Source organism: Mucilaginibacter sp. KACC 22773 (assembly GCF_028736215.1).
Lineage (GTDB): Bacteria > Bacteroidota > Bacteroidia > Sphingobacteriales > Sphingobacteriaceae > Mucilaginibacter.
This window is the reverse complement of record NZ_CP117883.1, coordinates 3806321-4267693: the sequence shown is the minus strand read 5'-3', so window position 1 is coordinate 4267693 and position 461373 is coordinate 3806321. Positions and strand designations below refer to the sequence as shown.

At 42.7% G+C, this 461373-nt stretch carries 324 protein-coding genes, 6 tRNA genes and 3 rRNA genes (2 of these 333 only partly in view); 197 read left to right on the top strand and 136 right to left on the bottom strand.

Features of this window, described 5'->3' with window-relative positions:
• Nucleotides 1-527, top strand: partial view of a hypothetical protein gene (locus PQ469_RS17355; RefSeq protein ID WP_274208807.1) — the 3' portion only. The gene continues 433 nt to the left of window position 1, outside the view; the window shows 527 of its 960 coding nt (coding positions 434-960); its start codon lies off the left edge, out of view; the stop codon is at nt 525-527.
• A 355-nt stretch (nt 528-882) separates the two neighbouring features.
• Here the strand turns inward: PQ469_RS17355 and PQ469_RS17350 are convergent, their stop codons facing one another.
• The gene (locus PQ469_RS17350) at nt 883-3510 is read right to left on the bottom strand and encodes a DUF7133 domain-containing protein (RefSeq protein WP_274208806.1); all 2628 of its coding nucleotides are present in this window, start codon (nt 3508-3510) and stop codon (nt 883-885) included.
• Nucleotides 3511-3730: 220 nt separating this feature from the next.
• Between PQ469_RS17350 and PQ469_RS17345 the strand changes: the two genes are divergently transcribed.
• Together PQ469_RS17345 and PQ469_RS17340 are read left to right on the top strand one after the other, a co-directional pair.
• On the top strand, nt 3731-4111 hold the full coding sequence (locus tag PQ469_RS17345; RefSeq protein WP_274208805.1) for an RNA recognition motif domain-containing protein: 381 nt from the start codon (nt 3731-3733) through the stop codon (nt 4109-4111).
• 216 nt (nt 4112-4327) lie between these two features.
• Nucleotides 4328-5137: a patatin-like phospholipase family protein gene (locus PQ469_RS17340; protein WP_274208804.1), complete on the top strand. Its 810-nt coding sequence runs from the start codon at nt 4328-4330 to the stop codon at nt 5135-5137.
• A 138-nt stretch (nt 5138-5275) separates the two neighbouring features.
• On the opposite strand, the gene PQ469_RS17335 is transcribed toward PQ469_RS17340, so the two are convergent.
• Both PQ469_RS17335 and PQ469_RS17330 read right to left on the bottom strand, forming a co-directional pair.
• Nucleotides 5276-6595 (bottom strand): SGNH/GDSL hydrolase family protein, encoded by a 1320-nt coding sequence (locus tag PQ469_RS17335; protein WP_274208803.1) that lies wholly within the window; start codon nt 6593-6595, stop codon nt 5276-5278.
• Between the two features lie 19 nt (nt 6596-6614).
• Nucleotides 6615-7838, bottom strand: a complete 1224-nt coding sequence (locus tag PQ469_RS17330) for an OmpP1/FadL family transporter (protein ID WP_274208802.1) — start codon at nt 7836-7838, stop codon at nt 6615-6617.
• 234 nt (nt 7839-8072) lie between these two features.
• Here PQ469_RS17330 and PQ469_RS17325 point away from each other — a divergent pair, with 234 nt between their 5' ends.
• From PQ469_RS17325 to PQ469_RS17250, 16 genes are all read left to right on the top strand, one after another.
• Nucleotides 8073-8960 carry a helix-turn-helix domain-containing protein gene (locus tag PQ469_RS17325; RefSeq protein ID WP_274208801.1) on the top strand — a complete coding sequence of 296 codons (888 nt, stop codon included), beginning with the start codon at nt 8073-8075 and terminating at the stop codon, nt 8958-8960.
• A 130-nt stretch (nt 8961-9090) separates the two neighbouring features.
• Entirely contained in the window at nt 9091-9582 is a 492-nt protein-coding gene (locus tag PQ469_RS17320; protein WP_274208800.1) for a hypothetical protein, read from the top strand.
• A 398-nt stretch (nt 9583-9980) separates the two neighbouring features.
• Nucleotides 9981-11777, top strand: a complete 1797-nt coding sequence (locus PQ469_RS17315) for an acyl-CoA dehydrogenase FadE (RefSeq protein ID WP_090652475.1) — start codon at nt 9981-9983, stop codon at nt 11775-11777.
• Nucleotides 11778-12135: 358 nt separating this feature from the next.
• Nucleotides 12136-12879, top strand: coding sequence for an electron transfer flavoprotein subunit beta/FixA family protein (locus PQ469_RS17310; protein ID WP_274208799.1), 744 nt, complete (start codon nt 12136-12138; stop codon nt 12877-12879).
• Nucleotides 12880-12939: 60 nt separating this feature from the next.
• Nucleotides 12940-13917: an electron transfer flavoprotein subunit alpha/FixB family protein gene (locus tag PQ469_RS17305; protein WP_274208798.1), complete on the top strand. Its 978-nt coding sequence runs from the start codon at nt 12940-12942 to the stop codon at nt 13915-13917.
• A gap of 13 nt (nt 13918-13930) precedes the next feature.
• Nucleotides 13931-14380 carry an acyl-CoA thioesterase gene (locus PQ469_RS17300; RefSeq protein ID WP_274208797.1) on the top strand — a complete coding sequence of 150 codons (450 nt, stop codon included), beginning with the start codon at nt 13931-13933 and terminating at the stop codon, nt 14378-14380.
• Between the two features lie 10 nt (nt 14381-14390).
• Nucleotides 14391-14660, top strand: coding sequence for an acyl-CoA-binding protein (locus tag PQ469_RS17295; protein WP_090652471.1), 270 nt, complete (start codon nt 14391-14393; stop codon nt 14658-14660).
• Between the two features lie 357 nt (nt 14661-15017).
• Nucleotides 15018-15470: a DUF2147 domain-containing protein gene (locus PQ469_RS17290; protein WP_090652470.1), complete on the top strand. Its 453-nt coding sequence runs from the start codon at nt 15018-15020 to the stop codon at nt 15468-15470.
• 29 nt (nt 15471-15499) lie between these two features.
• Nucleotides 15500-17881 carry a 3-hydroxyacyl-CoA dehydrogenase/enoyl-CoA hydratase family protein gene (locus tag PQ469_RS17285; protein ID WP_274208795.1) on the top strand — a complete coding sequence of 794 codons (2382 nt, stop codon included), beginning with the start codon at nt 15500-15502 and terminating at the stop codon, nt 17879-17881.
• A 28-nt stretch (nt 17882-17909) separates the two neighbouring features.
• Complete coding sequence (locus tag PQ469_RS17280; protein WP_274208794.1) at nt 17910-19085, top strand: acetyl-CoA C-acyltransferase; 1176 nt, start codon at nt 17910-17912, stop codon at nt 19083-19085.
• 32 nt (nt 19086-19117) lie between these two features.
• Nucleotides 19118-20932 carry an AMP-dependent synthetase/ligase gene (locus PQ469_RS17275; RefSeq protein WP_274208793.1) on the top strand — a complete coding sequence of 605 codons (1815 nt, stop codon included), beginning with the start codon at nt 19118-19120 and terminating at the stop codon, nt 20930-20932.
• 8 nt (nt 20933-20940) lie between these two features.
• On the top strand, nt 20941-21717 hold the full coding sequence (locus tag PQ469_RS17270) for an enoyl-CoA hydratase/isomerase family protein (RefSeq protein ID WP_274208792.1): 777 nt from the start codon (nt 20941-20943) through the stop codon (nt 21715-21717).
• Nucleotides 21718-21723: 6 nt separating this feature from the next.
• Nucleotides 21724-22635, top strand: a complete 912-nt coding sequence (locus PQ469_RS17265; RefSeq protein WP_443192811.1) for an SDR family oxidoreductase — start codon at nt 21724-21726, stop codon at nt 22633-22635.
• A 478-nt stretch (nt 22636-23113) separates the two neighbouring features.
• Entirely contained in the window at nt 23114-24319 is a 1206-nt protein-coding gene (locus PQ469_RS17260) for an alginate lyase family protein (protein WP_274208791.1), read from the top strand.
• A 360-nt stretch (nt 24320-24679) separates the two neighbouring features.
• Nucleotides 24680-27112, top strand: a complete 2433-nt coding sequence (locus PQ469_RS17255) for a glycoside hydrolase family 2 TIM barrel-domain containing protein (RefSeq protein WP_274208790.1) — start codon at nt 24680-24682, stop codon at nt 27110-27112.
• 216 nt (nt 27113-27328) lie between these two features.
• Nucleotides 27329-27691 carry a cupin domain-containing protein gene (locus PQ469_RS17250; protein ID WP_090652463.1) on the top strand — a complete coding sequence of 121 codons (363 nt, stop codon included), beginning with the start codon at nt 27329-27331 and terminating at the stop codon, nt 27689-27691.
• A gap of 73 nt (nt 27692-27764) precedes the next feature.
• On the opposite strand, the gene fbp is transcribed toward PQ469_RS17250, so the two are convergent.
• Both fbp and ppsA read right to left on the bottom strand, forming a co-directional pair.
• On the bottom strand, nt 27765-28811 hold the full coding sequence (fbp, locus tag PQ469_RS17245) for a class 1 fructose-bisphosphatase (protein WP_274208789.1): 1047 nt from the start codon (nt 28809-28811) through the stop codon (nt 27765-27767).
• Between the two features lie 29 nt (nt 28812-28840).
• On the bottom strand, nt 28841-31333 hold the full coding sequence (ppsA, locus tag PQ469_RS17240; RefSeq protein ID WP_274208788.1) for a phosphoenolpyruvate synthase: 2493 nt from the start codon (nt 31331-31333) through the stop codon (nt 28841-28843).
• A 124-nt stretch (nt 31334-31457) separates the two neighbouring features.
• Here ppsA and PQ469_RS17235 point away from each other — a divergent pair, with 124 nt between their 5' ends.
• The 9 genes from PQ469_RS17235 to rrf all read left to right on the top strand — a co-directional run bounded on the left by PQ469_RS17235 (nt 31458) and on the right by rrf (nt 43543).
• Entirely contained in the window at nt 31458-32375 is a 918-nt protein-coding gene (locus PQ469_RS17235; RefSeq protein ID WP_274208787.1) for an AraC family transcriptional regulator, read from the top strand.
• 467 nt (nt 32376-32842) lie between these two features.
• A complete protein-coding gene (locus PQ469_RS17230; protein WP_274208786.1) occupies nt 32843-34735 on the top strand; it encodes an alpha-L-fucosidase in 1893 nt (630 codons plus the stop codon).
• Nucleotides 34736-34852: 117 nt separating this feature from the next.
• Complete coding sequence (locus PQ469_RS17225) at nt 34853-35935, top strand: glycoside hydrolase family 88 protein (RefSeq protein ID WP_337993738.1); 1083 nt, start codon at nt 34853-34855, stop codon at nt 35933-35935.
• Nucleotides 35936-36427: 492 nt separating this feature from the next.
• Nucleotides 36428-37036, top strand: coding sequence for a porin family protein (locus PQ469_RS17220; RefSeq protein WP_274208785.1), 609 nt, complete (start codon nt 36428-36430; stop codon nt 37034-37036).
• Between the two features lie 890 nt (nt 37037-37926).
• Nucleotides 37927-39448, top strand: a 16S ribosomal RNA gene (locus PQ469_RS17215).
• A gap of 346 nt (nt 39449-39794) precedes the next feature.
• Nucleotides 39795-39869 (top strand) — tRNA-Ile (locus PQ469_RS17210).
• Between the two features lie 97 nt (nt 39870-39966).
• A tRNA-Ala gene (locus tag PQ469_RS17205) sits at nt 39967-40043 on the top strand.
• Between the two features lie 280 nt (nt 40044-40323).
• Nucleotides 40324-43202 (top strand): 23S ribosomal RNA (locus PQ469_RS17200).
• A 229-nt stretch (nt 43203-43431) separates the two neighbouring features.
• Nucleotides 43432-43543: ribosomal RNA gene (rrf, locus tag PQ469_RS17195) — 5S ribosomal RNA — on the top strand.
• The 16S, 23S and 5S rRNA genes sit together here with 2 tRNA genes alongside, the layout of an rRNA operon.
• A gap of 702 nt (nt 43544-44245) precedes the next feature.
• Here the strand turns inward: rrf and PQ469_RS17190 are convergent.
• Nucleotides 44246-45556, bottom strand: coding sequence for a hypothetical protein (locus tag PQ469_RS17190; RefSeq protein ID WP_274208784.1), 1311 nt, complete (start codon nt 45554-45556; stop codon nt 44246-44248).
• A 494-nt stretch (nt 45557-46050) separates the two neighbouring features.
• On the opposite strand from PQ469_RS17190, the gene PQ469_RS17185 reads away from it, so the two are divergent.
• The 3 genes from PQ469_RS17185 to PQ469_RS17175 all read left to right on the top strand — a co-directional run bounded on the left by PQ469_RS17185 (nt 46051) and on the right by PQ469_RS17175 (nt 47607).
• Nucleotides 46051-46422, top strand: coding sequence for a hypothetical protein (locus tag PQ469_RS17185; RefSeq protein ID WP_274208783.1), 372 nt, complete (start codon nt 46051-46053; stop codon nt 46420-46422).
• 18 nt (nt 46423-46440) lie between these two features.
• Nucleotides 46441-46764, top strand: a complete 324-nt coding sequence (locus tag PQ469_RS17180) for a hypothetical protein (RefSeq protein WP_274208782.1) — start codon at nt 46441-46443, stop codon at nt 46762-46764.
• 477 nt (nt 46765-47241) lie between these two features.
• Nucleotides 47242-47607, top strand: coding sequence for a hypothetical protein (locus PQ469_RS17175; protein ID WP_274208781.1), 366 nt, complete (start codon nt 47242-47244; stop codon nt 47605-47607).
• A 363-nt stretch (nt 47608-47970) separates the two neighbouring features.
• Here the strand turns inward: PQ469_RS17175 and PQ469_RS17170 are convergent, their stop codons facing one another.
• Entirely contained in the window at nt 47971-51102 is a 3132-nt protein-coding gene (locus tag PQ469_RS17170) for a P-loop NTPase fold protein (RefSeq protein ID WP_274208780.1), read from the bottom strand.
• Between the two features lie 421 nt (nt 51103-51523).
• On the opposite strand from PQ469_RS17170, the gene PQ469_RS17165 reads away from it, so the two are divergent.
• Nucleotides 51524-52561, top strand: coding sequence for a DUF5677 domain-containing protein (locus PQ469_RS17165; protein ID WP_274208779.1), 1038 nt, complete (start codon nt 51524-51526; stop codon nt 52559-52561).
• A 990-nt stretch (nt 52562-53551) separates the two neighbouring features.
• On the opposite strand, the gene PQ469_RS17160 is transcribed toward PQ469_RS17165, so the two are convergent.
• Nucleotides 53552-55453 (bottom strand): T9SS type B sorting domain-containing protein, encoded by a 1902-nt coding sequence (locus PQ469_RS17160; protein WP_274208778.1) that lies wholly within the window; start codon nt 55451-55453, stop codon nt 53552-53554.
• Nucleotides 55454-55763: 310 nt separating this feature from the next.
• Between PQ469_RS17160 and PQ469_RS17155 the strand changes: the two genes are divergently transcribed.
• The 12 genes from PQ469_RS17155 (at nt 55764) to cysQ (ending at nt 65041) form a co-directional block, all read left to right on the top strand.
• On the top strand, nt 55764-57254 hold the full coding sequence (locus tag PQ469_RS17155) for a phytoene desaturase family protein (RefSeq protein WP_274208777.1): 1491 nt from the start codon (nt 55764-55766) through the stop codon (nt 57252-57254).
• Complete coding sequence (locus PQ469_RS17150; RefSeq protein WP_274208776.1) at nt 57251-58087, top strand: phytoene/squalene synthase family protein; 837 nt, start codon at nt 57251-57253, stop codon at nt 58085-58087. Before PQ469_RS17155 ends, PQ469_RS17150 begins: the two co-directional genes overlap by 4 nt.
• On the top strand, nt 58084-58557 hold the full coding sequence (locus PQ469_RS17145; protein ID WP_274208775.1) for a hypothetical protein: 474 nt from the start codon (nt 58084-58086) through the stop codon (nt 58555-58557). Before PQ469_RS17150 ends, PQ469_RS17145 begins: the two co-directional genes overlap by 4 nt.
• Nucleotides 58558-58575: 18 nt before the next feature.
• Nucleotides 58576-59091, top strand: coding sequence for an isopentenyl-diphosphate Delta-isomerase (idi, locus tag PQ469_RS17140; protein WP_090653131.1), 516 nt, complete (start codon nt 58576-58578; stop codon nt 59089-59091).
• Between the two features lie 19 nt (nt 59092-59110).
• The gene (locus PQ469_RS17135; protein ID WP_090653130.1) at nt 59111-59569 is read left to right on the top strand and encodes a sterol desaturase family protein; all 459 of its coding nucleotides are present in this window, start codon (nt 59111-59113) and stop codon (nt 59567-59569) included.
• On the top strand, nt 59566-60300 hold the full coding sequence (locus PQ469_RS17130) for a lycopene cyclase domain-containing protein (protein ID WP_274208774.1): 735 nt from the start codon (nt 59566-59568) through the stop codon (nt 60298-60300). The genes PQ469_RS17135 and PQ469_RS17130 overlap by 4 nt, the downstream gene beginning before the upstream one ends.
• A 28-nt stretch (nt 60301-60328) precedes the next feature.
• On the top strand, nt 60329-61012 hold the full coding sequence (folE, locus tag PQ469_RS17125) for a GTP cyclohydrolase I FolE (protein ID WP_274208773.1): 684 nt from the start codon (nt 60329-60331) through the stop codon (nt 61010-61012).
• The gene (locus PQ469_RS17120) at nt 61009-61725 is read left to right on the top strand and encodes an SDR family NAD(P)-dependent oxidoreductase (RefSeq protein WP_090653127.1); all 717 of its coding nucleotides are present in this window, start codon (nt 61009-61011) and stop codon (nt 61723-61725) included. The genes folE and PQ469_RS17120 overlap by 4 nt, the downstream gene beginning before the upstream one ends.
• A gap of 1 nt (nt 61726) precedes the next feature.
• On the top strand, nt 61727-62365 hold the full coding sequence (locus tag PQ469_RS17115; RefSeq protein WP_090653126.1) for a flavin reductase family protein: 639 nt from the start codon (nt 61727-61729) through the stop codon (nt 62363-62365).
• An 85-nt stretch (nt 62366-62450) separates the two neighbouring features.
• Entirely contained in the window at nt 62451-63494 is a 1044-nt protein-coding gene (locus PQ469_RS17110; RefSeq protein ID WP_274208772.1) for an oxygenase MpaB family protein, read from the top strand.
• 57 nt (nt 63495-63551) lie between these two features.
• On the top strand, nt 63552-64235 hold the full coding sequence (locus tag PQ469_RS17105) for a MarR family winged helix-turn-helix transcriptional regulator (RefSeq protein ID WP_090653124.1): 684 nt from the start codon (nt 63552-63554) through the stop codon (nt 64233-64235).
• A 29-nt stretch (nt 64236-64264) separates the two neighbouring features.
• Nucleotides 64265-65041, top strand: a complete 777-nt coding sequence (cysQ, locus tag PQ469_RS17100; RefSeq protein ID WP_274208771.1) for a 3'(2'),5'-bisphosphate nucleotidase CysQ — start codon at nt 64265-64267, stop codon at nt 65039-65041.
• A 140-nt stretch (nt 65042-65181) separates the two neighbouring features.
• On the opposite strand, the gene PQ469_RS17095 is transcribed toward cysQ, so the two are convergent.
• The 4 genes from PQ469_RS17095 to PQ469_RS17080 all read right to left on the bottom strand — a co-directional run bounded on the left by PQ469_RS17095 (nt 65182) and on the right by PQ469_RS17080 (nt 69934).
• On the bottom strand, nt 65182-66621 hold the full coding sequence (locus tag PQ469_RS17095) for a L,D-transpeptidase scaffold domain-containing protein (RefSeq protein ID WP_274208770.1): 1440 nt from the start codon (nt 66619-66621) through the stop codon (nt 65182-65184).
• 287 nt (nt 66622-66908) lie between these two features.
• The gene (locus PQ469_RS17090) at nt 66909-68390 is read right to left on the bottom strand and encodes a glycosyltransferase family protein (protein ID WP_274208769.1); all 1482 of its coding nucleotides are present in this window, start codon (nt 68388-68390) and stop codon (nt 66909-66911) included.
• Between the two features lie 309 nt (nt 68391-68699).
• Complete coding sequence (locus tag PQ469_RS17085; protein ID WP_274208768.1) at nt 68700-69095, bottom strand: hypothetical protein; 396 nt, start codon at nt 69093-69095, stop codon at nt 68700-68702.
• A 113-nt stretch (nt 69096-69208) separates the two neighbouring features.
• Nucleotides 69209-69934, bottom strand: a complete 726-nt coding sequence (locus PQ469_RS17080) for an LOG family protein (protein ID WP_090653148.1) — start codon at nt 69932-69934, stop codon at nt 69209-69211.
• Between the two features lie 249 nt (nt 69935-70183).
• On the opposite strand from PQ469_RS17080, the gene PQ469_RS17075 reads away from it, so the two are divergent.
• From PQ469_RS17075 to hemN, 4 genes are all read left to right on the top strand, one after another.
• Nucleotides 70184-71371, top strand: a complete 1188-nt coding sequence (locus PQ469_RS17075) for a PAS domain-containing sensor histidine kinase (protein ID WP_090653118.1) — start codon at nt 70184-70186, stop codon at nt 71369-71371.
• Nucleotides 71368-72417: a response regulator gene (locus PQ469_RS17070; RefSeq protein WP_274208767.1), complete on the top strand. Its 1050-nt coding sequence runs from the start codon at nt 71368-71370 to the stop codon at nt 72415-72417. Before PQ469_RS17075 ends, PQ469_RS17070 begins: the two co-directional genes overlap by 4 nt.
• Nucleotides 72418-72498: 81 nt before the next feature.
• Complete coding sequence (locus tag PQ469_RS17065; RefSeq protein WP_274208766.1) at nt 72499-73542, top strand: 2-hydroxyacid dehydrogenase; 1044 nt, start codon at nt 72499-72501, stop codon at nt 73540-73542.
• The gene (gene hemN / locus PQ469_RS17060) at nt 73532-74902 is read left to right on the top strand and encodes an oxygen-independent coproporphyrinogen III oxidase (protein ID WP_274208765.1); all 1371 of its coding nucleotides are present in this window, start codon (nt 73532-73534) and stop codon (nt 74900-74902) included. Before PQ469_RS17065 ends, hemN begins: the two co-directional genes overlap by 11 nt.
• A gap of 370 nt (nt 74903-75272) precedes the next feature.
• On the opposite strand, the gene adhP is transcribed toward hemN, so the two are convergent.
• The 11 genes from adhP to PQ469_RS17005 all read right to left on the bottom strand — a co-directional run bounded on the left by adhP (nt 75273) and on the right by PQ469_RS17005 (nt 86300).
• Complete coding sequence (adhP, locus tag PQ469_RS17055; RefSeq protein WP_274208764.1) at nt 75273-76307, bottom strand: alcohol dehydrogenase AdhP; 1035 nt, start codon at nt 76305-76307, stop codon at nt 75273-75275.
• Nucleotides 76308-76314: 7 nt separating this feature from the next.
• Complete coding sequence (locus tag PQ469_RS17050) at nt 76315-76662, bottom strand: hypothetical protein (protein WP_090653113.1); 348 nt, start codon at nt 76660-76662, stop codon at nt 76315-76317.
• A 451-nt stretch (nt 76663-77113) separates the two neighbouring features.
• Nucleotides 77114-77854 carry a YoaK family protein gene (locus PQ469_RS17045; RefSeq protein WP_274208763.1) on the bottom strand — a complete coding sequence of 247 codons (741 nt, stop codon included), beginning with the start codon at nt 77852-77854 and terminating at the stop codon, nt 77114-77116.
• 102 nt (nt 77855-77956) lie between these two features.
• Nucleotides 77957-78646: a sulfite exporter TauE/SafE family protein gene (locus tag PQ469_RS17040; RefSeq protein ID WP_274208762.1), complete on the bottom strand. Its 690-nt coding sequence runs from the start codon at nt 78644-78646 to the stop codon at nt 77957-77959.
• The gene (locus PQ469_RS17035) at nt 78643-79065 is read right to left on the bottom strand and encodes a FixH family protein (RefSeq protein ID WP_274208761.1); all 423 of its coding nucleotides are present in this window, start codon (nt 79063-79065) and stop codon (nt 78643-78645) included. Before PQ469_RS17035 ends, PQ469_RS17040 begins: the two co-directional genes overlap by 4 nt.
• A gap of 4 nt (nt 79066-79069) precedes the next feature.
• Nucleotides 79070-80443 carry a cytochrome c oxidase accessory protein CcoG gene (ccoG, locus tag PQ469_RS17030; RefSeq protein ID WP_274208760.1) on the bottom strand — a complete coding sequence of 458 codons (1374 nt, stop codon included), beginning with the start codon at nt 80441-80443 and terminating at the stop codon, nt 79070-79072.
• 3 nt (nt 80444-80446) lie between these two features.
• A complete protein-coding gene (locus PQ469_RS17025; RefSeq protein WP_274208759.1) occupies nt 80447-81346 on the bottom strand; it encodes a cbb3-type cytochrome c oxidase N-terminal domain-containing protein in 900 nt (299 codons plus the stop codon).
• The gene (locus tag PQ469_RS17020) at nt 81343-81531 is read right to left on the bottom strand and encodes a hypothetical protein (protein ID WP_274208758.1); all 189 of its coding nucleotides are present in this window, start codon (nt 81529-81531) and stop codon (nt 81343-81345) included. The genes PQ469_RS17025 and PQ469_RS17020 overlap by 4 nt, the downstream gene beginning before the upstream one ends.
• Nucleotides 81532-81539: 8 nt before the next feature.
• Nucleotides 81540-83666 (bottom strand): cytochrome-c oxidase, cbb3-type subunit I, encoded by a 2127-nt coding sequence (ccoN, locus tag PQ469_RS17015; RefSeq protein ID WP_274208757.1) that lies wholly within the window; start codon nt 83664-83666, stop codon nt 81540-81542.
• 85 nt (nt 83667-83751) lie between these two features.
• Complete coding sequence (gene ccoS, locus PQ469_RS17010) at nt 83752-83913, bottom strand: cbb3-type cytochrome oxidase assembly protein CcoS (protein WP_090653105.1); 162 nt, start codon at nt 83911-83913, stop codon at nt 83752-83754.
• Nucleotides 83910-86300 carry a heavy metal translocating P-type ATPase gene (locus PQ469_RS17005; protein WP_274208755.1) on the bottom strand — a complete coding sequence of 797 codons (2391 nt, stop codon included), beginning with the start codon at nt 86298-86300 and terminating at the stop codon, nt 83910-83912. Before PQ469_RS17005 ends, ccoS begins: the two co-directional genes overlap by 4 nt.
• 150 nt (nt 86301-86450) lie before the next feature.
• Here PQ469_RS17005 and PQ469_RS17000 point away from each other — a divergent pair, with 150 nt between their 5' ends.
• Entirely contained in the window at nt 86451-87377 is a 927-nt protein-coding gene (locus PQ469_RS17000) for a DUF542 domain-containing protein (protein WP_274208754.1), read from the top strand.
• A gap of 67 nt (nt 87378-87444) precedes the next feature.
• Nucleotides 87445-89226, top strand: a complete 1782-nt coding sequence (locus PQ469_RS16995) for a hypothetical protein (RefSeq protein WP_274208753.1) — start codon at nt 87445-87447, stop codon at nt 89224-89226.
• 67 nt (nt 89227-89293) lie between these two features.
• Here PQ469_RS16995 and PQ469_RS16990 read toward each other — a convergent pair whose 3' ends face one another.
• The 3 genes from PQ469_RS16990 to PQ469_RS16980 are packed head-to-tail and all read right to left on the bottom strand — an operon-like array spanning nt 89294 to nt 91476.
• The gene (locus tag PQ469_RS16990) at nt 89294-90148 is read right to left on the bottom strand and encodes a universal stress protein (RefSeq protein WP_274208752.1); all 855 of its coding nucleotides are present in this window, start codon (nt 90146-90148) and stop codon (nt 89294-89296) included.
• Nucleotides 90149-90589 carry a hypothetical protein gene (locus PQ469_RS16985; RefSeq protein WP_274208751.1) on the bottom strand — a complete coding sequence of 147 codons (441 nt, stop codon included), beginning with the start codon at nt 90587-90589 and terminating at the stop codon, nt 90149-90151. It lies immediately after the preceding gene.
• Nucleotides 90590-90615: 26 nt separating this feature from the next.
• Nucleotides 90616-91476 (bottom strand): universal stress protein, encoded by an 861-nt coding sequence (locus PQ469_RS16980; RefSeq protein WP_274208750.1) that lies wholly within the window; start codon nt 91474-91476, stop codon nt 90616-90618.
• A gap of 238 nt (nt 91477-91714) precedes the next feature.
• On the opposite strand from PQ469_RS16980, the gene PQ469_RS16975 reads away from it, so the two are divergent.
• The 9 genes from PQ469_RS16975 (at nt 91715) to PQ469_RS16935 (ending at nt 115252) form a co-directional block, all read left to right on the top strand.
• Entirely contained in the window at nt 91715-92596 is an 882-nt protein-coding gene (locus tag PQ469_RS16975) for a universal stress protein (protein ID WP_274208749.1), read from the top strand.
• A gap of 263 nt (nt 92597-92859) precedes the next feature.
• Complete coding sequence (locus PQ469_RS16970) at nt 92860-97035, top strand: hybrid sensor histidine kinase/response regulator transcription factor (protein ID WP_274208748.1); 4176 nt, start codon at nt 92860-92862, stop codon at nt 97033-97035.
• A 290-nt stretch (nt 97036-97325) separates the two neighbouring features.
• Entirely contained in the window at nt 97326-100502 is a 3177-nt protein-coding gene (locus PQ469_RS16965) for a SusC/RagA family TonB-linked outer membrane protein (RefSeq protein WP_274208747.1), read from the top strand.
• A gap of 13 nt (nt 100503-100515) precedes the next feature.
• The gene (locus tag PQ469_RS16960; RefSeq protein ID WP_274208746.1) at nt 100516-102216 is read left to right on the top strand and encodes a RagB/SusD family nutrient uptake outer membrane protein; all 1701 of its coding nucleotides are present in this window, start codon (nt 100516-100518) and stop codon (nt 102214-102216) included.
• A 153-nt stretch (nt 102217-102369) separates the two neighbouring features.
• A complete protein-coding gene (locus PQ469_RS16955) occupies nt 102370-103869 on the top strand; it encodes an RICIN domain-containing protein (protein ID WP_090653094.1) in 1500 nt (499 codons plus the stop codon).
• 143 nt (nt 103870-104012) lie between these two features.
• Complete coding sequence (locus PQ469_RS16950; RefSeq protein ID WP_274208744.1) at nt 104013-106439, top strand: glycoside hydrolase family 2 TIM barrel-domain containing protein; 2427 nt, start codon at nt 104013-104015, stop codon at nt 106437-106439.
• 47 nt (nt 106440-106486) lie between these two features.
• Entirely contained in the window at nt 106487-108313 is a 1827-nt protein-coding gene (locus tag PQ469_RS16945; RefSeq protein ID WP_274208742.1) for a glycoside hydrolase family 35 protein, read from the top strand.
• 8 nt (nt 108314-108321) lie between these two features.
• On the top strand, nt 108322-111657 hold the full coding sequence (locus PQ469_RS16940; protein WP_274208741.1) for a VCBS repeat-containing protein: 3336 nt from the start codon (nt 108322-108324) through the stop codon (nt 111655-111657).
• A 331-nt stretch (nt 111658-111988) separates the two neighbouring features.
• Nucleotides 111989-115252 (top strand): glycosyl hydrolase, encoded by a 3264-nt coding sequence (locus tag PQ469_RS16935; RefSeq protein WP_274208740.1) that lies wholly within the window; start codon nt 111989-111991, stop codon nt 115250-115252.
• A gap of 195 nt (nt 115253-115447) precedes the next feature.
• Here PQ469_RS16935 and PQ469_RS16930 read toward each other — a convergent pair whose 3' ends face one another.
• The 4 genes from PQ469_RS16930 to PQ469_RS16915 all read right to left on the bottom strand — a co-directional run bounded on the left by PQ469_RS16930 (nt 115448) and on the right by PQ469_RS16915 (nt 124783).
• Entirely contained in the window at nt 115448-116074 is a 627-nt protein-coding gene (locus tag PQ469_RS16930; RefSeq protein WP_090653089.1) for a LuxR C-terminal-related transcriptional regulator, read from the bottom strand.
• 70 nt (nt 116075-116144) lie between these two features.
• On the bottom strand, nt 116145-119009 hold the full coding sequence (locus PQ469_RS16925; RefSeq protein WP_274208739.1) for a sensor histidine kinase: 2865 nt from the start codon (nt 119007-119009) through the stop codon (nt 116145-116147).
• Nucleotides 119010-119037: 28 nt separating this feature from the next.
• The gene (locus PQ469_RS16920) at nt 119038-121890 is read right to left on the bottom strand and encodes a sensor histidine kinase (RefSeq protein WP_274208738.1); all 2853 of its coding nucleotides are present in this window, start codon (nt 121888-121890) and stop codon (nt 119038-119040) included.
• Between the two features lie 28 nt (nt 121891-121918).
• The gene (locus PQ469_RS16915; RefSeq protein ID WP_274208737.1) at nt 121919-124783 is read right to left on the bottom strand and encodes a sensor histidine kinase; all 2865 of its coding nucleotides are present in this window, start codon (nt 124781-124783) and stop codon (nt 121919-121921) included.
• Between the two features lie 182 nt (nt 124784-124965).
• Between PQ469_RS16915 and PQ469_RS16910 the strand changes: the two genes are divergently transcribed.
• Nucleotides 124966-125646 (top strand): response regulator transcription factor, encoded by a 681-nt coding sequence (locus tag PQ469_RS16910; RefSeq protein ID WP_274208736.1) that lies wholly within the window; start codon nt 124966-124968, stop codon nt 125644-125646.
• Between the two features lie 226 nt (nt 125647-125872).
• Here the strand turns inward: PQ469_RS16910 and PQ469_RS16905 are convergent, their stop codons facing one another.
• Nucleotides 125873-126271, bottom strand: a complete 399-nt coding sequence (locus tag PQ469_RS16905; RefSeq protein WP_090653086.1) for an RNA recognition motif domain-containing protein — start codon at nt 126269-126271, stop codon at nt 125873-125875.
• 347 nt (nt 126272-126618) lie between these two features.
• Here PQ469_RS16905 and PQ469_RS16900 point away from each other — a divergent pair, with 347 nt between their 5' ends.
• From PQ469_RS16900 to PQ469_RS16880, 5 genes are all read left to right on the top strand, one after another.
• Nucleotides 126619-127701, top strand: a complete 1083-nt coding sequence (locus PQ469_RS16900; protein ID WP_274208735.1) for a sensor histidine kinase — start codon at nt 126619-126621, stop codon at nt 127699-127701.
• Nucleotides 127698-128396 carry a LytR/AlgR family response regulator transcription factor gene (locus tag PQ469_RS16895; protein ID WP_274208734.1) on the top strand — a complete coding sequence of 233 codons (699 nt, stop codon included), beginning with the start codon at nt 127698-127700 and terminating at the stop codon, nt 128394-128396. Before PQ469_RS16900 ends, PQ469_RS16895 begins: the two co-directional genes overlap by 4 nt.
• A gap of 134 nt (nt 128397-128530) precedes the next feature.
• Nucleotides 128531-130258, top strand: a complete 1728-nt coding sequence (locus PQ469_RS16890) for a CocE/NonD family hydrolase (RefSeq protein ID WP_274208733.1) — start codon at nt 128531-128533, stop codon at nt 130256-130258.
• Nucleotides 130259-130629: 371 nt separating this feature from the next.
• Nucleotides 130630-131658, top strand: coding sequence for a class I fructose-bisphosphate aldolase (locus tag PQ469_RS16885; RefSeq protein ID WP_274208732.1), 1029 nt, complete (start codon nt 130630-130632; stop codon nt 131656-131658).
• A 232-nt stretch (nt 131659-131890) separates the two neighbouring features.
• Entirely contained in the window at nt 131891-134215 is a 2325-nt protein-coding gene (locus PQ469_RS16880; protein ID WP_274208731.1) for a S9 family peptidase, read from the top strand.
• 116 nt (nt 134216-134331) lie between these two features.
• Here the strand turns inward: PQ469_RS16880 and PQ469_RS16875 are convergent, their stop codons facing one another.
• On the bottom strand, nt 134332-134931 hold the full coding sequence (locus PQ469_RS16875; RefSeq protein ID WP_274208730.1) for a GNAT family N-acetyltransferase: 600 nt from the start codon (nt 134929-134931) through the stop codon (nt 134332-134334).
• Nucleotides 134932-135578: 647 nt separating this feature from the next.
• A complete protein-coding gene (locus tag PQ469_RS16870; protein ID WP_274208729.1) occupies nt 135579-136211 on the bottom strand; it encodes a MarR family winged helix-turn-helix transcriptional regulator in 633 nt (210 codons plus the stop codon).
• A 199-nt stretch (nt 136212-136410) separates the two neighbouring features.
• On the opposite strand from PQ469_RS16870, the gene PQ469_RS16865 reads away from it, so the two are divergent.
• The 4 genes from PQ469_RS16865 to PQ469_RS16850 all read left to right on the top strand — a co-directional run bounded on the left by PQ469_RS16865 (nt 136411) and on the right by PQ469_RS16850 (nt 142099).
• Nucleotides 136411-138159 carry an ABC transporter ATP-binding protein gene (locus PQ469_RS16865; protein ID WP_274208728.1) on the top strand — a complete coding sequence of 583 codons (1749 nt, stop codon included), beginning with the start codon at nt 136411-136413 and terminating at the stop codon, nt 138157-138159.
• Nucleotides 138160-138300: 141 nt separating this feature from the next.
• Nucleotides 138301-140061, top strand: a complete 1761-nt coding sequence (locus tag PQ469_RS16860; RefSeq protein ID WP_274208727.1) for an ABC transporter ATP-binding protein — start codon at nt 138301-138303, stop codon at nt 140059-140061.
• A gap of 148 nt (nt 140062-140209) precedes the next feature.
• A complete protein-coding gene (locus PQ469_RS16855; RefSeq protein WP_274208726.1) occupies nt 140210-140755 on the top strand; it encodes an REP-associated tyrosine transposase in 546 nt (181 codons plus the stop codon).
• Nucleotides 140756-140914: 159 nt separating this feature from the next.
• Nucleotides 140915-142099 carry a tetratricopeptide repeat protein gene (locus PQ469_RS16850; RefSeq protein ID WP_274208725.1) on the top strand — a complete coding sequence of 395 codons (1185 nt, stop codon included), beginning with the start codon at nt 140915-140917 and terminating at the stop codon, nt 142097-142099.
• Between the two features lie 81 nt (nt 142100-142180).
• Here the strand turns inward: PQ469_RS16850 and PQ469_RS16845 are convergent, their stop codons facing one another.
• Nucleotides 142181-144268 carry a glycoside hydrolase family 97 protein gene (locus tag PQ469_RS16845; RefSeq protein WP_274208724.1) on the bottom strand — a complete coding sequence of 696 codons (2088 nt, stop codon included), beginning with the start codon at nt 144266-144268 and terminating at the stop codon, nt 142181-142183.
• A gap of 576 nt (nt 144269-144844) precedes the next feature.
• Here PQ469_RS16845 and PQ469_RS16840 point away from each other — a divergent pair.
• Nucleotides 144845-145549 (top strand): NUDIX hydrolase, encoded by a 705-nt coding sequence (locus PQ469_RS16840; RefSeq protein WP_090652941.1) that lies wholly within the window; start codon nt 144845-144847, stop codon nt 145547-145549.
• Between the two features lie 13 nt (nt 145550-145562).
• On the opposite strand, the gene PQ469_RS16835 is transcribed toward PQ469_RS16840, so the two are convergent.
• Nucleotides 145563-147692, bottom strand: coding sequence for a sensor histidine kinase (locus tag PQ469_RS16835; protein ID WP_274208723.1), 2130 nt, complete (start codon nt 147690-147692; stop codon nt 145563-145565).
• A 122-nt stretch (nt 147693-147814) separates the two neighbouring features.
• Between PQ469_RS16835 and PQ469_RS16830 the strand changes: the two genes are divergently transcribed.
• The 3 genes from PQ469_RS16830 (at nt 147815) to PQ469_RS16820 (ending at nt 153208) form a co-directional block, all read left to right on the top strand.
• Nucleotides 147815-148264, top strand: coding sequence for a response regulator (locus tag PQ469_RS16830; protein ID WP_090652943.1), 450 nt, complete (start codon nt 147815-147817; stop codon nt 148262-148264).
• 96 nt (nt 148265-148360) lie between these two features.
• A complete protein-coding gene (locus PQ469_RS16825; RefSeq protein WP_274208722.1) occupies nt 148361-151948 on the top strand; it encodes a PKD domain-containing protein in 3588 nt (1195 codons plus the stop codon).
• 243 nt (nt 151949-152191) lie between these two features.
• Nucleotides 152192-153208, top strand: coding sequence for a PorP/SprF family type IX secretion system membrane protein (locus PQ469_RS16820; protein ID WP_274208721.1), 1017 nt, complete (start codon nt 152192-152194; stop codon nt 153206-153208).
• A 157-nt stretch (nt 153209-153365) separates the two neighbouring features.
• Here PQ469_RS16820 and rpoN read toward each other — a convergent pair whose 3' ends face one another.
• Entirely contained in the window at nt 153366-154841 is a 1476-nt protein-coding gene (gene rpoN / locus PQ469_RS16815) for an RNA polymerase factor sigma-54 (protein WP_090652946.1), read from the bottom strand.
• 140 nt (nt 154842-154981) lie between these two features.
• Between rpoN and mscL the strand changes: the two genes are divergently transcribed.
• Nucleotides 154982-155401: a large-conductance mechanosensitive channel protein MscL gene (mscL, locus tag PQ469_RS16810; protein WP_274208720.1), complete on the top strand. Its 420-nt coding sequence runs from the start codon at nt 154982-154984 to the stop codon at nt 155399-155401.
• 65 nt (nt 155402-155466) lie between these two features.
• On the opposite strand, the gene PQ469_RS16805 is transcribed toward mscL, so the two are convergent.
• Nucleotides 155467-156345 (bottom strand): ChaN family lipoprotein, encoded by an 879-nt coding sequence (locus PQ469_RS16805; RefSeq protein WP_274208719.1) that lies wholly within the window; start codon nt 156343-156345, stop codon nt 155467-155469.
• A gap of 134 nt (nt 156346-156479) precedes the next feature.
• On the opposite strand from PQ469_RS16805, the gene rpmH reads away from it, so the two are divergent.
• The 10 genes from rpmH (at nt 156480) to PQ469_RS16755 (ending at nt 167167) form a co-directional block, all read left to right on the top strand.
• A complete protein-coding gene (gene rpmH / locus PQ469_RS16800) occupies nt 156480-156638 on the top strand; it encodes a 50S ribosomal protein L34 (protein ID WP_076375290.1) in 159 nt (52 codons plus the stop codon).
• 78 nt (nt 156639-156716) lie between these two features.
• Nucleotides 156717-157118, top strand: coding sequence for a ribonuclease P protein component (gene rnpA, locus PQ469_RS16795; RefSeq protein ID WP_090652949.1), 402 nt, complete (start codon nt 156717-156719; stop codon nt 157116-157118).
• Nucleotides 157115-157357: a membrane protein insertion efficiency factor YidD gene (gene yidD, locus PQ469_RS16790; protein ID WP_274208718.1), complete on the top strand. Its 243-nt coding sequence runs from the start codon at nt 157115-157117 to the stop codon at nt 157355-157357. Before rnpA ends, yidD begins: the two co-directional genes overlap by 4 nt.
• Nucleotides 157358-157504: 147 nt before the next feature.
• Nucleotides 157505-158200, top strand: a complete 696-nt coding sequence (tsaB, locus tag PQ469_RS16785) for a tRNA (adenosine(37)-N6)-threonylcarbamoyltransferase complex dimerization subunit type 1 TsaB (protein WP_274208717.1) — start codon at nt 157505-157507, stop codon at nt 158198-158200.
• A gap of 108 nt (nt 158201-158308) precedes the next feature.
• A complete protein-coding gene (locus tag PQ469_RS16780) occupies nt 158309-160378 on the top strand; it encodes an HD family phosphohydrolase (RefSeq protein ID WP_274208716.1) in 2070 nt (689 codons plus the stop codon).
• 81 nt (nt 160379-160459) lie between these two features.
• Nucleotides 160460-160546 (top strand) — tRNA-Ser (locus PQ469_RS16775).
• A gap of 464 nt (nt 160547-161010) precedes the next feature.
• Nucleotides 161011-161208, top strand: coding sequence for a hypothetical protein (locus tag PQ469_RS16770; protein WP_274208715.1), 198 nt, complete (start codon nt 161011-161013; stop codon nt 161206-161208).
• Nucleotides 161209-162127: 919 nt separating this feature from the next.
• Nucleotides 162128-165253, top strand: coding sequence for a SusC/RagA family TonB-linked outer membrane protein (locus PQ469_RS16765; RefSeq protein ID WP_274208714.1), 3126 nt, complete (start codon nt 162128-162130; stop codon nt 165251-165253).
• Nucleotides 165254-165351: 98 nt separating this feature from the next.
• A complete protein-coding gene (locus PQ469_RS16760) occupies nt 165352-166881 on the top strand; it encodes a RagB/SusD family nutrient uptake outer membrane protein (RefSeq protein ID WP_274208713.1) in 1530 nt (509 codons plus the stop codon).
• Between the two features lie 94 nt (nt 166882-166975).
• A complete protein-coding gene (locus PQ469_RS16755) occupies nt 166976-167167 on the top strand; it encodes a hypothetical protein (RefSeq protein ID WP_274208712.1) in 192 nt (63 codons plus the stop codon).
• Nucleotides 167168-167457: 290 nt separating this feature from the next.
• Here the strand turns inward: PQ469_RS16755 and PQ469_RS16750 are convergent, their stop codons facing one another.
• The 7 genes from PQ469_RS16750 to PQ469_RS16720 all read right to left on the bottom strand — a co-directional run bounded on the left by PQ469_RS16750 (nt 167458) and on the right by PQ469_RS16720 (nt 176721).
• On the bottom strand, nt 167458-168108 hold the full coding sequence (locus PQ469_RS16750; protein ID WP_274208711.1) for a TetR/AcrR family transcriptional regulator: 651 nt from the start codon (nt 168106-168108) through the stop codon (nt 167458-167460).
• A gap of 583 nt (nt 168109-168691) precedes the next feature.
• The gene (locus tag PQ469_RS16745) at nt 168692-169939 is read right to left on the bottom strand and encodes an NAD(P)/FAD-dependent oxidoreductase (protein WP_274208710.1); all 1248 of its coding nucleotides are present in this window, start codon (nt 169937-169939) and stop codon (nt 168692-168694) included.
• 12 nt (nt 169940-169951) lie between these two features.
• A complete protein-coding gene (locus PQ469_RS16740) occupies nt 169952-171175 on the bottom strand; it encodes a TolC family protein (protein WP_274208709.1) in 1224 nt (407 codons plus the stop codon).
• A 106-nt stretch (nt 171176-171281) separates the two neighbouring features.
• A complete protein-coding gene (locus PQ469_RS16735; RefSeq protein ID WP_274208708.1) occupies nt 171282-174374 on the bottom strand; it encodes an efflux RND transporter permease subunit in 3093 nt (1030 codons plus the stop codon).
• Nucleotides 174375-174381: 7 nt separating this feature from the next.
• Entirely contained in the window at nt 174382-175440 is a 1059-nt protein-coding gene (locus PQ469_RS16730) for an efflux RND transporter periplasmic adaptor subunit (RefSeq protein ID WP_274208707.1), read from the bottom strand.
• A 13-nt stretch (nt 175441-175453) separates the two neighbouring features.
• On the bottom strand, nt 175454-175861 hold the full coding sequence (locus PQ469_RS16725) for a hypothetical protein (protein ID WP_274208706.1): 408 nt from the start codon (nt 175859-175861) through the stop codon (nt 175454-175456).
• Between the two features lie 317 nt (nt 175862-176178).
• Entirely contained in the window at nt 176179-176721 is a 543-nt protein-coding gene (locus tag PQ469_RS16720) for a Crp/Fnr family transcriptional regulator (RefSeq protein WP_274208705.1), read from the bottom strand.
• A 653-nt stretch (nt 176722-177374) separates the two neighbouring features.
• On the opposite strand from PQ469_RS16720, the gene PQ469_RS16715 reads away from it, so the two are divergent.
• The 15 genes from PQ469_RS16715 (at nt 177375) to PQ469_RS16645 (ending at nt 211570) form a co-directional block, all read left to right on the top strand.
• Nucleotides 177375-179066 carry a cellulase family glycosylhydrolase gene (locus PQ469_RS16715; RefSeq protein ID WP_274208704.1) on the top strand — a complete coding sequence of 564 codons (1692 nt, stop codon included), beginning with the start codon at nt 177375-177377 and terminating at the stop codon, nt 179064-179066.
• Nucleotides 179067-179422: 356 nt separating this feature from the next.
• A complete protein-coding gene (locus tag PQ469_RS16710) occupies nt 179423-183619 on the top strand; it encodes a hybrid sensor histidine kinase/response regulator transcription factor (RefSeq protein WP_274208703.1) in 4197 nt (1398 codons plus the stop codon).
• Nucleotides 183620-184353: 734 nt separating this feature from the next.
• Nucleotides 184354-187539: a SusC/RagA family TonB-linked outer membrane protein gene (locus tag PQ469_RS16705; RefSeq protein WP_274208702.1), complete on the top strand. Its 3186-nt coding sequence runs from the start codon at nt 184354-184356 to the stop codon at nt 187537-187539.
• Between the two features lie 31 nt (nt 187540-187570).
• Nucleotides 187571-189160 carry a RagB/SusD family nutrient uptake outer membrane protein gene (locus PQ469_RS16700; RefSeq protein WP_274208701.1) on the top strand — a complete coding sequence of 530 codons (1590 nt, stop codon included), beginning with the start codon at nt 187571-187573 and terminating at the stop codon, nt 189158-189160.
• A gap of 24 nt (nt 189161-189184) precedes the next feature.
• Nucleotides 189185-190732, top strand: a complete 1548-nt coding sequence (locus PQ469_RS16695) for a glycan-binding surface protein (protein WP_274208700.1) — start codon at nt 189185-189187, stop codon at nt 190730-190732.
• Between the two features lie 9 nt (nt 190733-190741).
• Nucleotides 190742-192256, top strand: coding sequence for a cellulase family glycosylhydrolase (locus tag PQ469_RS16690; RefSeq protein WP_274208699.1), 1515 nt, complete (start codon nt 190742-190744; stop codon nt 192254-192256).
• A gap of 156 nt (nt 192257-192412) precedes the next feature.
• On the top strand, nt 192413-193588 hold the full coding sequence (locus tag PQ469_RS16685) for a glycoside hydrolase family 5 protein (RefSeq protein ID WP_274208698.1): 1176 nt from the start codon (nt 192413-192415) through the stop codon (nt 193586-193588).
• A gap of 177 nt (nt 193589-193765) precedes the next feature.
• Nucleotides 193766-195829 (top strand): beta-galactosidase, encoded by a 2064-nt coding sequence (locus PQ469_RS16680; protein ID WP_274208697.1) that lies wholly within the window; start codon nt 193766-193768, stop codon nt 195827-195829.
• 24 nt (nt 195830-195853) lie between these two features.
• Nucleotides 195854-197413, top strand: coding sequence for a GH39 family glycosyl hydrolase (locus PQ469_RS16675; RefSeq protein WP_274208696.1), 1560 nt, complete (start codon nt 195854-195856; stop codon nt 197411-197413).
• A 3-nt stretch (nt 197414-197416) separates the two neighbouring features.
• A complete protein-coding gene (locus tag PQ469_RS16670; RefSeq protein ID WP_274208695.1) occupies nt 197417-199618 on the top strand; it encodes a glycoside hydrolase family 3 C-terminal domain-containing protein in 2202 nt (733 codons plus the stop codon).
• 295 nt (nt 199619-199913) lie between these two features.
• Entirely contained in the window at nt 199914-201956 is a 2043-nt protein-coding gene (locus PQ469_RS16665; protein ID WP_274208694.1) for a beta-galactosidase, read from the top strand.
• 138 nt (nt 201957-202094) lie between these two features.
• Nucleotides 202095-204461 carry a right-handed parallel beta-helix repeat-containing protein gene (locus tag PQ469_RS16660; protein WP_274208693.1) on the top strand — a complete coding sequence of 789 codons (2367 nt, stop codon included), beginning with the start codon at nt 202095-202097 and terminating at the stop codon, nt 204459-204461.
• Nucleotides 204462-204474: 13 nt separating this feature from the next.
• On the top strand, nt 204475-206562 hold the full coding sequence (locus tag PQ469_RS16655; RefSeq protein ID WP_274208692.1) for a discoidin domain-containing protein: 2088 nt from the start codon (nt 204475-204477) through the stop codon (nt 206560-206562).
• A gap of 82 nt (nt 206563-206644) precedes the next feature.
• Nucleotides 206645-209077 (top strand): beta-galactosidase GalA, encoded by a 2433-nt coding sequence (galA, locus tag PQ469_RS16650; RefSeq protein ID WP_274208691.1) that lies wholly within the window; start codon nt 206645-206647, stop codon nt 209075-209077.
• Between the two features lie 39 nt (nt 209078-209116).
• A complete protein-coding gene (locus tag PQ469_RS16645; RefSeq protein ID WP_274208690.1) occupies nt 209117-211570 on the top strand; it encodes a glycoside hydrolase family 2 TIM barrel-domain containing protein in 2454 nt (817 codons plus the stop codon).
• A 223-nt stretch (nt 211571-211793) separates the two neighbouring features.
• Here the strand turns inward: PQ469_RS16645 and PQ469_RS16640 are convergent, their stop codons facing one another.
• From PQ469_RS16640 to PQ469_RS16605, 8 genes are all read right to left on the bottom strand, one after another.
• Nucleotides 211794-213005, bottom strand: coding sequence for a DUF4998 domain-containing protein (locus tag PQ469_RS16640; RefSeq protein ID WP_274208689.1), 1212 nt, complete (start codon nt 213003-213005; stop codon nt 211794-211796).
• A gap of 33 nt (nt 213006-213038) precedes the next feature.
• Nucleotides 213039-214265, bottom strand: coding sequence for a DUF4959 domain-containing protein (locus tag PQ469_RS16635; protein WP_274208688.1), 1227 nt, complete (start codon nt 214263-214265; stop codon nt 213039-213041).
• Nucleotides 214266-214314: 49 nt separating this feature from the next.
• A complete protein-coding gene (locus tag PQ469_RS16630) occupies nt 214315-216228 on the bottom strand; it encodes a RagB/SusD family nutrient uptake outer membrane protein (RefSeq protein WP_274208687.1) in 1914 nt (637 codons plus the stop codon).
• 22 nt (nt 216229-216250) lie between these two features.
• The gene (locus tag PQ469_RS16625) at nt 216251-219496 is read right to left on the bottom strand and encodes a SusC/RagA family TonB-linked outer membrane protein (protein WP_274208686.1); all 3246 of its coding nucleotides are present in this window, start codon (nt 219494-219496) and stop codon (nt 216251-216253) included.
• A gap of 556 nt (nt 219497-220052) precedes the next feature.
• Nucleotides 220053-221096 (bottom strand): aldose epimerase family protein, encoded by a 1044-nt coding sequence (locus tag PQ469_RS16620; RefSeq protein WP_274208685.1) that lies wholly within the window; start codon nt 221094-221096, stop codon nt 220053-220055.
• 215 nt (nt 221097-221311) lie between these two features.
• Nucleotides 221312-224656 carry a DUF5107 domain-containing protein gene (locus PQ469_RS16615; RefSeq protein ID WP_274208684.1) on the bottom strand — a complete coding sequence of 1115 codons (3345 nt, stop codon included), beginning with the start codon at nt 224654-224656 and terminating at the stop codon, nt 221312-221314.
• Between the two features lie 15 nt (nt 224657-224671).
• On the bottom strand, nt 224672-226015 hold the full coding sequence (locus tag PQ469_RS16610; RefSeq protein ID WP_274208683.1) for a sugar porter family MFS transporter: 1344 nt from the start codon (nt 226013-226015) through the stop codon (nt 224672-224674).
• Between the two features lie 58 nt (nt 226016-226073).
• Entirely contained in the window at nt 226074-228323 is a 2250-nt protein-coding gene (locus tag PQ469_RS16605; RefSeq protein ID WP_274208682.1) for an alpha-amylase family protein, read from the bottom strand.
• A gap of 380 nt (nt 228324-228703) precedes the next feature.
• Between PQ469_RS16605 and PQ469_RS16600 the strand changes: the two genes are divergently transcribed.
• Nucleotides 228704-229612: an AraC family transcriptional regulator gene (locus PQ469_RS16600; protein ID WP_274208681.1), complete on the top strand. Its 909-nt coding sequence runs from the start codon at nt 228704-228706 to the stop codon at nt 229610-229612.
• A gap of 530 nt (nt 229613-230142) precedes the next feature.
• Here the strand turns inward: PQ469_RS16600 and gmd are convergent.
• The 21 genes from gmd to PQ469_RS16495 all read right to left on the bottom strand — a co-directional run bounded on the left by gmd (nt 230143) and on the right by PQ469_RS16495 (nt 254683).
• The gene (gmd, locus tag PQ469_RS16595; protein ID WP_274208680.1) at nt 230143-231258 is read right to left on the bottom strand and encodes a GDP-mannose 4,6-dehydratase; all 1116 of its coding nucleotides are present in this window, start codon (nt 231256-231258) and stop codon (nt 230143-230145) included.
• A gap of 225 nt (nt 231259-231483) precedes the next feature.
• On the bottom strand, nt 231484-231732 hold the full coding sequence (locus tag PQ469_RS16590) for a hypothetical protein (protein ID WP_274208679.1): 249 nt from the start codon (nt 231730-231732) through the stop codon (nt 231484-231486).
• Between the two features lie 109 nt (nt 231733-231841).
• Complete coding sequence (locus PQ469_RS16585; RefSeq protein WP_274208678.1) at nt 231842-233134, bottom strand: WcaI family glycosyltransferase; 1293 nt, start codon at nt 233132-233134, stop codon at nt 231842-231844.
• 192 nt (nt 233135-233326) lie between these two features.
• Complete coding sequence (locus PQ469_RS16580) at nt 233327-234211, bottom strand: glycosyltransferase family 2 protein (RefSeq protein WP_274208677.1); 885 nt, start codon at nt 234209-234211, stop codon at nt 233327-233329.
• Nucleotides 234208-235917, bottom strand: coding sequence for a GMC oxidoreductase (locus tag PQ469_RS16575; RefSeq protein ID WP_274208676.1), 1710 nt, complete (start codon nt 235915-235917; stop codon nt 234208-234210). The genes PQ469_RS16580 and PQ469_RS16575 overlap by 4 nt, the downstream gene beginning before the upstream one ends.
• Nucleotides 235910-236506: an LbetaH domain-containing protein gene (locus PQ469_RS16570; protein ID WP_274208675.1), complete on the bottom strand. Its 597-nt coding sequence runs from the start codon at nt 236504-236506 to the stop codon at nt 235910-235912. Before PQ469_RS16570 ends, PQ469_RS16575 begins: the two co-directional genes overlap by 8 nt.
• A gap of 45 nt (nt 236507-236551) precedes the next feature.
• A complete protein-coding gene (locus PQ469_RS16565; RefSeq protein ID WP_274208674.1) occupies nt 236552-237748 on the bottom strand; it encodes a glycosyltransferase in 1197 nt (398 codons plus the stop codon).
• Entirely contained in the window at nt 237745-238854 is a 1110-nt protein-coding gene (locus tag PQ469_RS16560; protein ID WP_274208673.1) for a glycosyltransferase family 9 protein, read from the bottom strand. Before PQ469_RS16560 ends, PQ469_RS16565 begins: the two co-directional genes overlap by 4 nt.
• A gap of 43 nt (nt 238855-238897) precedes the next feature.
• Nucleotides 238898-239908, bottom strand: a complete 1011-nt coding sequence (locus PQ469_RS16555; protein ID WP_274208672.1) for a bifunctional heptose 7-phosphate kinase/heptose 1-phosphate adenyltransferase — start codon at nt 239906-239908, stop codon at nt 238898-238900.
• A 3-nt stretch (nt 239909-239911) separates the two neighbouring features.
• Nucleotides 239912-240511: a D-sedoheptulose-7-phosphate isomerase gene (locus PQ469_RS16550; RefSeq protein WP_274208671.1), complete on the bottom strand. Its 600-nt coding sequence runs from the start codon at nt 240509-240511 to the stop codon at nt 239912-239914.
• Between the two features lie 29 nt (nt 240512-240540).
• Entirely contained in the window at nt 240541-241959 is a 1419-nt protein-coding gene (locus PQ469_RS16545; protein WP_274208670.1) for a hypothetical protein, read from the bottom strand.
• Between the two features lie 29 nt (nt 241960-241988).
• On the bottom strand, nt 241989-243230 hold the full coding sequence (locus PQ469_RS16540; protein ID WP_274208669.1) for a glycosyltransferase family 4 protein: 1242 nt from the start codon (nt 243228-243230) through the stop codon (nt 241989-241991).
• Nucleotides 243231-243269: 39 nt separating this feature from the next.
• Nucleotides 243270-244379 (bottom strand): hypothetical protein, encoded by a 1110-nt coding sequence (locus PQ469_RS16535; protein WP_274208668.1) that lies wholly within the window; start codon nt 244377-244379, stop codon nt 243270-243272.
• Nucleotides 244380-244405: 26 nt separating this feature from the next.
• Nucleotides 244406-245566 (bottom strand): acyltransferase family protein, encoded by a 1161-nt coding sequence (locus PQ469_RS16530; protein WP_274208667.1) that lies wholly within the window; start codon nt 245564-245566, stop codon nt 244406-244408.
• A 74-nt stretch (nt 245567-245640) separates the two neighbouring features.
• Nucleotides 245641-246576: an NAD-dependent epimerase/dehydratase family protein gene (locus PQ469_RS16525; protein WP_274208666.1), complete on the bottom strand. Its 936-nt coding sequence runs from the start codon at nt 246574-246576 to the stop codon at nt 245641-245643.
• Complete coding sequence (locus tag PQ469_RS16520) at nt 246573-247688, bottom strand: glycosyltransferase (RefSeq protein WP_274208665.1); 1116 nt, start codon at nt 247686-247688, stop codon at nt 246573-246575. Before PQ469_RS16520 ends, PQ469_RS16525 begins: the two co-directional genes overlap by 4 nt.
• Before the next feature lie 50 nt (nt 247689-247738).
• Complete coding sequence (locus PQ469_RS16515) at nt 247739-248881, bottom strand: glycosyltransferase (RefSeq protein WP_274208664.1); 1143 nt, start codon at nt 248879-248881, stop codon at nt 247739-247741.
• A 319-nt stretch (nt 248882-249200) separates the two neighbouring features.
• Nucleotides 249201-250190: a glycosyltransferase family 2 protein gene (locus tag PQ469_RS16510; RefSeq protein WP_274208663.1), complete on the bottom strand. Its 990-nt coding sequence runs from the start codon at nt 250188-250190 to the stop codon at nt 249201-249203.
• Nucleotides 250174-251487: an MATE family efflux transporter gene (locus PQ469_RS16505; protein WP_274208662.1), complete on the bottom strand. Its 1314-nt coding sequence runs from the start codon at nt 251485-251487 to the stop codon at nt 250174-250176. Before PQ469_RS16505 ends, PQ469_RS16510 begins: the two co-directional genes overlap by 17 nt.
• Before the next feature lie 114 nt (nt 251488-251601).
• Nucleotides 251602-253932, bottom strand: coding sequence for a GumC family protein (locus tag PQ469_RS16500; protein WP_274208661.1), 2331 nt, complete (start codon nt 253930-253932; stop codon nt 251602-251604).
• Nucleotides 253933-253936: 4 nt separating this feature from the next.
• Nucleotides 253937-254683, bottom strand: coding sequence for a polysaccharide biosynthesis/export family protein (locus PQ469_RS16495; RefSeq protein WP_090652534.1), 747 nt, complete (start codon nt 254681-254683; stop codon nt 253937-253939).
• Between the two features lie 624 nt (nt 254684-255307).
• Here PQ469_RS16495 and nusG point away from each other — a divergent pair.
• Both nusG and PQ469_RS16485 read left to right on the top strand, forming a co-directional pair.
• Nucleotides 255308-255826, top strand: a complete 519-nt coding sequence (gene nusG, locus PQ469_RS16490) for a transcription termination/antitermination protein NusG (RefSeq protein WP_274208660.1) — start codon at nt 255308-255310, stop codon at nt 255824-255826.
• A gap of 154 nt (nt 255827-255980) precedes the next feature.
• A complete protein-coding gene (locus PQ469_RS16485; protein ID WP_337993737.1) occupies nt 255981-256316 on the top strand; it encodes a hypothetical protein in 336 nt (111 codons plus the stop codon).
• Between the two features lie 14 nt (nt 256317-256330).
• Here PQ469_RS16485 and PQ469_RS16480 read toward each other — a convergent pair whose 3' ends face one another.
• Both PQ469_RS16480 and PQ469_RS16475 read right to left on the bottom strand, forming a co-directional pair.
• Complete coding sequence (locus PQ469_RS16480; protein ID WP_090652531.1) at nt 256331-256624, bottom strand: hypothetical protein; 294 nt, start codon at nt 256622-256624, stop codon at nt 256331-256333.
• 1095 nt (nt 256625-257719) lie between these two features.
• The gene (locus PQ469_RS16475) at nt 257720-257869 is read right to left on the bottom strand and encodes a hypothetical protein (protein ID WP_274208658.1); all 150 of its coding nucleotides are present in this window, start codon (nt 257867-257869) and stop codon (nt 257720-257722) included.
• Between the two features lie 987 nt (nt 257870-258856).
• On the opposite strand from PQ469_RS16475, the gene PQ469_RS16470 reads away from it, so the two are divergent.
• From PQ469_RS16470 to PQ469_RS16415, 12 genes are all read left to right on the top strand, one after another.
• The gene (locus PQ469_RS16470) at nt 258857-261742 is read left to right on the top strand and encodes a SusC/RagA family TonB-linked outer membrane protein (protein WP_274208657.1); all 2886 of its coding nucleotides are present in this window, start codon (nt 258857-258859) and stop codon (nt 261740-261742) included.
• Between the two features lie 22 nt (nt 261743-261764).
• The gene (locus PQ469_RS16465; RefSeq protein ID WP_274208656.1) at nt 261765-263267 is read left to right on the top strand and encodes a RagB/SusD family nutrient uptake outer membrane protein; all 1503 of its coding nucleotides are present in this window, start codon (nt 261765-261767) and stop codon (nt 263265-263267) included.
• Nucleotides 263268-263278: 11 nt separating this feature from the next.
• On the top strand, nt 263279-264388 hold the full coding sequence (locus PQ469_RS16460; protein WP_274208655.1) for a discoidin domain-containing protein: 1110 nt from the start codon (nt 263279-263281) through the stop codon (nt 264386-264388).
• A gap of 42 nt (nt 264389-264430) precedes the next feature.
• Nucleotides 264431-265519 (top strand): DUF5007 domain-containing protein, encoded by a 1089-nt coding sequence (locus PQ469_RS16455; protein ID WP_274208654.1) that lies wholly within the window; start codon nt 264431-264433, stop codon nt 265517-265519.
• A 20-nt stretch (nt 265520-265539) separates the two neighbouring features.
• The gene (locus tag PQ469_RS16450; RefSeq protein WP_274208653.1) at nt 265540-268686 is read left to right on the top strand and encodes a SusC/RagA family TonB-linked outer membrane protein; all 3147 of its coding nucleotides are present in this window, start codon (nt 265540-265542) and stop codon (nt 268684-268686) included.
• Nucleotides 268687-268697: 11 nt separating this feature from the next.
• Nucleotides 268698-270221, top strand: a complete 1524-nt coding sequence (locus PQ469_RS16445; RefSeq protein ID WP_090652883.1) for a RagB/SusD family nutrient uptake outer membrane protein — start codon at nt 268698-268700, stop codon at nt 270219-270221.
• Nucleotides 270222-270251: 30 nt separating this feature from the next.
• The gene (locus PQ469_RS16440) at nt 270252-270974 is read left to right on the top strand and encodes a class I SAM-dependent methyltransferase (protein ID WP_274208652.1); all 723 of its coding nucleotides are present in this window, start codon (nt 270252-270254) and stop codon (nt 270972-270974) included.
• A 39-nt stretch (nt 270975-271013) separates the two neighbouring features.
• A complete protein-coding gene (locus tag PQ469_RS16435) occupies nt 271014-272636 on the top strand; it encodes a DUF5008 domain-containing protein (RefSeq protein WP_274208651.1) in 1623 nt (540 codons plus the stop codon).
• Between the two features lie 29 nt (nt 272637-272665).
• A complete protein-coding gene (locus PQ469_RS16430) occupies nt 272666-274369 on the top strand; it encodes an alkaline phosphatase family protein (protein ID WP_274208650.1) in 1704 nt (567 codons plus the stop codon).
• A 24-nt stretch (nt 274370-274393) separates the two neighbouring features.
• Complete coding sequence (locus PQ469_RS16425; protein WP_090652887.1) at nt 274394-275818, top strand: PA14 domain-containing protein; 1425 nt, start codon at nt 274394-274396, stop codon at nt 275816-275818.
• A gap of 28 nt (nt 275819-275846) precedes the next feature.
• Nucleotides 275847-276659 carry a PKD domain-containing protein gene (locus tag PQ469_RS16420; RefSeq protein WP_274208649.1) on the top strand — a complete coding sequence of 271 codons (813 nt, stop codon included), beginning with the start codon at nt 275847-275849 and terminating at the stop codon, nt 276657-276659.
• A 436-nt stretch (nt 276660-277095) separates the two neighbouring features.
• Complete coding sequence (locus PQ469_RS16415; protein ID WP_274208648.1) at nt 277096-279573, top strand: glutaminase family protein; 2478 nt, start codon at nt 277096-277098, stop codon at nt 279571-279573.
• A gap of 333 nt (nt 279574-279906) precedes the next feature.
• Here the strand turns inward: PQ469_RS16415 and PQ469_RS16410 are convergent, their stop codons facing one another.
• Entirely contained in the window at nt 279907-281007 is a 1101-nt protein-coding gene (locus tag PQ469_RS16410) for a hypothetical protein (RefSeq protein ID WP_274208647.1), read from the bottom strand.
• 679 nt (nt 281008-281686) lie between these two features.
• Between PQ469_RS16410 and PQ469_RS16405 the strand changes: the two genes are divergently transcribed.
• From PQ469_RS16405 to PQ469_RS16330, 16 genes are all read left to right on the top strand, one after another.
• Nucleotides 281687-283396 (top strand): alpha/beta hydrolase, encoded by a 1710-nt coding sequence (locus PQ469_RS16405; RefSeq protein WP_274208646.1) that lies wholly within the window; start codon nt 281687-281689, stop codon nt 283394-283396.
• A 29-nt stretch (nt 283397-283425) separates the two neighbouring features.
• Nucleotides 283426-285027 carry a M81 family metallopeptidase gene (locus PQ469_RS16400; protein WP_274208645.1) on the top strand — a complete coding sequence of 534 codons (1602 nt, stop codon included), beginning with the start codon at nt 283426-283428 and terminating at the stop codon, nt 285025-285027.
• A 54-nt stretch (nt 285028-285081) separates the two neighbouring features.
• Nucleotides 285082-285300, top strand: a complete 219-nt coding sequence (locus PQ469_RS16395; protein ID WP_090652892.1) for a hypothetical protein — start codon at nt 285082-285084, stop codon at nt 285298-285300.
• Nucleotides 285282-285668, top strand: a complete 387-nt coding sequence (locus tag PQ469_RS16390) for a type II toxin-antitoxin system VapC family toxin (RefSeq protein WP_274208643.1) — start codon at nt 285282-285284, stop codon at nt 285666-285668. Before PQ469_RS16395 ends, PQ469_RS16390 begins: the two co-directional genes overlap by 19 nt.
• A 35-nt stretch (nt 285669-285703) precedes the next feature.
• The gene (locus tag PQ469_RS16385; RefSeq protein ID WP_274208642.1) at nt 285704-286093 is read left to right on the top strand and encodes a hypothetical protein; all 390 of its coding nucleotides are present in this window, start codon (nt 285704-285706) and stop codon (nt 286091-286093) included.
• Between the two features lie 107 nt (nt 286094-286200).
• Nucleotides 286201-287499 carry an aminotransferase class V-fold PLP-dependent enzyme gene (locus PQ469_RS16380; RefSeq protein ID WP_274208641.1) on the top strand — a complete coding sequence of 433 codons (1299 nt, stop codon included), beginning with the start codon at nt 286201-286203 and terminating at the stop codon, nt 287497-287499.
• A 474-nt stretch (nt 287500-287973) separates the two neighbouring features.
• Complete coding sequence (locus PQ469_RS16375) at nt 287974-288852, top strand: AraC family transcriptional regulator (protein ID WP_274208640.1); 879 nt, start codon at nt 287974-287976, stop codon at nt 288850-288852.
• Between the two features lie 115 nt (nt 288853-288967).
• Nucleotides 288968-293122 carry a hybrid sensor histidine kinase/response regulator transcription factor gene (locus PQ469_RS16370; protein ID WP_274208639.1) on the top strand — a complete coding sequence of 1385 codons (4155 nt, stop codon included), beginning with the start codon at nt 288968-288970 and terminating at the stop codon, nt 293120-293122.
• A 51-nt stretch (nt 293123-293173) separates the two neighbouring features.
• Entirely contained in the window at nt 293174-294136 is a 963-nt protein-coding gene (locus tag PQ469_RS16365; RefSeq protein ID WP_274208638.1) for a family 43 glycosylhydrolase, read from the top strand.
• Between the two features lie 751 nt (nt 294137-294887).
• Complete coding sequence (locus PQ469_RS16360; RefSeq protein WP_274208637.1) at nt 294888-298109, top strand: SusC/RagA family TonB-linked outer membrane protein; 3222 nt, start codon at nt 294888-294890, stop codon at nt 298107-298109.
• Nucleotides 298110-298132: 23 nt separating this feature from the next.
• Nucleotides 298133-299902, top strand: a complete 1770-nt coding sequence (locus PQ469_RS16355) for a RagB/SusD family nutrient uptake outer membrane protein (RefSeq protein ID WP_274208636.1) — start codon at nt 298133-298135, stop codon at nt 299900-299902.
• A gap of 233 nt (nt 299903-300135) precedes the next feature.
• Nucleotides 300136-301353, top strand: a complete 1218-nt coding sequence (locus PQ469_RS16350) for a multiheme c-type cytochrome (RefSeq protein WP_274208635.1) — start codon at nt 300136-300138, stop codon at nt 301351-301353.
• 15 nt (nt 301354-301368) lie between these two features.
• A complete protein-coding gene (locus PQ469_RS16345) occupies nt 301369-304941 on the top strand; it encodes a VCBS repeat-containing protein (protein WP_274208634.1) in 3573 nt (1190 codons plus the stop codon).
• Nucleotides 304942-305281: 340 nt separating this feature from the next.
• Nucleotides 305282-307117, top strand: coding sequence for a 3-keto-disaccharide hydrolase (locus PQ469_RS16340; RefSeq protein ID WP_274208633.1), 1836 nt, complete (start codon nt 305282-305284; stop codon nt 307115-307117).
• Between the two features lie 12 nt (nt 307118-307129).
• On the top strand, nt 307130-309100 hold the full coding sequence (locus PQ469_RS16335) for a c-type cytochrome (RefSeq protein ID WP_274208632.1): 1971 nt from the start codon (nt 307130-307132) through the stop codon (nt 309098-309100).
• Between the two features lie 29 nt (nt 309101-309129).
• Nucleotides 309130-309900 (top strand): 3-keto-disaccharide hydrolase, encoded by a 771-nt coding sequence (locus tag PQ469_RS16330; protein ID WP_274208631.1) that lies wholly within the window; start codon nt 309130-309132, stop codon nt 309898-309900.
• A gap of 161 nt (nt 309901-310061) precedes the next feature.
• Here the strand turns inward: PQ469_RS16330 and PQ469_RS16325 are convergent, their stop codons facing one another.
• Nucleotides 310062-310868, bottom strand: a complete 807-nt coding sequence (locus tag PQ469_RS16325; protein ID WP_274208630.1) for a phytanoyl-CoA dioxygenase family protein — start codon at nt 310866-310868, stop codon at nt 310062-310064.
• A 258-nt stretch (nt 310869-311126) separates the two neighbouring features.
• The gene (locus tag PQ469_RS16320; RefSeq protein ID WP_274208629.1) at nt 311127-311903 is read right to left on the bottom strand and encodes an SDR family NAD(P)-dependent oxidoreductase; all 777 of its coding nucleotides are present in this window, start codon (nt 311901-311903) and stop codon (nt 311127-311129) included.
• A gap of 235 nt (nt 311904-312138) precedes the next feature.
• Here PQ469_RS16320 and PQ469_RS16315 point away from each other — a divergent pair, with 235 nt between their 5' ends.
• The gene (locus PQ469_RS16315) at nt 312139-313314 is read left to right on the top strand and encodes a hypothetical protein (RefSeq protein WP_274208628.1); all 1176 of its coding nucleotides are present in this window, start codon (nt 312139-312141) and stop codon (nt 313312-313314) included.
• Nucleotides 313315-313555: 241 nt separating this feature from the next.
• Here the strand turns inward: PQ469_RS16315 and PQ469_RS16310 are convergent.
• A tRNA-Gly gene (locus tag PQ469_RS16310) sits at nt 313556-313628 on the bottom strand.
• A gap of 696 nt (nt 313629-314324) precedes the next feature.
• Between PQ469_RS16310 and PQ469_RS16305 the strand changes: the two genes are divergently transcribed.
• Both PQ469_RS16305 and PQ469_RS16300 read left to right on the top strand, forming a co-directional pair.
• Nucleotides 314325-317372, top strand: a complete 3048-nt coding sequence (locus PQ469_RS16305) for a SusC/RagA family TonB-linked outer membrane protein (RefSeq protein WP_274208627.1) — start codon at nt 314325-314327, stop codon at nt 317370-317372.
• A gap of 14 nt (nt 317373-317386) precedes the next feature.
• On the top strand, nt 317387-319060 hold the full coding sequence (locus tag PQ469_RS16300) for a RagB/SusD family nutrient uptake outer membrane protein (RefSeq protein ID WP_090652906.1): 1674 nt from the start codon (nt 317387-317389) through the stop codon (nt 319058-319060).
• 236 nt (nt 319061-319296) lie between these two features.
• Here PQ469_RS16300 and katG read toward each other — a convergent pair whose 3' ends face one another.
• Nucleotides 319297-321573, bottom strand: coding sequence for a catalase/peroxidase HPI (gene katG / locus PQ469_RS16295; protein WP_274208626.1), 2277 nt, complete (start codon nt 321571-321573; stop codon nt 319297-319299).
• 248 nt (nt 321574-321821) lie between these two features.
• On the opposite strand from katG, the gene PQ469_RS16290 reads away from it, so the two are divergent.
• The gene (locus PQ469_RS16290; RefSeq protein WP_274208625.1) at nt 321822-322826 is read left to right on the top strand and encodes an FAD:protein FMN transferase; all 1005 of its coding nucleotides are present in this window, start codon (nt 321822-321824) and stop codon (nt 322824-322826) included.
• A gap of 12 nt (nt 322827-322838) precedes the next feature.
• Entirely contained in the window at nt 322839-324038 is a 1200-nt protein-coding gene (locus PQ469_RS16285; RefSeq protein ID WP_274208624.1) for a Gfo/Idh/MocA family protein, read from the top strand.
• 30 nt (nt 324039-324068) lie between these two features.
• Here PQ469_RS16285 and PQ469_RS16280 read toward each other — a convergent pair whose 3' ends face one another.
• On the bottom strand, nt 324069-324275 hold the full coding sequence (locus PQ469_RS16280; protein WP_274208623.1) for a hypothetical protein: 207 nt from the start codon (nt 324273-324275) through the stop codon (nt 324069-324071).
• Between the two features lie 52 nt (nt 324276-324327).
• Between PQ469_RS16280 and PQ469_RS16275 the strand changes: the two genes are divergently transcribed.
• From PQ469_RS16275 to PQ469_RS16245, 7 genes are all read left to right on the top strand, one after another.
• Nucleotides 324328-324936 carry an RNA polymerase sigma factor gene (locus tag PQ469_RS16275; protein WP_274208622.1) on the top strand — a complete coding sequence of 203 codons (609 nt, stop codon included), beginning with the start codon at nt 324328-324330 and terminating at the stop codon, nt 324934-324936.
• A 100-nt stretch (nt 324937-325036) separates the two neighbouring features.
• Nucleotides 325037-326221: a FecR family protein gene (locus PQ469_RS16270; protein WP_274208621.1), complete on the top strand. Its 1185-nt coding sequence runs from the start codon at nt 325037-325039 to the stop codon at nt 326219-326221.
• Nucleotides 326222-326495: 274 nt separating this feature from the next.
• Nucleotides 326496-329807: a SusC/RagA family TonB-linked outer membrane protein gene (locus PQ469_RS16265; protein ID WP_274208620.1), complete on the top strand. Its 3312-nt coding sequence runs from the start codon at nt 326496-326498 to the stop codon at nt 329805-329807.
• A 17-nt stretch (nt 329808-329824) separates the two neighbouring features.
• On the top strand, nt 329825-331534 hold the full coding sequence (locus tag PQ469_RS16260) for a RagB/SusD family nutrient uptake outer membrane protein (RefSeq protein ID WP_274208619.1): 1710 nt from the start codon (nt 329825-329827) through the stop codon (nt 331532-331534).
• A 32-nt stretch (nt 331535-331566) separates the two neighbouring features.
• Nucleotides 331567-332238 carry a hypothetical protein gene (locus PQ469_RS16255; protein ID WP_274208618.1) on the top strand — a complete coding sequence of 224 codons (672 nt, stop codon included), beginning with the start codon at nt 331567-331569 and terminating at the stop codon, nt 332236-332238.
• Nucleotides 332239-332306: 68 nt separating this feature from the next.
• Nucleotides 332307-333290: a SusE domain-containing protein gene (locus PQ469_RS16250; RefSeq protein ID WP_274208617.1), complete on the top strand. Its 984-nt coding sequence runs from the start codon at nt 332307-332309 to the stop codon at nt 333288-333290.
• Nucleotides 333291-333528: 238 nt separating this feature from the next.
• Complete coding sequence (locus PQ469_RS16245; RefSeq protein WP_274208616.1) at nt 333529-334995, top strand: glycoside hydrolase family 30 protein; 1467 nt, start codon at nt 333529-333531, stop codon at nt 334993-334995.
• A gap of 1022 nt (nt 334996-336017) precedes the next feature.
• Here PQ469_RS16245 and PQ469_RS16240 read toward each other — a convergent pair.
• From PQ469_RS16240 to PQ469_RS16230, 3 genes are all read right to left on the bottom strand, one after another.
• Nucleotides 336018-336419: a hypothetical protein gene (locus tag PQ469_RS16240; RefSeq protein ID WP_274208615.1), complete on the bottom strand. Its 402-nt coding sequence runs from the start codon at nt 336417-336419 to the stop codon at nt 336018-336020.
• Between the two features lie 188 nt (nt 336420-336607).
• Nucleotides 336608-338938, bottom strand: coding sequence for a hypothetical protein (locus PQ469_RS16235; RefSeq protein ID WP_274208614.1), 2331 nt, complete (start codon nt 338936-338938; stop codon nt 336608-336610).
• A 9-nt stretch (nt 338939-338947) separates the two neighbouring features.
• Nucleotides 338948-339364, bottom strand: coding sequence for a hypothetical protein (locus PQ469_RS16230; RefSeq protein WP_274208613.1), 417 nt, complete (start codon nt 339362-339364; stop codon nt 338948-338950).
• Between the two features lie 352 nt (nt 339365-339716).
• Here PQ469_RS16230 and PQ469_RS16225 point away from each other — a divergent pair, with 352 nt between their 5' ends.
• On the top strand, nt 339717-340757 hold the full coding sequence (locus PQ469_RS16225) for a recombinase family protein (RefSeq protein WP_274208612.1): 1041 nt from the start codon (nt 339717-339719) through the stop codon (nt 340755-340757).
• Between the two features lie 493 nt (nt 340758-341250).
• Here the strand turns inward: PQ469_RS16225 and PQ469_RS16220 are convergent.
• The 3 genes from PQ469_RS16220 to PQ469_RS16210 form a co-directional block, all read right to left on the bottom strand.
• Nucleotides 341251-341335, bottom strand: a tRNA-Leu gene (locus PQ469_RS16220).
• A 50-nt stretch (nt 341336-341385) separates the two neighbouring features.
• Nucleotides 341386-341458 (bottom strand) — tRNA-Gly (locus tag PQ469_RS16215).
• Nucleotides 341459-341564: 106 nt separating this feature from the next.
• A complete protein-coding gene (locus PQ469_RS16210) occupies nt 341565-342047 on the bottom strand; it encodes a regulatory protein RecX (RefSeq protein WP_274208611.1) in 483 nt (160 codons plus the stop codon).
• A gap of 61 nt (nt 342048-342108) precedes the next feature.
• Between PQ469_RS16210 and PQ469_RS16205 the strand changes: the two genes are divergently transcribed.
• Both PQ469_RS16205 and PQ469_RS16200 read left to right on the top strand, forming a co-directional pair.
• On the top strand, nt 342109-344574 hold the full coding sequence (locus PQ469_RS16205) for a bifunctional UDP-N-acetylmuramoyl-tripeptide:D-alanyl-D-alanine ligase/alanine racemase (RefSeq protein WP_274208610.1): 2466 nt from the start codon (nt 342109-342111) through the stop codon (nt 344572-344574).
• 511 nt (nt 344575-345085) lie between these two features.
• On the top strand, nt 345086-345682 hold the full coding sequence (locus PQ469_RS16200; RefSeq protein WP_090652919.1) for a DUF502 domain-containing protein: 597 nt from the start codon (nt 345086-345088) through the stop codon (nt 345680-345682).
• Here the strand turns inward: PQ469_RS16200 and PQ469_RS16195 are convergent.
• The 3 genes from PQ469_RS16195 to PQ469_RS16185 form a co-directional block, all read right to left on the bottom strand.
• Nucleotides 345679-346929, bottom strand: coding sequence for a TCR/Tet family MFS transporter (locus PQ469_RS16195; RefSeq protein ID WP_090652920.1), 1251 nt, complete (start codon nt 346927-346929; stop codon nt 345679-345681). The two genes, PQ469_RS16200 and PQ469_RS16195, sit on opposite strands and share 4 nt — an antisense overlap.
• 81 nt (nt 346930-347010) lie before the next feature.
• Nucleotides 347011-347529, bottom strand: coding sequence for a 3'-5' exonuclease family protein (locus PQ469_RS16190; RefSeq protein ID WP_274208609.1), 519 nt, complete (start codon nt 347527-347529; stop codon nt 347011-347013).
• A 123-nt stretch (nt 347530-347652) separates the two neighbouring features.
• Nucleotides 347653-348879: a TCR/Tet family MFS transporter gene (locus PQ469_RS16185; protein WP_274208608.1), complete on the bottom strand. Its 1227-nt coding sequence runs from the start codon at nt 348877-348879 to the stop codon at nt 347653-347655.
• 191 nt (nt 348880-349070) lie between these two features.
• Here PQ469_RS16185 and PQ469_RS16180 point away from each other — a divergent pair, with 191 nt between their 5' ends.
• Entirely contained in the window at nt 349071-350255 is a 1185-nt protein-coding gene (locus PQ469_RS16180; RefSeq protein ID WP_274208607.1) for an acetyltransferase domain-containing protein, read from the top strand.
• Nucleotides 350256-350369: 114 nt separating this feature from the next.
• Nucleotides 350370-352319, top strand: coding sequence for a redoxin domain-containing protein (locus tag PQ469_RS16175; protein WP_274208606.1), 1950 nt, complete (start codon nt 350370-350372; stop codon nt 352317-352319).
• 236 nt (nt 352320-352555) lie between these two features.
• Here the strand turns inward: PQ469_RS16175 and PQ469_RS16170 are convergent, their stop codons facing one another.
• Together PQ469_RS16170 and PQ469_RS16165 are read right to left on the bottom strand one after the other, a co-directional pair.
• A complete protein-coding gene (locus tag PQ469_RS16170; protein WP_274208605.1) occupies nt 352556-353263 on the bottom strand; it encodes an LOG family protein in 708 nt (235 codons plus the stop codon).
• A gap of 112 nt (nt 353264-353375) precedes the next feature.
• On the bottom strand, nt 353376-354890 hold the full coding sequence (locus tag PQ469_RS16165) for a sodium:solute symporter (RefSeq protein WP_274208604.1): 1515 nt from the start codon (nt 354888-354890) through the stop codon (nt 353376-353378).
• A 188-nt stretch (nt 354891-355078) separates the two neighbouring features.
• Here PQ469_RS16165 and recR point away from each other — a divergent pair, with 188 nt between their 5' ends.
• Genes recR through PQ469_RS16150 form a run of 3 tightly spaced genes read left to right on the top strand, consistent with a single transcriptional unit; the run spans nt 355079 to nt 357335 of the window.
• On the top strand, nt 355079-355696 hold the full coding sequence (recR, locus tag PQ469_RS16160) for a recombination mediator RecR (RefSeq protein WP_274208603.1): 618 nt from the start codon (nt 355079-355081) through the stop codon (nt 355694-355696).
• A 45-nt stretch (nt 355697-355741) separates the two neighbouring features.
• Complete coding sequence (locus PQ469_RS16155; RefSeq protein WP_274208602.1) at nt 355742-356533, top strand: glycosyltransferase family 2 protein; 792 nt, start codon at nt 355742-355744, stop codon at nt 356531-356533.
• Entirely contained in the window at nt 356520-357335 is an 816-nt protein-coding gene (locus tag PQ469_RS16150) for an SDR family oxidoreductase (protein ID WP_274208601.1), read from the top strand. Before PQ469_RS16155 ends, PQ469_RS16150 begins: the two co-directional genes overlap by 14 nt.
• A 57-nt stretch (nt 357336-357392) precedes the next feature.
• Here the strand turns inward: PQ469_RS16150 and PQ469_RS16145 are convergent, their stop codons facing one another.
• Nucleotides 357393-358340, bottom strand: a complete 948-nt coding sequence (locus PQ469_RS16145) for an ion channel (protein ID WP_274208600.1) — start codon at nt 358338-358340, stop codon at nt 357393-357395.
• Between the two features lie 416 nt (nt 358341-358756).
• Here PQ469_RS16145 and trpD point away from each other — a divergent pair, with 416 nt between their 5' ends.
• The 4 genes from trpD to trpA all read left to right on the top strand — a co-directional run bounded on the left by trpD (nt 358757) and on the right by trpA (nt 362423).
• Nucleotides 358757-359746, top strand: a complete 990-nt coding sequence (gene trpD, locus PQ469_RS16140; protein WP_274208599.1) for an anthranilate phosphoribosyltransferase — start codon at nt 358757-358759, stop codon at nt 359744-359746.
• A gap of 2 nt (nt 359747-359748) precedes the next feature.
• Nucleotides 359749-360393 carry a phosphoribosylanthranilate isomerase gene (locus tag PQ469_RS16135; protein WP_274208598.1) on the top strand — a complete coding sequence of 215 codons (645 nt, stop codon included), beginning with the start codon at nt 359749-359751 and terminating at the stop codon, nt 360391-360393.
• Nucleotides 360377-361558 (top strand): tryptophan synthase subunit beta, encoded by a 1182-nt coding sequence (gene trpB, locus PQ469_RS16130; protein ID WP_274208597.1) that lies wholly within the window; start codon nt 360377-360379, stop codon nt 361556-361558. Before PQ469_RS16135 ends, trpB begins: the two co-directional genes overlap by 17 nt.
• A gap of 94 nt (nt 361559-361652) precedes the next feature.
• Complete coding sequence (trpA, locus tag PQ469_RS16125; protein WP_274208596.1) at nt 361653-362423, top strand: tryptophan synthase subunit alpha; 771 nt, start codon at nt 361653-361655, stop codon at nt 362421-362423.
• A 552-nt stretch (nt 362424-362975) separates the two neighbouring features.
• On the opposite strand, the gene PQ469_RS16120 is transcribed toward trpA, so the two are convergent.
• The 5 genes from PQ469_RS16120 to PQ469_RS16100 all read right to left on the bottom strand — a co-directional run bounded on the left by PQ469_RS16120 (nt 362976) and on the right by PQ469_RS16100 (nt 369299).
• Entirely contained in the window at nt 362976-363596 is a 621-nt protein-coding gene (locus tag PQ469_RS16120; RefSeq protein ID WP_274208595.1) for an L-threonylcarbamoyladenylate synthase, read from the bottom strand.
• A 397-nt stretch (nt 363597-363993) separates the two neighbouring features.
• Nucleotides 363994-366120 carry an ATP-binding response regulator gene (locus tag PQ469_RS16115; protein ID WP_274208594.1) on the bottom strand — a complete coding sequence of 709 codons (2127 nt, stop codon included), beginning with the start codon at nt 366118-366120 and terminating at the stop codon, nt 363994-363996.
• A 424-nt stretch (nt 366121-366544) separates the two neighbouring features.
• Entirely contained in the window at nt 366545-368032 is a 1488-nt protein-coding gene (locus PQ469_RS16110) for an IS1182 family transposase (RefSeq protein WP_274208593.1), read from the bottom strand.
• Between the two features lie 227 nt (nt 368033-368259).
• The gene (locus PQ469_RS16105; RefSeq protein WP_274208592.1) at nt 368260-368613 is read right to left on the bottom strand and encodes a hypothetical protein; all 354 of its coding nucleotides are present in this window, start codon (nt 368611-368613) and stop codon (nt 368260-368262) included.
• 251 nt (nt 368614-368864) lie between these two features.
• Complete coding sequence (locus tag PQ469_RS16100) at nt 368865-369299, bottom strand: hypothetical protein (protein ID WP_090649594.1); 435 nt, start codon at nt 369297-369299, stop codon at nt 368865-368867.
• A gap of 289 nt (nt 369300-369588) precedes the next feature.
• On the opposite strand from PQ469_RS16100, the gene PQ469_RS16095 reads away from it, so the two are divergent.
• Both PQ469_RS16095 and PQ469_RS16090 read left to right on the top strand, forming a co-directional pair.
• Nucleotides 369589-371601 (top strand): glycoside hydrolase family 127 protein, encoded by a 2013-nt coding sequence (locus tag PQ469_RS16095; protein ID WP_274208591.1) that lies wholly within the window; start codon nt 369589-369591, stop codon nt 371599-371601.
• A gap of 550 nt (nt 371602-372151) precedes the next feature.
• Entirely contained in the window at nt 372152-374380 is a 2229-nt protein-coding gene (locus PQ469_RS16090; RefSeq protein ID WP_274208590.1) for a putative Ig domain-containing protein, read from the top strand.
• A 100-nt stretch (nt 374381-374480) separates the two neighbouring features.
• Here PQ469_RS16090 and PQ469_RS16085 read toward each other — a convergent pair whose 3' ends face one another.
• The 9 genes from PQ469_RS16085 to PQ469_RS16045 all read right to left on the bottom strand — a co-directional run bounded on the left by PQ469_RS16085 (nt 374481) and on the right by PQ469_RS16045 (nt 386265).
• Nucleotides 374481-375386 (bottom strand): hypothetical protein, encoded by a 906-nt coding sequence (locus PQ469_RS16085; RefSeq protein ID WP_274208589.1) that lies wholly within the window; start codon nt 375384-375386, stop codon nt 374481-374483.
• Nucleotides 375387-375539: 153 nt separating this feature from the next.
• Nucleotides 375540-376373, bottom strand: coding sequence for a sterol desaturase family protein (locus PQ469_RS16080; protein WP_274208588.1), 834 nt, complete (start codon nt 376371-376373; stop codon nt 375540-375542).
• Nucleotides 376374-376570: 197 nt separating this feature from the next.
• Complete coding sequence (locus PQ469_RS16075; RefSeq protein ID WP_274208587.1) at nt 376571-377581, bottom strand: fatty acid desaturase; 1011 nt, start codon at nt 377579-377581, stop codon at nt 376571-376573.
• A 119-nt stretch (nt 377582-377700) separates the two neighbouring features.
• Nucleotides 377701-378702 carry a YncE family protein gene (locus PQ469_RS16070; RefSeq protein WP_274208586.1) on the bottom strand — a complete coding sequence of 334 codons (1002 nt, stop codon included), beginning with the start codon at nt 378700-378702 and terminating at the stop codon, nt 377701-377703.
• 119 nt (nt 378703-378821) lie between these two features.
• Nucleotides 378822-381920 (bottom strand): efflux RND transporter permease subunit, encoded by a 3099-nt coding sequence (locus tag PQ469_RS16065; RefSeq protein ID WP_274208585.1) that lies wholly within the window; start codon nt 381918-381920, stop codon nt 378822-378824.
• A gap of 178 nt (nt 381921-382098) precedes the next feature.
• Nucleotides 382099-383025, bottom strand: a complete 927-nt coding sequence (locus PQ469_RS16060; RefSeq protein WP_274208584.1) for an efflux RND transporter periplasmic adaptor subunit — start codon at nt 383023-383025, stop codon at nt 382099-382101.
• Between the two features lies 1 nt (nt 383026).
• On the bottom strand, nt 383027-384262 hold the full coding sequence (locus PQ469_RS16055) for a TolC family protein (protein ID WP_274208583.1): 1236 nt from the start codon (nt 384260-384262) through the stop codon (nt 383027-383029).
• 81 nt (nt 384263-384343) lie between these two features.
• Complete coding sequence (locus PQ469_RS16050; protein ID WP_274208582.1) at nt 384344-385591, bottom strand: sensor histidine kinase; 1248 nt, start codon at nt 385589-385591, stop codon at nt 384344-384346.
• Nucleotides 385588-386265 carry a response regulator transcription factor gene (locus PQ469_RS16045; RefSeq protein ID WP_090649621.1) on the bottom strand — a complete coding sequence of 226 codons (678 nt, stop codon included), beginning with the start codon at nt 386263-386265 and terminating at the stop codon, nt 385588-385590. The genes PQ469_RS16050 and PQ469_RS16045 overlap by 4 nt, the downstream gene beginning before the upstream one ends.
• A gap of 197 nt (nt 386266-386462) precedes the next feature.
• Here PQ469_RS16045 and PQ469_RS16040 point away from each other — a divergent pair, with 197 nt between their 5' ends.
• Nucleotides 386463-386876: an EamA family transporter gene (locus tag PQ469_RS16040; RefSeq protein WP_090649624.1), complete on the top strand. Its 414-nt coding sequence runs from the start codon at nt 386463-386465 to the stop codon at nt 386874-386876.
• A gap of 8 nt (nt 386877-386884) precedes the next feature.
• Here PQ469_RS16040 and PQ469_RS16035 read toward each other — a convergent pair whose 3' ends face one another.
• Genes PQ469_RS16035 through PQ469_RS16025 form a run of 3 tightly spaced genes read right to left on the bottom strand, consistent with a single transcriptional unit; the run spans nt 386885 to nt 388331 of the window.
• The gene (locus PQ469_RS16035; RefSeq protein ID WP_274208580.1) at nt 386885-387808 is read right to left on the bottom strand and encodes a HipA domain-containing protein; all 924 of its coding nucleotides are present in this window, start codon (nt 387806-387808) and stop codon (nt 386885-386887) included.
• A 3-nt stretch (nt 387809-387811) separates the two neighbouring features.
• Nucleotides 387812-388135 carry a HipA N-terminal domain-containing protein gene (locus PQ469_RS16030; protein ID WP_274208579.1) on the bottom strand — a complete coding sequence of 108 codons (324 nt, stop codon included), beginning with the start codon at nt 388133-388135 and terminating at the stop codon, nt 387812-387814.
• Nucleotides 388128-388331: a helix-turn-helix transcriptional regulator gene (locus tag PQ469_RS16025; protein ID WP_090649632.1), complete on the bottom strand. Its 204-nt coding sequence runs from the start codon at nt 388329-388331 to the stop codon at nt 388128-388130. The genes PQ469_RS16030 and PQ469_RS16025 overlap by 8 nt, the downstream gene beginning before the upstream one ends.
• Before the next feature lie 264 nt (nt 388332-388595).
• Here PQ469_RS16025 and PQ469_RS16020 point away from each other — a divergent pair, with 264 nt between their 5' ends.
• Entirely contained in the window at nt 388596-391067 is a 2472-nt protein-coding gene (locus PQ469_RS16020; RefSeq protein WP_274208578.1) for a TonB-dependent receptor domain-containing protein, read from the top strand.
• A gap of 268 nt (nt 391068-391335) precedes the next feature.
• On the opposite strand, the gene PQ469_RS16015 is transcribed toward PQ469_RS16020, so the two are convergent.
• Nucleotides 391336-391965 carry a DUF47 domain-containing protein gene (locus tag PQ469_RS16015; RefSeq protein ID WP_274208577.1) on the bottom strand — a complete coding sequence of 210 codons (630 nt, stop codon included), beginning with the start codon at nt 391963-391965 and terminating at the stop codon, nt 391336-391338.
• Between the two features lie 289 nt (nt 391966-392254).
• Here PQ469_RS16015 and PQ469_RS16010 point away from each other — a divergent pair, with 289 nt between their 5' ends.
• The 8 genes from PQ469_RS16010 to PQ469_RS15975 all read left to right on the top strand — a co-directional run bounded on the left by PQ469_RS16010 (nt 392255) and on the right by PQ469_RS15975 (nt 402041).
• Nucleotides 392255-392458 carry a hypothetical protein gene (locus PQ469_RS16010; protein WP_147058944.1) on the top strand — a complete coding sequence of 68 codons (204 nt, stop codon included), beginning with the start codon at nt 392255-392257 and terminating at the stop codon, nt 392456-392458.
• 238 nt (nt 392459-392696) lie between these two features.
• A complete protein-coding gene (locus PQ469_RS16005; protein WP_274208576.1) occupies nt 392697-395075 on the top strand; it encodes a carboxypeptidase regulatory-like domain-containing protein in 2379 nt (792 codons plus the stop codon).
• A 250-nt stretch (nt 395076-395325) separates the two neighbouring features.
• On the top strand, nt 395326-395841 hold the full coding sequence (locus PQ469_RS16000) for a DUF2911 domain-containing protein (RefSeq protein WP_274208575.1): 516 nt from the start codon (nt 395326-395328) through the stop codon (nt 395839-395841).
• Between the two features lie 128 nt (nt 395842-395969).
• Nucleotides 395970-397061 (top strand): DUF3810 domain-containing protein, encoded by a 1092-nt coding sequence (locus PQ469_RS15995; protein ID WP_274208574.1) that lies wholly within the window; start codon nt 395970-395972, stop codon nt 397059-397061.
• 501 nt (nt 397062-397562) lie between these two features.
• Nucleotides 397563-399755: a penicillin acylase family protein gene (locus PQ469_RS15990; RefSeq protein WP_274208573.1), complete on the top strand. Its 2193-nt coding sequence runs from the start codon at nt 397563-397565 to the stop codon at nt 399753-399755.
• Nucleotides 399756-399796: 41 nt separating this feature from the next.
• Entirely contained in the window at nt 399797-400285 is a 489-nt protein-coding gene (locus tag PQ469_RS15985) for a hypothetical protein (RefSeq protein WP_274208572.1), read from the top strand.
• A 74-nt stretch (nt 400286-400359) separates the two neighbouring features.
• Nucleotides 400360-401343, top strand: coding sequence for a sugar phosphate isomerase/epimerase family protein (locus PQ469_RS15980; protein ID WP_274208571.1), 984 nt, complete (start codon nt 400360-400362; stop codon nt 401341-401343).
• Nucleotides 401344-401372: 29 nt separating this feature from the next.
• Entirely contained in the window at nt 401373-402041 is a 669-nt protein-coding gene (locus PQ469_RS15975) for a DUF4291 domain-containing protein (RefSeq protein WP_274208570.1), read from the top strand.
• Between the two features lie 9 nt (nt 402042-402050).
• Here PQ469_RS15975 and PQ469_RS15970 read toward each other — a convergent pair whose 3' ends face one another.
• On the bottom strand, nt 402051-402746 hold the full coding sequence (locus PQ469_RS15970; RefSeq protein ID WP_274208569.1) for a hypothetical protein: 696 nt from the start codon (nt 402744-402746) through the stop codon (nt 402051-402053).
• Between the two features lie 205 nt (nt 402747-402951).
• Here PQ469_RS15970 and PQ469_RS15965 point away from each other — a divergent pair, with 205 nt between their 5' ends.
• Complete coding sequence (locus PQ469_RS15965; RefSeq protein WP_274208568.1) at nt 402952-403383, top strand: DoxX family protein; 432 nt, start codon at nt 402952-402954, stop codon at nt 403381-403383.
• A 192-nt stretch (nt 403384-403575) separates the two neighbouring features.
• On the opposite strand, the gene PQ469_RS15960 is transcribed toward PQ469_RS15965, so the two are convergent.
• The 5 genes from PQ469_RS15960 to PQ469_RS15940 all read right to left on the bottom strand — a co-directional run bounded on the left by PQ469_RS15960 (nt 403576) and on the right by PQ469_RS15940 (nt 408971).
• The gene (locus PQ469_RS15960; RefSeq protein ID WP_274208567.1) at nt 403576-403851 is read right to left on the bottom strand and encodes a UBP-type zinc finger domain-containing protein; all 276 of its coding nucleotides are present in this window, start codon (nt 403849-403851) and stop codon (nt 403576-403578) included.
• An 8-nt stretch (nt 403852-403859) separates the two neighbouring features.
• A complete protein-coding gene (locus PQ469_RS15955) occupies nt 403860-405521 on the bottom strand; it encodes a response regulator (RefSeq protein WP_090649664.1) in 1662 nt (553 codons plus the stop codon).
• 48 nt (nt 405522-405569) lie between these two features.
• The gene (locus PQ469_RS15950; protein WP_274208566.1) at nt 405570-406970 is read right to left on the bottom strand and encodes an ATP-binding protein; all 1401 of its coding nucleotides are present in this window, start codon (nt 406968-406970) and stop codon (nt 405570-405572) included.
• 172 nt (nt 406971-407142) lie between these two features.
• Complete coding sequence (locus PQ469_RS15945; RefSeq protein ID WP_274208565.1) at nt 407143-407898, bottom strand: LytR/AlgR family response regulator transcription factor; 756 nt, start codon at nt 407896-407898, stop codon at nt 407143-407145.
• Nucleotides 407895-408971 (bottom strand): sensor histidine kinase, encoded by a 1077-nt coding sequence (locus tag PQ469_RS15940; protein ID WP_090649673.1) that lies wholly within the window; start codon nt 408969-408971, stop codon nt 407895-407897. The genes PQ469_RS15945 and PQ469_RS15940 overlap by 4 nt, the downstream gene beginning before the upstream one ends.
• Nucleotides 408972-409315: 344 nt before the next feature.
• On the opposite strand from PQ469_RS15940, the gene PQ469_RS15935 reads away from it, so the two are divergent.
• The gene (locus PQ469_RS15935) at nt 409316-412165 is read left to right on the top strand and encodes an outer membrane beta-barrel protein (RefSeq protein ID WP_274208564.1); all 2850 of its coding nucleotides are present in this window, start codon (nt 409316-409318) and stop codon (nt 412163-412165) included.
• A gap of 158 nt (nt 412166-412323) precedes the next feature.
• Here the strand turns inward: PQ469_RS15935 and PQ469_RS15930 are convergent, their stop codons facing one another.
• Both PQ469_RS15930 and PQ469_RS15925 read right to left on the bottom strand, forming a co-directional pair.
• Nucleotides 412324-413574: a hypothetical protein gene (locus tag PQ469_RS15930; protein ID WP_274208563.1), complete on the bottom strand. Its 1251-nt coding sequence runs from the start codon at nt 413572-413574 to the stop codon at nt 412324-412326.
• A gap of 19 nt (nt 413575-413593) precedes the next feature.
• Nucleotides 413594-414820, bottom strand: a complete 1227-nt coding sequence (locus tag PQ469_RS15925) for a hypothetical protein (RefSeq protein ID WP_274208562.1) — start codon at nt 414818-414820, stop codon at nt 413594-413596.
• 160 nt (nt 414821-414980) lie between these two features.
• On the opposite strand from PQ469_RS15925, the gene PQ469_RS15920 reads away from it, so the two are divergent.
• The 8 genes from PQ469_RS15920 (at nt 414981) to PQ469_RS15885 (ending at nt 422740) form a co-directional block, all read left to right on the top strand.
• Nucleotides 414981-415853, top strand: coding sequence for an AraC family transcriptional regulator (locus tag PQ469_RS15920; RefSeq protein ID WP_274208561.1), 873 nt, complete (start codon nt 414981-414983; stop codon nt 415851-415853).
• 302 nt (nt 415854-416155) lie between these two features.
• Complete coding sequence (locus PQ469_RS15915; RefSeq protein WP_090649687.1) at nt 416156-416488, top strand: L-rhamnose mutarotase; 333 nt, start codon at nt 416156-416158, stop codon at nt 416486-416488.
• A 28-nt stretch (nt 416489-416516) separates the two neighbouring features.
• Nucleotides 416517-417866, top strand: a complete 1350-nt coding sequence (locus PQ469_RS15910) for an alpha-L-fucosidase (RefSeq protein WP_274208560.1) — start codon at nt 416517-416519, stop codon at nt 417864-417866.
• 89 nt (nt 417867-417955) lie between these two features.
• Nucleotides 417956-419614 (top strand): UxaA family hydrolase, encoded by a 1659-nt coding sequence (locus PQ469_RS15905; RefSeq protein ID WP_274208559.1) that lies wholly within the window; start codon nt 417956-417958, stop codon nt 419612-419614.
• Nucleotides 419615-419776: 162 nt separating this feature from the next.
• On the top strand, nt 419777-420541 hold the full coding sequence (locus tag PQ469_RS15900; RefSeq protein WP_274208558.1) for an SDR family NAD(P)-dependent oxidoreductase: 765 nt from the start codon (nt 419777-419779) through the stop codon (nt 420539-420541).
• Nucleotides 420542-420565: 24 nt separating this feature from the next.
• Nucleotides 420566-421411 carry a fumarylacetoacetate hydrolase family protein gene (locus PQ469_RS15895; protein ID WP_274208557.1) on the top strand — a complete coding sequence of 282 codons (846 nt, stop codon included), beginning with the start codon at nt 420566-420568 and terminating at the stop codon, nt 421409-421411.
• A complete protein-coding gene (locus tag PQ469_RS15890) occupies nt 421404-422234 on the top strand; it encodes an amidohydrolase family protein (protein WP_274208556.1) in 831 nt (276 codons plus the stop codon). The genes PQ469_RS15895 and PQ469_RS15890 overlap by 8 nt, the downstream gene beginning before the upstream one ends.
• A 353-nt stretch (nt 422235-422587) precedes the next feature.
• The gene (locus PQ469_RS15885) at nt 422588-422740 is read left to right on the top strand and encodes a hypothetical protein (protein ID WP_274208555.1); all 153 of its coding nucleotides are present in this window, start codon (nt 422588-422590) and stop codon (nt 422738-422740) included.
• 179 nt (nt 422741-422919) lie between these two features.
• On the opposite strand, the gene PQ469_RS15880 is transcribed toward PQ469_RS15885, so the two are convergent.
• Nucleotides 422920-423447 (bottom strand): DinB family protein, encoded by a 528-nt coding sequence (locus tag PQ469_RS15880; protein ID WP_274208554.1) that lies wholly within the window; start codon nt 423445-423447, stop codon nt 422920-422922.
• A 158-nt stretch (nt 423448-423605) separates the two neighbouring features.
• Between PQ469_RS15880 and PQ469_RS15875 the strand changes: the two genes are divergently transcribed.
• Nucleotides 423606-424373 carry a polysaccharide deacetylase family protein gene (locus PQ469_RS15875; RefSeq protein ID WP_274208553.1) on the top strand — a complete coding sequence of 256 codons (768 nt, stop codon included), beginning with the start codon at nt 423606-423608 and terminating at the stop codon, nt 424371-424373.
• Between the two features lie 72 nt (nt 424374-424445).
• A complete protein-coding gene (locus tag PQ469_RS15870; protein WP_274208552.1) occupies nt 424446-427187 on the top strand; it encodes a glycoside hydrolase family 78 protein in 2742 nt (913 codons plus the stop codon).
• Between the two features lie 50 nt (nt 427188-427237).
• Here the strand turns inward: PQ469_RS15870 and PQ469_RS15865 are convergent, their stop codons facing one another.
• Together PQ469_RS15865 and PQ469_RS15860 are read right to left on the bottom strand one after the other, a co-directional pair.
• Nucleotides 427238-427618 (bottom strand): DUF3037 domain-containing protein, encoded by a 381-nt coding sequence (locus PQ469_RS15865; protein ID WP_274208551.1) that lies wholly within the window; start codon nt 427616-427618, stop codon nt 427238-427240.
• Nucleotides 427599-428393, bottom strand: coding sequence for a HipA family kinase (locus PQ469_RS15860; protein WP_274208550.1), 795 nt, complete (start codon nt 428391-428393; stop codon nt 427599-427601). The genes PQ469_RS15865 and PQ469_RS15860 overlap by 20 nt, the downstream gene beginning before the upstream one ends.
• Nucleotides 428394-428797: 404 nt before the next feature.
• Here PQ469_RS15860 and PQ469_RS15855 point away from each other — a divergent pair, with 404 nt between their 5' ends.
• Nucleotides 428798-430345, top strand: a complete 1548-nt coding sequence (locus tag PQ469_RS15855; protein ID WP_274208549.1) for a gluconokinase — start codon at nt 428798-428800, stop codon at nt 430343-430345.
• A 70-nt stretch (nt 430346-430415) separates the two neighbouring features.
• On the opposite strand, the gene PQ469_RS15850 is transcribed toward PQ469_RS15855, so the two are convergent.
• Nucleotides 430416-431051, bottom strand: coding sequence for a sphingomyelin synthase family protein (locus tag PQ469_RS15850; protein WP_255369854.1), 636 nt, complete (start codon nt 431049-431051; stop codon nt 430416-430418).
• A gap of 137 nt (nt 431052-431188) precedes the next feature.
• Here PQ469_RS15850 and PQ469_RS15845 point away from each other — a divergent pair, with 137 nt between their 5' ends.
• Nucleotides 431189-431593: a MerC domain-containing protein gene (locus PQ469_RS15845; protein WP_274208548.1), complete on the top strand. Its 405-nt coding sequence runs from the start codon at nt 431189-431191 to the stop codon at nt 431591-431593.
• Nucleotides 431594-431646: 53 nt separating this feature from the next.
• On the opposite strand, the gene PQ469_RS15840 is transcribed toward PQ469_RS15845, so the two are convergent.
• The 3 genes from PQ469_RS15840 to PQ469_RS15830 all read right to left on the bottom strand — a co-directional run bounded on the left by PQ469_RS15840 (nt 431647) and on the right by PQ469_RS15830 (nt 435163).
• The gene (locus PQ469_RS15840) at nt 431647-432516 is read right to left on the bottom strand and encodes an HAD-IIA family hydrolase (protein ID WP_274208547.1); all 870 of its coding nucleotides are present in this window, start codon (nt 432514-432516) and stop codon (nt 431647-431649) included.
• 52 nt (nt 432517-432568) lie between these two features.
• Nucleotides 432569-433606: a hypothetical protein gene (locus PQ469_RS15835; protein ID WP_274208546.1), complete on the bottom strand. Its 1038-nt coding sequence runs from the start codon at nt 433604-433606 to the stop codon at nt 432569-432571.
• 198 nt (nt 433607-433804) lie between these two features.
• Nucleotides 433805-435163 (bottom strand): glutamine synthetase family protein, encoded by a 1359-nt coding sequence (locus PQ469_RS15830; protein ID WP_274208545.1) that lies wholly within the window; start codon nt 435161-435163, stop codon nt 433805-433807.
• Nucleotides 435164-435291: 128 nt separating this feature from the next.
• On the opposite strand from PQ469_RS15830, the gene PQ469_RS15825 reads away from it, so the two are divergent.
• Nucleotides 435292-435705: a gamma-glutamylcyclotransferase family protein gene (locus PQ469_RS15825; protein ID WP_274208544.1), complete on the top strand. Its 414-nt coding sequence runs from the start codon at nt 435292-435294 to the stop codon at nt 435703-435705.
• A 59-nt stretch (nt 435706-435764) separates the two neighbouring features.
• On the opposite strand, the gene PQ469_RS15820 is transcribed toward PQ469_RS15825, so the two are convergent.
• Entirely contained in the window at nt 435765-436775 is a 1011-nt protein-coding gene (locus PQ469_RS15820) for a glutamine synthetase beta-grasp domain-containing protein (protein ID WP_090649735.1), read from the bottom strand.
• A gap of 305 nt (nt 436776-437080) precedes the next feature.
• Nucleotides 437081-438445: a hypothetical protein gene (locus PQ469_RS15815; protein WP_274208543.1), complete on the bottom strand. Its 1365-nt coding sequence runs from the start codon at nt 438443-438445 to the stop codon at nt 437081-437083.
• A gap of 336 nt (nt 438446-438781) precedes the next feature.
• Here PQ469_RS15815 and PQ469_RS15810 point away from each other — a divergent pair, with 336 nt between their 5' ends.
• The gene (locus PQ469_RS15810) at nt 438782-438952 is read left to right on the top strand and encodes a hypothetical protein (protein ID WP_274208542.1); all 171 of its coding nucleotides are present in this window, start codon (nt 438782-438784) and stop codon (nt 438950-438952) included.
• A gap of 217 nt (nt 438953-439169) precedes the next feature.
• Here PQ469_RS15810 and PQ469_RS15805 read toward each other — a convergent pair whose 3' ends face one another.
• Nucleotides 439170-439889: an RluA family pseudouridine synthase gene (locus PQ469_RS15805; protein ID WP_274208541.1), complete on the bottom strand. Its 720-nt coding sequence runs from the start codon at nt 439887-439889 to the stop codon at nt 439170-439172.
• 229 nt (nt 439890-440118) lie between these two features.
• On the opposite strand from PQ469_RS15805, the gene PQ469_RS15800 reads away from it, so the two are divergent.
• From PQ469_RS15800 to PQ469_RS15780, 5 genes are all read left to right on the top strand, one after another.
• Nucleotides 440119-440604 (top strand): hypothetical protein, encoded by a 486-nt coding sequence (locus PQ469_RS15800; RefSeq protein WP_274208540.1) that lies wholly within the window; start codon nt 440119-440121, stop codon nt 440602-440604.
• 221 nt (nt 440605-440825) lie between these two features.
• Entirely contained in the window at nt 440826-441884 is a 1059-nt protein-coding gene (locus PQ469_RS15795) for a UDP-glucose--hexose-1-phosphate uridylyltransferase (RefSeq protein ID WP_274208539.1), read from the top strand.
• 39 nt (nt 441885-441923) lie between these two features.
• Nucleotides 441924-443099 (top strand): aldose epimerase family protein, encoded by a 1176-nt coding sequence (locus PQ469_RS15790; protein ID WP_090649752.1) that lies wholly within the window; start codon nt 441924-441926, stop codon nt 443097-443099.
• A gap of 272 nt (nt 443100-443371) precedes the next feature.
• Nucleotides 443372-445210, top strand: coding sequence for a T9SS type B sorting domain-containing protein (locus PQ469_RS15785; protein ID WP_274208538.1), 1839 nt, complete (start codon nt 443372-443374; stop codon nt 445208-445210).
• Nucleotides 445211-445461: 251 nt separating this feature from the next.
• Nucleotides 445462-445752, top strand: coding sequence for a DUF6717 family protein (locus tag PQ469_RS15780; RefSeq protein WP_274208537.1), 291 nt, complete (start codon nt 445462-445464; stop codon nt 445750-445752).
• Nucleotides 445753-445832: 80 nt separating this feature from the next.
• Here PQ469_RS15780 and PQ469_RS15775 read toward each other — a convergent pair whose 3' ends face one another.
• Nucleotides 445833-446600, bottom strand: a complete 768-nt coding sequence (locus PQ469_RS15775) for a DUF4382 domain-containing protein (RefSeq protein ID WP_274208536.1) — start codon at nt 446598-446600, stop codon at nt 445833-445835.
• A gap of 474 nt (nt 446601-447074) precedes the next feature.
• Here PQ469_RS15775 and PQ469_RS15770 point away from each other — a divergent pair, with 474 nt between their 5' ends.
• Nucleotides 447075-447518 carry a KTSC domain-containing protein gene (locus PQ469_RS15770; RefSeq protein WP_090649762.1) on the top strand — a complete coding sequence of 148 codons (444 nt, stop codon included), beginning with the start codon at nt 447075-447077 and terminating at the stop codon, nt 447516-447518.
• Nucleotides 447519-447592: 74 nt separating this feature from the next.
• Here PQ469_RS15770 and PQ469_RS15765 read toward each other — a convergent pair whose 3' ends face one another.
• Both PQ469_RS15765 and PQ469_RS15760 read right to left on the bottom strand, forming a co-directional pair.
• Entirely contained in the window at nt 447593-448180 is a 588-nt protein-coding gene (locus tag PQ469_RS15765) for a nucleotidyltransferase family protein (RefSeq protein WP_090649764.1), read from the bottom strand.
• Nucleotides 448181-448198: 18 nt separating this feature from the next.
• Complete coding sequence (locus PQ469_RS15760) at nt 448199-449350, bottom strand: XdhC family protein (RefSeq protein ID WP_274208535.1); 1152 nt, start codon at nt 449348-449350, stop codon at nt 448199-448201.
• 189 nt (nt 449351-449539) lie between these two features.
• Here PQ469_RS15760 and moaA point away from each other — a divergent pair, with 189 nt between their 5' ends.
• From moaA to PQ469_RS15735, 5 genes are all read left to right on the top strand, one after another.
• On the top strand, nt 449540-450529 hold the full coding sequence (gene moaA, locus PQ469_RS15755) for a GTP 3',8-cyclase MoaA (RefSeq protein ID WP_274208534.1): 990 nt from the start codon (nt 449540-449542) through the stop codon (nt 450527-450529).
• Between the two features lie 113 nt (nt 450530-450642).
• On the top strand, nt 450643-451839 hold the full coding sequence (locus tag PQ469_RS15750) for a molybdopterin molybdotransferase MoeA (RefSeq protein WP_274208533.1): 1197 nt from the start codon (nt 450643-450645) through the stop codon (nt 451837-451839).
• Between the two features lie 119 nt (nt 451840-451958).
• Entirely contained in the window at nt 451959-452429 is a 471-nt protein-coding gene (moaC, locus tag PQ469_RS15745; RefSeq protein WP_443192796.1) for a cyclic pyranopterin monophosphate synthase MoaC, read from the top strand.
• Nucleotides 452410-453594, top strand: a complete 1185-nt coding sequence (locus PQ469_RS15740) for an NTP transferase domain-containing protein (protein ID WP_274208532.1) — start codon at nt 452410-452412, stop codon at nt 453592-453594. The genes moaC and PQ469_RS15740 overlap by 20 nt, the downstream gene beginning before the upstream one ends.
• On the top strand, nt 453594-454649 hold the full coding sequence (locus tag PQ469_RS15735; RefSeq protein WP_274208531.1) for a HesA/MoeB/ThiF family protein: 1056 nt from the start codon (nt 453594-453596) through the stop codon (nt 454647-454649). Before PQ469_RS15740 ends, PQ469_RS15735 begins: the two co-directional genes overlap by 1 nt.
• Before the next feature lie 82 nt (nt 454650-454731).
• Here PQ469_RS15735 and PQ469_RS15730 read toward each other — a convergent pair whose 3' ends face one another.
• The 3 genes from PQ469_RS15730 to PQ469_RS15720 all read right to left on the bottom strand — a co-directional run bounded on the left by PQ469_RS15730 (nt 454732) and on the right by PQ469_RS15720 (nt 455927).
• Nucleotides 454732-455154, bottom strand: a complete 423-nt coding sequence (locus PQ469_RS15730; protein ID WP_274208530.1) for a molybdenum cofactor biosynthesis protein MoaE — start codon at nt 455152-455154, stop codon at nt 454732-454734.
• 7 nt (nt 455155-455161) lie between these two features.
• A complete protein-coding gene (locus tag PQ469_RS15725; protein WP_274208529.1) occupies nt 455162-455590 on the bottom strand; it encodes a GNAT family N-acetyltransferase in 429 nt (142 codons plus the stop codon).
• 94 nt (nt 455591-455684) lie between these two features.
• Nucleotides 455685-455927 (bottom strand): MoaD/ThiS family protein, encoded by a 243-nt coding sequence (locus tag PQ469_RS15720; protein WP_090649787.1) that lies wholly within the window; start codon nt 455925-455927, stop codon nt 455685-455687.
• A gap of 125 nt (nt 455928-456052) precedes the next feature.
• Here PQ469_RS15720 and fdhD point away from each other — a divergent pair, with 125 nt between their 5' ends.
• From fdhD to PQ469_RS15705, 3 genes are read left to right on the top strand one after another with little or no spacing between them, the layout of a single operon-like run.
• The gene (fdhD, locus tag PQ469_RS15715; protein ID WP_274208528.1) at nt 456053-456922 is read left to right on the top strand and encodes a formate dehydrogenase accessory sulfurtransferase FdhD; all 870 of its coding nucleotides are present in this window, start codon (nt 456053-456055) and stop codon (nt 456920-456922) included.
• Entirely contained in the window at nt 456906-457259 is a 354-nt protein-coding gene (locus tag PQ469_RS15710; protein WP_274208527.1) for a DUF7009 family protein, read from the top strand. The genes fdhD and PQ469_RS15710 overlap by 17 nt, the downstream gene beginning before the upstream one ends.
• Complete coding sequence (locus PQ469_RS15705; RefSeq protein WP_274208526.1) at nt 457259-459577, top strand: FdhF/YdeP family oxidoreductase; 2319 nt, start codon at nt 457259-457261, stop codon at nt 459575-459577. The genes PQ469_RS15710 and PQ469_RS15705 overlap by 1 nt, the downstream gene beginning before the upstream one ends.
• A 33-nt stretch (nt 459578-459610) precedes the next feature.
• On the opposite strand, the gene PQ469_RS15700 is transcribed toward PQ469_RS15705, so the two are convergent.
• Nucleotides 459611-460864 carry an arsenic transporter gene (locus PQ469_RS15700; protein WP_274208525.1) on the bottom strand — a complete coding sequence of 418 codons (1254 nt, stop codon included), beginning with the start codon at nt 460862-460864 and terminating at the stop codon, nt 459611-459613.
• Nucleotides 460865-461161: 297 nt separating this feature from the next.
• On the opposite strand from PQ469_RS15700, the gene PQ469_RS15695 reads away from it, so the two are divergent.
• Nucleotides 461162-461373, top strand: partial view of a TonB-dependent receptor gene (locus PQ469_RS15695; protein ID WP_274208524.1) — the start only. The gene runs 2620 nt beyond the window's last position; only the first 212 of its 2832 coding nucleotides appear in the window; the start codon lies at nt 461162-461164; the stop codon falls past the right edge of the window.

The window sequence follows — 461373 nt, the reverse complement described above, 5'->3', positions numbered from 1 at the left end:
TCAATTGTATATCCATATCCGCAAGGCAAAACTTGTTCAACGCAATAACTTTTAACTATAATTTTGCAGATAGGATGGGAGGGTATTTGAAATTGGATCGGTCCCAAACATTAAGCAAGGGCGATAGCTTGACCCATGAATTAGATAAAGCCCGCTTTTTGAAATCAAGGTTGTCATATATTAACCTGATATACCTGAGGAAAATTATTGATTATTGTAAACAACGAAAGAAAAAATTGTTTTTGGTTAGGAGCCCACAATACAAATATTACGAATACCGGCACAATGAAAAAATTTATCTGGATATTAAAAATAGATATTTTAGCGACGTTAAACTTATCGATTTTAATAATTTTCCGTTACGGGATGATGAATTTGCCGATCCCGGCCATTTAAATTTAAAAGGGGCTTTCAGGTTTTCAAATTACGTTAACAAACAAATTGAAGCAGGTATCCTGGTTTCCGGTAGCAATTTCATTATGGCTAACGCCCGGGCGGTTAATGCTTCTGCCGGTGTGTTAAGATGAGTTTGGTGCTGAATGATACACCGTACCATCCAAATATTTCCGTTCTTAATCGTTATTCCGTCGACCGAAGTTAACGGCAATGATGTCTTACACGATACATAAATCTAAATCAAATTTAGGGGCCTCTTAAGCAGTACTGATGAGCAATTTTATGATTATTGTTTTTATTTAATGTGACATTTAATTTTGTTTGTCCCTAACATAACGTGATAACCATACGTAAACCTGGTTGAAATTTCTACTATGGTCCACCCGAAAGCCGCTCATAAACATGAGCGGCTTTTTTGCGTTAAAAGGGTTGTAATAACACCAATCACATGCCAAACAATCAGCCCGGCACGTGTTGGCAACAGGCTTAGTTTTTTTGTTGTGAAAGAAAAGTGACGAGGGATGCAAACTCATCATAAGATAAAGCATTGGCCAAACCGGTTGGCATCATGGATGTTTTCAATTCTTTTCGGCTCAAAATGTCGGCAGTGTTAATGGTAAAAACTTCACCAGCAATATTCCTCATCACGATTTTCCGGGCCGATTCTTCGGTAATGAAACCCATATAGCTTTTGTTTCCTTTTGCAGATATCATGACTGTAGCAAAACCCTGTGAGATGGATGCATTCGGTTTAAGAACCGATTCTGCAATTTGTTGCCGTGTCATGATAGAGCCTATCTGCCCCATGAACGGACCCTTCGGTTTTTCGGCCCTGGTTAAACTGTGGCATGCTATACAGCCCTGGCGGGCAAAAAGAACCTTTCCCTTAAAAGGGTCGCCCTTTATTTTGGCAAGCATCAGCATAATATCCTCGATAGAGGATTTCCCAATCTGACCTTTCTTGTTAACGATTTTTGCAAGGTCTACCTTTACTTCTTTGGTTGCTACACTTTTTTCTTCGCCGCCAAACGCCGCAATCCCCATTTGATGGCGGGCGTTTAAATCTGCAAAAAACTGTTTTCCTTTCGGGCTCGATTTTGTCCATTCAGTTTTTAAAAACCGCTCGATCCGGGTTGAGCCATCCCAGCTTACACCCTTATAAATTGGTCCGTGCGAATCTGGTCTTGTGCCCCACCACCAGGAAGCATCATAATCAGCTTCTTTTTTGTACAGGCGTGACAGGGTTACCAGTATTTGCTTTTTTGTTTTTTCATCCTTAACTGTTGAGTACGACGCTATTAAACCATCTACCGCTTTGGTATCATACATATACCTTAAAGCCCATAGCGCCAGGGTGGCATGTGCGCTACCAACAGCCTTAACACAATCATCAACCGCGTTTAAATTAACAAGCGCCCTTACCGCTAAATGCGCCGGAATAATTGCAGAATTAGGTTTGGCATGTGGGCCTTCCTCATTCTTGCCGGGTGCCACAAAACTTGCAGGAACAGGCGTAGCTAACAATGGCTGTGCTGCTACCAGGTTGTCAAGTCGGCCCAATCCTACAATAGCCGCTGCCCTTACGCGTTCAGAAGGATCTTTCAGGCCGGCTAAAAAGGGCTCCAAAGGTATCTGTTTTATGCTCCGTTTCCTGTCGGCCATTGCCCTTAAGGCAAATTCCTTTAATCCGCTATCGCCCGATAATTGTACCAATGCTGGCACCCCTTTTTCACGGGTTGCCTGGGCATACGTGAACAAACCTGCTACACGGGCATATAATGGCAGGGTAGCATCAGTAGCAATAGCCAGCGAGAGCTTCCCGGCCTCGTCAGCAGGCCGGGTAATTAATTCCTGGGAGGCATTTAGCCTTGTAACCGCACTTGCCGATTTCAGGTAAGCGGCCAACTCGCTTGTTGAAGCAGCTTTAAGGTCGGGAAAAGCTTTGTAGCTCCAATTATTGGGTATCGCCCTTACCACGTAACCTTTGGCCGGATCGCCCGAGTAACCTGCACCATCCCAAGCCGAAAGATAGAGCCGCCCCGAACCATCTACATCCAGGTCTGTAATTTGTGGCAACGATATAAATTCCTCTTCTTTTTGCTGAAAACTGGCGCCATCGGCTGTTAACCGGTTGATATACAATTCACTTCGTCCCCAGTCGGCTGTCATGGGCACATGATTGTATTTTTCAGGCCAGGTTGGTTCGTCCATAAATAAAGAACCGGTGCCCGATCCTCCACCCAAATCAACCAGGGCAGGCAATATCTCGTCGGTAAAATGCTGAAACAATACGGGGTAGCCATACTCAGCCGATTGAATATGGTGAGAAAAGCGGATGTTCCACCCGCCGCCATCATTGGTATTATCCCTTGTAAAAATATTCATATAAGGGTCAATGGCTACATCATAAATGTTACGGGTTCCGTGGGTATAAATTTCCATCTCGGTTCCATCTGGCCGTACCCGTACAATACCACCACCCAGCATTGTCAGTTTTTTGCCGCTGCGGTCAATGGCGTCATGAAAGCCAAAGTCGCCTACAGCAATATAAATCCATCCGTCAATGCCCATCCGGATACCGTTGGTGGCATGGTCTGTGCCCCGTTCGGCCAGCATGTGCGCATTGCTTATATGCTCAATAAGCGGTTTGGGTGGCCCATCGGCAATCCCATCCCGGTCTTTATCTTCAAAAACTTCCAGGTTCATCCCGGTTGCTTTACCTGTTTCTTTACTAAAAACGGTATGCATCACAAAAACCTGGTCGCCCATTACCAGTATTCCCCGCGGATCGTCCACTTCGGCAAAATCGGTATGCTTATCCGGCTTGCCGTCGTTATCGCTATCAACCAGCCTCAAAATTTTTCCTTTGCCGGGGGTTTTGCCTAATGAGCCAATCATATCTATACCAACAAATACCTCGCCGGTAGGCGCCGTCGCGATACAGGCAGGACTTGGCGTAAGGTCGGGCCCAGCAAATGTGTTCACGGTTAAACCGGCCGGCCAATGTAAAGAATCCGGTTGCGGGCCACCGGCAGCCGTTTTTTGATAAGGCAACGCGGGCTTAGGCCGCCCTTGTTCTTGTTGAAAAATGGTACCGGTTAAATAGCCGGACATAGCTAAAAAAGCAAAAATAAATAAAAAACTGAAGGAAACTTTTAACATAGGTTTATAAATGATTTGAAATAAGCAGGTTATTCAAAAGATAAAGCTATGTGTTTAGTTGAAGAATAGTTATAATTATTTTTAATTTGTTTTGTGTGGCTTAGCCAAATTTCCTAAGCCGGAACGGCCAGGTGGTGCTACATGGGGGGTAACAGTAACCTCCTAAATAAATATGCAAAAGCCGCGCTACTTTAACATTTTATCGATTATCTTTAACCCTATGGCTAAATTATTTGTGGTAGGCTTTTCACGCGAAATGGACGAGATCAGCTTATTAGAACTCTTTACAACTTATTGCACTGTAGGAACGCTCACAATTGTCCGTGACCAGGATACGAATGAAAGTAGATGTTTTGGATTTGTAACAGTGCTTGATCCCGCTGGTGCAAAAAGAGCAATTGAAGCGCTGGACGGTATCGTTATTGACGGCCGGACGATAAGTGTAAGACTCACCGGGAACGAAACGTCACAAAAACAAGAACCCGCAAGGCCGTTTTCCAGGAAACCCGATCAGGGTTCAAAAACTCAACGGGCTAAACGGCCCAGGCGCTAACCGATGATAACATTTTTCCCAAAGCTACATAATCCTTAATATGTTAAAATTCCGTTTTAGACGGTTTTGTTATCGTGCATCGTATTTTGCCGGTCAGTTTAAAACATATTAAAATATGATTTGACGAATTTTTTAACCTTATTTGAATTAAAGTAAAATGCGAATTGGGGCCCTCAGATACCTTTGGCACTGATGAAGGCACATAAAAAAATAATAATGGATCCACGTATCGATCAATATAAGGAAAAAAAAATTGGATTGGCACTTTCAGGTGGCGGCGTAAGAGGTGTGTCTCACTTAGGGGTGTTACAAGCGCTTACCGATCAAGGCATTAAATTCTCGCATATATCCGGCACAAGCGCCGGGGCAATAGCCGCAGCTTTTTTTGCCGACGGATATGCCCCGCAAGAAATATTACGCATGTTAAAAGAAAATAGCCTGCTTAAATTGCTGCGCCCTGCTTTTGGCAGTCATGGTTTAATTTCGATTTTAAAGGCCCGTTTTTTGATATCTAAATTTATTCCGCATAACTCTTTTCAAAATCTCAAAACCCATGTTACAATCTCGGCCGTCGATCTGGGTGAAGCAAAATTGGTTTATTTTACCGATGGCGAGCTGGATACGGCAATTTTGGCGTCGTGCTGCCTGCCAGGTATTTTTGCGCCTATTACAATTAACAACCATATGTATGTAGATGGAGGGATACTCAATAACTTTCCGGTTGAGCCATTAGTGGGCAATTGCGACCTGATCATTGGCTCGTCCTGTAATCATTTACCGGTGGTTAGCAGCATTAAGTCATTTGGCAACCTGGTTGATAGGGCCGCTATGATAACCATCAATTCAAGCCTCAGTGCGCGGAAAATGCTGTGCGATATAGTTATTGAACCACATAATTTAGGTGGCTACGGTATTTTTGACACTGATGCGATGGACGAAATTTATATGATAGGCTACGAAGAAGGATTAAAAGCTATTAATGGCAACGAAAAATTGAAAGAGTTAATCATGGCTCAAAAAAAGTAAAAACAGGATAAGCTACCCGTATATGAGTAGCCTATCCTGTTTTTGCATAAGTAATGGTGGTTTATCGAACGCCTATTAGATGTTCCCCAGCTGGCAAACTGTAAATTGCGTACTGCCGACCGAAAACCGCCAACTGTATCAAGGGAACTTTACCCCGTTATAATCTGATATGTTTACCCGCGGGATAGACGAATTGTATTTGTCATTAATGGCTTTGATAAATTCATCGGCTACTATAGCATAACCGCGTGGCGTAAGGTGCACCCCGTCCAGCGAAAACAGGCCACCGCTTATATAATTGGAATTAACACTTACGCCATCTACAACCAGTCCGTTCTGTTTTATATTCCGCAGAAACGTGTAGGCGTCAAAAATAGCCAGGCCTTTTGCTGCGGCTATCGTTTTTATTGTATTGTTGTATGATGTAACATAGTCTTCGGTAAGGGCAATTTCTTTTTCATCAAGCACATATTGGTTGTCTATGGGGGTATAAGGGGTTAAGCCATAAGGCAGGTTGCCAAAAGGCGTTGCAACCGGCTGGCCAATTTTACTTGTAGGGAAGGTGAGTACAATAAGGTCATTGGCTGTTGCCGCGCGTGGTGTATATGTACTACCCGAAACCAGTGCTTTAATATACAGGGCCTGCACTGCGGGATTCGCTTTTTGAACTCCGGCCAGTATTGCCGATACGGTGATGGTGTTAAAAAAGGGTATCGAAGTTACATCGGGTATAGTGGCAACTACGCCTTTTTGGCCTTTGGAGGTTAGGGTAGTTATCAATACGTTGTACAAATAAGCAAAGGTATTCTTATCTGTCAGTACATCTCCGGCACCGCCCGATGTTGCATAACTTAAAGCATCATTGTTCCCTAACCAGTTTGAGAAAAAGGTAAATGGTTTCGCGGTAACAAAATCAAGATAGGTGGTTGAGTTTGTTGGCGGGTTTCCGGGTAGCAAGCGTTCAAAATATCCGTTAAGGTTGCCATAAGGTGCATAGGTGATGTGCAACAGTTTAATACCCGGTACACCGTAGTTATTAATATCGCCCGAGTATTTGGTATATAAAATAACATTGCCAAAACCAGGAACAGTTACCTGGCCACGGATACCCAGGTTTGAGGTAACCGCTGTGGTTATTGGTGTACCATCGGCGTTAAACCCGGTTAATGATAAATAGCCCGATCCGTTTGCCTGAGCGGTGCTAAACAATGGCTGGGTGAACGTTCCGCCACCCACGGCTTGCATTTGTTTACCAATAATGCTGGGGTAGGATACCTGTTGGCCTGCAAGATATAGGCCACCATCGGCATAGCCTGCTGTAAGCGAATTGCCCACCGATATGTACCTCGAGAAATCGGCCGAGCCGGCAACCGGTTTTGGTGTATGGATCTCGGGCTTGCAGGCGCCTAATAAAAGTAACCCTGCAATAATATAAATATGCTGTTTAAGTGTTTTCATGTATTAATTTCTTTAAGAATTACCAGTGATAAGCCAATGAGATACCAGGAATGTATACATCTGTTTTAAATGTTCCCGATAGCTGCGATTCGATATTGGTTTGGGTACGCTGCATCAGGTGTTCATACTCAAAGGAGATATCTATATCAAGGTGTTTGGCCAATGTATAACCTAAGCCCATTGTACCATAAACACGGTTTGCATCAGGCGCTTCGGGTGTTACATAACCATCTGCAACAGCTGTACTGGCATAGCCTCCGCCAAAACGCAGGGCAAGTTTATCGGTAGCTTTGTATTGTGCACCGCCGCGCAAGCTAACTGCCTGCTGGTAATTCCTGGCCGAGTGTGTATCCTGTAAAGCTGCTGTATTGGTTTTATAATCAAATGATAATGTTTTATAGGCATCCCAGTTAACCAGGTTAACATCAAGCGCCAGTATCCATTTACTGCAAGGATAAAAACCGAAGCCGATAGAATTGGTGGCCGGTAATGGTATGGTCGAAGTAAATGTATTTGGCTGCGGGAAACTACTTTGGATTGAGGTAGGTACTTTAAAAATGGCATTACCACTGGAAATGGTGGTATTTACCCGCGAACGGTGGGTTATCCCGACGGTTATGCCCGATTCTGTTTTAATGTAGATGCCGGCATTCCATCCGTAACCTTTTCCGCTACCTTTCAATTCGGCCTGGCCGGGTTCGCCGGAGCTGTTTGCCAGGGGTATGGCGCGGGTAAGGTCAACGCTGCCATGGTTATAAACAAAACCGCCGCCGATACTAAGGAAGTCGGCCAGTTTAATGCTTAGCGTAGGCTGAAAATAAATAGCTTTCAAATTAAGGCTCTCCAGCACGTATTTGCCCTGCCAGGTGTTACCCCAATCGGTTAAACCGCCAAAGGGGGTATAAACACCAAGCCCTAATTTCCAAAAAGACGATTTGGGGCCCCAAACCGCGTAAAACTCGAACGGGGTTGCAATCTTATTGGAGGTTCTGTTTTGCGTTGATGTGCCGGCCGGGTTAAAATCAGATTTGAAAAATAACGGGCTTATGCCGCCCTGTATGTAGTTTTCTGGCAGCATGGCTACTGCACCCGGGTTAAAAAATACAGAAGCGCCATCCTGTAAGGTTCCCACCCCGGTATGGCCCATACCTATTTGCTTTTGTCCCTCCAGGTTTACCTGGAAACCCTGGGAAAAAGCCATCAGCGGCGATACAATAAGCATCAATAGTAATACTTTTCTCATAAAAATATAATTGGTTTATAATAGGCAATTGTATGTGGATTACAATTGGCAACTATCGGGAATAAAATTAGTTTGGATTGAAAAGAAAAAAAGGGCTATAATGCGGAGATATTAGTCAAAAAGTCGGGATAACGCTTATATTTAAGTTTATGGGCAAAAAATACTTTAAAACCTTCGGCGTTTCGGGAGCTTTTGAAAAATAGAAGAATTAAATAAATATAATTAAATATACACATGAGTAGTAAGGTTGGACAATTAAGCTTATCAAAATTTGCCGATCTATACGCCGACAAGCTGGCCGGTGTTGATTTTTTTGTTGTTGACGAAAAACAGCTGTTGAGTTTGAGTGAGTACCCTTACCGTTCGGATGGTTATATCATAGGTATCTGTACACGGGGCACGGCTAAGGTTGAAGTTAACCTGCAGGTATATGATGCCAGGCCCGATGCTATGCTTTTGGCAACCCCTTTTCATGTTTTACGAATTTATAACAGCAGTGATGATTTTTTATGCCGTTTTGTTGTTTTTAGTAAAGCCTTTTTAACAGAAAATAGCGTCAACAGCCATTTTTTAGAGTCGTTCAGTTATTTTAAAAGTGCATCTATCCCGGTAATTTATCCCGATAAAGCAGATGCCAGGATGATACTGGAGATTTACTTATTGATACAAAAAAAATTAGACCGTGAGGGACATCCCTACAATGTGGAAATTTCCAGGAGTATTTTGATGACCCTGCTTTATGAAATACAGGCCATTTACGAAAAGCAGCACATCATCATAAAAGGCAAGCAAACCCGGAAACAGGAACTGAACGTACTTTTCCAGGAACTGGTTTTTCATCACTATAAAGAACATCGTAATGTGCAGTATTATGCCGATGCACTGTATGTATCCCCCAAACATTTAACAGAAACCGTTAAAGAAGTTACCGGGAGAACCGCCGGCGAATGGATAGATGACGCGGTAATACTGGAGGCCAAAGTATTATTAAGAAACCACGATGTAAGCATAGCCCGTGTAGCCGAGGATATCCATTTTCCCGATCAATCCTCCTTTGGCAAATACTTCAAAAAACATGCAGGCATGTCGCCGTCTGATTACAGGGCGGTATCGGGTCATTGAGTGGGTGGTTGATTGGGTTAAGTGGTGATTAAGTTAAGTGGTTGATTGGGATATGAAACCAGAAAATGAAGCAAAACATTCTTTTTTAACTTTATAAAGATTTATTTTGTGAGACCAACACTAATTTAAGGTGACAAGATCAGACCAAATAATTCACAGGTTTTCTATATATGAGATTAAAAGACATACATACGAACCTTACGTTTTTCGATGGACAAATTTTTATGAAAATTATTCGATTTTTTTACAACGCTACCCTGTAATACAACTGGACCTTGCGGAAGACGAATTAATTATTTGTTCAACCGTTATTGATGCTGACAACTACAGTTTACTGACGACCCGGCGTATTGTTACCAAAGAAAACGGCACCGAAGATATTGCCGACCTGGTAGGCGTAAAGCAAAATACACCGCCTTTACAGTTTAAATTGGAAAAGTATAATTACGTTTCTGGAACTCTTCAGCTACCAAATAAGAATGTATTCAGGTACTTTATAGAGGCAGGAAAGGCGTGTATGGTCATGGAATACGGAATTAGAACTTTGATTTGGTCTCAGCAACTTACAGATTCGCAGATGATAAATCTGATGAGACTGTGGGATAAACGATTTAAAAGCTAACCAGCAAGTTTTGAAATTATGCTCAACCCTGACATCAAAAAAATCGCAGCGCCTTCCTGCCATGAGCGTTCCAGTCTGCATTTTGTTTTGCACTCCTAAACCTAAAAGTCGCTTTGCAAAAGTAAAACGGCTTTTTAAGTAGCCCGATGCGGGAGAGAATACCTTGCGTTATTGCCATTGTCCGCAATTTCAATCCGACTTTTTGACTAATATCTCCGCATTGCAGCCCTTTCTTTAGTTTATCATCGCTGCTAATTTTACTCCTGATTATAAAACCAATTGCTGCGCTTTAAACCGGGGCGCATGTTACATGCTGATAATTACTGATATAACATAGTGATTAATATAATCGGCTAAATTTTAAAACGGGACAAAACACAACCATTAAATACTTATTTATGAATGCCACTGAACCAATGAAAGCCATAAAAGGAGGGGAGTTTCTGATCCGGGAGACTTCTGCAGACAGCATTTTTATTCCCGAAGAATGGAATGAAGAGCAGTTGATGATTGCCGAAACATGTACCAATTTTCTTGCCCAGCAGGTAACACCCAACCTGCAGCGTATTGACGAGCAGGAGGAAGGACTGATGCGTCATTTAATGGACGAGGCCGGCGCGCTTGGGTTATTAGGCATATCGGTACCCGAAGAATACGGCGGCTTTGGTAAAGATTTTAAAACATCTATGCTCGTTACCGAGAAATTGGGCGCCGGGCATTCGTTTTCAGTAGCATTTTCGGCACACACAGGTATAGGCACCATGCCGATACTATACTACGGCACCGAAGCGCAAAAACAAAAATATGTTCCTAAACTGGCAAGCGGCGAGTGGAAAGGCGCTTATTGCCTAACCGAACCAGCCGCAGGCTCAGATGCCAACTCGGGCAAAACAAAGGCGAAGCTGTCTGCTGATGGTAAACATTATCTCATCACAGGTCAAAAAATGTGGATCACCAATGCGGGCTTCGCCGATGTATTTACCGTTTTTGCCAAAATAGATGATGATGAAAACCTGAGCGCCTTTATTGTCGAAAAAGATTTTGAAGGGCTTTCGCTGAATACCGAAGAACACAAAATGGGTATTAAAGGGAGCTCGACCCGCCAGGTGTTTTTTAACGATTGCAAAGTACCGGTTGAGAACCTGCTTTCCGAACGTCAGAATGGATTCAAGATAGCTGTTAATATATTAAATCTCGGCCGTATCAAATTAGGCGGTGGTACGGTAGGGGCAAGCAAGGATGTGATAACTGCATCAGTGCGTTACGCCAATGAACGCGAACAGTTTGGCCGCCAGATTTCAAAGTACGGGGCCATAAGATACAAACTGGCCCAACAGGCTATCCGCACTTATGCTTCAGAATCGGCTGTTTACAGGGCCTGTCAGAACATGGAGGAAGCGACCGAAATGCTAATGGCATCGGGGCTTGATGAAACCAAAGCTAAATTAAAAGGAACTGAGCAATATGCTATAGAAGCGGCAATCCTTAAAGTTCATGCATCCGAAGTTTTGGATTATGTAACCGACGAGGGCGTACAGATTTACGGCGGGATGGGATACAGCGCCGAGGCACCAATGGACAGAGCGTATCGCGATTCGAGGATTAACCGGATCTTCGAGGGAACTAACGAAATTAATCGCTTGTTAACGGTTGATATGATGCTTAAACGCGCCATGAAGGGCGAACTTGACCTGATGGGGCCAGCCCAAAAAGTAGCAGGTGAACTGGTAAGCATCCCCGATTTTGGTGCAGCCGAAGATGACGGCCTGTTTGCTAAAGAAAAGAAATACATAGCCAATTTTAAAAAGGCCATATTAATGGTAGCAGGTGCCGCCGTGCAAAAACTGATGACACAATTGGGTAAAGAGCAGGAAGTGCTTATGAACCTGGCCGATATGCTGATAGAGCTTTATGTGAGCGAATCGTTGCAACTGCGGGTAGAAAAGCTGGTTGGTTTAAGGGGTGAAGAAGCTTGTAAAGAACAGTTGGATATCATGCGCGTATATATTAATGATGCTGCAGAACATCTTGCAAAAGCCGGCCGGGAAGCATTAAACTCGTTTGCCGAAGGCGATGAAAGAAGAATGATGCTGATGGGACTTAAGCGCTTCACCAAAACCGAAGATTTTAATACCACCCAGGCACGCAGGAACGTTGCCGCAAAACTGATAGCCGAAAATAAATATTGTTTTTAAGCCGGGGAAAGACTGTCATATTGAGTGGTAAAATCCATGATGACTCTGACGCGGAAAATAACATGTCCAATTTTTCTGTCATCCTGAGGAACGAAGGATCTGTCAGCTATGCATGACCGATAGAAAAGTTCGCGAATAGATGCTTCGTTCCTCAGCATGACAGTCTTTATTTTTGATGTCATTTCCGCTTCAGAATTTCGTGAAATTTTATCACTCAGGATGACAGTCTTTTATTTTGAATGTCATTTCCTCTTCAAAATCTACGGATTTCACCAGTCAGGATGACACAAGATAGAAAAGGTCAGGGGGGAATCCCCGCCGTTTTAACAACATCAACCTAAAAAATAAAAATCTAATAATGAAAGTATTAGTTTGTATAAGCCAGGTACCGGATACCAGTACTAAAATTGTGTTAAAAAACAATAACACCGCCATCAGCAGCGATGGTGTTACTTACGTAATTAACCCTTACGATGAATGGTATGCCCTCATCCGGGCAATTGAACTAAAGGAAACCGGTATAGCTACTGAGGTTCACCTTGTAACTGTTGGTTCTGCCAATGTCGAGCCGGTGATCAGGAAAGCGCTTGCATTGGGTGGCGATGAAGCCATCCGCATTGATGCCGATAGCGATGATCCGTATGAAACCGCCGGTTATATAGCGGAGTATGCTGCCGGGGGCGCTTACGATCTTATTTTATGCGGCAAGGAATCTATCGATTACAATAACGGCACTACAGGTACCATGCTGGCCGGATTGCTGGATATCAATTACGTTGGTTTTGCAACGGGGATACAACTGGAAGGTAATACAGCAGTGGTAACCCGTGAAATAGAAGGCGGCGAGGAAACGGATGCCTGTAACTTACCCGTGGTAATATCCTGCCAAAAAGGAGTTGCGGAGGCGCGGATACCCAACATGCGTGGGATAATGGCGGCGCGTACACGTCCGTTAAAGGTTGTTGTGCCCACTAAAATAGCACCGCTTACCCAAATATTGTCTTATGAATTACCCCCAGCCAAAGCCGGGATCAAACTGGTAAGCTCCGATAATATGGACGAGCTGGTAGCATTGCTGCATACCGAGGCCAAAGTAATCTGATAGCTGAATTTTCATGTCCGCTACTTGTCGGGCATTTCTCAAACCAAAAAACTTAAAAAAATGTCTGTAATTGTATTGATAGAACATACCGGGGGAACGATTAAAAAGAAAAATTTTGAGGCGCTACACTATGCCGCACACATAGCTAAGCAAACGGGTACCACGGTAACTGCCCTTGTTTTAGGCACCGTTGCCGTTGCTGAAATGGAGAGTCTTGGTGAATATGGCGCTCAAAAAGTTTTACATGTTGCTGATAGCCGTTTAAACGAGCTGCATGCACGGGCTTACGCCGGCGCGGTGATAGCTGCAGCTCAAAAGGAGGGGAGTAAAATAATTATAACGCTTCATGACATCGGCGGCAGGATGGTTGCCCCGCGGGTGGCCGTGAAATTAGGGGCCGGCCTGGTGGCGGGTGCATTGTCGTATCCCGATACCGAAAAAGGATTTGTGATCAAAAAAGCCGTATTCTCGGGCAAGGCTTTCGCCTATGTGAATATTTTAAGCGATATAAAGGTAATTATGCTGATGCCGAATACTTTCCCGGTAGCCAAAATTGAAGGGAAGGCAGTTGTAGAGCAATTGGATGTAAGCTTTGGCGAAGAAGATTTCGGTGTAAAAGTGAAAGCTGTAAATAAAGTAACCGGCGAGGTGGCGCTTGCTGATGCCGAACTGGTTGTCTCCGGCGGGCGCGGCATGAAAGGGCCCGAAAACTGGGGAATACTGGAAGAACTGGCAAAAGAACTGGGTGCTGCCACAGCCTGCTCGCGCCCGGTGGCCGATTCGCACTGGCGGCCACATCACGAACATGTTGGCCAAACGGGCGGTACCGTACGTCCTAATTTATATATAGCAGTGGGCATATCGGGCGCTATACAACACCTGGCGGGTGTTAACGGTTCAAAAAACATTGTAGTGATTAACAAAGATCCCGAAGCTCCTTTTTTTAAAGCTGCCAATTACGGTGTTGTAGGCGATGCCATGGAGATTTTACCAAGACTGACAGCAGCCGTCAGGAAGTTTAAGCAACAGCATAAATAAAACAATAAGGGTTATGGAATTTTTTTATGAAGGCCAGGTACTATGGTCGCAAATAGATTCAAACCAGCACATGCGGCATTCTGCTTATGCCGATTTTGCAGCACAGGCACGTATAACCATGCTGGAAAACCTGGGTTTAAAACTCCCCAAACTTTACGAATATAAAATAGGGCCCGTACTGTTCCGGGAAGAATTGATTTACCTGCGCGAGATTGGGATTAACGACCTGATCCGGGTAAGCTGCGAACTTATAAGCTCGCGACCCGATGGTTCCCGCTGGGCGATAAGGCACGAGTTGTACCGGGGCGATGGCGTTAAAGCCGCAGTAGTAAATGCCGAAGGCGCCTGGATAGATATGGAGAAACGCAGGCTTGCCATATTGCCCGCAGAACTAAGCCAGATGTTTATGAATGCACCCCGGAGTAGTGATTATATTGAAGAGCGCAATACTGCCAGCAACTAATAATTAAACCATGACCGACTTAAAAGATGCCTTTGAAAAGGCGGTTGCCGAAAGCAAGCAACTGCCGTCAAAACCGGATAACGAAATATTGCTAAGCTTATATAGCCTATACAAACAGGCAACAGAAGGGGATATTAATACTCAAAATACTCCGGGTATGTTTGATTTTGTGGCCAAGGCAAAATATGACGCCTGGCTAAAACAGAAGGGTATGGCAGCCGATGTTGCAATGCAACTATATATTGATTTGGTAGCAACCCTGAAAGGCGGACAGTCTTGAGTTGGAAATCTTAAGTCAAAAATAATACTTCCGGCTTAGGACTTCAGACTTAGAACTTCCGACTTAATATTATTTAGTAGCGCAATTATCAAACAAAAGAGGCTAACTTTAATTTCCGAAATATTGACAAATGTTTCCGTCGTTTTAACCTTTGTTAAGCGTAGCATAAGCTGATATTTGTTATTATAAACCATCCCGTTAATTAGCGGGGCTAAATTATTTTAATCATTTTATAATTCTACCTGTTTCTTATTGAGAGATGGCTTCTGATGCCGGGATTACTATTTGTAAATCTGAAAATCATGGATATGCCTCAAAAAAAGAGATGGTTTTTTTGTAAAAATAATACCTGAAACAATGTCTGTATCAAAAAAACAACCTATCCGTTTTGCACTAATCCTGCTAAGTCTGCTCTCGGTAAGCGTTTGCGTAAAAGCGCAGGCAGACAGAATTGAGGGCATGTGGTATAACGATGTAAAAAGCGCTAAAATCCAGATCACAAAAGAAAGCAATGGTAAGTTTTATGGCAAGGTGGTGTGGCTTAAAGAACCCCTTAAAAACGGCAAACCAAAAGTCGACGAAATGAACGTTGACGAAAAATTGCGCACAAGGCCCCGGTTGGGCTTACCTGTTTTGGCCGATTTTGAAAAAGATGGCGACGACAAGTATACAGGCGGTACCATTTACGATCCGCTAAACGGGAAAACGTACTCCTGCAAAATAACTTATAAGGGCAAAACCTTAGATATCCGCGGCTACATCGGCATTTCGCTGTTTGGGCGTACTACAACCTGGTCGCGGGCCGAATAAATTTAGAATTTAATAAACAAGCTTTACCGATGGATGCTAAACGAATTATAAAAAAAGTTGCAGTACTGGGGTCGGGAGTGATGGGCAGCCGTATAGCCTGCCATTTCGCAAATACCGGCGTACAGGTGCTGTTGCTTGATATTGTACCTAAAGATGCCCCGCCGGACGATAAAAAAGCCCGGAATAAAATTGTTAATGATGCGCTGGATTTTACCTTAAAATCCAATCCATCGCCCATTTACCTAAAATCATTTGCCAAACGCATCACTACCGGGAATTTTACCGACGATATGCCCAAAATTGCCGACTGCGATTGGGTTATCGAGGTAGTTGTTGAGCGCCTTGATATTAAACGCCAGGTATTTGAAACGGTAGAAAAATACAGGAAACCCGGCACGCTCATCACATCAAACACATCCGGCATCCCCATACATTTGATGGCCGAAGGTAGGAGCGATGACTTCAAAAAGCATTTTTGCGGCAGCCACTTTTTTAACCCGCCCCGGTATTTAAAATTATTGGAGATCATCCCCATAAAAGAAACATCGTCAGATGTGGTTAACTTTTTGATGGACTATGGCAGCAAGTACCTTGGCAAAACCACCGTTTTGGCTAAAGATACCCCGGCATTTATAGGCAACCGCATTGGGGTGTTCAGCATCATGAGCGTGCTGCAATACGTAGAGAAAACCGGTATGACGGTGGAAGAGGTTGATAAGCTAACCGGGCCGGTAATAGGTCATCCTAAATCGGCAACGTTCCGCACCAATGATGTGGTGGGCTTAGATACCATGGTACACGTTGCCAACGGCCTTTATCAAAACGCCCCGGATGATGAAGCAAGAGAACTGTTTAAGGTGCCATCATTTGTAGATGGCATGGTGAAAAACAACTGGCTGGGCAGTAAAACAGGCCAGGGTTTTTATAAAAAAGAAAAAGTTGACGGCGTAAACCAGTTTTACGCGCTCGATTTAAAAACGCTGGAATATAAGCCCTCTCAGAAAGTGAAATTCGCCTCGCTGGAAACTACTAAGGCAGTTGACAGTCTCCCGGCCCGCCTCAAAATATTAATCGCTGCAAAAGATAAAGCCGGTGATTTTTACCGGGCAACGTTTTACGAGTTATTTGCTTACGCCGGCAATCGTATTCCCGAAATAGCCGACGAGCTTTATAAAATAGATGCAGCCACAAAGGCCGGCTTTGGCTGGGAAATGGGCCCTTTTGAAAAATGGGACGCGCTGGGTGTTGAAGATACCGTAAAAGCCATGGAAGCAGCCGGCAATAAACCTGCCCAATGGGTATATGATATGCTGGCCGTAGGCGCAAAAAGCTTCTACAAAATTGAGAACGGTAAACACTTGTATTACGATATTCCGGCTAAGGATTATAAAATAATTCCGGGAACCGAAGGACTTATTTTGCTGGATACCATTCGCGCTACAAATACCGTATGGAAAAACAGCGGAACCACCATTACCGATATTGGCGATGGTATATTAAACCTTGAGTTTCATACTAAAATGAATACCATCGGCGGCGAGGTAATTGAAGGCATCAACAAAGCCATTACCCTTGCCGAAACCAGCTACAAAGGCCTGGTAATATCAAACGAAGGTGCCAATTTTAGCGCCGGGGCAAATGTAGGTATGATATTTATGATGGCGGTTGAACAGGAGTTTGATGAACTGAACATTGTAGTGAAAACCTTCCAAAATACCATGATGCGGATCCGTTACTCATCCATCCCGGTCGTGATAGCCCCTCACCAGATGGCTTTGGGTGGTGGCTGCGAAATGTGCCTTCATGCTGATAAAGTGGTAGCCCATGCCGAATTGTATATGGGCCTGGTTGAATTTGGCGTTGGTTTGATACCGGGTGGCGGTGGAACAAAAGAATTTGCCCTCCGGCTTTCAGACGAGTTACAGGAAGGCGATGTTGAACTGAATAATTTCCGCGACCGGTTTTTAACCATTGGCCAGGCAAAGGTGTCCACATCGGCCTATGAGGCTTTTGAGTTTGGGTACCTTAAAAAAGGTAGGGATGTGGTAGTGGTATCGCGCGACAGGTTGCTTGCCGAAGCAAAACAACAATGCCTGCAAATGGCAAATGAGGGATATGTACAGCCTATTCCGCGCAGCGATATCAGGGTATTGGGCAAGCAGGCCCTTGGCCTTGGATATGTGGGCGCCAATACGATGTATAGCGGCAACTACATTAGCGAACATGACGTAAAAATATCCCAGAAGCTGGCCTATGTGCTTTCGGGAGGTGATCTGTCTCAACCCTCGATAGTAAGCGAAGAGTATTTGCTTGGCCTGGAGCGCGAAGCCTTTATTTCGCTTTGCGCCGAAAAGAAAACGCTTGAGCGGATACAATCCATTTTAACAGGTGGAAAAGTGTTAAGGAACTAAGTTTTAATAAGTATAAAATATAGATAAAATGAACGCATACATAGTGGCAGCCAGCCGCAGCGCTGTTGGAAAAGCTACCCGGGGTGGATTTAGGTTTACCCGGCCGGATACGCTTGCCGCAGATGTTATCAGGCAGTTAATGGCATCGGTGCCTAATGTTGATAAGGAGCAGATAGACGATGTGATTGTGGGTAACGCTACCCCCGAGGCCGAGCAGGGTTTAAACGTAGCCAGGCTTATCTCGTTAATGGCATTGGATACCGATAAAGTACCCGGCATGACGGTTAATCGCTACTGCTCATCCGGCCTGGAAACTATCGCGATAGCTTCGGCAAAAATACACAGCGGCATTGCCGATTGCATTATTGCAGGCGGTGTAGAAAGCATGAGCCTGATTCCGATGGGCGGCTGGCGCGTTGTGCCAAATGCCGATGTTGCCCTGGCACATCCTGATTATTACTGGGGGATGGGCCTTACAGCCGAAGCCGTGGCAAAAGAATATCGTGTTAGCCGCGAAGAGCAGGATCAGTTTGCCTATAACTCCCACCAAAAAGCCATCAATGCCATCAAATCGGGCAAATTTAAAGATGAAATAGCCCCGGTAAATATAGTGGAAACTTATGTTGACGAAAGCGGGAAGAAAAAGACAAGGGAGTTTAAGGTAGATGTTGATGAAGGGCCGCGTGCCGATACATCCATTGACGCCCTGGCCAAACTAAAACCTGTATTTGATGCAAAAGGGATGGTTACAGCCGGTAATTCATCGCAAACAAGCGATGGTGCAGCCTTCGTTATGGTGGTGAGCGAACGGTTTTTAAAAGCGAATAACCTTAAACCAATTGCAAGGCTGGTTAATTATGCTGTTGCGGGTGTGCCGCCACGTATTATGGGAATAGGGCCATTGGTAGCTATACCCAAAGTATTAAAAATGGCCGGGATGAAACAGCAGGATATTGACCTGATAGAATTGAATGAGGCATTTGCATCACAGTCATTGGCTATTATTAAAGGGCTGGAGCTTAATCCCGACATAGTAAATGTTAATGGCGGCGCTATAGCGCTTGGCCACCCGCTTGGCTGCACAGGGGCCAAGCTTTCGGTTCAGCTTTTTAATGAATTAAAAAGACGTGAAAAAAAATATGGTATAGTTACCATGTGTGTAGGCACCGGGCAAGGCGCAGCGGGTGTATTTGAATTACTATAAAGGGCAACCTTTATTAAAATAATTGTTGCAATATGGAACGCGCGACAAGATTATTTGACTGCATAGACACCCAGGCCAAAGCGCCCAGGGCGAATTTTTTGAATGCAAAACAGAATGGTTCCTGGAAATCATACAGCACAAAAGAGGCGCACGATATGATTTACCAGTTATCTGCCGCTTTGTTGGAACTGGGCGTTTCGGCCGGTGATGGCACTACCGAGGGGCGCGATAAAATTGGATTGATCAGCAACGGTAGGCCCGAATGGGTAATAACCGACCTGGCAGTGCAGCAAACCGGTGCCGTATTGGTCCCGTTATATCCTAATACAGGCACCAGGGATATTGAGCAGATACTAAACGAGGCCGAAGTTAAATACGTATTTGTAAGCAGTAAAGATTTATGCGATAAGGTTAAAGAGGTATATTTAAATATACCATCATTAAAAGGCATTTATACTTTTGATGATATAGATGGCTGTATGCATTGGGGCACATTACTTAAACCTTTAAAGGAAGATGACCTGCAAAAAATAAAGCAAGTCAGCGATCAGATTACCGAAAATGATATCGCGACCATCATTTATACGTCAGGTACTACCGGCCGCCCAAAAGGGGTAATGCTTACCCATAAAAATATCATGAGCAATGCGGCAGCATCCGGCGAAGTGCTTGCCCGGATCCCATTGAAAGAAAAATGTGTTTTGAGTTTTTTGCCACTCAACCACATTTTCGAAAAGATGTGTACCTATGTTTATCTCTTCAACGGTTTTTCTATTTACTACGCCGAAAATATGGATACCATTGGCGCAAATTTGAAAGAGGTAAAGCCTTCTCTTTTTACAGCTGTTCCGCGTTTGCTCGAAAAAGTGTTTGAAAAAATCATGGTCGAGGGCCAGAAACTAACCGGTATTAAAAGGACTATCTTCTTTTGGTCGGTAAAACTGGCCGAGGCATATGAGATTAATGGCAACAGCGAGTGGTATAAAATTAAGCTTGCCATAGCCGATAAACTGGTATTCAGCAAGTGGCGTAATGCTATAGGTGGAAATATAAAAGCGATAGTGGTTGGCAGTTCGGCCTGTCCTATTAAACTGGAGCGGATTTTTACTGCGGCCAATATCGTTATTTTAGAAGGCTACGGGCTTACCGAGACTTCGCCGGTAATTGCTGTTAACCGGTATGAAAAAAGCGGCAGAAAATTTGGGACCGTTGGCCCCTTGCTTGACGGTGTGCAGGCCAGGATAGCAGCCGATGGCGAAATCCTTTGCAAAGGGCCTAACGTTATGGCCGGATATTATAAAAATCCGGAGCTTACCGCTGAGGTGATAGAAGACGGCTGGTTCCACACCGGCGATATTGGCGAACTGGATAAGGATTCCTTCCTGAAGATAACCGATCGCAAAAAAGAGATCTTTAAAACATCCGGCGGCAAATATGTTGCGCCGCTACCCATCGAAAATAAAATGAAAGAAAACTATTTTATTGAACAGATGATGGTGTGTGGCTCGGAGAGAAAATTTGTTTCGGCATTGATTGTACCTTCTTATACGCATTTAAAACCCTGGTGCAAGCAACACGAGATCTCGTTTTCATCCAACGGGGAACTAATTAAAGATACCAGGGTGATTGAACTGTACCAATCAATTATCAATAAATACAATCCCGAGTTTAACCATGTTGAACAGGTAAAAAAAATAACCTTGCTTCCGGATGAATGGTCGATAGATAGCGGCGAGCTTACACCAACCGGGAAAATGAAACGGAAGGTGATAGCCGAAAAGTACAAAGCCCAGATAGATAAAATGTATCTCAGCGAAGTGAGTGATAACCCAACCCTTGTAAATTGATTTAGCAGATGAGCACATTTCAAACAACCATACAGGATAAACTTGTTGTAATTACACTTGACAGGGGGCGTTCAAATCCTATCAATCATCAGATGGTTAAAGAACTGACTGATTGTATCCACAAACTCGAGAATGATGACAATGTGGGCGGCGTGATTTTAACCGGTAAGGAAGGCTTTTTTTCATCCGGTATTGATTTGATAGAGGCTTATGATTACGATCAGGAACAAAGCCGCGGATTTTGGATCGACTTTTTAGTGTTGCAAAATACGCTAACAGCTTTCAGGAAGCCAATGGTTGCTGCCATAAGCGGTCATAGCCCGGCCGGAGGCTGCATATTAGCTATTTGCTGCGACTACCGGGTAATGGCTGCAGGGAAATTTGTCATCGGGTTAAATGAAATTCCTGTGGGCATTATTGTTCCTGATAGTGTTTTTAATTTGTATTCATTCTGGCTTGGCCGGCGCAAAGCCTATCAATATTTACTGGAGGGCAAGTTGCTCCAGGTAGATGAAGCATTGGAAGCGGGTTTGATTGATGAAATTAGTGCACCGGATAGCTTGATGAATGCTGCAATAAAGAAGATAACTGTTTATATGAAACTGAACCCCGTTACCTGGAGTGAAAGTAAGCTGAATTTGCGTAAGCAGTTGATAAGTAAATTAAAGACCGATCAAACCCGTACTTTAAATAAGATGCTGGAGCAATGGTGGGCACCTGCAACCAGGCAGGGCCTGCAAATGATGATCCAGAATTTAAAAGCAAAAAGTGCACCCGCAAACTAATTGATGATGACAGATCCTTCAACTCCCGATAATTCTAAAAGCCCTAATCCCGCAATTGCCGGTGGTATGTTAAGGGATGATGCTTTGAAAGGTAAAACCATCATCATAACAGGAGGCGGCACCGGTTTGGGTAAGGCTATGGGCACTTATTTTTTGCAATTGGGCGCCAACCTGGTTATCACCAGCCGCAAACTGGATGTACTGCAGCAAACGGCTGCCGAAATGGAATCAACAACTCACGGCAAGGTATTGCCAATAGCCTGCGATGTACGAAAGTATGACGAAGTTGAAAAGATGTTGCAACAGGCCATTACAACTTTTGGCAGGGTAGATGTATTGCTGAACAACGCGGCGGGTAATTTTATTTCGCCGACCGAACGCTTGTCGGCAAACGCGTTCTCGGCCATCATCGATATCGTGTTAAAAGGCTCGGCCAATTGCTCATTGGCTTTGGGCAAATATTGGATCGGTGAAAAAATACCGGGTAACATACTGAATATTATTACCACCTATGCTTTTACAGGTTCGGCTTATGTGGTGCCCTCGGCCTGTGCCAAGGGTGGCGTGCTGGCCATGACCAGGTCGTTAGCCGTTGAGTGGGGCCGGCACGGCATCAGAACAAACGCCATTGCTCCCGGTCCGTTTCCAACCAAAGGAGCCTGGGAACGTTTACTCCCGGGGGACATGGCTCAGAAATTTGATTTTAAAAACCGGGTACCCCTTAAACGTGTAGGTGAGCACCAGGAGCTGGCCAACCTGGCCGCTTTCCTTGTGTCCGATTTTTCAGCTTATATCAATGGCGAGGTAATTACCATAGATGGCGGCGAATGGCTGCAGGGTGCCGGCCAGTTCAGCGCACTCGAAATGATACCTGCCGAAATGTGGGATGAAATTGAGAAATCTACCCGCTCGGCATAGTTACTATCGGTAACACTAATAATTTAAGGTAAAGCCTGGCTTGCTTAACCGGCAGCGCCACACGTCCTACGAAATCGCTTTTAAAAGGAGGCACCTGCGGAGCCCGGCTTGCGGATTTTCTTGTGCTATAAACACCCGACTCCTCCGGAGTCAATCATAAACCAACCACTCCCAACTCCAGCCGAGTTACATGTTTATAGCGAAAAAATATCTCGTTTTTGGCTCCGTAGGAGCCTCTTGTTTTTTCTTAATTTCAAAAGAGATGCCACACCCGTGCATCTATAATGTCTGTAACATGATAGCGCGTTCTTGAAAAACCAGGGCCTCCCCACTAAATTTCAGACAAACAGCTTATTATAAAACGTATCTCCATCGTTTTCGTAAATAAATACTCCCCAACTAAATTTTTGAATGGTTTTTATGCGGATGTTTGATTTAATCCCATTTGCCAATAAACTGAAAAACTTAATTTATTGATATGCCTAAGAAATTGTTTTCCGCGCGATACCTCATCGTTGTTTTAATTATGGCAGGTGTTAATGCCTCCGCTCAAAACAAAAAGGTAAGCGGGTTCCTGCTACAGAATGAACAGCAATTATCCGTCTTAAAAAAACAATACCAGGCCAGTGATACAGCTATCAGCAACCAAATTAAATCGTTGTTAGCCGATGCTGATAAAGAGTTAGCGGCGGGCCCATATTCGGTAACTTTCCATAAAACCAGGGTTGCGCCAAGCGGTAATCCGCATGATTATGTTAGCCAGGCCCCTTACTGGTGGGCCGACCCGTCGAAGCCGGATGGCAAGCCCTACATTCGCAAAGATGGCGAACGCAACCCCGAAATATACCTGCTGCACGACGATTCGCAATTAAATGACTTATGCCGGGCTGTTAAAAAACTGGGGTTTGCCTACTATTTTACGGGTAACGAGCTGTATGCCCAGAAAGCGTCGGGGCTGATTCGTACCTGGTTTATTGATACCGCCACAAAAATGGCCCCCAACTTTAACTATGCCCAATATATTCCGGGCATTAATGATGGCCGTGGTATAGGTATAATTGAAAGCCGTGCGCTGGCTGTTATTCCGGATGCCCTTGCCATGATGCAGGGTAGCAAAAGCATAACAGCCAATGTTAAAACAGGTGTAAAGCATTGGTTTGCCGAATATTTGACATGGCTGCAAAATAGCAAAAACGGGAATGAAGAAAGGCAGGCACGCAACAACCACGGCACTTTTTACGATGTGCAGGTAGTTGATTTCGCCCTTTTCACCGAAAACGACAAGTTGGCAAAGGAAGTTCTCCAAAACCGGACTATCGCCAGGATAGATACACAATTTACAGCCGAGGGCCGCCAGCCATTAGAACTGGAGCGTACGCGGTCATGGAGTTATTCGAACATGAACCTGACCGGCTGGAGCATGCTGGCTACACTTGCAGACCGGGTGGATATTGATTTATGGCATACCGAAAAACAGGGGAGGGGAATTAAAAAATGTATTGAATGGATAATGCCGTACTTATTGAAACAAAAAGACTGGCCGTACAAACAAATAGAACCTATTAGTTATGGCGAAACATTAACCATTTGCAGCCTTGCTGAGGAAAAATACCCGGGGATTGATTTTAATAAGGTTTTTGCAATGTATCCTCGTCCAAGGCCGTGGGGAGATGACCATCATTAAGTTTAATAGCTACAACCAGGGTAAACAGATCTAAATAGTTAACGACGATAAGCTGTCATTTAATAATAGCTAACAGAATAAGCTTATGGCGTCGGGAAGATATAAGCATCAAACAATACCTTGTTTGTATTGCCTGGTCCTGGTAAAATGATCAAGGTGCCGAAGGGACATGTATTGGCCGGCAACAGGCACCAATATTTGGATGAGCCTAAATCGCGCGATGAGTTTAGTGTTAACCATGATTAAAAATAACATATTGATTATCAGGTAATTGTAAATTATTTATCTGAAATGTGTTAAGTTATGTTAACCCAATTAGATGCGTTTGCCATGTAGCGGAACGCTCATTAATATATGAGGATGAAAAGAATTATACTGTTTGTTGGCATTTTATTGATAAACCTGGTTACAAACGCCCAGCAAAAAATACGGCTGAATAATAGCTGGGAATTTTTAAAGCAGGATATAGGCAGCATATGGGAAACCGTACGACCGCTGACTAAAGACGGGCCGGACAATTACCCCCTATGGCAAAAGGTAACTTTGCCCCACTGTTTTAACGCCCGTGACGCTGTTGACCCAACGGGAAATTACTACCAGGGGCCCGGCTGGTACCGCACCCGGTTAAACATTAACAATCCATATAAAAACGGGCGCACGCTGTTGTTTTTTGAAGGGGCAGGCCAAAAAACCGATGTGTATGTTTACTCCACAAAAGTGGGCGCTCATGCTGGCGGTTACGATGAATGGTTTGTTGATATTACACAAGCGGTTGAAGATTTTAAAAAAACAGATGCCTTCGCTAAACAATTTAAAGGAACTATACCCATCGAAATACGTTGTGATAACTCGCGCGATGTGGAAAGTATCCCCTCGCAACTATCTGATTTTGATGTTTTTGGCGGTATTTACCGATATCTCGATTTGGTTTATCAACCCGCTCTGGGCATCGATAACTTATTTGCGAGCGTGGTATTAGATAAACAATATAAAACCGGTACAATCGATGTTCAGGCTACATTTTACAACCCCGATCAGGTAAAAAAAGCAGTCGGGAATATTAAAATAACCGATGCCTTGGGTAAAACGGTTGCAGAAACTGTTTACAACATTGATGTTGATAATGATGGTGCTGTTCCTGTTGGCAAATTCAAAGTTAATAATCCGCATTTATGGTCGCCCAATGATCCCTACTTGTATGAGATCACGATAGATGCTGGTGGATATACGCGAAAGGAAAAAATAGGTTTCCGCGATTTCTTATTTGCCGATAATGGCCCGTTTTACTTAAATGGCAAGCGGCTGTTACTTCGCGGCACACACAGGCATGAGGATCAATCGGGTGTGGCGGCAGCTATGACCGACAGCATGATGTACCAGGAAATGCGGATGATAAAAGAGATGGGAGCCAATTTTATCCGGCTTGGGCATTATCAGCAATCGCGTATTATTTTAAATTTATGCGACAGCCTGGGTTTATTCGTATGGGAAGAAGAGCCCTGGTGCCGCGGCGGATTGGGTGGAAATAAATATAAGGAGCAGAGCCGCCGTATGCTAACTAACATGATCCACCAGCATTACAATCACCCCTCGATAATTTTATGGGGACTGGGTAACGAAAATGATTGGCCCGGCGACTTCCCGGAGTTTGATAAAGCTAAAATCAGGGCGTTTATGAGCGAGCAAAATGATTTAGCGCATAGGCTTGACCCATCCCGCAAAACAGTTATTCGCCGGTGCGATTTCTGCAAGGACATTCCGGATATTTATTCGCCCACCATATGGGCCGGCTGGTATAAGGGAAAATATACAGAATACCGGAAATATAGTGAAGATGAGTTTAAGAATGTAAAGCATTTTTTTCATGCGGAATGGGGCGGCGACAGCCACTCGGGTCGTAACTCGGAACTCGCAGACAAGGCTTTGGAAAATATCAGGAATAGCGCCGGAATAATTGACACTACACTCTTCAATAAATCGGCCGAACTTTTAAAAAACGCTGATTGGAGCGAGAATGCCACCTGTAACCTGTTCGACTGGACATTGAAGGAGCAGGATACTATGCCCTGGCTAAGCGGATCGGCGTTTTGGGCGTTTAAAGATTTCTCCACCCCGATAAGATTTGATAACCCGCTGCCTTACATGAACCAGAAGGGCGTGGTTGAAAGTGATTTGACAAAAAAGGAAATTTATTATTTGGTTCAGTCCTATTGGGCGGATAAGCCTATGGCGCATATCTACGGGCATAACTGGCCCGTTAGGTGGGGCGATGATGGTGAATTGAAAATGGTAAAAGCCTATTCAAACTGCAACGAGGCAGAACTATTTGTGAATGGCAAAAGTTATGGCATCAAAAAGCGTAACAGCCAGGACTTCCCCGCCGCCGGTTTAAGGTGGATGGTTCAATTTAAGAAAGGCAGAAATGAGCTTGTCCTAAAAGCCCGCACGGGACGTGTTACCGTTACTGATACGGTATCACAAGTATATCAAACCGAAAAATGGGGCAAACCGGCTAAACTGAAGCTGGAAAAAATTACAGAAAGGAATGATTCTGTTACCATACAAGCAACATTATTGGATAGCAAAGGTGTATCATGTTTGGACGCGGTTAACTGGGTCAGTTTTTCGTTAACCGGGAATGGTACGTTGCTGGATGATTTGGGTACTTCAAAAGGATCGGCAAAATTGCAGGCTATTAATGGCCGGGCTGTTATTAGCATAAAAACCAATAAAGGCAATAGCGTTGTTAGTGTACAATCGCCGGGGCTGCAAACTGTGTTTTTAAGCCTTTAAATAACAGCGTATATGGTGTGTTGTTAAAATTAGTTTAATGGATAGCCCCGGCCGTTTTACTCCTGAAAAATCAGGATGATTACCTATAAACAGTTTTTTAAATTTTTAGCGCCTAACTAAATCGTTTGCGTAGAAATATTAAGGCTTATGTGTGAAGTTTAGGGGATTTGAGTGTAATATTGATTTTTACAGCTATCTGCCGCTAAAACATTTACCATGATACAAAGTAATCTTTTTCAATATAATGAAGCAACCGATTGGAAAACCGTTGGGGATGGCGTACAACGGCAGGTGTTTGGTTACGACGACAAAGTTATGCTGGTTAAGGTAAAGTTTGAAAAAGGTGGCTGTGGCGTGTTGCACAATCATGCGCATTCGCAGGTTAGTTATGTAGAGAGCGGCGTATTTGAAATGACCATAGATGGCACAAAAAAAATAATACGCAAGGGCGATGGTTATTATATCCCCCCGTATTCTGTGCACGGTTGTGTTTGTTTGGAAGCAGGTATGCTTATTGACGCCTTTGGCCCATGCCGTTGGGAGTTTGTTGACCATGACCACCGGCGATACACGCTATAGTTAACTTATCACCTTATTATTTGTAGCGAAACAAGATAGGGGGCGATAGCCTCCTTAGCTCATATTGTAATTTTTAAACATCAAGCGCATAGCCGTTGAGTACTTTACGCGCCTCCTGGTGAAACACCCGCATAAATTCTTCGGCTTTTTCAACCATTAACCGCGATCCGATAAAGATGGGAGAGCGCTGATGCAATTCATAAACCTCCAGGTCGAGGATGCGGTTTGTTCCGTCAGATGCTTTTCCGCCGGCCTGTTCCATGATGAAGGCCATAGGGTTGCACTCATATACCAAGCGCAATTTTCCCTTGGGAGATGCCGATGTATAAGGATAGATGAATATGCCGCCTTTGATTAGATTTCGGTGAAGATCGGCCACCATCGAGCCCGTATAGCGGGATGTATATGGCCGTGATGTATTTTTATCCTCTTCCTGGCAGTATTTGATGTACTTTTTAACACCCTGCGGAAAGTGGATATAATTACCCTCGTTTATTGAATAAATGGTCCCGCTTTCGGGGATTGTTAAATTGGGATGCGACAGGCAAAACTCGCCGATTGAGGGGTCGAGGGTAAATCCGTTAACACCTTTTCCGGTTGTATACACCAGCATGGTAGATGAGCCGTATATAATATAACCGGCGGCCACCTGGCTGGTGCCCTTTTGTAAAATGTCTTCCACTGTTGCCGCTCCGGAAACCGAAGTCCTGCGGTAAATTGAAAATATAGTCCCAATCCCCACATTGACATCAATATTCGAAGAGCCGTCCAGGGGATCTATCGCGACAACATATTTGGCGTTCTTTGAAATTTCCGAATCGATATTAATGTGTTCGTCATTTTCTTCAGATACTATCATACAACATTCGCCCCCGCTTCGTAGCGCGGCTATAAATTGTTCATTGGCATAAACATCCAGTTTCTTTTGGCTCTCGCCTTGCACATTTACCGTACCCGAATCGCCAAGTATGGAGGCAAGCCCCGCTTTATTAATTTCGCGGTTCACAATTTTTGCGGCAATTGCAAGGTCTCTTAATAATCTCGATAATTCTCCTTTTGCATAAGGGAAATCTTTTTGTTTTTCGATAATAAACTGGCCTAAGGTCTTAATTTCATTCATGGTAAATGGATAATGGTAGTGTTTGAAAATTAAAATAAACTATTCGCTGTTAAATTCTGTAATTCGATGAGTTGTTGAGGTAAGGTGATCTGTTTAAGCTTTATCTCTTGCTCAATCTGGCCAATAGCTTTAACTGTTTTCATAAAAGAATCAGGGGTTACCGAAATAGAATCTATACCTTCTTCAACCAAAAACTGGGCAAAGTCCGAAAAATCGGATGGCCCTTGCCCGCAAATGCCCACTTTTACGTTCAGCTTTTTAGCAATGCGGATCAAATGGGATATCATCATTTTTACCGCCTCATTTCGTTCGTTATATAAACCCGCTACTAATGATGAATCCCTGTCGAGCCCTAAAACAAGTTGCGTCAGGTCGTTCGATCCAATCGAAAACCCGTCAATATGTTGGGCAAATTGCGCGGCCAGTATCACGTTAGATGGAACTTCGGCCATTAAATAGACCTCCAGCTTGTTTTCGCCTCGTTTTAGGCCAAACTCGTCCATCGTATTATAAACCATTAACAGTTCATCAACCGTGCGGCAAAAGGGGATCATGACTACCACATTGTCAAGGCCCATTACCTCCCTTACCTTTTTAATGGCTTTACACTCCATTCCAAAAGCTTGTTTGTATGCTGTAGAATAATACCGTGATGCCCCTCTCCAGCCAATCATCGGGTTTTCTTCAACGGGTTCAAAATACTTACCTCCCGGCATATTGAAATACTCGTTGGTTTTAAAATCCGAAAACCTTACGATAACTTTATTAGGGTAAAATGCCGCTGCTATTTTGGCAATCCCGTAGGATAGTTTTTCGATAAAGAAATCCTCACCGCTTGCGTACCCTTTTGTTATCCCGGCAATGTGCTCTGTTAATGCTGCATCGTTTAACTCGGTGTGCTTAAGCAGGGCAAGGGGATGAACTTTGATATAATTGTTAATGATAAATTCTTCCCTGGCAAGGCCCACCCCCTTATTGGGGTAGCAAGCGTATTGAAAAGCCATCTCTGGCGAAGCCACATTCATCATTACCGGGGTTGTTATTTCCGGCAAGTCAGCCAGGTTTTGTTCGATTTTTTTAAAAAAGACTAAGCCGTTATAAATGATACCAGCCTCGCCTTCGGCGCATGATGCTGTTATTAGCTGACCTGTTTTCAATATATCGGTCGCATTTTCGCAACCTACTATAGCCGGTACGCCCAATTCGCGCGCTACAATTGCAGCATGGCACGTTCTGCCGCCTTTATTGGTAATAATAGCAGCGGCCTTTTTCATCACGGGTTCCCAGTCGGGATCGGTCATGTCGGTAACCATGATATCCCCAGGCAGAAAATTAATCTCGTGAATATTTTGCTTTTCGAGGCCGTTAAGTAAATGCACCCGGCCCGAAGCTATTTTGTCGCCAACGGCAATGCCTTTAAGCAACACCTTTTCATGGCGCATTTCATCATCTATTTTAAATTCAATAACAATGCCCGCGGTTTTCCTTGAATGTATGGTTTCTGGCCTGGCCTGTACTATAAAAAGTTCCCCGGAGTTTCCGTCAACAGCCCATTCCACATCCATAGGGCACCACCGCCCTTTAAGCGCCGAATAATAATCTTCGATGATCACCACCCATTTGGCCAACTGTAAAATCTGGTCATCGCTGAGGCAAAATTGTGTACTGTCATTAGATGATGTTTCTACCACCCGCACTCTTTCCTGTATGGTATCGCCATAAATCATTTTTTGGTGCTTGGTGCCTAATTTTTTTTCGATAATTGCGCGGAAGCTTTCTTTTAATAAGGGCTTGAATACAATATATTCATCCGGGTTTATCGCCCCCTGCACTATCATCTCACCAAGGCCGTATGATCCGTTAATTACCACTGCATCTTTAAATCCGCTTTCGGTATCCAATGAAAAAGCAACACCGGAAACACCAAGGTCGGAACGAACCATTTTTTGAACGCATACAGAAAGGCCAATCTGAAAATGATCGTATCCGAATGCCTTTCTGTAGCTAATTGCCCTATCGGTAAACAGAGAGGCAAAACAATTTTTCACGGCCACCAGGAGGCTTTCGGCCCCGCTGATATTTAAAAAAGTATCCTGCTGACCGGCAAAGGAGGCATCCGGAAGGTCTTCGGCAGTAGCAGACGACCGAACGGCTACATCTACATTATTTTGATTATATTGCTGGCTCAGCTTTTTATATCCTTCAATTATCTGGGATTCCAGAACAGGTGGAAATTCGCCGCTGCATATAAGGCTACGAATACTGGCACCGCATTGCATCAACGCTTCCAGGTCGTCTATATTAGTTTCATCAATAATCTGCTTTATAATTTCATCAAGTTTATTTGATGAAATAAAATGATAGTAAGCAGCAGCTGTGATAATAAATCCATCGGGAATATTAATGCCAAAGCCGCCAAGGTTTTGCAGCATTTCGCCAAGCGAGGCGTTTTTGCCACCTACAATGTCAATATCATCAATTGACGCTTCAGTTAGTTTGAGGATAAATTTTTCTGTTTTCATAAACAATTGCGTTTGCTCAAAATTATCCTGCTAAAATTTAGCTTAATTTGTAAATGTTAATCATAACTGATACTATATTAACCAATAATTGTTATTGGTAGTGCAAAGTGGTTAGAACTGTACAATGGAAACTCATTTTTATTCATTTTTTAAGCAACAAAAAAATTCGTTAAGCATAACGGAGGCTAACAGGTATCATGCTTTAAATGATTTTCATTATCATGTAGAAACTGAACTCATTTATATTATTGAGGGTGAAGGGACGCTATTGCTTGGCGATAAATTAATACGGGTATCGGGCGATACGTTAATATTAATTGGCAAAAACACACCGCACATGTTTAAGTTTGATACTTTCACTTACCAGGATGATTTGATGCAGCGTGGAAAAATTCCGTTACAAGTGCAGTTATTAACACTGCATTTTGACCCCAATATTTGGGGCGATGCTTTTATGAAACTCCCTGAAAACGAAACGATGGCCCGGCTTTTCGTTGAAGCTGTAAAGGGGTTGCATATTGAAGGCGAAGAAAAAAGAAACGTTATTGAATTGATGTCGAAATTAGTGAATGCCCCGGTTTATGAACATTTTTCAATTCTGATTAACCTTTTTAATAGGATTGCCATTGGTAATGAGCACCAGTTTTTAACAGAAACGCCCGACGCAGATACTTTTAATAAAACTGACGAAAAACGGCTATCTAAGATATACATATACACGTTAAATAATTTTACGAGAACTATAAAGCTAAAGGATGTTGCTGATATTGTTTATATGTGCCCGAATGCTTTTTGTCGTTATTTTAAACTCCGCACCAATAAAAGTTATTTCGAATTTTTAATTGAAATCAGGATTGACTACGCGTGCAGGTTACTGCGCGAAAAAGATTACAGCACCACTGTAATCTGCTATAATTCGGGCTTCGGCAACCTTTCAAATTTCAACAGACACTTTAAGGCCCTCACCGGAAAAACTCCATTAGAATACCGCAGAAATCCAGGTAGCCCGTTGGCTGCATTCCCTTTTGTCAAAGTCAATTGATGGTTCTTTATTGACATGAAAAATCCCGATTGGGTAAAAAGCGATGAGTGAATTTGCACAAACACCTACAGCAATCAACCAATTTGTTTTGTTCAACGCTCATTAATTCCTAACTAAATCGTTGGAGTGAAAATATTAAGGCTCATTTGTAAAGGGTGACAGAATTGAGTGTATCTTGAGTTTTAAAGCTATCGGGCGTTGAAATATTATGGCAAATGGCGGTATGTCTGGTAAGTATTTTTTGCATGTTAATTACACATGAAAAATATTACAAATCAATCTGGTACCATGAAGCCCGGTGCATGTATTATTATAAAGTAGTAGTTATCCGGATACTGCTTATGCCAATGAAAACTAATAAATAAACCAGGCGAACGTATTACTATCGCTCAAAACAAAAAAGGGTTATGCGCAGCTTTAATCTTTTGTCGGTAAGGCGTACCGTGAAGAGGTTTCAACAAATATCAATGATGATCAGAAAATTTGCGATAGCCGTATACTTTCTTGCCACAATATTAAATACAAGCCTTGCCTTTGCCCAGGATAAAGGCGATGAGGATAAAACGATGGCAAATGAGGCCAGGGATCGCGACAAAAAAGCCATTGACAATGCTGTAAATGGTTGGTGGACGGCAAGCATGAAAACTCATGATAGCAGGGTAAGCTGGTGGCGCGATGCCCGGTTTGGTATGTTCATTCACTGGGGCATTTATTCATTACCCGGCGGTGAATGGAAAGGTAAACGCATAGATGGTTATGCCGAGCACCTGATGCGTAAACAAAAGATTCACCGCGCCGAATATCTTGAATTGGCCCATCAATTTAACCCGGTAAAGTTTGATGCTGATAAATGGGTTAAAATAGCCAGGCGGGCCGGTATGCGCTATTTAATTATCACCGCTAAACATCACGACGGCTTCGCGATGTACAACTCCAAAGTGTCTGACTATAATGTTGTAAAACAAACGGTCTGGAAACACGACCCCATGGCCGACCTTGCCGCTGCATGTAAAAAATACGGACTGAAGTTTGGCTTTTATTATTCGCATGCCTTTGATTGGGAACATCCTGATGCACCGGGCAATGATTGGGATTATAAAAATCCCGGCGGCGACCTGAATCTGTATGGCGGGCGCGACTGGTATGATCTTCATCCCGAATTGTTACCTAAGGCTGTAAAGTATGTTGATGAAAAAGCAATTCCGCAAATTAAGGAACTGCTAACCACTTATCACCCGGATATCCTATGGTTTGATACGCCGCAAAAGCTCCCACTGTCCGAAAATATCCGCATCCTGCAAGCCATCCGCGAAACCGACCCAAATGTTGTGGTGAATGGCAGGCTGGCGCGGGCCGGCAATAACTTAAATATGGGCGATTACAAAAATACTTCCGACCGCCCTGCCGAATTCTTTCCCGTTGACGGCGATTGGGAAGCTATCCCCACTACAAATGAATCATACGGTTACTCAAAATTTGATAAAAGCCACAAGCCCGTTGGCTTTTTTATACAGCTGCTGGCCGAAGCTGCTTCGCGTGGTGGTAATTTACTAATGAATATTGGCCCTACGGGCGATGGGGAGTACGCGCCGGAGGATGTAGCTATTTTAAACGGCATAGCCGGATGGATGGATAAAAATTCAGAAAGTATATATAAAACCACCAAAACACCTTTGCCTTTTCAAAGCTGGGGTGTATCTACCCGTAAAGGGAATCTTTTATTCCTGCATGTATTTAAATGGCCAACGGATGGTAAAATCATGGTAGGCGGTTTAAAAAGCGATATTAATAAGGCCTATTTGTTAACCGATCTATCAAAAAAAGAATTACCGTTTCAACGTATCAATCCGCTGGATATAAGCATAACCATTCCATCAAAAGCTCCCGATACCATAAATACTGTTATTGTGCTGGCCACAAAGGGCAATATTGAAACAGACACTGTACGATTATTGTCGGGTGGTGATGGCACAAACCGTTTGCTGGCTTTTGACGCTGAACTAACAGGTAAAGGTTTTGGTTTTGGCGATGGTAAAGCGGGTAAATATTATCTGGATGGCTGGAGTAAATTGGATCAGTCAATTAAATGGAATTTCAGGCTTTTAAAACCCGTCACGTATAAAATTACGATAAAATACCTGGCTGATGCCAGCGATGCGGGCACGTTTGAATGCACGGTAGACAGCCTTGTTAAAAAGGGCGAGGCTTTATCGTCTGAAAAAGATGAAATTAAAAGTTCATCTCTGGGAGAGATGACCCTGCCTGTCGGCGTGCATACACTACAGATCATCCCAACTACAATAACCAAAAACAATCTGATGAAAATTTTAGAGATCCAATTAACGCCTCTTAATAACTAAATGATGAATAAAAAATATACAATCGCATGCCTTTTATGTGCGTTTTTGCAATTAAATGCAATTGCTCAAAAAAATGTGTCAAAAGGCTTTGCCTTGGCTCAAAAGCAAACCGAGGTTATGCTATCCGCAATTGATCAGGCCAAAAGTTCCGGAAATGCCGGGGTAACACCACGTTCGTTAACGGCTAATGGCGATTTAGCATTGGTGCCTTCTAAAGATTGGTGCAGCGGTTTTTTTCCTGGCGAGCTTTGGTTCCTGTATCAATATTCAGGTCAGGAGAAATGGTTAAAACTGGCCAAAACATTTACCGCGTTTATTGAAGACCAAAAAACTAACGGAGGTACCCATGATATGGGTTTTAAAATTTATACCAGCGTGGGTAGCGGTTACCGCCTCACCAAAGATCCGCACTACCGGGATGTAATTATCGAAGGCGCAAAAACGCTTTCAACCCGGTTTAATCCAAAAGTGGGCTGTATTAAATCATGGGATAACAGGATATGGAAGTTTCCGGTTATTATTGATAACATGATGAACCTGGAGTTGCTTTTTGAAGCCACAAAGCTTTCGGGCGATTCATCGTTTTATAAAATTGCTGTCACTCATGCCAATACCACAATGAAAAATCATTTCAGGGCAAACTACAGTTCCTATCATGTAGTAAGTTATGATCCCGAAACCGGCGAAGTGCTTAAAAAACAAACCCACCAGGGCTATGCCGATGAATCGGCATGGTCACGCGGGCAAAGCTGGGCCCTGTACGGTTATACCATGTGTTACCGCGAAACCAAGGATAAAGCTTACCTGCGCCAGGCAGAAAATGTTGCCAAATTTATTTTAGATAATCCTGTTTTGCCACGGGATCTTGTGCCCTATTGGGACTACAATGCCCCTAACATACCAAATGAACAGCGCGATGTGTCGGCTGCCGCAGTAATGGCTTCAGCATTATATGAGCTAAGTACTTATAGTACCAATGGGAAATTGTACCGGGGGAAAGCCGATTTAATAGTTAAAAACTTAACCGATCGTTACACAGCAGGGCCCGGTACAAGCAAAGGTTTTATTTTGCTGCACAGCACAGGATCAAGGCCAGCTAATACCGAAGTAGATGTGCCCTTAAGCTACGCCGATTATTATTATCTGGAAGCCCTGTTAAGGCAAAAGCACCTGGCCGACAAAAAACCGGTGGTAGATTGATCTTAATAACTTCTACAAGTTTGCTGCTTGTAAACGTGATTCTTGTGTGGCAACCCGACAGTGAGAATGGGGACAGTGGTTGCCCTGTTGGATAAAATAGATTGGAGTTAGAAAGAACCGGTAATTTACTGGAACACTTGTATAGTAGCCTGCTCAAAGGGGACAGGATCCCCTTTGAGGATTTTGTCCCCTTTTTTCGTTATTGTCTTTTTGGATAGATTTTCATGGAAGTTTTTTTGCCGCTCTTTATCGAATGCGAATTGCATTGAAGTTTTCTTGGTAATTGTGCGCTCTCCCCTCAACTGTTACGTATAATCCTGCAAAAAAATATAACAGCACTTTTTAACTGACCCTATTATATCCCGCCTCCGGCCCAACTTTGCCCGCTTCGGTTACATTTTACTGTAATACCGTTGATTTACCCCGCACCTTTGATCTCAATGAATCGGTCAGCCAGCTGACGGCACAAAAAATAACACAAAAAAGAAAATTATGAAAAAGCTATTATTAATGCTTGTTGTTTTGGTTGCAGTATCAACCAAAGGTTTTAGTCAGACAACTCCCGAGAATCAAAGTTTCGGTCAAAAACTAATGAAGAAGTTGGAATTCGGTATTACCGCCGGGGGGAACTATAGTAATTTTACCGGCGCCACTTTTGCCACAGACCCGCTCCCTGGCTTCCACGCCGGGCTTACTGTTGCTTATAAATTCACTGACAACTTTATGGTGCAGGAGGAATTTTTATACTCGCTGCAAGGTGCCAAAGTTAAGGCAGGCATACTGGGGACGCAGGATATAAAACTTTCCTATGCATCTGTTCCAATCCTTTTTAAATACCGTACCGATGGTGGTTTCTTTGTTGAGGCCGGCCCTCAGGCAAGCTTCAAGGTAAAAGAAGATCTTGGCGGTATAACCGACTCTAAATTTGCTAAAAAGGTTGATTTTGGTATGGCGGGTGGCCTTGGTTATCAATCTAAAATTGGTTTGGGCATTGGTGCAAGGTATGTTTATGGTATGCAAAAAGTTCAGGAAACACCGTCTCCCGTTTTGGGCGACTTTAAGAATAACAGTATTCAGGCCAGTGTTTTCTACGTTTTTTAACGGAATCTACCTCAAATCAATATATAATAATGAAAGTCCCGGTTGCATAGCGCACCGGGATTTTTATTTTAGGTTCAGATGGATCATAAAGATTCTTTGCCTCCGGTGTAAAGGCGTTTTTGATGCTGGTGAGAGTATAGGACTGCGATATTTTAATTTACACAACACCCCATTTATCTCATTTCTGCTACAATCTGTTGTTGATTGATGGCAAATGCAATTTTTTCCTCGTTGATAATTAACATGTTATACACGGTTGTTAAGTAAATATTAAAAACAGTTTGCATAAGTGTTAAAAGCGTGTACCTTTGCAGCCCGCAAATAAGGAAGCGGGATTGTTCTTAGAAAGGTTGCTGAAGGAGTTTTTGAAGCAGGAATAGGTAGAGGGTTTAGAAAAAAGGAAACTAAAAAAAACTTCAGATAAAATTTCGGAAAGCAAAAAAGTTTACTACTTTTGCACCCCGCCACCGAGGGAGAAAAGAGAGGGGTAGGCGGCCAAAACGGAAGAGATTCTTTGAAGATCGAGAGATAAAAAAAAAGAAAAAATAAGTTTTGGAAAAGTAAAAAGGTTTTCTACCTTTGCAGACCCAAACGGAGGGTTGCTTTAAGGAGCAAAAGAAGTTAAAAAGCCGGAGCGATTCCGGTAATAGAAATGACAAATCAGACAAGGCAACTTGTAAAGATTATATAGCGGATTCGGATGATGAAGCGGGAAAGTTCTTTTAAGAAATAGAAAATCATGTAGAGTAACAACTCAAACAAAAAGAAGCTGCAAGGCGGAAAAGAGTAAGAGGAGTTATGATAACAACAAGTTGGATACTGTATAAAGATATAATAATTATACAGATTCTATTATTAATAATAGGGTCAGTGAACAAACGAGACATTTTACAATGGAGAGTTTGATCCTGGCTCAGGATGAACGCTAGCGGCAGGCCTAATACATGCAAGTCGGACGGGATAGAAGAGCTTGCTTTTCTTGAGAGTGGCGCACGGGTGCGTAACACGTATGTAACCTACCTTGTTCAGGGGGATAGCCTCTCGAAAGAGAGATTAAGACCGCATAACATTATGATATGGCATCGTATTATAATCAAATATTTATAGGAACAAGATGGGCATGCGGAACATTAGCTAGTTGGTAAGGTAACGGCTTACCAAGGCTACGATGTTTAGGGGATCTGAGAGGATGACCCCCCACACTGGTACTGAGACACGGACCAGACTCCTACGGGAGGCAGCAGTAAGGAATATTGGTCAATGGGCGGAAGCCTGAACCAGCCATGCCGCGTGCAGGAAGACGGCCCTACGGGTTGTAAACTGCTTTTGTACGGGAATAAACCTTTGGTCGTGACCAAAGCTGAATGTACTGTAAGAATAAGGATCGGCTAACTCCGTGCCAGCAGCCGCGGTAATACGGAGGATCCAAGCGTTATCCGGATTTATTGGGTTTAAAGGGTGCGTAGGTGGCTTATTAAGTCAGGGGTGAAAGACGGTAGCTTAACTATCGCAGTGCCTTTGATACTGATGAGCTTGAATGAACTAGAGGTAGGCGGAATGTGACAAGTAGCGGTGAAATGCATAGATATGTCACAGAACACCAATTGCGAAGGCAGCTTACTATGGTTAGATTGACACTGAGGCACGAAAGCGTGGGGATCAAACAGGATTAGATACCCTGGTAGTCCACGCCCTAAACGATGAATACTCGATGTTGGCGATATACGGTCAGCGTCTAAGCGAAAGCGTTAAGTATTCCACCTGGGGAGTACGCCCGCAAGGGTGAAACTCAAAGGAATTGACGGGGGCCCGCACAAGCGGAGGAGCATGTGGTTTAATTCGATGATACGCGAGGAACCTTACCCGGGCTTGAAAGTTAGTGAATTGAGCAGAGACGCTCAAGTCCTTCGGGACACGAAACTAGGTGCTGCATGGCTGTCGTCAGCTCGTGCCGTGAGGTGTTGGGTTAAGTCCCGCAACGAGCGCAACCCCTATGTTTAGTTGCCAGCACGTTAAGGTGGGGACTCTAAACAGACTGCCTATGCAAATAGAGAGGAAGGAGGGGACGACGTCAAGTCATCATGGCCCTTACGTCCGGGGCTACACACGTGCTACAATGGGCAGTACAGAGGGCAGCTACCTGGCAACAGGATGCCAATCTCCAAAAGCTGTTCACAGTTCGGATCGGGGTCTGCAACTCGACCCCGTGAAGTTGGATTCGCTAGTAATCGCGTATCAGCAATGACGCGGTGAATACGTTCCCGGGCCTTGTACACACCGCCCGTCAAGCCATGGAAGCTGGAAGTGCCTGAAGTGCGTAACCGCAAGGAGCGTCCTAGGGTAAAGTCGGTAACTGGGGCTAAGTCGTAACAAGGTAGCCGTACCGGAAGGTGTGGCTGGAATACCTCCTTTCTGGAGCAGTATCGATACATCAGTTATTGTAACAAGTTACCTACATGATTATTTCTTAAAATTGGTTGATTGGTTTATTGAGTTAGATTAAGTTGAATAGGTTATATGCTATATATAATACAAAACAACAAATCAGTAATTCACTAATTCAGTCATTCAATAATTAAACACAAAAAGGAAACCCAAAAGATGAAGCCATCTATGTGGAGCGAAGCCGAAAGGTGAGCTGGGACACAGTTGGCAGTTCACAGTGGGCAGTAAAGAGCAGTTAGCAGTTGGCAACAAGAGCTAACTACAAAGCAGTACAAGCTGCAAACTGCAAACTAAAGACTGCAAACTGAAATATAGTCCTGTAGCTCAGCTTGGTTAGAGCACTACACTGATAATGTAGGGGTCAGCAGTTCAAATCTGCTCGGGACTACAAGCGCAGCGAAGCTGCGAGTGGGTAGTAAACAGTTCACAGTAGGCAGTAAAAAAAGGCTGCAAACTGCAAACTCAAAACTGCAAACTCATCTTAAGGGGGATTAGCTCAGCTGGCTAGAGCACCTGCCTTGCACGCAGGGGGTCAACGGTTCGAATCCGTTATTCTCCACCAGTAGATGTGCAAATGTTAGATATGCAGATATGCAAATGAGAAATCATCTGCACATTTGAAATCTGAAATCGGCACATCCGCGAACGTTCTTTGACATATTGGAAGAAGTAATAAAAAAGAGAAGACAACAGTATAGAGGACTGTTGCAGGCTTTTGAATATTGCGGAAAAGTAAAAAAGGAGAAAGGCTTCGGTCTTGCTACTTGATACTAAGTACTTGATACTAAAAACGGCAACAAGAATCAAAAAGCATACTATACGAGCAAAAGGCGTATAAGTAGAAGAAAGTAAGAAAGGGTACACGGGGGATGCCTTGGCTCTCAGAGGCGATGAAAGACGTGATAAGCTGCGATAAGCTACGGGGATTTGCAAATAAGATTTGATCCGTAGATTTCTGAATGGGGAAACCTAACTATTTGAAGAATAGTTGCATAAATGCGCAAACCTGCTGAACTGAAACATCTAAGTAAGCAGAGGAAGAGAAAATAATAATGATTTCCTGAGTAGTGGCGAGCGAAAGGGAAGAAGCCCAAACCAATTATGTTACGGCATAATTGGGGTTGTAGGACCACAATATGAAAATCAAACAAAACCGGAACGGGGTGGGAAACCCGGCCATAGAGCATGACAGCTGCGTACGGGTAATGAATGATAGGATAGTGGTATCCTGAGTACCGCGAGGTCGGAGACGCCTTGTGGGAATCTGCCGGCACCATCCGGTAAGGCTAAATACTCCTGAGAGACCGATAGTGAACCAGTACCGTGAGGGAAAGGTGAAAAGAACCCCGAACAGGGGAGTGAAATAGAACCTGAAACCGTGTACTTACAAGCGGTCGGAGCAGAGCAATCTGTGACGGCGTGCCTTTTGCATAATGAGCCTACGAGTTACTCTTTCCTGGCAAGGTTAAGTGTTTAAGACACGGATCCGAAGCGAAAGCGAGTCTGAATAGGGCGTATAGTCAGGGGAGGTAGACGCGAAACCTTGTGATCTACCCATGGACAGGTTGAAGGTGCCGTAACAGGTACTGGAGGACCGAACCGATAAACGTTGAAAAGTTTCCGGATGATTTGTGGGTAGGGGTGAAAGGCTAATCAAACTGGGAAATAGCTCGTACTCCCCGAAATGTTTTTAGGAACAGCCTGGCGGTTGAGTTAATAAGAGGTAGAGCTACTAATTGGGTGCGGGGGAGTCAAATCCTACCAAATCCAGATAAACTCCGAATGCTTATTAATATACGCTGGAGTGAGGCTCTGGGTGCTAAGGTCCAGGGCCGAGAGGGAAAGAACCCAGACCATCAGCTAAGGTCCCCAAATTACTGCTAAGTTGAACTAACGAGGTCCGATTGCACAGACAGCTAGGATGTTGGCTTGGAAGCAGCCATTCATTTAAAGAGTGCGTAACAGCTCACTAGTCGAGCGATCGGGCATGGATAATAAACGGGCATCAAGCAGTATACCGAAGCTATGGATTTGCAGCAATGCATCTGGTAGGGGAGCATTCTATTATCCGGCGAAGCAGGAGGGACAACCGACTGTGGAGGGAATAGAAAAGCAAATGTAGGCATAAGTAACGATAAGGCGGGAGAGAAACCCGCCCACCGAAAGACTAAGGTTTCCTGATCAACGCTAATCGGATCAGGGTTAGTCGGGGCCTAAGGTGAAGCCGAAGGGCGTAGCCGATGGACAACTGGTTAATATTCCAGTACTTTTTATAACTGCGATGCGGTGACGGAGTAGTGACACTGACGCGAACTGACGGAATAGTTCGTTAAAGGCCGTAGGTATATGGACTGTAGTTAAGTACGCAGACCATGCTGAAAGCTGATAGTATACCAAATCTTCGGAGGCGGTAATAGTTCAGGTAATCAGACTTCCAAGAAAACCCGCTAAGCTTCAGGTTATAAAAACCCGTACCGTAAACCGACACAGGTAGTCGAGGAGAGAATCCTAAGGTGCTCGAGTGAATCATGGCTAAGGAACTCGGCAAAATGGCCCTGTAACTTCGGGAGAAGGGGCGCTTTCAGCAATGGAAGCCGCAGTGAAAAGGCCCAGGCGACTGTTTAACAAAAACACATGGCTATGCAAAATCGAAAGATGACGTATATGGCCTGACACCTGCCCGGTGCCGGAAGGTTAAGAGGGGATGTTAGTCGCAAGGCGAAGCATTGAATCGAAGCCCCGGTAAACGGCGGCCGTAACTATAACGGTCCTAAGGTAGCGAAATTCCTTGTCGGGTAAGTTCCGACCTGCACGAATGGTGTAACGATCTGGGCGCTGTCTCAGCCATGAGCTCGGTGAAATTGTGGTATCGGTGAAGACGCCGGTTACCCGCAACGGGACGGAAAGACCCCATGCACCTTCACTACAACTTAACATTGATATCGGATACAGGATGTGTAGGATAGGTGGGAGACTGTGATCCAGCTTCGCTAGGAGTTGGTTAGTCAACGTTGAAATACCACCCTTTCTGTATTTGGTGTCTAACTCTGCACAGCGGAGGACATTGTTTGGCGGGTAGTTTGACTGGGGTGGTCGCCTCCAAAAAGGTAACGGAGGCTTTCAAAGGTAAGCTCAGTACGCTTGGTAACCGTACGTGGAGTGCAATAGCATAAGCTTGCTTGACTGTGAGGCAGACAAGCCGAGCAGGGTCGAAAGACGGATATAGTGATCCGGTGGTTCTGCATGGAAGGGCCATCGCTCAAAGGATAAAAGGTACGCTGGGGATAACAGGCTGATCTCCCCCAAGAGCTCATATCGACGGGGAGGTTTGGCACCTCGATGTCGGCTCGTCACATCCTGGGGCTGGAGAAGGTCCCAAGGGTTGAGCTGTTCGCTCATTAAAGTGGCACGCGAGCTGGGTTCAGAACGTCGCGAGACAGTTCGGTCCCTATCTGTTGTGGGCGTTGGAAGTTTGAGTGGGGCTGACCTTAGTACGAGAGGACCGGGTTGGACTAACCTCTGGTGAATCTGTTATGGCGCCAGCTGTATTGCAGAGTAGCTACGTTGGGAATAGATAAGCGCTGAAAGCATCTAAGTGCGAAACTAGCCACAAGATGAGACTTCCATTGAGGGTCGTAGCAGACTACTACGTTGATAGGTCATAGGTATAAAGGTGGTGACATCATAGCCGAGTGATACTAATTGCCCGAAGCTTTCTCATAGCAGGTAATAATAGTGGTTGATAGCAAATGGATCATAGTTCATAGTAATATGTGCGATGAACCATGAACTATCAACCATGAACACACTAATATTGTTGTTTTCTCTGATTAATTACTTCTTTCAATAATATGTCATTGTTAAGGCAGAAAGGCCAAAGGATAAAGGCAAAAGGTATTAAAAACCTTTCACCCTTCACCTTTAAGCTTTCACCTCAACATTAAAAATATTCAGGTGCCTATATCGGCGGTGTCTACCTCTTCCCATTCCGAACAGAGAAGTCAAGCCCGCCAGAGCCGATGGTACTGCGGTAAAACGTGGGAGAGTAGGTCGGTGCCAAATCTTAAATCAAGCCCTTGCTGGAAACAGTCAAGGGCTTTTTTGCGTTCCATTGGTTCACTCGTTCATTGGTCATTGGTGTTCGGTTGGATACCATACCGTTCGGGTGTTCGGGGGCGAATACTTATATTGTTTGCAATCAGCGGGTTAAGTGTTTGGGCAATCCAAAAACATGAACTTCACCGGCTGATCAGCGCCTCCGTTCGCAGGCATAGCCATGTTATAATCCATCAATCTTCAGAATAGCACAGCGGAATAGGGTATCCCTGCCGGCACCTCGTCAGCTCCTTATCTGCCATCATCGGGCTACTATCGGGTACCCTTAATGCTGCCAATATGCACCCTTCGGGTACCGGGGTTTGGGTGTGGGCTGTTTTTGGTGTGGGGATGAGTAGGAAAGTCCATTATGTTGTATTGGTAATTCCTGTTGACAGAATTGCGGTGGGGTAAGTACCCTGTAGCGGCGGGGCATTTGAAGATATAGAACCGAACCATGCGTCACGAATCACCCACCGTAAGCCTGTTCGCAGGGTAGTAGTTGCGGCCGGGCCGCGGGGTGTAGTTGTGCCGGGCAGGCCGGTGGTTAATCCTATTTAATCAGAACGGTCGTTACAGAAATCCAGGTGGGCCCGCCTGGTGCGGGCTTACCCGGGTAGTTGTTTTGAGGCTTATTTTATCCGAAGTTATTGTGCCTGCCTGAAAAAATTATTGCCTGCCGAAGAGCCATTTTACCCCCAGGCTCATGTATCTGTTGGCCGCGTAATAATTGCTGTTGTTGGTGTAATAAGCGTATGGAGCAAAGCCGAACGAAATTTCTGCTTTCCTGTTGAACATTACCCCGGCCTGTACCGGGAAATTAACCCATAACGAACTAAGGTTAAATGGTTGGGGCACAGCCGTAGTGCCGTTATTGGCATTCGCATCGGCAAGGCGGAATTTATTGTTCGAATACACCGAATAATTAAGCCCCATCCCGCCGCCCAGGTACACCTTAACATCATCCTTGTTATAAAAGTTAAATATTACCTGTGGCGTAAGCGAAGTGGTGTACTGGTTAAATGAATAAATCTCGTTGGTGGTTATCGTGTTGATGGTTACCGGGTACGGCAGCTGCGGCCTGATGTACCCGAACGACAGCTCGGCCCTGAATATAAATTGCTGAACGTTGGGGTTGCTAAACAAATCAACCCCCAAACTTATTTTGGGCGTTACAGAACTGTAGGTTGATACCGTTGTTGTGGTAAAATTATGCACATCATTCACTTTGGTATCGGTGTTCACCAGCGCAATACCAACAAACAGCCTGGCGCCCGATTGCCTCTTAGCGGCAACGGCCTGGCCGGCGTTCAGCTGGTTCACCAAAGCTTCCAGGGCTGCATCGTCAAAGGCAGCCTGCTGGGCCCGGGCAATCAGCTTGCCGTTTGCGGGGGCATATTTATTAATGTGCCACAAAAATTGGCCCTTGTACACGTCCGATGTTATAATCTGCTTGCCGGGGTTATAGTATACGTGGTACCTCAGCTCGGCCGGTTCGGCGGCGGTTTCGGCAATAAAAAAGCGGGTTTTAATATCGTCGCGGTGCTTAAAAAGCGTTAAATGTTCGCCCGTTGCCAGGCGCTTTAAAAATATCGAAGCCACCGTTTGGGTGGTATCAAAACCATCGGGCAAATCGGGGAAACTGGTTTTATCCATACTTACCGGGCCGGTATAACTCATATAAGTTTCCGCGCCGCTTATCCCAAACCCTTTAATAGCCTTAGCATCAAGCTGCTGTACCTGGTTACCCGTTTTCTCAACCTTAAAGTCGACAAGTATGGGCGATTGCTGCCAGTCGCGGTAATTAATATACCCTTTTACGGTATCGCCGTTATTTTTTAAAATATAACCCGCATGATAGTTTGATTGTGCAAAAATAGCCAGCGGAAAAGCTATTAACAGGATAAGGCAAAAAGGCTTCAAATACATATCGCGACTTGGTTCAGACGCCAAATATAACATAATTCTGTTGCGTATCATGTGCTGCGTGTCGCCAATTTAAAAACCCGCATACCAACCAAAAAAAGTCTTGATACTTGCTACTAACTACTTGATACTAAAACCCCCCATCCCCGCACACAAGCCAAAAAAAGTCTTACTACTTACTACTTGCTACTTACTACTAAAATGGCGTTCCCTGCGGGCCGGGCTTTACATTCATACGCCTGCAGGCATTACGCTCGTGGGCCGGTACCCATTTCAATCCCTAACGCAAACGCCGGGAAATTGTAAACCTAAGGCCTCCCAATAAAATCCAGGTTTGCACGCGGGTACCCAGGCCTGCCGCAGCATTAAAGGTTGCTTTTCTACAGCAGATGCAACAAAGTCGAACGAATTTGCAACATATGAGTAGGTGTTTTATTTGGTCGACTAAGTTTATTTGCAAAGAAATAAATGACACTTATGGTTAATTAATTAACTGTATTGATGGTATTTATTGCTCTTAATTTAAATAATTAAAAAAAACAAAAACCATGAAACACAAACAGTATGAAGTTGATCCGGAAATGACCAACAGTTTAATCCAAACCATCAACCATCCTAACTTTAAAAAGTTTATTTCGGATATCGAGGCGCAGCCCGAAGCAGAGCGGCTTGAATATGCCCGTAAAATTACCAATATCGATGAAATGAGAAAAAGGCATATCCCCATCAACGAGAAATTCAGGATCACGTTGCGGACTTTTGAAGATCCCTCACATCCACTGGCATCATTTGATTATAACCCCTCAAAAGATGATGATGCCTTAAGGATAGGAGGCACGCATACCATTTGTGGTTCTGTTGGCTATATTGCCTGCGCTACCTACGGTTACTCGTGGCCTGCAACCGATACACCTCAATAACTTAATTTTTTTTGACATATGACACAATCCTTAGTAACATACACCGAAGACGAATTGAAAAGTGTTTATGCCGAGCTGATCTCTTTTTACAACGATGAACCGTTTCAAAAAGTGGTTGCCGAACTTTTTTCAATACCAGATAGAAGCGGGCGCTTTGAGTTTGTAAAAGAGCAACTGATAAACAAGGAATATTTGCTTGCAAAAGGTGTTGATGTGCATGAAGACATCATTGTTCAACGGTCGTATTTTTACGATAACCGCCCAACATTATTTTGCCTTACCAAATACCTGCAGGATAAAAAAAGAAAAGTGACGATAACTATCGACGACGGCGCTTTTTAATGCGGCGCTGGTTTTTGCCGGCTAAATGAAACGCCAGGTTCACTTGAGCCTGGCGTTTTGTTGTTAAGTGACGTTTTGAGGCGTTAGCTAACCAGGCGAAAGTATAGCATATTCGCGTGCGCTATTGGTAGTGTTGTTGATAAGATCGACCATAGGCCGACAAGCTAAAACGGTTTACAAATTGCCCTCCTTTTTGCTTACGCACGTGTGTCGTTATCCAATTGCCGGTATCGAACTGGAAAATATATACTGTGTCATGGCGTTTACCTATCAGCGGCACACACGAAACGGGTAGGTCAGCATAGGATAAAATCGGCGATAGCCTGGGATGCTAAAACGATTTTATAAATTGCGCACGTGTTTCAACCTGTGGGCAGTCTGATAACACCGACCAGAAGCTAAATGAAACAACAAGACTCACAATTACATTGGTATATGAGAGGATTGGAAATGGGGAATAAATAATTAAATTGAATTATGAAACAGTATTTAACCGAAGAGCAGATTAAATCCAACGTAAGACTTGGCAAATCCATAGAACAGTGGTTAGGTTTTACCGGGGAAGATGATTACGTGATACTTAAATGGTTAAGGATCGATAAGGAGAAAAATCAAGGCTATTCAGTATCATATTTTGAATCCTTCGACGAAGGAAATGAAGACTTATTAGACATTTACGGGTTTTCATTATTAGATCCTGATGAGCCTTTCGGAGTAATAAATACGTTTGCATCAATTGATGAAGCCTTGGAATTCGCAACTCAAACATATAATGCATCCAATACCAAATATGTTTCGGCCGGAATGATTCAAGATGAGTATAGGGATTATCTTAACCGATAATTGTAAACTATAAATAATATAACACAGAATGCAAGAGCTTACTATGCGCACTACCGCGTAGATAACCAGCAACCGCAAGCGTTTTGTCGCTGCCGCAAGGCTCCAGCCTTGTGGGCCGCTGATAGGTAAACGCCATGATAAGTAAATGAATATGCAAATCCCGGATGTTTAATTTCATCCAGGGTTTTGTATTTTAAACAAAGCAAAAGAGTAATACAAGAACTTAAGGTTAACAACAAACATTGTGGATTGTCCTAAAGGCATGGCGTAAACTTAGCATGTGGGCCACAAGGCTGGAGTCTTGCGACAGCGGCGGAGGCAGCCACAGATTCAATAAATTTATAGTGGTTATCTGCGCCGAGTTTATCTTTTATTGTCTTTGCTATCTTTTAGCTTAATTCCTAAGATTTCAATAAGCCCAGACAAATAGTTTTTACCCTCGTCTATCAAGACTTGTAACTCGTTATTAAAATCCTCTTTTTCTTCGCTGTTCTGATAAATTGAAATAATTGTCTCATGATAGTTTACGATTACACTAACACACGCGGGGTCTTCAAGAACTTCTTTCCGGCAAATACGACGTAATGCTGAAGGTTGACTGTTGAGGTCGCCGTGCTCGAATAACCAAGAACCGAAAAATTTAAACATTGTGCTATCTATTTCTTTGGCACTAAGGAACAAGTCTCTAACATCTTTTACCGCAGAACGTATCGAATTAATATTACATTTAAATATAATGTTAATCCAAACATCTTTATCAGGAATCGGAAGTTCACTTTTAGCGATCTTTAGTAGACATATTTTAACCGCAGAAACTGCCTGAGCAGAAAATTGATTTTTCAATACTATTAACGCGGCTTTAACAGTTGTTGAATTCGGGTCTGAAAATTCCTTTTGCCAGGTGTCGTAATTTATCGTATTGAAATATGCATTTGAAATTTCAATAATCCTTAGTGTCAAGTTGTTAGATATTTTAAGACACCCCTCTAAAAAATTTGTATTTTTTATTATACCAATTACATTCTGTATAGTAATAATTTTACTGTCCCAGTTATTTAGCCTTTTAATAATCGTATCTACAGGAAGGTTAATTGCTGTTGTTATGGCATCGACATCTTTTAAAACATTCAATAATGATATTTTAGGGCTCAACGGTGGATTTTCTGTTAAAAAAGAAGCTACAGACTTTACCAGTGGAGATTCGAAAGTCAAAAGATTGATTAAAATATCTCCGTATTCTATAAAAGATGTAATCTGCATCGAAAGACTTTTAATCAATTCATCATCTGTAGATTGTAATAGTTCTACAAAGTAGCTTGAATACGATTGAAAATCGTTCCATTTGGCAATTCGCATGCTAATAATATCGTAGTAAAATACATCTTTAACTGTTAAATTGACGAAATGGGTGTAGATATACGAATCGTTAAGCAAGACTTTTACAGTACCTTTTGATGCATTTTTATACGCCTGATAAAGTGCCGAAACAGATTGCCTATCACTCTGTTCTTCTGTAATTCGTGTCTCCAACGAATCGGTATATTTCTTTAAATTATAACTCGTTTTTATTCGACTTAAATAACTTGAATTTTCTAATTCATCTTTATCTCTTATTGCTATAAGAGCATCGTTTAATTCTAATTCGTCGACAGTTATCTTGTAAGTATTGGAGTCATCTTTTGATTTAATCAAATTGATGAAATCATCCGCCGGAGTTCGCCGCGTTTTCAGAAAGTTTTTAACTTCAAGATCTATTCTACTACTTTTAATGGTATTCTCAATCGACCGAATGCTATCATAATAGTCAGTTGCAATAAATTTTGAAGAATTTATAAGTAGATTAATCAATCCTTTTAGAAAACCTTTTTTATCTGAAACTTTCTGCAAAAGCACTAATTGATAGCTATTAACCTTCGCGTCTTTAACGGATTCAACTTTGGGATTTAATTTGTAGTATAAATCATCCCAAGTTTGCTGTTTTATTTTGTCTCCTAAATCATTTAATGTGTTTACGGCGTTTTCGTAGTTTTCTACGAGCACTATAGTCTTTTCTAAAATTACTTGGAAGACGGCATATTCACTTATGCTTTGAATCTCTTCTACATCGTTGTTATCCAAAGCACTTTTCAATTTATCGGTAAAGATGACTTCTAATGACCTTTCGTGATCTATCTGATAAATCAATGCTGCAATATACTGAGGTAACTTTTCATCTGGTTGATATAGAAAATTTAGACTTCCTAAATAGGACGGGTTTACTATCTGCTGATCGGGTTCGCTCAAAATAGTCGATTTTGCAACAACAAAAAGAGCTACATATCGAAGCGGAACATTGGTGTTAATTTGGCTGGTAGTAACACATTCATTTATAAAAACAACAATTTCACGTGGCGTTTTGGTGTTAGCCAAATGGTCAAACACTTGAATTACCTTTTGAAATTCTTCTCCTAATTCATTAAAGGCTTTTGTCCATTTAATTTCAAAATATTTTCTCCAATCTGATAAAATTGGAGGCGAAACGCGGTAAACTACGTCAAAAGTTTTGTTGATGAAATCGTCAGTATAGTTGCGTTTTGGCTCCTCATTATGTTTAAATGCATTCTTTATATTTTGTCTATCGAAAGGGATTAAAACTTTAATTTTATCGTATCTGCTTTCCGCAAAAAAAGTATGAATAGACGACCATAACTCTGTAATTTTTTGATCGGGCAGTCTATCCATATTGTCGAAAACAATCACCAATCGGTTTTTTCCTAAATCTTCTGAAATGGCTTTCATCCAATCGCGAAATTTTTTTACGGATGGCTCATCTTCGGAAATAGTTTCAAACGTGATTTCTTCTTTTTGTGTTTGCTGATAAATATGAAAAAGCTTGTGCACCGCTTCGTTCAATCTTTGCCTTACTTTTAAAGTTTTACTCGTTTTGCTGCAATAGTAATATATAAAGAAAACCATCAAACAAATAACCGGAATAGCAGTAATTACAACTTTTAGCCAATTACAGTCTGTAAATTCTGAAATTGACTTAAACAAAGGTGTAAGTATCAATATTAGGCCTGAAAATACAATGCCTAAACTTAAGCTTGGAATGGATCTTTTTTGGGTTTCTTTAGACTTGGCAAGAAGCTGTTTAAGTTTATTTGTCCATTTGTCAAAATCTTCAATAACAGCTTTGCCTTTATTATCGGCAGTTAAAAAATGCGTAAGCTCTTCTAAAATAGACCTCCTTTGTAGATCTTCCTGGTGTCCCCAAGCATCATAAATAAAGAAACGATACTTGCCTTGATGGCGTGCTTCTAACTTACTTTTAATTATCTCAATTAAATTTGATTTGCCTGAGCCCCAGCCTCCATCGATGCCAATTATTTGACAAGTGTCATTGATGCTTATATTTTTAGAAATATATTCTCCCACCCTAGCCTGTGACTGGCCTTCGAAAAGATCCTCGCCAACTGGCGCGTTAGTGAGTAGTTGCGGAAACGAATCTTCCATCATAATATGGTAAATAGAGTAATCATTAAATATTTTTATAATTTTAGCATAGCTTTGAAAATACTCAATAAATTCGTGGGCGCCGTCGAATAATATTTTTATGTAAAACATTATTCGCGACATAAACGCTAATTGACACGGATTTAAAGCATTTATTGGCAAAGCCGGATAATCCGGTTATCTCGATTACGTAATTGGGGACATCATTTGATCATTTAGGTTTCTAAAAATAACAAACTATATTGAATTAAAACAGATTAGGATAAACATCTTTATAAAAGATAAGTATTATCTATAGTAAAATTTCTGTCTATTCGCTTCTCCAACAAGTTTATTGATGTTCTCGGGGACGTGAATTTCCGCCTTGTTGGTGTTCCCGCCCGAACTTTGTTTGAGTTGTCCCCAGCATTAAAAAAATATCGAGATGAGTAAATTCAAAAATTTGCTGATACCTGAGTATGATTACATCATCAACGACGTGCTTGAAATGGCCCGTAAGAAGTTAAAGTTGGAGCATCAGGACTTTCTGGAAATCCTTCAAAATAGTGAAGTTTTTGATCTGGTCGAAGAGACATTAACAGATTTTATTATTAATAAAAGAGATGTATCATCATTTATAAAAACCTGGATTAAGGATTCGCAACGGAATCAGAAAAGTATCGTTTCACTTCATAAATCAACGTTTAATTATTACTGTCTGTTCTTAAATTGCTGTTTTTTAGCTTTTAAAAATATTCGCAAAGAATTAGATGGTACGACAATTGAGTTGCCGGATCTCATACTCCTAAATATTTATGGAACACTTTGTCGTTTAAGCGATGAAATTGGTATTTTATTAACTTATGGGAGCACAAGATCTGCTTTGATATTATGGCGGACATTTTATGAACACGCCGTTGTAGGGCTCTTTTTAATCAAGGAAGATAATACAGAATTATATAAGCGTTTTATGGACTTTAGCCATAAGGACATCAAAAAGAAAAAAGAATCGTTTGAGAAACACCGGGATGAATTAAAATTTCCACCATTAAGCGATGATAAAATTAAAGAAATTGATGAAAGGACCGAATCTTTGCGGGAGGGTTACGGAAGTGATTTTTTTAAAGATTATGCCTGGGCAAATGGTTTTGTCGAGGGAAGGGCAACCTTTTACACTGTTGAAGAAAAAGCAGGCATGTCCCGGAACAGGCCGTTTTATATTTGGGTAAGCGAATTCAGTCATCCCAGTTTTTCAGGTATGACCAGTGTACATGAAAGTGGAGATAAGATCGATCTTGAAAATCTGATCAAACCGGTTGTTGATATCGAATCATTTATAGACCCAATGCAACTGACACTTTCTATATTTTATACATTCAATAATCATTTTCTCCACAGGTATTCTATCAATCATCAATATGATGTTAATATGCTTTTGTTGAGTAAATTATACGAAGCGCTTAGAAAAAGCTTCGATCTGTAGAATATAAAAGTCCCACTGACAGGTAAACGCCATGTTAAGTATATGCCACGCAAATCCCGGATGTTATAGTATATACGGGATTTTTATTTTTAAGCAGTGCGAAAGGGTAATATAAAACAATTGAGGTTAAAAAGTTGTGTGGTTTATTGTCCTAAAGGCATGGCTTCGCCCTTGTTGGTATTCTTCCCGCACTTTGTTGGAGTCGTCCTCCAATAAACTCGTTACCCGTTATAACGTCGCAGAAAACCGAACCCTCTTTGCCAGTATCATACTACCGGGCCGACGAATATTTGTGCCCCGTGCTCTTGCCATGGCGGCTGACCTGTCACCCTTTCAGGGCTATTTGTTGGTGTGTTTTAATCGATGGGCTATGCCCATCGCAGGCGGATGTTGCCCTTTCAGGGCTGGGTAGGGACATTTCGGCATATGTTAGTATCCAGGTAAATTTTTGAATTTCTCCGGCCCTGAAAGGGACTAAGCTGTCAGCACAGGGCATCGTCCTGTGCTGTTTGGTTGGCATGGTTTAATCGATGGGCGATGCCCATCGCAGACGGATGCCGCCCTTTCAGGGCTGGGCAGGGGACGCCGGTGTGCTGTCTTTCTTTCAGAATTTCGCGAGATTTTAGGGTTATACATGACGTGTTCGGGGGGCATAAACCTTCGGTTGAACGCCGGCTACGACTCACCCCGGCTACGCTTCGCTGGCCGACCCTCCTCCGGCTGCGCCGCAAAGAGGGTTGAGGAAAGAAAAATAATTTTTTGGCCCCTCTATGCGCGAAGCGGAGGGGCAGACGGGCTACGCCCGCCACGCTCTCTCTTCACCTGCGGTGGAAGGCGGGGCTTGAACATTCATTTTCAATATATTATAAAAAAAACAATTAGTAAATTTTTAAGCCCCTCTTTCCGGCGAAGCCGAAGAGAGGGTGGCCAGCGCAGCGTTGCCGGGTGAGTCTTCGCCGCCATGCGATACAGCCCACTCAAAACTGCAAACTACTTCACCACCGTTACACTGCCCGATAGCGCCTTCCTGCCGTTTTTCAGGTTTACGATGTAGTAATAGGTGGCCGGCGGAACGGGATGGCCGTTAAAGGTACCGTCCCAGGAGGTGCTGTAGCCGGCTGATCTGAATATCCGCCGGCCGTACCGGTTAAATACTTCTACCGTGTTTTGGGGGTAGGCGCTTAAGCCGGCAATGGCCCACAGATCATTGCTGCCATCGCCATTGGGCGAGAAGCTGTTGGGGATGCTGATATCAACCGGAACCGCCGACGGGTTTACGGTAATAGCAAACTGAACGGGCAAACCGGGACATTCGTTATCGCTTAAAATAGCCATAAACCTGCCACCGGACTGAACGGGGATTTGTTGGGTAACAGCGTTGGTAGCGGCGTTGATAACGGATATATATGGCGAAACGGAATTAACCACGTAAACCTTGCTGCCATCGCTATTGGTGGTGATGCCTGCCGGGTTTTGGCCTACATCAATAGGGGTTACAATGCTGCGGGTGAGGGTGTTGATGACGATAACTTTTTTGTCGTTAATCAGGGATACGTAAAGCCTTGCGCCATCGGGGCTTATGGCCAGGCAATTGGCGGCCGTTCCAACATCTATTTTATACAGGATACGCCTGGCGGCAATATCTATAACGGCTACATCGTGCGAGTTATAATTGGCTACGTACAGCGTTTTATTATCGGGACTGATGATAATACTGTTGGGCGTTGTGCCGGTAATGATGGCATATTCAAAATAACTGGTGGCGGTATCATAAAACTGCACAATGTTTGAACCGGCATTAATGATGTACAATTTTTTACCGTCGGCGCTGATGGTTAAATCATATGGGATATCGCCCGTGGTAACGGTTTTTATAACGGAGTAGTCGGCAGTGCTGATGGTGGTTAACTGGTTGGCGCTGCCATCGGTAATATATAGCTTGCTGCCGTCGGGGCTTATGACCATGCCGACGGGATTAAACCCGGCCGGGAAAGTGGTGACTACTTTATTGGTGACGGTATTAATTACAGCTATGGTATGTGAGCCCTCGTTTTCGACATACAGCAGGCTTTTATCGGGGTTAAACAACAGCCGCTGCGGGCTGGAGTTTGCAGGCATCCCTTCGGTAATAACCTGCTCGGTATTGCCGGTAATGGTATTGATAAGCGAAACCGAGTTGGCCGAACTGTTGGCTGCATAGGCATAGCTTGCCGGCGCCGGGGTAACGGTAATATGTGCTGTAACAGGCGCAGCACCCGTGTTTACGGCTGTAAACGAAGGTATACCCTGGTTTCCGCTGGCGGCCAGGCCGATGCTGGTGTTGTCATTTGTCCAGTTGAAGATGCGGGCGGTGCCGGTGAAAATAACGCCCATGGTAAGCTGTCCGTTTTGCAGGGTTTGATCGGGAATTGGGCTAACCAGGGGCAGGGGGTTAATGTGCCCGGTTACTCTTGCCGTTTGCGTTACATCGCCCGAAGTTAGCGCGACATCGCCCGAAATATTACCCGCTACCGCCTGTGCCGATGAACGTACATAAACCACCTGGCTGGATATTAAGCCGGATGTTTGCGTAAGCATAACACTTGCGCTAAAAGTGCCATCGGCAGTAAGCGATACCTCGAAATCTGCGGGTGCCGTAACCAGTACATCGGCAGATAAGCCGCTTGCCGAAACCGTGAATTGCTGGATGGCCGGACTTGCAGACGCGGTACCGGCGCAGGCAGAAATAGCCCCGGTTACCTCGCCGATGATAAGCTGTGGCGTGGCGGTTTCGGCCTGGTATGATATTTTGAATAAAATAGGGTTTACTGTTTTGCCCGGCCGCGCCCAAACTCCTGAAGTTACAGGAAACAGGAATGCTATTATTAACAGGATAGGCAGGTGTTTTTTCATATAACTTCGTCGCCGCAAAATTAAAACGACTGTTAAACGCTGTAATCTATGCAAATATAGGGCTATCCTAACTTACCTGGTAAAGGTTGGGCATACAAACACTGTTTTTAAAGTTTTTCTTTTAAAACATGGGGAGCTTAAGCAATTAAAATCCATTTATTCCTGCATCATCTGCTATATTCATTTTTTTAGTACTTAATTGTATTATTTTATTGCTATTAAATACAATTAAGTACTATATTTGTTTATTCAATAATTGGTTTATCCCCAACGATAATCCATATTTACATAAACAATCATTTAAGTGATTTTGAACGATACTACCAACATTGCTGTTATAGGCTCGGGTTTTGCCGGGTTAAGTGCTGCTGCGTACCTGGCCAAAGCCGGTTACCAGGTGGATGTGATTGAAAAAAATGCGGTAACAGGCGGCAGGGCAAGGCAGTTAACTACCGATAACGGGTATATGTTTGATATGGGGCCAAGCTGGTACTGGATGCCCGAAGTGTTCGAAAAATTCTTCGCCGACTTTGGCTGCAAACCGGCGGATTTTTATGAATTGCAGCAACTGGATCCCGGTTTTACGGTAGTGTTTGGCAAAAATGATGTATTGGTCATACCTGCCGATTTTGATGCTTTATGCCGGCTGTTTGAATCGATAGAAACGGGTAGCGCGGCGCAATTAAAGGCGTTTTTGGCCGAGGCCGCTTATAAATATAAAACAGGGATGGATAAACTGGTTTACAAGCCGGGTTTGTCGCTTACCGAATTTTTGGATTGGGACCTGTTTAAAGGTGTTTTTAAACTGCAGGTGTTCACCGCTTTTAGCAAGCATGTGCGCGGGTTTTTTAAAAACCCTAAGCTAATTGCGCTTATGGAGTTCCCGGTATTGTTTTTGGGCGCCATGCCCCGGGATACTCCGGCTTTATACAGTCTTATGAATTATGCGGGCCTGCAGTTGGGTACCTGGTACCCAAAAGGTGGTTTTGGCAAAGTAATAGATGCCATGCAGCAAGTTTGCGCATCGCAGGGGGTAAAATTTAAAACCGGTACCGCGGTTACTGCTATCAGGGTTGATAAAAACCGGGTTTCGGCCGTTGTTACCGGCGATGACAGTAAGGCTTATGATGGCGTTATAGCCGCAGCCGATTACCACCATGTGGAAGAGAAGCTGCTGGAGCCCCGGTTCAGAAACTATAAAGAAGCTTATTGGGATAAGCGGGTGATGGCGCCATCGAGCCTCATTTTTTACCTTGGCGTAACCTGCAAAATTGACCGCCTTGACCACCACACCCTTTTTTTTGATGCCGACCTTGAACAACACGCGGTGGAAATATATAAGGAACCGCAATGGCCGTCGAAACCGCTTTTTTATGTTTGCTGTCCGTCAAAATCGGATGATGCTGTGGCGCCGCCCGGTCACGAAAACCTGTTTATCCTGATGCCGCTTGCGCCGGGAATTAATGATGATGATACCCTGAGGGCCAAATATTTTGATTTGATTATGGATAGACTGGAAGATTTTACGGGCATAGCTATCCGCAAACAGCTTGATTATAAAAAAAGCTATTGCGTAAATGATTTTATGGCCGATTATAATTCATACAAGGGGAATGCCTATGGGCTGGCCAACACGCTGATGCAAACGGCCAACTTAAAACCATCCATCAGCAATCGCCGGGTAAATAATTTGTTTTATGCCGGGCAGCTTACCGTGCCGGGCCCCGGTGTGCCGCCGTCAATCATATCGGGCAAGGTTTCGGCCCGTCAACTGATCAACTACATTAACCAAAATAAATGAAAGCGACATTCGACAAGTTATCTGCCACATGCAGCAGGGAAACTACCCGGCTGTATAGTACCAGTTTTTCGCTGGGCATCTATTTTTTGAAGAAGGAGCTGCGGGCGCCCATTTACGCCATTTATGGCTTTGTGAGGCTGGCCGACGAAATTGTAGATAGTTTTCATGAGTACCCCAAAGCTGCCTTGCTGGAAGAATTTAAGGAAGAAACTTTCCTGGCCATTAGCCGCGGCATCAGTATAAACCCGGTGCTTAATTCGTTTCAGCAGGTGGTTAATAAATACCGCATTGAACACGGCCTCATAAGGCAGTTTTTAAAAAGTATGGAAATGGACCTGGCCGCACAGGAATATACACCGGATAAGTATGAAGAATACATTCTTGGATCGGCACAGGTGGTGGGGCTGATGTGCCTGCATGTGTTTACCAACGGCAACGCTGCCGATTTTGAGCGGCTGCGCCTGCCGGCTATGAAACTGGGGTCGGCTTTTCAAAAAGTAAATTTTTTGCGTGATATCAACGCCGATTACCGGGAACTTAACCGCACCTATTTTCCGGAGGTAAACCTGTCTGCTTTTTCTGATAGTGATAAAAAGGCTATTGAGGAGGATATACATCGCGAGTTTAATGATGCCCTGGCCGGTATCAGGCAGCTGCCGCGGTCATGCCGGAAAGGGGTTTACCTGGCCTATGTTTATTACAGGCAGCTGTTTCGTAAAATTGCCAATGTACCGGCCGAAAAAGTATTGGATAAACGGATCCGGGTATCAAACGGGCATAAATTTTGGCTGATGTTTGATTCGCTGGTGCGCTACAAGTTAAACGTGTTATGAAGCTTGCCCTATATATTACGCTGATGCTTCCCTTATTTAGCCCGCAGCAGCAGGGGCCTCCCCTAAAACAGTTGCGGTCGCTTTACAGGTATGCGGTAACCGACAAAGACTCGTCGGCAAAATTGCTGCAGCTTACCACAACAGTTGATAGCAGCGCGGCGCCTATACTGAGTTGTTACAAAGGTGTGGCCCAGGTTTTACAGGCCAGGTTTACCGGCAGCCCTTTCAGTAAGTTCAAAAAATTCAACGCTGGTAAATTAATAATGGAAAACGCCATAGTCCGCGATACACTGAATGTAGAGATGCGGTTGTTGCGTTACAACATACAGGCAAATGCCCCGGCGTTTTTAGGATACAATGGTAGTTTGCAAAAAGACGGAGCATTTTTAAGGGCCAACCGTTACAAACTTGATGATACCGATTTAAAACTGATGGTAAATAAAGCTTTGGCGGCCCCCAAAAGTAATTGATAATTTAATACAGGTACGATGGAAGAGCGTGTTATTTTGGTTGATGATGATGATAACCAGGTGGGCACCATGGAAAAGATGGAGGCCCACCTGAAGGATAAAAAGCACCGTGCATTTTCGGTATTTGTTTTTAACCTGAAAGGCGAGTTGCTGTTACAGCAACGGGCACTGGATAAGTACCACTCGGGCGGTAAATGGACAAACACCTGCTGCAGCCACCCGAGGCCTGGTGAGGATACACTTGAGGCCGCCCATCGCCGCTTAATGGAAGAGATGGGTATGGATTGCCCGCTAAACCACGTTTTTAGTTTCAGCTATCGCTCGGTATTGCAGGCAAACATTGTTGAAAACGAATATGACCACGTATTTTTTGGCGTAAGCAATACAGCGCCCAATCCATCGCCCGGTGAGGTAGAAGCCTACAGGTACATCAGCCTTGAAGACCTTGCCCGGGAGTTGTATGAACATCCTGCCGATTATACAGAATGGCTAAAGATATGCTTTGAGCAGGTGCGCGCAAATTATTACCAATAACCCCAATTAATCTGCAATAATGAACGCTCTAATTATCATAATCACTTTTATGGGCATGGAGGGTGTTGCCTGGCTCACCCACAAATATGTAATGCACGGTTTGTTATGGGTATGGCACCGCGATCATCATAAAAAAGAACAGCCCGGATACCTGGAAAAAAATGACCTGTTTTTTCTCATCTTCGCTATACCGGGTATCAGTTGCCTGGCTGTGGGTACCTTAGGGGCTATGCCGGTTTTTACTTGGGTGGGTACCGGTATTACGCTGTATGGTGCCTGTTACTTTTTTGTGCACGATTTATTTATACATCAACGCATTAAAGTATTGCGCAACTCGCAAAATCGGTATTTAAAGGCCATTCGCAGGGCGCATAAAATGCACCATAAGCATATTGGGAAAGAAGAAGGTGAATGTTTTGGCATGCTATGGGTTCCTCTTAAATATTTCCGCGAAAACAAAAACAGTCAGCCCGCATGAAAAACACTTATCTGTTGATTGATTTTTTTTCAATCCTGGTACCTTTTCTGTTTTCGTTTCATCCAAAGCTAAAGTTTTACAAAAGCTGGCCGGCCTTTTTTCCGGCAGTGCTTATTACGGGTTTGCTTTTTATTGGGTGGGACATGTATTTTACCCACCTGAAAATATGGGGGTTTAATCCGGCTTACCTTATCGGGATAAATGTAGGTAACCTGCCTATTGAGGAAGTATTGTTTTTTTTATGTATTCCTTATTCCTGTGTTTTTTCTTACGTGTGCCTTAATATGCTCATCAAGAAAAATATACCAAAGACATTGGAATCTGCCATTAGCATTGCCCTGTTAGCTTCATCGGTTTTTATGGCGGTGTTTTTCAGGAATTTAAGCTACACAACCTTCACTTTTACGGCGCTGGCCATCCTGGTTTTTGTAGCAAGGTTTGTTTTGCAGGTAACCTGGTTACCCGGTTTTTATGTGAGTTACCTTATATTATTATTGCCATTTTTAATTGTGAACGGGTTGCTTACTGGCACAGGTTTGCAGCAGCCGGTTGTTTGGTATAACCCGGCACAAATGCTCAATATCCGCATCCTGACCATACCCGTTGAAGATGTTTTTTATGGTATGGACCTGATACTTTTAAACGTAATAATTTATTCATGGATAGGGGATAAGCAACGCCGCCACAATGAACTTGCTAAAAAAATGGCGCCAATTATAAACCTGGGTTGAATTGTACACCGAACACTCAAATATATTAATGATAAACAACGATACTTTAATTAAAAACGATAGGGGCAACGATTTTGCCGATGCTGCACTGGAACATGCTGGTTCGGCATTTGATACACCCCTGCGCAGCGACGCTTTTGAGCTTGACGATGAAACTAAAATAGAATTGATTGAAAAGCATTTTGCCGGCATTATGCATGTGTTAGGCATGGACCTGGACGATGATAGCCTGAAAGATACGCCTAAGCGGGTTGCCAAAATGTATGTTAAGGAGATATTTAGCGGCTTAAACCCGGCTAACAAGCCTGTGCCCACGCTTTTTAAAAACCAATTTAATTACAACCAGATGCTGGTTGAAAAAAATATAGCGGTATTTAGCAATTGTGACCATCACTTTGTGCCTATTGTGGGCAAAGCTCATGTTGCTTATATCAGCAACGGGCAGGTAATTGGCTTGTCAAAACTTAACAGGATTGTTCAATACTGCTCGCAAAGGCCGCAGGTACAGGAAAGGCTTACGATACAAATTGCAGGCCTCGTAAAAGAGGCCTTGGGGACAGATGACGTGGCGGTAATAGTAGATGCTTACCACCATTGCGTTTCCAGCCGGGGTGTAAGGGATACAGGCAGTACAACTATTACGGCCGAGTACAGCGGCAAATTCCTTAACCCCGAAACAAAAAATGAATTTCTTAAACACATAGGCTCATGAATTTCCATGGCAAAAATATTGTGGTAGCGGGCGGCAGCTCGGGCATCGGGCTGGCCCTGGTTAAACAGCTTAGCCAGGCCGGGGCACAGGTTTATGTCATCTCCAGGAACCTGTCTGCCAGTTTGCCGCAGGGTGTTAAGCACCTGGCAGCTGATGTTACCGGCAATCTGGAAACTGCAGCCACTTTTTTCCCCGAAGTATTGCACGGCGTAGTTTACGCTGTTGGCAGCATCAATTTAAAGCCATTCGGCAGGCTTACCGATGTTGATTTTTTGAATGATTACCAGCTAAATGTGGTAGGTGCGGCCCGGGTTGTGCAGCAGGCGCTAAAAGCGTTAAAGGCCTCGGGTTCATCATCTGTAGTATTTGTAAGTTCGGTAGCGGCAAAAACAGGTATGCCATATCACGCCAGTATAGCGGCAGCTAAAAGCGGGCTCGAAGGGATGGCCCTGTCATTGGCGGCCGAACTGGCCGGTCAAAAAATAAGGGTAAACGTTGTTGCGCCATCGTTAACAGATACCCCCATGGCGCAAAACCTGTTAAGTACCCCCGAAAAAAAGGAAGCATCAGCAAAAAGGCACCCCATGGGTAAATATGGGCAGCCCGAAGATATTAGCCAGGCCATTGCTTTTTTATTGTCGGACGATAGCAGCTGGATAACGGGCCAGGTTATAGGTATTGATGGCGGATTGGGTAAATTGAAAACAAACTGATATGGCAAGTATTAATAGCGGGCAATTTGCGGCTATGGAAAAACGGTACCGGGTTAACCTGGTAAATAGTTTAAACGGCTTTAAATCGCTTAACCTGTTGGGTACCATTAACCCCAATGGTATAACCAACCTGTGTTTGGTTAGTTCGGTTTTTCACCTTGGGTCAAACCCGCCGTTGTTCGGTATGATCATCCGGCCCGAGCGCGAACATAATGATACCCTGCGTAACATTAGCCAGGTGGGGCAATATACCCTTAACAATGTGCTGCCGGCATGGTACAAGCAGGCGCATCAAACCAGTGCAAGCTACCCGTCTGGCGTGTCGGAATTTGACGAGTGCGGATTTAAAAAAATGTATAGCCGGGGTTTCCTGGCACCCTTTGTTGCAAACTCCACCTTGCGGATGGGGCTCGAACTGCGGGAGATGACAGAGCTGGCAATAAATGGCACTACCATGGTGATAGGCGAGGTAGTATTACTAATGGCCGATGATAGCCTGATAGCCGATGACGGAACGGTGAATCATGTTGCCGCGGGCACCATGACGGTGTCTGGATTGGATAGCTATTACCTGCCGCAGCCTTTGGGCCGCCTGGCGTACGCAAAACCGGGTGTTCAACCCAAAGAAATAGAATTATAAACAGGTAAATGAATTGGCTCGATTAATGCAGCAATGAAGAGCGGAAGGTTTGCCGCAGAAGCTATTATTCAATCGATGAATTAAAATGAGTGGGCACAATACTTATACCAACGAGTTTTTGAACGGCAAAAGATTGCTGGGCGACCAGCCTGCAGATGCGTTTATTGCCCAGGCTTTTAAGGATGCCGGTTTGAAAAAGGATTTGCAGCTTTGGTTAAGTGGTACCGCGGGCTATAGCCGGTTAACTGAGCAATTTCCGGGTATAGCTTTCATAAATGAAGCCAATTGTTTGCCGGCATGGGCCAGCCCCAGGCTAATGAAAAGCGGGGCGGCTTTTTTTGCAAGGCATGCCGAAACTATCATGACTTTGCTGGGCCTGCTTTCGCTTCCGTATTGTTACACCGCTGCCAATGGCGCCATGGTGCTCTATCTCTCTGAGCGGATGAGAAATGAAACCAGTAAAAGACTGCACGAAACCGCAGTATTTGTTTGGGAAATAATGGCGCCCGGCGCTTTTGCAGGCGATGGGAATGGTTTTACCGAAATACTGAAGGTAAGGCTAATGCATGCCGCCGTACGCTACTATACGCTGCAAAGCGGCAAATGGGACGATGCCTGGGGATTTCCTATCAACCAGGAAGATATGGCCGGTACTAATCTTTCGTTTTCCCTAATCGTTATCCGTGGTCTGCGTCTTATGGGCTTTACCGTGAGTGAGGCCGACCAGGAGGCCTATATTCACTTATGGAATGTTATCGGCTATTTATCAGGCCTTCAGGAGGATTTAATCCCCACAACCTCAAAAATGGCCCAGCTGCTTGACCATACCATTAATGCCCGCCAGTTTTGCGTTTCGGAACATGGCCGCCGGCTTACACAAACACTTACAACACATATCGTATCGGTTAACGAGGGTAAAGCTACAGCCAAAGAGATACTTGGGCTAATGCGTTATTTACTGGGTGCTGATGTTGCCGATATGCTGGGCATTGATGCGCCTGTTTTGCCCGCTTATAAATTAACGCTGTTGCGCACTATAAATTTGTTCAAAGGCTTTAAGCTCGAAAAAGATCCGCAAACGGCTTATAGTAGAGCTTATTCGGAGTTCAAAAAGCAGAAAACAGCATAACAAGATAAAACTTATAAATTTGGCAACAAATGGTAGTAACCGGTAAATAGAAAAATCATGAAATCATACAAACTCATTCATCAATTGATAAGCCTTGTAGAAGAGATGGAGAAAGAGCACAAAGGCGATGAAGTTTCTATTCAGGATTTTACCGGTTTTTTACTTAACCATGTAGCCGACCCAACAGACGAATATGTTAATGGTGATGTCCGTTTTGGTAAAAGCGAAAAAATGGCTCTTGAAGTGGCGTACCAGCTTGATAATAATATAGGCAGGCTGTTTGTTTTCATGAGCCGTTATGCCAAATTCTATATTAAAAAAGCGCTGGATGGCACCCCCCTGCAAACCGCCGAGGAATTTACCGGGCTGGCTATTTTGCTTACGCATGACCATTTAACAAAAAGCGAGCTGATTAACTACAACCTGCAGGAAAAAACGTCGGGCACAGAGGTGATCAGGAGGCTGATAGCTGCTGGCCTGGCCAGGCAATGGGACAACCCGGAAGACAAACGCGGCAAGTACGTGGGTATTACCGATAAGGGCAAGCAGTTATTATACGAGGTTTTTGTGGATACCAGCTATGCAGGCAAAATGATAACCGGCAAGCTCAGCATTCCGGAGAAACTTACGCTACAGCACCTGCTTCAAAAGCTGGAAGATTTTCATTATGAACATCATGAAAAGAAAACCATCAGCACAAAAGCCGATATGAAAGCATTTATTGAAGAGGGCGTTGATTAAAAATCAAACCTAACGTTTTGTGAAGCCATATGGAAAATTGCACCTCAATCATCTCGCCAGCCGAACTTACAGCGTTATTGTTATTAGCCAAGCAAGCCGGCTCTGGTATTTTAAGCGTTTATAATACGCGCATCCAAGTAACACTGAAAGATGACTTGTCGCCCTTAACGCTGGCGGATAAGGTATCACATGATATTATTACCGAAGGTTTAACCGCGCTTACTCCCGATATCCCTATAATTTCTGAAGAAGGCAAGGATATTCCCTATGAGACCAGGAAAAATTGGGAGTACTACTGGTGTGTTGATCCGCTTGACGGCACCAGGGAGTTTATTAAACGCAACGGCGAGTTTACCGTGAACATTGCGCTTATGCATAACAATATCCCCGTTTTAGGCATCATCTACGTACCGGTAACCGATGTGCTTTATTATGGAGGTGAAGGGATTGGCAGCTGGAAAGAAACAGCCGAAGGCGGAAAAACGCAAATTTATGCCGATGTGAACGCGAAGGAATGGATATCTGTAGGCAGCCGGTCGCATGCATCAGCTGAGGAAGCGGAGCTGCTGGCGCGATACCCTGTTTCGGCTACTATTTCCATTGGCAGTTCCATTAAGTTTTGCCTGATAGCCGAAGGTAAAGCCCATATTTACTACCGCCATGGCCCCACTATGGAGTGGGATACCGCCGCCGGCCAGGCCATTGCCGTTTATAGTGGCGCCGTAATGACCAGGCCCGATGGCCAGCCATTTGAATACAACAAACCATCGTTATTAAACGGAAGTTTCCTGGTGAAGGTAGGATAGGGGGGAATATTAACCAAATCGATTTGCCAGGTGAAAGCTGTAAAGAATAATTGGAAAGTAGATAGGGGATTGAAAAAACGGTAAGTACATATTGAGCGATTGAGTTTAACGTTTTTCCAAATCCTACACATAAAGGAAACTTATAAAAGTTTGTCGGTGCCATAGAAAGCCATCTCCAGGCTGTTATCTAAGTTATAGATGTCGGTAAGGCTTATCAGTTCGCCATCTTTTATTTCGCAGGTTAAATAAGTGATTTTGATGGGCATGGCTTTCTTAAGGTAGATGTTTTGCTTAAAATAAGTGTTCAGTCCTTTATCCAGTGCCTTGAGCTTGTCGGCCGAGTCGTCATTTTTTAATAAAAGTATTGCAAACCGGCGTGCTTGTTCAATGCGGATACAGCCGTTGCTTAAAGCCCGGTTCTTTTTGGCAAATAACGATAGCTGCGGGGTATCATGCAGGTATATTTTATAAACGTTATCAAAACGGAATACCACCAGCCCAAGCGCATTGTCGCAGCCGATGGTTTGCCTGGCATAGTATTGCGTGGGATTGTTTTTTATTTTGGTTAGGTTCGCCGGGGTTGGGTTAATAAAGTCGCCGGCCTGGCTATATATGCCGTAATTGTTATTGTTAAGGTACGCGGTATCATTAATAGCGTTTGGCAATACGGTGCCGGCGAACATTGCTGCAGGAACTTTCCATTCGGGGGCAGTTGTTAAATAGTTAACGGCGCTTTGCAGGGTTGGTGTTGGCGTTTCTGGCCTGCCTACAATAACTTTAAAACTACAGGTCGAATCTTTAATATGCAATTTTAAAGTGTACGATGGAATATTGATATGTATGTAATACCTGTCGCCCGTATTTATCCATCTCAGTCGTTCCATATTAATAGCAATCTTGCGTTCCTGCGCTTGCGGAAGCTCGTAACAATTATTTTGGCGGAGGCCTTCAAGCAGGTAAAGTTTTCGGCGCAGGTCTGCGTATTCAGGCATGGCAGGCTGAACTGCAGCTATGGCTGTTATTAATTTTTTTTGCAGCAGGGCAAGCGTCAGTGTTTTATCGGCCATGAAGGCCGCATCGGTCAAAGCGTCAATTTTGCTTGCCGGGTACTCGGGGTTTAGCTTTCCGTAATGCAGGTTATTAATCAGGTTAATGATGGCATCCGTCAGCATAATATCAAACATGGCCTGTTGCTGAATTCGCACCTTTTTTGGGGTATCCAATATGTTATGTAATTGATCATTAATCAATTCTTTAGGATGGTAGTCGGCATGCGAAAGTCCGAATTGCAAAACGCAATCAATCATTTGCATGGCTTGCCAGGCTGGCCCTTCATAGTTTTGCGGTTTTATCCACACCGGCATAAAGCCCGCTTGTGTATATAAGCGGCTTACCGATTTGGGGTAGTATAATTGCAGCCTTACATCCTTATCGGCTAATTGCTTTTGAATCTCGTTGCCTAAGCTATCAGCAGGGTTAATGTTATTGTTGAACGCAAATGCACTGTCAACGCCGGCACCTGATAGCGTGAACATGGTTATGCCTGCCAACAAAATGCACTTGGTTAAATTCGATTTCATGCTAATGGGATTATAGCGTAAAAATCGATGATTGAACGCCCTTAAATAATGACTTTGGGCATGTTTAATTTTGATTTTAAACACGATAAAACTCCGGAGGAAATAAAAAACACCCGCATAAGCAAACGGTCAAACTGTTAATAATAAGGCTTCAATTAGGTTGTAATAGTGTTATTAAACTTGTGCGGTATTTAACTGTTACTGATGCACAGGGATAAAAGCCATAGCCATCCCGACTGGGTTGTTACAACAACCAGCCCCATGTGCGGGCCATTGCCGGGGATACGTTATTGGTTACCAAAGTCATATAAATATGCGCTTGCGCCGCCAAATGTATATGATTCAATTTTTTTGTATTTCAATTTATCTAATGTACCAATTATAAATTTTTCTGCATCCGTACCTTCATAACTTAGCAAAAGCCAATTTTTACCTTTCAATAGTTTCAACTGGTTTATATAGTTATTTCGGTCCGGGTCGTAAAATCCATAAGTAACGGGGTTCTTTAGGTTCATAAACCGGGTTTGGTTATAATATGTAAAAGCCGGCACTAAATCATAGTAAACATACACCCGCTGGTTATCCTCCAGCCTGGATTTGATAAAATTAATGCTCTGTTTTATCTCCGTATGCACCATTGGGAAAGAATTAAAGTAAACGAAGGAGCAAAAATAGATGGGTATAACTACCACAACCGCTGCCAGCTTCGCAAGTACTTTAGGTTTAACTATGCCTGCCAGCTTTACCCTGCAAAGGTCAAATCCAAAAGCTATTGCGATAATAAAAATTGGATACAGATACAATATCAGGCGCTTATCAAAAGGATACATTTTGAGCCCGGATAGTGCTAAATGCACCATAATTGGCAATGTGATGAGCATGATACTGCCAAATGCTTTTCTGCTGTATAAATTAAAAATGCCAGTTAAAAATAGTAAAGGAAAAAAAATCTTCCCAAGGCTGCCGTACCCGAACAAGAAGTAAAAAACCATCTGGCTTTTTGCGAAAAGGAAAAGATAAAAACTCCGGCTTAATGGGTTTAGGGGAAGGAACGCCTGTTCTCTTGACCAATACCCTACCATATAATCTCTAGTCGGGTGGTTTAGGATGAAGGAAAAATAATATATTCCAAACGTTATTGACCATGTTAAAAATACATAGGTAATACCCGGATGCCATGCCTTTTTTTTGTAGCTATCAAAAATGAGGTATAAGCCAAATGTAAATAATATGATAATAGAGATGTTTGATAAAAAAATTGATACTGCGCCAACAATAGCAAGGGTAACGTACCTGTTGAAATCGCGCTTATAGGTTTTTATTAAACAATAATATAGCATATTGGCAACCAGTACATCGCTCATATACTGCTTAACCTCACTTGAATAGTAAAGTAAAACAGAGTTAAATACAAATAGCGATAAAGCAAAAATATGTGTTGAGCGATTTTTAAAGACAATTTTAAGAATTTGATATAGAAAGAATATGGAGGCTATAAAACTCAATAAAGGGAACAACCTTAATCCGTATTCGGTTCCTGAAATAAAATAAAAGGTGAAATGCTCAATTTCCAAAAACAACAAAGGGGCAACTTGGGCAAGATCTAACGGTTTAAGTAATTTAGCAGGGCTTTTATGGATAATATTTAAAGATAATGTAGCTTCATCATTCCATAAACTTCTGTTGTAAAGAAACTGGTAAACGGATAATAATACCCCCAGTGAGATAATAAAGAAGATCAAAAGTTTAAACAGGCCCGGTTTATTCATGCTTGAAAGTTAACAAAATTCAGTGTACCTGCCTGAAGGTGCTGATATAAAATATACCTTTTGTAACCCCAAACGTCCCGATTAATGATTTTGCCGGTTTTGAGAGGAGGTGGAAGAATGCAATAATCGGATGCCTAAAGGAAGGATAGCAGCTTTGCCGATTGTGTTTTTTTATTTTACCATTTGAAGTTGACACCCATGAATTTTTGTTACCCGTAATAGCCAGATGCTTAAATATAACGTTGTTGCCCGGAAATAAAAAAGCGCCCGTATAAACAGGCGCTTTAACTGTTAATAATAAGGCGTCAATTAGGTGGTAATAGTTTTATTAACTTGTGCGGTATCCAGTACCAAATTAAACAGATCTTGCTTAACCTGCCTGAATTCGCGGGTAAGGTTGGTCATAAAATAGGCCAGCTTTACCTGGGTAGGTGCAAGTGCATCGGTATCTTTGGGTATAATATCTTCAGACATGAGTTCCAGCAGCCTTACCTGCCTTGCCAGCAACTCTTCAACTTCTGTATCCTGGAGGTGTTTTAAAGCTTTCCCGGCGGCAATTAATTTATGGATATGATTGGCATCCTGCAAATTGGCAATATGCTTATCCAATAACCTTTGCAGGAATGATGTTTCTATCTTAAAAAACTCAAGATCGGATAACCAGCGCCGCGCTATTACATAGTACTGTAAAGAGCGTGCAGACATTGATGTGGTAGATTGCATATTTAATTTACTAATTATTTAAGATTGCATTATTGCTTGGCCGGTAAAATTAGCCGGCCTTTTATAAATAAAAAATGATCGTGGTCATCTTTAAGTTAATTAAGGGCACGCTCAAACAGCCATTTAATTGGTTTAGGCTTAGCTTTTGCTTTCAGGCCATATTGTTTAATGCTTTTTTCTTTGATAAGGTTTACAGCCTCTTCAATATCATCGGTAACCAGGCAAAGGCTGGCGTCAAGTTCGCCTATTGTGGCGTTCTCTTTCATAACCTGTATATGCTTAACCAGTTCTTTGTGGTATTCTGTGCCGAAAATGATTACCGGAAAATTGTTTATTTTATGTGTTTGGATAAGGGTAAGCGCTTCAAAATATTCGTCTAAAGTGCCGTAGCCGCCAGGCATCACTATAAATGCGAACGAGTATTTTACCAGTAAAACCTTACGCAAAAAAAAGTGCTTCATGTACACCCACTTATCGAGGTAGGGATTGGGCTTTTGTTCAACCGGCAGCTGAATATTACAGCCAACCGAGCGGCCCCCAACGTCTTTGGCGCCACGGTTGGCAGCTTCCATCAATCCGGGGCCGCCACCCGTAAGAATAGTAAAACCAAGCCTGGCAAATTCGCCGGCCGCCTTCCTGGTAAGCTGGTAGTAAGGGTGATCTTCCGGGTACCTGGCCGATCCGAAAACGGTTATACATGGGCCAATAAAATGCAGGGCCCTAACGCCGTGTATCAGATCGGCCATGGTTTTAAACGTAAATTTGAGTTCGCTTAACCTTGATTGCGGGCCTTCAAGAAATTGTATCTCTGCATTATTCATGTTTATTTTTATTAGGTTAATATCCATCAAATACAACGTAAAGGTTTAAGTTATTTATTGCTCAAAACATGACAACGAACATTATAGTACATGTTTGTTGTCAGTTTACCGGGCGGCCGGGCAAGGCACTATAGCGTAAACGAATAAAAAATGATCATCGTCACATTTATACATGAAAACAATTATATTTTAATCGGCTGTTTATGCTAATATTTGTGATGTTTATCAGTTTATGGAAAACACCTGTATATGGAAAATGCGGCCTTACTAAAAGCTATTATTGAAAACGCCATTGATGGTATAATTACTATCAACGGACGGGGCATCGTAGAAACGATTAACCCTTCGGCTTGCAAGCTGTTTTTGTGTACGCCGGAAGATGTTATTGGCAAAAATATATCGGTACTGATGCCGCAGCCATATAAGGCACAACATGACGAGTACATCCACCGTTATCAGCAAACAAACGATCCTCATATTATAGGCATCGGCCGGGAGGTTACGGGTTTACGAACAGATGGTACAACCTTCCCCTTCAGGCTCGCAGTAAGCGAAGTTGATTTTGCCGGCAGAAAGATTTACGCCGGTTTTATACACGACCTTTCAAGGGAAAAAGAAGCCGAGGAGCAGTTGCGGGATTATGCCGCCCACCTGGAAGATTTGGTTGAGCAGCGTACACAAACACTTAAAAATACAGTAGGCGCACTGCAACAGGCAAAAGAAGAGGTGAGTGTTTCGCTTGAAAAAGAGAAGGAACTGGGGCATTTAAAAAGCCGTTTTGTATCTATGGCCTCGCACGAGTTCAGGACGCCTTTAAGCGCCGTGCAGCTATCGGCGTCGCTAATAGAAAAATATGCCCAGCCTTATGATAATGCCAACATCCGCAAGCATGTAGCAAAAATTAAAAACGCGGTTGGCAATTTAACAACCATCCTTAACGATTTTCTGTCGCTCGAGAAACTGGAGGCCGGCCGGGTTGAGCCAACCTGTACACCGTTTGACCTGGTGAAATTTTCGGAAGAAATAACCGAAGAGCTGCAAATGGTTGCCAAGCAAAACCAAAGTATTATTTATCAGCACACCGGCACGCGCAGTATAGTAAACCTCGACCCTAACCTGCTTAAAAATTGTGTTATTAACCTGATGTCAAATGCCATCAAATATTCGGGCGAGAATACTTTTATCGAGTTTAATACCGAAATTGCCGATAGCAACTGTATTATAACTATAAAAGATAACGGCATTGGCATACCTGATACCGATCAGAAACATTTGTTTGAGGCATTTTTTCGTGCGCATAATACGGGCAATATTCCCGGTACGGGATTGGGCCTTAATATTGTTGCACGCTATACCAGTTTAATGAATGGCCGTGTTGAGTTTAAAAGCAATATTAACCAGGGTACATTGTTCACAATAACTTTTCCAATATCATGAGTAAAAAAGTTTTGATCATTGAAGATAATAACGACATCCGCGAAAACGTGGTTGAAATTCTGGAGCTTGCCAACTACCAGGTTTTTGATGCCAATAATGGCAAAAAAGGGGTAGAGATTGCCGTAAAAGAGTTACCGGATATTATTTTATGCGATATCATGATGCCCGAACTGGACGGTTATGGCGTATTATATATGCTGAACAAAAACCCTGAAACAGCTGCCATTCCTTTTATATTTTTAACGGCTAAAGCCGAAAGGCTGGATTTGCGTAAAGGCATGGAAATGGGCGCTGATGATTACCTTACCAAGCCTTTTGATGACATGGAACTTTTAAATGCTATTGAAAGCCGGTTGAAGAAAAAAGAACTGCACGAAACCTTTTACAGTAAATCGTTAGACAGGCTGGGCGGCCTGATAGCAAAAAATGACGGCCTGGCCGAATTAAGGAAGATAATCAGCGAGCGTAAAAGCCGCCATTTTAAAAAGAACCAGGTAATTTATTACGAGAGTGATAAAGGTAACGGCCTTTACCTTGTAATAACCGGCCGTATAAAAACAATAAAACTTGCCGAGGACGGACGCGAACTGATGACTGGTATTTACGTTGGTGAAGATTACCTGGGTATTAATGCTATTTTATCTAACGAACCCTTTTCAGATACAGCTACTGCGCTTGAAGATAGCACGCTTTGCCTTATCCCTAAAGACCAGATAGATCACTTGCTGAGCCATTACCCCGAAGTGGCCCGGGAATTTATCAAGTTACTTGCCAATGATATTCGTGATAAAGAAGATCAGTTGATGCAGCTGGCTTATCACTCGGTACGTAAAAGAATGGCCGAAGCATTATGCCGACTGCACCGGCAGCATGCGGATAGTGATGGGATTAAAATTACCCGCGAAGACCTGGCCGCCATGGCCGGCATGGCTACCGAAACGGTAAGCCGCACGCTGTCTGACTTTAAAGACGAAGGAATAATAGAAAAAAAAGGCAGCCTGATTACAATTCTTCAGCCCGAAAAGTTATCTAAAATGAAAAACTGATAATAATCATTTATTGAGTTGATAGTGCTCATTCTATTGCTGCTTATGCAATTGTAGTTTTGTTTTTATAAACAAGATACGATGAAAGCGGTAGCCTACAGTATAAAACCTTTCGAAAAAGAGTACCTGGCCAAGGCCAATCAAAAAAAACACGATATCACCCTGATTTCAAATCCATTGGGGCCCGATACTGCTATTTATGCCGAAGGTAAAGACGCTGTAATTGTATTTACCAATGATGATGTTTCGGCCGTTGTAATAGGAAAACTGGCTGCACTTGGGGTAAAATATATCGTTACCCGATCGTCCGGTACCGATCATATCGATAAAGATGCCGCCGCCGCGCATCATATAAAAATTGCAAACGTACCTTCTTATTCACCGCAAGCCATTGCCGAGCATGCCGTAGCTATGGCCTTTGCCCTTAACAGGCAGGTTGTGAAGGCCGATCAGCATAGCCACGCGTTTGATTTCAGGAACGACGGCCTCATCGGCTTTAACTTTGCCGGAAAAACCGTAGGGATAATAGGATTAGGCAATACCGGGCGGGCCGCGGCGGCTGTTTATCATGGGCTGGCCTGCAACGTTATTGGCTACGACCCATTTTTTCCGGCCGATGAAATTTATGCTAAACCGGTATCGCTTGATTATTTACTGCAAAATGCAGATATCGTAACCCTGCACGTTCCGTTAACTACCGGTACAAAGCATTTGATAAACGCCGAAAGTATTTCGAAAATGAAAAACGGCGTAATGCTGATAAATACCTCGCGCGGCTTGCTTATTAATACTGCGGATGCGCTTTCGGCAATTGAAAGCGGCAAAATAGGATACCTGGGTATTGATGTGTATGAATTTGAGAAAGGTTTATTTTTTGAAGATCATCAAAAAGATGCTGTAAAAGATCCGTTGCTAAATAAGCTGATGGAGCATCCCAATGTGCTGGTAACTCCGCACCAGGCATATCTTACCCGCGAGGCATTGCAGGAAATTGCCAACTCAACCATATCAAGCCTTGATTTGTGGCAGCAAAATAAATGCGTAGGCAAAGCCTGCGCATGTTCAAAAGAATGCCGGAAAACGGTAACCAACAACATAACGACAGACGTTAATAATGGAAAATAAATCGCTCCTGCTAACTGATAAATATAATGTAGCTGTTCCGCGCTACACCAGTTATCCAACAATGCCTTATTGGGATGCCAATACCTTTAGCCCCGAATTGTGGCAGCAATCGGTTAAATTTTCGTTTACAGAAAGCAATGCCCAATCGGGCATCAGTTTATATATTCATTTACCTTATTGCGAAAGCCTGTGTACCTATTGCGGCTGCAATACCCGTATCACCAAAAACCACAGGGTGGAGGAACCTTACATAGCGGCTGTTTTAAAAGAATGGGCTATTTATTTAGCAATGTTTAACGATATGCCCGTAATAAGGGAAATTCACCTGGGCGGGGGTACACCTACTTTTTTTGCCCCCAAAAACCTGCAAATGCTGATAAATGGCATTATTAAAAAAGCCAAAGTTCATCCTGATGCCGAATTTAGTTTTGAGGCGCACCCGGCAAATACAACGGTAGATCACCTGCAGGTTTTGTATGATCTTGGTTTCAGGAGGCTTTCATTGGGGATACAGGATTTTGACCCCAAAGTGCAGTTTATCATCAACAGGCATCAAACTCCCGATCAGGTGATGGCCGTAACCCAGCAGGCCCGCCGGATAGGCTATACATCAATCAATTACGATTTAATATACGGACTGCCTTTGCAAACTTTGGCCGGCCTTGCCGATACCATGAACAAGGTAGCCTTATTCAGGCCGGATAGGATTGCTTTTTACAGTTATGCCCACGTGCCATGGATAAAACCCGGCCAAAGGCGTTTTACTGAGCAGGACCTGCCCGATGCTGCCGCCAAAACCAAACTGCACGAAACAGGCAGGGCTTTGCTAATGCACTACGGCTACCATGAAATTGGTATGGATCATTTTGCACTGCCCGGCGATGAGCTTTTACACGCAGAACAAAATGGCAAACTGCATCGTAATTTTATGGGGTACACCCACCAGCATACACAGTTGCAAATTGGCTTGGGCGTATCATCTATAAGCGATTCATGGTATGCTTTTGCCCAAAATGTAAAAACGGTTGACGAGTACCTGCAACTTACAACTGCAGGGCAACTGCCGGTGTTTAAAGGCCATATTTTAACTGCAGAGGATTTGATTGTAAGGAAACATATCCTGAACATTATGTGCAAAGGCCAAACAGTGTGGAACCATCATGGCCAGCCTTGCGCTGCCGTAGCTGATGGCCTGGAGCGATTAAATGCCCTGGCAGATGACGGCCTGGTTGAACTAACTGCCCTGGGGATGACTGTTACCGAAATTGGCAAACGCTACCTGCGCAATATTTGCATGTGCCTCGACGCCCGCCTATGGGCCGATAAACCTGCATCGCAGCTGTTTAGTATGGCTATATAAAAATTGAGTGTCAATTAAAAACAAAATGTCATTTCGACGAATCTGAAGGGGATTGTGTACAGGGGGAGAGGAGAAACTATCTCTTGAGCGCAGCGAAAAATCTTTTACGCCCTACATTCCACGAAGTATTGTAGATATAGCAAGGCGTAGAAGATTTCTCCTCGTACCTCGTCGAAATGACATTTTTTGTTGAAAAGATGTTGGTACACGGTAGCTTTATGCATTAGTTCATTGCCGTTGGCTTCAGCCTGATTTTCGCATTCTGCCTTAAGCTTATGTCCATAGTATTTTTTAGCCCAAATAAAAACCAGGTAACTTTTAGGTTCCTGGCTTTTGTTTGGATTATGATGTTGATTTTTGGGGCGATATTTTATGGTTTGGCTATCTCTAATACAACGCGGCCGTCAATTTTGCCGGCTTTCATATCGTCAAACACCGTGTTGATATCCTCTAATTTGGCGGCGTGTACGGTTGCTTTAACCTTGCCCTCAACCGCAAACGCAATGGCTTCTTCCATATCTTTACGGGTACCAACTATTGATCCTCTTACCGTATAGCGGTTAAGCACGGTTTCAAATATAGGCAGGTCAAAGGCACCTTTGGGCAAGCCGTTAAGCGCGATGGTACCTTTGCGGCGCAGCGCCGAGATCCCCTGGCTAAAAGCTATTGGCGATACTGCCGTAACCAAAACACCATGCATACCGCCGGTTTCTTTTTGCAGGTACGCGCCAGGATCTTGTTCGTTAGCATTAACAACCAGTTCGGCGCCTAATTTTTGGGCGAGTGCCAGTTTGTCATCAGCAACATCAATTGCCGCCACGTGCATGCCCATGGCCTTGGCATATTGCACAGCAAGGTGGCCTAAGCCACCAACGCCGGATATAGCTACCCATTCGCCAGGTTTCACTTCCGTTTCTTTTAATCCTTTATACACCGTTACACCGGCACAAATAATAGGCGCCATCTCGGTAAAATTAATGCCCGCAGGGAAGTGCGCCACATAACGCGGGTCGGCCAAAACGTACTCGGCAAAGCCGCCATCTACACTGTAGCCACCGTTTTGCTGGGTTCCGCAAAGGGTTTCCCAGCCTGTAATACAAAACTCGCAACAGCCGCAGGCGCTGTGCAGCCAGGGCACACCTACAATATCTCCTTCTTTTACGTTCTTCACTTCGGCGCCCAGGGCCACAACATAGCCAATAGCTTCATGACCCGGAATAAGGGGTAGTTTGGGTTTTACCGGCCAGTCGCCATTGCAGGCGTGCAAGTCGGTGTGGCAAACACCACAGGAAATTACTTTAACCAATATCTGGTTTGCGTTCGGGGTTTTAACCTCCACGTCTTCAATTTGTAGTGGTGCGCCAAACTCACGTATTACGGCTGCTTTCATTTTTTGAGGTATCATAGGTATATTAAATAGTAAATACAATAAGCATCAGGGCATGAAGCGCTATGCTTGCAGCAAACAGGGTAAGCAAGGTTTTAATGCCGGCGCCGCCCATACCAGCAATAATGTTGGCAAAAAATAACGTTAAGGTTACAACCAAAACAAGTATAGGGGCGTTAAAATAATATAACAATATGGCGGGTACCGGTAAAAAAAATACACCCTGAAAAACCAGTGATACCAGAAACCATAATGTTTTACTATCGGCCTGGCTATTTACAAAGGTGTTCCATTTGTAAGTTAAACTTTGGGTGTTTTTTTCTGTTGTTGGTTTGGTGGTCCATTGGACACGGGTACTCATTGTAGTTTCCATGATTCAATTTATTTTTATACCGCAAATATCCCTGGAATTTGCAGGGCGCACCATGACAACAGGCACCCCAAAAAGTGACGCTGGTCACACCCGGGGGGAAGTACGCAGGAAAATAAAACGGGGGAGATGTATGATTCGTTACTTGGGAAAAGACGTATATCGCATGGCGGTTAAGACTCACCAGACATCGCTGCGCTTGTCACCCTCTCTTCACCTGCGGTGGAAAGAGGGGCTTGAATACTGAATATCAATATATTATATAGAAAAAATAAACAATAAATTTTCAAGCCCCTCTTTCCGGCGAAGCCGAAGGAGGGTTGCGGGCGCAGCCTCGCCGGGTGAGTCTCAGCCAGTGTTCAAAGTCGATGTTTGACTAAACATGTTACGAGTAGGATCTAAAAAGATTACAGTAGCCCGTTGGAAGTAATTAAAAAATATTAGATAGCAGTGTTTAAATCGGCCCTTTCAAACGGCCTTGCATACTCCGGTAATATTGTTTAACCGCAATACGGAAAATATCATACAATAAGGTGTATATTAATATGATAACAGGGACGAAAAAACAATAAAAATGCAGCCATCGAAAAATATAGGCACCTGCCAATGCGCCGCACATAAAAAAGAGGATAATAGCCATGCGTAATTTTATTTTTGCTTTTAAGGCTGTCCTGTCCTCTGCTTTACGCCTGAAAAACTGGGCAAGTTCAATTCCCAGGTCGGTAAATGTACCGGTAAGGTGGGTGGTACGTACAACCGAGCCCGAAACCATTGATACAAGCGCGTTTTGCAGCCCCATGGCAAATAGCAGGCTACCGGCAAATATTTCTTTTCCCACTAAACTATGATCATACCGGTAGCCCAATATTGCAACGCTGAGCAGTATGGTAGTTTCAATTAAAATGGGTATTACGTAAGAATAACGCTGATTTTTGCCTATCCGGGAAATAATAAAACTCGACACAAATGCTCCGGCTAAAAAAAGGAACATCCATAAGGCAATTACCCGGGCTGTTTTCCAGTTTTGCAGGGCAATTTGCTCGGCAAATAGTGCCGCATGCCCTGTTACATTGGTGGTAAGCACGCTAAAACCAAGAAAACCGGCTGCATTTACAAAACCTGCAGTAAGCCCAAGCAGCGAAGCAAGTTTTACGTTATGCTTGTACGTTCTTTTATTACCCAGGTGTCTCAGCATTTGTTATAAATAAGTCTTAAGTACTAAGCCCGAAGCCTTAAGTTCTGTGCTTGAATTTGTCATTTTTGACTTAGAACTTTAAACTTTCGACTGAGAACTATCCTAACGGCAATTGTTTATTTCCTGCGATTGTGTAGCAGGGCTTAGGTAGGGGATGTTTAAACCCAACCCGCGCAGCACAAACCACAACCCTAAACATACCATTAGGTAGGGCATGGCTTTATTGATACGGTTGCGAACCCGCGGCCCGATAAAACCCATACTTACCGTGGCCAGCAGCATTAACGGGAAAGTGCCTATCCCGAACCAGAACATATACTGCGCGGATGAATAGGGCGAACTTGTATTTACCGCGCCAATAAGCGCCAGGTACACAAAGCCGCAGGGTAGGAAACCGTTAAGCAAACCTACCGCGAAATGGCCAGCCTTATGTTTCAGCGCGAAACCTATAAGTCTGTTAATTGGGGCCAACATTTTGGGCATCAGCTTACTTTGGCTAAACTTAATTTTAAACATACGCGAAAAGCCGGCCATGATAATTAATAAGCCGCTTATTATGCTCACACTTTGTTGTAAACCGGCCAGCCAAAGCTGCCTGCCCAATAAGCCTATCAGCAAACCCAGCAGGGTATAAGTAATAACGCGCCCGGCGTTGTATACAAATTTATCAACCACTACCATCCACCACTGCGAATGAAACGATGGTACTGCAAAAGCAAGCGGGCCGCACATGCCAATGCAGTGCACGCTGCCAAACAGGCCAATAAAAAAAGCTATCTGGTTGCTGCTCATTCTATATCTACTTCCTTTTCGTACAGGTACAATTTTCGGTCGCTCTTCCATTCCAATACCATATTCCACCGGCCTTTAACAAGAGCAGCAGCAGCGAGATTGGCAGTTTTGCCGAGTTCGGTGTTTATGGAGAAGGTTTTATCGAGCGCCTGGCTGGAAGGGCGAATGAATTTGACGCTGCCTGTTGCGGGCGCTATAAAGGTTATGCTTACCTGTTTGCCGTTTATGCGTATTACCGGTTGGGCATGGTCTGTAACAACCTGTTTCTCTTTTGCATAATCTTTATCAAAATTAAGCCCTTTTTCATAATAATGGTGGTCATATTCATCGGCTGGTAAAGCAAACATTTTTACGCACATAAATATGATAAACAGCATGAATATGGCCATGCCCGCAATTAATCCTTTTCCCCAATTCATCTTTTTAATCATTTGGTGGCCCTACAAACGCTGTACTGACCGTTTGAATTACTTTGTTATTTAATACCAGGTTGATTTTGACATCCGTTTTTGCCGATTTGATATGCGTGGCCGGGACCATCAGGAAAAACACGGTTTTAACCGAGCTTCCGGCAGCTATTTTTCCGGGCGCCTGGATGTATTTTATCTTTATAGCCGGATCATTAGGTTGTATGGTAATATCGCGGCTTTGGTTTGATTTGTTGATAACCTCGGCATTATAAATATTACTTATAATACCATTTTTTTGTTCCTGGTACAACATGCCGGCGCTGCGCATAACCGCAAGGTCCATATCGCCCCTGCTGAAAATGAAGTAACAAAGCACCGTCATTAAAACAATAATGATTCCGCTATAGCCCATCATCCTGCCGGTAAACGACGGTTTCTGCTGCTTGTGGATCATGTTTTCAGAGTAAAATCCAATCAGGTTAAGCGGTTTATGGATTTTATCCATTACCTCGTTGCAAACATCAATACACGCAGTACAGTTAATACATTCCATTTGTGTGCCCTGCCTTATATCTATGCCGGTAGGGCATACAGATACGCATAGGCCACAATCTACGCAATCGCCTTTTGGGGGGGCATTATTGGCTGTTTTTGAAAGTTTTCCCCTTGGTTCTCCGCGTACCTCATCATAGGCTACCACCAGGGTATCCCTATCCAATAGTACACCTTGCAGGCGTCCGTAAGGGCATGCCACCGTACAAACCAGTTCCCTTACCTGGCTGTAAACCAGGTAAAAAACAATAGTAAAAACCCAAATGCTTAAAAAGCCAACCAGGTGCAGCTGTACCGGTTCGGTTATTATTTTAAATAATACATCGCTGCCTACAAGGTAAGCCAAAAAGGTGTTAGCTATCAGGAACGAGAATATGATAAACAGCAAATGTTTGCTCCCTTTTTTTAGTATTTTTTCTTTGGTCCAGGGGCCTGCGTCTAATTTTTTTTGTTTGCTGCCATCTCCTTCAATCCAGTTCTCAATCTTCCTGAAAAACATTTCCATAAAGATGGTTTGCGGACAAATCCATCCACAAAAAACGCGGCCGAAAGCGATAGTAAACAGTACCACGCAAACCACAAATACCAGCGATGCCAAAACAAACAGAAAGATATCCTGGGGCCAGAAAACCTGCCCCAGGATAACAAAATGCCTCTCCATGAAATTCAGCAGCAATAAGGGTTGCCCTTTTATCCTGATAAGCGGCCCTGCAAAAAACAGCAGGAGATAGGCGTAGCTAATCCATGAACGCCATTTATATAATTTGCCCTTGCGGATTAGCGGGTATATCCACTTGCGCTTATTAGTCTCTTTCGCTACCAGTAATCCGTCCATAATTTATTTATTTGCTGCAAGTTTATCATCGGTATCGGCCTCTTTTGTGCCTTGTGGTTCTTTTGCACCGGCAGGGTGAGTACCATGTAATGATTTAATATAATTAGCTACGTCGGCAATTTGCTTAGGCGATAATTGTTTTTCCCAGGTAGGCATACCTTTTGCAAGCACACCGTACTTAATGGTTTTAAACAAATCGTTAATCTTGCTGCCGTGCAGCCAAAAATCATCTGTAAGATTGGGCCCCACATTCCCCTGGGCATGATCGCCGTGGCAAGCAACGCAATTGGTTTTAAATATACCCTCGCCGGATGCAATTACTGCCGGGTCTTTTACCAGTTTTACCGTGTTTTCATCTACCCGGTTGGCGGCTTTGCTTAGGTATGCCTTTTTTTCGATGTCGGCCTGTACCATTTCTGTTTTATACTCAGCATACTGCAGCTGCCCGGTTTTAAATACGTGGTAGTTGAGCAGGTAGCCTATTCCAAAAATGATGGTGCCATAAAAAAGGTACATAAACCATCCTGGTATCGGGTTATCCAGCTCCTGGATGCCATCGTAATCATGTTCAATAAGGATTTCTTTTTCTTCTTCCAATGGCCTCAGTGACAGGAGTTTTTGCCAAACTTCTGCCTTTGGCTTCTTGTTTTTCTTTTCCTTAACGGGATTCATTTGCGCGGCTATCTCGGCATCTGATAGTCCTTGTTGTTTAAGCATTACGCGTGCTAAAACATTAAATGTTTTTACCAGCACCAACATGGCTATTAAAAAAAGCAGCAGCATGCCAACAATAGCACCATAAGCAATATAATTCATTACATCACCCGGAATAAGACCATCAGCCATAACGGGCTGAATAAATAATATAAATGCTGATATTAATATAATGCGGTGGTACTTCATGATTGAAAAGGTTGTTGATCTGTTAAACTATCTTTTAATGGCAAATCGCTCATATATTGAACATGTGGCTTCCTGATGCGAAAGAGCATGATGGTTACTACAATAAAAAACACAAAGAATATCCCCAACGAGAAAAGCAGGTATGCCTGGTTTGCGTTGATGTTTTCTGTAAATTGCTTAAACATGATGGTGATTATTTATTGGCAGTTTTGTTAGCTTTAATGTCTGTTCCTAACCGTTGCAGGTAAGCAATTACGGCTATGATTTCCTTATTGCTTTTTACTTTAATATGATCGGCATACAGGTTGTCCCTTATCTCTTTTTCCTGTTTTTCAAGGTCCTGGTTGGCTATGTTTTCATACCCCGCCGGATAGGGAACGCCTAATTTGCGCATGGCATTTATTTTTGCGCGGGTTGATGTAGTATCCAGGTTTTGGGTTATCAGCCAGTCGTAATTAGGCATGATACTTCCCGGCGACATCAGGCGCGGATCCATCAGGTGATTGTAATGCCAGGCGTTGCCATATTTTTGACCTTCGCGGGCCAGGTCGGGCCCGGTACGTTTTGATCCCCATAAAAACGGGTGGTCGTACACAAATTCGCCGGCCTTGCTGTATTCACCATACCGTTCAGTCTCTGACCTGAAAGGGCGTACCGTTTGCGAGTGGCAGTTAACACAACCCTCGCGGATGTATAAGTCGCGGCCCTGCAATTCAAGTGGTGTATAAGGTTTTACAGAGGCTATGGTAGGTATGTTGGAAGATATGGTTAAGGTAGGCATCAGTTCAATAAAGGTACCTACAAGGATAACCAACAGGGCGGCAATAAGCATTTGGATAGGTTTACGCTCCAACCTGCGGTGCCAGCTATTTTCCCTTGCAATCATATGAACGGGTTCAAGCGGCATAGCCTGCGCAGCCTCATTGGCTACCAGTTTGCCTTGTAGAGCAGTGCGGGTAAGGTTATAAGCCATAACTATTACGCCTAATAAGTACATAGCTCCGCCTGCAGAACGCATCATGTGCATTGGTAAAATTTGGAGGGTAGTTTCCAAAAAGTTTGGATATTTCAGCATGCCTTCGGCAGTAAACTCCTTCAGCATTAAGCTTTGTGTAAAACCCGCCCAGTACATTGGTATGGCGTAAAAAAGGATACCCAGTGTGCCTATCCAAAAGTGGAAGGATGCCATTTTTTTGGAGAACAACTCAGTTTTATAAATGCGCGGGATTAACCAGTACAGGATTGCAAATGTTAAGAAACCATTCCAGCCTAAAGCGCCAACGTGCACGTGGGCGATGATCCAGTCGCTAAAGTGAGCTATACCGTTAACTTGTTTAAGGGAAAGCATAGGGCCTTCAAAAGTGGCCATACCGTAGGCGGTTAAGCCTACTACCATGAATTTAAGGATCACATCGTCCCTCACCTTATCCCATGAACCGCGCAAGGTTAATAGGCCATTGATCATACCTCCCCAACTTGGTGCTATCAGCATAATAGAAAAAGCTACACCTAATGATTGTGCCCAACCTGGTAAGGTGGTATATAAAAGGTGGTGAGGACCTGCCCATATATAGATAAATATAAGCGCCCAAAAGTGCAGGATACTTAGTTTATAGGAGTAAATAGGGCGGTTGGCCATTTTGGGTAAAAAGTAGTACATCATACCCAGGTAGGGGGTAGTCAGGAAAAACGCAACCGCATTGTGGCCATACCACCATTGCACTAATGCATCCTGAACGCCGGCATAAACCATATAGCTTTTAAATGCCGATACCGGTAACTCAAATGAGTTTACAATATGTAATACTGCTATGGTAACAAACGTGGCTATGTAAAACCAAATGGCTACGTATAAATGTCTTTCGCGACGTTTAAATATAGTGCCAAACATGTTCCAGCCAAACACAACCCAAATTATGGTGATGGCAATATCTATAGGCCATTCCAGCTCGGCATATTCATGTGATGTGGTTAAACCTAAGGGAAGCGTAATTACTGCCGATAAAATAATAAGCTGCCAACCCCAAAAATGGATTTGGCTAAGTATATCGCTAAACATCCTTGCTTTGAGCAGGCGTTGCAGCGAATAATAAACGCCCATAAAAATGGCATTGCCCACAAAGGCAAATATTACCGCATTGGTATGTAACGGACGGATACGACCGTATGTAGTGTACTGGTTACCCATGTTGGCGGCCGGGTGATAAAGCTGAATGGCTACAATTAAGCCTACAGTCATGCCGATTATCCCCCAGATTACGGTAGCGATACCAAAATTCCGGACGATTTTGTTGTCATAGTAAAATTTTTCGGGCTGCATAAAATGTTATCTTTTTATGGGTGTAAAATTATTGAAGTGCAATGGGTGACAGAATGATGACAGTTTGCTTTAAAAGTGATTAGCATCACTTTTTATCGGCTTCAGCATCGTCATCATCAAGCAGGATACGCATAGATGGTGTGTACAGGTCATCATTTTGACCGCTGCGCTGCGCCCAGAAAAAGGCGGCTAAAAATATCAGCGCGAGCAAAACGCTGCAGCCAATTAAAAAATAAATGATGTTCATATGAGTTTTCGTTTTTTGGCTGCAAAATGGGTTGCCAGCGTAGTAAATGAAATAATGGTAACAGTACTCAATGGCATTAATATGGCGGCTATTAAAGGAGATAAATGACCGGTAACCGCGTAACTAAGGCCTATGATATTGTAAGTAAGGGAGATGAGGAACGACAGGCGGATGACGTTTACCGTATCTCTGGCAAAGCGAAGGAAAGCTGGCAGTTTGCTAAATGATTTTCCATCTAAAATAGCATCGCAGCCCGGCGAAAAGTTGTTTACATCATCTGTAACCGCTATCCCAGCATCGCTTTGTTTTAGTGCACCCGAGTCATTTAATCCATCGCCCAGCATTAAAACTTGTTTCCCTTTTTGCTGAAGCGCTTTTATAAACTCCAGCTTATCCTGGGGCGACTGGTTAAAATGCATGGCTTTATCGGCCTTAAAAAATTGTACCAGGTCTGTACGTTCATGATCATGATCGCCTGAAAGCAAAAACAGGTCATAGTTATTAGTTAGCGAGCCGATGTTTTCCATCCCCGCCCTGTATTCCTGCGCAAATTGAAAATACCCCAGGTAATGGTTATTAATCATGATATGCACACTGGTATTGCGCACGCCACCCTCGGCAAAGCCAAATACGAAGGCTCCGCTACCCATGCGTAAAGTATTGCTTTCTACAGTTGCTGTAATTCCCTTACCGGGAATCTCTTTATAATCTGCTACCGGCAGCTTTTTATAGTCGCCTAAAAATTGACAGATCATTCGGCTTAGGGGATGTATCGAGTTACGGCAGGCACTGTATATCAACTGTTTTTGTTTTTCGGTAGGCTGGCCTTGTATTACTACGCTTTTGCTGTTACCTGTTGATATAGTGCCGGTTTTATCCATTACAATAGTGTCAATGGCGGCCAGTTGTTCAACAATCCGGGTATTTTTAAGGTAAAAAAGGTTCCTGTCAAATATGCTTAGTGCCGCGGCCATGGTAAAGGGTGTGCTTAGGGCAAGGGCGCAGGGGCAGGCAATTATAAGTACGGCAGTAAAAGCATCAATTCCCCGCCGGTAATCGGTAAATAGCCAAGCCAATAATGCCCCAAATGCAATAATCAGCAGCGCTATTGTAAAGTATTTGCTAATTGTTTCACTAAAGGTCTTCGTCTTGCTATCCTGTTTCCGGGTAAAAGCTTCGTTATTCCAAAGCTGTGTAAGGTAGCTTTGCGATACCGGCTTCACTACTTCCAGCTCAATGGCATCGCCGGTTTGCCGCCCTCCCGCGTAAATAATTTCGCCCCATGTTTTATTTACAGGGATTGCTTCGCCGGTAACAAAACTAAAATCAATGAGCGCATCTCCTTTTAGCAGGATAGCATCAGCCGGAATAATTTCATTATGGCGTATCAATATCCTTTGGCCGGTAACAAGCTGTGCCAGGGGTATAGGTTTTTCAGTATCGCCGGTTAATACCTGTACTGCAACGGGAAAAAATGAGCGGTAGTCGCGCTCGAACGAAATATGGTGATATGTTTTTTGCTGTACAAATTTGCCCACCAGTAAAAAGAAAACCAGGCCGCAAAGGGTATCGGCATATCCGGCCCCGGTATGGGCTAATACTTCGGCTACGGTGCGAATGAAAAGTACAGCGATGCCCAGCGCTAATGGAAAATCAATATTGAGGGTCCTGGCTTTTAAATTATTAAAGGCAGAAACAAAATAATCGCGACCACAAAAAAATACCACGGGCAATGTGAATACTATATTCAGGTAGCCAAAAAAATGTTTAAAAGTTTGCTCAAAGGCCGAAAGGCCAAAATATTCGGGAAAGCTTAGCAACATAACATTGCCAAAGCAAAAACCGGCCACAGCTATTTTTTGAACCAGGTTGCCTTTATTGGCTGAGTTTTGCTTTTTGATAACATCCTGCAGACTGATTAATGGTTCGTAACCGATATCATAAAGCAACTCTACCAACTGTTGCAAGCTGCAAATACGATGATCAAAACGTACTATTAATTGCTTTTTTAAAAAGTCGACCCTGGAGTAATGTATGGCAGGGTTAAACCTGTTTAATTGTTCAAGCAGCCACAAACACGAGCTGCAATGAATGTGAGGTATATATAAAGTGATGATAGTGATATGCTCATCGGTATAATCCAACAAATCGTTAACTATAGATGATTCGCTTAAATAATCAAATCGTTTGCTAACCCGTGCCCGGGTTGCACCCGGGTGATCGTTGTAATTATAATAACTGCCAAGGCCGCTGCCTGCCAAAATCTGATACACACTTTTACAGCCCTGGCAGCAAAACTGTTTTTCATCGGCTATAAATGAGGTAGTTAAACATTCATCGCCGCAATGGTAGCATAATGTTTTAACAAGAATTGTGTCGTTCGTCATCTTTTTATTCTGGTTTATCAAAAGTCCATTTTAAGGGCGGGAGTTTAAATGATGGACGTTATGGGCTAATGTGACCCTCGTCATTTTTTGGGAGCATGAACGCTGATAGATTTGTAGTTGATGAATAGGCCGGAAACTTTTGATGTTAGGATGATTGATCCAGACACAACGCACGTTGATATTTTTGAAAAGCTAAGTGCGTTGGAGATTGGTCAATCAATAGTGATAAATCATGACCAAAACCCGCGGCCGCTTTATTTTCGTTTACTGGCAGAGTGTAAGTATGCGTTTGGCTGGGAAACACTGCATGATGGGCCCGAAGTTTGGCGTGTTCAGGTCACCAGGAAAACGGCCTGGGTAAATAATGAAACCATAGGCGATATAGTATCTAAAGATTACCGGCATGCCACGGTGTTTAAAAGGTTGGGCATTGACTTCAGCTGCAACGGAAAAAGGACGTTGGAAGAGGTTTGTCTTGATGATCATTTGGATATAAATGACCTGCGCCAGCAGCTGGCACAGTGCTTAAACCAGCCCATGATACAAACTATAAACCTATTAAGCTGGGCGCCTGCTTTTTTGTGCCGTTACCTTGTTAATCTAAATCACCAATACATCAAAATAAATACGCCATTCATAACCGAACTTGCCCAAAAAATGGCTGTTAGTTATGGAGAAAGCCATCCGCAGATTGGCCAAATTAGCACAATTTTTTTTAACGCGGGGAAGGTTTTGATGCATGATGTATCAATTGAAGAGTCCTCGTTGTTTCCGGATGTTGTAAAGCTATCCGAATGTTATGTTAAAGGACGTACGCTTGCAGAGGATGAAACGGGAGCTGTTTTAAGTGCTTTTTACGATATAATGGCTTCGCACGAAAAGATAGCAGCTGATTTTCGCCTTATCAGGCAGTTAACCAATAATTACCAGGTTCCACGTTATGTTTCTCCATCCTACAATATATTATACAAGCTTTTGCAGGACTATGAGGACGATTTGCTATTCAATTTTCATCTTGAAAACAATTTGCTTTTTCCTAAAGTGATAGCTATCCGCGATAAAATGCGATCAACCTAAATATTCCCTTAGTTACCTATTTATAAACACTGATGTCAAACAATTCTGCTCTTAAATATTTTATATTATGATTCACACATTTCATATCCCGGTTTTGGGCCTTGGTTACTCCATTGATACCCCGCTAAAAGTTGCCCGTTATGGCATATCGTCTGTTATATCTATTGTAGACGATGAGTTGATTGAAAGAATGCGGGCTTACCACAGCCAGCTAAATAATGAGCCCTATACCGCAATAACCAAAAAAGAACCTGATTACAGGGCAAAGCGGATTACTGCTTATCTCGACCTGGTTAACCTGTTGGCCTCGCGGCAGTTTGACCATTTGCGGGCCATGGACTTTGACAAAGGAAACGACCTTTGCCGGTATTTTGAGCTGCTGCCTGAGCAGTCAAGATTAAGGCAGGGGTATGACCTGATGCTCGATTATCCCGAAGGAATGCAAAAGAAATTATTTCAGCAAAGGCTGATTAAAGAGATGGAGCCGGGAAGCATTGATGTAAACATCATGTCGAAACTGGATAAAATGAATTACACCGCCAACGGCGATTACAGTGGTGATACCTTTACAGATGCCCTGGCAGCGTTGCGGGGCTTTGCAAATAGTAAACTCCGTTCGTCAATTATTTTATCGGCAGGTATGAACCCTCGTTTATATAGTTACCTGGAGGCTTTTCCCGTTTTTTTTCCTGACGATGACGGGCAACTGGCTAAAAAAGTTGTTTTAAAAGTAAGCGATTTCAGGTCTGCGTTCATACAGGCCAAATTTTTGGTTAAAAAAGGCTTGTGGGTATCTGAATTCAGGATAGAATCGGGCCTTAACTGCGGCGGGCACGCGTTTGCAACCGAGGGGTTTTTACTTGGGCCTATATTAGAGGAGTTTAAACAAAAAAGGCAGGAGATGCTTGACGAGCTGTTTAGTACTTACCAGGCCGTGTTGTTGCAAAAGCAAATAGTTATAGCCCACCCGCCAAAACAAAAGCTTACCGTACAAGGAGGTATTGGTACGGCGTATGAAAACCGGTTTTTGTTAGATTATTATGATATGGACGCTACCGGGTGGGGAAGTCCTTTTTTGCTGGTACCTGAAGTAACCAACGTTGATGAAAACACGCTTACCCAATTAGAAACCGCTACCGAAGATGATTTTTACCTAAGCGGATCATCGCCATTAGGGATTCAGTTCAACAACTTTAAAAAAAGTACCTCGGAAGAATTGAGAATGAGTCGTTTAGAAAGAGGCCGGCCTGGCAGCCCATGTGCTAAAAAGTATTTGGTAAGCAATACCGAGTTTACCGAAACACCGATTTGTACGGCCTCAAGAGAGTATCAGCATTTGAAAATTGAACAGCTGCAAACCCTGGAACTTACAGCCGACGAATATGAGCAGCAGTACCAGGCAGTTACCGAAAAAATATGCCTGTGCGAGGGGCTTTGCGCATCTGCTTATATAAAATACGATTTGTTAAAACCAAGGGAAAATAAAGCGGTTGCCATCTGTCCGGGCCCTAACCTCGCTTATTTTTCGCGGGCTTACTCATTGGATGAAATGGTGCAACATATTTATGGCGCCACGGATTTGCTTGATAAAATAAAGCGGCCGCACATGTTTATAAAGGAATTGAACCTTTATATCGATTATCTTCAAAACGATCTACAATCGCAACTGAAAGATATTACCGAAAAAAAGAAGAAACAATTGAGCAAATTTAAATTACAGCTGCAGGATGGAATTGCCTATTACAAAGAATTGTTCGCCAGTTCGGCAAATCAAACATCTGGTATAGTGCAGGATTGGATAAATGATTTGACCACTTCAGAAGAGCAGTTGAGCGGAATAGCCATATAGTTATAGCCAAAGTGGAATATATGGGCAGCCCTTTTTTGTGAGGGCTGCCTTTTTATTTATTAAATGTTCAGGGCCTTTTAGGTAATACCATAACCGGGATGGTTATATGGTGGGTTACGTGGCTACTTTGGCCGCGTTTAAAAAAAGATATCATTTGTTCTTTCGGCTGTTTAGCAACGGCCAACAAGTCTGCCCGTTTATTGGCTTTTAGCCATTCCCAATCTTTTTGATGCTTTATATCGGGTACACTACGAAAGTATACGCCTCCGCAACGCAGGTCGGTATAAAGTTTGCGGTTAATTTCTTTTTCCGCAGCTTTTGTATCATTGTCGGCTGGATTATTGTTCAGGTGAGCAACCATCAATTCGGCGTGGAAACCATCCATCAGGCTGCCAAGTTCTGCTATTGATAATATATCTCCGGCGTCCAGGGTAGTGGCAAATGCCATTTTTTCAATATTGCGCAGCGGGGTGTTTTGAGGCACTACCAAAACGGGTACAGTTGTCCAGTCTATTATCCTGCAGGATGCGTCGCTCATCATAAAAGATGCCAAGTCATCAGTTTCAAGCGGGGCCATAACAATCAAGGCTATCTCCGTATCGTTTATGATTTCTGTCATCAAATCTACCATATCCGTACTGCCGGTGTAAACAGATGTTTGCGGCATAAATGATCCCGGAAAAACCCGTTTCATTAAGTCGGCTTCCAATGTTTCTGAAAACGCTGCAAGCTTGCTATCAATCATCAATTCTTCGGGATAATCTTCTCCACTTAAAACCGGCTGCGCATGAAATATCGCCGGTACCAGTTGCAAGTGATAAAATTTAACATTAACCCTCATCTTTCTGGCAAGGTGTAACGCATACTTGGCCGCATGGGCAGATTTTTCTGAAAGGTCGGTCAAAACTGCTATGGTCTTCATTTAGTTATCTTTTAATACTGGAATAATTTTGCCGGATGCCATAATTCTTTCCGCATAGGTAAATAACTTATTTTTTGTTGCCTTTAAGGCATTCATAGCTTCGGTTAAGCCACTTGCCAGTTCACTGTATTTTTCAATAAAATGAAGGTCCATCGCTTCTTTCTCATTACCTACAAACGGTTTAAGAAATACGAGAAATGCAGGTATATCGGATTTAAGACTATCGATTTTTTTTGCCTGTTTGGATACTTCCTGTTCAAATTCTTCCTTTTTTATCATCATATCAGGAGTAAGTTCAGCGTTGTTATATTTACAAAGAATGTTATTAAAAAAACGGATTTCATCCTCCATAAAACAAACATCTTTCATCCACTGGCCGGCTAAAATATAAAGCTCCTGTATTTCATCTTCTAACCCGGTATCGGGGGTTAACTTATTCATGGCGGTAATTTTTATTAAAGTAAGTGTTAAGATTTTTCAGGTATTACTAATAATGGTAAAGCAATGTGCCCTGCCATTTTTTTAGTATGGCTGCCGGTAAACAGCGAGGCAAGTAAACCACGATGGTGGTGCACCATAGCCAGCATATCAACATTCCCGTAGTTACATAACCAGTTAAGCCCGGTTTCGGTTGGGGCCTGTTTAATAATTAATGAACCTGTTTTGGCATATCCTGCAATTTGTTTAACCTCTTGCACCATTTCGGTCAGGTATAATCCTGCTTCGGCGGTGTCTTCGCCTTCGTGGCAAATGTGTATCAATTGTATGGTTGCATTTAATAAAGTTGCCAGCGGCAGTATGCCTGTAATGGTCGTAAAATCTTCGGCCTTATGTTTCATATCAAGTGCAATAGCAATGGTTTTAATATGGGTATACCTGAAGCCCGATGGGATAAGCAATAATGGGGTTGGTGTGGCATCAATCATATTGCGTGCATGGTTACCAAGCATTAAGCTGCTTATGCCCCCGGCGCCATGTGTTCCGGCAACTATCAAGTCAGCATGATCCTGCTCGGCCAGTGTTTTTAACACATCAGTAGCTGTGCCTGGTTGGGCCTTAAGGCTGATGTGGGGTTTAAAATCGCCATCGGCGTGTTGTGCTTCAAGTGCTTTTTTTAGCAGCTTTAGTTCGGCTAGTGCGCCTTCTTCAATAACGTGATATTCTTCCATAGGCCACACAATTACGCCTGCTTGCGGAATTTCGGCGGGGATTATCATCGCTGTGCATATTTCTATATCGCTTTTGGTTTGCACTGCCAGCTTGTAACCAAAAATGGCGGCATTTTTGGCATTCTCTGAAAAATCGGTACCAATCAATATTTTTTTCATGGCTTTTACTGTTTAATTATTTTGAGTAAAGCTCAGGAAATGAGGGTGTTTAAAAAGTGACGCCTGTCACTTTTTATTATGATGCTATATCATTTGAAGCGCTAACCTGCACCTGTGGAATTGTTGTGGCGAAACTAATTTTGAACCCGAATGACTGATATCACCTATGATTATGCCCGCTGTCATTTATTATAATGCACAGCAAACTGATATTTGATAACAACTTAAAGTTTTGGTTATGAATACAATACTGGTGCCTACAGATTTTTCTCCCTGCGCGGTAAATGCAAGCCATTATGCCTTACAGCTGGCCGCAGGGCTAAGGGCTGGTGTGCACATTTGTCATGCTATATTATTGCCTGTGCAAACATTGGTAGCCAATCCCGATGCTTGGGCAACAGCCGACTACTCGCACCTGGAAACAGCCAGCATGGATGCCTTAAGCGTTACCGCGATTGAAATGGAGCATGAGATGGCGCGTGAACTTGCCCCTAACGCGGGCAATTTTAAACCCCATGTTGGTTATTCGTGCCAAATGGGTTTGGTAGCCGATGTAGTTGGCAATATTGTTCAGGAAAGGCGGCTATCGTTGGTTGTAATGGGGATGTCGGGTGCGGGCGCATTGAGCAGGCTGTTCATGGGCAGTAATAGCCGGTCGGTAATTGATCATGCAAAATTCCCGGTGCTGTTGGTGCCGCCTAAAGTTAAATTTAAACCCTTTAAAAAAATAGCTTTCACTACCGATATGCTGGCCGGAGATATTGATGTATTAAATTCTGTTGCCGAAATAGCTAAATATTTCAATGCCGAAATTTTGATTGCACACATTACCAGCCAGGATAAGGATGCCCATTTGGATGATAAGCAGGTGAATAAATTTTTAAGTGACGTAACGGATAAAATTAACTATCCCAAAATTTACTACAGAAACATAAAAAGCGCCGACGTAGATCAGGGACTTGATTGGATATGTAAACACGGACAAATTGATATGATTGCTACCGTGCACCGGCGACAAAATTTTTTAGAACGAATTTTTTCAGGTAGCTACACACAAAAACTTGCTAAGCATATCGGCATGCCCTTATTGGTTTATCCGGCAATTGCTGCGGTAAAATAATATTTAGCCGCTCCCGCTAAATCAAAACAACTTACCAACCGGAATAGTTGCCGTGATTGGCCGGGTACCTTTTATAAACCGGAAAGTTGATAAATATTTTTTTTATTTCAACATTAAGTGTAGCTTACACAATTAAACTAAAACCAGTTGAACCTAAAATTCGTGGCCGTAATGGTTTCATGCCGATTTGCAAATTGGTAACTTGCGGTTATGTTATTGTGTGTTATTGGGCAGTATGGAGTGCAGTTGACGCCTGATTTTTTATGAAGAAAATAATTATACTATTTGCTTTACTGATTTTTGCGCTTTGGGGTTATGCCCAATCACCTATAAAAAATAAGGTGCTTAAATATTCGTTAAAAGATGGGCTTTCTTTTGGCATCGTAAATAGCATTACGCAGGATAATAAAGGGTTTATGTGGTTTGCCACCAATGAGGGGCTTAACCGTTTTGATGGTACCACCTTTAAGGTTTTCAGATCTCGCCAGGGCGATTCAACTTCATTGGCAAGCAACTTTGTACAAAGTATAATTTTAGGAAAACAAGGATATATCTGGGTTTCGTCCAGGAGCGGCCTGAGCAGGCTTGATACCCGTACCGAAAAATTCTCGCATTATAAATTCACGTATGGCAATAATGTTAAAAATGCCGTAAACAACATTACCAAAAGTACCAACGGTAACCTTTGGATAGCATCATATGGCGTAGGCTTTTCCTATTTTAATACGCAAACGTTAAAATTTAAAAATTACAACAGCAAGTCGCTGCCGGGGTTGTCAAGTTACCGGATAACCGCCTTGCTCGAAGATTCAAAAGGTTTGCTCTGGTTAGGTACAGATAATGCCGGTATCAATATAGTTAATCAAAAAAATGGCGTAGTTGCCAATAAGACAAACCAGCCTGTGCCTGTAAACAACTTTATGGTAGGGCGCATAAACGATATTTTCGAAGACCATTTTCACAATGTATGGATAGCTACAGGCAAGGGTATTATATATTATAACCGCGATAAAAACACGTTTTCGCAATTGCAAACTGCCCAGCCTGCTTTTAAAAATAAAAGATATTTATCCATAATTGAAGATGGCAGTAACCAGTTGCTTGTTGGCTTACAGGATGGCGGCGTGTACAAGGTTTTAACAGACCGGGACCCAACGTCAATAAATTTTTCGCTTTTGCCAATTACCGGCGATGATGATCATTACATAACACAACGTTCTGTTCAAACCCTGTTTATAGATAAGGACAAAAATACCTGGCTTGGCACCTATGATGATGGTATTGGAATGATAAGTAATATCAAGGCGCGGTTTACTAATATCCAAAAGAAAAGGGTTGAGAAAAGTGGCGAGAGTTGGGTCCGGTTTTACGGAATGTGCCAGGACGGCGATGGCTATTTATGGCTTGGTACCGATGGCGACGGTATTTTTAAAATGCGGACCGATGGAAGCCTGGTTAAACAATACAAAGCCAACAACCGCCCTGGAGGCCTTACGGATAGTGCTTTTTTGTACGGCTATACGGATAGAAATAAGAATGTTTGGTTTGGTACCTACGCCAGGGGACTTTTTTTATACAATAAAAAAACAGATTCGTTTACAAATTTTAGCCATGACGCAGCAGATAATAAAAGTATCGGGGGGAATGATGTAAGAGCTATTTACCAGGATATACATAAAAATTTGTGGGTTGGTACCAACGGAGGTGGGTTGAGCCTTTTTAATCCTGCTATCAAAACGTTTACCAATTACACCCCGGCCAACAGTGGCTTTGGGTCATATGACGTACGGGCCATAGCCGAAGACGAAAAAGGGAATTTGTTTGTAGGTACCTATGGTAATGGATTGATATACTATGATGTTGCGCAAAAAAAGTTTTCGCGGCTGTTTAAGGATGATGCCGAAAAAAGGAATTTCCCGAGCCAGATCATTTTTTCACTTTATCCTGACAAGAAAAATCAATTATGGATAGGCACCGAAGGCGATGGACTGATTGTATATAATCTTAAGTCAAAAACGTTTAAAAAATTCAATGAAAAAAACGGACTGGCAAACAACACCATAAATGCTATAAAAGAAGCAGGTAATGGCACGGTTTGGATTAGCACCAACCAGGGTTTATCATGTATCGACACTTATACCAATAAAATAATCAACTACGATAAATCGGATGGATTACAATCAGGGCAATTTAATGCCGGGTCGGTTGTAATGGATACCGTGGGTAAACTGATGTATTTTGGCGGAACTGAAGGGCTTAATATTTTCGATCCCGAAAAAGTAAACCAAAATCATTACAAATCGCCGATAATGATAACCGGTTTGCAGATTTTTGATAAGCAGATAGAGGTAGGCATCCAGGGCAAGGACGAAACCGTATTATCAAAAACCATTAGTGAAACTGCTCAACTGACGCTTCAGCCAGACCAATCGGTGTTTTCAATTCAATACACTGCTTTAAATTATGTTTATCCTCAAAAAGGCAATTTTGCGTATCGGCTGGATGGGCTTGATAAATCATGGAACTATGTGGGTAACCAGCGGTCGGCAACCTATCGTTACCTGGGGGCCGGCGATTATGTTTTTAAGGTAAAAGCAGCCGACCAGAACGGTATCTGGATGGATGATTATGCAACATTGCATATAAAAATTTTGCCGCCATGGTACAAAACATGGTGGGCTTATTTATGCTACCTGGCTACAATAGGAGTTATTATTTATTACTATATACAATATAGGGCCAACCAGTCGAAGCTAAAATATGATATTAAAATAGCTCAGCTCTCGGCCGAAAAAGATAAAGAGCTGAATGAGCGGAAGCTTTCGTTTTTTACCAATATATCCCACGAATTCAGAACGCCGCTAACCTTAATTATTAACCCTGTAAAGGATATGCTGTTTGGTCCGGCAGATAAGGGCGATGTGGGCAACCTGCACATTGTTTACAGAAATGCCAGGCGGCTGTTAAGCCTTGTTGACCAGTTACTGCTGTTCAGAAAAGCAGAAAGCGATACCGATAAACTAAAATTAGTTAAGCTAAATATTGTAAACCTATGCCGCGAAGTTTTTTTATGCTTTAACCACCAGGCCAAAACAAAACAAATACAGTTTGATTTTATAAGCCAAACAGACGCGATTGAAATATTTGCCGACCGCGAGAAGATAGAGATTGTTTTGTTTAATTTGATATCAAACGCCCTTAAGTTTACACCGGAGCGCGGCGCTGTAAGCTGTACGGTAATAAACGAAGCCGACAACGTAAGGATTGAGATACGTGACAACGGCTGCGGCATAACCGAAGGCACGGGCGAGCAACTATTTAACAGGTTTTACCAGGTTGAAAATGCTGCCCCCATGGCAGGTGGGTTTGGTATTGGCTTGTACCTGGTTAAAGTGTTTGTTGAAAACCATAAGGGTAAAATTGCTTATGAAAGTAAACCCGGTAGCGGCACCGTTTTCAATATTTGTTTATTAAAGGGGAAAGCCCATTTTGGGCAGCAATTTGTTTTTGAGGATGTTGCCGAAACCTCCGTTTTTTTAGATGAACTGATAGAAAATAAAGGGGAGTTAACACCGGATGCCCCAGGTGGTAAACAGGCAAAAGCCAAAAATGCCGATCCGCTGAGCTCTGATACCAAAACCATGCTGCTTATAGAAGATAATCAGCAAATCCGCGATTACCTAAAGCAAATATTTAATGATGACTTTGAGATTTTTGAGGCGGACAATGGTACAGATGGGCTTGCGCTGGTTTATCAGCTTGTGCCGGATATTGTTATCAGCGATGTAATGATGCAGGGTTTAAGCGGTATCGAAGTTTGCCATAGGGTGAAGGAAGATCCTATTTTAAATCACATACCGGTAATTTTGTTAACGGCAAGTTCATCTGCCGAGATAAAATTAAAAGGCATTGAAGGCGGCGCCGACGATTATATTACAAAGCCATTTGAAAAAGAAATATTAATAGCCCGTGTTAACGGCATTTTGAAAAGCAGGAACAACCTGCAAAAATACTTTTATAACGAGATAACCCTCAAATCAAACGATCTGAAGATATCGCAGGAATACAAAGAGTTTTTAGAAAAGTGCCTGGTTATTGTAGAACGACATTTAACCGACCCCGAGTTCAGTATAAAAACACTGGCTGCCGAAATAGGGATGAGCCATTCCAATTTGTACCGGCGTATTAAGTCTATTTCGGGGCAATCTGCCAATAGTTTTATCCGGTTTATCCGGTTAAGGAAGGCCGCCGAGATCCTGTTAACTACCGATAGCACCATTTATGAAACCGCCTATAAAGTAGGCCTAAATGACCTTAAATATTTCAGGGAACAGTTTCATAAGCTGTTTGGAGTAAACCCGTCAGATTACATCAAAAAATACCGAAAACCATTCCATAATAATTACAACGTAAACCGCGATGTAATTAAAGAAAATTGATGGTGATTAATTTACCCCCTAAGCAAAACCCGCTTAAATCACGTATTTAAGCGGGTTTTGCTTATTTACCCCCTATTTAATTGAGAATTTACCCCTCACTCAATTTTGCTATTTAACCCCATTTTGGCCTTACCAATTAACCGGAGATAAATCGTAATTCATTACCGGCAATTTTAATAACATGTAAAAAGCTTTGTAAAATCATGAGTTTACAAAGCTTGATGCAGCTGTTTTAATTGCCCGGAAAATGCGTTCGATCGACATCCTGAATTTAGAAAACCCAGTAAAATATGAAATCAAATTTACACGTAAAGCATTCCCCTCACCGGAAAAGATTACCCCGGCTTTTCTTATTAGCCACAAGTATGGCCATTGCTTGTTTAACTACTACTGCAATACCAACCCAGGTATATGCGGGAGTTAAAAACGTTAACAAGCAAGACCTTAAAATAAGCGGTGTTGTAACCGACGAAAAAGGTGAAACCCTGCCAGGCGTATCAGTAACTTTAAAAGGTACTACTACCGGCGTTATTACCGATATTAACGGTAAGTTTACACTAAACGTGCCCGATGCTTCGGCCACATTAGTTTTTACCTATATCGGTTATACCAGGCAGGAGGTACCCGTTAACGGCCAAACAATTATCAACGTAAAATTAGAGGCCGATGCAAAATCACTAAACGAAGTTGTGGTTGTTGGTTACGGCACACAAAAGAAAGCTACATTAACCGGTTCTATTTCCCAGGTTAAGGGCTCGGAATTGGTTAAAAGCCCGCAGCCCAACCTTTCAAACGCATTAGCCGGAAGATTCTCAGGCGTTATTGTTAACAACCGCAGCGGCGAGCCTGGATACGATGGATCAAACATCACCATTCGTGGTTTGGCTACTACCGGAAGCAACAACGTGCTGATAGTGGTTGACGGCGTGCCAGGCCAAATAGGTGGTTTGGAAAGGCTTGATCCTAATGACATCGAAAGTATGTCGGTGTTGAAGGATGCATCGGCGGCCATATACGGTAACAGGGCGGCAAATGGTGTTATCCTGGTTACCACTAAACGTGGTAAATCGGGTAAGCCAACCATTAACTACAGCTTTAACCAGGGCTTCAGTTCGCCAACGCGTTTGCCAAAAATGGCCGATGCTGCAACTTATGCCCAAATCATGAACGAGATAAGCCTTGACTCGAATCCTGGCGGAGGCCCAAACCAGTCATACTCGGCAGACCAGATTCAGAAATTTAAAGACGGTTCAGATCCATTAAATTACCCTAATACCGATTGGGAAAAGCAAACACTTAAAAGCACTGCCTTACAAAATCAGCATAGTCTTTCGGTTGCCGGTGGTAGCGAAGATGTAAAATACTTTGTTTCCTTGGGTACCATTTACCAGGATGGCTTATACAAAAATGGTGTTACCAAATATCACCAGTATAATTTCCGTTCAAATATTGATGCTAATGTTACCAAACGTTTAAAAGTAGGCTTGTCACTTTCAGGCAGGGAAGAAGACAGGCAGTTTCCTGAAGTAGGCGCCGGCGATGTATTCCGTTCTGTGTATCGCGCAAAACCAATTGTTGCAGCCTACTATCCAAACGGATTGCCAACAACAGGTATCGAAAACAACAACCCGGCCGTTCAGGTAACCGATATAGGTGGTGTTAACAATAACCCTACCCAGGTGTTTAACGGTATTTTAAAGGGCAGCTACGCACTTCCGGGTATTGAAGGTTTGTCTTTGGATGGTTTCTTTTCTGTTGATAAATCGTATGCGTTTGACAAAAACTTCAGTAAGCCTTATATTCTGTACAGCTATGATGCCAATGCAAAAACTTACAACAAAAATGTGGTTGGCGGTAATAACAACGCTCCAACACTGTTTGAGTCGCAAACTAACCAGGCATTACTTACCTCAAACATTAAGCTGAATTATGCACGCAAATTTGGCAAGCACGATGTAAATGCTTTTGTTGGTTACGAGCAAAGCAAAAATCACCTTGAATATTTTGATGCCACGCGCTACAACTATTTATCATCACAACTGCCCGAGCTTTCACAGGGTGGCAGTGCCGCAACAGATTACCTGAACTCGGGCTATAGCTCAAACTATAACCGTCGTAGTGTAATCAGCCGTTTAGCATATGCCTTTGATGAAAAATACTTATTTGAAGGCCAGCTTCGTGCTGATGGTAGTTCGATATTCCCTTCTGGCAAGCAATGGGGTTATTTCCCATCGGCATCAGTAGGATGGAGGATCACCAAAGAAAATTGGTTTAAAGACAATGTTAGTTTTTTTGATGATCTAAAACTAAGGGCATCGTACGGTTCGTTAGGTAACGACAACGTAAACGGCTTCCAGTATTTTGACAATTATGTTTTGGTTAACAACGGTTTTGTAGCCAGCGTTCCGGGCAGCGGGTCAAATACCATTCAGCCAAACGTTAACCTGGTAAAACTGGCTAACCCTAACATTACCTGGGAAGTTGCCAAAAAGCTGGATATTGGTGTAAATGCTACATTCCTGCACGACTTTACAGTTGAGGCCATATACTTTAAACAAAAACGTTCTGACATCCTTGCTGCAAGGAACGCGTCGTTGCCAGGTACTTCGGGTATCGTAAATCCATATGGTTCTGATCCTTTGGTTCCGTCGGAAAATATTGGTAAAGTAAACAGCGAAGGTTTTGAGGCAACCCTGGGCTATAATCACACCACTAATAAATTTAGCTGGGGTGTAAGCGGCAACATAACCTATGCTAAAAGCAAGATTGTTTTTATTGATGAAGCCAGTGGTGCTTTAAGTTATCAGCGCCAAACCGGCAGGCCTTTGAATACTTACCTGCTTTACAATGCCATAGGCATTTTCCGTACCCAGGCAGATCTTGACAGTTATCCGCATGTTACCGGCGCCAAAATTGGCGACTTAAAATACCAGGACTTTAACGGCGACGGTCAAATAAATGCCGATGACCAAACACGAACCAAATACGGTAACATCCCACAAATTACTTATGGATTTACGCTGAATGCGGCTTACAGCAATTTCGATCTTTCGGTATTGTTTTCAGGCCAGGCGCAGGTTAGTCAATATGTTTTACCTGAATCGGGAAGTATTGGTAACTTTTACAGCAGCTGGGCCGATAACAGGTTTAACGCCTCGAATCCAAACGGAACCTATCCAAGGGTAACAGATCGTGCATCTAACGCTATCAGCGGCGGCCAGTACAACAGTACGTTTTGGCTTAATGATGCTTCGTTCTTCAGGTTGAAAAACGTTCAGTTGGGTTATAACTTCAATACAGCTTTCCTTTCAAAAATTAAAGTAGGCGGCTTAAGGGTGTATGCAAGTGCGTTCAACTTGTTCACCATCACCAAGGTGAAGGATTATGACCCTGAAGGAACCAGTGGCAGCGGTCAGTTTTATCCGCAGCAGCGAATTATCAACTTAGGTGTTAACGTTAAATTTTAATTAGCAAACAATCATGAAACTACAATATAAAGCCCCGCTGTATTTAATGGTGTGTGGTATGCTGGGTACAACAGCGTGTAAAAAAAATATATTAGATGTGCAGCCTACCGATAGGATTGCTACATCTGCCATTCAATCGGACACGGCTGTATTCGAGGCTTATGTAACCAATCGTTATATCGGTGCTAAGTTACAGGATAAAGAGGGCGATGGATCAAACCCGGGTTTTGGCCGCGGTTTTGAATACAGTATGTGGAGTTCCCTTACCGATGAGTCTATTTATAATAACGATGATGCTACCTGGCTCATACAGCGCGGGCAATTGGCACCCGAAAATTTAGGCGGAGCGGGCGTGCTTTGGGCCCGGAGTTACCGTAGTATAAGGGAATGTAACTATGCTTTAAGCATTTTACCAAACCTGCCTTTAAGCGCCGGGCATAAAACACATATTGAAGGTGAGTTGAAATTTATCAGGGCGTTCCGTTACCAGGACCTTATCCGTAATTACGGCGGGGTGGTGCTAATGGGCGACAAGGTGGTGAACCTGGGCGATAATTTACAGGATCCATCCCTATTCAAAAGAGCAACCATTAAAGAAAGCATTGATTATGTTACAGCTCAGCTTGATGATGCCGCTGCTAAGCTTCCTTTAAATAATGACGGAACCTGGTTGTTAGGCCGTGCTACCAAAGGTGCTGCATTGGCTTTAAAATCACGACTAAAGCTTTATGCTGCAAGTCCGTTGTATAATGCCGGTACATGGGCCGATGCTGTAACAGCAGCGCAAGCGGTTATCAGCCTTAATAAATACGGCATTTATACAGGTGGCTATGATAATATGTTTTTAGTTAACGAAACCAACGAAGTTATTTTCGAGCGTCTGTACACCAAAAATGCCAACCATACCCACATGGAAATTGCCAACGGGCCAAATGGCTATGGAGGTTGGGCTGGTAATACGCCGCTGCAAAACTTAGTTGATGATTATGAGATGGATAATGGTAAAGCAATTACCGATCCTACATCAGGATACGATCCAACACATCCTTACGATCATCGTGACCCAAGGTTTGATGCAACTGTATTACACAACGGATCCCCATACAGAGAGCGTACTGTTGAAGCATTTATTCCGGGGGGAAGAGATAGTAAAGATGGTGACAGTAACTGGAATACCACTAAAACAGGTTATTACCTGCGCAAGTATATGGACGATGCTTACCCGCTTCAAAACCCATGGGGTAATGCCGGGTTCCATCCATGGATCTATTTCCGCTATGCCGAAATCCTGCTAAACTTTGCCGAAGCAGCCAATGAAGCTTACGGAGCCGATGTTATTCCGGTTGGTTCAACTATGTCGGCAAGGCAGGCTATCAATATGATCAGGGCAAGGCCGGGTGTTAATATGCCTGCATTAGCCGCCGGATTAAACCAATCACAAATGCGCGATGCTGTTAGATACGAAAGGCGTGTTGAGCTGGCATTTGAAGAACATCGCTTTTATGATGTACGCCGTTGGAAAATTGCCGATGTTACCGAAAACAAGCCGGCGGGAGGTGTAATAATCACCAAAAATGCCAATGGTACATTTTCATATACGCCTAAAGTGGCATTGGATGGACGCAGTTTCCAAACCAAACATTATTGGTTGCCAATACCACGCACCGAGATACAGGCATCTGGTGGTCAGTTGCAGCAAAATGCAGGTTACTAAAAATAACCTCACCTAAATCCTCTCCAAAGGAGAGGACTTAAAAAATGGGCTAATCAAGAACCCTCTCCTTTGGAGAGGGCAGGGTGAGGCTAAACAGAAGGGAGTATTACTTGCTCCCTTCTGTTTTAACGGGGCTAAAAAACTACATCAATCATGAAAAAAATATTTAGTTTACTAATCGCAGCGGGTATTTTAATAACCGGCTGTAAAAAAGATAATAGTCCTGCAACTCAACCTGTAAAAACAGAGGTGACCACTCCGGATAAGCCCCTCACTGTTGATTCAACCCCGGCAAGCGCGCTAAAAGGGGTTAACTGGGCTTGCGATGGTGATAACTTTAGCGATGGGATATTGGTTTTAAGCGGCCTGGCATCAACCGATAGTTATGCCACCGTATCGGCAAAGGCCGATGCTGTAATATCAGGCCTTCAAACCAACACAGGTGCAAATACGCTGCGGTTGCCGGTAAATTACCCAACAGTATCACAAACCTGGTGGAACTCCTATACAGGAGTAATTGATAAAGCCCTGAGCAAGGGTATGAACGTAATATTAGGTTGCTGGGAGTCAAAGTCGGCTGCGGACGGGGTAATAGATAATACAACCCAGTTTTGGTCTATGTGGCAAACCATCGTCAATAAATATGGCAGCAACACACACGTTTACTTCGAGATATTTAACGAGCCTCATGGTTATACCTTAAGCGCGTGGACAACCATTTGCGCGCAATGGCTAAGCAATTATCCATCCATACCACAAGGGCGCATTTTGGTTAGCGGTACTTCCTACTCGCAGGATATTACCGGCGTTGGGGCCGATAGCCGTTTTAGTGGTTGCTTGTTATCTATACATGATTATACTTTTTTCAGCAACGGCACCAACACCACTGCCGCGCAATGGGAAAGCAGGCTGCGGGGCAATATCGGCAGCTACAGCAGCCGAGCGGTATTAACCGAGTTTGGCGTACCCATGACAGGCGGTAAAAACTACACAGGTGCGATAGGCGGCGATCAGGAGATTGCTTACCTGCAGGGTTTAACCAACCAGGTTAGGGCATTTGGTATGGGCAGCGTTTACTGGCCGGGTATCCGCACCGGCGATAGCTACGCCATGGAAACTTTGGGCGGTACAGGTACAAGCCTCACCGTTTCAAACACCAATGCTTCGGGTTTAAGCCGGCTAAAATATGGCTGGGGCGTGGGCGCAGGTGGTACCGATACCTTTTACCCAACAGCTTACTACCGTTTGTTAAACGTCAACAGCGGTTCGGCTTTAGATGTAAATGGCTCGTCGACAGCTAATGGCGCGGGTATAATACAATGGCCGCAAAACGGAGGCAATAACCAGCAATGGATAATAACCAGCAATGGCGGCGGGTACTACAAAGTAACCAACCGTAACAGTACACTGGCACTTGATGTTAACAGCGCATCAACTGCCAATGGCGCAAGCATTATTCAATGGCCGTGGAATGGCGGCAATAACCAACAGTGGCAGTTTACAGCCGTAACCGATGGCGTTTACAAAGTAATTAACCGCAATAGCGGGCTTGTGTTGGATGTTAATGGCGGCGTAACCACCAATGGTGCCGGCATTATTCAGTGGCCATGGAATGGCGGTAATAACCAGCAATGGCAAATTGTACAACAGTAGATTTAAAGTTCTGAGTCTTGAGTGTTGAGTTCTGAATTTTGAGTAATGAGTATTTGGTCTTAAGCCGCAAATTTGATTTGTTGTTTTTTGACTCGATACTCATAACTCAACACTTTAAACAAAAAATAATACGGTTACTAAACATGAATATTAAAAACGTCATCTGCTTTTTTTTACTGGTAACGCTTCCGGCGGGTTTGTTTGCGCAAGATAAATCCAGGCCGATATTGTTTAATTCGGGATGGGGGTTCCATAAAGGGGATATTACCAATGGCGATAAAGGCGGCGCAGCCGGTGTTTTATGGAAAGCCGTTGATTTGCCGCACGATTGGAGTATTGAAGGGCCCTTTAGTGAGGACTGGGCCAGCGCCACGGGCTATTTACCCGGCGGCATAGGCTGGTACAAAAAGACATTTAATGCCGAAGCCGGATGGCAAGGCAAACAGGTTTACATTTATTTTGATGGCGTTTACAAAAAAAGCGAAGTTTGGATAAACGGCCATTACCTGGGCAAGCGCCCCAACGGATTTATTCCGTTTCAGTATGAACTTTCAAAATACCTTAATTACAAGGGACAAAATATAGTAACTGTAAAGGCAGATCATAGTGAGTTTGCCGATTCAAGGTGGTATACCGGTTCTGGAATCTACCGCAACGTTTACCTGGTGGTTAAGAACCCGGTTCATGTTGATCTGTGGGATGTGGCTTTTACTACGCCAAAAATATCTGCAGATAAAGCGGACATCAACGTAAAAGTAAACATCAGCAACAGCACAGCAACCCAGGCAGCTATCGGCATTAAAATAAACCTGGTTGATAATACCGGTAAAATTGCCGCAGCTATACAAAAGCAGGTTAAGGTAAAACCTGGCAAACACGAAACAAGTTTTGATGCCGAAATATCGTCTCCCCGTTTATGGGATGTCGAACACCCGGAACTATACCAATTACAGGTACAGCTAAGCCGCAACGGCAAACAAATTGATGCTGTAAACCAGGCGGTAGGTATCTGGAACATCCGTTTTGATAAAGATAAAGGGTTCTTTTTAAATGATAAAAGTACCAAACTAAAAGGCGTATGTATCCATGACGATGCCGGTGCTTTGGGCGTAGCCGTTCCGCAAGAAGTTTGGGTGCGCCGTTTAAAAATATTAAAAGACGCCGGCGTTAACTCACTGCGTCTGAGCCATAACCCCCACGCCGATTATTTATACGACCTGTGCGATAAAATGGGCTTCTTAGTAATGGATGAAGCATTTGACGAGTGGGAACTGGGCAAAAATAAGTGGGTTAAAGGATGGAATGTAGGCACCCCATCTAAAGATGGCTACCACGAATATTTTAAAGAATGGGCCACGCGCGATCTATCCGATATGGTATTACGTGCCCGCAACCATCCGTCCATTATTATGTGGAGTATTGGTAACGAAATAGATTATCCAAATGATCCATACACCCACGAAGTATTAAACACAGGAAAAAACCCGCAGATTTATGGCAAAGGCTACCTGCGGGATCATCCTGCTGCAAGTGGGTTAACCGTAATTGCCAAACAGCTGGTTAAAGCTGTTAAGGCAATTGATACTACCCGCCCGGTTACTGCAGCGCTTGCGGGCGTAGTGATGTCGAACGAGGTAGGTTACCCGGAAGAACTTGATGTTGTAGGCTATAATTACCAGGAGTACCGTTACGCCGATGATCATAAAAAATATCCCAACCGCATTATTTATGGCAGCGAGAACGGCATGCAACGACAGGCCTGGATTGCGGTTGACAGTAACGAATACATATCTGCCCAATACCTTTGGACGGGGATTGATTACCTGGGCGAGGCCGGTAAATGGCCGCAGCGCAGTAATGGCGCCGGGCTTATTAACCTGGCAGGCTTTAAAAAGCCCGAATACTTTTACAGGCAAAGCCTTTGGGCTGATAAGCCGATGGTTTTTATTGGCGCCAAGCCTATTACGCAACAGGAAGATAAAGGTATCTGGAGCCACAAAGCCATTGAGCCCGTATGGAACTGGCCGGCCGGCAGTAAAATAAGGGTTGATTGTTTTACCAATTGTCAGGAATCAGAATTGTTTTTAAATGGCAAATCGCTCGGTAAAATTTCACGCGCCGATGCTAAAGGCCAAATACCATCATGGGCGGTTGATTATGAGCCGGGCGAACTACTGGTAAAAGGCTATAATAACGGAATTGAAGCAGCCAGCTACACTTTAAAAACAGCCGGTGAGGCTTCTGATATCAAAATAATTGCCGATGGCACAATATTTAACACCAAAACAAAAGGATTAAGCCAGGTAGAGGTACAGGTTACCGATAAAAATGGAGTCTTGGTAGCTAATGCCGACAATGAAGTTGTGGTAAAGCTAACCGGTCCCGCTAAATTATTGGGATTAGAAAGCGGGAGTACCACCAGTCATGAAAACTATCAGTCAAATACCAGCAAGGTTTTGAAAGGCCGCCTGTTGGCCTATATACAAACAACCGGCAAGCCGGGCAAAACTACCGTGCAGTTTAGCGCTGCCGGGCTTAAGTCTGCATCAATCACTTTAACCACAAAATAGCTTCTATCGTCAACCCTAATAAACAATTGCCTGCATTTTTTTAATTTATGAAATTTTTTAAACTATTAATTTTACCCGTTATTCTACTATGTGGCATCAGCGCGAATGCGCAAATGGCCAAACATACTTTTGCATTAACCGATAGCACATTTTTGCTGGATGGCAAACCATTGCAAATTATATCCGGCGAAATGCATTACCCCCGCGTACCGCGCGAAGCCTGGCGCCAGCGTATGAAAATGGCAAAAGCAATGGGGTTAAACACAATAGGTACTTATGTTTTCTGGAATGTTCATGAACCACAAAAAGGGCATTTTGATTTTACCGGTAATAATGATGTAGCCGCGTTTGTAAAAATGGCGAAGGAAGAAGGCTTGTGGGTTATTTTACGCCCAAGCCCGTACGTTTGCGCTGAATGGGAATTTGGCGGATATCCTTACTGGCTGGAAAAAGAAAAAGGCCTGGTAGTGCGCAGTAAAGAACCGACATATTTAAAAGAATATGAGCAATATATTAAAGAGGTGGGCAAACAGCTTGCCCCCTTACAGGTAAACCATGGCGGCAACGTTTTAATGGTGCAAATAGAAAATGAATACGGATCATACTCCAACGATAAAGATTACCTGGCGCTAAACCGTAAAATGTTTATCGACGCCGGTTTTGATGGACAGCTATATACCTGCGACCCTGAAGCTGCTATTAAAGACGGGCACCTTCCCGGGTTACTGCCGGCGATTAACGGTGTTGATGACGTGGCAAAAGTAAAAAGGCTGATTAAAGAAAACCATGATGGTAAAGGCCCGTTCTTTATTGCTGAATGGTACCCAGCCTGGTTTGATTGGTGGGGAACAAAACACCATACCGTACCTGCAGAAAAATACCTGGGTAAATTAGACTCGGTTTTGGCCGCAGGGCTTTCTATCAACATGTACATGTTTCATGGTGGCACAACCCGTGGCTTCATGAACGGCGCCAACTACAACGACAAGGATCCCTATGAGCCGCAAATTAGCAGCTATGACTATGATGCCCCGTTAAATGAGGCTGGTAATGCTACCGATAAATATAATAAGTTTAGAGAGGTAATCAAGAAACACCTTCCGGCCGGCCAAACACTGCCTGATGTACCAGCTGCCAAACCGGTTATGAACCTTCCGGCCGTTAAGCTCAGCCAAACAACAGGTTTGTTTGATATACTGCCAGCTGCCAAACTTAGCAAAACACCCTTAACTTTTGAAGACCTTAACCAGGCCTATGGTTTTGTTTTGTACCGTACTACCATCAATGGTGGTAAAAAAGGTATCATCAAAGTAAATGGTCTGCGCGATTATGGGATTGTATTTGTAAACGGCAAACGCGTAGGTATCCTGGACAGGAGGCTGAAACAGGATAGCCTGTTAGCTAATTTGCCAAAAGGAAAAGTACAACTGGATATCCTGGTCGAAAATCTGGGCCGTATCAATTTTGGGCCTTATTTATTGAAGAATACCAAGGGTATAACCGAAAATGTAACTTTTGCGGGAACCGAAATAACCAACTGGAAAATGTTTGGTTTACCGTTTGACGATATCAGCAAAATAAAGCCCAAAGCAGGCAAGCTAAGGGCAAATGAGCCGGTAATTAAAACTGGAACTTTTAAACTGGCCGAAGTTGCCGATACCTATTTGGATATGAGTAAATGGGGTAAAGGCGTGGTTTGGGTAAACGGACATAACTTAGGGCGTTATTGGAATAACGGGCCGCAACAAACATTATATTTACCTGCCGAGTGGTTGAAAAAAAGTAACAATAATATTGTAGTTTTAGAACTGATTAAACCGTCGGTAAATGTGATAGACGGGTTGGATAAACCAATTCTTGACCAGCTTCAGTAACTCATCAAATGTTAAAAATATCAGGTAAGCAAAGCAAGCAAAAGCAGGGGTATCTCCTGGTATTGCTTGCTTTTATTGTTTTGGCAGGTTGTAAATCGTCATCCAGCGCCGATAAGCCAGGTGATACATTGTTTCGTTTGCTAAAACCAGAAGAAACCCATGTCGATTTCAGCAATACTTTAACCGAAGGCTTAAATACCAACGTGTTAATGTATGAGTATTTTTATAACGGTGGAGGGGTCGCCATTGGCGATCTGAACGGCGATGGCTTACAAGACCTGTACTTTACTGGTAACATGACCGATAATAAATTGTATTTGAACAAAGGTCATTTACAGTTTACCGATGTTACCGCCGCTGCAGGCGTGGCAGGGCGCCCAGGCCCCTGGAAAACGGGTGTAAGTTTGGTTGACATTAATGGCGACGGAAAAATTGATATTTACGTTTGCTATTCGGGGAAATTAAGCGCCGAAAAAAGAGTTAATGAGCTGTTTATAAACCAGGGGAATGATAGTAACGGCACGCCGGTATTTAAAGAAATGGCGGCAGATTATGGTCTCAATTTTCCCTCTTTTAGCACACAGGCCTATTTTTTTGATTATGACAGAGATGGCGACCTGGATATGTTACTGGTAAACCACAATCCTAAACGCCCAAATAGCATTGACGAGATTACCATAAGCAGTCTCATGAGTAAAACCGACCTTGAGTCGGGCATTAGGTTGTTCCGCAATGATAACGGACATTTTCAGGATATAACCAGCGAGTCGGGTATTGTAAACACTTCGTTATCGTATGGCTTGGGCGCAGGTATTGCCGATATTAATGGTGATGGCTACCCCGACATATACATATCCAATGATTACAATGTGCCGGATAGACTGTACCTCAATAATAAAAATGGCAAATTTACCGACGAACTGCCCCGGCAACTGGGACACACGTCGTTTTCATCAATGGGTAACGATGTAGCAGATATTAATAATGACCTTAGCCCCGATATCTACACGTTGGATATGCTGCCGGAAGATAACAAAAGGCAAAAAATGTTATTCGCATCCGATAATTACGAAGCTTTTAATCTTAACCTTAAAGTTGGTTTTTACTACCAGTATATGCGTAATATGTTGCATGTAAATAATGGTAACAACACATTCAGCGAAATTGGGCAACTATCGGGTATATCAAATACCGATTGGAGTTGGGCTCCCTTATTTGCAGATTATGACAACGATGGCTGGAAAGATCTTTTTGTAAGCAACGGTTATACCCGCGATTACACCAATATGGATTTTTTGAAATATGCCGGCGATAAATTAAGCGACAGGCGTGTAATGCGGCAGGATCTTTTGAACCTGGTTAGCCAAATGCCATCGTCGGAAGTAAAGAGTTACTTTTTCAAAAATAACGCCGATCTCACGTTTGCCAACACAAGCGCACAATGGGGGATAACCCAACCATCAAACAGCAATGGCGCCGCATACGCCGACCTGGATAATGATGGCGACCTTGACCTGGTGATTAACAATGTGAATAAGCCGGCATTCATTTATGAAAACCAGTCGGTACAGCAAAATAAAAATCATTACCTGTTGGTACAGCTAAAAGGGTCAAATAAAAACACCCAGGGTATTGGCGCAAAAGTTATAATTTATGCAGCCGATAAAAAGCAATACCTTGAACAAATGCCCACCCGTGGGTATGAATCTACTGTATCGGCGGTATTGCATTTTGGCTTAGGCAGCGCTAAGCAACTGGATTCGCTGCGTATTATATGGCAAAGCGGTAAAGTGCAAGTGGTGAAAAACGTCAAATCAAACCAGATTATTACGCTATCCGAAAAAGACGCGGCAGCACCTTATCTCGCTCAAAAAATAGCAAAACCTTTATTTACTGAAGTGCCGTCGCCAGTTAAGTATCATAGCACCATGAGCCTGGTTAATGATTTTAAACGGCAACCGCTGTTGGTTAATCCGCTATCTTACAACGGTCCATGCATGGCCAAGGCCGATGTAAATCACGATGGGCTGGAGGATGTTTACGTAGGCGGCGACAACGGTAGCCCCGGTGCCTTATATCTTCAGCAAAAAAACGGTGGTTTCACATTGAAAAAAGAAATTGCTTTTGAATCCCGTAAAACCAGTACCGATGCTGCCACGGTTTTTTTTGATGCCAATAACGATGGTAAGCCCGATTTATATGTTTGCGCCGGTGGGTACCACAATTATATGCCCGATGATGCCGCTTTACAAGATAGGTTATATATAAATGACGGTTCGGGGAATTTTACAGAATCAATTAATGCCCTGCCTAAAATGACAGGCAGCAAAAGCTGTGTTAAAGTAGCCGATATTAATGGCGATGGCTACCCCGATTTGTTTGTTGGCGGCAGGGTAATACCAGGCCGGTACCCCGAGGCGCCCGAAAGTTATGTGCTGCTAAATGATGGTAAAGGCCATTTTACAGATGCCACAACAAAATTAAATCCTGCTTTGAAAAGGATAGGGATGGTTACTGATGCCGCCTGGTTAGATATGAATGGCGACAATAAGCCCGATCTGGTGGTAGTTGGTGAATGGATGCCAATAACCGTTTTTGAAAACAACAACGGTAAACTCACCGATGCCACCGCTAAGTATTTTGACAAAAAATACGCTGGCTGGTGGAATTGTTTAACCGTGAGCGACGTTAACCACGACGGTCACCCAGATATCATTGCCGGTAACATGGGCCTCAATACACAATGCAAAGCAACCGACAAAGAGCCGGCCGAAATGTATTATAAAGATTTTGACGACAACGGATCAATTGACCCCATACTATGTTTTTACATTCAGCATAAAAGTTACCCTTATGTTAGCCGCGATGAAATGCTTGACCAGATTAGCATGATGCGTGGCCGGTTCCCGGACTATAACAGTTATGCTGATGCAACTATCGACAAGGTTTTTACCCCCGAAGAAATGAAAGGAACAGGGCACCTGTCGGCAAATTGCCTGTCAACCATGTGCTTTGTAAGTAACAACAGGGGTAAATTACGCCCGATAGCCTTGCCATTGCAGGCACAGTACGCGCCTGTGTTTACTATAACTACGTTGGACTATGACAAAGATGGGCAGGTTGATCTTTTATTGTGCGGAAATATTAACCATGCAAGGGTAAAGTTTGGTAAGTACGACGCCAACTATGGAGTATTACTCAAAGGAAATAGCAACGGAACATTTAACTATTTGCCTCAGCAAAAATCCGGGTTTAAATTACCTGGCGATGTAAGGGCGGTTTTAAAAGTAAATGATTTGTATTTGTTTGGAATTAACGGCGTGGGTGTAAAAGCATACCGATAATAGCTGTTGATTTATTTCCGACACCGTTATATATATACACAGACGAATCCCGGATGCTACTTGCACCCGGGATTTGCTTGTTTAAAGAAGTAATTGTTTAGCCTTCGGCGCTAATCGACCCAATGTGCTCCGGCTGACTCAAAAAGATATATCATTTAAGAAAACAGATAGGCGAAGCAGACAGTTGAGGTTGCCGGTTTTATTTTAATGATTTAAAATAGCTGAATTATAAACCGAAGATATTTCAACCTAAAACATAACGCCGGTTAGCGGTGGATTTGTAAAGATTCAATTATTCTCATTTAGCTAATAAATCACTTATCCGCATTACATGCAGTATATCTATAAAAACGTTTTTAGGTTATTTTTAACCCTCGCTGTTTTGTTTGTTACCAATTTGCCAGGTGTAGCCCAGGTAAAACAGCAACAAAAAAACTATTCTCAAAAACTACTCTCCGGGTTTAAAATACCACCCGATTCTATCCAAACCAGTATATACTGGTATTGGATGTCGGATAATATCTCGAAGCAAGGTGTTATCAAAGACCTGGAATCAATGAAGCGGGTAGGTATCAACCGGGCATTCATTGGTAATATCGGTATCCCCGAAACTCCATATGGCAAAGTGAAATTATTCTCGGCCGAGTGGTGGGATATTATGCATACCGCGTTAAAAACTGCCACTAAACTCGGCATTGATATCGGGATTTTTAATGGACCGGGATGGAGCCAGTCTGGCGGTCCATGGGTTAAGCCGGAGCAGGCCATGCGCTATCTTACATCATCGGTGATACAAGTAAAAGGCCCCATCGTTTTCAACGCAAAATTGAGCAAACCTGCCAATCAGTTCCAGGATGTTAAGCTGTTAGCCTATCCTGCACCCCAGGATAATGATTTAACAATTGGCGATTTAAAGCCTGTAATCAGTGCTCAACCTTCTGTGGGTAATGTCACCAACATCATGGATGGTAATGAAAATACCGTTTTAGAACTGCCCGACAATAAAACATTTACCATTGATATAAAAGCAGGCACTTCATTTACCGCGCGTGGCCTAACTATTTACCCCGCCAAAACCGCCATGCGTTTTGAAGGCGACATTCAGGCCGATATCAATGGCACCTACCAAACCATTAAACATTTTGTGGTTGACAGAAGTAATAGCGAACTTAATGTGGGCTTCAACCCCTATGGCGCAGCAGGTGTATCAATGCCGGCCACTACGGCCAAAAACTTCAGAATTGTTTTCAATAACGAAAGCCAGCATAGTGCAATTGCCGAACTGAAGTTATCCGCATCGCCGGTTGTTGAAAATTATATTGAGAAAACGCTGGCTAAAATGTTCCAGACACCTTTCCCTTATTGGAAGGAATATCAATGGCCCGTGCAGCCCGCCGTTGATGACGTGCGCTACGTGATAGACCCTCAAAAAGTGATTGACATTTCAAAATATCTTGCTGCCGATGGTGCTTTAAAATGGAACGTGCCAGCAGGTAACTGGGTAATTATGCGCAGCGGGATGACACCTACCCAGGTAACAAACGGTCCCGCATCGCCTGAAGGCCGCGGTTTTGAAACTGATAAAATGAGCAAAAAGCACATTGCTGAACATTTTAATGCCTTTTTGGGCGAGATACTGCGCCGCATACCGGCTGCCGATCGTAAGAGTTTTAAAGTAACCGTTGAAGATAGCTATGAAACCGGCGGCCAAAACTGGACAGATGGCTTAACAGAAAAATTCAAATTGTCGTTTGGGTACGATCCAACACCCTATATTCCCGTAATGAGCGGTAACGTTGTGGGCAGCCAGGATATGTCTGACAGGTTTTTATGGGATATGCGCCGGTTTATTGCAGATGAGGTAGCTTATCAATATGTTGCAGGTTTAAGGGATATCAGCCATAAAAACGGCCTTACTACCTGGTTGGAAAATTATGGTCACTGGGGATTCCCCGGCGAGTTTTTACAGTATGGCGGCCAGTCAGACGAGGTAGGAGGTGAGTTTTGGAGCGAGGGCGACCTGGGTAATATCGAAAACAGGGCCGCATCGTCATGCGCGCATATTTATGGCAAAAACAAAGTATCGGCCGAATCATTTACCTGCGGCGGCGGCGCATATTCGCGCTACCCGGCTGTAATGAAACAGCGTGGCGACCGCTTTTTTACCGAAGGCATCAACAATACATTACTCCATGTTTATATCGAGCAGCCCTATGAGGATAAGATACCGGGCGTTAACGCAGGCTTCTCCAACGAGTTTAACCGGTTAAATACCTGGTTTTATGATATGGATATGTTTGTCCAATACCTTAAACGCTGTGGGTATATGTTACGCCAGGGTAAATACGTAGCTGACGTTGCCTATTTTATTGGCGAAGATGCACCTAAAATGACGGGTATCCGCGATCCTGAACTGCCCAAGGGTTATTCATTTGACTACATTAATGCCGAGATATTAAATGAACGTGCAACTGTGGCGAATGGTAAACTGGTATTGCCAGGAGGTATGGCCTACAAAATACTGGTGCTGCCTAAACTGGAAACCATGCGGCCGCAATTGCTCAAAAAAATAAAAGAATTGGTAGGGCAGGGATTAACTATTTTAGGGCCTGCGCCAAAACGGTCGCCCGGTTTGCAAAATTATGGCCTTGCAGATGTTGAGGTTAAAAAAATAGCCGCCGAACTTTGGGGAGATATTGACGGGGAAAAAATAAAAAAACATACCTATGGCAAAGGCTTGGTGATTAATGGACTGGATATGCAACAGGCGCTTAACCTGGTAAATGTTATACCCGATTGTAAATTTAATAAAGCTGATGAAGCCTTGTTTATCCATCGCAAACTTGACAATGGCGACATATACTTTGTATCAAACCAAACCAGTAAAGAAGTTGATTTAAATGCCACCTTCAGGGTTCATGGAAAACAGCCCGAGCTATGGGATGCGGTAACCGGAGCGGCCCGCGATTTGCCTTCATTCAAACAAACAGGTAGTGTTACTGAGCTGCCACTTAAACTATCGGCCAATCAAAGTGCATTCATTGTTTTTCGTAAAGAGAGTAAAGCTGGTAACGAACCTAATGTTGATGTTAACTTTCCCGAAGGAAAAAGTGTAGTTAAATTAAATACGCCATGGACTGTAAAGTTTGACAGTAACAGATGGGGGCCTGCCAAACCGGTAGTTTTTGATAAACTTACCGACTGGACTGAAAGGGCCGAAGATAGTATAAAATACTTTTCAGGACATGCCGCATATCATAACACCTTTAAAGCTTCTAAACCTGTAAATGGTCAGCATTTAATACTTAACCTGGGCGCTGTTACAGCAATGGCTAAGGTAAAGATAAATGGGGTAGATGTAGGTGGCGTTTGGACAGCCCCCTATCAGCTGGATGTTACCAAAGCCATTAAACCGGGTGTAAATACCATTGATATTACCGTAGTAAATACCTGGGTTAACCGCTTGATTGGCGATAGCAAGCTGCAGGCCGATCAAAGAAAAACATGGACTGTGGTAAACCCTTATAACGAAAATAGCAGGTTACAATCATCTGGGCTTACAGGCCCTGTAACAATAAGTTCAGTGAATTATTAATAATGGATATTTTCTGGAATAATAGATGGCTTGATAGTTGAAATCAAGCCATGATAAACTTAACGTTTATTAAAGTGATAAGGTTTAGGTTTATAAATCACTATCGGGTTGGTTAACTAACTTGCCCCTTTAGTTTCTTTATGATGCTAAATTAGTGTTAAACCATAAGCCCCGCAATACTGAAAAAGGGGTATATCATATAGCGCGAAATTTGTTTATGGCTTCCACTTTATTTTGTACCTGCAGCTTGGTATAGGTATTGCGTATGTGCTTTTTAACGGTACCTGTGCTAATATCAAGTTTGTCGGCTATTTCTTTGTATTGAAGGCCGCGCGCCAGGTGGTTAAGTACTTCTATTTCTCGTTCCGTTAGGTTTTCGGTAGCAGTGGCTTGTTTTGGCCTGGCGTCGTTAAATGAAGCAATTACTTTACGCGATATATAGGCACTCATGGGTGATCCGCCCGCTGCAATTTCGGTAATCGCGTTCCTTATCTCGTTGGCCGATGATTCTTTGAGTATATAACCTGTAGCGCCGCTTTTAAGCGATTCAAAAATGTGGGTGTTGTCGTCGTTTATAGTACACATCAAAAACTCGGCCTTGGGCATCACTGGTTTTGCCCGCCTGATGAATTCTATGCCCGACATGCCTTCCAGGTTTATATCAACAATAAAAATATCCGGCTTAAGCACGTCTATTTTTTTTAATACAGTTTCGGCATTGGTGTATGATCCCATCAGGCTTACGCCGCTCATATCATGAATAATTTGTTCCAGGCCACGCCGGTAATGTAAATTATCTTCTAACAAAATTATCTGGAGCATGCTTGCGGTAAATGTAAAATGCTAATATCCTAAAATTATCCTTGATTAAAATACCTATTATGGCCACCATTTAAAGGTTCAGTTTAAGGCTAATGGATGCACCCTTGCCGGGAGCCGTGTCAATTTTTAAATCGGCATTCAATCTTTTTGCGCGTGCATAAATGTTACGGATGCCCATGGTTTCGTGTTTGCGTACATCGGGCACAAAGCCCCGTCCGTCATCCCGGATGTTAATATGCAGCCGGTTTTTGTAAAGGCTAATTGCCAGGAACGCGTTTTGTGCGTCTGAATGTTTAATAATGTTGTTTAAAACCTCTTTCACCAATAGGTATACCTGCCGTCTTTTTTCTCCGCTAATGGCAATAGTGGTTTCACCAACCGAGATACTTTCCTGTAGGCTGATGTCGCTGCTGTCAAATAATTTAATAGCTTGTTTATGTATAAAATTGGCCAGGCTGCTTACCTCGTCATTTTCAACGTCAAGGCTCCAGATAATTAACCTCACCTGGGTAGATATATCGGTAATGGCCTCATGAATGGCATCTATTTCTTTAAAAACAGGTTGGTTGGTTACTTTCCGGCTCAGCATTTCGGTTTGCAGTTTTATGCCCGATATACTTGCCCCCAAATCATCATGCACTTCGCTGCTGATGCGCTGGCGTTCACGTTGCAAAGCAAGTGCGTTTTCATAATCCTTTTTTTGTAACCCAATGATAGACAGGTAGTATTTTCGTATAAGCAAAAAGCTTATAAATATAGCGCCTGTAACGGCAATAACTTGCAGCCACAGTTGCTGGTACCATAACGGCATTACAGTAAATTGAAAAACAAGCGGACGGCTTAATTGGTTAAAACGATCGGCAGCTACCGCTTCTAACTCGTAATGGCCGGGCGGCAGCAGGTCAAACCGTTTTTCGCCGGTTGGGGCAACACTCCAGTTTTTATCAACGTCTTTGAGCCTGAACCTGTATTGCATTTTACCCATGCTTTTGTAGGATAAGGCAACGCAATTAAACACAATAGGCTTGCCATAAGTGAAACTGCGTTGTTTTCCGGGTACGCCATCATCAAGCAGTATTGGCCTGGGCAAGTTGGTATTCCATAAATTTTGAGTAACAGCTATGCCCTGATCGGTAGCTATGTAATAATCATTTCCATGGCGAACTACATCGGCAACATTATCTGACGGAAGCCCATTACTTGTATTTAACCGGCCTACCCGGTAAGTTTGGTAATTATTGTTAAAGTTAATGATACTTACACCATTGGCCGTGCATGCCCATAGTGTATTAGCGTCTGTCCATATCAGTTTGCGGATGTTGCCCGATGAAATAGCAGGTGAGGTAAATTGGCTAATGGCTTTACCGGTTAACAGGTAAACCCCTTTATCTTCGGTGCCTATCGCGCATACCTGTCCATTAGATGCCAGGCATTTTACAGCATTTATTCCTTTATCTGCCAGTATTCGCACATATTTAAAGTGGCTCGCGTTAATTGGGGGGACCATTTGATATAGTCCATAAAGTGAGCCTATAAGGATGTGTCCTTTATGGCAGGTGATGGATGTTGTGCGTATAAGGTCGAAAGGATACCCGATGATATGTTTAAATTGATTTGATACTACACAAAGCGTCGATTGCGTAAGGAAATATACTGTATCGGGCCGCTCGATAATGCCCTTTACCGGCCCATTTATATATGACACAGGGCGCCAAAATGGAGGGTTGGTATTTAATAAATCTAACCTGAATATGCCATTATCAGTACCAATCACAAGCCTATTACCGGTAATTGGCAGCAAGCTGGTTACCCGGTTAAAATCCGACCGGTTTTGTTTTAAATACAAGGTGCCTATCGAGGTGTTTTGATTAGGGTTAAGTTTCATATAGCTCAACCCGGTTAAAATGTGCCCTGCAAAAAGGTAACCACCGGCTATGCCCAGTTTTAAAACGTTTTCATTTACAAGGCCGCTTTCTTTATTGATGACTTTTACTTCGGGATTGGTACTTAAAAAAATACCGCTTTCATAGGTACCAAACCATAAATTATTTTCTCGGTCAATAAGCGTAGATGTAGTAATTTGATTGTTAAGGTAATTTTTCCGCTCGCCGGTAATGTAGTTAATGATGTATGTGCCCTGTTTTACCGTTGTAACAGCAAAAGTATTTTTACCTGTAAGGTAAACCGATGTTACATTGCCGGTAAAATTGATTTGATTAAGGGGGATGATTCCGTTTTTTTGATATTGATAAACGTGTACCCAATCTTTAGATATCAGCAACAAATGATTTTGTTGTAAGGCCAATCTATATGGCTTGGTATTGGTATTGGCTGTTATATAGTTTAAATGCGCGGCCCCAAGTTCATTTTTGAGTATGCTAAGGTCATTTTCAGATAAAACGGCCTCTTCACCACTTGCACCATATATATAGCTGCCGGGCCGTTGTTCCTGATGTTTTCGGGACTTTAATTCCTCAAAACGATAAACTTTGGTATTAAGCTCATAATTTACACAAAGTTCATTGAAACGGTTAAAAAACAGGTTGGCAAATGGCGATACGAAAATTTTTTGAGTTGAAGCAAGCTTGTGTATAAGCCCGTTTTCGTAGTAGCAAACCCTGTAGTTATTGCAGTAAAAAAAAATACGGTGGTAATTGTCTTCGGCTACCCGGAAAACCTCGTTACTTTCAAGCCCATCGGTCGTTGTGAAATTTTTGAAGTGCTGCCCATCAAACCGGCTCACGCCCTTATCTGTGGCTATCCAGATAAAGCCTTTGCTGTCCTGCATTAAATAGTTAACCTGCGAGCCGGGAAGGCCGTCGCTTGCTCTATAGTTTTTTAAATAAACTACCTGGTACGGCGTACTTGCGTATACGCCTGTGATTAAAAATTGAAGTAGCAGTAAAAGTTTTAGAGTATGACTTCTTAGGAACATTTTATTATCTATTATGTATGGCCACCATTTAAAGGTTCAGTTTAAGGCTAATGGATGCACCCTTGCCGGGAGCCGTGTCAATTTTTAAATCGGCATTCAATCTTTTTGCGCGTGCATAAATGTTACGGATGCCCATGGTTTCGTGTTTGCGTACATCGGGCACAAAGCCCCGTCCGTCATCCCGGATGTTAATATGCAGCCGGTTTTTGTAAAGGCTAATTGCCAGGAACGCGTTTTGTGCGTCTGAATGTTTAATAATGTTGTTTAAAACCTCTTTCACCAATAGGTATACCTGCCGTCTTTTTTCTCCGCTAATGGCAATAGTGGTTTCACCAACCGAGATACTTTCCTGTAGGCTGATGTCGCTGCTGTCAAATAATTTAATAGCTTGTTTATGTATAAAATTAGCCAGGCTGCCTACCTCATCATTTTCAACGTCAAGGCTCCAGATAATTAACCTCACCTGGGTAGATATATCGGTAATGGCCTCATGAATGGCATCTATTTCTTTAAAAACAGGTTGGTTGGTTACTTTCCGGCTCAGTATTTCGGTTTGCAGTTTTATGCCCGATATACTTGCCCCCAAATCATCATGCACTTCGCTGCTGATGCGCTGGCGTTCACTTTGCAAAGCAAGTGCGTTTTCATAATCCTTTTTTTGTAATCCAATGATAGACAGGTAGTATTTTCGTATAAGCAAAAAGCTTATAAATATAGCGCCTGTAACGGCAATAACTTGCAGCCACAGTTGCTGGTACCATAACGGCATTACAGTAAATTGAAAAACAAGCGGACGGCTTAATTGGTTAAAACGATCGGCGGCTACCGCTTCTAACTCGTAATGGCCGGGCGGCAGCAGGTCAAACCGTTTTTCGCCGGTTGGGGCAACACTCCAGTTTTTATCAACGTCTTTGAGCCTGAACCTGTATTGTATTTTACCCATGCTTTTGTAGGATAAGGCAACGCAATTAAACACAACCGGCTTACCATACATAAAATTACTCTGTTTTCCGGGTACGCCATCATCAAGCAGTATTGGCCTGGGCAGGTTGGTATTCCATAAATTTTGAGTAACAGCTATGCCCTGATCGGTAGCTATATAATAATCATTTCCATGGCGAACTACATCTGCAACGTTATCTGACGGAAGCCCGTTACTTGTATTTAACCGGCCTACCCGGTAAGTTTGGTAATTATTGCTAAAGTTAATGATACTTACACCATTGTCCGTGCATGCCCATAATGTATTAGCGTCTGTCCATATCAGGTTGCGGATGTTGCCGGATGAAATAATAGGCGCGTTAAACTGGCTAACGGCTTTATCAGCCAATAAAAATATGCCTTTATCTTCTGTCCCTACCGCGTATACTTCATAGTTAGATGCTATGCACTTTACAGAATTTATTTCTTTATCGGCAAATATGCGCTCATATTTAAAGTGATAGCTGGTTATTGGGAGTGTAACTTCATATAGCCCATAAAGAGAACCTACAAGAAGGTATTTTTTTAAACATGCTAATGATGTTATCCGGATAGGAGCAAATTCGTAACCGAATTTGGTTGATAACATTCCAATACCTTTGGTGTTAAGATAGTAAACTGTATCGTGCTGGTATGCGATTCCTTTTATCGGTCCACCGGTATAAAAAGCGGGGTGCCACGATGGCGGATTGTTGTTGGAAATATCTAACCCAAACATCCCATTATCAGTGCCAATCATTAGCCTATTGCCAGCAATTGGCAGCAAGCTGGTTACCCGGTTAAAATCCGACCGGTTTTGTTTTAAATACAAGGTGCCTATCGAGGGATTTTGATTAGCGCCAAGTTTCATATAGCTCAACCCGGTTAAAATGTGCCCTGCAAAAAGGTAACCACCGGCTATGCCCAGTTTTAAAACGTTTTCATTTACAAGGCCGCTTTCTTTATTGATGACTTTTACTTCGGGATTGGTACTTAAAAAAATACCGCTTTCATAGGTACCAAACCATAAATTATTTTCTCGGTCAATAAGCGTAGATGTAGTAATTTGATTGTTAAGGTAATTTTTCCGCTCGCCGGTAATGTAGTTAATGATGTATGTGCCCTGTTTTACCGTTGTAACAGCAAAAGTATTTTTACCTGTAAGGTAAACCGATGTTACATTGCCGGTAAAATTGATTTGGTTAACGGGGATGATCCCGCTTTTTTGATATTGATAAACGTGTACCCAATCTTTAGTTATCAACAATAAATGATTTTGTTGTAAGGCCAATCTGTATGGCTTGGTATTGGTATTGGCTGTTGTATAACTTAAATGCGCAGCCTCAAGCTCGTTTTTGAGTTCGGCGAGGTCATTTTCAGATAGGATAATTCTTTCTCCGTCCGCGCCGTAAATACAGTTGCCCGGTTGTTTGTCCTGGTGATTCCGGGATACTAATTCCGCAAAACGATAAACTTTGGTATTAAGCTCATAATTTACACAAAGTTCATTGAAACGGTTAAAAAACAGGTTGGCAAATGGCGATACGAAAATTTTTTGAGTTGAAGCAAGCTTGTGTATAAGCCCGTTTTCGTAGTAACAAACCCGATAGTTATTACAGTAAAAAAAAATCCGGTGGTAATTGTCTTCGGCTACCCGGAAAACCTCGTTACTTTCAAGCCCATCGGTCGTTGTGAAATTTTTGAAGTGCTGCCCATCAAACCGGCTCACGCCCTTATCTGTGGCTATCCAGATAAAGCCTTTGCTGTCCTGCATTAAATAGTTAACCTGCGAGCCGGGAAGGCCGTCGCTTGCTCTATAGTTTTTTAAATAAACTACCTGGTACGGCGTACTTGCGTATACGCCTGTGATTAAAAATTGAAGTAGCAGTAAAAGTTTTAGAGTATGACTTCTTAGGAACATTTTATTATCTATTATGTATGGCCACCATTTAAAGGTTCAGTTTAAGGCTAATGGATGCACCCTTGCCAGGAGCGGTGTCAATTTTTAAATCGGCATTCAACCTTTTTGCGCGTGCATAAATGTTACGGATGCCCATGGTTTCGTGTTTGCGTACATCGGGCACAAAGCCACGTCCGTCATCCCGGATGCTAATATGCAGCCGGTTTTTGTAAAGGCTAATTGCCAGGAACGCGTTTTGTGCGTTTGAATGTTTAATAATGTTGTTTAAAACCTCTTTCACCAGTAGGTATACCTGCCGTCTTTTTTCGCCGCTAATGGCAATAGTGGTTTCACCAACCGAGATGCTTTCCTGTAAACTGATGTCGCAGCTGTCAAATAATTTAATAGCTTGTTTATGTATAAAATTAGCCAAACTGCCTACCTCATCATTTTCAACGTCAAGGCTCCAGATAATTAACCTCACCTGGGTAGATATATCGGTAATGGCCTCATGAATGGCATCTATTTCTTTAAAAACAGGTTGGTTGGTTACTTTCCGGCTCAGTATTTCGGTTTGTAGTTTTATGCCCGATATACTTGCCCCCAAATCGTCATGCACCTCGCTGCTGATGCGCTGGCGTTCACGTTGCAAAGCAAGTGCGTTTTCATAATCCTTTTTTTGTAATCCAATGATAGACAGGTAGTATTTTCGTATAAGCAAAAAGCTTATAAATATAGCGCCTGTAACGGCAATAACTTGCAGCCACAGTTGCTGGTACCATAACGGCATTACAGTAAATTGAAAAACAAGCGGACGGCTTAATTGGTTAAAACGATCGGCGGCTACCGCTTCTAACTCGTAATGGCCGGGCGGCAGCAGGTCAAACCGTTTTTCGCCCGATGGCGCAGCTGCCCAATTTTTATCAACATCTTTGAGCCTGAACCTGTATTGTATTTTACCCATGCTTTTGTAGGATAAGGCAACGCAATTAAACACAACCGGCTTACCATACATAAAATTACTCTGTTTTCCGGGTACGCCATCATCAAGCAGTATTGGCCTGGGCAGGTTGGTATTCCATAAATTTTGAGTAACAGCTATGCCCTGATCGGTAGCTATATAATAATCATTTCCATGGCGAACTACATCTGCAACGTTATCTGACGGAAGCCCATTACTGGTATTTAACCGGCCTACCCGGTAAGTTTGGTAATTATTACTGAAGCCAATTATACTTACACCATTGGCCGTGCATGCCCACAGTGTGTTTGCATCTGTCCATATCAGTTTGCGGATGTTGCCGGATAGTATAACAGGCTTATTAAATTGACTTATTTTTTTGTCATTCAATAAAAAAAAACCTTTTTCTTCGGTACCCACTGCGCATACCTCCCCGTTAGATGCCATGCACTTTACAGCATTTATTCCCTTATCGGCCAGTATACGTACATATATAAAGTGATCATCATTAATTGGGAACGCAATTTGATATAGTCCATAAAGCGAGCCCACAAGCAGGTGCCCTTTTCGCCATGCCAGGGATGTTACGCGTATAGGTTCAAATAGGTTCCCGTTTAATTTTTTGAGTTGATTTGATAGATTGCCAAGAGAAGATTGTGTAAGGAAATATACCGTATCGGGTCGTTCAAAGATACTTTTTATAGGGCTATCATAATACAGTACGGAATGCCACGATAACGGGTTGCTGTTTGATACATCTAACCCGAATATCCCATTATCTGTACCAATCATAAGCCTTTTGCCGGAGATTGAAAGCAAACTGGTTACCCGGTTAAAATCCGACCGGTTTTGCTTTAAATACATGGTGCCTATTGAGGGATTTTGATTAGCGCCAAGTTTCATATAGCTCAACCCGGTTAAAATGTGTCCCGCAAAAAGGTAACCACCGGCTATACTCAGTTTTAAAACGTTTTCATTATCCAGACCGTTTTCTTTATTGATGACTTTTACTTCGGGATTAGTACATAAAAAGAAACCACTGTCATAGGTGCCAAACCACAAATTATTTTCGCGGTCAATAAGCGTAGATGTAGTAATTTGATTGTTAAGGTAATTTTTCCGCTCGCCGGTAATGTAGTTAATGATGTATGTGCCCTGTTTTACCGTTGTAACAGCAAAAGTATTTTTACCTGTAAGGTAAACCGATGTTACATTGCCGGTAAAATTGATTTGATTAAGGGGGATGATTCCGTTTTTTTGATATTGATAAACGTGTACCCAATCTTTAGATATCAGCAACAAATGATTTTGTTGTAAGGCCAATCTATATGGCTTGGTATTGGTATTGGCTGTTATATAGTTTAAATGCGCGGCCCCAAGTTCATTTTTGAGTATGCTAAGGTCATTTTCAGATAAAACGGCCTCTTCACCACTTGCACCATATATATAGCTGCCGGGTCGTTGTTCCTGATGTTTTCGAGACTTTAATTCCTCAAAACGATAAATTTTGGTATTAAGCTCATAATTTACACAAAGCTCATTGAAACGGTTAAAAAACAGGTTGGCAAATGGCGACACCGAAACCTTTTGAGTTGAAATAAGCTTGTGTATGAGCCCGTTTTCGTAGTAACAAACCCGATAGTTATTACAGTAAAAAAAAATCCGGTGGTAATTGTCTTCGGCTACCCGGAAAACCTCGTTACTTTCAAGCCCATCGGCCGATGTGAAATTTTTAAAATGCTGTCCGTCAAATCGGCTCACGCCCTTATCTGTGGCTATCCAGATAAAGCCTTTGCTGTCCTGCATTAAATAGTTGACCTGCGAGCCGGGAAGGCCATCAGCTGCGTTGTAGTTTTTTAAATAAACTACCTGGTACGAGGTGCTGGCGTATACACCCGATAATAAAAATTGAGTAAATAATAAAAGTTTAAGAAAAGGGGTTTTTAGCGGCATTTTATTACTGTATCAACTTAACATCAGCGCTTTCATACAATTACGTGCAGGCACAATTTTGCGCGGTTGTATTACCTGATAAATATAAAATAAATAGCCAATAATCAATATTACTTCTTAATATTAAGCAAAACGGTCTCTAAACATTTATTATATTGCCATCCCTTAATTATGAGACCGCAATGAACAAATTGCCCGATTTGGAACTGAAAATTCAAGCCGAGATTGATAAAATACACGCCGTTGCCAACCTGCTGCCGGGTGTAACCATTATACACCGGATGCCCGATTTTAAACTGGAGTATATGTCCCAAAATGGGTTAAACCAATTGGGAATAACTTTAGCTGAGCTCAGGAGTTACTCGCCCCCCGATTATACCGCAAAATATTTTAACCCGGAAGACGCGGAAACTTATGTGCCAAAAGTAAAAGATATGGTTGAAAGAAATACCGACAATGACATCACCTTTTTTCAACAGGTAAAAATAAACAATAACCCGGATTGGGTATGGCATTTAAGTACTATGAAAATTTTAATGCGCAATGATGAAGGCCTTCCCTTACTTGTGATTAATATGGCTTTTAAAGTTGATCCCATTCAGCACGTTACGGCCAAGGTGGAGCGGATGCTGGAAGAAAATATCTTTCTGCGTAAGAATTTCGGAAAGTTCTCCAACCTCACCAAACGCGAGTGTGAAATTTTGCGCCTAATGGTACTGGGCAAAAGCTCGCCCGAAATTGCCAGTCAATTGTTTATAGCTGCAGGCACCGTCGATACACACCGCAAAAACATCAAGCACAAATTAGGGGCAAATTCATCTTTTGAATTATCGCAATACGCGCGGGCTTTTGATTTGATATGAGCGCCAGCAACAGATTACAAAGACAGACGGGCTGCATAAACCTGTTATTCAATATGATAATAACGTAACTGTGGTTTCTTGATTCAAAATCGAAAAGAATAAAGGCTGACGAAAAGACTTGCTTAATCAATTTTAAGCGGCATAGCCATCAAGCTACACCATTAAAATCAATATTGTAGCCCGGCTTAAAAAATTGCACCCCTAATCCGCAGCTATAGGATGTATTTTATATTGCTCTTCTTGGCCTTTTGGCTTTTGGCGTGTCGTCGGCAGGTCTTTTATAGCTGCTGTTACTTTTGCCGTAGCTGCTACCGCTACTACTGCGGTTAGTATTACTGCTATAACCTCCGAAACTCCTTTTGGGTGGTGGCGGTTTTACTGCATTTTCTTCGTTTATTTTTACATTCAAGGTTCGGTCGCCCATAGGGGTGCCGTCTAAAGCAATCACAGCGTTTTCGGCGCCTTCGCGGTCCTTCATCTCTAAAAAGGCATAACCTTTACAAATTCTCGTTTTTTTATCCCGTACTATTTTAATCGTACTCACTTCCCCGTGCAAGTTAATTATCTTAACCAGATCAAGTTCTGTCATGTCCAAAGGGAATCCGCCGACAAATAATTTCACCATTAGCTTTAATGCTTTATTTAGATTTAAAGTTACTCATTAACCAACGAATATCGGTTTCGTTTTATATTATTAGCTAAAAAAAAGAATTTTTTTTTTGAATGAGGCAGCGTATCGGAGCTTATCAAATCAGAAACTATTGGTTAACAGTAGGTTTACCAGGCTTTCGTCCTCAAAATCGTTAAGCTTAAAATGTAAAAGCTTCATCGCCTACGCTGTAAACCGGCCTGGAAAGCCAAAGATTAACTTGAAATTCCCGTTCGTCCCCAAACGGCTGCGCCTATGTATTTTCGCTTTATATTACCAAATAGTTTTTGTTGGTTTGTTTTGTTAAGCCAGACAAGACAACAGTGAAACAGCAAAAAAGCATATCGTTATATTGGTCATGCCAGCTCATTGGCTGGTCATTAGCTGGTTTGTTCTGGGGATTTTCGGCCTGGATGCAAATGTTTACCGGCGGCCATAGCGGGCAATATAGTTACACGCTTGCACTGTTTCATTTTGGGTTTGATCTTGGTATTGGCATCCTGATTACCCATGCTTATTATCGCTTTGCGCATAATTTTAACTTCACCCGTTTAAAATTGCAAAACATGCCTGTGCGCCTTATTCCGGCGGTGCTTTTAATGGGTATATGCTACATGTTGCTGGTTACTGTTAAACTGTACGTAGCCCGCTACTATTTTACATTTGCTTACGGTGAAAGCTTCGGGATGTTTTTTCGTCAAAATTACCTGGTGCTGTTGGCTACCGGTATTAGGCTTATGGCCATTTGGGTGCTGGCTTTTCACCTGTACCATTATGCCCTGATGGAGATTGGCACGGCCACCGATAATGCCCGTTTACAGGTAGTTGCCCGCGATGCGCAAATGCAGCAACTATCGGCACAGCTTAACCCGCATTTCTTTTTCAACTCCCTCAATAGTGTTAAAGCATTAACAGCTACCAACCCGGTAAAAGCCCGGCGCGCGATAGATTTACTGTCCGATTTGCTGCGCGCCACTTTGTATGGCAGCAATGCAAAGCTTATATCCTTACGTGACGAGGTTAATTTGGTTAATGATTACCTGGAGCTTGAAAAGATCCGTTTTGAAGAAAGATTGCAATTTACCGTCGATATGGAAGAGGGGACAGAACACTGTTTGATACCGCCGTTAAGTATCCAAACTTTGGTTGAAAATGCTATTAAACATGGCATTGCACATCAGAAAGCGGGAGGCGAAATTAAAATAACTATCAAAAATACCGACGGGGAAATACGCATTGCCGTTTTAAACCCCGGCCGGCTCTCTGCTGCGGGTAACCAGCATGGCCTTGGTTTAAAAAATCTAAAAGACCGTTTACTATTGCAATATCAAAACCAGGCCAGTTTTGTAATTGAGGAGGTATATGGCGATAAAGTTTTATCAACCATCATTTTGCCTGCATTATGAAAAAGATAAAGATAATTATTGTGGACGACGAACGGCTTGCCCGCGAAGAGGTAAGAACAATGCTGGGCTATTATGATGATGTTGAAATTGTTGCCGAGGCGGCAAATGCCGATGATGCAAAGCTTTTAATACAAGAGCATCAACCTCAAATGATATTCCTTGATGTGCAAATGCCCGAAAAATCGGGATTTGATTTGTTGGAAATGCTGGATAGTGTGCCCGAAATTATTTTTACTACCGCCTTTGATCAATATGCTGTAAAAGCGTTTGAAGCTGACGCCCTCGATTATTTGGTAAAACCTATCCGTGATGAGCGTTTTGCCAAAGCTATGGAAAAGGTGAGGGTTAAGCTAAACACAACCACGGATAACAGGCAGATTTTTATAAAAGATGGCGGCAAATGTTATGTTTTAAAGGTAAATGAAATTCACCTGATTGAATCGATGGATAATTACGCGGTATTATATTTTGGTGATAAAAAAACGTTCCTGAAACGCTCACTAAACCTGATGGAAGAAAGGTTGGACGCCGCAACGTTTTTCAGGGTAAACCGGGCACAAATCATCAACCTGAACTACATCGATCAAATTAGCCATCTGCCGGGCGGAAAGCTGAGCATCAGTTTAAAAACCGGGCAGGTAGTTGAAGTGTCGGAAAGGCAATCCGTAAAGTTTAAGGGGAAGCTGAAGGCTTAAAGCCCGATGTAAGGAATAGGTGAAAGGATAAAACTGAAAGGCAAAAGGCCGGATTGTAATTAATTACCAATAAATAACAACTGTTAATACAAAAAAGCTTTCTGCTTTTGCTCATCATAAACTAAAAAATAAACATGAAAAAACTAATGCTATTACTGGCTTTAATAAGCCAGGGGGCAACTCTTTTTGCCCAAAAATCGGCTGATGCTGATGTGGAAAAGTATATTATTAATGATAGCGTGCTTATTAAAACCCCGCAGGGGCATACGTTATCGGCTGTTGTTGTGCGCCGGCGCGATATGGCCGGGCCGCAACCGGCAGCCCTGTTGTTTTTTATTTACTCGGATACTAAAAGAAGTTTGCTTGAAGCCAAATACGCTGCCGATCGTGGCTATGTGGGCGTAGTGGCCGATGTGCGTGGCAAGCGTTTAAGCCCCGAAGAAGTGATCCCCTATGAAAACGATGCCGAAGATGTTTATTGGGTAATTGACTGGATAAGCAAACAAAGCTGGAACAACGGCAAAGTGGGAATGTATGGGGGCAGTTATTCGGGCTTTGCGCAATGGGCAGGTTTAAAATATAAGGTGCATCCGGCGCTTAAAACCATTGTGCCTTATGTTTCGGCCATTCCGGGAATGGGGCTGCCTATGGAAAACAATGTGTTTATTAACGCCAATTATGGCTGGGCCTTTTACGTGAGCAATAATAAATACCTGGATACCGCTACTTACAATAACCAGCAGCGCTGGCGTAATTTGAATGAAAACTGGTACCAAAGCGGCGCTGCCTATAACAAAATTGATAGTGTTGATAATGCACCTAATAAGTGGCTGCAGCGATGGCTTAAGCACCCCGGTTTTGATAAATACTGGCAAGCTATGATCCCATACGGTAAGGAATTTGAAAAAATCAATATCCCAGTGCTGGCTTTTGATGGTTATTATGACGACGGGCAAACATCCGGCTTATATTACCTGCGCCAGTTGGCTAAATATAACCCCAGGGCCGACTATTACCTGGTACTTGGCCCGTACGACCATTTTGGCGCACAAAGGGGAGGCGAACCTGTTTTGCGGGACTACAAGGTTGATTCGGTAGCTATCATCAACACCAAAGCAATTACTTTTGAATGGTTTGATTATATCATGAAACAAGGTAAAAAGCCTGCCATTATCAAAGACAGGATCAATTACGAGGTTATGGGTGCCAACCGCTGGGACCATGCGCCGTCCCTTGATAAAATGTACCAAAGCATGATTCGGCTTTACCTGAGTAATGTAAAAAAGGATGATGGGTTTAGGTTATCTCCCCAAAAGCCGGTTAAACCGGCATACCTTGAACAGGAAGTTGACTTTGCCGATCGCACTACATCCAATAACTACGCATATCCGTTCCCTATTATTCAAAAAGATGTTTACAGCAACGGGTTTACCTTTATAAGCGACAGTTTAAAACAACCGCTTATTGTGAACGGCGCCTTCCTTGGACAAATCACGGCCGCTATCAACAAAAAGGATTTTGACTATAGCGTAGTACTTTATGAAGTGATGCCTAACGGCGAATATTTTGAGCTTACGTACTTTTTGGGGCGGGCCAGCTATTCGTGGGATATCAGCAACCGCAAACGGCTGCAACCAGGAAAAATAACAACGCTACCGTTTTCGAATACAAAGGTGGTAAGCAGGCAACTGCGTAAAGGCAGCCGCTTACTTGTAATTATCAATGTAAACAAGAATAATTTTTGCGAGGTTAACTACGGTACCGGTAAAGATGTAAGCCTTGAAAATATTAACGATGCCAAAACACCACTTAAAGTAAAATGGTACAACAGTAGTTATATCGATGTGCCGGTATCAAAATGAAGGCTGTACGACAAACTTGGCTGTACACGCAGGGTCAAACGCATCCAATTGGGTTAACATAACTTAACATATTTTAGATATTTTATTTATAAGTATTTAATAATCAATATTTTATATTTTATCATGGTTAACACTAAAATCATCGCCCAATTTAGCATCCAAATATTTGTGCCTGTTGCTGGCCAATATATTTGATCATCAATTAATGACATTTATTGTAACCGTTTTTTCCGGCATCAACGGGTCATATTTACGAACGGGACACTTACGCAGGTAAATATCGTGTCAAATAAAACAGCATGTTCTCAATTATAAAACAAGTCGGGCTCTATTAGTGTTAGTTATTGTACCTGCTTAACACAAGGATGATTATGGATACCTCGACATTAAAAACCATTGCTTACCAGCTGATGCAAGGCAACAAAGGTTTGCTGGCCATGGATGAAAGCACCGCTACATGTAACAAGCGTTTCCAGGAACTGGGCATCCCACAAACTGAAGAATATCGCCGCAAATACCGTGATCTGATTGTAAACGCGCCAGGGTTGGAGGAATACATTAGCGGGGCGATCCTGTTTGATGAAACCATAAAGCAAAGTACTGCCGATGGCATCTTGTTTATAGATATTTTGAAGCATAAAGGGATAATTCCGGGTATTAAAGTTGATGAAGGCGCTATACCTATGGCTGGTTTTCCCGGCGAAAAGATAACCGAAGGGCTGGATGGCCTTGGCGACCGTTTGAAGAACTACTATAAAATGGGCGCCCGTTTTGCCAAATGGCGGGCTGTTATCACTATAGGCGCCGATATCCCGTCGCCAACCTGTATAAAGGCAAATGCTTACACCCTTGCCCGTTTCGCCATGTTTTGCCAGGAAGCCGGTTTGGTACCCATTGTGGAGCCCGAAGTAGTGATGGATGGCGATCATTCGCTCCAAAAATGTGCCGAGGTTACTACCGAGGTAATACATGCCCTATTTAACGCCTTGTACCAGCACCGGGTCGACCTGGAAGGCATTATCCTGAAACCTAATATGATATTGCCGGGCGAAAATAGCCCCGAAAAGCCGGGTTTAGACGAAGTGGCCGAAGCAACCATTAAATGCTTCTTAAAAACCGTACCTGCATCGGTACCTGGCATAGCCTTCCTTTCGGGCGGCCAACAGGCAGCGCTTGCTTCCGAAAGGTTAAACCGTATGCACACCCGCTTTGGCGATGTAATGCCCTGGGTGCTTACTTTCTCTTTCTCGAGGGCGATACAACAACCAGCGCTGGAGCTTTGGAAGGGTAATGACGATAACATTGTTGCAGCCCAACGTGCATTAGTACACCGCGCTGCTTGCAATAGTGCCGCCAAAATGGGTGTATACAGCGCCGATATGGAAACCGGCCCTCAGTAGTTGTTTGCCAATTACGCCCTGTTTGGTAAAAATCTGTCGGTTGTTATTTTTCTAATGACCGGCACGCCCTTTTGAAAAACTTACTCCTTTATTCACGCTGTCCTATCCAGTCAGCCAAAAGTCTTAACTTGATTCCTGACTCTTGCCTCTGTTCTCCCGCTCTGTAACAATCTTTAAACATGCTCAAATAAAAAAAAGCATTAATTTGCGCTTTAAACATAAGTTGACACTCATGAATAAATATTTACTCACCATTCCGGCGTTTGCCTGGGTTATGTCGGCGTATGCCCAGCAGGGTAGCCCCTTAACCACAAAGGATTATGAACATGCCGAAAGTTTTATGACCTACAATACCGCCCAGTTTGTTGACAGGGCCGATGTAAGGCCTAACTGGTTACCAGGCGATAAATTCTGGTACCGTGTACTCACCGCACAAGGGAGCGAATTTGTATTGGTTGACCCGGTTAAGAAAACACGGGAAGCAGCTTTTGACCATCAAAAACTGGCCCAACTGCTGTCAGCGGCTTCGGGCAACAAATACGATGGCAATATGCTGCCTTTTCAAACCATCAGCTTCCCGGCAGATGGAAAAAAAATAATGTTTACGGCAGCCGATAAACACTGGCAGTATGACCTGACCACAGACCTTGTTACTGCCGGGGCGGAACCGGAACGGGGCCGCATGCAGCCTGGCGGACGCAGGGGCAAAACAGAAGAAGTATTATCGCCAGACGGCAACCGGGCAGCCTATATCAAAGATTACAACCTTTGGGTGCGCGATACAAAAACAGGCAGCCAAACCCAGCTGACTACCGATGGTATTAAAGATTTTGGCTACGCTACAGATAATGCAGGCTGGCAAAACTCCGACGCGGCAATTTTACGCTGGTCGCCCGATTCAAAGAAGATAGCCACCTTTAAGCAAGATCAGCGTAAGGTAAGCGATATGTACCTGGTTACCACCAATGTGGGCAAACCGGTATTAAAGCAATGGAAATACCCTTTGCCGGGCGATGAAATTGCAATGATAACCAGGGTGATTATTGAAGTAGACCATCCTAAAGTAATTACTCTGCAGGTGCCGCCCGATGCACACCGCGCTACCCTGAGCGACGACATCAGCAGTAGCGGCACATTTGATGATGTGGATTGGAGCGCTGACGCTTCAAAGCTGGCTTTCGTATCCACCTCTCGCGATCATAAAAACGAGAAATTCCGCATTGCCGATGCAGCAACTGGCGCCGTTAAAGAGGTTTTTGAAGAAACCGTGAAAACTCAGTACGAATCGGGCTGGGGCGCTATTAACTGGAAGTTTTTGCCCAAAACCAACGAGATCATCTGGTTTTCTGAGCGCGACAACTGGGGCCATTTGTATCTGTACGATGCAGCTACCGGTAAAGTCAAAAATCAAATTACCAAAGGCGATTTTGTAGTAACCAGGCTATTGAAGGTTGACGAGAAAACCCGCACGGTTTATTTTATTGCCGGTGGTCTTGAAAAAGAGAATCCATACTACGGCCAGTTGTGTAAAGCAGGCTTTGATGGTAAGCATTTTACCGTGCTTACGCCCGAAGAAGGCAACCATAACATTACCCTATCGCCAGGCGGCGGTTATTTTGTCGACAGTTACTCTAAACCAGACATGCCGCCGGTTACCGTTTTACGCAGCACGGATGGCAAGCTGATAACTAACCTGGAAAAAGCCGATGTATCAAGGCTAACCGCTACCGGCTGGAAAGCGCCTACGCCAGTTAAATTGATTGCAGGAGATGGCAAAACTGATATTTACGGACTTATTTTTACGCCGACCAATATGGATGCCAGCAAAAAATACCCGGTTATTGATTACATATACCCGGGCCCGCAAGGCGGGAGCGTAGGCAGCTGGTCGTTTGTGGCTTCAAGGGGTGATAATCAATCACTGGCCGAGCTTGGTTTTATTGTGGTAGTAATTGAAGGTACCAGTAACCCGCTGCGTTCAAAAAGTTACCATGACATGAGCTACGGAAATATGTCTGAAAATACTTTGCCCGATCAGATTGCAGGTATCAGGCAGTTATCAAAACAATACCCCATTGATACCAATAAAGTAGGCATATGGGGCCACTCGGGCGGTGGCTTTGCTACGGCCGCGGCCATGTTCCGCTACCCCGATTTCTTTAAAGTGGGCATCTCAGAATCGGGCAACCATGATAACCGCAACTACGAGGATGACTGGGGCGAACGGTATGACGGCCTGGTATCAAACTCCGATTATGCCGCCCATGCCAACGAAACGTATGCCAAAAACTTAAAAGGCAAGCTAATGCTGGCCCATGGCTTAATGGATAACAACGTACCGCCTTACAACACCATGCTGGTGGTTGAGGCGCTTGAAAAAGCCAATAAAGATTATGACCTGGTAGTTTTTCCAAACAGTCAGCATGGTTATGGCCCTTACTCGCCCTACATGATGCGCCGCCGCTGGGATTACTTTGTGAAAAATCTGTTAGGTGTAGAGCCGCCGCATGAATATGTGTTGAAATCGAAAACAGATCCGAGGAATGTGGTAAAGTAGAATAACAATATCGAACACCGGATAACCAATGTAGAATGATGAAGTAAATTCATTATTCGATATTCAAAATTCGGTGTTCGATATTTAATTGGGTTATTTATGTATTTAGCTTGGTATCACAGCTTCCCCTTTAGCCTTTCCTTAACCCCGCTTTCCCATTCATCTTTTAAAATACTCAGTATGATGGAGTCGCGCCTGCCGCCATCTTCCAGGGGCATGTTACTGCGTAAAATGCCTTCAACCTGGCAGCCAATGCTTTTCATGGCGGCAATGCTGCGCTCGTTACGTGCATCGGCCCTGAATTCAACCCGCATCATATTCAATTCTTCGAACGCGAATTGCAACAGCAAAAATTTACAATGTTTATTTAAACCAGTTCCCCTGAATTTTTCGCCATACCAGGTATAGCCCAGCTGAAGCGAGTTTAGCTTGGGCTGTATATCGTAATAACGGGTACTGCCTGCAAATTCGCCGGTTTGCTTGTCAATCACTATAAAAGGATATTCGCGGCCTTCTGCGCGGGCTTTAAGGGCATCGTTAACATAACGGCGCATGCCATCCTCGTATTTGGCGCTCACGTTGGAGTATTGCCAGGTAGTAGGCTCATTAATAGCAAAAGGCAGTAGGTTTTCAAGATCATCGGCCTGTAAAGGGCGTAGTATAACGCTGTCATCCTCTAAAGTATAGTTGGCTGTTGTGTCAAAATGAGAGATCATTAATTATTGGATTTTTTTTAAATCTACAGGAATAAAGTGGCTCCCTCATACATAAAAGTTAAATTTTCAGGAGTGGGCCAGCCTGTAAGTATAGTAAAATCGGCAGATTCTGAAGGGGAAGTTACGTTCAAAAATAAAAGCCCTGTCATCCTTGCCATATTTAATATTTACACAAACATTGGCTTTTAACGCTGGCTAAGACTCACCCGGCGAGGCTACGCCCGCCACCCTCTCTTCGGCTTCGCCGGAAAGAGGGGCTTGGAAGTTTATTATTTATTTTTTTTAATGTATTGATATTCAGCGTTAAAAAAACTCTTTCCACCTTCGGTGATTGTTGCACAACTAAGCGCATACGTCGCAAAATTTCAAATCTTGTCGATCAACCTTCTGAGATTTTAATATTCAGCTATTGCCAAAAGCAAGTTAGTCGATATTCAAATCTCAGGGCGTCAAACCGCCATAAAACATGCGCTTTTTTTTGCAACCTTAGTTGTGCAACACTCACCGCAGGTGAAGAGAGGGTGGCGGGCGTAGCCTCGCCGGGTGAGGCTACGCCGTCATGCTATATACGCCATTCCCTTCAGACTTTCACGAAATTTTACAACTCAGGATATCAATCTATTATATATTACAAAGCGCCATTTTTATTACTGTTTATCTGCCATCACCTGCTCATACATCTGGTCAAAAGGTTTATTCTTTAGCTCGATGGCTACGCCGGAGTTGCGTTGCTCGCAAAAGCGGAGCATCTCGAAGCAATCAATTAAAATATTATCGTCTACACCTTTAAAAGTCATTTCCACAACTTTGCCCGATACCTTGTAGTATTCCTCCAGCGCGCGTAGCCCTTCTTCGGTTATTTTAATGAGTTTGGCGCGTTTATCATCCGGCGATGTCCGCTCGTCAATTTTCTTTTCGGTTATCAGCCGGTTAATTACCTCCATGCCGGTGGTGGTTTCGGCAAACATGTAGTTGATCAGGTCGCTTTTTCGTACCTCGCCTAAATGATTAAGGCCGTTAAGGTAGTAGAAACTTTCGGCGGGGGGCAAGGCAATATGTTTTACCGCCGCACGGAAATAAAGGCTGTATGCACTCATGATTCGGCCTATGGTTTTTAACAGGAAAGCGCCATTCATAATGCGTTCGCCTTTTTTGCCCGGGTGTTTGGGCTGTGGCCGTTGTTTTTGCAGGTAGTATCTGCAAAATGTTTCAACGGTTTGGTCCGTGCTCACCTCCTCAAATTCCGACCACGCTTTAATTAATTCGACTACTGGCTTCATGATGTTCCTATTTCGGTATAAAAATAAAAAATTATTTCTAAAAAGTTTTAATTATTCCTAAATGGTAATATATTTGAAAAGTTATTTCGGATCGGTTTTAATTATTATTCAAACATTTAAAATGTTTTTGATTATCAATCGTCCAATAAAGTAGCGTTTATTTGTAGTATACTTTTACGGCATCTAATATAACTTGCATATGCAACCCAATAAAACCAAACCAAATCAAAAACCACCCGGCGTATTCAGCCTGCTGAAGCCATACCTGGGTTGGGTTACGTTGTTATTAGTTTTTTCTGTAGCGGCTACGGCAATTAACCTTTGGCTGCCTAAAATAATTGCCAATGGAATTGATGCCTACACCCATCACCAATTTGTGGTTAATGATGTAATTAAAAAGTTTTCACTGGCGGCAATATTGGTATTTGTTTTCGGCGCGATACAGGGTGTTATACAAACCTATTCGTCGGAGTTGGTGGCTAAGGATCTGCGCGAAAAACTGGCAGATAAAATTTCGCGCCAAAGCCATGCATTTATTGAGCAGGCCAATCCTTCAAAACTGTTAACCAACCTTACCGCCGATATCGACTCCATAAAGCTGTTTGTATCGCAGGCGCTGGTATCAATTGTTACATCGCTTTTTACCATTATTGGCTGCAGCGTAATGCTGCTTATTATCAATTGGCGGCTGGCACTGGCGGTTATTGTTATTATCCCCATCATAGGCGGTACGTTTGCGTATGTTTTAAAAAATGTGCGCGCGCTGTTCATGAAAAGCCGAGGGGTAATAGATACACTGAACAAGGTTATTAACGAAAGTATTCTGGGCGCAGCATTAATCCGGGTTATTAACTCGCAGCAACTGGAGTTTAATAAATTTTTGGCTGCCAATACCGAAGCCAAAAATTACGGATTAAAAATCCTCACTTTTTTTGCGGGCTTAATACCTATCGTAACCTTTACGGCCAACATGGCCGCTTTAACCATTTTGGTAATGGGCGGGCATTTTGTAATAAACGGCGGCATGAGTTTGGGTAGTTTTGCGGCGTTTAACAGCTATTTATCGCTATTGATATTCCCGATATTTGTGCTCGGCTTTATGAGCAACCTTATAGCGCAGGCCAGCGCATCATACACCCGTATTAGCGTGGTTTTAGATGCGCCCGATGTTGTAGACGGCGGCGATTTAAAAGAGGTGCTGCGCGGCGATGTGGAACTGAAGGATGTATCTGTTGCCTACGGGCAAAAGCTGGCGCTTAAAGGCGTATCGTTAAAAGTTACCGCCGGGTCAAAAATTGCCATCATCGGGCCAACATCAGCAGGTAAAACCCAATTGCTTTACCTGTTAACCGGGCTTATTAACACAACAAGCGGCGAGGTTTTGTACGATGGTAAAAGTATAGCGGCTTATGACAGCGAATCGTTTCACCGGCAGGTAGGTTTTGTTTTCCAGGATAGCATTATTTTTAATATGAGCATTCGCGAAAACATTGCTTTTAGCGATACCGTAACCGACGAATCGCTGCAAAAGGCGATTGATACGGCTGAGTTGAAAGATTTTATAGGGAGTTTGCCCAACCAGTTAAATACCATCGTATCCGAAAGGGGATCCAGTTTGTCGGGCGGCCAAAAACAGCGCATTATGCTGGCCAGGGCGTTGGCGGTAAATCCGAAGGTTTTATTGCTGGATGATTTTACAGCGCGGGTAGATGGCAATACCGAAAAGAAGATACTGACCAATATCCAGCAAAATTATCCGGGCTTAACATTAATATCGGTTACGCAAAAAATAGCCTCCGTTGAGCATTACGACCAGATAATTTTACTGATGGAGGGCGAAATTGTAGCCAGCGGCGTACATGACGACCTGATGAAAACCAGTACCGATTATGTGCAGATTTTCAACTCGCAACAAAGTACCAGTAATTACGAATCGGTTAAGTCTTGAGTCTGAAGTACTAAGTCTTAAGCCAGAAGTCTTGAGTCAAAAAGAATTTTGTTTGACCTGAAACTTATTTCTGACTTAGAACTTAAGACTTCCGACTTAGGACTATCGATTTAGAAGTATCACAAAAAATATTATCACAAAATGAATTACGATCTTAACCAGCTTAGTAAAACTGCCCCAAAAACATCAACGTGGGCGGGCCTTGGCAAGCTGATCCGGCTGATATCGCACGAGCGGCGGATACTTATCATGGCACTTATTGCCATACTAATAAATTCTTCACTCAACCTTTTGGGCCCGTTAATTATAGGCCGCACCATTGATAAATATATCCAGCATAAAGATTTTGCGGGCGTTATTCACAATGGCATATTGTTATTGTGTATGTATGCCGTTGCGTTGTTTACCAGCTACAAACAAACCACGCTAATGGGCGGTGTAGGGCAGCGCATGCTGTTTACACTGCGCAATTCCATCTTTAATAAGCTGCAGCAATTGCCCGTAGGTTTTTTTAACCAAAATAAGGCAGGCGACCTGATATCGCGCGTAAATAATGATACCGATAAGCTGAACCAGTTTTTTTCGCAATCGCTGATGCAGTTTATCAGCAATATCTCTATCATGATAGGGGCGGGGATATTTTTACTGGTTATTAATCCCGAACTGGGGGCTGCCGCGCTGTCACCGGCTTTAATTATTCTTGCTTTAACACTGATATTATCGCCATGGATTAAACGAAAAAATGCGGCCAGCCTGAAAAGCACCGGTGGCCTGAGCGGTGAGATACAGGAAAGCCTGAACAACTTTAAAGTGATCATTGCCTTTAACCGCCGCGATTATTTCAGGAAGCGTTTTGGCATTGCCAATACTGCAAATTACAATGCTGCTATTGGGGCGGGCCTGGCCAGCACTGTTTTTATACCGGTTTACGGTTTTTTTGCCAGCATGGGGCAGCTCATCGTGTTGTCGTTTGGTATTTATCTTATAGGTAAAGGGCTTTTCACTATTGGTATCCTGGTAAGTTATTTATCATACGCCACTAACTTTTACAACCCGCTAAGGCAGCTGGCAGCCCTGTGGACTAATTTTCAGCTGGCAATGGCCGGCTGGGACAGGATATCGCAGATACTATCTTTAGAGAGCGACCTGCCGCAGATAGTCGCCGGTATTACCGAGCCCAATGCCACACTGCTTGAATTCAGGAATGTGCATTTTAGTTATGACGAAAGCAAAGAGATATTGCATAACATTAACTTTAAGCTGGAGCAGGGCAAAACCTACGCCCTGGTTGGCCCAACAGGTGGCGGTAAAACCACTACGGCATCGTTAATAGCACGCCTGTATGATCCATCAAAAGGTTTGGTACTGCTGGATGGTAAAGACATCCGCACATATACCGCCGAAGAGCGGAGCCTTAAAATAGGATTTATTTTGCAGGAGCCTTTTTTGTTTAGCGGCACAGTGAAGGACAATATCCTGTACAGTAACGATATGTATAGGGAGCATACCAACGAGCAATTAGAAAAAGTAATTACAGATGCCAACCTGGGCAGTCTGCTGGCTATTTTTGAGAACGGACTGGAAACTCCGGTACTTTCAAGCGGAGATAGTATTAGCCTTGGCCAAAAACAACTGATAGCATTTATGCGGGCCGTGCTGCGTAACCCGCAGTTATTGATTTTGGATGAAGCCACCGCCAACATTGATACCATTACCGAAAAACTGCTGAGTGATATCCTGAACAAACTGCCCGAAACTACCACCCGGGTAATTATAGCCCACCGCCTGAACACCATTGAAAATGCCGACGAGATTTTCTTTGTAAATTCCGGTGAGGTGATTCGCGCAGGTGGCTTAAATGAGGCGATTGATATGCTGCTGCACGGGAAGAGGGTGAGTTAGGAGAGGAGAATCAAGAAATAAGAGTCAAGAAAAAGACAGGAGCTTGTTGGACACGTTGTGCGCAGCTGCCGCGAGTTAAGCGTAAGCGTAACTCGTGGTATGCATAATTTAAGCTTCCAGCTTAAATTTAATTTGTTAATTTAACCTCATGAGCAGCAATTATAAATTTCGTAACCAGGAATGTTTATACTTTGTAACTTTTACGGTTGTAAGATGGATAGATGTATTGACCAGGAGAGCGTATAAGGATATCATTGTAGAAAGCCTTAAATATTGCATAAAACATAAGGGACTTCAATTACATGGCTGGGCTATTATGAGTAACCATGTGCATTTAATTATCAGTACAAATGATAAGCCCATGCAGGATATTTTACGGGATGTTAAAAGGCACACTTCAAAAGCGATAACCAAAGCTATTATCGAAAATGTGCAGGAAAGCAGGTGTGAATGGATGTTGTGTTTTTTTGAGCGTGAGGGCAAGAGTAACCCCAATAACGAAAATTACCAATTTTGGCAACAAGGCAATCACCCGATAGAAATATATACAAACAAGGTACTTGATCAGAAACTTGATTATATTCACAATAACCCGGTAACAGCTGGCTGGGTTGATGAACCACACCATTTTCTATACAGTAGTGCAAGAGACTATGCCGGAGGTAAAGGCTTAATTGATATTATATTGGTTTAGTTTCATAATTTAAGCTGGAAGCTTAAATTATGCATACCCCGAGTTACGCTGCGCTAAACTCGCGGCAGCTTTAGCGTAACTCGGGGTATGCATAAGGCTTTTTGAATGCTGCGTTATACCTAAGGTTGTTATATTTATGCAAATGATTTTTGGAATACAATGGCAGATAAAATTAAAAGTGACTTTGAGGTAGTTACGGCCGAATCGCGCAAATTGGCTATAGCCTGGCAGCATGGCTTTATCAATTACGATCACTTTTTTGTGGCTATGTTGCAAAATAAATGTAAGGCTACAAAATATTTTGACCATTTTGATTCGGATTACTGGGAAGCAAAAATAAAAGCGTTGTATCCTGCAACAGGTAAGCAAAAACAGCGGGATTTGATGCCGTTAACTGTAGAGGCCGAGTTTGTTATAAATCATGCTTACCAAATATCGGGCATTGATGATTTTGCCCCAACCAATACCATACACTTGTTGCTGGCTATTTTAAGTTACGATAATGAGGTAAGCAAAGCTTTTTGCCAGGCGGGGATATTAATTGAAGATATTACGGGTGCTGAATTTAAAAATCCGGTAAAACAGTTTCCATCTCCCGTAGAGGCTATTCGGGAAAAACCATATAGCAAAGCAGAACTCTTTTTTTTGTCAAAAGCATCGAAAAAGAAGCGGGTTGACGCTTTGTATCGAAATGCCCTTAACTTTTATTTTTATGGACAATTCGATGATGTTTTAAAAATATGCCGGATAGGTTTAAGTCTTTTGCCCAATTATATGCACTTCAAGGTGTTAATGGCTTTCGCCAGCCAAAAGCTGCGTGATTTCGATTTAGCATTGTCGCTAATGACTGAATTGGCAGAGCTTAAGCCCGACGACATTGATTTACGCCTTTCATTGTCACTTCTGTATGGTATGATGGGAAGGTACGGGGAGTGCGGCGAGATGTTAGACGCTCTTTTGCAGGTACAACCGGATAACGTATCATTTTTAAATAACAAAGGCTTTAACCTGCAATTACAGGAGCGTTATGCTGAATCGGTGCCTTTATTTGAGCAGGTTATACAGGCAGATCCTTCAATTGCCTATGTCTGGAATAACTTGGGTTTCTCGAAGTTCAGGCTGGGAGAGAAGGAGCAAGGGGTGGGCATGATTAATAAATCGCTTGAGCTGGATAAGGGAAACCCGTACGCGTACAAGAACCGAGGTATTGTTTTGATGGAGCAAGGACAAAAAACTGAAGCAAAACAAAATTTTATACTTGCCCTGAAATTTGGCTACACCGAAAACTACGGTGACGAAGTGGAAAAATTGCTGCATAGCCTAAGCCCGGAGGATCCTATTTAAACGTTGCAAAACGCAAAATAAGCCGGATGATGATTCATCCGGGCTATCCAATTCTTCAACAGCGGGCTGCTAAAAAGAAATTTATTTTAACTCAGCCGCGAAACCGCCATTACGTACCATAGTGATGGTCATTTTATCGCCGGCTTTTACCTGTTTGGTTTTACGGCGGTAATCCATAGCCTGGTTGCCTGCGTTTATGCCATCTTCAAACCATGTTATGGTGTAGGTTTTGTCTTTATCCAAAAAGTCGAAATTGATTTCCAACTCCCTGGCTTTTTCTTTGCCATTGGTTATGCCACCGATAAACCATTTTTCGCTTTTGCGTTTGGCTACAACTGCAACCTGGCCGGCATCTGCAATTAGCGCCCGGGTTTCGTCCCAGGTGGTGGGCACGCTGGTTATAAATTCGGTACAATCGGCGTTGCGGTAGTAAAGCGATGGGTTATCGCACAGCATTTGTACACCGCTTTCAAACACCACGTACATGGCCAACTGGTTAACCCTGGTGCCTATGGCAGCTGCATTGGGCCGTTGCGCGCTGTAAACGTTGGGCTGCATGTTTATCATGGCCCCCGGTGTAAAATCCATCGGGCCTACGGCGTTACGTATAAATGGCAGATAAGTGCTGTTATCGGGCGAGCACCCCCCCATTTGTTCAAGGCCGCGAACTCCCTCGTACGATATGAGGTTCGGATATTTATATTCGAGCCCTGCAGGTTTAAAGGCACCATGAAAATCAACAAAAACCTTGTTCATGGCCGCTTCTTTAACCACATCTTCATAGTATTTTACCATCCATTGGTCGCTGCGGTCCATAAAGTCAATTTTAACGCCTTTAACGCCCCATTCGTGGAAGGTTTTAAACAAATTCATATTATTATGTACGGTAAGCCATGTTAGCCATAAAATGACGCCCACATTTTTTTCCTTGCCATAACGGATCAGCTCTTTCAGGTCTACCTTCGGATTGGGCGTGTACGGGTCGGTTGTGCTTTTGGCCCATCCCTCGTCCATCACAATATATTTAACGCCGTATTTGGAGGCAAAGTCGATATAGTATTTGTAGGTATCCAGGTTATACCCCGACACAAAGTTTACATCGGGCCCATAAGGGGTAGCATCGTTCCACCATTCCCAGCTGGCCTGGCCGGGTTTAATCCACGTGGCGTCGCCAATAACGCTTTTTGACGATAACCTCAACGTCATGGTGTTTTCTAACAGTTGCTTATCGGTTTTAGCTATTACAAAATACCGCCACGGAAAATTACGGGTGCCGGATGTTTTGGCAATATAATCTGCCGATTTTAAGATCTTCTGGCTCCGGTCGCCGTCGGGGCCAAATTCCAGCGGAACTTTTGGAAACGTAGCTTCGGCGCCGTTGCTGCCTGTGCCTGTTAAAAACATGCCCGGATAATCGGAAAGGTCGGCTTCGCTGATCAGTATTTTATAGTTTTGTTTGGTATCTATCAACACCGGCAGGGTCGACATTTTGTCGGCCGGTTTCCATGAAGCCGACGAAACGTGTGTATAAGCATCTTCGTATGAGGTTTTAAAGCCACCTGGCTGCTGCAGGGTTAACGCGTAATCTTCAGGAAAGTTTATACCAAAATCCTCGCTCATTACCGTTACATCTCCCTTTTTTTGGGCTATAAAACGGTATGCTATCCCATCATCAAAAGCACGGAATTCTACCGAGTAGTTCCCTTTAAAGTTTAATAGCACGGCATTATAAATGCTTTTAACGGTCGAGAATTTCAGGGAAACATATGGTTTGATGGTTTCTTCGCCATGTATACGCTTTGAGTTCAGAAGTTTGGGGTTTTCGCCTAAGCTAACATCATTAAGATTAAGCGCCAGGTGGCTTCTCGTTAGCAGTTCTTTACCGTTGCCATATACGGAGTAATATATTTTATCGCCGGTAGTTATAGTTACCTTAAGCTCGCCATTTGGCGAGGCCAGATCAATAGGTTTGTCCTGGGCAAACAGCCTGCCCGTGGCGACAGATAACAAGATAAGGCAACATAGATATTTTTTCATAAAACGGATAACGCTGTAATTGGGTTTATTGGTGAATGATGGTATTGTTGGCAAATTGCCGCAAGCATTGGCTGTGCAAATGGTGCGCTGATAATTTAGTACAGGCAATGATAACGAAACATTACCGGCCACTTTTTATCAATAGCCAAAGTTAATGTTAAGTAGTTAAAATAAAACCAGGCCAATGGCCGCGCAATGTGGATTAATCACTCATAAAACCGGGATAGCCGGGCTTATGGGTGATTTTTTGAAGCCGGTACCACTGGTAGTAGATGTAGCTTCTGAATACTAATTTGCTGATAATTTGTGTTTTAAATAACACTCTAAGTCCGGCAAGATGATTTCCCCCATTGATTTTAATAACAAGGTTCTGCAAAACTTTCAAGATACAATTCAATATCGAAATGTATAGGCCGACAATAAATATGTACGTTTTAACAAAAATGGCAATCAGATAATTTATCCTTTGGGTTGTTGTAAAATTAAAGGTGGTGAAGGTGCGGCAAAGGTGTTGCACTGGCATTACTAAAGTGGGGGCAAAGGTGCCCGAAAGGTATCATGGGTGCTGGCTTTAAAAGTCAGACGAGCGGATAAACCTAATAATGCAGAAGATACATCCGATAATACCGGCTTATAAAATAGTTGTCGGATTAACACTAAATAATTGCATAATTATTTTTACACTTGCATATAAACTCTAACTAAATTATGCAGAAGTATAGCGGCCAGAAGCGCATCTTAGTGGCTACCGATTGTATCATTTTTGGATTTGATGGCTGGAATATCAAATTATTGCTGGTTCAGCGTGGCCTTGAGCCCGAAAAACATAAATGGAGCCTGATGGGCGGCTTTATTCAACCTTCGGAATCGCCGGATGATGCTGCTAACCGCGTTTTGGAGTTGCGTACCGGGCTTAAAAATGTGTATATGGAACAGTTTCGCGTATTTGGCAGTCCTGACCGTGACCCGGTTGAACGCACGCTTTCGATAGCTTATTTTGCATTGATAGATATTCATCAATATGAAAAACAACTGAGTGATGAATATCATCCTGAATGGTTTTTACTGGATGAAATGCCCGACCTCATATTTGACCATGCCCAAATGGTTAGGTTGGCACTGAGACAGTTGCGCTATAAAGCTGCGCTGCACCCGATCCTGTTCCAGCTTTTGCCCGAAAAATTTACCATCCCGCAATTGCAGGCGCTATACGAGGGGGTTTATCAAACCAAATTCGACGACAGGAATTTTAGCCGTAAACTGTTATCAACCGGTTTGTTGGTTAAGCAACCCGAAAAGGATAAGTTGTCCTCAAAAAAAGGAGCATTTTATTATAAGCTCGACCAATCGCACTACGAACAAAACTTCGAGTCGTTTTTAAATCTTGTACCAAACCCCGAGAAGTTTTTTTAAGACATATTGAACATCAAACCAGGTTTTTAGGCAATAATACGGTAAATGTTGTGCCCTTGCCACGGGCAGATACCACATTAATGCTGCCCCGGTGCTTTTCGATGATGCCAAATACAATTGACAAGCCCAGGCCGGTGCCTTCGCCTACATCTTTAGTAGTAAAAAAAGGCTCGAAAATCCGGTTTTTAGTCTCGTCGTCCATCCCTATGCCAGTATCGGCAATTTCGATGGAAATATGACTGGGCAGTTCACTGGTTGTTATCACCAGGCTATTGCCCTCGTGCTGTTCTTTTGCTTTAATAGCATGTATGCTGTTTCCAATCAGGTTGATTAATACCTGATTAATTTTCCCCGGATAACAGTTTATAGGTTTAATATTGTTTAAAACGGTTTTAACCTCGATATAATAGGGGATAGTGCTTTTTAAAATAAGCAGATTGGCCCGTATGGCTTTATTGATATCAAGTTTCTTTAAAATCAATTCATCGGTGCTGCTAAAGGTAAAAAGGCTTTTAACAATTTCGGTGGTACGTTTGGCGCCCTCTTCAATGCCATTTAACAGTATATGTATCTCGTCCCTTATAAAATCTGGGTTGATGGTTTGCCGGTAGGCCTGCGCTGCGCCGATATATTCTGCGCTATCTGGGGTGTTTAATACATCGTCATATTTATTAAGCAAAGTAAATAATTCATCTAAATCAAGACGCAAAGGACTGATGTTTGAACTCACAAAGTTGATGGGGTTATTAATTTCGTGCGCAACACCTGCGGTAAGGCGGCCAAGAGATGCCATTTTTTCGGTATCAACCAACTGGTGCTGCGTGCTCTTAAGGTTATCAATAATTTTCGAAAGGTCTTTATTGGCATTTATCAGTTCACTTGTGCGCTCTTTTACTTTATTTTCGAGCGATTTATTTTGCTGCATAATTAATCGTTGATTTTCCCTGGCAACAGAAATGGCGAAGTTTTGTGCGTCTATTTTTTGGTTCCGGTAAAGGTTAATCTTATCTGCCAATGCGCCCGAAAACAAAACTATGCCAATTACTAAACTTAAGGATGTAAGGTTGGCTGTAAAAATATTGTACGGGATAATATCTTTAGTCTGCGCTGCTGATATTAATATGCCAACAAAAAGAGCTCCCCAGCCCAGCATAAACAATTTGGCAGGTTTAAAGCCCTTTACATACAAATAGGTAACTATGAAAAGTAGGTAAATGGCGATGAAAATCATCGTGATATTAATGATGCCGTAAGAGAGCGCGGTGAATTTGCCAAAAATTACGATGGTGGTAACGATGTATATTGCAAATAACAGCAAATTAATATTGTAGCCCGCCCTTAGGTTTCCTTTTAACTGTAAAAACTCGCCGGCAAATAGTAAAGTAAATACGCCAAAACACACCCTGGCCAAAGGGATGATGTAATTGTTAAAGGTAATTTTATCGTCCGCGAGGTGATTCCCATATCCCCGCCTGAAGGTTAGGTTTAACCCCATGAAAATAATAAAAAAAACGTAGTAGAGATAACTAAGGTCACGTATGATAAAAAAAAGCATTAAATTGTACAATACGCTAATAATAATAGCCCCCACAAATGCGGCAGTAACCACGTTTTCGATGTTTTGACTCCTGAAAAACGACCATTGGCTATAAACTTTTATAGGGATAACCGACCATAGGCTACTTTTAACGCGCAGATATATTGTTTTTGATGAACCAGGTGGTAGCGGTAAACTAATGCTATTTGGGCTTTGCAATTTCGACTGACTGGGCTCATCGCTGGCCGTTAGATGGCAGATTTTATTTGCTTCATTTACATAGTACAAATCAAAAGCGTCAATAATTCCCGCGCCGGTGTTTACCAATATATTGGGCTCATCGTCGCTGTTTTTGATAGTAGCCTTTAACCAAACAGTCGAATTAAAAAAAGTCGACATAGGCAGGGAGTTAAGGCTCGTTTTAAAAGCTGTGCTTTTTATCACCTGGTTTGCAGCCAGGCTTCCGGATGGATCTTCCAGTTCGTAAAAATAACTACTGGTTAGCAGCTTTGATTGGTTGTTATTAATTACAAGCGTATCTGCATTATGTGCAAAAACTATAGCGTTTTGGAATAGTAAATATGTGGCTAACAAAAATTTCTTCATATTTACTTATTGTAATTTTTTGATAGCGCAATATTTGCTAAAAAATGGGCAAAAGTTAAAACTTTCTATAAATTTACTTTACAAACCAATTATCTAAACCAGTTTTACCTAATTTTTTCGCTATGCCCGTTGGAGTATTGTATGTTGATGATGAGATAAATAACTTAAATAGTTTTAAAGCGGCGTTCAGGCGGAGTTTTAATATTTATACGGCGCAATCGGCAGCCGAGGGGTGCCAGGTACTGCAGGCTTATGAGATAGGTGTTATAATTACCGACCAGCGAATGCCGGTTACAACCGGTATCGAATTTTTAGAATCGATTTTACCTTTGTATCCCGATACCATCCGTATACTTTTAACTGGTTTTTCGGATGTTAACGCGGTGATGGATGCAATTAACCGGGGGCAGGTTTACAAATACCTGGTAAAACCCTGGCAAAACGACGAACTGAAAATTTACATTCAAAATGCTATTGAAATATATGAGCTGCGAAAAGAAAATAAGGAACTAACCTATAAGCTTCAAATCGCTAACCTTGAACTTGAGTCGCTCCATAAAACCGGGGGATAGTTTAGGTTTAATACAGGTTTAACGGTCATCACACTACTCTTTAATAACCAACGGATGTTTAGTATTTCAAATCTTACGTTTCAAAGCTAATATGATATGAAAACGATTTGCAAATTTAATTTGTATGATTGTTTGCATAAAGCAAAGGGTAAAAGGCTCAAATCTCAACTGATAAATCTTATATCCATTTTCGTTTTTTTAATATTTTTTAATTCAGGTGCAAAGGCGCAAAATGGTTTCTCGAACCAGGGGACCGAATTTTGGACGGTTTATATGGATCATATCGATCCACCTACCACAAGCGATCCCAGGGGCAACGTGAGTAAAATGGACCTTTATATTACCGCCGATGTAAATACCAGGGTAACTGTTGCTATTGCCGATGGCACTTTTTCTGAAAGTTACGATGTAGTGGCGAGGCAAATACTTACGGTAGAAATACCAGGAAGCGCTTTTATTGACCAGCAAGGTCTGAGCTTAAAAGGTATTCATATCACATCACAAAAGCCGGTTGCTGTTTATGCCCATATTTTCGCTCAAAGTGTTTCGGGCGCCACCCTTTTGCTGCCTGTAAATGTGCTTGGCAAAGATTATCTTTCTATCAATTACAACCAGCAATCCAATTCCCTTAGCACCGAAAAAAAACCATCTTATTCCACATTTGCAGTTATTGGAACTGAAGATAATACTACCGTAGAAATAACACCAACCACATACCTGCTTAATGGCGAGCCGCCGGGCAAGCCTTTTACGGTAAATTTAAACAAAGGCCAGGTGTACCAGGGCCTGGCAAATGACGATTTAACAGGTACCCGTATCCGCACCATAAGTACCCAGGCCGGATCATGTAAAAAAGTTGCCGTTTTTTCGGGGAGCTCAAAAATACTTATCGGTTGTTTAACCAAAAACAATACATCTGACAACCTTTTCCAACAGGTTTATCCCACCGCTGCCTGGGGTAAAAATTATATCACTGCACCCTTAAAAAGCCGCTATTATGATGTTTTTAGGATTGTTAAAAGCGATCCTAACACAACCGTAAACCTAAACGGCGCTAATCTTTCACCGTCGGATTTTGTAAACGGACGTTATTACGAGTTTAATTCAACCAGCCCTAATGTTATTAAAGCTGATAAACCTGTGCAGGTTGTGCAGTATGCGGTAACACAATTTAAAACAATTAGCTGCATTGATACCGCACTTGATATCGGCGATCCCGAAATGATTTATCTTAATCCGCTTGAACAAACGCTTGATCATGTCACCTTAAATTCAACCGGTAATTTCAGGATAGCAAATAACTATATTAATGTAATTATAAAAACTGCTGCCGTGCCCACCTTTGCGCTCGACGGTAAACCGTATACTGAATTTACCCCCGTAAGCAATAATCCGGTTTATTCATATGCCCAGATATATGTTTACAACGGGGTTCATCATATAAGCGCGTCCGACGGCTTTAACGCCATTGCCTACGGCTTTGGTAACGCCGAATCATACGGCTATGCTGCGGGCACCAACTTGAAAAACCTAACCCGGTTTATTGCTTTGGATGATCCTAAAACCAATACTACTACATTGAACGGCTGCTCTGGCGTAACCTACAAAATACAATTAACCCTGCCCTACAAAACAACGCACATCAAGTGGGATTTTAAAAATGGCATCGTATACGATGATAGCAACCCGGTTGTAAAATCAACTTCGGTAAAGGGCGGGCAAACTTTGTATTTATATGAGTATGCAGCCGATGCGGTTTATAATGCAGGCGATTACTCTATATTGGCAACGGTATTTAACCCGGTTGCTGATGAATGCGGTTCGGACGAGGATGTCGAGCTTGACTTTAATATCTCTGATCCGCCTGTTTCAAGATTTAACTTTTCGGGAGCATGTTTGGGCGATACCACTTTTTTTAGAGATACATCGGTAACCAACGGCCGCGAAATTAAAACATGGTTATGGGATTTTGGCGACGGATACACGGATGTGGTGCAAAACCCATCACATTTTTATAAAAAGGCCGGAGAATATACAGTCAGGCTTACTATTGCCAATGAAAATGGCTGTACCGATATATCGGAGGCTTCAAAAGTTAGTATCAGCAATTTGCCTGTAGCAAATTTTGACGTTGCTGCTTCAGGTTGTCCTAAGCAGGATGTAAGTTTTACAGATCGGTCTGTAACCGCTGATGGCACAATATCAAAATGGATATGGGATTTTGGAGATAGTACTGCCGTGATAACTAAAACAGATAAATCGCCCATTGCACACGTTTACCAGGCTGCAGGTACTTATATTGCAAAATTAACCGTAATAAATGCCAATGGTTGCGCCGGGTTGGTTAAACAAAAGGCTGTAGTAATAAGCCTGCTTCCCGTTGTAGATTTTGTTCTGCCAGACGCCTGCGTTGCCGACTATGTTCAATTTAAAGATAGTAGCATGGTAGCCGACCATACAGAAGCCGATTTTATTTACCACTGGGATTTTGGTGATATTAACGCCACTGCCGCCAACAACACATCTGCCGAAAAAAATCCGCGACATCATTATACCGAGGCCCGCGATGATTACCAGGTGAGTTTAACAATTACTTCAAAATATGGCTGCACATACACCCAAACCAAAACTTTTGTAGTTAACGGCGATATTCCTAAAGCAAACGTGGTGTTAAAAGATCCCTCGGCAATATGCAGCGACAAGGAGGCCTTTTTTGAAAACCGGTCGACAGTTAATTTTGGTAACATAACCCGGCTGGAGGTTACTTTTGATATGGCAGATGCCTCATCATTGAGGGTATATGATCACCCGGTTTACGGGCAGCAGTTACGCTATACTTACCCCATATTTACCGATGGCGACCGTACTTTTAATGTGCATGTTGCTGCTTATTCCGGGGGGGGTTGTGCCAATATTCAGGAATTTCCCTTAGTTGTAAAAGCTACCCACATTATTACTTTAGCGGCAGTGCCACCAATTTGTCCCGAGGCTACCGCTATACAGCTTGCTCCTTTAAGTATAGTAGGCCAGCCTGGCAGCGGCTCATATTACGGCAGTGGAGTAAGTTTAAACGGCTTATTTAACCCGGCTGTGGCTGGTGTAGGCACTGTCAATATAAACTATGTATATACAACTGCAAATAGTTGTCCTGATACTGTGAGCCAACAAATTGTGGTATCCCCTTCGCCAATTGTAACTTCAGAGGGGGCAGTAACGATGCTTGAGGGTGCAGCGATTACGTTAAAAGCATCAGCAGCCGGCCATAACCTTAGTTATAAATGGTACCCTTCAATTGGCCTTGATCATGATGATGTATTGAACCCTATAGCAAGCCCTAAAGAAACTACGGGTTACCGTTTAACGGTAACATCTGCAGAAGGGTGCTCAAGTTCGGCAGATGTTACGGTGAAGGTTTTAAAATACCTGGTAATTCCAAATGCATTTACACCTAACGGAGATGGACGAAATGATGTTTGGGATGTTAAATATTTAAATGATTATCCCGATAATACCGTAGCAGTTTATAACAGGTATGGCCAAAAACTATTTTCATCAGTTGGCTATCCAGTTCCATGGGATGGCAGATATAACGGGAATTACCTTTCGCCCGGCACCTATTATTACATTATCAACCCTAAAAACGGGCGCGGAATTGTATCCGGAAGTGTTACTATTATGAGATAATTAATGGTTTTGTAGATTACATAAAACGGCATTAATTATTAAAACATCGATATTTTAATAAATTCTATCGATAGAATATGTAATAGATACAGAGAAAGATTATATTCGTCAATTGGTTACAATGCACTCCGTAACGGCTAACAGAATGGATCTGGTTTGTCACCGGCAACGTGTTGTTGAATAATGAAGCCTAAACCGGACGGAATGTTATTAGGGTTTTTGTAGCCATCATAAGATAAATTGATGAAGAGAATTTTTTACGCTATTGTTTTTTTTATTGCAGGTGTACATTTTGCGTATGCGCAGCAAAAGCCTCAATACACCCAATATATTTTTAATAATTACCTGTTAAATCCAGCCTTAACCGGCATCGAAAATTATACCGATGTTAAAGCAGGCTACCGTAGCCAATGGACTGGTTTGGAGGGGGCACCCACAACCGGCTATTTAAGTATCAATGCGCCTATCGGCGACAGGTTTGTACAGGGGGATGCGACGGCCTTCCCCGCAAGTGGTGGGCTTAATCCCTCAAGCAGATTGTATACCCAACAGTACCAGGCTGCGGAGCCCCATCATGGTATTGGCTTAACGCTTGTTTCTGATAAAACAGGGCCCATAAGCCAAACAACTATCGATGCTACTTATGCATATCATTTAGGCCTTACCGATAGGTTAAACCTGGCGGTTGGTGTATCGGCAGGGGTGAGCCACAACGTGCTCGATCGAGCTGCACTTCATTTTGGTGGGGTAGATGATTCTGATCCAATTTTGGCCAACCTAAACACTAATCAGTGGAAACCCGATTTGGCTTTTGGAGTTTGGGCTTACGCTTCTGATTACTTTTTTGGAGTATCTGTGCAACAAATATTGCCGCAAAGCCTGTATGTAACCGGGTCATCATCATTAAACAAAACAGTGCCGCATTACTTCTTTACGGCGGGCACCAAGCTGTTTTTGTCTGATGATGTTACACTTATCCCCTCGGTATTGGTTAAAGTAATAAAGCCGGTGCCTACTACTTTTGATGTAAACATGAAAGTATCGTTCCAGGACAAATTTTGGTTAGGTGGCTCATACCGCCGCAACGATTCTTTTGCGGCTATGGTTGGTTTTAACCTCAGCTCGTTTATAAATGTTGGTTACTCTTATGATTTTACCACCTCGGCCCTAAACACCGTAAGTAACGGATCGCATGAAATTGTCATCGGAATCCTCCTTAATAACCGCTATAAAGTTACCTGCCCGCAGCATACGTTTTAGATTTCAGATGTGCAGATTTCAAATGTGCAGATTGGACTTCGTTATAAATAAAATGCCCCGATTGAATTCAATCAGGGCATTTTCTATTTTATAGCTTTATAATTTAATCCTCAAATATTTCATCTGCACATCTGAAATCTGCACATCTGAAATCTGTCTACAATTCCCTGCGTAACCTTGCAACAGGGATATTCATTTGCTCGCGGTATTTGGCTACGGTGCGGCGGGCTATGTTATAACCGGCATCTTTTAAAATATCGGTCAGTTTTTCATCGGCAAGTGGGTGGCGTTTGTCTTCTTTGCCAATGTGCTCTTCCAATATCTTTTTAACCTCTTTATTAGATACCTCTTCGCCGCTTTCAGTTTGGATTGCTTCTGAGAAGAAGGATTTTAACAAAAAAGTACCAAACTCGGTTTGAACGTATTTAGAGTTGGCCACACGTGATACGGTGCTGATGTCCATGTTTATCCTGTCGGCAATATCCTTCAGGATCATAGGCTTCAGGTTTTTGTCATCGCCGGTAAGGAAAAACTCATATTGGTACTGCATGATGGCATTCATTGTTTTTAACAATGTTTGCTGACGCTGTTTAATAGCATCAATAAACCATTTGGCCGAATCGAGCTTTTGTTTTACAAATTGTACTGCTTCCTTTAGTTTTTTATCCTTTTGCGATGCCTTATCATAATGCTGAAACATTTCCTGGTATGACCGGCTAACACGTAATTCAGGAGCATTTTTGGAGTTTAAGGTGAGTATCAGTACACCATCGTTGTTGGTGATGTGAAAATCAGGAATCACCTGCATCTGTTTGGTGTTAATTTCATTACTATCGCCCGGCTTAGGGTTAAGTTTCAAAATCTCGTTAATAACACCACGCAACTCGTCCGAATCCATATTTAGCGATTTTTCCAGCTTATCGTAATGTTTGCGGGTAAACTCGTCAAGATATTGCTCAACAACGATGATCGCTTTTTTTATGATAGGATCATTAGGATCTTTTTTGCGAAGCTGGATGAGCAGGCACTCCTGCAGGCTACGTGCGCCTACACCGGCCGGATCAAAGTTTTGAATCACCTTTAACATGTCTTCAACTTCTTCATCCTCAGCCATTACATTTTGTGAAAAGGCCAGGTCATCTGTAAGCGACATGATAGGACGACGCAGATATCCATCATCATCAAGGCTGCCAATGATCTGTTTGCCTATCCTGAAATCCTTATCACTTAGCGGTAATAGGTCAAGCTGTAGTTGCAGGCTTTCAAAAAACGAGCTTTGTACAGCAATCGGGATTTCTTTTCGCTCATCCTCATCGTCTCCGTTTTGGTCATAGCGCGATCCATAGTCATTTACGTTGTCATCCTGCAAATAATCGTCTATATTAAATTCATCCATTTCCCCCTTTTCTTCATCACCGTTAAAGGTGTCTTCGTCAGGGTCGCGGTCTGGATATTCTTCAACGGGCTCATTCAAATTTGTTAAGCTAAGGTCCTCAAGTGCAGGGTTTTCTTCCAGTTCTTCTTTAATTCGGGTATCCAGAGATACGGTAGGCACCTGCAGCAATTTTATAAATTGTATTTGCTGTGGCGATAGCTTTTGTAAAAGTTTTTGTTGAAGGTTCTGTTTTAGCATAGTTTAAGACGTGTTCAAAAATACATCAATTACCGTGAACTTTAAAATAACTTACCGTAAATGGAATAATGATGATAAATGTTAAATAAAAACTTTTGTTTGGTTAGTGTGTTAAATAATCTTAACCAAAAATCAATATCATGGCCGTAATTAAAGAATTTAAGGAGTTTGCCCTGCGTGGCAACGTTATTGACCTTGCAGTGGGCGTTATTATTGGCGCCGCTTTCGGTAAAATAGTTACCTCGCTGGTAACTGATATTATTATGCCGCCAATCGGCCTTGCTACGGGAGGTGTGGATTTTAAAGATATCAAGATATTGCTGAAGCATGGCGATGCCGAAAAAAAAATACCTGATGTAGCTGTTAATATTGGTAATTTTATTAACATCACCATTGAGTTTTTAATAGTAGCGTTTTGTATTTTTCTTATTGTAAAAACAATCAATGCCATTAAGCGGTCGCCCGAACCAGAAGCTGCTCCAGCACCTGAACCAGCCCCGACAAAAGAAGAAGTTTTACTTACTGAAATCAGAGATCTGTTAGCAGCCCGGAAATCTTAATGTTCGATACTTGATAGTTCATGGATAGCAGCTTTGGTGTTAATCCATGAACCATTGGCTATGGCCTAAAAACTCTTTGGCAATTTGGCGTCTGTGAGGATAATATAATCTGCCAGTTTACTGAATTTGGCCCAGTCGGGGTTATCAAAACTTTCATCCGCATAGGCGCCTATGGTGATAACACGTGCTTTTGGAGCATACTTTTTTAACTGGGCAACAGCACCCATTTTTTCTTCGCTGTGAAAGCCGCCGTTAATTTGCATGATTTTAAAGTCGGTATGTTTTTTATAAAACTGTGCTATTGACCAGCCCATGGTTGCATCCCAAAGATTTTGCGATTGATAAATTTGCATTCCTGCCATCGCTGCGTGGCCGCCCATTATCTTTACAAATTTATCGTAATAGAGGCCCGTAGCGGTATCAATAGGCAGGGGAGGAAGGTAGCCCCTGGCTTGTGCATCAAGTTGCTGCAGGCTGTTTAAACCATTGCGTGTTACCATGTTGGTATAACGCGATGGGGCGTTTGCTGCTACTACAGGTATTTGGCTTTGTTTGGCCTGCTCAACCAGGGGGCGGTAATCTTTATAATTAGGCCAGGTACGTGCATCGCTCACCAGATTTTTTTCGCGAATGAAGCCATTCAGGTATTCATTTAACACCAGTTGGCAATCGGTGGTAAACATTTCCATCGATAAGGCCGTTTTGCCGGGATATTGTTGCGCCAGCTGCTTAAAAAGTTCAAGTTCCAGCAGGTGCCCGGTAGAATCATTGTGTTCTTCGCCAAAAAAAAGCACATCGGCTTTAGCCATGTTATTAATAATATCGGCAACTGTTGCCGGTTTTTGGGTTGCAGTACTGAATATTTTATAATGAATGACCGGAGTAGCCTGACTTAATGCAACAAAAGGTAAGCAAATGATAAGTAGCAGGATAGATAGTTTCATATTGTGGTTTTAAAACGCTTAATTTACAGCAATAAATATAGAGCAACAAATAAGAAAAATAGTGTTTGAAATGTTTTAAAATATTACTACATTTGCGCTCTTGTTTTTAAAACGACGAATACAATAAAATAGTTATGAAAAGAACGTTTCAGCCTTCTCAAAGAAAAAGAAGAAATAAACACGGATTCCGTGAACGCATGTCAACTGCTAACGGCAGGAGAATATTAGCAGCCAGAAGAGCTAAAGGCAGAAAAAGATTATCAGTTTCTGACGAGGGTCGTCACAAAGCATAAACCGGTTGCGCTGGTGGGCATTAAGCCAGCCAATGGATACCGATTGTCTGCTTAAATCCCGGATCCAGATAAGCAACTATGTATACTTTTAAAAAAGAAGAACGGTTATGTAATAAAAGGCTTATTGATAAGCTTTTTCATAGCGGCTCTTCTTTTTTGTGTTATCCTTTTAAAGCCTCGTGGTTATATCATACCCAACCACAACAATATCCTGCCCAAATATTATTTTCGGTGTCCAAAAAGCGTTATAAGCACGCTGTCGACCGTAATTTAATAAAGCGCTATATGCGCGAAAGCTACCGGCTGCACAAACAACAAAACCTATACAATTTGCTGCAAACAGCCGATAAAACCATTGTACTATCGGTAGGTTATATTGGTAAAACAATTGAGCCCTACAGTGTCATGGAAAAAAAGATGCTGAAGATGCTTGCCCAACTGGCAGAACAGGTAACTGCTGCTAATACTACAACGGTATGATGGCACTGGTAACATTGTTTAAACAGCTTGTAGGCTATATTTTTATTGCAGTGATAAAAGTATACCAGTATTTTATTTCGCCGATGACGGGTGCTTCGTGCAGGTATACCCCAACATGCTCGCAATATGGGGTAGAGGCTATCAGGAAACATGGGGCCTTCAAAGGCGGATGGCTAACTATTAAACGAATCGCCAGCTGTAACCCCTGGGGAGGGCATGGACATGATCCGGTACCTTAATTAGTTTTAAGTTTTGAGTGATGGGTTTTGAGTTTTGCCTTGCCCTAAGCTTAAAAGGTTTGATTTTTTTGTTTTGTAAAGTGCGGTGGTGATTGAATTTTTCAACTCACAACTCACAACTCACAACTCACAACTCACAACTCACAAATGGGCCTTATTTTACAAATAGAAACTGCAACAACATCATGCTCAGTAGCATTAGCTGCTGATGGTAAGGTTTTGGATTTTAAACAGGTAAATGAGCGTAATAAACACGCCGAAGTAATTACTTTATTTACCGAAGAACTTATAACCGGCGGTAATTTTAATTACCGCGACCTGGACGCAATTGCGGTAAGTTGCGGTCCTGGCTCATACACAGGTTTGCGTATTGGGGTATCTACAGCAAAGGGGCTTTGCTTCGCGCTTGATAAACCGCTTATAGCTATCGAAACTTTGGAGGCGATGGCTTATGGTGTAATTAATGATAATACAATACCCATTAATGAAAACACATTGCTGTGCCCTATGATTGATGCCCGCAGAATGGAGGTTTATTGCAGTGTGTTTAATATTGCAGGCGAAAAACTTAAAGATACAGCTGCTGAAATTATTGACGAAAACAGTTTTGCCGATTTGTTAAAAGATAACCGGGTTCTTTTTTTTGGCGATGGCGCCGACAAATGTGAAGCTATTTTAGGCGGCAATCCTAACGCCAGCTTTTTACACAATTTCGAAAACTCCGCAACGTATCTTACCCAAAAGGCGGCCGAAAAATTTGCTGATAAAGATTTTGAAGATGTAGCCTATTTTGAACCTTATTATCTGAAGGATTTTATAGCGGGGAAAAAAAGTAAGAGTTAAGATCCAAAAACACAGGCCAACCTAAATATCATGCTCTTGGCCCCGATTATCGACTCTTTGCCGTTTATAACAGAAACTTATATTATTTTTGAGCGGTTAATTAAATAAATGGCAAAACTATCTACCTCGCGGCAAAAAGCCTTAATGCGCAAATATGCCCGCAACGTTAAGTTTTTGATGATGCTGATGAGCATCTGCCTTATCGTTTTCTTTTTACCAAAACAGGCAAAGTTTAGTTATGAATACGAAAAAGGGCGCATCTGGAACCAAAAAGACCTGGTATCGCCTTATAATTTTGCTATTCTGAAAACTCCCCAGGAAATTGACAACGAAAAGAAAACCGCCTATGAAAGCATCACCCCCGTATATCAGCTTGATGCCGCCGCAGGCGATCAACAGATAGAAGGCTTTAAAACCGATTTGGAAATCAAGTGGCACAATGCCGGTATTAACGATAAACTTAAGTCAAAATATATTGATGCGGGCGTAGCTTTATTAACAAACTTATATAACATCGGTATTTTAAAGCTCAATGATAAATATTTGCGCCACACAAATAACTATCCTATTACCATTTTAAATAAAAACGTAGCTACAGAAAAAAATACCAATGCCCTTTTTACCAAAGAAAGCGCGCTGGCTTATTGTGATAAGGTATTAAGTAAACGAACCGATATTGACAGGGCTTTCATGCTCGATTTGCTGCAAAACCGGATACAGAACAACTTAAGCTACGACGATAACCTAACCACGAGGCTGGAAAAAGAAGTGTACGACGGCCTTTCTATCACCCGTGGAATGGTACAAAAAGGGGAGGTGATAGTTTATAAAGGCTCGATTATTAACGATGATGTTTATCAGAAACTTGAATCGTACAAAAAAGCTTTTGAAAATAATGCCCGTGTTAATGGTAACCACGTACTGGTGCTGCTGGGACAATTTTTATTGGTATCAATAGCCATATCGTTGCTTATGATATTCCTATACCTGTTTCGTAAGGATATTTATGCCGATAACCGGCTGGTGGGCTTAATATTGCTTGTAATAACTGCTATGCTGGCTACTTTGTCGGCCGCAATTAAATTCCAGTTCCCGGTAAATTTGTATTACATTCCTTATTGTATTGTACCAATCATCATCCGTATTTTGTTTGATACCCGTTTGGCGCTCAACATTCATTTACTGGTGGTTTTAATAGCAGGATTTTTTGTGCCCAATAGCTTTGAGTTTGCTTATTATGAAATAACCGCCGGGATGGTATCTATCTACAGTATCAAAAACCTAATCCGGCGCGAGCAGTTCCTGGTTTCTGCCGGGATAATCGTATTTACCTATTTCGTGGCGTTCCTGGGCATTTCGTTTATCAGGGAAGGTACCTTCCTTGAAATTGACTGGATGGATTTTTTGCCCTTTGTGGTAAGCGTACTGCTCACTTTGCTGGCTTACCCAATGATTTATATATTTGAGAAGATATTTTCCCTCACGTCGGATATTACGCTCATCGAGCTTACTAATACCAACGCGCCTTTACTGCGTGAACTGGCCTTTACAGCGCCTGGTACGTTCCAGCACTCGTTACAGGTAGCCAATTTGGCCGAGAATGCTATTTATAGTATCGGTGGCAATGCTTTATTAGTTAGGGCAGGGGCTTTGTATCATGATATTGGTAAAATGGAGAACCCGCTGTTTTTTATTGAAAATCAAAGTTCGGGCTTTAATCCTCATGATAAGCTGCCTTATGAAGAAAGTGCACAGGTAATTATACGCCACGTAAGCAAAGGGATTGAAATGGCCCGCAAAGCCAACCTGCCCGAAGTTATTATTGATTTTATCCGTACCCATCATGGTAACACCCGGGTCGACTATTTTTACCAGTCGTCGTTGAAGAATTTTCCGGAGAAATTCATCAACGAAAACATTTTTAGGTACCCCGGGCCTATCCCTTTCTCCAAAGAAGCTGGTGTTTTGATGCTTGCCGACTCGGTTGAAGCCGCATCGCGCTCATTAAAAGAGCCCGATGAAGAATCGATAAGTGTTTTGGTTGATAGGATTGTAAAATACAAGCTTGATCAGAACCAGTTGAAAGACAGTAATATAACCCTGAAAGATATCGAAACCATCAAAGAAATATTCAAGCGTATGCTTATGAGTATTTACCATGTGCGGATAGATTATTAAAAATCCGAACTTTTTTTTTGATGGGAAACATGAATTGCTATATTTGCAATCCCGAAAACGAGGGACAAGTTTAAAAATACTGGTGAGGTGCCTGAGAGGCCGAAAGGATCAGTTTGCTAAACTGACGTACGGGAAACTGTACCGAGGGTTCGAATCCCTCCCTCACCGCTGATAACTTACTCAAAACACATTAAAAGCCTGTGAATCATTTGATTTACGGGCTTTTAAATTTACGTAAACACTCAAAATATTCCCTTTACGTGGATAAAGCACAGATAATTTGACTCTCGTTGGCCGATTTATACTGACCACCTTTAGTATCCGGCGGCTTTTAATGAAATAAAGTCAACTGGTTAAGAGGGGGCAAGGAAATTGATTTTTCCAGGCTATCAATTGCCTGTGGGTTAGCGCAAACCTACGGGCAAAGTCATTCCGTTGCCCCTGTACAAATAAAGCTGAGAAAGGCTGATGTGCATTACGATCAGTCGCTGGCCGCGGCTCTTAACAATGAACATATGGGATTAGGCCAGATGGTGTAAAAACAAGAGAATATGTACTGGTTATAGGAGCGGACCAATTAGGCCGCGGAATAATGGAATAATGCCCGCATTACCGGCGCTAAAGTAATTAACATGGACCTTAACCTTAACACGAAAAGGCTTGAATTTCGCAAGGATGGACTGAAGATAGATCATATTATAAACGTATCGACAGCGGATGCGGCATTGCGACTGGCCGCAATAACGAAAGGAGATATGCCTGCAATGACAGTAAATGCCATCGGCAGCTTAAAAGCAATTAATACCGAGTTTCATTATATGGGCGCATGAAGCAAAATGTTTACTGGTTGGTTCGCAAAAAGAAGATATCGGTGTGAGCCACCCCGAACTTCACAAGCATGAAGCCACTTTAATGAGTAGTTTGAATGTTAAGCGGGAAGATTTTGAACATGTTATTGCATCCATAAAAAAGGCTGGGTGTAACCGTTTGATTGCATTACATGTTGTGTACAATTTGATAAGGTACTGGAAGAGTTTGAAAGCTGGTTTGATCCGGTGATCGGCGTAATTAAAGCAATAATAGAGCTATAGGCTGGAAACGTATTTTTAAACCCTTGTCAATAGGGTACAAATGAATACGGTTCAAGAGATATTATTGAAATTTATCCGCAAGCTCATTGCAAAATGGAGTGTTGGATAAAAGAAGGCAGCACATTGCAAACTTCATAGTATATCCTACAACTGCCGGGGAGTTAATGCAATTTATTAATGGCTTTATTTATAACTCATTATATAGGCTTGTACATTTGATCTATATTTTTATTCATCCCTACCCCTTCCATTTTTTTAAGTTGCTTTAGTTTCACCCCCCGGAATATAACTTCAATTCGGTGTCTTTGAAATGCCGATTTTAACAGTATCCACCAATTACCAGTTGAACCGATATTTATTTTTTGACTTAGTGAACAGCTGAGGCTCAGTTTTAATTTTTATAGATATGTTAAAAAACTTACTAATGAACTGTGATGAGCTTTTCAGTGTTGAAGTTTCGCAATCGATTGCGGGCCTGAAAACGCTAACCAATTTATTTATATCACAAAAAATGCTCTGGTTGCTGCCGATGAAAAGGAGATGCACCCCCAATGCGCCACCGGCTTATAACAATCTAACACTTAGGTACCAATCTTCTACATCCAGATATTCTAAACCTTAATAATTAACCAATTTGTTTCACTTAAATTAAAAATTCATGAAAAGAAAATTATTTAACCAACTCCTGATTTTTGTCGGGATAACCTTATCAGCTATCATGATAAGTTTGCCGGGCTTTTCGCAAACGGGGAAAATTACCGGCAAAGTGTCGGATAAGGACGACGGATTACCTCTGCCCGGCGTATCTGTCAAAGTAAAAGGAAAGCCCGAGGTTACGGGTACAAATTCCGAAGGTGTCTATTCCATAAATGCGGCCTCAGGCAGTACACTGATATTCTCTTTTGTTGGTTACGAACAAAAAGAAATTGTTGTTCCTTCATCAGGCACACTTAATGCGGTTTTATCAAAAAGTACCAGCAACCTGAACGAAGTAGTAGTAATAGGATATGGAACCTCCCGCAAAAAAGACCTGGTAGGTGCTGTTAATGTGGTAAACGCGAAAGATGCCGGCGCCAATACATCACTAAGCCCTGCACAACTGATAATAGGAAAGGCCCCCGGCGTTCAGGTAGTGCCCACAAATGGTGTGCCGGGCTCAACTGCGAAAATTATTGTACGTGGTGTGGGTTCTTTCACGGATGTTAGCCCGTTGTACGTTATTGATGGCATTCAGGGTAATGAAGGATCGTTCAATAGCATCAGCCCACAGGATATTGAGAACATTACCATATTAAAAGACGCAGCTTCTACAGCAATATATGGTGTTGCCGGTGCTAATGGTGTTGTAATTATTACAACAAAAAAAGGTAAAACAGGAGCTCCTCAAATATCGTTTACCTCGCAGGTAGGTTTTGCAACCATACCTAAAAAGCTTGACCTGCTGAAAGCCGCAGATTATGTAAAGCTCCTTAAAGATATTGATGTTACCAACAATAATCCCACACCGGTAAAACTTACAACACCATATGTTTTGGTTGACAGAAACGACTGGCAGAACCAAATTTTTAAAACAGCTTTATCAACACAAAATGATATAAGTGTAAGCGGCGGAAGTGATAAGATTACATATAATATGTCGGCGGGCTACGTAACACAGCAAGCCACAGTTAAAGATTATCAATTAAAAAGGTTTAATAACCGGTTTACATTAGAGGAAAAATTAGGCCGTTTTCGCTTCGGCCAAACCTTAAATTTGAGGTATACCAAAACGGAGGGAATTATGGCAGGCATAGGTAACGCGCTTCAATATGCGCCTTATCAACCCATATATGATTCTTCAATTCGGGGCGGTTACTCCATCCTTACCAATATAGATGATGACAGCAATGCAGTAAATCCATTAGAAGACTTAGGCGTAAAAACACAAAGCGGGCATGAACTGATATTATTTCCGCAAGTATTTGGAGAAGTAAGAATTATAAATGGTTTAACCTTCAGGTCACAAGCGTCAGTACAATATGGCAGCAGTGTGAGCAATTCTTATAATATCCCCTACGTAACCGCCAATAAACTGTCCTTCGACCGGCAAGCGGGCCGTAGTTTTAACGACTACTCCAGTTACACCATTGAAAATTATTTTTCCTATAACCGTACCTTTGGCAAACACAATGTTTCGCTAACAGCAGGTACAAGTTACAAAGACGCGGGCAGCAGTAGCTTTGTTAGTCTAACAGGTACCGGTATGCTGACCGATGAAGTAAGGGACATATCCGTAGCCACAAAAATTACCCCCGCCAGTTCCTCAGGCTATGCCAATGGAGCTGGCATAGAACAATCTTACTATGGACGTTTGATTTATTCTTACGACGATAAGTACATTCTTTCAGCCAGTTTAAGGCGCGACGGGTCTTCCAATTTTCCCAAGGCAAGCCGTTACGGCAATTTTCCGGGCGCGGGCTTAGCATGGCGCTTCAGTCAGGAAGATTTCATAAAAGCAGCCTTTCCATTCATCAGCGATGGTAAACTTCGCGTAGGATGGGGACGTACCGGTAACAACCGGATATCTCTTACCGCCAGCGATGTGTATACCTTCAATGGATCGACTGCTGGAAACCTGGCGTATTCTTTTGGCAGGAACGAGCAATTTGTTAGCGGCACAACACTTACTACCATCGGAAACGGATTATTACACTGGGAAACAACAGACCAAACAGATGCGGGGATCGATCTGGGTTTTCTCAACAACAGAATAACTTTTAATGCCGATTATTACAACAGAAAAAGCAGTGGGTTATTAGTTAACATACCCGTACCACCAAGTTTAGGTATAGGGATAAATACAGGCGGAAGTTCACAGACCGTTAACGCAGCGGATGCACAAAATAAGGGTTTTGAATTTCAGTTAGGTTACCGTTCTGAGGTTAAAAGTGATTTTAGCTATAACATAAGTGTTAACGGTGCTTTTAATAGTAATAAAACAATATCGTTAGGCACCCAGTCGCCGACGCCAATTGTAGGCGGGACAGGTGTTGCAGAAACCCTGACCCAACCGGGTAGCCCTATCGGGGCATATTATGGTTATAGGGTTGATCATGTAGCCAAAGACCAGGCCGAAATTGATGCGTTAAATGCAAAAGCACAACAGAAAACCGGCAATCAGACTGCGGTTTACCAAAGTGGATTAAAACCTGGCGACTTTATATTTAAGGATCTAACAGGCGACGGAACCGTCGATTCAAAAGACCAGCAGGTTTTGGGGAGCGCAATTCCAAAGTTTATGTATGGAATTAATATAGGTGCCAATTACCATAGTTTCGATCTTAATGTAGTGTTGTCAGGAGTGCAGGGCGTGCAAATTGGAAATGATCTGAGGTCCAGTTTGGAGTTCGCGGGAACAGGGCATAACGCCTCAACCGCCATATTAAACAGGTGGCAAAAGCCTGGAGACAATGCCGCTCTTCCAAGGGCTGGACAGAATGACAATGGATCCGGAAATTTAAGGCCATCGGATTTCTTTATCGACAACGGTGCCTATTTACGTGCCCGTAACATCACCCTGGGTTATACTTTGAGTAAAGCCACTTTGCAATCGTTTTCAGGCAATGTTTTAAGTAGACTGCGCGTATATATTGCTGCGGAAAATTTATTTACTATAACCGGCTATAAAGGGTATGACCCCGAAATAGGTTCAGATGGGGGCGATCTTATTTTTAACCGCAATATAGATCGCGGCCAGGTTCCGCAGCCGCGTACCATTTTATTCGGGATACAAGCAGGATTTTAAGTAACATTTTGAAAGATATAATTATGAAAAGATTTATGAAATTCCTTATGACGGGAGGGTTGTTGGTTCTCTCAATAGGGTGTAAAAAAGATTTGAGTTTGGTTAATAAAAGTGCGTACACTTCTGATACGTATTTTACCAGCGATGTTGCCTTAAACGAGGCTGTTGTAGCCACTTACGCAGGTTTGCTGCATAATGGCATGTGGGCACGCGAGTGGTATTTTACTTTTGACCTGCTTGGTTATGATGCCAAAAATAATCAGCCCCTTGTAGGTGATTTGCTGCAATTGGCACAGTATAATTTTGGCCCCGACCAGAACCAGGCGGGTCAGATGTGGTCGGCATTATACCAAATAATAGCGCGTGCCAATGTGGTTATCGACCGTACGCAGGTATGGAAACCGGACCCGCTTAAACCTACAGAGGCAACGGACCAAAAGCAATATATTGCCGAGGCTAAATTTCTGCGGGCTTATGCTTATTTTCAATTAGTTAATTTGTACGGCCGGGTACCACTCCGCACCCACTACATAACGCTGCCAACACCTGCAGATATTAACGCACCGAGATCGCCTGTTGCCGCTGTTTGGGCGTTTATTGAACAGGATTTGAAAGATGCTGAAGCAGGCCTTCCTCTTTCCTATGCTTCTGAAAGTTACGGGCGTGCTACACAAGGGGCTGCGGTGGCGCTTTTGGGTAAATCTTATTTATATGAAAAAAAATGGGCTCTGGCACAAACAGAACTTACCAAGTTAACCAAGGCTCCTTTCAATTATTCGCTTGCGCCGGTTTATAACGATCTGTTTGATGATCCGAAGCAGAATGATGCTACCGCGAATCCTGAAACCATTTTCCAGGTGATGAACCAGAAATGGACAGACTGGGGCGTAGGTAACCAATATTACGTTTTTGGGGGCCAGGAAACCTGGGGTGGTAAAGCAACACACTCAGACCGTGCACAGGAATACGGCTTTAATGATTGGAACAACGTACATATAACTACAACCGCTGTTAAAGCTTTTACCTATCCTAACCCACAAAATCCTGCTGTGAATTACGTCGACCCCCGTGCAGCCTTCACCTTTTATGGCGATGCTGCAAGTGGCGGGCAAACACAATATTGTCAGCAATGTTCTGCAGGACCTGTAGATTTTCCCTTCGCTTCAAAAGGGTACGAGTGGCTTAAATATGAATATTATAACAAACAATCGTCTTTTGGCGGACCTCAAAGTGGTATAAACGGCCAGGTAATACGTTATGCTGATGTTTTGCTTATGCTGGCAGAAAGCTATATACAGCAGGGCAACACAGGTGCCGAGCCATTGGGTTTAATTAACCAGGTACGTAACAGGCCAAGTGTTAAAGCTCCACTTTATACCTCGCTGGGTAGCCAGGCAGATGCTATGAACATCCTGATGCGTGAAAGGCAGTTGGAACTAACCGGTGAACAAAGCCGTTATTTTGACTTGATACGTTGGGGCATTGCAAAACAAACAATAAATGCTGAAAGGAAGATTGAAGACGGCACACAGCCGTTTCAGGATAAAAATGTGTTGTTACCAATACCTTTAGCCGAGAAGAATTCTAATTCTGCCGTTGCCAAGGATATTTCCGGTGATTGGAATTAAACAAACCGAACTTTTTTTTGTAGAAAAGAGTGCGCGCTGCCAATGGTGCGCGCACTTTTTCACAAAGGCCCAATTCAAGAAAAAAAATGAAATAATGCAAGAGTCACCATTTGAAGAGGTAAAATCTGTAATAGATTTAATTCAAACCAACACATCATGGACATGGTATAACAATAACGAATTGGAAAGATTAAACGAAAAAGTGGAAGTTATCCTGACTATTTTAGATGAAAACAACGAGTTATTAAAGGAATTAATTTGCGTTATCAAAAACCAAAAAAGCTAATGAACTGATTGGTATTATTCCGTAGTTGCATTATAAAAAAGGTTGCCTGGAAATATCTTGAGGTGTATAGGCCGCTCTTTTACCAAATAGCAAAATCATTTTCGCGAAACACATAAGTGATATCTTTTCACCTTTGTCATAAAATGTCCGGATCATTCCCTTCTCAATAAAACGGACGTTTCGGGACCGGTTATCGGGGCCTGCCGATAAAGTCGCCTTAAAACCTATATATTCGATAAATTGGGGAAACGAAGAAAGTGGATTCATAACTAACGGGAAAACGCTGACCGCTAATGGTCCCAAAAAGGCATCTCTTCATAATTACTTAAAAGCATAATACCCCGCTGGTTTTTATATGCATTTACAACCTCTATTCCCGTTATAGTTGCTATTCCGCTTATCAGGCATGCAAATACTTCATCCGTTGGTTTAATTTTATGATTGGCCGGCAAAAATATCCCGGAGTTGGATATGATGGCCAGGCTTTCAAGAAAAAACCTTGTTATTACATCCATATCAAAATCATTGCGGTACAAACCTGTTTTTACACCGCGTGCTATATTTGCTTTAACGGTTTGATGAATGAACATAGCTTTATGACCTTTAAGTTTTTCATAAGCTAATTCATGATTTTTTTCGAGGTCGTAAACAATGGCGGGATTTAAAATATTGTAAAGCTCCATTACATTTACCAGCAAAAAATACAACTCAATAATAGCGTCGTCGCTTTTTGCAATAAGAGATTTACAACGAAAAATATTTTCAGCTATCGCCGTATCTACAAATGTCTCTACCAATGAATCTTTATTGGAGTAAAATTGATAAATTGTTTTTTTGCTGATCCTGAGGTCAGATGCAATATCATCCATGCTAATACTACGAATGCCGTAACTGCTAAAAAGGGTATACACTTTGTCGGCTATTTTTTTTGAGGTGTCCATTGATTAGGATGTTGGCTTTAATAAAAAACTGAATCGGCGAGGTTGAAAGCTGGCTGACATAAGGTAGTTTACTTTGATATTAGATATCGTCAGTAATACCTTGGGTTTGATTGTCGTGCTTGTATTATTTTAAGGTGGCTGCTAATCAATAAGTAGGTGCCTGGCCCGATAAAGAGGAAATATATCTGTATGTTGAGTAGTTATTTAAATGCTATCTGAAAAATATAAATATCAAGTTTGAGGCCAGGCGATATAAAAATATGCGATTGACCCGCATTGATTTTATTTTCGATATCAGGCGGCTTATCATTGTGAATTTAAATTCTATTTGTTTTTCGCCGGTATAAAATACCGAATAGTAGATGATACCGATTATGCAGATTAACATAACGCCGTGGGTAAATCCAAATATCATTTTCATAATTATCTTATTTAGTTGTGTACTTACATGTTTCTTAATTAGCTGCATTGCAGCATGTACAAAAAAAGGGATTAAACATTTATATTAATTTAAGATATCTTAAAAAAGCATTTCGAAAAGTGAAAAAAAAGCATAGCTGAACCCTTTTACTTATGATTTGAATCACTTTTTTGGCCTGATAATTAATCTTAAAGCAGGATCGTTTGTTAGCAAGCTACAGAACCAATTGTACGCCAGTTTGATTTTGTTCCCGAACCCGACAATTGGAATGATATGAACAAATAACCAAAGAAACCACGCAGGCAACCCTTTAAAAAAAGTCTTCGGCAAATCAACTACAGCCTTGTATTTGGATATAATTGCCATACTTCCCTTGTTTTTATATTTAAATGCGGTTAAACCTTGCCCGGCTTGTAACCGCTTAAGGTTTAACGCTAAGTGAATTCCTTGCTGAATGGCAACCTGTGCGAGTTGCGGGTGCCCGTTTGGATAATCCACATCAGTTGTTTGAAGGCATTGATCGCCAATAGCGAAAATGTTTTGTGTGCCTTTTACCTTATTGAATTCATCAACTATAATTCGCTTGCCCCGGCCGGTACATTCGTCAATAAGTCCGGGCACTTGTCGTGCTATAACACCAGATGTCCAAACCAGGGTTGCGGCCGGGATACATTCTCCTGTGGAAAGGCGAATATCTCCATCAATATAGTCCTTAACCGAGGTGTTTAATTTTATCTGTACCCCCAATTTATTCAATACTTTGTAAGCCTCTGCCTGCGATTTTACACTCATCGGGCCAAGCAAGGCACTCCCTGAGCTAATTAAATAAATATTAGCGTCGTTTTTTTTAAGTTCGGGATAATCTTTATTGATCAACGAATGGATCATTTCGGCTAACATACCCGAAACTTCCACACCCGTTGGCCCTCCTCCCGAAATAACAATATTCTGTAGTCTTACCTTCTCGACCGGGTCATTTGTTCTTACGGCTTTCTCCGCATTCAACAATAAATGGTTACGAAGATGGATTGCATCATCAATTGTTTTCATGGGTAAGGCATGCTTTTTTATATTCTCCAATCCAAAATAATTGGTCTCTGTTCCCATTGCAAGTATTAAACAATCATAATATAAATCGCCATCCGACGTCTCAACTTTGTTGCTTGATGCTACGATATTTTTCAATTTGCCGAGGTGAAAACGAAGGTTCTCCTTGTATTGGAACATTCGCCTAAATGGATAACTTATATTCGAGGCTTCGATAAAAGCCGTTGACACCTGGTAAAGCAGGGGCGGAAAAAGGTGATAATTATTTTTATCTACAAGCGTGATATCAATTAATTGGTTTCCGGCAAGGTGCTTTGCCAGATTGAGTCCCGCAAATCCGCCCCCGATGATTACTATTTTCATATGATTTTCTTTTTATTGGCCTGTCAGGATTTTCAAATCTGAAACTGCTATCAAATAAGACAACTGTGCGGCATACAAATCGGCCTCGGATTTTGCCAGGAAAGACTTTGTATTGAGCAAATCAGTTTTTACGTTAAGGCCGGCAGCCTGCTTGTTTTCTTGTATTTTTAGCTCCTCCTTTTGGTAGGAAACAACCTTTTGCGCGACTGTGATCAGCGCTTGTGACTGATTAATTTTCCTATAAGTTTTTTCAATATCATTATTTACCTGCTGCCGGGTATTAAGAATATTCTCTTCAGATTGCTTTAGCTGAAACTGTTTCTGTTTTACAATCTTTTTGTTTGAAAAAAGATCCTGCAGATTCCATTTCAGATTCACACCTATATATGGGTTGTTGGCAGGTACTATAGCGCTTCCGAATACATAAGAATAGCCGCCAACCAAACCTATATCCGGTATATTACCTTGCCTGGCTGCTTTTATTCCCAGTAAAGCTTTCGATTTGTTCAGGTTGGCTATTTGCAAATCGGCGTTTGAACCAGACGCTACGTTCTTGTACTCCTCTAAACCATTTACCGGTTGAATAGCTGGCTCAATCTCTGCAAGCTTTAATGAACCGGCATTTACGCCGGTTACATTAGTCAAATCACCTATATAATCCTGTATTTGTATATTTATCTTCAGGATATTTTGTTCTTCGTCGGCGATGTTAGCCTGCAATCCTACTTTATCTGCACTGGTTGTTTTACCGGCTATTAAAGCATTTTCAACATCTGTAAACTTTGACTTAGCCAGGGTCAGCTTTGCCTCAGCTTCATCCAGTTGTTTTTTTAAAATCAACGTTCCGTAATAAAGCTTTACTATTGCCTGCTTTACTTGCAGCGATGTTTTGAATCTTTCCTTTTCGGTTAATATCTCGTCCGTTTTATCTACTTTCAGTAAAGTGCTGATTTTGGACTGCTGGCTGATGGGTTGATAAACCGATAATCCGGCGCCATAATTATTGTGTTTACCTACTGTAAAAGTTTCGTCGGTGTTAGGATTTGATTCCAGCGTGCCTTTAGGAATCGTGATTTCTCCCAAATTGAAAACATGTTGATAGTTACCATTTAAGGTAGGTGTGGGATACCTCTTGATTACATCTTCTTTAGTTTTCTCCTGCTTTTCTTTAATTTCCCACTGCTTTATTGCTAATACGTGATTATTCTTTAACGCGGAATCTTGTAATTGTTCCAATGTATAAGAATCTCTATTTTGAGCATGCAACGAAGTACTGCGGCATAAGAAAATTAATAACGGCAGTAAAAGGCATTTTATAATTTTTTTCATTTTGTGGTTGGCTTTAATTTTTTTCTGAACTGATTGTTTTGGGTTTTATCCAGGCGATGTATAACACTGGGACGGTGATTAATGCCATAACCATGCTCCATACCACGCCAAATGCCAGTACGCTTGCAAGAGGCGCCCACATAGCAGATCCTGATATGATCATAGGCAACACACCAATTGCTGCTGCCATAGCAGTAAGAAAGATGGGCCTTAAGCGCCTTTTTCCCGATTCTATTGCGGCTGCTTTTAAATCAAGCCCGTGTTTCATCAATTCGTGGGTATGGTCTACCAGGATGATTGCATTACGTACTACAATTCCCGAAAGTGCTATCAAACCAATAAAAGATGTAAAACTGAAGTAGTTTCCGGTGAGATAGAGACCCATGATGGCGCCAAACAAACTTAGCGGTATCGTAAGCATCACTATTGCCGCCTCTTTAAGGTCACGGAATTGAAAAAGAAGAATAAAAAATATCAGCACAAGGCTCACAAGCAATGCGGCAACTAATTGGCCCAATGCCTCTTTTTTGTTAAAATCTTCGCCGCCGTATTCAATGCTGTATCCGTTGGGCAGTTGTATTTTAGCTATTTCGGGTTGTATAACTGCTAATAATTCTGAAGGCAGAACATCCTGTGTTGTTTCGCTTTGCACGGTAAGCGTCCTTACGCCGTTGCGGTGCACAATACGGCCTGTTTGCCAATGAGGCTTCAAGTCTGCAATTTGTCTTAGCGGAACATTGGCGCCGGTAACAGGCGACCTCAAATAAATATTTTCGAGATCATTGGTGGTCTGCCTGTTTTTTTCATCCAGCCTGAACACAATGTTTACCGGGTTGTTGCCCTCATATAGGGTAGAGATAGCAGCGCCGCTAAATCCGGTGTACACTGATTGAGAGATACCGGTAGTAGTATAGCCCAGGCGGCTGGCTTCTTCTTTTAATTTTATCCCAATTCCATAATAATCTTCTGCAAAGTCGCTTCTCACAAAACGGCTGCCTTTTGCCTTTTTTATAATATCACTTACCTGGGTTCCAATTGATTTCAAATAATCAATATCCTCGCCAACAATTCTAACCTCTACCGGTGCTTTAAGCGAGGATCCCTGTTGCATCAATTTAACATAGGTTGTTCCTTCCGGTATTAGTTTATCAACTTTACCGCTTAATTCCTCGGCAAGTTCGTCGGTAGATTTTTCCGTGGTGGTGTTAATAAGTATCTGCGCGTAATTATTTGTGGGGAATTCCGGAGAAAAATTGTAATAGAACCTTGGGGAGGCCGTACCCGAAAATGTTGCATAGGATACTACTCTTTTGTCGTTTTTTAACAACGCCTCCACCCTTAAAATCGCTTCATGAGTCTTTTCTAATTTTGTGCCGGTGGGCATCCATAATTCTACAACAAACTGGCTTCTTTCTGCCGCCGGGAAAAATTGCTGCCTTATGCCCTTTGCAAACAGTATCAATGCAATTCCAATAGGCACTAAACTGCTCAGGATGGTTATCTTTGGATGATTGACACACCAATCTAAAAGCTTGTTGTACCCATTCTGCATTAAGTCCAGCAATGATTTTCTTTGTTTCTTTTTGGTTGTTTCTTCTTCAGGAGTATCGCTTTTCTGGTGCAATCCTTTTTTGATAAAGGTGAAACAAAGCATAGGGGTTAATACCATTGCTACTAAAAATGATGATGCAAGGGCAACTGCTACGGTTATAGGCAATGCGAAAATGAATTCGCCCACAGTTCCACGTAATAAAATCATCGGCATAAATGAAGCAATGATGGTAACAGTTGCTGCAAGTACCGGTACTACCAAATCATTGGCGCTTCTCCATGCGGCGGTCGCCCTGTCAACACCTTCGTCTAACAGTTCAACATAATTGTCGGCAATTACAATAGCATCATCCACTACCATTCCTAATACCAGGATAAGCGCAGCCAGGGAAACCTGGTGCAATTCAATCCCCAGTGCATGCATTATGGCATAGGTTACCGCAACGGTCATCGGGATTGCCATAGCTGCAACAGTAGCAATGCGTAAGGGGAGAAGCAATACAACCACGATGATCACCGACACGATTGCCAAAAAGAATTCCCGGATGAAATGCGATATATTTTCGTCAACCACCTGGGGCTGATTAACAACGGTGGTGATTTTGATATTGGATGGAATTACTTTTCTGGCTTCTTCAATCTTGCTGGTTACTTCTTTACCAAATTTTACAATGTTGTTGCCTTCCTGCATCTGAACCGAAAGGATCACAGCTTTGTTGCCGTTAACTGCAATAATATTATCCGGGTCGGCATAGTTCCTGGTTAAGGTGGCTACATCTCCCAGCTTTGCTACAGAACCCGCCTGGGATGTGCCAACTACCTGGTTGGCCAGGTCTGTTTCGGTATTATAGTAGCCATTTGTGTAAAGCGGCGTTTTATTGCTGCTTGTTTTAACCTCTCCGGTAGGATTAATGTTATTTTGAGATTGAAGAAGTTGTACAACCTGTTGTGCGTTAACCCCATATTGCGACATTTTCTCGGAGTTGGATGACACTACAATTTCCTCCTGCTGCTCGCCTATCCGCTTTATTTTTGAAGCAGCGGGTATAGTGCGCAGATAATCTTCCAATCTTTGGGCATAATGTTTTAATTCCTGGTAGCTGGCGCTGTTGCTTTCCAGCCCGATTACAAGGGCTTCAGTGTCGCCGAAATCCGAGTTTACAATAGGCCCTTTAACACCTGCCGGTAAGTCAATTTGCTTTGATACTAAAAGCTGGTGGCGCAGTTTACTCCAAAATATATCAGGTTGCTTTACACTCTCGGTAAGCTCAACGTTTACTACCACTACACCATCTTTTGTGGTAGAATATGTTTTGGATTTATCTACCTCTTCATATTGAAAAAGATATTGTTCCAACTTTTTTGTAACCTGGTCTTCCACCTGTGCGGAGTTAGCTCCCGGGAAAGATGCAATGACTAAACCCTGGCGGATGGTAATTTTAGGATCCTCCCTGCGTGGCATATTCAAAAGAGAATTTACACCAACCGCAAATAGCAATAGTAATACCGATAATGTTACGGGCTTATATTTAAGCGATGCTTTTATGATATTCATTTCGGTTTTATTTATTAGTTATAGAAATTGATGAGCCGTCAGATAATCTTTTCTGGCCGCTGGTAATCACCACTTCGCCGTCGGTAAGCCCCGATATAATTTCAATTTTGTTGTCAAACATATCTCCCAGGCTTATTCTGCGCTTAAATACCTTGTTCTGAGTTTTATCCAGCACAAAAACGTAGCTCTGATTTGCCAGATCCTGCTGAATGCATTCTGCCGGTAATAATATCACCTGCTTTTTTTTCGCAGTAGCAATCTTTGCCTCGGCAATCATTCCCGGCCGGATGAGCAATCCTGGGTTATCCAGTTCAATTTTAATGGTGAAAGCCCTGGAGGTAGCATCGGCTGCAGAGCCAACTTCAATTACTTTTCCGGTGAATACCTTATCGAGCGAGGAAATGTTAATCTTGCTGATTTGTCCAATCTTTACTTCATGCAGTTCAGCTTCAGGAACATAAGCCAATACCTTTACCTTTTTGATATCTGCTATAACAAACAGCGGTATGCCAACAGCTACAATCTCGCCAACTTCGGCCTGTCTTTTGAGCAATACGCCGCTGATTGGTGAATACAACCTCGTATCCGACAGATTCTTTTGCTGTAACTGTTGCTGGAGTTTTGCCTGCTGTAAATTGAAACCTGCTTTTGAAAAGTCACTTTCACTTAAACTGCCTCTGTCATGTAATATGTTTAAACGGTTAAATTCGTCAGTCGCGGTACTAACCTGCACGTCGGCCGAACCCTTGGCGATGGAGTAATTAGTTGGATCGAGACTGGCAATCAATTGCCCTTTAGAAATAGTTTCCCCTTCTTTGTTGGAAACATAATTGATTTTGCCGGGTACCAGGAACCCAAGTTTCACGGTGGTGCTGCCTTCAATATTCCCGCTTACAGATACTTCTTTGGCAATAATATCAGCATGTACCACCTCGGTTTTTACTGCAAAACCTACAGGCGGGTTATCAGCGCCATGTTTATCTGCCGGTTTGCAGCCCGGAAGCAAAAACAAGGAAGCGACAGCTGGGGAAAATAGAACTTGTGTTAGTTTTTTATATCTTTTCATATTGTATATTTTATTATTCGGTGAAAAATTGTATTTGTATTTGTATTTCGTTTATATCAAAAAAATGCAGTATGCTTTTTACTTTCTCAATAAATTCTGTGTTGCCCGAAAGAATGAAATTCATGTGTGGCATTGTGTTTGCATTCAAAACCGCTTCAATCTCCACGTTTGGAAATACCGTTGCGGCTTCAATTTCTTTTGAGATGTAGCTTACGTAGAGTTGGGTGAGAAAACGCCTCTCAAGTATTTGCAGCTCTTTTTGGAATATGTGTTGTTTGTTTACAGAAAAATAGAGCAGGGAAACCTGTCGGCATTTTAGGTCAGTCAATTTGAACTTTATGGCTGGAAAGACGGATGCAATCCCAAGATCGTCCGTTATAAATATGTAATGGATCCCCATTCCTTCGATATCTCTTTGCATTAGCGAAAATTTATAATGCAAAGGAAGGCAAGAGGAGTGAGGCTGCTTTTAAGATATCTTAAAAAGTGAAAAGTGTGAGCAAATTAATTGCACGACCCTTAATATGCTTCAAATGCGCGAATGAGTTGGATAAAGCACGACTTAATACCCGGATGAGTGGAATAACTAAATAAGATGAAAAATAAACGCGAATGGAGAAATGGAAGAACACCACGACAGGATGGCGTTAGGTTTTTTTAAAGGATATGTTATTGTTCAAAAACGTTCTGAAATGCAACCTTATCCTGAATTTTTACAAGCGCCATTTATGAAGGAAATCATTTCTGGGCCCTTATAACGCTTAGGGTTTGTTGGGTAATCCCTAAATATGAGGCGATATGTCCAAGCGGCACCCTCAATAAAATATTGGGATAATTGTCTATCATAGACTTATACCGTTGCTCTGCAGTTTGGAACTGTAGTGAAAAAAGTTTGTCCGAAAATCGTTTTATTGTCTCTACCGATGCCATAAAAGCAAATCTTTTAAATGCGTCGATTTCGTTAAATAAAGTTTCAAATTCCCTGAACTGAATGGTACGTAATGTTGTTTCTTCAAGAACCTCCCTGCCATATGGGTCGGTTTTGTTAAAGTAAATACTCTCCAGCGACATTGTAAAGGTATTTTCGTCAAAAAAGAAATGGGTGATATCTTTTCCGTCTTTGTTATAAAATGTACGGATCATTCCCTTTTCAATAAAGTGGACTTTTTGAGAACGGTTTCCCGGATCAGTCAACGTTGTCCCTTTAGGGTAAAACTCCCGTTTGAAGGCTGCATCAATGGTACTGCTTTCTTCTGCAGTAAGTTTTATTTTGGTATTCATGTATTGGGCCAATTCCATATACTCTTTGCAGGAGAAACGTTATAACTGATTGAAGGCCAAATATACTATATAAGTATAAGTTTATTGAGGCAAGTATCAAAAAGCAAGACTAATCTGTTTTGGTGGATTGAACAATCTTATTATAGACTTTTGGCTGCATTAACCCTTATCTGAGCTCTTTTGTTTAAGGTTGTCAATATTTGTACCTGTGCATTTGCCTGTAATATTAAAAATGCCACAATCAGGTATCCCGCAATCACCTCAGGCACGGGAAATTTGTCAATTTGAACATTTCGTGCCCTATTTATTCACTTTTGTACCCCTTCATCCATTTTTTCGGTCTATATTTTTGGCTGCCCGATCAATAAACCTGAGCGCGTTTTCAAAGTAATGACAACTATTTTTTTTTCGGATATGGAACGAAGGTGCTGTTATTGAAACGAAGGCGATATTATCCGCTATCATTTTTATGGCCGGGAACAAATAAAACTAATTACCAATTAAATTATATATCTAATTCAAGTATCGGCAATATAGTTTTATGCATTTGATGATCATGTAATCAGGCGGCTAAATGGATCTGTTACATCCACAATAGCCTACGCGCATTTCATTTTTATCGCTTTTTACAAGAAACCAATTTTACATTAAATATGAGAACACTAAACTATTTTTTCGGCATCGCCATCATTCTGGTGGCGTCGGGATGCCACAAGCAGGAAACTCCCGGTTCGGCAGTTACGCCATTTGTCAAAACCAGTAAAAAGACGTTGACTGCTACCAGTTATCCGAGTTACAACATTTCGCCATTGTCGCCCGATCAAACCGGGGTAAGCAGTACGGCGGTTCAGATCGCCTCAAGAATCCAGTTAGGATTTAATATAGGCAACACAATGGAAGCCCCCAATAGTGAACAGGGGTGGGGAGCCCCGATGATCACCCAGGCATTTGTAGACAAGGTTAAGCAGAGTGGCTTTACTGCAATCCGGATTCCTTGCCAATGGGACTATTCACATATAATTGATACCGCGACCGAAAAAGTTGATCCAGCATGGTTAAGTCGTGTGCAGCAGGTTGTGCAATACTGCGTTAACGACGGTTTGTATGTAATATTAAATATTCATTGGGACGGAGGATGGTTACAGCAAAATTGTACAGTGGCTAAGCAACCCGCCGTCAACGCTAAACAAAAGGCCCTTTGGGAACAAATTGCAACACAATTGCGTGGCTTTGATGAACATCTGCTTTTTGCAAGTACTAATGAACCTGGTGTTGCAGATGCCACAGAGATGGGTGTTCTGATTTCTTATCATCAAACTTTTATCAATGCGGTCAGATCAACCGGTGGACGTAACAGTTACAGGACGTTGGTTATCCAGGGACCCGATACCGATATTACAAAAACAAACAACCTGATGAACACCCTTCCTTCAGATCCGGCGTCAAATCGTATGATGGTTGAAGTACATTACTACACACCTTACAATTTCTGTTTGATGGACGGCGACGCGTCATGGGGCAATATGTTTTATTATTGGGGTTCAGGATATCACTCTACCACCGATCCTACGCGCAATGCCACCTATGGCGAAGAGGCTGACCTGAACGGATATTTCCAATCGATGAAAACGAAGTTTGTTGACCATGGCATCCCGGTTGTATTGGGAGAATTCGCAGCGGGGCGCCGCTCGCTTACCGGAGATGCATATGATCTCCATATTGCTTCAAGGGCGTATTGGTATAATTACCTTACCCATCAGGCGTTGGCAAACGGACTGCTCCCGTTTCTTTGGGACACCGGTTCGATCATTGACAGGTCGACGTACGCTGTAAAAGATCAACAGCAGTTAGCCGCACTTGTGCAAGGAGCACAGACCGCCACCTCCTCTGCAATTCAGGTTGGAAGCGTGTATCAGATAGTTAACAGGTTTAGTTTTAAAGCCTTGGAGATTGGCGGCTGGGCAAGTGCTAACGGAGCAACAGCAGATCAATGGGATTATTTGGGCGGACAAAACCAACAATTTAAAGTGCAAGCCGGGAGCGGCGGCCACTATTTGTTAACGCCTATGCATACAAGCGGGAAGTGTCTGGAGATATATAATTGGTCTGGCGCTAACGGAGGTATTGCCGATATATGGGCTTACACAGGTACAGGCGGTAATAATCAAAATTGGATACTTCAGGCAACTGATAATGGATACTACAAAATTATAAATGTAAATAGTGGGAAAGCCCTCGAAGTTGTTTCATCTTCAACAGCAACTTCACTCAGAAATGGCACCGCGGTTGATCAATCGGACTACACCGGTGCCAAAAATCAGCAGTGGGCGTTTGTGAAAATATAAAGCATAAACGGGTACAAATCCATTTATGCAATGTGTTTAAAAATCGCTGTTAACCCAGTTCAAAAAATTAAAGACATCACAATAATAGCTGTGATTTAGTTGAAGAAAGACAGGTCAATGCGTCCGGGGTGCGATACGGGCGCATTTTTTAAGAGATCATAATAATATTGTGATTGTAATTGAAAAAAGGCTGGTCAATGCGTCCGAGGTGAGATACGGACGCATTTTTATTTTAATAACCCGTCCATTGAAAATCGACGCAAAAGTTGACACATGTCCGCTTATTATACAACATTTGTGCTACCTTAGTGTACTAACTTTATAGAAGTTAATCTGTTGATTTTGGGCTTTCGATAATGATCTCCATACGCGTAAAATATTATTTTTTCCTTTTAGTTACATTAATTTTTGGATGTATAAATGTTTTTGGGCAAAGCAGCCAGTACCGGTTTTCGCACCTCGATATTAGCGATGGCTTATCGCACAACCAGGTTAATTGCATTTTTAAAGATTCGAAGGGCTTTATGTGGTTTGGCACTGCAGCTGGCCTCAACCGCTATGATGGTTACACATTTAAAGTATTTAAGCATGATGTAAATAGTAAAACGTCTGTTAATAATGATTATGTAGACAAAATTTTTGAAGGCCCTAATAAAAAGTTGTGGATATTTAGCCGCAGCGGTTTTTGTTTTTACGATCCCGAAACAGAGCAATTTAGCAGTGATATGCAGCCGTTGCTCCGTTCTTTAAAACTCCCCGCTTCTTCCAATGTTTCTAAAATAGTGCGGTCGGGCCCTGCCGATTTTTGGTTCTTATTCCCCGATGGTATTTACAGATACAATGCTATAACCAGGCAAACCAAACGCTATTATCATAGTGTTAATTCCATGCCATCGTTATACGCAAATTCCATTGCCGATATTACCACTGATGCGAAGGGCAATGTATGGATTGTTTACAGCGAGGGCATGGTAGAGATGTTTGATGTTAAGCTCAACAAAATTGGCTACCGCACGGATGTTTTTAATAAGGCAACCAATAATAAAAACGGGGCCTACTCTTTAACGGTCGATAGCGATAATGATTTGTGGTTTTATGCACCATACGGTGGGTATGGTGTATTTTACTATAAACCTTCAACGGGCATTTTGCGGCATATCGATAGGGAATCGGCCGGGGCAAAGTTAAAAGGGAATGCCATTAGCAGTATTATTCAGGCCAATGATGGCTTGATATGGATTGCCATTGACCATGGTGGTATAAATATACTGGACAAAAAGAACTTTAAAATCACCTACCTGCTTAACCGCGAAGATGACCCCACATCATTAAAACAGAACAGTGCGATACTCTACAAGGATGTTTCAGGTATTATATGGGCCGGTACCTTCAAAAAGGGGATAAGTTATTATCATAAAAACATCATTAGGTTTCCTCTGTACAGGCATTTTGCCTCAGACCCGGGTAGTTTAAGTTTTAACGATGTTTACAAATTTATAGAAGACAAACAGGGAAACTTGTGGATTGGCACCAATGGTGGCGGCCTGATTTATTTTAACCGCAAAACAGGCAAGTTTACCCAATATAAGCACGACCCGGGAAACGCAAATAGTTTGAGTAGTGACATTATTGTTGACCTATGTGTTGATCATGATCAAAAATTATGGATAGGTACCTATTTTGGCGGGTTGGATTGTTTTGACGGAACCACATTTACCCATTACAAACATGATGATAAATTAGCCAACAGTATTGCCGAAGACAAGGTATGGAGCATTTTGGAAGATTCGTCGCACCGTTTATGGATAGGGACGTTTGCAAGCGGACTTGAAATTTTCGACAGATCCAAAAACATATTTTACCACCCTTTTAAACAGGGTGAAATAAAGTCACCCATGATAATAACCATGTTTGAGGATAAGCGGGGCAACATATGGACCGGAGGATATTTGGGTATTGATGTAATATTGAAAAATGGCAAAGGAGTAACTCACTACAACTCAAATGGTAGTAATACCAATAGTTTACTTGACAACATGGTAAACAATATCAATGAGGATAGCCGTGGTTTGATATGGATATCAACGGCAAGTGGGTTAAGCGTTTTCAATCCCAATACAAATACTTTTACATCGCTCACAAAAAAAAATGGGCTCCCGGCGAATTCAATATCGAATACGCTGGAAGATAATAAAGGAACGATGTGGGTAAGCACCTCAAATGGGTTGAGCCATGTTACCTTAACACCAAAGGCGACTGGTTTTAACTTCCGGTTCGAAAATTTTGACGAAACGGATGGCTTGCAAGGCCGTGAATTTAATATGAACTCTGCTTTGAAAACACACAGCGGCGAATTGATATTTGGAGGTGTTGACGGTTTTAATATTTTTGACCCTAAAAATTTAGAACCCAATGTTAATAAGCTACAATTAATATTTACCGATTTTCAGCTATTCAATAAAAGCGTATCAGCCAATGAGGCTATTAACGGGCACGTAGTGCTATCAAAAGTAATATCGTTAACTAACAATATCATACTTAATCACAGCGAAAATATTTTCTCGATAGAATTTGCCGCCCTGGATTTTTTCAACCCCGGTAAAGTAAAATATCAGTATATGCTGGAGGGATTTGATAAAGGTTGGGTAAATGCAGATAGTAGGACACGAAAGGCTAATTATACTAATCTGGATGGGGGGGATTATGTATTTAAGGTGCGGGCATCCAATTCCGGGGGCGCTTGGAATCCCAATTATATTTTGTTAAGGATCAAAATATTGCCGCCATTTTGGAAATCAACTTTTGCATATGTTGTTTACGTGGTACTGTTTCTGGGCATCCTTTTGCTTATCCGGCAACGCGGTATACAAAAAATAAAAAGACAATTCACGGCTGAACAGGAAAAGCAGGAAGCAAAATTACTAATCGAACAGGAGCGTAAGGAGGTTAAGCGTATGCAGGAGCTTGACCAACTGAAAACTAAATTTTTAACGAATGTAAGCCACGAATTCAGAACGCCCCTTTCACTGATCATGGCGCCGGTTGATAAAATGCTTATCCGTGCCGACCTGGAACAGAAACAACAACTGGGCATGATAAGAAAGAATGCCAGGCGATTATTAAACCTGGTAAATCAGCTGCTTGATTTTCGTAAGATGGAAGTTCAGGAGTTGAAATTGCATAGCAAGCCCGGCGATATTGTGAAATTCATCAGCGAAATAAGCATGTCATTTACAGATATTGCCGAAGAAAAAGGGATTGATTTTGTCTTCGATACCACGATTGATTCGTTGTTTACCAGCTTTGACCATGATAAGATAGAAAGGATATTGTTTAACCTGCTATCAAATGCCTTTAAATTTACCCCATACGGCGGCCAGGTAAGCGTTCTGCTCAATGTAGACGGGAAGACCGCCGACGCCCCGCTTGAGATTAAGGTGATTGATACTGGTATTGGTATTCCGCTTGAAAAACAAGGTAAAATTTTCGAGCGTTTTTTTCAACACGATATTCCTGGATCGATGATTAATCAAGGCAGCGGCATCGGCCTGGCAATTACACATGAGTTCGTGAAGATGCATGGAGGAGAAATAACGGTTGAGAGTGTGCCAGATCACGGCAGTTGTTTTATCATTAAACTGCCATTTGTTATTTATGCAGGGCTGGAAACGGATATAGTAGCCGGCGACGAGGCTGATATTGAGAACCCGGGTGAAGATAGCCACAATGAAATTAAAACCGTACCAAAACAGCAACGGGCAAATAAAATGCCGGTGGTTCTTTTAGTTGAGGATAACGATGATTTTCGTTTTTACCTGAAAGACAATTTAAAAGATATATTCTTTTTAATCGAAGCTTCAAACGGAAGGGAAGGCTGGCAAAAAGCTCTTTCGCAACATCCGGATATTATTGTAAGTGATATCAGCATGCCCGAGATGACGGGAATTGAGTTATGCAAAAAACTAAAGAATGATAAACGTACATCGCACATTCCCGTTGTTTTGCTAACTGCATTAACTGGTGATGAAGAACAAATAAAAGGTTTGGAAATTGGCGCTAATGATTACATGACAAAACCATTTAATTTCGAAATACTTCTTTCAAAAATCAAAAATATCCTAACCCTTCGGGACACCTATAAGCGAACGTACAAAAAGCAAATGGACGTGCAACTGCAGGAAACACCTTTACAAAACGAAGATGAGAAACTGTTAAGGTGTATTGTCGAATATATCGAACTCAATATCTTAAACGAAAGCCTTTCGGTAGAAGAATTGAGCCGTAAAATGAACATGAGCCGCGGATCATTATATAACAAAGTTTTGATGCTTACAGGCAAATCCCCAGTTGAATTTATCCGCTCTATAAGGCTAAAAAAAGCGGTGTATTTACTCGAGAATAGCCAAATGACAATTAGCCAGATTTGCTACGAAGTTGGCTTCAATACCCCCAAATATTTTACAAAGTTATTCAAGGATGAGTATAAGACTCTTCCTTCTGCCTATATCAATTCTGTTCGCCAAAAGAAACTATCCCAAACCGAAGAAGAATAACTTCCATATCGTTTTTGCAACAGATGCTGGTCTAAATAGCGTAACGTGCAGTGATGCGAGGGCATACCTGTGAAATCGCTTTCAACAAAAATTGGCTGTAATGTCAGCACGCATAATGTAATATGGTATATTTCATGAATCTTGGCGCCAGCCCTACGCATAGTTGCTTCTTCAAGCTATGGTCTAAACAATCGGCTATTTTGTGTTTGGTTCCAAATGTTGACCAATAGTTCACTGAAACCTGTGATTCTAAATTATTATTTAATTTTCCATAGTCGGCAAAGCATAATTAGGTCCTGTTTTTGTGTTTAAATACCTTATTTATAATGTTTTATGATCTGTTGAACATTTGGTCTATATCTTTGTTCAACTCTGCCACTTCTCCTTTTTTAAGTTATCATAGTTTCATCTCCCAGAATATAGTTCAAGACAACGTATTTAAAAAAGTTGCCTTTGAACAATGTTTTACCAATTACCAATAGGACCAACAGTTAACTTTTTTTGAATTAGTAAGCATGCGTCTGGCTGTACCGGAAGTTTTTTACTGATTGTTCGGACAGTAGTATCATGTGCGGAAACGAAGTCGCGGAGTAGTTTCAAATGGCTTTTTGGGGTATTTATTTGCCCGGGAAAATATGATAACAAAAATAAATTATGAATGAAAGAAAAACCAATTAATCACTAACCAAAAGAGACAATGAACCAATTATCAAACCTTAAAATCCTGTTACCAGATGGATAAAAATTTACAAAGAAGAGTGAAATACCAGTTTTCATTAATTATCGCGGGCATATTCCTTTACATTTCTGCCCATGCACAAACCGTAAATATTACGGGCAAAATAACAAGTGCCGACGATGGTGCGCCAATACCAGGAGTAAGCATTAAAATTAAAGGCACAGGCCTCGGAACTGTATCCAGCATTGATGGTAGCTATAATATAGCTGCTGAACCAGGAAAAGTACTTGTTTTTAACTTTTTGGGTTATGCACCTCGCGAGGTAACGGTTAAACAAGCCGGTGCAATTAACGTTAAGCTAAATTCAACCTCCAGCAACTTAAATGAGGTGGTGGTTATTGGTTATGCCAAAGTACCCAGAAAAGACGCTACCGGTTCTATAAGTTCAATATCGGGTACCGAATTGCGCAAAACCCAGCCCACCACTTTTGATCAGGCCCTGCAGGGAAAAGTAGCCGGAGTTGTGGTTCAACAAATATCGGGTCAGCCTGGCGGTGGCGTATCCATTCAAATACGTGGTTTGTCGTCAATAACCGGCTCAAATTCGCCACTGTTTGTAATAGATGGCGTCATTATCCCTCCGGTTTCTGACCCCGGTAGTGGTTCCAATCCATTGAATACCATCAATCCCGCCGAGATAGAATCAATAGATGTATTGAAAGATGCTTCGGCAACAGCCATATACGGTTCGCAGGCAACCAATGGTGTAGTTGTTATTACTACAAAAAGGGGTAAAGCCGGACCACCGCAGATAAATTATGAATTCTATACCGGTTACCAGGAATTACCCAAGCGGCTACCAACAGTAGATTTGCAACAGCTTGCCACTTTCATTAACGCCCGGGCCGCCGTCTGGGGCTTCGATTCGCGCCCCGAATTTGCCAACCCCCAATATTTAGGTAAGGGTACCGATTGGCAAAAAGAATTGTTCCGGAAAGCCCCGATGAACAACCATACGCTAAGAATAAGTGGCGGTGATGCCAGAACACAATATTTGCTATCAACCACGTTTTTTGACCAAACGGGGATAGCCCTTGGATCTGATTTTAAAAGATATTCAGTACGTCTCAATTTGGATAATAAAACCACAAATTGGCTAAAAATAGGGACCAGCCTTCAATTGGCCCACGTTGATGAAAATGTAGCTGCAACCGGCAGTAGTGTAATTAGAACCGCGTTAGACAATACCCCCGATATTCCGGTAACAAACAGTGACGGCTCCTGGGGGGCCGTTACCAACAACAGCGGTTGGGTGCAACCTTCTGCCAACCCGGTAGCATTGGCCACTATTATAAAAAACTTAAGAAAGAGAAATCAGATATTCGGTAACGTATACGCCGAAGTCCAACTTGCTCAAGGTTTATCGTTGCGAAATGAACTATCTGGTAATTTCGATTTTAGTACAGAAGATCATTTTTCGCCATCTTATACTTTTGGTAAAGGTACTCCCAGCCCCAGCAGCGGCTCTTCAGCCTCCGGCCAAAATTTTTATACAGTAATACGCAATTTTTTAACTTATAACCATAGTTTCAGGAAACTTAAATTCGATGCTTTAGCAGGGCATGAATCGCAGGAAAGTACTTTCGAAAATGTTGGTGGCGGACGACGAAATTTTGCTTCAAACAATGTACAGGGCCTTAATGCCGGGGATCCTACCACGGCCACAAACTCAGGCGATAATTCGCTATCAAACCCCACAGGGGGCTCTGCCCAGGAATCCTGGTTCGGTCGTCTGAATTTTTCCTGGGATGATAAATATCTGCTAACCGGCAATATACGGAACGATGGTTCTTCAAATTTTCCAAGCAGCGATCGTTGGGTTACTACTTATTCAGGTGGATTTGCCTGGAAAATTAATAACGAGGCGTTTTTAAAAGGTATAAAAAGTATTGATGAATTAAAGTTGAGGCTTGGGTATGGGCTTACCAACAATCAAGGCATACCAGGCAATACTTTTGTAACTCAACTTACAACAGTATCTAACAGCCTGTCAGGTACAGCACAATTTCAAAGCAATTTGGCAAATCCGTCTGTGAAGTGGGAAAAAACTAATTATTACAGTGCAGGGATTGACGGAACGTTTTTTAACGGGCGGTTAAGTTTGACATTGGATGTTTATGACCGCGAAACACACGGACTTCTATTAAAGGTACCGCTTCCGTTATATACGGGTACTGCTGCTGGTTATTCGCCGGGAACCATGGTGGCACCCTATGCCAATGTGGGTTCGATGAGCAATAAAGGATTTGATTTCCAAATCAACACTACCAATATTACTTCTAAAAACTTTAATTGGAAAACAGGTTTTACCCTTTCGCGGAATATTAATAAGGTGCTTGATTTAGGTTCCGGTGGAAGCCAGGCTAACTTAAGCCAGTCATTTAATAACGATATAATTCAAACAACCAGGGTAGGCCAGCCCATTGGCGAGTTTTATGGCTATATATTTGACGGGATTTTTTCAAAACCAAGTGATTTTCAAACACATGCCCGCCCTGCTAACTCAAGCGGTACCCCATACCCAATTTCTTCGTCGGGCGGTGGGATCTGGTACGGAGATCGTATGTTTAAAGACTTGAATGGCGACGGTATTATCGACTCAAGAGATGAGACTTATTTAGGATCCCCGAACCCGAAATTCCAGTATGGTATCAATAATACATTTAGCTACAAAAATTTTGAATTGAATATCTTCTTCAGCGGCAACTATGGCAACAAGGTGTTTAATCAAGTGCAAGTGTCGCAAACCGATTCGCAAAACAATACCAACTATTTTACAGAGGTATTAAATTATGCAAAATTGGCTTTGGTAAATCCCAACGGCTCTGCATCCGATATTAACAATGTCTATGTTACCAACCCAAACACAACGGTTGTTGGATTGAGACAAGACAATACCAACGGTAATAATCGTCCTAATAGTTTGTTTATCCAGGATGCTTCATTTCTGCGGTGCAAAAACATCACATTAGGTTATGGCATACCAGAAAATATTTTATCAAAAGTATCTGTACAATCTGTTAAAGTATTTGTCACTGTAGCCAATGCATTTGTAATTACAAAATATAAGGGCACAGATCCTGAAATGGGCTCATGGAACCCTCTTCAGTCGGGCTGGGACAACGGTTATTACGCTCAGCCGAGAGTGTTTACGCTTGGTGCAAACATAACCTTGAAATAAGATACGATCACTGATGTTAAAATATATGTTTATGAAATCAACTAACAAAATTATTATCATCCTGCTACTTGCAGCAGCAATTGCCGGATGTAAAAAGAGTTTTCTGGACCGCCCGTCCAACTCGCAGATCAGTTCAAATAATTTTTACAAAACCACCTCTGATTTACGGCTGGCTACTGCAAGCCTATACGCCGGCGGGGAGTGGGGGCGATGGAACAGAAGCGGCATGCTACCACTTGGCGACGTATTGGCCGGCACTGGTAGTTTCGGTTACAGTAACGATTTAGTACAGCTTTTTACACGCACCATTACAGCGCAAAATAGTTATGTGACAGATGGTTGGACCGGCTTGTACAGTATTGTTGCGCAATGTAATACGGTTATTAACGCCATACAGGCGCAGGCTGCTGCGTCCATCCCCCTGGCAGAAAAAAATGCTGCCATAGCCGAGGCGAAATTTGTGCGTGCCGTGGCTTATTATCATTTGGCCGTGTATTGGGGCGCTGTGCCCATTGTTGAAGATAACAGTAAACTGATAGAAAATCCGTTGCTTCCTCGCAATATTGTTTCGGACGTTTATAAATTCGCTGCCAAGGATCTAACATACGCAGCGCAATACCTTCCCAAAACAGACGAAAAAGGCCGGGTAACTACCTGGTCGGCACAGGGAATGCTGGGCAAAGTATATTTAACAATGGCTGGTTGGGGCAAAAGTGGTTCGCGCGACCAGGCACTGCTTGACAGTGCCAAAAAATATGCGGGTAATGTGTGTAAAAATAGCGGATTGTCGCTGCTTCCTAACTACGCCGACCTTTTCAAGTCTCAAAACAACGATAACCAGGAATCATTATTTGCCCTTCAATGGGCTGCGGGTGCTACTTATGGAAACGGTAACGATCTGCAGACTTGGTATGCGCCAACCAACGAGGTACTTCCTTCAAAGAACGGTGGATGGCAATCATTAGCGCCAAGTTACGATTTATACCGGATGTATTCAGCTAAGGATACAGTAAGGCGCAAAGCCACTATTATGCTCAACGGAGATTTTTATCCCGAGTTGAATCAAGCTGCCGGTGGTTATAAGGCTACCGGTACGGGAATGAAAAAACACGTTATTGGCAACGAAAAAGATAACAATGCGCCAACAATGGATATCTGGTCGTCAGTTGAACACAATTCATATCTTAGATTGGCCGACGTGTATTTGATATATGCTGAAGCTATTTTGGGGAGTAATACAGCTACGAGCGATGGTGACGCCCTAACTTATTTTAATAAGGTGCGGGCAAGGGCCGGCGTGGATATTGTGACTGTGATAACCCCGGCTTTACTGCGTGTTGAGAGAAGAGTTGAGCTTGCTTATGAAGGACAATATTGGATGGACCTTGTTAGGTATTCTTATTATGCCCCGAATGACGCTGTGAAGTTACTTAACGACCAGGATGCCACTCACGGTCGTATCTCGTTTACTTATGATCCTAAAACGCGTATTGCAACAAGAGATACTACTGCCACTCCAACTGCGCTCCCTGCCACTATCAGTTCATTTACGCTACCAATTCCGGCATCAGAGTTGGTAAGTGACCCTAAATTGACACAGCCACCGGTACCATATTATTAATTGAAACATTTTAAATAAATTGTTATGAAAAAGAAATCATACCTAAGCTTGTGTTTTTTGCCGCTTTTATTCATGATTGTGGCTTTATCACCAGCTTGTAAAAAGAATGCTGACGCCAGCGGCGCTGCCCCTGTTGTCAAAAGCGTAAGACTTTATCTTGCCTCACCTAACGATGTTGAAATCAGTAACGGTGATCCTAAAACCAGCGGTGCCATATATTCAAATGGCGGCGTATATGTGGCGATAGTTGGGAATAATTTAAAAAATGCGACAGAAATTGATTTTGATGGAGTTCCTGCTTCCATTAACGCTGCCTTTATTTCGCCGAATAACGCTGTGGTAAAATTGCCAATCATCGATTATACCAAGGTTGATACTACTAAGCTCTATAGTCTGGTTTATAAAACACCTGGAGGGTCAACAACGTTTTGGTTTAAATTGGGTCCTTTGATGCCAACTATAAGTGCTATATCCAATGTATTTGCCAACCCAGGCGATTCGGTTTATGTGTATGGTACAAATTTAGTTTTGGTTCAACAGTTTATATATGGCGGAACCAAGATTTCATCGTTCAAATCAGTTTCTGACGGAAGCTCTCTGGGTTTTCTTATGCCGGCGGCAACGCCCACTACCCAAATAGTGATAACCACTAAGTCCGGTACAGCCGTGGATACGATTAAGGCCACACCAACGATTACACGTATTTCTAACGAAAATGCCAGCCCTGGCGATTCAGTTTATGTTTACGGTACCTATTTGAAGAATATTCAATCGCTAAGTTATGCCGGTGCTGCGATTAATTCCTTTAAAACATCGGCTGATTTAAAGTCTGTCGCTTTTGTTGCGCCTGCAACATCGCAAAGCGGACCTGTATCTGTTACTACAAAGTTTGGCACGGGTACTACTATTTACAAGGTTTATACGCCAACATACCTACAAAACGGTGTTATCGAGAACATGGAAGGCGGATGGAGTTTTAATGGTATGAATGGCTGGTGGGCAGCGGGTAGCGGTGGTATTAATAAAGCCTCAAATGATCCATTCGGCTGGCTTACCCACACCACCGACTTTGATGGTGTATTGGGTACAAACAATTCCATATTTATCTTTTTGAATACTGGTATTTTGAATAGCGGTGATGGGGCATGGTATGGCGGTTCCGGAACCCGCTTATCAAGTAATCAATGGGTGCCGGTGGCTAACCTTAATGACGCACCAGGCAACTGGGCCATAAAATTAGAAATAAGTGTTGCAAAAGGCTGGAACGGTGGTGCACTTGATATTACAACAGATGCAGGTGGTGGATATGTATACAGATGGGAACCATGGAAGACCGGAACCGCATACAAAACAAAGGGCTGGATTACTTTAACCATTCCGTTAACGTCGTTCCGTGCAAGTGATCCAACACTTGGTGAGGGCATGGGAGCTTCCATAAATAAAATTACCGATTTGCTTGGCCCAACAGGAAATACCGCCGCCAACATATATGTGCATAATTATGACGCAGCGAAAACTGCTACAGGCTTTTATGGCGCATTTGATAATATCCGTATTGTAAAAATTAAATAAAAAACGAAAATGAAGATATTGAAAATAGAGACGGCGTATAAAATTCTGGGAGTTTTCTTTGCCATTTTAGTGGTGGTTTCCTGTAAAAAATCGGCAACGCCGGCCGCACAACTAACGCTTTCCAATCTGACAGATGCAATACCCGACGGCGGTGGAACTGTAGAATTGAAATTTACCACTAACGCCGCATGGAGCATTGATACTACCGGTATAAGGTGGCTGCATTTAGACAAAGCATCGGGTAGTAACGGGGATGTGACCATTAAATTAACGGCTGCATCAAATTCATCAGGCAGTACCCGGTCGGTGCTATTAAATCTGAGTTCATCTAATGGTCAAAGCAGGCGAATTACCATAATGCAAAATTCCATAATTTATCCATCATATAACACGTCGGCCAAGGCACCCGATGTAACAGGCATGGGCAGCACCGCTTCGCAGCTCGCCGCAAAGATGACAATGGGATGGAATATTTATAACACTTTGGATGCGCCCGGGTGGGAAACCGGATGGGGAAACCCTAAAGTTACCCAGCAACTGATTGATCTGGTAAAATCAACTGGTATGAATTCCATAAGGATTCCTTGCACCTGGAGTAACCACATAATAAATAACCAAACTCAGGAAATAGACCCACTCTGGCTCGCCCGCGTAAAAGAAGTTGTTCAATATTGCATTAACGACAATATGTATGCGATACTTAATACCCACCACGAAGGTTATATCGACTGCACAGTTACAGGTGCTAAACAGGATACTGTTAATGCCAAGCATAAAGCAATTTGGCAGCAAATAGCCACAGCGATGCGTGATTTTGACGAGCATTTGATATTTGCCAGTGCTAATGAACCCAATGCGAGTGATGTACCCACAACCGTTACCTTAATGCGTTATCACCAATCATTTGTTGATGCAGTGCGCAGTACCGGTGGTAAAAATACTTATCGTACTATAGTTATACAGTCGCCTTCTACGTCACTTGATTTGCTTACTTCTTATCTTGATCCGGCTAATGCGTATAAAACACCGACACTACCTACCGACCCTACCCCTAATAAAATGATGGTAGAGTTTCACTATTATAGCCCGTCGCAATTTTGCATATTAAGTGGCGATGCAAGCTGGGGAAAAGAATTGTATTTCTGGGGAAAAGACTTTCATACAACAAACCCACTCTTCCTTGATCGAAACTGCGTAGCTTCAACAGAAGAAGCTTATATGGATAACGCATTTAAAGACGTTAAAACAAAATTTGTCGATAAGGGTATCCCGGTAGTTATGGGAGAATTTGACGTGCAATATCACGCTGATAAATTAAAAGGATACCCGGCTGATTCGATATTGGCATTAAGATCGGGTTGGCATTACTATGCTTATCTCACAAAGCAAGCCAAAGCACATGGTGTGCTGCCGTTTTTATGGGCCAGCGGTATATTTCAACGGCCAAATACCAGTACACCACAGCCCGCATATATAGGAGACCGGCAGGCATTAGATTCGCTAAAAAAAGGTGCAGGGTTTTAAGCAACCAACAATTGAAATAAAACCTTTAGTTAAATTCACCTATTGTAGGTGGTAAATAAGATCATCTGAATAGTATTCTGTTCAGATGATCTTTTAGGTAAAGATTAGGAGAAAATGAAAATTAAGTACTCTTTTAAAATAATAATACCTATAATAATGCTCGCGTCTTTTTCTTCATTAAAAAGCGCGAATGCTTACAATAGGAATGCGAGTTTCCCGCGGCCTGCTATTTATCCTTCTTATAACACCTCGCCAAAGGCCCCCGATTCAGCAGGAATGAAAAGCAATGCCGTTCAGCTCGCCGCTAAAATCAGGTTAGGGTGGAACATCGGCAATACTTTTGAAGCACCCGGCGGTGAAACAGGCTGGGGGAGTCCTATCATTACAGAAGACTATATAAAATTTGTAAAACAGCAGGGGTTTAACGCTATCCGCCTGCCATGCGCCTGGAATTTGACGCATTTAGCTGATAAAGACAAAGCGCGTATAGATACAAATTGGCTTAACAGGGTTAAAGAAGTAATAGGATATTGTGTGGAAAACGATATGTATGTTTTACTCAATATACATTGGGACGAGGGGTGGCTCGAAAACAATTGTACTACTGTTAAAAAAGAGTCTGTTAACGCGAAACAAAAAGCGCTTTGGGAGCAAATTGCAACAGCTATGCGCGATTTTGATGAACACCTGATGTTTGCCAGTGCCAATGAGCCGAATGCAGACAATGCGGAAAAGATGGCGACGCTCGCCAGCTATCATCAAACCTTTGTTAATGCGGTTCGATCCACCGGTGGCAGGAACAGTTACAGGGTGCTGGTAGTTCAGGGCCCTTCAACGGATATCGACAAAACAAACGACTTGATGACTAACCTGCCACTGGACCAGGTGGCAGCGCGGATGATGGTGGAGGTTCATTACTACTCGCCGTATCAACTTTGCCTGATGGACGGCGATGCCAACTGGGGCAAAATGTTCTATTATTGGGGGGCCGGGCACCACTCTGCAATAGAACCCAACCACAATGCCACATGGGGTGAAGAAAATGATGTGAATGCAACTTTCCACAAAATGAAGGCGAAGTTCGCCGACAAAGGGATTCCCGTTTTATTGGGCGAGTATGGTGCCTATAGGCGTAACAACAGCAAACATATCCCTTTAGATTTGGCAACGCATAACGATGCAGTGGATTATTGGCTAACTTATATTACTAAACAAGCTAAAGCTAACGGGATGCTGCCATTTTTCTGGGACACAGGTGGTGCTTTGGACAGGCAAAATTATTCCGTAAAAGATCAACGTACAATTGTAGCGCTTAATGCGGGAGCTAACTAAAATATTACACAGAAAAGGTGCAAATTACATTCGAATAATTGCAGAGTCAATATCACCTGCATCTATAACAAATGACATTATTGATAATGCTGAATGAAATTTATGGTGAAACAACTTAAAATAGCTTCTATAGAAAAGCCCGGGACCTTTTTGATGAGAAAATTAATAACTACAATTATGTTAGGGATCTTAATCCCTTCGGCTGCGCTAAAAGCACAGGAAGCCAGTCGGTTTTTCCCGGAAAAAGATTTGGTAACAACCGGTATCTATTATTACCCCGAACATTGGAGTGAAGCCCAATGGGAAAGGGATATTAAAAAGATATCAGACATGGGATTTGAGTTTGTTCACCTGGCTGAATTTGCCTGGTTCAAAATGGAGCCCGAAGAAGGCCGGTTTGATTTTACCTGGCTTGACAGGGTGGTGGGGCTTTGCACAAAATATCATCTCAAGGTGTTGTTGTGCACGCCTTCCGCGACCACCCCAACCTGGATGCGGATAAACTACCCGGAGACGTTTGTTATGGATGGCCACTATATCCGTGCAGAGAATGGTACGCGGGGATTAGAGTCAATGGTCAATCCAAAATTTCGCGGCTTCGTGAAAAGTATAGTAGCGGAAATGGCAAAACGATACGGGCAGAACAAAAATGTGATTGGGTGGCAAATAGATAATGAACCCGGGGCTGTTGCCGACTATAGTCCCTCATCACAGGAAGCATTCAGGGCGTGGCTGAAAAAGAAATACAAAACTATTGATGCATTAAATACCGCCTGGGGTGCCGCATTCTGGAGCCAGTGGTTCAATAGTTTTGACCAGGTAATCATCCCGAATACGAACCTGGTAGGCTGGTGGGGCAATAATCCTCACGCATTACTGGATTTTAAAAGATATTCGGCAGATGCCCAGGCTGAGTTCCTTGATTTTCAGGCAGAAGTTTTACGCGGCAACGTTTCAAAGGCGCAATTTATTACCACCAACTATACTGCCGTTTGTACGGGTTCCGACCCTAACCGTACTACGAAACTGGATTTCGCAACATATACGGCATATCCAAACGGAGGATCTGACAACATTGGCGAATCAGGGTTTCGCTTAGGCAACAGTGATGTTGTTCTTTTTGCTTCAGAATATTACAAATCTGTAGGTGGCGTGTCGGGGGTTTTGGAAATTCAGCCAGGGCCTGTTAATTGGGGAAGCTACAACCCCCTGCTTTTGCCGGGTACCGTTAGGCTATGGTTATACCATAGTTTTGTGGCTGGTGGAAAGATTGCCTGTTCGTACCGCTTTCGTCAAATCTTGTACGGTGCAGAGCAATATCATGCCGGTGTGATACAAACGGATGGTGTAACACCCTCGCAGGGGGGTAAAGACTATATGCAGTTCATGAAAGAAATAACAGAACTGAGGAAGCAATTTACGCCAGGCACTAAAATGCCCGCAAAGCTGGCCGCACGGTCAACAGCGCTTTTGTGGAACGTTGAAAATTATTGGAGCATTGACAGGCAAAAGCAGACAGGACAATGGAATACCTGGGATTACCCGGTAAAATTCCTTAAAACGGCAAGATCATTAGGTGCACCTGTTGATGTAATTCAGGAAACGGCAGATTTGTCGAAGTATAAGTGTGTAATCGTTCCCGCCTATGAAATGATTGATTCTGCATTGGTGAAAAAATGGAATGACTATGTAGCAAAAGGCGGCCATCTGGTTATTACCTGCCGTACAGGTACCAAAGATCGCAGAGGGCATTTTTGGGAAGGGGAGACTGCCTTACCAATTTCAAACCTGATTGGCGCCCATATAAGCCAAACCGATATGCTTTCGTCATATGGTAAAGGCGATATATTGATGAATTCCAATCATTATCCGTGGCATAGTTGGGCGGATTTGCTTGTGCCGACTGATACTGCGGGGGTGCTGGCCACCTATAATAACCAGTTCTATAAAGGAAAAGCTGCTGTAGTAAAACACCGGATTGGCAAAGGCGATGTAACCTATATCGGTGTAGATGCCGATGATGCTAAATTAGAAAAGGATTTGTTGAGGCAGATTTATAAAGATGCCGGCGCTACAACGGAGGATTATCCTGCCGGTGTATTTGTTTATTGGCGCGATGGTTTTTATACGGCATTAAATTACTCATCAGAAAATTACACGGTAAACTTGCCGGAGAATGCAAAAGTCTTAATTGGGGAAAAAACATTAAAACCATCGGGCGTGCTCGTGTGGACAGAATAATTTTAATAAGAATTAACAAAACAGATGAAAAAAATAATTTGGGTACTGGTGGTTTCTCAATTCGCTTTTCTGGCAAATGTAAAAGGGCAAAGAGCGATTAATGTAGATTTAAACAAGACATCGGGTAAGCTTAATACCATGTTTAATACCTGTGTAGGTGCAGGCCGGGCAAATGAAGGGCTACGTGCCGACTGGCAGCAACAACTGGAATACGTAAGAAAACAATGTGGTTTCCGGTATATCCGCATGCATGGCTTACTTACCGATGATATGGCCGTGTATACCGAAGACTCAAAAGGGAACCCGCAGTATAATTATATGTATGTAGATGTCCTGTTTGATTTTCTCCATAAAATTGGGATGAAGCCTTTTGTAGAACTGGGTTTTATGCCAAATGCCCTGGCAAGTGGAAGCCAGACAATTTTTTGGTGGCGTGGCAATGTTACCCCTCCAAAAGATTATAACAAATGGCAGGCGCTCATTACCAACCTTGTTCAGCATTTTACAGAACGGTACGGAGCCGAAGAAGTAAAGTCGTGGTACTTTGAAGTATGGAACGAGCCCAATTTATCACCGGGATTCTGGACCGGGACGCAGGATGACTATTTCAAACTGTACGATTATACCGCAAAGGCAGTTAAAAGTGTAAATCCCGGATACAAAGTGGGCGGCCCGGCCACGGCCGGCGCAGGCTGGGTTCCCGAGATGATCAGTCATTGCAGCAAAAATAATATCCCGATTGACTTTGTCAGTACCCATTCTTATGGCGTAAACCAGGGCTTTTTAGATGAATATGGCAATTCGGGTACCGTATTAAGTAAAGACCCGATGGCCGTAAGCGGCGACGTGCTCAACTCCCGTAAACAAATCTCTCAATCAGCGAAACCCGGCCTGGAACTGCACTATACAGAATGGAGCGCATCGTACACACCGGCAGATCCCGTGCATGATAGTTATCATGAAGCCGCCTATATCCTGGAAAAATTAAAACAGGCTGGCAATGCGGCCAACTCCATGTCGTACTGGGTTTTTACGGATGTGTTTGAAGAACCAGGCCCACGGTTTACACCTTTTCATGGAGGTTTTGGTTTACTCAACATTCAAGGCATAAACAAACCGGCTTTTTATTCCTATAAGTTTATGAATAAACTTGGAGGAACGGAGTTAGCCAATACCGACATCCGCTCATGGGTTTGCAAAAACGATAAAGGGGATATACAGGCATTATTGTGGGATTATACTTATACTTTACCGGATTCTGTCAATAACCAGTCTTACTATATCAAGGATTTGCCCGCCAAATCAAAAGGCAAGGTGAAAATAAATCTGTCGCATATACCTGCCGGGAAATATACTATGGAAATTTATAAAGTAGGTTATAGGATGAACGATGCATATACACGCTATGTGGATATGGGCAGGCCTGGACAGTTAAACAAGCAACAGGTTGAAAAGTTAAAAGAAGAAAATGGCTCTCCTGTCGCAAAACGGCAAATTGAAATCAAGCCTAATTCTGTGTATTCCCAAGAGCTTGATATCCGGGAAAATGATGTTATCCTGGTAAACTTTATTAAAAAATCTTAACCCATGAATGTAATGATATTTAAAATAGTGGTAAAAAGATACTGCTTTATGCTTTCTTTTATGTTGCTGATGGTAGGAGTAACAAAGGCACAGCAAAGTTTGAGTAATAACAATCACGAACAAAAAATCCGTTCCCTCATCAGCCAGATGACATTGCTGGAAAAGGTAAGCCTGTTGCACGCCAATTCCAAGTTTTATGTATCAGGTATTAAAAGGTTAGGTATCCCCGAATTAGCGCTGAGTGATGGCCCGCACGGCGTACGCGCCGAAATTAACAGGAACGACTGGGCTTATTCGGGTTGGACGACTGATTCGGCAACCTGCTTTCCTCCGGGAACAGCCCTTGCTGCAACCTGGAACCCCCAACTGGCCTCAAAACAGGGACTTGTATTAGGTGAAGAAGCCCGTTTTCGAAAAAAAGATGTGCTGCTTGGGCCTGGTATTAATATTATCCGTTCGCCACTTGGTGGCCGTAACTTCGAATACATGAGCGAAGATCCTTTTCTTATTTCGAGGATGGCCGTAGCTTACATCAAAGCGCTGCAGTCCAAAGATGTTGCGGTGAGCGTAAAACACTGGGTAGCCAACAACCAGGAAACACATCGCGATTCTGTTGATGTGCAAGTAAGCGAAAGGGCTTTTCGCGAAATTTATTTGCCGGGTTTCAAAGCAGCCGTCACCGAGGGCGGCTCTTATACCGTTATGGCTGCTTACAATAAATTCAGGGGCGACTGGTGTTCGGAAAACGAGTATCTCAACAGGCAAATTCTTCGGAAAGAATTTGGATTTAAAGGTATTTTAATGACCGATTGGGCCGCGGCGCATACTACGGTAAAAGCTGCGTTAAGCGGGCTCGACCTGGAAATGGGTACCGATATAAAAGATTATAACGAATGGTATTTTGCCAATCCGTTAATAAAAGCGGTAGAAGAAGGAAAAGTACCCGTATCGGTAGTTGATGAAAAAGTAGCTAATGTGCTGCGTGTAATGTTCAAAACAAAGATGTTTGATGAGGGTAACCGTGAAAAGGGAAAAATGAATACACCGGAGCATCAAAAGGCAGCCTATAATTCTGCTGCCGAAGCGGCGGTGTTACTTCAGAACAAGGGCGGTATTCTCCCTATCAATTTTAACAAAATACAATCGATTGCGATTATTGGTGATAATGCTACCCGGAAACATTGCGGGGCGGGGCTTAGCTCCGAAATAAAAGCGTTATATGAAATAACTCCGTTACAGGCAATCAAGCAAAAGTTCGGCGCCAACGTAAAAATAAATTTTGCGCAGGGCTACGAGAAGCAATCTACATTCAAAGAAGGCAGCAACGGGGGCCAGGGAAATTCGAACAATGTTGATTGGAAACTGATTCAGGAAGCTGTAAAAGTTGCCAGGGAATCAGACGTGGTTATTGTTTTCGGAGGGTTAAACCATGACTTTGATACGGAATCTTTTGACAAGCAAAATATGGATTTGCCTTACGGGCAGGAAGTTTTAATGCAGGAAGTGGCAAAAGCAAACCCTAACACAGTTGTGGTAATGATTGCCGGTTCGCCTGTAAAATTAGCAGGCATTGTTAACCGTGTACCTGCTATTTTATGGTCGTGGTATGGCGGCATGGAGGCGGGCAATGCGGTGGCAGATATATTAAGCGGCAAGGTGAATCCATCAGGCAAATTACCTTTTACATTACCTGTTACGCTTGATCAGTCGCCGGCACATGCATTGGGCAATTTTCCTGGAAAAGATTTGAAGGTAAATTACGAGGAGGATATTTTGGTGGGATATCGCTGGTTTGATACTAAGAAAATCCAGCCCCAGTTTCCTTTTGGATACGGGCTTTCATACACTGGTTTTGTACTTAGTAATTTGTCGACAGACAAGAAGATCTATGAAAAGAATGATATCATCCATGCAAAATTAGCGGTTAAAAATACAGGCAGCCGTTATGGTGCCGAGGTTGTGCAATTGTATGTAAGCGATCCTGTTAGTTCGGTGTTGCGTTCGGAAAAGGAACTCAAGGCTTTCGAAAAAGTTTTTCTGCAACCAGGCGAAACGAAAACAGTTGAACTGGATGTAAAAGTTGGCGATTTAGCTTTTTACGATGAAACAAAAAAAGCTTGGAATGTTGAAGCCGGCGAATTTGTTCTTCAATTGGGTAATTCATCACGCAATATTTTAAAAACAGTAAAAATATCCGTTAAATAAACATCAATCTGGATACTGTCATACTCAGAAGCAATTTCCAATTAATAAACAAATGTCGGTTTTGTATAAAAGAAAGTCCCTTTAAATCAAACATTAGGGCATTCTTTAAGCTAAATTTGACTCACCAATTATCAATTCCTTATAATAAATTAAGTGGAGAACCAACTATTGACTGCGATGTGCCTTTCTGCCTGGATTTGCTAGGGCCTGCTCTACAAATAACAAAGGAATTTATTCTGCTTTAGGTAATTCATCACGTAATATTTCAAAAACGGTAAAAATATCAGTTAAATAAATGAAGATACAAATCAAACAGCTTTTGATAATTTCAACGCTGTTGCTTGCTACCTTGTCGATTAAAGCTCAGGAATTATATGTGGGCACCAACTATCATCCACACGATGATAAAGACCAGGAAAAAATAAAAAAGGACATTGGATTGATGAAGGCTGCCGGATTCAAGGTGGTTAGGATGGGCCACCTGGCCTGGGACAGTTATGAGCCCTCTGAAGGTAAGTTTGATTTTCAATGGTTTGATTTTGTGATGGACATGATGAATAAAGCAGGGATTAAGGTGGTCCTTGACATCGCTATTCGTCCGGCACCTATTTGGTTGCACCATAAATATCCCTCAATTGATGTTACCAGCCCAGCGGGCAATGCGCAATACCCTAACCATCGGTATATGGAAGATGTAGGTGATCCGATGTATCAAAAATACGCTGTGCGTTATGCGGATACACTTACAAAACACTATGCTAAACATCCGGCCCTATTAGCTTTTGGTGTCGATAACGAATCTGGCGACGGCCCTATTTCATACTCAGAAACGGTAAGAAAGAGGTTCGTGGTGTGGTTAATGAAGAAGTATGCTACCATTGACAATTTTAACAAGGCCTGGGCTACGCAACGCTGGTCAAGAAGGATTAACGATTTTGATGAAGTAGGGCTACCTGTAACCGGTGAAAAAAATGGCTCCCCGGAGAAAATATTGGATTTCAGGCGCTTTATATCTGACGAAGTTAACCAGATCTTATTTAAGGTACTCGACAAGGTTAATGCCAATGCACCCAATGCGCTAACTAATACCAATGCCTGGTATTACAGTGCGTTGAAGTATTTTGACTATTCGCAGATTGCTTATTCAGGCAAGATGTCACGGGGAGGGGCGGGCTTTTATCCGGGGAATTCTTTAACTACCAATTGGGGGGTGATGAATGCCTTGTTCGGAATTTCCCGTATTCAGTTTGAAAGTACAAACCCCTTCTGGTGCAGTGAATTTACTACAATGACCGCAGTTCCTAATTCGATCAGGAAATCGGCCTATGCCACGCTGATGTACGGCAATCAGGTGGTTTGCGGATGGACCTGGCAAAGTATGTGGTCGGGCGAAGAACAATACCTGGAAGGGATGCTTGACTGGGACGGAATTCCCAACCGCAAATATGACGAATACAAAAAGATAGCAACAGAGTTTAAAAAGATCGAAAAATACTTTCCTTACAAGGCCAGCCCGGAAGTTGGCTTAGCATTTTCATTCCCAAGTCAGATAGCCAGCAGCTCGTTCCCCGAGGCGCAGGACCAACAGTTACAGAGTTGCTGGAATCTGTTTTATAATCGTAATATGGATGCCAATGTTGTTGAGATCAGTAAAAGCCTATTAAAGTATAAATTACTTTTTGTGCCCGGTGTAACAGTAATGGATGAAACCACCGCCAATAAAATAAGGGATTTTGTAAAAAATGGCGGGACAGTGGTAATGACAAGTAATTCTGCCGTGGTTGACGAAACGGGGAGAGTATTTGCATCTACTCATCCGGGGCGTTTAAGCGATGTATTTGGAATACGGGTAGCCGGTTATGAAGAAACAGAGCCGATGAATGAAGTATCGCGCACATCGTTGAGAGGCAAAAAAATTGAACTAAATTACATAGGGAAAACTGTTGGAACAGAATCAACACGATTTGACGTTGTGGAATCCAAAGGTGCCGAAATTCTTGGAAGCATAACCAGCTTAGATAAAGATTACCCGATCATTACTTCTAACAAATACGGCAAAGGCAGGGCAATTTATGTAGGCTTGCCTGCAGGCGGCGATGTATTGGGCCCATTGCTTGATAAACTGATAGATGAACTGGGGATTAAAAAGGGCCCGCAGGTTCCTACGGGCGTTATGGCAAGGCAAATTGATAAGAACCATTTTTTATACCTGAACGTGACCGGAGAACCTAAAGAAATACCAATGAATGGGAAATCGCAGAGTATTCTGTTCGATAAAAGTTATACCGGCAATTTTACCATTGCACCGTACGAACCTGAGTTTATAGAGATAAAATAGCTTTAGTTTCTGGTATACTGAATAAACAAAAAAGATAATTGAATACATCCTGCAATCGATTGAGTATTATAAAATATTCGGCTAAAAAGGCGCGACTGGGCAATGTCAGCATACGGGGTAATTCTTAAACAGCGTTAAATGCAAAAAGTAAAATATTTAATAGTAACGGTGGTTTTATTCGCTGCGTTTCTGTGGCCGGCCGGCAGCAACGCACAAACCAATTTGTATGTCTCCCTCAGGGGTAATGATAGCAATCCGGGTACGCAAAGTAAGCCTTTTGCTTCTATAAACCGTGCAATGATCACGGCACGGAAAATTCCGGGAGCTATTTTCATCAGGCTTTATGGGGGCACATATCATTTGAGTAAACCTGTGGTATTCAGTCCTGCCGATTCCAGGAAGGATAATGAGCCCCTGACTTTGACGAGCGTTGATCGCCAGGAGGTGATCATAAGCGGCGGCGCTAAATTAGACGGCCTGAATTGGACAGCATACAAAAATGGTATCTGGCAGGCTAAGGTCGGTCATGACTTTGTTTTTGATGAACTGTTTGTGAACGGAAAATTGCAGCATATGGCCCGTTATCCAAACTATGATCCTTCGGCACAGTTTCTTGGTGGCGTAGCAGCCGATGCTATCAGCAAAGAACGGGCTGCAAGGTGGAAGTCGCCCGCGGGTGGGTATGTGCACGCATTGCACAGTGCCAGGTGGGGCGATTTTCATTATGTCATAACCGGGAAGGACAGCAGTGGTAACCCTATATTGGAAGGGGGCTGGCAAAATAACCGGCGTTCGGGTATGCATGAAAAATACCGTTATGTAGAGAATGTTTTTGAAGAGCTTGATACCGTCAACGAATGGTTTTATAACAAGAAAACGAAAATCTTATATTATTTCCCACCTAAAGGCCTTGATTTAAAAACTGCAAAGTTTGAAACGCCTCAGATTGCCCATTTATTTGAATTTAAAGGGACGGAAGAAAAGCCGGTTAAAAACATTGCTATCTCCGGGCTTACATTAACAGGAACGGTACGCACCTTTATGCAGAACAAGGAGCCGTTGCTGCGCAGCGACTGGACAATTTACCGGGGTGGGGCCGTGTTATACGAAGGAGCAGTACATTGCCGTCTGGAAAATTGTGTGCTGCATAATTTGGGCAACAACGCCGTTTTTTTTAGCAAATTCAACCGGGACTGTGAAGTGTCAGGGTGCCGGATTTCCGAAATCGGTGCAAGCGGCATTTGTTTTGTCGGCGACCCGGGTGCGGTGCGTTCGCCCAGCTTTGAATATAACGAGTACATACCACCGACAGAAATAGACCGTACGCCAGGGCCAAAAACAAACAATTACCCAAAAGACTGTAAAGTTTATGATAACCTGATGTTTAACCTCGGTTATGTAGAAAAACAATCAGCGGGGGTGGAGCTCTCCATGTGTCAGGACATTGTTGTAAGCCACAATACCATTTACGATGTACCCCGCGCAGGCATCAACGTAAGCGAAGGAACGTGGGGAGGGCATATCATTGAATATAACGATGTGTTTAATACCGTAAAAGAAACCGGAGACCATGGATCATTTAATTCCTGGGGACGCGATCGTTACTGGCAGGCCGATAAGAAAAAACTTGATTCAATTGTTGCCGAAAATCCCGGCATAGCACTCCTTGATGTGGTAAAGCCGATTATTCTTCGTAACAACCGGTTCCGCTGCGACCATGGTTGGGATATTGACCTGGACGATGGATCCAGCAACTATCTTATTTACAATAATCTGTGCTTAAACGGGGGAATCAAGCTGCGGGAAGGCGTAAGCCGTGTTGTTGAAAACAATATCATGGTCAATAATACTTTTCATCCCCATGTATGGTTTAAAAATAGTGGCGACCTGTTTCGTCATAATATCGTTGGAACTGGATACTTGCCTATCGGTATTTCTGCCTGGGGAAAAGAGGTTGATTACAACGCTTTTCCTGATTCTGTTTCATTGGCTGAAGCGCGCTTGCGCGGAACGGATAGTCATTCGGTGCACGGGCCTCTAACCTTTGAAAATCCTCGGGAAGGAGATTTTCGCGTGAAGGAAGGTGCTGCGTTGTCCATCGGCTTCAAAAATTTCGCGATGGATAATTTTGGTGTTGTTTCCGCGCGGCTGAAAGCTATTGCCAGGAAACCGGCCTTCCCGGCAATCGTAGTCACTAATAATTTAAGCAAAGATGATGCAATAGATTTTATGGGTGCCAGGATTAAAAACCTGAGCACGGCCGGCGAGCAATCTGCAACTGGCATGGATCAGATCAGAGGGGTGTTGGTACTCTCTGTTGCCCACGGATCGGCTGCATCGGGATTCCTTCAGGCCAATGATGTAGTAATTACTTTTAATCTCAGGCAGGTTAACAACCTTAAAGATCTGCTTGAAGCCCGGGGCGCGGTGACCGGGAAAAATACCGAAATAGTGGTCTTTCGCAACCAACACCAGTTGAAGCAAAAGATTGAATTAAAGATGTAATAAATATGAATTTATGAATAGAAATTTTTTCCTGGGAATTGTTTTTTCTTTATGGCCGGCAGTGTTTTGCAGCGCTCAAATCAGTGCGCCTAAACCATTTGGCCCGGTGCCAACCAGTAATCAACTGCGTGTGCAACAAATGGAATCTTATGCATTTGTGCATTTTTCATTGAACACCTATACCGATCAATCCTGGGGATTTGGTAACGAAGATGTGAATTTGTTTAATCCAAAAGATCTGGATTGCCGTCAATGGGCACGCACCTGCAAAGAAGCAGGTATGAAAGGAATCATCATTACCGCAAAACATCACTGCGGCTTTTGCCTTTGGCCATCAAAATATACGGCGTATTCTGTTAAAAATTCGCCATGGAAAAATGGCAAAGGCGATGTAGTGAAAGAAATGGCCGCGGCCTGTAAAGAATATGGTTTGAAACTGGGGATTTATTTATCGCCCTGGGACAGAAACAGCCCTGATTATGGCAAGCCCGAATACATTACCTATTTCAGAAACCAGCTTACTGAGCTGCTAACTAATTACGGGCCTATTTTCGAAGTATGGTTTGATGGTGCTAATGGCGGGTCGGGGTATTACGGCGGTGCTAACGAAACCCGTACCATCGACCGGACAACCTATTATGACTGGAAGAATACTTATGCCCTTATCCATAAACTGCAGCCAAATTGTGTAATCTGGAATGATGGCGGCGAGAGGGGCGATCTTCGTTGGGTAGGAACGGAAGCAGGTTATGTAGGCGAAACCAATTGGAGCCTGCTTAATGCTACTGGCGAAGTAACCTGGAATATGTTGCATCATGGTTTAGAAAACGGTAATGCATGGGTTCCCGCCGAAGTAAATACATCTATCCGGCCAGAGTGGTTTTATCATCCCGGTGAAGACACTAAGGTAAAAACGTTGCCCCAGCTGATGGAGACTTATTATCACTCCATTGGTCGTAATGCCACTTTCCTGCTTAACTTCCCTATCATGCCCAATGGCTTGATCAATGAACGAGATGAAAAAGCAGCCCAGGAATTTGGTAAAGCGGTTAAGGAAGCCTTTGCGGTTGACCTTACTAAAATAAAGAAAACAACCGCTTCCAATATTCGGGGCAACAATAAGGAATTTGGCGCCGGTAAAGCTGTCGATAATAATAAAGACACTTATTGGGCAACAGACGATGATGTAAAAACTGCTTCGTTGACTATCGATTTGGGCAAGCCAACTACATTCAATCGTTTCCTGGTGCAGGAGTACATCCAGCTGGGGCAAAGGGTGAAAGCATTCAAAGTTGAAGCCTTTGTTGATGGTAACTGGAAAGAAGTAGCCAACGCAACAACCATTGGGTACAAACGTATCCTTACTTTCCCGAGTGTGAAGGCAACAAAGATTCGGTTAAATATTACGGATTCAAAAAGTTGTATTGTTATTTCCAATATCGGTGTTTATGATGCGCCGCAGATTTTAACTACTCCTTCTATAATCAGGGACCAATCCGGTAAAATCATTATAACCCCGGCAGATAAGGAATCGGTAGTTTACTACACATTGGATGGAAGTGCACCTACCACAGCTTCAAAAAAATATACCGGGGCGTTTCAAACAGATGGGAAATTGGATGTAAAGGCAATTGCCGGCGACCCTGCCACGGGCAAAAGCAGCCCTGAAGTTGAGGAGAAATTTGACCAACCCCGCACGGATTGGAAAATTTTAGGAGTAAGCGACGAAAAGGCTAACGAGATTTTAGATGGAGATCCTTCTACCGTATGGCACCAGGATAAAGAGAAAAAAATGCCGGTTGATTTGGTGATCGACCTGGGAAAAGAAGAAACCCTGTCTGGTTTCAGGTATTTGCCCGATCCGGGTTTGTGGGGCCCCGGCATTATCACCACCTATCAATTTTATGTGTCTGTCGACAACAAAGAATGGAAACTGGTTGATGAAGGGGAGTTCCCCAATATTAAAAACAACCCGCTGATACAAATTAAAAGCTTTGCGGCCGTAAAAGCACGCTATATTAAATTGAGGGCTTTGAAGAATACGGAAGGCAACGATAATACAGGATATGCCGAAGTGGATGTAATTACAAGCCAACCCTAATGTTATCGTCCGGTCTTTAAGGAGCCGGTTATCTATTTAAATGATGAATACACATAGTCATACTAATAATCAGTTATTTAATATGCTACTGCGGGGGATTGCACTCTTGTTTGCAGCTTTATTAGCGTTAAATGCAACGGCCCAGAACACGCCATCGAAAAGGACAAAAGATAATTTTGACTTCAGCTGGCAGTTTCACAAAGGCGATATCGCTATCAAACGGGCAGTTAAAGCTGCTGGATATGGTGGCTTAACAGATATCAATGTCAAAGTTGAAACAAATAAAGAAGCCATTGTTGCTTATACCGATGTTGATAAAGCAGCAACATTTAAACCCGAAGACTGGAAGGAAGTAAACCTTCCGCACGATTGGTGTGTGGAGGGAACTTTTGTTAACGATAAATCAATCGGGAGTTCGCCTGCTGTCAGCGGATATTTGCCCGGTGGGATAGGTTTTTATAGGAAGGAATTTGAAATACCGGAAACCGATAAAGGAAAAAAAATATCCATTGAATTTGATGGAATTTTCAGGAACAGTACCGTTTGGGTCAATGGTCAGCTTTTAGGCACACACCAAAGTGGCTATACACCTTCAACCTATGATTTGACAGATGTTTTGCGCTACGGCAACGAAGGCAAAAATGTTATTCTTGTAAAGGTTGATGCTACCGAATACGAAGGCTGGTGGTACGAAGGGTGCGGAATTTACCGGCATGTTTGGCTCAATAAAACCGACAAGCTCCATGTTGACCGGTTTGGCACCTACGTTACTACATCTTTAGTTTCACCGGGTGAAGCCGCTGTAAACGTAAAAACCAATATTAAAAACGAATACGGTGTAGTTAAAAACATCACGCTCGTGTCTAAAATTGTAGATAATAAAGGAGCGGTGCTTGACACCAAAACTTCATCTCAGGTAATTGAGCCGTTTAGCACATCCGAACTTTCACAAAAAGCAGTTATTCAAAAACCCTTGCTTTGGGCGCTCGAAACACCAATTCTTTACAAAGTACTCACAGAAGTTTCTGAAAACGGGATTGTCATCGACAATTACGAAACAACTTTTGGGGTTAGGACTATCGAAATAAACCGGAATGGTGTATTTTTAAACGGGAAGCTTTACCCGGTGAAGGGCACTTGCAACCACCAGGATTTTGCCGGGATTGGCGTGGCCCTTCCTGATAAAATAAACGAATACAAATTAAAGTTGCTCAAAGAAATGGGCAGCAATGCTTATCGTTGTTCCCATCATCCGCCCACGCCTGAGCTGCTTGATATGTGCGACAGGATGGGGTTACTTGTATTGGATGAGAATCGTATGTTGTCCAGCTCTGAAGAAGGGGTAGCGGATTTGAAATCCATGTTGTACCGGGATCGCAACCACCCGTCGATATTTATGTGGAGTATGGAAAATGAAGAATGGATTCAAGGTACAGTAACCGGGGCCAGGATACTAAAAACACTGGTGGATGTCACGCATAAAATTGACCCGACCCGACCTGTCACCGCTGCTATGAATCATGGACGGAACGAAGGTGGTTATAGCGATGTGCTGGATGTTGTGGGATATAACTATGGTGATAAGGGATTGGCGTATGTGAAAGACCATGAAAAATATCCCAACCGGGTTGAGTTTTGTACAGAGTCCACAAGTTTCATTTCAACCCGTGGAGAGTATCAGAACGATTGGGGAAAAGGTTTTGTATCCAACCTTGGGTTATGGCAGCCCAACTGGGGGCCGCTGCCTGGTGAAGACTGGGCGGACGTTGTTAAATATCCCTATCTCGGCGGCTTGTTTGTGTGGACCGGTTTTGACTACCGTGGTGAGCCTACGCCATACCAATGGCCATGCGTTACCTCTCATTTCGGGTTTATGGATATATGCGGCTTCCCTAAAGACGGATACTACGCTTACAAAGCAGCCTGGACAAACGAGCCGGTGGTTCATATTTTCCCCCATTGGAGCTGGCCCGGCAAAGAGGGTGACAGCATAAAGGTGCATTGTTACACCAATTGCGACGAAGTGGAGTTATTGCTGAACGGCAAAACCATAGGCAGGCAAAAAACAACTCCTTATACCAAACTGATATGGACCCTTATATATAAACCCGGTAAATTGGAAGCCAGGGGATATAAAGGCAGAAAGTTGGTAACACGAGACATTGTTGAAACAACAACTGATCCCGCCCAATTAACCTTGAAGAGCGATTGCGCCATACTTAAAGCAGATGGTACAGATGTGGCTGTTATCCGGGTGGCACTTAAAGATGTCAAAGGAAGGGTAGTCCCTACAGCGGCCAACCTGGTAAGGTTTTCAATTGAGGGCCCCGGAAGAATCATCGGTACAGGCAATGGTAACCCAAGCAGTCATGAACCCGATAAAGCCAGCCAGCGGATGGCGTTCAACGGATATTGTTTGGTGCTGGTACAATCAAATAAGCAGGCCGGGGAGATCCGGTTAAAAGCGTCTTCCGAAACCCTTAAAGGAGCTGAAGTTGTTATTAAAGTCCAATAAGGTTAAAATATTATTTCTTCAAAGAAATTAAAAATCACTATGAAGTTGCATAAAACTTACCGTATTACCTATCACGTTAAAGCAATGGTTACAGCCATGCTGTTTTTGGCTGTTAGCATTGCGTGCCAGGCTCAAAATTTGGTTAAAATTGAACGAAAACAGCTATTTGATTATAACTGGAAATTTTTTCAGGGAGATACCGCATCGGCAAAATCAAGAGATTTCAACGATAGGAGTTGGCGAAGCCTTGATTTGCCGCACGATTGGAGTATTGAAGGCAAAATAAGTCCTAAAAACCCCATGGGAGGCGCCGGCGGATATTTCCCGGCAGGTATTGGCTGGTACAGGAAAACCTTCAAAGTTCCTGGTGAATGGAAAGGCAAAAAAGTCTCCATTTATTTTGAAGGGGTTTACATGAATTCTGAAGTATTTATCAATGGAAAATCACTTGGAATTTACCCTTATGGCTATTCGTCCTTTAGTTATGACCTTTCGCCTTTTTTGGACTTTAATAATGAAAATGTGATAGCGGTGCGGGTAGACAATTCGCAACAAGTAAACAGCAGGTGGTACAGTGGTTCTGGCATTTATCGCCATGTTTGGATGAATATTACCGACGCTGTGCATATAGCCAATTGGGGAGTCGCGATTACAACCCCTGACGTGTCTTCCAAAAAAGCAACTGTTCAAATAAAAACATTGGTAAAAAACGAAAGTGATTTGCCTCAAAATATTATTCTAAGCACCTGGTTAAAGGATGCAAATGCTAAAAATGCGGGAAATGGGCAAATAAAAATTGAACTGGCTGCCAATAGTGAGAAAGAGGTTGCCCAAACTATCATTGTAGCAACTCCGCAGCTATGGACACCGGAAACACCCCGTTTATACGATGCTCAAATAAGTATCATCCTAAATAAAAATGTAGTTGACAAAACCGAAACGAGTTTTGGCATACGTTCGATAAAATTTACGCCCGAAAACGGTTTCCAGCTTAATGGCAAAACAGTCAAACTCAATGGTGGGTGTGTGCACCATGATAATGGTTGCCTGGGCGCCGCCGCTTTTGACCGGGCGGAAGAACGAAAGATTGAGTTACTCAAAGCAGCAGGCTTTAACGCGGTAAGAACTTCTCATAATCCACCTTCCGAAGCTTTTTTAAATGCTTGCGACAAGTTAGGCCTATTGGTTGTTGATGAATCGTTTGACTGTTGGAGAATGGGCAAAAACAAACAGGACTATGCGCAATATTTCGCCCAATGGTGGAAACGCGACCTGGATGCTATGGTTTTGCGCGATAGTAATCACCCGTCAATTGTTATGTGGAGCATCGGTAACGAAATAGTGGAGAGGGGCAGCCCCGGATCTGTAGAGACCGCCAAAATGCTGGCCTCCGCCATAAAAAAAATAGATCCTGTTCGCCCGGTTACATCGGCCATAGTGGAAAATGGTAAGGAGTGGGCAACGCTTGGTTCCCTTATGGCAGCCCATGATATCGCCGGTTATAATTATCATTTGTGGAACGCTCCTGCCGATCATAAACGGGTGCCTTCACGAATGATCGTTCAAACTGAGTCATACCCCAAGGATGCTTTTGCCAATTGGAAGCTGGTAAAAAACAACAATTATGTTCTTGGAGATTTTGTTTGGACAGCTATGGATTATCTCGGAGAATCGGGGATAGGTCGTTGGTATTATTCGGGCGACGTGCCTGGCGAACATTGGGAGCATGATTTTTTTCCCTGGCATGGTGCCTATTGTGGCGATATTGATTTGATTGGGTGGAGAAAACCGATTTCGCATTACCGTAACCTGTTATACAATAATACCGAAAAACTCTACATGGCTGTTCGTGAACCTGAGCCGGATCCTTTGGAAATTAAAACAACGTGGTGGTCAGTATGGCCCACCTGGGAAAGCTGGACCTGGCCCGAGCATTTGGGAAAAGCCATTAAGGTAGAAGTTTATTCAAAGTATCCCAGCGTTCGGCTGTATCTCAACGATAAACTCATTGGCGAAAAGTCAACGACTGATGAACAGGAACATAAAGCGGAATTTACCGTGCCTTATTCACCTGGCCGGCTTAAAGCAATTGGTGTGGATAACGATAAGGAAATTGAATCAACCGTTTTGCAAACCTCCGGCGATGCTGCAAAAATCAAATTAACCGCAGATCGGAAAGAGATATTGGCTAATGGACAGGACTTGTCATATGTTACTATAGAGATAACTGATAAAGACGGGATACTTCAGCCAGATGCAGTGAATCGCCTGCAACTAAAAATTGACGGCCCTGGAATAATTGCCGGAGTAGCCAATGCGGATATGAAAGATACGGACTTTTACGTCGGAAATATGCATAAAGCCTGGCACGGACGTGCTTTGGTTATAATTAAAAGTACTCACGGTGCGGGTGATATTAAATTGACAGTTGGCTCAACTGGTTTATCCGAAGCTAGTTTGAACATCAAAGCATTTTACAGGAAAAGCAACTAAAACAACGCGTGGTGGATAAAGACCTTTTGCATTCGGCCATTTGATAAACCTAAATATGGAAAAATTATTGTGCGAAGACCCACCCGACGCAGATCGGATTTAGATGTTAAATTTCCGTACGGGGTTACGCATGGGATGCGTATCTGCAAAACAGCTTTAGCCCCAACAGAAAAGCCGGCAACCATTACAGTTACCGGCTACATTTAACCAATTTATAAATCTATTATTTATCTGTTTTGTACATCGTCAGTTCGCACAGGTGGAAGTAGTTGCCGCCGCCCCATGTTTCCAGTACTTTAAACCGGATGTAGCGGTATGGCGCTAAATTGGCCGGGAAGGTAAATGGCTCGCCGGCGCGTTCAAACGCCAGATCGGCATCAGTGTTTTGGCCAACCGGCAGGCCCGATGGCTTAACCGAGGTAAAGCTGGCAAGCATTACCCAATTGCTAAAGTCGCCGTTTGAGCTTGGGTTGTTGCTGCCGTAAATTTCGAAGCGCTTTGGATTGCCGTAATTATACAGGCCCGATTCGCGCTGCCAGATTTTCATTTTGGCCAGCGATGCCGATTGCCCCATATCAAAGGTGAACCAGATAGGGAAATTTTGGCCGGGGGTATGAAAACCAGGCTCGCCGGTGCTTTTATCCCACAGGTAATAAGTTTCCCAGCCGTAGGCCGATGGCACATCTGTTGGCAGGTTATAGGCCTTGAACAATGATTTATCGCACTCCACAATGTTGTAAATGGTTGGGAAGCTATCTGCTGTTTTTACCGGAAACGCGTCTACCGCGTCGGGCGTTGGTTTATATGCCGACTGGTAACTTATAGCACTGCCCAGCTTATAATCGGTTAAAGTTACCGAGTTATCATTAGGCCCGAATGATTTTTGAGCAGCAACGCCAAACTTATTGGTATACATCATGGTGGTTGATACGTTACCTGTATCGGCCTTGTTAAAGTTTAACGTTACGGTGCCGTCGTCATTTAACGAATATGGGTTTGACGTGTTATAGCCCCGGTTAAACAGCGCTGAGATGTACGATGGGCCGTATACCCGAACGTTGTTTAAATCCTGCCCTACCGATTTATTGCCATCGTTGTCATGTGCCACAATAGTGAAAGTATATACATACTCCTTCAAATTGGGGATTGATACGGTAATTGAATCGGCCGGACTGTGCGAGGTAGCATTAACAACTACCGAATCGCTACCATTATTCCAGCTTACCACATAATTTTTGATACTTGGATCGGGGCTGGGGTGCCAAACCAGTACGGCCCGCAAATTGCCGGTATGGTAGGTAACCCCGCTGGCCAAGCCAGGATAAGTTACCTCGTGATGATCTAAAAAAGATTTATAGTCTGTATCGTACTTTTTGCAGCCGGCCAGCGACAGGTACAGCAAAAAGAAAACAGCAACCTTGAAATTAATTTTCATTTTCTTAATTTTTAATGTTAACAACACGTTGTATTACAAAGGATTGCCATATAACGATACCTCAATTGCGTTTACATAGTTTAAGCCACCAAATGTGCGCGATACATCCAGCCTGATATATTTGGTAGCCGGCGCAGCAAACGGGATGGCAAAGTTTACACCCGCGGCAACAAAGGCCAGATCTGACGCGTTGGCCTGGTTATTTGGCAAACCCGACGGCGGCGGCGGAAACACGAAGTTGCCCAGGTTAACCCAATCGCCGGATATGGTGCCCGGTGCCGAATTTTTTGGCAGAACGGAATCATGCGGGTTATCAACCGTGGTGCCCCATAGGGTGAAGTTCTGGATGTTTTGGTACGAGTAGATACTGTTAAGCCTTTCCCACAGCACAAAGCGGCTCAGCTTGGCGGTTACACCCAAACCGAATGTACACTGGTTGGTTGGCGCGCCTAAAGTATGCCAGCCCGGCTCATTGGTGCTGCCATCAAACAGGTACTTTAACTCCCAGCCGTAACCAATAGGGCTATCGCTGGCCAGGTGGTATACATAAAACTTGCTTTTATCCAGCAGGGTTTCATACAGTGGTGTTAATGTTTTAAACAAGGTATCTGAGTGGTTGCCAAACCTGTCGGTTGTGTAAACGCCAAACTTGGTGGCTACTGCACTAAAACCACGTACCGAAAAGTTAACGGTATCGGTACTGATATAGTTGGGGTCCTGCTCATCGTACTTGTTGGTTTTGGTGTTAAACGTGAGTACGTGCATGGCAATCGGCGCTTTATTGGGGTTGAGGCCAAAAAAGTTTGCGCCGCCAAAATCGGCAGTAATGTTTAGTGCCGCGTTAACCAGCTGGTAGTTTGGCGTAAGCGGGTTTACCTTTACGGTAACCGGATCGGACATGATATTGGCACGGCTTACGGCATATAGCGTAACCGTGTACTCCTGGGCGCGGGCAAAGCCATCAACCGTAATGGTATCGGTATAATAGCTTGCCTTGGTTTCGCGCACGGTTTTATCGTTGATGGCATATTTGGCCAAAACGTACAGCAGGTTTTTTGAACCGGGTAAGGTATAGGTTAACCTGGCGCTGCCGTTTAAATTGGTTACGTTAACGTTGGTTACAGGCCCCGGTTTGGTAGGATCGTTGGATACCACCTCAATGTTCGACTCGGCTTTTTTACAGGATGCAAAAAGCATCATGAGCAAAACGGGCGCTAACAGCAAACCTGAAAGGTATCTGCGGTTATTGATCTTTTTCATAATTTATATTTTAATATTAATCATTTGAAATTTTTACAGCACCGGTAAACTACCAGTATGGGTTTTGGTTAAGGTTGTTATCCACCACAATATCGCTTGTCTGGATAGGCCATAAATAATCCTTAATGCCAAACACGGGTATAATAACCGTTTGCGGGCGATAGTAATTCGCGGCATCGCCTTCGTTAACATTCCAGCCTTGTATAGGCCTGCTCAGCACATCCTGTAATTCTTTCCAGCGGCGCAAATCCCAACCGGCCTGGCCTTCAAAGCACAGCTCAATCCTTCTTTCGCGGTGAATGATCTCGCGCAGGCCATCTTTGGTATTTGGCTTATCGGGTGTTTTTGAATAGCTGCCCCATGACGCCTGTACGCCGCCCAAGCCTGCCCTTGCCCTTACTTTATCTATGTAAGTAAAAACTTCGGCAACAGGGCCCTGCGATTCATTGAGCGCTTCGGCATACAGCAGGTAAAGGCCCGCCAGGCGCATCCGCGGCATATGAAAATCAACCGCGGTAAAAACCTCATCATAAACCGACAGATAGTTGGCCAATTTTTTTGGCCACATACCGGTAATATTGGTGGCGCTTAAACTTTTAGGCCCCGCTAATGCGTAAGGGCCACGGGCCTGCACATAATAAGCGCTGCTTTCGTCAAGCTTGCCGTTGCCAAACCAGATGCCACCGTCGAAACCAATATTGGCATAAAACCTCAACTCGCGGTTAAAGTGTCCTTTTGCCGTTTGATAGCCCGATTTGATGTACGATCCATTGGCATCATCGCCGGTTTGCGGGGTGTAGCGATTGGCATAATCAAAGGTTTTATCCTCGTTAATGGGCACGCCATTGCTGGTATAATACAGCTCGGCAGTTGCAATGGGCACCGCGAATGTTGATGGATAGGTTGAAGCCAGGCTTTCGGATTTATCCGTCATCCTTGGGATAGTAAAGCCCTGGTATCCAAAACCGTAATTTAGGGCCCAGATCAGTTCGGGGTTTTGCTCCCATTTATCGGTGATCATGGCCTGCAGGGTTAATACCTTTTTCAGCTTATCTGATACATTGCCCACACTTACCGTTGGCGGCGTGTTGTACAGGTGCAGGCCCTGCGCCTCGCACTCGGTTATAGCGGCTTTACAGGCATCGGCAGCCAGTTTCCATTTATTGGCATCGGCGCTTGACGAAAAAAGCAGCTTGCCTGTATTATCCTTAAAATTGACATAGTCGGGGTTGCCGTTAAACAGCGGACTTGCAGCCGTGGTTAAAACCTCGGCCTTTACACTCATGGCAATAAATTTGGTAATGCGGCCAAACTCGGTAGCCTGGCTTTCAATAACAGGCGGCAAATCGGGTATGGCATCATCCAATAACGATACCACGTAGGCGAATGATTCATCAACCGACGAGCGGCTGCGTTTTACATCGGCTGTGCTGGCGTTAACCGGGTTATTGGTTTTTATTAAAATGATGGGGCCGTACAACCTTATCATGTAATAATGATAGTAGGCCTTTAAAAATTTAACCTCGGCAATCCATCGTTTTTTTTCTGATGCGCTTAAATCAATAGGCTTATCAATGTTTTCGAGCATGATGTTGCACCTCCTGATGGCCTGGAACAAATTACTGCCCCCGTTGGTGCCGTCCCAGTAGTTGATACTTGGGTTTGCGGTGGTTTGCAGCCCCCTGATGATGTTAAAACCCACCTCGTTAAAGTAGTGGTCGTTAAGGGTGTTGGGGTACACAATTTCTGACGATGTTGCGAAGCCCGGATCATTTACCACGTTGTTCATCTGCGTCATGGTAGCGTAGCACGAAAACAGGTAGTTTTCGGCCTCGTTACGGTTCCTGAAGGCATATTCAAGCGTGCCCACATTATCGGGGGTAACATCCAGGTATTTTTTACATGAAAGGCTCATGGAACACAGCACAATCACACAAATCAATTTATAATATGACGATTTCATATCTTCTGCTTTTTTCTGTTAATTATAAATTCACGTTTAAGCCTATGTTGTATACTTTTTGTATCGGGTACGCAAAGCCGTTACCACCCTGCTCAGGATCCCATAGTTTGAAGGGGCTCCAGGTAAGCAAATTCAGGCCGTTAAAGTAAATTCTTAAGTTAGATACCCTTAATGATTTGGCTATGCGTGCAGGCAGTGTATAACCAACTTCTAATGATTTAAGGCGCATAAAGCTGCCATCGCGCAGCCACCAGGTGCTTGGCTGCAGGTTGTTTGATATCACGTTTGAGTTAACACCCAGGCGCGGATAGGCTGCATACAAATCCTGGTGCTCTTCGCTCCAGTGGCTGTTGGCAAACTCGCTTAATACCTGTGTATTGCCGTAAACATAAGGATCAGGACTCTGGATAAAAGGGCTTACCCTGGTTGGGTCGACAAAGAACGATACCCTTGCCTGTCCCTGGAAAAATGCCGAAAGGTCAAAGCCTTTATAGCCGGTTGAAAAACCGAAGCCATACACAATTTCGGGTGTTTGCGGATAACCAAGATACGCCTGGTCAAGCACATCAATTTTACCGTCGCCATTTAAATCGCGGTATTTAATATCGCCGCCCTGCGGTTTAATACCGCTGCCGTTAAAGATCTGGGTTGGCGAGTTTGCCGCTTCCTGGTCGTCAACAAACAAACGTTCGGCAACGTAGCCGTAGCCGCGGCTGATGGGCTGGCCAATAGCGTGGCGCCATGGTTCTTTATAGTCGGGCTCCTCAATGTAGCTGTATTTGTTATTGGAGTAGGTAAAGTTACCACGGATTGATGCCCAGGCGCTGTTGCCAAAGTTTTGTTTATAATCCATAGATAAATCGATACCCTTTGAATCAACCACGCCAAGGTTGGCGCTGATTGGTGCCTCCAGACCTTCGCTTACAGGGATGCTGGTACGTTGTTGCAAAATATCGTAGCGGTGGTTTTTATAAAACTCGGCCACGATGTTGAAATTTTTCAAAAGTGTCATTTCAACGGCAACGTTGGTTTGCCTCGAGGTTTCCCAGGTTACATCGGTATTCTCGTAGTTTTGGATGGTTACCCCTTTACGCTCGTACTGGTTATTGATGCCAAACTGCGCGTAATTATAACCCTGATTAAACTGCACTACCGATTGGTAGAAGAAACGCTGCGAACCAATGGCATCGTTACCCACCAGGCCATGGCTGGCGCGGATTTTTAAACGATCGACGATACCCGGTGTCCACCAGTCTTCGTTAGATACTACCCATGATGCACCAATGGTTGGGAAGAAACCATAACGGTGATTGGCCGAAAAGCGTTCTGAGCCGTTATAGCCAAAGTTAAACTCGGCAAAATACCTGCTTTTAAAAGAGTAGGTTACCCTGCCTGCCAAACCAAGGTTACGATACGGCAAGGCCGATAACAAATCGCCGGCATTGGCGTACAGCGTTTGCTGTTGTGTACCAATTAAGGTTGTATTTATGGTATGGCTGCCGAATGATTTGGCATACTCCAACGCTCCCTGTAAATAAATAAAGGTATTTACCTGTGTGCCGCCGGGCGAATAGCTCAGGTATTCCTGCGCTACGTTGTAGCCGGTTGGCTGCGGGTTAAGCCAGGTAAGGGTGTACTTGTTGGTTTCTTTATCGTAGGTATTAACGTTATAGTAAAATGGCGAATAGGCCGATTGTGAGGTAAAATAAGAGTACCTGTTGGTATTAAATAGCCCCCTGAACTTTAAACCATCGGTAATAAACTTAAGGTTTTGGTTTAACTCCAGCTGGGCCGACATCCTTGACTCTGACGAGTTTTTATGCCCCCTTAACAAAGCCGCGTAAGGGTTATTATAGGAGATACTGTTGCTTGTAGAGCCACCTGTTAACCCGGTATTCCCAAACAAGATGTGCTGCGCGTTTAGGTTTGCCGAATCGGCCGGGAAATAAGCCGGGAATAATACGGGGCTGGTATGGATGGCCACGTTATATAAATCGGATGCGAAAGAACCATCGGTAGTAATGGGGCCGTTATATTCGCTAAACGTACCGGATAGCCTTACCACCACCTCGGTGGTTTTAGTCATGTTTACGTTGATGTTTGAACGTAACTGGTAGTTTTTAAACTTAACGTTATTGTTGTTATTGTTGCGGATATCGTTCTTTAATACTCCGTTATCCACATTATATGCTCCTGCTATATAGTAGCGGGCAATATTACCGCCGCCGCTTACGCTAAGGTTATTACGCTCGGTAGTGGCACGTTTTTTAAACAACAGGTTAAGCCAATCCACAGCGGGGTATACATATTGGTTGCTGCCGGGCGTGCCGTTTATGGTATTCTGCGTGTTCCTGATCTTGCTTTCGGGGAAAGGCAGCGGCAATTTAGGGTCGCGGGTTAACGTGGCCTCGTTGTACAGGTTCATGTACTGGATCGGGTCCACAAGGTCCAACGTCTTTGTTGATTGCGAGGATGAGTACTCCGACCGGAAATTGATTTTAGGCGCGCCTTCTTTACCTTCTTTGGTGCTTACCAAAATAACACCGTTTGCACCGCGTGCACCATACAGGGCCGTAGCGCTGGCATCTTTCAGGATAGAGAAGCTGGCAATATCATCCACATTTAAGCGTGCCAGGTCATTGGTGGATAGCTCCACGTTATCAATCAAAATAAGCGGGTCGCGCTTGTAACCGAAGGTAGTTACCCCCCTGATGAAGAAGGAGGCGTTATCCTGCCCCGGCTGGCCACTGCGCTGGTAGGCAATAATACCGGCTGCCTGCCCTGCCAAAGCATTGGTTAAGTTACTTGCCGGTATTTTAAGTTCGCCGGGCTTTATGCTGGTTACCGAACCTACCAGCGCTTCCTTGCGTTCCTTTTTACCAAAGGCTGTTACCACAACTTCTTCGGCAATCAGCTTGTTTTCTTTCAGGATAATGTTGAATATCTTTTTATCGGCAGTAACAATTACGTGCTGCTCGGTAAAACCCACAAAGCTTATACGTAATGATGTACCTACAGGCACATCCAGTACAAAGCGGCCGTTCTCATCCGTCGACGTCGAGATATTTTTAACGTTTTCGGCCAATATGGTAGCACCTTGTATTTTTACGCCAAGGGTATCGGTTACCTTACCTGTAACGGTAACCCTGGTTTGCGAATAGGCACTGCCAAAAAACAGGGTAAGCACAAAAAGGATAGTGCAACGCCCCAGCATAAGGTGCCTGTTATTTTTTGAAAGTAGTTTACTAAAAATGTAAAGTGGCTTCATAAAATTTGGTTCATAATTTGTTATTCATTAATTGGTTTGCGATCAAATATTTGTTTTCAAATGCAGGATCAGTTATTGGCGAAAAAAAAGCAATATCTTTTTAAGGAGCGGGCCTGGGTGTTAATTCGGAAATATGAAAATGGTGTACGCCCACTTTTGGGGACACTTGTCAAATTTCATAAATCACATCAGGTGGATACTTCCCTGGCTTTTTATAATTGGTAGTTCTGCTTTTCTCCCCTGGGGTCAAGAGTCAAAATCTTCACATACTTTATGGGTTTAGTTAATAATTGGTTCTGTAAATGTAGGCGGGGAGCACTCACCAAAAAATGGATTTACTTTCAAATAGGATGGACAATTTTATGATTTTTGGCCATCAAAATGGGTTAGTCCATTAATTGCCTGACCCATGAAAAAACAGCACTTTGGGGAGTGCGAAAAAGTTGATACTTTTTTTGTGTGTTTTGAAAAAAAGTATAGCATTAGTATCTCATTTGTATAAAAAAGTATTGTTTTTTTATACAAAAAGAGCTGTTGATAAAAAAGCAGGGAAAACTTAAGCTACCACACCAAATTTGTACACAATAACCTGGCAAAAGGCTTCGCCAGGGTTTAATATGGCCGATGGAAAATGAGCATGATTGGGGCTATCGGGATAATGCTGGCACTCCAGGCACAAGCCGTCAAAAGGCCGGTATGGCCTTGAATAATTTCCGGGAATTTTGCTTCGGAGATAATCGCCGGTATATACTACTACTGATGGGTAGGAAGTAGCTACTTCAACCTGGCGCCCCGAGGCGTTATCTATAAGCAGCGCGGCAGGTTTCAGGGTATGCCGGGCATCGTTTTGCAGTACAAAGCAATGGTTATAACCGTTGATGGTATCGCCGCCGGCAATCATTTTCTCCCTTAAAACCTCCCCGTTTAAAACCCTTTTACCGGCTGGTTTAACCAGGCCGGTTGGTACGTAGGTGGCATCTACATCCAGCATGTTTTCGGCATAAACCTTAAGGGTATGGTCAAAAATAGTACACTCCCCAGCAGATAGATTGAAGTATGCGTGATTGGTAAAACTGGCCACCGTTTGCTTGTCGGCTGTGGCCTGGTATTTGATTTTCAGTTCATTATCATCAGTCCACTCATAAGTTACTACCAATTTAAGGTCTCCGGGGTAGCCGCCATCACCATCCTTACTCAGCAGGCTAAATGATACGCCGCTTTCGGTTATTTGATAATCAAACACCCGGGTATTAAAGCCGGTATTACCACCATGGTTGGAATTGTTACCATCATTAGCGTCCAGGTGATAAACTGTTCCGTCTAAAGTAAATTCTGCCCCTCCAATCCTGTTGGCAAAACGACCTATGGTGGCGCCTAAATAGCATTCGTCGGCAATATAAGCAGGCAATGAATGGTAGCCCAATATCACGTTTTCCAGGTTGCCCGCCTTATCCGGCACTACTGCCGATACCAGCGTTGCACCATAATTGGTAAGCTCCACATATGCCCCTGAACTGTTTTCGAGCCTGAAAAAGTAAACCTTACACCCAGCATGTTCGCCCCATTCCTGTTGCGATATCCTGTTTTGGCTTTGGATCATGATTTGGTTGGTATTATGGCTCAAGGTAAATTATATTATTGTAATTATAACACATATTTAAGCAAGCTAAAACTATTTAGCGTACTTAAATGATGCATAAGGGCAACACCGGTATGCGTTGCATTGTTTATTTAGCCAGAAGTCTTAAGCCCTAAGTCCCAAATACTACCTGGCATTTTTGACTTAAAACTTAAGACTGCGGACTTAAGACTAAATTAATAGTTTGTCACGTTCAATTGCTGTTTGGTCATCTCTAAATGAGCCTTTGCACCGGCATGGGCACTGTCGAGTTGCAGCACTTTGGTAAACAGGGCCAGCGCTGCATCAAAGTCGTGCAAACCCAGCATTCCTAATCCCTGTAAAAAGTACGTGTGAATGGTGTTGCGCAGGTTTAAATCGTCATCAAAAATGAGCAGGTTGGGTAGAGATACGGCAAAGTAATCTATCTTCACAACATCATTCTCATGGGCTTTGCCATAGGCTATCAGCTTATCAAAAATCTGTTTGGCATGTTGCTGGTCGCCCAGTTTTTTCCAGCTTAGGCCCTGGTAAAAAATCTTATCGGGCTGCTGATCGTTATAAAATATGGCCGCCGACGGTTCATCCAAACCGATGGTCGACTGGGTAAAATAGTGTTTGGCGGCGTCAGCCTGGTTTAAACCTTCATAAGCACGGCCCAGCCAATAATCAATATCGTTTTCCTGTGTACCGTAAAGCTTGCCCTCACCTAAATTATGTGGGTAGCTTTTGGCCATGTTTAAATTGGCAACGGCTTTGTTAAAGTCGCCTTCGTCAATATACTGTTTAGCCAACTGCACCAGGCTAAACACGTATTGGCCCGATGCCTTGCCTTCGCCGCCCTCCCATGGGTGAAATTGCCGTTTCATCAATAAACCAAGTGCCTTATCGTACTCGCCCGACAAGTTGTAAAGCATTACCCGTTCTAAATAAACGTCGTCGCGTTGTTCGGCAACTTCAAGGTTATCTTCCAGCAACTTCAACCGTTTATCAACAGGATAGTTCAGCCTTTTATAAAGCTGATCCAGCTCCATTAATACGCGGGCATCTGTTTTATCCAGTTCAAAAGCCTTTTCAAAATAGTTTAAGGCTTTTTCGGCATTGTTTTGCTTGTTAAAATAGGCAATAGCCAAATTCCTGAACACCGTAGGAAATGTTTCGTCCAGCTTTGCTGCTTTTTCCCAGCTGCTTACGGCATCATCATACTGGCGTTTATCATAAAACAGGTTGCCTAAATAGTAAGGCGCTTTAGCATCAGCCGGGTTAAGCTCCATGGTGAGCTGAAGGATATTCACCTCATCCAAACGGTTAGGAAAGCACAGGTAAGGGTCGGCTACGGCGGCTTTTTTAAACCATTTCTGGGCTTCGTCCTGTGCGCCGTTTTTATGGCAAAAATAGCCCAGGCTGTAATAAACCATCGGGTTGTTGCCATTATCCTTCAACGCCAGTTGCAATAGCTCACCAGCCTCGGTATATAAACCGGCCGCAGCGTAATCAAGGGCGTATTCAATATAGTTTTGATCATCGTTTCTTGACAGGGCTATCAGCTCATCCAGGCATTTGGCAACCATCTCGGCATTGCCTTCCAGCTTATAAAGCTCAATTTTTTCAAAAATAACCCCAAGGTTAAAGCCATCCCTTTCAAGCGCCACACTGGCCACATTTTGTGCTTTATCCAGCTGTTTCAGGTTGCGCAGGGCAGCCATTTTTATCACATAGGCCTTGCTGTTATTGGCGTTTCTATCCAGCGACTGGTTGATATGATCCAAAGCCAATGCAAAGTGACCGCGGGCGATATCTGTTTTGGCCACCTCAAAAAAGCCGGTATCTTTCCAGGCATTGCTCCAGGTTGATTTGTAAAAAAACGTATAAGCTTCATCGGCCCTGCCTAAATATTTTAAGCATAAGCCCAGGTTGTAATAAGGCTCGCTATCATATGGGTTAGGGTTGCGTTGAATGCTGGTTTCCACAGCCTGCCTTAAAAAGGGCTCGGCTTTGGCAAACTGACCTTTGCGGATATACCATTTACCCAAAGCGTTGTTGTTGCGGATATCGGTTGGTTCGCGGCCAAGGGCTTCTTCATAGTAAGGTACGGGGCTATAGGTAGCATGACGGTATTGCTCCAGGTGCTGCGCGGTTAAAAACAATTGCTCCACGCTTTCCACATTGGCAGGTTCCAAAGCGGGTTTGGCCGGGATAGGCATTTCGTTCTTTTTGTTTTTGGCCGGCTCGTACCGTAGCACTTCCTGGTTACAGCTATTGGTGATGATAAGCAGCAGCGCATTCTCGTCCAAACCTGCAGCTACCGTCAATTCCTGTACAAAAACAACTTCGGGCACAATTGTACCGGTGTGTGCAAACAGCTCTTCGCCGTTATAGCTAAGGTTGATATGCAGGTTTGTTTGGGCCGATGTTACCTGCACTTTGATGGTTACTTTATCCCCATTTTTGCTTAAAGCTAACAGGATATCCTTAGATGCATTTTTTACCATGCCCAGTTCGCGGTAGGGCAAAAAATACTGGGTAAATGTTTTTTCTTCGTAGGGCATCAGCCAGCTAAAATCGGGCTGATTATCGGTAAATACGCCCGTCATCAGCTCGATATATGGGCCATCCTCGTCGGTGAGGTTCCTGTCCCAGGCCTGGCCAAAATCGCTGTGGCCCCAGGTCCATTGTTTTTTGCCCGGCGATACATGATGATTGGCTACGTGCAGTAAACCGGCTTCGCTATCATGCTCATAGCCGCCCACAAAATCATAATCGGAGTTGATTGCCATGTACGATGTGGGTACCGGGATGTTTTTATACATCGAGATATCGGTACCGGGCGAATAATCAACCTTGTAGTAAGTACCTGTAGCTATCGGAAAATCGGATACATCGCGCTTACCGTGGTCAAAAACAGCGTTTACATCCGGCGGAAAAACCGATTGGTAATAATCATTCACCTTAACTGCCGGGTTTGCCCACCATAAAAAGGTTTGCGGCAGGGCCGATCGGTTAAAAAGTTTCGCTTTTATTTCGATATATGCCGTATCGGGATGCAGGGTAAAACCCGCCATGCCTTTGGTATGGAACATGCGCTCCACCTCGTTTACCCAAACGGTTTTGCTGCCATCGGCATGCTCTTCCAGCTTGTAATCAACAGGATCAAAGGTGCTTGGCCTGTGGTGCTGCGGCCAGTTAAATTCGATACCGCCCGAAATCCAGGGACCGGTTAAACCAACCAATGCAGGCTTAATTACCTGGTTATGGTAAATAAAATGGCGTTGCTTCACCTTATCAAAAGCTGTTTGAATGCGGCCGCCTAACTGAGGCAGTATCATCACTCTGAGGTATTTATTCTCCAGGAACAGGCCTGTGTATTCCTTATCTTCTTTTTCATCGGCAATTTTCTCAATCACCGGGTTTGGATAAACCACCCCGCTGCTGCCCTGGTAAACCCGTTTCTCAAAAAACATAGGGTTTTTATCGGGCTTGCCAACACTATAAGTGGGGATAATTACTTGCTCTTCCCAAACGGAAACAGTTGAACTTTGCATACTGTGTATTATATTTTAATGTCTTATTAAATTGTCTTCTAACTCTTCTAAAGTTTGGCCTTTGGTTTCTTTCACTTTTGCTTTTACAAACAGGAAGCCGGCAAAACAAATGCCCGCGTATAAGTAAAATGGCCCGTAGGCGCCTAATATTTTGGCCAGGATAGGGAATGTAAATACCAGGATAAAGTAAGCCCCCCAAAGCGATACAATGGCTACCGATGATGCAACACCACGGATTTTATTGGGGAAGATCTCGGATATAAGCACCCAGGTAACCGGGGCCAGCGAAATAGCATAGGTACTGATGGCCAGCAATACAAATATAGATACCAGCCCCGCCGGGAAGTGATTTTGCAGCAGGAAGGCCAGTATAATGTACAATACAGATAAGCCCAGCGATCCCCAAAGCATCAGCGGACGGCGGCCCAGTTTATCAACCTGCCACATGGCTAATAAGGTAAATACCAGGTTAACTACACCTATGGCCACGGTCTCGAACAGTTGCCGGTTCAGGTTAGCGCCTACTGATTCAAATATGGTAGATGTGTAGTTAAATACCACGTTGATACCGCAAAACTGCTGAAACACCGCCAGCGTTATCCCTACCACCACGGCGGGGCGTACGGCTTTTTCAAACACCATGGCGTATGATTGTTTGGTTGATCCAATCAATGATTTTTCTACCGCTTTAAAGGTTGATTCGGCAAAATCAGGTGAGCCAATTTTGTTGAGGATAACCCTGGCTTTATCAGGCTGACCGGATTTCATGAGCCATCTTGGGCTTTCGGGCAGCCAGGTAACACCTATCAAAAATATGGCAGATGGTACTGCACCCAGACCAAACATCCAGCGCCATGAATCGGCACCGTGATCGGCCAGGAAGTAGTTGACCAGGTTGGTCACCAATATGCCGATAACCACAGTAAGCTGATTTATAGCCACATTTCGGCCACGTACTTCGGCAGGCGAAACTTCAGCAATATACATGGGACAAAGCATAGATGCCATGCCCACACCTATCCCGGCGGCAAAGCGCAGGATTAAGAAGTAAGTTAAGGATGCAGAAAAAGCAATCCCGATAGATGATACCGCGAAAATTAAGGCAGCGATAATAAGCCCTGGTTTACGGCCATATTTATCGGCTATGTTACCGGCCAGCAAACAGCCAACTATGCAGCCTAAAGCCAGTGAACCGGTTAAAAAACCCTCCCATACCGGAGTTAAGGCAAACTGGGTGCGCAGAAAAGGCAACGCGCCCGAAATCACCGCAAAATCGAACCCGAACAGGTACCCGCCCAGGGCCGAAATAAAGGAAATACCAATAATATAACTACTGTTGAAGTTTTTTGAACTACTCATTTTTTAGGTTGGATATGTTTAACTGGTTGTGGCATAATATTACAGTTTATTTTTATCATTAATTTAGCGCTACTATTTTTACCAGCAGGGCATCGCCCGTATTGGCGACCATGCTAAATGTTTGTGTGTCAGATTCTAACCCACCGAGTACTTTATCGGTCATAAAATCACGGAATTCGTATTTTTTATGCGCGTCAAGGCCTAATGCCTGTCTGCTAAACGATTGTTTAAAATCATTTTTAAGGTCGAAATTGAATAGGGCCAGCATGGTGATATCGCCCGGCAGGTAAAACGACAGTTGCTGATCAAAGCTTTCGCCATCGGCTGTTTTAAGGGGGATAAAAGCTTTAGGATGGCTAAAAAATTTGGCGATGTTTTTATTGTTCAAAAACTCCTGTGCACGGTAGGCGGCTATCGGGTTCCTGAAATCGGATCCATCGCCCAGAATACTGCCCATCACCATCATAGCATACAGGCGCACTTTTATTTCCTGCTCGTTCAGATCCGGGTTTTTCTGAAAGTTTTTCATGATGCTTACATCCAGGTTGGTATAAGGGAACAAAGTGCCCTGCACCCAGCCCATATGCGATCCTGTGGCTAACGATGCCTCCGTACTGCCCCAGTTAGGGAAACCTTTCTGGTCATCGCGCAGGTGCGAGTATACATCGGTAGATACAAACCGCGTGTGCGTATATTGATGCGGAAACAGCGGCGAGATGGCCTGGGTGATAAAAACATCCTTACCCATAATTGAATCAACCAGGTGCCGCAACGTTTTCATCCCATAATTGTAAGCCTGTATCCCGGTACGGATCTTTGGATTGTAACGTTTGGTACTCTCCAAAGCACCAGCCGTCAAAAAGTCTATCTTGATAAATTTGGCGTTGATGGCTTTTGCCTTTTTCAACTGCGATATGATAGAAAGCCTGACCGCCGGATGCGTGGGATCCATGGCGTAAGCGCCCCAGTCGCCATCTTTGTACATGATGGCCTTACCGTTTTTATCCTGCAACAGCACATCCTCAAACATTACATTGGTACCCGGCAGCTTGCGCCCTTTGGTGTCATTCTTCCAGCTCCACATGGCAAATGGCGTAAAATAAAACCCCATCTGCTGGCCGTTTTTCGCGCCATATTCTCCTATTGATTTTAAAACCTCAGTAGAATAGATGCCCTGGTCGTACGAATCGATACTTAAAACTGGTTTGGAGTAAGCGCCAAAGTTGGGCATGGAGTGGATGAAATCCGAGATCTGTTTTACAGCAGGCGGCATCATTACCTTTTCGTAACCCAGCACGCCTTCAACCCCAAAACTGTTCCAGTAAACAGGAGCCGGCCCTTCCCAGGTTTGCTTGCCATTGATGATGGAATTTACCCGGCCATAATCCTTAAAAGCCTCGTGCAGATCATCCGAACCGCAGATATAAATAGTGGCCGAGCTTACGGTTTGGCCCAGCATGGTACCATGGTCGGCATGGTCATGCGTACCATCCAAACCGCCATAACCTGATTTAAGGGACGGATTATCGGCCGTAGCTACACCGCCAAAAACGTTTAATGAATCAACATAGCCCAATTGGGTTCCGGTTTGATAGGATAAACCTGTTTTCCAAAAATCGTGGCTCACGCTACCTATTACCAGGCCCGAATTCTTAAGCTGATCATAAACAGCTAAAAACTCGTAGCTGATGCCTTTGCTCTGGGGCTCGTTGCTTTTTGGCCAGCTCCGCTCTAAAGTTGGCGTCCAATCGTCGTTATCAAAAGGCACATCCAAAATGCGCGGCCCGGTACCGGGAATAAACAACCTGCCTTTATTGGCCGGCTGTATAGCTATGGGGCTGATATCCCTAGTTTCGATAGGTTTACCCGTGGATGTAGCGCTTACGTTAACAAGCGCGTATTGCTTGCCCTGGTAAAGGGTGAAGGACTGTGTGATGCTAATGCTGTGCTTTGCGTCACCGTGCTTAACAACAAGGCTTAAGCCTTTGCCTACATTATCGTTAACCTGCCGGGTTGTGCAGGCATGGTTAGCAAGATCGACGGTTGATAAATATCCTGAAGTTAAATCGCGCACGTAGGCTACCGTGTTATCCATATGCATACCGTTGGCAAACACATAGTTAATTGTGCCGGTAGTTTTATCGACGGTGATTTTTACCTGTGGGCTGCTAATAACGGTATTATCCGCACTTTTTTGGGGTTCCTGTGCACTCAACATAGTCACAGATAGTATCAAAACAGTTATCAAGCCAGAGATTTTGATGAAGCTGATTTTATAATTACCTGGTGTTTTTTTAAAGTGCTGCATTGGTGTTGTTATAGTTTTTGTTATCGGCAATAGCTTGGTCAAATCTGCTGCATCGTGTTTGTCGGTACACTTATTCCTGTTGTTGTCAGCAATAAACACCGGACCTTAACACACTAATATTTCCGGCTCATCTCTTTTATTGAAATAATTAAGAAGCATTTGCTATTGTTGGTATTGCTAATTGGTTACGATGTAAATGTCATGGATAAAACAGGATAAAAGAATAGTTAATATTACGGAAATGATGGACTTTATTACGCTGCGCCAATTTCAATTATTTTTATTTTTTACCAATGTTTTGATGTTTTTTGTGAATGTTTGTATACGAAGATCAATTAGTTAATACCGAGAACTGATTACAACGGTGTCCAATCAAAAAAATGACTAAAAGTACAGTTATCAGGCGGCGGGACGGTTTTGAAGGGCAAAAGCTTATTGTGCTGCCCAAAAAGATCATTACCAACTTTTTAAGTAAAGATTTAGTTACCAAACAAATCTACATTACCGATATCGGCTATTACCCTAAAGCCCGGCACCATTACGCCGAGCGCCCCAACGGCATTAACCAGCATATAATAATTTATTGTACCGAAGGCTACGGCTGGCTGGAGATCAACAAGAAAAGGGTGGAGGTTTCGCCATCGCAATTTATTGCCATACCTGCCAACACCCCGCATAAGTACGCCGCTAACATGGATAAACCATGGACGATATACTGGATTCACTTCAAAGGCGAGATAGCATCTTTTATAGTAGAACTGATCCTGAAAAACTCAGAGAATTACAAGCCATACCTGTCTTTTAACGAAGACCGGATAAAACTGTTTGAAGACATTTGTTTTAACCTGGAGAAAGGCTATAGCAGCGATGCGCTGCGTTATGTAAATATGATATTCTCGCATTTCCTATCCTCGCTTATTTACGAGGATAAGTTTAACCATGTTGACGACAAACCTGCCGATAACGATATAGTTGAAAAAACCATTCAATACATGCAAGATCATGTTAATACCATGATAAGGCTTGATGACCTAAGCAGCTTTGCCAAGTTATCCACTTCGCATTTTTCGGCCATTTTCCGGGCAAAAACGGGTTACTCGCCCATCGAGTATTTTAACCAGCTAAAAGTTCAAAAAGCCTGTCAGTACATCTCGTTTACTACAATGTCTATCAAAAATATTGCCCTTACTTTGGGTGTGGAAGACCAATATTATTTCTCAAGGATGTTTACCAAACTGATGGGAACTTCTCCCAATGAGTACAGGAAGAAGGTAAAAGCGAGTAGTTGAAAATATTAAGTTAAACGCTAAATCCGTCCAGCAGATAACGGTTTTAGGAAAAAAAAAGCCTGTAAATCATGCGATTTACAGGCTTTTTTTAGGTGGGGAACAAATGCTTCAAATAAAACCAAAATATTGGTTTGTCAATCGTATAGACAACACTTTTCAAAAAGTATTGACTATAAGATTGATTTGCCCAATCTGCTGAAGGCGATGATTGATAAAGTAACAGCAGCAGGAATGCAAACTTATTTTACCTCATCCTGCAATATCCCATGCAGATGGAAACCCAGTTCAAAAATGGCGCTTCAAATAGAATAATGACCGAAGCTTTTTCTAATATAACCACAATGACCCTTGCAAATAAGGTGTCGACGAAAGCTATCAGTAAAATGATGGGGCAAAAATTATTGAAGCAAACGCAACATTATGCAAGGATATTGCATTAAAGATTAGTGAAGATATGGCGATTTAAAGAGAGACTTATTAAAACCAAATTCATCACCAATATCAAAATAGTACAATATATGAAGGATTAGTTATTCAAACTGATTTTTAATTTCGTATCCCATGTCTTTTAGTAGCTTTTGCTTTTCAAAGAGGGTAATATCGGATGTTACCATATCATTAACCAGCATTTTTAAATCGTATTTAATTTTCCATCCCAGCTTTTCAATAGCTTTAGTTGGATCGCCAATTAATAGTTCTACTTCGGTCGGACGGAAATAAGCAGGGTCTATAGAGATTATTTCTTTGCCAATTTCAATCAGGTAATCCATATTATGGCAGGCAGCTACATATCCTTTTTCGTCGACGCCTTCGCCCTTAAATACTACTTCTATACCAAGTTCTTCGAAAGCCATTTTAACAAAATCTCGTACTGTTGTAGTTATACCGGTTGCAATTACATAGTCTTCCGGTTTATCCTGCTGTAAAATAAGCCACATGGCTTCAACATAGTCCTTGGCATGTCCCCAGTCGCGCCGCGAATCAAGGTTTCCAAGAAATAGTTTATTTTGAAGTCCTAACGCAATTTTTACCGCTGCCCGTGTAATTTTGCGGGTAACAAAAGTTTCACCGCGTAAGGGGCTTTCATGGTTAAAAAGGATGCCATTACACGCAAACATGTTATATGCTTCCCTGTAATTAACAGTTATCCAGTACGCGTACAATTTGGCCACAGCATAAGGCGACCGCGGGTAAAAAGGGGTAGTTTCTGATTGCGGCACGGCTTGTACCAGTCCATATAACTCTGATGTTGAAGCCTGGTAAATCCTGGTTTTTTTTGTGAGTTGCAAAATTCGTATAGCCTCTAAGAGCCGGAGGGTGCCAATTCCATCAGCATTGGCTGTATACTCTGGGGTATCAAAGCTTACTTTAACGTGAGACATCGCACCCAGATTATAAATTTCGTCCGGCTGAACCTGTTGTATAATGCGTATCAGGTTAGTTGAGTCGGATAAATCGCCATAATGCATAATGAAACGTCTGTCTTCATCATGCGGATCCTGGTATAAATGATCAATACGCTCGGTGTTAAAAAGAGAGCTTCTTCGTTTTATACCATGAACTTCATAGTCCTTTGATAATAATAATTCGGCCAGGTAGGCGCCGTCCTGGCCCGTTATACCTGTTATTAATGCTTTTTTCTTCATGAAATGGAGCGTTTTATTGATTTAGATTTATTGCGCGGGGTAGTTACCTTGTAATCAAACAAAGGGATTTCTTTAACAGGAAATTTCGAGGTTTTTATTTACTTGCTGACTCGATGGGTGGCAATAATACAAGGTAAATTACAGGGCTAACGACACTGTAGCAAAGGCTGTTAACGCTGACAAGTTAGCATTGTAAAATAAAAATAAAAATTAGTAAGATTAGAATTAAGCCTCTTCTATATGAATAACACTTTTTGGTCTTGAAAAGGAAATTTCGACTTCCTGATACAGGTAATTTGATGAAGAGTATTCATAAACAGTTACCTCACTCATGCAAATTGTGAGTATCCCGTTATGCTCGGTTAACGATTTTACCGAACCGAAAAATGTCAGATCACGTTCCATGTCGGTAACGTAAGCTTTTTGATTTTGGGACGTAGCCATTACAGAAGCACAAGTTAAGAAAAGTTGCATTTGTTTCGCTCTTTAATTAACCTTTATACGTGAGGCGCCATCATTAGTTGTGTTTTTTTGTCGTTTTTATAATTATTAAAAAAGTGTTGGTTGTTTGATATCGGAGCAACTATTTTAATTCCAGGTATTCAAGGGGCCGTTTTTCGTCAATATCAACAGGCGTTCGGTTTTCTAACTTATTAAAGAGTTTATTAAGTATACTATCCTTGTTTAAATAATTTTCCGCGTATTTGCGTCCGTTGAGCTTTAATATTGAGTTATCTGAAATACAGAATTCTAAAATAGCATTTTCAAGAGAGTTTAGATTTTCTGAGTCGATAACAACGCCCATTTTGTTATCGTTAACAATTTCAAAAAGGTTTGTACCAGGTTCGGCAGTTATAAGCGCCAGCCCGCCTACTGCCAAAATAGTGGTTAGTTTAGAGGGCATAACCAGGTCGCTTGCGCTCTTTTTTTGGAGCACCAAATGAATATCGGCCATGTTAAGAAAATTATTGAATTGATCTGGTTGCTGTAACGGCATAAAGTACACATTATTAATGTTTTGCTCTTTTGCCTTTGCTATGAGTTTTTCCTTGTAGGGCCCGGTTCCGCAAATGACAAATTTTATAAACGTTGATGACTCCAGGTGTTTTGCTACGGTCAGGATGCTTTCTAATCCTTGTTTTTCACCTATGCTCCCTGAGTATAAAACAATTTTATCGTCTTCGTGAAATCCCCACAATATTTTCATTTCTGCACTATCATACAGCGGACAGTATGCAGTTGTATCCACCCAATTTGGAAAGAATAAGACGTCTTTTATGGTTTTTTTTGCAATTTTTTTAAGCATCCCGGTAGATATGGTACTTACGTAATCCACCTTTTTCATGATTAGCCGTTCCATCGCGAACAGTGCTTTAAAAGCTTTGTCCGATTTAATTATTTGCAGGTCTCGGGCCGCTTCAATTTGCAGGTCCTGTATGTGATAAATGATTTTACCTCCTTTGAAAAATCTGTATATCAATCCCAAAAAACCAAGATGAAAAGGCGGAGCAATACAAAAAATATAGTCTTTTTTGGGCTTAAAAAGCAGGTAAATTACCATCACAAAAGCCGATACAAAAAAACTAAATTCGTGAATAAGTCTTTTTAAGCCGCTCGGTTGTTTTGGTACATACAGCGGGCAACGATAAATATTTAACTTACCATTCTTTAATGTCTCGCGGCTAAAAAAACGATTTTTATACGGCTTTTGAGTTTGCCAGTAAGGATAGTAGGGGAAAGCTGTAACCATTGTGCACAAAAAATTATTTTCGGTTAACCACTCAACCATTTCGCCGGTATATTTTCCAATACCGGTTAGCTCTGGTGAAAAGTTTATCCCTATAATGATAACACTCTTGTTTTTTGAAATTGTCATTTTATATAAGTGCAAATAAAGTTAATGCTTGTGCGTGCTGGTCTTCCAGTCGCCTATGCTAATGGCCGTTGTTATTTATATAATGGCTGATGGACTATTGCTTTTGTAAGGGTTTTTGACCAATAATCGCTTACCTTGCCCATATTCATAGCCAGGTTTATCGGTTTTAAAGACGATATTATTGTAAACCTGTTAAATGAGTTCCAATTCGGGAGATTCTTGTTTACTTATCGCGATAGAATTCTGGCCGATATCTTTAGACGTTTTATGCCTTTGTGATAAAACTTCCCTGGTTTTAATCATAATCATATGCTCATAAAAAGAGAGATTAATAGCATAAATAAGTCCCGGTAAGCCTTCCGTAAAGCCCAAACTGAATATGTATGTATATATAAATCTTAATAAGGGCCAGCCGGGTACTTTGACCATCCATGATTTTAACGCCGGATTTCGTGTACTTCCGTGTTTACTGAATATGTTTTTAAACGGCGGGCATATATCCAGCCGCGCAATTGCTTCCAGTGATGAATAGCGGTTATGTCTTTCAATCCAATGAGACCACCCTTTTGAAAAACCAAAATGTGTATAAGGCTCTTTTATGTATAAAACATTACCAATTACCTGATCTTCTTTTTGACCGTGCCCGAAATCTTTAAAAGTTACCCGGCCTTTACGCAACAAGCGCAGCTGCCATTTAGGGAAGTTGTCGCTTCTTTTAAGCCATATGCCCTCAAGCATCATTTTCCAGCAACAGTAAAAGCCGGCTGTTTCCTCGTCGGCGTTGTTAATAGCCAACTTAATAGCATTGGCAAATGCGGGGGTACTAACTTCGTCAGCATCTAAAAACAGTACCCAATTATGTTTTAAAACAATATTTTCGAGTGCAAAGTTGCGCTGTTTCCCGAAGCTTTCAAATGCGTTCATGCTAATTTTTGCACCATGTTGCGTGGCAATTTCGCAGGTTTTATCCGTGCTGAAAGAATCCAGAACATGAATGTCATCTGTCCAGGTTAACGAATTTAAGCACGCAGGCAGGTCTGTTTCTTCGTTTTTTGTAAGTATAATTACCGATATCATTTTTGTAATATTAAAACTCCGGCGTCATTAGCCTCGTGATTATTTTGCAGATTGTTTTGTGATACATCAGTTAAATGGCTTGCCAGTCGTACAGCAAATGCACCTAAAAAAAAGGTTGGATTTGCTTGCCCGGATGTGGGAAAAACCGAACTGCTGCATACATATACATTGCCGGTGCCCCAAAGCTTCAGGTTTTTATCAACTACGCCACTATCAGGAAAGTCGGCTATTCTTGTCGTTCCGGATTGATGTAATCCGTCTTTAGTCATGTTTTTAATTGCGGCAGGTAACTGGTTTTTGTCAAACCAATATTCGAGCTCGCCACAACCGCAATCTCTTAACCACTTATCGAGTACATCGTGCAGTTCAATCACCGACGAAACGTCCTGATCGGTAACTGAATAATTAATTTGTAAGGTTTCGCCGTCGGCAGCCAGTTCCATGCAATTGCTTGCAGAAGGTATTTGCTCGGCATGAAAATGTAATGCATAAGTGTTTTTAGGGCTGTAAAGAAATATACCGGGCAGTTTACGTTTAACGCAGTACCTCTTATAGAAAATGGCAGCAGGTTTTAACAGCGAATTTGGTAATCCCTTTATAATATTGCCTATATGTGCGGGTACCCTGGTTACTTTACCTTTGGTAATTGAATGTGCAATTGCCGGCGGCGCCAGTTTTTTGCCAAGTACCGGAGTTATCATTGCCATGTACATAAATGACATCGCTCCGCTCCGGTGCTTAGGATCAAAGTATAAAGGGTTGTCCAGCCATATAGCTGTGTTTAACAGGTTTTTTGCCTTTAAAAAATCGGTCGAAAACTGAAATCTGCGCCTTGTATAAGTTTCATCAGCATGTTTTATGAAAGAATAGTCTGTTTTTTTGGGATCGCCATAAAATTTAACGGTGGCAATTTTTCCCGATAAATGGCCCTGGTAATATTTTCCTAAAGCTTGTGGTGTATTGCCTAAATTGTTAAATAGCTGTGTGTTACGCAGCAATATTCTGGTGCTTTCCTGGGCGCCTGATGCTATAATAAATGAACCGGCAGATATTTTGAATTCAATTTTGGTAGCTACTTCTCTTACTGTCAGGTACTCAACTATATCATTTTCGTTGGGGGCACAAAAATCCCTGGCTTCAAATCCCTGCAATAAAGTCAGGTTTTTTTGGGCTTTGATATCGTTCTCATAACGTTTGCCAAAACGGGTTGGCATACTGTATCTTTCTAATGTATTGTCGGTTACTATGCCCTGTTTAAACCCTTCGGCTATAGTGTTATATCGCACACCAGGTATGGCCGACAAATTAAAATCGGCATTTCCGCATTCAAAGTATTTGGCGGCTGCCGGTGCGTAGGTTTTAACTTCGTTAAACAACGTGCTATCCCATGTACAGTTGCCGTTTAAAATTGGGCGGTCAATAAAATCGATATCATCATACATCACACAACGGCCTCCCCAGGTTGCAGATGTGCCTCCTAAACCTTTATTCGTACACTCCGAAGGAGCGTGATGATTTTCAACATTGGTTATTGTAATTGAACTATCTAAGCTGTTTTCTGCCGGCTGCCCGCTTACACCGTATTCAAGCAATACAACAGATTTATGAGGGTTTAGCCGCGAATATTCAAGAGCGAGGATAATGCCCGCCGGGCCACTGCCAATGATGCATAGGTCGAAATTAAAAGGGAAATCATGTTTACTCATCCTGATTGCTGTTTAGGTTGTCTAAAAAGTTAGTTCGTTTTTTTAAAGGCAGGGCCGGGTGTCCGCCATATACTGTCCAGGGCTCCAGATCGCGCGATGTTACCGATGCCGCCCCTAACACGCTACCATCCATACAACATACTCCTGGCAACACAACCGCCTTCGAACATATCCAGGAATAGGGCGATATGATTATTTGCTTCATGATATATGTAAAATCGGCCGTGTTATAATCATGGGTGGCACCACATAGGTAAGCGTTTTGGGAGAGGATTGAATGGTGGCCCAAAAAAACACCACCGGGATTATAAATCTCGACCCCCGGGCCAATGGTAACAATATCCTCCGTTTCCAGTAGCCACGGAGCCCATATCTTGCAATCGGGGTAGATGATATTTTTATCGCCAATTTTGCCCCCAAATGCTCTTACAATTAAAACCCGCCATTTATGCAGCGGCTTGGGTGTCCATCTGCACAATAGTGACCAACACAGGTTCCAAATGGCCCTTCGTAGCTTATTAGAAAATGAAAATACGGGCCGTAAGTATCCATCCACACTATCCTTGCTATGATAAGAAAACATATTCATTGTTTGATTATGATTAAGTCGGGGCAATTTTGCCCCTGGACTTTTTTAATTGAATAAAACCTCTTGAAAACGATTGATGACTGCATTCACTTCAAAATGTTGGTCGTAGCAACGCCGGGCGTTAACTCCCATTTTTTGTTTTTCTACTAATGATAACTTCTGCCAGGTACTAAGCATATCATAAGTCGCGGTTTTATTATCGTCGGCAACCAATGCACCACCGGCTTCGCATAACTCGCGCCAGATGTTTACCTGGTTTGATATGAGCACCGGCTTATTACATGTTAAAGCTTCCACTACAGCTATTCCAAAGTTTTCCTGATGACTTGGCAGCACAAACGCCTCGCACCCGTAAAATGCTCCCCATTTGGCCTCGCCGGTAAGCATACCCGGAAAATAAACAAGGTTTTTTAGGAGTGTCGATTCGGCAACTGTTTGTTGCATTTGTATTCCATAATTACTGTCGAGGCCCGGGCCGGCAATTACAAGTTTGGGTAGGTTGCTAACCTTAGCGTTTATTGAACTTAATTGGCCTTCGACGATTTGTTTGTATGCATCGATAATTAAGTCTACTCCCTTTTTTTCATGTATCCTGCTGAGAAAAAGTAAATAAGGGCTATCACTCAATCCTGGTACCGAGTTTTTAAAAATATCAGCCATTTTTACATTGTAGGCGGGGGGAGCTATTACCCCCAGGCCAACAACAGTCTCAGATTTTGGTTTATATGGCCAGAAAGGCAGCCGGGCAAGAATTAGCTCAGTTTCGCATGTAAATAAAATTTTATCTGCGCTATTAATAAGTTTTTTTTCAATTAAGCTCCAATAAATTACATTCCTGATTGCTTTTATCCTCCGGCCTTTTGCCCGTTGAAAATAGGGGTCAAGCATGCCATGAGGCATCACAAATAGTTTTGGTTTAATACCGCTTGTCTTTAACGCGTTAAATGCTTTATAAACGGCGAAACCATGATACAACCAAAGGCCGTGAACTATTACAACATCAAACCGGGTAATATTGGCAGAAAGCCACGGCAATAATAATTTGCTATAATGCCAGGCGTTTGCTGCCGGGCCTAATGCGTGCTGAAGAAAGATGTCTGTTTTGTTAAAAATGTCTTCGTCTACACTAACAACTTCGTTTTGTATACCCAGCTTTTGCAAACCGCCTGCGCATATTCTCACCGCCTCACATACGCCACCAGTTTCGGGGTTCATGCTGCTAATTACGTGGAGTACTTTCATAATTGTACAGCAGCGGTTAAAATGGACGAAGAAACAGGTGCCTTGTTGTTTAATATTTTAAATACCGATTGTATTACTTCATCTACGGTGATAGACAGAATGCATTTTTTTTGTTGAACCAAGCAAACTTCAAGGCCACAACCTGCGCACGCTGGCAGCTTGTAAAGTATTTGGTTATTTTCTCCCCGCGGAAACCATTGGCCGGGTAAGTTGCGCGCAGAGTATATACCCACACATGGCGTACCCACGGCGGCGGCCAAATGGATAGGACCACTGTCGTGTCCAATAAAAATTTTAGCCTTCTTCAACAATGCTGCCGATACCCTTGGCGTTGTTTTGCCACACAAATTTATCGACTGATGTTTCCAGGCTGATATAAGTTGAGCCGCCGTTTCTGCTTCGTCCGGAGCTCCTATAATCATCAACTGCCAACCCGGAAGCAAATTTGATAGTTGGCTTAATAACGTTTGCCAGTTGCCAACTTCCCAATCGTTCGATTGATTTTTTGTGCCTGTTGAGATAGCCAGTACGGGAGTATCTTTTATTAATAAAAGCTCATAACTATTGGCAATTTCTAATTCGCTTTCGGTTAAATTCAAATCCCAATTTTTGTCATCTGATAAATCAATTGCACCCAAAAGGCTAATCCTCCTGGCTAATCGTTTAGCTTCCCATTCCATGATGCCTGTTTGTGGATCAAAACAAACTTCAAAATCTTCCCTGGCTGCATCAAAACCTACCAAATTTGCAATACCTGCAGCTTTGAAAAACAACTTATCTCTTAACAGGGAATTTTTTGACCGGGTTGGATTAATATTTATTACCGTATCAATTTTTAATGCGCGGATCTGCTTAATCAGATCAAAAAGTACTTTAAGGTTCCTGGTGCCCACCGGGTAATTAATGGTGCGGTTAAAAAAGTAATGGCTGCCTAAAATAGCTTCAATTGCAGCAGCTTTGGCCATTACCGGTTTATTGGTAAGCAAAGTAATATCTGCATGTGGAAACGAATTTCTTATTTTGTGGAAGCTGGGCAAAGCCATTACAGTATCGCCCAGGCTGCCAAGCCTGTATATAAGTACTTTGTTGTTTTTAGAAATGCTCATAATTAATGGCAATTACCGCAAAGGGGAAGCGAATGAATATTTGTTATAGTATACTTTGATATTCCATATCGGCTTTAAGCAGCCAATCTTCAAGCTCCTGGTAATCTATAGGCGCGGTACCTACATGTGCAACTACGCAACCTGCGGCAGCGTTTGCAAAGCGGGCCGCCTCGGCTGCATTGGCGCCACTTGCCAAAGCTGCGGTTAAGGTGGCTATAACCGTATCGCCTGCGCCCGATACATCAAAAACCTGGCGTGCAACCGTTGGTAAATGTTCAACCACTTCGCCGCGGTGACTAATTGCCATTCCGTCGGCTCCTAACGTCACTATCAAAATTTCGGGATTATAAATATCATGTATGCGCCTGCAAATTTTTTCTATCGGATATTTTTCTTCCGGTGCAGGTTCTGGAAGTTCTGCAAGGGCAAGTGCTTCGGCACGGTTTGGAGTTAACAGCCCAACGCCGCGAAATGATAACCTCCGGGCCGGCTTCGGGTCTAAAGCTACTAACAAGTCCGGTAAATCGCGGGCTATTTTTAAGATAGAGTCAAGTAACGATTGGGAGATAACACCTTTGGCATAATCAGATATGATCACCGCATCAACATCCGAAAGGGCTTGCCGCAGCATATTTTCAAAACCCGGAGCCGAGTCTATGGTATAACACTCGCGAGTATCCTCACGGTCGATACGGCAAAGTTGCTGTGAATGAACAATAACCCTTGTTTTAACAATAGTAGGTGCCTGGAACAGTAATTCGGGCGGTAGATATTTCACACCTTTACCAGACAGGATTCCTAAAAGCTTTTTACCTGCTTCGTCCATGGTGCAATGCCCCATTATTTTGGTTTTTACCCCCAGGTTTGATAGGTTGATGGCAACGTTGGCAGCACCGCCTGCCGTGTAGGTGTCTTTATTTACCTGTACCACCGGGACAGGAGCCTCCGGAGATATCCGGTGTACATTACCCCAGATGTAATGATCGAGCATTAAATCGCCAATGACCAATACTTTAATGGTGGTTAGCCCTTTTAATAAATAAGATAGGTTCATGAGTTAATAATTTAAGGTGCTCCAGTCTGTTATGTCAAGTTCTTCAAGCCACTGATGCAGGATAAGTGTATGCATTTCCTGAATGCGCGCAGTAGTATTGCTTGGTATGATAATTTCATGATCGCAGGTGCCTTTTATGGTTCCGCCGTTTTTACCCCCGAGGTATATGGTGATGATGTTTTGTTTGCGTGCCTGCGCAAAAGCTTCGATGATATTGGGGCTGTTGCCGCTTGTACTAAAACCAACCAGCACGTCGCCCGGCCTGCCGAGTCCTTCCAGTTGCCTTGAATAGATAGCGTCGAAGCCATAATCATTCCCAATACAGGTAATTGCGGTTACATCGGCGTTTAAGCAAATAGCAGGTAGGCTGCGGCGTTCGGCTTTAAAGCGGCCAACAAGTTCTTCAGAAAGGTGAAGGGCATCGGCAGCGCTACCGCCGTTTCCGCAACTGATGAGTTTGCCGCCATTTAAAATTGAGTATTTAATTGCCGAACAGGCCGCTAATACAGATTCCTCAAGTTTTTTGCTTGCCGAGATTACGTTTGTTAGTTCCTCAAGCGATTCGGCAAAAGAAGGGGCAGCCACGTTTAATTGGATTAACATAAAAAGATAAATTGAGGTAAGTTATTGGGTTAAATGGCGCGTTGATTTCCGGTTGGGTTAACAGAATTATCCTGCTCAAGGGTTTTTACCACCCATAGTTTGCGGTTTGGTGTGCGTAATGCGGCAAGTGTAATGCCACCAAGCACCACGTCGAAGCCAAGCGACGTTGGCTGGGCCCATTGCCCCTGCATAATGGCCAAAATGCCAATGCTACATATCATCCATGGTAAAAAGTCGCCGATAGCAAGTTTACGGAAGCTATCGATAGCTAAATTCCACACAAAAACAATTCTTATAAAAATAACGGAGAAGCCCATGATAATACCCATTTCGCCAATCAGGCGGCCCCATTCACCTTCGGATATCAGGTAAACAGTATGATCGCCGGCTATGAGCATGCTGCCGACACTCGTTCCCATCCCAATCCCGTAACCAAAAAATGGTTTTTGCGCCGATTCGATAATAGCACCAATCATGCCGCCTAAGAAACGATCAACAAATACACCTGATACTCCACCTTCAGTTTCGTTGGCACTGGTAAACCTATGTGTAAATACTTCCAGCGGGGTAGCAAAAACACTGAGCTGGCTTAAGGCGGTAAACGTAATTAGCAGTACTACTATCGCCACCAGCATTTTGCCCAGGTATTTTGGATTGCGCGATATGGCTATCAGCGAAAATAGCGTGCAAGCCAGCACAAGAGACAACAGGCTGCGGCTTATTGATAACGGTATAGCCACCATAACACCCAGCGTTGCACCAATAAGCGCCAATCGATTTATGCTTTTTGGTGTTAGCCAAAAGTAAAATACATACGCGGCCGAAAAACCAAAAAACAAGGCTGTGCCGTTTGTGAATGAGAATGTAGCCGGTGGACGAAAAAATCCCATAGCTCCGTCAAAACCACCACCTTTTAAATCGCCGCCAACACCGCGGTTAACAAATGCCGATTGCGGGCTATAAAACTGCATAGCTATTAATACGGCCATGGGTATTGTTATCCATATAGTTGCTTTGCCAATTTTGATTACATCATCACGGTCAAATACTTTACCGATAACAAACATGAGCGGAAAATGAAACATCAGGATCCTGGCACCGTAAATGGCCACGGCAAAATTGCCATGTCCGAAAGCAAGGGCGGTAACTATGCCTATTGCGCCAATGGCTATCATTCCATTAACGTATAAATTTGACGGTAACAGGTTGCGCTTCCATGCAAGTAAAACCAGCCAAAGAGCTAATGGATCACGTACAACAAGCAGGGGAGTAGACAGGCCGGGTAATACCCATTTGCGTAACGCTCCCTCAAATATCAGCAGTAAAAAGTAAGCCCAGATGCCCTGCTTTAAAAGAAGGTTAGGGTCTTTACGGTCAACCGGCCGGGCAACGTAAAAGCTTTTTGAAAGTCCCTGAAGCGTGGTCATTGTTGTTTTATTACCAGTCATTATGGTGTTAAATAATTTTGGTACCAGCATTAAGATATATACTCATGAAGCGATTGGGCTATTTTATCTCCATAAGCATCCCATGTGTAACCGGCGGCTTTTTTTTGCGCTTTATATCCCATTTCGGGTATCAGGTTACGGTTATCTAAAAACCAGCAAATTTTTTCGGCTATACTATCGGGCGAGGCTGTTGGTATCAAAAAACCGGTTTCTCCTTCGTCAATCAAATCGGCCCCGCCTGTGTTGGAGGTAATAATTAACGGCAGGCCCTGGCTCATCGCTTCCTGCATTACCAGCGCCCGGCCTTCTGCAATTGATGGAAGGCAAAATACATCGCAGGTGCGCATCAGTTCCAACACTTTATCATGTGATCTGCCACTTTCGTAAGTAAAACTCAATAGTTCATTACGGTAAAACTCAATTGGCGCAAGTAACGAACCCATCACAACCAACTCCACATTTTTGCTGTTTATTTTTTTTATAGCCGCAAATAAATCTGCAAGCCCCTTTCGTTGCCCCATCGACCCGGCAAATAAAACGCGAAGCGGGACATTTGTATTTTTTGGGACATTTAAGCCACCTGGCGTTGTTGCCGGTGATCCAAAGGGCGAAACGATCAGTTTTTTATTTGCCCAAAAGGGCAACGAATCAATGACAAACGACCCCGGCCCAACTACAACGTCGGCCAGTTCAAGTTCCCGTGTTTTTCTTTCCAGTTTGGCTTCAGAATCGCTGATACCTCCGCCCAGTGTAACAGCCCACTGTGGTAGCCTGGCGGCTTCCTGGTTCATGAGTTTTTTAACTGTTTTCCAGTAGGCAATAGGTAAATCATAAATGCATTTAAGCCCCATTTTTTTTGCCTGTTTAAATGTTTCTAAAGCACCGTCTTCATAGGCGTAAACAGCGTCTATCTTATTTTTTGCTGCATTATTTACAAGTTGCCGGGCGTTATACTTGTCAAGATCATGGTATACAGCATCAATGCTTGCCCATCCTTTTTCATGTTCAATGCATTTATTATAGCCCAGCCTGGGCATAGTCATACGGGCAAGTTCAAGAATTGGCCGGGTATGAATACTGGCCCTTGATACCGGGAATGTGCGCCTTAGCCATTCTGTGCGGATATTTTGGGGCATTAACTTAAGCCACAAGGCATCCGCATTGGCCACAAGCGTAGTATTAAAGCCGCCGAGCATATCCGCTTTGGCAAGGCTGGTAATAACGGCCCTCACATTGCGGTTACCAGTAGGATGTGAAATATTTATTTTCATGAAACCTTTGTGTAGTTGTATATAAATGCAAAATGTAATTTAACCGTTTATCCAGCTTTGCATGTCAAGGGCGATAGCTTCCCAACTCCTTGTTAACCAAAACCATTGGTGCAGTAACAGTCGTCTTTTTTCTCCTTCAATGGTAGATAGCAGTGTTTGGTTGGTCATTAACTCGTGCGGGCGAAATATGGCAACACCCGGGGGCTCGTCTAATGTTACAGGTGCCTCGCAAATTACAGGCACTGCATGTGCAGACAGCGCCGCGAAAGTGCCCGATTTGCGAAGACTATCGGCAGTTTGGCCTACCAACGCTGCTTCTGCAGTTAACATCATTGCCGAAACTTCGCCGGGGTCAAGCGTTCCTGTCTGTATTAAAACACCAGGCCCTAATTGGCCCGATGCCAGGCTAAGTTCTTCATCGGCGTAATGATTGTTTAAGGGCCCAATTGCATAAATTTTTTTTATCAAGCCATTATTATGCAGCTCTTTTATCAGCGGCAGATGTTGTTGAAGTGTCCACAAGCGGGTATGGGCTAAGCCAAATATTACCCATTCGCCCGGTTTCCTGATGCTTGTTAATCCATTTTCTTTATCAACCGGCAAAATATTTGCGCCAACCAAACTCAGTCTTACTTTTTTGCTATTGGTTAGCGATATTATTTTTTCTTTTTGCTCGTTGGTTACTACGGTAATGCCATCGGCCAGTTTGCTCAGTTGTTTTACTGTGTACTTTATAAGTTGATTGCGTAACTTATGGTGTATTCTCAAACCAGCGCTATCGTCCCATGTTTCGTGAAAAAAAATATAAAGGTGATTGTATGGCGACTCTTTTTTAAACTTTTTTAATGCCTGCAGCAATTTAAACGGTAACCCTGTTTTGGAATAACTTGTTGGTGTAAAGTTTAAGAGCAAATCGCCGGGAGTGCTGTTTTTTTCAATTTGCTTAAGCAGACTTTGCCAGTATGCTGTTGTTAAAGTTAGCGGAGTATCCCGTATTACTTCAGGAAAATATTCTACCCCGATTTTAACCGATTTGTAAAATTTGTTTAATGCTAATGCTGTTTTATATGCGTGATCGCTTACTCCGCAAACCCCCGGAGGACAGGTAGGCGCGATGATGATCAACTGCCTGTAGGTGCTCGTGTTCATTGGTAAAAATGATTTGTTTTTTTGCTTTAGTTATAAACGGCTTCGGGCTCAGGCAGGTCCTCGGGCTTTGTAAGGGGTGTTGGTACAGTTCGTTTTTTTATGAATCGTTTTTCCCAAAACTCGTATGAAAAATGTGCGGTTACGGTAGTTAAGGCAATTACGATTAATAACTCTAAAATTTTACTTCCGGGGAAGGCATACATTTTGGCACTAAATGCCATTACACTAAATATGATAATTGGATGGTAAACATACATGCCGTAGGATATTTTACCTAAATATTGAAAAAGGCGCAGTTTAGTAAAAGAAAACAACCACACATCTTTTTGTTCTAAAAGGTTAGCTATTATAGCAGCGCTTGTTAAGTTCAGCACCGAATACCCCCAGATCCATTGATAGCCCTGCGGCAGGTTACCTGGCCAGCCAAAAGAAGATAAATGGTAAGATGGAACGGAAATAACCAGAAGCAAACCCGTAACTACGGTTAATGTAATACATGAATAAACAATCCTGGCTTTACTCATTATCTCCCTGAAAGGTTTGTTACATAACAAAGCGCCAAATACAAATGCATCCAGATGTGAAAATGGCAGCACATAAGGAGCCAGCGCTTCATCAATTGCATTTCCGTCGAAACCTACAAAGTATTGCAGGTGGTTGCACACTAAATATACTACAACCCTTATAACCATTGCTGCCGGCAACAACCAAAGTAATGTTTTTAAAAAGAGGCTTTCGGGTAATTTCCATAAAAACAAAGGCCAAACCAGGTAAAATTGCCATTCAAGAGATAAACTCCATAAGTGGCCGTATATCATGTGAAACGTGTAGCTATCAAACAACCACCTGAAGTTGAGTGTGTAAGTTAACAACCATGGCCATTCGGTACTTAAAGCCTCAGGCTTATGTATAAACAGGAAGATAACACCCAGTATTAGCAGGTATCCGTAATAAAGAGGAAACAATCGCAACATCCTGCGTTTGTAAAAGTCCTTAAAAAACGTAATCATGCCTTGAGTTTGGTATTGCTGCTTTCCTTTTAGAACGATGCCCGATATCAAAAAGCCGGATAGCACAAAAAAGAATTGAACCCCTATCCATCCGGCCGGGAAAAGAAGATAGTGGTGAGCTATTATTGCCAGTGCCGCCAAAGCACGCATGCTATCCAGTTGCGGATTGTATTTCATCTAATTTTTATTAACGCGGGGAAAACGTTTATTTTTTATATAAACACAATCGATTTATATAAGCTGGTGATTTTTTAGGCTGAAACTTTTGCCCAGTCTGCAACTTGTTTTAGCCCATCATCCATGCTGTACTTTGGGGCGAACCCCAATTTTGATATTTTACTGATATCTGCCCGCCAATTTAAGGGGTCGCCTTTGGGTACATTACCGTCAAAAGTTATCTCAACATTAATATTTAAATGCTTTACAAGGCAATTAGCAACCTCGGCTACGGTTGTTTCTACTCCTGAGCCCAAATTATATATCACAAAATTTTCATCCGAAGGATGTTTTAATACAGTAAGCACGGCCTGGCATAAATCCTCGACATATAAAAAATCCCGGCTTTCTGCTCCGGTCCCAAACAACCTGATGGCTGGCTGGCCAATTGCCGCGGCGCGGATGGCACGCATGCTTACATCATAAATAAGCTGTTTCCCGAGTCCCGGACCGTATACAGAGAAAATGCGAAAAATAGTAGCCTTTAGTCCCATTGCCCTGGAATAGTTTGATAACAGCGATTCTGCCAGCGACTTGTGAATACCATACGGCGAAATGGGCTGTAACGCTGTAAATTCGGTTATTGGAAGTGTTTTAGGATTACCGTAAACGGCAGCGCTCGAAAAGAAAAATACCTGGGCTTGTGGCTGGTTTTTAGCAAGGTAAAGTGCAATGCGTGCGGTGCCCGGTAATAAACTTGAAAAATCGCCGTAGGGATCGTTAACTGAAGATGCCACAGAGGCACCCCCTGCCAAATGACATACCGCTGCTAAAGCATCTCCTTTAATTAATTGATCAAGATCGGCATTTTCCAATGATGAGGTTGCAAAGTCGGCCCATAAATGGGGGCGAAGCGGTGCCCGAAGGTCAATACCAATTAACCTGTAACCCTGTTTTGAAGCGGCATCGGCCAGGTAGGTGCCCAAAAAGCCCGATGCACCTGTTATAAGTATAGTTTTTTGGTTATTCATGAAAAGAAAAGTTTAGGGTTATCAAAACACTGTTGCCAGCGGGCGGCCATTACGGTTGTAGAAAAATGCCGGTCATAATATGCCTTTAATCTTGCGGGGTCAAAGTCATTGGTCTCAATTCTTTTTATCAGTAGGTAAAGGCCGATTGTAATATTGTCAAGGGTTGGCTGTACCAGGATAGAATCTGGATTGTTTTGGCAGCAATCTTTTATAGCGCCGATATTTGTTGCCATAAAGGGTAGTCCGTAGGCCATCGATTCTAATAAAATAAGCGGCAGGCCCTCCATCTCTGTAGATGTTAAAACCAGGCTATCATAAGATGCCATTAATTCTGCTCCCTCTCTGTCGCCGGGATATCCTCCCAAAAAATTGATTTTATGTTTAATCCTTAGGTCTTTTGCAAGCTTTAGTAACTTATCTTCTTCTTCGCCTTTGCCCCATAAATCCAATGAAAAATCGCCGTGTGATGGAAGCGATGCAATTGCTTTAAATAGTAATGGTAGTCCTTTGTTGCCGGCAAGCCTGCCGAAATAGGCCAGCTTTATTTTTCCTTTGGTTTTATTGTCCGTTGTTTTTAAAACTCCATCTACAGGCGGCTGCGGGAAACATGGCAGCCAATTCACTCCGCGTGGGTTGGCTAAAGTTGTAGTCCAGTATTCAAGCATTGATGGTGCCTGCACAGCAATGCCGTCGAAATTTGCCCTGGTATCGATCCATATCTGTTCATCCTGCGACCTATTGGCTATAAAATCCTGGGCGATTTTAAAACTGCCGGCTTTGAGAAACCGGGTTATAAAAATGGATGAGTTTGATAGTCCAATACTTACAAATATATCGGGCCCATACAATCTTGCCCTCACGCCCGCTAAAATCAACGCAACGTATTTCTTTATCTTTTGAAACAGGCCGGATACTTTGTGAGCAACTATGCCAATTATAGCTTTATAGCCAAATGGTTGGTCGGCAACGGGCCTATCGGTAATGTTAATTATTTTTAGCGTATAGCCGGCCGTTATGGCAAAGTCAAAAAGTTCTCGATAGGCGGTTTGTGCCCCGCCCAAGCCATCGGTATGGCCCATTAATAATATTTTTTTCGGAGATGATTGTGTCATTATTTACTTCGTTAGCTTGATGTATTTAAGCCTTAGATTTGGCTGATCTGTTAAAGACAAAAAGCTGTGTATGCTTCCGCTGCATTTAAGAGATTATTAGGAGCGGTTAATTGATTTTTTAAGGTATAGGCGCGTAAAATAGCGTTGGGTGAACTTGCCTGGTAGATGCCTTGTTTTTCCATCGGCTTTGCGTGGTAGTTTGTATCGGCCGATGAAATCATAACTGGTATCCCTCTCTCCATCCAGGCTATTGCCGAGCCACTTTTGTCAATGCCATCAACAGGGCTGGTTACAACGCCAATATGTACCAGTTGCATGCTGCGGTTTATCATGGCCGGCGACAGCGGACCGGTTTCCCAATAAAAAATGCCTGGTAATTCCCTGATCATGTTGACTGTTTCGAGTTGCCTGTTGTGGCCAATAAACAGTACGCCCAATTGTAAACCCAAAGATTTTGCTGTGCTAACCCCCATTTTGAGCAGGTTATCGAGCCCGGGACAATTATATGTGGTACCAAAAAAACCGAATATTAACCAATCTTTACGGTTTAAGATTAACGGCAACAGATCGGCCCTGGTTGCCAGATCATCCCAATCAGACTGGCTTCCTGATTCGCTTACCGATATGTTTCCAAAAATCGGAACTACCGCGGCTGTGATGCCAATTTGCTTTAAAAAATGCTGGTATGGCTTAATGCTCGTGAAAACAGTCTCGGGTTTTAATGCAAAAACTAAGATTTTTAAAAAAGTCTTCTGAAGCCGGCCTAAAATTTTTTCTTTAAATCCGGCATTAGCTGCCATCCCGCACCACAATTCGTGGAACATAATATGTAGTTTCCTGGCCCCAATGGCTTTGCCAAGTTTTAGTGAAATATCAATTGGCAGGCCGTATTTATCGAATCCAAACCCTACATATTGTAAACTAACCAGGTCGGGGTTAAATACTGCTATTTTTTTTCGCAGTCTGTCATATCTTTCTGTCGTATTTAAATTGGCCGGTAAACGTTGTACAGCTAACCCAACACCATCGATGCTTTGCACCTCATTTTTAACTTCGAATAAATAGCTATCATTTATAGCTATAGCTTCAACCTGATCGCCTCTTTTTATGATCTCGCATGCCAAACGCCGAACATAGTCTCCTACGCCGTCGCTGCCTGTTTGTAATGAGGCGCAGATAAAAGTGATCTTCATCTTTTGAGTTATTATATTTCAATATTCAATATTGATTTCACATACGTTACAGTGTACCACCCCGTACCTGGGTGTGTCAGGGTGTACCAGGGTGTACCACCCCGTACCAGTGTGTGTCACCCTGTACCGGTACACACACTTTATTGGTTATGCATAGTACCCAAAAACGGGAAAATCACCTGTTTTTAATCATAAAAGACCGCTACCACTATGTTTAACTTTATACAGAAGTTGAATGTTAACGACTGATTCTTAATTAAATACATTTGCCAAATGTGACGTTAACAGAGTTCTTTGATCAACCTTAAGGTGTTGTTGTTTAGTTTAAACTATGCAGAACGCTTCTTTTAAACTTGGTGAAAAAGTGGCGCGTTTGTAATAAGCCGGGTTTCACAAGGGCCAGGCCTAAATAGCTTGATATCCTGGCTGCAAAACTTTTATCCGCATTTTTATACTCCCAATCGCTGATGTGTTTTTCGGGAAGTAGCTGATACTTAAGTGCCGACTTAAGTTGTTTGGTAAAAGGTTTAAACAGCGGTTCTGCTAAGAGTGTCAGGTAGTAATCAATTAACTCGTTTGCTTTGCTGTCCCTGATTACCAAAGTTTTTGATTCATGATGGTATCTGAAATAAACCAATACGTTGTTGGTATATAAAACAGTTTTAAAGCGAACAAAGTAGGAGGTGAAAAAGATTCTGTCGAAATAATAGGATGAATATTCGGGAAACTTACCCGCCGCTTTAATATTAACCAAATCGCACCAAACACCCGGCTGATGGAATGTGCTTTTGAGCGATATAAAATCGCCCGCCGTGAGGCTCTTGTTTTCGATTATATCTTTAAAAGAAGGGTCATTGTCGTAAAAATTAAACACTTTCCCGGCAATGGTAACGCCTTTTTTATAGATAGAGGCAACGTTACAGAGGGTCTCAGGCGCAAGGTAGTCGTCGCTGTTTATCCAATTAAAAATATCTCCGGTACATTTTGTAATTCCCTTGTTTATTGCATTTGCCTGGCCCGAATCTTTCTCGCTAACCCAAAAGCTAATCCATGGCTCGTATTTTTTTATGATATTAACGGTGTCATCGTTACTGCCGCCATCAATAATAATATACTCCAGGTTGGGATAGTTTTGCAATAAAATCGAGCGGATGGTTTCCTCAATAAATTTACCCTGGTTGTAGCTTGGTGTAACAATTGAAATTTTGGGCCATTGCTTTTTTGACTTGTAAATATCGGCGTTTACTTCTTCAGTCCACGGCCAGCCTTCTTTGCTCTCAATGCGCGGCAGTTTATTCAGTAACGACATAGTTTTGGTTTTTTACTTTATTAATCATAATAAGGCTAAAGACAACGTGCATCACTGCCTCAAAGCCGGCAACGTAAAGATTTAGTAACAAAATGCCCCTAAGTGTCGAGATATCAATGAGTGCCGCACATACGGCAATGGCAGCAATACTCGCCGGAATAAGAATTATTGGTTTTATTGCCCAGCCACGGTGGGTATACAACGAGAATGATGAACCAGCAATTAAGGCAACGCAGCTGCCCGCAATGTTTAAAACCATCTCGTTTTTAAGGTTTGCATATGATGGGCCGAGTACCCACAAAATAGGCACCGGGAACAGCCAAACAATGGCTATAATTAATGCCATCAGCACAAACAACAACAATTGTATTTTAAGGTAATTGCTCATTAAAACCCTTTTGTTATCGGGCAGGCGTGCAAAACGCGGCGATATTAAAGTTGAGAAAAGGACATTGAATAGCCCCAACACCATTACTAACCTGCCAAGCGCGCCAACTTGTGCAACTGCTGTTGTTGAGCCAAAAATTGATATAAGCCAGATGGTTATTTGCCCCGAGGCGCAATAATAAATTGCGCCTGGCAAAATCCTTTTAACAAATTTCAATATTTCCGCACGAACAAGGGGATCAGGCTGCTGATGAATACGGGCATATTTGTAAGATGTTTTTCGCAGTTGAAGGTTTGCCCATATTTGGGGCAAACCCGAAGCAAGCACCGCTATATACGCCCAGGGGAAAACGAATATGGTAAGGCCGGTAAGTATAAGCCTCAAAACGTTGGTTCCAACCTGTATTTTTTGAAGTGGCGCAATATCCTGCTTTAGCTTGGGGGCAACCTCCAGCAATGTACCGGATAACGACATGAAAAATGCCGGTATAAGGGATAATGTTATTAGTGATGCAAATAACCAGCCGGCGCCATGGTGTATCAAAAGGTACAACAAAACAGGTACGGCTATTATAAGGCTGCCTGCGGCAAACTTTTTTCTTAGGTCCAAACCGGTGGCTATTACCAAACCTAATTTTTCACGATCCATCCATATTTTGCCCCCCTGCGACATTACGCCGGTTGATATTCCGCCGTCGGCTAACAGGATCATTGTGCCAAGCATCGTATTTGCCAAAGTATATAAGGCATATTCTTTTGTGGGCAGTAATCGTATAACAATAATAGCGCTTAAAAAGCCAATTACTTGTATGATTAACTGTGCCGATCCGGTTATGGTTATGAGCTTACCCCATTCAATTGCCTTAGCGTATCTTGAATTAATGTTTAAGTTTTGAGCAATAGCTTTCATAAAAAAATAAGTGCCGGTGTATAAACCGATAGGGTAGTTTGGGGTAGTATTAAACGAAGTTTAACCGTTTGATTTGATGTTGGGGCAAAGGCTGAAACCGACCAGGCTGAGGAATTAAGCGTGCTGCTTTTTTAATTTAGGGTTGTTGTAATAACTGTTATCGTAGTTATATCCATAACCATATTTTGTGCGCTGAATGCCATTGAAAATAATATACAGGTTAGGAAGCTTATCTTCTTTAGCCATTTGCTTAATAAATGTAAGTTCAGATTTATTGGTATGGCCTTGTTTTACAACGTACAAGGTAACATCGCAAATTCTTGCCAGTATCAGCGCATCTGTTACCAGGTGAATTGGCGGCGTATCAATTAAAATGTCATCGTATTCGTCCCTTAATTTATTGATAAGTACATCAAGTTTAATGCTGTCAAGTAATTCTGATGGATTTTCGGGGATAGCCCCGGCACCGATAATACTGAGTTGCGGATGCACGCCGGACGGCTGGACTATTTCCGATAGCTCAACTTCGCCGTTCAGGTAATTGCTCAACCCTTTATTTTGCGCTGATAAATTAAAAATGTCGGCTATTTTTGGCCGGCGCATGTCAAGCTCTAAAATGATAACTTTCCGGTTGGTAGCGGCAAGTGCTGCTCCCATATTACTGGTAATAAAACTTTTCCCCTCGCCGGCTACGCTCGAAGTAAATAGGGTTACCCGCCCGCTTTGCCTGTTTTGAAATAATAAAAATAAGTTGGTTCGTAACGATCTGAATTGTTCAGCTATCGCGAAGGCATTCTTTTCGAGTACCACAATCTGATTTTTTCCTTTGTTTTGGTTCAATTCGCAAATTACCTCAACTCCAGTAATTTTTTCGATTTCGGCGCGGTTCAATACTTTGTTTTTCAAGAGATCGCGGCCATATATGAATGACGCAGGCAACCCTAAGCCAAGTAAAAAGGCAAGCACGTAAGGGACCTGTTTTTTTGATTTTGGAGCGATGTAGTAAGGGTCTTCTACTGTGCGGATCCCGGTAAGGGTAGAGGCGTAGCTCAATGATACTTCTTCCTTTTTTTGCAATAAATAGATGTACAGGTTTTCTTTTATGCTTTGTTGTCTTTTGATACTGATGTACTGCCTTTCCTGGCCCGGGATATTTTTTATTGAGGCTTCAAAACCAGAGTTATTGTTTTGAAGTTCGTGTTGAACCGATAATAAAGAAGCCTTAATGCCACTAACTGTTTCTTTTACAGCTGCTTTAGTTGCCTTTATTTGACGATTTAAAGGTTCGAATATTGGGTTTTGCTCGGGAGTGGTGGCTAAAAGCCTGTCGCGTTGCAATTGCAATTTAGATAACTGATCTACCAAACTGATAAGCCCGGGATCGGAAATGCCAAGCGTTGCAGGTACGTTACCCGAATTATTTCCTGAATTGGCGTAACGTTCAATGCCTTCAATAACGTTCAGCTGAACATTAACGTCATTTAAGCGCGAATCATTTGATTGAACGTTATCAAGATAAAATTTTGATTTGGATGAAATGTCCGTTAACCCAATGCTGCTCTTAAACCCTTCAACATCTTTTTCTACATTGGTTAACTCACCTGTAAGTGATGATAACCTGTCGTCTATAAATTTGAGCGTGCTTTGCGTGGCTTTATTTTTATCCTGGATGCTCGAAACTTTATACGCCTTTATAAGCTGTTCTAAAATTTCTTTTCCTCTTTCGGGTACTTCATCCTCCAATTCCATATCAACAATAGGAGCATCTTTATTTAAAGATACCAGTATCGAATTTTGATATTGCGTTACAACATCCTCAGGATTTTGAACATTAACACTGATTGTTTTACCAATATAATTATCAAAACTTTTGGTTTTGGTTAGCATCCATGCACCAATACTATTTTTTAGTACTGTATTAAAATGGTAATCGGGCGATTCCGTGTCATCTGTTTTTATCGAAAATGACTGGGCATCTTTAATAAAAACGGTGAGTGAAAAATCCCGGTTTTCGCCCTGGGCTTGTATCAGCTTAAATTTTACCGGGGTTGTGGCATAAATATCCTTACTGCTATAATTGGCTTTTTCCTTATAACTGGTTTGTAGTTGCAAATCATTAACAACCTGCCTTATCAGTGGCCTCGATTTTATTAGCTCCAACTCACTTTCGATATCTTTTGGCTGACCTACAACATCAATTTCGGCCAGGGCCTCTTTGGCATCCGACGATTTTTTTTCGTCTTTTATGGCCAGTTTGGCTTTAATATCATAAACAGGTTTGGTGTTTTTGATATAAAAATAGGCAATACACAAACTGATTATCAAGCAAATGGCGAATAGAGGCCAGCTGTGCAGGTATTTGCTTAATAATCCGCCAAGATCTTTTTGGGTTGGTTCATCTTTGTCATCAAATGATGAGGATAGAAACAGGCGCTCGTTTTTCATAAAATTAATTTTTTAGAACACTGGTGAGAACAATGGTTATTACGGATAAGGCCGATAGTATTAAACTGATGTTTCGGTAACTTCTATCACCGGAATTTGATTTGGTTTTATCCGGCTGAACATAGATTACATCATTATTTTTAAGATAGTAGTAAGGGGATTTAAAAAGATCAGCAGATGTAAGATCAATATTTATGTATTGTCGCTTACCGTCGAGTTCGCGGATAAGAAGCACATTATTGCGAATGCCTGTTATGTTCAGGTCGCCGGCTAATCCTAAGGCTTCAGTTACGCTAACGCGTTCGTTGGCAATTTGGTAAATATTGGGCCTTGCAACATCACCAATTACAGATATTTTAAAATTGGTGATCCTTACATTGACAGACACCTGTTTCAAATATGTAGAGAGCTTCGATTCTATTTGCTGCCTTAGCACATTGGTAGTAAGCCCCTCAGCTTTTAAAGTTCCAACTAACGGTAATTGTATGTTTCCATCCATATCAACCAGGTAGCCGTTTATTTTATTGTTGTCGTCCTTCCAGGCGTCGGGATTTAAACTGCTTACAGCTATACTTAAAATATCCTGTTTCTGAATAGTTAGCGAAGAGTAGTTGTCGATAGTTTCGTTTATAGCAGCCGACCGGTTGACATTTTGAAAATAAGGTATGTTTTTATAAGAGTTGCAGGAACTTGCCATAAAGCAAAATGCAACTGAAATTAACACCAGGCAAATAGTAGTTTTAGTTTTCATGAATTTGGATGACCTTAAAATTTGAGTTAGGTGCGTGAAGAAGGAGTTGTATAGTGTGCTATATATGTGCAGTTTATTTTACACTTTCTTTCAGCTTATTGTAAAGCTTCGCCATTTCACTTACAGCGAATATATTTTTATTAGATATTCAAATTGATTAAATCGTCATGTTTGGCGATGTTTTATATGAATATTTGCATAAAAGTAGGTCTTGTGTTATTAATATCGCAATGTTATTGCATCTTGATACAATGTGTGAAGATGTGTATAACAAACAGCACGTAAAATGTGAAAAAGTGAGAAGGGGGGCACATTCTATAAAAACAGCCGATTTTTAGAGTTGTCTGTCGGTACTTGCCAGTTTAATTGATTGCAAAAAAAAAACGAATGTTGAAAAAAGCATTTATTACATGATGTAACTACCCACGCTACTCTTATTGTAAAAATATTTTATATTAATATGTATATATTCATTGTGTTAAATAATAAATAATAAAATGTCGGGCTAATTTGCTTGTTTAGACATGGAAAAATAAGCAGAGTTTGTTAATTAAAGGGTAAGGCAAATTAAATGGTACGATAATTTATAAAGAGATATTAAAAAAAACCGTGAACCCGAAAATATTGAAACTTAATAATTCTCCAGAGCACTGGATGGTCATTTATACCCGGTCAAATTTTGAAAGACGAATTGATAAAAGCCTGAAAGAGCAAGGTATTTTAGCATATTGTCCGGTGATTACCTCACGAAATAAGTGGGCTGACCGGATTAAGACGGTAGAAAAGCCTTTCTTTCCATCTTATTTATTTGTTAAAGCAAATCCACTTCAATTAAGTAACGTAAGATATGTGCCAGGTGTGATTGACCTGATCTCGAATAATGGGAAACCAGTAGTTATTAGTGATAATGAGATCGAACAAATTAAAATTATCACGCAGTCATATGCTGATGTACAGGTAGTTAGTTTAAAAAGCTTGAAGGTTGGAGATAAGGTTAAAGTAAACGATGGTGTACTTTTTAACGTGGAGGGTTTGGTAAATAAAATAATGGGTACAAAAGTGCTTATGGTAATTGAGCAGCTGGACTGTGCTGTTATTGTAAAAGTTAACGCCAACCAATTAACGTTGAGTACGGCCATCTAACAAAAAAAAGGTCAATTATTATTTCTTATAATAGTTATAGATTAAAAATAATCGTTACTGCTAATTTTTACAAAAATTGATTGCTTTTATGGATATTCATCATGGACAAATCGTTGAATTAGTTGTTAGGCGTGAGGGATATAACATAAGTGAATTGGCCAGACTTGCCAAGGTTAACAGGAGATCCGTGTACTATTGGTTTAATCAGCAATATCTTAAAACAGAGCTGATTTACCAGATTGGCGTACATATTAAACACGATTTCTCGGTGGAATTTCCTCATTTATTTAAACCTGACGACTTTGCTCAGGTGGATTACCAGAGAGGTCCCAAAAGCGGCAATGAATTATCCCATCAAAACGAAGTTAGTTATTGGAAAGATAAGTATTTAGAGACCCTGGAAAAGTATAATTTGCTTTTAACCAAAATGGCCGAAAAATATACCGCGGAGATAGAATCGGAGATGAAAAACCGATCAGATCAAAAATAATTAAAATCAATTAGTTATTTTGATTTATCAAAATCGTAAATACTCTTTAAATAAAAATTAATTTCCCTGAGAAATTTCAGTTGAGGCCTGATCTCTTCGATAGTTGTATTTTGATTTTCGTTATCAATAATGGCGTCTGAAATTGACCCGAGCATGGTATCAAATCCTTCTTTGCTAATGTCCATAAAAGCTGAGCAATGCTTTAAAAAGTCCTTAAATTCATCAATATTAATTTTAAAATTGATTCCATTAAGACCGAAAGTCTGTTCTTTGTTGTCATCGGATGTTGTCGTTCTTTCCAATACCATCAGCTTGGGCTTTTAAAATTTCGCTATAAAAGAATAAAAAACTATAGGACAGACGTGTTTTACGATTAAAGAATTATAAAGGTTTCAAATATTATGTTTTATTTTCTTGCTAACGCAATCGTAATGTACATTAAGGAATGAATTTTTTGAATTTTTGCGATCAATGGCGACCCCAAATTGTGTAATCATTTTCTTTTTTTGTGTATAAATATTCCCGGTATAAATTCAGGGATTTAAACCCATATAATATATTCTTTATTGAATTTTGTCACATTTTTGTTAAACAAGTATTTAAAATGATGATATTTTTTTTAAACAATTTGTGTTTATTTGATATTTTTTACAATATGTATTGATTGTTTATTGTATTTATATATATATTATTTATATGTTTTTAATTTTTATATTGATTGTGATATATGGAAAGTGTGCATGAGTTAATTACGTATAATTCAAAAATACCTCAACGAAATTGGTTTATTGTTAATTTGGTGATGTGAATTGTAGCTAATTTAATGAAAATTGAATTGGTAAGGCGAAAGCTATGCCATTGACAATAAAAACCGGCGGATTCTGACTTATTATTATAAGCTGGTGCGATACATAATGTCGTTAATTGAGAAAAGCAAGCGCTGGTATTTGAAAAAGAAATTTACGCACCAATGGAATAATTGGAACCAAAAAGGTCTCTTTGCGGATTATCTTAAAATAATAATGAACAAGAAAGCGATTTTGAAAGGTGAGAGAGTTGGAAACACTACATAGAGTGGGGGAGATCATCCTGGCTGGCAGCCTAATGACAACAAGTCAGGGATATCGAAAACTATTTAGCAGTCTTGATATGCAAACTGATTTTTGAAGACAATAATTGAGCAGCAAGACCTGAATACGAATGATGAAATTTGTAGATATGTGTTTTTGAGGCTGGGTGGCGGAAGAGATTTCATCTAAATCACTCAGTGCCTGCGCAAATGTAGCGCAGGCCCAATTTATCGGTGGTCAAACCACAAATGTATTTACACTACCTGATTTTATACAGGCAAATTTGTATAGAATATCGCTGATAGCGAACCGGTAGTGAGGCGTTGTATCGGTCTAATTTACGCCGCCATTTTGCGCGTGAGCCGCAAAAATGAAAAAGATTATTAATGCTGGAACAATTAGCGCCAGAGAAACATTTCTTAGCTGTATGGCGTCTGCATTACCGTAGATTACTGCTTTGAATGATTTAGTTAAGGTTTTCATTTTGTTTTGATTTAGTTAATTATTCAGGTTACAATGTTGATTGATTATGCTCTCAAAAAGTATTGTTAGGTAAAAGAATAGCATAAAAATATATGAAATTTGTCTCAGGAGAATGTAAAGTTGTAAACTGATACAATGTGGGAAAAAGTGTATAACAATTTCACGATATGGTAGATCATGGGCTGATGAAGTCAAATTAAAGTTTATCTGCGGTGAAAAACTTTGGTGCCTAATTTATTTCCGGGGATAGTTTGGTATCTACAAGGTGTATAATATAAAAACCTTATTTGCAGAAAGCCGCTTATACTATTATAATCCACTTATAAATAGGGTATTGCAAGGCTTATTTCTATTGTTTTATCTTAAATCGCTAAATGATTTATGCGATATTGTCCCTCTGGTTAACCAATCTGCAACAAATTGTATCAATATTTCGTCAAATAGTATCAATTTGTCTTGTGGCGAAAAGTTAGTGCATTTTTTACCATATTTTTATTTCACAATTATAATAATACTATGCCGGCTTAAAGTGATTGAAAACTTCCGGTTTGTACTAATTAACATTTACCAAATTATGAACACACGAAAAAATGCTATTATGGCCTTTGCGGCTATGGCCAATTATTACTGCCTGCTCCAGGCGGTCACTCCCAAAACAATATGTAGTGGTTTAAAATGTTAGGATGTAATCCTGAATATTTATCCCTGCCTGCAATTAAATCAGTAAATCCTTAAACTAAAATCTATGCCCACAAACCTTACTCAACATCACACTTCCCGGGAAAATGCTTCAGATGCCTAAGCAGCATACCGTCTTCGTGAGGGTATAATCCTTTCCAAATCAAATTTTTATATCATTAATCAAATTATCCATTAATTATGCGATACTTATGGCTGTGCTTTGTAGTTTTTTCAGCAATTACTACAAATGCACCTACTTGCTTAGCTAAAGATAATAGGGGAGAGAGAAGCAAAATCAACTATATTGTGTTTAACAATGACACCACAGTTCGTCGCGATACAACTGTTAAGGACTCGTTGTTAAAGGATAGTAGCAACTTTATAAAAAAGCGTACTATTTATAACTTTTTTGTCGATAGCGTTACTAAAAAACCTTATGAATTATCCTTATTTCCGGCAGTTTCATTACAACAACTTTTAAAAGGGAAATTCGCGGGGCTATATGTCCAGGAACCCTCGGGCGAGCCCGGTTCTGTACAAAACATGTTTATCAGGGGGGCGCCAATGCCCTTATTATCGCAACGAGAGGTTTATCAATCACAGCCGCTTGTGGTACTTGATGGTATCCCGATAATAACCGAACACCCGTTTGCATTTGATATTCAGCAATATGAGTTTAACAGGCCCGGCCCTGCTACTAACATATTTGCCGGTATTGATATGAACAATATTGCTTCTATAGAAGTATTGAAGGATTTGGCAGCTACCGCGGTTTATGGGCCAAGGGCAGTGAACGGAGTAATTGTTTTATCCTCAAAAACGCCGGGCTCCTCAAGAAGCATCACTTTTGATTCGTATATCGGTTTAGCGCAACGGCCGCAGGTAACAACCATAAACGGTAAATACGAAAACGCTTTCAGGCAGAGGTTTTACGACCAGTATACTACCAACGGCCGATATTCTGATGATGAAAATTATCCTATTTATTTAAGCGATTCGCTTAACAATGTATATAGCGGGAAAGCCGACTGGAGCGATCTTTACTACCGCAACGCTTTAGTTTATGGTATCAACTTCGGCATCTCGGGTGGTACAAACCGGGCGAATTTTCGCTTTTCTTTGGGCGATATGAAAAACGAAGGGGTTGCTGATGGAACAGCGCTAAATCGGTATAGCGCCATGTTTAACATCAATATGAAACCTGTAAAGTGGCTTTTGTTTTCAACTATGGTAAATGCTAACAGGTTGGACCGTACCCGTAATAAAAATTTACGCGACAGGTTTGCGCAGATTAATTATTTCCCCGACCTGAGCGCTCCCTTGCCTCCCAATAAAGATTATTATGCCAACTATCTTAAAGAGTACCAAAAAGGTTTTGACAATAACAAAACCAACATTATTGACGGGTACGCAAGGATTGGCGTTGAATTTGGAAAGTTTAATTTCAGTACCACTTTTGGTGTTGATTATAACGAGGGCTATCGCGATGTATTTTATGCCCGCACACTTTTGCAGGGTAATAGCTACGCATCAAACTACTTTGGCTTTAACCAAAGATTGATGTTGGATAATAAAGCAACATATTCTTTTAACCTAAACAAAGTACATGATTTTCAACTGGAGGTTGGACAATCAACCCAATGGAACATTTATAAATACAGCAATGCTTATGCGTATAAAGGGGTAAACGATTTTATCAAAATAAACCTGTTAAACTCAGACCCCAATGATCCTAATTATTTAACCCCGGTTGCATTTCCACGTGAATTAACCTACCGCTTTTTGGATAAAACCAGGGACAACCTGGTGTCATTTTATGGCAAAGTAGATTACACACTAAAAGAAAAGTACCTGTTATCTGTTACATTACGTGCTGATGGCTCTTCAAATGCTCAGCCAACAAGCCGTTGGTTTTATTCGCCTGTAGTTTCTGCCGCATGGAATATAAAAAAGGAAATGCTGAAGGATAACACCACCGTGAATGATCTTTTATTGCGTGTTAGCGCCGGCCGGTTAGGGCGATTGAATGCATATGATAATTATGCACAGGGCCCGCAGTATACAGCATCTGTAGGTTATACCGGAAATTTAACTGTACCTGGTTATAACGCATTTGGTGTATTAACCAGGCCATACTCAACCGGTTGGATTGGTTACGGCATCCCGTGGTCGTATTCAGATCAGCTTAATCTTGGTGTAGATGCCGGTTTGCTCCACAACCGTTTACACTTATCTGTTGATTGGTATAATAAAGAAGAAAAGAACCAGCTTATTGGCATCCCTGCCTTTGCCGAATACGGTTATAAGCAATCTATTGAAAGTGGAATGGCCGTAAACAACAGCGGTATAGATGTTTCGATAGCAGCCAATATAATCAATCATAAAAACTTTGGCTGGACATCATCTTTAAATCTTAACCACAATACCAATAAATTAAAAGCACTCCCAAGGGGCTTAAACGAAATTATAATTGGCGATAAACTTTTAAAGGTTGGCCAGCCGGTTGATCAATACTGGCTTTTAGTGAACGATGGTATTTATACCTCAAATGACCAGGTTCCGGTGGTTAACGGACAACCCGCTAAGTATAACGGAATTCCATTGCAGGCCGGCGATCCTAAATGGCGCGATTTGAATGGCGATAACGCTATTGACAATAACGACAAAATACTAACAGGCCACTCGTTGCCCAAAATATCGGGTGGTTTTGATAATAATTTCAGATACGGTAACTGGAGCTTAAACCTCAATTTTTATTTTAACCTGGGCCGAGACCTGATTAACCAGGAGATGGCCAACCGGTTTGATTTTATTAACAGGGAAGGCAATAGTGATGTTAACTCAGTTAAAGAGATTACCTATTGGGAAAAACGGGGAGATTATAGTAAGTACCCTTTGTATAATCCATGGAGCACAGTAATTCCATACCGTGTTGATCAGAATTTATTTCTTGAAAATGCTTCGTTCCTGAAATTGAGGACGGTGTTAGTTGGTTACGACCTTACCAAAACACTGCGTAGAAAAAGCATAAACGTAACCCGGTTTTACGTGTACGCATCAGTTAATAATGTATTTACCATCACACCTTACACCGGCCAGGACCCCGAGCTGGTAAATTATAACGGGTATGATACAGGCTACGGACTGCCAATACCAAGAACGTACACATTAGGAGTGAAAATGGAATTATAGCATGGAAAAACGAATTACAAAAATGAAAAAGATATTATATATCACGCTTCTGTTTTTTGTGGCCTTAACCGGTTGTAATAAAACACTGGATATAAATTCTGTAAGGGTAGTTGCCGAAGTGAATATGTGGAATAAGCTGGAAGATACCCGTGCCGGCCTGCTGGGAGTTTACGCGCTTACCCGTGCCGCATTATCTGATAACGACAGTCATTGGCTATATGGAGATGTTCGGACAGGCGAATTTATCAGCCCAAACAGGCCCGATCTTAAAGCCATTGCCGGTAATAAACTAAATGCATCCTACCCAACCGTGGATGCTTTATCCGACTGGACCAGGTTTTATGCCATCGTGAATGCAGCAAATATTTTCCTTGAACGCGTTGGCGATGTAAAAGCGGCTGATAAGCGTTATACAGAAAACAATATGATTGTTGATGTTGCCCAGGCCCGCTTCCTCAGAGCCTTCGCTTACTTCTACATGGTTAGGATATGGGGCGATGTACCGTTTATTATCACATCGCACGATGGCAAGTTTGAAAACAAACCCCGTGAAAATCAGGGTAAAATATTGGTCTGGGCTCAGCAGGAAATGTTAACGGCCGCCGCCGATTTGCCATTTATTTATAGTGGCGGCGATGTTCAGCAACCCGGTAACTATTATAACGAGGACAGAACCAGGTGGGGCGGTGCTTTAGCAACAAAAAATACGGCATATGCTGTTTTGGCTCATTTGGCGGCCTGGCAAGGCAATTATACGGATGTTGCCACCTATACCAAATTTGTTGAGGATAACTATGGCAAAAGTGGCATTGGTTTCCAGAATACCGAGGACCTGACCAAATCAAACGGATTCTTTTTTAATAAAAACACCAGCCAGATGTTTGGTTTCAATTCCGACTGGGGGCATATTGACGGTTCCGGAACAGGCCATATAGAAGAGTTGACCCTGGCCGAACCTGTTTTAAACAAAAAGGTTCCTGATATCTATATGCCCAAAGACACCATTTTAAAAATATTTAATCAGCCAAATGACGAACGCTTTAGTGTTGATACACTTGGGCTGCCACGGTCCGAAAGATATTTTACCAATATAAATGGTAAGTACCCCATTTTTAGTAAGATAAAAGTTATACAAGGAGGTACCACCGACCCCACTTTCAGGTATTTCACCAGCGCTTTAATTTTTACCAGGCTTGAAGATATTGTTTTGTTACGTGCCGAGGCATTAGCTGTTTTAGGTGATCAAAACGGAGCTTTAAACGAACTACTAAACGTAATGACAAGGCGCGGAATAACAACTATCACCATCAATAGCGGAGAGCTGATTGAGCTGATTTTTGAAGAGCGGCATCGCGAATTACTGGGCGAGGGGCAACGATGGTACGATTTGGTAAGGTATAATAAAATCAAGCAAAATAATCCCGCTTTTTTAAACCTTATAAACTCCCAGGGAATTTACTGGCCGATATCCCGTAAGCTTATTTCACAAAACAACTTATTAACTCAAAATCCATTTTGGAAATAAACAGACCATATATGAAAAACTTTGAAAAATATATGAGCGCCTTAAAGCTATCAGTAGTTATGGCACTATTGCTGTCTGCCTGTAAAAAAGATGGTGGATACCATAGCACCGCAACCAATAGCCCCAGGTTTGCCGGTAACACCTATGAATATTTAAAAAGCAAACCGGGTGTTTACGATTCGCTGATAGCAGTGATTGACCGAATGGGTCTAAAGCAGACTTTAACCGATAGTAATGTAACCCTGTTTGCCGTTACAAACCCCAGTTTTCAGCTGGCAATTAATAACCTGAACACATTAAGAAGACAAGGGGATAAAGACCCGCTTTTTCTTTCAAATGTTGATGGTGTGCAGCTTGATACAATGGCATCCTACTATATTATGAGGGGAAGCCGCACTACCGACTCTTTAACCTTGCAGGATGGGCTTGACTTGACCAGTGTACGGTTTGGCTATCCGATGCATGGTAAAGTTACCAGGGCATCTTCATCTGGTTTGGTTGATGGTGGCCCGCAGGTAATAGAATTCAGTAACACCAAAAAGAGCAAATTTATCCGCTTTTGGTCAACAACAACAACTGGATCTAATAACATCCTGACCAAAAATGGGGTAGTTCATGTGGTAAGCGCCGACCATATCTTCGGTTTTGATGAGTTTGTTCCCCGGCTCACATTTATCCCGCCGCCACCAAACCTGATATCATTAATAGGAGGTAAACTATCCGTATTAAGAGATAATAATGGTGGTCCTGATAATGGCGAGGGATCAAAAAAAGTTATTGACGGAGATGATCATACCAAATTCCTGGCAGAACTACAAGGCAGGTTATGGATCAAATTTGAGCTGAATACGCCGGCAGTATCAGGTGTATACACGCTTACATCGGCAAATGACGCACCCGAAAGAGACCCGAGGGCATGGACTTATGAGGGCTCAAATGACGGACAAACCTGGGTTGAATTGGATAGACGCAGCAATTTCTTTTTTGAAGAACGGTACCAGACAAAAGTTTTCAGTTGCCCTAATACAGCAGCTTATAAATTTTACCGCATTGACATTACCGAACTCAGGGACGGCGGGCTTTTCCAGTTAGCTGAGTGGTCAATAAACAAAGCTAAATAAGTGATGAAAATTCAAAAAATTAATACAATTAACCAAAAACAGATGCGAACATATTTTAAAAAAGAGTTCATTTTCTTCTTGTTTGCTATTGCTGTATTAAGCAGTTGTAAAAAGATATTTAATCTGCCAAATGAAAAGGACTATTTAAGTTCAAATGTAAATTACAGTAATAAGATATTTGAACCAATTATTGGGCGAACTACTGTGATAGGCGGCTTTAACGGCGATAATTCAACGCAGCCTATAAAGTTTGAAATTGTTAATGCCCGCTTTGGCGATGGCCGGCCGGTAACAGATCTTTTTCAGAAAAAAGCTACTTACGTTTGGACAGCCCCTTATAACGGCCTGGAAAAAAGTTTGGCCGAAATTGAAGCCAAAAGAAAACTGCAGGAACATCCATTATTTGAGGTGCTCCCATCCGGCGAATTTATTTTGTGGGCATCGTCAACCAATGAACTTATTGCTCCGAGGCCTGCAGATAGCACAAATTTTCCGCAGGATACGCGTTTTTTCGATGTTAAAATCACTAATACGGGTGGTCATATCATTATTCGCGATTTCCAGATAAGGCCTTTCCGGGAGCGCCCTTATGAACCATCTGACGATTTTAATATTTACTCCGGCGGTCCGGCACCTCATCCCAAAACTCCTTATAATCCATTAAGCAGGAATTATATAAGGCCGTTTTTAAATAATGTTATCGGAGCCACTACCGATATACCACTTGAAAGCAATGACGATAAAAAAGACGTAGTGGTTTATATACGGCCATTTACAGGTGGCAACGGCAATTCGCTGAGGTTTAAATTTTTAAATAAGGACTCGGTGGAGATGAACCCTGCTTTATTTAATGAAACAGTATGGGATAAAATAGTGCACGGGTTTAACTTTCAAAAAACGCTTACATACGCGCAGTACGATGTGGCTTACCCGATTCCTTTAGTTGAAATACCAACTGTATATGCTCCAGGCGGTACCCGTGATCATGCCGAATTCAGGTATTCAAGAATTGGTTTTGGTGGTGTTAGGGTAGTGGCAAGTTTCGGGATCGATTTTGCCATATACAGAAAAGGCGACTGGGAAATAGTGTTCCATTTCCTGAAGGATAATCCAAAGTTCGAAAACGAATAATAGCATTTAAAGCCACTGAAATGAGAAAATATATACTATTTTATGTAGTACTGATAGTTTGCATAATCTGCAGTGCAGATACATATGCGCAAACAAAAAATATAACGGTTTCTGGTAAGGTACTTGACAAGCCCGAAAATAAGGTGCTTGTGGGTGTAAATATCTCTATAGACAAAAAGGGAATAGCCCAGACCGATGCCAACGGACGTTTTTCCATTACGGTACCTGTCAATTCTGTAGTTTCATTCTCCTTTATTGGGTTTGTTACTCAAAAGTTAAAGGTTGAGGAAAACCAAAAAGACATAATAATCACATTAAGTGAAGACAAAAAAGGGCTTAATGAAATAGTTATTGTGGGTTATCAAAACCGAAGCAAAGAAACCACAACGGGCGCTTCGGCAATTATTACCAATAAGGATATCGCCGATATCCCTGTATCAAGTTTTGAACAGTTACTGCAAGGTAAGGTTGCCGGCTTAAACATTCAGAACAATACGGGCGCACCGGGCTTCAGGGGCTCGGTACAGGTTCGTGGCTTGTCAACCCTTAGTGTTAGCGGCAGCGGCAACGAATCATTTTTACAGCCAACATCTCCGCTGTACATTATCGATGGGGTGCCTTTAGATGCCGATAAGGCAGCCGAATTTGGTTTTCAAACCCAGGGCCCCGGGGTTAGCCCATTGTCCTTGATCCCGGTAGAAGACATCCAGAGTATCCAGATCATGAAAGATGCCCAGGCAACTTCTCTTTATGGTTCAAGAGGTGCCTATGGTGTAATTATCATTACTACTAAACGCGGAAATTCAAAGGTGCCAAGGGTGCGTTATACCACTAACTTTTTTGTTAACGCGCCGCCAAAACTGCGCGAAACATTAGGAGGTAACGATGAGCGCCGGGCAAAAATTCAGCAAATATTATCAAATGCCACAACGGTTGATGAGTTACGAAAAATAGGGATGACAGGCTTTTTGGCCGATAGTTTAAATGCTTATTGGAATAACTCAACCAACTGGCAGTCTATATTTTATGCTACTACCTATAACCAAAGCCATAACCTGGCTTTAGATGGCGGCGATCAAAAATTCAATTACAAGGCAAATGTTGGCTACTACTCAGAAAAAGGGGTAATAAAAAACACCGGATTTGACAGGTATAACCTGAATATGAACATGGAGTTTAAACCAAACGACAAGTTTAGGTTTTTCGGGTCCTTATTTGGCTCGGTAGGTAGCCAGGCTAAAGGCGATGGCCTGGGGCTGCTGCAACAAGGTGTTGCTTCAAACGGCCAGGCATCAACGTTATTGCCGCCTCCATCATTCTACCTGTCGTCAGACGGTGTTACATCAGCCTTGAAAACGTTGAACAGCAACAGTTCAAGAAACATAAGGGCCAACGTAGATGGGCGGTACGAGTTTATTCCCGGGCTCGCGTTATCATCAAGTATCAGTTATGATTATACCTCTGATGCCGAATCAACTTTTACGCCTGCGGCAGCCAACTCGCAATTTGCCCAGGTATATGATTTTGAGGGCCGAAACTACACCTTGTATAACCGTAACGCCATTACTTACGCTAAAACATTAGGCGGTAACCATAATATTTTTGTTAACTTATTTAATGAAATATATAAACAGGGCGGTCAAAGTGGCATCATCAGGCAGGAGCGCACGCCTAACGATCAGCTCCAGGGACCGGTAGGTTACGATTCATATAATTCGCGTGGTGGTGGTGTGCTTTCAAATTATAAAAATGCCACTATCGCGTCATTTGCAGGTGCAGTAAGTTATGATTTTCAGCGCAAATACGTGGTTGAACTTTCATACCGGTTAGATGGCACGTCATCAAACGGGTTAGAGAACCCTTACTCCAAAAACCCATCGGTGGGTTTAAAATGGAACTACAGTAAAGAAAACTGGTTTAAAGATCTGTCGTGGCTTACTTATGGTGGTATAAGACTAACCTGGGGTCAGAATATTGTGCCTACCGGTAGCCTGCAAAGTATTTATGGTATTTATAACCTGAATGGCAACTTTAACAATAATCCAACTATTGGTATAAATTATGATTTTATACCCAATCCTACATTAAAACCAACTACCACTACACAATACAATTTAGGATTTGATATCGGGCTATTTCAAAGCCGGGTTGATTTAAACTTTGATACCTATTATAAAAAGGTTGATAATTTATTGTTCGACAGGTTTTTATCAAACACTACCGGCTTTAACCGCCGGGTGAGCAATGATGTAGCTATTGCCGATTATGGTTATGAGTTAACGCTTACGGTACGGCCGGTAATTTCAAAAGATTTTAACTGGAGTATCTCGATGAACGGCGCCATCAACCGTGATGTTTTATTAAAGCTGCCTGCCGAGTATAATGGTCAGTACATTAAGTTTGATAACAGTCCTTATTTACAGCACATTGTTTTTAGGGTAGGTCAAAACACGCTGTCAAACTATTTGCACATCAACCAGGGTGTATATTCAACCGATGCTGAAGTGCCGGTAAACCCCGCAACCGGAAAAAAATATTCGTCTAACGGGGTACCGTTTAAAGCAGGCGATCCTATTTTTAAAGATGTTAACGGCGATTATATATTAGACGACAGAGATTATGAAATAACCGGTAATTCACAACCCTTGGTAACCGGCGGTATATCAACCAATATTATATACAAAAATTTTGGCCTTAACATCTACGCAACATTTACTGCCAAAAGAACTGTTTTGAATAATGCACTGGCCGATCGTTTGGCCATATCACGCAATCCTTATGATTTACTGGCTGTTGTGCCTTTAAGTAATATGGATATCTGGAGGCAGCCCGGCGATCATACAGTTTATCCAAACCCTTATTCGTTTTCCACCTATAACCAGATACAGCCTTTAAGGCCCGATCAAACATTATGGGCCGAAGATGGATCGTATTTTAAAATAAATAACGTAACGCTGTCGTACTCATTTGATCGCAAGCTTATTCGTAAGATTGGTTTTAACAACCTAAGGGTGTATTTCTCAACCAATAACCTAACTACGTTTTCAAGCTATAAAGGGCCCAACCCCGAGAACGTAACTACGCTGGGGCGGGATATATCCAGCGGATACCCTGTGCCGCGTACCTATAATATTGGTTTAAACTTAGAACTCAACACAAGTAAATAAAACTTAAAATCATGAAAAAAAGTATTTTATACATTTTAGTAATTACAGGAAGTTTCTGTTTACCTGCCTGTAAAAAGTTTTTGAACATTCAACCTATTGATAAGTTAACGGGCAACAATTTTTACCGCTCAAAAGAGGATGTTATTGCCAATATATATGATCTTTCGCGGCTGTTTTTTGGGAAGATCAACGAAACTCATTTCATAGGCGCTACCGGCGAATACCGCTCTGGCGAGGTAATGCACGAAGCACAATCAGATCTGGGGCCGGCCCGTGAGTATGTTGAAGTATTGGGCAGAAACGATTTGCTGGGCCTTATCAACGGTAACCCGCCATGGAATTTTTACAATTTTTATAAAATTACCAACTGGACAGGTTATTACCAGGTAATACAGGGAGCCAATATCCTGATATCTAAACTGGACGAAGGCATACCCGGAGTATCCACCACTGAGAAAAACCAATTTAAAGGCGAAGCGGCTTTTATACGGTCGCTGGCTTATTTCTTTATGGTACGGCTTTATGGCGATGTACCTTATTATACCGATGCTTTTCATTCCACGTCTTTACCCCGTGAAAACATGGTTTCGGTTTTAAATAAATGTATTGCCGACCTGAAGATATATAAAGACAACATGCCCTGGACTTACTCGGACCCAGCCCTGAAAGGGGTACGGGCAAGCAGGGGCAGCATCATCGCATTGATGATGAATATGAATATGTGGAATGCCGGTTTTGATAAGGCAAATGCCAATAAGTATTACCAGGAAACTGTCGATCTGGGCCAGGAGCTCATTAAAAGCAATGCTTACAGGTTATTGCCAATTGCAGAATGGGCCACGGTTATTAAAGGGCGTTCGGATGAAAGCCTCTTTGAATTTTACCGCAGCATTAACTATGGCGATGCAAACTCAAACATAGCACCCATTGGCGATATGTTTTTGCATTATCCCTACAAACGGCCGGAGTATACGCACAGGATAAGCTTTGCTTATTTCCGCGGAGAATATATGCAAAAACTATATCCCGGAACTGCAGATAAACGGGCGACAGTATGGTTTAATGAAGACATATATGCCGATAACGGAAAATTCATGATGCTAAAATTTGCTCAGAATGCATTTGCAACGGGCGAAGAAGATAGTAACCCCGATAATACTTTTATGATTTTCAGGTATGCCGGCGAAATTTTACTATGTGCCGAAGCAATGGCCGAATTAGGGCAGGATAATGAGGCAATAGCGTTGGTTAACAAAGTGAGGGACAGGGCCGAAGCTTCGCAATATTCCGGTTCGGGCGGCCAGGATCTGAAGGACTTTATCTTTTTAGAAAGATCACGCGAATTGATGGGCGAAGGGCATCATTATTTCGACCTGGTACGCACCCGCAGGATACTTAGCAGCGAGTGGTCATATAATGTATTAACGTTAGACAAATTTAACCGCGGTGCCTGGACATGGCCTATCAGCAGCGATGCTTTAACCAATAACCCTTTCATGACACTAAATGCCTATTGGGTAAACGGTGGTAATTAAAACATAGTTAATAGAATAATGATAACAATTATGAGAAATATAATTATTGTTTGTGCCGGTTTATTATTGGCACTTACCGGGTGTAAACGGGATGAGTACTATAGGGATGGAGGGAAAGCCAATCCCGATTATCCCGGAGACATGTTTCAATATTTAGAAGCAAAAGCTGTTCCGTTTGATACCATTGCGCAAATTGTGAAGTTAGCGGGACTTGAGAGTACTTTTCACCAAACTGATTTTACCTTTTTTGCCCCGGATGACGATGTTATAAAAAGAACAATCGGCAATGCAAAAACCCCGGGCTCGTTAAACCAGTTTCTGTTTGACGTAGGGCGCGATACGGTGAAAAGATTAGCGGATATCGATTCATTAATCTGGCGTAAATACCTGCAGCGCTATATGTTTAAAGGGATAAACCGGCTTAAGGATTATCCGCAGATCGACCTCGATCTTCAAAATCAATATCCCGGCGCCTTGTATTATTCATATAGTGGCGATGTATGCAACATCGGGGTTATTTACGGCGATGCGAACAAGGTTAGATACATAGGACCGCGCAGCCTCATCATCAGCTATGTGCTTGACATAAACAATGCCGAAAACGCGGTTTTTCGAACATACATATCGTCATCAGATATTAAACCGAAAAATGGGGTAGTGCACACGTTGCAGTATAACGGGGCATACTTTGGGTTCGATAAAAACGATTTCTTCACTGATGTTTACAATACAGGGCTTCATTCATCCAATTAAAATATTTGCGTTGATGTTTGATTAATAACGAATTGACATATGAAAAAAATCAGATACATAATAATACTTGCCATGGCAGCCTTAGTTATACAAAGCTGCAAAAAGACTAAGGAGACCTTTGAAGCTCCTTATGGCGACGGCAAGCCGCCGTTGGGCGTTTCTCTTAGCCGCGATGCATTACCAAGCCCATCATCGGGCGCGGTAGGTGCCGAAATTACTTTTAAAGCAACCGGCCTCCTGCCTTATAAGGATAAATTGAAATTTATGTTTAACGGCGAGGAGGGGCAAATTACAGAGGTTACGGCAACAGGTATCAAAGTAAAAGTTCCGCCGTTTGGCAGTAGTGGCATTACCTCAATAGCCATAGATGACCAGTTAGTGCTGGGGCCGTTGTTTAAGGTTAACGGACTTATTAACATCGATCCTTCCTTTAGGGCTACCTTGGGTGCAAATAACTTTGTAAGCCAGATATTTCCATTGGCCGATGGCCGGAACCTGGTAATAGGCCGGTTTACCAATTACGATAACAAGGGAATTATTACGCCGCTTAACCGGATTGTAAGAACATCATCCGATGGCGAGTTTGACCGTACATTCAGAACCGGTAAAGCAGCTAACGGTGCTTTAGCCAGGGTTATGCAGATAAACTCGAAGTTTATTATCGCGGGCGGCTTTAGCGGATATAATCAACGGACAGACAATATTAGTAACATAACCAGTTTAGGCGTTGATGGCAGTGTTGATACTATAGGTATAAAAGTATACCGGAGGCCTACACAAAAAGATACCTCGAGGGATACCACCAAATATTTTCCGAAATTTAATGGCGGTACAAACGAGTTTATAAACAGGGTTTATAATCATCAAAATAAGATACTGGCGACCGGCAACTTCAGGTACTATGTACACCGCACCTATCAAAAGCCCAATCACGACTTTACAAAAGATACGGTTATTGTAGATAGTACCGAAACAAGGCAGGTGCTCCGCTTTAACCTGGATGGATCATTAGATAAAACATTTCGTTTTAACGTGGCTGCCAATAAAGGCCTGCCGGCAGCAAACGGCCCAATAGATTCATATATGCACACAGATGCCGCGCTGATAGAGAAGCTTGTGGTTTTTGGAAGCTTTACAACATTTGATCAAACCCCGGCAGGCCGTATTGTGAGGTTAAATGCCAATGGTGGCATCGATAACACATTTAAAGCAGGCTTGGGGGCCGATAACGGCATATCATCCTTAACCTATAACACCGTTACAAAAAAATATCTCATTACCGGGGTATTCAGAACATATAACGGTAAGCCCGTGATAAGTATGGCATTACTTAACCAGGACGGTAGTCTTGATGAGTCATTTGTTCCAAAAGTATTCGAGGGCGGCTACCCGGCCTTTGCAAGACAACTGGACGATGGCTTAATAGTAGTTAGCGGCGGTTTTAAAAAATATAATAAGGTAACGCGCAACGGATTTATGGTACTTAACTCCAAAGGCGATCTTGCCGGTAACTATAACACTACAGGTCCGTTTTCGGGTGGTCTGTCAGATATCATTGAAACAAAATCGGCCGACGGAAAAAGGGCGTTATACCTGATAGGTGGATTCGACAGGTTTGACAACCAGCCGGTAAATAACATTATACGGGTAACCATTGAATAAATTAAAAAAGAAATTATAACTATAAAAAGATGGGGCAGAAGAAAAAATACCAGGGAATAGTGTTTGGAATAATGTGTTCCATACTGGCCATTGCGGTAATATCCTGTAATAAAGATTTTTTAAAGGCGTTGCCTGATAAAAATTATAGCGATACCACCAGCGTAGCCTACGGTCAACGCAAAGTGTTGTATTTGATTGTTGATGGGGCAAGGGGCGTATCAGTAAACAGCGCCAATGTGCCTAATATTAAAGCCTTATTGCCAAATTCCATTTACAGTTGGGTAGCATTAAGCGATCCTGATTCAACCAGGGATGTTAGTAATTGGGCCAACATGCTAACCGGGGTAAAAAAAGAAAAGCACTTGGTTTTAAACGATAATTTAACCGGGGCGAATTTGGCAAACTACCCGGTTGTGCTTCAAAGAATAAAGGACGAAAAACCTACCGCCAAAATGGTAGCATTTTCGTCTTCGGCAATCTTTAAAAATAATTTTACCACGGGGGCCACTGTAAGTGAATTGTTTGACACTGATGAGCAGATTAAAACAGCTGTTGTAAATGATATCAATACCGATACTGCAAGCTTGATTTTAGGGCATTTTAATGATATCGACGAGGCCGGCGCCAAATACGGTTATGATAACTCGGCTCCCCAGTATAAGGCCGCTATTGAAAAGTTTGATGGCCATGTAGGTGCTATAATGGATGCATTAAAAAAACGCAAGAATTATCAGAATGAAGAGTGGCTGGTAGTTATAGCTTCAAGTGGCGGTGGTAAGTTTGCCATACCGGCAAATCAAAACGACAACACAGTTTTTAGCAATACAGCGGCCAATACCTTTACTATTTATTATAGTACAAGGTATAAGCAACGCGTAATAGGAAAACCATTTACCGGAAACCGTTACTTAGGTAAAACAGTAAGGTTGTACGGTGAATCGGTAAGGGCTGAAATTGATACAGCTGATGTGTTTAACCTTGGCGATACTACCAAATTTACCATTGAGCTAAAGGTTAAGAAAAATGCGGATAAGTTTTTTTGGCCAAGCATTTTGGGAAAAAGGCGCGAGTGGTCAGCCGGGCACCCAAGTGTGGGCTGGGTAATTTACCTGGAAGATGCCTATTGGTACTTTGAAATGAGAGGTACAAAAGATGGCGATTACAGGCAATGCAGGGGAGCCGATTTGCAAAAAGGCAGATGGCATAACTTATCTGTTAAATGCGAGATCCGTGCGGGCAAACGCTTTATCAGAACATATACCGACGGTAATTTTAATAACGAAATGGAAATTACATCATCGGGAAGCCTTGATAATAATAACCCCCTGAAATTGGGTTTTTTAAACGGTAACGGACATGGTACACCAGACGTGTATGTAAGCGATATCAGGTTTTTTAAAGTAGATGTACCGGATGCGGTTATTGGCAATTACGCTTGCGAAACATCTATTTCAGAAGGGCACCCTTATTACAGTTTTCTTGCTGCCTACTGGCCGGGAACCGACGGGCAGGGCGATAAATTGAAAGATGTTGGCCCGCAGGCCCGTGATTTTCAATTAAAGGGAGATTATAAATGGGAAGATTTTAACGACCTGATATGCCCGCCGCCGGCCGAAGCGCTTGCTGTATTTGTGCCGCAAACAACAGATATACCTGCGCAAATAATAAACTGGTTCCGGATTCCTAACAGGCAAAGCTGGGGGCTTGATGGCAGAGTTTGGTTAGATCAGTAAAATTAATACACAATAAATTAATTGATGATGAAAAATTATATATACAGTATATTACTTGGGATAACCCTTATCACTGTTTCCTGTAAGCATAATAACCTTGACGACGTAGGTTTAATTAAAAATAATGCAGTAAGTATTTCTGGTGATGGTGTTGTTGTTGCGGGAGTAACAAAGGATAATGAAACGGTAAAGGTTCCGTTTAAAATATCACTGTCTGCGGCTGCAAGTAAAGCTTTTCAGGTAGGTATTACCCTTAATAGCGACACCGTTAATCAACTAATAGCCAACGGCACTTTAAAAAATACTATAGTATTATCTAATGGGGCTATTGATTATCCAAGTGTAATTAATGTGTCGTATGGTTCAGATACCGCTACGGGAGTTGCAATAGTAAGGCTTACAGCGCTTGAGGCTAATTATGGTAAAAATGTCGCATTTGCTTTTAAACTTACCGACCCCGGAAAAGGTAACCAGGTTAAAGCGTCCAAATCAAATATTATGGTTGTACTTAATACCAAGCAACTGATAGACGAAAAAGATATCCATTATCTTTCTATTGTAAATGGTGGCACTATTATGAGTGTTGATTATAAAAAGAATTACACTACTTCTCCGGCAGGCATTACCATACCGCTGATAGTCAATTTGTCCGGGCAGGCCGGTACTGCATTTAATGTGCACGTAAAGCTAAATACGGATACCATTAACAAGCTTGTAAGCAGCAAAATATTACCGGCTAATTCCATCAACTTAAGCCCGGCCAATTTTACTATTGATACCTTAATCAGGGTAAATTCAAATTCAAATACGGCTCAAATACGCCTACAGATAGGGTGGCCGGTTTTTGATGCCAATATCACGGCAAACAAAAAATTTGCGTTTGCAATAAGCTTAAGCGCCCCAACAAGGCATATTTTACACCCAACAAGCAGCAAAATAATTGTTTTGGTAGAGCCTACGGTTAATCTCGACAACAATTCATACATAACCGGTAATGGCACTGGCCTGAAAGCCGAGTATTTTTCAAACAATCAGCAACTTGATTTTGATGGGCGGGCGCCATCACTGGTAAGGATAGACGAAACTATTGATTTTGGCGGAGATTGGCTGCCCTCATCCATTGTCAGCAATGATAACTATTCATCAAGATGGACCGGCGAGTTTTTAGCCCCGGTTCGCGGCGAGTATATATTTTATCAAACACGCTGGGATGATGGTGCAAGGTTGTTTATTGATGGTAAAGCGGTTATCGATGATTTTACTACCCAATGGGACCTGCCAAGCAGATTTGCCAAAGTGACCCTCGAACGCGGAAAGCGATACAAGATAGAAGCAGACCACCGCGAAAATGTTGGCGGTCAACAGGCCAGGCTTGAATATGAAGTGCCATCGGCAGGCATAAACGGAAGACGGATTGTACCTAAAAGTCAATTATTTCCAGCACAGTAATCATTTATAACGATTAATAAAAATGCAAATGAAAAAGTTATTCAGCATTATATCAGCACTTATACTCATGGTAACGTTGTCGGTAGGATGTAAAAAGGATAAACCGGTAGATACTACCGTAGTTGAAGAACCTGTGCCCTTAACAGGCTTTACCGTGGCGAAGGCAGATAGTGTTGATTTTCTGAAATATCAGTTTACCAACACTTCAACCAATTATAAAGAGTTATTATGGCAATTTGGCGACGATAGCACTTCTGTTGAAAAGTCGCCGCTGCACAAATATGCATTTGAGGGCATATACCACGTAGTACTAACATCAAGAAACTCGCAGGGGCTTTCGTCGAGCCGGGAAATAATATTGAACGTAGCGGACCCTAATTTTGACAGAACAAAAGTTGGGGAAAGCTATTTTGCCACTATTGGCGGTACCCTTACTGTTTCGCGCGATAATGGCGGTGGCCCCAACTCAAACGAGGGGTCTTTAAAAGTGGTTGACGGTGATCCCAATTCAAAGTTTTTTCAATCCGGCTTTTCCGGCGACCTGGTGTTGAAGTATGAGCTTAAAACAGCTGCCCTTGCAGGGGCGTACACTTTGATAAGCGGTAATGATTCGCCCGATCGGGATCCTAAAACCTGGATATTACAAGGTTCGGAAGATGGGATAAAATGGATAAACTTACATTCGCGCACAGGGGAGTTGTTTTCTGGCCGCGCCCAGCGTAAATTATATCATTTCAATAATAATGTACCCTACAAGTTTTACAGGTTAAGCATCAAGGCAAATAACGGCAGCCGCGATTTTCAAATGGCCGAATGGACAGTAAATAAAAAGCAACCCTAAGTCTAAATATTTATGGTCGCGTTTTACTGACGCTGGACTTTTAATTTCATCAAACTAAATAAAGCAAAGTTGCGGTTGAAAAAACGGAAAATGCTTTGAGTGGCAAGACATTAAAAAGTGTCATTCTGGTTACGGTTTTTAATTTTTCAGGTATCGACGTTATGATAGATACAATTTTATTACAGGTTAAAATTGTGTTTATCATAACGCCTAAATCCGGTACTTAGCATTAAGAAATACTTTTGACTTGCAAAAGGCTCGGACGCTAATTGACAATTTGTTTACCCGAAATGGGTTACTGGAGCCATCTTTTATTGCCGAATCATAACCGTTAATTGTTAAGCATCTATAACCGCTCCGGATACACATCTTACTTAGCGCGGCGGTTAATTATTCATTTTTAAACGATAATAAATTTACAAATACATACCATTTAATGAGGACCGAAATCAATAAAATAAAAATACTTGGCTTTATAGGATGCCTTTTTGCCGGCATGTTGCTCAAAGCACAGGATCGAAAGGCGCCATCTTATCCATTGATCACACATAATACCTATTTTAGCATTTGGTCTAATACTGATAAGTTAAACGAGTCGCCTACAACACATTGGACGGGTGCCGAGCAGTCACTTTTAGGCCTGATAAACGTTGATGGCAATGTTTTCCGTTTTATGGGAATGGAAAGCCCAAATTATATAACCATTCTTCCTGCTTCAGATGAAGGCGCTTACCAGATGCAGTATACAGAAACGAAGCCCCGGGGAAATTGGAATTCACCTGAATATGCAGCTTCCGATTGGAAAACAGGTTCGGCACCAATTGGGGACGATATTAAAAACGTAAAAACCATTTGGCGCTCAAACGAAATATGGGTGAGAAGGTCGTTCAGGGTTTCCAATATGGCGGCAATTAATAAGCTTTTTTTAAAGATAAACCACGATGATAATATCCAGGTTTTTCTTAACGGGAAAAAGGTATATGTTAAAGAAGGCTGGACAAGTGATTTTCAATATATCGTGCTAAATGATAAAAATGTACTTAAGGACGGCGATAACACTATTGCTATACATTTAATGAATACTGCTGGCGGCAGGCATCTTGATTTTGGATTGGTTGACAGACAAAAAGATAAAGCTGGTAAAGTGCAGGTAACCAGGCAAAAAAATGTTGATGTAAATGCTACCCAAACCATTTATGATTTTAGCTGCGGTAAAATAGACCTGAAATTAACCTTTACCTCGCCGCTATTGATGAACGACCTGCAACTGTTTGCCAGGCCTGTGTCTTATATTACCTGCCGGGTTAAAGCAAATGATGGCAAAACACACCAGGTTAAGGTCTCCTTAAGCGCATCATCTAATATTGCTGTTTATAATCCGACCCAGGAGGTAACAACTCAAAAATACGCTACCAGTAAATTGTCGATTTTAAAAACGGGAACTATTGAACAACCGGTTTTGCAAAAAGCAGGTGACGACATGCGGATTGATTGGGGCTATTTTTATGTTGCTGCCCCCAAAACAAGCAATGCCATTCAATTTGTTACACCCGGAAAAGATGCCGCCAGCGCTTTTATAAAAGGTAATTATCAATCAACGGCTAAGCAAGGTAAAATGCTGGCATTAAATACCATTATACCTTTTGGTGCAGTTGGTAAAGCCCCGGCCGAAAAATTTCTCGAGTTGGGTTATGATGAGATTTACTCCGTTCAATACTTTAACAATAATTTGAGGCCATGGTGGAACGCTTCGGCAAAAGCAACTATTGAGGGGGAATTAACTGATGCCGCCTTGCAGTACAAAAATGTAATGGGTAAATGCGATGATCTTAATAAATCAATTTATGCCGATGCTTTAAAATCTGGCGGCGTGGAATATGCACACCTGTGTATGTTAAGCTACCGGCAAAGTATCGCTGCACATACGCTGGTTAAAAGTCCGCAAGGTGATCTGTTATGGTTGTCGAAAGAAAACAATAGCGGCGGTTTCATCAATACTGTTGATGTAACGTATCCATCAGCACCGTTATATTTAATTTATAATCCGGTACTGTTACAAGGGATGCTCAATGGCATTTTTTATTTTAGTGAAAGCGGAAAATATCCCCATCCATGGGCCGCGCATGATTTAGGAACTTATCCGTTAGCAAACGGCCAAACCTATGGCGAACCGATGCCAATCGAAGAATCTGGAAATATGATTATTTTAACAGCTGCAATTGCAAAAGCCCAGGGTAATGCAAATTATGCAAAGCTGCATTGGAAAACACTTAGCACCTGGGTTGATTATTTAGCAAAAGAAGGGTTAGACCCTAAGATGCAGTTATGTACCGACGATTTTGCGGGCCATTTAGCAAGAAATGCTAATTTATCTGTAAAAGCCATTGTGAGTATTGCCTGTTATGCACAAATGGCAGAAACGCTGGGTTATACCGAAATTGCCGGTAAGTACAGGGCCATTGCTGTTAACATGGTGCCTAAATGGATGGAAATGGCTGACGGGGGCGATCACTATGCATTAACTTTTGATGATAAAAGTACATGGAGCCAAAAATATAATCTGGTTTGGGACAAAGTTTTGAACTTAAACTTGTTCCCGCAAAAAGTATATGATACAGAAGTTAAATACTATTTAACTAAGCAAAATAAATACGGTATTCCGTTGGATAGCAGGAAATCTTATACTAAAAACGACTGGATTTTGTGGACCGCAACTTTTGCACCAACTCAGAATGAATTCCAGGCATTGATTCATCCAGTTTATAAACACGCAATTGAAACACAGTCAAGAGTACCTTTGAACGATTTTTATGACTCAAATACAGGCATCCGCGATAATTTTAAAGCCCGGAGTGTAGTTGGTGGTTTTTATATGAAAATGCTGGCTGATAAACTAAAAATGACGAAAAAGTAAATTGAAATAATAGCAGTAAATGAGATTGCTCTTTTTAATTTATTTCATAGGACAAATGTACCTGATAATTAATAGGCAAATTTATGCTTGCTAAGGATGGACTGGTCTGCCGATGCTAAAGCGATATTTCGTGTGAGGGTAAAAAACAATAAAACCGGTAATCCCCTGCGAGGTAAATTAGAAGTATTATTTGTGTACAAACGGTAGCCTTCGAGAGGGGCGGAGGGGGGGATACAAGCGAACGCTGGGTAACACACTCTTGCCGTGGCTAAATCCGGAGTACCCTCTCTTCAGAAAGGGCCTCAAACAATCGGATATTCTAACAAGGCGTCTTCACTTATTTTTAGCTGTATCCGGGCCGTAAAAAGTTGTTCCGCCAATTTGGGTGGTTACTTTTAGTTTTTGGGTGGTGGCAACTTTATTTTTTTTAACCAAGGCCAGGTATTTTTTTAAAATGGCTTTTTGCTGCGGCGTTCCTTCCTTTGCTATCAGGGTTAACTGGTCGTGAAAGGCATCTACAAACAGGGTGTCGTTGCCAAAATCTCCAAAACAGGCTATCTTTTTGGCATTAAGGTCGTCGGGCGTGTTTTGCCAGGATAGAATTTCAAGCTTATAAATGTGTTGTTTATTATCCCAAATGTACCCTACCCCAGCGTCGCCTTTTACTAATGGGATATCCGGATTTGCACACCATGCACAATCGCCATCTTTTACAGCCCCGGGAAAAAAGCTGTAAACATAATTAACGTCCAGTCTGTCTGATTCGTCGCCGCTGAACTCAAAGCTTGTGGTTACTGCCTGGTTCATATAAAGCCCCCAGCCATAAATATGAACATCATTAAGCAGGTTAAGGCATTTGTAAACCTTGTTATTTATCAGTTTGTAAAAAGTGTAACCATCTTTAAAAATTCCCGAGCCATGTTCATATACCCGTTTGAAATAAAAAACTTTATTTTTTGAAAAGTTATCCGCGATAGAAAGACTTGGCGATGAATAAAATGTATCGATATCTTCAAGGTAAAGCAGGTACCAGTTGCCATTTATCTGCTTAAAAACACAAAGGTAGGGCGACGTAATATCCCAGCCCAATAAACAAATCATTTCATCGCCCGGTTCGCCATCAAGGTTGGCAAATATTGGGTTGAAAACTCTGCCGTAGCCTTCATCAACATGTTGGGCGTGCGGATTAACAAGTGAATCAGGTTTAATGAAGCCTTCAAACTGGGTAAGCAAAGGTTTAATATTTCGGGTGTAATCAAAATGCCGCACTTTCTCTATCCAGGCCGTTGGTATAGCTATCCTCACATTATAATCATCGTGCCGGCTGGTGTCCCGGTAAATATTTTTCTCCGGCTTTGCGGGATTATTGTCATGACGGCCGCAGCCAAAAAACAAGGGAAACAGAAGCAAAATAATAGCAAAAAAGCGGCGCATGGTTAGGTTGGTATTTGGGTATTAATTTAAGGAATAAGTGCCGCATTTATTTAATAAACCTGAAATATTACACCATCTGCTAAGCCCTCAACCGGGGCTGTTCTCCTGGGCGTTCCGCTTTAGGTCGTGCTTTCTCCTTATACTTACAAGGGCTAAAGCCACCTGCCCTATATTCGGTACAATCACTAACGTGAAATTGAGTTGATAAATGAACTTTGAGTAAGCTGCTAATTCGGTTTAGCGCAACGGCTGGCTATCACCGGATGTGCTTAGAAGCCATAGATATGGTTGCTAATTCGGTTTAGCAATATAACGCTAAATCCGGAGCACCCCTCTCGAAAGCTACAGCGTGTGCACATCTAAGCTTATAGCGTCGAGAAGATATAAGCATCAAACGATACCTTGTTTTTATTGGCTGATAGTGGTTAAATGATCCAGGTACCAGAGGGACTTGCATTGGCCACAACAGGCACAAATATTTGGATGCTTCTAAATTGTACGATCAGTTTAATGTTAACCATGTTTAAATTTAAAATACTGATTATCAAATATTTAAAAAAAATAAAATTAAAATGTGTTAAGTTATGTTAACCCAATTAGATGCGTTTACCCTGTACTTTTAGATCACTTTTTTACAAACTCATCTTTTTCCCTATATTTAATCCCAAACCCGCGCTACATGAAAAAGCTGATCTTATTCATACTCCTTATCTCTCCATTTTTTGCAAACGCCCAAACATTCAGGGTAAACATCGATCCTTCGCTTGGCGAAAGCAAAGAATTGGATGGCAGGCTGTTATTGTTGTTATCAAAAAACAACAAAGCCGAGCCCCGTTTTCAGGTGAGTGACGGTGCCGAATCGCAGCTGGTTTTTGGGATGGATATCAACGGGTGGCAACCTGGTACCAGCCAATTAATAGATGTACAGGCTTACGGTTATCCGCTGGAGCGTTTGAAGGATGTGCCTGCCGGCGATTATTATGTGCAAGTGCTGTTACATAAATACGAGACCTTTCATCTTAAAACCGGCCAAACCGTAAAGCTGCCGATGGATAGGGGCGAGGGCCAGCATTGGAATATGGCGCCTGGCAATATATATTCGGCCCCGGTCAAAATTTATTTCGACCCGGCTGTTTCTAACGAATTAACGCTTAATATCAGCAAGGTTATCCCGCCTATAGAAGCGCCTAAGGATACTAAATACATCAAACACATCAAAATCCAAAGCAAACTGCTGACCGAATTTTGGGGCAGGCCGATGTATCTTGGTGCAAACATATTGATACCCGCAGGTTTCGACGAGCACCCTAATGTGAAATATCCCCTGGCTATTTTCCACGGGCATTTCCCTGCCGACCTGGAAGGTTTCAGCACTACACCGCCCGACCCGAATTTGAAACCCGATACTTCGGCGCGTTTTCATATCACAGGCTATAACAGGATAGTGCAGCAGGAGGCCTATGATTTTTACAAACAATGGACAGGGCCTGCCTTCCCGCGGGTGCTGGCCATCGAAATTCAGCATGCCAACCCGTATTATGACGATTCATATGCCGTAAACTCCGCCAATCTTGGTCCGTACGGCGATGCGATAACTTACGAATTGATCCCCGAGATTGAAAAGCAATTCAGGGGGATAGGTAAAGGATGGGCCAGGTTTATGTATGGTGGCTCCACAGGTGGCTGGGAAGTACTGGCCGCGCAGGTTTTTTATCCCAACGAGTATAACGGCTGCTACGCCGCCTGCCCCGACCCGGTAGACTTTCACCACTACATGACCATCAACCTTTATGGCGATAAAAACGCCTATTTCCTGTCGTCAGATTTTAAGCAAACACCTCGCCCCGAAGAACGCGACTACCTGGGCCATGTAGGATCGACCATGAAGGAGGTAAACCAAAGCGAACTGGCAATAGGTACACGCAGCCGCAGTGGCGGCCAGTTTGATATCTGGGAAGCCGTATTTTCGCCCATGGATAAGGATGGCTACCCCAAACGCATTTACGATAAAAATACCGGCGCTATAGATACTTCGGTTGCTGCCTACTGGCGCGAGCACTTTGATCTTACGCACATCATCCAACGCGACTGGCCAAAAATCGGCAACAGCCTGAAAGGTAAAATTCATATTTACGTAGGCGATATGGACACCTACTACCTCAACAACGCCGTTTACACCGCCGAAGACATGCTCAAAAAGCTCAATAACCCCAACTGTAACTGCGAAGTTGACTACGGCGACCGTGCCGAACATTGCTGGAACGGCGACCATACCCAACCCAACTACATCAGCCGCCTGCGCTACCACCAAATGTTTATCAAAAAATGGGCTGCCGAGGTTAAAAACAGAGCACCAAAGGGAGCGGATTTGAAGAGTTGGAGGTATTAATAGGATAAAATGCAATTTACCCAATAGCTATGTTTAAACACTCCATACCGGCAATACTATTATTTAGCCTTACTTTTTGTTTGGCGGCCACCTTGCCCAATAAACACAGACACGGTAGCAGGCCATCCGATAACAGCCCTATGGTAAAACCACTGCCCCGGATAGCCATTTGCGGACTGGGTATCGAGTCGAGTACGTTTTCGCCGGCACTAACGGATGAAGCCGCTTTTCATGCCAAATACGGGGCTGAAGTTTTTAGTTCGTACCCATTTATGGCTGCCGACTCGCCTTTGCGCAAGAGTGCGGTTTGGTTCCCGGCTTTGATGGGCAAAAGTCTGCCCGGTGGGGCGGTTACCAGGGCTGCTTATGAGTCGCTGGTTGGTAAAACTTTAGATTCGCTTAAAAAACACCTGCCTTATGACGGGTTGTATTTTGATATTCATGGCGCCATGAGCGTTGTGGGATTGGATGACCCCGAGGGCGACCTAATAACCAGGATAAGGAAAGTAGTGGGCACAAAAACGCTTATCTCCACATCTATGGACCTGCACGGCAATGTTTCCTGGCGGCTGGCCCAAAATACCGACCTGATTACCTGCTACCGCATGGCCCCGCATGAAGATGCCATGCAAACCAAACAGCGGGCTGTTGAAAACCTGATCAGCCGGATTGAAACCGGTAAAGGAAAACCGGCGTTCAAGGCCTATATCTCTATCCCTATTTTACTGCCCGGCGAAAAAACAAGCACCCGGATTGAACCCGGTAAAAGCATATACAAGGCTGTAGCCCCGGCTTCGGTACAGCCGGGCGTCATTGATGCCGCCATTTGGATTGGCTACGCCTGGGCCGATGAGCCGCGCAACCACGCCGTAGTAATGGTAACCGGCGACGATAAAGCCGTAGTAACAGCCGCCGCCGAAAAGCTGGCCCAAAACTTTTGGGATGCCCGCAAAGCCTTTGAATTTGTAGCACCTACAGGTACTTTAGCAGAATGCCTTGATAAGGCCGTAGCCAGCCCAAAGCATCCATTTTACATCAGCGATTCGGGCGATAACCCAACCGCAGGCGGGGCAGGAGATGCTACCTGGACGCTGACACAGATATTGGCCCGGCCCGAGTTTAAAACCGATGCAGGTCCATCGTTGCTGTATGCATCCGTCCCTGCGCCGCAATTGATCAAAAGCGCCATTGCCGCGGGCGTAGGCGGCCATGTGGATGGTTTGGCCGGCGCAGCAGTTGATGCCCGTTTTGCACCGCCCGTAAGGCTATCGGGTACGGTAGAATCTATCCAATACGGCGATAAGGATGCTGAAGTGGAGGCCGTGATAAAAGTGGGCAGCGTACACGTGATCGTCACCCAAAAACGCAAGCCATATCACAAAGAAATTGACTTTACCCGCCTGGGCTTAAACCCCCGCACCGCCGGTATTGTGGTAGTGAAAATTGGCTACCTTGAGCCCGAACTATATGCCATGCGCGCCGATTGGCTGCTGGCCATAACCCCCGGCGGGGTTGATCAGAACATCGAACGTTTGCCATACCATCGCATCAAGCGCCCCATGTTCCCGCTGGATAAGGACATGAAAGACCCGGATTTGAAAGCGAAGCTGGTGCCGGCGGCGGGTGAATGAATTGGATATATCTATGAGATAAGTTTTGTATATTTGGTAAAAGATAAACTAAAGATGGAAACGGTTTTGCTTCAGATAAATAACAATAAAGCTTACAAACTGATCGAAGATCTTGAGGCTTTACATATTGTTAAGGTTCTTGAGAAAAGTAGTAAGCCAAAACAAAAACTCTCCGAACGATTTGCCGGCTCACTCAATCTTTCTAAAGAGGAATATAACAACTTTCAAAACTCAATCGAACAAGGTAGAAACGAGTGGGAAAGGGATATTTAATAGATTCTAATGTGGTAATAGGGTATTTAGATAATAAATTACCTGAATCCGGCATGAAATTCATGCATGCAATAGTTGACGAAACTCCAAATATCTCAGTAGTTACTAAAATTGAAGTCCTTAGGTTTAATACGTCTGACGATGTTTATAAGACATTACACGATTTTGTTTCAGAAAGCATCGTTTTTGAAATTAATGATCAGGTTGTAGATAAAATGATAACCATATGTAAAGGCCAGCGCATTAAACTCCCTGATGCTATCATTGCAGCTACAGCCATCGTTGGTGATCTGACATTGATCACACGCAACACCTCTGATTTTAAAAATATTACAGATTTGGAGCTTTTAGATCCATGGAAGCAATAACTTTCATCCCTTGATAATATATGTAACTCAATTCAATGAAAACAACCGTACTCATATCCCGCTTGTTGCTTGGCTTTTTATACCTGGTGTTTGGCCTCGATTATTTCCTGCATTTTATACCGTACCAGCCATTACATACCGGTGCGGCGGGTGCTTTCATCGCCGGGTTAAAGGGTACCGGGTACTTTTATCCTATTCAAAAAGTGATACAGATAACAGGCGGCTTGTCGCTGCTCACTAACCGCTACGCGCCCTTTTCGGCGGTGGTGCTGTTCCCTATCAGTTTAAATGTGTTGTTGTTTCACACCTTCCTGGTGCCGTCAGGTTGGCTGATGGGCGTTTTTTTGGTGGCCCCAAACCTGCTTTTGGGCGTTGGGTACTGGAAGTACTATAAGACAATGTTTGTTGCAAAGGCGGTGGTGTAACAGCTTAGTTAATACATTTCATTAAATCGCTTCTAATCAGCAATCTCAGCAGCAAAAAACACGGGCCGATTGCTTGTTTGTATCCATCAAATACGCTAAATTCGTTCATGACTAATAATCGACGCAGTTTTATCAAACAGGCGGCCGTACTAACCGGCGCTTTTTCGGCTACAAGCTTGTTTAACCAGGCGCATGCCGCCGACTGGACATCAGCATTAAACAGGGTAAGCCGTTTAACGCCGCAAGAGGTAGCGCAGGACGAGGACTTTTGGGGCGTTATTCAGCGGTCGTACTCGGTGAGCGCCAATATCATCAATCTGAACAATGGCGGTGTGTCGCCATCGCCAATTGTGGTGCAGCAGGCTGTAGAGCGCTACAATCAGCTTACCAACGAAGGTCCGTCGTACTTTATGTGGCGCATCCTTGACCAGGGACGCGAGCCATTGCGCGAAAAACTTGCCTTGCTGGCCGGTACGCTGCCCGATGAAATTGCCATAAACCGTAACGCTACCGAGGCGTTAAATACCATCATCTTTGGCCTGCCCTTAAAAAGCGGCGATGAAGTGATTGGGGCAAGGTTAGATTATCCACACATGGTACAGGCTTATCGCCAGCGTGCCCTGCGCGAAGGCATAGTTTACAAACAACTCACATTCGACTTTCCGATTGAGAATGACGAGCAGATTGTAAAAGCTTACCAGGATGCCATCACCTCCAAAACAAAACTGATACACGTTACGCACATAGTGAACTACGTAGGCCAAATTATGCCCGTGCGCAAAATTTGCGATATGGCGCATGCCCGGGGTATCGAGGTAATTGTCGACGGAGCCCATTCCTTCGGGCTGCTCGATTTTAAGATTCCCGATTTAAATTGCGATTACTTTGGCACCAGTCTGCATAAATTCCTGTCGGCACCTATAGGTAGCGGCATGATGTGTATTAAAAAAGAAAAGATAAGTAAAGTAATGCCGCTTTTGTGCGATGATAACCCGCAGGGGCCTGATATCCGCAAGTTTGAAAACCTGGGCACCCGTAGCTTCCCGATAGAGCAGGGGATAGGCGAGGCCATCAACTTTCAGTTGGCTATTGGCAGCAAACGTAAGGAGGATCGCATCCGTTATCTTAAAAATTACTGGGCTACCAAAGTACAGCACCTGCCCAAAGTAAAGCTGCATACCTCGCTAAAACCCGAATACTCCTGCGCTATCTGCGGCATATCTATTGATGGCATGACTCCCGCGCAACTGGATGCCGCGTTGTTTAACCAGTATAAAATTCACCAGGTATCTATCGTGTTTGAAAACGTAAGCTGTGTGCGCATAACCCCGCACGTATACACTACCCTTGCCGACCTTGATAAGCTGGTAAAAGCAATTACAGAAATAGCCGGCAAAGCCACCTGATATTAGGTTAATCATGATAGTCCTTAGTCGAAAGTTTTAAGTTCTAAGTCGCTGTCTAAAATTAAAAATCAGGCCGCCGTTACGAGGTACATATCAGGATGATCCTGAAAAAAGCAGGGATGGCATGTTGGCTTTAGAGCCTCACAACAACCATGTCATTGCGAGCGAAGCAATCGCGAACTCTGCAAGTACACCCCGTATATTTCGCGATTGCTTCGTACCTCAATGACGGTAGTTTAGGACATTCGTTTAACTATATCCGTTAAGTCAAAAAGAATAATGTCCTTTTAACTCAATATTCAGTACTGCTCACTTGACCCCAACAATTGTTTGGGTACCAAAGGACGGAATAAAAAAATCCGGTTAACATTTGCTGTAGAAACTGTAACATTTGTGGCATTAAAAAAAAGGGCAATCGCATAGTTTTACGCCATAAACCGTAATTCCAGGTTGCCAATAATTTAAATGTATCAAATGCCGGTTCCTAATGTGATGCGCGAAACTACGTCCCTTAATATGGGCGATTGTTTTTCGATATTTTCGAAAGTAAAGGAGAAGTTTGATTTTCCTTTACATTACCACAACGAATATGAGTTAAACCTGATCATAAATGCCAAAGGCGCCAAACGCATTATTGGCGATAGTATAGAAACTATTGACGATATCGAGCTGGTGTTTATCGGCCCAAACGTTTACCACGGCTGGTTTACGGGCGAATGTACCAGCGAGGCCATTAATGAGGTTACCATTCAGTTTCATACTGATTTATTTGATGAAAAGTTTTTGCAACGTAACCAGTTGTTTTTTATCAAAAGCATGTTTGAAAACGCCCGGCGTGGCCTTGTTTTCTCGTATGAAACCACCCGCGATATCACCCGGCGTATATTAAACCTTAGCAATAAAGATGGCTTCAACTCGGTGGTGGAACTGCTTGCGATACTGCATACCCTATCTACATCCAAAAATATGCGGATGCTATCTGATCCTGGCTTTTCGGACGAAAAATTCAGGTATACCAACGGGCGTGTTGATAAGGTTTTTGATTATATGAAAACCAATTTCGACAAGCGTTTAACACTTGCCGAAGTAGCCACGGTTGCCAACATGCCCGAGGCCTCGTTTTGCCGGTTCCTGAAAAAAAATACCGGCAAATCGTTTATTGAAAGCCTTAACGATATCAGGCTGGGCAATGCATCCCGTATGCTCATAAACACCACGCACTCTATTGCCGAAATTGCCTATCAATGCGGCTTCAATAATATTTCAAACTTCAACCGGATTTTTAAGCGCAATAAGCTATGTGTCCCTAAAGAATTCAGGAAGGCATACACGCTTGGTGCCAGGGTAAGTTAATACCATTTTAATAATTAAATATATTGATGTTAATATAACACTTATTATGTAATTTTATAAATCCTATAAACCGGATTATTAAACCCCGCAATCGATTGTTGGTAATTGCTAAATAATGAGTTTTAAAGTTTATATAACATTTATATTTCTTGTTTTTACCCATCAGTGGCTATCTGGCCAAAGTCGCTTATATAAATTTTCGCGGTTAGATATTACCGATGGCTTATCTGATAATCACGTCAATTGTATTTTTAAAGACGAAAAAGGGTTCATGTGGTTTGGCACAAACTCGGGCCTGAGTAGGTATGACGGGTTTAAATTTAAGGTTTTTAAGCACGAGGCCGATAATCCTAATTCGCTAAGTGAAAGCTTTGTTTCGCGCATCAGCGAGGGGCCTGATAAAAAGCTGTGGATATTTACGCACAGCAACATTAGTATTTATGACCCCGCGACCGAAAATTTTGCTATTAACGTTGCCGATGAGCTTAGGCGTTATAAAATTATAACCAGTGATGTAACACTCATACGAAAGGATAAAGACGGCGGCTTTTGGTTTATTACTAAAAATAAGGGCGTGTACAGGTATAACCCGGCTGATGGTTCTACGTCGTTTTATTGCACATCATCCTTTTCAAAAACCATTTTGCATTCAGATGCCATAATGGATGTGGCGGTCACAAAAAACAATGCCGTTTGGTTAATTTACAGCGATGGTATTATCGACTTGTTAGATACCCGGTTAAATAAGATCATCAAGCGTTTTGATGGGCTGGCTAAGGCTAATTTGTATAAACTGGAATCGTACACGCTGGCAGTTGATAATAAAAGTAACCTGTGGATTTATTCGGCTGCGGGGCCTTTTGGCACCTACTGCTTTAATACCCAAAATTATTCGCTATTACACTTTAGTAAAGATACGCCCGATGGCCGGCTAAACTCCAACATTGTAAATACCGTAATACAGGGCGATGATAATAAAATATGGATAGGAACAGATCATGGCGGCATCAACGTACTTGATCCGGTAACGCATAAAGTAACCTACCTGGTAAATAAAGAGGATGACCCGCAATCTATCAGCGGTAACAGTGTTTTCTTATACCGGGACGATGCGGGCATTGTTTGGGCGGGTACTTTTAAGCAGGGCATAAGTTATTACCACAAGGCTATTATGCAATTTCCGGTTTACAGGCATTTATTAACAGATAAAAACAGCCTGCCCTATGAGGATATTAATGCTTTTGCCGAAGAACGGAACGGTAATTTATGGATAGGTACAAATGGAGGTGGCCTTATTAATTTTAACCCGGAGACAAAAAAATATACCCAGTTCAAGCACGATGCTGCAGATCCTAATAGTTTATCAATCGATATTATCATAAGTTTATACGTTGATCATGAAAATAAACTTTGGATAGGCACCTATTTTGGTGGGCTGGATTGTTTTGACGGTAAAAAGTTTACCCATTACCGCCACAGCGATAAAGATAAAACCACCATTACCGACGACCGGGTTTATACCATAATTGAAGATGCTGCCCGGAATTTATGGGTAGGAACCTTTGCAGGCGGATTGAATGTGCTTGACCGTAAAAGCAATACTTTCCGCCATCCCGAGTATAAAATGGTATCTGATTATACCGCTTTTTTTTACAGGGACAGGCAGCAAAATATTTGGATAGGCCGCGATAAAGGCGTTGATGTGATAGAGAGCAAAACAAACCGGGTGCGGCATTACTATTATCAGCCTAAAAAACCAAACAGCCTTGCCGGCAGCGATGTAAATGTAATTACCCAGGATAGCCGCGGATTAATGTGGATTGGCACAAAAAGTGGTTTAAGCATACTTAATACCCAAACCAACACATTTTTAAATGTAGATAAAGGCATGGGTTGGCCGGTAAACAATGTGTCGAACATTTTGGAAGATAACCAGGGCCGGATGTGGGTAAGTACAACCAATGGTCTTTCAAACATCAGCTTAACGGCGGCAGGCGGTCAATATAAATTCCAGGTTGATAATTATAACGAGGCAGATGGCTTACAGGCCCGTGATTTTAATTTATATGCCGCAACAAAGCTGAGGAACGGGCAAATGGCATTCGGCGGCGCACATGGGTTTAATTTATTTGCCCCGGCAGTAATAAACACCCTTAAACCCAATCCCAAACTGGTATTTACTGATTTTAGGTTGTTTAACAAAAGCGTAGCCGCCGGCGATTCGGTAAAGGGCAGGGCTGTGCTAAACAAAGCCATAGCAGAAACAGAATGGGTAACCCTTAACCATAATGAAAATGTATTTGATATAGAGTTTGCTGCCAACGAGTATTTTTACCCCAATAAAATAAGTTACCAGTATACCCTTGAAGGCTTTGATAAAGGCTGGATCACGTTCCCGGCCAACAGCCACAGTGTTACCTACACCAATCTTGACGGTGGCGATTATACTTTTAAAGTAAGGGAATTAAATACAGCTAAAGAGATCTCGCTAAAAATTACGGTTCAGCCGCCTTTTTGGAAAACACCAATAGCATACATTGCTTACATGCTGCTTGCACTTGGGCTGTTGTTTTACATCAGGCATCGCGGTATAACCAAACTGGAGCGGCAATTTGAATTTAAACAGGCCGAGATAGAGGCTGAAAGAAAACTTGCCAGCCAGCGCGAAGAAGCGCAGCGCATGCACCAGCTTGATTTAATGAAGATTAAATTCTTCGTTAACATCAGCCACGAGTTTCGTACGCCATTATCATTAATCTTATCGCCAATTGATGACCTTATCAAGGTATCTGATAACCCCGATCAGCAGCACCATTTAACCATGATTAAGCGCAATAGCAAGCGCTTGCTTAACCTGGTTAACCAGTTGATAGATTTCAGGAAAATGGAGCATAATGAATTAAAGCTTTCTTTAAACAAGGGTGATATTATTCAATTTATAAAAGAAGTTTCCTCGTCATTTACCGATGTGGCCCATCAAAAAAAGATTCAATACCTGTTTGAGAGTGAGTTACATTCATTTATAACCAAATTTGACCAGGATAAAATAGAAAGGATCCTGTTTAACCTGTTGTCAAACGCGTTTAAGTTTACACCGACAGGCGGCAGCATCAGCGTAATTTTAAATACCCCGCAGGTTGCTAATTTACCGGCCGATAAAAGGATGCTCGAAATCAGGGTAATTGATACAGGTATCGGGATCTCGAAAGAAAATCAGGAGATGATTTTTGAACGGTTTTTCCAGGATGATATCCCCGAAAGCCTTTTAAACCAGGGCAGCGGAATTGGTTTATCAATTACCAAAGAGTTTATAAAAATACATGGAGGAACTATCAGGCTGGAAAGCGAACCCGAATACGGCAGCTGCTTTATTGTAAGCATACCATTTGAAGGTAAAACCGAGAAACTGACGCTTGCGCCGGCAATACAGGAAAACAACACCCTGCCGACTTTAAAAAACACCGAAGGCATACAGGGTTCAAATAAAAAACCAACAGTTTTGTTGATTGAAGACGATGACGATATGCGTTTTTACTTGAAAGAGAACCTAAAAGATCATTTCCACATTATTGAGGCCGTAAATGGTAAAGAGGGCTGGCAGAAAGCGCTGGCCCTGCACCCCAAATTAATAGTGAGCGATGTAACCATGCCCGAAATGAATGGTTTTGAATTGTCACGAAAACTAAAGGGAGATAGCCGTACATCGCATATCCCCGTTATATTGCTAACCGCTATGGCTGGCGAAGACGACCAACTGGTGGGCTTGGAATGTGGGGCTAATGACTATATTGTTAAGCCATTCAATTCCGGAATCCTGCTGTCCAAAATCAATAATTTATTGCTGATGCAGCAAACGTTTAAAGAAACCTATCAAAAGCAGGTTGATATTCAATCGCAGGATGTGGTGGTGGTATCTGAAGACGAAAAATTCCTGAAAAACGCGCTCGATTTTATCGAGCAGAATATTACCAAACCCAATTTCTCGGTAGAAGAGTTGGCCAGGCACCTGGCGCTGAGCAGGGTATCCCTTTACCGTAAATTATTAAACCTTACCGGTAAAACGCCGGTTGATTGTATCCGCACCATCCGTTTGCAACGGGCAGTACAGTTGCTGGAGAAAAGCAAGCTAAGTATTGCCAATGTGGCTTATGAAGTGGGCTTTAACAATGCCGCTTATTTTGCAAAGGTGTTTAAAGAAGAGTTTGGCATGCTGCCATCTGAATATATTGCCGAGCTGAAGAATAAGGAGCATGAAGATATTTTAGCTTAACCAATAACACAATTGATACCGGTAATTGATAAAATTGTTAATTTGCGCATCATGAGGATATTTAAAACCCCGTTCCTGGTAACATTATTTTTTAGCTTTTTGCTGGCAGCCGGTGCGCAAACAAAAGCTGTAAATAACCCGGTTGTTAAAGGCTATTACGCCGATCCTACTATAATTAAAGATAACGGCCTTTTTTATATCTACGCCACCATTGATCCCTGGGGAGGCAACGAGTTGGGTGTTTTGGTGACCAAAGATTTTGTGACCTTTAAAACGGAACATATTAACTGGCCAACTAAACAAGCCTGTACAAGCCCAACGTCCAATAATTCTATGGTATGGGCGCCGTCTATCCGGAAGGCAGCCAATGGCAAGTATTACCTGTACGTAGCAGTCGGCAGCGAGTTGTGGGTGGGGGTAAGCAGCCACCCGCTTGGCCCGTGGAAAAATGCGAAAGCCGACAATACACCCCTGGTTGCAGGCAATAAATACCCGGGCGTTCATAATATCGATCCGGATTGCTTTATTGACCAGGATGGGCAGGCCTATTTATACTGGGGATCGGGCTTTAAATGGGTAAACGGCCATTGTATGGCGGTAAAGCTTAAAAAAGACATGGTCACTTTTGATGGCGAACCAAAGGATATTACGCCGCCCCATTATTTTGAAGCCCCGCATATGGTTAAGCGCGGCGGCTTGTATTACCTGATGTATTCATACGGTAAAGCAATTGATGCCACCTACCAGGTACGCTATTCGGTAAGTAAAACACCCTTTGGTCCATGGACAGAAGGTGAGTACGACCCTATACTGGCAACCACACCAGATAGCACAACAGTTGGGCCCGGCCATCACACGGTGTTTCAGCAAAACGGTCAATACTATATTTTATACCACCGCATCCATCCCCAAAATAAAGAATATGTATTGCGCGAGCTTTGTTTAGATAGCCTGAATTTTGACAAGCAAGGCAATATTTTAAAAATTAAACCCTCGAAGTTGAGCCGTTTTTAAGTCTTGAGTTGGAAGTTCTGAGTTGGAAGTCTTAAGAAGCTATTTGAATAATTTAAACTACCGTCAGTGGGAGTAACCAACAGGTAAAACCTAAAAAAATGGGGATGACGCTGGCTTATGCATATAATTGGAGTGTCACCCTGTCGAAGGGGCGCGCGGAGAGGCCTTTGCCCGCTATGCTTCGACAGGGTTACACATGACATGTTGTTAATACCCCTTTGTCATTCTGAACGGAGTGAAGAATCTGTTAACCGACATGCCTCGCCGACGGAAAAGTTCGCGAATAGATCCTTCACTACGTTCAGGATGACAGTTCTCTTATTGTTGTATGTGATTCCCCCCTTCAGAATTTCACGAAATTTTACCACTCAGCATGACAGCCTTTTCTAATAGTCATTCTACATCTGGCAGCTTAGCCCCCCACTATACGGTCTGACCTCCCCGAAATCAACACTTATCTCACAATCTGTCTTTACTGCAAATTACAGCTATAACGCCTGTATCAAAAGTTGTATCGGTTTGGTGCTTATGGTATTTTTTTGACCATTAATACTCAGTATTCTGTTTATATATTTGATAATCAATGTGTTAAATGTGTGTAACATTTGTTGTATCAATTTAAACATAAGTAGTACAATCGATTGTGCGGGTTGTATAGTTTTGGTATCAAGGTTCGGTGAATTTTTGCCGACATGAAAAAAGCTGAACCGCTTCGATCGCAAACCAATTTTCAAAATCTAATAATTAATGTATGAGAGGAAAACTACACATCAAAAAGTTTGTGGCTTTAATCTGGATCAACTTAGCACTTATGCTGGTAAGTATGTCTGGATATGCACAAAGCAAAATTACCGGTAAGGTAACCGGAGCCGATGACGGGCTGCCAATACCGGGCGTTACCGTTAAAGTAAAAGGCGGCGCAGCCGTAACAAGTACCAATACCGAAGGTACTTATTCAATTACAGCAGGCAGCAATGCTACATTAATATTCAGCTTCATTGGTTACACAAGCCAGGAGGCGGTAGTTGGCGGTAACACAACAGTAAACGTAAAATTATCTCCCGAAAATAAAGCGCTTAATGAGGTAGTTGTTGTGGGTTACGGTAGTGCCAAACGCAGCGATGTTACCGGTGCAATTAGTTCCGTTAACGCTGCAACTATCGCAAAAGTACCCGTTACATCGTTAGACCAGGCTTTACAAGGCCGTGCGGCTGGTGTACAGGTTACTAATAACGATGCTTCGCCGGGTAGTAACATTACGGTGTTAATACGTGGTACAGGTAGCTTGGCCAGTGGCGGTAACACACCGTTATATGTGGTAGACGGTTATCCTATAAATGCAGGTGGCATCAACAACATCAACCCAAGCGATATCGCATCTATAGATGTACTGAAAGATGCTTCGGCAACAGCTATTTACGGTGTTAGGGCAGCCAATGGCGTGGTTATGGTAACCACCAAAAAAGGTAAAAAAGATGGCGGCGCGCAGGTTGAGTTTAACGCTTACAACGCGTTTCAAAGCAAACCTAAACAATACGATTTGCTAAATGCCCAACAGTTTGCCACCCTGGCCAACGATGTAGCAGCCAATGACCCCAACAAACACTTTACAACATTGGCCAATTGGGCCAGCCCATCGTCGTTAACCAATGCCGATTGGCAAAATGCTATTTACCGTAGCGGTTTAACCCAAAATTATGATTTGGCTATACGTGGTGGTAACGAAAAAGTACAATCATCAACATCTATAGGTTATTATGATCAAAAGGGTATTGTGCTTGGCTCTTACTTCAAAAGGATCACCGTAGGTGAAAATTTAGATTATCAGCCAACAAAATGGCTTAAATCTGCAACCAGTGCCAAATACTCTTACCAAAATTTAAATAACCCATTCGGTACCGGTAATTTAGGTAATATAAACCAGTTGCCACCAACACTTGATGGCGGTAATAAATTAACCAGCCAGATTAAGGATGCTAATGGCAACTACGGTTTTTTTAACCCTATTTATACTTATGTGGCCAAAAATAACAACCCTATCTACTCAATCGAGACCAATAAGTATAAAAATATAAACAACTACTTTTTGGTTAACTCATCATTAGAAGCTACTATTTTTGATGGCCTTAAATTTAAAACCAACGGCGGTATTACTTATACCGGTTACAACGGTTCTTATTTCCAGCCTTCAGATAGCCGTAAAATTGATCAGTATGGCGCTGCTGCCGGTGCATCGGGTACAGCTTTATATTCGCAGCATATCAACAGCACTTTTGACTGGTTGTGGGAAAATTACCTGTCGTACGACAAAACATTCGGTTCGCATACCATCAACTTTGTAGCTGGTGTTTCTCAACAGGAAAGCGATTACAATAGTTTAGGTGGTAGTGTTACACCGCCAAACAACACTATTAAAAGCTTAAGTCAGGGTACCAACCTTATATTGGATGCTAATACCAATGGTGCTGTTAACAACGGCGAAGTAAAACGTTCTTACGCTTCGCAGTTTGCGAGGTTGGCATACAACTACGCCAGTAAGTATTATTTAACCGGTACGGTTAGAAGAGACGGTTCATCGCAGTTTGCGCCAGGCCATCAGTATGGTACTTTTTATTCAGGTGCTGTAAACTGGAATGTAAAAAAGGAATCTTTTCTTACAAACGTTAACTGGCTTTCGGGTTTAAAATTCAGAGGAAGCTATGGCGAGTTGGGTAACCAGCACGGCATAGGCGACTTTACCTACCAATCGTTATATTCTGCAGGCGCTTCTGCAACAGCCAGTGGTAACCTTGGTTATGCTTTCGGTAAAGTAGGTGGTTCTAACGGAACTTACCAGGCAGGTGTGGCTTCAATCCAACCAGAAAATGATAACATCAGGTGGGAAACTGACTACGTGACCGATATCGGTATGGACGCGTCGTTTTTAAATGGCGAATTGAGCCTTACCGTTGATTATTTTAACAGAAGATCAAAAGACTTCCTGTTAAACATTGCAGCATCACCACAAACAGGTTATACATCTTTACCTTCAAACGTAGGTTCGATGGTAAATAAAGGCTGGGAGTTTGCAGTAAATTATAACCACGCAGTAAACAGCGATGTACACATTGATTTAGGTTTAACGCTTTCATTCATTAAAAACAAACTTACAGGCTTATATTCTGGTACTAATGCAATCTCCAATTTTGGTGGCCTTGGATTAACAGGCGATGGCTGGAGTGAATTTACCAGGACTTATATAGGCCAGCCAATTGGCGAGTTTTATGGATACAAAGCAATCGGGATTATCCAGAACCAGGCTCAATTAACCGCTTTAAACGCAGCTGCACAAGCAAAAGGTAATGACTTTTATTACAAAGCTACTACCGGTGTAGGCGATAGGTTATATGCCGATGTTGATGGCAGTGGTAAAGTAACAGCCGATGATAGGGTAGCCCTTGGCAGTCCGCAGCCTAAATTTTTTGGCGGGTTTAACCTTGGTGGGTCTTACAAATCGTGGGATTTTAACGCTTACTTCTACGGAGTTTACGGCAACAAGATCCTGAACTACCAGGAAAGTAACCTGGAAAGCTTTGCGCAAAGAGGATCGGTAAGTATCGAAAACGTGAGCACACAGTATTATAATAACTACTGGACTCCTTCACGTCCGTCAAACCGGTATGCTGCGGTACATTATGATGATACCGATTACGGTAACCTTTTGCCATCAAGCGCCTGGATTGAAAATGGTAGTTTCCTGAAATTGAAAACCGTTACAGTTGGATACTCGTTACCCCAGGATTTGGTTAAGAAACTTACCTTATCAAAAATAAGGGTATATGTTTCGTCTCAAAACCTGTTCACCATTACCAAATACACTGGTCTTGATCCCGAAATTGGCACTCAAAACGCCAACCCAACCCAAAACGGTGTTGACAATGGTACTTATCCATCATCAAGGTTTTACACTATCGGCTTAAACGTAGTATTCTAACCAAGGACAAAAAAATTAATGATATGAAAATCAATAAAAAATATTTCACTATAGCGGCCTTGTGTGGGGCTATGCTGATCCCGCTCAGCTGTAAAAAGAATTTCTTAACACAAACCAATACTACAGCATCAAATGCCGATGCAACCTTCGAAAAATCGCAGGATGTAGTAGCGTTGGTAAACAGTATTTATGATGGTTACCAAAACAGCGATTTGCTGAAAAAATCAATCTGGTACTATGCCAATTTTACAACGCATGACTGGTTTAATGATGGTGGCGATATTGCCTGGAACAACTATACCATCAGCCCGACTTTTGGCGCATTGTATACCTTTTGGCAAAATGCTTATTTTGACATCATCAGGGCAAACTCTGCGTTAGAGATTATTGCTACCGCAAAAACAAAAGGTGTAGTTACCGCAGAATTGGGTAACCGCTTATTAGGCGAAGCTTACTTTTTACGGGGCATGAGCTATTATTACCTGGCAGGTAGCTTTGGCGGCGTACCGTTGGAGTTAAAGGCATCAACCAATGGTTTAACACCGAGAAACACACAAGCCGAAGTATTTGCGCAGGTTGTAGCCGATATGAAACAGGCTGAAACCCTGCTACAATCAAAAACGGTATTGCCTGCGACTGAAAAGGGCAGGGCCACCAAAGGTGCGGCTTATGCTTATGAAGGTTCGGCGCAAATGTGGTTAGGTAAATATGCTGAAGCTTTGGCCGCGTTTAACAATACTGAATTGACAGCCAATTACCATTTATTGCCAAAATTTATTGATGTACATGAATTTAGCAATCAAAATAACGACGAGTCGTTATTTGAAATTCAGTTTGATATCCAGGGCTCACAAAGCTGGGATGGCGGCTGGCAAAATGGTGGCGAAGTTGCTTGGATTGATGACTTTAGCTGGCCACATGAGTTAAGCGGTTTTGGTTATGATTATGGTAACCCAGGTTTAGAATACTCCTACCAGGCCGGCGATTTGCGTAAAAATGCAACCATCATTGGCCCCGGCGATCAAAACATCAGCCCTGGCATTATTGCCAAGTGGGGTGGTATAAAAGGCTACCAGGTGGTAATTGATGGTTTCAAAAACGGAACAAAAGATAACTCGGCTCAAAAGTATGGATCATTTGTTGGCGATGACGGCAACATCATTAATACCTGCGGTGCCTTAAGGCAGCCATGGTATGGCGATGACCTTACCCGTTCTGGCTTCTATTGCGCAAAAAAATGGCGCGATCCAAACCTTACAGGCGCCAATGGTTCATCAACCATATTTGGTTCACAAAACCAGATCCTGATGCGATATGCCGAAGTGTTATTGTCAAGAGCAGAGTGTAAGGTACGTACCGGCGATATTAACGGTGCCAAGGCTGACTTGAAATTAGTTAGAGACAGAGCTTTTGGCGGATCTGCGCCGGCGGCTATGCAGGATGGTTTTGTAGTAAAAGATCCAAGTGATCCAACCAAATACATAGTTCAGTTTAACGATGTAACCGACCCGTTGCAAATGGTATTAAGCGAGTACAGGCACGAATTGACCGGCGAGTATTCCTTATTTTACTTACTGCGCAGGGCAGGTCCGGGTGTAGCTGCTTCGTTTATTCAAAAAAACTACGGTACCGATGCTACAGTAACCCCGCAGCCTTATCCTTACGGCCCAACTGCCGATGGAAAACTGCATGGAGTTTGGCGCACATCGTTACCTGCAAACCACGATATATTGCCTATACCGCAAACCGCTATAGGGCTTAACCCTAACCTGAAACAAAACCCAGGTTATTAATAAGGGTTATGATGAATGAACTGAGTTTAGTTATATAATTGGTTACTTGCTTTGGCTTTCTCCTTCGGGAGAAAGCCTTTTTAAATTCGGCCCAACCCAAACCCTCCCCGGTAGGGAGGGCTTTTAAAAGGAGTGAAGTTAAGTCTTCCTGTAAACGGCTTAGAGTTTAAAAAAAATAGATTTTAAAAGTCTCCCCTACCGGGGGAGATTTAGAGGGGGCCGGGCTCGCTGTCATGAAAAAAACACTAATAGTAACAAGCATATTAATTACACTACTGGTAGTTATCTACTTCCAGTTTAGGGGTAATAATGCCTATGCCGATCCCCGCGGCCCTTTATACGCCGGTTCAAAAGCCTGTGCTAAATGTCATGGTAAGCTTTATGACTCATACTTGCATACTGCACATTATATAGCGTCAATCCCTGCATCGGCAAATACGGTACACGGCAGCTTTGCAGCAGGCTTTAACGTCTTTAACATCAGCCAAAATCAAAAAATATTGATGGAGAAACGCGATAGCGGCTTATACCAAACCCTTTACCAGGATGGCAAGGTTAAGCAAAGCAACCGATTTGATATTGTTTTTGGCGGGGTAAAAGGCGAAAGCTATTTATACTGGCAAAACAACCAGCTTTACCAGCTGCCATTATCTTATTATAATAAACAGGAGCAATGGTCAACCAGTCCAGGCTATCAATTTAATTTTGTCAACTTCAGGTCGATAGGTAAGCGTTGCCTGGAATGCCATGTATCATATGTTGATGAGCTGCCCCAGGAAAACCAGCAGTTAAGCCGCGATGAGCAATTTGATAAAAGCACCATGGTATATGGTATTGATTGCGAACGCTGCCACGGTCCCGGTGCACAGCACGTCGATTTTCAGGCTAACAACCCCGGTGTTAAAACAGCAAAATTTATAGCCCGTTACGCAAATTTAAGCAGGGAGCAAAGGATGGATATGTGCGCGGTATGCCATTCGGGTATCCATACGGCATTGTTAAAAACAACATTCGGTTTTATGCCCGGCGATACCTTTGCCAAATATAAACTTCCCGAATTTCAGCGCACGTTGGATACCAGTCATTTAGATGTGCATGGCAAGCAGTTGCAGCTATTACAAAGCAGTAAATGCTACATGAACAGTACCATGGATTGCGCAACCTGCCATGATACGCACCAAAATACGCGCGGCAATGATATTTTATATACCCAAAAATGCCTCAGCTGCCATAACAAACCCAATCATGTTTATTGCAAAATGACGGATAAATTGAGCGCCGGTATGCTTAAAGATAAATGCATCAGCTGCCACATGCCCGAATTAACTACCAATGTAATATCTGTGCAAACCGCCGATAAAGCCCCGCCTGTAAGGTTTTTTGTGCACACCCATCATATAGCCGTATATCCGCAGGAGGTTAAAAAGATAATGGCATTTGTTAACAAATAATTGAATATCCCCCATATGAATAAGATCCATTTCCCGGTGCTGCTTTTATTGTCGATATGCTTGTTTTCCTGCAAAAAGCATACGTTGTTTCAGCAAATTTCTTCATCGCATTCGGGCATTCATTTTAATAACCAGATTATCGAAACCGATACCATTAACCCCATCGACCTCACCAATATTTACAACGGTGGCGGCGTTGGCGTTGGCGATTTTAATAATGATGGCCTACAGGACCTGTACTTTACCGGCAACCTGGTGTCAAACCGGCTTTATCTGAATAAAGGAGATTTTAAATTCGAAGATATTACTGATGTGGCCGGCGTAAACGGTATGGGCCGCTGGGGCAGGGGCGTTGCCGTTGTTGATATCAATAACGATGGCCTGATGGATATTTATATATGTAATACCATTTACCCCGATTCGTTGCGCCGTAAAAATATTTTATACATCAACCAGGGGCTTGATAAGGATGGCATCCCTCATTTTAAGGATGAAGCCAAAGCCTATGGCCTGGAGCTGACCAAACAATCAACCATGGCCAGCTTTTTTGATTACGATAACGATGGCGACCTGGACATGTACCTCACGGTTAATACCGCGTCATCGGCCTATTACCCCAACGTTTTTGGCAAAGCCACCCGTACCAGCAACAGCAGTACCGGCCAACTGTACCGTAACGATTGGGACGAAAAGCTGCACCACGCCGTTTTTCATAATGTATCGGCACAGGCCGGCATCAATTTGGATGGCTTTGGCCATGCAGCCACTACGGTTGATATTAACGGCGACGGCTGGAAAGATATTTATGTATCTGATGATTTTGTATCAAGCAATATCCTGTACATCAATAACCACGATGGTACTTTTACAGACAAGTCCAAAGAGTATTTTAAACATACATCTTACAACGCCATGGGGCAGGATATTGTGGATATTAACAACGATGGCCTGGCCGATGTGATAGAGCTGGACATGAACCCGGAGGATAACTATCGTAAAAAAATGATCCTGGGTGCCAACAGTTACCAAACCTTCCAGCTTTTTGACATGTTTAAAACGCAGTATCAATACGTGCGCAATACACTACAGGTTAACCAGGGGCCGCGTTTGGGGCAAAACGGGGCCATTGGCAGCCCGGCCTTCAGCGAAGTAGGTTTCATGAGCGGCCTATCCCAAACCGACTGGAGCTGGACACCCCTGGTAACCGATTTTAACAACGATGGCTTCCGCGATGTAATTGTAACCAACGGTTTCCCCAAGGATGTATCCGACCGTGATTTTATGACCTACCGCAGCCAGGCTTACGCAGCCGTGCCGAAGAAAAAAGTGCTGGAGCAAATCCCCCAGATCAAGATCCCCAATTATGCTTTTCAAAACAATGGTGATCTTACTTTCCATGATGTAAGCAAAGGCTGGGGACTTAACACACCATCGTTTTCAAATGGTGCAGTTTACGTCGACCTGGATAATGATGGCACTATGGATATGGTGGTGAACAATATCAACGATGAAGCATCGGTATACCGTAACACCTCAAGGGATGATAAAACGAAATCAGACAGCAGCCATTACCTGCAGATAGCCTTTAAAGGCGACAAAAATAATATCAACGGACTGGGTGCACTGGCCGAAATTTTTTATGATAAAGGCAAGCACCAGGTTTATGAACATGATCCTTACCGGGGATACCTGTCATCAGTGCAGGCCATAGCCCATTTTGGTTTAGGTAAAATTAACAAGGTAGATTCCGTAGTTATAAAATGGCCGGGTGGCAAAAAACAGGTGTTACGGGATGTAAAGACTGATGAAAAGCTAAGCGTAAACGTTGCAGATGCTAAAGGCGATTATTCATCGATATTGCCTAAGTTTTACACCAAATCGCTGTTTAAAGAGGTAACTGACTCCCTGGGAATAGGTTATGTAAGCAAGGATGCCACCTTCATCGATTTTAATATCCAAAAACTGCTACCCCATAAACTATCAGAATACTGCCCGGCTTTGGCCGTTGGCGATGTAGATAATAACGGGTTAGACGACGTGGTGATCGGCGGTAACTCCAACTTTCCCGCTCAGGTATTTTTGCAACAGGCCAATGGCAAATTCATCCAGCGCGACCTGGTTAAAAATAATCCGGCACAAGGCCAGGGTAAATACAAAGATGGCGGCTTGCTTTTGTTCGACGCCAATGGCGATGGCAAGCTGGATTTATACGCGGCCGGCGCCGGGTACGAAACGGCAGCCAACAGCCCCGAGTACCAGGACAGGCTTTATTTAAACGACGGAAAGGGCAATTTTACTTTAGCCACCGATGCTTTGCCAACAAACTTTACCAGCAAACTGTGCGTACGCGCCTGCGATTATAATAAAGATGGCAAGCTCGATCTGTTCGTATCAGGCAGGGTTGAGCCGTGGAAATACCCGCAGCCGGTATCAAGCATTATTTTAAGGAATGATAGTCAAAACGGGCACATCAAATTTACCGATGTTACCGCCCAGGTTGCCCCGGCATTAAAAAATGCAGGCCTCATTTGCGATGCCTTATTCAGCGATTTTGACAACGACGGCTGGCCCGACCTGATCATGGCCGGCGAATGGATGCCTATTAGTTTCCTGAAAAATGACCATGGTAAATTTGTGAACATCACCGCTAAATCGGGCGTTGCAGACAAATTGGGCATGTGGAACACCATAACCGGCGGCGATTTCAGGCATACCGGTCGTACCGATTACATAGTAGGCAACCTTGGCCAAAACAGCCTGCTGCAGGCCAGCGACCAATACCCGATTTACATCACCGCAAAAAACTTTGATGGCAGCGGATACAGCACCGTCCCATCCGTGTTTTTCCCGGATGTAAATGGCGAAAAGAAAGAGTTTCCATTGCATGGGAGGGAAGACCAGCTGAAACAAATGATCAGCCTGAAAAAGAAATATACCAACTATAAATCATTTGCCACCGCCACCCTACAGGATATGCTAACGCCCGAGCAGCTAAACGGTGCTTTAAGGCTTAAAGCCAACCTGCTTAAATCATGTTACCTGCGCAACGATGGAGGCGGCAAATTTACCCTGATACCTTTACCTATCCAGGCCCAGGTATCCATACTCAACGGCATGCAAACCGGCGATTTTGACGGCGATGGCAACCTGGATGTAGTGATGAATGGAAACGATTATGGCAGCGATGCATCCATAGGGCGCTACGATGCCCTGAATGGTTTGATGTTGAAAGGCGATGGCAAAGGCGGTTTCAAACCGATGAGTATTTTGCAAAGCGGTATTTACATTCCCGGCAACGGCAAAGCCTTGGTGCAGTTACGCGATAAAAGCAACCACATTCTGCTGGCTGCCAGTCAAAACAGGGATAGCCTGAAAGTTTTTAAACAAAATACAAAGGTTAAAACCATGGCGGTACAGGAGCGTGATGCTTATGCTATTATTAAATATAACAATGGCCGGGTAACCAAGCAGGAGTTTTACTACGGCAGCTCCTTCCTGTCGCAATCTGCAAGGTTTATACAAGTTGATGATGGGATGAAGAGTGTGGTTGTTTTTGATGATAAGGGGAATAGGAGGGTGATGAAATAGTGGGGAAATTGTTTGCTGTAAAGAATTTTAAAGTGAAGAAGGAATAAAAGAGAGCAGGGGGATGTGCGATTCCTTCCTTGGGGAAGGAGGAGGTAGGGGTTAAATCAGGCGTTCAAGTCGTCTTTTGCCGGTCGCTCGAATAAACCCCTCCCTGCCTTTGCCCGCATTTCCATCGCGCCCCTCCCGAGGGAGGGATTTGAAAAATAAGGTTTTAGGTTGCGGTGTTTTGTATCAAACAACTTATTCAAATAATTCCGCAATCGATTGTATAATTTATTAAATTGCACCCTACAAGGGTTAACCGCCTTTACTAAATAAACCAAGTTATAATTCAAATAAAATGTATTCTATTAAGTATCATTCTGTAAAATCCGGCGGTAAAAAGCTTGCCATGTTGTTGGGCTGCCTGTTGGGTTGCCATCAGTTGATGGCACAAAGCACAGTGCCCTTAACCGATCTTTCGGCCTTCCAGGAGCCATCCTCCAACTGGAAACTGGCCGCCGGTGCACAATCCGACCTGGATAAAGACGAAATTTTAACCACCAAAGATGGCACCGGCATATTGGTTAACCTGCCCGGCAAACAGGGTGCGAAAGACCTTTATACCAGAGCCTCCTACGGCGATATGGATCTGGAGCTGGATTATATGATGGCCAAAGGCTCAAACTCGGGCATCTATTTACAGGGCCGGTACGAAATTCAGCTGCTGGATAGCTGGGGTAAAATTAGTCCCCAATCGGGCGACAACGGCGGTATTTATGAACGTTGGGACGATAGCAAGCCCGATGGCCAGCAGGGCTATGATGGCCACGCGCCAAGGCAAAATGCCAGCAGGGCGCCCGGCTTATGGCAGCACATGCGTATCTCGTTCCAGGCACCACGTTTTGATGCACAGGGTAAAAAAATCGCGAATGCCAAAGTAATTTACGTTTGGTTAAACGGTGTTTTGATACAGGATAATGCAGAATTGGCAGGCCCAACCCGCGGCGCGATGGACAGCAAGGAAACAACTGCTGGTCCGCTGCGCATCCAGGGCGATCATGGCGCGGTAGCCTTCAGGAATATCAGTATTACCAGTTTTGATAAAGCGCCACCTGTTTTATCTAACCTGAAATATGCGGTTTATAAAGGCGCAGCCACCGCAACAAATGATGCTAAGGTTAAGGCGGTTGCCGAAGGAAATTCGACCATATTATCATCAAACGTAGGTAAACTAACTAACGATTTTGTGATCCACTACACAGGAACCATAAAGATTGCCAAGGCCGGGCAGTATACTTTTAAGCTAAGTGTGCCGGGGGGTAAAGGTTCCTTAAAGATAGGCGGCAATGATGCCATAGCGTCGGCCAATAACCGCGGCGATGGCAAAATTCAATTGCAGCCCGGCGATCAGGCTTTTGATCTGTATTATTCCAAAACTGCCGATTGGGCCAAGCCTGCTTTAGGCTTAACCGTTTCGGGGCCCGGCATCCGCGAATATCTGCTGACTGATGCCAACGTAAGTAATAACGATCCGGTTGATCCTATTCTTATTAATGCCACATCAAATACGATTTTGCGCAGCTTTTCTGATCTGCCGGGCGGCATCCGCGTTACCCATGGCGTAAATGTGGGGAGTGCCGAACAGGTACATTACACCTACGACCTGGATAAAGGGATGATAGTACAGATCTGGCGCGGCGGCTTTTTAGATGCCACCCCCATGTGGCACGATAGGGGCGATGGCTCATCGCGTGTAGCTGGTTCGGTACAATACCTGGGCAAACCGGTACCGGGAATCGAAAAATTGACTGGTCCGCAGTTAGCCTGGACGGCAGATACCGTCGGCACAGGTTACCGGCCTAAAGGATATGTTTTAAATGCGGATGACAGGCCAACGTTCAGATACATCATTTACGGATCAATGGTAAATGATGCCAGTACCGTGATAGAAGGTGGTCACGGTATTCACCGCGAAATTACTTTGCAAAACCCGGTTGATGGCTTGTTTGCGCACCTGGCAACCGGCAACAATATTGAGGATGCAGGTAACGGATTATATATCGTTGACGATAAATCTTACTATATTAAAGTAGAAGATGCAGCTGGGGCCAAACCTATTCTTAGGGATGCAGGCGGTAAACAAGAGCTCATTATTCCCATCAAAGGAAAATTAACCTTTTCAATTATCTTTTAAGCAGCCGTCATCATGAAATACACATTAAAACAAATGATAAACAGGGCCGGCTTATTTACTACACTGATAGTTGGCGCGCTGTTATGTAATACGCAATACACGTTCGCCCAAGCCGAATCGCCTAAGGAGGATGATTTTTTCAAGATCATGAAAGTACCAGCACCCGAAGGTACTATACTGGAAGTTGGCGGTTTATGCACCCTGCCTAATGGAACTTTGGCGGTAACCACCCGCAGGGGCGATATTTTTATGGTAGAGAACCCCACCGGCCAGCATCCGTATTTCAGGAAATTTGCATCGGGTCTGCACGAGGTTTTGGGAGCGGCCTGGAAAGATGGCGCTTTATACGTAGTACAACGCGGAGAACTGACCAAGCTACAGGATACCAATATGGATGGCAAGGCCGATGTATTTGAAACCATTTACGCCTGGCCATTATCGGGCAATTACCACGAATATAGTTTCGGACCAAAACTGGCGCCCGATGGCTCTTTTTTTGTTACGCTTAACCTGGGTTTTCCGGACGATTGGTGGCATCCGAGGAGCTTTGTGCCATACCGCGGCTGGGCTTTAAATATTAAAGAGGATGGTACGGTTACCCCATGGGCCGCGGGTTTCCGCTCGCCATGTGGCATCAGTATGATTGATGGCGAATTGTGGTACAGCGATAACCAAGGCGACTGGGTAGGGTCGGGCAGTATCATGAAGATAGAAAAAGGCGCATTCATGGGCCACCCCTCAAGCCTGGTGTGGACTAATTTGCCAAATTCGCCATTGAAGTTAACGCCAGAGCAGTTCTTCGCCAAAAACAACCCCAGGATTGAGTTTGATAAAGACGGGCAGCCTTTTAAACCACAGGATATCGTTAACGAAAAATTCAGGACAGAGTTTGAAGTGAAAAAGGAAATTCCGGAACTAACCTTGCCAACCGTTTGGTTACCTCACGGGATATTAGGTATCTCCAATTCCGAAATAGTAAAGATCCCCGAAGATGCTTTTGGCCCCTTTGCCGGTCAGCTATTAGTTTGCGACCAGGGCCAGAGTATGGTCGACAGGATCTTTTTAGAAAAAGTTAACGGCCAATACCAGGGCGCTGCATGGGCATTCCGTAGCGGCTTTCAATCGGGCATCGTGCGGTTGGCCTGGTTACCTGATGGTTCATTAGCCGCCGGCGAAACTAACCGTGGCTGGGGATCAGCAGGTGAGGCCACCATGGGCCTGCAACGTTTGGTGTGGAACAATAAGGTGCCGTTTGAGATGCGCGCCATCCGTGCCATGCCCGATGGTTTCGAGATTGAATTTACCAAACCGGTTGATAAAAAAGTAGCGGAAGATATTGCTTCTTACTCGGTAGAAAGCTACATCTACAAATACCAGGCGGTATATGGCAGTCCGCCGGTGAATACCGAAAAATGCCCTATTGTAGGTGTTAAGGTATCGGAAGATGGCATGAAGGCCAGGTTAATTGTAAACAACCTGCGCCGGTATTACATCCACACCATCACATTGGATGGCATGCGCGATAAGGAGAATTACTTTAATCTTGTTCATCCAACGGCTTATTACACCCTCAACAACATCCCCGAAGGGCAAAAGCTTTCGATGGTGGGGGTGAGTACCCTGAATTCGACCAAAACGGTAAAAACTGTGGCAACTGCAGGTGCTAAAAAGGGAGCTTTAGCTATAGGTGCTGGTGCAAAAGCTTTGGCTATGGCCAACGCCGTACCTACGTATGACGAGGTAAAACCGCTGTTACTAAAAAATACCTGTTTATCATGCCATAACGCCAATAAGCGCCAGGTTGGTCCGGCCTATGTTGACGTGGCCAAGAAGAAGTACAGCGTGAACGAATTAATACAACTGATTCACAACCCCAAACCGGAGCACTGGCCCGATTATTCGACACCGATGCCACCAATGCCGCAGGTGCCTAAAGAAGAGGCCCGGAAAATAGCACTCTGGATTAAATCACTGGCTAAATAATTTATTAAAACAGATCATCAATAGTAAAAATGAAAAACGTTATCATATTATCAGCTTTATTAGCTGTTTCGGCAATAGCTGCAAACGCGCAGCAAAAAGGAAAACCAGAAGATACAGAATACTGGACACCGGTACCAGTTGTAGTAACACCCGGCCAAAAAATGGGCGAAGCACCATCTGATGCCATCGTTTTGTTCGACGGCAAAAACCTGGACGAGTGGGTAGATTTAAACGATTCCACATCAACCCACAAATGGACAGTTGCCGACAATATTATAACTGTTGATAAAAGCGTAGGGGATATCCGCACCAAACGCAAATTCATGGATTTTCAATTGCATATTGAGTACCGCATTCCATCCAACATTACCGGCACAAGCCAGGCACGTGGTAACAGCGGTATTTTCCTGGCGGCCTTGCCATGGGGTGCAGGTGGCTACGAGTTACAGGTATTGGACAATTACAAAAACCCAACCTATGTAAACGGCCAGGCCGGCAGTATGTACAAACAATCGCCGCCTTTGGTAAACGCTTGCCGCAAACCCGGTGAATGGCAGTATTATGATGTAATTTGGACAGCCCCCCGGTTTAATGAGGATGGCACCTTAAAATCGGCAGCCCACGCTACGGTTTTGCATAACGGTGTGCTTGTACAAAACAATACTATCCTTAAAGGAGATACCCCTTACATAGGTCAGCCCGAATACCGTAAACATGGCGCCGAGCCCATTAAGTTACAGGCCCATGGCGATAAAAGCGAACCTATCAGCTATCGCAATATCTGGGTAAGGGAGCTTTAAAAAGCAGCAGGAGTAAATAGTTCAGGGTGTTTGCTATTAGTTGATGGTACTACGTACATAAACTTTAGCAAGCACCTTGTTGTTTATGAAGTTTTTAAATACGGCAATCTTTCCTGTGCGGATAAGGTAACCGGTGAGTAAGGCTATCAGCATAATTTAATTTATTTAACAATTCCTGCAAAACGTTGATAAAACGCGGTAGGGCTATCAGCATTTTTTGGTTCGAATTTGCCCGCTATGATGGGTATGTATATTACCCTGCGCCTGCTTGCTTCGCCAGTTATGGTTGATTGTGCCACACGGTGCCATAAGCGGCCATCGTGTATGGTCAGGTCGCCGGCATTTGGTGTAATTGCTACCTCATTTTCATCAGTATCATGATCAAGGAAATACTTTTTACGGAAAAGCATCTGGTAAAGGTTTTGCCTGTGGGTGCCGGGCAAAATGCGTAATCCGCCGTTTTCGGCTTTTAATGTGCTCAGGTGGATACCTACATTCAGCATCGGGTTTAAACGCTGCCCATGAAATATATCGCGCAAGCCATCGGTATGCCAGCCCATTTTGGTAAAGCTGCTTTCGGGGCCATTTACGTAATGGTTAAAAACCATTCCGTCTTTTTCTTCAGTTCCCAGCCTTGCACCATCGCCAATAAGGTTTAACAATACCTGGAACCTTGGGTCATGCGTAAATTCATTGAGCACGGCATGGTGTTGGTTAATGAACGCGAAGCGTTGTACAATTGGCGAGCCATCCAAATCCTTGCCATATTTAACAGGGACGCCGTTTATCTTTTCTACTTTATTATCTATCCATTGCTGCTGTACCTGTTCAGATGCTTTGATGATATCGGCCACGGTTTCGGGCTTAATGAAATTGGTAAAATGGATAAAACCGTGCTGGTTAAAAAAAGCATGTTGTTCGGCCGTAATAGTTGTGCCTAAGGTGAATTTTTGATATACCGCTGCCATAAAATGGGTAGTTAAAATAATCGATAATTAATGTTGAAAATGGATAAAAGCGCTACGCAACTTTTAAATGGGGGGGCCTTGGGCCGGTGATAATTAACAACAACAGCTACACATCACCCTTTTTGCAAAGGGCATTCGCATGGGGGATGCAAAGAATATATGTTGTGTTTTGTTCAATGTATATAATGTCTATGTATTTTATAGACTATGCAAATGTAGATAAATTGTTTAATCAAACAAATTTTCCTGAAAATATTTTTATCGCTTATATAAACCGGCCGTTATACGCTCAATAAGGCGTTTGGGGCTGTGCCTGGCCGTTGCTGACGATAGCTTATTTAAAAAGCCGGGCACAATTTCGGCTTTGTTGGCAAACATACCGGCGATGCCTATAGCCGCTACATCATCAGGACTCATGTTAAATTTGGCTGCCAGTTCTGCTATGGCATCCATGCCCGCACGGTGCACAAAGTTGGTATCAGTAGGGCCCGGGCACAGGCAACTTACATGTACGGAAGTGTTCTTTAATTCATAGCGCAAGGCCCTGCTAAATGATAAAACAAATACTTTGGCAGCCGCATAAATAGCCATAGTAGGCACAGCCTGGTAGGCTGTGGTGCTGCTTACGTTAAGTATATAAGCTTGTTGCTGTAATTTTAAAAACGGGATAAAATAATGCGATAATTCGACAACGGCATCTATATTAACCCTCATCATGGCCATTTGACCTGGTAATGGCAGTTCATCAAAGTTACCCCATTGGCCGTAGCCCGCATTATTAACCAGTATAGATAGTGGTATAGATAAGCCGGTAAACCAGGCAGCTATATCTGCTGCCGCGCCCGCGTTTGATAAATCGGCCGCGTAATAGTGCACATCAACGTGACAGGCTGATGTGATAGCTACGGATAAAACATTTAATTCGGCCTCTGAGCGGGCAACAAGCAATAAATTATAACCTTTTTGTGCCAATAGCCAGGCTATCGACTTGCCAATACCTTTACTTGCGCCGGTTATTAAAGCATATTTTTTCATCCTGTAATTGTCATTTTAAAACCAAAGCCAAAAAACTCCGTAAGTTAAATAAATACTCTACTAAATTTGTAGACTATTTGAAATGTTATTACGTTTGTATCGGATATGAAAAACACGCCAACATGTTTTAATTTTTTAAGTTGTAGCAGCAGGTATTGTTGTTGCAGGTAAGCAAGCCGCATATACCGTTTACCAATAAATTACGTTAATACAATATCCATCTAAGCTCCTTTTCATGAATAGCCATCGAATAGCGCAATGTTTAAAAGCGTTTACCATTATAGGTTATCTTTTATATAGTTTACCCCTGCATGCCCAGTTGTCGGCCGCTGTGCATTATAAACCAATGCGGGCAGATACATCGGCAGATGTTATAACCGATTACGATGTTAAAAAAACATCCGTAATAATTAATAAAACAAGCGTACCGGCCGAAGGGAACATTAATTTCCTGGAGAATATGGAAACACATTTAAGCAGCCACCAGGAGCGAAAGGCACTGATGAGCTATTTGAAAGAATTTTCGACTGCGGGGAACGAAGTAAATTATAATAGGTCGAGGGTTAAGATATACTATAAACTGGCCAACGTATTTGCCCGGTTGCGCATGTATCCGCTTGCCATGAAATGCTTTTTTAAAACCATGCAGTATAAAAAAGAATCAAAAGTGCCATCCTTGCAAATAAGGCCTTTAGCTGATTCGATATCAGTAGATACATTGAGTGTTGATTCGGGCCTTAGCACCCGTTACCTGGCAATTAGTTCAAAAGACGATTCGTTATTTGTGAACGATCCAAAACCTTTGGCAATAAATGATAAAGCCGAAGAGAAGAGTAAGGCTGTTACCTATCAGCGTATTGTAAACACTTTTAACGATGGCAAAAAGGCGGTGGCTTATGCGCTGTTATTTCATGTAAAACAGCCGGTACCCGGTAGACCACGGATATTTAAGATAGTTAATACGGGTCATACTTTTATTACGCTTATAAAATACAATACCGATTCAACATCGGTTTCCATATCGTTTGGATTTTATCCTCAAAAAGACAACTTGTTTTCGGCCACGCCGCTTGATCCTTCCTGCTCGGGCACATTTAAAAACGATAACGGGCATAAATGGGACGAGGTGATGGGTAAGTTTATCTCCAAAAAAAGGTTTGATAAAATACTGCTGCTCACCAAAAGCTACGATGGGCTTGAATATCATCTATCTAAAAACAACTGTACCGATTTTGCAATTAAAGCCGCTTCATACGCAGGCATCGGCGTGGCCGATACAAAAGGCTCGTGGCCGCTGGGGCATGGGAACAATCCGGGCATAACCGGGCAAAGCATTATATCAGGCGGAGTTTATAATACCGAAGGTAAAGACAGCCTTTTTATTGATTTTGATGCCGCGCTGGGTAAATAAAAGATCTGTTGTTAATACAGTCCCAATTTTATTAACACATTGTTTTGCTCCTTTTTGCGCTTGATCCGTGTTATCCATTGTTAAGCGGAATGCATAAGGAAAACTCCGCGGATTAGTTCTTATAAAAAATCTGAAGATGTTACCGGGCGGTGAAAAACATTAGGTTTGATCTTATATTTTGCCCTTGAAACCGCGCGATCTCGGCGCAAAAAAAGCCCCTCTTTTTACAGAAGGGCTTTTGAGCGAAAGACGAGATTCGAACTCGCGACCCCGACCTTGGCAAGGTCGTGCTCTACCAACTGAGCTACTTTCGCGTTAGTATAGGCTCTCATTTATAACGAAACCCGATACGAAGGTATCAGGTTTGTGTTGCAAAGATACAGATTTAGATCGGTTTGTCAATAATCTGAGATTGCTATTTCTCTTAACTGCATAAAATCAAGGATTTAAAAAAAAATAGAGCGAGGGGTTATCGGATTATTCGGGCGTTGGGGTGCCAATTAAAGTATAGAATAATAAGAAGGCGAAACATAATATTAGATTATAAATATAGTAATGAAAAGCGTAAAACAAAATTATAAATGTATAATATACACTTTTTGTTGAATATCGTAATCGACCGAATGCTCCATGTAATTAGATGATGAATTAGGCTTTATAAAACTAAATGGCAATAAAAACAGGTAATTTATCAATAGAGCCTGAGAAAGTTAAATAGGTGTAATAATTGTACAAAACACAATAGTACGTAATCGTTTACGTAAATATTCTTATCGTAAATAAAAAATCTAACAAATAAAATATTCACTTTTATGATGGTAATATCAAATTACCACCATAACCAATTAACTATAAATAACCTTTTTGTTTTACTAATAACTATTTAATTATGAAGCTTATCCTCAAGATGGAAGTGGATGGTATTGACCCGTCGCCACCTTTTTTTTGCCGCAAACACCAATGTTTTAAACCAACAAACCAATTTATATGAACAAAAATTTACAAAAATCATGAGATTTAACCTAAAACGCAGCAAAGGCACGTGCAAGGCTTTGTTGTTGCTTTTATTGTCATTGACTTTAAATTTGCACAACACTTTTGCTCAACAAGGCACCAATGTTACGGGCCTGGTAACTGATAGCAAAGGGCTTAATATCCCGGGGGCTACCGTTAAGGTAAAAGGGACCCAAAAAGCCGTAGCAACAACAACTAACGGAACATTCAGTATCGCCGCAAATGCCGGAGATGTACTGTTAATTACATCAATTGGCTATAAAGCCCAGGAAGTGACTATCACCGGTGAAAAGCACTATAAAGTACAACTGGCTGAGGATAACACATCTTTAAAGGAGATAGTTGTAGTAGGCTATGGTACCAGCACACGAAAGGCACTTTCAAGCGCCGTAAGTACTGTTAAATCCGAAGACCTTAATAGAGGAGCCATTGCCGATGTGGGCCAATTGCTGCAGGGAAAAGTAGCTGGCTTGAATATCAGCGCCAGCGGCGACCCAAATAAGCCTGCGGCGGTGGTATTGCGTGGAGCCTCTACAATTAATAGCCCCGGTGCACCTTACTACGTGATAGACGGAATACCTGGCGGTGATATTGCCGGCATCGCGCCTAATGATATTGTTACTGTTGATGTGTTGAAAGATGCTGCCGCAACGGCAATTTATGGTAACAGGGCTGCCAACGGCGTAATTATGGTTACTACACGCCGCGGTAAAAAAGGCCAGTCGCAGGTAACTTATAGTGGGTATGTAGGGACCGAAAAGGTTAGTAATAATCTTGACCTGATGAACGCCGATCAGCTAAGGGCATATGTTGCTGCCAATAATAACGCTTTTTCGCCCAATGATGACAAAGGTGCCAATACCGATTGGATGAAAGCTATTGAACGCTCTACCGCTTTCTCACAAAACCACAATCTGTCGCTCAGTGGTGGAGGCGAACATAATACTTACAGCGCAAGCTTGAATTATTTTAAAAAACAGGGTATACTTACCGCAAGCTCACTTGAGCGCTTAATAGGCCGTTTAAATGTCGATCAGTATGCTTTGGGTGATAAGGTTAAATTTAGCCTCAACATATCTAACTCTGAAAGCAACTCAAATAACGAGCCGCTGCAAAATATCGTTTTATTACAAGCGGCAAAGCATATGCCTATATCGCCGGTTACTAATGCAGATGGTACTTATTTCGAAAACTTAAACACAACAGGGTATTTTAACCCGCTTGCAATGGTTAATAATGCCCAGGACAATACAAAGTATCACGTATTGATGGGTGGTTTTGTTACCGAAGTTAAATTACCTTTTGATTTGACGTACAATGTAAACCTATCATATCAAAGGACAACGGCTAACCACGGCGAGTTTTACGGCAGTTACTTCAGCAAATATCCAACGTCGAACTTTTATAACAATCCAGACCCGGGTATTGGTATCGCGCATACATTGATAGGGTCAATATTCGGAACAAACGGGTCGGCTTTGAGAAATGTTTATGAAAATACCTCTAAAACGTTGGAAACCTTTTTATCATGGAATAAAACATTTGGTTTTCATTCTGTTAACGCCGTTTTAGGTTACTCATACCAGCAGAATATTGTTGGCGACGGTTTCCAGGCTACAAGCACCAACTTCCCTATTGATAATATAGGCTATTTAAACCTTACTTTAGGCAATCCATATGCCATTTCTTCTTACCGGATAAACCTGGGGAATGATCTTACATACGCCAAAACATTAATGATCTCCGATTTCTTCAGGGTTAACTACAATTATAAAGAAAAGTATCTTTTGCAGGCGTCTATCAGGAGGGATGGCAGTTCTACATTCGGCGTTAATAACCGTTGGGGTTATTTTCCTTCAGTTGGTTTGGCATGGCGTATAACACAAGAAGATTTTATGAAAAACCAAGCATTGTTTGACGATTTGAAGCTACGCGCAAGCTATGGTATAACCGGTAATTCATTTGGTATTGGCGCTTACACATCACAGCTGTATTACGGAATCAGTGGCACTTACTACAATAATGGGGTACAGGCTGCGGCGTATGCCCCTGCACAGGGCACTAATCCTGATTTGAAGTGGGAGCGTACTGCTACGAAAAACATTGGTCTCGATTTTTCCATTCTTCATAATAAAGTTTCAGGCTCAGTTGAGGTGTATGATAAAAATACTACCAACATGCTGTACAAATATGCAGTATCATCTTCGCTTGTACCAGGCGGCCAGATATGGGCAAATGGAGGCAGTATCAATAACAAGGGTATCGAGGTTAGTTTGAATGCCACACCGATTTCAACGCAAAAATTCAGCTGGTCGAGCAGTGCAACCGTAACCTTTAATAAAAATAAGATAACGAGTTTGAAAAACCCTTACGCAAATGGCGATTCAATCCGTTATTCTGACCCCGAAGGCCCGGGACAAACCAACGCTACATTGCAAATTCTTAAAGTAGGATATCCGGTAGGAGAGTTCTTTTCACTGAAATATGCCGGTAAAGATGCTAACGGTGCCTCGCTGTTTTATAAAAAAGATGGCACAACAACTACTTCGCCTTCAATAGGAACAGATTATTTTTATTTAGGAAGCCCGCAGCCTAAAGTAATATTAGGATGGAACAATACTTTCAGGTATCAGAATTTTGATCTAAATATCTTTTTAAGAGGTACCTTGGGTAACAAAATTTTCAATGCTACCCGTGCCGATCTATCTTATACCGCGGGTGCTACTACCAATAATATTTTGGTTAGCGCAGGAGGCGATAAAATATCCGATACCAAAAACTCCTATTATTCAGACCGGTACATTGAAAGTGGTTCATATGTTCGTTTAGATAATGCTACACTTGGTTATAACTTCAAAAATGTGGTAAAATATGTAAACAACATACGTGTGTATGTTTCAGGAAATAACCTGGCCACAATTACCGGGTATAAAGGTATCGATCCTGAGATCAATCAGGGAGGCATCGCGCCGGGTATAGATTATAATAATTTCTACCCTAAAACGCGCACGCTGTTATTTGGTGTTAACGTATCATTTCAATAATAGAATTAAAGGACATGAAAAAAATATTTTTTGGAATACTTAGCCTCTCAATCGGGGTGATGTTATTCTCGGCATGCCATAAATTGGATGTTCCGGCTTCTTCGGAACTTACGCCTGATGCATATCCACATACCGAAGCACAATTTAGTTCAGCATCGGGCCCTGTTTATATTGCATTGAGGAGTGATTTCGCTGTATCGTACTGGTTTACACAAAGCTGTTCGACTGACGAAGCGGTTCTGGCTACTTTCGGCTCGGATTGGATAGACGGTAATAAATACCTCGAACTGCACCGCCATACATGGACTAAGGATAATGCGTGGGTGAACTCAACATGGGCATATCTTACCAATATGATTGGTATCGCTAACCAAACCATTTCGGTATTTAAATCAGCACCCGCAGGTAGTACTAAAAATACCAGTATTGCCGAATTGAAAACCATGCGTGCGTTGGCCTATTACATGATGATGGACCTGTATGGCAATGTTCCGCTCGATACGCTGTATGGATCGACCGCAGTTAAAACAAACGCTACCCGTTCCCAGGTATTTACCTACGTAGAAAGCGAGCTTAAGGCTTCTATCCCTTATTTGAAGTCGACCACCGGAACAGCTACATATGGAAAACCAACAACGTTTCTTGCTTACTCCATACTGGCAAAAATGTATTTGAACGCAGAAGTTTACACAGGTACTCAACGCTACAACGATTGTATAGCAGCTTGTGACCAGGTTATCAATTCGGGGCTGTATAGTATAGAACCGATGGCAACTTATCTCCAGATGTTTTATCCAACCAATGGGCCAAGTACCAAGGAGTTTATTTTCGCTATTCCATATGATGCTTCCACATCCAATGGCTATATGTTTTATGGCCGTTATGACTTGAACCGCAACCTCGGCATCAGGTACCTTTATTCGGGCTCTACGCCGGGAGGTATTACTGATCCTGTGATGAACCAAAGTACAGGCAGTGGTTTAGTAAATAATAAGCCGAGTGGCCCGCGAATGACTACAAGCGAATTTTACGCCAATTTTAACGACGCTAATGACATCCGCAATAAGCAATGGCTTACAGGTTTGCAATACTGGACAGATGGTAACCCTATTATGGTGAGCACAACCAATGTAGGATATGATCAGTTTTACTCTGGTTCAACTCCGGCAGGCAGCTATGTTTATCAATTAAACCTTACGCCGCTTACTCCTAACTCATCACGTTTGGGTTCAGGTTCTTTTGACCTGGGTAAAGACGAAATAGCATGGAACACAGGGTACCGGAACATTAAATTTTATCCTGACTATACCAACACCATCAGCAGAAACCAGAATAATGATGTGCCGGTTTTCCGTTACTCAGATATTATCCTGATGAAAGCCGAGGCAATTTTGCGTGGTGGCACACCAACTTTGGGTGCTACTGCATTATCGTTGGTTAACACGTTAAGAGCTAACCGTACTACATCGGCTGCTTTAACAAGTCTTACTCTTGATGACATGTACAGCGAACGTTGCCGGGAGTTTACATGGGAAACATGGCACCGCAATGATATGATACGGTTCGGCAAGTTTGAAAATACCTATGGCTTAGGAAAAACAAATACAGATACCTACAGGCGCATCTTTCCGATACCTACGGTAGCTATACAAACAAACAATAAGCTGGTGCAAAATCCTGGTTATTAACTACTTGATTAAACTTTAGAAAGAGGCTGGATCAATATGATCAGCCTCTTTTTTTATTCATTCAAGTTGGCATTGTCCCCATGTTGCAAAGTGGGGTTGAGTTTTCTCAATATAAATCAACAACAAAGGCACCATGATCCGGTGCCTTTGTTGTTATAACACGATAAAATTGGGGCCATTTACTTAATCTTTCGTAACACATCAAGGAGAATGAACCCCCAGTGGCCGGTAATTACCTAAACACTTAAATCAAATCTGTCCAGGTTCATCACTTTGGCCCATGCGGCTACAAAATCGTTTACAAACCTGTCCGTGGCGTCGGAGCTTCCATACACTTCGGCCACAGCCCTCAATTCTGAGTTTGAACCAAAGACAAGGTCTGCTCGGGTTGCTGTCCATTTTACTTCTCCGGTGACGCGATTACTACCTACATAAACTTCCCTGTCAGTAGAGGCAGCTTTCCAGGCCGTGCCCATATCAAGTAGGTTTACAAAGAAATCGTTGCTGAGTACACCAGGACGCGAAGTGAAAACACCATGTTTGGAGCCATCAAAATTGGTGTTCAATACCCGCAACCCGCCAACAAGCACTGTTAACTCGGGTGCTGTTAGGGTAAGTAATTGCGCTTTATCTATTAATAATTCTTCGGTAGATACTGGTACTTTTGATGTGCGATAGTTGCGGAACCCATCGGCAGCAGGTTCCAGGTAACCGAATGATTCTACATCAGTTTGCTCCTGCGAGGCATCCATACGGCCGGGGGTAAAAGGAACGGTGATGACATGTCCTGCATCTTGAGCCGCTTTTTCAACAGCTGCATTGCCGGCCAGTACGATCAAATCGGCCAGCGAAACTTTTTTACCATCGGCCTGTGCCGCATTAAACTCTTTTTGAATACTTTCAAGTATGTTCAATACGTTTTGCAATTGTATCGGATTATTCGCCTGCCAGTATTTTTGCGGGGCAAGGCGAATGCGGGCACCATTGGCGCCGCCGCGTTTATCGGAGCCGCGGAAAGTTGACGCCGAGGCCCATGCCGTAGAAACCAGTTCAGATACGCTTAACCCCGATTCCAATATTTTAGCTTTCAAGGCGGCGATATCACTTTCGGCTATCAGTGCATGGTTAACTGCAGGGATAGGGTCCTGCCAAAGCAATTGTTCCTGCGGCACCTCTGGCCCCAGGTAGCGGGCGATAGGGCCCATGTCGCGGTGCGTTAATTTAAACCATGCGCGGGCAAAAGCATCAGCAAATGCATCCGGGTTTTCTAAAAAGCGTCTTGATATTTTTTCATAAGCCGGGTCGAACCTTAAAGCGAGGTCGGTAGTAAGCATTGCAGGCTTATGTTTTTTTGCGCTGTCATAGGCATCCGGAATAATGGTCTCATCAGTTTTAGCAACCCATTGTTGCGCGCCGCCGGGGCTTTTTGTAAGTTCCCATTCAAAGCCAAACAGGTTTTCAAAGAAATTATTACTCCATTGGGTTGGTGTTTTGGTCCAGGTTACTTCCAATCCGCTGGTAATTGTATCCGCGCCCTTGCCGGCTCCATAACTATTGCTCCAGCCAAAGCCCTGCGTTTCGATGCCGGCAGCTTCGGGTTCTTTGCCTACATGATCGGGAGTTGCAGCGCCATGGGTTTTGCCAAAGCTATGGCCACCGGCTATTAATGCAACTGTTTCCTCATCGTCCATCGCCATACGTCCAAAAGTATCACGAATATCTTTGGCTGCCATCACCGGATCAGGATTGCCGTCTGGTCCTTCGGGGTTCACATAAATGAGCCCCATTTGTACAGCTGCCAATGGTTTTTCCAGGTTACGGGAATGAACGTCACCATCAGCATCATCTTCAGACACCAATACGCCGTGCCCATCAACACCAGGCGAACCATGTGCATAACGCAAATCGCCACCCAGCCAGGTGGTTTCAGAACCCCAATATACAGATTCGTCTGCCTCCCATACATCTTCACGTCCGCCGGCAAAGCCAAAGGTTTTAAAACCCATTGATTCCAGTGCCACGTTACCGGTAAGTATCATCAGGTCGGCCCATGAAATTTTGCGGCCATATTTTTGTTTAATGGGCCAAAGCAGCCTGCGGGCTTTGTCAAGGCTTACATTATCCGGCCAGCTGTTAAGCGGGGCAAAGCGTTGCAGCCCTGCGCCGGCGCCTCCGCGTCCGTCGCCCACACGGTAGGTTCCGGCACTGTGCCATGCCATGCGTATAAATAAACCACCGTAATGACCAAAATCTGCCGGCCACCAGTCTTGCGAGTCGGTCATGAGGGCATAAAGGTCTTTTTTTACTGCTGCAAGGTCAAGGCTTTTAAAAGCCTCGGCATAATTAAAATCTTCGCCCATCGGGTTTGATAAAGAAGAGTGCTGACGCAGGATATTCAGTTTTAGCTGATTAGGCCACCAGTCGCGGTTCCGGGTGCCGCCACCGCCAACATTGTGCTTCATACTGCCGTTGTGAAACGGACATTTACTAATGTCATTTGATTCTCTTTCCATAGTTATAAGTTTATGTATTGAACGTCTGCACCTATCAATTATGCAGCAGTATAAAAGTAGGATATTGAGGTTAACAATCCCAATCGATTAATTCTATCTTTAATAGTTAAAAGCTATTGGATATGGCATATTTGCGGGACGCCAATATATATTGTAGAGATTAAAGGTATAGATGTTCGCTTTTTTGAAGCTTATTTTAGGCGGGGAAGTGAAAAATCCATTGATTTCTTACATTTGACTATCTGACTATGAAAAAGAATTTATTGCCCGGCGCGGTTTTTTTGGTGTTGTTGTTCTGCGCTTTCGGGCGGCAGGTGCCATTACGCCGTTTCGAACTGAAGGGTTATGCACAGGGCACTACCTATAGTATCGTGTATTACGCAACCGACAGTTTGGTAAGCCTAAACCAAACCGACAGCCTGTTGCAATGGTTCGACCGTTCTGTTTCCCTTTATCAACCCAATTCGCTCATTTGCCGGTTTAACCGTTCGGGAAAAGGTATCCGGATTGATGAAACTTTCAGGATGCTCATCAATCATGCCCTGCAGATCAGCCGCGCTACGGGAGGGCTGGTAGATCCAACTGTAAAGCCCCTGGTTGACGCCTGGGGATTTGGTGTGGTAAAAGCCACACATGAACCTGATAAGGAAGAAGTAGAAAGCTTGCTACGCAATGTAGGAGCCGGTAAGATAGCTTTGAAGGGTAATTTTTTGCATAAGACTAATCCCAGTGTACAATTGGACCTTAACGGTATCGCTCAGGGCTATTCGGTTGATTTGCTGGCATTGCTGTTGGAGCACCACCACATTCACAACTACCTTGTTGAGTTGGGGGGCGAACTGCGCGTAAAAGGCCACAAAGCCGATAACGAACCATTTAAAGTAGGCATCGAAGGTATTAGCGGTGACGACCTTGACCCGGCCCCCATGCGTAAAGTGATCGAACCCGGAGATGGCGCCATCACTACCTCCGGCAATTACCGGAAACATCACGCGGCCGGCGGCAAACAGATTTCGCACCTGATGAACCCGCTTACAGGTTACCCTGTGCAAAACGAGATGATTAGCGTTACTGTGTATGCTAAAGATGCCATAACTGCGGACGGTTATGATAATGGTTTTATGGCGATGGGGCTGAAACGGACCCTGAGTTTTTTATCGAAACGGAAGGATATGGGGGCTTATATTGTGTACCGGAGGCCTGATGGCCTTATTGCTGATACGGCTACCACTTTTTTTAACAAATATCAATAACAAACTGAAAAGATGGAGAGAAGAACTTTCTTGAAAAATACCGGCATACTCACTGGTGGACTATTTCTTGACAATAAGCTGAGCGCCTTGCAGATGGGAGACGATCCGGTGAAGATAGGGGTGATCGGTTGTGGCGATCGCGGCACCGGGATTATGAACATCCTTAATGGGATGCCTGATAAGTTCCGCGTTACCTCAATCTGTGATGTGCTTGATTTCAGGCTGGCCACGGCACAAAAGCTGAGCAAATCGGGTGCCGTAAAAACTTATACAGATTATCACCAGCTATTGGATGATAAAGAAGTGGAAGCGGTTATTGTAGCTGTGCCGTTGCATCTACATTATCCGATAGGGGCGGATGTAATCCGTTCGGGCAGGCATTTATACCTGGAAAAAACGATGACCTATACCATTGAACAGGCGCTTGATTTGGTGGGCCTGGTGAAGGGCCGGGATAACCAGGTATTGCAGGTAGGCCACCAATACCGATATTCCCCCTTATATTACCGGGTTAAAGAGATGATTAATAAAGGTTATCTTGGGAAGGTAACGCAGGTGGATTGCCGTTGGGACCGCAACGGCAACTGGCGCCGCCCGGTTCCTAATCCGGCCCTGGAACGGGCAATCAACTGGCGGATGTACAAAGAATATTCGGGCGGGCTGGCGGCCGAATTGCTTTCGCACCAGATAGATTTTATTAACTGGGTTTTTGATACCCATCCGCAGGAGTTTTTTGCAACGGGTGGGATAGATGTTTTTAAAGACGGCCGTGAAACTTATGATAACGTTCAGCTGATGTTACGTTACCCGGACCAGGGCCTGATTGGAAATTTCGGCGCGATGTGCGGTAATGCGCATGACGGGTATCTTTTTAAGATCAAAGGTACCCTGGGCACGGTTTCCCTGCTGACCGATCAGGGGATGTTTTACCCGGAGAAAAAGTTGTTGAGCGATAAAGGAACAATTGACGGCGTAACAGGAGCTACCCGCATTGTATGGAACAAGGAAGGAGGGACGCCCATTTTGCCCGAGCCAACCAAAGATGGTACTTGGTACGCGTTCAACGATTTTTATCAAAAGATCCGGCATAAGGAACTTCCCGACAGTAATGTATTTACCGGCGCCCGAACCGCGATCAGCGTACACCTGGCAAATCAGGCTTTATATAGTAAAACGATCTGTAGCTGGGATAAGGCATACAAGATTGGTTGAAAAATTGCTTGATATTGTACAAATCTCAAACTATTTCCTGGCCGATTTGCGCTTGGTTGCCGATTTGGGTTTATAAATCCCATTCTTGCGTATTGGAGCCGATGAGGGATTTTTAAAGTTATAAAGCAGATTATTAATAACGAACAATATAAAAACCGGACCGGCAGAAACCACATAAAGTAAAGCAACCCATAATAATTTAGCCAAAGTGTTGTATTCCTGAAATAATTTACACATTTGTGTGTTAATGCGTAAATTTAAATACCAGTTATATTAAACAACCAACATTTTGCAAGCTAAGCCATTATATGATCCACAGCACATACGCGACCGGGTAGCGCTGGGTGATGAGCAAGCTTTTGCTTTGTTTTTTAATTACCATTGGCCACAAGTTTATGGCACAGGGTTAAGGTTGACTAAATCGCCCGAAAAGGCACAGGATTTGGCGCAGGATATTTTTATTAAGCTTTGGGAAAATAAACACAAGCTAACCGAAGTAAAGGAAGAAGATGCCTACGTGTACATTTTGTCGCGTAATGTTATTCTTGATTTCCTGCGGAAAAAAGTTTTCGATACCGAAAATATAGAGGCCCTGATTGATTATTTTGAAGATAGCACCATTAACCCGCAAGAGAAACTGGAATACAGCGAATTGGAAAATATCCTTAAATCGGCCATTGATCAGTTACCCGGAAAAGTAAAAGATGTATTTGTGCTGAGCCGCGTTGATGGCCTTACCCACGAGCAAATTGCCAAACAACTGAATATCTCGGTAGTATCTTCCAAAACTTATGTAGTGCGGGCTTTGCAGGATATCCGCAAATTTATGGCCTTACATACAGACAATAATGCCATAATTTTGGCCGCCGGAATGATTTTGTACGGCATACAAAAATAAAAAATAAATTTCTTGTCTTACCCTTCCGCTCTTTTCCGTCTTTAGTATCAGAATGCCCTGATTAATGCATGCCGCAAGGGGTACTTCATATGCCAATAAGATGAACGAAGAAAGATTTAAAACCTTATTTGAACAATATCTGAACGATAGTATTCTGTCTGACGAACTTTTGGAGTTACAGGAAGCCATCCAGGACGAACGCTATGAGGCACTGTTAGATGATTTACTTAAAAACGCATTTAAAGAAAGTGCTTTTGCCGATGTAAATGAAGAAGCGCGGCAAACGGTTTTTAGCGCCATTAAATCCAGGATAAGCCATCAGGAAGATGCCGGACAAAAAAACAAGGGCAACAAGCGCCTAATTCCTTACCGATGGTTATCGGGGGTGGCTGCTTTGGTATTTGTTGCTTTGGGTACGGGGTGGTTTTTTGTGCGTAACCACCATAGCCGGCAAAAAGAGAATACTTATGCCCATATTATTAAACCAGGTGTCAACAAAGCCACATTAACGCTTGCAAACGGAAAGAAAATAGTTCTGACGGACGATCTCCATGGTCAGCTGGCCAGTGAAGCTGGAGTTAAAATAAGTAAGACGAAGCAGGGCGAAATTATTTACACCGTTGCGGCAGATGGCGGCAGCGATGAGCGGTCGCTACAATATAACACCTTAACCACAAAAAAAAGTGAACAATTCCAGGTAATACTGCCTGATGGCTCTCATGTTTGGCTGGATGCGGTCTCTTCGCTAAAATATCCCTTAACCTTTAAAGGAAATGAACGTAAAGTAGAGTTGACCGGACAAGGTTATTTTGAAGTGAGCCACAATGCGACTATGCCTTTTATTGTAAAAACAACCAAAACCGAAGTACAGGTACTGGGTACACATTTTAATATTTCGGCTTATGACGATGATCAAATTGACAAGACAACTTTACTTGAAGGCTCAGTAAGAGTAAGAAGCAATGGTGTAACTGCTTTATTGATGCCCGGTGACCAGGCAATTTCGGATAAAAGGGGTCATCTCACTGTAACCAAAATAGATGTTGATCAGGAGATTGCCTGGAAAAACGGATTATTCGACTTCAGGAGGGCGGGAATTGAAGAAATTATGATTAAGGCTTCGCGCTGGTATGATATTAATGTTAAGTATGAGGGGAAAATTCCTGACACGAAGCTTATTGGGAAGGTTTCACGTAATGTAGACATTTCGGGCTTATTGGAAATATTACAATTTGAAGGAATTAAACTACGCGTTGAAGGAAAAAACGTGATTGTTACAAATTAAAAAAAACGGTCTGTGAGAAGTCGGCCGTCAATATAATCAACCAATTATTCACTTAAAAAAAATCATGAAGAGAGAAGTACAAAAAAAAACCTAAAAGAAGTATCCGTTAATATGATGTCGCCGGTCCAAAGATCAAATGGGGGGGTATCATCTATGCAAACAAGTTTTTGGAAAAAAAACCGGGAAGTGCGCCAACACTACCCCGGCTTAACCGGGTGCGAAATCATCAGAAGTAGCAAATTAAATCTAAAGTTCAACCCTAATTATCAAAATTATGAAATTAAAATTAAAGTACGCAAAAGCGTCCTGGCGTGCTTTGTCCAAGTTTTTACTTATTATGAAGTTATCGATTATTATCCTGATCATGGGCCTTACCCAGGTAAGCGCTAAAAGTTATGGTCAACTGATAAATCTTCACGAAAAGAACGTGTCGGTTCATAAAATACTTGGCATCATCGAAAGCCAAACCGGGTATCATTTTATATATGATGACAATCTTGATGCGCTGCTTAAGGAAAAAACAGTAAACATCAATGTAGAAAAACTGTCAATTACAGAGGTATTAAACTTATGTCTCGATGGTATCCCTGTTAGCTATCAGATCATCCAGAATACAATTGCTTTAAAAGGAAATGAGCCGCCAAAAAATAAAAAAACGGCTGTTATAATCCCCAAAATAAGTGGGACCGTAACAGATGAAAGCGGAAAGCCGCTCTCCGGTGCAAATGTCACAAATAAAAACACCAATACCACCGTAGCTACCGATACCAACGGCATGTTCTCAATTAATGCCTCTGAGGGGGACGTATTAGTAATAAGTTTTATTGGATACCTGCGTACAGAATATAAAATAACCCAGGCGGTCATAGCTTCTCCTGCTGATAAAAACTCAAGGCTTGTTATCAAACTTCAGCAAATGAATGCTTCCCTGGATGATGTAGTGGTGGTAGCAGTTGGTTACGGAACGTTAGATAAAAAAGAGGTTACCAGTGCTATAACCCACCTTTCTTCTAAAGATTTGAATTTAGTTGCCGGCAATGGCGTGCTGAATTCCATCCAGGGAAAGGTGGCAGGTTTAAGTATCACCAATACAGCACCGGCTGATCCTAATTCAGGCCCAAGTGTTCAGCTTCGCGGCGTTTCTTCGCGCAGTGCCGGAACGGGGCCCTTATATGTAATCAACGGTATTCCCGGAGGCAACATTGATAATCTGAACCAAAATGACATTGAATCAATTGACGTGCTTAAGGGAGGAGCCGCGTCTGCTATTTATGGAACCCGTGGTAGTAATGGCGTCATCATTATTACTACAAAAAAAGGCACCAGTCAGTCTAAGGCTTTATATGATGGCTATTTCAGCGCCGATATACCTACCAACGAAATCAAAGTGCTGACGCGCGATCAATTTTTAGAACACAACAGAGGAGTTGACTATGGCGGTAATACAGATTGGGTTCGTGCCGTAAGACGGGACTTTGGCTATCAGCAAAAACATACTTTACAGTTTTCAGGAACCAGCGGAAGAAATAACTACAATGTATCTTTTGATTACCGGAATGCCGATGGGCTTGACCTGCGTTCGACAAAAAAAGAATACGGCGCCAGAATTAACTTAAACCATACTTCAGCCGATGGATTGTATTCAATATCTGCAAATGTTGCACCAAGGCGTCTTAACTATAACAATGCAAGCTATAGTGCTTTTAGTCAGGGACTGACATTGAACCCAACAATTCCTATTAAGGATACGGCCAATTCTTCCAGATATTATTATATCAATACAGGGTTTCCCGGATCATACAATTCAGTAGAAGAATTGAAAACGGTATTAAGCGGCGGGGAAGGCAAATATTTGGATTGGAGCACATCGTTTAAACTGAATGCATCAAAAAATCTGTATACGCAGGTTACTGTGGGCCAGCAAACATATGATTTCTTTAACTTTTACTTTCTGCCATCTTATAATACGGCCGCTGTTTACGGAAATTCAGGCCAAAATGTCGGAAGCAGGGCCTACAATGAAAGCGATCAGAGAAGCCTTGAATGGATTGCCAATTACTCATTAAATGTTAAAAAGCATTCATTCAAGCTGCTTGGCGGATATTCTTACTTTTATTCCGTTAACTCCGGGCTAAGCGCCTCTAACCAAAATTTTCCATCGGATGTATTAACCTATAACAACCTTGGATCAGGTGTTTCCAATTACCCGGTTAATGCAAGCGGTTCAACGAGTCTTGGCTCTTATAAAAATGACGCAACGTTAATTGCTTTTTTTGGACGATTAAATTATGATTTCGACAAGAGGATCTACCTTTCGGCAAGCCTTCGCCATGAGGGATCATCAAAGTTTGGATTCGATAATAAATGGGGCAATTTCCCTGCAGGCTCGGTTGGCTGGATAATCTCAAATGAGCAATTTTTCCCTGTTCTATCATGGCTTAATGAATTAAAAGTTCGTGCTGATTATGGCGTGACCGGTAACCAGGACTTTGCCAGTTACCTTTCATTAGATACTTACTCGGGTTATGGGCACGCTTCATATAACGGTATTCAATACCAGGTATGGGGCCCAAGTCAGAATACAAATTATAAGTTAAAATGGGAAACAGCACACAATTTTAATGTCGGGTTAGATTTTGAGTTATTCAACAGTAAAATATCGGGTAGTTTGAACTATTATATCCGAAAAACTAATGATTTGTTAGGTTATTATTTTGTCCAAACTCCGCCGAATATACAGGGAACCACCTTTGCCAATGTGGGGAGTATGTCAAATTCTGGATTGGAAATTCAGCTGAAAGGTACGCCTGTCAGAGATAAAAATTTCGTATGGAATGTTTCTTTTGCAGGCGCAAGTAATAAAAACAAATTCGATTCCTTTTCAAATAATATCTACCACGGGCAAAGTTATATAGATATGGTTTACATGCCATCTCCCGGCTCGCCCGGTTCTGCCCAGCGTTTGCAGGAAGGAAAAAGTATAGGCAGTTTCTACATGCTGCGTTCTGCAGGTATTGATGCTACCGGAAGATTAATGGTTTATAATAAAGACGGAAAAATCATTCCAGGAAATACGGCAACAATTGCAGACAAGCAATTTGTTGGCACCGGCTTGCCTAAAATAACTGCAAGTATGGGGAATACCTTTACCTATAAAAATCTCGATTTAAGCGTGTTTTTAAGAGGGTCTTTTGGCTATAAGCTGTTTAACACAAAGGCTTTTTATGCCGGCACTCCGGTTACGCAGAACGGTTCCAATGTATTGGCCTCAGCATATGATGGTGGCAAATATGCTGCCCTTACTAATCCCGAGACTTATTCAACCTTATCGGATTACTTTTTGGAAAAAGGAGATTTTGTCAAGATTGACAATGTTACTTTGGGGTATAATCTCAAGCCCCATATCAAACACATTGATGGCCTGAGAATCTATTTCACAGGCAGAAACCTGTATACATTTACTAAATATACCGGAGGCGACCCAGAATCAATCGATGTAAACGGACTTACACCAGGTATCAACTCCTCCTTATCGTATTACCCGTCTACACTACAACTTATTGCCGGGGTCCAACTTAAATTCTAAAAACCAAATCTGAAAAAATGACACTAATTCATAAATACAGGGTAAAAATAGCAATTAGCTGTTTTATTCTATTTTCCTTTGGTTGTACCAAGCTTAATGAAAACTTGTATGACCGCATTACATCATCAAATTTTTTGCAAACAAAAGATGATGTTATCAGAGACTTTTTGCGGGCCTTCGATCATGGTTATTGGTCGGTGCAGGGGGGAGGATTGTTTTACGGGCAGGAATTATCTACCGATGAGTTGATGACACCTAACAGGGATGGTGACTGGTTTGATGGAGGGATATACCAACGCATACACTATCATACCTGGAATACGCAGGATTCTTTCACAACCGATATGTGGAACGGCTTGTTTGCCGGAGTGAGTATGGCAACCAACTCATTGCAGGATATTGAAGCGATAGATCCCATAAAGTTCAACATGACACAAGCTGAGAAAGCCGACTTCATTGCAGAATTAAGGACGTTGAGGGCTTGGTTTAATTTACGGGCACTTGATTTATACCGTAATATTCCTATTGTCACGGCAGTAAAAGGCGAAACCACTATGCCTGCGCAGTCTACACCTCAGGAAACATTCAATTTTATTGAAAAGGAACTTTTGGAATCCATGCCGGATCTGCCAACCAGCCAATCTTTAGGCACTAACGGAATCGGTCGTTTAACAAAAGGTGCAGCAGCTTCATTATTGGTACGGCTGTATTTAAATGCCAAAGTTTACATAGGCCAGGATAAATTTACAGAATGCGCCACGCTTTGTCAGGATATTATTGCCGGAAAGTACGGTAATTATTCCTTAGAGAGCAGATGGGATGCGCCGTTTGATTATAACAATGCGCAGAGTCCCGAAGTTATTTTTGGCTTTCCTTCTACATTTGCAAATACCCACTATCACTATTCTACCGAGATGTACTGGTTTATGGCCCCGCACCAGGCATATAATCTTTTTGGATTTACCAATTGGGGAAATATGAATACCAGGTTTGCATTACAACCAGGAAGGGATATTGACAGTGTGGAATACTCATTTAACCTGGGTAAGCCTTTTGTGAAATTTCAAAAATATCCTGATGATTTTCGCTTAAAAAAATATAAAAACCTGGGCAACAGTAAACGCCAGGGAATGTTTTTGTATGGCTATTTGCCTTATTACAGCGACTCTGCTAAGTTGGTGAAAAGCAACAGGGGATATACCATTTTTGCCCGTGATCAGGTGGGCTGGTTCAGAGATTTGCCACCGGGACAAGTATTGGCCGATAAGGAATCAGGCATGAATCACGCTGATGATAACTCAGGAATCTGGCCGGCGAAATATCCCATTTACCCGACAGGCGATCCAAATACTATTGCATCATCTTTTGTTGAAATACGGTTGGCCGAAATATACTATTCTTTAGCGGAATGTAAATATCGGGCTGGGGATAAAGCTGGCGCCGGGACCCTGTTAAACGCTGTTCGTAAGCGTAATTATCCTGTCGGCTCACCAAGTTTATATAATACAAATGGCAGCCAGCTCACCGATCAGGAAATGCTGGATGAATGGGGACGGGAATTTTTGGTAGAAGGCAGGCGTCGTACTGATATGATACGCTGGGGTGTGTTTAATACCGGAACCTGGTGGGATAAAAGGCCCGACGGTGATGATCACACCAGGATTTATCCAATCGGCCAGGTAGTAATGAGTGTATCTCCGCAGATGAAGCAGAATCCAGGCTATTAATTTTATTTAACAATATCCAATCATTAAATACAATGAAAAAATTAAGCACATTAACCATGAGCTTCAGAAAACCCATGTCTGTGATGCTCCTTTATATAGTTACTTTTTCTATACCAGCTACTTTACTTTTTTTAACCTCCTGTAAAGCCCTTGCTCCTTCAAATGGAAAAAAGGCCGGATCAAATACAAATACGCAAGTTAGCTCTTCGCAAAAGCCTAATTTGGTGCAGGGAGGGAACTTCGAACGGGGTGATTACAACAAGTGGACTATATCAAATATAACACCCGGTGTTACGGTTAGGTTTGGTGGTGGCAGAGCCTTGTATAGGGGGGGCAATGGGGGCCAGGCGGCAATATACCAGGCTATACAGGTAGAAGCCCACCAAAAGTACCAGATAAATATGCGGGTATCCGGTCACGGCGGTACTGACATGTGGTTTGAAGTATATGTAGGTAAAGCCGAGCCTCAGATAGGACAGGATTACAATGATGGAGGTAAACGTTTAGCTTTAAATACATGGAACGGCTGCGGAAAGACGCCTTTCAATGCACCTTTAACTCAACTATCCTGTGAGGGAGCAGCAAGAGGTGTAATTCAATTTTCCACATCGGGAACCGTATACTTACTGATCAAAAGCGGCGGCGGAGACCTCGGAACTACGGGTATCTCTCTTGCTAACGTTGAATTGCGAGCTATACAATAGTAGCCTGACTACTCTGAGTAAATCAAGGGTACAATTAATTTTATTAACAATTATTAAACTATAATATAATGAAAAAATTAAGCACATTGACCACGAGTGCCAGAAAGGCTATGGTAATGCTCTTTTATATGATTTCTATTTCCATACCGGCCTCTTTGTTTTTTTTAGCTTCATGCAGTAAAAACCTGTCGGCACCTAAACCTTTTCCGTTTGAAACCGGTGTTCTTTCCGCCTCAAAAAGCGCGGTAGTGTTTGATGCAGATAGCGGCAGCAACGAAGCTGTAACCTTTTCATTGGCCACAGATCCCAATTCATTGATCAAGTATACGCTTATCCTTACTGCGGGCAACAAAACAGATTCAGTAGCTATAACGCAGAATACGGTTATGAAAGATTTCACCGAGAGCGAATTAAACTCAATACTGATTGATAGTCTTGGCCTGGCAATAGGGGTAACTGCCGATTTAAGCGCACAGGTAAAGGGTATTATACCTTCAAATGGGAAAACGGCGCAATCGAACATCGTCACAATAAAAGTCACCCCTTCAAAGAACAGCCTGCCGCCTAATCTGGTGCAAGGGGGGCGCTTTAACTCAGGGGACGAAAGCAAGTGGACGGTATCGAACATAACAGCTGGTGTTACGCTTAGTTTTGTAAATGGTACAGCGCTATTCTCCGGCGGCAGTTGGGGCCAGGCGGCAATATTCCAGGCTATACAGGTACAAGCTAACCAAAAATACCAGATCGATATGAATGTTGCAGGTAGCGGGGCTACTGACGTTTGGTTTGAAGTATACTTAGGTAAAGCAGAGCCCCAACAAGGCGTGGACTACAATGATGGTGGCATACGTTTATCTTTAAACACCTGGGATGGTTGCGGAAATTCGCCTTTCAATGGGCTCCTGACTGACATTTCTTGTACCGGCGTAGGAAAAGGTGTAGTTCAATTCGCCACAACAGGAACTGTATACTTACTGATAAAAAGCGGCGGCGGGAACCTGGGAACTACAGGTATCTCGGTTGATAATGTTCAAATACGAGCTATCAAATAGTAGTATAACCCATCCTATCAAAATTTATTATTACCTGAACTGAAGAACCGGCTGGAATTTAATGCCAGCCGGTTTTATAATTCTAAATTTTCTGTCCTGAAATATTGAGACCCGAAATATAAAAGCGTTTTCTCTCATACGGGGCCTTCGGCAAAAAACACACATAGTCAGGGTATAATAGTCCCTGATAGCCTTTTATTTTATAAATAATATATCGACCTGATAAATACAAATTAAAATGCGTTCTAAAATTTTGTTATTATTTTTCACAGTGCTATTGACGAAATCGCAGGCACAAGAAAGCGTCAAAGAAAGAAATATTGATGCAAAGATCAACCGGAATTCAAAAGCAGTTGTTTATTCAACTACAAAAGAAACTGATGAAAGGATAACGCAAACGGCAATACTTGGTTTTGAATCGCATCCGCAGCCACTCGAAGTGGAAGAATGTATTTTTATAGATCCTTCCCGCCAATTTCAAAGCATTATTGGTTTTGGCGGTGCCCTTACCGATGCCGCTGCAGAGACATTTTTCAAATTGCCTAAAACCGCGCAGGATTCCATTCTTAATGCTTATTATGATTCGCAAAATGGAATCGGTTATACTTTTGCACGGACAAACATAAATAGTTGTGATTTTTCAAGCGGATCCTATACTTATGTGAATGATAATGATGTTTCACTTCAATCATTTTCCATAGGTCACGATCTGCAATATAAGATCCCGCTAATAAAAAAAGTAAACGATAAACTGAACGGTGGTCTTACGTTACTTGCAAGCCCCTGGAGCCCGCCGGCTTGGATGAAAGACAATAATGATATGCTGCATGGCGGTATCTTAAAGAAGGAATTTTATCCAATATGGGCAAATTACTTTGTGAAATTTATACAGCAATATTATGCTGCCGGCGTTCCTGTGTGGGGAGTTACCGTTCAGAATGAACCAATGAATAAGGCTCCCTGGGAGTCCTGCTATTTCAGTGCCGAGGATGAGAGAGACTTTGTAAAAAATCATTTAGGGCCTGATCTTACAAAAAACAATCTTGCCGATAAGAAGATAATTGTGTGGGACCAGAATCGGGACCTTTTATTTCAATATGCAAGCACCATTTTAAATGATCCGCAAGCAGCAAAATACGTTTGGGGCGCCGGTTTGCATTGGTATGAGACCTGGACAAACGATCCTCCGATGTTTGACAATGTATCACAAGTGAATGCGGCTTTTCCGAACTTAAACCTGCTTTTTACCGAAGGTAGCATGGGTAAAACCGGTTATTATGAAAGCAATAGGTGGGCCCTTGGCGAACTATATGCTGACAATATTCTGCATGATTTAAACAGCGGAATACGGGCCTGGTGTGACTGGAACGCGCTACTTGACCAAAATGGCGGACCAAGCCATGTAGGGAATGTTAGCTATGCCCCGATCATGGGAAATACGCAGACAGGGAATATAACTATCAGGGACGAATATTGGTACATTGGCCAGTTTTCAAAATTCATACGCCCGGGAGCTAAACGTGTAGCCGCTTCCAGTAACCGCAATGCGCTGCAAACCACAGCTTTTATAAACAGTGATGGCAAAATTGCAGTAATTGTACTCAATAGAAGCGACAATAATCTCCGTTACCATATTTGGTCAAATGGGGTCTGGATGGGGCATGCTGTAGCGGCGCATAGCATTCAAACAATTGTTATTGAATAAATCAAAGCTTTTCCCGGAACTTTACTATAATCTCATATACTTCGTGATTTTCTGTATTGAAATATTGAGTTCAAAAAGCATTATCGCATTCAAATCCATCAGGGTGGGAAAACAGGTGATCGGGATATAAATGATAAAGATTTAGTCCCGGAAATTTAAAGAGTATTTGAAACAGATCCCCAAAAGGGATTAGAACACCTGAAAAACAATTCAAATAACTAATTAACAGGATATTGCCTGAATACAAGAAAAGCCTGATAGAAAAAATATCTTAGTTAAAAAAAGAAAGTAAATATCTGACAATCAAATTGTTAGATGTTTAACAATAATTCATTGATCCCATAAAATGTTGTCCTATTGTTGTCTTGAAACGAAATGAGGCGATTAGTGTCTTTTATCTAATCGCCTCATTTTCAAGTACTCCAAGCGGTTCAACTTACAAACCATTTTGAAAGTGATTTGCAACTTTTAGTGAATTTAATTAGACACTGAAGCATACTAAGGGAATGGTAGCGGGAAGCTTTTTAAGACATTTTTTTGGAGCTAATAAATTATAAGTAGACTTAGTTTCCCTCATTTCGAAGAAGCTTTTAGAAGGTTTGATTGCACTGCTTTAAAGTCCTCCTTTCTTAAATCATTTAATAAATAGTTCTGAAAATGTTCGGTATGTGAGCCGAAAGTGATAGATTTTCAACTGATTTTGTGGAGGGAATGCGGCTATTGGCCAAATGTGACAAGCCAGCTGATTTTTCGCGAAGTTCTCCGATTATCCTAAGTGAGATATGATTTTTTCCTACTCAGGAACTTTCTTTGCATTGTCGATTGTTCGATACATTAATTTTCAAAATTTTAAGTTGAAATCATCGATAAGGTCATTAATGATATCAAATGGGTCAAGTTCATTGTATTTTCGCAGTATCATGTCTTTTAAATGATCATTATTTAAGAAAAGAATGAGTTTGCCACTTTCAGAAAAAACATCTTTTCTCTTTTCTAAGGCGCTATAATCAGGAAGCTTTTTACTACAAATTATTCCAAACCTTCCGATGTTTTTTTTTAAGATAATCGTCAACTTGAAGAACCGTGTATTTATCGATTGCGCTGCCATCCTTGGAATAGTTTTTAAATTCAACAACAATATATTTGGCATCATAATCTTCTCTGACAAACCGCCAATTATCGTCTAAACCGCGGTCTGGGTAGATTGCGTCCCTAACATCTATCCCGGATTTGCGTTTAAATTGTATCTTGGGCGGATTTAAAGGAGGGACAAAGAGGTGACTAAATATTTTTATACAAATATCTTCGTAGGCTTTCCAGCCGGACATGCCTTCCGGACAATTTTCCAGTTCGTAGATCAAATCTTGGGCGGCCTTTAATTTATTATCGACGAGTTGCACCGGCTGAGAAAGTAATGGAGCCAAATTATATACTGTTTTAAAATTTCAGTCGTAAACCGCAGCAAAAGCATTTCCATCCCCCCGGCGAAGTAAGAGGATCAATTGCTCGTCTGCAAAGGTTCGGTACTCCGGCAGATAAAATTGCTCAAATGAATTTATTAAAATAATCCGTTTGAGAAAAGATATGCGCGCTCTACTAAAGAAAATTCCGGCTACATATCCTTTCCTTTTTTGCGGCTGACAGCCAGGTTGAATAATGGGATATCAATTGCAAAAAAAGCGTTAAAATGCGGCATTAGCTGTATATGTGTATCTGCCGTTGTAGTCGGTGTAGTCCATTGGACACCAGCTCCCAATGAGAGCGGCAGGTAACCGGGAAAACCGTATACGAAATGCAGGCTGGGAGAAACGAGGCCTGCGAAATTGATGTTTTGTTCGTATGCACCCTGGCTATTGAGTTTATAACGAATAATACTGCCGATATCAACAAGCCCCACAAAAGCGCTGAAACTTCCGACTTGACCAGCACCGAGACTAAAAGTAGCGCCAATGGGAGCCGTTAAACCATATTGGTTAGTGAATCCAGTTCCATTACTTTTGGAACGGGCGAAAAACATGCCGACATAGGCGTTGATTGCGATATTTGCGGCTGTCTCCTTTTTGACACGGGAACTGCCTGCGGGTAAAGCATAAGTTTCCAGTAATGATTCCACGGCGGCGCTATTCTCCGCTTGCGTCAAGGCTGCAAAAAGCTGGTAATATTCTATGACTTTAGATAACGTAAAAAGCACCTTGTCGGCATTTTTCTTTTGCCAAACAGCCGCATCCATTTGTGCATTCAATACTATAAGTTGCTGTTCCAGCGCCTGGGTTTGGCCGGATATCGCTATTTTATCCTGAACTGTTGGGCCGTCAGTACCGGATAACGTTTTTAGCTGAACGTTAACAGTTTTTAATTTATCATTGATCGCATCGATATCCTTGCCTGCATCCGCTTCCGCATCGGCTTTGGCTGACTTTACAAAAGCATCATCACCCTCTCGGCTTTCCATATACTGACTGACTGTTTGGAGCATCGAACTAAGGTTCTGCACGGCAAGCGGGTAGTCTTTTTGTGAAAAAGCTTTAACCATGCTTATTCCGCTCTGCGAAAAAGGCGGCCAGTAGTTGGTAACCCGGCTGAACTCTTGTTTAAGGGCAGAGGATGCGTCTGAGCCCGAAACAAACGGCTCGCAAAGCTGCATAGAGGTAACGATCAACTGGTTATAAAGCGTAAAGCGTTCAACTGAAAAAAAACTTTTTCCAGTAAGTTGGCCGATGGTCATGTCATTCTTTTTAAGATCTGACAGTTGGGTTTGTAGCGATTGCAATTTAGAGCCAGACGCAATGATATTGTCAATCAGTGAAGTGAGTTTCTCATTTTTATCCCAAGAGGCTAAAAGCTCAGCCGCGGATTGTTTACCCTGACCGACCCAAAAGGGTATTGCACTGACATGTTGATATATTAAGCCCAGGAAGTATCTTGACAGTTCCAACTTATTAGCAGCATTGTTATTAGTCACCTGTGCGATCTCACTTGGACTTATATAATCATACTCGAGGCTTTCATCACCCGATAAGGTTTTTTTTCGAAGTCCGTCAGAGACTGCAGAAACTACCCTGATCACACCGGCATAATTATTTTCCGCCTGTAGAAAGCCGCAGCTATCCAGATCATGCAAAGATTTACCCAAACCGAATTTGCCGTTCATCTCATTAACCACTGCGCTGGCGGTAAAAATCAGCGTCATCACGGGTACCCGGGCGTTTAACGTTTTATAACGCGGGAGCTGATAAAGCAAAGGCAGCTGGGCAGGCAAAACGTCCAGATCTTCCTTTAAAGCACATTTTAGGGCGCCGAGTTTTTTTTGATAATCGTAAGGTTCGACAGGCTGGATCAGCGTGACCGTATGGTCAAACAGAATTTTAAATTCCGGGTACCGGGCAATAAATGCCTGCAATTTGGCGATAACGGAAATAGTCAGTTCTTCGTTGGCCCGTTTAATAAGATAATCAGCTGATCCGTTAGTCAGGTTTGATACCAAATTAACCCCGGGACTTCCTGAACTTGTTGAAATCATATTGCCGTTAATTTGGTCTGGGATTAAGGCTTTGTCGGCATCGAGCCTTTTGAAACCGGCGGAGAAAATTTCCCTTAGGAACGGATTATCCTTGAACTTTTCCTTGATAGCGTCAAGCGTTGCATCATCTTTTAAGCCGGCATTCCTGGCGAGGATTTTCATGATCACCTGTTGGGACGCTTTTGGGTCCACGTCAGCACCAGTTAAGGGAGTCATTTGAGCTGTTTTGACTACAACCCCCTTTACCGGGTCAATCATCTGGTACCCTGGCACATCCGGCATCATGATTAAATTGACACCATGCTTGGCATTTAACAAACCGATGGCATCGTAGATTGCAGATTGTTCCTGTTGGGCACTTGCCGTAAGTGCTGCCAGTAAAGCAAAAAGTATTAAATTTAAGCGTAAGGTTACAGGTTTCATGTTTCGGATTTATAAGGGTGAAGAAATAGGTTTTTTACTTTTTATTAATTTTGAAAAATGGTTAGTTAGCTGACGACCGGTGAGTCTTTTCAGGCCTTGATCTTCGAATGCATAGATTGCCATATTCTGATCAGCTGTACTGACTTCCAGGTGCGGTTTAGAAGACAGGAAAAAATCAATAAAGCGGAGTTCATGCGTACCTTTGACATTCCGGAATTGCTCTTCGGCGGCATTTACTGCTATCACTTGCTGGTCCAGCGCCGGGCCCGAGACCGAGTGAAAAAAACGCAGCTTGCTGCCCTGCTGATAAAAATCAGCTGACGCCAGCAAGTGTTTATCACGTGCAATTAATACCCGGAATCCCCCCGTTCCCGACAAATGCCGGAGACGGAAAATATGAAGATGTAAAGGGGTGGCGGTATCCACATCCGATAAAGAAAGTTTGCGTTTATAAAAACTTAACGCATCACCAATAATATCAAAACTATAATTTTTACTATTATTTGAATCATTGAATTACAGCGCTAATTATTCAAAGGGTGACCCCAATAAGGTCCCCAATTCTTCCGTTTTAAAGTCAGGATCATTGTGCTTTAATGTTAAATGCAATGAATTTTATTGATCCCAAACTCAGGCGGGTAACACCTGAAATGTCTGTGCAAATATTGAAGGAACACGGCACAAAAGTTACTATAGAAGAAGCGAAAATAATTTTGGATTTTATGTATAAAATAGGTAAATTGTCTGTAGGTCAATACGTTAAAATATAGTATCATTTATGAGATCAGCAGATTTGTATATCAGGGTAAGCACGGACGAACAAGCAGATAAGGGTTATTCCCAACGTGATCAGGAAGAACGTTTAAGGAAATATTGTGCTATAAACTCCATTGAAATCAGAAAGGTGATTTTTGAAGATCATTCCGCTAAAACTTTTAACCGACCACAATGGAACAGCCTGTTAGTGGAATTAAGTAAAAGCAAGGGTAAACATATTAACCTGATACTTTTTACCAAATGGGACAGGTTCAGCCGCAATACAAGTGATGCTTATCAAATGATTGGTAGACTGTCCAAATGGGGTATTGAGCCACAGGCGGTCGAACAACCCTTGAATCTCGAAATCCCCGAAAATAAAATCATGCTTGCGTTTTACCTTGCTACGCCGGAGGTAGAGAATGACCGCCGTGCCCTGAACGTCAAGCATGGCATGAGAAGGGCTAGGAAAGAGGGGCGGTATATGGGACGGGCACCGTATGGCTACGATAACAGGAGCCGTGAAGATGGCAGCAAATATATTGTACCTAATTCTAAAGAAGCCCCGATGATGCGCTGGATATTTGAAGCTATTGCGGAGGGCGTATTTGCACCTGATCAGATCAGGAAAATGGCCAATGATAAAGGGATTATGATCAGCAAGTCTAATTTCCATCGGGAAGTCAGGAACCCAGTTTATTGCGGCAAGATCGTGGTCAGGCAGTATAAAGAAGAAGATGAACAATGGGTGGACGGCCTGCATGAGCCTATCATTAGTGAAGCTTTATTTTATGAAGTTCAGGATGTCCTGAGTGGCCGAAAAAAGGTGCTTAGGGTACAGGCGGTAAAGGTATGTGCAGCATTACCCTTAAAGGGCTTTTTACAGTGTGATAAATGTGATCGTCCGCTTACTGGTAGTGCTTCAAAAGGCAGAAGTGGCTTTTATTATTATTACCATGCTCAGGGAGCCTATGGTTGTGGTTGTCGTTATAAAGCGGACGAGATGAATAAGGAGGCGGCAAAAATGCTGAAAAAATATATACCGGCACCTGGAATGAGTTAGTTATATAAGATGGTTGTTTCGGATATTTATAGAATATATAAGGGTTCATCCCATGTCGGAAGAAGGGAAATAAGCGAGGAAATCTCAAAATTGAACGCAAAACTGGCTAATGCCAGGGATATGCTTTTCGATGAAAAACTGGATCATGATGATTATAAAATCATGAAACGGGAATGTGAGGAAAAGTTAAAAAGGCTTGAATTGGCCTTGACGGAGGCAAAGGTCCAAAATTCGAACCAGTTAAGCATTGATAATATGCTTTTAAAGGCAATAGAGGCACTTTCTAAGCTCGATGAGTTGTTTTTGGATGGGGATATATTGACGAAAAGAGAGGTACTTGGTTCGATATTCAGGGAAAAACTAGGTTTTGACGGTATGGCTTATCGAACCGGGCGAATCAGTGAACCTGCTAAACTTATCTTTCAAATTAACAAGGAGTTAAGGCATAAAAAAAACGGGAAAGAATACAAGCCGTTGCATCTTTCCCGTTCAGTACTCAGAGCGGGAATCGAACCCGCACTCCGTTTACGGGAACAGGATTTTAAGTCCTGCGTGTCTACCAGTTCCACCATCTGAGCAGGTGATTAACCTTTAAAAATAAAACCCTTCTTTTGATGGAAGGGCTTTGAGCGAAAGACGAGATTCGAACTCGCGACCCCGACCTTGGCAAGGTCGTGCTCTACCAACTGAGCTACTTTCGCATTCTCCTGCTTTGAGTAAGCTGTGTGCCTATCTCGTTTGCGGGAGTGCAAATATAGACAGAATTGGATGTTCTGCAAGGGAAAATTTCACTTTTTTTAAAATAGTTTATAACTGGTTGACTTTCAAAACTTCTGCAACCAAGTCTGCTTCGTACCCGCGGCCCATAGCGTACTGTTGGAGCTTATAACGGCGCTTAAGTTCATTTTTCTCGCTCATGGTGCCCGCTTTTTTATCCAATAGCCTGGTTAACGCTGCAAAATAATCGTCGACATCAATGGCTGACAGGGCTTTTTTTATCAATACATCAGGTACGCGTTTCTGTTTAAGGCCTTGTTTTATTTTTATTCGGCCCCAGGCTTTCTGGCTAAACTTGCCTTTGGCGTAGGCTTTGGCAAAGCGCTCTTCGTTTAAAAAGTTGCCTTGTATCAGTTCGCTTATTACTTGTTCAATGGCATCGGGCCGCAGGCCCCATTCGTAAAGCTTGTCGCGCACCTCTTGCTGTGATCGTTCCTGGTAGGCGCAGTAATTTTCGGCCTTGGTTAGGGCTATTTTAGGGTCTGTTATCTTGATTTTTTTAGGGCCATCCATTGGTAGTCAAAATTCGTCAAAAAATACGCTATAGTTAAATTAATATGCCCAAATTCGTACCATGCTTAACAACCAGTACCAGATAACCGAAGTTAAACAGATCATTAATGCAGGCGGCAACATTGTAAAAGAATATATCATCAGCGCACTGTTTACCGATAGCCGCCGTTTAAATAACGCAACCGAAGGCTTATTTTTTGCCCTAAGCGGCAGGCGTAACGGCCACGAGTTTGTTGCCGGCGCTTACGCGGCTGGCGTACGTAATTTTGTGGTGGAGCATGGTCCCGAATTTAACTTACCCGAAGCCAATTTTTTAATAGTAGCCGATCCCCTGGCTGCCTTGCAGGCTTTGGCTGCCCACCACCGGGGCAGGTTTAACCTACAGGTAATAGGCATAACCGGCAGTAACGGTAAAACTATTGTAAAGGAGTGGCTATACCAGCTGCTTAACGCCGATAAAAATATTGTGCGTAACCCAAAAAGCTATAACTCGCAAATAGGGGTGCCGCTTTCGGTATGGCAGATAAACAGCCGCAATGATTTGGGGATTTTTGAAGCCGGAATATCAACCATTAATGAAATGGAAAAGCTGGAGGCTATTATTAAGCCCCAGGTAGGTGTGCTTACGCATATTGGTACAGCGCATGACGAGGGTTTTACCAGCAGGCGGGAGAAGGTTTTGGAGAAGCTTGAATTATTTAAAAACAGCCAAAAACTGATTTGCAATTACGACCTGCTGATCGATTTTAGGAGAGATATACAGGCCAAAGAAACATTTACCTGGAGCCGTAAATTTAACCAGGCCGACTTGTACGTTTTTAGCGGGACGGTGATCTCCAAAAACTATTACCTGCGCGCTTATTACCAAAAACAGGAGATTGAATGCCTGGTGCCCTTTACCGACGAAGCGTCGATAGAGAATGCTATTGTTTGCTGGGCAACTATGCTGGCCCTTGGGTATAGTGCTGTTGAGGCTGATAAACGTATTGAACGCCTGGTGCCGGTAAGCATGCGCCTTGAATTAAAAAACGGCATAAACAATTGCTCGGTGATTGATGACTCTTACAACTCCGATCTGCAATCATTGGAAATTGCGCTTAATTTTTTAGGCCAGCAAAATCAACATCATAAAAAAACACTCATCCTGTCAGATATCTACCAGTCGGGGTTGCCACAGGATGTACTTTATCAGCAAGTTGCTGATCTGGTGGCTGGTAAAAAGGTAGATAAATTCATTGGTGTTGGCGATGCTTTGGTAAACCATAGGGAGTACTTTAACGTAGCTGAGCATCATTTTTTTAACGATACAGCTGCAATGCTACAGCACCTGAAGCAGCTTGATTTTAAAGATGAAACCATCCTGATCAAAGGTTCACGTAGTTTTGAATTTGAACGAATAAGCCGCGCGCTGGCCCAAAAAGCCCATGAAACAATTTTAGAGATTAACCTGAATACTTTATTGAGTAATCTTGATTTTTATAAATCTAAACTGAAATCGGGTGTAAAAGTGATGGCGATGGTAAAAGCCTTTAGCTATGGCAGCGGCACTTTTGAGGTAGCCAATATGCTGCAATACAATAAGGTTGATTACCTGGCAGTTGCCTATATTGACGAGGGAGCCGCATTAAGGCAGGCCGGCATAAACCTGCCTATCATGGTATTGAACCCAGAAGCTTCGGCATTTGATAAGCTGACCGAATACAAGTTGGAGCCGGTAATTTATAGTTTCGGTTTGCTGGATGATTTTGTGAGTTATGCTAAAGGGCGCAACATATCAAACTATCCTGTAAATATCAAAATAGACACCGGGATGCATAGGCTGGGCTTTGAGAATCATGAAATAGATACCCTATGCGATATGCTGGAAGCCAACAGGTACGTGCGTGTACAATCTGTTTTTTCGCACCTGGCAGCAAGCGAGGCTGTTAAACACGACGAGTTTACCAAAACACAAATAAAACGTTTTGAAAAGGCATTTAAAGAGATTGAACGCTCGCTTGGTTATACCGTTATTAAGCATTTGTGTAATACGGCTGGCATCATCCGTTGGCCTTCGGCACAGTATGATATGGTACGGTTGGGCATTGGCTTATATGGTATTGATTCGGCGGTGCCTGCATCAAACAGGGCGTTGCAGCCTATAGCCAGTTTAAAAACAAGCATTGCACAGGTAAAAAAAATAAAAGCGGGAGATACAATCAGCTACAGCCGCAGTGGTAAGCTGGCTAAAGACGGCAAAATTGCCACTGTGCGTATTGGTTATGCCGACGGCTATTTGCGGGCATTTGGCAACGGCGTAGGTAAAATGCTGGTAAAAGGGACCCTGGTGCCAACCGTAGGTAACATCACCATGGATATGTGTATGCTGGATGTAAGCGGCCTTGATGTAAACGAGGGAGATGAGGTAGTTATATTTGACGAACAGCACCAGCGTATTGAGGAGTTGGCCACACAGATAGGCACCATTCCGTACGAGATATTAACTAATGTTTCGCAGCGGGTAAAAAGGGTATATTTTTACGAGTAGGCTTTTAAAATATTTTTAACACTTTTTTGTCAAAAGCGGACAAAAATAATAATTTGCCCACCTGTGCAGTGTGAACTTTGTCGCCATATCTGCCTGAACGTTAACCTTGACGGATCAGCATATGCACCGAAAAGATAATCGTGTTAAGACAATTTATAAAAAGAGTTTAAACAATAATCACAACTATACCACTTCAGTGGTAAAAAGCCTAAAAATTTTTTTACAAAGGGAGGTCTGTGGCCCCGCCTAACCATTTGTGATTTACATTTTTTGCAAGTAATATGTGACATAAGCGTTGATTTAGAATGCTGAATCTACATATTGAATTTACAACCATATTATAAAATTGAAAACTGCACTTATAGTGTAAAATAAAGTGTGAAATAGCTGTGAAAAATGTAAACTATAAAAATGTAACCAGTAGTCCTGCCAGCGTTTGGGGGCCCCTTTTATTTTATTTTTTTGCCAATTTAAAAGGGTGTATTTTTACAGGGAGAAATTTTAGGGGCTTATGAACAATTTTGTACGGGTTTTAATCAGGTATTTTGCCAAAGGCCTGTTGGTAGTTGTACCTATAGGCGCGGCAATTTTTTTGATGTACTGGGGCGTATCAACAATTGATAAGGCGTTGAATTTGAGTGATCTGCTGGTTGATAAAACAGGGAAGCATCTGTATATACCGGGCCTGGGGATACTGAACGTGATTGTAGTGATCATGATAGCGGGCATTTTGGTTACCAACGTAATTACCGATCCGATAAAACACTGGTTTAAGCGCTGGTTTAACCGTTTACCCATCTTCGCATTCCTGTATTCATCTATAAAAGACCTTACCGAGGCCTTCGTAGGCGAAGAGAAAAAATTTAACGAGCCTGTTTTGGTAGAAATAAATGAGTTCGGGCTGAAAAAAATTGGCTTTCTTGTTCAAAAGGACCTCGCTGTTTTAGGGCTGCCCGGCGAAGTTGCCGTGTATTTCCCTTACTCTTACTCATTTGCCGGGCAGGTTATCATTATTGATGCCAGCAAAGTAAAACCCATTGATAAAAGCGCAGCCGACATTATGAAGTTTGTAATCTCGGGAGGTGTAAGCGGTTTAGATCATCATTAAACTGTTTTCACTGCTTTCTTCGGGGCAGGTACTTTTTTAAAACTTTTTACGGCCAATAACACACTCGTCAGCATTAATAAGGCGCCCAGTATGTATGGGGCTCCAGGAAAATATGCTGTGGTATCTTTATGGGTAAATAAGTGAAAAACCGAACTCATCAACAGTGGCCCTATAATAACAGCCACACTGGTAAGGCTGGTTAATGAGCCCTGTAACTCTCCCTGTTCTTTTGCCGATACTGTACCGGTAATTAATCCCTGCAGTGCAGGCCCCGAGATGCCTCCAAGGCAGTAGGGTACCATGTAAACATAAACCATCCAGCCATGGCTGGCAAAGGCAATAAGCACCAACCCAAGGGCGTAAAATAGCAACCCGGCTACAATATTTTTTTCCTGTCCAAATTTAGGGATAGTATACCTGATAAGCCCGCCCTGTATAGCTACCAGTACTACACCAATAAACACCCCCAGGTAACCAATACTGATCTGGCTCCATTGAAATTTTTCAATTAAAAAGAAGGCTAAAACGTATTCTACTGCTTTTTGGGCTACATAAACCAGCGCGAATGCACCAACCAGGCCACCAAGTGCGGGATAACGGTTAAGGCTGCGTAATGAACTTATGGGGTTCGATTTTTTCCATTCAAATTTACGGCGGTTTTCGGGCGCTAATGATTCGGGAAGTACAAAATAGCCGTATGCTGCATTAACCAGCGCAAAGGCGGCGGCAGCCATAAATGGCAACCTAACGCTAATCTCGCCCAGGAAACTACCCATAGCCAGCCCTACAATGAACCCTACACCTGATGCCGCGCCTACCAATCCAAAATTTGCTGCGCGGTTTTTGCCGGTGCTCACATCGGCAATGTAGGCCGTTGCCGTACTGGTACTTGCACCGGTGATGCCGGCTATTACCCGGCCAACAAAAAGCCAGGCTATAGTAGGGGCGAAGGCCATAAAAATATAATCTATTCCAAAGCCGAGCAATGAACTCAGCAGGACAGGCCGCCGGCCGTACCTATCGCTCAGGTTACCTACAACTGATGAGAAAAGGAATTGCATTGATGCATAGGTAAAGGTTAAATAACCGCTGTATTGGGCGGCGGTACTTACATCAACATTGCCCAGGTTTTCGAGCAGTTTGGGCATTACGGGGATAGTAACCGCTAAACCAAGCACATCAATAAACAGCGTAACAAATATAAAGCCCAGCGCTGCCGAATGCTTCTTTTTAGGTTTTTTAGTCATTAATTTGATAAAGGTTTATACGCCTTAAAAGTTTTGAAGATATTAATTTTGGCCAATATATAACCTATCATATTATTTTATCTATAATTTAATCTTTAACTCGTGCTCGCGTTTTAAGGTAATTAATGCCTCGGCGTTTCCTTTGGCATCATCAACGGGGTGGTGTGTATGTGCTGTTTTGCGTAGGTGTTTAAAGTTTTTAAACATATCTTTTACCATGCCTTTGTACAAACTGCCCAGGTTTTGCGAACTGAAGCCAAATGGATTTTTGCCCGTAAAGTGATGGAAGTACCAACAGATGAACATCCAGTCGAACCCGTTATTGTCGCTGATAAAAATGGGTTGATCTTTGCAAACCGTTTTTATCCAGGTTGCAAAATTGGCCATGACCGTGGCCGGGTCATCAAACAATAAAACTTCGTCGCGCGTATGGCCCGAAACAGCCAGCGCTTCGGGGATATAATTTTCAGATATTGGTTTTAACTGTCCGTAAAAAGTTTTGTCGAGGCCATCCTGTACAAGTACGGCGCCGAAAGAGATCATAGAAAAGTCGCCCGGAATTGGGCCGTCACTTTCTATATCTACCATAATATAAGCCATTATTTTCTTTATTAAAGTTATTTTTTGCCTTTTAAGGCGTGTTATTACTTAACATAGCAATAATAATTGGCATTTACAATAGTGTTGTAAAACTTCGCCGGAGCAGGTAAGCCCATCGCGACTTTATGTTTGCTTCTTTTTAAAACTTCTGATAGCCAGTAATGCGGCTAACAACATCAGTATAGCGCCCAAAATAAATGGAGCCCCGGGTAAATAAAGGTGGTTTTTAAAATTGGTAAAATAGTAAAACAAGGTAGTCATTATCCATGGGCCAAATATCGAGCTTAGGCTCATGAGGCTGGTGAGGCCGCCCTGCAGTTCGCCCTGTTCATTAGGAGGTACCTGGTTGCTCATCAAACCTTGTAGCGCCGGGCCGGCAATACCGCCAAGTGCGTAAGGTATCATAAAGGCAAACATCATCCAGGTATGGGTGGCAAAAGCAAACAATATCAACCCGGTGCTATACAATAAAAGCCCCATCCATATACTGCGTTCCAGACCCAGTTTGGGCAAAGTTACCCTGATCAATCCACCCTGAACCATAGCTATCATTAAACCAATAAAACCTAACGAATAACCCACTATATCTTCGCTCCAGTTAAATTTCAGGATAGTATAAAATGTCCACACGCTTTGTACAGATTGTGCCGCAAAATATACCAGGAACAATGAGGCGGCTAAACCTATTACCGATGGATATTTTTTAAGCTGTAATAATGAGCCTAAAGGATTGGCGCGTTTCCAGTTAAATGGACGGCGATGTTCTAACGAAAGCGACTCGGGCAGGATAAAGAAGCCATAAGCTGCGTTTAATAAAGCTAAGCCAGCCGCCGCAAAAAACGGATAGTGAACATTCCATTTTCCTAAAATACCACCCAGCACGGGGCCAATTATAAAGCCGATGCCAAAAGCTACACCTATCATTCCAAAATTTTGCGCGCGTTTTTCGGGAGTGCTCACATCTGCTATATAGGCAGATGCTGTTGTAAAACTCGCCCCCGTTATACCCGCAATAGTACGGCCAACAAACAGCCAGCCAATTGATGGTGCAAATGCAAGGAAAAGATAATCGACACCAAACCCTAACAGGGATGATAATAAGACTGGTCTGCGGCCATATTTATCGCTCAGGTTGCCAATCATGGGCGAAAACAGGAACTGCATTATTGAATAAGCCAGCAGCATGAGCCCGGAATATAACGAGGCCTGGCTAACGGTACCATGTATTAATTTCTCTATCAGTTTAGGCATTACGGGTATAATGATACCAAAGCCGATAACATCTATCAGCATAGTAACAAAAATAAAGCCCAGCGCGGCCTGTGGTTTAAGTTTGGCAGGTTGATCCATAGCCGCAAAATAATGATAAAATATTATTGCTTGATATTAACTTTAAAAATCATCCGAATGTCTAAAATTCCGCCTTCACCTCTTTTTATTTCTAAAACAAAAAAAAATAGACAAATTGCAGCTTAATATCCAACACAGGGAACCTAAAGCCCGATAGCCCAAAAGATCGGCCTGAACAATTAACGATTGAAATGACAACAACAATTAAAAACAGGATAACATCCATTGATTTTCTTCGCGGCACCATCATGATCATTATGGCGCTTGACCATGTGCGCGATTACCTGTATTCGGGTTCGTTTTTATTTGACCCGCTCGATTTGGATAAAACAACCGGCATATTGTTTTTTACCCGTTGGATAACCCATTTTTGCGCACCCATTTTCATGCTGCTGGCAGGCACGTCGGCATTTTTAATGAGCCGCAAGAAAACAAAAAATGAGCTTTCTGTTTTCCTGGTAAAACGTGGCCTTTGGCTGGTGTTCCTGGAGTTGGTGGTAGTTAATTTCGGTTGGAACTTTAATATCGCCTTCCCGATGTTGCTGTTTATAACCATATGGGCTTTGGGGATAAGTATGATTGTACTTGCGGCGTTAATCCATTTGCCTAAAACCGCTATTCTTGTTCTTAGCCTTGTAGTTATATTCGGCCATAATTTATTGGATGGCGTGCATGTGGCCGGCAATAACTTAGCTGGTTTTGGCTGGGCCTTTCTTCATGATCAGCGTCCGTTTTTTTGGGGACATGAAATACTTTTGGTAGGTTATCCTATTGTACCATTGGTGGCAATTATGCCATTAGGCTATTGCCTGGGGCAACTGTTTACCCCTGAGTACGGCGTGGAAAAACGCAGGACGACTTTATTTGTCATTGGCGCTACTTCACTGGTATTATTTGTGATAATCAGGTATCTTAACGTATACGGTGATCCTGTTAAATGGACAGTGCAGAAGGATGCGTTTTTTACCTTCCTTTCGTTTATCAAAGTAAATAAATACCCGTCTTCGTTACTGTATGTTTTATTAACCGTGGGTTCGGCCTTGCTATTCCTGGCCTTTACAGAAAAGATGCAGAATGCTGTTGTTAGGGTAGTATCGGTATATGGCAGGGTACCTATGTTTTACTATATTATCCATATTTATATTATCCATTTAATCGCCCTTGTTTCGTCCGCCGTTACACCTGGCCAAAACTGGAAAATCTGGATACTTGATCAACCCATTTGGTTTACTACATCGCTTAAAGGCTACGGGTTTTCGCTGGCGGTGGCTTACCTGGTTTGGATAGTTATTGTTGTAGGCCTGTATCCGTTGTGTAAACGTTATGATGCATACAAACAGGCGCATAAAGAAAAATGGTGGCTGAGTTATTTATAGTGAATACCATAAGCTCAATTTGGTGCTATAATGAATGTTATTTATAGTTAATAAATGTTAATCGCTTTCTTTTTAGTAAATAATAGTATTATTTTAGGGGTAAAATAATTACCTATGAAATATCACAAACTGATACTGTTTGTGCCTGCCGTGCTGGCCATGCAATATACTTACGCACAAAGTAAGCTTACCCTCTCCGATAGCTATCCATCAGTTGCCGAAAAGCTAAAACTTACCTATAGCCCCGCGGGGACAGTGCTTGATGGTAAAAAGGATATCAGCGCATCTGTTTATTTTATTGATGGCAAGGATAATCCGGTTGCAGATGTCGACCTGAAAGCCAACGGCGAGTTACTTACCGGCGATTTTACAGTGCCTGCCGGCGCAAAGGCCTTTTTTATTAAGCTTGGCAGTGGCGAAGATATAGATAACAACATGGATAGAGGGTACCTGTATCCTGTTTACAAAGATAAAAAGCCTGTAACCGGCGCTTACGAATCGGAAGCTTTTATATTAACCAGCGGCCTTGGCATCAGGTATGGTAAAATAAAAGCCGATAACTATAGGGGTATTGATTTATTTAAAAAAGAAGAGGAGGTAAACCCTAAAACCGAAAAGCTGTTCGGCGTACAATATTACGCTGCATTGGCCAAAAAAACCGATGCTGAAACTCAGGCCTTGCTTGCGGCCAAAGTAAAATCACTTGAAAAAAGCGATAAGGAAAAAGATATGGTGCTGGCAGCCTACATCTTAAACTGGACCAGGCATCCCGAGTCTGCCGATTCATTAGGTAAGGTTATTAAAGCAAAATTCCCGCAGGGCGAATCGGTTTATAACGAAGCTGTGATGGCTATTTACCAGCAAAATGACCTGAATAAAAAGGATTCGCTGTACAAGGCCTTTGAGCAAAATTTCCCTTCAAAGTTAAAAGAGAAAAATGGCATGCTTGATTATGCCCGCGCTGCAATTGCTACCGGCTTTATGCAAAAAGGCGATATGGACAAATTTAACGCGTACGCAGGCAAAGTTCAAAACAAAACCAATCTGGCGGGCGGCTACAATAATGCAGCCTATGAATGGGCTAAAACAGGCGAAAAACTTGATGTAGCGGAAAAAATGTCGAAACAATCTTTAGACATTATGGCCGACCAGATGAAAAACCCTCAGCCTGGTTTGTACACATCGCCTAAAGCAGCTGCTAATAACGCTAAAGAATCATACAATAACTACGCGGATACATACGCATTCATCCTGCTAAAAGAAAAAAAGTATGATGAAGCGTTAAAATATGAAAAGGAAGTATACGCCACCAATACATATAACGATCCGGAAATTAATGAGCATTATGTGTTGATATTAAACGCGCTGGGTAAATACACCGAATCGAAAGTGGTAATAGAAAGCGCCTTAAAAGATGGCAAGGGTAGCGAAATTTTAAAAGCCGAACTGAAAAAGGCTTATGTTGGCCTGAAAGGCAGCGAAAGAGGTTATGATGAGTACCTTACTTCACTTATAAACTTTGCCAAAAACAAAAAGCGCGGGGAATTAACCAAGCAAATGATTAACCAGCCCGCATTGCCCTTTGCTTTGAAGGATTTTGAAGGCAACACCGTATCGCTGGCCAGCCTGAAGGGTAAAGTGGTTGTTGTTGATTTTTGGGCAACCTGGTGTGGCCCCTGCAAAGCATCGTTCCCTGGTATGCAAACTGCTGTAAATAATTTTAAGGACGATGCAGATGTTAAATTCCTGTTTATTGATACCTGGGAAAAAGGCAGCGACTATACCGATGGTGTAAAGAAATTTATTGCCGATAAAAAATACAGCTTTTATGTATTGTTGGACGAAAAAGGTGCCGATGGCCGCCAATCAAAGGTGGTAACGCAATTTGGGGTTGATGGTATCCCTACCAAGTTTATTATCGACAAAAATGGCAACGTCCGCTTTAAAGTTGTAGGGTTTGATGGCTCGGCCGATGGATTGGTTGATGAAGTTGCCGCCATGATTGATATGGCTAAAGAGCCCACCGCTTCGGCAAGTGTGGTGCCTAAGGAAGGCATGAAGTAATTCCTTTCTATAGAGTATCCATCGGTAAAAACCTAGAAAAAAACGTTATGACGTTCAACGGAAATAGTTAAACAAATGTTCTAAACTACCGTCATTGCGAGGAACGAAGCAATCCCGAACAATGTGGGACTTAGCATGTAGGGGATTGCTTCGTTCCTCGCAATGACGGGGAGGGTAGTTGAACAAAAAAAATGCCGCCCTGGACCAAGGCTGCATTTTTTGTGAATAATATATCCTTAAAAATTCGGTTTCAACACGTACTTGTTGTAAAAACGGGTAATATGGTCAACTGCTTCTTCGGCTGTATCTACCAGGCGATACAGGTTCAAATCATCAGGGTTAATATTATGCTGATCGGCCAGCATTTTTTCTTCTATCCAGTTAAATAAACCTTTCCAGTAATCAATACCCACAAAAATAATAGGGAAGCGTGCAATTTTACCTGTTTGAATTAATGTCATGGCCTCGAATGACTCGTCCATTGTGCCAAAACCACCAGGCAGAATGATAAAGCCTTGCGAGTATTTCATGAACATCACTTTGCGGATAAAAAAGTAATCAAACTCCATGATCTTATCTCTATCGATATATTTATTGTGGAATTGCTCAAAAGGCAACTCAATATTTAAACCTACCGATTTGCCCCCTGCCTCATAAGCTCCTTTGTTGGCGGCTTCCATAATACCGGGGCCACCGCCAGATATTACGCCATAGCCATGTTCTGTAAGCAAACGCGCGGTTTCTTCGGCCAGTTTGTAATAGTTGTTATCGTTGTGGGTACGCGCCGATCCGAAGATGGATACGCATGGGCCAATTTTGGCCAGTTTTTCAAAGCCGTCAACAAATTCGGCCATTATTTTAAATATCTGCCAGGAGTCTGTAACCTTTATTTCTTGCCAGTTTTTGTTTTCAAATGCTTGTCTTATTTTATCGTCGCCAGTCATATCCTTTTTTTAGTAGTCCGGAAGTGTTTTTTTAGTCCGAAAGTCGGAAAGTCCGAAAGTCCGGAAGTATTATTTAGTACATCGAATTTATTATTATGTTTTGTTGTTGCTTTTACCCGGTTACAACTTTCGGACTTCCGGACTTTCCGTCTTTCGGACTTTCTTTCGGACTCGAGCTCAGCCACAAGCCGACAAAGGTAATTAATCCGTTAACAATGATGAGCTCGTTGCTAAAAACATATCCGCCCAAAAGCGATTTTGATTCGGCATTTAAAAAATAGCATATAGCAGGGGATGCCACACAAATAAATGGTACCAACTTATCCCTTACCTGCCTGTTACTTATAAACAAACCAAAGGAGTAAAGCCCCAGTAATGGCCCGTATGTGTAAGATGCAACAGTAAATATGGCGCTTACCACCGCATCGTTGTTAATTGCGTTAAATATCACAATGGTTAAAAACATCAATCCAGAAAACGCAATATGCACGGTATGGCGTGTGCCTACCTTTTTTTTGCTGTTAAGATCGGTGCTTTTATTAAAGCCTAAAAAATCTACGCAAAAAGAGGTAGTAAGCGCGGTAAGCGCCGAATCGGTGGTAGCAAAAGTTGCCGCTGTAAGCCCCAGCATGAAAACCATGGCCGGTACAATGCCTAAATATTGCAGGGCTATGGTAGGGTACAGGTAGTCGGTTTTATCCACATGAATACCATATTTGCCGGCATACAGCCATAATAAGGCCCCTACACTTAAAAAGAAAATATTGATGACCACGAATACCCCCGTAAAACTGAACATGTTTTTTTGGGCTTCCTTGATGTTTTTAAGGCTCAGGTTTTTTTGCATCAGGTCCTGGTCAAGCCCCACCATGCCAATGGTAATAAATATACCACCGAAAAACGCTTTGGTAAAATGGAATTTACTGCTCAGGAAATCATTAAAGAAGAATATTTTGGCGTAACTGCTGTTTTTAATGGCATCGGCAGCCTCAAAAACATTCATATGCAGGCTGCTGCAAATAAAGTATATCGACAGAAATACCGATAACACGAGGAAGAAAGTCTGTAAGCTATCGGTAATAATAATGGTTTTTAATCCCCCTTTAAACGTGTACGACCAGATAAGGACTAAACAAATGAGCACTGTAACTGCAAAAGGAATATGGTAACTATCAAAAATAAATTTCTGTAATACAATAACCACCAGGTACAGCCGGAAGGACGAGCCGATAACCCTGCTGATGAGGAATATCCCGGCAGCGGTTTTATAGCTCCAGGTGCCCAAAGCCCCCTCAATATAACTGTATATTGATGTGAGTTTTAACCGGTAATAAAGCGGTAACAATACGATTGCGATAATGAGAAAGCCGGCAGCATTACCCAATACAAATTGAAAGTAAGAAAACTGATCGCCGGATGGCGCGCCAACCTTGCCCGGTACCGAAATAAAGGTAACCCCGCTAAGGGCGGTGCCAATCATCCCGAAGGCTACCAAATACCATTTAGAGTTGCGGTTGGCCACAAAAAAAGTATCATTATCTGATGCTTTGCGGGATGTAAGCCATGAAATAACCAGCAACACTAAAAAATAACCGATAATAAATGATAACAGTACTCCTGGCGACATAGATGTTTTATTAGTCCGGAAGTCGGAAAGTCCGAAAGCCCGGAAGTGTTTTTTATAAAACTGATGATAATTTGCAAAATACGCAAACTTAAAAACATCGAACAGGCGTTTGCAGTGTTATTATTTTTATTCTGTTAATTCTTAAATTCTGAAAATCCTGATTCAGACTTATTCCTTAACTTCGCACAATGAATTTTTCGTCCAAATTACTGGAAAATGCTGTAGCCGAGTTTGCCAAATTACCGGGGGTTGGTCAAAAAACCGCTCTCAGGCTGGTGTTGCATTTGCTAAACAAGGATAAACAGGATGTAGAACGATTTAGCACCACCGTGAGCAAGCTGCGTAACGAGATTATGTTTTGCTCGGTTTGCCATAACATATCCGACCATGCCGTGTGCGAAATTTGCTCGTCGCACAAGCGCGACCGCAGCCTTATTTGCGTTGTAGAGGATACCCGCGATGTAATGGCTATTGAAAATACCAACCAGTACAATGGCGTATATCACGTGTTAGGTGGCTTAATATCGCCAATGGATGGGGTAGGGCCATCGGATTTGCAGGTAGATACTTTGGTTGAGCGATTAAAGGAAAACGAAGCCAAAGAGATTATTTTTGCCCTTAGCGCCACCATGGAGGGCGATACCACTTTATTTTATTTAAACAAACGTATAAAATCTTTCCACATTACCATATCAACCATAGCCCGTGGCATAGCCTTTGGAGGTGAATTGGAGTACGTAGATGAGATCACCCTGGGGCGGTCTATAGCTACACGTGTTCCGTATGAAAATTCATTGTCAAAGTAAGGTATGAAACTATCTGTCATTTTTGTAAACTACAATACTTGTAATATGCTCCGGATTGCAATTGATTCGGTTGTTAGGGCCGCTGCAGGCATCAATTACGAGGTTTTTGTGGTGGATAACGCCTCGACAGACAGATCTGTAGAGATGCTAAACAATGAGTTTCCTGAAGTTAAGTTAATTGCCAACACCAGCAACCAGGGGTTAGCAAAAGCATATAACCAGGGTATTAAGGAAACTACCGGAGAGTATATTTTAGTAGTCAGTGCGGATACAATTACAGGCAAAAAAACTTTTGAGAAGGCATTGGAATTTATGGACATGCATTTGGACGCCGGGGGCATGGGAGTACGGATGATAACCCCGGACGGCCGTTTCCTTGCCGAATCAAAGCATGGTTTTACGAAACCATGGGGAATACTTTTTAAGATGACAGGCCTGGCCAAATATTTTTCCAAATCGCGCCTTACCGATGTACAGCGTAAAGATTGGGTGGAGGAGTTTCAAACTTCAGAAACAGATGTAGTGAATGGCGCTTTTATGCTGATGCGTAAAGAAGCTATCGATAAAACGGGACTGTTTGACGAGCGTTTTCATACCTATGGATATGATATCGACTTGAGTTACCGTATCAGGCTGGCCGGGTTTAAAAATTATTACTTTCCCAAAACATATATCATCAACTTCAACAGCCGTAATAATGTGAAATTTAGCTGGGATTATCTTAAGGAATTTTATGGTGCGATGATTATCTTCGCCGCCAAATATTTATTTAAGGTGCCCGAAATTAAAGTGGAGGGTTTGCCGCAGCTATTCCCTTCAACTTATGAAGTTAAATGATAAAGTTATAGTAATAACCGGGGCATCATCCGGCATCGGAAAATCATTGGCTATTGAATGCGCCAAACGCGGCGCAACTGTGGTTTTGGCAGCCCGCCAATATGTAACCCTTTGCGTAATAACCCAGGATATTGAAAGACGCTACCAAACCAAAGCCCTGGCTGTACAGTGCGATGTAACGATCGAGGACGATTGTGCCCAGTTAATTAAACAAACCCTCATCACTTTTGGTAAAATTGACGTGTTGATAAATAATGCGGGGATATCTATGCGGGCGTTGTTTAAGGATGTTGATTTAAAAGTACTCAAGTCATTAATGGATGTAAACTTTTGGGGTACGGTATATTGTACCAAATACGCTTTGCCAGAAATTACCAAAACCAAAGGCAGCATAGTAGGAGTATCATCCATAGCGGGCTATAAAGGTTTGCCTGGTCGCGCAGGATATTCTGCTTCAAAGTTTGCCATGAATGGCTTTTTGGATGCTTTAAGGGTAGAAAACCTAAAAACCGGCGTACACGTATTAACCGCCTGCCCTGGCTTCACGGCATCAAACATCCGCAATACCGCGCTTAATAATGAAGGGATAGAACAGCGCGAAAGCACCCTGGAAGAAGATAAAATGATGACAGCCGATCAGGTAGCCAGGATAATTGTAGATGGCATTGAAAATCGCTCACGCACCCTGGTTTTAACCCTGCAGGGCAAACTTACAGTATTGCTTAGTAAGCTACTGCCAGCCTTTTTAGATAAGATGGTTTATAATGTTTTTGCCAGGGAAAAGAACCCGCTTTTGAAGTAGTGAGTAGTGAGTGGTGAATAGCCAAAGCTGATCAAATTATCCATTCACCACTCACTATTAACCATTCACCAATTCATAAGTACTTATCTTACTCATATCCAAAATTGCCTGTCCGTCTTCATCACGATGAAATACAGGTACAAATTTGGCGCCCCAAACTACGTCCGAATAAATGTAGGATGTTCGGGAATGTACAGTTTGTGAAAAAGTATCATCAAAGGTTTTAAGGATGACGGATAAACTGGCCTGTTTGGCTTCCAATTCCTCCTGGGTCATGTCTTTTAACGGGCTGTTTTCATCAAGGGGGTGCACCACGGTCCAGTTTACTGTCAGAATGCTCACAAATTTTCGTTCCAGTTCCAGTTGAAAAAACTTGCGGATCACCTTGCCGTTCACTTCTTCGTTATAGCCAAATACAACCTCTATCTCGAGGTCTATCAATATATTGCGCCTTAAATTGGCCAGTCTGAACATTAGTCCCCAACCCTTATCGCGATAAGGAGCGACCAACACATTATCGCTATACAATATTTTAGCCGACGGCCTGGAGAAGCGCCCGTATAATAAACCTGTAGCTAATGCAAAGGCCAATAAACCCATCATCGATTCTAAAGCGGCCACACTGTTTGCGGCCATTCCCTTCGGACTGATGTGGCCATAACCAACAGTCGAAATGGTTTGCGCCGAAAAAAAGAAGGCATCCATAAACCTGTCAAACCCGGTATCGCCACTCCCGCCGTCAAGCACGTCGGTACCTAATGAAACATATATGCATGCAAATATGATGTTGGCTGTAAAGTACCCGCTAAAAACAATGAGCCAAAACTTTCGCCAACTCATGGTAATAAGCGAGTGGTAATTGTTTGCAGTAGAAAAACGCGGCAGGCCGGTACGCTTTACGTTAATAGATCCATCTTTATTGATAACAGGCTGGCTTTTTACTACAGGCTGGGTGCCGAAACCAAGGTCATCCTCGGGGTTTATTTTTTCTTGATGTATAGCCATTTTTTTAATTAGTGAATTATTGATTTAGTGAATTATTGATTTGGAACGCAGGTTAATATGTTGATAATCCATTAAATCAATTATTAAGCAGTTGAGTGCTTATTGCAAAGTTTCATTAAATTTTCCTAATTCACTAATTCAATAATTCACTAATTAAATTTATCTGTTTGTTTTTATAAAAACTATTTCCATATTTGTGGCATAAATGAAAACGAACGCATTAAACAATAACTGGTGGTGGCTTAACGAGATATCGTAAGGCAATTCCGTGTTTGTTTAAAAAATATATTCAAAGGAAGGGTTGCCATACGGTAACCCTTTTTTTATTAGCCCCCCGGCCCCCTGAAGGGGGAGGGAAAAAGTCGGGGGCTAGGTAATTAACAATTAAAAAGTACCCCTTTAGGGGGCCAGGGGGCATGAAACAGATACTTAATCATCTATTCGAACACAAAACCTTTAGCCGGGAGCAATCAAAAGGGATTTTGATAAATATAGCTCAGGGTAAGTACAACAACTCACAAATGGCCGCGTTTATGACGGCCTATTGTATGCGCAGTATTACCGTTGATGAGCTGGAAGGCTTTCGCGATGCCATGCTGGAACTTTGCCTGCCTATTGATTTGCAAACCGGCGAACTGATAGATTTGTGCGGTACCGGCGGCGATGGTAAGGATACCTTTAATATATCTACCCTTGCATCGTTTGTGGTAGCCGGAGCGGGGTATAAGGTAGCCAAACACGGTAACTACGGTGTATCATCGGGTTGTGGCTCGTCAAACGTAATGGAGCATTTGGGCTACCAGTTTACCAACGATGCTGATAAACTAAAACGCGGAATTGACAAAGCCAACATTTGCTTTTTACATGCACCGCTGTTTCACCCAGCCATGAAAACGGTGGCGCCCATCCGCAGGGAACTGGGGGTGAAAACATTTTTTAACATGCTTGGTCCGTTGGTTAATCCGGCGAAGCCTGAAAATCAGCTGGTTGGTGTTTTTAACCTGGAGCTGGCAAGGGTATATGCCTATCTTTACCAAAAATCAACTACTAAATATACCATAGTGAATGCTTTGGAGGGTTACGACGAGGTTTCCCTTACCTGCGATTTCAAAACCTTCTCGGCCGAGGGAGAAAAGATAAATAGCGTTGAAGCCCTGGGCTTCGAAAAGCTTAACCCATCGGAAATTGCCGGAGGTGATACGGTAAGTGCCTCTGCATCAATATTTAGTAGCGTACTTAATGGTGATGGTACCAATGCGCAAAACAACGTAGTGCTATCAAACGCTGCCCTGGCTATCAGGACTATCAACCCCGAAAAGACTTTTGCCGATTGTTTTTACGAGGCAGAAGAAGCCCTGCTGAGCAAAAAAGCACTGAACAGTTTTAACCTGCTATTGCAAAACTAAACATGAAGATAAAAGTTTGCGGTTTAAAAGATCCCGAAAATATTGAAGCGGTAGCCGCATTAAAACCCGACTACCTGGGCTTTATTTGCTACGGGCTTTCGCCCCGATATATCGGTCAATTATCTGCAGAAAGTTTAAAAAAAATACAAAAAAACATCAAAAAAACAGCAGTTTTTGTGAATGAAAGTGCAGAAATAATCGATTCTTTGATAGATGCGTACGGTTTTGATGCAATACAACTGCACGGCGACGAATCGCCGGAATTTAGTCACAGTTTTCGGGACAGGGTTACCGTGTTTAAAGCTTTTGGGTTGGACGGAAATTTCGATTTCGGCCAGCTCGATAATTACATAAACAAAGTAGACTATTTCCTGTTCGATACAAAAACTGCTGCCTATGGTGGCTCGGGTAAAACTTTTGACTGGGGGATGCTGGATAATTATAAACTGGAAGTCCCCTTCTTTTTATCGGGTGGTATAAGCCTGGATAACCTGGAAGAAATTAAAAAGATTAATCACCCGCAATTTTACGGGGTTGATTTAAATAGCCGTTTTGAAACGGCGCCGGGTTTTAAAGATACCGGTAAACTAAAACAAGCATTTGATATCATCAACAAGCAAACTATTACAAATGAAATACGGAGTTAACGAGCAAGGTTATTATGGCGATTTTGGCGGCGCCTATATCCCTGAAATGCTTTATCCAAATGTTGAGGAGTTAAGGCTTCAATATATCAACATTATTAATGATCCAGGTTTTAAAGCCGAATTTGACGACCTGCTGAAAAACTATGTAGGCAGGCCTTCGCCGCTATATCACGCTAAAAGATATTCGGAAAAGTATGGGGCCAACATATTTTTTAAACGCGAGGACCTGAACCACACCGGATCGCACAAGATCAACAATGCTATCGGGCAAATTCTGCTGGCTAAGCGCTTAGGGAAAAAACGTATTATTGCCGAAACCGGCGCCGGGCAGCATGGTGTTGCCACAGCTACTGTTTGTGCCCTGATGGGTATTGAATGCGTGGTTTACATGGGCGCAGTTGATATGGAACGCCAGGCTCCCAATGTATCGCGTATGAAGATGCTGGGTGCTACGGTAAGGCCGGCTACATCGGGCAGTAAAACCCTGAAGGATGCCACCAACGAGGCCCTGCGCGATTGGATAGGCAACCCCGTTGATACCCATTACATCATCGGATCGGTGGTTGGGCCGTATCCTTTTCCGGATATGGTGGCCCGTTTTCAATCCGTGATATCAGAAGAGACTAAAAAACAGTTATTGGAGCAAACAGGCAACGAGTTACCTCAATACGTAATGGCTTGTGTAGGTGGCGGCAGTAATGCCATGGGCATGTTTTACCATTTTTTGGACGACGAAGACGTGAAGCTGGTTGCAGTTGAAGCAGCAGGCAAAGGTGTTAACAGCGGCCACTCTGCAGCTACCACATTTTTGGGCCAGGAAGGCGTTCTGCATGGCAGCCGTACCATACTGATGCAAACAGAGGATGGCCAGGTGGTGGAGCCATACTCCATATCGGCCGGGCTGGATTACCCCGGCATTGGTCCGCAGCATGCACACCTGTACAAAATAAACCGCGCCCAATACACCAGTATTACCGATGACGAGGCGTTACAGGCAGGCTTATTATGTTCCCAAATGGAAGGCATCATTCCGGCTATTGAAACAGCCCACGCACTGGCACAACTTGAGAAAATGACATTCGAAACCGATGATAACGTTGTTATCTGTATATCCGGCCGGGGAGATAAGGATTTGGATACTTATATTAAATATTTCGGGTATTAATTAGTTGATGGTCCATGGTCGATAGTCCATGGAAGGAAATAAAATAAACAAAACCATGGTCTATGGACTATCGACTATGGACAAACAAAACACAATGAACCGCCTAAACAAGCTTTTCGCTACCAAAAAGGATAATTTGTTATCTATATACTTTACCGCGGGTTATCCCGCACTAAATACTACCGTTGATATTGCCGAGGCTTTGGAAAAAGCCGGGGCTGATTTCCTGGAAATTGGTTTCCCGTACTCGGATCCTGTGGCCGATGGGCCCACAATTCAGCACAGTTCTGAACAGGCTTTGGAAAATGGTATGACCCTCAACGTGCTGTTTGAAGAACTGACCGAACTACGTAAACGCGTTGCTATCCCAATTTTATTGATGGGCTATTTTAACCCGATAGTACAATACGGTATCGAACGTTTTTGCAAAAAGGCAGTTGAATTAGGTGTAGACGGTGTAATAGTGCCCGATCTACCGATGTATGAGTATGAAGCTAAATACGCCAATTATTTTACAGATAACAACCTGAGCAATATTTTCCTGGTTACTCCGCAAACATCCGAAGACCGTATCCGTAAAATTGATGAACTGAGCAACAGCTTTATTTACCTGCTGTCATCATCTTCCATCACTGGCGGCAGCCTGCAGCTAACCAACAGCATTGAAGATTATTACAAGCGCATTAAAGCCATGGAACTTAAAAACCCAACTATCATTGGTTTCGGTATATCGGACAACAATACTTTTAAACAAGCATGTGCCTACGCAAACGGCGCTATTGTAGGCAGTAAGTTTGTAAAGTTGCTGGCTGAGGAGGATTATATGGGGAAGATACCAGGGTTTATTAAGGGGATAAGGCCGTAAGAAATAGCACACTTTTCAGTCGTCATTGCGAGGTACGAAGCAATCCCGAACTATCTGGGACTTAGCATGTCGGGGATTTTTTCCTGTCTTATAATGATGGGTTTGTAAATGGCTTATTTTCAACGATGTGCTTTTGGTAATTTATGTCATTGCGAGGAACGAAGCAATCGCGAACTCTGTATGGCGGACCCGAACAGTTCGCGATCGCCACGCTATCGCTTATAATGACATCATTGTAAATTATTGATTATCAATATTGTTTTTTTGTAGAGACGCATAATTGCTTCTCCCGCATGCAAATCACACATGCAAATCGGCTTTGCAATCACACCTTGCAAATCCTGAATGTCCTGCGGGAGACGCAATTATGCGTCTCTACAAAAGCCCCATTTGCAGCAATGTCATTTCTGTTTTTTCCAGCCAAGCTGGTGATTACTCGCAATGACATGGTTGTTGTAAACATCTAAAGCCATTACCATTTTTTTTTCAGGCTTACCCGATGGTTCCTCACAATGACGTAAAATATCAATACAACTGGTAACCCCAGAGCACCTACAAATACATCTCCAGATCTCCTTTACCCTCACGAATTACCTCAAACTCGCCGTTGGTACAGTCAACAACAGTCGAGGCTACGTTATCGCCGTAGCCGCCATCAATCACTATATCAACCAGGTCTTCATATTTTTCGTGGATCAGTTCCGGGTCGGTTGAGTATTCGATGATATCGTCGTCGTCGCGGATAGAGGTTGATAGGATGGGGTTACCTAATACACGTACAATTTCTCGGGCAATATCGTTGTCAGGAACACGGATACCAACCGTCTTTTTGTTGCTGCTTAATAGCTTGGGCACCTTATGGCTGGCGTTAAATATAAAGGTAAACGGGCCGGGCAATGCTTTTTTAAGCACACGGAATGTTGTGTTATCTATCGGTTTAATATAATCAGATATGTGGCTTAAATCATAGCAGATAAATGAAAAATTAGCCTTCTCGGGTTTAATATTCCTGATTTTGCAAATTGCTTCGATAGCTTTGTGGTTGGTGATATCGCAACCAAGCCCGTAAATGGTATCTGTAGGATAAATAATCAATCCGCCTTTGCGCAGCACTTCAACAACCTGCTCTATCGCTTTAGGGTTCGGGTTTTCGGGATATATTTTAATGAGCATATTTAATAGACAAATATACGCTGAAGTAGTTTAAAAAATGTATGGTTATATAAACAACGAACGTAAATGTGTTACCGTCCGAAGTCATATAAATCGAACAGTGTGATTTAATTGCAAGTGTGTGTACCGGTACGGGATGAAACGCCCTGAAACGCCCTGAAACACCCTGAAACACCCTGAAACACCCTGACACGGGGCGGTACGGGGTGGTACACTACCAATGGTTAATGTTTTTAACCCGGGGTAAATTTCGGATTTAGCCCAAGTATTGCGTAGTTAGTGACGCAAAGGGCGACTTATGATCAAAAAGGATTGTTTGTTAAAACCATAAATCTGCCACCCTGCAGGCAGCCACTCAAGGCGCTAATGGGGATTTGCGGGTACTCAAATTCTACCATCAATGCAAGTTCCCCGCTTGCGGCTTCAATACCTTAACAAGTTTACCCACCAATTGGGTATCTACAACAGATTTTTCAATAATATCAGCAAAACCCATCTTTAAATAGTTTTCCGCATCTGCCGGTACGCCACTTATAGCAATTACAGGTAACTTATTAATGGAGGTGGTTGATTTTTGCAAGGCCGTCAACAATTCGGCTACATCTGTTTCTTGGGCAGGCACGGCTGTAAGCACAACGTTTACATCATTTTTGGCAATTATCTCTAATGCTTGTTTTGCGTTACCTGCCTGTAAAAAATTAACATTCCAACGGGCCAGTATCATTTTTAACGACATCAAATCAAGCTCATTGTCGTCAACTGCCAAAATGGTAATGCCATTCAATAACAATGCAGGGTCAAGCGTGTCGGGTTTAACAACAGCCTCGTTATTGCTTTTTTGATACTGAATGGTAAAACTAAACGTAGTGCCTGCCCCGGGTTTGCTATCTACGGTAATATGCCCGTCTTGCAGCTTTATCAGTTGTTTGCAAATAAATAGTCCCAGCCCGGTACCTGCCTTTCCGTTTGATGAACTGGTTTGATAGTATTTTGAAAACAAATTGGACTGCTGCTCCGGACTAATACCATCCCCGGTGTCCCTGACATCAACAATCAGCTTATTTTCCGGGCCAACCAATTCGGCTATTACCCTGATGCCGCCTTCCTTGGTAAATTTAATAGCGTTGCTTAGCAGGTTAACCATAATCTGTTTCAGCCTAAGGCTATCGCCCAGTAAAATAGCGTCTTTGTCGCCTTTAAAATGGTAATCTAATGTTAACCCCTTTTTAGTTGCGCCAAACTCCATGCTTTCAACAACTGTTTTTAGTGCATCATCAGGATTAAAAGGTTCCGTGCTAATTTTAAACTCGCTGTTTTCCATTTTTGCTGCATCCAGGGTGTCGTTCAGGGTGCGCAGCAGCATATCCGATGAGTGCTTGATAGAATCGAGCATGTCAGCTTGTTTTTTAGCCAGGTTGGTTTTACCAAAAATGTAAAGGAAGCCCCTGATGGCGGTAAGCGGGTTACGTACCTCGTGGCTCATATGCAAAAGCAGGTCCATCTTTTGTTGAGCAATGGTAACCGATTGTTCAATTTCTTTGTGTAGCAGCAGTTCGGCCCGGTTAAGCTGAATGATAAATAGAATGAGTAGCGTAGCAAACACAAGCACCAGGAATAAAGCTATAAGCGAGAAGGTATTCAACAATCCCGTGGTTTCCTGGTAGTTTTTAAACAATATATCCCTGAACTCGCTGGTCGCGTTGTAATTTAATTCTTTTATGTCATTAATAATGCGCTCCAGCTCATTGCTGATATGCGAATTCAGGACAATCAGTTCGCGCTGCATCGTTATCAGCTTTAGGTTTTGTTGCTGCAATTGCCTCAGGCTGCTGGCGTAAGCTTTCTGATCCTTAGTTAATAGCTTTTGTGTAGATGCATTAACCTCCTTTAAATTGTTGCGATGGTTAATCTCTATTGCAGATATCGTCTTGTCGTCCTTATTGTTAATGGCATCTTTAATTCGTTTAAAAAGACTCCTTTTGGCTGAAGGCGTTATTTTTTTAACAGTATCTGTTTGAATTTTTAATGATTTATTGGCGTTGCCGGAAAGTTCCTGCGCATACTTGACGGCTTCGATGTTAAATGCAGCATAAACAGTAAGCAATGAATCAAAATTGTGCTTGAGCCCAAAGAGCTGGTTAGATAGGGCTAACTTTTTTTGGTACCACGACTTTATTTTTTTGCTTTGTACGATGTTAAGGCTGCTTGTATCGGCATGTGCTTTAAGCAAAGTATCCAGTTCGTTAAATGCCGAGATTAGCTTTGTTTTATAATCGTCGCTATTTTTACTGTTAGTATTGAGTAAAGACGCCTGGAAATCGTCTTCGGCCTGGTGCAGTAATAACAAAATATGCTCGGGATGATGATTCCCCTGGTCCATATTATTGGCCAGTTTAGAAATATTCGCTAACTTTTTAGTAATCGACGTGCGGACAATAAGCGCTGTAACTGAAAAAATGATGGCGAAGGCAAGGAACGCAAAAAGAATTTTTCGGGCTAAAGTTTTGGTATACGTTGTTGGCATAAAATTGCGTTTGGCACAACTACACAAAGTATAGTTAGGGCGGCAAAATTATCAAAAATTAAGCGCATTTAATTGGTAATGTTGGCAATAGCCAGGAAGCATTTAATGACGTGTTTATTTTTCAACTGTGAGCGGGCCTGTCACGCTGAGCCTGTCGAAAGGTCGTGCGGAAAAGGCCTTCGCCCGCAACGCTTCGTAGGCTATCTTTGATGTGTTTGGGTTTACATAAACATTAGCTTGAACGCTGGCTACGACTCACCCGGCCGACGCTCCGCTGGGCCACCCTCTCTCAGGCTTCGCCGCAAGGAGGGTGAGGAATAAAAAAATAGTTTTCTTCGCTCCTCTATGCGCGAAGTGGCCGTTGCGCAACTATTGAGACTGTTATACAGACGTGAGCCTGTTCGTCCGTTCTTTGAACTATTGATTAAAACGAAGTTAGGAAGTTCACAGCATGTTGCTGTTTGTATCCTATAAATTGCATGAACAACTGATTAAACAGACCTTTCAGGCCACCTATGGCCGGGATTGGCGCTGCTATCAGTGGCCCGAACTTACATTTGAGCAGTTTTTTGATATTATAAGCGGCGGCAGCCATAAGCATACATTTATTTGCTTGTTTAAGTCCTTTAGTGTTTATTCGGTCTAAGCTCGTGTAATTAATTAAGGAGCCGAATACCGGTTCGACTGTACTGGAGCGCAGCGACATCATCTGTTTACCTCTGGGGCTCTCTACCCGCCGTTGCATATATTCATAAAGCGGTTTGTCCGCAGAGTCAACCAGCTTCTTGAAGCCTTTTTTATTGGCGCAAATGTCCTTAAATGGACAGTTTTTGCAATCACTAATGCTGGACTCATAAATCTTCTTGAAAACAGTCGGTTCATTATAAGCAGATTCGATGCGTTTGAAGGGCAGATGGACACCCATTATACAAGTATACCGGTCATAGTTATCATCGTATATGAACCCTTCGCCTTCCCTTGAAGACTTATAAGTTCCGGGAGCAGGAATATATCCTTTCATACCATTGGCAGTTAATGCCCGTATAGCTTTACCGCTACTGTAGCCTGTATCTGCCAGAATTTCTTCAACCTGAATGCCATGGTCAGCCATGTTACCGGCAATCTGCGGTAGTATTACCGGCAAAGAACTGTTGTCAGCCTCGTTTCCCTTAAATGCCTGTATATAGGTTATGCAATGACTGGCTGTATCCACACTCATTTGCGACCGGTAATACAATCTCATCGGTTTACCTGGCTTGGTGGTTAAACGGGCATCCGGGTCTGAAGGGCTGAAGTGTGTTTGATTGGTCGGCGCAACGTCTTTATTCTTCGGCCCTTCATCATTGTCGCTTTTTGGCTCCTTCGGCTTTGCAGGATCATCCTCGATATTATCATTCAATTCCCGGCTGAACACAGATGCATCTTCCATCACTATCCGCTCAACCATACTTTGTTTAGCCGCATTGGCAGGTATTAAAGCACTGTCCACAGCTTGCCGTTTGCCGCTAATCATCCCGTTATTAATGCAAAGCTTCAGTACTTGCTTAAACAATTCAAGGAATGTTTCCTCTCCAAAAAGCTTGCGGGTGCGGCTTAACGTAGAATGCCACGGTAATTCCTGGCCAAGGTCATAACCGAGAAAATAAAGAATGTCCATCCGCATTCCCGATGAAATAACAATCCGGCGGTCGCTATTAATATTTTCGAGATAACCAACGAGCATCAATTTCATAAATACAACCGGGTCGATGCTTTTTTGACCTTCCTTGCCATAATACTTCAAAGTTGTCGGATACAAGAAGTCTAAATCAAGCAAACTTTTTAACCGACGGTAAAAATTATCAGCTGGTACGTAGTCGGAAAGCTGAAACTGTATGAACAAGCTTTCTTGGTGTATTTTCTTTCCTTGCATGTGCTAATATACTAATAATCAATATTTTAATCAATATTTCAAAGAACTTAATTCTAAAGCCACTGTTGGCTTGTTTAGTTGTGCAACAGTCACGCGAAGCGGAGAGAGGGGCAGACGGGCGTAGCCTCGTCGGGGTGAGTCGTAGCCGCCATGCGATATTCGTCAGTCTCCTCCCGAATTTAGCCGAATTGTATAACTTATAACGTCGCCCGCAACATAATTTAACGCTACTTCCTTTTCAGTGTAGTATGCACTTTAACCCCATTAGCCGCAATGTCCACGCCGATAGAATCGCCATAAAATTTGCCGCTGTGTGGTATTTCGATATCGCCAAGGGTAACCGTGAATGTGAATTTATCTCCGTTAATTTTACCGTCGTCAACGGGTAGTTCGCCTTTAGGGGTTTGTACGGTGCCGGTTAGTTTATCACCATCAATTTTAAAATGATAGGTTAAGGGATATTGGTCGCCATTCTCCATGGTTAAAATTCCGCCCCAGCTTCCGCTAAAATCGGCAATGGCAGCTAAACAGGCTAAAAAGCAGCAGCACAGGAATACAGTTGTTAAGAATTTTCTTTTCATAACGTGTTGTTTTTCTGTAGCTAAAAATACTGTTGCTATTAAAATTTATCATAAACAATAGGTTAAGTTTTAATGTATATGGAGAGGGGGGGGCGCAAGGTTAACATTCAAATGTAGAGACGCATAATTGCGTCTCCCACATGCAAATCGGTATTGCAAATCCTGAATGCCCTGTAATAGAGGTAATATTTATCGCTGGAAAATAAACGTAAGGCAGATTCCATCCGCCTCACGCAAAAAAATAAATAAGCCTACTCAAATTTATCTGCTATAACAAAGATTTTCATTCCCGGCTTTTCCTCGGCTTCAAACGTAAGCGTAACTTTGCCCGCTACGCCGGTGATAGTTATGGTTGCTGTTCTGTCATGACCATTGTCATCACTGAGTTTCGCTTTTATAACCGTTTTGCCGTCTTTAAAAGGCGTTTTCCAGTCGCAGGTTTTTGAACTGATTGGGCCCGACATCTTGTGATCGTCGCCACCGGGAACAATGGTTACATCTGTTTTAGTAATGGTAATAACCGTGTTTTCATCCCTGCTGTCAGTGTTGCCCTGGTCATCAACCTTACTTGTTTTTGATGATGTTAAGGTTACGGTTTGGTCGCACTGCGCAAAAACTGTTGTGCTGCCGGCTACCAGCAAAAAGATGATAATAACCGCTTTTTTTAAATCGAATGCTGTTTTCATATACTGATGATTAAGTTTAAAATAAAGGTAAGTGTTTTATATAGTATTATGCAATACAAAGTACTGTATAGAATATAAATAACTGATTATAAATGATATAAATTATTATTTCATTGATTTATCGCTTGAAGTCGATTTTACGGACGTGAGTTGTTGCTTATAGTATCAATATAGCAGCGGGTAATTTTCTGCTAATAACAGTTAAAATTAATTAGTGTGAAAACAACAATTAATGTACATTTGAAATGTAGTATCTTTATATTGTTATTGCCAATTATATTAACCCGTTATGCGTAAAAACATCTGTTTATTATTAGCTGTATGCTGCGGCTTTTCGGCCTTTGCACAAAAACAGCAGGATTATCCTATTCAGCCGGTTCCGTTTACCAATGTAAAACTGGCCGATCATTTCTGGAATTCGCGGATTGAAACCAACCGCACGGCCACTATTCCGGCATCGTTTACCCGTTGCGAAAGTACCGGCAGGGTAAAAAATTTCCAGATGGCCGCGGCCCGTTCGGGTAAATTTTGTACCACTTACCCCTTTGATGATACCGATATTTATAAAACTATCGAAGGCGCATCATATTCGTTAGCCGTACATCCTGATAAGCAGCTGGATCATTACCTCGATTCGATGATCACCATAGTAGGCAAGGCGCAGGAACCCGATGGCTACCTATACACCGCCCGCACTATCGATCCGATACATCCGCAAGCCTGGGCCGGCCCCGAGCGCTGGGTGAATGAGCAGAATATGAGCCACGAGCTTTACAATGCCGGCCATATGTACGAAGCCGCCGCCGCCCATTTTATGGCTACCGGCAAACGTAATTTCTTAAATATCGCCCTTAAAAACGCCGATTTGCTGGTACGTACTTTTGGCCCCGGTAAACGCACGGTTGCGCCCGGCCATGAAATTGTTGAGATGGGCCTGGTTCGCCTGTACCGTATCAGCGGCAAAAAGGAGTACCTTGACCTGGCCAAATTTTTTATTGATGCCCGCGGCCACAAGGAATACAACAAAAAAAGCAAAAATCCATTCGAAAACGGTGTTTACTGGCAGGATGATACCCCCGTTACCAACCAGGAGGAGGCCGAAGGCCATGCTGTACGGGCAATGTACCTGTATTCGGGCATGACAGATGTTGCAGCCCTCACCGGCGATAAAGAGTATATCGCCGCTATTGACAAGATCTGGGATAACATGGTGAGCAAAAAGATATACGTACAGGGCAGTATAGGCGCCGTGGGCGATGGTGAACGCTTTGGCGGCAATTACGAACTGCCAAACACAACCGCTTACAACGAAACCTGCGCGGCTATAGGCAATGTTTTCTGGAACCAAAGGATGTTTTTATTGCACGGCGATTCAAAATATATCGATCTGTTAGAGAAAACCCTGTATAACGGCTTAATCTCGGGTGTTGGGCTCGATGGTAAATCTTTCTTTTACACCAATGCTATGCAAATCCGCGATAGCTTTACCCATCCGGATATTGAGCGTGAGCGCTCGGGCTGGTTTACCTGCTCCTGCTGCCCAACCAATATCGTACGGTTAATTCCGTCTATCCCCGGTTATATGTATGCCCAAAATGGCAAGGATGTGTATGTAAACCTGTTCATCAGCGGATCGGCAAATTTGAAGGTTGGCGAAAAGGCGCTTAAAATTACCCAGCAGAATAATTACCCCTGGGAGGGCGGTTTGGTATTCAACATCGATCCTGCATCGGCTATGGATATGAACCTCAGGATCCGTATTCCGGGCTGGGCACAGAATAAAGCTATCCCATCCGATTTGTACAGCTACGAGAAATCATCGGCACAAAAAATAGAAATAAAGGTAAACGGTAAAGCCGTTGATTACCAGATGGACCATGGCTATGCGGTGATCAGCAAAAAATGGAAAAAGAACGATAAGATAGAGCTTACCCTGCCTATGGATGTGCAACGTGTAATAGCCAACGAAAAACTGGCCGACGATAATGGCAAAATCGCCCTCCAGCGCGGCCCTATCATGTATTGCGCCGAGTGGAAAGATAATGCCGGCAAGCCAAGCAGTTTTATTATCCCTAAAAATGTTGTTTTTACCCCAACCTATAATGCCGATTTGCTAAACGGCGTAATGACATTAAAGGCCGATGTAAAAAGTGTTAATGTTGATGAAGCTAATCAGAATGTGAGCACTGTTACCAGCACGCTAACCGCTATTCCATATTACTCATGGGCAAACCGCGGCAAAGGCGAGATGACCGTTTGGTTCCCCGAGCAGGTGAAGTATGTGGATTTGTTGAGTAAGTAAAAGCCGGCCTGGTCGTTGTCGTTAAATTGATGTCCTAAACTACCGTCATAGCGAGTATCCATCAGCTTCGGCTGGAAAAAACAGTAATGACATGGTTGCAAATGGGGTTATTCTGGGTACCATCAGATTTGCGCTTCCTTTTAAAAAGCGGTGGAAAAGTGCGATTCCCCTCTTGAGAGGGGCGGAGGGGTGTGTTATGCACGCGCAATGAAACGCGGAAAAACACACCCCTGCCAACGCACCTCCTACCGCGCCCCCTCTCGAGAGGGGAATAAAAAATACGCTTGATAATCAACGCATTATAATCATGTCATTATAAGGTACGAAGCAATCCCGAACTATGTGAGACTTAGCACGTAGGGGATTGCTTCGTACCTCGCAATGACGATTTTAGACTATTCCCATTTTTAATAAATGTTACACATACATTTCTATTTTCTGGAAATCTTTATACCTTTAAAAAGTATAAAAAACCAGTAAACCATTCTGAACCAATTGCAGGCCGCCTTAATTTATGGCGACTTTTAATGGTATCATTAAAACATTAATTATGATAAGAAAAATTTTTACCATGTTATTCCTTGCGACGGGTTTCCTGACAGCTTCGGCGCAGGAGGTTTCCATTAGCAAAGGCTGGAAATTTACAGTCGGCGATTCGGCCCAGTGGGCGTCGCCAACTTATAACGACCAGCACTGGCAGGTTGCCAACCTTAACGACAACTGGGAACGCCAGGGCCATCCCAATTATGATGGCTTCGGTTGGTACCGTACCAAAGTGGTTATTCCTTCGTCATTAAAAGATAAATCGTATCTGAAAGATAGCCTCCGCTTAAATTTAGGTACTGTTGATGATAATGATGAGGTTTACCTTAACGGTAAACTGGTAGCCAAATATGGCGGTTACGGCGGTACTATAAAAGATGGCCATTATGGCGGCCGCTCATATACCATAGCAGCAAACAATCCCGCTATTTTGTGGGATAAAGAAAACGTGCTGGCAGTACGGATATTTGATACCGGCGGCGATGGCGGTTTGGTAACCAGCGGCTACGGCAGCACATTTAACATCACCATGGCCGATGTAATGGACCATGTGGCTGTAAATACCGAGGCCGATTTTGTTTACGGCGACAACAACAGCCTTAGCAAAAGTGTTAAACTACACACCACAAATGCTTACCAATACAGCGGCACCCTTGCATTTAAAGTAACCGACCCGGAAAACGGTACCGTGCTTTACGAAAAAACAAATCCGGCCAATTTTACCAGTGGCAAGCCGTTTACCTACTCGTTTTCGATAGCGCGCCTGGCAAAAAGATCATATACTATCAGCTACACTTTTACCGATACCAAATCAGGAAAATCGATAGTACAGACAGAAACTACGCCCTATATTTTAACGCCTTACCCAACGGCTAAGGTGAAAATTAATGGTGCCGATGTATTTGGCGCCCGGCCGGGCCACCCATTTCTTTACCTGATACCTGCTACAGGTAAAAGGCCATTATTGTACAAGGTTGCAGGGCTTCCAGAAGGTTTAAAGGTAGATGCCGCAACCGGGGTAATCAGCGGTTCGGTAGCGCAAAAGGGTAACTACCCGGTAACTTTTACGGTAAGCAATAGCCTTGGTGCTAAAACAAAACAATTTGCCATTAGCATTGGCGATAATATTGGCTTAACCCCTGCTTTAGGCTGGAACAGCTGGAACGCCTGGGGCCTGAGTGTTAACGACGAAAAGGTACGCATATCTGCCAAAGCCATGATTGATAAACTGAGCGCGCACGGTTGGGCTTATATTAATATTGATGATGGATGGGAAGCGGAAAACCGCGCTGCTGATGGCAAAATTGTAGCCAATAGCAAATTCCCCGATATGAAAGGTCTTACCGATTTTGTACATGGTTTAGGCTTGCGCATGGGTATTTATTCGTCGCCGGGCCCGCGTACCTGCGGTGGGTTTTTAGGCAGCTGGCAGCATGAAGACCAGGATGCCCAAACCTACGCCGACTGGGGTATCGACTATTTAAAATACGATTGGTGCTCATACTCGGATATTGCACCCAAACCCGACCTTGATGGACTGAAAAAGCCTTACCAGGTAATGCAGGCCGCATTAGGTAAAGTAAACCGCGATATCATGTATAGCCTTTGCCAGTACGGCTGGGGCAATGTATGGGAGTGGGGTGCCGATGTAAACGGCAATAGCTGGCGCACAACAGGCGATATCCAGGATACCTGGCAAAGTATGTCAACCATCGGCTTTAACCAGGGACAGGCAGCGCCACATGCCCAGCCCGGCCATTTTAACGATCCGGATATGCTGGTTGTTGGCAAAGTAGGATGGGGCCCAAGCCTGCATAACACCAGGCTTACGTTTGATGAGCAGTATACACATATCAGCTTGTGGAGCCTGTTGGCATCGCCTCTGTTAATTGGTTGCGATATGGGGCACCTGGATGCCTTTACGTTAAGCCTGCTTACCAACGATGAAGTACTGGCAATTGACCAGGACGCATTAGGTAAAGGCGCAAGCCAATATATCAAAAAAGATGATTACCAGGTTTGGGTAAAAGAGTTGAAAGATGGCGGCAAGGCAATCGGCCTGTTCAATACATCCGATAAATACCAGACCATAAGCCTTGATAAAGCCGATCCTGCTATAGCAGGTTATACCAAATTCAGGGATGCCTGGCAGCAAAAGTATATTGTGGTTACCGGCAATGCCTTAACCGCTAAAGTTGCACCACATGGTGTGTTGTTGTTGAGGGTAGAAAAATAGCCCGGGAGCAACGTTTGCTGCCGGCAACTTAATAGAAAATGCCTGTGAAGTTTTATATTTCACGGGCATTTTTTATTTGGTGCTTTAACTCGCTATCGATTTATTTTTCCGGGCTATCGTAATAGTAAATGGGCGAAAATACGCCCTCGCTTGTAGTATAGTATCCTTTGCCATCGGGTGTAAAACCTATGGCTTCACCTTGTTTTTCAATAGTGTAAGGCAGCTCCCTTGGTTTCCTGGCCATGGCATCCCATACATGCTCATGGGGCTGGCGTTGCCAATAGTAAACCTTTTCGTAGCTTTTTAGCAGAATCTGCTTGCCGTCTTTGGAGATATCACCCGCGGTGATCCATTTAAAAGGTTTAAAACCGGGGAAAAATAATTTGGTATGCCTGGTTAAGGTAAGCGTATCATTGGCTTTATAACTTAATGGCGCCGTATACACAGCCACGGTGTCGCCACGCTTGGTTACAATATATAAAAGCTTTTCAAGCGGGTCAATCATTAACGTTTCAGCATCTTTCGGACCATCCGGATACTTTAAATTAACAGCTACGGGTACGGCATGTGTTGTAGTATCCTGTGCCCATAAGGTGTTTTCCAAAAAACGGTAAACAGTAATTACCTTCCGATTTTGAGCGTTATCGCCAATATCGCCGAGATAAACATAGCTTTTGCCTTTTTGCGGACCAGGGCCAACGGCAATATCCTCGCAGTCCTGAACACCTGATTGTATATTCTTGTCTCCCTTAAAATAAATGGTGGCCTTTAATTTGCCTTCAGGATTTATCGAAAAAAAACGGCTGGTATCACCGCTGTCATTATGTACATAATATACATCGGGGTTGATAGATGAAGCCGCTATTCCCGATGTTTCGTCCATTAGCTTGTTGCTCAACGTGCCGCTTATTGGTTTTTTATCCAATAAACGGTGCTTGGCATATGCGCCTAAAAATAGCAGCATTACAAAGGGTATCAGGATCTGTAATTTCTTTCTTCGGCTCATGTTAATGTTGCAAATAATAACGCAAATAAATCATATTAGTATGAAGTTCGCATTAGTTAAATGCAATTTTTAACAAACTATGCAAAAATAAGGCCGAAAAAAGGATGCTGCCTTGATGTACCATTTGCTCCCAAATGGGAAGTATCCTACAATTTACACTTTTTTACGCCTTTGGGGATGATCGAATTTTTGAAACGGAAGTTTTAATACATTTAAAAATCTACCATTCAGATTTTCGTCCATGTGGGTGTCAATGCCAAAAATGATATCTTTCCTATCCACATTGGTATAGGTGCCAAACAGTCTGTCCCAAATGCTTAACACATCACCATAGTTACAGTCGGTGTAAGGCAGCTGGTAGTGGTGGTGTACGTGATGCAGGTTGGGGGTAATAAATACCAGGCCGATAATTTTGTTGAGCCTTGAAGGTAGCTGGAACTCGGTATGGGCGACAATATTTGAAAACGACTGGAAGGTTTGCCTTAATATCAAAACGCTGATGGCTGGTCCACAAATAAATACCCAAAGCATTAAAAAACAGGTGCGGATGCACGTTTCACAAGGATGTTCCCTGATGGTGGTAGATACATCCACCTTCAGATCGCTGTGGTGCACCAGGTGAAATTTCCACAACGGCTCTATCTTATGCATGGTAACATGGTAAACATATTCGCAAAAATCCATCATCATAAACATCACGATGTAATATACCCATGGATTGGTATGAAAAGGGATAAAATTGATAAGCCCCCAATGGTGGGCAGTAGCCCAGCCGGATATTAAAACTACAAACGTGGTTAATACCAGTTGGATAGGCAGGGCAGTAAATATGAATAAGGTGTTGACCGAGGTGTGTTTCCATTTGATCTTTATTCCGTCAAAAGAGGCCAGCATTTCGGCAAACCACAGACCCGTAATTACACAGGCGTATAAAAGTACTTGCGTAAGGTCTTCGTGCTGAGAAAAAAATAAGCTCAGTTTGTGCATAGTCAAATTAAAATAGAGATTTAAAGATAATAACTTTGTTACAATTACCTTAATCCTATGTTAATTCTTCATTAAATATTCATTTTTCTGTCAAAAAAAATGAGCATAATTTCGATTGGTTTTAGCTTGTAAGCAATTAGCAGCCAGTAGAGTGTGATAAAACAAGAAAGGGCATTGATGAAATGCCCTTTCTTGTTTTAGTGTTCTTTTACCATTTCCATTTCCACATCGGGCTTGGATACATCGGTGAGTGCAACCCGGCCGCGGTCCTTACGCAGGATGCGGTTAAAAAGGGAAATTTCTCTGTCAAAAAGAAACCGGAAAAATAGTTTGGTCCATGAGGTATGATAATATAGCGTATCATAAAATTCAGGAGCGGTTTTCTTGATCTCGGGTAATTTATTCCAGGGGATAGACGGAAAATCGTGGTGCTCGTTATGGAAGCCTACATTGAAAGCCACCGCGTTGAAATTACCATAGTAACTGTAAGTTTCCTGCTCCACGCTGTGGGTAAGGTAATGCTCCTGTATCCAGCGTGCGCCAAGCGGGTGCAGGCCTACCGAGAAGGAAAAGCTAAGCAGTAAAAACGCTACCGAATGCCAGCCCATAAAGTAAGCAATAGCGGTGGTAAAAATAACCTGCAACAAAAAGTTGGTAATTATCCAGCCATCAATAGGATGTATCTCTCTTAAGCGTGATAGACGGAAAAGCTGGAATACCGGGAAAAACAATAACCAAAGCGCTTTGCCAAAAAACGAATTGCTGATGAGTTTTGCTTCCCATTTGTTTGGCAAATCGGCATCCAGTTCATGCACACCCTGAAAGGAGTGGTGCTTGATATGGTATTTTTCGAACGAGATTGCGCTTGGCAATATTTGCGGCAAATTGGCAAACATAGAAGCCCAACGATTGGCGTTACGGTTTTTAAACAGCAATTGGTGGGTACATTCGTGAATCATCACAAACAATGCATGATCGGCAAAGGCGCCCAACAGGTAGGCTGCACCAAATACCCACCACCATGATTGATCGCGCAGAAACCAGGCTAAAACTACCTGGAACGCTACCAAACCAATAATGGCAAATATGGTATTGGGATTTTTACCTATCAGCTTACGCAATTGCGGAAACTGCTTTAAAATTTTTTTTGTACGGATACGATGTGGTTCAGACTCGGAAGAATAAACAAAATCAGTTCTTTTAATCATATAATATGTAAACGTTAAATATAGGAATAACGTTTTGAAAATATCATTTTGCAGTCAAAATAAAAGTTAGATACTTGAAATTCACAAACATTTCATGATTTTTTTATATAAAAATAAGCTTACTGTAGCTTGTAAACCAGTGCTTTAAAGGTGCCGGGCAGTGCTTTGCGTGTGCCTGGCTCAAACTCGGCCACGCTTAAATAAATTTTGTGAGTTTTGGTGTCCAGCGCCAAAGTTTTAGCACGCACCGCAGTTTTTAACGTTTGAATAACGCTATAATCGTCTGCCGATTTTTGTTTGATAATGGTGGTTGTGCCATCACCATTGGAGCAAAATATAAGCTTGGTTTCAGCATCATAAGCCACAGCATCAACGCCTGCGCCAATTGGTATGGTGGCAGTTACTTTACCCGTGTTGATATCAACAACACTCATCCCCTTATTTTCGCGGCAAACAGTAAATACCCGCTGGTTGGCAGCATCTAAAGCAAGGCCGGTAGGGCCGCCACATGGCGTCAAGGGGTAGTTTTTAATTACCTTTAGGGCTTTGCTGTCAATAACGTTCAGGCTGTTTTTATCTTCCAGGTTATTATATATTTTGCCTTTGCCATCTGGTACCGCAAATTCGGGGCCTCCGCCCAGGGCCACTGTGCCAACCTGTTTTAAAGTTTTTGGGTCGATAACCGAAGAGTTATTGCTTTCGCCGTTGAAGCTGAAAATACGATCTGAATAAGAATCATACATAATAGCATCCGGCCCTTTAGCATCGGTAAGTGGGATAGTAGTGATTGTTTTCAGGGTTTTAATATCGAAAGCAACCACCGCGTTGGCCTTGCCATCGGTAATAAAGCCGCGGTTTAGTTTATTTACTATGGCAATACCGTGTATGCCTTTCATGTTATCAATGGAGCCCACTTCTTTATCGGTTGCCATGTCAATAACGTTTACCTGGGTGCCATGCGATACATATAAACGGTTGTTTACTTTATCAATGGCCAGGTAATCGTACCCGCCATCGCCGGTCAGTGCGATGGTTTTATCAGCCGCGTAGGTTTGGGCTTTTAGGCTAAACGGTGCTAAACCGATTATTGCTACGATAAAAGTTAAAATTTGTTTTTTCATTTTGATAGATCTGAATTTGCAATGAAATTACTTTGCGAATCTGTAGAAATATTGGTTTATGTAAGCTAAAAGCAGAAGGCCCAAAGCCAAAAGCTTATATCAGATTTGTTTATTTAGCATTATTTACCAGGTTGTGGATTAATTGAATGTGCATCATGCTCCCCCGCCGGCGGTACAAATCCATTACGGTACAAAATACGCAGCATGGCAGGCAGTACAATTAATAATAACGGCAACGCAGCCAAAAAGCCGCCTATTACAGCAATAGCCAAAGGCTGGTGCAGTTGTGCCCCGGCACCAATGCCCAAAGCTAAAGGCATTAAGGCGATAATTGCGCCTAAAGCAGTCATCAGTTTGGGGCGTAACCTGGTACTTATGGCGTAGGTTACAGCATAATCAATTGGGTTATCAAGCGCGCATTGTTTAAACTGAAGAAAGGTGAAAATGGCGTTTTCGCCAATGATGCCTACAATCATGATTAAGCCTGTGTAGCTGCCTACATTTAGCGGGGTACCTGTTACGTATAAGGCTAAAAAGCTGCCGCCTATGCCTAAAACACCCAAAACCAAAATAAGCAATGCTATCCTGAACTGTTTAAACAGGAACAGGATTACCGCGAAAACCAATAAGCTGGCCACTATTAATATGATAAGCAATTCTTTAAACGATTGCTGTTGCTCGGCATAAGCGCCGCCATATTCAACATGGTAGCCTTGCGGCAGGCTTACGTTTTGTGCGATGGCTTTTTTTATGGCCGGTATAGCCGTACCTAAGTCGGTGCTATCCAGGCGGGCGGTTACAATATTTAAATTTTGCAGGTTTTCGCGGTTTATTTCGGCATCGCCGGGTTTTAGGTTTACCTGGGCCAGTTCGCTGATGGGCACCAGCCTGCCGTTTGGTAAAAATATGTTCAGGTTGTTTATCCCTGTAACGGTTAAAGCCCGGTTGCCGGGATAAACCATGCGGATAGGGGATAGCTGTTCCCGCTCAAGCAGGGTACCTATTACATTGCCTTCCAACGCTGTTTGGGTTTGCAGCTGCAAACTTGCTGCGGTTATATTATACTGCGCCAGTGTTCCATAGTGCGGGTCGATACTTACCGAGGGGCCGGCTATAACTATGCCCGGCAATACATCGGCAGTACCTTTTACTTTTTCAACCTGGGCGGCTATTTGTTTCGACAGGATGTTCAGCCTTTTGGGGTCATCTCCAAAAAGTTTAATTTCAATAGGCTCGGCACTGGTGGTCAGGTCGCCCAGCATATCGGTTATTACCTGGCCAAATTCAACTACCAGGGCAGGCTGTGTTTGGGCAATTTTATTACGCAACTCGCCAATCACCTCTTCGGTTGTTTTATCGCGCGTTTTCTTTAGCTGAATGAGGTAATCGCCGCGGTTTGGCTCGGTAATAAAAAAGCCCATTTGGGTGCCTGTTCTGCGCGAATAGGTGGCAACTTCGGGTTGTTTAATAATGATCTTTTCTATTTCGCGCAGTATCCGGTCGGTTTCTTCCAGTGAGGTACCGGGCGGCGAGTTATAGTCAAGTACAATGCTGCCCTCGTCCATATCTGGTAAAAAACCGGTTGCCAACTGTGAAGGCACCAACACAATAATACCGGCTAAGGCAATCATAATAATGAGGGCTACATACGGGCGAAGAATAAGAAAACTAACCCAGCGTTGCTGCTTTACAGGGTGGGGCTGTTCCTGTTTTGCTTTCGCGATGTTCTTAAATTTAGGTTTAGGCGTAAGCAGCAGATATATTACCGGCAAGCCTATCCAGGTTACAAAAAACGAACATACCAGCGTAATGATCATGGTATCGGTAAGTACTTTAAAATAAGCACCCGCCACACCACTCATCAGCACAAACGGAATAAAAATAACAATGGTGCTGATAGATGACCCCAGCATAGCCGGGAACAAATAATCAATCGCCTTTTGTACCAGGTGCCGGCTCAGCTCATCCGGGTACTCTTCATGCGTGCGGTGAATTTGTTCAACCACTACAATGGCATCATCAATAATTAAGCCCAACGAGGCTGCAATAGCGCCCAGGGTCATGATATTAAAGGTATAACCCAGGCCATAAAGCACCAGCAAGGTTAATCCCAAGGTTACCGGAATGGTAATTAATATGGTAGCACTTGCCTTTAACGATCGTAGAAAAATAACAGCCACAATAATAGCAAGCAGTAAACCTATCCATAAGCTGTCGCTCACGCTTTTTACCGAATCGTTTACAAAATCGGCCTGTACATAGTAGGGTTTTATGGTTACGCCGCCGGGTAGTATTTTTTGTAATGCCTGTATTTTATCGGCCATATCGTTTGATACCGATATCAGGTTGGCATTTGGTTGTTTAATAACGGCTATCAATACACCATCATGGCCATTGGCATTAATGCGGGTGTATTCAATGCCTTCGTTTATGTTAATGGTTGAAAAATCCTTTAGCCTGAGTACCCTTTTACGGTTATTGCTGATCACCAGGTTTTCCAGCTGATCTTTGGTGTTGATGGTGGCATCGGTAACGGTTAGGTACAGCATTTTATAATCGGACAGGTAGCCGCCCGATTTAACAAAATTGGTGGTAGCCAGCGTACTGCTGATGATATCGGGCGTAATGCCAAGCGAGCTCATTTTTCTTTGATCGAGCGTAAGCCAGTATTCCTTTAATTTACCGCCGATAACCCTGATCTCGGATACGCCATCAACCTGCGATAAAAATGGTTTTACGGTATAGGTGGCTATCTGCCTGAGCTCGATGGGCGATTTGGTATGGCTCTCCAGCGTATACCCGCTTACCGGTAGGATAGAAGGGTTCATCTTCTCAACCGAAATATTAACGTCGGGTGGTAAATCGTTCTTGATCTGATCGATGCTTGATTGGATGCGCTGCTGGCTCAGGTCGATATCCGCGCTCCAGTTAAACAGGGCCGATATTTCGCAGCTGCCGCGGCTGGTTGTACTGCGCACCAATTGCAGATCGGGCACTTGTTTAATGGCATTTTCCAGCGGCTTGGTAACCGTAACCATCATTTTGTTTACCGGCTGCAGGCCTTGATCGGCAATGATCTTGATTTTGGGGAAAGTAATTTCCGGGAACAGCGAGGTTTGCAACCTGGAATAGGCAAACAAGCCCCCCATAATAAATATGAATAGTACCAGCCCCAAAGGCTTGCGGTGCGATATGAAAAAGTTTTTACCGGCGCTCATGAGTGTTTGGTTAGATTAGACATGGCGGTTAGACTCACCCCGACTACGCTACGCTGGCCGACCCTCTCTCCGGCTGCGCCGCAAAGAGGGTAAGAGAAAATTACAGATTTAAACCCCTCTATGCGCGAAGCGGAGAGAGGGGTGACGAGCGTAGCGATGTCGGGGTGAGTCGTCTTCATTATTGCACAATTTTAACTTTGGCCGTATCGGTTAACCCGTAGTTGCCCGTTACCACAATTTGGTCCTTTGCCGAAAATTTGGGCGTTAATATTTCAACCCTGTCGCCGGTCTCAATCCCTTTGGTTATCGGGGTTTTAACAGCAGTTGTTGGGTTAATAAGTTTCATCACCCAGAAATCAGTCTGCGTTTCGTTGGTTAATATGGCCGATTTAGGCAGCGACGAGGTGTTTGATCGTAACGACCGAATGATCCTTGCCTTGGCCACTAAATTTTCGGGTATGGTGTTTGCGCTGTTTACTTTGATAACCATGCCCTGTGTTTGCGACAGGGTATCAACAGATGGCATTTCAGACGCTACCTGCCCATCCAGCTTATCGCCGCCGGGCAAAATGAGTTGTATACCCTGGCCAATTTTAACATACCGGCGCATTTCATAAGGTAACTGCATCACAAAAGCAAAGCTCGAGCGGTCGCTAATAATGGCCAGCTGTTCGCCATCTTGCACGTAATCGCCCTTTTGGTGGGCCAATTGGGTAAGGTATCCGCTGCCCGGGGCTTTGATGCGATTAACGCCCGAAAATTTAAAAGTAGTATCTAATATATTGATGCTGTTGCCAATGCTTTGCGCTTCTTTGGTTTTAATGGTAAAAACGGTTGATCCTTTAGCAACGTAATGGCCCAGTTGGGTATTAACACCTTCAATATACCCGTTGGCATTTGCCTTTACCACATTTTTTTGCAGGAATATAGATGTAGCGCTCACATCAAAATAGTCAACCATCGAGCTATCGGTAACGGTGGTTACCGTAACAGGGGTTTGCGATGCCACGGCCGCATCTTCGCCGTCGGCAGGCTTATCGGCGCCCTTGCATGAAAACAGCAGGAACGGCAGGCAGGCAAATAGGTATATATGTTTAAATTTCATATTATCGGTTCCAGTAGTTTAGCTGGTTAATAAGCTGCAGATTGGTAATGTTGGTTTGTGTTTTTAAATTTTTGATGCTCAGGTAATTGTTGATGGCCAATATCAGATCGGCAATGCGTAAATCGCCGGTTTGCATGAGCTTGGTATCAACCTTTATCAGGCTTTCAGAGAATTTCATTTGCTCATCAATATCGGCCAGTAATTTTTGGTTACCATCAATTTGTTGATTTAGCTGCGCAATTTGCTGGCGGTATTGTACATCAAAAAAGGCCTTATAAGTACGGCGGGTATCCTCTTCAAGGGATAATTTACGGTATTGCAGCTTACGCTGGCCACCATCATATATTGGCAGGCTAAAACTAAAGCCAACACTTACCCCCCAGTTTTTATAGGGCTGCGATGCAAAATCGGAGTTGTAGCCACCATCGGCCAGTAAATTGATTTTGGGCTTGTAAGTAAAATCGACCAAAGTTTTGCTGTTTACCAGTTTCAGGCTATCTAATTTATACTGGCTAAAAAATATACTGTTGCTAATATCGGCCTTTATCATTTTATGCAGGCCGGGTTCCTGCAGTTCGGCATAACTGGTATCGGCCACACCAGTTAAATAGTTAAGTGTAGCAAAATCGTTTTTGTACAACATGCGCGATTGCTGTAAAGCCAGTTGCTGCTGTTTTAAGGTGACCAAAAAAGTAAGGTAATCGCTTTGGTGGTACACGTTGGTACGGGTGAGTTTTTTTAGCAGCGTTTCTTCCTGGTTAAGCAGATCAATAACTTCCTGGTTAAATTTTACCTGCTGCAGATCGCCGTAGGCGGTAATGTATTGGGCTGTAATGGCCTTTTTTAAGTCCTGCTCAGATATTTTGGCACTGTTACTTACCGATTGCGAAAGCAAGGTGATAGCCGCAAGCTGGGCTGCTATATTTTTTTTGCTATCTAAGGATTGGTTTACGCCCATTAAGGCATTTAAGGTATGCTCGTTGGTAATGGCACCCGCGTAGCCAAAACCCCCAACCACCGGCGAGTAATTACCGGCACTGGTGGCATTTACCTGCGGCTTGTACTGCGCCCGGATGCGCAAGCTATCTAACTGGTTGTTGGCAACCTGGTTGCGTAAATCTTTTAACAGCGGACTGTTATTTTGGGCAAGTTCTAAATAATGATCAAGCGTGTACGTTTGAGCGCTTGCAGCAGTGTAGGTAATTGTAAATAATAGAAGGCCGAAAAACCACTTCATTAACTGATGGATAAGTTCAATTTAAACATAGCTAAAGTATAGCATAAATCTGTAAAAATTTAGGATGGCAAAATATCAAATTTAAAAAACGATGATGAAGATATGGTGAGGGTTTTGGTATTGATAGCCAAGTTCAAAGTCAAGACTTTGGCAAATTTGCTTGCTGATGGTAAGCCCAAGTCCGCTGCCGTCAGAATGGGATGACTTATGAAAACGGGTAAATATTTTATCCTCGTCCAGCGGATCATCGGTGCCGGTATTTTTAATGGTTAAAACTTCTGCAGTCAGATTAATTATAATTTCACCACCTGTATGATTGTGCCGCACGGCATTAATGATCAGGTTACTTAGCAAAATTTCAATAAGATACCTGCTTCCCGAAATTTCTTTGTCCTGCAACAGGGCGGTTACCGTGATTTGTTTATCCGCAAAAATATCTTCCAGCTGTATCAGCATTTCATCAATTAATTGTTTCAGGTTGATGTTTTGCTGATCTGTCAGCAAGCGGTTTTCTATTTTTACCAGCAGTAATAACGATTGATTAAGCCGGCTCAACCGGGCTACTGCGCTGTAGAGGTCGTTAAGCAATTTACTTTGCCTATCGTTAAAGTTTTCGGATTGTATTAAGGTATCTAATTTGGAGTTGATGACTGCAATTGGGGTAAGCAACTCGTGCGATGCATTTTCGGTAAATGTTTTAAGCTCCTTATAATCATGCTTTGCCCTGATGGTCATGGCGGTGGCTGCCTGGTTTAAATCGGCAAATTCATCAATACGGGTTTCGGTTTGGGTAATTTCTTTATTATCAGTGATGTTAAAAAGCTTCATCTCCTTTAAAATAGCATGAAAGGGCTGCCAAAGGCGGTTTAATATCAGCCTGTTGGCAACAAGTAATACCAGTAATAAAAATAAAATCAAACCAAAAGTTATGGTGAAAATAATCCGGATCAGGTCCTCAGTTTCTACCTTCGATTCAACGATGAGGATTTTATAGTATTTGCCATTAACAGTAACAGAACTGATAAGCCCACGGCCCGCCTCAACTTCGTCCTTGTCTTTTTTATACAGGGTATCAATAAATTCGCGTGTAACGGAATTGGGTGCTGCCTGGATAAAGCTTATTTGCTGATCTTTGGAGTCGAAAACCTGGGGGAGTTGTTTGTTGAGTTTTACGTAATCAAAAACCTCATCTTCCTCAACTTTAAGCGCCTTATCATTTTGATCGATTAATATCCAACTGATGGCCTTGTAGTAAATAATGCCGGTTATCAACATTACTACTATGGTGGTAATAATGTTTACCCGGTTATATAAGGTAAGCAATTTCATTGCCCGGCAAATTTATAGCCCATACCATAAGCCGCCTGGATATAATCGTTGGCGCCGGCTTCTACCAGCTTTTTGCGGATGTTTTTAATGTGCGAGTAAATGAAATCGAAATTGTCTGCTAAATCGATGCCATCGCCCCAAAGGTGCTCGGCTATGGCATTTTTTGATACTACCTTGCCTTTGTTTGCAATAAAATAAATAAGCAAGGCAAACTCTTTACGGGTAAATTTAAGGGGCTTATCATGCACGCTCACCGTTTTTGCCTGCAAATCGATACTGATTTCGTTAAAAACAAGCAGGTTGCTGCCGTTGTACATTTTACGCCTGATAATGGCCGATACTCTCGCCTTAAGCTCCGACAGGTGAAAGGGCTTTACCAGGTAATCATCTGCGCCCAAATCCAGGCCTTGCAAGCGGTCGTCAAGAGAGTTTTTGGCCGATATGATCAGAACGCCGTCGGTATGGTTATGGTCTTTTAACCGTTTAAGTATATTGATGCCATTGCCGCCGGGCAGGGTAATATCAAGCAAAATGCAGTCATAGGTATACATTTCTATTTTGGAAATGGCTGCGGGATAGGTAGCGGCGGTTTCGCATATATTACCGGCTTCGGTAAAGTACTCTTCAATACTCTCGCGCAGGCCTTCTTCGTCTTCAATGATTAGTAGCTTCATTAGGTTTTACGTTAGACGTTTTAAGTTGTACGTTTGGTTGTTAGTTATTATTAATCAGGTAAAGGTAGCACCTCAATTTGTATACATTTTGGATTTGACCAGATTTACTACAGCTTTATCAAGTAAATTAGCTTATTAATTGTTTGGAAATACAAATACGTACAACTTAAAATGTCTAACGTAAAACCTAAAAAACTATGTGGTGGATTTACGCTCTACTATCGGCATTATTTGCCGCACTAACTGCAATATTTGCCAAAATAGGCATTAAAGGGGTAGATACCGACCTGGCAACCGCTATCCGTACAGTGGTTATTTTGGTACTGGCCTGGGCCATTGTGTTGTTTAAAGGCAGCAACCAGGGTATAAATAGCTTATCCAAAACCAACTGGACGTTCCTCATTCTGTCTGGCTGTGCTACCGGCCTGTCGTGGATTTGCTATTTCAGGGCTTTACAATTGGGTAAGGTATCGCAAGTAGCTCCAGTTGATAAACTAAGTGTTGCACTGGCCATTGTATTGGCAGTGGTGTTTTTAGGCGAGCCGTTGACGTTGAAGAACGGGATAGGTGCCTTATTGATTATAGCGGGGACTTTGGTGCTGATATTTTGAGCGGTGGGTTATGTTAGTATTTTTTGTTTATCCGCCCAAATCCTTTTGTATCGATCCTTTTCCGCATCTCCTAAAAATGATGCGTCAATCACGTTAGCAACCTTTTCGTTCATTAAGGAAAATTTGGCCATACTATTTTGCAAGGCCTTTTCAGGAATCAGGAGACTTTTGCCTAATATTTCAAAATCCTTAATAGTAATCTTTCTTTTTTTTGCATTCAATGTTAGGGCAAGTTCCTCATCATCCGCAAGGTTTAAAAGGTTAACGTTTAGCAAATCGTAAGCAGGGCTTAAACAGATACCGGTATTTGTATGCAGCAGCGAAAAGTTTTTAAGATGCATGTCGTTATTGCCCGTCAGGTAGCAGAATAAGACCAATTCAAAATAGTTAAGCGCATCTAAACCGGTATTGGCGCAATACTTTAAAACCAACTTTCCGGCTTTTTCATACGAGCCTTTATATTTGTTTTCAGTGAGGAATTCAGATAACTGGCAAAAATCTTCCACGTGAATTTTTTTTCCTTTAACCCGGTCAAATCTTTTCGCAAGGTAAACCATGTTCCCGTCGGTTGCCCTCAATAGTGTATGGCCACAAACCGGTATTTTAAATAATGATGCAAGGTGCATCGTCAGGTCTTCCGTTTCTGGCATAAACGGATATTGCTCTTGCTGTGGTTTCAGGATGTATTCTCCCCAAAGACCAACTATGGTAAGCCTCGTGCTTCCATCACTTTTTTGCAGCGAAACAGAAAGTTTTGGTTGTACTCCGGTTACAGCGATTCTCTTATTAATGGTTTGTTCGGCCAATTCTTTTATTAACTGGTTGTTTAATTCCAGCACAGGTGGTTTAAGCGTTCCGAAGAACTTTTTTGAACATTTTTCATGGTATCCTGTATCTCCAGCATCTTGATAACAAAACCAGCAATTTGCCATAATTTATTCGTTTTCGGGGATAATGGTTACCGCGCCAATGGTATCCCTGCATGTAAGTAATAATAATTCAAAACGATCATTTCTTTTAACTTTCCAATGGTCGATTGCCAGGTTAAGTAGCCAGCCTTCGGGTATCAGGCCGTCAAAAAAAGCGAATAATACTTTGTTGGTATACTTATCCTGTGATAATGGTAAGGTTAGGCTGATAGGTTTAGCGGCTACGCCGTTTAAATAATGGGTATCATAAGCAAATTCATAGCCCTCGTCAGTTTCAGCTATGAAACCGGCAAGCTTGTCCGCATAATATACCAATCCCCGTTTATTCATCGCCTTTATGTTTTGTTACCACATCTAATTCCGAACCAAATAAGGCCAGTACCTGGTTAACCTTGTCCATTCGTAAGGTAGCTTTTCCTTGCTCCATTTCCCTGATTACCCTTAAACCAACTCCCGCCTTTTTAGCAAGGTCGTCCTGGGTGAGATTAAATATTTTTCGTTTCGATTTTAAAAAATCAGATAACATATTATACCCTTTAGGGTGTAAATATAATCTTTTTTTATTTATTATACCCTATCGGTGCTAATTTAAATATATAATCAAAACTATACCCTATAAGGTATAGTTTTGTATTGTTTTTATCTTCTTTCGTTATCGCTTGCACATGATTCCGGGATTTCATTGTAACAAATTTGAAAGAATTAACCTTATTGTAACAATAACACAACAAATCAGAATTTATCCAATGTTTGTCTTCAAATTCGCACCCAAATGAGCGATTTCAAGATAATGAGGACCCGATATATCTTACTGTTTTTATTTGTATTTTTGGGGATAAACACCAAGGCACAGGCACCTGCCCCTAAGGGCAAAATAAGCGGCAAAGTTACGGATGCCGCTACAAAACAGGCGGTTGACTATGCTACCATATCGGTTTATAAAGAAGGCGTCACGGCTCCGTTTAATGGCATCAGTACCGACCCGAAAGGTAATTTTACTGTCGACCAGATTCCGCCGGGCGAATACCGGGTCACCGCCGACTTTTTGGGCTATCAGCGTACTACCGTTGATCATGTAATAGTTAAATCCGGCGCTACTACAAACCTGGGCGAGGTGTTGTTATCGCCAAATACACGGCAGTTAAAAGATGTAACGGTTACTGCTACAACCCCTACGGTTCAAAACAAGATTGATAAAATGGTATACAATCCCCAAAACGACCTGAGCGCACAGGGTGGGGTTGCTATAGATATCCTGAAAAAGGTACCGCAAATTACAGTTGATATTGATGGAAACGTGGAACTGCAGGGTAATGCCAATATCCGGTTTTTAATAAATGGCAAACCATCCAGCATATTTGGCGCCAGCCTTGCCGATGCTTTGGCCAGCATACCGGCCAGCCAGATCAAAAGTATTGAGGTAGTTACCAGCCCCGGCGCTAAGTACGATGCTGCAGGTACAGGTGGTATTATTAATATTATTTTGAAAGATAGCCGGGTTGAGGGAGTAAATGGGAGCATTAACCTATCGGCCGGTACCCGCCGCGAAAACGGTTCATTTAACCTCAATATGCGTAAGGGTAATTTTGGCGTTAACACGTTTTTTAGCGGCAATGCACAGATAAACAGTAACTCCCCAAATACAAATAACCGTACATCTACAGACGGCCTTGGAAACACCACTACGCTTTTTCAACAGGGCAGTAACAATTTTAAACGTAATGGTTACCAATCGGGATTAAACTTTACCTGGAACATCAGCAAACACGACGATCTTACCGCATCGGTTGGCTTTAACCATTTTGGTAACCATGGCAACGGCATTACCAACCAGGACGAAAATAAGGTGGACCCGAACGGCATCGAACTTTCTGACATCAAAACCCTGCGTACATCAAGCAGTAAGTTTAGTGGCACATCTACAGATGTAAGCCTGGCCTACAAAAAAACGTTTGAGAAAGAAGGGCAGGAACTTGATATATTGTATTCATCAAGCTTTGGTAATAATAGTTTTAGTTCATCGCAACTGTTACAGAACTTGCAGGCCGGAACCATACCTACCGGTATCACCAATAATAATCCCGGTAAGGATAGGGAAACCAACATCTCTGTTGATTACGCGCACCCGGTAAGCAAAAATTTCACCATTGAAACAGGCGGTAAACTTGATTTTAACCACATTAACAACAATGTAGTTACCGATACCTTGCTAAACGGAGCCAACGTACCCAATTATAATCAAACCTATGGCTTTACCTACGACCGTAAAATTTATGCCTATTATTTATCGTTAACTACTTCATTGTTTAATAACTTTTTAGATATCAAGGCTGGGTTAAGAGATGAGTACACTGTTACCACGGCCGACTTTAAAGGTACCAATATCCCCAACTACAATATATTAGTACCTTCATTGGTGTTCTCACACAAAATAAGCGAATCGCAATCAGTTAAGTTAAGCTATACTCGCAGGATTGAGCGCCCCGATTACGGCGACCTGAACCCATTCCTTAACATCAGCGACACCCACAACATCAGCACCGGCGACCCAACCCTGAAACCGGAGCGTGGCGATAACTTTGAATTGGGCTACAATAAATCGTTTAATGGCGGTGCAAACATTAATATAGCCGCGTTTTACCGTAAAAATACAGATGACCTGCAACGCTTCACCACTTTTTATGATACTTTACGCATTGACGGTAGTACTTATACCAACGTAGCCCTTACAAAACGCTATAACATAGGTTCGGAAGAACGTAAGGGGATCAATATATACGCTTCCTTGCCGGTTACCAAAGATTTTAACCTGCGGACGAATATGATATTTTCTGAGCGGACAAATAACAACCCCGGCAGCCCAAGCGTATCGGGTTTTGCCTACCGTTTAAATCTTAACGCCCAGTACAACTTCGGTCATGATTTAAGTGCAGAATTTTTTGGAAACTATAACTCTTCCCAGAAAAACATTCAGGGCACACAACCTAAATTTGTGTTTTACAACTTTGCCATGCGTAAAATGTTCATGAACAAAAAGGCCAGCATTGGTCTTACTGCATCAAACCCGTTTGCCAAATATGTAAGCCAAAGCTCAACCACTTATGGTACCGGCTTTAACCAAACCAATATCCGGTATGTGCCCGTACAGTCGTTTGGCATAAGCCTGAGCTATAAATTTGGCAAGCTTGAATTTAAGAAAGAGAGAGAGAAAGACGATAACGGCGGCAAGCAAGATGATATGCCTGCTGATAAAGGGAAGTAAGCTGAAAGCCTAAGGCTCAAAGCCAAAAGCTTCTTCAAAAAAACGGCCCTTGATTTTAAAAAAATCAAGGGCCGTTTTTTTAGCCTTTAGCCTTTAGCCTTTAGCCATTAGCCTTTAGCCTTTAGCCTTTAGCCTTTAGCCTTTAGCCTTTAGCCTTTAGCCTTTAGCCTTTAGCCTTTAGCCTTTAGCCTTTAGCCTTTAGCCTTTAGCCTTTAGCCTTTAGCCTTTAGCCTTTAGCCTTTAGCCTTTAACCTTTAGCCTTTAGCCTTTAGCCGTTCTTTATCAAAATACTTTCAATAATCAGTGTGGCATCTTCGCAGCTATCAGTTGCAGTTTCCATCGCCATAAAAACATCTGTGTATTTTATAAGTTGTATGGCATCGGTTTCGTTGGCCAGTAAATCGGCAAATGCTTCGTTGTAAACAGTATCGGCCTGGTATTCCAGTTGTTTGATACTGTTACAAATTTCGAAAATATGTGCCGAATTACCCAGGTTATTCATAGCCTTAACAGCACTTTCAAGCGCCTGGGTAGTTTGCAGGATAAGATCAGCAAGGTTGATAATAGGAGGGGTTATTTTAGGCACATCGTACAGGTTTATCCTGCGCGATGCCATAGCTATGCTATCTGCCACATCATCAATAGCCGCCGCAAGTTCGCACATATCTTTACGCTGAAAAGGAGATATAAGTGTACGGCCCGATTCGGTAAATACCTGGTGCGTAATTTCGTAACTTTTTGTTTTTAGCTTATCAATGTGTGTAAACTGAAATTTTTGCTCGTAGGTATCAGTGGAGTTCACCGCGGTATTAAGCAGGGTTGCCATTTGAGTGGCATTGTCAACCGCCCGGTTAAATAAATCATAAAAAACCTGGTTTGAGTTGGGGAATATCGACATCTATTGAAATTTTTTATGATACTTTTTAAGTAAAAATCAATTTAACAGTTTATATACTAACTATTTAGCATATGCAGGCTGTTTTTATTTTCGTGGCTAAATGTAACCATTAATTTGCAGCAATAGGTCACGGAATTGTTAATCCAATGTTAATTAAATGTTATCAAATTATTGATGCTGTATCTGGCCGTTAAATAAATTTCACCGTTAAAAAATGCTATGTAACATTTACTGTTTTTTAAAACAATAACACCGTAATATATATTACCTTAATATTAAGCAACCCGTTATGAAACCCGCTGATAAACATTATAAATTCATAAACAGTAAAACTGGTTATGCAATTTATTATCACTCCCTAAGCAGCGACCTCAACGCCACAGAGATCAAAAATCAACTGCAGGACATTAAAGCCCGTGTGGCCATACAAAATGGTATTTACCTGGAAACTGTATACTGGGAAGAGATAAAGGAAAATGCCGAAATACAGTAGTAGAGTCAAGAAGCAAGAATCAAGAATCAAGAATCAAGAAAAAAATTGGAACGTAGATTATCCGATTTCAATAAAACATTGGCCCACGAAGAAAATATTTAGATTTGAGCATTTTGCGCTTATCTTGATTCTTGGCTCTTGACTCTTATTTTATTTGTTTTGTGCGGTTAATTGAGGTATATTTAATCACCAATTTAAATCACCAATTTAAATCACCTCTTTTTAAACACCTTCCCGCATGAAAAAGATAGTACCTGCACTTTTTTGCGCCTTATATTTTTGTGTACCCGCGTTTTCGCAGGATGCCAAAACACCGCTTTCGTTAGACGGAATAGTCTCACGTCTGCAAGCCTTATCAACTACAAAAGCTACCGAAAAAGTTTACCTGCACTTTGACAGAACGACATACAATGCCGGCGATACCGCTTTTTTTAAGGCCTATCTTACACTTGGCGAGCAACACCAACTGTCAAAGTTAAGCGGCGTATTGCACGCCGACCTGGTGAACCCCAACGATTCTTTGGTGAAATATATAACACTGCAGGTTAACAACGGGCTGGCCTGGGGCGATTTTGCTTTGCCAAACAGCCTGCCAAAGGGCCTATATCATATAAAGGCTTATACCAAATGGATGCTGAACAGCACCGACCCTAATGTTTTTGACCAGCCTATTATAATTAATAGCTCCGTATCGCCAACGCGTACATTATCAGCTCAACAAACTAAAATTGCCAATAAGTACGATATTCAGTTTTTTCCGGAGGGCGGGGCCTTTGTAAATGACATTCCCGCTAAACTTGCCTTTAAGGCTATTGACCACAACGGCATTGGAGCTAATGTTAAGGGCGTGGTTGTTGATAACCTGAATACCGAAGTAACCAAATTTGAAGCCAGGCACCTGGGGATGGGTATTATTAACATAACCCCTGTTGAAGGCAGAACATATAAAGCCAAACTCACCTATGCCGATGGTACCAGCGCCACGGTCGATTTGCCAAAGGCCGAAGAAAAGGGCATGACACTGCTTGTAAACAATACCAGCCCCGATAAGCTTTTAATTGAAATTAACGCCAACCGGGCCTATTACCTGGCCAATAAAAACAAAGAAATTGGTATCACCATTTATTCGGGTGGCGGGGCTGTACGATCAGTAAAAACAGCTTTAGATGGTCAGGTGCTTGATCTTAACCTGGGTAAAAAAGACTTTCAGACGGGCATAGTACGGGTTACCCTGTTTTCGGCAACCGGCGAGCCAATGAACGAGCGGCTTTCATTTATTCAGAATGATGATCTTATTAATTTGCAAACGGCAGTAAATAAACAATCGTACACACCCAGGGAAAAGGTGCATCTTACACTGAATGCCAAAAAAGACAATAAACCGGTTATGGGTTATTTTTCTGCATCGGTAGTTGATGCCACAAAAATACCGGTGGATGAAACTGCCGAAACTACCATTTTAACCCACCTGCTGCTCACATCTGATTTAAAAGGCTTTGTTGAGCAGCCCAATTATTATTTTAACCACGTTACCAACGATACCCGCGCCGATTTGGATATGCTGATGCTTACCCAGGGTTATCGCCGGTTTGAGTGGAAGCAAATTCTTGCCAACGATGAAACTACCACATTAACATATCCTGTTGAAAGAGGCCTGGATATATCGGGCACTGTTAAAACCAATAACGGGGCACCTGTTGCTAACGGAAATGTTACTTTACTTACAAAAAACGGTGGCAGTATGCTAAACCAGGTTACCGATGCTAATGGCAGGTTTATCTTCCCCAATCTGGCCTATACAGATAATACTCCTTTTGTAATCCAGGCAAAAACCGCCGAGGGAAAAAACAATACGCAGATAATTATGGATATGCCAAAAGAGGCTACATTGTTTACTAATAATAACCGGTTAACAGGTAGCGCCGAAGCTGGAAACGGTGATGGCAAGCCCGGCCCCGCATCTGTTTATATGGCCGATGCAAGCGGAAAACTATTAAAGGAGGTTATTGTGAAAGATAAATTTTTAGACTCGCACAGTAATACTATTACCGATTTTACCGATCAATCGGGATTGGGCCGAAGCCTGGAAGGACACTTGCCCGGAGTTTCACTAACCAATGGCGTGCCTTATTTGCGCGATAGGATAGGAATATCCGAAGCCGGGCCAATGCTGGTGATTGTAGATGGAATGCAAGGTGGGTCCGTTCCGGACTTAAACGTATCAGACGTGGAGAGTGTAAAGATGTTGAAAAATTTAGATGCAGCAATTTACGGCCTACAGGGATCAAATGGAGTTTTATTAATCACAACAAAAAAAAATAAGAATTTGACTGTGAATAAAAAGCTATCACCCGGGCTTATTACTTATGCTCCCAAAGGTTTTTACAAAGCCCGCACGTTTTATTCGCCTGTTTACGGAGGGGCGGTTAAGCAGGCAAATAAACCAGATGACAGGATCACCATTTATTGGAACCCGGATGTGGCCACAGATAAAGATGGCAACGCCACGTTGGATTTTTACAATGCCGATGGCAAAGGAAATTATCGTGTGATTATTGAAGGTATTGATGAAAACGGCGCTATAGGTCGCAGCGTTTATACTTACAAAGTTGAATAAACAAAAAACCCTTGCCGCAAGGCAAGGGCCAAAAAAACCACAACAATTGTTTAACCTTCTGGCTATGTAAACCTTAAGGTCAATTCCTAACTGCAATGTGGTAATTCTGATGATACAACAATGCTGATTATTAATGGTTTTTAATTATCATGACATTTTTACAACTGTAGTACATGTTTATTTATATTATCAATTGCTACCCGACAAAATTTCATCCTATATTTATACCAAATAAATCATGAGAAATATTATGAACAAACCTTTTCAATTTAAAGCAGCATTGGTTTTTGCATTTGCTTTATTTTTAAGCAGCCTGGCCTTTGCCCAGAACAAACCTGCGAGCCCGCATGATAGTACAAGCGCTACAGTTGCAGGCTCCTTAATTAAAATCAAATACGGTAGTCCGTATGTAAAAGGCCGTAAAATATTAGGCGAATTGGTGCCTTTTGATAAAGTATGGCGTGCAGGTGCCGATTCGGCAACCAGCTTTACAACCAGTAAAGCTATTAAGGTTGAAGGAAAAGCGCTTCCGGCCGGCAGGTATGCTTTTTTTGTAATTCCATCTGCAAGCGGTACATGGACTATTATATTTGATAAAAACCCCAAGCAATGGGGCGCTTACACGTATAAACCAGAAAACGACCAGCTGCGTGTAACCGTTAAAGGTAAAACCGGACCCAAGGCCGAAAGCCTTACCTATACTATAACACCCAAGGGTTTTAATCTTAAATGGGATACCTTTGTGGTTCCGGTATCTATTAAATAAGCATTTAATTTAACCCGAATAAAGAAGAGCTCCTGTAAAGGAGCTTTTTTTGTATTAGGAAAGCAGAAAAAAAACTTCTTACAGGTGAAGCTTTGTTATATTGCTTCGGTTAATATCTATAGTATACAATGCGTAACTACATCAGCAAAAATCCATTCATTAAAAGGATAATAACCATATTATTGTTAGCCATGGTTCTTTTTTTGCTTATGCTGTTGGCTGGCCATCCCGCCTTGGTCGAGCGTTATTATTCGCAGGGATTTTATAAAATAGTTTGCTGGATTTTTCACCCTGTTTTTAATTTATTCCCGTTTAGCGTCGGCGATTTACTTTACATCGCTGTTATTGTCATTTTAATTGTAGCTATCGTTAGGATGGTAAAGCTGTTGGTTAAAAAGCAGTTCAAAAAAGTTGGGTTACAGTTGCTGGGCTGGGTAATAAGCATCCAGGTAGCTATTGGGTGTTTTTACCTGTTTTGGGGGCTTAATTATTTCAGGCCATCAGCTGCAGACCGCCTTAATTTAAGGGATACTACATTCACCACTGCCGATTTGAAAGCAGTAACCAAATTACTGATAGATAGCGCGAATGCCTGCCGGGCCAGGGTTACCACGGCCGATCTGGCTCAAAGCAATAGCGTCATTTATCAAACCGCGGTAAATGCTGTCAAAGCGCTCTCGGCCGATTCTGTCAATTTTCGCGCTTTTCAACCTGGCATAAAACCATCCATGATCACTTTTCTGCTGAATTATATAGGAACTTCGGGCTATTACAATCCATTTACGTCCGAAGCGCAGATTAATTATGCCATGCCCGTATTTAACAGGCCGTTTGTAGCTTGCCATGAAATGTCGCACCAGGTAGGTTACGGGGCCGAGGATGAAGCTGATTTTGCCGGCTTTATCATCGCCATAAAATCAAAAGATCGCCTGCTGCGTTACTCTGGCTATCACCTGGCGGTTGATGAGTTTATGCATACCCTTCGCCGGCGTGATACCGTGGCCCATAAGGAATTAAAAGCAATGATATCCAAACAGGTACACCAGGATTTTGTAACAGAACGCGCCTACTGGATGGCCTACGAAACCCAGCTTAGCTGGATAAGCAGTATTTTTTACGATAATTTCCTGAAAGCCAATAACCAACCCCGCGGCCTGGCAACATACAACCGCATGGTTTTATTGGTAATGGCCTGGGAAAAATGTTCATTGGTTCATTAGTTCATTGGTGGATATAGGGTTAGCCTGTATGGTCAATTTCGGTCGGCCACCTGTAAAAACCAATGACTGTTTTAGCTTATTAGTTATTGGTTGATTTAGTTTGCCCTCATAGTTGCCAGTTATGGCACCACTTGCAAAGACCAATGAACTAATGAACTAAATAAAAAATGCGTTCCGTATCTCACCCCGGAACGCACTGCAATATCATTTCTCAGATGATACTGTATCAACTAAACCTCAGATCTCATGTAAGATGATTAATCCAAGCTCTTATATTTACCGATGTAATAACCGATAAACAATTTTTTTATTACATTGTGTCAGCAGCTTTTAAACAATGTTATATTTAACCTTGCTTCTATAAATTGTGAATAATTTAAGGCAAACGAAGATACAATATAAATATTGCGTTTAAACGCTCAAATTTACCTCATATTATTAATAAGTGTCTATCTAACGTTACTTTATTTACTTAGATGTCCGGGTAAAATATTTGTTACCATGAAATTGAATTTAACCTTTATTTTATTGTTTTCCCCTGTATTTGTATTTTCTCAAAAAATTAACCGGCAGGAAATAAAACGAGCGATAGATCTGGCCAAATCGGTAACTATCATCCGCGATAATTATGGTGTGCCGCATATTTACGGAAAAACCGATGCCAGCGTAGTTTTTGGATTGATGTACTCGCAGTGCGAAGATAACTTTAAAGGAATAGAACGCAATTACCTTTACCAGTTTGGTAAACAAACCGAAGTGGATGGAGAAAATAGCCTGGCTACCGATATTCAGTTACAATTAATTGCCGATAGTGCAGATGCCATTAGGGATTATAAAACGAGCGCCCCGGCTTTCAGGAAACTATTAGATGCTTTTGCCGGTGGCATAAATTACTACCTGTACAAACATCCCGAAGTAAAGCCAAAGGTATTTAAACATTTTGAGCCCTGGTACGCACTGATGTTTACCGATGGAAGCGTAGCCGCCACCGAAACAGGGGGCATTAAGCTGGATGAAACAAAAGAATTTTATATAAATGGCGGCGACAAACTGGGTTACGTTCCAGATCGCCCGGCCAAAGCTTATGAATTTGTAAACGAACGCGAAACCGGGTCTAATGGGTTTGCTATCTCTCCATCGCGGTCGGCTTCGGGGCACGCTTTGTTGTATATTAATCCGCATGTGCCCTTTTATTTTCGCAGCGAAGTGGAGCTGGTGAGCGAAGAAGGTTCGCATGCCTACGGGGCAGTAACCTGGGGACAGTTTTTTATATACCAGGGTTTTAACAAGCACTGTGGATGGATGCATACCAGCAGCTATGCCGATGTTGCCGACCTGTATGCCGAAAAAATGGTAAAAAAAGACGGCAGGTGGTTTTACGAATACAATGGCGCCCTTAAACCCGTTACCGAACGTAAATTGGTTATCAATATCAAAAAAGGCGATAAGCTTGAGCAAAAAACAATAACCGGCTACTATACCCATCATGGTCCGGTAGTAGGCAGCCGCGACGGCAAATGGCTGGCGCTAAAGGCCAATAATCGCTCATATAACGCGCTGTTAGAATCATGGCAAATAACTAAGGCCAATAACCTGGCCGAATATAAAAAAGCCATGGACCTGGTATCCAACGCCACTAACGCCACTGTTTATGCCGACGATAAGGGCAACACCATTTTTTGGTATGGCAATTATATCCCCAAACGCGACCCCAAATATGACTGGAGTTTACCCGTTGACGGCAGCACATCCGCTACCGAATGGCAGGGGGTACACCATTTAAACGAAATTGTTACCACGATAAACCCCGCTACCGGCTGGATCCAAAATTGCAATTCCACACCTTATACTGATGCCGGTGCAAGCAGTCCGGATAAAAGTAAATATCCGGCTTATATGGCGCCTGATGGCGAAAATTATCGGGCGGTTACGGCCATTAACATATTAAAGAATGCTAATAACCTTACACTGGATGGCCTTATAGCAAAAGGATATGACCACTACCTGGCTGCCTTTGACGATTTACTGCCCGCGCTATTTAAAGCCTATGATGAGGCTCCTGACTCGTTAAGGTACTCAATATCAGGTGTTGTAACAATATTAAAGCAGTGGGATAGGCGTACGGCCGCCAATTCGGTAGCAAGTTCACTGGCCATTGAATGGGGTACGGCCATGCTGAAATTACTCCCTCCGCCCAAAACCGACCAGGAAAGTACTTTTATTACCCGGCGAATTAAAACTCTTGCCGATAAAACCCCAGGCAAGCAGCAGCTGGAGCTTTTAAACGCGGTTATGATAAATCTGCAAAGCCGTTTTGGTACCTGGCAGGTACAATGGGGCGATATGAACCGCTACCAGCGACCTGCCGATGGCATAACCTTTGATGATAAGCTGCCGAGCATCCCGGTGGGGTTAACGGGTTCGGGGTTTGGGCAATTGCCATCGTTCCAGAGCCGTACGGTAAATACTTTGAAAAGGTATGGTTACTCGGGCAATAGTTTTGTAGCTGCGGTTGAATTTGGGCCGAGGATAAAGGCCAAAAGTATCATGACCGGCGGGCAATCATTTGATGCCGCATCGAAAAACTTTACCGACCAGGCACAGGGTATTATTGAAGGTAAGTTTAAAGATGTGCTGTTTTACCGCGAAGATGTACTGAAACACGTAAGTAAAAGCTATCATCCGGGCAGTTAATTTAGTTAAAGAAAAAAGTATATTTGGATACGATAACAAAAATGAAAAAGTTCCTGTTTGTGGCTTTATTATGTTTTTGCGGCGCCAACCTGTTTGGACAAAGCATAACAGTTAATGACCTTATCAATTTAACCAACCTAACAAACGCCGATGCGCATAAATACCTGGTTTTGGCAAAAGGCTTTAAAAAGGCCTATACCCAGGATGTTGATGGCAATACTATTGAGCATTTGAGTAAAATAGATGCCCAAAAGAAACAAGAATCGGTAGATATTGGGGTAGCTTTGAAATTAAGCAGCGGGGCCATATTGCGTACCGTAACCTATAAAACAGCCCGTACTGAACAAATTTTCCACTTAATTTCACAGGCAAAAAAACAGGGCCTGCCCATGAAGTTCCAGGGGGCCGATACAATAAACAACATTTACCAGTTTGATAACGACTTTTTTCATATCGTAATGTATATCAATCGGGATAATACCTCGGGCTATGTAGAGGTTAAGCAAAAGGAATATGTTGGCTTTGATTGATAAAGGCATTTACACTTAGGCTATCTGAAATTCCATCCGGCTTTTGGTATATTGCAATACCAATTTATAAGCTTATGGAAAATATCAGCCGCAAAAAGTTTATTGCAGCAGCTACAATGGCAACGGCCGGCATGGCATTAGGTTTAAACGCCAAAGGATTTACTTTACCCAAAGGCTCAAATAGGAGCGATGCCGGTCAATCATCCCCCGGAAAAATTAAAGTAAGCATTTTCTCCAAGCATCTGCATTGGCTCAATTACACTGATATGGCCTCATTAGCGGCTGATATGGGCTTTGATGGGGTAGACCTTACCGTAAGGCCCGACGGGCACGTATTGCCGGAGCATGTGGCTGCCGACCTGCCAAAAGCAGTCGCCGCAGTTGAGCAAGCCGGTTTAAAAGTTTATACCATTGTAACCAACATTAAATCGCCCGACGAAAAATACACTCACGATATTTTGAAGGCAGCATCGGCATTAGGAATTAAATACTACCGGATGGCCTGGTTAAATTATGATAAAAGCATCGGCATCCCCGAAAACCTGAAAGCTATAAACAAACAGTTTAAGGCGCTTGAGGCCCTTAACGGCCAATATAACATGCATGGTGCTTATCAAAACCATTCGGGCGAGTTATTTGGCGCCTCGGTTTGGGATCTTTGGCTGGGGATGGATGCAACCAGTCCTGATTTTATTGGATGCCAGTACGACGTAAGGCATGCCACTACCGAAGGTGCCGACACCTGGTCAACATCTATCCAAACACTTATCCCACGGATTAAAACCACGAATGTAAAAGATTTTTACTGGGACAAAAAAAATGGTAAATGGCAGGTTAAAAGTGTGCCTTTGGGCGAGGGTATGGTGGATTTTCCAAAATATTTTCGTATATTAAAAGAACAAAAAATAAACGGACCCATGAGCCTGCACTGCGAATATGAACTTGGCGGCGCGCAGGATGGCGCCAAACAATTAACTATCAGCAAGGACGCATTTACAACTGCTGTGAAAAAAGACCTGGCCACCTTAAGAGGATGGTTAAAGGAATATGATCTGTAAAAGATCAACTATGAATATATAATACATTAATGAATACCAATTTAACAAAAAACAATCTACTACACATCACTACCGAATTATACCGGAATAGCATCCAAAGATTACCCAAAACCGGCCAGCATTTGTTAGGCCACCAAACCGAAGATCTTATCGTTGTTTACCAGGCCTATAATCATCGCATTGCCGATTTTGCGGTAGAGCATCAATTCCTTGGCGGTAACCATTATAGTTATAGCCGGATGTCGTGGATAAAGCCCAATTTTTTATGGATGATGTACCGCTGCGGCTGGGCCGAAAAGGAAAACCAGGAAAGGGTACTTGCGCTGTGGATTCAAAAGATGGATTTTGAGAAAATCATGGGTGAAGCAGCCATATCTTCATTTAATCCTCAATATTACCAAAGCCACGCACAATGGAGGGCCGGCCTGGAGCAAAAGGAAGTGCGCCTGCAATGGGATCCTGACCATGACCCGTATGGCAATAAGCTGCAACGCCGCGCAATTCAATTGGGTTTAAAAGGGAAAATGCTGGAGGATTTTGGCAAACATCAAATCAAGAAAATTGAAGACCTAACAGATTTTGTAAAGCAACAAAAGCAGGTGCTCGATAACCTCGGTGTTGATGATTTGCGGGTGCCTTTTGAAACTAAATTTAAAGCAAGCGATCCTATTTTAAACGAGAGAGTTGGGATAGAATAAATAGTATACTCATCTGTCGAAAAATGACAATATACGTTCACTAATAGTTCGTTTGGTTTTTACTTCGGTAAGATTTTCTAATGTATAAACAGGCAGCTTTTTAAGTGCTCTGGTTTGCGTAATGATGTCCTGGATTTTGTTAATAAATGGCTCAAATTCATCCATGCAGGTCAATATACTTATCACTACTTTTTGTCGTTCGAATTCATAATCATATTGATATTTTTTTTCTCGGATTTCATTTAAAAGTCTTCTTGATTTGGGTAAATTGCCCATTAAGCCATATAATATTGCTAAATTGTATTTATTCCACAGCTCTTTGCTATCCGACTTCTTTACTGTTTCGATGGCGGTTCCAATATCGCTGAAATCGGTTTCCAGCTTTTGGGTTTTTTTTATGGCGAAATTGCAAAAGTCAATAACTATCTCAGTGTACTGATCTTCATTTTTGGCTTCGCGAAATTCCTTTTGCCTATAATCGTAAGAGAATGATAAATGCTGTTGCGGGTAAAAGTTAAGATCTACCCCAACATTCAAATAAGTGCCCTTGCCGAAACCCGAAGGCTGAAATTCAATTACGATTGTATACCAGCCATGATCTTTCAGAAAAGTTCTTGACGTTCCTTTTTGAACAATACCGTAAGTACTCAATCGTTGTTTTGTTATTTTTTTGAGTAGTTTATTATGATCGAAATTTATATCCATCGCATATTTTTTTGTAAGAATACAACAGTCAGTCAATTTAATAAGTTGATTTTAAATGACCTATGATTGTATCTCGAATAAAAACAATTTGTAATTATAACAAGTTTGTTACTATATTTATATAGCGTAACCAAGCCGCATTATTCTACCTGCAAGCAACCTGGTTACCAAAACCAATTATACCTTTAAAAATAAGGAGGCTGTTATGAATGTGGTTCATAAAATTGAACATTGGGGCGATACACATCACCCTAAAATCCTTGATCTTATACGTGTTGCCCTTGGGGTATTTTTATTGCTGAAAGGAATAGCCTTTATGGAAAACACGGCCTACCTGCGCGATCTTATCGACAGCCAGGATATCGTTGATCTTTCGCCAGGGGTACTAATGGTTTTGGTTTATTATGTAACTTTTGCCCACATGATTGGAGGCATACTGATAACGCTCGGTATATTTACCCGGCTGGCTTCTCTTATCCAGATCCCCATCGTGTTAGGAGCCGTATTTGTAACCGGTATTTTCCGGGAACCAATAAATGCCCTGGAATGGCCATCGGTAATTGCATTGATCCTACTATCACTGTTCACCATCTTAGGTTCAGGCCCAATCTCCTTGGATAGGTACCTGGAAGGATAAGCTTGTTGATGTGCAGATTTCAGATGTGCAGATTTCAGATGATTTGAGTTGCGCAGTTGAAATCTGCATATCTTAAATCTGCATATCTTAAAACTGCATATCTGCCCATTAATTTTTTCATCTGCACATCTGAAATCTGCATATCTGCACATTAATTCCTTCATCTGCACATCTGAAATCTGCACATCTACCTCAATACCCCACTACCGCTTTATCCATATAGCACCATAGCCATCTTTCGCCGGGCTCGGCGGATATTACTACCGGGTGGCCGGTGGCTTCAAAATGTTTGGTCATGTGTGTATTGGGCGAGCTATCGCAGCATAATGTAACGCCACAGGTTTGGCAGGTGCGCAGGTGCATCCATGATGAATGTGTTTTAACGCACTCTTCGCACAGGTACTCCTTTGGTTGTTTAATATCGGTAATTGCCGCCAGGTGCTGGCATATTTGGTCGTCGTCTTGCATATGTGTTATTAAACTTCAGCTAAATATTTGTGAACAAAACTAATGGCCATTGAGCCTTCGCCCACGGCAGATGCCACCCTGTTCATGGCCCCGGCGCGTACATCGCCGGCGGCAAAAATACCCGAGCAGCTGGTTTCCAGTAAAAACGGATCGCGCTTAAGTTTCCATACTTTGTTAAAGCTTTCGTAGCTGCGCAGCTCGCGGCCGGTTTCTATAAAATCCTTGTTGTTTTTTATAATGTCGAGCTTAATCCAGTCGGTATATGGTTTGGCGCCTATAAAAATGTACAAGGCAGCAGCCTTATTTGTAAAAGTTTCCTGCGTTATACAGTTTTTTAAGGTTAATTTTTCCAGGCAGTTACCGCCGTGAGCTTCTACAATCTCGGTATTGCCCAGCACCTCAATGTTGGGTGTTTCGCTGATTTGTGTAATCAGGTAGGCCGACATGGTTGCCACCAAGTCCTCGCGCCTGATCACGATATGTACCTTTGTTGCATATTTAGAAAGGTGCATGGCAGCCTGCCCGGCCGAGTTACCACCACCAATTACGTAAACATCTTTACCCGTACAAGCCGAAGCTTCGGTAGTGGCGGCTCCGTAATAAATGCCTGCACCTGTAAAGTTTTCAACGCCTTTAACTTCCAGTTTACGGTAATCAACGCCGGTAGTTATCACTACAGTGCGGCTTATAATTTCGGGGCCGTCATCCAAAATAATGGTTTTGTAACCATCTTTTTGTTTGATATCACTAACAGATTGGGGCGATAAAAATTCGGCGCCCAAACGCATGGCCTGTGTAATGGCCCGGCGGGTAAGATCGGCACCGCTTAAGCCAGCCGGGAAACCCAGGTAGTTTTCAATCCGCGAACTGGTGCCTGCCTGTCCGCCCGGAGCTTTACGCTCAATCAGCAGGGTTTTTAAACCTTCGGATGCGCCATAAACCGCGGCGGCAAGGCCGGCGGGGCCAGCGCCTATAATCACCACATCATAAACATCGGTTAATGTTTGGGTGTTTTTTTCAAGCTTGGCGGCTATGCCTTGTATCGATGGTTTTTGCAGATAGCTGCCGTCCTCAAAAAACACCATGGGCAGGCAATCGGTAGATAGGTTGTTTAAAGCCAGTAGCGTTCCTGCATCCACATTCTTTTCGATATCAAGCCAGCGATAGGGGATAAGGTTACCGGCCAGGTAATCTTTTATCACATGCGATTGCGGCGAAAACTGGTACCCTACCAATTTAATACCTACAAATTCGGGAATGTAACTGTTATGCCAGTCTGCAAGCAAATCATTTATTACCGGGTACAATTTTTCTTCCGGCGGATCCCAGGGTTTCATGAGGTAATAATCCAGCTGCACATCATTGATGGCTTTAATAGCCGCCTCGGTATCGCTGTATGCCGTAAGTAATACCCTTTTGGCGTCAGGAAATACTTTTTTTGCTTTTTCTAAAAATTTAACGCCTTCCATTTCGGGCATGCGCTGGTCGCAAAGAAACAAGGCTACCACATCCGAACCATTTTTGAGTTCGGTAAGTGTTTCCAGTGCTTCCTGTGCCGATGTCGTACTTAGTATTTTGTACTCTTTACCGTACTGTGACCGCAAATCACGGCTTATAGACCGTAGTACCTGCTGATCATCATCAATTGAAAATATAATAGGTCGATTCATAGGTTTTGCTACAGGTAAATGATAAATATATTATTAAAAAAATGTTGGCTACCCGTCAATAAGAAAGCAAACATTAAACACGGTACACCCGGGCTTCGATTTTACTTTGATCGATCCACGGTGTTGTTTTACAATCCGTTGCACCACTTCAAGCCCCATGCCGGTACCCTTGCCCATCTCTTTGGTGGTAAAAAATGGATCGAAAATCTGGCTTTGGATATCTTCGGGAATGCCGGGGCCATCGTCGATAATAAAAACTTCTACAAACTCCCGGTCGCGCCGGGTCTTAATGGTCAGGATGCCTTTGCCCGCGGGTGCCATAGCATCAAGGGCATTATCAATAAGGTTTGTCCAAACCTGGTTAAGCTCGCCAATCAGCGCTTTAACTTCGGGCAAAGTTCGGTCAAAATCTTCAACAACGGTAATATTTCCTTTACGAATTTTGTAACCCAGCATGGTAAGCGTGTTGGTGATACCAATATGAATATCGGCATACTGCTTATCCTGCCCGCGGTCCATATGCGTAAAAGTTTTAACCGAACTTACCAGTTCGGCTATCCGTTTGGATGATTCCTGGATATCCAGGATCATTTTTTCGGCCACCAGCTTGTTGCTCATCCAGTTAAGGATGGTCGACAAAAACTGTTTTGGGATATAGCTTTTTAAAGTGTCGAGATTTTCTAACGTGAAATTAAAATCAACAAAGCTTTCGGCTATGTCGTAGCTGTTTTCTATCTCGTTTTCATCAAGCCATTCGCCAATTTCATCTTCGCGTTGGGTACGTTGCTTCAAACTCAGGCGTGTTCCTTCTTTTGCCCCAAGCACTTTAAACATCTCGCCGGTTACACCGTCAACCTGTTCGGGGGTCATTTTTATGGCAAACATTCCCTTTACGGCATCAGGCGCTAACTGTAAGTGCTTGCTTAGGGAAGTAGAATCACGCACAATGGCCGATGCCGGGTTATTCAACTCGTGGGCCAGCCCGGCGGATAGTTTACCTAAGGCCATCATTTTTTCGTTTTGCTGCTGCAGGGCTGTAAAATCGCGCACGCGGTTGGTCATGATGTGTACTAACGCCTGGGTAAGTTCAAAATGATTTTTTATCATTTCGGTTATCCGCTCGGTAGGGAAACTCAAAACATGCAGTTCGCCGATAGCTTCGGCATAGCCTTTTGAAATGAGTCCGCGCGAAAACGGAAGATAGCCTGTTATACTTCCGGGCCCTACGGCAACAAAATCGCGACGGCCGCGGTTTTGCAGCATGTAAAACCGCATACTGCCTTCAATAATTATATGTGGCCCCGTAGCGGGTGAGCCAGGCTCATTAAGCAACGTGCCATCTTCAAATATTTTGTATTCACTATTATCTATCAGCCATTGCAGCTGATCATCCGGGACATGCTCTAAAGCTTCGAGCGATTTAAGCCAGGATACGGTTACCTCTTGCATAAAATAAAATTAGGGATTATTATTTAATGCGGGAGAATGGGAGAGAAAAAATTGCAAAGCGATGTTGTCTGAACCGGAATTAAACGAATTAAAGAATTTATCGAATTTCAATAATTCAATAATTCAATAATTCAATAAATTCGTTTAATTCCGGTTCAGACAAAGACTCCCCTTACACCCACTTACTCAAAAATACCCCGAAAGCATCCTTATACTGATCGCCAACGGTGATGTTTACTTTGCCAATTTGCAGGGCGTTGCGGGTAATGGAGTTTATTTTATCTAACGATACGATGAACGAGCGGTGCACCCGCATAAAGCGTTTTGACGGCAATTTTTCTTCCAGCGACTTTAAACTGGTGAGCGATAGCAGGGCTTTCTCGGTGCCTTGCAGGTATATTTTAACGTAATCTTTCAGGCCCTCTATGTACAGGATATCTTTAAGTGCTATGCGCACCAGCTGGTACTCTATCTTTAAAAACAGGTAGTCGTCCTCAATACGATGTTCTTCGGGAGCAGTCATCGCGGCGGGGGCCGGGTTGGCTGAGCGTTGTAGCAGCTCGGCATAGCTTAATGCTTTGTTGGCGGCATGCAAAAACTCTTCGTAATTAAAAGGTTTCAACAGGTAATCCAGCGCGTCAACCTTGTAGCCTTCCAACGCAAACTGGTTGTAAGCCGTGGTAAAAATGATACGGGGTTTGCTGGCGCCCCGGCTATCCAGCACACGGGCCAGCTCGATGCCGTTTAAATTGGGCATTTGTATATCCAGGAAAATAAGGTCCACCTTTTGGTCTTGTAAACCAACCAGTGCTTCAACAGCGCTGCTGTAGCGGCCTGTAAGTTTTAAAAAGGGCGTTTGTTCAATAAAGGCGCAAACCAGCCCAAGGGCCAGGGGCTCATCATCAACGGCTATGCAGTTTAATATCATGACAGGTTGAGTATTAAGTGAACTTTATAGGTATTTGCGGCGACATCTTCCTTTATATCCAATGTGTATTTTCCGGCATACAACAAATCTAAACGGCGCAGGGTATTGGTAAGGCCAATGCCTTTGTTTTCTTCCAGGTTGGGGTTGGCGTCTTTGTAAATGGAGTTTTCTACCCTTAGTTCCAGCATCTCTGCATTTTGTTCAACGCTGATAAGGATTTCACTGGGCAGCGTGGCGCTGATGCCATGTTTAAAGGCATTCTCCACAAAAGGTAAAAATATCATAGGGGCAACGGTCATATCATTAACAGCTGGGGGCGAATTAAATGTAACTTTCACCTTATCGGTAAGCCGTAGTTCCATCAGGCTGATGTAGTCTTTTATAAAGGCTATTTCCTGACTTAACAATGCAGTGCCGTGTTGGGTATCATATAACACGTACCGCATCATCCGCGAAAGCTGGTGAATAGCTTTGCGCGATGTTTCGGCATTGATATGCGTAAGCGCGTAAATGTTATTCAGCGTATTGAAAAAGAAATGCGGATTGATCTGCGCTTTCAGGAACGATAATTCCGAACTGATTTTATCTTGTTCTAAAGTTTCGCGGAGCCTGATATCGGCCTGCCACTTTTGAATAGCCGTAATGCTGGTGCTGATGCCTAATACCAATGCCATGATAAACACGATTACAAAATCAAAAATATGATTTCTGCCGCCGCCCTGTTTTGGCGGCCTGCTGTGTTTGTGCGTAGCTGCATCCATTAATTGATGCATATTTAAAGCACTGTCGAAAAGATTGTTTAAAAAATATATGGCAATTATTAACCCAATGATAATCAGGAAGTACATTCCGGTACGGTTTTTTAATAGGTATACCGGCACAAGTACAATAGAATTGATATAGAAAGCAACCACCAGCACAATAATAACCAAAGCCTGTTTTACCCAGAATTGATAAGGTAATACGATGTTCCAGGTAAGCGGCTGGTATAAAAGCAGGGCAAAAACCAGTACGGCCCATATTAATACATGAATTAGGATAGTAATCGTAGTGCTTTTTGATTTGAGGCTCATTGCTGGTTATAATCAGAAGTCAAGATACGAGAATCAGGACTATTTATGTTTTTTATTTTTCGACAGAAAATCTTGACCTGAAGATTCTCGATGGCGGTTTAATAACTCTTCAATATTACTAAACCAATTGGCTATCAATCAAGCATAATCGCCTAAGAGGCATAACTCGCCGACAAATGGCCAAAATTAACCGTTAAATAGTGTTATTGTAGTTTAAGGGGGCAAATGCATGGGTTTATAGGTAAAAAGCATGCCTTCATCTACGTTTGTAGTACCCCTGTCTATTGCGTTTTTGGGGGTGATGCCGATGTTATTCCTTTGTGTTGTAAATAAGCCGCAACAGGATGAAACTCAAATCTACATATCTGATAATCGCAGCATTGCTGTTTAGCCTCACAACCTTTGCCCAAACGGGCAGGCGGGTCAGGGGAACTGTCACCGACTCAACCGGGGTAGCCTTACCTGGAACCACCGTTAAATTACTAACCGGTACCGATAGCACCAAAGTAATTACCGATAGTAAGGGCGCATTTACCTTTGACGATGTAAAAACAAACACGTTTAGCCTGGTTTTAAACTCGATAGGTTACCAGGGGCTGCGCCGTCGTTTTGTGTTGGATAATGCCGGTACTCCTGTGTTGTTAAAGCCCATTATTCTTAAAAATGATACCTATATGCTTAACACGGTTACCATATCTGATGTTAACCCGGTAAAGCTTAAGGAGGATACGGTTGAATTTAATGCCGCTGCTTACCCGGTTCGTGATAATGCCCCTGTGGAGGATGTAATTAAAAAATTGCCTGGTGTTGATGTTGATAAAGATGGCAATATTACCGCCCAAGGTAAAAGTGTAACCAAAGTAAGAGTAAATGGTAAAGATTTTTTTGGTGGCGACGTAAAATCGGCCACCAAAAACCTGCCCGCTGATATTGTACAAAACATACAGATTATTGATGACTACGGCGATCAGGCCAATCTTACCGGTGTAAAAAGCGGCGAGCCTGACAAGATCCTTAACATCACCATAAAACAGAGTAAAAATTACGGGTATTTTGGCCAGGCCAGCGTGGGCGGGGGCAGGGATGCTATTCCCGGTATCTCCAACAGCCAGGAAGGGAACAGGTATGTGGCATCGGCAAATATGTTCAAATTTAACGGCGATCAGCAACTGGCCTTTTTGGGCAATCTAAATAATACCAATACCAACCTGTTTACCTTTAACGGCGGCGGCCCCAGAGGCGGCGGCCCGGGTGGTCCTCCGGGTGGTAATAGCAGCAATACTAACGGTATCACTACAGCACGGTCATTTGGCCTTAACTACCGCGATAGCTGGGGCAAAAAAGTTACAGCTTATGGCAGCTATAGCTTTGCCGATAATTCGGTATATACCATCAACAAAACCATTCAAAACAATATATCTACATCAAACCCAAGCACCAATACCAATAACAACACCCAAAACGACGAGAAGCTGAACCATCGTTTCAACTTCAATATCGAAATTAAGCCCGATACCGTTAATTATATTAAAATTACACCATCGTTTGCTTATGCAAGAGTAACTACCACACAGTTAGGCAGTAGTTTATTGGTTAATAACTCCCAAACCATATCCAATTATAATTTTGATACCTACAGTAACCAAACCGAACCAAATTATGGGGCCAATGTGTTATTTAACCACCGTTTTGCCCGTAAAGGCCGCAATTTTAGCGTAAATGTTGGTGCCGGATCATACAAGATCAATAAATACCAAAACCCGGTTTATACCTATTTAGATGGTGCTGCAAACGCGCCGCTCAATCAGTTTATTAATACCAACAGCCGTACCGATAGTTTGGGTACAAGCGTATCGTTTTTGGAGCCGGTGAGTAAAAAAGGGTATCTTGAATTAACATATGCTTATCATTACGCCTATACTACGGCTGATAAACGGACAGATACCCTCAGCCTTGATGGCGTAACCAAAGATTATTATGGCTTGCTGAGCAATAATTATAACTCCACGTTTATTACCAATCGTTTTGGCTTAAACTATCGTTTTATCGATAAAAAGTATAACTACACCTTAGGTTTGGTAGCACAACCAACCATACTGCGCGGGCAATCATTAACCAACGGTGCTTCGCCAACAGATAGCCACACATTTAACTTAGCACCTAATGCCAGGTTCATTTACAACTTCTCGCGTAATCAGTCGTTAAGCTTAAACTATAACGGGGTGAGCAACCAGCCAACCTATACCGAGTTGCAGCCTGTTACCGATTTCAGCAATGCATCGTACCCGGTTCAAGGTAACCCCGATTTAAAGCCAGAGTTTAATAACAACCTATCCATCAGGTACAACAAGTTTAATTTCGAGAGTGGGAATGTGTTTTTCAGTAATTTATCTTTCACCACTACCGATAATAAGATAGTAGCCAACACTATCAATTACCCTAAAACATACACGCCAAACAGCAAACTGGCCGGAAGTATTTTAACCCAGTATTTGAATGCCGATGGATTTTACTCGGCACAGGGTTTTTACGTATTTGCCAAACCCTGGGAAAAAAGAAAATATAATTTATTCTTTATAGGCAACGTTGCCTACAATAATAACATCTCTTATGTAAGTAATGTCGATTCGACAAGTTATGCCATGACAACCGAGAAAAATATAGCTAAAAACCTGGTGCTCTCGCAAGGCGTCAGATTCCGGTTGAGTATTACTGATGTTGTAGATGCCGAGGCCAGCACAACCTACGCGGTAAATAAGTCGAATAATTCGATTACTACGGCCAACATCAACAATAATTTCAGCTCGCTTAACCTGGGCATCAACGGCAAAAATTATTTATGGAAGGATTGGACTGTAAGTTACGATTACTCCAAGATGTTTTATTACGGCTATAAAGGAGCAACCAACCCCAACATATTAAATACCTATGTTGAGCGCAGGTTTTTAAAAGGAAATGCAGGTACTATCCGCCTTTCGGCAATGGATGTGTTTAATCAAAATACGGGTTACACCAGTACGCAAAGTGGTAGCTATGTAACCCAAACCAGCAGCAACAGGCTGGGTAGGTATTATTTGTTAAGTTTTACACTTAAGCTACAGAAATTTGCAGGTAAGAAACCAACAATGGGGCCCGGTGGTATGGGCGGCCCTGGCCCTGGTGGCCCCCCTCCGGGTGGCGGTGGCCCGTTTTAATGAGGGAGAAAGTCTGAAACGATATTTAAAATCTGGCCATCCCTGAGAAAGATGGCAAGCAATGATCATACGCGAGGTTGATCTGGATTTAGTTGATGTTATTGGTTTAAGCCATAACACAGCGTCCCGGGGGTGAGATACCGGGACGCTTTTTTGATTTAAAACTCGTAATTAATGCCCGCTTTAATGCTGTTTGCATTTATAGTATAATTTTTGCTATTGGTAATAGCCGCGGGAGTGGAATAAGAAACATATATGTCCACTTTTTTACCTAAAGTTACACCCAGCTTGATAGGGAAACTGATTAGTCCCGAACTTAGAGAAAGGTAGTTGTACGTAGTTGTTTGAAGATGGCTGTTGTAGATAGAATTGCCCGTGGTTTTTACGAAAGTATAGGATATACCGGCGTCGATAAAGAATTTAAAATTGTTGGTGTTATAAATGTTGTATATCACCTGCGGATTAACAATAACTAAAAATTCCTTTACATTAAAATCAGATTTTGGTATATCCGGCTGGTTAAAATAGAGATCTACAGAGTTCTTATACGCTGCCCCGGTAACCATTATTTCGCCACGTACAATGAGTTTGCCAACACTTGGATTTGGATATAAATTTACACCTGCTGACACTGCGGGGTACACAGATGTTGTATTTTTTGCGTTGTAAAATTTGGTGCCCTGGCTGGTACCCGGACTGGTTGTAAACAGGGTAGCATTAACACCCACGCCGGCAAAAAATTTCCACGCCGATTTACCACCATACGTTTTTTTATCAACAGTAATATTGTTGAGTTTTTGGGAAATGCTTTTTAGGTCGGGTAAACTATAAGTAGCATTTTCTATTTCGCTTTTTAATTTCTCCGATGTCGGGTTATATTTAATAGCCAGGTCATACAATTGCGGTATGTAAATATTTTCGCTCCGGGTTTGTACGCCGTGATCTGGCAAATAATAAATCCGGTAAACAAGTTCCTTAACCTGGCCGGTTTTGTTATCGCCAATAAAAAACCTCGTCTTTTTGGCATCAATGTATGAATACAAGGTTACATTTGGGCCATTTTGCTCCACCCTTAAAAATACCACATCCTGCTTTTTAGTTGAATCAACTCCTGTTTGCAATTTTGAAGTATTGGTTTCATCCATACTGATCTCGCCGGAGTACCGCTGATAAATAGATGAATTAAGCAATTCAAAATAGCTTATATCATTTACCGTATAGTTTTTAACGCCTGCAGTGCTTTTAAATTCGATGCTTTTGGGGTTGCCAAACCATTCTTTCTGGTTTATTTCGCCGTGTAAGGTGTCGCCTTTAAGGGTAACGATGTAGGCTGGCTTGTAGTTGCTTTGCGCAAACGTTAAAGCAGGTAGCAACGTTAATGCTGCTGCTATTGAAAATAAAGTTTTCATTGCGATAGAGGTTTAGTTTTTAATTAAAATAGTAGTTTAAGGCTATTTGAACAGCACTTACCTGCATGTAATTTGTGTTATCCTTGGTAAAGATCGCATTCGGTATGTATCCTGCTGTGATGTCGAATTTTTTACCAATCACCGCGCCGATATTTATGGGGTATGATATCCAATTTGATTGTAACAGATAGCCATCTGTAACGGTTGTTTTACCTGCACCGGAATAGGTATACTTGTTACCGCCGTAAGCTGATATATTAAATGCGGCACCGGCAGCGGCGTAAAATTTAAAGCCATTTGTATTGTAAAAATTATACAGGATTTGTGGTATCAGCGATATATTATTTTGAGTTAGCGAATAAGTAGAGCCGCCGGTTTGATTTCCTTTAAATTTATTACTGGTATAAGCAAGCTGCGCCCTGAATATCAGTTTTCCGGTACTGGGGTTAGCCAATACATTTATTCCGACAGCAATGCGCGGGAATATTGATGAGGCTGATTTGCTGTCAAATTCTTTAAATGCGTCGATGCCTGATGTAATGTTGCCAAAGTTTACACCCGCCGAAGCAAAAAATTGGGTGCTTTTACTGCCATCGGTTAATGTTGCGTCTTGTTTCGTATTAGTTTTATTGATAAATCGTGCTATTTCGATTAGGTCATCCGCATTATAGTCGGCCTTTTCAATAATGGTTTTGGTGTTGTTGGAGCCGTTGTACTTTTCCGATAACAGGAATAGTTGTTGTTTATATGCATCTTCGTTTATGGTTTTTCCATCATTCTTATAAACCCTGTAAACCAGTTCCGTTGGCTGAGCATCGCCACTTCCGCTAACAAAGTAATGATTCTTTAAATCGTCGGCATATTCAAATAAAGTAATATTGGCTCCTTTTTGGATGATCTTTAAAAACACCGAATCAGTTTTGGTATCCGTGTTTCGGCCGTTTGAAAGGCTGGATATTTTGGTTGGATCGACGTTTAGTAAGCCAATATATCTTTGATATGCTTCTGAATTTGTAGCTGCAAACGAAGTGATATCACTAACACCAAGGTCGCGGGGGGGAGTATCATTTGTCGATGTTTTAAAACTAACCTTTCGTGGGTTAACAGCCCATTCTTTAATGTTGATGAAGCCGCGTAAAGTATCGCCTTTAAGCGTAACAACATAACCTGGTTTGTAATTGCTTTGCGCAACAGAAAATAAAGGCAATATTAATGCCGGAAGCAGCAGTTTGTAATAAGGTTTCATTAGGAAATAATTGGATTTAATCTGGCAGCAAGATATAAAAATATATCACTTAAAAGAAAATGTGACGTGTCGTTTTTTTAGTGGCGTAAAAAAAGTGCGACAATCAGCTATTTTTACAATTATTGGCTATATTTATCGCATCAATTGTAAAATAAGCTGAATGAAACCGCAGTTACTAAAAGTTTCTTCGGGCCCTGCACACTCGTTTAGTGTGCGGCACGATGTATTGCCCGATATTAACAACCGCTGGCATTGCCACCCCGAACTGGAACTAATTTACCTGAAAAAAGGCAGCGGTACACAGTTTATTGGCGATAGTATTAAACAATTCAAATCGGGCGACATGGTGTTGGTTGGCCCCAACCTGCCGCACTACTGGCGTTTTGACGATTTGTATTTTAACTCCGCTGAAAATAAAGGGGTAGAGGTTTTTGTAGTACACTTTTGCGAAAACTTTTGGGGCGAGCAATTTTTGCAATTGCCAGAGAATAAATTGATCAAAGTATTGTTCGAAAAATCAAAACGCGGGTTGCAGATTACCGGGGCAGCAAAAGAAAAAGTAGCCGCCCAGATGGCAGCCATGCCAGGTACCGATGGCGCCGAGAGGATTATCATGCTGCTAAAGGCACTAAATGCTATTGCCACCAGCGCGGCATCGAGTTACATGGCTTCCATTGGTTTTAAATACGATCATAATGATTCAGAGAACGACCGGCTAAACAATATTTATGAATATTCGATGCGGAATTTCAGGAAAAAGATTTACCTGGATGAGATTGCCGAGATAGCGGGTGTAAGTTCCAACTCGTTTTGCCGGTACTTTAAATCAAAAACCCGCAAAACCTTCTCGCAGTTTATCATCGAAATAAAAGTTGGCCACGCCTGTAAATTACTGATAGAAGATAAGCTGAACATTAAACAGCTATGTTACGATAGCGGGTTTAATAACTTTTCAACCTTTCACAAACATTTTAAGCTGGTAACCGGCAAAAGCCCGCTGATGTACCAGAAGGAGTTTATTAAGAATTCGTAAGCCCCCTCTATATCTCCCCGGTAGGGAGACTTTTGATCTTCGTCTTTTTTTAGCTATCTCTCCCCTTGCCACAAAGGACTGAATGCATGGTAAGAACAGCGTAATGATTAAACTCCGGCTAAATCCTTCCCATTAGATAGGATTTTAACAAATAGTCAGGTAAAATCTCCCGTACCGGATTTAGAGAGGGGGCTGCTCTGTATATGCCAAAAAAGCTGAATGTTTTAACCATTTTATACCAACTATTTACCTGTAAACTTTATTTCTTTGTATAACCGATATACTACTTTTTAAATCTATTTATGGCCCACCGCTATTGTTTAACGCTTGATTTGGTTGACGATGCCAAGCTGATTGCCGAATACGAAAAATACCACCAGGCTATCTGGCCCGAGATTCATCAAAGTATTACCGATTACGGCATCACCAACATGGAAATTTACCGTTTTGATGTGCGCCTGTTTATGATCATGGAAACCGACGATACTTTCAGTTTCGAAAAAAAGTCGGCTGCCGATGCTGCTAATCCAAAAGTGCTGGAATGGGAAAACCTGATGTGGAAATATCAGCAGGCTGTTAAAGGTGCCCAAAAAGGCGAAAAATGGGTTTTAATGGATAAAATATTTCAGCTATAAATAACCTGTCAACTAAATTATAAACCTCATGTTCAAAAAACTTCAATTATCTATGCTGGTGATGTTGGTAGCCGTTTTATCGGCTTCGGCACAACAAAAAACAATTGGCACCGAAACGGATGCCCAAAAAGAAAAACGGATGGAATGGTGGAAAGACAGTCGCTTTGGCATGTTTATTCACTGGGGATTATACTCGGGCGCGGCAAGGCACGAATGGGTAAAGCATAACGAGAAGATTGACAACGCCGGCTATCAGAAATATTTCGACCAGTTTAACCCCGATTATTTTGACCCTCAGAAATGGGCTAAACAGGCCAAAGCTGCCGGTATGAAGTACGCGGTACTCACCACTAAACATCATGAAGGGTTTTGTCTTTTCGATTCAAAATATACCGATTATAAAGCGCCTAATACCCAGGCCAAACGCGATTTGGTACGCGAGTATGTAAACGCTTTCCGCGCACAGGGGCTTAAAGTTGGCTTCTATTATTCGTTGTTAGATTGGCACCACCCCGATTATACTATTGATGAAATTCACCCGCAATCGCCAAAAGATAAAAGCGACGCCAGTTATGCCAAACTGAATAAAAACCGCGATATGGCCAAATACCGCCAATATATGCGCAACCAGATAACAGAGTTGCTAACCAACTATGGTAAAATTGATATCCTTTGGCTCGATTTTTCTTTCCCACGTGGTGATGGGCATGGCAAGGGTAAAGACGAGTGGGGATCTGTTGAACTGCTAAAACTGATCAGGAAATTGCAACCCGGCATTATAGTAGATAACCGCCTTAACCTGGAAGAATATAAAGATGGCGCCGATTTTGAAACACCGGAACAGGTAAGTACAGCCGAACTGGCCAAATACCGTGGCAAAACATGGGAAACCTGCCAAACATTTTCGGGCTCATGGGGATACTATCGCGATGAAAATACATGGAAAACCCACCGCCAGTTATTGGATTTGCTGATAACATCGGTAAGTAATGGCGGTAACCTTATCCTTAACGTAGGCCCAACAGCCCGCGGCGAGTTTGATTACCGCGCCACAAATGCGCTGGATAGTTTGGCACACTGGATGCATGCCAACGATAAATCAATTTACAACTGTACTTACGCCCCGGATACTTATAAAATACCCGAGGGAACAAAACTTACTTACAATAAGACAACAAAGAAACTATATGTACAATTGTTTGATTATCCCGGGGGCAAGCTGATACTGCCTGGTTACGCCGGTAAAATTAAGTACGCGCAGTTTTTAAATGATCATTCAGAGTTGTTATGCAAACCGTCTGGGTCTGATGATCTGGAGGTTACCATGCCGGCTAAGCCACCTTATGAGATACCGGTTATTGAGTTGTCGCTTAATTAAAAGTTCATGGTTGATAGTTAATGGTTCATGGTGAAAAAAAAAGCTGCCGGGAACTATGAACTATGATCCATGATCCATGAATAAAAAATATGTCGCAAAAAGAAACATTTTTAAGAATTCATCCACATGATAATGTGCTGGTAGCGCTTCAAAACCTCGAAGCCGGCACAATAATTAATTTTGAGGGCGAAAGCTTTCCATTGGTTGATCGTGTGGCGGCCAAACACAAATTTGCTATTAATGAATTGGCACAAGATGCCGAAATTTATATGTACGGCGTATTAGTAGGTAAGGCCACAGTAACTATACCTAAGGGCAGTTTGCTTACTACGGCCAATGTACACCATGCATCGGAAGGCTTTCACTTAGGCGAGCGTAAGCTTAACTGGCACCAGCCCGATACCGCAAATTTTGCGGGCAAAACATTTAACGGTTATCACCGTACCGATGGATCTGTAGGAACTGCAAATTACTGGATAGTTGTACCGCTGGTATTTTGCGAAAACCGGAACATCCAGGTTTTAAAAGAGGCGTTAGTTGATAAGCTTGGCTATAAAAAAGCTAAAAGCTATGAAGGCGATGTGGAGCAGCTCATGGAGCTTTACCAGGCAGGTAAATCTGTTGAAGAGATTTTGAATGCCGATATTCAACTAAGCGCTGATAAACCAAACTCAAAACGCCTGTTTAAAAATATAGATGGTATCAAATTTCTGAACCACAGTATGGGTTGTGGTGGCACCAAGGATGATTCGGATGCTTTATGTGGATTGATTGCCGGTTACATCACTCATCCAAACGTTGCCGGGGCAACGGTGCTGAGCCTTGGTTGTCAGCATGCGCAGGTAAGCATTTTGCAGGCCGAGATTACCAAACGCGATCCTGCTTTTAATAAACCAATGGTAGTATTGGAGCAGCAAAAGGTAGGCACCGAAAGCGAATTGCTTAAACAAGCCCTTAAACAAACTTTTGCCGGCCTGGTACAGGCTAACCAAACTCAACGCCGGCCTGCGCCGTTATCAAAGCTATGCATCGGTATGGAGTGTGGTGGTTCTGATGGTTTTTCGGGCATTTCGGCAAACCCGGCTTTGGGTTATGTATCAGATTTGCTGGTTACTATGGGTGGCTCGGTAATCCTGGCCGAATTTCCAGAGCTTTGCGGGGTAGAACAGGAATTGAGCGACCGCTGTGCCGATGTGGAAACCGCCAACCGTTTTATGCAGTTAATGACTACATACAACGCCCGCGCCGAGGCAGATGGATCGGGCTTTTATGCCAACCCATCGCCAGGTAATATCCGCGACGGTTTGATCACCGATGCTATTAAATCGGCCGGGGCTGCCAAAAAAGGCGGCACATCTCCGGTAACCGCTGTGTTGGATTATCCTGAAAAAGTAACAAGGCCGGGGTTAAACCTATTATGTACGCCCGGCAGCGATGTGGAAAGTACTACGGCCGAAGTTGGATCGGGCGCAAACATTGTGTTATTCACCACTGGTTTGGGTACGCCTACAGGTAACCCCATTACACCTGTTATTAAACTATCAACCAATACGGTAATGTTTGAGCGAATGCCCGATATTATCGATATTAACTGCGGTACTATCATCGAGGGTGAAGAAACCATACAACAGGCCGGCGAGCGGATTCTGAATTATGTAATACAAGTTGCCAATGGCGAAATAGAACCCAAATCGGTAAAGCTTGGCCAGGACGATTTTATACCGTGGAAGAGGGGAGTGTCGTTATAAAGAGCCTTACCCAACCCTCTCCAAAGGAGAGGGCTTTGAAAAGGATATTTAACAACCTGTCATGTTGAGGAACGAAGCATCTATTCTGCAATATGCATATTCAATATGCAAAGTTTACTAATAGATGCTTCGGTCCTCAGGATGACAAAATAGAAAATTATTATGTTCAAACTAACCAATAAATCAGCAGTAATTACCGGCGGTGGCAGCGGGATAGGCAGGGCAATGTCGATACTTTTTGCGCAGCAGGGCGCTACTGTGCACATCATCGAATTAAATGATAAAGCGGCGGCCGATACCGTTGCCGAAATAGAAGCGGCCGGTGGCAAAGCCAAAAGCTATGCCTGCGATGTAAGCAACCAACAACAAGTAGTGGATACTTTTACAAGCATTGGCGTTATTGATATTTTAATAAATAACGCAGGCATTGCCCACATTGGCCGGGCCGATACTACCAGCACTGCCGATTTTGAAAAAGTATTTAATGTAAATGTAAAAGGTGCTTATAATTGCCTGTACGCCGTTATTCCTATGCTAAAGGCAAACGGGGGCGGGGTTATCCTTAATACAGCTTCAATAGCGGCCAGCGTTGGTATTACCGATAGGTTTGCTTACTCTATGAGTAAAGGGGCTATACACGCCATGACGCTGTCTGTGGCCCGTGATTTTTTGCACGATAATATCCGCTGTAACTGCATTTCTCCGGCACGTATCCATACGCCTTTTGTTGATGGCTTTATCGCCAAAAATTATGCAGGGCACGAAGCCGAAATTTTTGAAAAACTCTCCAAAAGCCAGCCGATTGGCCGCATGGGAAAATCAGAAGAGGTGGCAGCATTGGCTCTTTATTTGTGCTCAGATGAGGCCGGGTTTATCACCGGTACCGATTATCCTATCGATGGCGGTTTTATCACCCTTAATAATTAAACAAAACCATAACAACAAGATACAATGAAGCTTATTAGATTTGGCGAACCCGGTAAAGAAAAAACAGGTGTTATCCTTAATAATAAAAAATACGACACATCGGCTTTTGGTGAAGATTATACCGAACAGTTTTTTGAAACCGATGGCCTTGCACGTTTAGCCGCATTTATAAAAGATGCTGAACTGCCCCAGGTTGCCGATGATGCACGTTTGGGCAGCCCCTTCGCGCGCCCGTCAAAAATCATATGCATCGGTTTAAATTATGCCGACCATGCGCATGAAACCAACGCACCGCTGCCGCCCGAGCCGGTAATTTTTATGAAAGCTACCTCGGCCATTGTTGGTCCTAATGATAATGTAGTAGTTCCTAAAAATTCGGTAAAAACCGATTGGGAGGTTGAACTCGCCGTAGTTATCGGTAAAAAAGCCTCTTATGTTGATGAAGCAGATGCCATGAGCTATGTTGCAGGCTATGTATTGCACAACGATGTATCCGAACGCGAGTTTCAACTGGAGCGTAACGGCACCTGGGATAAAGGCAAAGGCTGCGATACCTTTGCACCGCTGGGTCCGTTTTTGGCAACTGCTGATGAGATTGAAGATCCGCACAACCTGCACCTTTGGTTAAAGGTAAATGGCGAAATTATGCAGTACGGTACCACATCAAACTTTATATTTAACCTGCCGCAGGTTATATCTTATACCAGTCAGTTTATGACCCTGTTACCCGGCGATATCATATCTACAGGTACGCCCGCAGGTGTTGGCCTGGGTATGAAACCGCCGGTTTACCTTAAACCTGGCGACGTTATTGAATTGGGTATTGACGGCCTTGGCGAACAAAAACAAAATGTAGTAGCATATGCTTAAGATAGATTCGCATCAGCATTTCTGGATTTTTGACCCCGTGAGGGATAGTTGGATTGATGACCAGATGCTGGCTATAAAACGTGATTTTTCGCCGGTTGACCTGTTGCCCGTTTTACAACAGCATGGTATAGATGGTTGTGTATCTATACAGGCAAGCCAAACCAACGATGAAACCATGTTTTTGCTGGATTATGCTGCTGCAAACCCTTTTGTTAAGGGTATTGTAGGCTGGGTAAACCTAAAAGCCGACGACCTTGAAAAACAGCTGCAGCAATATAAAAACTATGATAAGCTCAAAGGATTCCGGCATGTTTTGCAATCAGAGGGTGATGACCAATACATGCTGCAACCTGCTTTTCAAAAAGGCATAGGCATGCTTGAAAAGTACGGCTATACCTATGATATCCTGATATTTCCGCGGCATCTGCCCTTTGCTAATCAATTAACGGGCAATTTTCCCAATCAAAAGTTTGTGGTTGATCATTTGGCCAAACCACATATCAAAAACAGAAAGATAAGCGACTGGCAAAAGGATATCGAAGCGCTGGCCAAACATGAAAATGTATCCTGCAAAATTTCGGGAATGCTAACCGAGGCCGATTGGGCTAACTGGAAGGTTGAAGATTTTACCCCGTATCTTGATGTAATATTCAATGCATTTGGCCCTGGCCGCGTAATGTTCGGTTCCGATTGGCCGGTTTGCCTGCTGGCAGGCGGCTACGAGGGTACCATGCAGGTAACACAAAACTATATCGCAAAGCTATCTGCCACCGAGCAGGAACAATTTTGGGGAGGCAACGCTATTTCGTTTTATAACTTGTGATTGTCCTTTTTTGATTTGGATTTCCCGTCTTGATTTTATCGAACTTGCGAAGTTTTTAAAACTTCGCAAGTTTTCTGTTTAGGAAGTTTTTTAATCTTCGTAAGTTTAATATTTAAAGGCTAAATATTCCCGCTTTTTTGTCCTCATATTGTAACATTCCCTCAGGTAAAAGCGTTCATAAATTATTGGCACATATTTAGCTATATACATGCAACGATTACAGCTAAAATTAAATCCTGCTTAAGTTTTACACAGTTTTAGATGTGCGTATTAAACAATTTATTTTCAACGTTATGCCTTTTATATTTTTCCAAATCACTGCACTGCTTGCCGTAATCTGTTTCACAGCTGTTATGTTCATTTTGCGCGCTAAAGCCCGCAAAAAATCAAAATCTGTTACCAAATACAAAATTGATACCGATACAACCTATGCCCGGTACGCAATCAACGAGAATGGTTTCCTTGAAGAAATAAACGAAGGGAAATTATCAAAGTATAGAAATTAGTATCCACACAGCAAGACATGTAAAAGACGATTGTTCTAAATAAAGGACAATCGTTTTTGTTTAGTAGTAAGTAGTAAGTATCAAGATTTTTTGACTTTCGGATTAACCAATTTTCGCAGCTGTCTTACTACTTACTACTTACTACTTACTACTTACTACTTACTACTTACTACTTGATACTAAATGGTACTTGCTACCTCTCGTTGATATTCTCCGCTCAGTTCGTCGGCGCTGGGGCCGTAGCTGCCTGGTATCGGGATGTTTAGCAGGCGCAGGTACACGCCTAACTGGGCGCGATGATGTACAAGCTGGCAAAAGGCAACCCTGATTACTTCGGCCTTGTTATAGTTCTGTAATATCACATCGCCATTGCTTAATGTCCAGGGTTTCAGCAGCTCTTCTTCGTTGATGTTTTGCAGGGCTTCTTTGCCTTTGGCTACAGATTGTTCCAGCAAATCTAATAAGCCCTCGGCATTTTCGGCTGTTGGGGGATTATAAGGTTCGGTGGCAAAATTTAATCCATCGGTGTACACGGCCAGTGCAAGCCAGTTTGGCAAATCAACAATGTGCACGGTAAGGTCTGCAATGGTCATGCTTTTTGGGTGCGGCTGCCATTGAAATTTGTCGGTTGGCACAATCTCGAGCATTTTACGGGTGGTTTGGGCTTCCTGCTCCAACTCCTTTAAAAACATTGGAATAATATTCATAGCGTTTTTGTTTTTGATTATAATTCAAAGTAACAACCCGCCTGTGACAACCCTATGTCAGTAGGGTTTTGTGGCGTTTAATTTATTTTTTTTTATTGTTGCCGTAGCTAAAATCCGCAGCTTAGTTTATATTAGTGCGGGTTTTTAAACCTGTTTTTATGAAAAGAATAACCCTGCTATTACTACTCCTAAATTTTGCCACTTTTGCACAAACCCATAAAAAGGCCATTATTGTACTTACTTATGATGATGCCTTGCCATCGCAATTGGATATTGCGCTGCCACAATTGGATTCGATGGGATTTAAGGGAACATTTTTTCTTACAGGGTATCTAACCCAGGCAACCATCCCCAGTTGGCGGCAGGTAGCCCAACACGGGCATGAACTGGCTAACCACAGTCTTTACCACCCGTGTTTCGTTAATCCTGGAAAAGGTAATCCGGCAGATAACTCGGCCAACTACACGGTATACATGATCAAACGGGAAATAGCTGAAATGAATAATCTTCTTTACGCGGTGGACGGAAAAGCCGGTGCCCGTACTTATGCTTATCCATGCACCGAAATAGCGGTTGGCGGTGTAAAGTATGCCGATTCACTGAGTGCTGCCAGTATTGTTAGGTATGCGCGCATTGGAGGCGGCCCGGATGCAGTTATTACCGATTTTAAAAAAATAGATCCTATGCAGGTTCCGTCCTGGGGCATACATGGCGGTGTTACCGGCGATGAATTGATTGCTTTTGCTAAAAAGGCACAGCAAACAGGCGGGCTGGCCATATTTATGTTTCATGGTGTTGGCGGCGACTATATCATTACGCCTGCTGCTGCACACAAACAATTATTGCTTTACCTTAAGCAACACCAGGACGAAATAGAAGTGCGTACATTTCAGGACGCCCTCGATTATGCTAAAACGATTAATTAAGGGAGAGACAAAAGACAGACGGGGTTGCCATTGCCGCACGCGAATGATATCATTGGTAACCAATCATAAATCATGAAACGTATTTTACTTTTTTTATTTGCTGTTTTGCCGGCGATTTGCATGGCGCAAAAACCTGTTGTTGAAAGCCTGACCGCCGAATATTTAACAGATCCTATCGGTATCGATATTACTCACCCCCGCCTGAGCTGGAAAATTAATACCACCCAACGAAATACTTTACAGCAGGCATATACTATTGTTGTTGCCACTGATGCTTCCTTTTCGCCTTCCAAAACCGTTTGGAATACGGGAAAGGTAGCGTCCGATTCATCAGTGTTTGTTACTTATAATGGCGTTTCGCTAAAATCGGCAACACGCTACTATTGGCGGGTAAAAGTATGGGATAACCATGGCAATACATCTGCCTGGAGCAAACCAGCTTATTTTGAAACAGGTTTGTTTAACACCACCGACTGGACGGCCAGCTGGGTGCAACCCAAACAGGACAGCTCGCGCAAAATGCCTGCGGTAATGTTACGCAAACAATTTTCGGCATCTAAAAAAGTGGTATCGGCCCGGGTTTATGCTACCGCCCATGGCGTGTATGAGTTATACCTCAACGGCAGCAAAATAGGTAACCAGGTGCTTACGCCCGGCTGGACGGAGTATAAAAAACGCCTGCAATACCAGGTTTATGATGTTACCGCTATGCTGCAGCCCGGCGATAACGTAATCGGCGCCATGATTGGCGACGGCTGGTTTAAAGGCACGATAGCTTACATGAACAACTGGGGTTTCTGGGGTAAAAACCTTGCCTTGTTATGCCAGTTACAAATAACTTATGCCGATGGCACTATCGAAAACGTAAACTCAGATGGCTCATGGAAAGGTACCCAAAACGGGCCGGTAACGCTTAACGGCATTTACGATGGCGAAAATTACGATGCCCGTAAAGAAACAACCGGCTGGAATAAAAAAGGGTTTGATGCTGCAGCATGGTTGCCGGTTGATGTTGCCAACAATATCACAAAAACCACATTGGTTGGGGTACAAAGTGTGCCGGTGCACCAAATTGCCGAACTGAAGCCCATAGCGATTTTTAAAAGCCCTAAAGGAACCCAAATTATTGATTTTGGCCAGGATATGACGGGCTGGATAAGACTAAAAGTGAGTGGCCCGGCCGGAAAAACCGTTACCATAAGGCATGCCGAAGTGTTGGATAAGTTTGGTGAGTTTTATACAGCCAACCTGCGCAATGCCACCGCAACCATTAATTATACCCTGAAGGGCGATGGCGTGGAAATATTTGAGCCGCACTTCACTTTTATGGGTTTTAGATATATCGCTGTAGAAGGTTTTCCGGGCGAGATTAAGCCTGAGAATTTTACGGCTGTTGTAATCCATTCGGATATGCCGGTTACCGGGCAGTTTACCTGTTCAGATACCATGATTAACAAGTTGCAACACAATATTCAATGGGGGCAAAAAGGTAATTTTTTAGATATTCCTACAGACTGTCCGCAGCGCGATGAACGATTGGGCTGGACAGGCGACGCGCAGGTTTTTTCGCGCACGGCGGCCTTTAACATGAACGTAGGTTCGTTTTTTGCAAAATGGATGAAGGATGTAGCAGCCGACCAGTTTCCGGATGGCGGGGTGCCTTTTGTGGTGCCCGATGTTTTACAAACCAATCGCGCCACATCGGCGGGTTGGGGCGATGTGGCTGTTATTGTTCCGTGGACAATGTACCAGGTTTATGCCGATAAGCGCATTTTGCAAACCCAATATCCCAGCATGAAAGCCTATGTTGATAAGATTATCAAAAAGGCAGGGGATAGCTACATTTGGCGCGGGGGTAGTGTTTTTGGCGATTGGTTGTTTTACCGTCCGGGTATCTATGATTTTTCGGAGCCAAATGGTTATACCAACCCCGATATGATTGCTACCGCTTTTTATGCGTATTCGGCAAAACTGCTTAGCCAGGCCGCGGGCGCTATTGGTAACACTGCCGACGAGAAGAAATACAATGATGTGTTTGAAGGTGTGAAAAAGGCTTTCATCCACAATTATATGACCCCCACCGGCCGCATTTTCGCCGACTCGCAAACAGGTTACGTACTGGCATTAAAATTTAACCTGGTGCCCGATAGTTTAAAAAGCAGGGCCGCAGCTTACCTGGTTGAGGATGTACGCAGCCGGAACAACCACCTTTCAACCGGGTTTTTAGGTACGCCCTACCTATGCCAGGTATTATCACAAAATGGTTATACCAATGTGGCTTATGACCTGTTGCTACAAAAAACGTATCCATCGTGGCTATACCCTGTAAAAATGGGCGCAACCACCATTTGGGAGCGTTGGGATGGTATTAAAACCGACAGTACTTTCCAGGATAAAGGGATGAATTCCTTTAATCACTATTCGTACGGTGCCGTGGGCGATTGGATGTACCAGCATGTTACAGGCCTGCAAATTGGTAAACCGGGCTATAAAAATATAGTATTGAAACCCGAACCCGGCCGCCAGTTTACCTTTGCCAAAGCAACTTTTGAAACCATGTACGGCCAGCTGCTTTCTGAGTGGGAAGTTAAAGATGGCATCATGCGCATACACGTTAAAATTCCTGCTAATACTACAGCAGGGCTAACACTGCCGCAGGCACATGCCGAAGATGTAAAACAGGATGGTAAACCGCTAACAGGTGCCAGTGGCGATGCAAACGGCACAACAGTACAGTTAGGATCAGGCGATTACACTTTTAACTATCCGTGGGTTGTGGTAAAAGATAAGGTTGCCGCTAAATACGCTAAATAAATTTAACTTGCGCAGAGGGCAAAGTTTTGCTCTCTGCGTTATCATTATTATTACCCAACCAACTGAATAAACAACCGCCTCAAGGTCAATTCCGCATCAGTACACAAACCCGGATGCACCTTTGACGATTGCACCACAGTACTACGTGTGGCAGTAAGCCATCTAAAGCGCGAAGCTATATCCAGTTTGGCAATGGGGCCGGCATCCGGAGCGCCATGGGCTATTTTTTCAAACGATTTAACGTTATCTTTAAGGCAGTCTATATCCAGGCCGGGTGCAAAAGTCGCTATCCGTGCTTCATCTATTGATACAATTGCTTTTAAAAATTGCTGTTTTGGGCAATAAAGTATTACGCCAATATTTACAAATTCCTCGCGCTCTACCCTGGGTACAACGCGTATTACGGCATACTCAAATAGCTGATCGGGCATTTTTAGCTTCGGTTACAAATATTGCCGATGATGCAATACGGGTTAATAAAAATTGCGCGTAAACTTCCCTGCGCTCGGCCGGTGTTCCGTTTCCTGATTCATCGGTAAGCCAGTCGTCGGGGATTAAATTCACAATGTTGTAGATGCGTTCAGATGTTACAATGGACTTAAATTCGGCATCCACCTCATCCAATTCAGATGCCTGCGGAAGCAGTACATGATCTTTTACCTGCACAAATGGTTTTTTTGCCGATTCCTGCCAGTTATTCCACGAGTGGTGAAAATAGAGGGCCGCCCCATGGTCAATAAGCCAAAGTTCCTTGTGCCACATCAGCATGTTGGTGTTGCGCGGGGTACGGTCAACGTTAGTGAGCAGGCAATCAAGCCAAACTATTTTGGAGGCCAGTTTAGCATCCAAAGTATTAACAACCGGGTCGTATGTTATGGCGCCCGACAAATAATGCAAAGCAAGATTAAGCCCTACGCTGAATTTGAGCAGGTCCTGGATCTCCTCGTCGGCCTCGGAACGGCCGAAGGCTTCATCAAGATTTGCAAACACCAGTTCGGGTACTTTCAGGCCCAACAGGCGGGCCAATTCCCCGCCAATAAGCTCCGCGATAAGTGCCTTTACGCCCTGGCCGGCCCCACGAAATTTAAGTACATATAAAAACTCGTCGTCGCCTTCGGCGATAGCCGGCAGTGACCCGCCTTCGCGCAGTGGTGTAACATAACGGATCACCTTAATGGTGCGGAGTTGGGGTGGATTGTAATTCATTAATTTTCTGCGCTATCTGTTTTTATCCGACTGACGTACTCAGTATAGTCGATAGGGTTATATACCGAAACGCGAAGTCTTATGCTATCGCCAACTTTTAAACTGTCATCTATCGAAGATTCGCAAGTGGATGATATTGTTTTTCCATTAAACGGCAATTCAACTTTCAATACCTCGCCACCCTTGGTGTGGTGTAAATCTGTTATTTTCCATCAACAACAATCGAATTTCTCATTACATAATTATAATGATTGCTTTGAATAACCTTCGTAATTATATATATCAATCCGAGTATGATAAAGAAGCCGAATGTCTTTAAAATTCCGGTCCAATTGTTCACAACAGAAGAATTATATGCCATAAATTGAAAAATCAGGACAAATTTAGGATAATTAAGCAATGCTATGTTTTATTTCCGCCATCCCAAAGATAAATCCTATTTTGGCTGGTACATGATGCAGGAATATATATTAGGTATTGACATTGGTACCGGCAGCACAAAGGCTGTAGCTGTGGCATTAACGGGCCAGGCATTGGGTGTAACCCAACAGCATTACGGAATTGATATTTCCGAACCCGGTTATAGCGAACAGAACCCCTTAATTATCTGGGATGCTTTTGTAAAATGCGTGCAGGAGATAGTGGTTAAAATAGGGTATGCGCCGCAGGCGTTTAGCTTTAGCAGCGCGATGCATAGTATTATCCCCGTTGATAAAACTGGTACGCCGTTGGCACCCATGATTACCTGGGCCGATGCCCGTGCCGAAAATATAGCCCAGGATTTAAGGAACTCGCCAAAAGGGGAGGAGATATACCGCATTACAGGAACGCCAATTCATGCCATGTCGCCCTATTGCAAGCTCATTTGGCTGAAAGCAAATAACTCCGGCCTGTTTGCACAGGCGGGTATGTTTATATCGATAAAAGAGTTTATCTGGTTTAAACTGTTTAATGCTTTCCAAATTGATTATTCTATCGCCTCGGCCACAGGACTTTTCGATATTTTAAAATTGCAATGGAGCAATGAAGCCTGCCAGCTTGCCGGTATAACTGCCGATAGATTATCAGAGCCAGTGAATACCACTTATTACAAGGACAATCTTGACGCTGCTACGGCAAACTTGCTGGGCATACCAGCTGATACCAAATTTATTATAGGTGCAAGCGATGGCTGCTGCGCAAACCTGGGCAGCCATACTACAGGGCCAGGGGTAGCTGCCCTCACTATTGGTACAAGCGGGGCGGTGCGTATTACCAGCCCGTTGCCGGTTTATAATTACCAGGGCATGACCTTTAACTACCTGCTTAACCAAAACACCTATGTGTGCGGCGGAGCTGTAAATAACGGTGGGATTGCGATAAACTGGCTGCTGAAAAACTTTTTACAAAAAAATAATCTAACAGGTGCCGATTATGATGCTTTATTCAATACCATTGAAACAGTACCAGCCGGCAGCGACGGCCTTTTATTTTTACCTTATCTATACGGCGAGCGTGCTCCCCTTTGGGACACCAAAACCAGCGGCGCATACTTCAATATTAAACCAGCCCATACCCAGGCCCATTTTTTAAGGGCTGCGCTTGAAGGGGTTTGTTTCGCTTTATATGATGTGCTTAAAACGGTTGAGGATGCCTCTGTTGCTATTACCCAGGTTAATATAAGCGGTGGTTTTGTAGGTTCGGGCACCTGGACACAGGTACTGGCTGATATTACCGGCAAAAAACTGGTGGTGTTGCAACCTGAAGACGCATCTGCTGTAGGGGCTGTTTATCTCGCCATGCAAATAATGCATCCCGAAAGTTATGATGCGCTAACTCATGTGAATAGTGAAACCATTATAAGACCTAAACAGCAAAATCATGAATTGTATAACAAAACCTTCGTTATTTTTAAAAAGCTTTACCTCGATTTAAAGGATACCATGCACCTGGTTAATAACCTGGGCATCTGAAAAGGTAAACGTAAAGCATTAAAGTTGCATTAGTGTTTTCTGAAAAAATGAAGTTGAAATGATTGTCCGCTTATTTAAAACCCAGCGCTTTGGTAAAACGATGGCAGCAGTAAACAATAACCGGGGCCGCCAGCACATCCATGGTATAGTGAATATGCTGGATGAGCAGCAGGAACATTAAAATGATAGTGGCGGCAAGTGCAATGCGTTTATCGTTTTTACGTTCGAGGTTTAAATAAATTAAAAAGAGGGTTGATGTGTGGCCCGAGAAGAAAAGGTCTTTGGTTATTGCGGCATGCCCGTAAAAGTATCCGGTAAGCGGGTCAATCAAGGGGACAAGCCCCACCGGCGGATCCAGGTTGACGAGGGTTAATGTTATAAAGCGGGCTATACATACGAAAATTATAGTCCAAAGGTAGCTTATGCCTATATCCGGTTTGTAAAGTGTCCTGATTGTCATGAGGATACCCATTCCCCATATTAGCGCAAAAATTGGTATCGATACGTCGAGCGCCGGCAAATTTGCCAGTACCAAATCATGCAGCACTACGCCATGGCGTTGTTCAATAGCTTTAAAAAAAGAAGGCATCGTATTAATTATCGCCACAATAAGCATGGTGCCAATAATAAGCCTTACCCGTTTTAAGCTCGTATTAAACGCGGTTTGCCAGTTAATTTTTATTCTATGTAACGTAATCTGGGTCAAAATTATATCAGGAAAATGATTTGCAAAGGTAATTATTGACGCGATTATTAATAATATGTTACACCAATGTTAAAGTTATTGGCAAATATAAAACAAATTTAAATGCAATTTTGTTGCGTTAATATTATATTTGTGGCATGAATTACCATAAGACTACGGCAAGGATAGATAGGATTGGTATAACAGCATCTACGTTATGCGCTATTCATTGTGCGGTTGTGCCGCTTGTTTTTACCGGCCTGCCACTTATTGGCCTGAGTTTTTTGGCGTTGCCGCTGGTGGAGTGGGGGATGATCATTTTTGCGCTGATGATAGGTTTATACTCGATAGGCTTATCTTACCTGCGCATCCACAGGCGGCCATTGCCGGTAATTTTATTAGTAACCGGCTTTGCAATTATTATGCTTGGACATGTTTTTTTGAGTGGACGAATGGAGGGTATTATTGTGCCGGCCGGGGGGTTATTGATAGCGGTAGCTCATTTTATTAATTACAGATGCGAAGGGCCGCATCCGGGTATCTCCAAAGGGGCGGCCTGCTGATTGAAAGGCCTCGCATTTTTTTGCTTCACGTGCTTGGCGAAGGATAGTAAAGCTTAAAATGCTAATTCTCCATGCTCAATAACAGCCGAATCACAAACGAAGGTAGGAACAATACCGGTGGCATTTATACGGTTTTCGGCATCAACTGCCTGAGTGTTGCCGGATAGCACCAGTACAGTATCAAGGCCAAACTTATTGCCGCCCAAAATATCGGTTTGCAGCGTATCACCAACCATCACAATGTCTTTTTTGCTGATTGGTCCCTGATCGCGCAGCAAATCATAGGCAAACATAAACATCTGCGAGTCGGGTTTACCAAAGCGGATAAACTCCTTGCCTACAATTTTTTCAATCATGTGGGCAATTCCGCCGATGGCTATCGATACATCGTGTTTGCTGAGCGGATACGCATGGTCTGTATTGGCAACTATGGCCGGGATGGTGCGTTTGCGTAATATGTTTACCGTTTTATTTAAATCTTCAAACCAATCAAAACCCTCATCATCTAAAAACACCAGCGCATTTACCTTATCAATATTCGAAGCATCAATCTGGCTTACGGGCAGGGTGTGCAGCCCCGAGCTATCTATATAATGTGCAGAATCTGGCGTGCCCAGGTAAGCCACAATACCGTCATTCACTTTCAGGTCAAGATACTCTTTAGTAAGCATGCCAGATGAGATGATCTTATCCGGAGTTATGGCAAGCAGGCCTTTGTTATTATATGATTCTGCCAGTTGTGCCGGGCTGCGCGATGCATCGTTGGTAACAATATAGTAATCCTTCTTTTGCTGATCCAGGTAGGCAAACGTGTTTTCGATGCCTGGCAGCAGCCCTTTATAGTTTTTTAGTACCCCAAAAGCGTCAAAAAAAACAACTTTGTACCTGTCTATTATAGATTTAAAGTTGTCTATCCTGTTCATGCCTGCGTTTGCTTTAATTAAGCTGCAATATGCTTAAATATTAACTTAAAGCCTATTTTAATTTAAGCGCTTCGATGATTTTTTCCGCATCAAAATCCCTGTCTACCGATGGTAAATAAACATTAAATGCCTCGGTTTGCAATTTTTGAGCGTATTGTTCGCTAAAAAAGTGCTTGCCGTCCTTAATTACATAATTGAGGATAAAAAAGCGGTACGCTTCTTTCATAAATCTTATTTCGTCGGCGGTAAGCGGGTTTACTTTATGATATTCTTTCAGGAATAAGATAAATCTATCTTCCATCATAGTGTTAATCACATAACTAAATACCGTACGGTCGCCAATGTCTGATACCACCCGGCTGAAAAAGTAAAAATCAAGCACTCGATAGCTCATCCTGAACCAATCATAGTCCCAGCGGGAATACAATTCAAGGCTTGGGGTTACCGAAAAGTTGCCGATGTTCCAGTCGATAAAAACCGGGATAATCTCGAAAGAGCTCATGTTGTATTTCGACCGGTTTTTCATGAAAGTTTCGCAATGATACTTCAAAAAATCGGCCTGCATGGCAGTGCCAAATTGTTTCTCGTTGGTTTCCAACTGGTGCATCAACGACGAAATATCGGTACGTAAAGTTTTTGAGGATTTTGGGAGCACGTTTTTAACCCTTGAACAGGCTTTATGAAACTTACCTACCTGTTGCCCAAGCTTTTTAATATGATTTTCATCCAGGCGGCGGGGCAGGCGGTTTAGTATGCGCGTTGGGTTATAAAATACTACCCATGCATCAGTTTTGCCATGTTTATAATGATAAATATACACCCTGTTATTTTTAAGTAACGACCGGGCAAGCAAATTTTCAAAAGGGTAAAGCAGGTTATTGGCTAAGGTTTGGATGATGCGGTGATCCTCTTTAAAATGCTCAAACTTACCGAAATAGGATAGCTTGGCAATAATGATATCGTCGTCATCAAAGGTAATACGGTATACATGGTTGGTAGATACCATGGCGCTGATGTCCTCAATAAGCTTGATAGTTTTGGACGCGTCATACCCTTCCCATGCTTTTTTAACAATTAAAGAAAAGTCCATTTACATAATTTAGGCTACAAAGATTAGATAATAAAATGGAATAAGGAATGTGATTTGCATAATGTTTTGTCGGTGATGGAATAAATAGGTTCTTTGTCTGAACCGGAATTTGTGGAATTCAAGAATTAACAGAATTCTGAAAAGCAACCTGACATTCTGTTAATTCTATAAATCCGCCTAATCCGAGTTCAGAAACCTCTATATCACTTCAAAATACCTCTTCAATTCCCAATCAGTAACATGTTTTGCGTATTGGCGATTCTCCCATAGTCGTGTTTGGGTAAAATGCTCAACAAAGCCCTCGCCAAACAACTCTTTGGCTAATGACGAATTTTGCATATTTGTGGCGGCATCAAACAGGTTTTTGGCTAATACGCCGTTGCGTTTATCTTCATAGCCATTGCCTGTGGTAGGTTCGATGTTTAGTGGCAACTTGTTTTTTATACCGTACAAACCAGAAGCCAATGCTGCCGCTATGGCCAAATAAGGATTTGTATCTGAGCCCGGTATGCGGGTTTCCAGGCGGGTATAACCTGACGTGGTATTAATAACACGCAGGGCTGTGGTGCGGTTATCTACCCCCCATGTAATGGTGGTTGGCGCCCAGGCGCCCTCAACAAGCCGTTTGTAACTGTTAATTGTAGGGGCGTACATGGGCAATAAGTGTTGCATGCAATGCAGTTGCCCCGCAAGGTAATGCTTATGTATATCGCTCATTTTATGTATATCGTTATTGTCATAAAACAAGTTGTGGGCCTTATCCTTACTCCATAGGCTTTGGTGTATGTGACCACTGCAGCCTGGCAGGTTTTCGTTCCATTTGGCCATAAATGAAGCCATGATGCCATGTTTACTGGCAATCTCTTTAACTGCTGTTTTAAATAGCACAGCCTTATCGGCCGCGGCCAAAACCTCGTCATGGGCAATGGCAGCCTCGTAAACGCCGGGGCCGGTTTCGGTATGTAGGCCTTCTATGGGTATATTAAATTGTGTAAGCAGGTTAAACAGGTCGTAATAAAAATCGCTGTTTTGTGATGTACGGAGTATGGAATAACCAAACATTCCCGGTGTAAGGGTATTAATATTGGTAAAGCCTTTGTCATTGATGGATTGCGGTGTCTCCCTGAAGTTGAACCACTCAAACTCCTGCGCAAACTCGGCATGATAGCCAAGGCCTTCGCATTCGTTAACTATCTTTTTTAACAGGCTACGCGGGCAGGCCGGCAGGGCGTTACCATTAGGGTTGCTGTAGTCGGCCAGAAAGAAGGGGATATTATCCTGCCACGGAACGTTTCTTAAAGTGTTCAGATCAATGCGGCATAACTTATCGGGGTATCCAGTATGCCAGCCTGTAAGTTGCACATTATCATAGCAGGCATCATTGCTGTCCCATCCAAAAACTACATCGCAAAAACCATAACCGCTTTGCAGGCCCTCAATGAATTTTTTGGGATGTATAACTTTACCGCGTAAAACGCCATCAATATCAGCAAAGGCGAATTTTATTTTCTGGATGTTATTTTCTTCTATATAGGTTTTAATCTGTTTGGTATTCATGGTATTAGTTATAAGGCTGGTTTTAGTTGGATAACATAGCCATTACGATGTAAACATAAAAAAATGCTATTGGTGTTTACAAGTATTGATACGATTTTGCTGTTACCTTTGTTTTATGCAATTTTATAATGACGGCAATTAACCGGTATTTATTTGTTTATGGAACTTTATTGACCCAGGGTAACCCTTATGCCGCTTATTTACAGCAACATTGTAGGTTGGTTGGCGAAGGTAAATTCAGAGGGCGACTTTATGATATAGGCGAATATCCGGCAGCAATTAATGATGTAAATAGTAATTTGTTTGTATACGGCAGCATTTATTTGATGGATGACGCTGTTGAAATTTTATCTGTTATTGATGAATATGAAGGAATAGGCCCAAGTGAGCCTGAGCCTCATGAGTATACCAGGAGCCTGACTAATATTGAGACAGAAAATGGAATTGTTGCCTGTTGGGTATATATTTATAAATGGCCGCTCGAAGGGAAGTTTCAAATAACCAAAGGCGATTATCTGCAGTATCTCAAACAAAAACAATAGGGGCAAAAAAAATCCCCTGATCTTTTTAAAACCAGGGGAAATTAATGATATAAGGGGGATTAAACTTTAGCTGTTTTTACAGTTTTAATAATCACCGCAGCCACTTTGTATGGATCGGCAGCCGAGTTAGGACGACGATCTTCCAGGTAACCACTCCAGTTGTGTTCAACTGCATAAAGTGGGATACGGATAGAAGCACCACGATCTGATACGCCATAGCTAAAGTCGGTAATAGAAGCAGTTTCGTGTTTACCGGTTAAGCGCTGATCATTATCGGCACCATATACAGCGATACACTCAGAAACAGCCGGGCGGAATGACTCGCAGATAGCTTCGAAAGTAGCTTTGCTGTTTGCAGTACGTAAGGTAGTGTTTGAGAAGTTAGCGTGCATGCCAGAACCGTTCCAGTCTAACTGACCAAGCGGTTTGCAATGCCAGTTGATAGATACGCCATAGCTTTCACCAATTCTTTCTAATAAATAACGTGCAACCCAGATTTGGTCACCAGCTTCTTTAGCGCCTTTAGCGAAGATCTGGAATTCCCACTGACCTGCTGCTACTTCGGCGTTGATACCTTCAACATTTAAGCCGGCTTCCAAACACACGTCTAAGTGCTCTTCAACAATTTCGCGGCCGTAAGCATTGTTTGCGCCTACCGAGCAATAGTATGGTCCTTGCGGGCCTGGGTAACCACCAGCCGGGAAACCAAGCGGTTTGTTGGTTTTAGGATCCCATAAAAAGTATTCCTGCTCAAAACCAAACCAGAAATCATTATCATCATCCTGTATAAGGGCACGACCGTTTGACTCGTGAGGTTTTCCTGTTGAATCTAAAACTTCGCACATAACAAGGTAAGCGCTTTTTCTTTGTGGATCCGGGCATACAAAAACTGGTTTTAAGATACAATCTGATGAACCACCTGGTGCTTGTTCAGTTGATGAGCCGTCAAAGCTCCAGTTATCCAGATCTTCTACTTTACCGCTGAAATCCTTAACGATTTTTGTTTTGCTACGCAGGCTTTGTGTTGGTTTGTACCCATCAAGCCAAATGTACTCGAGTTTAGTTGCCATTTTTTAATTAATTTGTAAAGTTGGGGTTCTATTGATAGTTTTTGTATTAATCTCGCCAATTAACAAGGCGAATTTAAATTATTTTTACAAAAATCACCATGAATTTGTGATTTTTTTATAATTTTTTTCAACAAATACCACGTTTTAGCTGTAAATGCATAATAATTAATCTAATTGGAGGTATTTTTAGTGATTTAGCATTTTTACGCCTATGGGAGTGCTGAATTTTAAAAAGAATGCAAAATAGCGGGGAATTGTAAACGGGAATAACTAAAAATTTCGCCCTATGTTGGCCGTTTACGAGATCAATCTTTTTCGCTTAACTTTTCAGAAACGTTTTTAACATTTTTGTCCAGTTCCTCGGCCGAGTATAATAAATGTTTGCGTATTTTAAGTAGCTCTTCTTTGGTTTCAATGTCCTTAACCAGGTCAAGCAGGCCCAATATGTTTGATAGGTGCTTACGTACTTCATGAGAGTTGATTGTGGCCAGCTCTTGTTTTTTAGCTGCGAATAATAACTGCTCGTAATGGCGTTTTTGCCTGCTGCTGCGGTAAAAAATAGCCACAACAACAACCGCTAAAACAGCAATGGCAATGGCAAATATCATCCATAAACGTTCGCGTTCATACCTTAGTAGGTTTACATAATACAAGCTTTGTACTTCATTTACTTTTAATTGCGACGACTTATTGCCTGCCTGCGAAAGATTATTGAGGTTTTGCTTTAATTGGCTCAATGCCAGTTTAAAACTGCTTGCTGCCAACTTGCTGTCATTTTTACGTTCAGCTATTTCCCCAAGCACTTCATATAAATGATATTTTATTTCGGGATGGTTTATTTGAGATGGTTGGGCCAGTTGTTTATCTACCATGTATTTTGCAGAATCAATTTGGCCGTTGCTTAAATAAGCATCGGCCAAAAGCTGTTCCTCCAGGTCGCTTTTAACATACAAGCTATCTTTTAATAGCGAGTTGATTAGTTTTATCGCACCTTTATAATCATGCTTCAGCAGGCTTAGGTAATAACCGGTACGTTTTTGATAGGTGTATAATTTATAACTCTTGTATGTTGGATCAAATAGTTTTTCGTGATAGGTTTTTAGCGAATCGTAATTGTTAGTCCTAAAATAGTTTTCAGCTTTGTTATAAGTGATGATGGTTGAAATAGCCGGACGGTTAATTTTATTTTCTTCCAATATCTTTTGAGCCTGGTTAAGATAGGATAACGATTGGCTGTATAAGCCGCTTTTATAATCTACATCTGATATATTAACGTTAAGTATAAGCTCTAAACTGGGATTATTTAGTTTTTTGATTTCCTGTTTAGCCAAATCGTAACTGTTTAAAGCTTCAATAAAATTACCTTCATCTGTTTGCAAAAATGCGAGGTGGATAAAATATTGTTGAAGTAAAAAATGATCGCTGCTTTTGTGCGCTTCATCAATAGCTTTTATCAATGATTTTTGAGATTCCTTTAAATTGTTGAGTCTTCTCTGATAGATGCTTTCCATGAAATACAGCATCGACGATTTATTATCAAAGTTAAACGTGGCAAACGTATTTGTAACATCTTTCTTTTTATCGATGAGCTGGTTTAAAGGAGCATTTTGAAAAAACGACTTTACATACCGGGTAACTTTTGTTTCCCTTTCTGTTTGGTCTTTTATCAAAATATAATCTATCAGGCTGTCTTTTTTAGCATGAGATTGGGCACATGTCACTTTAGAGAGACAAATAAATAATAATAGTATAGGGATATAGCGCAGTATTTTCAACGTGCCGGCAATTTAGGATAAAAATACACTTGCTAAAGACAAAACCAAACATATAAATTAAATTATCCGTATACATTAGAATTACCGGGAATGACTTATTGTTTTTTTTGTGTTAAAAAAAGGAGGGGAATGAATTAGATGCCACATTCGTATTACAGAAATTATTTTTCTATTTATTTGATATTAACGCATATTTATGTTAATTTTGAAAAAAACTAACCCCAGTTTATTATGAAAAAAACCGCACTTTTAATTGTGGCAATTATTGTTGCCACATGTTACTTTTCTTGTAAAAAGGAAACTATAGCGCCTAAGAAAACTATTACTAATGGAGTAGCTACTGGTAAAAAAGACACTATATATATAAGAACTACGCTGTTGAAAGACACTATATACAAATAGTAGTTTTGGCTCCCGTGTAAAAAAGACAACCATAAAAAAGGTTGTCTTTTTTTATTTGCAGCCTGTGCCATCGTGTTAGCTGGATCAGTCCGGAAAGTTTTGCCATGAAAGTAACGGACGCGCCTTAATATCGGATTTATTAACTTAATACATATGTGTCCTTTATCGAAGAGAAAGCTGGCTGTTTATCCGGGAGCGATCATAGGCACCTGGAAAGTTAACTATCAAATTTTTCTAACAGTTTCAGCAGCGTTTCAAAATCCTTGGGATAGGGGGCATGTATGGTGATTTCTGTCCCGGGGGGTATTTTGAATGTAACTTCGTATGCATGCAGCGCAAAGCGTTTCATGATAGGTAATTCTTCCTGGTCTTTCCCTAAATGATATTTCCGTTTTATTTTAGATAGAAATACAGGTTCACCCTTGTACATTTCATCGCCGGCTATTGAAGCCCTTTGGGTAGCCAGGTGAATCCTTATCTGGTGCATACGGCCTGTTACCGGACGACACTCCACCAATGTATAATGCTTAAAGTATTTTAGTGATTGAAACCAGGTTTCGGCACGTTTGCCTTCCTGCCTGCTAATCGTTACGTTGCCCTTGCCCACGTTTAATATCGGCAGGTCAATCAGTAAGTTATCAAAGGTATGGGTGCCGTCAATAATCGCATGGTACACCTTTTTTACCTGCCGTTTTTCAAATTGCATCGATACCATTCGGTAAGCTTCCGGGTTTTTGGCAATAATAAGCGCCCCCGAAGTTTCTTTATCCAGGCGATGACAAATTTGTGCATCTTCCCAATATCCTTTAGCCAGTCGCAATAAATTCACCTCGCCACCTTCACGCTCGTCGAGCGAACTCAAAAAAGGGGGTTTATTAACTACAATAACATCATCGTTCTCAAATAGTATCAGGTCGGCAAATTTCGGAAACTTCATATTTTATATATAGCCGGCAAAAATACGGTTTATAATAATGATAACACGCCTGCCGTCAATTTTTTAAATAACAACAACGAGTGCACGGTGTTAAACACGGAGTCAAATGACCTTGTAATATGGCCTTAAAAAAGTACAATAAACTTAAATTAAGGCCATTTGCTTAGATAGCATAACCATGGAATAGTATTTGTTTTATGTTAAGCAACAATCTAACTGTAAAAACAACATGAGCATTAACAAAACCGAACCTGAAGAAAAGGGATTTTTTGAGAAGGTTAAAGAAACAATTGAACATTTGTGGGAAGGTACCAAAGATACAGCCGAAGACGTAAGAGAAGCCGCAGCGGATAAACTGGAAGATATTAAAGAAAAGGTAACCACAAAAAAAGCAACAACCGCCAAAAAGGCTGTGACTGTTGCAAAAGCTGATGTAACAAAAAAAGCAACTGAAGTCGCCGATAAGGCAAAAACTGCGGTCGCCAAAGTAAAAGCCGAGGCGAGTGAAAAAGCAAAAAAGATTACTACCAAAGCAAAAAATGAAACCATCGTGGCAAGAAAAGAAGCTGCCGATGTAAAAGCCATGGCCGAAACAAAAGCAAAAAAGATCTCGGCCAAAACCAAAAGTGCCGTTGCCGCGGTTAAAAAAACAGCCGCGACTAAAACGGCGAAGGCAGCTACAACAGTTAAGAAAAAAGCTTTAGCAGCTAAATAATTTTTTAATATTAGTTTGGAAGCGATGCACCTTACAGGTCATCGCTTTTTTTGTGTAACACGTTTTATCGACGGGTTTAAGCCTATGCTTCTGTTAGCTGGTAATAGATCGTTTAATCTTTTTTATTTTAAATGTAGCATTTACATTTATTTTTCTACTTTTGAAAAATCAAACGCAATTACCAATTGCCATAAGCCAATAAAACCTGTACAAATAACACAATGGAAACTAATAATTTCGATCTTAAAGAGCATCCGCACAGTCGTTTAAATATTTTAACCGGCGATTGGATCCTGGTATCACCGCACCGTACCAAACGCCCGTGGCAAGGTAAGGTAGAAGCCACACAGGCTAACGACCGCCCCGCTTATGACCCGCAATGTTATCTTTGCCCAACCAACAAGCGTGCAGATGGCAGCGAAAATCCTGATTATAAAGGCAGCTTTGTTTTTACTAATGACTACTCATCGTTACTGCTAAATACGCCCGATGGCGGCCTTAACGATGATGAACTATTGGTAGCCAACAGCCAAAAAGGTATTTGCCGTGTTATCAGCTTTTCGCCCCGGCATGACCTTACGTTGCCGCAAATGGAAACTACGGAGATTCGTAAAGTGGTTGATGTTTGGCAATCTGAATTTGAAAACCTGGCATCATACCCCTGGATAAAACATATCCAAATATTTGAGAACAAAGGCGACATTATGGGTTGTAGCAACCCCCATCCTCACGGGCAAATCTGGGCGCAAAACAGCATCCCGGTTGAGGTAGCTAAAGAAACCCAGCAGCAAAAATCTCATTTTGAGCAAAAAGGCAGCAGTCTGCTTGGCGATTACCTGGCGCTTGAACTTAAACGCCAGGAACGCGTTATTTTTCAGAATGATCATTTTGTAGTACTGGTACCGTTTTGGGCAGTTTGGCCCTACGAAACCATGATCATCAGCAAAAGGCACGTTACCAGCATCCTTTATTTTACAGATGAAGAAAAGGACGCCCTTGCTGATGCCATTAAAAGACTCACCGTGAGGTACGATAACATGTTCGAAACCTCGTTCCCTTACTCGGCAGGTATGCACCAATCGCCGGTTAACATGGGCGAACATCCTTACTGGCACTGGCACATGCATTTTTATCCGCCGTTACTACGGTCGGCAACGGTAAAAAAGTTTATGGTTGGGTACGAGATGCTGGCCAACCCGCAACGCGATATTACTGCAGAATACGCTGCCGAAAAGCTGCGTGCACTAAGCGAAATTCATTACAAAGCGAAAGGAGCGTAAAAAACATTACTTTTAAACCAACCAATACAACACCTATTTATGAATCACTTATTTAAAAATCTATCATTAATTATGGTACCGGCCTGCCTATCTTTGGCAGCTTGTAATCAACCATCAACCCAACAGAAAACCAGTATGACAGATAGCACCAAAACGGATAGCACCAAATCATTCGCTGCTGCATTTGAATCAACCATCAATGGTAAACAAACTCATCTTTACACCCTTAAAAACAAAAATGGCGTTACCGCTACCTTTACCAATTATGGTGGGCGTATAGTAAGCCTGCTGGTACCCGATAAGAATGGTAAACTTACTGATGTAGTTTTAGGTTATGAAAGTGTAGAAGGTTTTGAAAAATCAACTGAACCTTATTATGGCGCTACCATAGGCCGTTTTGGTAACCGGATTGCCAAAGGTCATTTTAAAATTGATGGTAAAGATTATCAGTCATCTATCAATAATCCGCCAAATACGTTGCATGGCGGTAAAAACGGATATCAGAGTGTTGTTTGGGATGCCAAACAAATTGATTCGACCACCCTGGAGCTTACCTACCTGTCAAAAGATATGGAAGAAGGTTTCCCAGGCAATCTTACCATAAAGGTGGTTTATAGCCTTACCGACAACAACGAATTTAAATGCGTTTACGAAGCCCAAACCGATAAAACAACCGTGGTAAACCTAACCAACCACGCGTTTTTTAACCTGAACGGCGAAGGGAGTGGCACTATCCTTAATCATTTGGTACAAATTGATGCGGATAATTATACCCCGGTTGATGCCGGTTTAATCCCCACAGGTAAAATTGAGCTGGTAAAAGGTACGCCGTTTGATTTTACCAAACCAGAAACTATTGGTAAACGCATTAATGACGATAATCAGCAGCTGAAAAACGGCAAAGGTTACGATCATAATTTTGTGCTTAACAAACACGATATCACAATCCCGATTGCTACCGTAACCGGTGATAAAAGTGGTATTAAAATGGAAGTTTATACCGAAGAGCCCGGTATGCAGTTTTATAGTGGTAACTTTATGCAGGCCAAAAACGCCATGAAACGCGGTATTAAGGACGAATTTCGTACCTCGTTTGCAATGGAAACCCAGCACTACCCCGATTCGCCAAACCAGCCGCAATTTCCATCAACCGAACTTAAGCCGGGCGAGACTTATAAAACTCAATCGCTGTATAAGTTTTCGGTGATAAAATAAGCTTGCGATTTTTAGATATTTTGAAAAGATCCGGTCATTTGGCCGGATCTTTTTTTTGCCCGACTGGGAGGCCCAAAAGACGACCTGCCTATTGTTCTTAATTTCAGGAAGCACCAACTGGCCTTTCATATCAAATCACATATCTCAAATCTCACATCTAAACTGTATATTTCCACCAGCCAACAATGAACTCTTTATTGTCAACCCAATTATTTAAGCAGCGGTTACCTACAAAGCAGTGTCTTTGGTTGGTTTTGTTGTGCACCTTTCAATTGGTATTTAATACAAAAGGTAATGCACAGTTGGTTACCATCGGTTCGCAACCAACCAGCGGCTGTGTTGGGCAGCCTATTACATTTACAGCAGTGGCCTCAGGTGTGGGCGTATTACCGGTTTACCAATGGCAGGTAAACGGAATTAACGTTGGATTCAATCAAAATAAATTTACCAGTAGTACACTTGTTAATGCCGATGTGGTGCAATGCAGGGTAAGTATCCCTGGGCCTAACGGTACATTTAATACCGCCAACAGCAACGCCCTTACCATGACCATCCTTTCGCCGCCTGTTATTGTGCAGCATGATACCGCTATTTGCCCTGGCAGCACTATGGTACTCCAGGCCGATGTTTCCGGCGCCGCCTATGCCAAATACAAACCGGTCGATTTTTCAAACCAGTTCAATTTCAACATCTCTACCAATACTTTTGGGCACCAGTTTGTTAACTGCCCTACGGGGAATGTCACATTCAATGGTATCCCTTATATCCTTTACCCATGGAGTGATACCTTTACCGGCTGGAATGCAAGCAACGCTACCGGACCCGATCCGCGTAAACTTTTTATTCCCGTTAACGAGGATGGTGCTGTGGCCATCAACCTGCTGGCCAATACCTATTTTGGCGTACCCGGCCCGGCGTCGTATGTAAGCGTAAGCTTTTGGGCCAATGGTGCCGAGGTGTACAAAAAAGACCTTATAGGCGACCAGGACATCCGCGACTTTAACGCTGCCCAGTTTACCAACCAAATCAATAACACCAGCACTACAAACGTGTGGTCATCGCCCAACCGGCAAAACCGGTTAGATAATGTGCGCATCCAGATGCCTGCACCAACGCGTATAGACAGCATTGTGGTAAATGATCATGGCGGCAACGGCCAGCGCCTGTTCATCATTGGCGCCACCGTTGAGAAAACACCCGTTGCCCTTAAATGGTCAACCGGCGAAACCACCCCATCCATCACTGTAGCCCCAATGCAGCCAACAACTTATACCGTAATGGCTACAAATGGGGTAGCCAGTTGTAGCGGTGGCAGCATCAATGTAAGCTTTACTACGCCGGTAGTGCCGTCAATAAGTATCAGTCAGTTAACCGGCAACGTTTGCCAGGGCAACTCTATCACTTTTGAGGCAGGAGTGCTTAACGGTGGCAGGGAGCCTACGCTTAAATGGCAGGTAAATGGCGCCGACGCCGGTACCAACAGCTTTATATTTACTACCAACAGCCTTATAACCGGCGATATAATAACCTGCCAGGTAACCCCACACAACCTGTGCCTTACTATACCCACAGCAACAAGCAATGCACTTACAGCAACGCTGTTACCGCAACCTGTAGTTGATGCAGGCCCCAACGTAACCATTCACCAGGGCGATGCCATCCAGTTAAAAGCCACTGCAACCGGCGATATAATGACCACGAAATGGAGCCCTGCCACCGGGCTTGATAACCCAGGCATACTCAACCCCATAGCAACCCCAAATCAAACAACCAAATACACCTTGCTGGTGCAAAACCAAAATACATGTACGGCTACCGACAGCCTGATTATAAAAGTGCTGCCGCTTGATGTGGTGATCCCCAACGCCATCAGCCCCAACCACGATGGTGTAAATGACGTATGGGATATTCAGCACTTAGATCAGTTTGCTACCTGTACGGTAAATATATTTAACCGCTACGGCCAAAAGCTTTTCACATCCACCGGCTACGCCCATCCGTGGGATGGAACCTATAAAAACAGGCGCCTTCCTGCGGGCACCTATTATTACATTATTGATTTGAAGGATGGCAGCGCAGTACGATCGGGGTATGTGGTGCTGGTGTATTGAAGTATAGTATCAAGTATCAAGACTTTGGTGGAGTGTTGGATGTACCAGCCGTTGCGCAATTGTAAGCCGAATACAAGGTAATCACCCAACCTTCTGATTTCGTAATATTCCTGATGAGATTGGGGAGTAGAAAGATGTCGATGAGATTTAAGCTGTAATTACTAACTTTACCTCATGCTTACGTCCTACAAATTCATTAAAGAACCCACCAACCGCTGGTATATTAACCTGCCCGACTGGCAAGGTAAGGTATGCATGCCGACCTGGAAATGGTTGAAGGTGCCGACATCATGCTTGACTATGTTGGCCAGGGTGCCCGCGAAGTAGAACTGCAGCTGGCCGAAGAACCTTTTGAAAACGCAACTCCGCTTCAACTTATTGAAGATTATCGCGATCATGTGGGTGGCGGTATTTACCTGCTTGGCCGATACAACGGCGAAGAGCTTAACCAAAAAATGTGGCTTTGTGGTGTTACCGAATTTGTGTTTGGCAAACTGCCAGAGGTTATTTATTTCAAGAAAGTGGAAACTAACAAGCAATAGCTTAATGCTTAAAACCATATTCAGCAAAAAGCGGCTATCCCAACAGGAACAGCCGCTTTTTTGTTGAACAGTAATTACGCTTACTGGGTAATGGTTACTGTACCCATATCCTTCACCGAACCGTTTACCACGGTTACCCCGGTAACGGTTTTAGCAACATAGGGGCTTACCGGTACAAACTGTACATTGTAAGTGCCTGCTGCCAGGCCCGAAAAGTAGAATTTGCCCGTAGCATCGGCCACAGTACCAACGGTATCGGCGCCGGTAATTGCAAACACTTTAGGAGACGACGCGGCAGGCGATACTACACCGCTTAATGCACCCGAAACAGCCTGTGGTATTGCCCTTATCACTGGTTTCAGTATGTATTTGCCGTTTCCGGTTAATACGATCGACTGTGCCGCGTCAAAATCTAAACGGAGGGTGTAGGCCACGCCTGCAGTTAAATTGTCGTGTACGTTGAGCTTTACGCCTGATGTTTGTCCGCTGGGCGTGGTCAGGTCGTGAGATACGCCGGCTACAACTACCCGGTTGCCGGAGTCGTTTAAAACCAGCCTTATTTGCTGGATAGTGCCGGCCGGGATGTCCTGTGCAGCCAGCACGGTATCTTTACCCGCCCTAAACCTTAGGATGTCTATCGGGCCGCCGTTTACATCAAGTGTATTTTCCCCTTTATCGGTAACTACAACTACGCTTTTAACATTCAGGATAACGGCATCAAAAGCGCCAGGGGCATCGGTCATCTTCACAGTTACGTGCGATGTGCCGCCTGCACTGTTGTTGCTGTCCTTTTTACAAGAGAACAACGAAAGGCTGAGTGCAGCGGCAAATAAAAGTAACTTTTTCATAATGTATTATTTAGTGTATAAACCAACGTTCAAAACTGGTGCCTTGTAGGGCAATGTGCCGACGAAATGGCAATATGTATCGATGAATAGGGGTGTTAGTTGCAGAATAAGGTCAAAATATGTTACAGCGTAAAGTTTCGGCGATTATTGACCAGTTATCTGCACAATTTTCCCCTCAATGGTCTGGCAATTGTATGCCTTTGTGGCCTGTGTGCAAAAGTTTACATCGATGCTATGGCGCGCAGGTGACCAGTTTTGCCAACAGAAAACCTGCGCTCCATAGCTTTTCTTCAAACCTGGCGGGCAGGGCGTATGTGATTTAATTGTTAAGCCCAAATCAAACTTAAATCATTTCGCGGCCATGACTATAAATTGTGCTGTAAAAAGTGTACCTTCGCGCCATTATTTTCTTGAAAACAAAGCGTTTAATTATCATGCTTTTAGCTTCAACGACGATAAAATAAAAATAATAGAATGAAAAAAATTGTCGACTACAGGAAGCTTTTAAATGTTACCGAAGCTGCAGAACTACAGGAATTAAAATCAAACTACCGCAATATGATGAAAACCTGGCACCCGGATAAGTTCCAGGACGAAAGCAGGGTTGAAGCGGAAGAAAAAAGCAAGACCATTATTGAAGCTTACCACTTTTTGGTAAGTATAGCGCCCGAAACCCGTGCGCAATCATTAACCGAATATACCGCCACTACCACGCTATCAAACATTGCCGACTTTGAATACAAATCGCAGGTATTAAAAATTGCCTTTTTGGATGGTAACGAATATGAGTACTTTGATGTACCTAAAGCGGTTTATGTAAAACTGATTAATGCTGATTCGCCGGGAAGATTTGCCCGCAGGCATATTTACAACGAATATGTTTACCGCAGCGTGAGCAGGTTGGTAGCTACTGCGTAGTTTTTAGTAGTGAGTAGGGAGTGGTGAGTGAACGTTAAAAAAAACTCACAATTAACCGCTCACCACTCACCATCTCATTCCCGGTTCAATCGTTCAAAATCATCGATTGTATCAATATCAATGGCACCCAGGCCAAACGGTACCGACATAACATCGTCCGGGTAGGCATTGATGATGGTTTTTGCCCCTTCACTGCCTGTTAGCTTCATTAATTTGACGAAATACTTTTTATCAAACAAAGCGGGCACACCCAGTGTGTTTTTATATTCGCAGGCTATTATCCCTGTATCATTCTCGGTTTTGCGTTCGGTTAATTGATAAAGTAGCAGCGGGTCAACAAAGGGCTGATCGCAAAGCATCAGGATTGCCGACGTAATCAGTGGCTCTAAGTACATTAGCTGGGCTATTCCCAGGCGGATTGATGAAGCCATGCCTTCCTGCCAGTCGGGGTTATAAACAATATTAACTTGCTGATCGGATATGTTGGGGCGTATTTCGCCTTCGTTGGCTCCCAATACTACTACAGCGCAATCGCAGCAGGCCGAAGTTAAAGCGGTTTGTATGGCGCGTTGCAATAATGTTTTGCCCTGGTAAACCAGGTTCTGTTTTGGCGATCCGAAGCGGCTTGAAGAGCCGGCAGCAAGTATAATTATCCCCGTCATTCGTTTTCTTCAGTTTTTTTAAGGCATAGATTGATGTACAATTTGCTGCGGTACATGGTTATGGATACTTGTTTTATAACGTAATGATGTTCCTGACCTACCCTTTAGCACCGCCTGCATTTCGGCAATGATAGAGAGGGCAATTTCATCGGCATTTTCAGATCCTATATCCAAACCCGCCGGCCCAAATACGCTTTCCAATTGTTGCGGGGTAGCCGTTATACCTTCACCGGCAAACTCATCCAGCATTCTTTGTAACCGTTTTTTTGGTCCCAGCACCCCGATGTAGGAGGGGCTGAGTGGCAGTAGCTGCTTTAATACGCAGGCATCGTAATTATAGTTGTGTGTCATCAAAATAATTACAGTACGCTCATCTATTTTTACATGTTGTAAAGCGTATTCCGGTTTGGATATGGTGATTTTGCCCACCAGCGGGAACCGCTCCGGAACAGCGTAGTTGGCGCGTCCATCTACCAGGTGAATTATCCAACCCAGCGCAGCGGCTATCTGTACCAGCGGTATGGTATCATTGCCGGCACCAAATATTACAAGCGATACTGCGGGTTGCATCAGCTCAATAAAGCAGGTAAATTTATCGCCATATAAATAAGTTTTGGTTACCGAATTGCCATTGGCCAAAACGTGTTTGGCATCTTGCAACAGGGCATCCTTAATAGCGTCATCGGGGAATTGTCCGGTTATTTCTTCATCCTTATTTAGTAACAAACAAGTGCCGGGCTGCGGTGCCTGCTTATCGTTTATGGTAAACAGGGTGATAAGCACCACAGGTTCGCGTTTGCTCAAAAATTGTTTAAATAGCTGTATCGGGTTATCCTGCCTATCAGCAAAAATAGGTTCAATCATAATGTGGATAATGCCATTGCAGCCCAGGCCAACGCCAAACTTGGCATCATCATCGTCGGTAGTATCATAAGTAACCAGCATGGGTTTGTTTTGGGCCATCACCAGGCGGGCCTTGCGCAGGGCGTCGCCCTCCAGGCAGCCGCCGCTAATGGCACCTGTAAGTTGCCCATCTTCGGTAATGAGCATGCGGGCGCCGGCGCGTCGATAAGATGAACCCTCTACGTGTACAACCGTAGCCAGCGCGGTTTGCCTGCCGGCATTATGTGCGGCATCAAATGCCGTTATTATATCTTTAAGTTCTTTCACCTGGGCAAATTCAATGAATTGTAAATGTGAATATCGGTGTATATGTGATTAGCAACAATAATTGGCTATAAAAAAGTACATTTAAACCACAATGTTCAAATTTGTAATTTTTATTTTTACATTAACGATCATTAAACTTAAAAACCACAGATTTGTTGATTAAATTGTATACACTGTAAATTTTATAAATTGTTAATAGATAATCACGGCCGAAACATCAATTACCTTCGCCTTGCGGTGACCGACAGGTGCAACTTGCGCTGTTTTTATTGTATGCCCGAGGATGGCCTCAACTGGCTATCCCGTAAGGAACTGATGAGCTACGAGGAAATGCTGCACACCTGTTCCCTGCTGGTAAAAATGGGCATCCAAAAAATCCGCATTACAGGCGGTGAGCCATTTGTACGCAAGGATATTATGACCCTGCTTACCTCTATTTCGCAACTGGATGGATTACAGGATTTGAGTATTACCACAAATGGGGTTTTAACCGCGCCTTATGTGCCCGAACTTAAAAAGATAGGTATACGATCTGTAAACCTTAGTTTAGATACGCTGGACGCTAATCGTTTTTTTACCATTACCCGCCGCGATGAATTTGCTAATGTTATGGCCGCTTTAGAGGCTTTGCTGCAGCATGATATCGAGGTGAAAATAAATGCCGTGGTAATGGACGGCAAAAACACCCAGGATATTATTCCACTGGTTGAAATGACCAAAGATTTGCCCGTAAGTGTAAGGTTTATAGAGGAAATGCCTTTTAATGGCGACGGACATATTTATACCGGTTTGCAATGGGATTATGTACGCATCCTGGATGAGATTAAAAATAAATATCCACAGATCCAGAAACTAACCGATGCGGCTTATTCCACATCATATAATTACCAGATACCGGGGCATAAAGGTACAATTGGTATCATTGCAGCCTATTCGCGCACGTTTTGTGGTACCTGTAACCGGATCAGGATTACCCCGCAGGGCGAATTGAAAACCTGTTTATATGACGATGGCGGGCTTAATATTAAGGATTTGATACGCAACGGTGCCAGCGATGATGAATTACGGTCGGTTTTGCTGGATGCTTTTGGCAACCGCGCTGCAGATGGCTGGGAGGCCGAAAAATCGCGCGTGGTACACCCCGGGCTTCACGAATCAATGGCCTCTATCGGGGGGTGATGAGCTTAAGGCTGTAAGCAGAAAGCTGATGCAATGAGGGTTCTTATATTTATACACTTCTAAGATCAACGAAAACGCTTTAGGCTTTCTGCCTTTAGCTTTTAGCTAAAACTATGACAACTGTTGAACAAGCTGAAAAACTAATACTTGCCCAGGTAAAAGATTATGGTGATGAAACCGTACCTTTTGAACAGGCGCTGGGTAAAGTTTTGGCCGAACCGATAAAGGCTGACCGCGACCTGCCGCCCTTTAACCGGGTAACTATGGATGGCATAGCCATTAAATACCAGGCTGTTGAAAATGGCATCTGCACGTTCCATATAAAGGCCACCCAGGCGGCGGGCGATGTGCCTGTTGAAATTACCGACAGTAACGAGTGTATCGAGATTATGACCGGGGCGGTTTTGCCATCGTCGGTCAATACGGTTATCCGTTATGAGGACCTGGAGATGAGGGCAGGGTTAGCCAGTATTAAAGTGGAGGGGATTAAGCAAGGGCAAAATATTCATGTACAAGGCGCCGACAAAAAACAGCACGAGGTATTGGCAGCTTCGGGCCAATTGGTTACACCGGCCATCATTAGCCTGGCTGCATCGGTTGGTAAAACTCATTTGCTGGTGAAAAAAATGCCCAAAGTGGTCATTATATCATCGGGCGATGAACTGGTAGATGTGCACGAAACACCTTCGCCATACCAGATTCGTAAATCAAATAGCTACACGGTTAAAGCGGTTTTGCAGCAACACGGCCTGCAGCCGGATATCCTGCACATTCCGGATGATCCTGAAATTACAAAGGCCCAAATTCAACAATGCCTGCTAAATTACGATGTGCTGCTGCTAAGCGGAGGTATTTCTATGGGCAAGTTTGATTATATCCCCCAGGCATTGGAAGATTTGCAGGCCGAGAAAATTTTTCATAAAGTAGCACAGCGCCCGGGTAAGCCGTTTTGGTTTGGCAGGTACCAGGATAAAGCCCTGGTTTTTGCCTTCCCAGGCAACCCGGTAGCCACATTTATGTGCCTGCACCGGTATTTTTTAACCTGGCTAAATACAACCCTGGGTTTGGCAGAACAATCGCCGGTTTATGCTGTTTTAGCTAAAGATTTTAAGTTTCAGCCCCCTTTGCAATACTATTTGCAGGTGAAACTGAACAGTAACTTACAAGGACAATTAATAGCATCGCCTGTAGAAGGAAATGGTTCAGGCGATTTTGCTAACTTAGCAGATACCGAAGCTTTTTTAGAATTACCCATGGAAAGGGATGATTTTAAGCAGGGGGAGGTGTTCAGGATATGGAAGTTTGTCTGAACCGGAATTTCAGGAATTTATAGAATTTACTGAATTATTTCCGCAATTATAAATTACCGTTTGAAAAGCAATTCTTAAATTCTAAAAATTCGTTTAATTCGAGTTCAGATAAAATTATAATGTTAACCCATATAGATAAACAAGGCAACCCATCAATGGTTGATGTATCTGCAAAGCAGGTAACACAACGTACCGCAACGGCACGTAGCATTGTTGTTTTGCCCGACGAGGTGTTGCAGCATTTGATAGATGGTGATCTGATCAGCAAAAAAGGGCCTGTTTTTCAAACAGCGATAATTGCAGGTATTATGGCCGCCAAAAAAACCGGCGAACTGATCCCGCTTTGTCACCCTTTGGGTATGGACAATTGCCAGGTTACTGTTGAAGTGAATGAGCAGCAGGAAATTGTGATTGAATGTACGGCGAGCATTACTGCCAAAACGGGTATCGAGATGGAAGCACTTGTTGGCGCGTCTGTAGCGGCGCTTACCGTTTATGATATGTGCAAGGCCATGAGCCATGATATTGTGATAAAAGAAACCAAACTGATAGCAAAAACAGGAGGTAAACGTGATTTTAAAAGAGCATAATCCCGAGGGGAAGCATAAAAAACACGCCAAACTGGCAAGGCCTTCCACCGGGAATTTTGGAAGAAACGAATGGGCAATTGTTGGCGGGCCATGTACAGTAATAAAATTACTGGCCGACGATATAATAGCTGCTTTATCCTCAAGCTATAAATGTGCATATGCCGATACAGCACACAATCATGATATTACACAGGTACCAGGTAGATTGGCGAGTGGTGCTATAGTGGATTATACCGACCAGGTAAACTACCAGCAATTTAATTTTCAAAACCCGCTGATGCCTTACCAGCTTAAACAGCAATTTGCCAATGCCGACCTGGTACTGGTGAACGGTAACCACCAGCAGGCAAATGCGCAGGTTGTTATTATCGATATTAATAAAAAGGCATCACTGCAAAAACGGGTTGAACAGTTAACCAACGTACAACTGTTTTTATTAGCCGATTACAGCGACGAACCTTTTGATTTTATAAAGGAAGCTATCCCAAACTGGCAACAGATTACCGTTTATAGATTAGCAGACAGGGAAAGGATCATCACTTTTTTTGAAACCAATTTGCAACAGGTAAGGCCTGTACTAAACGGATTGGTGTTGGCCGGCGGACAAAGCCTGCGTATGGGTTTTGATAAAGGGAACGTAAACTGGCATGGCAAGGCCCAGCGCTACCACATGGCCGATATGCTAAAACCTTTCTGCAACGAAGTTTTTATATCCTGCAGGTCCGGTCAGCAAGGTGAAATAGATAAGCAGTACCCATCGCTGGAAGACACCTTTACGGGGCTTGGTCCTTTTGGGGCGATATTATCGGCATTTCGGGAAAAACCGGATAGCGCCTGGCTGGTTATCGCCTGCGATCTGCCTTTGATGGATGAGGGTACCTTGCGTAATTTGGTAGCCTGGCGTAACAGTTCTTCTGTCGCTACAGCCTACCATAGTCCGGTAACAGATTTTCCTGAACCGCTTATTGCCATTTGGGAGCCGAAAAGTTATCCTGTATTATTGTCTTATTTGGCGCAGGGGTATTCTTGCCCGCGTAAGGTGCTCATCAATACCGATATTACACTATTAAACCCGCCGGAACCGGAGGCATTAACCAATGTGAATACACCGGATGAACTGGAAAAAATAAAACGGGTTATACACCAAAAAACAGCCACAAGCTAATGGATACCGATGATCTGAGATATAGCTGCCAAATTGCCCTGCCTGGTTTCAGCGAAGCCATACAGCAGCTATTGCAGCAGGCAAAAGTACTGATAGTAGGAGCCGGAGGGCTGGGTTGTCCCGCAGCACAGTACCTTACATCAACGGGAGTTGGTACTATAGGCATCGCCGATTTTGATGTGGTATCTGTAAGTAACCTGCACCGCCAGGTTTTGTATACGCCTGAGGACATTGGAAAGGAAAAAACCACGCTTGCCTGCGGGCGTTTACAAAAACAAAATCCGGGTATAAAGCTGGTGCCTCATAGGGAGAAGATCACTTCGGCCAATGTGTTAGATATTGTAGGCCCTTACGATATTGTAGTTGATAGCACCGACAACTTTGAAACCCGTTATTTATTAAATGATGCCTGTGTTTTAAGTGGGAAACCTTTGGTTTACGGTGCCATTTACCAGTTTGAAGGCCAGGTAGCTGTATGGAACGTACTTAATAAGGATGGGCAAAGGTCGCCTAATTACCGCGATCTTTTCCCCGAGGTGGATGCCACCCAGATCCCTAATTGTACAGAAGGTGGTGTGATCCCTACGTTGGCAGGTATTATTGGCAGTATGCAGGCCAACGAGGTAATTAAATACATCACCAAAACCGGCGAACTGCTTGCCGGTAAAGTATTGATCTTTGATGCTCAAAGCATGCAGAGCCGCATCATTAAAATTGGCTTGATCACCAAAACACATATCAGGCATTTGGCTGCTACAATTACTTTTTCAACCATATCTGCAGAAGAACTTAAAAGGCGCATGCAGGAAGATGATACTATCGAACTGATTGACGTACGTACAATTCAGGAGCGTGATGCCTATGATATTGGCGGTACGCATATTCCTTTAGACGAGCTGGAAGAGGATATGCCATACTTCACCAGTACCAATACTAAAGTGTTGTACTGCTCAACCGGCAAAAGAAGCGCCGAAGCGGTAAAGCTGATCCTGAAAAGAATTCCCGAGGCTGATGTGTTATCGCTGGAAGGAGGGTTGAGTTTATATACAGAATAGGCTGATGATATGTTTCCTGTGGGTAAAATACTGTCCGTTTACTTATAAAATCCGAAATCGTAAAACCCAAATCCGAAATCAATCAAGGATGTGCTGCCACCCAGACCTCTCCATCTTCAAAAGCCTCCTTTTTCCAGATGGGTACTGTTTGTTTAAGGGTATCTATAATATAGCGGCAGGCATCAAATGCAGCCTCCCGGTGGGCGGCAGATACAGCTATGATCACTGGTATTTCGCCAATTTGTAACTCGCCTGTACGGTGGTGGATCAATACTTTCTGTACCGGCCATTTTTCAAAGGCCCGGTTGGCTATCTTTTCCATCTCGCTTATTGCCATAGGCTCATATGCTTCAAAATCGAGTTTTAAAACTGCTTTGCCTTTAGTGGCATTGCGTACGGTACCAATAAATACGTCTATCCCGCCAGATTTCGGCGACATCACCCAGTCAATACAGGACTGTGCATTCAGACTTTCCGCGGAAAGTAATACTTGTATATTGTTCATGGATTGCTTAATCAATTAACGATTTCATCAAATACTTTGGCGACTCATGGTAACCCTGGCGCTCATAAAAACGGTGCGCGTCAACCCGGCGCGAATGGCAATGCACCTCTATCCGGTCGCATTTTTTTTCGATAGCCAAATTTTTAAAATGTTCCTCCAATGATTTTCCAACTCCTTTGCTGCGGGCATTCTCGTCCACGGCAAAACAACTTATCCTTGCAAAACTGCCTTTAACTACCAATTGTGTTAAAAAATCAAAAGCAATAAAGCCTGCAACCTGCCCATCCAATTCATAAACCAAAACTTCCGATTGTGGCTGACTAAGCATCTGTTCCAGGTTTTCTGCTAAAAAGGCTTCCGTCCCCGGATAACCCAATTGATCCAGTAAGTTTGATATAGCAGACTGATCGGCCAAAGTGGCTCTTCTGATACTCATTTTTTTTACGATATAAAGATTGAAAGAACAAGCGAACAGGAAATAAGTCCTTGCTCCTTTGTCCGATAGTCCTTTGTCCGAAAGTCCCCAAAAACTATCCTCCGCTTACCGGTGGAATAATAGCTATTTCGTCGCGTTCGTGGATGGTATCGCCGGGTAAGGCATACTCGTTATTTACGGCAACCATATACGATGCCAATTGCTTTAAGCGTGGATATTGCTGCTCAAGTACATACTTCAAATTGTAAATAGTAGCGTCATTTGTTAATTCCAAACTTACCAGCGAACTTCCGAATATCTCCTTTGTTACACCAAATGCCAGCACATTGATCTTCATCCCTCAAAATTAGGGCAAAATGAGATATAATATACCATAGAATTTTAAATAATTGATATTCAAAAACTCACCCTTTAGCCAAGCGGCTGACTAAACAACTTGTGTGCTAAATTGTATATTTACATATGGCCGTCAAATCCACACATCAAATACCTGTTGTTAAAGTTACAGCTGCAACCAACATCCGGGCAACCGATGCGCTTGCTGTTGAAGAACCTTTAGAGATAAGGCTGGAGTACGGAAAAGAAGGGCAGCGGCAGGTACAGAATATTTCGGTTACTATGCGTACGCCGGGGCACGATGCCGAACTTGCAAACGGTTTTTTATTTACAGAAGGTATTATAAAGGATGCGGATGATATTACATCAACCGCTCATTGCTTTATTGCCTGTGCCGAAAATAAGGAGAATGTGATCCAGGTTACCTTAAATCCCGGTGTTGTACCACTCCTGCAAAATAGCGGGCGTAATTTTTATACCACATCAAGCTGCGGGGTATGCGGCAAAGGCTCTATAGACGCCATTCGCACGGTGAGTAATTTTACCGGCCTGGTGGCAGATCATGATGCCGTGGCTGCGGAGATTTTATACCGGCTACCCATTATTTTACAAAGGAATCAGCGGGTATTTGCTGATACCGGCGGTTTGCATGCATCGGCTTTATTCACCACGCAAGGCGAATTATTATTGCTGCGCGAGGACGTAGGCAGGCACAACGCGGTGGATAAATTGATAGGGGCGGCCCTTGGTTATGGCTGGTTCCCCCTGCAGCAAACCATATTGCTTTTGAGCGGCAGGGCAAGTTTTGAGCTGGTACAAAAGGCGGTTATGGCCGGCATTAATATTATTGCGGCTGTAGGCGCTCCCTCAAGCCTGGCCGTACAATTAGCCGAAGAATTTAATATTACCCTGATAGGTTTCCTGCGCGATGAGCGTTTTAATATTTACACCGCGGCACACCGCGTATTGATACCAAATTATGAAAATACGTATTAAAGGCAATTCATTAAGATTCAGGCTTACAAAAAGCGATGTAGCGCAACTGGCGGAGGAAGGCCATCTGCAGGAAGAAATCGACTTTGGCAGCCAGCAGCTATACTATGCCATTAAAGCGGTTGAGGATGATCACCTGTCGTCGATATTCAGGGAAAATACCATTATCCTGTTTGTACCCAATGATGTGATTAAAGAACTTGCGGAAACTGATAAGATTGGTTTTGAAGGTAAACATGGCAGCCTGCACTTATTGGTAGAAAAAGATTTTACCTGCCTGGATAATGTCGCCGAAGATCAGAGCGACAACTACCCCAATCCTTTAGCCGATAAAAAGTGATGAGTAAAGATGTTAAAGAACAGCCATCAGCAGAAAATCCTGAAGAACTGCTCAACCTGAAAATCAGTAAGCCAAAAGTATGGGCAGCCGGCGTTCCCGCGGTAACTGTTGCTTTGGTTGATATTTTGCAGGAATCGGGCTTTGTGCGCGGCATGGAAGGCCTGTTTAAAATGAACAAAAAGGATGGCTTTGACTGCTCGGGCTGTGCCTGGCCCGATCCGGATGATGACCGGTCGCCAATTGCCGAGTATTGCGAGAACGGGGCAAAAGCCCTTGCAGAGGAAGCCACCACAAAAAAGCTCACAGCTGAATTTTTTGCCCAAAACTCTGTTTTTGATTTGGCCAAACTAAATGATTACGAGATAGGTAAAAAGGGCCGGATAGCCCAGCCTGTATACCTGCCCAAAGGCGCTTCGCACTACCAACCCATCAGTTGGGACGAGGCTTTTAAAAAGATAGCCGATAAATTAAATAGCCTGGCATCGCCAAATGAGGCTGCATTTTATACCTCGGGGCGCACCAGTAACGAGGCTTCGTTTACCTACCAACTATTTATTCGTGAGTATGGTACCAACAATATGCCCGATTGTTCAAATATGTGCCACGAATCAACCAGCCTGGGGCTGGCCGAGGCCATTGGCATAGGCAAGGGAACGGTTACTTTAAATGATTTTTATGATACCGATGTAATCATTATCATTGGGCAAAACCCTGGTACCAATCATCCCAGGATGCTGAGCGCCCTCGAAAAAGCAAAGCAACATGGGTCTAAGATCATTGCTGTAAATCCGCTGCATGAGGCGGGCTTGATGGGCTTTAAAAATCCTCAAACGGTGAAAGGCGTATTGGGAATAACCAGCCAGTTAGCCGATTTGTACCTCCAGGTAAAGATCAACGGCGACATGGCATTATTGAAGGCTATTGAAAAATTGCTATATAAGGCCGAATTGGAATCTCCCGGTACGGTGTTCGACCATGAATTTATAAAAAACAATACCGAAGGCTACGTAGCATTTTTAAACCATCTTAATGAATACGATTTAAACCACCTGGCCAACGAAGCCGGCGTACCTTTAACACAAATAGAGCAGGCCGCCGATATGCTCAAGGATAAAACCCGCATTATCATTTGTTGGGCTATGGGCGTTACCCAGCATAAAAACGGCGTCGCCACCGTTAAAGAAATTGTTAACCTGGCTATGCTGAAAGGTGCAATAGGTAAACCGGGCGCTGGCCTTTGCCCGGTGCGCGGTCACAGCAATGTGCAGGGCAACCGTACCATGATGATATTTGATAAGCCTAAACCCAAACAACTGGACAAACTGAAAGAGGTTTTTGGTTTTGAACCACCGCGCCAACATGGTTACGACGTAGTAGAGTCAATACAGGCCATGCACGAGGGTAAGCTGAAGGTGTTTTTTGCCATGGGAGGTAATTTTCTTTCGGCTACGCCGGATACCACTTATACGGCCGATGCAATGCGTAAGCTCGAGCTGTCTGTTCACGTATCTACCAAACTCAACCGCAGTCATTTGGTACATGGTGATGAAGCTTTGATATTACCAACACTTTCGCGCAGTGATAAAGATATGGTTAATGGCGAAGCGCAGTTCATCAGCTGCGAAAACTCGATGGGGGTTGTGCAAATGTCGAAGGGAATGCTGGAGCCCATCTCTAAGGATCTCTTGAACGAGAACCAGATTGTTTGCAGGCTGGCTAAAGCCACCTTGGGCAAGCGTTCTGTTATTGATTGGGATAAGTACGCCAAAAGTTATGATGCCGTACGCGATGACATTGCCAAAGTAATTCCTGGGTTTGAAGATTATAATCAAAAGGTACGTGTACCGGCAGGCTTTTATTTGCCCAATGGTCCGCGGGAAGGCAAGTTTGAAAATATTAAGTTTGGCAATAAGGTTGATTTTAACATTGCCGGTCTGCCCATACATGAACCAAAAACAGGGGAATTCCGGATGACAACTATCCGCAGCCACGATCAGTTTAACACCACTATCTACGGGCTGAACGACCGTTACCGCGGAATCCACAACGAGCGCCGGGTGATATTCATGAACGAGAAGGACATAGCCAAAGCCGGTTTCAAAGAAGGGGAGCACGTAGACCTGTACAATAACTTTGGCGGGGTTGAGCGTGTGGCCCGCTTGTTTGTGGTGGTTCCCTACAACATCCCCGAAGGCAACACCGCAACCTATTACCCCGAAGCCAATGTGCTGATCCCGATTGATAGCGTGGCCGAAAAAAGCAATACGCCAACCTCAAAACTGGTTTTTATCAGTGTAAAAAAACATGAGGTGAAGTGATATTCCACAGTAATAATTTTACAGCCGTTGTAACTATATCCACAAAGTCCCTAATGCAAACAGCAACGAAACCGTCATAACCAACGCCCCCAGCTTTAAAAACGTCCAAAAGCTTACATCCAGTCCTTCGCGGCGTAGCGCAACCAGCCACAGGATAGTTGCCAATGAGCCCGTTACCGATAGATTTGGCCCAAGGTCGATGCCGATAAGTACCGAACTTTTGATAATTTCGGGTACATTGCCCTGTACAACGTTGCCGGCTATTAACCCGGTTGGCAGGTTGTTCATCAGGTTACAGGCAAAGGCGGTAATGATGCCGCTACCCCAGGCCGTCGCATTTACTGAATGTGCGGCATTTTCATGAAGCAGGGTTGTTAAACGCTCTATAATACCGGTTTTGCCCAGCGCCTCTACAATAACAAATAACCCGGCAACCAGGGGCAGCACGGCCCAGGAAACTCCTTTTATCACCATCCACGGATTTTTTTTAGCCCTGGTAATTACAATGGCCGATGTTAAAATTCCTGTTATGGCAGTTGGCAGGCCTAATTGAATATCAAGTGCTGATGCAATCAGCAAAATAACGGCTGTAGCACCTATACCAATAATGGCTGTTTTGCCGCCCTGAGCCAAAACCGGGATAGTGATATCTGTTTCAATTTTTGCTTTTAAAGCCTCGCGCTGTGTTAAGCGCAACATGATATAAGTAACCGTTATAGCAAAAAAAGAAGGCAAAATATATTGCGCCAGCCAATGTAATAGCGGTGGCATATGGCTTCCATAAATTACCAGGTTGGCCGGGTTTGATATGGGCAATACAAATGAGGCGGCATTGGCTATAAACGCGCAAATAAACAGGTAGGGTAGGGGCTTATCAACCTTAGCAGCCCTTACAGCGGCTGCCACAGCGGGGGTAAGTACAACAGCAGTGGCATCGTTTGATAAAAATATGGTAACCACCACGCCAACAAGGTATATGAGCAGGAAAAGCCTGCTTGCCGACCCTTGAGCCATCCGCGCGGCGTGAGCCGCCAGCCAGTCAAACAGTTTTTCTTCGCGGGCGGTTTCGGCAAGCAGCATCATGCCGGTTAAAAACAGGTATACATCAGTGCCTTTGCCAATGCCCGTTAAGCCATCGTCAGGTAATATCAGTTTAAAAATAACCAGCAAAACAGCCCCTGCTACGGCCCAAACTACCTCAGGTATTTTAAACGGCCTTATAATGACGCCCGCTACGGCAAAAAAAGAAATTATCCAGATGTAAGTATGCCCCATATAATTATTCAAAGATGTTGAATTAATTGATTATGGGTATACAATTGCTTTTATTTTGATGGATTTTGCTATAAGCCATTTTGATATTCCCCGGAATTTTATCATCAATTACCCGAAAAAATATATTCAGGGGATGTTAAATTTCTTCATTTTGGTGTTTACTTATTGTTAGGTAAAAGTGTGTTTTTAATGAAGAAGTTAGGTCATTGTTAACTTATGGAAACCATTGAGTTAATTAATAGATAATAGACTTAAAATTCAAAATTGCTACAGATTTGATGGGGTTTCTTTGCTGAAAATATCGTGTTAATGAAACAGATTTATTCAGCATTGATCTTCATGTTTTTCGTCTCAGGTTCTTATGCTTCTACCATATCGGGCTCTGTTTTTGATAAAAATGTTAACGAACAACTTGTTGGCGCAACATTAGTACTACTGCCCGGCCCGGTTAAAGCAGTTTCAATGCTTAATGGAAAATATGCATTCAGCAATTTAAAAGCGGGTACTTACAGATTAAAGGT

Excerpts from the sequence above, each read along its gene's own strand:
- PQ469_RS16835 (WP_274208723.1), bottom strand. The coding sequence starts at position 147,692 with ATGAAGAAATTTTTGTTAGCCACATATTTACTATTCCAAAACGCTATA.
- PQ469_RS15935 (WP_274208564.1), top strand. The coding sequence starts at position 409,316 with ATGAAACTCAAATCTACATATCTGATAATCGCAGCATTGCTGTTTAGC.
- yidD (WP_274208718.1), top strand. The coding sequence starts at position 157,115 with ATGATGGCACTGGTAACATTGTTTAAACAGCTTGTAGGCTATATTTTT.
- PQ469_RS17315 (WP_090652475.1), top strand. The coding sequence starts at position 9,981 with ATGAATGCCACTGAACCAATGAAAGCCATAAAAGGAGGGGAGTTTCTG.
- PQ469_RS17295 (WP_090652471.1), top strand. The coding sequence starts at position 14,391 with ATGACCGACTTAAAAGATGCCTTTGAAAAGGCGGTTGCCGAAAGCAAG.
- PQ469_RS17305 (WP_274208798.1), top strand. The coding sequence starts at position 12,940 with ATGTCTGTAATTGTATTGATAGAACATACCGGGGGAACGATTAAAAAG.
- PQ469_RS15900 (WP_274208558.1), top strand. The coding sequence starts at position 419,777 with ATGTTCAAACTAACCAATAAATCAGCAGTAATTACCGGCGGTGGCAGC.
- PQ469_RS16840 (WP_090652941.1), top strand. The coding sequence starts at position 144,845 with ATGCAGAAGTATAGCGGCCAGAAGCGCATCTTAGTGGCTACCGATTGT.
- PQ469_RS16195 (WP_090652920.1), bottom strand. The coding sequence starts at position 346,929 with ATGACTAAAAAACCTAAAAAGAAGCATTCGGCAGCGCTGGGCTTTATA.
- PQ469_RS16285 (WP_274208624.1), top strand. The coding sequence starts at position 322,839 with ATGGAGAGAAGAACTTTCTTGAAAAATACCGGCATACTCACTGGTGGA.
- PQ469_RS17225 (WP_337993738.1), top strand. The coding sequence starts at position 34,853 with ATGCTATCCGCAATTGATCAGGCCAAAAGTTCCGGAAATGCCGGGGTA.
- PQ469_RS17190 (WP_274208784.1), bottom strand. The coding sequence starts at position 45,556 with ATGATACGCAACAGAATTATGTTATATTTGGCGTCTGAACCAAGTCGC.
- PQ469_RS16200 (WP_090652919.1), top strand. The coding sequence starts at position 345,086 with ATGAACAATTTTGTACGGGTTTTAATCAGGTATTTTGCCAAAGGCCTG.
- mscL (WP_274208720.1), top strand. The coding sequence starts at position 154,982 with ATGGCCGTAATTAAAGAATTTAAGGAGTTTGCCCTGCGTGGCAACGTT.
- PQ469_RS16930 (WP_090653089.1), bottom strand. The coding sequence starts at position 116,074 with ATGCTCCAGATAATTTTGTTAGAAGATAATTTACATTACCGGCGTGGC.
- PQ469_RS16860 (WP_274208727.1), top strand. The coding sequence starts at position 138,301 with ATGAATTACGATCTTAACCAGCTTAGTAAAACTGCCCCAAAAACATCA.
- PQ469_RS17075 (WP_090653118.1), top strand. The coding sequence starts at position 70,184 with ATGGAAAATGCGGCCTTACTAAAAGCTATTATTGAAAACGCCATTGAT.
- PQ469_RS17270 (WP_274208792.1), top strand. The coding sequence starts at position 20,941 with ATGAGCACATTTCAAACAACCATACAGGATAAACTTGTTGTAATTACA.
- PQ469_RS16535 (WP_274208668.1), bottom strand. The coding sequence starts at position 244,379 with ATGAACACGAGCACCTACAGGCAGTTGATCATCATCGCGCCTACCTGT.
- PQ469_RS16940 (WP_274208741.1), top strand. The coding sequence starts at position 108,322 with ATGTTAAAAATATCAGGTAAGCAAAGCAAGCAAAAGCAGGGGTATCTC.
- PQ469_RS15830 (WP_274208545.1), bottom strand. The coding sequence starts at position 435,163 with ATGAATACCAAACAGATTAAAACCTATATAGAAGAAAATAACATCCAG.
- PQ469_RS16750 (WP_274208711.1), bottom strand. The coding sequence starts at position 168,108 with ATGGACACCTCAAAAAAAATAGCCGACAAAGTGTATACCCTTTTTAGC.
- PQ469_RS16330 (WP_274208631.1), top strand. The coding sequence starts at position 309,130 with ATGAAAAACGTTATCATATTATCAGCTTTATTAGCTGTTTCGGCAATA.
- PQ469_RS15840 (WP_274208547.1), bottom strand. The coding sequence starts at position 432,516 with ATGAACAGGATAGACAACTTTAAATCTATAATAGACAGGTACAAAGTT.
- PQ469_RS16325 (WP_274208630.1), bottom strand. The coding sequence starts at position 310,868 with ATGGCAGCGGTATATCAAAAATTCACCTTAGGCACAACTATTACGGCC.
- PQ469_RS15945 (WP_274208565.1), bottom strand. The coding sequence starts at position 407,898 with ATGATATTAAACTGCATAGCCGTTGATGATGAGCCCCTGGCCCTTGGG.
- PQ469_RS17165 (WP_274208779.1), top strand. The coding sequence starts at position 51,524 with ATGAGTAAATTCAAAAATTTGCTGATACCTGAGTATGATTACATCATC.
- PQ469_RS16500 (WP_274208661.1), bottom strand. The coding sequence starts at position 253,932 with ATGAAAAACGAGCGCCTGTTTCTATCCTCATCATTTGATGACAAAGAT.
- PQ469_RS16045 (WP_090649621.1), bottom strand. The coding sequence starts at position 386,265 with ATGAAGCTACTAATCATTGAAGACGAAGAAGGCCTGCGCGAGAGTATT.
- PQ469_RS17335 (WP_274208803.1), bottom strand. The coding sequence starts at position 6,595 with ATGAAAACACTTAAACAGCATATTTATATTATTGCAGGGTTACTTTTA.
- PQ469_RS17290 (WP_090652470.1), top strand. The coding sequence starts at position 15,018 with ATGTCTGTATCAAAAAAACAACCTATCCGTTTTGCACTAATCCTGCTA.
- PQ469_RS16695 (WP_274208700.1), top strand. The coding sequence starts at position 189,185 with ATGAAAAAGAAATCATACCTAAGCTTGTGTTTTTTGCCGCTTTTATTC.
- hemN (WP_274208765.1), top strand. The coding sequence starts at position 73,532 with ATGGAAAATAAATCGCTCCTGCTAACTGATAAATATAATGTAGCTGTT.
- PQ469_RS15865 (WP_274208551.1), bottom strand. The coding sequence starts at position 427,618 with ATGCCCGATCAGCTATTTGAGTATGCCGTAATACGCGTTGTACCCAGG.
- PQ469_RS16135 (WP_274208598.1), top strand. The coding sequence starts at position 359,749 with ATGAAGATAAAAGTTTGCGGTTTAAAAGATCCCGAAAATATTGAAGCG.
- PQ469_RS16960 (WP_274208746.1), top strand. The coding sequence starts at position 100,516 with ATGAAACTACAATATAAAGCCCCGCTGTATTTAATGGTGTGTGGTATG.
- PQ469_RS16820 (WP_274208721.1), top strand. The coding sequence starts at position 152,192 with ATGAAGAGAATTTTTTACGCTATTGTTTTTTTTATTGCAGGTGTACAT.
- PQ469_RS16255 (WP_274208618.1), top strand. The coding sequence starts at position 331,567 with ATGAAAAAATTAAGCACATTAACCATGAGCTTCAGAAAACCCATGTCT.
- PQ469_RS16480 (WP_090652531.1), bottom strand. The coding sequence starts at position 256,624 with ATGGTATTGGAAAGAACGACAACATCCGATGACAACAAAGAACAGACT.
- PQ469_RS17005 (WP_274208755.1), bottom strand. The coding sequence starts at position 86,300 with ATGACGAACGACACAATTCTTGTTAAAACATTATGCTACCATTGCGGC.
- PQ469_RS16690 (WP_274208699.1), top strand. The coding sequence starts at position 190,742 with ATGAAGATATTGAAAATAGAGACGGCGTATAAAATTCTGGGAGTTTTC.
- PQ469_RS16905 (WP_090653086.1), bottom strand. The coding sequence starts at position 126,271 with ATGGTGAAATTATTTGTCGGCGGATTCCCTTTGGACATGACAGAACTT.
- PQ469_RS16935 (WP_274208740.1), top strand. The coding sequence starts at position 111,989 with ATGCAGTATATCTATAAAAACGTTTTTAGGTTATTTTTAACCCTCGCT.
- PQ469_RS16645 (WP_274208690.1), top strand. The coding sequence starts at position 209,117 with ATGAAGTTGCATAAAACTTACCGTATTACCTATCACGTTAAAGCAATG.
- PQ469_RS17115 (WP_090653126.1), top strand. The coding sequence starts at position 61,727 with ATGGCAAGTATTAATAGCGGGCAATTTGCGGCTATGGAAAAACGGTAC.
- PQ469_RS16150 (WP_274208601.1), top strand. The coding sequence starts at position 356,520 with ATGAAGTTAAATGATAAAGTTATAGTAATAACCGGGGCATCATCCGGC.
- PQ469_RS17095 (WP_274208770.1), bottom strand. The coding sequence starts at position 66,621 with ATGAAATCGAATTTAACCAAGTGCATTTTGTTGGCAGGCATAACCATG.
- PQ469_RS16345 (WP_274208634.1), top strand. The coding sequence starts at position 301,369 with ATGAATAAGATCCATTTCCCGGTGCTGCTTTTATTGTCGATATGCTTG.
- PQ469_RS16980 (WP_274208750.1), bottom strand. The coding sequence starts at position 91,476 with ATGAAAAAAATATTGATTGGTACCGATTTTTCAGAGAATGCCAAAAAT.
- PQ469_RS17035 (WP_274208761.1), bottom strand. The coding sequence starts at position 79,065 with ATGAATTGGGGAAAAGGATTAATTGCGGGCATGGCCATATTCATGCTG.
- PQ469_RS16445 (WP_090652883.1), top strand. The coding sequence starts at position 268,698 with ATGAAAAAAAGTATTTTATACATTTTAGTAATTACAGGAAGTTTCTGT.
- ppsA (WP_274208788.1), bottom strand. The coding sequence starts at position 31,333 with ATGAAAACAGAAAAATTTATCCTCAAACTAACTGAAGCGTCAATTGAT.
- PQ469_RS17220 (WP_274208785.1), top strand. The coding sequence starts at position 36,428 with ATGAAAAAGCTATTATTAATGCTTGTTGTTTTGGTTGCAGTATCAACC.
- PQ469_RS16400 (WP_274208645.1), top strand. The coding sequence starts at position 283,426 with ATGTTTAAACACTCCATACCGGCAATACTATTATTTAGCCTTACTTTT.
- PQ469_RS16630 (WP_274208687.1), bottom strand. The coding sequence starts at position 216,228 with ATGAAATCGTCATATTATAAATTGATTTGTGTGATTGTGCTGTGTTCC.
- fdhD (WP_274208528.1), top strand. The coding sequence starts at position 456,053 with ATGGCCGTCAAATCCACACATCAAATACCTGTTGTTAAAGTTACAGCT.
- PQ469_RS15795 (WP_274208539.1), top strand. The coding sequence starts at position 440,826 with ATGGAAACTAATAATTTCGATCTTAAAGAGCATCCGCACAGTCGTTTA.
- PQ469_RS16020 (WP_274208578.1), top strand. The coding sequence starts at position 388,596 with ATGAGGACCCGATATATCTTACTGTTTTTATTTGTATTTTTGGGGATA.
- PQ469_RS16720 (WP_274208705.1), bottom strand. The coding sequence starts at position 176,721 with ATGAATACCAAAATAAAACTTACTGCAGAAGAAAGCAGTACCATTGAT.
- PQ469_RS16030 (WP_274208579.1), bottom strand. The coding sequence starts at position 388,135 with ATGAATAAACGGGGATTGGTATATTATGCGGACAAGCTTGCCGGTTTC.
- PQ469_RS16705 (WP_274208702.1), top strand. The coding sequence starts at position 184,354 with ATGGATAAAAATTTACAAAGAAGAGTGAAATACCAGTTTTCATTAATT.
- PQ469_RS16335 (WP_274208632.1), top strand. The coding sequence starts at position 307,130 with ATGAAATACACATTAAAACAAATGATAAACAGGGCCGGCTTATTTACT.
- PQ469_RS16440 (WP_274208652.1), top strand. The coding sequence starts at position 270,252 with ATGAGAAATATAATTATTGTTTGTGCCGGTTTATTATTGGCACTTACC.
- PQ469_RS16435 (WP_274208651.1), top strand. The coding sequence starts at position 271,014 with ATGAAAAAAATCAGATACATAATAATACTTGCCATGGCAGCCTTAGTT.
- PQ469_RS16405 (WP_274208646.1), top strand. The coding sequence starts at position 281,687 with ATGAAAAAGCTGATCTTATTCATACTCCTTATCTCTCCATTTTTTGCA.
- gmd (WP_274208680.1), bottom strand. The coding sequence starts at position 231,258 with ATGAAGAAAAAAGCATTAATAACAGGTATAACGGGCCAGGACGGCGCC.
- PQ469_RS15825 (WP_274208544.1), top strand. The coding sequence starts at position 435,292 with ATGACGGCAATTAACCGGTATTTATTTGTTTATGGAACTTTATTGACC.
- PQ469_RS16560 (WP_274208673.1), bottom strand. The coding sequence starts at position 238,854 with ATGAGCATTTCTAAAAACAACAAAGTACTTATATACAGGCTTGGCAGC.
- PQ469_RS16305 (WP_274208627.1), top strand. The coding sequence starts at position 314,325 with ATGAGATTTAACCTAAAACGCAGCAAAGGCACGTGCAAGGCTTTGTTG.
- PQ469_RS16495 (WP_090652534.1), bottom strand. The coding sequence starts at position 254,683 with ATGAAAACTAAAACTACTATTTGCCTGGTGTTAATTTCAGTTGCATTT.
- PQ469_RS16915 (WP_274208737.1), bottom strand. The coding sequence starts at position 124,783 with ATGCCGCTAAAAACCCCTTTTCTTAAACTTTTATTATTTACTCAATTT.
- PQ469_RS16315 (WP_274208628.1), top strand. The coding sequence starts at position 312,139 with ATGAATAGCCATCGAATAGCGCAATGTTTAAAAGCGTTTACCATTATA.
- PQ469_RS16765 (WP_274208714.1), top strand. The coding sequence starts at position 162,128 with ATGAAAAGAAAATTATTTAACCAACTCCTGATTTTTGTCGGGATAACC.
- PQ469_RS16115 (WP_274208594.1), bottom strand. The coding sequence starts at position 366,120 with ATGCCAACAACGTATACCAAAACTTTAGCCCGAAAAATTCTTTTTGCG.
- moaC (WP_443192796.1), top strand. The coding sequence starts at position 451,959 with ATGTTAACCCATATAGATAAACAAGGCAACCCATCAATGGTTGATGTA.
- PQ469_RS15810 (WP_274208542.1), top strand. The coding sequence starts at position 438,782 with ATGAAAAAAACCGCACTTTTAATTGTGGCAATTATTGTTGCCACATGT.
- PQ469_RS16880 (WP_274208731.1), top strand. The coding sequence starts at position 131,891 with ATGAATAAATATTTACTCACCATTCCGGCGTTTGCCTGGGTTATGTCG.
- PQ469_RS16035 (WP_274208580.1), bottom strand. The coding sequence starts at position 387,808 with ATGGCAAATTGCTGGTTTTGTTATCAAGATGCTGGAGATACAGGATAC.
- PQ469_RS15790 (WP_090649752.1), top strand. The coding sequence starts at position 441,924 with ATGAATCACTTATTTAAAAATCTATCATTAATTATGGTACCGGCCTGC.
- PQ469_RS15995 (WP_274208574.1), top strand. The coding sequence starts at position 395,970 with ATGCGTAACTACATCAGCAAAAATCCATTCATTAAAAGGATAATAACC.
- PQ469_RS16005 (WP_274208576.1), top strand. The coding sequence starts at position 392,697 with ATGAAAAAGATAGTACCTGCACTTTTTTGCGCCTTATATTTTTGTGTA.
- PQ469_RS16830 (WP_090652943.1), top strand. The coding sequence starts at position 147,815 with ATGCCCGTTGGAGTATTGTATGTTGATGATGAGATAAATAACTTAAAT.
- PQ469_RS17330 (WP_274208802.1), bottom strand. The coding sequence starts at position 7,838 with ATGAGAAAAGTATTACTATTGATGCTTATTGTATCGCCGCTGATGGCT.
- PQ469_RS16260 (WP_274208619.1), top strand. The coding sequence starts at position 329,825 with ATGACACTAATTCATAAATACAGGGTAAAAATAGCAATTAGCTGTTTT.
- PQ469_RS16105 (WP_274208592.1), bottom strand. The coding sequence starts at position 368,613 with ATGAAAAGAAAATTCTTAACAACTGTATTCCTGTGCTGCTGCTTTTTA.
- PQ469_RS16590 (WP_274208679.1), bottom strand. The coding sequence starts at position 231,732 with ATGCAACTTTTCTTAACTTGTGCTTCTGTAATGGCTACGTCCCAAAAT.
- PQ469_RS16805 (WP_274208719.1), bottom strand. The coding sequence starts at position 156,345 with ATGAAACTATCTATCCTGCTACTTATCATTTGCTTACCTTTTGTTGCA.
- PQ469_RS17040 (WP_274208762.1), bottom strand. The coding sequence starts at position 78,646 with ATGAGCAGCAACCAGATAGCTTTTTTTATTGGCCTGTTTGGCAGCGTG.
- PQ469_RS17070 (WP_274208767.1), top strand. The coding sequence starts at position 71,368 with ATGAGTAAAAAAGTTTTGATCATTGAAGATAATAACGACATCCGCGAA.
- PQ469_RS15975 (WP_274208570.1), top strand. The coding sequence starts at position 401,373 with ATGAATACCAATTTAACAAAAAACAATCTACTACACATCACTACCGAA.
- PQ469_RS15725 (WP_274208529.1), bottom strand. The coding sequence starts at position 455,590 with ATGAGTATCAGAAGAGCCACTTTGGCCGATCAGTCTGCTATATCAAAC.
- PQ469_RS16070 (WP_274208586.1), bottom strand. The coding sequence starts at position 378,702 with ATGAAAAAACAAATTTTAACTTTTATCGTAGCAATAATCGGTTTAGCA.
- PQ469_RS16075 (WP_274208587.1), bottom strand. The coding sequence starts at position 377,581 with ATGATTAAAAGAACTGATTTTGTTTATTCTTCCGAGTCTGAACCACAT.
- rpmH (WP_076375290.1), top strand. The coding sequence starts at position 156,480 with ATGAAAAGAACGTTTCAGCCTTCTCAAAGAAAAAGAAGAAATAAACAC.
- PQ469_RS16875 (WP_274208730.1), bottom strand. The coding sequence starts at position 134,931 with ATGATCTCTCATTTTGACACAACAGCCAACTATACTTTAGAGGATGAC.
- PQ469_RS15835 (WP_274208546.1), bottom strand. The coding sequence starts at position 433,606 with ATGGACTTTTCTTTAATTGTTAAAAAAGCATGGGAAGGGTATGACGCG.
- PQ469_RS16370 (WP_274208639.1), top strand. The coding sequence starts at position 288,968 with ATGAGTTTTAAAGTTTATATAACATTTATATTTCTTGTTTTTACCCAT.
- PQ469_RS16945 (WP_274208742.1), top strand. The coding sequence starts at position 106,487 with ATGAAATTTTTTAAACTATTAATTTTACCCGTTATTCTACTATGTGGC.
- PQ469_RS17050 (WP_090653113.1), bottom strand. The coding sequence starts at position 76,662 with ATGGAAACTACAATGAGTACCCGTGTCCAATGGACCACCAAACCAACA.
- PQ469_RS16825 (WP_274208722.1), top strand. The coding sequence starts at position 148,361 with ATGAAAACGATTTGCAAATTTAATTTGTATGATTGTTTGCATAAAGCA.
- PQ469_RS15930 (WP_274208563.1), bottom strand. The coding sequence starts at position 413,574 with ATGAAAACTTTATTTTCAATAGCAGCAGCATTAACGTTGCTACCTGCT.
- PQ469_RS15955 (WP_090649664.1), bottom strand. The coding sequence starts at position 405,521 with ATGAATCGACCTATTATATTTTCAATTGATGATGATCAGCAGGTACTA.
- PQ469_RS16360 (WP_274208637.1), top strand. The coding sequence starts at position 294,888 with ATGAGAGGAAAACTACACATCAAAAAGTTTGTGGCTTTAATCTGGATC.
- PQ469_RS16975 (WP_274208749.1), top strand. The coding sequence starts at position 91,715 with ATGAATACAATACTGGTGCCTACAGATTTTTCTCCCTGCGCGGTAAAT.
- PQ469_RS16735 (WP_274208708.1), bottom strand. The coding sequence starts at position 174,374 with ATGAATATCATAAAAGCATCGCTTAAATATAAGCCCGTAACATTATCG.
- PQ469_RS16225 (WP_274208612.1), top strand. The coding sequence starts at position 339,717 with ATGAGATCAGCAGATTTGTATATCAGGGTAAGCACGGACGAACAAGCA.
- PQ469_RS16455 (WP_274208654.1), top strand. The coding sequence starts at position 264,431 with ATGCGAACATATTTTAAAAAAGAGTTCATTTTCTTCTTGTTTGCTATT.
- PQ469_RS16270 (WP_274208621.1), top strand. The coding sequence starts at position 325,037 with ATGAACGAAGAAAGATTTAAAACCTTATTTGAACAATATCTGAACGAT.
- PQ469_RS17065 (WP_274208766.1), top strand. The coding sequence starts at position 72,499 with ATGAAAGCGGTAGCCTACAGTATAAAACCTTTCGAAAAAGAGTACCTG.
- PQ469_RS16365 (WP_274208638.1), top strand. The coding sequence starts at position 293,174 with ATGAGGATATTTAAAACCCCGTTCCTGGTAACATTATTTTTTAGCTTT.
- PQ469_RS16995 (WP_274208753.1), top strand. The coding sequence starts at position 87,445 with ATGATTCACACATTTCATATCCCGGTTTTGGGCCTTGGTTACTCCATT.
- galA (WP_274208691.1), top strand. The coding sequence starts at position 206,645 with ATGCTACTGCGGGGGATTGCACTCTTGTTTGCAGCTTTATTAGCGTTA.
- PQ469_RS15960 (WP_274208567.1), bottom strand. The coding sequence starts at position 403,851 with ATGCAAGACGACGACCAAATATGCCAGCACCTGGCGGCAATTACCGAT.
- PQ469_RS16620 (WP_274208685.1), bottom strand. The coding sequence starts at position 221,096 with ATGATCCAAAGCCAAAACAGGATATCGCAACAGGAATGGGGCGAACAT.
- recR (WP_274208603.1), top strand. The coding sequence starts at position 355,079 with ATGAATTTTTCGTCCAAATTACTGGAAAATGCTGTAGCCGAGTTTGCC.
- PQ469_RS16090 (WP_274208590.1), top strand. The coding sequence starts at position 372,152 with ATGATAAGAAAAATTTTTACCATGTTATTCCTTGCGACGGGTTTCCTG.
- PQ469_RS16895 (WP_274208734.1), top strand. The coding sequence starts at position 127,698 with ATGAAAAAGATAAAGATAATTATTGTGGACGACGAACGGCTTGCCCGC.
- PQ469_RS15910 (WP_274208560.1), top strand. The coding sequence starts at position 416,517 with ATGTTCAAAAAACTTCAATTATCTATGCTGGTGATGTTGGTAGCCGTT.
- PQ469_RS16170 (WP_274208605.1), bottom strand. The coding sequence starts at position 353,263 with ATGACTGGCGACGATAAAATAAGACAAGCATTTGAAAACAAAAACTGG.
- PQ469_RS17185 (WP_274208783.1), top strand. The coding sequence starts at position 46,051 with ATGAAACACAAACAGTATGAAGTTGATCCGGAAATGACCAACAGTTTA.
- PQ469_RS16525 (WP_274208666.1), bottom strand. The coding sequence starts at position 246,576 with ATGAATAACCAAAAAACTATACTTATAACAGGTGCATCGGGCTTTTTG.
- PQ469_RS16100 (WP_090649594.1), bottom strand. The coding sequence starts at position 369,299 with ATGAAAACAGCATTCGATTTAAAAAAAGCGGTTATTATCATCTTTTTG.
- trpB (WP_274208597.1), top strand. The coding sequence starts at position 360,377 with ATGAAATACGGAGTTAACGAGCAAGGTTATTATGGCGATTTTGGCGGC.
- PQ469_RS16780 (WP_274208716.1), top strand. The coding sequence starts at position 158,309 with ATGGCAAAACTATCTACCTCGCGGCAAAAAGCCTTAATGCGCAAATAT.
- PQ469_RS15710 (WP_274208527.1), top strand. The coding sequence starts at position 456,906 with ATGAAAATACGTATTAAAGGCAATTCATTAAGATTCAGGCTTACAAAA.
- PQ469_RS16000 (WP_274208575.1), top strand. The coding sequence starts at position 395,326 with ATGAACAAACCTTTTCAATTTAAAGCAGCATTGGTTTTTGCATTTGCT.
- PQ469_RS17000 (WP_274208754.1), top strand. The coding sequence starts at position 86,451 with ATGATTGATCCAGACACAACGCACGTTGATATTTTTGAAAAGCTAAGT.
- PQ469_RS16985 (WP_274208751.1), bottom strand. The coding sequence starts at position 90,589 with ATGAATAAGTTAACCCCCGATACCGGGTTAGAAGATGAAATACAGGAG.
- PQ469_RS16375 (WP_274208640.1), top strand. The coding sequence starts at position 287,974 with ATGCCGGTTCCTAATGTGATGCGCGAAACTACGTCCCTTAATATGGGC.
- PQ469_RS16585 (WP_274208678.1), bottom strand. The coding sequence starts at position 233,134 with ATGACAATTTCAAAAAACAAGAGTGTTATCATTATAGGGATAAACTTT.
- PQ469_RS16475 (WP_274208658.1), bottom strand. The coding sequence starts at position 257,869 with ATGAAAACCTTAACTAAATCATTCAAAGCAGTAATCTACGGTAATGCA.
- PQ469_RS16355 (WP_274208636.1), top strand. The coding sequence starts at position 298,133 with ATGAAAATCAATAAAAAATATTTCACTATAGCGGCCTTGTGTGGGGCT.
- PQ469_RS16850 (WP_274208725.1), top strand. The coding sequence starts at position 140,915 with ATGGCAGATAAAATTAAAAGTGACTTTGAGGTAGTTACGGCCGAATCG.
- PQ469_RS16640 (WP_274208689.1), bottom strand. The coding sequence starts at position 213,005 with ATGAAAATTAATTTCAAGGTTGCTGTTTTCTTTTTGCTGTACCTGTCG.
- PQ469_RS16575 (WP_274208676.1), bottom strand. The coding sequence starts at position 235,917 with ATGAGTAAACATGATTTCCCTTTTAATTTCGACCTATGCATCATTGGC.
- PQ469_RS15870 (WP_274208552.1), top strand. The coding sequence starts at position 424,446 with ATGAAACGTATTTTACTTTTTTTATTTGCTGTTTTGCCGGCGATTTGC.
- PQ469_RS15775 (WP_274208536.1), bottom strand. The coding sequence starts at position 446,600 with ATGAAAAAGTTACTTTTATTTGCCGCTGCACTCAGCCTTTCGTTGTTC.
- PQ469_RS16505 (WP_274208662.1), bottom strand. The coding sequence starts at position 251,487 with ATGAAAGCTATTGCTCAAAACTTAAACATTAATTCAAGATACGCTAAG.
- PQ469_RS16625 (WP_274208686.1), bottom strand. The coding sequence starts at position 219,496 with ATGAAGCCACTTTACATTTTTAGTAAACTACTTTCAAAAAATAACAGG.
- PQ469_RS15705 (WP_274208526.1), top strand. The coding sequence starts at position 457,259 with ATGAGTAAAGATGTTAAAGAACAGCCATCAGCAGAAAATCCTGAAGAA.
- PQ469_RS17145 (WP_274208775.1), top strand. The coding sequence starts at position 58,084 with ATGAAGCTTGCCCTATATATTACGCTGATGCTTCCCTTATTTAGCCCG.
- PQ469_RS16060 (WP_274208584.1), bottom strand. The coding sequence starts at position 383,025 with ATGAAATTTAAACATATATACCTATTTGCCTGCCTGCCGTTCCTGCTG.
- PQ469_RS16025 (WP_090649632.1), bottom strand. The coding sequence starts at position 388,331 with ATGTTATCTGATTTTTTAAAATCGAAACGAAAAATATTTAATCTCACC.
- PQ469_RS16450 (WP_274208653.1), top strand. The coding sequence starts at position 265,540 with ATGAGAAAATATATACTATTTTATGTAGTACTGATAGTTTGCATAATC.
- PQ469_RS15845 (WP_274208548.1), top strand. The coding sequence starts at position 431,189 with ATGAATTACCATAAGACTACGGCAAGGATAGATAGGATTGGTATAACA.
- PQ469_RS16065 (WP_274208585.1), bottom strand. The coding sequence starts at position 381,920 with ATGAGCGCCGGTAAAAACTTTTTCATATCGCACCGCAAGCCTTTGGGG.
- PQ469_RS15940 (WP_090649673.1), bottom strand. The coding sequence starts at position 408,971 with ATGAGCCTCAAATCAAAAAGCACTACGATTACTATCCTAATTCATGTA.
- PQ469_RS16425 (WP_090652887.1), top strand. The coding sequence starts at position 274,394 with ATGATGAAAAATTATATATACAGTATATTACTTGGGATAACCCTTATC.
- PQ469_RS16410 (WP_274208647.1), bottom strand. The coding sequence starts at position 281,007 with ATGCGCCGCTTTTTTGCTATTATTTTGCTTCTGTTTCCCTTGTTTTTT.
- PQ469_RS15880 (WP_274208554.1), bottom strand. The coding sequence starts at position 423,447 with ATGAATATTATTCCAATGTTTTTAAAGGAGTTGGAGCAGGAAGCCCAA.
- PQ469_RS16635 (WP_274208688.1), bottom strand. The coding sequence starts at position 214,265 with ATGAAAAAGATCAATAACCGCAGATACCTTTCAGGTTTGCTGTTAGCG.
- PQ469_RS15875 (WP_274208553.1), top strand. The coding sequence starts at position 423,606 with ATGAAAAGAATAACCCTGCTATTACTACTCCTAAATTTTGCCACTTTT.
- ccoG (WP_274208760.1), bottom strand. The coding sequence starts at position 80,443 with ATGGACGGATTACTGGTAGCGAAAGAGACTAATAAGCGCAAGTGGATA.
- PQ469_RS16675 (WP_274208696.1), top strand. The coding sequence starts at position 195,854 with ATGAAAAAAATAATTTGGGTACTGGTGGTTTCTCAATTCGCTTTTCTG.
- PQ469_RS17285 (WP_274208795.1), top strand. The coding sequence starts at position 15,500 with ATGGATGCTAAACGAATTATAAAAAAAGTTGCAGTACTGGGGTCGGGA.
- PQ469_RS17235 (WP_274208787.1), top strand. The coding sequence starts at position 31,458 with ATGGAAACTCATTTTTATTCATTTTTTAAGCAACAAAAAAATTCGTTA.
- PQ469_RS17135 (WP_090653130.1), top strand. The coding sequence starts at position 59,111 with ATGAACGCTCTAATTATCATAATCACTTTTATGGGCATGGAGGGTGTT.
- PQ469_RS16110 (WP_274208593.1), bottom strand. The coding sequence starts at position 368,032 with ATGCAAGGAAAGAAAATACACCAAGAAAGCTTGTTCATACAGTTTCAG.
- PQ469_RS16600 (WP_274208681.1), top strand. The coding sequence starts at position 228,704 with ATGACTAAAAGTACAGTTATCAGGCGGCGGGACGGTTTTGAAGGGCAA.
- PQ469_RS15970 (WP_274208569.1), bottom strand. The coding sequence starts at position 402,746 with ATGGATATAAATTTCGATCATAATAAACTACTCAAAAAAATAACAAAA.
- trpD (WP_274208599.1), top strand. The coding sequence starts at position 358,757 with ATGAAACAGATACTTAATCATCTATTCGAACACAAAACCTTTAGCCGG.
- PQ469_RS15770 (WP_090649762.1), top strand. The coding sequence starts at position 447,075 with ATGAAAAAAATTGTCGACTACAGGAAGCTTTTAAATGTTACCGAAGCT.
- PQ469_RS17175 (WP_274208781.1), top strand. The coding sequence starts at position 47,242 with ATGAAACAGTATTTAACCGAAGAGCAGATTAAATCCAACGTAAGACTT.
- PQ469_RS16610 (WP_274208683.1), bottom strand. The coding sequence starts at position 226,015 with ATGAGTAGTTCAAAAAACTTCAACAGTAGTTATATTATTGGTATTTCC.
- PQ469_RS17325 (WP_274208801.1), top strand. The coding sequence starts at position 8,073 with ATGAGTAGTAAGGTTGGACAATTAAGCTTATCAAAATTTGCCGATCTA.
- PQ469_RS15980 (WP_274208571.1), top strand. The coding sequence starts at position 400,360 with ATGGAAAATATCAGCCGCAAAAAGTTTATTGCAGCAGCTACAATGGCA.
- PQ469_RS16530 (WP_274208667.1), bottom strand. The coding sequence starts at position 245,566 with ATGAAATACAATCCGCAACTGGATAGCATGCGTGCTTTGGCGGCACTG.
- PQ469_RS16190 (WP_274208609.1), bottom strand. The coding sequence starts at position 347,529 with ATGGCTTATATTATGGTAGATATAGAAAGTGACGGCCCAATTCCGGGC.
- PQ469_RS16545 (WP_274208670.1), bottom strand. The coding sequence starts at position 241,959 with ATGACTGGTAATAAAACAACAATGACCACGCTTCAGGGACTTTCAAAA.
- PQ469_RS16165 (WP_274208604.1), bottom strand. The coding sequence starts at position 354,890 with ATGTCGCCAGGAGTACTGTTATCATTTATTATCGGTTATTTTTTAGTG.
- PQ469_RS16655 (WP_274208692.1), top strand. The coding sequence starts at position 204,475 with ATGAATAGAAATTTTTTCCTGGGAATTGTTTTTTCTTTATGGCCGGCA.
- PQ469_RS16250 (WP_274208617.1), top strand. The coding sequence starts at position 332,307 with ATGAAAAAATTAAGCACATTGACCACGAGTGCCAGAAAGGCTATGGTA.
- PQ469_RS16920 (WP_274208738.1), bottom strand. The coding sequence starts at position 121,890 with ATGTTCCTAAGAAGTCATACTCTAAAACTTTTACTGCTACTTCAATTT.
- PQ469_RS17275 (WP_274208793.1), top strand. The coding sequence starts at position 19,118 with ATGGAACGCGCGACAAGATTATTTGACTGCATAGACACCCAGGCCAAA.
- rpoN (WP_090652946.1), bottom strand. The coding sequence starts at position 154,841 with ATGCTAAAACAGAACCTTCAACAAAAACTTTTACAAAAGCTATCGCCA.
- PQ469_RS15780 (WP_274208537.1), top strand. The coding sequence starts at position 445,462 with ATGCATGCCGACCTGGAAATGGTTGAAGGTGCCGACATCATGCTTGAC.
- trpA (WP_274208596.1), top strand. The coding sequence starts at position 361,653 with ATGAACCGCCTAAACAAGCTTTTCGCTACCAAAAAGGATAATTTGTTA.
- cysQ (WP_274208771.1), top strand. The coding sequence starts at position 64,265 with ATGGAAAATTGCACCTCAATCATCTCGCCAGCCGAACTTACAGCGTTA.
- PQ469_RS16235 (WP_274208614.1), bottom strand. The coding sequence starts at position 338,938 with ATGAAACCTGTAACCTTACGCTTAAATTTAATACTTTTTGCTTTACTG.
- PQ469_RS17230 (WP_274208786.1), top strand. The coding sequence starts at position 32,843 with ATGATGATCAGAAAATTTGCGATAGCCGTATACTTTCTTGCCACAATA.
- PQ469_RS16340 (WP_274208633.1), top strand. The coding sequence starts at position 305,282 with ATGTATTCTATTAAGTATCATTCTGTAAAATCCGGCGGTAAAAAGCTT.
- PQ469_RS15820 (WP_090649735.1), bottom strand. The coding sequence starts at position 436,775 with ATGGCAACTAAACTCGAGTACATTTGGCTTGATGGGTACAAACCAACA.
- PQ469_RS15950 (WP_274208566.1), bottom strand. The coding sequence starts at position 406,970 with ATGCAAGAGGTAACCGTATCCTGGCTTAAATCGCTCGAAGCTTTAGAG.
- PQ469_RS16055 (WP_274208583.1), bottom strand. The coding sequence starts at position 384,262 with ATGAAGTGGTTTTTCGGCCTTCTATTATTTACAATTACCTACACTGCT.
- PQ469_RS17020 (WP_274208758.1), bottom strand. The coding sequence starts at position 81,531 with ATGTTTAAGCAATTTACAGAAAACATCAACGCAAACCAGGCATACCTG.
- PQ469_RS16715 (WP_274208704.1), top strand. The coding sequence starts at position 177,375 with ATGAGAACACTAAACTATTTTTTCGGCATCGCCATCATTCTGGTGGCG.
- adhP (WP_274208764.1), bottom strand. The coding sequence starts at position 76,307 with ATGATACCTCAAAAAATGAAAGCAGCCGTAATACGTGAGTTTGGCGCA.
- PQ469_RS16855 (WP_274208726.1), top strand. The coding sequence starts at position 140,210 with ATGAGCAGCAATTATAAATTTCGTAACCAGGAATGTTTATACTTTGTA.
- ccoN (WP_274208757.1), bottom strand. The coding sequence starts at position 83,666 with ATGCAGCCCGAAAAATTTTACTATGACAACAAAATCGTCCGGAATTTT.
- PQ469_RS16430 (WP_274208650.1), top strand. The coding sequence starts at position 272,666 with ATGGGGCAGAAGAAAAAATACCAGGGAATAGTGTTTGGAATAATGTGT.
- PQ469_RS15730 (WP_274208530.1), bottom strand. The coding sequence starts at position 455,154 with ATGAACAATATACAAGTATTACTTTCCGCGGAAAGTCTGAATGCACAG.
- PQ469_RS15920 (WP_274208561.1), top strand. The coding sequence starts at position 414,981 with ATGAAACCGCAGTTACTAAAAGTTTCTTCGGGCCCTGCACACTCGTTT.
- PQ469_RS16290 (WP_274208625.1), top strand. The coding sequence starts at position 321,822 with ATGAAAAAGAATTTATTGCCCGGCGCGGTTTTTTTGGTGTTGTTGTTC.
- PQ469_RS16210 (WP_274208611.1), bottom strand. The coding sequence starts at position 342,047 with ATGGATGGCCCTAAAAAAATCAAGATAACAGACCCTAAAATAGCCCTA.
- PQ469_RS16515 (WP_274208664.1), bottom strand. The coding sequence starts at position 248,881 with ATGAAGATCACTTTTATCTGCGCCTCATTACAAACAGGCAGCGACGGC.
- PQ469_RS16265 (WP_274208620.1), top strand. The coding sequence starts at position 326,496 with ATGAAATTAAAATTAAAGTACGCAAAAGCGTCCTGGCGTGCTTTGTCC.
- PQ469_RS16180 (WP_274208607.1), top strand. The coding sequence starts at position 349,071 with ATGACAACAACAATTAAAAACAGGATAACATCCATTGATTTTCTTCGC.
- PQ469_RS16665 (WP_274208694.1), top strand. The coding sequence starts at position 199,914 with ATGAAGATACAAATCAAACAGCTTTTGATAATTTCAACGCTGTTGCTT.
- PQ469_RS17130 (WP_274208774.1), top strand. The coding sequence starts at position 59,566 with ATGAAAAACACTTATCTGTTGATTGATTTTTTTTCAATCCTGGTACCT.
- folE (WP_274208773.1), top strand. The coding sequence starts at position 60,329 with ATGATAAACAACGATACTTTAATTAAAAACGATAGGGGCAACGATTTT.
- PQ469_RS16580 (WP_274208677.1), bottom strand. The coding sequence starts at position 234,211 with ATGATATCGGTAATTATACTTACAAAAAACGAAGAAACAGACCTGCCT.
- PQ469_RS16205 (WP_274208610.1), top strand. The coding sequence starts at position 342,109 with ATGCTTAACAACCAGTACCAGATAACCGAAGTTAAACAGATCATTAAT.
- PQ469_RS15860 (WP_274208550.1), bottom strand. The coding sequence starts at position 428,393 with ATGAATTACAATCCACCCCAACTCCGCACCATTAAGGTGATCCGTTAT.
- PQ469_RS16040 (WP_090649624.1), top strand. The coding sequence starts at position 386,463 with ATGTGGTGGATTTACGCTCTACTATCGGCATTATTTGCCGCACTAACT.
- PQ469_RS17025 (WP_274208759.1), bottom strand. The coding sequence starts at position 81,346 with ATGAAGTACCACCGCATTATATTAATATCAGCATTTATATTATTTATT.
- PQ469_RS16660 (WP_274208693.1), top strand. The coding sequence starts at position 202,095 with ATGCAAAAAGTAAAATATTTAATAGTAACGGTGGTTTTATTCGCTGCG.
- PQ469_RS16925 (WP_274208739.1), bottom strand. The coding sequence starts at position 119,009 with ATGTTCCTAAGAAGTCATACTCTAAAACTTTTACTGCTACTTCAATTT.
- PQ469_RS17250 (WP_090652463.1), top strand. The coding sequence starts at position 27,329 with ATGATACAAAGTAATCTTTTTCAATATAATGAAGCAACCGATTGGAAA.
- PQ469_RS17085 (WP_274208768.1), bottom strand. The coding sequence starts at position 69,095 with ATGTCTGCACGCTCTTTACAGTACTATGTAATAGCGCGGCGCTGGTTA.
- PQ469_RS16085 (WP_274208589.1), bottom strand. The coding sequence starts at position 375,386 with ATGAGCCGAAGAAAGAAATTACAGATCCTGATACCCTTTGTAATGCTG.
- PQ469_RS16685 (WP_274208698.1), top strand. The coding sequence starts at position 192,413 with ATGCTCGCGTCTTTTTCTTCATTAAAAAGCGCGAATGCTTACAATAGG.
- PQ469_RS16465 (WP_274208656.1), top strand. The coding sequence starts at position 261,765 with ATGAAAAAGATATTATATATCACGCTTCTGTTTTTTGTGGCCTTAACC.
- rnpA (WP_090652949.1), top strand. The coding sequence starts at position 156,717 with ATGTATACTTTTAAAAAAGAAGAACGGTTATGTAATAAAAGGCTTATT.
- PQ469_RS16870 (WP_274208729.1), bottom strand. The coding sequence starts at position 136,211 with ATGAAGCCAGTAGTCGAATTAATTAAAGCGTGGTCGGAATTTGAGGAG.
- PQ469_RS15805 (WP_274208541.1), bottom strand. The coding sequence starts at position 439,889 with ATGAAGTTTCCGAAATTTGCCGACCTGATACTATTTGAGAACGATGAT.
- PQ469_RS15895 (WP_274208557.1), top strand. The coding sequence starts at position 420,566 with ATGAAGCTTATTAGATTTGGCGAACCCGGTAAAGAAAAAACAGGTGTT.
- PQ469_RS15855 (WP_274208549.1), top strand. The coding sequence starts at position 428,798 with ATGTTTTATTTCCGCCATCCCAAAGATAAATCCTATTTTGGCTGGTAC.
- PQ469_RS16770 (WP_274208715.1), top strand. The coding sequence starts at position 161,011 with ATGGACCTTAACCTTAACACGAAAAGGCTTGAATTTCGCAAGGATGGA.
- PQ469_RS15985 (WP_274208572.1), top strand. The coding sequence starts at position 399,797 with ATGAAAAAGTTCCTGTTTGTGGCTTTATTATGTTTTTGCGGCGCCAAC.
- PQ469_RS16890 (WP_274208733.1), top strand. The coding sequence starts at position 128,531 with ATGAAAAAACTAATGCTATTACTGGCTTTAATAAGCCAGGGGGCAACT.
- PQ469_RS16680 (WP_274208697.1), top strand. The coding sequence starts at position 193,766 with ATGTTAGGGATCTTAATCCCTTCGGCTGCGCTAAAAGCACAGGAAGCC.
- PQ469_RS16380 (WP_274208641.1), top strand. The coding sequence starts at position 286,201 with ATGACTAATAATCGACGCAGTTTTATCAAACAGGCGGCCGTACTAACC.
- PQ469_RS16280 (WP_274208623.1), bottom strand. The coding sequence starts at position 324,275 with ATGTGTAAATTATTTCAGGAATACAACACTTTGGCTAAATTATTATGG.
- PQ469_RS16540 (WP_274208669.1), bottom strand. The coding sequence starts at position 243,230 with ATGAAAATAAATATTTCACATCCTACTGGTAACCGCAATGTGAGGGCC.
- PQ469_RS16320 (WP_274208629.1), bottom strand. The coding sequence starts at position 311,903 with ATGAAAAAATATGCTTTAATAACCGGCGCAAGTAAAGGTATTGGCAAG.
- PQ469_RS16710 (WP_274208703.1), top strand. The coding sequence starts at position 179,423 with ATGATCTCCATACGCGTAAAATATTATTTTTTCCTTTTAGTTACATTA.
- katG (WP_274208626.1), bottom strand. The coding sequence starts at position 321,573 with ATGGAAAGAGAATCAAATGACATTAGTAAATGTCCGTTTCACAACGGC.
- PQ469_RS16670 (WP_274208695.1), top strand. The coding sequence starts at position 197,417 with ATGAATGTAATGATATTTAAAATAGTGGTAAAAAGATACTGCTTTATG.
- PQ469_RS16420 (WP_274208649.1), top strand. The coding sequence starts at position 275,847 with ATGAAAAAGTTATTCAGCATTATATCAGCACTTATACTCATGGTAACG.
- PQ469_RS16605 (WP_274208682.1), bottom strand. The coding sequence starts at position 228,323 with ATGCAGCACTTTAAAAAAACACCAGGTAATTATAAAATCAGCTTCATC.
- PQ469_RS17105 (WP_090653124.1), top strand. The coding sequence starts at position 63,552 with ATGAAATCATACAAACTCATTCATCAATTGATAAGCCTTGTAGAAGAG.
- PQ469_RS15890 (WP_274208556.1), top strand. The coding sequence starts at position 421,404 with ATGCTTAAGATAGATTCGCATCAGCATTTCTGGATTTTTGACCCCGTG.
- PQ469_RS16885 (WP_274208732.1), top strand. The coding sequence starts at position 130,630 with ATGGATACCTCGACATTAAAAACCATTGCTTACCAGCTGATGCAAGGC.
- PQ469_RS16725 (WP_274208706.1), bottom strand. The coding sequence starts at position 175,861 with ATGCAAAGAGATATCGAAGGAATGGGGATCCATTACATATTTATAACG.
- PQ469_RS16385 (WP_274208642.1), top strand. The coding sequence starts at position 285,704 with ATGAAAACAACCGTACTCATATCCCGCTTGTTGCTTGGCTTTTTATAC.
- PQ469_RS17045 (WP_274208763.1), bottom strand. The coding sequence starts at position 77,854 with ATGCTGAGACACCTGGGTAATAAAAGAACGTACAAGCATAACGTAAAA.
- PQ469_RS17090 (WP_274208769.1), bottom strand. The coding sequence starts at position 68,390 with ATGAATAAACCGGGCCTGTTTAAACTTTTGATCTTCTTTATTATCTCA.
- PQ469_RS17350 (WP_274208806.1), bottom strand. The coding sequence starts at position 3,510 with ATGTCCGGCTATTTAACCGGTACCATTTTTCAACAAGAACAAGGGCGG.
- PQ469_RS16730 (WP_274208707.1), bottom strand. The coding sequence starts at position 175,440 with ATGAAAAGATATAAAAAACTAACACAAGTTCTATTTTCCCCAGCTGTC.
- PQ469_RS16300 (WP_090652906.1), top strand. The coding sequence starts at position 317,387 with ATGAAAAAAATATTTTTTGGAATACTTAGCCTCTCAATCGGGGTGATG.
- PQ469_RS17080 (WP_090653148.1), bottom strand. The coding sequence starts at position 69,934 with ATGAATAATGCAGAGATACAATTTCTTGAAGGCCCGCAATCAAGGTTA.
- idi (WP_090653131.1), top strand. The coding sequence starts at position 58,576 with ATGGAAGAGCGTGTTATTTTGGTTGATGATGATGATAACCAGGTGGGC.
- PQ469_RS16415 (WP_274208648.1), top strand. The coding sequence starts at position 277,096 with ATGAGGACCGAAATCAATAAAATAAAAATACTTGGCTTTATAGGATGC.
- PQ469_RS16510 (WP_274208663.1), bottom strand. The coding sequence starts at position 250,190 with ATGTCGTTACTGAATAAACTGCCGCGCATTGAGAGCAAAGAAGGCTGG.
- PQ469_RS16970 (WP_274208748.1), top strand. The coding sequence starts at position 92,860 with ATGAAGAAAATAATTATACTATTTGCTTTACTGATTTTTGCGCTTTGG.
- PQ469_RS15885 (WP_274208555.1), top strand. The coding sequence starts at position 422,588 with ATGTTCATTTTGCGCGCTAAAGCCCGCAAAAAATCAAAATCTGTTACC.
- PQ469_RS17180 (WP_274208782.1), top strand. The coding sequence starts at position 46,441 with ATGACACAATCCTTAGTAACATACACCGAAGACGAATTGAAAAGTGTT.
- PQ469_RS16350 (WP_274208635.1), top strand. The coding sequence starts at position 300,136 with ATGAAAAAAACACTAATAGTAACAAGCATATTAATTACACTACTGGTA.
- PQ469_RS16950 (WP_274208744.1), top strand. The coding sequence starts at position 104,013 with ATGAATATTAAAAACGTCATCTGCTTTTTTTTACTGGTAACGCTTCCG.
- PQ469_RS15735 (WP_274208531.1), top strand. The coding sequence starts at position 453,594 with ATGGATACCGATGATCTGAGATATAGCTGCCAAATTGCCCTGCCTGGT.
- PQ469_RS15765 (WP_090649764.1), bottom strand. The coding sequence starts at position 448,180 with ATGACGGGGATAATTATACTTGCTGCCGGCTCTTCAAGCCGCTTCGGA.
- PQ469_RS16120 (WP_274208595.1), bottom strand. The coding sequence starts at position 363,596 with ATGCTCATTAAAATATATCCCGAAAACCCGAACCCTAAAGCGATAGAG.
- PQ469_RS17255 (WP_274208790.1), top strand. The coding sequence starts at position 24,680 with ATGAAAAGAATTATACTGTTTGTTGGCATTTTATTGATAAACCTGGTT.
- PQ469_RS16145 (WP_274208600.1), bottom strand. The coding sequence starts at position 358,340 with ATGGCTATACATCAAGAAAAAATAAACCCCGAGGATGACCTTGGTTTC.
- PQ469_RS15720 (WP_090649787.1), bottom strand. The coding sequence starts at position 455,927 with ATGAAGATCAATGTGCTGGCATTTGGTGTAACAAAGGAGATATTCGGA.
- fbp (WP_274208789.1), bottom strand. The coding sequence starts at position 28,811 with ATGAATGAAATTAAGACCTTAGGCCAGTTTATTATCGAAAAACAAAAA.
- PQ469_RS16745 (WP_274208710.1), bottom strand. The coding sequence starts at position 169,939 with ATGAAAATAGTAATCATCGGGGGCGGATTTGCGGGACTCAATCTGGCA.
- PQ469_RS17340 (WP_274208804.1), top strand. The coding sequence starts at position 4,328 with ATGGATCCACGTATCGATCAATATAAGGAAAAAAAAATTGGATTGGCA.
- PQ469_RS16010 (WP_147058944.1), top strand. The coding sequence starts at position 392,255 with ATGAAACCCGCTGATAAACATTATAAATTCATAAACAGTAAAACTGGT.
- PQ469_RS16460 (WP_274208655.1), top strand. The coding sequence starts at position 263,279 with ATGAAAAACTTTGAAAAATATATGAGCGCCTTAAAGCTATCAGTAGTT.
- PQ469_RS16520 (WP_274208665.1), bottom strand. The coding sequence starts at position 247,688 with ATGACACAATCATCTCCGAAAAAAATATTATTAATGGGCCATACCGAT.
- PQ469_RS16555 (WP_274208672.1), bottom strand. The coding sequence starts at position 239,908 with ATGAACCTATCTTATTTATTAAAAGGGCTAACCACCATTAAAGTATTG.
- PQ469_RS17260 (WP_274208791.1), top strand. The coding sequence starts at position 23,114 with ATGCCTAAGAAATTGTTTTCCGCGCGATACCTCATCGTTGTTTTAATT.
- PQ469_RS15925 (WP_274208562.1), bottom strand. The coding sequence starts at position 414,820 with ATGAAACCTTATTACAAACTGCTGCTTCCGGCATTAATATTGCCTTTA.
- PQ469_RS16700 (WP_274208701.1), top strand. The coding sequence starts at position 187,571 with ATGAAATCAACTAACAAAATTATTATCATCCTGCTACTTGCAGCAGCA.
- PQ469_RS16395 (WP_090652892.1), top strand. The coding sequence starts at position 285,082 with ATGGAAACGGTTTTGCTTCAGATAAATAACAATAAAGCTTACAAACTG.
- PQ469_RS17265 (WP_443192811.1), top strand. The coding sequence starts at position 21,724 with ATGACAGATCCTTCAACTCCCGATAATTCTAAAAGCCCTAATCCCGCA.
- PQ469_RS15750 (WP_274208533.1), top strand. The coding sequence starts at position 450,643 with ATGACAACTGTTGAACAAGCTGAAAAACTAATACTTGCCCAGGTAAAA.
- PQ469_RS17150 (WP_274208776.1), top strand. The coding sequence starts at position 57,251 with ATGAAAGCGACATTCGACAAGTTATCTGCCACATGCAGCAGGGAAACT.
- PQ469_RS17300 (WP_274208797.1), top strand. The coding sequence starts at position 13,931 with ATGGAATTTTTTTATGAAGGCCAGGTACTATGGTCGCAAATAGATTCA.
- PQ469_RS17280 (WP_274208794.1), top strand. The coding sequence starts at position 17,910 with ATGAACGCATACATAGTGGCAGCCAGCCGCAGCGCTGTTGGAAAAGCT.
- PQ469_RS16965 (WP_274208747.1), top strand. The coding sequence starts at position 97,326 with ATGAAATCAAATTTACACGTAAAGCATTCCCCTCACCGGAAAAGATTA.
- PQ469_RS16050 (WP_274208582.1), bottom strand. The coding sequence starts at position 385,591 with ATGAAATTGCTTACCTTATATAACCGGGTAAACATTATTACCACCATA.
- PQ469_RS16155 (WP_274208602.1), top strand. The coding sequence starts at position 355,742 with ATGCTCCGGATTGCAATTGATTCGGTTGTTAGGGCCGCTGCAGGCATC.
- PQ469_RS16245 (WP_274208616.1), top strand. The coding sequence starts at position 333,529 with ATGCGTTCTAAAATTTTGTTATTATTTTTCACAGTGCTATTGACGAAA.
- PQ469_RS15800 (WP_274208540.1), top strand. The coding sequence starts at position 440,119 with ATGAGCATTAACAAAACCGAACCTGAAGAAAAGGGATTTTTTGAGAAG.
- PQ469_RS17310 (WP_274208799.1), top strand. The coding sequence starts at position 12,136 with ATGAAAGTATTAGTTTGTATAAGCCAGGTACCGGATACCAGTACTAAA.
- PQ469_RS16015 (WP_274208577.1), bottom strand. The coding sequence starts at position 391,965 with ATGTCGATATTCCCCAACTCAAACCAGGTTTTTTATGATTTATTTAAC.
- PQ469_RS16910 (WP_274208736.1), top strand. The coding sequence starts at position 124,966 with ATGAACAAATTGCCCGATTTGGAACTGAAAATTCAAGCCGAGATTGAT.
- PQ469_RS16185 (WP_274208608.1), bottom strand. The coding sequence starts at position 348,879 with ATGGATCAACCTGCCAAACTTAAACCACAGGCCGCGCTGGGCTTTATT.
- PQ469_RS17110 (WP_274208772.1), top strand. The coding sequence starts at position 62,451 with ATGAGTGGGCACAATACTTATACCAACGAGTTTTTGAACGGCAAAAGA.
- PQ469_RS16615 (WP_274208684.1), bottom strand. The coding sequence starts at position 224,656 with ATGCAAAGTTCAACTGTTTCCGTTTGGGAAGAGCAAGTAATTATCCCC.
- PQ469_RS16570 (WP_274208675.1), bottom strand. The coding sequence starts at position 236,506 with ATGAATATGTTTTCTTATCATAGCAAGGATAGTGTGGATGGATACTTA.
- PQ469_RS17160 (WP_274208778.1), bottom strand. The coding sequence starts at position 55,453 with ATGAAAAAACACCTGCCTATCCTGTTAATAATAGCATTCCTGTTTCCT.
- PQ469_RS15990 (WP_274208573.1), top strand. The coding sequence starts at position 397,563 with ATGAAATTGAATTTAACCTTTATTTTATTGTTTTCCCCTGTATTTGTA.
- ccoS (WP_090653105.1), bottom strand. The coding sequence starts at position 83,913 with ATGAACATCATTTATTTTTTAATTGGCTGCAGCGTTTTGCTCGCGCTG.
- PQ469_RS15965 (WP_274208568.1), top strand. The coding sequence starts at position 402,952 with ATGAATGTGGTTCATAAAATTGAACATTGGGGCGATACACATCACCCT.
- PQ469_RS16175 (WP_274208606.1), top strand. The coding sequence starts at position 350,370 with ATGAAATATCACAAACTGATACTGTTTGTGCCTGCCGTGCTGGCCATG.
- PQ469_RS16550 (WP_274208671.1), bottom strand. The coding sequence starts at position 240,511 with ATGTTAATCCAATTAAACGTGGCTGCCCCTTCTTTTGCCGAATCGCTT.
- PQ469_RS16080 (WP_274208588.1), bottom strand. The coding sequence starts at position 376,373 with ATGCACAAACTGAGCTTATTTTTTTCTCAGCACGAAGACCTTACGCAA.
- PQ469_RS16565 (WP_274208674.1), bottom strand. The coding sequence starts at position 237,748 with ATGAAAGTACTCCACGTAATTAGCAGCATGAACCCCGAAACTGGTGGC.
- PQ469_RS16865 (WP_274208728.1), top strand. The coding sequence starts at position 136,411 with ATGCAACCCAATAAAACCAAACCAAATCAAAAACCACCCGGCGTATTC.
- tsaB (WP_274208717.1), top strand. The coding sequence starts at position 157,505 with ATGGGCCTTATTTTACAAATAGAAACTGCAACAACATCATGCTCAGTA.
- PQ469_RS17120 (WP_090653127.1), top strand. The coding sequence starts at position 61,009 with ATGAATTTCCATGGCAAAAATATTGTGGTAGCGGGCGGCAGCTCGGGC.
- PQ469_RS16755 (WP_274208712.1), top strand. The coding sequence starts at position 166,976 with ATGCAAGAGTCACCATTTGAAGAGGTAAAATCTGTAATAGATTTAATT.
- PQ469_RS16955 (WP_090653094.1), top strand. The coding sequence starts at position 102,370 with ATGAAAAAAATATTTAGTTTACTAATCGCAGCGGGTATTTTAATAACC.
- PQ469_RS17345 (WP_274208805.1), top strand. The coding sequence starts at position 3,731 with ATGCAAAAGCCGCGCTACTTTAACATTTTATCGATTATCTTTAACCCT.
- PQ469_RS16095 (WP_274208591.1), top strand. The coding sequence starts at position 369,589 with ATGCGTAAAAACATCTGTTTATTATTAGCTGTATGCTGCGGCTTTTCG.
- PQ469_RS15905 (WP_274208559.1), top strand. The coding sequence starts at position 417,956 with ATGTCGCAAAAAGAAACATTTTTAAGAATTCATCCACATGATAATGTG.
- PQ469_RS17170 (WP_274208780.1), bottom strand. The coding sequence starts at position 51,102 with ATGATGGAAGATTCGTTTCCGCAACTACTCACTAACGCGCCAGTTGGC.
- PQ469_RS15915 (WP_090649687.1), top strand. The coding sequence starts at position 416,156 with ATGGCCCACCGCTATTGTTTAACGCTTGATTTGGTTGACGATGCCAAG.
- PQ469_RS16990 (WP_274208752.1), bottom strand. The coding sequence starts at position 90,148 with ATGAAGACCATAGCAGTTTTGACCGACCTTTCAGAAAAATCTGCCCAT.